The 461373-nt window shown below is 65.0% G+C and carries 393 protein-coding genes, 7 tRNA genes, 6 rRNA genes, 3 pseudogenes and 2 riboswitches (2 of these 411 running past the window's edge); of the genes and pseudogenes, 201 read left to right on the forward strand and 208 right to left on the reverse strand.

All coding sequences use genetic code 11. From position 1 onward, the window contains the following. The 4 genes from murJ to N2K98_RS01435 all read right to left on the reverse strand — a co-directional run. Positions 1 to 1136, reverse strand: the 5' portion of a protein-coding gene (murJ, locus tag N2K98_RS01420; RefSeq protein ID WP_255866483.1) for a murein biosynthesis integral membrane protein MurJ. Its footprint begins 577 nt before the window's first position; 1136 of the gene's 1713 nt are visible here — the first part of the coding sequence; its start codon is at positions 1134 to 1136; its stop codon lies off the left edge, out of view. Positions 1137 to 1174: 38 nt separating this feature from the next. Further along, positions 1175 to 2713, reverse strand: coding sequence for a sulfatase-like hydrolase/transferase (locus N2K98_RS01425; RefSeq protein WP_255866482.1), 1539 nt, complete (start codon positions 2711 to 2713; stop codon positions 1175 to 1177). A gap of 159 nt (positions 2714 to 2872) precedes the next feature. Continuing rightward, on the reverse strand, positions 2873 to 3895 hold the full coding sequence (locus tag N2K98_RS01430) for an NADPH:quinone reductase (protein WP_255866481.1): 1023 nt from the start codon (positions 3893 to 3895) through the stop codon (positions 2873 to 2875). A 53-nt stretch (positions 3896 to 3948) separates the two neighbouring features. Next, complete coding sequence (locus tag N2K98_RS01435) at positions 3949 to 4341, reverse strand: hypothetical protein (protein ID WP_255866480.1); 393 nt, start codon at positions 4339 to 4341, stop codon at positions 3949 to 3951. A 470-nt stretch (positions 4342 to 4811) separates the two neighbouring features. On the opposite strand from N2K98_RS01435, the gene N2K98_RS01440 reads away from it, so the two are divergent. The 3 genes from N2K98_RS01440 to N2K98_RS01450 all read left to right on the forward strand — a co-directional run bounded on the left by N2K98_RS01440 (position 4812) and on the right by N2K98_RS01450 (position 6731). Then, positions 4812 to 5360, forward strand: a complete 549-nt coding sequence (locus N2K98_RS01440) for a hypothetical protein (RefSeq protein WP_255866479.1) — start codon at positions 4812 to 4814, stop codon at positions 5358 to 5360. 76 nt (positions 5361 to 5436) lie between these two features. Next, the gene (locus tag N2K98_RS01445; RefSeq protein ID WP_255866478.1) at positions 5437 to 6042 is read left to right on the forward strand and encodes a class I SAM-dependent methyltransferase; all 606 of its coding nucleotides are present in this window, start codon (positions 5437 to 5439) and stop codon (positions 6040 to 6042) included. A gap of 65 nt (positions 6043 to 6107) precedes the next feature. Continuing rightward, entirely contained in the window at positions 6108 to 6731 is a 624-nt protein-coding gene (locus tag N2K98_RS01450) for a maleylpyruvate isomerase family mycothiol-dependent enzyme (RefSeq protein WP_255866477.1), read from the forward strand. A gap of 26 nt (positions 6732 to 6757) precedes the next feature. On the opposite strand, the gene N2K98_RS01455 is transcribed toward N2K98_RS01450, so the two are convergent. Next, a complete protein-coding gene (locus N2K98_RS01455) occupies positions 6758 to 7339 on the reverse strand; it encodes a Clp protease N-terminal domain-containing protein (protein ID WP_255866476.1) in 582 nt (193 codons plus the stop codon). Between the two features lie 4 nt (positions 7340 to 7343). Beyond that, positions 7344 to 7559, reverse strand: a complete 216-nt coding sequence (locus N2K98_RS01460) for a helix-turn-helix domain-containing protein (RefSeq protein ID WP_146363983.1) — start codon at positions 7557 to 7559, stop codon at positions 7344 to 7346. Positions 7560 to 7913: 354 nt separating this feature from the next. Here N2K98_RS01460 and N2K98_RS01465 point away from each other — a divergent pair, with 354 nt between their 5' ends. Then, positions 7914 to 9755 carry an HNH endonuclease gene (locus N2K98_RS01465; protein ID WP_260553862.1) on the forward strand — a complete coding sequence of 614 codons (1842 nt, stop codon included), beginning with the start codon at positions 7914 to 7916 and terminating at the stop codon, positions 9753 to 9755. A gap of 261 nt (positions 9756 to 10016) precedes the next feature. Continuing rightward, the gene (locus tag N2K98_RS01470; RefSeq protein ID WP_255798734.1) at positions 10017 to 10844 is read left to right on the forward strand and encodes an alpha/beta hydrolase; all 828 of its coding nucleotides are present in this window, start codon (positions 10017 to 10019) and stop codon (positions 10842 to 10844) included. 173 nt (positions 10845 to 11017) lie between these two features. Here N2K98_RS01470 and N2K98_RS01475 read toward each other — a convergent pair whose 3' ends face one another. Together N2K98_RS01475 and N2K98_RS01480 are read right to left on the reverse strand one after the other, a co-directional pair. Further along, positions 11018 to 11683: an SDR family NAD(P)-dependent oxidoreductase gene (locus N2K98_RS01475; protein ID WP_255866386.1), complete on the reverse strand. Its 666-nt coding sequence runs from the start codon at positions 11681 to 11683 to the stop codon at positions 11018 to 11020. Positions 11684 to 11827: 144 nt separating this feature from the next. Then, on the reverse strand, positions 11828 to 13315 hold the full coding sequence (locus N2K98_RS01480) for an MFS transporter (protein WP_255866385.1): 1488 nt from the start codon (positions 13313 to 13315) through the stop codon (positions 11828 to 11830). A gap of 55 nt (positions 13316 to 13370) precedes the next feature. On the opposite strand from N2K98_RS01480, the gene N2K98_RS01485 reads away from it, so the two are divergent. Further along, positions 13371 to 13961: a TetR/AcrR family transcriptional regulator gene (locus tag N2K98_RS01485; protein ID WP_255866384.1), complete on the forward strand. Its 591-nt coding sequence runs from the start codon at positions 13371 to 13373 to the stop codon at positions 13959 to 13961. Here the strand turns inward: N2K98_RS01485 and N2K98_RS01490 are convergent. The 3 genes from N2K98_RS01490 to N2K98_RS01500 form a co-directional block, all read right to left on the reverse strand. Then, positions 13958 to 16069 carry an NAD(P)/FAD-dependent oxidoreductase gene (locus N2K98_RS01490; RefSeq protein WP_255866383.1) on the reverse strand — a complete coding sequence of 704 codons (2112 nt, stop codon included), beginning with the start codon at positions 16067 to 16069 and terminating at the stop codon, positions 13958 to 13960. The genes N2K98_RS01485 and N2K98_RS01490 overlap by 4 nt on opposite strands. Positions 16070 to 16143: 74 nt before the next feature. Then, positions 16144 to 17400, reverse strand: a complete 1257-nt coding sequence (gene fmdA, locus N2K98_RS01495; RefSeq protein ID WP_255866382.1) for a formamidase — start codon at positions 17398 to 17400, stop codon at positions 16144 to 16146. Positions 17401 to 17435: 35 nt separating this feature from the next. Beyond that, positions 17436 to 17744 (reverse strand): FmdB family zinc ribbon protein, encoded by a 309-nt coding sequence (locus N2K98_RS01500; protein WP_255798740.1) that lies wholly within the window; start codon positions 17742 to 17744, stop codon positions 17436 to 17438. A gap of 504 nt (positions 17745 to 18248) precedes the next feature. On the opposite strand from N2K98_RS01500, the gene N2K98_RS01505 reads away from it, so the two are divergent. After that, complete coding sequence (locus N2K98_RS01505) at positions 18249 to 20078, forward strand: BCCT family transporter (RefSeq protein ID WP_255866381.1); 1830 nt, start codon at positions 18249 to 18251, stop codon at positions 20076 to 20078. A gap of 13 nt (positions 20079 to 20091) precedes the next feature. On the opposite strand, the gene N2K98_RS01510 is transcribed toward N2K98_RS01505, so the two are convergent. Next, positions 20092 to 21120: an isopenicillin N synthase family dioxygenase gene (locus N2K98_RS01510; protein WP_255798741.1), complete on the reverse strand. Its 1029-nt coding sequence runs from the start codon at positions 21118 to 21120 to the stop codon at positions 20092 to 20094. Between the two features lie 160 nt (positions 21121 to 21280). Between N2K98_RS01510 and N2K98_RS01515 the strand changes: the two genes are divergently transcribed. Further along, positions 21281 to 21817, forward strand: coding sequence for a glutathione peroxidase (locus tag N2K98_RS01515; RefSeq protein WP_255866380.1), 537 nt, complete (start codon positions 21281 to 21283; stop codon positions 21815 to 21817). A 21-nt stretch (positions 21818 to 21838) separates the two neighbouring features. Here the strand turns inward: N2K98_RS01515 and N2K98_RS01520 are convergent, their stop codons facing one another. Then, complete coding sequence (locus tag N2K98_RS01520; protein WP_255866379.1) at positions 21839 to 22774, reverse strand: Cof-type HAD-IIB family hydrolase; 936 nt, start codon at positions 22772 to 22774, stop codon at positions 21839 to 21841. Between the two features lie 103 nt (positions 22775 to 22877). Here N2K98_RS01520 and N2K98_RS01525 point away from each other — a divergent pair, with 103 nt between their 5' ends. The 3 genes from N2K98_RS01525 to N2K98_RS01535 all read left to right on the forward strand — a co-directional run bounded on the left by N2K98_RS01525 (position 22878) and on the right by N2K98_RS01535 (position 24595). Further along, positions 22878 to 23177, forward strand: a complete 300-nt coding sequence (locus tag N2K98_RS01525) for a type II toxin-antitoxin system VapB family antitoxin (RefSeq protein WP_227904874.1) — start codon at positions 22878 to 22880, stop codon at positions 23175 to 23177. Continuing rightward, on the forward strand, positions 23170 to 23847 hold the full coding sequence (locus N2K98_RS01530) for a LytR C-terminal domain-containing protein (protein WP_255866378.1): 678 nt from the start codon (positions 23170 to 23172) through the stop codon (positions 23845 to 23847). The genes N2K98_RS01525 and N2K98_RS01530 overlap by 8 nt, the downstream gene beginning before the upstream one ends. A 61-nt stretch (positions 23848 to 23908) precedes the next feature. Further along, complete coding sequence (locus tag N2K98_RS01535) at positions 23909 to 24595, forward strand: 4'-phosphopantetheinyl transferase family protein (protein WP_255866377.1); 687 nt, start codon at positions 23909 to 23911, stop codon at positions 24593 to 24595. Here the strand turns inward: N2K98_RS01535 and N2K98_RS01540 are convergent. Continuing rightward, a complete protein-coding gene (locus N2K98_RS01540) occupies positions 24592 to 25737 on the reverse strand; it encodes a heparan-alpha-glucosaminide N-acetyltransferase domain-containing protein (RefSeq protein WP_255870096.1) in 1146 nt (381 codons plus the stop codon). The genes N2K98_RS01535 and N2K98_RS01540 overlap by 4 nt on opposite strands. A gap of 427 nt (positions 25738 to 26164) precedes the next feature. Here N2K98_RS01540 and N2K98_RS01545 point away from each other — a divergent pair, with 427 nt between their 5' ends. The 6 genes from N2K98_RS01545 to N2K98_RS01570 all read left to right on the forward strand — a co-directional run bounded on the left by N2K98_RS01545 (position 26165) and on the right by N2K98_RS01570 (position 35341). Next, positions 26165 to 30220 (forward strand): Pls/PosA family non-ribosomal peptide synthetase, encoded by a 4056-nt coding sequence (locus N2K98_RS01545; protein ID WP_255866375.1) that lies wholly within the window; start codon positions 26165 to 26167, stop codon positions 30218 to 30220. After that, positions 30217 to 31185, forward strand: a complete 969-nt coding sequence (gene dapA / locus N2K98_RS01550; protein ID WP_255866374.1) for a 4-hydroxy-tetrahydrodipicolinate synthase — start codon at positions 30217 to 30219, stop codon at positions 31183 to 31185. The genes N2K98_RS01545 and dapA overlap by 4 nt, the downstream gene beginning before the upstream one ends. Before the next feature lie 14 nt (positions 31186 to 31199). Further along, positions 31200 to 32555, forward strand: a complete 1356-nt coding sequence (locus tag N2K98_RS01555; protein ID WP_255866373.1) for a heparan-alpha-glucosaminide N-acetyltransferase domain-containing protein — start codon at positions 31200 to 31202, stop codon at positions 32553 to 32555. Between the two features lie 65 nt (positions 32556 to 32620). Then, on the forward strand, positions 32621 to 33700 hold the full coding sequence (locus tag N2K98_RS01560; RefSeq protein ID WP_255866372.1) for a hypothetical protein: 1080 nt from the start codon (positions 32621 to 32623) through the stop codon (positions 33698 to 33700). Positions 33701 to 33730: 30 nt separating this feature from the next. Continuing rightward, positions 33731 to 33931: a hypothetical protein gene (locus tag N2K98_RS01565; RefSeq protein ID WP_255798751.1), complete on the forward strand. Its 201-nt coding sequence runs from the start codon at positions 33731 to 33733 to the stop codon at positions 33929 to 33931. Between the two features lie 57 nt (positions 33932 to 33988). Next, positions 33989 to 35341, forward strand: a complete 1353-nt coding sequence (locus N2K98_RS01570; protein WP_255866371.1) for a M1 family metallopeptidase — start codon at positions 33989 to 33991, stop codon at positions 35339 to 35341. On the opposite strand, the gene N2K98_RS01575 is transcribed toward N2K98_RS01570, so the two are convergent. From N2K98_RS01575 to aceA, 3 genes are all read right to left on the reverse strand, one after another. Then, a complete protein-coding gene (locus N2K98_RS01575) occupies positions 35338 to 36045 on the reverse strand; it encodes a DsbA family oxidoreductase (protein WP_255866370.1) in 708 nt (235 codons plus the stop codon). The genes N2K98_RS01570 and N2K98_RS01575 overlap by 4 nt on opposite strands. Positions 36046 to 36176: 131 nt before the next feature. After that, complete coding sequence (gene aceB, locus N2K98_RS01580) at positions 36177 to 37808, reverse strand: malate synthase A (RefSeq protein ID WP_255866369.1); 1632 nt, start codon at positions 37806 to 37808, stop codon at positions 36177 to 36179. 90 nt (positions 37809 to 37898) lie between these two features. Beyond that, on the reverse strand, positions 37899 to 39197 hold the full coding sequence (gene aceA / locus N2K98_RS01585; protein WP_255798755.1) for an isocitrate lyase: 1299 nt from the start codon (positions 39195 to 39197) through the stop codon (positions 37899 to 37901). Between the two features lie 145 nt (positions 39198 to 39342). Here aceA and N2K98_RS01590 point away from each other — a divergent pair, with 145 nt between their 5' ends. Both N2K98_RS01590 and N2K98_RS01595 read left to right on the forward strand, forming a co-directional pair. Continuing rightward, entirely contained in the window at positions 39343 to 40842 is a 1500-nt protein-coding gene (locus N2K98_RS01590) for a helix-turn-helix domain-containing protein (protein ID WP_308219845.1), read from the forward strand. A gap of 32 nt (positions 40843 to 40874) precedes the next feature. After that, positions 40875 to 41759 (forward strand): Fpg/Nei family DNA glycosylase, encoded by an 885-nt coding sequence (locus tag N2K98_RS01595; RefSeq protein WP_255866368.1) that lies wholly within the window; start codon positions 40875 to 40877, stop codon positions 41757 to 41759. Positions 41760 to 41876: 117 nt separating this feature from the next. On the opposite strand, the gene N2K98_RS01600 is transcribed toward N2K98_RS01595, so the two are convergent. Continuing rightward, positions 41877 to 45791: a S8 family serine peptidase gene (locus N2K98_RS01600; protein WP_255866367.1), complete on the reverse strand. Its 3915-nt coding sequence runs from the start codon at positions 45789 to 45791 to the stop codon at positions 41877 to 41879. A gap of 291 nt (positions 45792 to 46082) precedes the next feature. On the opposite strand from N2K98_RS01600, the gene N2K98_RS01605 reads away from it, so the two are divergent. Together N2K98_RS01605 and N2K98_RS01610 are read left to right on the forward strand one after the other, a co-directional pair. Next, positions 46083 to 47066 carry a glycosyltransferase family 2 protein gene (locus N2K98_RS01605; protein WP_255866366.1) on the forward strand — a complete coding sequence of 328 codons (984 nt, stop codon included), beginning with the start codon at positions 46083 to 46085 and terminating at the stop codon, positions 47064 to 47066. Continuing rightward, complete coding sequence (locus tag N2K98_RS01610) at positions 47063 to 48586, forward strand: polysaccharide pyruvyl transferase family protein (RefSeq protein ID WP_255866365.1); 1524 nt, start codon at positions 47063 to 47065, stop codon at positions 48584 to 48586. Before N2K98_RS01605 ends, N2K98_RS01610 begins: the two co-directional genes overlap by 4 nt. A gap of 91 nt (positions 48587 to 48677) precedes the next feature. On the opposite strand, the gene thiD is transcribed toward N2K98_RS01610, so the two are convergent. Together thiD and N2K98_RS01620 are read right to left on the reverse strand one after the other, a co-directional pair. Continuing rightward, positions 48678 to 49523 (reverse strand): bifunctional hydroxymethylpyrimidine kinase/phosphomethylpyrimidine kinase, encoded by an 846-nt coding sequence (gene thiD, locus N2K98_RS01615; RefSeq protein ID WP_255798760.1) that lies wholly within the window; start codon positions 49521 to 49523, stop codon positions 48678 to 48680. Positions 49524 to 49616: 93 nt separating this feature from the next. Next, on the reverse strand, positions 49617 to 50270 hold the full coding sequence (locus N2K98_RS01620) for a TetR/AcrR family transcriptional regulator (RefSeq protein ID WP_255798761.1): 654 nt from the start codon (positions 50268 to 50270) through the stop codon (positions 49617 to 49619). Between the two features lie 191 nt (positions 50271 to 50461). On the opposite strand from N2K98_RS01620, the gene N2K98_RS01625 reads away from it, so the two are divergent. From N2K98_RS01625 to N2K98_RS01635, 3 genes are all read left to right on the forward strand, one after another. After that, positions 50462 to 51196 (forward strand): queuosine precursor transporter, encoded by a 735-nt coding sequence (locus N2K98_RS01625; protein ID WP_255798762.1) that lies wholly within the window; start codon positions 50462 to 50464, stop codon positions 51194 to 51196. A gap of 101 nt (positions 51197 to 51297) precedes the next feature. After that, positions 51298 to 51501, forward strand: coding sequence for a hypothetical protein (locus N2K98_RS01630; protein WP_255866364.1), 204 nt, complete (start codon positions 51298 to 51300; stop codon positions 51499 to 51501). Positions 51502 to 51549: 48 nt separating this feature from the next. Then, positions 51550 to 51774 carry a hypothetical protein gene (locus N2K98_RS01635; protein WP_255866363.1) on the forward strand — a complete coding sequence of 75 codons (225 nt, stop codon included), beginning with the start codon at positions 51550 to 51552 and terminating at the stop codon, positions 51772 to 51774. Positions 51775 to 51816: 42 nt separating this feature from the next. Here the strand turns inward: N2K98_RS01635 and tgt are convergent, their stop codons facing one another. Beyond that, positions 51817 to 53091 carry a tRNA guanosine(34) transglycosylase Tgt gene (gene tgt, locus N2K98_RS01640; protein ID WP_255866362.1) on the reverse strand — a complete coding sequence of 425 codons (1275 nt, stop codon included), beginning with the start codon at positions 53089 to 53091 and terminating at the stop codon, positions 51817 to 51819. Positions 53092 to 53280: 189 nt separating this feature from the next. Between tgt and N2K98_RS01645 the strand changes: the two genes are divergently transcribed. Further along, entirely contained in the window at positions 53281 to 54327 is a 1047-nt protein-coding gene (locus N2K98_RS01645; protein WP_255866361.1) for an FUSC family protein, read from the forward strand. On the opposite strand, the gene N2K98_RS01650 is transcribed toward N2K98_RS01645, so the two are convergent. Both N2K98_RS01650 and N2K98_RS01655 read right to left on the reverse strand, forming a co-directional pair. Beyond that, a complete protein-coding gene (locus N2K98_RS01650; RefSeq protein ID WP_255798767.1) occupies positions 54308 to 55174 on the reverse strand; it encodes a DUF6707 family protein in 867 nt (288 codons plus the stop codon). The genes N2K98_RS01645 and N2K98_RS01650 overlap by 20 nt on opposite strands. 72 nt (positions 55175 to 55246) lie before the next feature. After that, on the reverse strand, positions 55247 to 55786 hold the full coding sequence (locus N2K98_RS01655; protein WP_227924051.1) for an NUDIX hydrolase family protein: 540 nt from the start codon (positions 55784 to 55786) through the stop codon (positions 55247 to 55249). Between the two features lie 115 nt (positions 55787 to 55901). Between N2K98_RS01655 and N2K98_RS01660 the strand changes: the two genes are divergently transcribed. After that, a complete protein-coding gene (locus N2K98_RS01660; RefSeq protein ID WP_255866360.1) occupies positions 55902 to 56528 on the forward strand; it encodes a YdeI/OmpD-associated family protein in 627 nt (208 codons plus the stop codon). A gap of 74 nt (positions 56529 to 56602) precedes the next feature. Further along, positions 56603 to 57475 carry a class II glutamine amidotransferase gene (locus N2K98_RS01665; protein ID WP_255798769.1) on the forward strand — a complete coding sequence of 291 codons (873 nt, stop codon included), beginning with the start codon at positions 56603 to 56605 and terminating at the stop codon, positions 57473 to 57475. Between the two features lie 9 nt (positions 57476 to 57484). Here the strand turns inward: N2K98_RS01665 and N2K98_RS01670 are convergent, their stop codons facing one another. Further along, positions 57485 to 58615, reverse strand: a complete 1131-nt coding sequence (locus tag N2K98_RS01670) for a glycoside hydrolase family 76 protein (RefSeq protein WP_255866359.1) — start codon at positions 58613 to 58615, stop codon at positions 57485 to 57487. A 117-nt stretch (positions 58616 to 58732) separates the two neighbouring features. On the opposite strand from N2K98_RS01670, the gene N2K98_RS01675 reads away from it, so the two are divergent. The 4 genes from N2K98_RS01675 to N2K98_RS01695 all read left to right on the forward strand — a co-directional run bounded on the left by N2K98_RS01675 (position 58733) and on the right by N2K98_RS01695 (position 62824). Further along, a complete protein-coding gene (locus N2K98_RS01675) occupies positions 58733 to 59506 on the forward strand; it encodes an SDR family NAD(P)-dependent oxidoreductase (RefSeq protein WP_227924047.1) in 774 nt (257 codons plus the stop codon). Between the two features lie 5 nt (positions 59507 to 59511). Further along, entirely contained in the window at positions 59512 to 60732 is a 1221-nt protein-coding gene (locus N2K98_RS01680; RefSeq protein WP_255866358.1) for an acyl-CoA dehydrogenase family protein, read from the forward strand. 1208 nt (positions 60733 to 61940) lie between these two features. Continuing rightward, positions 61941 to 62390: a hypothetical protein gene (locus tag N2K98_RS01690; protein ID WP_227924040.1), complete on the forward strand. Its 450-nt coding sequence runs from the start codon at positions 61941 to 61943 to the stop codon at positions 62388 to 62390. A gap of 128 nt (positions 62391 to 62518) precedes the next feature. Then, positions 62519 to 62824, forward strand: coding sequence for a hypothetical protein (locus N2K98_RS01695; RefSeq protein ID WP_227924039.1), 306 nt, complete (start codon positions 62519 to 62521; stop codon positions 62822 to 62824). 10 nt (positions 62825 to 62834) lie between these two features. On the opposite strand, the gene N2K98_RS01700 is transcribed toward N2K98_RS01695, so the two are convergent. Further along, a complete protein-coding gene (locus tag N2K98_RS01700) occupies positions 62835 to 63740 on the reverse strand; it encodes an RluA family pseudouridine synthase (RefSeq protein WP_255866390.1) in 906 nt (301 codons plus the stop codon). 202 nt (positions 63741 to 63942) lie between these two features. Between N2K98_RS01700 and N2K98_RS01705 the strand changes: the two genes are divergently transcribed. Further along, on the forward strand, positions 63943 to 65424 hold the full coding sequence (locus tag N2K98_RS01705; RefSeq protein WP_255866389.1) for a SulP family inorganic anion transporter: 1482 nt from the start codon (positions 63943 to 63945) through the stop codon (positions 65422 to 65424). 35 nt (positions 65425 to 65459) lie between these two features. Here the strand turns inward: N2K98_RS01705 and N2K98_RS01710 are convergent, their stop codons facing one another. Then, complete coding sequence (locus N2K98_RS01710; protein WP_255866357.1) at positions 65460 to 66347, reverse strand: serine/threonine-protein kinase; 888 nt, start codon at positions 66345 to 66347, stop codon at positions 65460 to 65462. 121 nt (positions 66348 to 66468) lie between these two features. Then, positions 66469 to 66987, reverse strand: a complete 519-nt coding sequence (locus tag N2K98_RS01715) for a MarR family winged helix-turn-helix transcriptional regulator (protein ID WP_255866356.1) — start codon at positions 66985 to 66987, stop codon at positions 66469 to 66471. Positions 66988 to 67151: 164 nt separating this feature from the next. Between N2K98_RS01715 and N2K98_RS01720 the strand changes: the two genes are divergently transcribed. From N2K98_RS01720 to N2K98_RS01735, 4 genes are read left to right on the forward strand one after another with little or no spacing between them, the layout of a single operon-like run. Continuing rightward, on the forward strand, positions 67152 to 68300 hold the full coding sequence (locus N2K98_RS01720) for an ABC transporter substrate-binding protein (RefSeq protein WP_255866355.1): 1149 nt from the start codon (positions 67152 to 67154) through the stop codon (positions 68298 to 68300). 1 nt (position 68301) lies between these two features. Continuing rightward, positions 68302 to 69435, forward strand: coding sequence for a FecCD family ABC transporter permease (locus N2K98_RS01725; RefSeq protein ID WP_255866354.1), 1134 nt, complete (start codon positions 68302 to 68304; stop codon positions 69433 to 69435). Next, positions 69432 to 70349 (forward strand): ABC transporter ATP-binding protein, encoded by a 918-nt coding sequence (locus N2K98_RS01730; protein WP_255866353.1) that lies wholly within the window; start codon positions 69432 to 69434, stop codon positions 70347 to 70349. Before N2K98_RS01725 ends, N2K98_RS01730 begins: the two co-directional genes overlap by 4 nt. After that, on the forward strand, positions 70346 to 71713 hold the full coding sequence (locus tag N2K98_RS01735; RefSeq protein ID WP_255866352.1) for a hypothetical protein: 1368 nt from the start codon (positions 70346 to 70348) through the stop codon (positions 71711 to 71713). The genes N2K98_RS01730 and N2K98_RS01735 overlap by 4 nt, the downstream gene beginning before the upstream one ends. Positions 71714 to 71719: 6 nt before the next feature. On the opposite strand, the gene N2K98_RS01740 is transcribed toward N2K98_RS01735, so the two are convergent. Beyond that, positions 71720 to 72292, reverse strand: coding sequence for a LysE/ArgO family amino acid transporter (locus tag N2K98_RS01740; RefSeq protein WP_455423605.1), 573 nt, complete (start codon positions 72290 to 72292; stop codon positions 71720 to 71722). A 93-nt stretch (positions 72293 to 72385) separates the two neighbouring features. Between N2K98_RS01740 and N2K98_RS01745 the strand changes: the two genes are divergently transcribed. Beyond that, the gene (locus N2K98_RS01745) at positions 72386 to 73252 is read left to right on the forward strand and encodes a LysR family transcriptional regulator ArgP (RefSeq protein WP_255866350.1); all 867 of its coding nucleotides are present in this window, start codon (positions 72386 to 72388) and stop codon (positions 73250 to 73252) included. Between the two features lie 49 nt (positions 73253 to 73301). Here the strand turns inward: N2K98_RS01745 and N2K98_RS01750 are convergent, their stop codons facing one another. From N2K98_RS01750 to N2K98_RS01775, 6 genes are all read right to left on the reverse strand, one after another. Beyond that, positions 73302 to 74096 (reverse strand): Fpg/Nei family DNA glycosylase, encoded by a 795-nt coding sequence (locus N2K98_RS01750; RefSeq protein WP_255866349.1) that lies wholly within the window; start codon positions 74094 to 74096, stop codon positions 73302 to 73304. A 38-nt stretch (positions 74097 to 74134) separates the two neighbouring features. Beyond that, on the reverse strand, positions 74135 to 79024 hold the full coding sequence (locus N2K98_RS01755; protein WP_255866348.1) for an ATP-dependent helicase: 4890 nt from the start codon (positions 79022 to 79024) through the stop codon (positions 74135 to 74137). A 69-nt stretch (positions 79025 to 79093) separates the two neighbouring features. Beyond that, the gene (locus N2K98_RS01760; protein ID WP_255866347.1) at positions 79094 to 79768 is read right to left on the reverse strand and encodes a DUF4232 domain-containing protein; all 675 of its coding nucleotides are present in this window, start codon (positions 79766 to 79768) and stop codon (positions 79094 to 79096) included. Positions 79769 to 79890: 122 nt separating this feature from the next. Then, positions 79891 to 80616, reverse strand: a complete 726-nt coding sequence (locus N2K98_RS01765) for a YcnI family copper-binding membrane protein (RefSeq protein ID WP_255866346.1) — start codon at positions 80614 to 80616, stop codon at positions 79891 to 79893. A gap of 66 nt (positions 80617 to 80682) precedes the next feature. Then, a complete protein-coding gene (locus N2K98_RS01770) occupies positions 80683 to 81297 on the reverse strand; it encodes a hypothetical protein (RefSeq protein ID WP_255866344.1) in 615 nt (204 codons plus the stop codon). 134 nt (positions 81298 to 81431) lie between these two features. Continuing rightward, positions 81432 to 81887 (reverse strand): 23S rRNA (pseudouridine(1915)-N(3))-methyltransferase RlmH, encoded by a 456-nt coding sequence (locus N2K98_RS01775; protein ID WP_229952981.1) that lies wholly within the window; start codon positions 81885 to 81887, stop codon positions 81432 to 81434. 63 nt (positions 81888 to 81950) lie between these two features. Here N2K98_RS01775 and N2K98_RS01780 point away from each other — a divergent pair, with 63 nt between their 5' ends. Beyond that, entirely contained in the window at positions 81951 to 82865 is a 915-nt protein-coding gene (locus N2K98_RS01780) for a patatin-like phospholipase family protein (protein WP_255866343.1), read from the forward strand. An 18-nt stretch (positions 82866 to 82883) separates the two neighbouring features. Here N2K98_RS01780 and N2K98_RS01785 read toward each other — a convergent pair whose 3' ends face one another. From N2K98_RS01785 to N2K98_RS01805, 5 genes are all read right to left on the reverse strand, one after another. Further along, positions 82884 to 83192 (reverse strand): hypothetical protein, encoded by a 309-nt coding sequence (locus N2K98_RS01785; protein ID WP_255866342.1) that lies wholly within the window; start codon positions 83190 to 83192, stop codon positions 82884 to 82886. A gap of 61 nt (positions 83193 to 83253) precedes the next feature. Then, positions 83254 to 83562, reverse strand: a complete 309-nt coding sequence (locus N2K98_RS01790) for a hypothetical protein (RefSeq protein ID WP_260553883.1) — start codon at positions 83560 to 83562, stop codon at positions 83254 to 83256. A gap of 45 nt (positions 83563 to 83607) precedes the next feature. Further along, positions 83608 to 84330: a GAF and ANTAR domain-containing protein gene (locus N2K98_RS01795; RefSeq protein ID WP_255866341.1), complete on the reverse strand. Its 723-nt coding sequence runs from the start codon at positions 84328 to 84330 to the stop codon at positions 83608 to 83610. A gap of 8 nt (positions 84331 to 84338) precedes the next feature. Then, entirely contained in the window at positions 84339 to 84614 is a 276-nt protein-coding gene (locus N2K98_RS01800) for a hypothetical protein (protein WP_255866340.1), read from the reverse strand. Beyond that, on the reverse strand, positions 84611 to 84916 hold the full coding sequence (locus tag N2K98_RS01805) for a hypothetical protein (RefSeq protein ID WP_255866339.1): 306 nt from the start codon (positions 84914 to 84916) through the stop codon (positions 84611 to 84613). Before N2K98_RS01805 ends, N2K98_RS01800 begins: the two co-directional genes overlap by 4 nt. 265 nt (positions 84917 to 85181) lie before the next feature. On the opposite strand from N2K98_RS01805, the gene N2K98_RS01810 reads away from it, so the two are divergent. Next, the gene (locus tag N2K98_RS01810) at positions 85182 to 86063 is read left to right on the forward strand and encodes a manganese catalase family protein (protein WP_146364083.1); all 882 of its coding nucleotides are present in this window, start codon (positions 85182 to 85184) and stop codon (positions 86061 to 86063) included. Positions 86064 to 86140: 77 nt separating this feature from the next. On the opposite strand, the gene N2K98_RS01815 is transcribed toward N2K98_RS01810, so the two are convergent. Both N2K98_RS01815 and N2K98_RS01820 read right to left on the reverse strand, forming a co-directional pair. Beyond that, positions 86141 to 86956, reverse strand: a complete 816-nt coding sequence (locus N2K98_RS01815) for a GAF and ANTAR domain-containing protein (protein WP_255798793.1) — start codon at positions 86954 to 86956, stop codon at positions 86141 to 86143. 869 nt (positions 86957 to 87825) lie between these two features. After that, complete coding sequence (locus N2K98_RS01820; RefSeq protein WP_255866338.1) at positions 87826 to 88455, reverse strand: hypothetical protein; 630 nt, start codon at positions 88453 to 88455, stop codon at positions 87826 to 87828. Positions 88456 to 88580: 125 nt separating this feature from the next. Between N2K98_RS01820 and N2K98_RS01825 the strand changes: the two genes are divergently transcribed. Genes N2K98_RS01825 through N2K98_RS01835 form a run of 3 tightly spaced genes read left to right on the forward strand, consistent with a single transcriptional unit; the run spans position 88581 to position 90996 of the window. Continuing rightward, positions 88581 to 89276 carry a CDP-alcohol phosphatidyltransferase family protein gene (locus N2K98_RS01825; RefSeq protein WP_255866337.1) on the forward strand — a complete coding sequence of 232 codons (696 nt, stop codon included), beginning with the start codon at positions 88581 to 88583 and terminating at the stop codon, positions 89274 to 89276. Next, positions 89273 to 90007, forward strand: a complete 735-nt coding sequence (locus N2K98_RS01830) for a lysophospholipid acyltransferase family protein (RefSeq protein WP_255866336.1) — start codon at positions 89273 to 89275, stop codon at positions 90005 to 90007. Before N2K98_RS01825 ends, N2K98_RS01830 begins: the two co-directional genes overlap by 4 nt. After that, positions 90004 to 90996, forward strand: a complete 993-nt coding sequence (locus N2K98_RS01835) for a phosphatidate cytidylyltransferase (protein WP_255866335.1) — start codon at positions 90004 to 90006, stop codon at positions 90994 to 90996. The genes N2K98_RS01830 and N2K98_RS01835 overlap by 4 nt, the downstream gene beginning before the upstream one ends. Positions 90997 to 91056: 60 nt before the next feature. Here the strand turns inward: N2K98_RS01835 and N2K98_RS01840 are convergent. From N2K98_RS01840 to tadA, 3 genes are all read right to left on the reverse strand, one after another. Then, positions 91057 to 91146 (reverse strand) — tRNA-Ser (locus N2K98_RS01840). A 75-nt stretch (positions 91147 to 91221) separates the two neighbouring features. Beyond that, positions 91222 to 91707 (reverse strand): pyridoxamine 5'-phosphate oxidase family protein, encoded by a 486-nt coding sequence (locus N2K98_RS01845; protein WP_255798798.1) that lies wholly within the window; start codon positions 91705 to 91707, stop codon positions 91222 to 91224. A 69-nt stretch (positions 91708 to 91776) separates the two neighbouring features. Then, positions 91777 to 92247 (reverse strand): tRNA adenosine(34) deaminase TadA, encoded by a 471-nt coding sequence (gene tadA, locus N2K98_RS01850; protein WP_255866334.1) that lies wholly within the window; start codon positions 92245 to 92247, stop codon positions 91777 to 91779. Positions 92248 to 92322: 75 nt separating this feature from the next. On the opposite strand from tadA, the gene upp reads away from it, so the two are divergent. From upp to N2K98_RS01865, 3 genes are all read left to right on the forward strand, one after another. Further along, positions 92323 to 92955 (forward strand): uracil phosphoribosyltransferase, encoded by a 633-nt coding sequence (gene upp / locus N2K98_RS01855; RefSeq protein ID WP_255798801.1) that lies wholly within the window; start codon positions 92323 to 92325, stop codon positions 92953 to 92955. A gap of 552 nt (positions 92956 to 93507) precedes the next feature. Then, entirely contained in the window at positions 93508 to 94377 is an 870-nt protein-coding gene (locus N2K98_RS01860) for a winged helix-turn-helix domain-containing protein (RefSeq protein ID WP_255866333.1), read from the forward strand. A 71-nt stretch (positions 94378 to 94448) separates the two neighbouring features. Then, the gene (locus tag N2K98_RS01865) at positions 94449 to 94973 is read left to right on the forward strand and encodes a SixA phosphatase family protein (RefSeq protein WP_255767417.1); all 525 of its coding nucleotides are present in this window, start codon (positions 94449 to 94451) and stop codon (positions 94971 to 94973) included. Here the strand turns inward: N2K98_RS01865 and N2K98_RS01870 are convergent. The 5 genes from N2K98_RS01870 to N2K98_RS01890 form a co-directional block, all read right to left on the reverse strand. After that, the gene (locus N2K98_RS01870) at positions 94970 to 97036 is read right to left on the reverse strand and encodes a YhgE/Pip domain-containing protein (protein ID WP_255866332.1); all 2067 of its coding nucleotides are present in this window, start codon (positions 97034 to 97036) and stop codon (positions 94970 to 94972) included. The genes N2K98_RS01865 and N2K98_RS01870 overlap by 4 nt on opposite strands. Further along, positions 97033 to 97716, reverse strand: a complete 684-nt coding sequence (locus tag N2K98_RS01875) for an ABC transporter ATP-binding protein (protein ID WP_255866331.1) — start codon at positions 97714 to 97716, stop codon at positions 97033 to 97035. Before N2K98_RS01875 ends, N2K98_RS01870 begins: the two co-directional genes overlap by 4 nt. Before the next feature lie 135 nt (positions 97717 to 97851). After that, entirely contained in the window at positions 97852 to 99279 is a 1428-nt protein-coding gene (locus N2K98_RS01880) for a dihydrolipoyl dehydrogenase family protein (protein ID WP_255866330.1), read from the reverse strand. Between the two features lie 50 nt (positions 99280 to 99329). Then, on the reverse strand, positions 99330 to 100061 hold the full coding sequence (locus N2K98_RS01885) for a GAF and ANTAR domain-containing protein (RefSeq protein ID WP_255866329.1): 732 nt from the start codon (positions 100059 to 100061) through the stop codon (positions 99330 to 99332). A gap of 159 nt (positions 100062 to 100220) precedes the next feature. Next, positions 100221 to 100296: transfer RNA gene (locus tag N2K98_RS01890), tRNA-Arg, on the reverse strand. Between the two features lie 303 nt (positions 100297 to 100599). On the opposite strand from N2K98_RS01890, the gene N2K98_RS01895 reads away from it, so the two are divergent. After that, positions 100600 to 102486: a phosphoenolpyruvate carboxykinase (GTP) gene (locus tag N2K98_RS01895; protein WP_255798807.1), complete on the forward strand. Its 1887-nt coding sequence runs from the start codon at positions 100600 to 100602 to the stop codon at positions 102484 to 102486. A 67-nt stretch (positions 102487 to 102553) separates the two neighbouring features. On the opposite strand, the gene N2K98_RS01900 is transcribed toward N2K98_RS01895, so the two are convergent. Next, complete coding sequence (locus tag N2K98_RS01900) at positions 102554 to 103006, reverse strand: hypothetical protein (protein WP_229952962.1); 453 nt, start codon at positions 103004 to 103006, stop codon at positions 102554 to 102556. Positions 103007 to 103009: 3 nt separating this feature from the next. Further along, positions 103010 to 104416 (reverse strand): phosphomannomutase/phosphoglucomutase, encoded by a 1407-nt coding sequence (locus N2K98_RS01905; RefSeq protein ID WP_255866328.1) that lies wholly within the window; start codon positions 104414 to 104416, stop codon positions 103010 to 103012. Between the two features lie 99 nt (positions 104417 to 104515). Between N2K98_RS01905 and N2K98_RS01910 the strand changes: the two genes are divergently transcribed. Continuing rightward, complete coding sequence (locus N2K98_RS01910) at positions 104516 to 106681, forward strand: RecQ family ATP-dependent DNA helicase (protein WP_255866327.1); 2166 nt, start codon at positions 104516 to 104518, stop codon at positions 106679 to 106681. A 63-nt stretch (positions 106682 to 106744) separates the two neighbouring features. Here the strand turns inward: N2K98_RS01910 and N2K98_RS01915 are convergent, their stop codons facing one another. Continuing rightward, entirely contained in the window at positions 106745 to 107587 is an 843-nt protein-coding gene (locus tag N2K98_RS01915) for an alpha/beta fold hydrolase (protein ID WP_255866326.1), read from the reverse strand. 253 nt (positions 107588 to 107840) lie between these two features. On the opposite strand from N2K98_RS01915, the gene N2K98_RS01920 reads away from it, so the two are divergent. Then, the gene (locus N2K98_RS01920) at positions 107841 to 108437 is read left to right on the forward strand and encodes a hypothetical protein (RefSeq protein WP_255866325.1); all 597 of its coding nucleotides are present in this window, start codon (positions 107841 to 107843) and stop codon (positions 108435 to 108437) included. Here the strand turns inward: N2K98_RS01920 and N2K98_RS01925 are convergent. Then, positions 108388 to 109224, reverse strand: coding sequence for a crotonase/enoyl-CoA hydratase family protein (locus N2K98_RS01925; protein ID WP_255866324.1), 837 nt, complete (start codon positions 109222 to 109224; stop codon positions 108388 to 108390). The genes N2K98_RS01920 and N2K98_RS01925 overlap by 50 nt on opposite strands. An 89-nt stretch (positions 109225 to 109313) precedes the next feature. Between N2K98_RS01925 and N2K98_RS01930 the strand changes: the two genes are divergently transcribed. Next, positions 109314 to 109862, forward strand: a complete 549-nt coding sequence (locus tag N2K98_RS01930) for a hypothetical protein (RefSeq protein ID WP_255866323.1) — start codon at positions 109314 to 109316, stop codon at positions 109860 to 109862. 90 nt (positions 109863 to 109952) lie between these two features. Here the strand turns inward: N2K98_RS01930 and N2K98_RS01935 are convergent, their stop codons facing one another. From N2K98_RS01935 to N2K98_RS01950, 4 genes are all read right to left on the reverse strand, one after another. Continuing rightward, positions 109953 to 110993 (reverse strand): aldo/keto reductase, encoded by a 1041-nt coding sequence (locus tag N2K98_RS01935; protein WP_255866322.1) that lies wholly within the window; start codon positions 110991 to 110993, stop codon positions 109953 to 109955. Positions 110994 to 111004: 11 nt separating this feature from the next. After that, positions 111005 to 111601 carry a GNAT family N-acetyltransferase gene (locus N2K98_RS01940; protein ID WP_255866321.1) on the reverse strand — a complete coding sequence of 199 codons (597 nt, stop codon included), beginning with the start codon at positions 111599 to 111601 and terminating at the stop codon, positions 111005 to 111007. Positions 111602 to 111683: 82 nt separating this feature from the next. Further along, positions 111684 to 111771, reverse strand: a tRNA-Ser gene (locus tag N2K98_RS01945). Between the two features lie 84 nt (positions 111772 to 111855). Beyond that, on the reverse strand, positions 111856 to 113985 hold the full coding sequence (locus tag N2K98_RS01950) for a prolyl oligopeptidase family serine peptidase (protein ID WP_255866320.1): 2130 nt from the start codon (positions 113983 to 113985) through the stop codon (positions 111856 to 111858). A 97-nt stretch (positions 113986 to 114082) separates the two neighbouring features. Between N2K98_RS01950 and N2K98_RS01955 the strand changes: the two genes are divergently transcribed. Together N2K98_RS01955 and N2K98_RS01960 are read left to right on the forward strand one after the other, a co-directional pair. Then, positions 114083 to 116101 (forward strand): FAD/NAD(P)-binding protein, encoded by a 2019-nt coding sequence (locus N2K98_RS01955; protein WP_255866319.1) that lies wholly within the window; start codon positions 114083 to 114085, stop codon positions 116099 to 116101. Positions 116102 to 116313: 212 nt separating this feature from the next. Next, positions 116314 to 117264 (forward strand): zinc-binding dehydrogenase, encoded by a 951-nt coding sequence (locus N2K98_RS01960; protein ID WP_255870040.1) that lies wholly within the window; start codon positions 116314 to 116316, stop codon positions 117262 to 117264. Positions 117265 to 117322: 58 nt separating this feature from the next. Here N2K98_RS01960 and N2K98_RS01965 read toward each other — a convergent pair whose 3' ends face one another. The 3 genes from N2K98_RS01965 to N2K98_RS01975 all read right to left on the reverse strand — a co-directional run bounded on the left by N2K98_RS01965 (position 117323) and on the right by N2K98_RS01975 (position 119772). Beyond that, positions 117323 to 117562, reverse strand: a complete 240-nt coding sequence (locus tag N2K98_RS01965) for a hypothetical protein (protein ID WP_255866318.1) — start codon at positions 117560 to 117562, stop codon at positions 117323 to 117325. Positions 117563 to 117890: 328 nt separating this feature from the next. Next, entirely contained in the window at positions 117891 to 118064 is a 174-nt protein-coding gene (locus N2K98_RS01970; protein ID WP_255866317.1) for a hypothetical protein, read from the reverse strand. A 214-nt stretch (positions 118065 to 118278) separates the two neighbouring features. Next, positions 118279 to 119772, reverse strand: a complete 1494-nt coding sequence (locus N2K98_RS01975) for an aldehyde dehydrogenase family protein (RefSeq protein WP_255866314.1) — start codon at positions 119770 to 119772, stop codon at positions 118279 to 118281. Between the two features lie 228 nt (positions 119773 to 120000). On the opposite strand from N2K98_RS01975, the gene N2K98_RS01980 reads away from it, so the two are divergent. Both N2K98_RS01980 and N2K98_RS01985 read left to right on the forward strand, forming a co-directional pair. Continuing rightward, positions 120001 to 120660 (forward strand): hypothetical protein, encoded by a 660-nt coding sequence (locus tag N2K98_RS01980; RefSeq protein ID WP_255798827.1) that lies wholly within the window; start codon positions 120001 to 120003, stop codon positions 120658 to 120660. Between the two features lie 119 nt (positions 120661 to 120779). Then, positions 120780 to 121724, forward strand: a complete 945-nt coding sequence (locus N2K98_RS01985) for a DUF2382 domain-containing protein (protein WP_255866313.1) — start codon at positions 120780 to 120782, stop codon at positions 121722 to 121724. A gap of 65 nt (positions 121725 to 121789) precedes the next feature. On the opposite strand, the gene N2K98_RS01990 is transcribed toward N2K98_RS01985, so the two are convergent. From N2K98_RS01990 to N2K98_RS02000, 3 genes are all read right to left on the reverse strand, one after another. Beyond that, positions 121790 to 122584 (reverse strand): alpha/beta fold hydrolase, encoded by a 795-nt coding sequence (locus N2K98_RS01990; protein ID WP_255866312.1) that lies wholly within the window; start codon positions 122582 to 122584, stop codon positions 121790 to 121792. A gap of 328 nt (positions 122585 to 122912) precedes the next feature. Continuing rightward, complete coding sequence (locus tag N2K98_RS01995) at positions 122913 to 127877, reverse strand: ExeM/NucH family extracellular endonuclease (protein ID WP_255866311.1); 4965 nt, start codon at positions 127875 to 127877, stop codon at positions 122913 to 122915. A gap of 314 nt (positions 127878 to 128191) precedes the next feature. Then, positions 128192 to 128677, reverse strand: a complete 486-nt coding sequence (locus tag N2K98_RS02000; protein ID WP_255866310.1) for a septum formation family protein — start codon at positions 128675 to 128677, stop codon at positions 128192 to 128194. A gap of 210 nt (positions 128678 to 128887) precedes the next feature. Here N2K98_RS02000 and galT point away from each other — a divergent pair, with 210 nt between their 5' ends. Together galT and galK are read left to right on the forward strand one after the other, a co-directional pair. Further along, a complete protein-coding gene (galT, locus tag N2K98_RS02005; protein WP_255866316.1) occupies positions 128888 to 130000 on the forward strand; it encodes a galactose-1-phosphate uridylyltransferase in 1113 nt (370 codons plus the stop codon). Further along, a complete protein-coding gene (gene galK, locus N2K98_RS02010) occupies positions 129997 to 131235 on the forward strand; it encodes a galactokinase (RefSeq protein WP_255866309.1) in 1239 nt (412 codons plus the stop codon). Before galT ends, galK begins: the two co-directional genes overlap by 4 nt. Here galK and N2K98_RS02015 read toward each other — a convergent pair. Continuing rightward, a complete protein-coding gene (locus N2K98_RS02015; protein WP_255866308.1) occupies positions 131213 to 131842 on the reverse strand; it encodes a hypothetical protein in 630 nt (209 codons plus the stop codon). The two genes, galK and N2K98_RS02015, sit on opposite strands and share 23 nt — an antisense overlap. After that, a complete protein-coding gene (locus tag N2K98_RS02020; protein WP_255866307.1) occupies positions 131839 to 132315 on the reverse strand; it encodes a MarR family winged helix-turn-helix transcriptional regulator in 477 nt (158 codons plus the stop codon). The genes N2K98_RS02015 and N2K98_RS02020 overlap by 4 nt, the downstream gene beginning before the upstream one ends. A gap of 220 nt (positions 132316 to 132535) precedes the next feature. On the opposite strand from N2K98_RS02020, the gene N2K98_RS02025 reads away from it, so the two are divergent. Beyond that, positions 132536 to 134350, forward strand: a complete 1815-nt coding sequence (locus tag N2K98_RS02025) for a flavin-containing monooxygenase (RefSeq protein ID WP_255866306.1) — start codon at positions 132536 to 132538, stop codon at positions 134348 to 134350. A 255-nt stretch (positions 134351 to 134605) separates the two neighbouring features. Here the strand turns inward: N2K98_RS02025 and N2K98_RS02030 are convergent, their stop codons facing one another. Both N2K98_RS02030 and N2K98_RS02035 read right to left on the reverse strand, forming a co-directional pair. Beyond that, a complete protein-coding gene (locus N2K98_RS02030; protein WP_255866305.1) occupies positions 134606 to 135670 on the reverse strand; it encodes an SMP-30/gluconolactonase/LRE family protein in 1065 nt (354 codons plus the stop codon). 139 nt (positions 135671 to 135809) lie between these two features. Next, positions 135810 to 135900 (reverse strand) — tRNA-Ser (locus N2K98_RS02035). 62 nt (positions 135901 to 135962) lie between these two features. On the opposite strand from N2K98_RS02035, the gene N2K98_RS02040 reads away from it, so the two are divergent. The 6 genes from N2K98_RS02040 (at position 135963) to N2K98_RS02065 (ending at position 141961) form a co-directional block, all read left to right on the forward strand. Beyond that, entirely contained in the window at positions 135963 to 136940 is a 978-nt protein-coding gene (locus N2K98_RS02040; protein ID WP_255866304.1) for an NAD(P)H-quinone oxidoreductase, read from the forward strand. 198 nt (positions 136941 to 137138) lie between these two features. After that, on the forward strand, positions 137139 to 139430 hold the full coding sequence (locus N2K98_RS02045; protein WP_255866303.1) for a carbon starvation CstA family protein: 2292 nt from the start codon (positions 137139 to 137141) through the stop codon (positions 139428 to 139430). Then, positions 139427 to 139627, forward strand: coding sequence for a YbdD/YjiX family protein (locus N2K98_RS02050; RefSeq protein ID WP_260553893.1), 201 nt, complete (start codon positions 139427 to 139429; stop codon positions 139625 to 139627). The genes N2K98_RS02045 and N2K98_RS02050 overlap by 4 nt, the downstream gene beginning before the upstream one ends. A 211-nt stretch (positions 139628 to 139838) precedes the next feature. Next, positions 139839 to 140510, forward strand: a complete 672-nt coding sequence (locus N2K98_RS02055) for a bacterial proteasome activator family protein (protein WP_255866302.1) — start codon at positions 139839 to 139841, stop codon at positions 140508 to 140510. Between the two features lie 7 nt (positions 140511 to 140517). Then, positions 140518 to 140994, forward strand: coding sequence for a hypothetical protein (locus N2K98_RS02060; RefSeq protein ID WP_255866301.1), 477 nt, complete (start codon positions 140518 to 140520; stop codon positions 140992 to 140994). A 130-nt stretch (positions 140995 to 141124) separates the two neighbouring features. Next, entirely contained in the window at positions 141125 to 141961 is an 837-nt protein-coding gene (locus tag N2K98_RS02065) for an aldo/keto reductase (protein WP_255866299.1), read from the forward strand. 62 nt (positions 141962 to 142023) lie between these two features. Here the strand turns inward: N2K98_RS02065 and N2K98_RS02070 are convergent, their stop codons facing one another. The 4 genes from N2K98_RS02070 to N2K98_RS02085 are packed head-to-tail and all read right to left on the reverse strand — an operon-like array spanning position 142024 to position 145210. Continuing rightward, entirely contained in the window at positions 142024 to 142416 is a 393-nt protein-coding gene (locus N2K98_RS02070; RefSeq protein ID WP_255798844.1) for a flagellar assembly protein FliW, read from the reverse strand. Continuing rightward, on the reverse strand, positions 142413 to 143300 hold the full coding sequence (gene flgL / locus N2K98_RS02075; RefSeq protein WP_255866298.1) for a flagellar hook-associated protein FlgL: 888 nt from the start codon (positions 143298 to 143300) through the stop codon (positions 142413 to 142415). The genes N2K98_RS02070 and flgL overlap by 4 nt, the downstream gene beginning before the upstream one ends. A 4-nt stretch (positions 143301 to 143304) precedes the next feature. After that, complete coding sequence (gene flgK / locus N2K98_RS02080; protein ID WP_255866297.1) at positions 143305 to 144705, reverse strand: flagellar hook-associated protein FlgK; 1401 nt, start codon at positions 144703 to 144705, stop codon at positions 143305 to 143307. 19 nt (positions 144706 to 144724) lie between these two features. Next, complete coding sequence (locus N2K98_RS02085; RefSeq protein ID WP_255798847.1) at positions 144725 to 145210, reverse strand: flagellar protein FlgN; 486 nt, start codon at positions 145208 to 145210, stop codon at positions 144725 to 144727. A gap of 308 nt (positions 145211 to 145518) precedes the next feature. On the opposite strand from N2K98_RS02085, the gene N2K98_RS02090 reads away from it, so the two are divergent. From N2K98_RS02090 to csrA, 30 genes are all read left to right on the forward strand, one after another. Continuing rightward, positions 145519 to 146367: a sigma-70 family RNA polymerase sigma factor gene (locus N2K98_RS02090; protein WP_255866296.1), complete on the forward strand. Its 849-nt coding sequence runs from the start codon at positions 145519 to 145521 to the stop codon at positions 146365 to 146367. A 136-nt stretch (positions 146368 to 146503) separates the two neighbouring features. After that, positions 146504 to 147397 carry a flagellin N-terminal helical domain-containing protein gene (locus N2K98_RS02095; RefSeq protein ID WP_255866295.1) on the forward strand — a complete coding sequence of 298 codons (894 nt, stop codon included), beginning with the start codon at positions 146504 to 146506 and terminating at the stop codon, positions 147395 to 147397. A gap of 156 nt (positions 147398 to 147553) precedes the next feature. Next, entirely contained in the window at positions 147554 to 148885 is a 1332-nt protein-coding gene (fliD, locus tag N2K98_RS02100; protein ID WP_255866294.1) for a flagellar filament capping protein FliD, read from the forward strand. Positions 148886 to 148887: 2 nt separating this feature from the next. After that, on the forward strand, positions 148888 to 149325 hold the full coding sequence (gene fliS / locus N2K98_RS02105; protein WP_308219843.1) for a flagellar export chaperone FliS: 438 nt from the start codon (positions 148888 to 148890) through the stop codon (positions 149323 to 149325). Next, on the forward strand, positions 149315 to 149659 hold the full coding sequence (locus N2K98_RS02110; protein WP_255798852.1) for a hypothetical protein: 345 nt from the start codon (positions 149315 to 149317) through the stop codon (positions 149657 to 149659). Before fliS ends, N2K98_RS02110 begins: the two co-directional genes overlap by 11 nt. Positions 149660 to 149843: 184 nt before the next feature. Then, a complete protein-coding gene (locus N2K98_RS02115) occupies positions 149844 to 150185 on the forward strand; it encodes a flagellar basal body rod protein FlgB (RefSeq protein ID WP_229952922.1) in 342 nt (113 codons plus the stop codon). After that, on the forward strand, positions 150185 to 150577 hold the full coding sequence (gene flgC / locus N2K98_RS02120) for a flagellar basal body rod protein FlgC (protein ID WP_229952921.1): 393 nt from the start codon (positions 150185 to 150187) through the stop codon (positions 150575 to 150577). The genes N2K98_RS02115 and flgC overlap by 1 nt, the downstream gene beginning before the upstream one ends. 50 nt (positions 150578 to 150627) lie before the next feature. After that, complete coding sequence (gene fliE / locus N2K98_RS02125; RefSeq protein ID WP_407079890.1) at positions 150628 to 150882, forward strand: flagellar hook-basal body complex protein FliE; 255 nt, start codon at positions 150628 to 150630, stop codon at positions 150880 to 150882. Positions 150883 to 150893: 11 nt separating this feature from the next. Further along, positions 150894 to 152477 (forward strand): flagellar basal-body MS-ring/collar protein FliF, encoded by a 1584-nt coding sequence (fliF, locus tag N2K98_RS02130; protein WP_308219842.1) that lies wholly within the window; start codon positions 150894 to 150896, stop codon positions 152475 to 152477. Continuing rightward, entirely contained in the window at positions 152474 to 153577 is a 1104-nt protein-coding gene (gene fliG, locus N2K98_RS02135) for a flagellar motor switch protein FliG (RefSeq protein WP_255866290.1), read from the forward strand. Before fliF ends, fliG begins: the two co-directional genes overlap by 4 nt. Next, positions 153567 to 154178, forward strand: coding sequence for a FliH/SctL family protein (locus N2K98_RS02140; RefSeq protein ID WP_255866289.1), 612 nt, complete (start codon positions 153567 to 153569; stop codon positions 154176 to 154178). Before fliG ends, N2K98_RS02140 begins: the two co-directional genes overlap by 11 nt. After that, positions 154175 to 155506 carry a FliI/YscN family ATPase gene (locus tag N2K98_RS02145; protein WP_255866288.1) on the forward strand — a complete coding sequence of 444 codons (1332 nt, stop codon included), beginning with the start codon at positions 154175 to 154177 and terminating at the stop codon, positions 155504 to 155506. The genes N2K98_RS02140 and N2K98_RS02145 overlap by 4 nt, the downstream gene beginning before the upstream one ends. Beyond that, positions 155506 to 155943, forward strand: a complete 438-nt coding sequence (locus N2K98_RS02150) for a flagellar FliJ family protein (protein WP_255798858.1) — start codon at positions 155506 to 155508, stop codon at positions 155941 to 155943. The genes N2K98_RS02145 and N2K98_RS02150 overlap by 1 nt, the downstream gene beginning before the upstream one ends. Then, on the forward strand, positions 155943 to 156614 hold the full coding sequence (locus tag N2K98_RS02155; protein WP_255866287.1) for a C40 family peptidase: 672 nt from the start codon (positions 155943 to 155945) through the stop codon (positions 156612 to 156614). The genes N2K98_RS02150 and N2K98_RS02155 overlap by 1 nt, the downstream gene beginning before the upstream one ends. Next, positions 156611 to 158089: a flagellar hook-length control protein FliK gene (locus N2K98_RS02160; RefSeq protein WP_255866286.1), complete on the forward strand. Its 1479-nt coding sequence runs from the start codon at positions 156611 to 156613 to the stop codon at positions 158087 to 158089. The genes N2K98_RS02155 and N2K98_RS02160 overlap by 4 nt, the downstream gene beginning before the upstream one ends. Before the next feature lie 16 nt (positions 158090 to 158105). After that, positions 158106 to 158567 carry a flagellar hook capping FlgD N-terminal domain-containing protein gene (locus N2K98_RS02165; protein ID WP_255866285.1) on the forward strand — a complete coding sequence of 154 codons (462 nt, stop codon included), beginning with the start codon at positions 158106 to 158108 and terminating at the stop codon, positions 158565 to 158567. Positions 158568 to 158607: 40 nt separating this feature from the next. Beyond that, on the forward strand, positions 158608 to 159774 hold the full coding sequence (locus tag N2K98_RS02170; RefSeq protein WP_255866284.1) for a flagellar hook protein FlgE: 1167 nt from the start codon (positions 158608 to 158610) through the stop codon (positions 159772 to 159774). 174 nt (positions 159775 to 159948) lie between these two features. Beyond that, positions 159949 to 160254, forward strand: coding sequence for a flagellar FlbD family protein (locus tag N2K98_RS02175; protein ID WP_255798863.1), 306 nt, complete (start codon positions 159949 to 159951; stop codon positions 160252 to 160254). Continuing rightward, positions 160254 to 161075, forward strand: a complete 822-nt coding sequence (locus N2K98_RS02180; RefSeq protein ID WP_255866283.1) for a motility protein A — start codon at positions 160254 to 160256, stop codon at positions 161073 to 161075. The genes N2K98_RS02175 and N2K98_RS02180 overlap by 1 nt, the downstream gene beginning before the upstream one ends. Then, positions 161072 to 161884: an OmpA/MotB family protein gene (locus N2K98_RS02185; RefSeq protein WP_255798865.1), complete on the forward strand. Its 813-nt coding sequence runs from the start codon at positions 161072 to 161074 to the stop codon at positions 161882 to 161884. Before N2K98_RS02180 ends, N2K98_RS02185 begins: the two co-directional genes overlap by 4 nt. 74 nt (positions 161885 to 161958) lie before the next feature. Further along, positions 161959 to 162828, forward strand: a complete 870-nt coding sequence (locus tag N2K98_RS02190; RefSeq protein ID WP_255798866.1) for a flagellar motor switch protein FliM — start codon at positions 161959 to 161961, stop codon at positions 162826 to 162828. Between the two features lie 3 nt (positions 162829 to 162831). Further along, on the forward strand, positions 162832 to 163533 hold the full coding sequence (gene fliN / locus N2K98_RS02195) for a flagellar motor switch protein FliN (protein ID WP_255798867.1): 702 nt from the start codon (positions 162832 to 162834) through the stop codon (positions 163531 to 163533). Further along, positions 163533 to 164039, forward strand: coding sequence for a flagellar biosynthetic protein FliO (gene fliO, locus N2K98_RS02200; protein WP_255866282.1), 507 nt, complete (start codon positions 163533 to 163535; stop codon positions 164037 to 164039). Before fliN ends, fliO begins: the two co-directional genes overlap by 1 nt. Further along, the gene (gene fliP / locus N2K98_RS02205) at positions 164036 to 164887 is read left to right on the forward strand and encodes a flagellar type III secretion system pore protein FliP (protein WP_255798869.1); all 852 of its coding nucleotides are present in this window, start codon (positions 164036 to 164038) and stop codon (positions 164885 to 164887) included. The genes fliO and fliP overlap by 4 nt, the downstream gene beginning before the upstream one ends. Then, positions 164887 to 165162, forward strand: coding sequence for a flagellar biosynthesis protein FliQ (gene fliQ / locus N2K98_RS02210; protein ID WP_227923818.1), 276 nt, complete (start codon positions 164887 to 164889; stop codon positions 165160 to 165162). The genes fliP and fliQ overlap by 1 nt, the downstream gene beginning before the upstream one ends. Beyond that, positions 165163 to 165921, forward strand: coding sequence for a flagellar biosynthetic protein FliR (locus tag N2K98_RS02215; protein WP_255798870.1), 759 nt, complete (start codon positions 165163 to 165165; stop codon positions 165919 to 165921). Beyond that, the gene (locus tag N2K98_RS02220; RefSeq protein ID WP_255866281.1) at positions 165922 to 167049 is read left to right on the forward strand and encodes an EscU/YscU/HrcU family type III secretion system export apparatus switch protein; all 1128 of its coding nucleotides are present in this window, start codon (positions 165922 to 165924) and stop codon (positions 167047 to 167049) included. It begins immediately after the preceding gene. Then, complete coding sequence (locus N2K98_RS02225) at positions 167046 to 169103, forward strand: flagellar biosynthesis protein FlhA (RefSeq protein ID WP_255866280.1); 2058 nt, start codon at positions 167046 to 167048, stop codon at positions 169101 to 169103. The genes N2K98_RS02220 and N2K98_RS02225 overlap by 4 nt, the downstream gene beginning before the upstream one ends. Next, the gene (locus tag N2K98_RS02230; protein ID WP_255798873.1) at positions 169084 to 170142 is read left to right on the forward strand and encodes a hypothetical protein; all 1059 of its coding nucleotides are present in this window, start codon (positions 169084 to 169086) and stop codon (positions 170140 to 170142) included. Before N2K98_RS02225 ends, N2K98_RS02230 begins: the two co-directional genes overlap by 20 nt. Before the next feature lie 83 nt (positions 170143 to 170225). After that, positions 170226 to 170492, forward strand: a complete 267-nt coding sequence (gene csrA / locus N2K98_RS02235; RefSeq protein ID WP_255798874.1) for a carbon storage regulator CsrA — start codon at positions 170226 to 170228, stop codon at positions 170490 to 170492. Between the two features lie 187 nt (positions 170493 to 170679). Here the strand turns inward: csrA and N2K98_RS02240 are convergent, their stop codons facing one another. From N2K98_RS02240 to tmk, 5 genes are all read right to left on the reverse strand, one after another. Then, the gene (locus N2K98_RS02240) at positions 170680 to 171006 is read right to left on the reverse strand and encodes a hypothetical protein (RefSeq protein WP_255866279.1); all 327 of its coding nucleotides are present in this window, start codon (positions 171004 to 171006) and stop codon (positions 170680 to 170682) included. Positions 171007 to 171248: 242 nt separating this feature from the next. Continuing rightward, positions 171249 to 171321: transfer RNA gene (locus N2K98_RS02245), tRNA-Thr, on the reverse strand. Positions 171322 to 171464: 143 nt separating this feature from the next. Then, positions 171465 to 173030 (reverse strand): alpha/beta hydrolase, encoded by a 1566-nt coding sequence (locus tag N2K98_RS02250; RefSeq protein ID WP_255866278.1) that lies wholly within the window; start codon positions 173028 to 173030, stop codon positions 171465 to 171467. 67 nt (positions 173031 to 173097) lie between these two features. After that, a complete protein-coding gene (locus N2K98_RS02255; protein ID WP_255866277.1) occupies positions 173098 to 174240 on the reverse strand; it encodes a DNA polymerase III subunit delta' in 1143 nt (380 codons plus the stop codon). Then, on the reverse strand, positions 174237 to 174839 hold the full coding sequence (tmk, locus tag N2K98_RS02260) for a dTMP kinase (protein WP_255866315.1): 603 nt from the start codon (positions 174837 to 174839) through the stop codon (positions 174237 to 174239). Before tmk ends, N2K98_RS02255 begins: the two co-directional genes overlap by 4 nt. A 156-nt stretch (positions 174840 to 174995) precedes the next feature. Here tmk and N2K98_RS02265 point away from each other — a divergent pair, with 156 nt between their 5' ends. Both N2K98_RS02265 and N2K98_RS02270 read left to right on the forward strand, forming a co-directional pair. After that, positions 174996 to 176141 carry a trans-sulfuration enzyme family protein gene (locus N2K98_RS02265; protein ID WP_255866276.1) on the forward strand — a complete coding sequence of 382 codons (1146 nt, stop codon included), beginning with the start codon at positions 174996 to 174998 and terminating at the stop codon, positions 176139 to 176141. A gap of 18 nt (positions 176142 to 176159) precedes the next feature. After that, positions 176160 to 176483: a DUF2516 family protein gene (locus tag N2K98_RS02270; RefSeq protein WP_255798894.1), complete on the forward strand. Its 324-nt coding sequence runs from the start codon at positions 176160 to 176162 to the stop codon at positions 176481 to 176483. 142 nt (positions 176484 to 176625) lie between these two features. Here N2K98_RS02270 and N2K98_RS02275 read toward each other — a convergent pair whose 3' ends face one another. Next, entirely contained in the window at positions 176626 to 177387 is a 762-nt protein-coding gene (locus N2K98_RS02275; protein WP_255798879.1) for a class I SAM-dependent methyltransferase, read from the reverse strand. A gap of 433 nt (positions 177388 to 177820) precedes the next feature. On the opposite strand from N2K98_RS02275, the gene N2K98_RS02280 reads away from it, so the two are divergent. Continuing rightward, positions 177821 to 178573 (forward strand): phosphoglyceromutase, encoded by a 753-nt coding sequence (locus N2K98_RS02280; RefSeq protein WP_255798880.1) that lies wholly within the window; start codon positions 177821 to 177823, stop codon positions 178571 to 178573. Positions 178574 to 178675: 102 nt separating this feature from the next. On the opposite strand, the gene phoU is transcribed toward N2K98_RS02280, so the two are convergent. Further along, positions 178676 to 179338, reverse strand: a complete 663-nt coding sequence (gene phoU, locus N2K98_RS02285; protein ID WP_230026007.1) for a phosphate signaling complex protein PhoU — start codon at positions 179336 to 179338, stop codon at positions 178676 to 178678. Between the two features lie 203 nt (positions 179339 to 179541). Between phoU and N2K98_RS02290 the strand changes: the two genes are divergently transcribed. Both N2K98_RS02290 and N2K98_RS02295 read left to right on the forward strand, forming a co-directional pair. Next, positions 179542 to 180702: a sensor histidine kinase gene (locus tag N2K98_RS02290; RefSeq protein ID WP_255798881.1), complete on the forward strand. Its 1161-nt coding sequence runs from the start codon at positions 179542 to 179544 to the stop codon at positions 180700 to 180702. Next, positions 180699 to 181385, forward strand: a complete 687-nt coding sequence (locus tag N2K98_RS02295; protein WP_255866275.1) for a response regulator transcription factor — start codon at positions 180699 to 180701, stop codon at positions 181383 to 181385. Before N2K98_RS02290 ends, N2K98_RS02295 begins: the two co-directional genes overlap by 4 nt. A 70-nt stretch (positions 181386 to 181455) precedes the next feature. Here the strand turns inward: N2K98_RS02295 and N2K98_RS02300 are convergent, their stop codons facing one another. Further along, complete coding sequence (locus tag N2K98_RS02300; protein ID WP_255798883.1) at positions 181456 to 181995, reverse strand: NUDIX hydrolase; 540 nt, start codon at positions 181993 to 181995, stop codon at positions 181456 to 181458. A 256-nt stretch (positions 181996 to 182251) separates the two neighbouring features. Here N2K98_RS02300 and N2K98_RS02305 point away from each other — a divergent pair, with 256 nt between their 5' ends. The 6 genes from N2K98_RS02305 to glgX all read left to right on the forward strand — a co-directional run bounded on the left by N2K98_RS02305 (position 182252) and on the right by glgX (position 188801). Next, the gene (locus N2K98_RS02305) at positions 182252 to 182734 is read left to right on the forward strand and encodes a CarD family transcriptional regulator (protein WP_066300159.1); all 483 of its coding nucleotides are present in this window, start codon (positions 182252 to 182254) and stop codon (positions 182732 to 182734) included. An 87-nt stretch (positions 182735 to 182821) separates the two neighbouring features. Then, the gene (ispD, locus tag N2K98_RS02310) at positions 182822 to 183583 is read left to right on the forward strand and encodes a 2-C-methyl-D-erythritol 4-phosphate cytidylyltransferase (RefSeq protein WP_255866274.1); all 762 of its coding nucleotides are present in this window, start codon (positions 182822 to 182824) and stop codon (positions 183581 to 183583) included. A gap of 1 nt (position 183584) precedes the next feature. Continuing rightward, positions 183585 to 184079 carry a 2-C-methyl-D-erythritol 2,4-cyclodiphosphate synthase gene (gene ispF, locus N2K98_RS02315; protein WP_255866273.1) on the forward strand — a complete coding sequence of 165 codons (495 nt, stop codon included), beginning with the start codon at positions 183585 to 183587 and terminating at the stop codon, positions 184077 to 184079. A 29-nt stretch (positions 184080 to 184108) separates the two neighbouring features. Then, positions 184109 to 185545 carry a cysteine--tRNA ligase gene (gene cysS, locus N2K98_RS02320; RefSeq protein WP_255866272.1) on the forward strand — a complete coding sequence of 479 codons (1437 nt, stop codon included), beginning with the start codon at positions 184109 to 184111 and terminating at the stop codon, positions 185543 to 185545. Between the two features lie 81 nt (positions 185546 to 185626). Further along, entirely contained in the window at positions 185627 to 186631 is a 1005-nt protein-coding gene (gene rlmB / locus N2K98_RS02325; RefSeq protein ID WP_255798887.1) for a 23S rRNA (guanosine(2251)-2'-O)-methyltransferase RlmB, read from the forward strand. Between the two features lie 34 nt (positions 186632 to 186665). After that, positions 186666 to 188801: a glycogen debranching protein GlgX gene (gene glgX, locus N2K98_RS02330; RefSeq protein WP_257794644.1), complete on the forward strand. Its 2136-nt coding sequence runs from the start codon at positions 186666 to 186668 to the stop codon at positions 188799 to 188801. A gap of 207 nt (positions 188802 to 189008) precedes the next feature. Here the strand turns inward: glgX and glgP are convergent, their stop codons facing one another. After that, positions 189009 to 191633, reverse strand: a complete 2625-nt coding sequence (gene glgP / locus N2K98_RS02335) for an alpha-glucan family phosphorylase (protein WP_255866270.1) — start codon at positions 191631 to 191633, stop codon at positions 189009 to 189011. A 169-nt stretch (positions 191634 to 191802) separates the two neighbouring features. Here glgP and N2K98_RS02340 point away from each other — a divergent pair, with 169 nt between their 5' ends. From N2K98_RS02340 to N2K98_RS02395, 12 genes are all read left to right on the forward strand, one after another. Continuing rightward, a complete protein-coding gene (locus N2K98_RS02340; protein WP_255798890.1) occupies positions 191803 to 193854 on the forward strand; it encodes an alpha-1,4-glucan--maltose-1-phosphate maltosyltransferase in 2052 nt (683 codons plus the stop codon). Continuing rightward, complete coding sequence (gene treS, locus N2K98_RS02345; protein WP_255866269.1) at positions 193854 to 195623, forward strand: maltose alpha-D-glucosyltransferase; 1770 nt, start codon at positions 193854 to 193856, stop codon at positions 195621 to 195623. Before N2K98_RS02340 ends, treS begins: the two co-directional genes overlap by 1 nt. Further along, positions 195620 to 199333 carry a 1,4-alpha-glucan branching protein GlgB gene (gene glgB, locus N2K98_RS02350; protein ID WP_255866268.1) on the forward strand — a complete coding sequence of 1238 codons (3714 nt, stop codon included), beginning with the start codon at positions 195620 to 195622 and terminating at the stop codon, positions 199331 to 199333. The genes treS and glgB overlap by 4 nt, the downstream gene beginning before the upstream one ends. 489 nt (positions 199334 to 199822) lie before the next feature. Next, positions 199823 to 201350, forward strand: a 16S ribosomal RNA gene (locus N2K98_RS02355). A gap of 542 nt (positions 201351 to 201892) precedes the next feature. After that, positions 201893 to 205027, forward strand: a 23S ribosomal RNA gene (locus N2K98_RS02360). Positions 205028 to 205287: 260 nt separating this feature from the next. After that, a 5S ribosomal RNA gene (gene rrf, locus N2K98_RS02365) occupies positions 205288 to 205404 on the forward strand. Together the 16S, 23S and 5S rRNA genes form the textbook arrangement of a ribosomal RNA operon. Before the next feature lie 463 nt (positions 205405 to 205867). After that, the gene (locus N2K98_RS02370; RefSeq protein ID WP_255866646.1) at positions 205868 to 207565 is read left to right on the forward strand and encodes a thioester domain-containing protein; all 1698 of its coding nucleotides are present in this window, start codon (positions 205868 to 205870) and stop codon (positions 207563 to 207565) included. 551 nt (positions 207566 to 208116) lie between these two features. Beyond that, positions 208117 to 209644 (forward strand): 16S ribosomal RNA (locus N2K98_RS02375). A 542-nt stretch (positions 209645 to 210186) separates the two neighbouring features. After that, positions 210187 to 213321 (forward strand): 23S ribosomal RNA (locus tag N2K98_RS02380). A 262-nt stretch (positions 213322 to 213583) separates the two neighbouring features. Continuing rightward, positions 213584 to 213700, forward strand: a 5S ribosomal RNA gene (rrf, locus tag N2K98_RS02385). Between the two features lie 121 nt (positions 213701 to 213821). Further along, positions 213822 to 214313 (forward strand): SRPBCC family protein, encoded by a 492-nt coding sequence (locus N2K98_RS02390; RefSeq protein ID WP_255798179.1) that lies wholly within the window; start codon positions 213822 to 213824, stop codon positions 214311 to 214313. 9 nt (positions 214314 to 214322) lie between these two features. After that, the gene (locus N2K98_RS02395) at positions 214323 to 215699 is read left to right on the forward strand and encodes an FAD-binding oxidoreductase (RefSeq protein WP_255865875.1); all 1377 of its coding nucleotides are present in this window, start codon (positions 214323 to 214325) and stop codon (positions 215697 to 215699) included. On the opposite strand, the gene N2K98_RS02400 is transcribed toward N2K98_RS02395, so the two are convergent. Next, positions 215696 to 217405 (reverse strand): glycoside hydrolase family 13 protein, encoded by a 1710-nt coding sequence (locus N2K98_RS02400; RefSeq protein ID WP_255865876.1) that lies wholly within the window; start codon positions 217403 to 217405, stop codon positions 215696 to 215698. The two genes, N2K98_RS02395 and N2K98_RS02400, sit on opposite strands and share 4 nt — an antisense overlap. A 467-nt stretch (positions 217406 to 217872) precedes the next feature. Here N2K98_RS02400 and N2K98_RS02405 point away from each other — a divergent pair, with 467 nt between their 5' ends. Further along, positions 217873 to 218247: a DUF4190 domain-containing protein gene (locus tag N2K98_RS02405; RefSeq protein ID WP_260553903.1), complete on the forward strand. Its 375-nt coding sequence runs from the start codon at positions 217873 to 217875 to the stop codon at positions 218245 to 218247. Between the two features lie 34 nt (positions 218248 to 218281). Here N2K98_RS02405 and N2K98_RS02410 read toward each other — a convergent pair whose 3' ends face one another. From N2K98_RS02410 to N2K98_RS02425, 4 genes are all read right to left on the reverse strand, one after another. After that, entirely contained in the window at positions 218282 to 219643 is a 1362-nt protein-coding gene (locus N2K98_RS02410) for a DUF4032 domain-containing protein (RefSeq protein ID WP_255798183.1), read from the reverse strand. Positions 219644 to 219749: 106 nt separating this feature from the next. Then, complete coding sequence (locus N2K98_RS02415) at positions 219750 to 220838, reverse strand: ABC transporter ATP-binding protein (protein ID WP_255798184.1); 1089 nt, start codon at positions 220836 to 220838, stop codon at positions 219750 to 219752. Positions 220839 to 221018: 180 nt separating this feature from the next. Then, on the reverse strand, positions 221019 to 221804 hold the full coding sequence (gene otsB, locus N2K98_RS02420; RefSeq protein ID WP_255865878.1) for a trehalose-phosphatase: 786 nt from the start codon (positions 221802 to 221804) through the stop codon (positions 221019 to 221021). Further along, entirely contained in the window at positions 221801 to 223300 is a 1500-nt protein-coding gene (locus N2K98_RS02425) for an alpha,alpha-trehalose-phosphate synthase (UDP-forming) (RefSeq protein ID WP_255798186.1), read from the reverse strand. The genes otsB and N2K98_RS02425 overlap by 4 nt, the downstream gene beginning before the upstream one ends. Positions 223301 to 223469: 169 nt before the next feature. On the opposite strand from N2K98_RS02425, the gene N2K98_RS02430 reads away from it, so the two are divergent. The 6 genes from N2K98_RS02430 to N2K98_RS02455 all read left to right on the forward strand — a co-directional run bounded on the left by N2K98_RS02430 (position 223470) and on the right by N2K98_RS02455 (position 228207). After that, on the forward strand, positions 223470 to 224339 hold the full coding sequence (locus N2K98_RS02430) for a DsbA family protein (RefSeq protein ID WP_255798187.1): 870 nt from the start codon (positions 223470 to 223472) through the stop codon (positions 224337 to 224339). A gap of 156 nt (positions 224340 to 224495) precedes the next feature. Further along, a tRNA-Thr gene (locus tag N2K98_RS02435) sits at positions 224496 to 224572 on the forward strand. Between the two features lie 213 nt (positions 224573 to 224785). Then, positions 224786 to 225598 carry a hypothetical protein gene (locus N2K98_RS02440; protein ID WP_255798188.1) on the forward strand — a complete coding sequence of 271 codons (813 nt, stop codon included), beginning with the start codon at positions 224786 to 224788 and terminating at the stop codon, positions 225596 to 225598. 464 nt (positions 225599 to 226062) lie between these two features. Beyond that, positions 226063 to 226800, forward strand: coding sequence for an S-layer homology domain-containing protein (locus tag N2K98_RS02445; RefSeq protein WP_255865879.1), 738 nt, complete (start codon positions 226063 to 226065; stop codon positions 226798 to 226800). 153 nt (positions 226801 to 226953) lie between these two features. Then, complete coding sequence (locus tag N2K98_RS02450) at positions 226954 to 227778, forward strand: histidine phosphatase family protein (protein ID WP_255798190.1); 825 nt, start codon at positions 226954 to 226956, stop codon at positions 227776 to 227778. 54 nt (positions 227779 to 227832) lie between these two features. Beyond that, positions 227833 to 228207: a DUF4259 domain-containing protein gene (locus N2K98_RS02455; protein ID WP_255865880.1), complete on the forward strand. Its 375-nt coding sequence runs from the start codon at positions 227833 to 227835 to the stop codon at positions 228205 to 228207. Between the two features lie 40 nt (positions 228208 to 228247). On the opposite strand, the gene N2K98_RS02460 is transcribed toward N2K98_RS02455, so the two are convergent. The 10 genes from N2K98_RS02460 to N2K98_RS02505 all read right to left on the reverse strand — a co-directional run bounded on the left by N2K98_RS02460 (position 228248) and on the right by N2K98_RS02505 (position 241282). Next, entirely contained in the window at positions 228248 to 229723 is a 1476-nt protein-coding gene (locus tag N2K98_RS02460; RefSeq protein ID WP_255865881.1) for an AAA family ATPase, read from the reverse strand. A 77-nt stretch (positions 229724 to 229800) separates the two neighbouring features. Beyond that, positions 229801 to 230424, reverse strand: coding sequence for a hypothetical protein (locus tag N2K98_RS02465; protein ID WP_255865882.1), 624 nt, complete (start codon positions 230422 to 230424; stop codon positions 229801 to 229803). Between the two features lie 155 nt (positions 230425 to 230579). Further along, on the reverse strand, positions 230580 to 231494 hold the full coding sequence (locus N2K98_RS02470) for a ribokinase (RefSeq protein ID WP_255865883.1): 915 nt from the start codon (positions 231492 to 231494) through the stop codon (positions 230580 to 230582). 28 nt (positions 231495 to 231522) lie between these two features. Further along, entirely contained in the window at positions 231523 to 232956 is a 1434-nt protein-coding gene (gene uriT, locus N2K98_RS02475) for a uridine transporter UriT (RefSeq protein WP_255798195.1), read from the reverse strand. Then, complete coding sequence (gene uriT / locus N2K98_RS02480) at positions 232953 to 234410, reverse strand: uridine transporter UriT (protein ID WP_255865884.1); 1458 nt, start codon at positions 234408 to 234410, stop codon at positions 232953 to 232955. Before uriT (N2K98_RS02480) ends, uriT (N2K98_RS02475) begins: the two co-directional genes overlap by 4 nt. Next, positions 234407 to 235354 carry a uridine-preferring nucleoside hydrolase UriH gene (gene uriH, locus N2K98_RS02485; protein ID WP_255798197.1) on the reverse strand — a complete coding sequence of 316 codons (948 nt, stop codon included), beginning with the start codon at positions 235352 to 235354 and terminating at the stop codon, positions 234407 to 234409. Before uriH ends, uriT (N2K98_RS02480) begins: the two co-directional genes overlap by 4 nt. A gap of 437 nt (positions 235355 to 235791) precedes the next feature. Beyond that, a complete protein-coding gene (locus tag N2K98_RS02490; protein WP_255798198.1) occupies positions 235792 to 236019 on the reverse strand; it encodes a hypothetical protein in 228 nt (75 codons plus the stop codon). Between the two features lie 328 nt (positions 236020 to 236347). After that, positions 236348 to 237277 (reverse strand): NADP-dependent oxidoreductase, encoded by a 930-nt coding sequence (locus N2K98_RS02495; RefSeq protein ID WP_255865885.1) that lies wholly within the window; start codon positions 237275 to 237277, stop codon positions 236348 to 236350. Positions 237278 to 237289: 12 nt separating this feature from the next. Further along, positions 237290 to 238465 carry an SDR family oxidoreductase gene (locus tag N2K98_RS02500; protein ID WP_255865886.1) on the reverse strand — a complete coding sequence of 392 codons (1176 nt, stop codon included), beginning with the start codon at positions 238463 to 238465 and terminating at the stop codon, positions 237290 to 237292. Between the two features lie 309 nt (positions 238466 to 238774). After that, positions 238775 to 241282, reverse strand: coding sequence for a CAP domain-containing protein (locus N2K98_RS02505; protein WP_255865887.1), 2508 nt, complete (start codon positions 241280 to 241282; stop codon positions 238775 to 238777). Positions 241283 to 241480: 198 nt separating this feature from the next. Here N2K98_RS02505 and N2K98_RS02510 point away from each other — a divergent pair, with 198 nt between their 5' ends. The 5 genes from N2K98_RS02510 (at position 241481) to N2K98_RS02530 (ending at position 246158) form a co-directional block, all read left to right on the forward strand. Beyond that, positions 241481 to 242563 (forward strand): PLP-dependent cysteine synthase family protein, encoded by a 1083-nt coding sequence (locus N2K98_RS02510; protein WP_255865888.1) that lies wholly within the window; start codon positions 241481 to 241483, stop codon positions 242561 to 242563. Between the two features lie 143 nt (positions 242564 to 242706). Further along, positions 242707 to 243684 carry an ABC transporter substrate-binding protein gene (locus tag N2K98_RS02515; protein WP_255798203.1) on the forward strand — a complete coding sequence of 326 codons (978 nt, stop codon included), beginning with the start codon at positions 242707 to 242709 and terminating at the stop codon, positions 243682 to 243684. Then, a complete protein-coding gene (locus N2K98_RS02520) occupies positions 243684 to 244523 on the forward strand; it encodes an ABC transporter permease (RefSeq protein ID WP_255865889.1) in 840 nt (279 codons plus the stop codon). The genes N2K98_RS02515 and N2K98_RS02520 overlap by 1 nt, the downstream gene beginning before the upstream one ends. Then, positions 244520 to 245293, forward strand: a complete 774-nt coding sequence (locus tag N2K98_RS02525) for an ABC transporter permease (protein WP_255865890.1) — start codon at positions 244520 to 244522, stop codon at positions 245291 to 245293. Before N2K98_RS02520 ends, N2K98_RS02525 begins: the two co-directional genes overlap by 4 nt. After that, positions 245283 to 246158 (forward strand): ABC transporter ATP-binding protein, encoded by an 876-nt coding sequence (locus N2K98_RS02530; RefSeq protein WP_255865891.1) that lies wholly within the window; start codon positions 245283 to 245285, stop codon positions 246156 to 246158. Before N2K98_RS02525 ends, N2K98_RS02530 begins: the two co-directional genes overlap by 11 nt. Before the next feature lie 66 nt (positions 246159 to 246224). On the opposite strand, the gene N2K98_RS02535 is transcribed toward N2K98_RS02530, so the two are convergent. Together N2K98_RS02535 and N2K98_RS02540 are read right to left on the reverse strand one after the other, a co-directional pair. Then, entirely contained in the window at positions 246225 to 247187 is a 963-nt protein-coding gene (locus tag N2K98_RS02535; RefSeq protein ID WP_255865892.1) for a catechol 2,3-dioxygenase, read from the reverse strand. Positions 247188 to 247311: 124 nt separating this feature from the next. After that, the gene (locus tag N2K98_RS02540; protein ID WP_255865893.1) at positions 247312 to 248094 is read right to left on the reverse strand and encodes a DUF1932 domain-containing protein; all 783 of its coding nucleotides are present in this window, start codon (positions 248092 to 248094) and stop codon (positions 247312 to 247314) included. Positions 248095 to 248244: 150 nt separating this feature from the next. On the opposite strand from N2K98_RS02540, the gene N2K98_RS02545 reads away from it, so the two are divergent. After that, positions 248245 to 248910 (forward strand): GntR family transcriptional regulator, encoded by a 666-nt coding sequence (locus N2K98_RS02545; protein ID WP_255798209.1) that lies wholly within the window; start codon positions 248245 to 248247, stop codon positions 248908 to 248910. Here the strand turns inward: N2K98_RS02545 and N2K98_RS02550 are convergent. Beyond that, positions 248907 to 249083 carry a hypothetical protein gene (locus N2K98_RS02550; RefSeq protein WP_255865894.1) on the reverse strand — a complete coding sequence of 59 codons (177 nt, stop codon included), beginning with the start codon at positions 249081 to 249083 and terminating at the stop codon, positions 248907 to 248909. The genes N2K98_RS02545 and N2K98_RS02550 overlap by 4 nt on opposite strands. Positions 249084 to 249514: 431 nt before the next feature. Here N2K98_RS02550 and N2K98_RS02555 point away from each other — a divergent pair, with 431 nt between their 5' ends. From N2K98_RS02555 to ligK, 3 genes are read left to right on the forward strand one after another with little or no spacing between them, the layout of a single operon-like run. Further along, entirely contained in the window at positions 249515 to 250708 is a 1194-nt protein-coding gene (locus tag N2K98_RS02555; RefSeq protein WP_255865895.1) for a 4-oxalomesaconate tautomerase, read from the forward strand. Beyond that, positions 250705 to 251760 (forward strand): amidohydrolase family protein, encoded by a 1056-nt coding sequence (locus N2K98_RS02560; RefSeq protein ID WP_255865896.1) that lies wholly within the window; start codon positions 250705 to 250707, stop codon positions 251758 to 251760. The genes N2K98_RS02555 and N2K98_RS02560 overlap by 4 nt, the downstream gene beginning before the upstream one ends. Then, positions 251753 to 252436, forward strand: a complete 684-nt coding sequence (ligK, locus tag N2K98_RS02565) for a 4-carboxy-4-hydroxy-2-oxoadipate aldolase/oxaloacetate decarboxylase (RefSeq protein WP_255865897.1) — start codon at positions 251753 to 251755, stop codon at positions 252434 to 252436. The genes N2K98_RS02560 and ligK overlap by 8 nt, the downstream gene beginning before the upstream one ends. A 75-nt stretch (positions 252437 to 252511) precedes the next feature. Here the strand turns inward: ligK and N2K98_RS02570 are convergent, their stop codons facing one another. After that, positions 252512 to 253018 (reverse strand): GNAT family N-acetyltransferase, encoded by a 507-nt coding sequence (locus N2K98_RS02570; protein WP_255865898.1) that lies wholly within the window; start codon positions 253016 to 253018, stop codon positions 252512 to 252514. 210 nt (positions 253019 to 253228) lie between these two features. Here N2K98_RS02570 and N2K98_RS02575 point away from each other — a divergent pair, with 210 nt between their 5' ends. From N2K98_RS02575 to N2K98_RS02585, 3 genes are all read left to right on the forward strand, one after another. Further along, positions 253229 to 253774, forward strand: coding sequence for a hypothetical protein (locus N2K98_RS02575; RefSeq protein WP_255865899.1), 546 nt, complete (start codon positions 253229 to 253231; stop codon positions 253772 to 253774). Next, positions 253774 to 254310: a type 2 periplasmic-binding domain-containing protein gene (locus N2K98_RS02580; RefSeq protein ID WP_255865900.1), complete on the forward strand. Its 537-nt coding sequence runs from the start codon at positions 253774 to 253776 to the stop codon at positions 254308 to 254310. The genes N2K98_RS02575 and N2K98_RS02580 overlap by 1 nt, the downstream gene beginning before the upstream one ends. Positions 254311 to 254416: 106 nt before the next feature. Beyond that, positions 254417 to 254836 carry a hypothetical protein gene (locus tag N2K98_RS02585; RefSeq protein WP_255798216.1) on the forward strand — a complete coding sequence of 140 codons (420 nt, stop codon included), beginning with the start codon at positions 254417 to 254419 and terminating at the stop codon, positions 254834 to 254836. 26 nt (positions 254837 to 254862) lie between these two features. Here N2K98_RS02585 and N2K98_RS02590 read toward each other — a convergent pair whose 3' ends face one another. Then, the gene (locus tag N2K98_RS02590; protein WP_255865901.1) at positions 254863 to 255345 is read right to left on the reverse strand and encodes a hypothetical protein; all 483 of its coding nucleotides are present in this window, start codon (positions 255343 to 255345) and stop codon (positions 254863 to 254865) included. 130 nt (positions 255346 to 255475) lie between these two features. Between N2K98_RS02590 and N2K98_RS02595 the strand changes: the two genes are divergently transcribed. Genes N2K98_RS02595 through N2K98_RS02605 form a run of 3 tightly spaced genes read left to right on the forward strand, consistent with a single transcriptional unit; the run spans position 255476 to position 258261 of the window. Beyond that, complete coding sequence (locus N2K98_RS02595; RefSeq protein ID WP_255798218.1) at positions 255476 to 256141, forward strand: peptidyl-tRNA hydrolase; 666 nt, start codon at positions 255476 to 255478, stop codon at positions 256139 to 256141. A 42-nt stretch (positions 256142 to 256183) separates the two neighbouring features. Next, on the forward strand, positions 256184 to 257443 hold the full coding sequence (locus tag N2K98_RS02600; protein WP_255865902.1) for an MFS transporter: 1260 nt from the start codon (positions 256184 to 256186) through the stop codon (positions 257441 to 257443). A 50-nt stretch (positions 257444 to 257493) separates the two neighbouring features. Further along, positions 257494 to 258261: an SDR family NAD(P)-dependent oxidoreductase gene (locus tag N2K98_RS02605; protein ID WP_255865903.1), complete on the forward strand. Its 768-nt coding sequence runs from the start codon at positions 257494 to 257496 to the stop codon at positions 258259 to 258261. Positions 258262 to 258284: 23 nt separating this feature from the next. On the opposite strand, the gene N2K98_RS02610 is transcribed toward N2K98_RS02605, so the two are convergent. The 3 genes from N2K98_RS02610 to N2K98_RS02620 are packed head-to-tail and all read right to left on the reverse strand — an operon-like array spanning position 258285 to position 261662. Next, on the reverse strand, positions 258285 to 259043 hold the full coding sequence (locus tag N2K98_RS02610) for an SDR family NAD(P)-dependent oxidoreductase (protein WP_255865904.1): 759 nt from the start codon (positions 259041 to 259043) through the stop codon (positions 258285 to 258287). Positions 259044 to 259065: 22 nt separating this feature from the next. Next, complete coding sequence (gene nhaA, locus N2K98_RS02615) at positions 259066 to 260862, reverse strand: Na+/H+ antiporter NhaA (RefSeq protein WP_255865905.1); 1797 nt, start codon at positions 260860 to 260862, stop codon at positions 259066 to 259068. Positions 260863 to 260894: 32 nt separating this feature from the next. Beyond that, positions 260895 to 261662, reverse strand: coding sequence for a tyrosine-protein phosphatase (locus tag N2K98_RS02620; protein WP_255865906.1), 768 nt, complete (start codon positions 261660 to 261662; stop codon positions 260895 to 260897). 160 nt (positions 261663 to 261822) lie between these two features. Here N2K98_RS02620 and N2K98_RS02625 point away from each other — a divergent pair, with 160 nt between their 5' ends. Then, entirely contained in the window at positions 261823 to 263349 is a 1527-nt protein-coding gene (locus N2K98_RS02625; protein ID WP_255865907.1) for an acetyl-CoA hydrolase/transferase family protein, read from the forward strand. A gap of 17 nt (positions 263350 to 263366) precedes the next feature. On the opposite strand, the gene N2K98_RS02630 is transcribed toward N2K98_RS02625, so the two are convergent. From N2K98_RS02630 to N2K98_RS02640, 3 genes are read right to left on the reverse strand one after another with little or no spacing between them, the layout of a single operon-like run. Then, positions 263367 to 263747 carry an RNA-binding S4 domain-containing protein gene (locus N2K98_RS02630; RefSeq protein WP_255798225.1) on the reverse strand — a complete coding sequence of 127 codons (381 nt, stop codon included), beginning with the start codon at positions 263745 to 263747 and terminating at the stop codon, positions 263367 to 263369. A 13-nt stretch (positions 263748 to 263760) separates the two neighbouring features. After that, positions 263761 to 264621, reverse strand: coding sequence for an HNH endonuclease (locus N2K98_RS02635; protein ID WP_255865908.1), 861 nt, complete (start codon positions 264619 to 264621; stop codon positions 263761 to 263763). 3 nt (positions 264622 to 264624) lie between these two features. Next, positions 264625 to 264915, reverse strand: coding sequence for a DUF1540 domain-containing protein (locus tag N2K98_RS02640; protein WP_229952828.1), 291 nt, complete (start codon positions 264913 to 264915; stop codon positions 264625 to 264627). Positions 264916 to 265051: 136 nt separating this feature from the next. Here N2K98_RS02640 and zapE point away from each other — a divergent pair, with 136 nt between their 5' ends. Then, positions 265052 to 266116: a cell division protein ZapE gene (zapE, locus tag N2K98_RS02645; RefSeq protein ID WP_255865909.1), complete on the forward strand. Its 1065-nt coding sequence runs from the start codon at positions 265052 to 265054 to the stop codon at positions 266114 to 266116. Between the two features lie 29 nt (positions 266117 to 266145). Here the strand turns inward: zapE and N2K98_RS02650 are convergent, their stop codons facing one another. From N2K98_RS02650 to N2K98_RS02660, 3 genes are all read right to left on the reverse strand, one after another. Then, positions 266146 to 267120: a hypothetical protein gene (locus N2K98_RS02650; protein ID WP_255865910.1), complete on the reverse strand. Its 975-nt coding sequence runs from the start codon at positions 267118 to 267120 to the stop codon at positions 266146 to 266148. Beyond that, the gene (locus tag N2K98_RS02655; RefSeq protein ID WP_407080002.1) at positions 267117 to 267452 is read right to left on the reverse strand and encodes a DoxX family protein; all 336 of its coding nucleotides are present in this window, start codon (positions 267450 to 267452) and stop codon (positions 267117 to 267119) included. The genes N2K98_RS02650 and N2K98_RS02655 overlap by 4 nt, the downstream gene beginning before the upstream one ends. Before the next feature lie 174 nt (positions 267453 to 267626). After that, positions 267627 to 268604 (reverse strand): aldo/keto reductase, encoded by a 978-nt coding sequence (locus N2K98_RS02660; protein WP_255865916.1) that lies wholly within the window; start codon positions 268602 to 268604, stop codon positions 267627 to 267629. 136 nt (positions 268605 to 268740) lie between these two features. On the opposite strand from N2K98_RS02660, the gene N2K98_RS02665 reads away from it, so the two are divergent. The 4 genes from N2K98_RS02665 to N2K98_RS02680 all read left to right on the forward strand — a co-directional run bounded on the left by N2K98_RS02665 (position 268741) and on the right by N2K98_RS02680 (position 275050). Then, positions 268741 to 270258, forward strand: a complete 1518-nt coding sequence (locus tag N2K98_RS02665; RefSeq protein ID WP_255865912.1) for a CYTH and CHAD domain-containing protein — start codon at positions 268741 to 268743, stop codon at positions 270256 to 270258. Positions 270259 to 270271: 13 nt separating this feature from the next. After that, positions 270272 to 271837: an MFS transporter gene (locus N2K98_RS02670; protein WP_255865913.1), complete on the forward strand. Its 1566-nt coding sequence runs from the start codon at positions 270272 to 270274 to the stop codon at positions 271835 to 271837. A 129-nt stretch (positions 271838 to 271966) separates the two neighbouring features. After that, positions 271967 to 273040: a lipid II:glycine glycyltransferase FemX gene (locus tag N2K98_RS02675; protein WP_255798232.1), complete on the forward strand. Its 1074-nt coding sequence runs from the start codon at positions 271967 to 271969 to the stop codon at positions 273038 to 273040. A gap of 507 nt (positions 273041 to 273547) precedes the next feature. Continuing rightward, entirely contained in the window at positions 273548 to 275050 is a 1503-nt protein-coding gene (locus N2K98_RS02680) for a threonine/serine exporter family protein (protein WP_407080017.1), read from the forward strand. A 64-nt stretch (positions 275051 to 275114) separates the two neighbouring features. On the opposite strand, the gene N2K98_RS02685 is transcribed toward N2K98_RS02680, so the two are convergent. After that, entirely contained in the window at positions 275115 to 275978 is an 864-nt protein-coding gene (locus N2K98_RS02685; RefSeq protein ID WP_255865915.1) for a siderophore-interacting protein, read from the reverse strand. A 46-nt stretch (positions 275979 to 276024) separates the two neighbouring features. Then, entirely contained in the window at positions 276025 to 276804 is a 780-nt protein-coding gene (locus N2K98_RS02690; RefSeq protein ID WP_407080003.1) for a uracil-DNA glycosylase, read from the reverse strand. 167 nt (positions 276805 to 276971) lie between these two features. Between N2K98_RS02690 and N2K98_RS02695 the strand changes: the two genes are divergently transcribed. From N2K98_RS02695 to groL, 4 genes are all read left to right on the forward strand, one after another. Beyond that, positions 276972 to 277235, forward strand: coding sequence for a DUF3263 domain-containing protein (locus N2K98_RS02695; protein WP_370646466.1), 264 nt, complete (start codon positions 276972 to 276974; stop codon positions 277233 to 277235). 67 nt (positions 277236 to 277302) lie between these two features. Next, positions 277303 to 277938, forward strand: coding sequence for a LytR C-terminal domain-containing protein (locus N2K98_RS17190; protein WP_308219831.1), 636 nt, complete (start codon positions 277303 to 277305; stop codon positions 277936 to 277938). 200 nt (positions 277939 to 278138) lie between these two features. Further along, positions 278139 to 278342 (forward strand): cold-shock protein, encoded by a 204-nt coding sequence (locus N2K98_RS02705; RefSeq protein ID WP_255792935.1) that lies wholly within the window; start codon positions 278139 to 278141, stop codon positions 278340 to 278342. Between the two features lie 355 nt (positions 278343 to 278697). After that, the gene (gene groL, locus N2K98_RS02710) at positions 278698 to 280335 is read left to right on the forward strand and encodes a chaperonin GroEL (protein ID WP_255798235.1); all 1638 of its coding nucleotides are present in this window, start codon (positions 278698 to 278700) and stop codon (positions 280333 to 280335) included. 154 nt (positions 280336 to 280489) lie between these two features. On the opposite strand, the gene N2K98_RS02715 is transcribed toward groL, so the two are convergent. From N2K98_RS02715 to N2K98_RS02740, 6 genes are all read right to left on the reverse strand, one after another. Then, positions 280490 to 280780, reverse strand: coding sequence for a WXG100 family type VII secretion target (locus tag N2K98_RS02715; RefSeq protein ID WP_229952771.1), 291 nt, complete (start codon positions 280778 to 280780; stop codon positions 280490 to 280492). A gap of 179 nt (positions 280781 to 280959) precedes the next feature. Next, positions 280960 to 282375, reverse strand: coding sequence for a sensor histidine kinase (locus N2K98_RS02720; RefSeq protein WP_229952770.1), 1416 nt, complete (start codon positions 282373 to 282375; stop codon positions 280960 to 280962). A gap of 55 nt (positions 282376 to 282430) precedes the next feature. Then, positions 282431 to 283144, reverse strand: coding sequence for a response regulator transcription factor (locus N2K98_RS02725; protein WP_227913521.1), 714 nt, complete (start codon positions 283142 to 283144; stop codon positions 282431 to 282433). 139 nt (positions 283145 to 283283) lie between these two features. Beyond that, positions 283284 to 284930 (reverse strand): DNA repair helicase XPB, encoded by a 1647-nt coding sequence (locus N2K98_RS02730; RefSeq protein ID WP_230026423.1) that lies wholly within the window; start codon positions 284928 to 284930, stop codon positions 283284 to 283286. Further along, a complete protein-coding gene (locus N2K98_RS02735; RefSeq protein ID WP_255865918.1) occupies positions 284923 to 287355 on the reverse strand; it encodes a helicase-associated domain-containing protein in 2433 nt (810 codons plus the stop codon). The genes N2K98_RS02730 and N2K98_RS02735 overlap by 8 nt, the downstream gene beginning before the upstream one ends. A gap of 39 nt (positions 287356 to 287394) precedes the next feature. Continuing rightward, the gene (locus tag N2K98_RS02740; RefSeq protein ID WP_255798238.1) at positions 287395 to 287706 is read right to left on the reverse strand and encodes a hypothetical protein; all 312 of its coding nucleotides are present in this window, start codon (positions 287704 to 287706) and stop codon (positions 287395 to 287397) included. 211 nt (positions 287707 to 287917) lie between these two features. Between N2K98_RS02740 and N2K98_RS02745 the strand changes: the two genes are divergently transcribed. From N2K98_RS02745 to N2K98_RS02755, 3 genes are read left to right on the forward strand one after another with little or no spacing between them, the layout of a single operon-like run. Beyond that, a complete protein-coding gene (locus N2K98_RS02745) occupies positions 287918 to 288301 on the forward strand; it encodes a cold-shock protein (RefSeq protein WP_229952760.1) in 384 nt (127 codons plus the stop codon). Between the two features lie 21 nt (positions 288302 to 288322). Continuing rightward, a complete protein-coding gene (locus tag N2K98_RS02750) occupies positions 288323 to 288904 on the forward strand; it encodes a DUF3027 domain-containing protein (protein ID WP_255866136.1) in 582 nt (193 codons plus the stop codon). Positions 288905 to 288958: 54 nt separating this feature from the next. Further along, complete coding sequence (locus N2K98_RS02755; RefSeq protein WP_255798239.1) at positions 288959 to 290239, forward strand: MFS transporter; 1281 nt, start codon at positions 288959 to 288961, stop codon at positions 290237 to 290239. A gap of 39 nt (positions 290240 to 290278) precedes the next feature. On the opposite strand, the gene serC is transcribed toward N2K98_RS02755, so the two are convergent. After that, positions 290279 to 291406, reverse strand: a complete 1128-nt coding sequence (gene serC / locus N2K98_RS02760) for a phosphoserine transaminase (protein ID WP_255798240.1) — start codon at positions 291404 to 291406, stop codon at positions 290279 to 290281. Between the two features lie 216 nt (positions 291407 to 291622). Here serC and N2K98_RS02765 point away from each other — a divergent pair, with 216 nt between their 5' ends. From N2K98_RS02765 to fdhD, 9 genes are all read left to right on the forward strand, one after another. Next, positions 291623 to 292321, forward strand: coding sequence for a metal-dependent transcriptional regulator (locus N2K98_RS02765; RefSeq protein ID WP_255865919.1), 699 nt, complete (start codon positions 291623 to 291625; stop codon positions 292319 to 292321). 90 nt (positions 292322 to 292411) lie between these two features. Beyond that, a riboswitch (cyclic di-AMP (ydaO/yuaA leader) is annotated at positions 292412 to 292610 on the forward strand. A gap of 3 nt (positions 292611 to 292613) precedes the next feature. Then, entirely contained in the window at positions 292614 to 293378 is a 765-nt protein-coding gene (locus tag N2K98_RS02770; protein ID WP_255865920.1) for a M23 family metallopeptidase, read from the forward strand. 148 nt (positions 293379 to 293526) lie between these two features. Beyond that, positions 293527 to 293685, forward strand: a riboswitch (cyclic di-AMP (ydaO/yuaA leader). A 3-nt stretch (positions 293686 to 293688) separates the two neighbouring features. Continuing rightward, positions 293689 to 294486 (forward strand): NlpC/P60 family protein, encoded by a 798-nt coding sequence (locus tag N2K98_RS02775; protein WP_255798243.1) that lies wholly within the window; start codon positions 293689 to 293691, stop codon positions 294484 to 294486. An 18-nt stretch (positions 294487 to 294504) separates the two neighbouring features. Continuing rightward, positions 294505 to 295287: an NlpC/P60 family protein gene (locus N2K98_RS02780; RefSeq protein ID WP_255798244.1), complete on the forward strand. Its 783-nt coding sequence runs from the start codon at positions 294505 to 294507 to the stop codon at positions 295285 to 295287. A 253-nt stretch (positions 295288 to 295540) separates the two neighbouring features. Further along, the gene (locus N2K98_RS02785; RefSeq protein WP_255798245.1) at positions 295541 to 296041 is read left to right on the forward strand and encodes an HNH endonuclease; all 501 of its coding nucleotides are present in this window, start codon (positions 295541 to 295543) and stop codon (positions 296039 to 296041) included. Beyond that, positions 296041 to 296691 (forward strand): molybdenum cofactor guanylyltransferase, encoded by a 651-nt coding sequence (gene mobA / locus N2K98_RS02790; protein ID WP_255865921.1) that lies wholly within the window; start codon positions 296041 to 296043, stop codon positions 296689 to 296691. The genes N2K98_RS02785 and mobA overlap by 1 nt, the downstream gene beginning before the upstream one ends. Positions 296692 to 296727: 36 nt before the next feature. Then, positions 296728 to 297012 (forward strand): DUF6457 domain-containing protein, encoded by a 285-nt coding sequence (locus N2K98_RS02795; RefSeq protein ID WP_255865923.1) that lies wholly within the window; start codon positions 296728 to 296730, stop codon positions 297010 to 297012. After that, positions 297009 to 298304 carry a molybdopterin molybdotransferase MoeA gene (locus N2K98_RS02800; protein ID WP_255798248.1) on the forward strand — a complete coding sequence of 432 codons (1296 nt, stop codon included), beginning with the start codon at positions 297009 to 297011 and terminating at the stop codon, positions 298302 to 298304. Before N2K98_RS02795 ends, N2K98_RS02800 begins: the two co-directional genes overlap by 4 nt. A gap of 92 nt (positions 298305 to 298396) precedes the next feature. Beyond that, a complete protein-coding gene (gene fdhD / locus N2K98_RS02805) occupies positions 298397 to 299266 on the forward strand; it encodes a formate dehydrogenase accessory sulfurtransferase FdhD (RefSeq protein WP_255865924.1) in 870 nt (289 codons plus the stop codon). Here the strand turns inward: fdhD and N2K98_RS02810 are convergent. After that, positions 299263 to 300975: an ATP-binding response regulator gene (locus N2K98_RS02810; protein WP_255865925.1), complete on the reverse strand. Its 1713-nt coding sequence runs from the start codon at positions 300973 to 300975 to the stop codon at positions 299263 to 299265. The two genes, fdhD and N2K98_RS02810, sit on opposite strands and share 4 nt — an antisense overlap. Positions 300976 to 301171: 196 nt before the next feature. Here N2K98_RS02810 and N2K98_RS02815 point away from each other — a divergent pair, with 196 nt between their 5' ends. Then, entirely contained in the window at positions 301172 to 303055 is a 1884-nt protein-coding gene (locus tag N2K98_RS02815; RefSeq protein ID WP_255865926.1) for an ABC transporter ATP-binding protein, read from the forward strand. Between the two features lie 38 nt (positions 303056 to 303093). Here N2K98_RS02815 and N2K98_RS02820 read toward each other — a convergent pair. Both N2K98_RS02820 and N2K98_RS02825 read right to left on the reverse strand, forming a co-directional pair. After that, positions 303094 to 303167, reverse strand: a tRNA-Arg gene (locus N2K98_RS02820). Positions 303168 to 303199: 32 nt separating this feature from the next. Continuing rightward, positions 303200 to 303733: a MarR family winged helix-turn-helix transcriptional regulator gene (locus N2K98_RS02825; RefSeq protein ID WP_255865927.1), complete on the reverse strand. Its 534-nt coding sequence runs from the start codon at positions 303731 to 303733 to the stop codon at positions 303200 to 303202. A gap of 86 nt (positions 303734 to 303819) precedes the next feature. On the opposite strand from N2K98_RS02825, the pseudogene N2K98_RS02830 reads away from it, so the two are divergent. Beyond that, positions 303820 to 305781 (forward strand): annotated as a pseudogene (locus N2K98_RS02830) (MMPL family transporter); the annotation flags it as partial. Between the two features lie 21 nt (positions 305782 to 305802). Here N2K98_RS02830 and N2K98_RS02835 read toward each other — a convergent pair. Further along, on the reverse strand, positions 305803 to 306435 hold the full coding sequence (locus N2K98_RS02835) for a hypothetical protein (protein WP_255798253.1): 633 nt from the start codon (positions 306433 to 306435) through the stop codon (positions 305803 to 305805). A 91-nt stretch (positions 306436 to 306526) separates the two neighbouring features. On the opposite strand from N2K98_RS02835, the gene N2K98_RS02840 reads away from it, so the two are divergent. The 5 genes from N2K98_RS02840 (at position 306527) to N2K98_RS02860 (ending at position 313674) form a co-directional block, all read left to right on the forward strand. Beyond that, positions 306527 to 307330, forward strand: coding sequence for an inositol monophosphatase family protein (locus tag N2K98_RS02840; RefSeq protein ID WP_255798254.1), 804 nt, complete (start codon positions 306527 to 306529; stop codon positions 307328 to 307330). A 96-nt stretch (positions 307331 to 307426) separates the two neighbouring features. Continuing rightward, complete coding sequence (gene pcrA, locus N2K98_RS02845) at positions 307427 to 309877, forward strand: DNA helicase PcrA (RefSeq protein WP_255798255.1); 2451 nt, start codon at positions 307427 to 307429, stop codon at positions 309875 to 309877. 203 nt (positions 309878 to 310080) lie between these two features. After that, entirely contained in the window at positions 310081 to 311250 is a 1170-nt protein-coding gene (gene sucC / locus N2K98_RS02850; RefSeq protein ID WP_255865928.1) for an ADP-forming succinate--CoA ligase subunit beta, read from the forward strand. A gap of 36 nt (positions 311251 to 311286) precedes the next feature. Further along, positions 311287 to 312189 carry a succinate--CoA ligase subunit alpha gene (sucD, locus tag N2K98_RS02855; RefSeq protein ID WP_227905829.1) on the forward strand — a complete coding sequence of 301 codons (903 nt, stop codon included), beginning with the start codon at positions 311287 to 311289 and terminating at the stop codon, positions 312187 to 312189. Between the two features lie 78 nt (positions 312190 to 312267). Beyond that, the gene (locus N2K98_RS02860; RefSeq protein WP_255798257.1) at positions 312268 to 313674 is read left to right on the forward strand and encodes a sugar porter family MFS transporter; all 1407 of its coding nucleotides are present in this window, start codon (positions 312268 to 312270) and stop codon (positions 313672 to 313674) included. A gap of 64 nt (positions 313675 to 313738) precedes the next feature. On the opposite strand, the gene N2K98_RS02865 is transcribed toward N2K98_RS02860, so the two are convergent. The 14 genes and pseudogenes from N2K98_RS02865 to N2K98_RS02925 form a co-directional block, all read right to left on the reverse strand. Next, a complete protein-coding gene (locus N2K98_RS02865; RefSeq protein ID WP_255865929.1) occupies positions 313739 to 315292 on the reverse strand; it encodes an alpha/beta hydrolase family protein in 1554 nt (517 codons plus the stop codon). A gap of 243 nt (positions 315293 to 315535) precedes the next feature. Beyond that, on the reverse strand, positions 315536 to 316123 hold the full coding sequence (locus N2K98_RS02870) for a hypothetical protein (protein WP_255869475.1): 588 nt from the start codon (positions 316121 to 316123) through the stop codon (positions 315536 to 315538). After that, positions 316120 to 317922 carry an alpha/beta hydrolase gene (locus N2K98_RS02875; protein ID WP_255865931.1) on the reverse strand — a complete coding sequence of 601 codons (1803 nt, stop codon included), beginning with the start codon at positions 317920 to 317922 and terminating at the stop codon, positions 316120 to 316122. Before N2K98_RS02875 ends, N2K98_RS02870 begins: the two co-directional genes overlap by 4 nt. Next, positions 317919 to 318281, reverse strand: a complete 363-nt coding sequence (locus N2K98_RS02880) for a DUF6507 family protein (RefSeq protein ID WP_255798261.1) — start codon at positions 318279 to 318281, stop codon at positions 317919 to 317921. The genes N2K98_RS02875 and N2K98_RS02880 overlap by 4 nt, the downstream gene beginning before the upstream one ends. A gap of 175 nt (positions 318282 to 318456) precedes the next feature. Beyond that, positions 318457 to 320364, reverse strand: a complete 1908-nt coding sequence (locus N2K98_RS02885; protein ID WP_255865933.1) for a BCCT family transporter — start codon at positions 320362 to 320364, stop codon at positions 318457 to 318459. A gap of 344 nt (positions 320365 to 320708) precedes the next feature. Further along, positions 320709 to 321266 carry a hypothetical protein gene (locus tag N2K98_RS02890; protein ID WP_255865934.1) on the reverse strand — a complete coding sequence of 186 codons (558 nt, stop codon included), beginning with the start codon at positions 321264 to 321266 and terminating at the stop codon, positions 320709 to 320711. Beyond that, a complete protein-coding gene (locus tag N2K98_RS02895; RefSeq protein WP_255865935.1) occupies positions 321263 to 321943 on the reverse strand; it encodes a hypothetical protein in 681 nt (226 codons plus the stop codon). The genes N2K98_RS02890 and N2K98_RS02895 overlap by 4 nt, the downstream gene beginning before the upstream one ends. Then, positions 321940 to 322497, reverse strand: a complete 558-nt coding sequence (locus N2K98_RS02900; RefSeq protein WP_255798264.1) for a hypothetical protein — start codon at positions 322495 to 322497, stop codon at positions 321940 to 321942. The genes N2K98_RS02895 and N2K98_RS02900 overlap by 4 nt, the downstream gene beginning before the upstream one ends. Beyond that, a complete protein-coding gene (locus N2K98_RS02905; RefSeq protein ID WP_255865936.1) occupies positions 322494 to 323837 on the reverse strand; it encodes a DUF6507 family protein in 1344 nt (447 codons plus the stop codon). Before N2K98_RS02905 ends, N2K98_RS02900 begins: the two co-directional genes overlap by 4 nt. 495 nt (positions 323838 to 324332) lie before the next feature. Continuing rightward, positions 324333 to 324917 carry a hypothetical protein gene (locus N2K98_RS02910; RefSeq protein WP_255865937.1) on the reverse strand — a complete coding sequence of 195 codons (585 nt, stop codon included), beginning with the start codon at positions 324915 to 324917 and terminating at the stop codon, positions 324333 to 324335. Next, a complete protein-coding gene (locus tag N2K98_RS02915) occupies positions 324914 to 326776 on the reverse strand; it encodes an alpha/beta hydrolase (protein WP_255865938.1) in 1863 nt (620 codons plus the stop codon). The genes N2K98_RS02910 and N2K98_RS02915 overlap by 4 nt, the downstream gene beginning before the upstream one ends. After that, the gene (locus tag N2K98_RS02920; protein WP_255866146.1) at positions 326773 to 327093 is read right to left on the reverse strand and encodes a hypothetical protein; all 321 of its coding nucleotides are present in this window, start codon (positions 327091 to 327093) and stop codon (positions 326773 to 326775) included. Before N2K98_RS02920 ends, N2K98_RS02915 begins: the two co-directional genes overlap by 4 nt. A 591-nt stretch (positions 327094 to 327684) precedes the next feature. Then, positions 327685 to 328089: pseudogene (locus N2K98_RS17255) on the reverse strand (DUF6507 family protein); the annotation flags it as partial. A 51-nt stretch (positions 328090 to 328140) separates the two neighbouring features. Beyond that, the gene (locus N2K98_RS02925; RefSeq protein WP_255798269.1) at positions 328141 to 329271 is read right to left on the reverse strand and encodes a VIT1/CCC1 transporter family protein; all 1131 of its coding nucleotides are present in this window, start codon (positions 329269 to 329271) and stop codon (positions 328141 to 328143) included. 333 nt (positions 329272 to 329604) lie between these two features. Between N2K98_RS02925 and N2K98_RS02930 the strand changes: the two genes are divergently transcribed. Continuing rightward, positions 329605 to 331392: a long-chain-fatty-acid--CoA ligase gene (locus N2K98_RS02930; RefSeq protein WP_255865939.1), complete on the forward strand. Its 1788-nt coding sequence runs from the start codon at positions 329605 to 329607 to the stop codon at positions 331390 to 331392. Between the two features lie 16 nt (positions 331393 to 331408). Beyond that, the gene (locus tag N2K98_RS02935; RefSeq protein WP_255798271.1) at positions 331409 to 332578 is read left to right on the forward strand and encodes an AI-2E family transporter; all 1170 of its coding nucleotides are present in this window, start codon (positions 331409 to 331411) and stop codon (positions 332576 to 332578) included. 7 nt (positions 332579 to 332585) lie between these two features. On the opposite strand, the gene N2K98_RS02940 is transcribed toward N2K98_RS02935, so the two are convergent. Further along, positions 332586 to 334118, reverse strand: a complete 1533-nt coding sequence (locus N2K98_RS02940) for a sodium:solute symporter (RefSeq protein ID WP_255865940.1) — start codon at positions 334116 to 334118, stop codon at positions 332586 to 332588. A gap of 150 nt (positions 334119 to 334268) precedes the next feature. On the opposite strand from N2K98_RS02940, the gene N2K98_RS02945 reads away from it, so the two are divergent. Next, positions 334269 to 334844, forward strand: coding sequence for a helix-turn-helix domain-containing protein (locus tag N2K98_RS02945; protein WP_255865941.1), 576 nt, complete (start codon positions 334269 to 334271; stop codon positions 334842 to 334844). Between the two features lie 24 nt (positions 334845 to 334868). On the opposite strand, the gene N2K98_RS02950 is transcribed toward N2K98_RS02945, so the two are convergent. Continuing rightward, the gene (locus tag N2K98_RS02950; RefSeq protein WP_255865942.1) at positions 334869 to 336566 is read right to left on the reverse strand and encodes an FAD-dependent monooxygenase; all 1698 of its coding nucleotides are present in this window, start codon (positions 336564 to 336566) and stop codon (positions 334869 to 334871) included. A 124-nt stretch (positions 336567 to 336690) separates the two neighbouring features. On the opposite strand from N2K98_RS02950, the gene speB reads away from it, so the two are divergent. From speB to N2K98_RS02975, 5 genes are all read left to right on the forward strand, one after another. Beyond that, on the forward strand, positions 336691 to 337665 hold the full coding sequence (gene speB, locus N2K98_RS02955) for an agmatinase (protein WP_255865943.1): 975 nt from the start codon (positions 336691 to 336693) through the stop codon (positions 337663 to 337665). Further along, complete coding sequence (locus tag N2K98_RS02960) at positions 337655 to 339337, forward strand: thiamine pyrophosphate-binding protein (protein WP_255865944.1); 1683 nt, start codon at positions 337655 to 337657, stop codon at positions 339335 to 339337. Before speB ends, N2K98_RS02960 begins: the two co-directional genes overlap by 11 nt. Positions 339338 to 339473: 136 nt before the next feature. After that, entirely contained in the window at positions 339474 to 339881 is a 408-nt protein-coding gene (locus N2K98_RS02965) for an ACT domain-containing protein (protein WP_255865945.1), read from the forward strand. Positions 339882 to 339959: 78 nt separating this feature from the next. After that, positions 339960 to 340472: a MarR family winged helix-turn-helix transcriptional regulator gene (locus N2K98_RS02970; RefSeq protein ID WP_255865946.1), complete on the forward strand. Its 513-nt coding sequence runs from the start codon at positions 339960 to 339962 to the stop codon at positions 340470 to 340472. A 41-nt stretch (positions 340473 to 340513) separates the two neighbouring features. Then, positions 340514 to 342175, forward strand: a complete 1662-nt coding sequence (locus tag N2K98_RS02975; RefSeq protein WP_255866138.1) for an MDR family MFS transporter — start codon at positions 340514 to 340516, stop codon at positions 342173 to 342175. 4 nt (positions 342176 to 342179) lie between these two features. On the opposite strand, the gene N2K98_RS02980 is transcribed toward N2K98_RS02975, so the two are convergent. The 6 genes from N2K98_RS02980 to N2K98_RS03005 all read right to left on the reverse strand — a co-directional run bounded on the left by N2K98_RS02980 (position 342180) and on the right by N2K98_RS03005 (position 348362). Further along, a complete protein-coding gene (locus tag N2K98_RS02980; protein WP_255865947.1) occupies positions 342180 to 343379 on the reverse strand; it encodes an FAD-dependent oxidoreductase in 1200 nt (399 codons plus the stop codon). Then, positions 343369 to 344100 carry a class I SAM-dependent methyltransferase gene (locus tag N2K98_RS02985; RefSeq protein ID WP_255865948.1) on the reverse strand — a complete coding sequence of 244 codons (732 nt, stop codon included), beginning with the start codon at positions 344098 to 344100 and terminating at the stop codon, positions 343369 to 343371. The genes N2K98_RS02980 and N2K98_RS02985 overlap by 11 nt, the downstream gene beginning before the upstream one ends. Next, the gene (locus N2K98_RS02990; protein ID WP_255798280.1) at positions 344097 to 345311 is read right to left on the reverse strand and encodes a type III polyketide synthase; all 1215 of its coding nucleotides are present in this window, start codon (positions 345309 to 345311) and stop codon (positions 344097 to 344099) included. Before N2K98_RS02990 ends, N2K98_RS02985 begins: the two co-directional genes overlap by 4 nt. Before the next feature lie 65 nt (positions 345312 to 345376). Beyond that, positions 345377 to 347047: a RecQ family ATP-dependent DNA helicase gene (locus N2K98_RS02995; RefSeq protein WP_255865949.1), complete on the reverse strand. Its 1671-nt coding sequence runs from the start codon at positions 347045 to 347047 to the stop codon at positions 345377 to 345379. A 54-nt stretch (positions 347048 to 347101) separates the two neighbouring features. Continuing rightward, positions 347102 to 347881 carry a cytochrome c oxidase assembly protein gene (locus tag N2K98_RS03000; RefSeq protein ID WP_255865950.1) on the reverse strand — a complete coding sequence of 260 codons (780 nt, stop codon included), beginning with the start codon at positions 347879 to 347881 and terminating at the stop codon, positions 347102 to 347104. Continuing rightward, on the reverse strand, positions 347874 to 348362 hold the full coding sequence (locus tag N2K98_RS03005) for a DUF2243 domain-containing protein (protein ID WP_255865951.1): 489 nt from the start codon (positions 348360 to 348362) through the stop codon (positions 347874 to 347876). The genes N2K98_RS03000 and N2K98_RS03005 overlap by 8 nt, the downstream gene beginning before the upstream one ends. A 78-nt stretch (positions 348363 to 348440) precedes the next feature. Here N2K98_RS03005 and N2K98_RS03010 point away from each other — a divergent pair, with 78 nt between their 5' ends. Beyond that, a complete protein-coding gene (locus N2K98_RS03010) occupies positions 348441 to 348734 on the forward strand; it encodes a DUF503 domain-containing protein (RefSeq protein ID WP_255798284.1) in 294 nt (97 codons plus the stop codon). A 108-nt stretch (positions 348735 to 348842) separates the two neighbouring features. Then, positions 348843 to 351272, forward strand: a complete 2430-nt coding sequence (locus N2K98_RS03015; protein ID WP_407080018.1) for a Tex family protein — start codon at positions 348843 to 348845, stop codon at positions 351270 to 351272. Between the two features lie 8 nt (positions 351273 to 351280). On the opposite strand, the gene N2K98_RS03020 is transcribed toward N2K98_RS03015, so the two are convergent. From N2K98_RS03020 to N2K98_RS03030, 3 genes and pseudogenes are all read right to left on the reverse strand, one after another. Then, on the reverse strand, positions 351281 to 351505 hold the full coding sequence (locus N2K98_RS03020) for a hypothetical protein (RefSeq protein ID WP_229952699.1): 225 nt from the start codon (positions 351503 to 351505) through the stop codon (positions 351281 to 351283). Between the two features lie 19 nt (positions 351506 to 351524). After that, the gene (locus N2K98_RS03025) at positions 351525 to 352217 is read right to left on the reverse strand and encodes an HAD family hydrolase (protein WP_255865953.1); all 693 of its coding nucleotides are present in this window, start codon (positions 352215 to 352217) and stop codon (positions 351525 to 351527) included. 148 nt (positions 352218 to 352365) lie between these two features. Next, positions 352366 to 352779, reverse strand: a pseudogene (locus N2K98_RS03030) (very short patch repair endonuclease); the annotation flags it as partial. Between the two features lie 127 nt (positions 352780 to 352906). Between N2K98_RS03030 and N2K98_RS03035 the strand changes: the two are divergent. Continuing rightward, a complete protein-coding gene (locus N2K98_RS03035; RefSeq protein ID WP_229952697.1) occupies positions 352907 to 353143 on the forward strand; it encodes a YegP family protein in 237 nt (78 codons plus the stop codon). Between the two features lie 123 nt (positions 353144 to 353266). On the opposite strand, the gene N2K98_RS03040 is transcribed toward N2K98_RS03035, so the two are convergent. Further along, positions 353267 to 353410 carry a hypothetical protein gene (locus tag N2K98_RS03040; protein ID WP_255798287.1) on the reverse strand — a complete coding sequence of 48 codons (144 nt, stop codon included), beginning with the start codon at positions 353408 to 353410 and terminating at the stop codon, positions 353267 to 353269. A gap of 194 nt (positions 353411 to 353604) precedes the next feature. On the opposite strand from N2K98_RS03040, the gene N2K98_RS03045 reads away from it, so the two are divergent. Further along, positions 353605 to 355275 (forward strand): FAD-binding dehydrogenase, encoded by a 1671-nt coding sequence (locus N2K98_RS03045; protein WP_255865954.1) that lies wholly within the window; start codon positions 353605 to 353607, stop codon positions 355273 to 355275. A gap of 78 nt (positions 355276 to 355353) precedes the next feature. Here N2K98_RS03045 and N2K98_RS03050 read toward each other — a convergent pair whose 3' ends face one another. Beyond that, positions 355354 to 355887 (reverse strand): hypothetical protein, encoded by a 534-nt coding sequence (locus tag N2K98_RS03050; RefSeq protein ID WP_255865955.1) that lies wholly within the window; start codon positions 355885 to 355887, stop codon positions 355354 to 355356. A gap of 274 nt (positions 355888 to 356161) precedes the next feature. Between N2K98_RS03050 and N2K98_RS03055 the strand changes: the two genes are divergently transcribed. Beyond that, entirely contained in the window at positions 356162 to 356785 is a 624-nt protein-coding gene (locus N2K98_RS03055) for an FMN reductase (RefSeq protein WP_255865956.1), read from the forward strand. Between the two features lie 10 nt (positions 356786 to 356795). Here the strand turns inward: N2K98_RS03055 and N2K98_RS03060 are convergent, their stop codons facing one another. The 3 genes from N2K98_RS03060 to N2K98_RS03070 all read right to left on the reverse strand — a co-directional run bounded on the left by N2K98_RS03060 (position 356796) and on the right by N2K98_RS03070 (position 361152). Beyond that, complete coding sequence (locus tag N2K98_RS03060; RefSeq protein WP_255798291.1) at positions 356796 to 357248, reverse strand: MarR family winged helix-turn-helix transcriptional regulator; 453 nt, start codon at positions 357246 to 357248, stop codon at positions 356796 to 356798. A 107-nt stretch (positions 357249 to 357355) separates the two neighbouring features. Next, complete coding sequence (locus N2K98_RS03065; protein ID WP_255798293.1) at positions 357356 to 357616, reverse strand: hypothetical protein; 261 nt, start codon at positions 357614 to 357616, stop codon at positions 357356 to 357358. Between the two features lie 218 nt (positions 357617 to 357834). Then, positions 357835 to 361152, reverse strand: a complete 3318-nt coding sequence (locus N2K98_RS03070) for a DEAD/DEAH box helicase (protein ID WP_255865957.1) — start codon at positions 361150 to 361152, stop codon at positions 357835 to 357837. A 260-nt stretch (positions 361153 to 361412) separates the two neighbouring features. Between N2K98_RS03070 and N2K98_RS03075 the strand changes: the two genes are divergently transcribed. Next, a complete protein-coding gene (locus tag N2K98_RS03075; protein ID WP_255865958.1) occupies positions 361413 to 361985 on the forward strand; it encodes a GNAT family N-acetyltransferase in 573 nt (190 codons plus the stop codon). Here N2K98_RS03075 and N2K98_RS03080 read toward each other — a convergent pair. The 6 genes from N2K98_RS03080 to ppk2 form a co-directional block, all read right to left on the reverse strand. Further along, positions 361982 to 362755 carry an alpha/beta fold hydrolase gene (locus tag N2K98_RS03080; RefSeq protein ID WP_255865959.1) on the reverse strand — a complete coding sequence of 258 codons (774 nt, stop codon included), beginning with the start codon at positions 362753 to 362755 and terminating at the stop codon, positions 361982 to 361984. The genes N2K98_RS03075 and N2K98_RS03080 overlap by 4 nt on opposite strands. A 146-nt stretch (positions 362756 to 362901) precedes the next feature. Then, entirely contained in the window at positions 362902 to 363804 is a 903-nt protein-coding gene (locus N2K98_RS03085) for a GntR family transcriptional regulator (protein ID WP_255865960.1), read from the reverse strand. A gap of 46 nt (positions 363805 to 363850) precedes the next feature. Further along, a complete protein-coding gene (gene pdxA, locus N2K98_RS03090; protein ID WP_255865961.1) occupies positions 363851 to 364876 on the reverse strand; it encodes a 4-hydroxythreonine-4-phosphate dehydrogenase PdxA in 1026 nt (341 codons plus the stop codon). Further along, on the reverse strand, positions 364873 to 366162 hold the full coding sequence (locus N2K98_RS03095; protein ID WP_255865962.1) for a four-carbon acid sugar kinase family protein: 1290 nt from the start codon (positions 366160 to 366162) through the stop codon (positions 364873 to 364875). Before N2K98_RS03095 ends, pdxA begins: the two co-directional genes overlap by 4 nt. Further along, positions 366162 to 367193, reverse strand: coding sequence for a 2-keto-3-deoxygluconate permease (locus N2K98_RS03100; RefSeq protein ID WP_255865963.1), 1032 nt, complete (start codon positions 367191 to 367193; stop codon positions 366162 to 366164). The genes N2K98_RS03095 and N2K98_RS03100 overlap by 1 nt, the downstream gene beginning before the upstream one ends. A 285-nt stretch (positions 367194 to 367478) precedes the next feature. Next, positions 367479 to 368513 (reverse strand): polyphosphate kinase 2, encoded by a 1035-nt coding sequence (gene ppk2, locus N2K98_RS03105; RefSeq protein ID WP_255798297.1) that lies wholly within the window; start codon positions 368511 to 368513, stop codon positions 367479 to 367481. A 408-nt stretch (positions 368514 to 368921) separates the two neighbouring features. On the opposite strand from ppk2, the gene N2K98_RS03110 reads away from it, so the two are divergent. After that, positions 368922 to 369944 carry a GmrSD restriction endonuclease domain-containing protein gene (locus N2K98_RS03110; RefSeq protein WP_255865964.1) on the forward strand — a complete coding sequence of 341 codons (1023 nt, stop codon included), beginning with the start codon at positions 368922 to 368924 and terminating at the stop codon, positions 369942 to 369944. A 69-nt stretch (positions 369945 to 370013) separates the two neighbouring features. On the opposite strand, the gene N2K98_RS03115 is transcribed toward N2K98_RS03110, so the two are convergent. From N2K98_RS03115 to N2K98_RS03125, 3 genes are all read right to left on the reverse strand, one after another. Beyond that, positions 370014 to 371840, reverse strand: a complete 1827-nt coding sequence (locus N2K98_RS03115) for a glycoside hydrolase family 15 protein (protein WP_255865965.1) — start codon at positions 371838 to 371840, stop codon at positions 370014 to 370016. A gap of 23 nt (positions 371841 to 371863) precedes the next feature. Continuing rightward, positions 371864 to 372781, reverse strand: a complete 918-nt coding sequence (gluQRS, locus tag N2K98_RS03120) for a tRNA glutamyl-Q(34) synthetase GluQRS (protein ID WP_255865967.1) — start codon at positions 372779 to 372781, stop codon at positions 371864 to 371866. 460 nt (positions 372782 to 373241) lie between these two features. Beyond that, complete coding sequence (locus tag N2K98_RS03125; RefSeq protein WP_255798641.1) at positions 373242 to 374615, reverse strand: amino acid permease; 1374 nt, start codon at positions 374613 to 374615, stop codon at positions 373242 to 373244. Positions 374616 to 375122: 507 nt separating this feature from the next. Between N2K98_RS03125 and N2K98_RS03130 the strand changes: the two genes are divergently transcribed. Then, entirely contained in the window at positions 375123 to 375995 is an 873-nt protein-coding gene (locus N2K98_RS03130; RefSeq protein ID WP_255865968.1) for a DUF4352 domain-containing protein, read from the forward strand. A gap of 89 nt (positions 375996 to 376084) precedes the next feature. On the opposite strand, the gene N2K98_RS03135 is transcribed toward N2K98_RS03130, so the two are convergent. From N2K98_RS03135 to N2K98_RS03150, 4 genes are read right to left on the reverse strand one after another with little or no spacing between them, the layout of a single operon-like run. Then, the gene (locus N2K98_RS03135) at positions 376085 to 376519 is read right to left on the reverse strand and encodes a VOC family protein (protein WP_255865969.1); all 435 of its coding nucleotides are present in this window, start codon (positions 376517 to 376519) and stop codon (positions 376085 to 376087) included. Between the two features lie 9 nt (positions 376520 to 376528). Continuing rightward, entirely contained in the window at positions 376529 to 377017 is a 489-nt protein-coding gene (locus N2K98_RS03140; RefSeq protein ID WP_255865971.1) for an SRPBCC family protein, read from the reverse strand. Continuing rightward, positions 377017 to 377523 carry an SRPBCC family protein gene (locus N2K98_RS03145; protein ID WP_229952679.1) on the reverse strand — a complete coding sequence of 169 codons (507 nt, stop codon included), beginning with the start codon at positions 377521 to 377523 and terminating at the stop codon, positions 377017 to 377019. The genes N2K98_RS03140 and N2K98_RS03145 overlap by 1 nt, the downstream gene beginning before the upstream one ends. Beyond that, entirely contained in the window at positions 377520 to 377888 is a 369-nt protein-coding gene (locus N2K98_RS03150; RefSeq protein ID WP_255798642.1) for an ArsR/SmtB family transcription factor, read from the reverse strand. The genes N2K98_RS03145 and N2K98_RS03150 overlap by 4 nt, the downstream gene beginning before the upstream one ends. 167 nt (positions 377889 to 378055) lie before the next feature. Here N2K98_RS03150 and N2K98_RS03155 point away from each other — a divergent pair, with 167 nt between their 5' ends. From N2K98_RS03155 to N2K98_RS03170, 4 genes are all read left to right on the forward strand, one after another. Then, on the forward strand, positions 378056 to 378862 hold the full coding sequence (locus tag N2K98_RS03155; protein ID WP_255865972.1) for an MBL fold metallo-hydrolase: 807 nt from the start codon (positions 378056 to 378058) through the stop codon (positions 378860 to 378862). 116 nt (positions 378863 to 378978) lie between these two features. Continuing rightward, a complete protein-coding gene (locus N2K98_RS03160) occupies positions 378979 to 380289 on the forward strand; it encodes an NRAMP family divalent metal transporter (RefSeq protein WP_255865973.1) in 1311 nt (436 codons plus the stop codon). A 135-nt stretch (positions 380290 to 380424) separates the two neighbouring features. Continuing rightward, the gene (locus tag N2K98_RS03165) at positions 380425 to 381642 is read left to right on the forward strand and encodes an NRAMP family divalent metal transporter (protein WP_255865974.1); all 1218 of its coding nucleotides are present in this window, start codon (positions 380425 to 380427) and stop codon (positions 381640 to 381642) included. 29 nt (positions 381643 to 381671) lie between these two features. Beyond that, on the forward strand, positions 381672 to 382508 hold the full coding sequence (locus tag N2K98_RS03170; protein ID WP_255865975.1) for a putative hydro-lyase: 837 nt from the start codon (positions 381672 to 381674) through the stop codon (positions 382506 to 382508). Positions 382509 to 382520: 12 nt separating this feature from the next. Here N2K98_RS03170 and N2K98_RS03175 read toward each other — a convergent pair whose 3' ends face one another. From N2K98_RS03175 to N2K98_RS03195, 5 genes are all read right to left on the reverse strand, one after another. Continuing rightward, on the reverse strand, positions 382521 to 383186 hold the full coding sequence (locus N2K98_RS03175; protein WP_255798310.1) for a GntR family transcriptional regulator: 666 nt from the start codon (positions 383184 to 383186) through the stop codon (positions 382521 to 382523). Between the two features lie 70 nt (positions 383187 to 383256). Further along, positions 383257 to 384999 carry an ATP-binding protein gene (locus N2K98_RS03180; RefSeq protein WP_255865976.1) on the reverse strand — a complete coding sequence of 581 codons (1743 nt, stop codon included), beginning with the start codon at positions 384997 to 384999 and terminating at the stop codon, positions 383257 to 383259. Continuing rightward, positions 384996 to 386843, reverse strand: coding sequence for a 5-oxoprolinase subunit B/C family protein (locus tag N2K98_RS03185; protein ID WP_255865977.1), 1848 nt, complete (start codon positions 386841 to 386843; stop codon positions 384996 to 384998). Before N2K98_RS03185 ends, N2K98_RS03180 begins: the two co-directional genes overlap by 4 nt. Then, positions 386840 to 387598 carry a LamB/YcsF family protein gene (locus N2K98_RS03190; RefSeq protein WP_255865978.1) on the reverse strand — a complete coding sequence of 253 codons (759 nt, stop codon included), beginning with the start codon at positions 387596 to 387598 and terminating at the stop codon, positions 386840 to 386842. The genes N2K98_RS03185 and N2K98_RS03190 overlap by 4 nt, the downstream gene beginning before the upstream one ends. Positions 387599 to 387857: 259 nt before the next feature. Next, a complete protein-coding gene (locus N2K98_RS03195) occupies positions 387858 to 389252 on the reverse strand; it encodes an FAD-binding oxidoreductase (protein WP_255865979.1) in 1395 nt (464 codons plus the stop codon). Between the two features lie 382 nt (positions 389253 to 389634). Here N2K98_RS03195 and N2K98_RS03200 point away from each other — a divergent pair, with 382 nt between their 5' ends. The 3 genes from N2K98_RS03200 to N2K98_RS03210 all read left to right on the forward strand — a co-directional run bounded on the left by N2K98_RS03200 (position 389635) and on the right by N2K98_RS03210 (position 393652). Then, complete coding sequence (locus N2K98_RS03200; RefSeq protein WP_255865980.1) at positions 389635 to 392403, forward strand: beta-glucosidase; 2769 nt, start codon at positions 389635 to 389637, stop codon at positions 392401 to 392403. A gap of 286 nt (positions 392404 to 392689) precedes the next feature. Further along, positions 392690 to 393079: a hypothetical protein gene (locus N2K98_RS03205; protein WP_255798316.1), complete on the forward strand. Its 390-nt coding sequence runs from the start codon at positions 392690 to 392692 to the stop codon at positions 393077 to 393079. A gap of 138 nt (positions 393080 to 393217) precedes the next feature. Continuing rightward, on the forward strand, positions 393218 to 393652 hold the full coding sequence (locus tag N2K98_RS03210; protein ID WP_229952668.1) for a VOC family protein: 435 nt from the start codon (positions 393218 to 393220) through the stop codon (positions 393650 to 393652). A gap of 54 nt (positions 393653 to 393706) precedes the next feature. Here the strand turns inward: N2K98_RS03210 and N2K98_RS03215 are convergent, their stop codons facing one another. Next, a complete protein-coding gene (locus tag N2K98_RS03215; RefSeq protein WP_255865981.1) occupies positions 393707 to 394240 on the reverse strand; it encodes a VOC family protein in 534 nt (177 codons plus the stop codon). 78 nt (positions 394241 to 394318) lie between these two features. Between N2K98_RS03215 and N2K98_RS03220 the strand changes: the two genes are divergently transcribed. After that, on the forward strand, positions 394319 to 395152 hold the full coding sequence (locus N2K98_RS03220) for a helix-turn-helix domain-containing protein (RefSeq protein WP_255865982.1): 834 nt from the start codon (positions 394319 to 394321) through the stop codon (positions 395150 to 395152). 8 nt (positions 395153 to 395160) lie between these two features. On the opposite strand, the gene N2K98_RS03225 is transcribed toward N2K98_RS03220, so the two are convergent. Continuing rightward, positions 395161 to 396192, reverse strand: coding sequence for a LacI family DNA-binding transcriptional regulator (locus N2K98_RS03225; RefSeq protein WP_255865983.1), 1032 nt, complete (start codon positions 396190 to 396192; stop codon positions 395161 to 395163). A 170-nt stretch (positions 396193 to 396362) separates the two neighbouring features. Then, the gene (locus N2K98_RS03230; RefSeq protein ID WP_255865984.1) at positions 396363 to 397712 is read right to left on the reverse strand and encodes an MFS transporter; all 1350 of its coding nucleotides are present in this window, start codon (positions 397710 to 397712) and stop codon (positions 396363 to 396365) included. Positions 397713 to 397916: 204 nt separating this feature from the next. Here N2K98_RS03230 and hisD point away from each other — a divergent pair, with 204 nt between their 5' ends. The 3 genes from hisD (at position 397917) to N2K98_RS03245 (ending at position 401039) form a co-directional block, all read left to right on the forward strand. Continuing rightward, positions 397917 to 399260 carry a histidinol dehydrogenase gene (hisD, locus tag N2K98_RS03235; protein WP_255798321.1) on the forward strand — a complete coding sequence of 448 codons (1344 nt, stop codon included), beginning with the start codon at positions 397917 to 397919 and terminating at the stop codon, positions 399258 to 399260. A gap of 6 nt (positions 399261 to 399266) precedes the next feature. Continuing rightward, the gene (locus tag N2K98_RS03240) at positions 399267 to 400010 is read left to right on the forward strand and encodes an SDR family NAD(P)-dependent oxidoreductase (RefSeq protein ID WP_255865985.1); all 744 of its coding nucleotides are present in this window, start codon (positions 399267 to 399269) and stop codon (positions 400008 to 400010) included. A gap of 63 nt (positions 400011 to 400073) precedes the next feature. After that, positions 400074 to 401039: a 3-hydroxyacyl-CoA dehydrogenase family protein gene (locus N2K98_RS03245; RefSeq protein WP_255798323.1), complete on the forward strand. Its 966-nt coding sequence runs from the start codon at positions 400074 to 400076 to the stop codon at positions 401037 to 401039. A 62-nt stretch (positions 401040 to 401101) separates the two neighbouring features. Here the strand turns inward: N2K98_RS03245 and N2K98_RS03250 are convergent, their stop codons facing one another. The 4 genes from N2K98_RS03250 to N2K98_RS03265 all read right to left on the reverse strand — a co-directional run bounded on the left by N2K98_RS03250 (position 401102) and on the right by N2K98_RS03265 (position 407378). After that, positions 401102 to 403756: a M14 family metallopeptidase gene (locus N2K98_RS03250; protein ID WP_255865986.1), complete on the reverse strand. Its 2655-nt coding sequence runs from the start codon at positions 403754 to 403756 to the stop codon at positions 401102 to 401104. 260 nt (positions 403757 to 404016) lie between these two features. Further along, positions 404017 to 405018, reverse strand: a complete 1002-nt coding sequence (locus tag N2K98_RS03255; RefSeq protein ID WP_255865987.1) for a sugar phosphate isomerase/epimerase family protein — start codon at positions 405016 to 405018, stop codon at positions 404017 to 404019. A gap of 51 nt (positions 405019 to 405069) precedes the next feature. Then, positions 405070 to 406257: a Gfo/Idh/MocA family protein gene (locus tag N2K98_RS03260; protein ID WP_255865988.1), complete on the reverse strand. Its 1188-nt coding sequence runs from the start codon at positions 406255 to 406257 to the stop codon at positions 405070 to 405072. A gap of 80 nt (positions 406258 to 406337) precedes the next feature. Further along, complete coding sequence (locus tag N2K98_RS03265) at positions 406338 to 407378, reverse strand: substrate-binding domain-containing protein (RefSeq protein WP_255798327.1); 1041 nt, start codon at positions 407376 to 407378, stop codon at positions 406338 to 406340. Between the two features lie 230 nt (positions 407379 to 407608). On the opposite strand from N2K98_RS03265, the gene N2K98_RS03270 reads away from it, so the two are divergent. From N2K98_RS03270 to N2K98_RS03280, 3 genes are all read left to right on the forward strand, one after another. Continuing rightward, a complete protein-coding gene (locus N2K98_RS03270; RefSeq protein WP_308219835.1) occupies positions 407609 to 409084 on the forward strand; it encodes a sugar ABC transporter ATP-binding protein in 1476 nt (491 codons plus the stop codon). After that, positions 409081 to 410136 (forward strand): ABC transporter permease, encoded by a 1056-nt coding sequence (locus N2K98_RS03275; protein WP_407080004.1) that lies wholly within the window; start codon positions 409081 to 409083, stop codon positions 410134 to 410136. Before N2K98_RS03270 ends, N2K98_RS03275 begins: the two co-directional genes overlap by 4 nt. A 70-nt stretch (positions 410137 to 410206) precedes the next feature. Further along, positions 410207 to 411400: an ROK family transcriptional regulator gene (locus N2K98_RS03280; RefSeq protein ID WP_308219832.1), complete on the forward strand. Its 1194-nt coding sequence runs from the start codon at positions 410207 to 410209 to the stop codon at positions 411398 to 411400. Positions 411401 to 411444: 44 nt separating this feature from the next. Here N2K98_RS03280 and N2K98_RS03285 read toward each other — a convergent pair whose 3' ends face one another. From N2K98_RS03285 to N2K98_RS03335, 11 genes are all read right to left on the reverse strand, one after another. Next, positions 411445 to 412272 carry an Ltp family lipoprotein gene (locus N2K98_RS03285; RefSeq protein WP_255865990.1) on the reverse strand — a complete coding sequence of 276 codons (828 nt, stop codon included), beginning with the start codon at positions 412270 to 412272 and terminating at the stop codon, positions 411445 to 411447. 366 nt (positions 412273 to 412638) lie between these two features. Further along, positions 412639 to 413427, reverse strand: a complete 789-nt coding sequence (locus N2K98_RS03290) for a hypothetical protein (protein ID WP_255865991.1) — start codon at positions 413425 to 413427, stop codon at positions 412639 to 412641. 201 nt (positions 413428 to 413628) lie between these two features. Continuing rightward, positions 413629 to 414609 carry a sugar kinase gene (locus N2K98_RS03295; RefSeq protein ID WP_255865992.1) on the reverse strand — a complete coding sequence of 327 codons (981 nt, stop codon included), beginning with the start codon at positions 414607 to 414609 and terminating at the stop codon, positions 413629 to 413631. Next, a complete protein-coding gene (locus N2K98_RS03300; protein WP_255865993.1) occupies positions 414606 to 415283 on the reverse strand; it encodes a bifunctional 4-hydroxy-2-oxoglutarate aldolase/2-dehydro-3-deoxy-phosphogluconate aldolase in 678 nt (225 codons plus the stop codon). The genes N2K98_RS03295 and N2K98_RS03300 overlap by 4 nt, the downstream gene beginning before the upstream one ends. Before the next feature lie 51 nt (positions 415284 to 415334). Then, positions 415335 to 416096: an SDR family oxidoreductase gene (locus N2K98_RS03305; protein WP_255865994.1), complete on the reverse strand. Its 762-nt coding sequence runs from the start codon at positions 416094 to 416096 to the stop codon at positions 415335 to 415337. Continuing rightward, complete coding sequence (locus N2K98_RS03310) at positions 416093 to 417118, reverse strand: zinc-dependent alcohol dehydrogenase (RefSeq protein WP_255865995.1); 1026 nt, start codon at positions 417116 to 417118, stop codon at positions 416093 to 416095. The genes N2K98_RS03305 and N2K98_RS03310 overlap by 4 nt, the downstream gene beginning before the upstream one ends. Before the next feature lie 12 nt (positions 417119 to 417130). Beyond that, positions 417131 to 417937: an IclR family transcriptional regulator gene (locus tag N2K98_RS03315; protein ID WP_255865996.1), complete on the reverse strand. Its 807-nt coding sequence runs from the start codon at positions 417935 to 417937 to the stop codon at positions 417131 to 417133. Positions 417938 to 417978: 41 nt separating this feature from the next. Then, positions 417979 to 418806 (reverse strand): 5-dehydro-4-deoxy-D-glucuronate isomerase, encoded by an 828-nt coding sequence (gene kduI / locus N2K98_RS03320; RefSeq protein ID WP_255865997.1) that lies wholly within the window; start codon positions 418804 to 418806, stop codon positions 417979 to 417981. Between the two features lie 52 nt (positions 418807 to 418858). Next, positions 418859 to 420166: a TRAP transporter large permease gene (locus N2K98_RS03325; protein ID WP_255865998.1), complete on the reverse strand. Its 1308-nt coding sequence runs from the start codon at positions 420164 to 420166 to the stop codon at positions 418859 to 418861. After that, positions 420163 to 420669 carry a TRAP transporter small permease gene (locus N2K98_RS03330; RefSeq protein WP_255865999.1) on the reverse strand — a complete coding sequence of 169 codons (507 nt, stop codon included), beginning with the start codon at positions 420667 to 420669 and terminating at the stop codon, positions 420163 to 420165. Before N2K98_RS03330 ends, N2K98_RS03325 begins: the two co-directional genes overlap by 4 nt. Before the next feature lie 31 nt (positions 420670 to 420700). Next, positions 420701 to 421717: a TRAP transporter substrate-binding protein gene (locus N2K98_RS03335; protein ID WP_255866000.1), complete on the reverse strand. Its 1017-nt coding sequence runs from the start codon at positions 421715 to 421717 to the stop codon at positions 420701 to 420703. A gap of 293 nt (positions 421718 to 422010) precedes the next feature. On the opposite strand from N2K98_RS03335, the gene N2K98_RS03340 reads away from it, so the two are divergent. Further along, complete coding sequence (locus N2K98_RS03340) at positions 422011 to 423183, forward strand: GDSL-type esterase/lipase family protein (RefSeq protein ID WP_255866001.1); 1173 nt, start codon at positions 422011 to 422013, stop codon at positions 423181 to 423183. 48 nt (positions 423184 to 423231) lie between these two features. Here the strand turns inward: N2K98_RS03340 and N2K98_RS03345 are convergent, their stop codons facing one another. The 4 genes from N2K98_RS03345 to N2K98_RS03360 form a co-directional block, all read right to left on the reverse strand. After that, positions 423232 to 424170, reverse strand: a complete 939-nt coding sequence (locus tag N2K98_RS03345) for a GIY-YIG nuclease family protein (RefSeq protein WP_255866002.1) — start codon at positions 424168 to 424170, stop codon at positions 423232 to 423234. A 103-nt stretch (positions 424171 to 424273) separates the two neighbouring features. Beyond that, positions 424274 to 425818 carry an SIR2 family NAD-dependent protein deacylase gene (locus N2K98_RS03350; protein WP_255866003.1) on the reverse strand — a complete coding sequence of 515 codons (1545 nt, stop codon included), beginning with the start codon at positions 425816 to 425818 and terminating at the stop codon, positions 424274 to 424276. Between the two features lie 68 nt (positions 425819 to 425886). Further along, the gene (locus N2K98_RS03355) at positions 425887 to 427371 is read right to left on the reverse strand and encodes an ADP-ribosylglycohydrolase family protein (protein ID WP_255866004.1); all 1485 of its coding nucleotides are present in this window, start codon (positions 427369 to 427371) and stop codon (positions 425887 to 425889) included. Next, positions 427368 to 428312 carry an ARPP-1 family domain-containing protein gene (locus N2K98_RS03360; protein ID WP_255866005.1) on the reverse strand — a complete coding sequence of 315 codons (945 nt, stop codon included), beginning with the start codon at positions 428310 to 428312 and terminating at the stop codon, positions 427368 to 427370. Before N2K98_RS03360 ends, N2K98_RS03355 begins: the two co-directional genes overlap by 4 nt. Positions 428313 to 428404: 92 nt before the next feature. Here N2K98_RS03360 and N2K98_RS03365 point away from each other — a divergent pair, with 92 nt between their 5' ends. Then, the gene (locus tag N2K98_RS03365; protein ID WP_255866007.1) at positions 428405 to 429067 is read left to right on the forward strand and encodes an NUDIX hydrolase; all 663 of its coding nucleotides are present in this window, start codon (positions 428405 to 428407) and stop codon (positions 429065 to 429067) included. Between the two features lie 15 nt (positions 429068 to 429082). Here the strand turns inward: N2K98_RS03365 and N2K98_RS03370 are convergent, their stop codons facing one another. From N2K98_RS03370 to N2K98_RS03430, 13 genes are all read right to left on the reverse strand, one after another. Then, the gene (locus N2K98_RS03370; protein WP_255866008.1) at positions 429083 to 430780 is read right to left on the reverse strand and encodes an NERD domain-containing protein; all 1698 of its coding nucleotides are present in this window, start codon (positions 430778 to 430780) and stop codon (positions 429083 to 429085) included. A gap of 85 nt (positions 430781 to 430865) precedes the next feature. Beyond that, entirely contained in the window at positions 430866 to 431357 is a 492-nt protein-coding gene (locus N2K98_RS03375) for a hypothetical protein (RefSeq protein WP_255866009.1), read from the reverse strand. A gap of 1 nt (position 431358) precedes the next feature. After that, positions 431359 to 434682, reverse strand: coding sequence for a UvrD-helicase domain-containing protein (locus N2K98_RS03380; RefSeq protein WP_255866010.1), 3324 nt, complete (start codon positions 434680 to 434682; stop codon positions 431359 to 431361). Beyond that, positions 434679 to 437546 (reverse strand): PD-(D/E)XK nuclease family protein, encoded by a 2868-nt coding sequence (locus N2K98_RS03385; protein WP_255866011.1) that lies wholly within the window; start codon positions 437544 to 437546, stop codon positions 434679 to 434681. The genes N2K98_RS03380 and N2K98_RS03385 overlap by 4 nt, the downstream gene beginning before the upstream one ends. An 87-nt stretch (positions 437547 to 437633) precedes the next feature. Continuing rightward, positions 437634 to 438386 (reverse strand): hypothetical protein, encoded by a 753-nt coding sequence (locus N2K98_RS03390; RefSeq protein WP_255866012.1) that lies wholly within the window; start codon positions 438384 to 438386, stop codon positions 437634 to 437636. Beyond that, positions 438383 to 439063, reverse strand: a complete 681-nt coding sequence (locus N2K98_RS03395; protein WP_255866013.1) for a hypothetical protein — start codon at positions 439061 to 439063, stop codon at positions 438383 to 438385. The genes N2K98_RS03390 and N2K98_RS03395 overlap by 4 nt, the downstream gene beginning before the upstream one ends. A 209-nt stretch (positions 439064 to 439272) precedes the next feature. Further along, positions 439273 to 440964: a hypothetical protein gene (locus tag N2K98_RS03400; protein WP_255866014.1), complete on the reverse strand. Its 1692-nt coding sequence runs from the start codon at positions 440962 to 440964 to the stop codon at positions 439273 to 439275. Between the two features lie 151 nt (positions 440965 to 441115). After that, a complete protein-coding gene (locus tag N2K98_RS03405) occupies positions 441116 to 442123 on the reverse strand; it encodes a PD-(D/E)XK motif protein (RefSeq protein WP_255866015.1) in 1008 nt (335 codons plus the stop codon). Further along, positions 442120 to 444726, reverse strand: a complete 2607-nt coding sequence (locus tag N2K98_RS03410; RefSeq protein WP_255866016.1) for a Z1 domain-containing protein — start codon at positions 444724 to 444726, stop codon at positions 442120 to 442122. The genes N2K98_RS03405 and N2K98_RS03410 overlap by 4 nt, the downstream gene beginning before the upstream one ends. A gap of 50 nt (positions 444727 to 444776) precedes the next feature. Then, positions 444777 to 446852 carry an AIPR family protein gene (locus N2K98_RS03415; protein ID WP_255866017.1) on the reverse strand — a complete coding sequence of 692 codons (2076 nt, stop codon included), beginning with the start codon at positions 446850 to 446852 and terminating at the stop codon, positions 444777 to 444779. Between the two features lie 52 nt (positions 446853 to 446904). Next, entirely contained in the window at positions 446905 to 449775 is a 2871-nt protein-coding gene (locus N2K98_RS03420) for a Z1 domain-containing protein (RefSeq protein ID WP_255866018.1), read from the reverse strand. A 2-nt stretch (positions 449776 to 449777) separates the two neighbouring features. Continuing rightward, entirely contained in the window at positions 449778 to 451202 is a 1425-nt protein-coding gene (locus tag N2K98_RS03425; RefSeq protein WP_308219836.1) for an ATP-binding protein, read from the reverse strand. 145 nt (positions 451203 to 451347) lie between these two features. After that, positions 451348 to 452826 carry a DNA cytosine methyltransferase gene (locus tag N2K98_RS03430; RefSeq protein WP_255866019.1) on the reverse strand — a complete coding sequence of 493 codons (1479 nt, stop codon included), beginning with the start codon at positions 452824 to 452826 and terminating at the stop codon, positions 451348 to 451350. A 959-nt stretch (positions 452827 to 453785) separates the two neighbouring features. Between N2K98_RS03430 and N2K98_RS17260 the strand changes: the two genes are divergently transcribed. Beyond that, positions 453786 to 454142, forward strand: coding sequence for an HNH endonuclease (locus N2K98_RS17260; protein WP_407080019.1), 357 nt, complete (start codon positions 453786 to 453788; stop codon positions 454140 to 454142). 97 nt (positions 454143 to 454239) lie between these two features. On the opposite strand, the gene N2K98_RS03440 is transcribed toward N2K98_RS17260, so the two are convergent. Genes N2K98_RS03440 through N2K98_RS03450 form a run of 3 tightly spaced genes read right to left on the reverse strand, consistent with a single transcriptional unit; the run spans position 454240 to position 457744 of the window. After that, entirely contained in the window at positions 454240 to 455001 is a 762-nt protein-coding gene (locus N2K98_RS03440) for a DUF6339 family protein (protein ID WP_255866021.1), read from the reverse strand. Beyond that, positions 455001 to 455861 carry a hypothetical protein gene (locus tag N2K98_RS03445; protein ID WP_255866022.1) on the reverse strand — a complete coding sequence of 287 codons (861 nt, stop codon included), beginning with the start codon at positions 455859 to 455861 and terminating at the stop codon, positions 455001 to 455003. Before N2K98_RS03445 ends, N2K98_RS03440 begins: the two co-directional genes overlap by 1 nt. Further along, the gene (locus N2K98_RS03450) at positions 455858 to 457744 is read right to left on the reverse strand and encodes a hypothetical protein (protein ID WP_255866023.1); all 1887 of its coding nucleotides are present in this window, start codon (positions 457742 to 457744) and stop codon (positions 455858 to 455860) included. The genes N2K98_RS03445 and N2K98_RS03450 overlap by 4 nt, the downstream gene beginning before the upstream one ends. 346 nt (positions 457745 to 458090) lie before the next feature. On the opposite strand from N2K98_RS03450, the gene N2K98_RS03455 reads away from it, so the two are divergent. Continuing rightward, positions 458091 to 459164: a DUF3320 domain-containing protein gene (locus tag N2K98_RS03455; RefSeq protein ID WP_255866024.1), complete on the forward strand. Its 1074-nt coding sequence runs from the start codon at positions 458091 to 458093 to the stop codon at positions 459162 to 459164. A gap of 937 nt (positions 459165 to 460101) precedes the next feature. Next, positions 460102 to 461373, forward strand: partial view of a helicase-related protein gene (locus tag N2K98_RS03460; protein WP_255866025.1) — the start only. The gene runs 1605 nt beyond the window's last position; 1272 of the gene's 2877 nt are visible here — the first part of the coding sequence; it begins with the start codon at positions 460102 to 460104; its stop codon lies beyond the right edge, outside the window.

A 461373-nucleotide genomic window follows, 5' to 3' on the forward strand; every position in this document is an offset into this window, starting at 1 on the left:
AGCGGGCCTGCGAACGCCAGCAGGGCCGCCGCGCCGAACACCGTGGCCACACCGGTGAGGCGCAGCCCCCGGGACAGCACGGCGCGTACCTCCGGAAGGTTCCCGCCCGCATAGGCAGCGGAAAGCTGGTTGAACATCACCGTGGCCAGCGACAGGGCGATGACGGCGTGCGGCAGCTGGTAAACCATGGCGCCGATGTCCAGGTTCGTCAGGCCCGCGATCCGGGCCGGGCGGCCCTGCTCGATGAGGGCTTGCCGGGCGTCGGAGGCGATGGTGGCAACGTAGAGATTGACGAAGTACAGGCCGTTGCCGAGGGCCATCGTGATGATCGTGACGGATGCCAGCCGTCCCGTGCGTCCAAGCCCCGTTCCACGCAGCCCGAACGTCGGCTTCAGGCCCAGTTTCAGGCGTCGAAGCGGGAGAAACAGCAGAAGAGCCTGAAGTGCGACACCGAGCGTCATGCCGCCCGCCAGCAGGACCGTATGCGCCGGCGTCCATGTTTCGGGTTTATACCCTTCGGCCTGTTCGGCACCCATCAGCGACAGGAACACCACCAGCGCGCCGATGGACACCAGGTTGTTCACCACGGGAGCCCACATGTACGGGCCGAAGGAGCCGTTGGCGTTCAGGATCTGGCCCAGCACGGCATACAACCCGTAGAAGAAGATTTGCGGCAGGCACCAGTAGGCGAACGCCGTGGCCAGGGTGAGGTTGCCGTCCGTGAAACGCGTTGCCGCCTCGATGATCACCGGCGCCGCCAGTGTCACCAGCACCGTGAGGACCAGCAGCGCCGCCACGGCGAGGGTCAGGATCCTGCTGACGTAGTCGGCGCCCCGGTCCGGTTGCCGACTGGCCCGCACGATCTGGGGCACTAAGACGGCGTTGAACACACCTCCGGCGAGCATCAGGTAGATGAAGTTCGGCAGGGCGTTGGCGTAGGAAAACAGGTCCGACACCCCGGCCGAGGCGCCAATGGCAGTGGCGAGCAGCGCTGTCCGGACGAGGCCGAGTACCCGAGACACGACGGTGCCCGCTGCCATAACAGCGCTGGCCCGCGCTGCGGAAACACGGCCCGGGGCCGAAGGCGCGCCGGGGGCGGCATTTTCGGCGTTCCTAGCGGCGGCGGCTGAACTCATGGAGGATATCGTCCCAGATGATCGCTCCGGCGCTCGCCCTACCGGCCGGCCCAGGCCTCCGCGTAGAACTGCGGGGAAAGCGATTCGAGCAGTTCGACATAGGCTTCGCGCTCCATCGCCTGCGCCGATTTCGCAGGGACCTCGGAGGTGAAGGCGGACACGCCCAGTCCGGCCTCATGATCCTTGAGGGTCAAGCCGGCGGCTTCCAGGATGGTCGGGTACATGTTCAACTGGTCGACGCCGGGGCGAAGCGTGCTGACTGCCTCGCCCGGAACCCAGACCCGGTTGAAGATAGTGCGGTTGGTGTGATGGTCCAGCTGCTCGTGGAAAGCGTCGCCGGCACTCATGTGCTTGAGGTGGTCACCCATGATCACCACGGCGGTGTCCTCGAGGTACCCCTGCTGTTCCATGTAGTCGACGAAGCCGGCCACCTCCGTCATGGAGCAGGCGAACACGGAAGTCACGTTGTTTTCGGTGTCCACGTCACAGTAGTCGTAGACATGCACCGGCTCGTGGGTGTCCAGCGTCAGCATGGAGAGGTTGAACGGCTGCCCGGTTTCCTCCGCCTCGGCGTGCAGCCTGTCCACCTCATCCATGGCATGAGCCATGAGGCGTTCATCGCTCAGGCCCCAGTCCTTGCGGAAGTTCTCTTCCGGTTCCCCGGCGTCGCGCCAGTCGGAAAGGTCCTTCACCTCAGAGTAGCCGTGGGTGCCCAGGAATGTGTCCTTCGCAGCGAACGAGGCGTTGGCGCCGCCCAGGAACACATTGGTGTACCCCTGCTCTTCCAGGACATCGCCGAGGCAGGTTGACCCGGCCAGGTAAGTGTCACCGTCGTCGTCGAGGTTGCTTGCGTCCTTGCTCTCCTCGGCCGAGCCCACACCCTTCAGGGGGATGCCGCACTGCGTCGAGACGAGGCCGGCCATGGTCCAGCCACCACCCTCGTACTGCTGGAAATTCTCCACGCTCTGCCAGCCGGCGGAGGCCTGGGTGACGCTCTTAAGGGGAACGAAAGCGTCCTTTTCGAAGAGCTGGTCATCCGCGAGGGTGCCCTCGCCGGACTCCAGATAAATGAGCACCAGGTTGCGCTTCTGCTCGGCCCCGGTGACGGTTGGCTCCACGTAGTAGTCGCCGATGTTGTACTTGGAGTTCGCTGCCTTGATGTAATCGGCCATGCCCACCGTGCTGGCGAAGGCCGTGGTGCCGCCAATGACCAGTGCGCCCACCAGGACGGTGGAGACGGTGCGCATAATCCATGGTGAGCGGCGAGGTGTCGTGTCCTCCCCGTTGCGGCGCTTGCGGCGGCGGAAGTACTGCCAAAGGGCGATCCCGCCGGTGATGAGCAGGGGCAGGACACCGACCCCGAGGATGCCGAGCCAGACAATGCCCCCGCCGCCGCCGTCGGTCTCCACCGAGACGAGGTTCAGGAGCATCTGGCCGACGGAGATTTCGCCCCAGAAGAAACGGATGCCGAGGGCGGCAATAAGCAGCACAAGTCCAAGCCAGATCAGGACGTAGACCAGGACGCGTCCAACGACGACGCCGACCCGGCGGGTCACGTCAAGAATCTGGCCAGACATGGAAATACCTCACGTTCCAGATGCCCGCCTTTTCGCCGAACACCCTTGACATCCAACCCGCTCACGGGGCCAAAGAAGAATAGTACCGTCATGCTACCTGTTCAACCTTGGTTCATCCCTCAGGAACGGGCTGGACACCTCCGCGAGTTATGTACGGGATCAGGCGGTCTCGTGGGTCACTCGGATGAGGATCTTGCCCGTGGTTCCGTCCTCAACGGCGTCGTGCGCAGCAGCGGTCTCCTCGAGGGGGAACCAAGTGAGGGGGAGTCCCGCGGACTCACCGACGGGCAGCGCGCCGTCCTGCAGTGCTGCGGTGATGTCCTCTGCCGCGGCGTGCTGGGCCTGTGTCCCGACCGTATATATAAGGACGCCCTGCCAGCGGACATTTTTCGCGAAGCTCGCAACGATCGGTGCCGTGAACTCTTCGCCGTTGTTGTTGGCGTAGTAGGCGATGCTGCCATGGTTGGCGATTACGTCCACATCGAGGGCCGCGTTTTGGGCGGGGGATACCTCGACAATGTGGTCGACGCCGTCCGGGGCGATTTCGCGGATGCGGTCTGCCTCGGCGTCGTCCGGGTAGCGGACAATGTGCTGCGCTCCGGCAGCGGTGGCGAGCTCGGCCTTCGCGTCGCTGCTGACCGTCGCGATTACGGTGGCGCCGGCCCAGACGGCGAACTGGATGGCGGCATGGCCGACGGCTCCGGCGCCGCCCTGAACCAGGACGGTGCGGCCGGCGAGGGCGCCCGGGGCGAGCCGGGCCGGGCCGTGTTCGTGGACGGTGAGGGCGCGGTGCGCGGTCATCGCGGGGACGCCGAGGCTGGCGGCGACGTCAAAACCAATGCCTTCCGGAAGCCGTACGGCCCGGTCGGCGGGGAGGACAGTGAATTCCTGCGCGGTCCCGGTCGGTCGGCCGTGGGCGGCGAGGTAGATCCACACCCGGTCGCCCACCTGAAGGCCGGTCACACCCTCGCCGACGGCGTCGACAACCCCGGCGCCGTCCTGGTTCGGCACTACTTCGGGGAAGGCCAGGCTGCTGCCGGCACGGGCCTTCCAGTCGGTGGGGTTCACGCCCGAAACGGCAACACGGACCCGCACTTCGCCGGCACCTGGGGCTGCGGCATCGCGGTCAACGAGGGAGAGGACGGACGAGGGGCCTGTGGCGGAGTACACGATTGCTTTCATGGGCGGTACAAGAAACCGAGGCGGAGTTCTATTCCCCGTCGCGGCCAATCGGGTCAGGTGCTCGCCTGCGGCAACTGCTGTTGGCCCCAATAACTGCGGGCATCCGGACCGACGGCATCGTAGTCATCGCTGCCGAGGAAGCGCTCCTGTGCGTAAGGGGTGTCATTGGCGACGGTGGCAGCGTAGACCTTCAAGTCCCTTCGCTTGCGGTGCAGTGCCCGGGGACGGGATTCGCGAACATAGATCCCCGCCAGGGCGACCGCCTTGCTGATCAGCATGCTGGAACCGTCGGCTGGGCCAGGACCGTTGTAGAGGACCCAGCCTGCGACGGTCAGAACCTCCTCCAGCACCTCTTGGGGCGCTTCCCACGCCCACTGTGCAGCAGCGTCCTCACCATACGAGAGCAGATCCGCAACGATGCTCACCCGCGACGTGCTCAGCGACATTCTTCCCCCATTTCCCCCGACCCCCGGGTGTTAACTCGGTTCTGCAAAGCGTTCTGCGAAGAGCCGGACCGCCCCCGCGGGGACGGTCCGGCTCTGTTTGGCGACGGTTACTACTTCTTGTCGTCCTTGTTTCCGTCGACGGCGTCCTTCGCCTTGTCTTTAGCCTGGTCAACCTTCTCCGGGTTGTCCTTGGCTGCGTCCTTTGCCTTATCTGCCATGCCGCCTAGATCTGCCATTGGATAATGCCTTCCCTCCGTGCGGTCCGGGGTCCATGCGGCCCCGGTTGGGTACACCCATCCTGCCCCACATTGGCAGGATGGAACCCGGGTGCAGGTGTTTTTTATTGGCTCTTTGCGGCGGGGCGGTGGTGTTGCGCCGCTAAGCCGGGCGTGCAGCGCTCCTGCTGTCGGATAAGCTACCTACCGCCGCGGCAAACATGCCGCGGAATCAGCCAGCTTTATGGGGGAAGCATGTCCGAGAACGTGGCGCAGGACGCCAACTACAATCCTTACGCAGGAGTCCAGCCGGTAGCACCCGGAAACGCACCTGCACGTCCGATGACGGTGGAGATGGCCTTCTGGCTGCTGCTGGCAGCAGCGGCCCTGGTGCTCATCCGGATTCCGGTGGGAATCATGGCCGTGAATAAGGATGACCATAAGTCCGAGATCGAAAGCTTCCTGGGCCCGGACAACGTTCCCATCTGGATCCGCAACGAAATCTCCGACTATGTCTGGGCAGGAGTCATCACCGCCGTCATCCTCGCGGCGATTGCCCTGCTGTCCCGGATGGGCTTTGGTTGGCCCCGGATAGTCCTTATCTTCGTGGTGATTTTCACCGCGCTGAACACGCGCGTGCAGTTCTTCGCGAGCGTCATCCCGGTGTACGAGACAGCCTGGGTGACGCTGGCATCCGTGCTCCTGTCGCTGGTCGCAACGGTGCTGCTGTTCCTGGTGCCGTCCGGGGCCTACTTCAAGTCGATGGGGCAGTACCGCAAAGGCAAGAAGGCCGTCCAGGCCTAGTCTCCACATGCGCACCCGCGCGGCCGGCAGCCCTGTTGGCTGACCGGCCGCCAGGGGCGCGACGTAGGCTGGGAACATGCGAAACGAAACTCTCTGGGAAGCAAAAAAGCGGCAGAATCCCGAGCATTCCGCCTGGTACATCTCGCGGTTCGAAGCCATGCGGGAGCAGGGCCAGGACCTCGACGGCGAAGCCCGGCTGATCGACGCGATGCTGCCGCGCGGAGCCCGGATCCTCGACGCCGGCTGCGGTCCCGGCCGGGTGGGCGGGGAACTGGCGCGGCGTGGTCACACCGTTGTCGGCGTCGACGTCGATCCGGAACTTATCGACGCCGCCCGGCACGACTTCCCGGACCTGCAGTGGTTCGTGGGGGACCTGGCCGAGCTGGACCTGCCCGCCGAGGGCGTTCCGGAACCGTTCGACGTGATTGTCTGCGCCGGCAACGTGATGACCTTCCTGGCACCGGGAACCGCCGTCGACGTCCTGACCCGGATGCGCGGGCACCTGGCAGCCGACGGCCGGATAGTTGTCGGGTTCGGCGGAAACCGCGGCTATGCGTTCCAGGCGTTCTTTGACGACGCCGCCGCAGCCGGGCTTGAGGTGCAGCAGCGGTTCTCCACGTGGGACCTGCGGCCGTTTACGCCCGAGTCGGACTTCCTGGTGGCGGTGCTGGGCCGCGCCTAAACCCGTTCCGACCCCGACGATGGAGAATAACGTCCATCAGCGAGTCGGCGGGAAGGCGGGGCATTGTGAATCTGGAAGAGGATCCGCAGCGGGCGTCACAACTATGCCTTGAGGCCCAGGCGCGTTTGACGCGTCGTGCCGCAGGCCTCTCAGACACGGACGTGCTGGCGCCGAGCCGCTTGCCCGGCTGGACAGTGGGTCATGTGCTGACCCATCTGGCGCGGAACGCCGATGCCCACGCCCGCCGGCTGTCCGGCGCCCTCGAAGGGCACGATGTTCCGAGGTATCCCGGCGGCGCCGAACAGCGCGCCCGGGAGATCGAGGAGGGGGCCGGCCGGGCTGCCGCAGAAACCATTGCGGATCTGAGCTCCAGCATGCTGCACCTCGAAAAGGTACTGAACCTTTCCGATGCTGCAGGATGGCCCAACGGGCACCTCATGGGCGACGACTCCTACGGTGTGGCTGCCTGTCCGGCGCATCGGCTCCGCGAAGTCGAGATGCATCACGTGGACCTGGGGCTCGGCTATACGCCAGCGGACTGGCCCGAGGAATACGTCGCGTGGGACCTGCCGGTGCTGCTTGCCACTGTTCCGGAACGGCTCGGGTCCCCTGCCAAGCAACGCAGCTTCATGGCGTGGCTGTCGGGCAGGGGACCGCTGGCTCCGGACACGAAGCTGGCGGACTGGTGAACCGGGCTCGGCGCGGGCGCCGGGACCTAGGCCGCGGCGTCCATGGTGCCGAGAATCCGCATCCTCAGGTCCTCCGGGCCCACATGCCGACTAATCAGGGACATGGCTGCGGGATCGGCGCCGCGCAGGATCCCGAGCAGGAGATGTTCGGTCCCGATGTAACCGTCTTTCCGGGCCGTTGATTCGCGCAGGCTGTTGGTCAGCACGGCTTTCGCACCGCTGCTGAAGGGCCGGTGCCCGCCTTTGAGGGAGTCGAACAGGCGACGGCGCCGCGGGGCGGAACCGGCCGCCGCGTCCAGGGCGCCTTCGCCGAATTGTGCGTCGATGGCGCGTCGCACTTCGTCCAGGTCGATACCGACGGATTCCAAGGCGGCGGCGTCGTCGTACCCGGAGTCCGCGCCCATGGCGCGAAGGTCCGCGCGCAGCTGCGCCGAGGTCAGTCCGGACTCGGCCAGCACGGATGCCAGTAGGGGAGTGGTGGCTTCAGCGGTGGACACGGTGCTGAGGAGTAGATGCACCGGAAGGATCTGCGTCGCCTCCAGGGTTTGGGCTTCTTCCTGTGCGGAGATGACGCTTTGACGGGCTTGCTGTGTAAACCGTTCAAACATGGCTCTACTTCGCTTTCCGGTTGTATTTCTGGTGCACTGCCTGCTTGCTGATGCCGAGCTGGTCCGCTATCGCCTGCCAGGACCAGCCCTGCGCCCGGGCGTTGGCAACCTGCACGGCCTCAAGCTGGTCGCGCAGTCTGCCGAGGGCGACGACGGCGCGCAGCCCGGTGGCCGGATCGGGACTCGCCGCCGCGGCGGCCAAGGGGGAATGGTCTTCCATGTCGTCAATCTAGGTTGACGCGCTGGGCGAGTCAAGGGGGTTAGCGGAACTGCTGGTGTCAGGGCAAATGACCGTGTGCTTCTTTTGGCGGGCTGCAATCGATCATGGTTACCTGCGTCCTGCGTCCTGCCATTCGCGTTCATTCTGGTGGGTCCGGTTGACGCCAGGGCAGCCCACCTAACCGGGGCTTCGCTGGCGTCGGTTTAGCTTGTGCGGGTTTGTTGATCGTGCCCGGCGATGCTGGAGCTGCGGGCAAGTAGTTGGGTGCGAAAGACGCGTATTCTGGTTTTTCTGACGGCTGTTTTCGGGCTGTTTTTCGGTCAGGAATGTCAGTGCGGGATGAAATCCTAAGATATGGATCAGCCTAGGAATACCGAACCACTCAGCGAAGAGCAGAGCGGTGAGAACCAGCGGCCGGCGGGGCGGGCTGGCGGCGGCGAGCAGCCCTGTCCTTCAGTCACTCTGGCTGTCTACCGGGCGGAACTGGCTGATACCTCCGCCGGCGGAGAGGCCGCGGCACGGCCCGACGACGACCCTACCGGACCTACTGGAGCTACCGACCCTGCGTCCGCCCGCTCTGACCCTTCCTTCCAGCCGGAACCCGCGGAGAATGCCGAGACCACTCCTGCCGACGGAGCTGAGAGTCCTGTCGGTGCCTTCCCAGACGGTTTCACCGGGACGCTGGCTTTGCAGAACCTTGAAGCCTTTGATGAAGCCATGGTTGGTGAGGCCTTGGTCCGGGTGGAGCATTTGATTTCCTGGGGGCAGGCGCAGCGGGCCCACCTATTGAACCGGATGGAGCAAATCTTCCGGGACAACTACTTCGACCCGTCGGAGCGGGACAATCCGGGGATCGCTTTCAGCCTCGCGGCGGCCGAAGGTGCAGCCATTCTGAATGTTCCGCAGGTGACCGGTCAGCGGCTGCTAAGCGAGGCCGGCCAGCTGTGCGGCACCCATACCGCCACCCTTTCCGGCTTGGAAGAGGGACGGTTTTCGTACCAGCATGCGCAGGTGGTCCTGGAACAGTGCCAGAACGTTCCCGCCTCGAAACTGCCAGCGTTCGAGGCGGACCTGTTGAAGGCGGCGGAGGGTCAGACGCGGGCGCAGTTCTCGGCCAAGGCCCGGCGGCTGCGCGAAAAGAAGTTCCCAGAGACCGTCAGCAAACGGCACCTGACCGCTTTCGAGCAGCGCATGGTCACCCTGGACCGGGAAGAGGACGGCATGTCCTGCCTCTCAGCCCACCTCCGGGCCGCGGAAGCGCAGCAGATCTATACCGCTCTCAGTACCGCCGCGCGGGGTGAGCAGGCGGGAGGGGATTCCCGCAGCACGGACCAGCTGCGTGCGGATATTCTGTCGCAGCTGCTGATGGGCGGCAGCCGGGGACTTTTCGCGACGGCCGGAACCCGAGGCGAGGCCGGAACCCGATACGCGACCGGAGTCCGACCCGGCACCGGCCACACCGGCCACAGAGGCCACACCGGCAATGACAATGGCGCAGCCGCCCGGTACGAGGGAAACCTCGGTTTTGACGGCGGCCCGGAAGGCAGTCCCAATATGGAAGGCAACCCCGATACAGAGGCCAGAGCGGACGTGGGATCAGGACCGGACGAGGGAATCGTCCCTCGGACCGAAATCATGGTCCTGATCAGCGCCGAAACCCTTTTCGGAGCCGACGACCAGCCCGCCGAGCTGCACGGCTACGGCCCCATCAGCGCCGAAGAAGCCCGCAGGCTCGCCCGCAACGCGGTCGGCTGGACTGGACTGGCCCAAGACCCGCACACCGGAGAAATCCTCGGGGTAGGACGGCGCCGAAAAGTCCCGGCAGGGCTTCGCCGCTGGCTCCGCGCCCGGGACGGAACCTGTAGGTTCCCCGGTTGCCGGGTCAGCACCGCGAACGCGGACATCGACCACACCGTCGATTGGGCGAAAGGCGGGGCTACGGACCACGGAAACCTGGAACACCTCTGCCGTCGGCACCATCGGTTCAAGACCCTGGGCTACTGGAACGCGTGCCAACCCGCGCCCGGGGTGATCGAGTGGACTTCGCCAACCGGACGGGTCTATCGGACCGAGCCCTTCTTGGAACTCGGTCCTCCGCCCCCGGCTGCCGAACAGGAAACGGACCCCCTCGATACCCGGCAGGCAATGGATTCCGGAGAGAAAGATGCCAGCCCAGCACCGATGCCGCCGTTCTAAGTACCGACCGGCGTCTAAGTGTCGTGACCGCTTGGAACGTGGTCACGGAGAAACTCGAGCATCACAGCCGCGAGCCGTTCCGGTGCTTCCGAAGCTACGTGCATCCAGAGCTACTTAGTGCCCCCACGGCGTCGGGCTGCACCGAAGCGACAGGTTCCGCAACCAAAACTGGCTTCCAGGATTGTTCCACCCCGCAGGACTACGTACCCTTCGCATACGCTGATTTTCCGCCTAATCCAACGGAGCGCCGAAGGGGTCACCATGAACGGTTCCACCACCCCGGATACGATCGTGCTGGTCCACGGGCTCTGGGTGACGCCCCGCAGCTGGGAAGGATGGAAAGCCCATTATGAGGCAAAGGGCTTCACCGTCGTGACGCCCGCTTATCCGGGCTTCGAGATAGAGGTTGAGGCACTGCGCGAAAACCCGGACGTGATCGCCGCGCTCACCGTACCGGAAACACTGGATTACCTCTCGGGCGTCATCGGGGACCTGCCCCGTCCGCCCATCATCATGGGCCACTCCTTCGGAGGGCTCCTGACCCAGATGCTGCTGGCCCGCGGTTTGGGGGTTGCCGGTGCTGCCATCAACTCGGCACCAACCGAAGGGGTGAGGGTTACCCCGCTGTCCCAGGCCCGCGCGCTCTTTCCCGCACTGAAGAACCCTGCCAACTTCCATAAAGCGGTGGGGTTCACCCCGGAGCAATGGCACTATGCCTTCACCAATACGCTGAGCCGGGAGGACTCCGACGCCGCCTACGAACGGTACGCTATTGCCGCTCCCGGAAACTGGGTGTGGGCGTACGGACTGCTTGCGAATTTTCAGCCGGGGCATCAGGAGACATGGGTGGATTACTCCACGGACAGGGCGCCGCTGCTGTTCATCGGAGGCAGCGAAGACCACATCATGCCCCCGTCGGTGAATAAATCCAACGCTAAACACTGGGCCAAATCGCCCGCCCTCACGGAGTATCACGAGTTTGACGGCCGAGCGCATTGGACCTGCGCCGAACCGGGGTGGGAAGAGGTGGCCGATTACGCGCTGGACTGGACCCTCGGCCACGCGCAACCGCAGCCGTCTGCTCTCTAGGACGGATCAGGCTAGGACGGACCAGGCTAGGACGGACCAGGCTAGGACGGACCAGGCTAGGACGGATCAGGCCTAAGCGCCTTGACAGAGCATGAGGCCCGATTTCTCGGGCCTCATGCTCTGTGATCAGCCCGCCGCGGAGCAGCCCGCCGCGGAGCAGCCATGCCTTGTGATCAGTCCGCGCTGATCTGGCGGCGGAAGGTGTCCCGACGGGTGTGGAGGTCCCAGAGGACACCTGCGAGAACGTCGGGGTCCTTTTCCGGATCACCCTCGATGATGCGGCCGCCGATGATGAGCTGCGATACGTGGATGCCCTCCTCGCCGAGGACCTCATTGAGGAGCTGGGCGTAGGCGGCCTGTCCGGCGAACGCCACCGAGGTTCCGGTGACCCCGCGTCCGGGCTTCACTGCTGATCCGCCGTTGACGAACAGGATGGTGCCTCGGTTTTCACCAAGGAACCGCATTCCGGGCAGCACCTGATGGACTGCGGCGACCGGCCCGTAGATGGAAAACTCAACAGGACCCTTGAGGTCCGCAACCGTCGTCTCAAGGACGGGCCGCATGAAGTCTTTCTGCGGAAGGGGGCTGTACTGCAGCACCTCTACGGGCCCGAGGGTTTCGGCTGCAGCCTCGAGGGCCGCGGCGATTGATTCCGGGTTGCGGACGTCGGCGGCGAAACCCCGGGCCGGAATCCCTGCCTTGCCGAGGTCTTCGGCAAGGGCATCCACCTTGGCCTGGCTTCGGGAGATCAGCGCAACGGAGAATCCCTCCGCACCGAAACGTCGAGCCACAGCGGCACCGAGGCCGCGTCCTGCACCAATGATCGCGATAGTAGTCATGGGCAAGCTAACTGGTTGGGGTGCCGAATAATTCCGGAGGTTTCCTGCCCGGCACGGGGTCCCGCGTACAGAAGGCGTACAAAAAAGGAACCGGTCCCGCTTTCACGGGGAGCCGGTTCCTTTTTCGCCAGGGATGGAGCCGCTTTAGCCGACGGGGGCTACCTCGGGGACCTTCAGCAGATCCTCCTTGGACGGACGGATCATGAAGTACCCGATCGGGGCAGCGAGGAACAGTGCGACGCCGGCCCAGATGAACGCCGTGGAGTAGCCGTTGACGAGCGCGTCGAGCTGCGCGGCAGGCTGGCCGCCGTTGCTGCTCATGTAGGAAGTGATGCCCGCCGTGTAAACGGCGGTGAACAGTGCGGTGCCGATGGACCCGCCGATCTGCTGGGTGGCGGATACAGCGGCGCTGGCAACACCGGCGTCGTGCTCGTCAATGCCGGCCAGGGCCACGTTCTGCAGCGGCACGAAGATCATTGCGAGGCCGAAGCCCAGCAGCGCCAGTCCGGGGAGGACCTCCAGGGCGTAGTTCCCCTCGACCGTGATGAAGGAGAGCCAGATCAGGCCGGCAGCGCCGACGATCGGCCCTACGGTCATGGGCAGGCGTACGCCGGTGCGCGGCAGGAACTTGGACAGCACGCCCGCGCCGACGGTGATGGCGATGGTCATGGGCAGTGACGCGAGGCCGGACTTCAGCGGCGAGTAGCCCAGGACAATCTGGAAGTAGAAGATCAGGAACAGGATGCCGCCCAGCAGGGCAGCGCCGGTCAGGGTGGAGGTCAGGAACGCGCCGCCGCGGACCCGGTTGGTCAGCACACGCAGGGGCAGCAGCGGGTTGGAGACGCGGCTTTCCACGAACACGAAGAGTGCCAGGATCAGCACGCCGGCGGCGAGGAAGGCAATGGTTTCAAAGCGTGCCCAGCCGTTTTCGGCCTCGGAGAATCCGTACACGAGCGAAGCCAGTCCGGCCACCACGAGAACGGCGCCAGGCAGGTCGTAGCGGGTGTTGCCGTGGGCCTTGCTCTCGCGGATCAGGGGCAGGCCGGCGGCCATGGCGACAATCGCGATGGGCACGTTGACCAGCAGGCACCAGTTCCAGCTGGCGTACTGCGTCAGGACGCCGCCAAGCAGCAGGCCGATGGCCGCGCCGCCGCCGCCAATGGCACCGTACACGGCGAAGGCCTTGATGCGGTCCTTGCCCGAGGGGAAGGTAATGGTCAGGATGGCGAGCGACGCCGGTGCGAGCAGTGCGGCGAAGGCGCCCTGCAGGCCGCGGGCCGTCAGGAGCATTTCGGTGCTTTCCGCGAAACCGCCGATGGCGGAAGCCACGGCAAAGCCGGCCATGCCCACCATGAACGTGCGCTTGCGGCCCCAGTAATCGGCGATGCGGCCGCCGAGCAGCAGCAGCGAGCCGAAGGCCAGTGCGTAGATGGTGACCACCCAGGTGCGGTCGCCGTCGGACATCCCCAGTTCGCTCTGCGCATCCGGCAGGGCGATGTTCACGATGGTGCCGTCCAGGACCACCATCAGCTGGGCCAGCGCCAGGACGGCCAGCAGCAGCCAGCGGTGCGGATGTGCCGAGTGGTCTACGGCGGCGGCCCGGGGCAGGCCGGAAGGGGTGGTGCGGTCCATGAAGGTGAAATCCTAATCGAACGAACTGGTTGGTTGGCTTAGATAGACTACAGGTATGAGAACCGACGGCGAAGCCACCCGGGCCAGGATCCTGGCTGCAGCACGAAAAGAGTTTGCACAGTATGGCTTGGCCGGTGCCCGGGTTGACCGTATTGCGGAAGAGGCACGCGCCAGCAAGGAACGCCTTTATGCGTATTTCGGCGGGAAGAGTGCGTTGTTCGCCGCAGTGCTGGCGGGAAACCTGCAGGAGACCACGGACAAGCTTCCACGGGATGCGCTGGATCTTCCCGGGTTCGTGGGTGCCCTCTACGACCACGCGGCGCAGCACCCCGAGCATCTGCGCATGCTGGACTGGGCCCGGCTCGAGGGTGCGCCGGAAGTGCTGGCGCCCTCCAGCCGCCCGGGGCCGACGTCCGCCGATATTGCCGCCGCCCAGGCGCAGGGGATCATTGATCCTGCCTGGGATCCGGATGACCTGATGACTCTGCTTTTTTCGCTGGCCACCGCATGGGCGCAGTCCCCGGAACTGCTCTACACCGGCAGGACCGAGGATTCCGACGCCGCCCGCGAACGACGCCGGCAGGCCGCCATCGCTGCGGCCTGCCGGCTTCTTGCGCCTCCAAAGGAGGAGGCAATACGGTCCTAGAGCTCGGTGCTCACCTTCCAGGAGGAGTGGATGGCACCGTGGATGTAGTTGACTGCACCGGCGTCGCCGACGACGTCGCAGGTGATGTCCGCGGCCCGCAGCTCGTCCGCCAGCGGTGAGGCCGACGTCGTGCCGTCCGCGTAGACCACCATGTCCGCGGGGGCGGAGAAGCTTTCCCCGCCCACGGTCCACTCGACGCTCTTCTCGGTGATCCGGGTGATCGAGGCGTTGCGGTGGATCTTCACGCCGTGCTTTTCGGATTCCTTGACCGCAGTCCAGCGGCGGGGCATGGCCAGCGGCAGGCCGAGCTGCTGCTTTTCATGCAGCAGCGTGACCCGGCGGCCGCGCTCGGCGAGGAACTCGGACAGCTCCAGGCCCACGAGGGAACCCCCTATCACCACCACGTCCTTACCCATCGGCAGCCAGACCTTGGTGAACTGGCGGACAAACTCCGGGCTCTTGGTCACGCCGGAGAGGCGGCCGAGCTTGCCCAGGGTGCTCAGCACCGCGCCGGCTTCCTCAGCGGTGGCGGTGCCGAGCATCATGGCACGCAGCGTGTCGCCGGTCTGTACGATCGGCAGGTCGCCGCCGGGGAAGTCCGGCTTGGGACGGACAGCGCCGGTGGCCACGATCACGTGGTCCGGGTGCAGGGCGCGGATGGACTCCACCGTGGCCGGGGTGTTCAGCTTGACCGCAATGTTCAGCCGCTTAATTTCGGCCTTGAACCACTTCAGCAGGCGTTCGTTGTCCGGCGTGGTCATGGTGGAGAACCACATGGTGCCGCCGAGGCGGTCCGACTTGTCCACCACGGTGACCCGGTGGCCGCGCTCGGTCAGGACGCGGGCGCTTTCCAGGCCCGCGGGGCCGGCGCCGACAACCACTACATGCTTGGTCGCGGACGCAGGCTTCAGCGGCAGCAGCGCCTCGTTGCCCAGTGCGGGGTTGACCGCGCAGAACGGGGTGTCGTCGAAGAAGTTCTCCGCGACGCAGAGGTAGCAGTTGATGCAGGGGCGGACCTGGTCGAACTTGCCGTCGCGCAGCTTGTTCGGCAGTTCCGGGTCGGCCAGCAGCTGGCGTCCCATGGCGGCGAAGTCGATCTGTCCGGCGGCCAGTGCCTTCTCGGAGACCTCCGGCAGCATCCGGCCGACGGCGATCACCGGAACCTTGACGTGCTTCTTGATCTCCGCGGCGTTCTTCAGGTAGGCACCCACTTTGTTGGGCAGCGGACCGTCGGTGAAGTTGTCGAACGGGTTGCGTCCCCAGCCGGTGACGTGGATGGCGTCAGCCCCGGCCTGTTCGAACAGCTTGGATGCCTCGATCGCCTCGTCGAGGGTCAGGCCGCCCTCCTGACCGTATTCCTCGCCGGCAACGCGGACCAGGACGGCCAGACGGTCGCCCACCCGCTTCTTCACGGCGCTGATGACCTCGCAGGCGAGCCGGGCCCGGTTTTCCAGGGAGCCGCCGTATTCATCCGTGCGCAGGTTGTCCCGCTGGTTAAGGAAGACGCCGAGGATGTAGCCGTGAGCTACGTGGATTTCGATGGCGTCGGCGTCGGCTTTGGCAACGCGTTCGGCGGCGTCGGCCCAGGTGGAGACCAGCCAGGAAATGTCTTCGGCCGTCATCTCGTGGTACGCGGTCTGCTTGCCGGCGGTGGCGGCACCCATCTTGCCGAGCTCTTCGCGGGTGCTGTCCGCGAGGGCGGACATGTCATAGGTGTAGTCCGGCTGGTTGGGTGCGAGCACCGGACGGTCGTTGGCGACGTCCACGCGGGCAACCTTGCCGTGGTGCGTGGACTGGATGCAGAGCTTGCTGCCGGCGGCGTGGACGGCGTCGGCCAGTGCCTTCAGGCCGGGAATGTACTTGTCATCCGACAATCCCGGTTCCTTCATGGACGCAGCGCCGTGCGGGAACGCGATGGCGCAGGCACCGGTGATGATCAGGCCGGCGCCTCCCGCGGCACGGGCCACGTAGTGGTCGATTTCGGGCTGTTCAATCTCGCCGTGCTCGGAGACATTCATGTCCATTGCCGGCAGGACGATTCGGTTGTGCGTTTCCATGGGGCCCATGCGCCCCGGGGCCATGAGGTGCGGGAAAGATTTGGTATTCACAGGGGTATTTTAGCCCGGTTGTGTACACCGTAAACGCACGGCCCGGCGGGCATGGGGCGGCGGGCCGCTGCCGGTCAGGTGCGGCTCGCCCGAGGCGCTCCAATGCCCGGGTCAATCCGGAACGGTCCGGCGGCGGACGGGCGGACATCGAAGTCGAAAATGGACGTCGGGATGTACACGGTGGAACACGAGTTCGGGATGTCCACCACGCCGGACAGGCGGCCCTCGATGGGCGCGGCCCCGAGCAGCAGATAGGCCTGTTCCGGACTGTAGCCGAACTTTGTCAGGTAGTCGATCGCGTGCAGGCAGGCCCGCTGGTAGGACAGGTGCGAGTCAAGGTAGCGCTGCTCGCCGTCGAGCGTCACCGACGTGCCCGAAAATGCGATCCACTCACTGAACTGCGGATCCACGTTGCCCGGCATAAAGACCGCATTCTCGGAGACACCGTAGGTCTCCATGCCGCCCTTGATGACGTCCACCCGGAGATCGATGAAGCCGCCCATCTCAATGGCACCGCAGAAGGTGATTTCGCCGTCGCCCTGGGAGAAGTGCAGGTCACCGACCGAAAGGTTCGCGCCGTCGACGAACACGGGGTACAAGATCCGGCTGCCCTTGGACAGGTTCTTGATGTCCTGGTTTCCGCCGTTCTCCCGCGGCGGCGCGGTACGGGCGGCTTCTGCGCCCACCCGTTCCCACTGGTCCCGGGGCAGGCCCCCGAGGACGGCGTGCTCGGACTCCGGCGGCAGTGCCAGCGGTGGAACGCGGTGCGGGTCGGTGGCGATCAGGTCCCCTTCCCGCCGGTTCCACTTGGCGAGCAGGTCCGACGACCGCGCGGTTCCCATCAGTCCGGGATGGATCAACCCCGTGAAGGAGACGCCGGGAACGTGCCGGGAGGTGGCGGTCTGGCCGGTGAAGTCCCAGACGGCCTTATAGGCGTCGGGGAACTGATCGGTGAGGAACCCGCCGCCGTTCTCGCGGGCGAAGATTCCCGTGTAACCCCAGCCCTGTCCCGCCAGCGGGCCGGAGTCCTCCTGCGGAATAGGGCCGACGTCGAGAATGTCCACCACCAGCAGGTCACCGGGACGGGCACCTTCCACAGCGAACGGGCCGCTGAGCTTGTGCACTGTCAGCAGCGGAGCGTTGAGGATGTCTTCGGCGGAATCGTCGTTGACGATGGCTCCGTCGAACCACTCGCGGCAGTCCACCCGGAAAGCCTCGCCGGGCCGCAGCACCGCAACCGGAGGTATTTCGGGATGCCACCGGTTGTGCCCCAGCTTTTCCTGGTCCTCAAACTTCCTGGCGGAATCAAGTGGAAAGACGGCCTTGGGCATGGCTTCTCCTCTAACGGGGCGGACTCGTGGCGGGTTTAGTCGGGGCGGGGCAGCTTTCGGTGGAGCGGATTGGTGGTGTTTCTGCCGGCCGGGCGGGTGCCGGGACCGGGGGAGCGGACGACGTCGGGCTCCGAGGCGCTGCGCTCGGTGGACTCGATCAGGCGGTACGCACTGGAGGAAGCGTGCGAGAGGTTGGGCGCAGTGAAGCGTCGCCGGGCGGGCGCCCCGCAGTCGGGGCAAGGGAGGGAAGCGGGCGCGGAGCCCATGCTCAGCCGGACCTCGAAGTCCGGGCAGATCGACCCTGCCGAACCACCGGCAGCACAGCGGTAGGCGTAGAGCGGCATGTCGAAAGCCTTTCGATTCCACGCGGGAGCGTCATGGACTGGAAATAGCGGTGCCGCTCCGGCTTGCCCGACAGCCTAGGGACGGGACCGGTGCGAGTCAACGGTAGGTGCGCGATGGCGATATTCGACCGGCTGGAATTGTTTCCGGGAATTATCAGAATGAATTATAAAGGGATATCAGCATTAGGACTTTCGCTATTTCTATCGATTGCATCGGTGAGTAAAGCGCAATGCTTTCGTGGCGCAGCGCTCTCCGTGGAGCATGGTTCGAGCCCTTGCGCTCGATTGGTCCTGCCGCGGCATTAGTGCTATGTGGGCGTTTCTGCGATTGATCGAGAGGGCACCGTTGCAATCCGTTATTTACTGTAATTGGCGCTTTATGCCATAAAGTTTAGCGTTATGAATTCCGACTCTTCACCCCCAGGGCACGCCGCAGGCACCACCGACGGTTCAAGCGGGCCCGGGTTGCCGATGCGCAGACCCGCCGGCCGCCCAGTTGAACGTGTGAAAAAAGCGCTGCGTACTGCTGCTTCCGCCCCGGCTCTTAGCCTCCATCCCGGGCTGGTCCCGGGCATCAGCGTTGAGGACACCGGGGTCAGCTATCCGACCCGGCGCGGTGTGTTCATTTTTGCCATGGCCATCTCTCTCGCCGTTCTGGCGTGGGCGATTTTTGCCCCCGGCAACCTGAGTTCCGTGGGCACCGGCATGCAGGGCTGGGTGGTTGTGCATTTCGGCTGGCTGTTTAACGCCACCATGGTTGCAGCCGCGATCTTCATGCTGGTGGTCGGCTTCGGTCCGACCGGCAAGATCCGGCTGGGGGCCGACGACAGCACGCCGGAGTACTCCACGGCGTCCTGGATCTCCATGCTGTTCGCAGCTGGTCTGGGCATCGCGCTGATCTTCTACGGGCCGATGGAACCGCTCAGCCATTTCCTCTCCCCGCCGCCCTCGACTGATGCCGAGGCCGGCACCTCCGCCGCCATCCTGCCGGCCATGGCGACCACCTTCCTGCACCAGGCCAGTCTCGCCTGGGTCATCTACGCCCTGGTGGGCGGCGCCCTGGCCTACGCCTCGTTCCGGCGAGGCCGGTTGCCGCTGATATCGTCGCTGTTTGAACCGGTCTTCCCCGACGGCAACAACCGGGTACTGGGAAAGATCATCGATGTTTCCGCCGTGCTGGTGACACTGTTCGGCACCGCGACCTCGCTGGGCATCGGCGCGCTCCAGATCCGCACCGGAGTCTCGATCATCACGGGCCAGGAGCTGGGCAACAGCTTCGTCGTCGTCGCCATCAGCCTCCTGACGGTAGTCTTCACCATTTCCGCGGTCGCCGGCATCAAGAAGGGCATCCGGCTGCTCTCCAACCTCAACATGACCCTGGTCATTCTGCTGACGCTCTTTGTCCTGCTGACCGGGCCGACGTTCTTCCTGCTCGATCTGCTGCCGGCCTCGCTCATCGCGTTTGTCGGCAACCTGCCGGACATGCTGACCGTCTTCGCCGGCCAGGGCGCCGAGCAGGAGGCCTTCCTGACCGGCTGGACCACCCTGTACTGGGCCTGGTGGATCTCCTGGTCGCCGTTCGTGGGAATGTTCATCGCCAAGATCTCCAAGGGCCGCACCCTGCGCCAGTTCGTCACCGTCGTCGTCTTCGTTCCCTTGACCATCTCCATCTGCTGGTACACGGTCTTCGGCGGCACCGCCATCTGGATGAACCGGAACGGGCAGGACCTGGCCGTGAAGGGCAGCGGAGAGAACGTCATGTTCGATCTGCTGGCCAACCTGCCGTTCAGCTCGGTGACGCCCATCGTGTGCATGCTCGCGATTCTGGTCTTCTTTGTCACCGCCGCGGACTCGGCCGCCAACGTCATGGGCTCGATGTCCCAGTCGGGCCGGCCCGTGCCCTCGAAATCGGTGACCATCATCTGGTCGGCGGCACTCGGGCTGATCGCTATGTTCCTGCTGCTGGCCGGGGGCCGCAACGCCCTTTCGGGACTCCAGGCCATCATGGTGACCTGTGCCCTGCCGTTCACCATCATCCTCGTCGGCGTGATGGTCTCCTGGGCCAAGGACCTCCGCAACGACCCGCTGATGATCCGGCGCCGGTATGCGCTGGAGGCCATCAGCGGCGGCGTGCGCCGCGGTATCGACGAGCACGGAGACGACTTCGTCTTCGGCACCGCGCACGTGCCGGAGGCTGAAGGCGCCGGCGCCGACTTTGAGAGCGACGATCCCGCCCTCACCGAGTGGTACACGGACAACGTGCAGGACCCGGACGTCGTGGAGGGCCCGGAGGAGGAACACTCGGGCAAGGCGAAAGCCGGCGCCGTCGACTAGCGCTCTTGCCTGGTTACTTCCCCACAAGCTCCGGATGGTGCAGCTTGGCCACCTGCGGGTGCGCCCGCAGCCAGCCCTTCAGGACATTGGCGCCGTAGGACGCCAGCATGGGGTTGTCCGGATCATCGGAAATACCGCGGGACTGCGCGGCCAGCTCGGCGGGAAGCTGCACGGGGTCGATCACCGTGTCCAGCCGCGGAGACCAGAAGAAGGGAATGGCGTAGCGGTCCACTCCGGGCGCCGGCGCCAGGACACGGTGGATGGTGGCGGAAAGGTAGCCCTGGGTGGCTACCTCGAGCATTTCGCCCAGGTTCACCACCAGTGCGCCGGGGATGGGTTCCACCGGAAGCCAGGTATCGGACTCGTGCGGCTTCACTTCCAGGCCGCCCACCGAATCCTGCAGCAGCAGGGTGATGAAGCCGTAGTCGGCGTGGGCGCCCACGCCCTGGGTGCCGGCTTCCTTCACGACGCCGCCCACATAGTGGATGAGCTTGGCCATCCAGGCGGGGGTGTCCTCGAAGGGTTCGGTGAAGTGGTCCTCGGGCAGTTCCAGGGACACTGCGATGGCGCTGAGCAGCTCCGCACCCACCCAGCTCATGGCCTCCGCCCAGTCCATGGCGGTGGAGCGCAGTTCGGGCAGCACCTCGTCCGGGAACTGGTTGGGCCCCTGGACCAGCCAGTACGGCTGGTCCGCAGGATAGTCCGCTACGGGTGCGCGTTCCGGACCGAAGTCCACCTGCTCACGGGCATCGGGGCGGCCCTTGGTGATTTCGGTGCCGAGCCGGGTGTAGCCGCGGAAGTGCGGGGAATTGCGGTTGTCCAGGGCCAGCCGGTCCTCGAGCGGCAGGTCGAAGAACCGCTTCGTGACGTCGAACAGCTCCTCCACCCGGGCCTGCGCGGCGCCGTAGCCGACCAGCTGGAAGAAGCCGATCCGGTGCGTGGCGTCACGCAGTTGGTCGATGAACTCGGGATTGAAGGAGCCGTCGGCATCGCGTGCCGTGCTCAGGTCCAGGACGGGAATTGACTCGGGAATAGCACTCATAGCGGCAAGCTATCACCGGGCCTGTCAAGTTCGAACCAAATATTACGAAGTGCTAGGAATCACGTCCCCGTGTTTCCTGCGAGTAGGCACGGAAGCCGGAATTGGGTATTCCGCTCGGAGATGGGATGCAATGGAAGCAGACCAATCGAAAGGGAGCTCCGTGGAGGACAACGCCTTGTATGACAACTCGTACGACAATACGAACGACACCTTGTACGACATCCCCCTGACCATGCTGGACGGCGCCGAAACCACCTTCGGAGAGCTGTTCCGCGGCAAGGCCGTGCTGGTGGTGAACGTTGCCTCGCGCTGCGGTTTTACCTCCCAGTACGAGGGGCTGCAGGCCCTCTACGAAACCTACGAGCACCGGAACTTCACCATCCTCGGCGTGCCCAGCAACTCCTTCGCCGGGCAGGAACCGGGCACCAACGAAGAGATTGCCGAGTTCTGTTCGCGGAACTTCGGCGTCACCTTCCCGCTGACCGCCAAGGCCGAGGTCAACGGACCGAACCGGCACCCGCTCTACGCAGCCCTGACCCGGTTCCATGACGGCGAACTGGGCGACGATATCGGCTGGAACTTCGAGAAGTTTCTCATCACCGACAGCGGCGAGATTGTGGGCCGCTTCGCGTCCAAGATTGCGCCCGGGGCACCGGAAATCCAGGAATCCGTAGAAGCGGTCCTGCGCCTGGAGTAAGGCTCCGTCGCCGGGGGAGTGCTAGACGACGACGGCGTCGTCCGCTGCTTCCCCGGCAGCCATCGCCACCCAGCGCTCAAAGTAGGCTGCACCGGCGTCGTCGTGGATCAGGGACCCGGCCGTCAGCACCGGATAAGGCGTGGACGGGACCCCGTCCGCCGGCCGCACGTCCACGTGCGCGACGTCGTACCCCAGTGCGTGCAGTTCGTCGGCCATGGCGTAATCGGTGCGCGAATCGCCGACCGTCCGCCAGATCTGCGGAACCGGCGTGCCGTCCGCTTCGAGCAGGGACAGCGCGCGCCGGGCGCCCAGATCCTTGCCCACTCCCATGGCTTCGATGTCGGTGGAGATGATGGTGGGATCAATGCGGAAGGCAACGGCTCCACGGGCGTCCGGGATGGCATGCTCCAAACGCCGGCCGCCCATTCCGGCCAGTGACATCTGTTCCAGTGCGTCCGCGTCGAAGCGGCGCTGGTCCGTGAGGTAGTCCGAGTTGTCCACCTGCAGGTGCTGCTCCACGGAGACCATGGCCAGCTTGGTTTCGTCGAAGAACATGGTCTCGGAGTACTTGGCGGCCACCAGGTCGCGGATGGCCTCGGCGTAGTCTCCGGGGACCTTCAGTTCGGGGTCCACCTGGGGCTGGTCCGAGCCGGTCCCGTCGAAGGAGAACCAGACGGCGCCCTTTTCACACACGGCGTGTAGCCGCACCCCCTCCGGCAGTCCCGCTGCCATCATCGGCTGCATGACCTGTTCGCGGATGAAGGCATCGGAACGGCCCGTATTGAAAATGACCGGCCAGCCTGCTGATGCCAGCGTAACCAGGTCCCGGATGATGGAGGGGCGGACGCTCCGGGAGACGGGGCTGGCCACGGGGCCGTCGACGTCGAGCAGGAGACCGATTCGGGGAGCAGAGGTGTTCACCTCCCCAGTATCCCGTGTCCGCGCCGGGTACCGCATTTTCGTGTCTCGGGCGCAATCAGCGGCCTAATCGGGGCTTTTGCCTGCGGCGCGCCCGAGCACCGCTGTTTCTTTGGGTGCGGATGTTATCTACTCTGTACTAGTGATCTTCAAAGCTGTTGGCGACGTACGCCCCTACCCTGACCATGGATACGTAACACCGAAGGACTGGGCAGCGGTACCTCCCCGGCAGGTTCGCCTGGATGAACTGGTGACCACGAAGGCCACACTGGACCTCGGCGCGCTGCTGGCCGAGGATTCCACCTTTTTCGGAGACCTGTTCCCGCACGTCGTCCAATGGAAGGGCACCATGTACCTTGAAGACGGATTGCACCGGGCCGTAAGGACGGCGTTGCACCAGCGGACCATACTGCACGCACGCGTGCTGGTCCTCGATGACTAAAGAGCCCCCTGAGGGGCGGCACCGCGGCAACCCTGCGAAGAGTGATCCAAGGGAATGGCACGGGCACCGGATCATCACCGGAGGCGACCTCGGTGCGGTATTTGCACCGACCGACGAACCGGAGGTGGTCCGGCGTGCGAGACGGCGCCGGCGGCTGCATAATTCAGTGGTCGGGTTCCTGGCGTTGCTGCTCGTGCTGGCGGTGATCCTGGCGCAGGGATTGATTTCGGGGTGGGTACGGCTGCCCAGTGCAGCACCCAGTACCTCTGCGGGTCCGGTGGACGAATGTCCGGCCGGGCCTTTTCCGTATCTGGACCCCGCCACCGTGACGGTCAATGTCTACAACGCGACGGCATCGCCGGGCCTGGGCGGAACCGTCGGAAACGCCCTGAACGAGCGCGGCTTCCGGGTGGACCGGGTAGGCAACAGCAGCGTGAACCGTTCCGGCATGACCGCGCTGGTGCTTTCCGGACCCTCCGGCCTCGCCGCCGCGTACACGCTGCAGCAGCACATTCCCGGCACGGACTACGTCCTGGACGAGCGGACGGACGCATCGGTGGACGTGGTGATTGGCTCCGGATTCCAGGAACTTCTCCCGGCGGAACAGGCAGTAGCCGCGGGACCGGGTGCGCTGAGTTGTCCAGGCACTTCGACGCCGGACGGGCAGTAACGCGGTGGGCCTGCCGCACAGTGAAACACGCGGGTTTCGACACCGGCAGGAACCGGCGGAGGTGCAGCTGGCCGTCCGGCGGCTGGACGCAGTGGACCTCGGGGCCGCGGCCAGCCTGGGAACCGCCGTACAGGCACGGGCGAAGGGATTCCATCACGAGGAGGACCGCCGTCGTTTCCTTGCCGGGCGGCTGGCCGCCCGGTCCCTGGTGGCCGGGTACCTGCAGGCACCTGAGGACACGGTGACCGCGGTGGCGCACTGTCCTGACTGTTTGCACGGCAATGACGGAAGCCACGGGGAGCCGCGCTATTTCATTGCGGGCAGGCCCATCCCGCTCAAAGTCAGTTTCAGCCGTTCCGGGAACTGGCTCGCGGCGGCGCTCGCCCGGACGCGCGTGGGGGTGGACCTGGAAGACTCCGCAGCAAAGGCGTTCGCTGATACGGCGGTGGAGGACGTGATGGCCACCGGTGCGGAAAGGGCAGCCATCGCCGCCGTGGCGGTTCCGGACCGCCCCCGCCTGCGGGCGCAGATCTGGGTACGGAAGGAGGCCCTGCTGAAGGCGTCAGGCCAAGGGCTCCGGGTTGATCCGCGCAGTGTGGAAACCGGTTCCGACGAACGGGTGCGGGAAAAGGGCCTCGGATTCAGCGGGCTGCGCGCGTACGACGTCGAGCCAGAGCAGTTCGGACTGCCAGCCTCCTTTGCGCTGTCCTACGCCGTGGACGCGAGGGAGGCGGACGGGTTGGCTTAGGGGCCCCGGTGGGCGGAACGGGTGTCCGGGTGCCGCCGAAGGACGGACTCCCGCGCGGCAGCGGCGCCCCGGGAGACGAGTTTCTCCAACGGCCCCTGCTTTCCCGCAAGCTGCCAAATCACGGCGAAGATTACGAATACGGTGATTTGCAGCCAGAGGGAGAATTCCGGGAGGTCGACCAGTGCTCCGGTGCCGAGGAAAAGCAGATGGGCGCAGTAGAGGGTAAGCGTCATCCGGCCGGGCGCGGACAGGAGGAGCAACGCCTTGCCTGCAAAGCGTGAGACCAGCAGCATGGCCCCGAGCACGCCGGCGGCAACTCCTATGGTGTGCAGCAGATCGAACGGTGTGGTGGTGTGCGGCGCGGCAATGGACAGCCACCACCAAGAGCTGGTGGGAAGGTACTCTTCGGTGCCCCACACCAGGATTTCCTGGAGATCACCTGTTCTTAGATCCGGCTCCGATGCCAGCAACCGGTCAAACCCGGGACCGGCGAGCAGCAGCTGGGAGCCGAGCCAGGCAGCCGCGGCAAGTGCCGCGCCGAACCCCAGCAACCCCAGCTGCACGCTGGGCCGATCCAGGCTCATCCTGCCGATAGCGAGCCCGGCGGCAATGTAGGCCAGCCACGGAATGGCGGGGTAGGTTCCGGTGAGCAAAAGCTGACTCAGGAAGACACCGGGTTCGGTGAGCACGGTAGTGAACGTGGGGTCGAACCCGGGCTCGGGGAGGTAATCCCGCAGGCCCTGCATCAGGATAGGTCCCAGCAGTGCGAACCCCGCGGCGGCGACGAGCAGGGTCCGGGTCGATACTCCCAGCAGCGGGATTGCCAGCAGGAACATGGCACCGTAGTACGCCAGGATGATGAAGGCGTCCATGTCCACGTAGGCGATGGCCAAGCCTAGGGTGGTGACCAGTCCTGCCCTTGCAGCCACGCTCCACCGGGCCGCAACCAGGAAATGTCCGCCTTCCGTCCTTGCCCTACGGGTGGTGAAGGCCAACGTAACCCCGGCCAGAAGAGCAAAGAGCGCTGCCGCCTTGCCGGCGAACAGCAGCCACGTCAGGGTCGGCTCGCCGTCTTCGCTAACGGCAGACAGGACATGGATCGCCATCATCCCGAAAAGCGCCAGCCCCCGCGCAGCGTCCACTCCGGACAGCCTGGGTCTCGATGTAGCTACTGAAGACATGCTCTAGATCCCATCGGCAGGTGTTATCCAGCGCCCTGTCGAGTGCCGGGGGTGGACCACACACAACCAACCGCTTCTGTCCGTAACCTATCGGAAACCTAAGCGCAGGCTGTGAAGCACCGGGCGCCATTTCTACCTGCGCCCTGCTTGCCTGTGCTGACGCGAGACGCCCGCGGAACGAATTCTAAGTTGAGTAGTGATCCGAGTAGCCGCGGAGGCGGGGGAGTAATTAACCCCGTACCGGATGGACTCCTGCAGCTCTGGGGTACTCATGTGAATCCGCTGTGAATTTTCTAGGCTTCCCTGCATCGCCCCGGCCGTCGCCGGGCCCAGGTTGTGGTCCCTCGACCACGGATATGAGATGTACCAGCAGGGAGAACTGCTTTCTATGAACACGCCCGAAAACCCGCAAGACGTGGCGGCACGACCATCAACCATCCAGCACTCTGCCGCCTTCGGCAGCAAGACCGCACCACCCCTTCCCGAAAGGGCACCATCAGCAGCAAGCCAGAATCCCGTTCCCGCGGAATTGGCGGTCCTTCACGGCGGCCGCACACCTGAGCAGCGCACCCTGGTCGACATCATCACCGAAACGGTCTCCGCCTATCCAGGCGCGCCCGCCATCGATGACGGAACCGTTTCCCTGAGCTACGCCGAACTTGAACTGCGGGTGCAGGCGCTCGCAAGGCGGCTGTGGGCCGGCGGCATCGGTGCCGGTGACCGGGTAGGAATCTATGTCCCCTCCGGATCCGTGGACCTGTACATCGCCATTCTCGGTGTGTTGTACTCCGGGGCCGCCTATGTTCCGGTGGACACGGACGAACCGGCCGGCCGGGCCGAGACGGTGTGGGCCGAAGGCGGAGTCTGCGCGGTTATCGAAGCAGGGCTGGAGCTGAACCTGCTCCAGGGCGTCCCCAGCGGCGGGCACAGCCCCCAGCCGCACCCCGAGGACGATGCGTGGATCATCTTCACCTCCGGTTCCACGGGCAAGCCCAAGGGCGTGGCCGTGACCCACCGCTCCGCGGCTGCCCTGGTGGATGCCGAATCCTCGCTTTACTGCGTCAACGCCCCGCTTTCCCCGGGGGACCGGGTCCTGGCCGGCCTGTCGGTCAGTTTTGACGCCTCATGTGAGGAGATGTGGCTGGCATGGGCCCACGGTGCGTGCCTGGTTCCGGCCCCTCGTTCCGTGGTGCGGTCCGGAGCGGATCTCGGCCCCTGGCTGGTCGAACGGAGAATCACTGCCGTTTCAACAGTGCCCACCCTTGCCGCGCACTGGTCCACCGAGACCCTTGACCGCGTGCGGCTGCTGATTTTCGGCGGTGAAGCCTGCCCGGAGGAGCTGGTCCGGCGCCTGGCTGCCCCCGGGCGGGAAGTCTGGAACACCTACGGCCCCACGGAAACCACGGTTATTGCCTGCGGTGCGCTTCTGGACGGACAGTCCACCGTCCGGATCGGACTGCCGCTGAACGGGTGGAGCCTCGCCGTCATCGGCGAAGAGGGGAACCCCGTGCGCTGGGGGGAAGTGGGTGAACTGGTCATCGGCGGTGTAGGTGTTTCGCGGTACCTCGACCCGGAGAAGGACGCCGAAAAATTCACCCCGCTTCCGGCCCTCGGGTGGGAACGGGCTTACTACAGCGGAGACCACGTCCGCGCAGACCAGGAAGGCCTCGTCTTTTTGGGGCGCGTGGATGAGCAGATCAAACTGGGCGGCCGGCGGATTGAGCTCGGCGAGATTGACGACGCCCTGAGCCGGCTGCCGGGCGTGGCCGCGGCTTCCGCCGCCGTCCATTCCACCCAGTCCGGAAACCGGGTGCTGGCTGGATATCTGGTCCCGGCGGCCGGGGCCACCCTGGACCTGGGTGCCGCACGGGCCCAGTTGGCACAGAACCTGCCGGCATCCATCGTCCCGTCGCTGGGAATCGTCGATGAGCTGCCGATGAAGGCCTCGGGGAAAGTGGACCGCAAGGCCCTGCCCTGGCCATTGCCGGTTAGGGAAACGCCGACCGACGTCCGGGTGGAGCTCAACGCCGATCTGCGTTGGCTGGGCCAGCGGTGGACCGATCTGCTGGGACCGCTGCCGTTGACCGAGGAAAGCGATTTCTTTGCCCTGGGCGGAGCGAGCCTGGCTGCAGCCCAATTGGTCTCTGCACTGCGGGAACGTTATCCGAAGGTCTCGGTTGCCGATATCTACGAGCATCCGACGCTGAGCACGATGTCCGACCATTTGACGTCACTGCGCGACTCAACCCTGGACGTCCGTGAAACCCCCGAGTCGCCCTGGTGGCTGGGGCTGGTGCAGGCACCGCTGATCGTGGCCCTCTACGGGATCACGGGCCTGCGGTACGTCACCGGTATCGCCATCGTGTGCATGGTGATGTTCCATGTAGTGGGCAGTCCCTGGACGCCGGATCCACCAGTAGTTCCCACCCTCGCGGCCTGGCTGGCCCTGTACAGCCTGCCGGCACGGATGGTGGCCGCGGTGGTGTCGAGCAGGTTGCTGCTCTTGGGAATAGGCCCCGGCATTTATCGGCGCGGCGGCAGCACCCACCTGAGGCTGTGGGCAGCGGAACGGATAGTGACGTACTGCAAGCTCGAGCCCATCATGGGATCCCCGCTCGGCATTTGGTATGCCCGCCGGCTGGGCTGCAACATCGGCGAAGGCGTGCACCTTGACGCCATGCCGCCCGTTACCGGTTTTGCGTCGATAGGCGACCGGTCCTCCATCGAATATGAAGTAGACCTGGCGGGCCACTGGATTGAAGGCGGACAACTCCACATCGGCCGCGTGCAGATCGGCGAAGACGTGCGGATCGGTGCACGGTCCACGCTGATGGGCGGGGCGAAAGTGGGCCGCGGAGCCGAAACGGAACCGGGGACCCTGGTTTCCGGGGAGATTCCCGCAAATGAACTGTGGGCGGGATCCCAGATGCGGAAGACCGGTAGCGCCGGAGCGGGGTGGCCCACGGAAGCAGCACCGACGTCGGAATCCCGCAGAGTACGGTTGCTCTACCCGGCTTCCCTGGCTGGCATCGCGTTGTTGAACCTCCTTTCCATAGCGCCCGGATCCGCCCTGATGCTGTGGCTGCTGAACGGGGTTTCCTCCTTCACGGACGCCTTGTGGATCCTGGCCGCCTGGGCACCGGTTTTCGTGGTGATTTCCATGCTGATGTTCCTCGCACTCACCGCCGCCGTGGTCCGCGGTACCGCCCGTCTAATGCCCGAAGGCATGCACCCGGCGGACGGCATGACAGGCTGGGCGTCCTGGTTGAGCAACGTGATGCTTAGCCGGTCGCTCATTACGATGTATCCGATCTACGCCAGCGTGCTCACGCCGGTGTGGACGCGGCTCCTGGGAGCGAAGGTCGGGCGCCACGTGGAGATTTCCACCATGGAAACCGTCCCGCACCTGACACGGCTGGAGGACCGGACCTTCCTGGCGGACCACTCCATGGTGTCCGCGCGGCGAGTGCGCCAGGGGTGGCTGCACCTCGGCCAGGCGAGTGTCGCGGAACAGTCCTTTGTGGGGAATTCGGCGATCGTCGGGCCGGACACGCACGTTCCGGATAACTCCCTGATTGCGGTGCTTTCCTCAGTCCCCAAGAACATGCCGGCCGGTACTTCCTGGTTCGGGCGTCCGGCGGTGGAGCTTCCGCGGCCGGTGCAGGTGGGGGACACCGCACGGACCTACGATCCTCCCCGACGACTGCTGGTTGCCCGAAGCGCGGTTGAAGCATGCAGGATCCTGCCGGCGGTGATCACGGCCTGGCTGGCCCTGCTGACCGTCTGGGCATTGGCCGGACTGTACGACGCCTTCGGGTTCCTCACGGCCGTCCTGTGGTCCGGCCCGGTCCTCCTTCTGAGCGGGATCGCAGCAGCGCTCATTGCCGTCATGGCGAAGTGGCTGCTGGTGGGCCGTTTCGAGGCTTCGGAGCACCCGCTTTGGAGTTCGTTTGTCTGGCGGAATGAGCTGGCGGACGTGTTTTCGGAATCCCTGGCCGTTCCCGGCCTGGTGCGGATGAGTCTGGGCACCCCGATGCTCAACGCCTGGCTGCGCTGGATGGGTGCACGGATCGGCCGCAGCGTTTGGTGCGAAACGTGGTGGTTGCCGGAATTCGACCTGATACAGGTGGGCGACGGAGCGAGCATCAACCGCGGCACGGTACTGCAGACGCACCTTTTCCATGACCGGATCATGCGCCTGGACGAAGTAACCCTGGGCGACGGTTCCACGCTGGGACCCAACAGCATCGTGCTGCCGGGCAGTGCCATCGAAGAGGGCGGCACCGTCGGAGGCTGCTCGTTGGTGATGCGCGGGGAAAGCGTCCCCGTGAACAGCGCCTGGTGCGGCAACCCCTTGGCGCATTGGGGCCAGAGCCGCCCGATGGAACGCCGTGCCCGTCACCGCAAGTCGATTGAATACAAAACTGTAGGAGCAGGACTATGAGTACAACTACGGGCAACACAGGAACAACGGTCTCCCGACAATTCGGCACCGTGCTCACCGCAATGGTCACGCCCATGGACGAGCGCGGCCAATTGGATCAGGCCGGCGCCGAGGAGCTGGCCCGATGGCTGCTGCGGACCGGTTGGAACGACGGCGTGGTGGTCAACGGCACCACCGGGGAGTCCTTCGCTACCTCGGACTGGGAAAAAGCGTCGATGATCCATTCGGCGAAACGGGTCACCGCGGGCACCGAACGGCGGGTTATCGCCGGGGTGGGCTCCACCGACACGCGGCACAGCATCGAGCTGGCCCGGGCTGCGGCAGAGCAGAAGGCAGACGGACTGCTGGTGGTTGCCCCCTACTATTCACGCCCCACGCAAAAAGGCCTGCTGCGCCACTTCGAGGCCATTGCGGACAGCACCGACCTGCCGGTGATGCTTTACGACATCCCCGCCCGCACCGGCGTCGCAATTGCCCCCGAGACCTTGGTGACGGCCGGCCGGCATCCGAATATCGTGGCGGTGAAGGACGCCAAGGGAGATCTCGCCTCCTCATCCTGGGTCATGAAGCACAGCGAGCTGGTCTATTACTCGGGTGATGACGCACTGAATCTGCCCCTGATGTCCGTTGGTGCTGTCGGCGTCGTCTCGGTGGTTGGACATGTCGCCGCTAACCGACTGCGTGCCCTGACAGTCGCGTACCGGCAGGGCCGGGTGGATGACGCGCTGCGGATTCACCGTGACCTGCTGCCGATCTACACCGGTATGTTCCGGTGCCCCGGCGCAGCATCGGCCAAGGCCGCGCTTCGGAAACTGGGGCTGCCCGCCGGCCCCGTCAGGGGACCGCTGACCGACCTGAGCGAAGAGGAGACGGACCTGCTTGTGGCAGACCTCACCGCAGCGGGGTTGCCGACTACGCTTGCGTCCGGCCCCGCAGTCCCTGATGCTCTGGCACGGGTGTATTGAGCAAAGGGGGAAGCATGAGCGGGTCGTCTCAGGCAGCGGTGGGCAAACGGCGAGTGACCGGTGTCGATGCTGCCCGGGGAGCGGCGTTGATTGCCATGATGGCGATCCACATCCTGCCCGCCTGGAATGAGGAGTTCGCCCCCACGCTCACCTGGCTTCTGTTCGCCGGCCGGGGAGCCGCGCTTTTTGCACTGCTCGCCGGGATATCGCTGGCCTTTATGTCCGGCGGCAAGCACCCTCCGCGGGGACGGAAGATGGCTGCCGCCCGGTATGGACTTGCGGTGCGCGCTGCCCTCATCACCGTCATCGGGCTGTTTCTCGGCTACCTCGCCGTCAACGCACAGGTGATCCTCGTCTATTACGGCGTGATGTTCCTGCTCGCCCTTCCGCTGCTCGGGCTGCGTGTGCGGACCCTGCTCGTTCTTGCTGCGGGTATTGCCGCCGCCGCCCCTGTCCTGATGCAGGTCACCAGGGATTGGCTGCCGGACATGGGCGGGGTGGAACCCAACTTCTCCACGCTCGTTGAAGCCCCCGGCGGTGTCATTGGCCAGGTCCTTCTTTCCGGTACGTATCCCGCACTGCCTTGGATGGCGTACGTCTGCGTCGGACTGGCTATCGGCCGGCTGGACCTGGCCGAGCGGGCGGTGCAGATTCGGCTGCTGGTGGCCGGCGTCGCCCTTGCCCTTGCAACAGCCGTCCTTTCCGCCCTCATCCTCGGCCCCATCGGCGGGCGGCAACAGCTGGTGGACGCGACGTCGGAATGGACTTCGGCCCCGGAGGAAATCGTTGGGGACATCCTGATCTGGGGGCCGGATCCGGTGCTGCCGACGGATTCCTGGTGGTGGCTTGCCTCCTTGGCTCCCTATTCCAGTACGCCGCTGGTGCTGGCCAACACCATCGGCACCTCGGCCGCGTTCCTGGGGGTGCTGCTGCTGGGCGGCGCCCGCGGGCGGTTCCTGTGGCCCTTGGCTCTGCTGGGAAAGATGACCTTGACCCTGTACTCCCTGCACCTGATCCTCCTGGCCACCGGCCTGCTGGCGGACCAGCCAGTGCCGGCAATGATTCTCCAGTTGGTCATCATTTCGGCCTTCGCCTCCATCTGGCTGCGGTACGCGGCCCAGGGTCCGCTGGAAAAGGGAGTTGCCGAAGCCTCGAAGTGGGCGCGGAACAAATACCTGGCGCGCCTGGGAGATCCGCGGGAGAGCCGGACGTCGCCGATAAATCCAGCGGCTGCGGGAACGACGACAGAGCCGCCTGCCCCGTCGTCGTCGGAACCGCGCGGAGTGGCGTACCCGCCCGCCCCGTCCTACCCGCCAGCTCCGCCGGTGCCGGAAGGCAGGGCCCGCCACCGAGCCCGTCAGCGCAGTTGATGCTGTTGAGTCATGCACGCCGTCTCGGGCTTGCGGCAGCCGCGGCGCTGCTTGCTGCCCTTTTAGTGCCTGCTCTGCCCGCGGCCGGTGCCGAGCAGGAGCACGACCCCTGTGCGAGGCTCAACGCGGGGGAAGTCCGCTACTCCGTCCGTGAAGCCAAGCGCGTCACTTTCGCGACGGCGGAAAAATACGGAGCTACGGAAACCCGCCTCACCGGCTGCGTTTTCGAGGACGGGGCCTATGTACAGGAATGGCAGTCCTGGGGCTTCAGCGGCCGCAACGGCTTTGCACCCCCGGGCAGCATGTGGGAGAACACCTTGTATTCACCGACAGGGTCCTTCAGCTTCACCGAGGCGCTCGGCCGCAGCAACCCGGGCACGGAACTGGAATATCACGAGCTGAAACCCTCCTCCCGGTGGGGCGGGAAGCACGGGGAGAACTATAACCAGTACTTCGAAGGGGAAGGCGAAGGCGCAGACGAGAACCTTTGGCGGTACATGGAGCAGGGCCTCTATGAGCAGGCAGCCGTGATCAACTGGAACCGCCAGCCGGATATGCCGACCCGGCAGGGTGCCTCCTTCGCCATCTTCTTCCATGCCGGGTACGCGCCAACGTGGGGCTGCATTTCCACGGACCTGGCCACGGTCACACGGTTGCTGCGCGGGGCCGTCCCGGGCGACCGCATCGTTATGGGGACCGTGGAGGACGTTTTCACAGCGTCCACTGCCGCTTCCGAAGCTGCCGCTGCCGCTGCGGCCAGGGCAGAAGAGAAGGCAGCGGCAGTCGAGCAAAGGTTGGAGACGCTGACTCACGTGCTGATGACCCTCGGCGTGCTGGCGGCTCTGGGGCTGCTGATTCGGCTCGCATTCAAGCGGGCCGGGCGCCAACGGAAACCGCGGCGCGCTCCGCCGAGCGCTGACTCATTCGCCAAGACGGCGGCGTCGGACCGTCAGGCTGCGGCAAGGCCACGGGCCCATACGGGGTGGTCCCCGCCGGCGGAAATCCCGCCGGCAGGCGCGTCCCTGCCGCTCGACCGACCGTTGGACCCGTCGCTCGATTCGTCGCTGGATTCGCCGTTGGATTCGCCGCTGGACAGTGAGCGTGAAAGGAAACCGCGGGAGGACGTTTCTTCGCGTAAGCCCTGATGCGTTAGCGGTGTCGCTTAGAGTTTAAGGGTGAACCAGACACCTGCCGCCGAGGGGACAGCCTGGACGGACCCCGACGACGCAGCGGATGAGGGCAGGTTGCTGTACGAGGAACGCGCGGCCCTCCTCCCGGGGTTGTGGATGCCTCCGGCACCCGACTGGGAGGACCTGTCCGAAACGGACCGGCAGCGGTGGCGCCAATACGCCCAGGACGCGGAAAACGACCTATAAGGCCGGTTCCGCACGCTACCCGTGGCGAAATCGCCGCGCCGTGTCAGGATGTCGGCCATGTGGCAGACCGGATCCCACCGCCAACATCAGCACCAGACGCCCGACCCGTATACGCCCGCGTCCGGCTCCACGGAGCTGAGCATCAACGAATATGACCTGACACTTGATTACGACGTCGGCCTCAACCGGCTGAAGGGGCAGGCGCGCCTTGCCGGCTCGGCCCTGGTCGACATTGAACAGCTCACCCTGGACCTGGACCGGCCGATACGGGTGGAAGAAGTGCTGCTTTGGTGCGCCGGAACTCCGGTGGACGTCCGTTCCTTCCGGCAGCGACGCGGCAAGCTGGCGATAACGCCCAGTCGGGACTTGAAGGCCGGTGACAGCTTTCGGCTGAGCATCAGGTACCGGGGCAAGCCGCGCGCGGGCAACGGCCTGTGGGGCGATATCGGCTGGGAGGAGTTGGCCGACGGTGCCCTCGTTGCGGGTCAGCCGACGGGGGCTCCGTCCTGGTTTCCCTGCAACGACCTGCCAGCGGACAAAGCGCGTTATCGGATCAGCGTGACGGTGGAGTCCGGCTACCGGGTGACGTGCAACGGAGAGCTGGTCTCCCACGAAGACCGCCGCGGCCGGGAGACCTGGGTCTTCGAACAGCCCGAGCCGATGTCTACCTACCTGGCGACGGTTCAGATTGGCCGGTACGAATGCCTGGATCTGCCGGGCGACGTACCGCAGTCCGTCGTCGCACCCCCGTCCCTGGCCGACCGGGCGCGGGCCGCGCTGTCCCGGCAGGACGCCATGATGACGCTGTTTGCCTCCCGGTTCGGGCCCTATCCCTTCGGCCGGTACACGGTGGTGGTGACCGATGATGAGCTGGAAATCCCTTTGGAGGCGCAGTCGGTGTCCGTCTTCGGACGCAACCATCTGGGGCCGGCCTCGGCTTCGCTGGTGGCCCACGAACTCGCGCATCAGTGGTTCGGCAACTCGGTTACGGCCGGCAAGTGGCGGGATATCTGGCTGCACGAGGGCTTCGCAACCTACGCAGAGTGGATGTGGGCAGAGGCGGCCGACGGCGTCAGCAGCGACCAGCGGGCCGCGGTGGATCTGGAGTGGCTGCAGCATCAGCGGCAGGACCTGCAGTTGGCCGATCCCGGGCCGGCGGCCATGTTCGACGAACGGGTTTACCGGCGCGGAGCGTTGACCCTGCACATCCTGCGGCGCAGCGCCGGCGACGGGATCTTTTTCGAGCTGCTGCAGGAGTGGACGCAGAAGTACCGGCACAGTTGTGCCGGTACCCGCGACTTTTTAGACCTCGCCGACAAGGCATATGCCTCCGCCGGTGTTTCGGCCAACGGCCTGCTGGGGCCGTGGTTGTTCGAGCCCTCGGTCCCGGAGGTTCCTTTCCGGGCCTAGCAGCCGTCCGGGCCGCAGGCCGGTCCGTCTGCTGACACCGGCGTCAAGTTCACCAGCGGATGGGATTCCTGCCAAGCCTGTTCCAGGGCCGAGGAGAACAAGTCGGCAGGCTGCGCACCGGAAATGCCGTACTTGTCATCGAGCACGAAGAACGGGACGCCGCTGATCCCCAGCGACCGTGCCTGGGCAATGTCAGCATTGACGGCGTCGGCGTATTCGTCAGTGGCCAGTACGGCCTTCACCCGGTCCGCGGACAGCCCGATGCCGGTGCCGATCTGCACCAGGTCGTCGGCGGACCCAATGTTCATGCCCTTTTCGAAGTGGGCCGAAAGCAGCGCTTCCTTGGCGGCGTCGGCGGTCTTGGGCCCGCCTTCCGCCTTGGCCAGGTGGATCAGGCGGTGGGCGTTGAAGCTGTTGGCCACTACGAGGGAGTCGTAGTCGTAGGACAGTCCCTCGCCGGCGGCCTGGACGGTTACCTGGTCCAGCATGCCGGCGAGCTGTTCGGGGTCGATGCCCTTGCGCTCGCTGAGGTACTCGACCTCGGTGCCGTCAAAGTGGTCGGGCAGGGACGGGTCCAGCTGGAAACTGTGCCAGTGGACTTCCACCTGGTCCCGGTGCGGGAATCGGGCGAGGGCTGCCTCGAAGCGGCGCTTGCCGATGTAGCACCACGGGCAGGCAATGTCGGACCAGATATCAATCTTCATACCGGGTGCAACGCGCAAAGGGCCGGGAGCCATTCCCGCGGTGCCCAACGAATCGAGCACATGCGGTAATGATTCCCGGCCCTTGCTGAAGCGGATACTGAAGCGGTATCCGCCTCGCCGCCCCCAAGCGGCTATGCCGTGGCCAGCTCCTGCGATTCATGCAGGAAGCGGGCGTAGGCAGGCACGGTGAGGAAGGTGGGGAAATGCTCCCCGCAGGCGACTTCCTCAAAGAGTTCGCGGGCGTCGTCGAAGCGGTCACCCTCGAAGCGCTGCAGGCTCGTGAACTCCTCATCGAGCAGTTCCTCCACCCACTGGTGAGTCACTACGTCGCCCTCATCGGTCAGCGCGGAGCAGTGGATCCACTGCCAGATCTGCGAGCGGGAGATTTCCGCGGTGGCGGCGTCCTCCATCAGGTTGTTGATGGCGGCCGCACCGTTGCCCCGCAGCCAGGACTCGATGTAGCGGATACCCACCTCGATGTTGCTGCGGATGCCGGCCTCGGTGATGACGCCCGGCGTGGAAGCGATGTCCAGCAGTGCCTTGTCGTTGGGCACCACGTCTTCGCGGGTCTTCTCCAGCTGGTTGGGCCGGTCGCCGAGCACCCCGTCGAACACCTCCATGGCCACGGGGACCAGGTCCGGGTGCGCCACCCACGATCCGTCGAAACCGTCGCCGGCCTCGCGGGTCTTGTCGGCGCGCACCTTCTCCATGGCGACGTCGTTGGCTGCGGCGTCCTTGCGGTTCGGGATGAAGGCGGCCATGCCGCCGATGGCGTGGGCACCGCGGCGGTGGCAGGCACGGACCAGCTGCTCGGTGTAGGAACGCATGAACGGTGCGGTCATGGTGACCATGTTGCGGTCCGGCAGCACGAACCGGGGTCCGCGGGTCCGGAAGTTCTTGATGACCGAGAAGATGTAGTCCCAGCGGCCGGCATTCAGGCCTGCAGCGTGGTCCCGCAGTTCGTAAAGGATTTCCTCCATCTCGAACGCGGCGGTGATGGTTTCGATCAGGACCGTGGCGCGGATGGTTCCCTGCGGGATGCCGAGCAGGTCCTGGGCCAGGACAAAGATGTCATTCCAGAGCCGCGCCTCGAGGTGGTTTTCAATCTTCGGCAGGTAGAAGTAGGGACCGCGGCCCTGGGAGATCAGGCGCTGGGCGTTGTGGAAGAAGTACAGTCCGAAGTCCACGAGGCCGCCGGCAATCGGGGTGTTGTCCACCAGCATGTGCTTTTCGGGCAGGTGCCAGCCGCGGGGGCGCACCACGATGGTGGGCAGCTCGGTGAGGGAGGCACTCTTTACCCGGTATTCCTTGCCCTCCGGGGAGGTGAAGTCGATGCGGCGGTCCAGGGCGTCGCGCAGGTTCAACTGGCCGTTGATCACGTTGGACCACGACGGCGTGGAGGAGTCCTCCATGTCCGCCAGCCACACCTTCGCGCCGGAGTTCAGGGCGTTGATGGTCATCTTCCGGTCCACCGGTCCGGTGATCTCCACCCGCCGGTCCTCCAGCCCGGGAGCCGTGGGGGCCACCTGCCAGGAGTCGTCCTCGCGGATGCTCCGGGTTTCGGGCAGGAACGTCGGGTCCGCACCGTTGGAAATCTGCGTCCGGCGGGTCTGACGCTGCTGAAGGAGTTCCTGCCGCCGGGTGGCCGTGGCCCGGTGCAGCGCCTTGACGAAGTCCAACGCCTGCGGGGTGAGGATTTCCTCCTGCCGCCGCACTACGGGAGCGGTGAGGGAAATGCCGTTCAGGGTGATCGGGTCATTCATGGCGTTCTCCTTGTGGTCTTTCAAGACTGTGGCGGTGATGCCGCGGGGGCGCCGCTGCGGATGCAGCCGGCGCCCCCGCAGGACCGGGGTTTAGTGGAACTGGCTGGACTCCGTGGAGCCGGCCAGGGCCAGGGTGCTGCCTTCGGGGTTCAGTGCCGTGGCGATCGCGTCGAAGTAGCCGGTGCCGACCTCACGCTGGTGCTTCGTGGCGGTGTAGCCGCGGGACTCGGAGCCGAACTCCTTCTCCTGCAGTTCCACGTAGGCGCTCATGCCCGAGCGGGCGTAGCCGTGGGCCAGGTCGAACATGGAGTAGTTCAGGGCGTGGAAGCCGGCCAGGGTGATGAACTGGAACTTGAAGCCCATGGCACCGAGTTCCCGCTGGAACTTGGCGATGGTCTCGTCGTCCAGGTGCTTCTTCCAGTTGAAGGACGGCGAGCAGTTGTACGCCAGCATCTGGTCGGGGAATTCGGATCGGACGGACTCGGCGAACTTGCGGGCCATCTCCAGGTCCGGCGTGCCGGTTTCCATCCAGATCAGGTCCGAGTACGGGGCGTAGGCCTTGGCCCGGGCGATGCAGGGCTCAATGCCGTTGCGGACCTTGTAGAAGCCTTCGGCTGTGCGCTCGCCCGTGATGAACTCGGCGTCCCGCTCGTCGACGTCGGAGGTGATCAGGGTGGCTGCCTCGGCATCGGTGCGGGCAATGACCACGGTGGGTGTGCCGGCGACGTCGGCCGCGAGACGGGCGGCGTTCAGGGTGCGGATGTGCTGGCCGGTGGGGATGAGGACCTTGCCGCCGAGGTGGCCGCACTTCTTCTCCGAGGCAAGCTGGTCTTCCCAGTGAACGCCCGAGGCGCCCGAGGTGATCATGGCCTTCATCAGTTCGTAGGCGTTCAGCGGGCCGCCGAAGCCGGCCTCGGCGTCAGCCACGATCGGCACCAGGTAGTCCTCGACGCTCTGGATGCCTTCGGCGAATTCGATCTGGTCTGCGCGCAGCAGGGCGTTGTTGATGCGGCGGACCACGGTGGGAACCGAGTTCGCCGGGTAGAGGGACTGGTCCGGGTAGGTGTGGCCGGAGTTGTTGGCATCGGCGGCTACCTGCCAGCCGGAGAGGTAAATGGCCTTGAGCCCGGCCTTGACCTGCTGGACGGCCTGGTTGCCGGTGAGGGCACCGAGGGCGTTGGTGTAGCCCTCATCGCCGGCGTTGCGCAGCTGGTCCCAGAGCTTTTCGGAACCGCGGCGGGCCAGCGTGTGCTCTTCCTGGACGCGGCCACGCAGCTTCACGACGTCGTCGGCGGTGTAGTCGCGCTCGATGCCGTCCCAGCGGGGATTGGTCTCCCAGTCGGAAGTGAGCTGTTCTGCTGTGGGGGCGGTGAACTGGTCCTGGCTCATGCTTTTATCTCCTTGAAATCATTCATTCGTTCCGGTCCGCTTCAAACCGGAATTTCCTGCTGTGAACTAAGCCTGTGCCAACAACAACCCCTCTTCTAGGGGTTTTCTATGGAAAGAAACGCAATTCTTCGCGTAATCTGAAAATGTGACGCCTACTACATGGAATAGACCCGCTCCTGACTCCCCGAAGGGCGGATTGGGGCCCGATGCCGAGCGCACGCTGGACGTCATCAGCCTCGGCCGCCGCGTGCGGCACCTGCGCAAAGCCAAGGGCATGACGCTCGATGACCTGGGGGCCGCCGTCGGAACCGTGGCGTCCCAGTTGTCCCTGATCGAGAACGGCAAGCGGGAGCCGAAGCTCGGCATGATGCAGTCGCTGGCCGCTGCGCTGGATGTCAGCATCGATTCCCTGCTGGGCTCGGAGCCGCCGAGCCGGCGTGCCGCGCTGGAAATCGAGCTCGAGCGGGCGCAGCGCGGCCCGCTCTACGCTTCCCTGGGCCTGCCGAAGGTACGGATCGGTTCGCGGTTGCCCATCGACGTCCTCGAATCCCTGGTGGGGCTGCAGGCCGAACTGGAACGCCGGCTCAACGAGCAGGTAGCCACCCCCGAGGAAGCGCGCCGGGCCAACGGTGAACTGCGGGCCATGATGCGTGAGCGGAACAACTACTTCCCGGAATATGAGGCGGAAGCGCAGAAGGTACTGGATTCGGTGGGGCACACGTCCGGTCCGCTGTCCCAGCACGTGATCGCCGATATTGCGGCGCACCTGGGCTTCAGCCTGCACCACGTCAACGACCTGCCGCACTCCACGCGCTCGGTCACCGACCTGAAGAACCGGCGCATCTACCTGACCCAGTCACAGCGTTCGGACCACGATCCGCGGTCGGTGCTGCTGCAGGCACTGGGGCACTACGTGCTTCAGCACCAGACTCCCAGCAGCTACGGCGAGTTCCTGGGCCAGCGGGTGGCCACGAACTACTTCGCCGCCGCGCTGCTGCTGCCGGAGAAGGCCACGGTCGAGTTCCTGCAGCGGGCCAAGGCCGCCAAGGAAATTGCCGTGGAGGATATCCGTGACGCCTTCGCGGTGTCCTATGAAACCGCCGCACACCGGTTCACTAATCTCGCCACCGAGCATTTGGGCATTCCCACCCACTTCCAGAAGGTGCACGAGAGCGGCATTGTCTACAAGGCCTACGAGAACGACGGCGTGACGTTCCCTGCGGACCACACCGGCGCCATTGAGGGCCAGCCGATCTGCCGGTACTGGACCTCCCGGGAAGTCTTTTCCGTACCCGACCAGTTCAGCGCGTTTAACCAGTACACCGACACTCCGGCCGGCACCTACTGGTGCACGGCCCGCACGGAGCGGGGATCGGCAGGCAAGTTTTCGCTCAGCATCGGGGTGCCGTACCAGCACGTGAAGTGGTTCCGGGGCCGGGACACCACGGAACGTTCCAAATCCCGCTGTCCCGATCCGGACTGCTGCCGCACCCCTCCCGGGGAGCTGGCGTCGGAGTGGTCCGGCTTTGCCTGGCCCAGCGCACGGGCACATTCGCACCTGCTGGCTGCCCTGCCGCCCGGCGCCTTCCCCGGTGTGGACGAGACCGAGGTGTATTCGTTCCTGCAGGCGCACTCGGAACAGTGACGCCACCACCGCACCGCCGTTAGGGTAGGGCCATGCCCGAGATGCCCGAAGTGCAGGGACTGGTTGATTACCTGCGGTCAAAGCTGCTCCCGCCCGATGCCCCCGCAATGGCGATCGACGACGTCGAAGTGCTGTCTTTCCCCGTACTGAAAACAGCTGCGGTGCCGCTGGAGGAGCTCTACACGGGCCCGGTGTCCGACGTCGAACGCCGGGGGAAGTTCCTGGTGATCACCGCCGGGGGAGTGCATTTGGTGATGCATCTGGCCAAGGCGGGCTGGCTGCGCTGGTCCGATGCGCTGAAGCCGGGACGGCTCCGGCCCGGCAGGGGAGCGATGGCCCTGCGCGTGAGGTTCGCAGCGGAGGACGGCTCTGCGCAACCCGGCTTTGACCTCACCGAGGCGGGAACCCGGAAATCACTGGCGGTCTACGTTGTCCGGGACCTCGCGGACGTTCCGGGGATTGCCCGGCTGGGTCCCGAAGCGCTCGACGTCGACCCGGCGGCTTTCGCGGAGCTGGTCGCCTCCCATCACGGCCAGATCAAGGGGCTGCTGCGGGACCAGGCGGTTATCGCAGGGATCGGGAATGCCTACAGCGACGAGATCCTTCATGCAGCACATCTGTCGCCGTTTGCTATCGGCGCCAAGCTCGGACCGGCCGAGGTGCAGCGGTTGTTCGAAGCCATGGGTGCCGTCCTGGAATCCGCAATCGAGAATGCGGCCGGGCGTCCCGCGGCGGAATTGAAGGACTCCAAGCGGCAGGCCATGAGGGTGCATGCGCGGACCGGTGAGCCCTGCCCGGTGTGCGGGGACACGGTCCGCGAGGTGGCTTTCGCGGATTCCTCCCTGCAGTACTGCCCCACCTGCCAGACCGGCGGCAAGCTGCTGGCGGACCGGAGGATGTCCCGCCTGCTGAAGTAGTTTGGCGGCCGGCCTTCCGACCCAAAAGCAGCGGGCCCCGGATTTCTCCGGGGCCCGCTGCTTTTATGGTGTGCTGCTTATCTTGCCGGTGTGTTTCCGTGCCAGGCCCATACGGGCTTAGCGGCAACCACCGTTGTTTTCCGTGTAGGTGTCCAGGCGGTGAACGAAAGCCGCCATGGCTTCACGGGAAACCTTTTCACCCGGATGGTAGCTGCTGTCCGGGTAACCCGTAGACACGCCGGACGCCTTCATCCAGGAGATCTCCCGGTGGAACTGGTCGTTAGTCGGAACGTCCGTGAAGGATGCCGTGCCGGGAGCCTGGTAGCCCTTGGCAGCGTCGATCCCGCACTTGTCCCCGGCGAACCGGTTCATGAAGGCAGCCATCGCGTCACGGTTGACCGGTGATACCGGGCGGAAGCTACCGTCCGGGTAACCGGTGCTGATGCCGGATTCGGCCATCCACGAGATTTCCTTGTAGAACTGGGTGGTCGGAGTGACGTCCGTGAACGGGGACACGTCCGGCGCGTCGTAGTTCGGCGAACCCGCGAGACGGTACAGGAACGCTGCCATTGCGTCGCGGTTGATGGAACCGGCAGGACGGTAGGTGCCGTCTGCATAGCCGGTGGTCAGTCCCTGGTCAGCCATCCAGTTGATGTCCGATTCGAACATGGTGCCCGGAACATCCGGGAACCGAAGCGGAGCAACTTCCACCTGCGTGACCTGGTCCTTGACGCCCTGGGCGTTGTGGTGGTGCAGGAACAGTGCCTTGGCGTCCGTGGTGCTGGCCTGACGGTTGACCGTGAGGGTTGCTCCGTCCTCCTCCGCGTAGACGAAGGCAGCAGGGCTGGCGCTCTGGAACCAAACGGCCGGCTGGGTGAGGTTGAACGGAATCCACGCGGTGGTGTCAACCGGAACCTCCTGGCCGGACTCATCCACGTTGATGGCGTTGGAGGTGGAGATGCGGTACTGGATCGGCTGTGACTTCGTGAGATCCAGGCCAAGGGAACCGGCCGGAATCGGCAGCGTCATCACGTTGGTGTCGAAGACGTTGCTGTCGACGTCGCCCACGGTACCGTTCACCGGGTAGGAGCCCGGGAGCGGGGTACCAAAAACGAGCTCTCCGTCGGCATCGACGCCCGTCACCGGAACAATGCGGAAGACGCTCTGGTCGAGTCCCGTGATCCGGGTGGTGATGGCCACGAAGTTGGGTACACCGTCGGAGTTGGTATCCAACTCGACCAGGATCGTGCTGTTGCCGCTGATCGTGGCCCAGTTTTCCCAGGTGCTCAATCCGATGTTCAGGACAGCCGCGTTCAGGTTTGCGCTCCCTGCAGCAGTCAGTGCCGGAACGTTGGACGAAGCACCGACGTTGCGCAGGTCAAGGCCGTAGAGGGAATCAAGGTCAAGATCGCTCCTACGCGGGCTTTCCTCGCCCAGCACCAGCGGCGTCATCATCGAAACATAAGCCTCGCTGCCTTCACCCTGGTCCAGTCCGCGACCGGTGAAGGTGACGGAAGTGGCCAGGTCCGTTGCGCCGGCAAACGAGATCTTGGAGCTTGCCTGCATGTCGGACGTCGGCTTGGGTGCGGAGTAGACCGGCACCCGCAGGGCCGGCGATCCTTCGCTCGTCAGCTGGATGCGGCCCGATTCTTCGGCGATGTACTGCCGCGCGATGGCGCCGGTACCCTGGGTCCGCTCGGCGGCCGGGTCGATCCGCTTCACCAGTGCGGTGGGATCCGCAATGCTGAGCGTGACCGGCACGGTGACAGTAGCGTTGGCAGGAACCTGCACGGGTGCAGTGCTGACGCTGATGCTGACGCCGGGCATGTCGGTTGCGGGCAGGTACTCGGGCGTGTACGTCTTCGGTGAATCGCCCTTGTTCTCAACCGTGATGGTGCGCGTGATCTCAACCGGATCCGCTCCGACTTCCAGGACGCCGAAGTTCATGGACGTCAGACGCGGGTTCTCTGCATCGTAGGCCAGGACCTTTGTGCTCAGGGCGTCCAGGGCGTCAACGCGTCCGGATCCAACGCGGTTCGGCGCATGAACTACGCCTTCCCCGGCGAATACGTCGTGGGTCGCCGTGTTCATGATGATCGACTTGACCTCGTACGGGTTGTAATCCGTCGCGCCCACAACGAGTGCGGCAATACCCGCTACGTTCGGGGCAGCCATCGAGGTGCCGGACTTGATGGAGGCGCCGGTGCCGGTGCCAACCTGGGCGGACTTGATCTGCGTTCCCGGGGCGGCGACGTCGGGCTTGATCACGCCGTTGGATCCGTGGACGCCGCGCGAGGAGCTGGCGTTCAGGGTGTCCAGCGCGCCGGACTGTCCGGTCACGCTGCCCACCAGCTCGGGAGCGAGCTGAATCTGCAGGGTCCCGGCCTCGGCGGCCGGCCGCAGCTGCTCGCTGGATTCGCGGGTGAACTGGAAGCCGGGGATCGCAGCGTTTCCGGCAATGCCGGCCGAGAAGCCATTCAGGGTGGAGTCAAGGACGACGCCGGCGTAGCCTGCGGTTGCGGCGTTGTTCCAGCGGACGGCCGAACCGCATTCGCGGGTGGCCGCGTCCTCATCCCAGGTCAACCAGACCCATTTGCCCGCATTGGCGCCCGCGGGTTCCAGTGCGGCGCAACCGTCGGAGTTGCCGCCCTGCGGCCCCATCACCACGGTTCCCGTAAGAGCAGCCTCGTCGGCGGAGGCGTAGTCGAAGCTGGAGGTGTACTGGCCCTTGGCGGTTCCTGCAGTCGGAGCCAGGATGCGTGCAGCGTCCAGGGTGGTCTGGGACCCGACACTGTTCGCCACGGTAAGTGCAGTCTCTGCACTGCCGGGGGAGCCGCCGATGTCGTAGATGTCGCCGGAGTTGCCCGACGACACGACCGAGAGGATGCCCTGGGCCGTGAGTGCGTTGACAATGTCGTTTTCGGGATCGTCATAGGCGGGGAAAGCGGAACCCAGGGACATGTTCACAACCTGGGCGCGGTCGCTGAAGTCGCCGTCGTCGTTCGGGTCCAGGACGTAGTCCAGGGCCTGGCCGACAACCTCGGAGGAGCCCACGCAACCGAAGACGCGGACGCTGACGAGCTTTGCGTTCGGCGCGGTGCCCGGGCCGATGCCCATGGCGTTCACCTGATCGCCGGTGAGCGTGGAGTAGTCCCCGCTGAATGTGGTTCCGTCAGCGTTGGTGCCGTAACCCGCGGCGGTTCCCGCGACGTGGGTGCCGTGGCTCCCGCAGTCCAGGGGGTTGGCATCCGGGACGGGGATGGGGCTGTACGTGGCGGGGTCCGAGGGATCTGCGTTGTAGGCGTCACCGACGAGGTCCCAGCCGCCCGCGAACTTCTCCGGGTCGTAAAGGCCTGAGTCTGCTGCCGGAATAGTGGGCGAAGCCTGCGCCGTCTCGAACGCTTCTTGGGTGCCCGGGCCGCCGAAGTCTGAGTGCGTGTAGTCCAGGCCGGTGTCGAGGACGGCAATGGTGACGCCCTCACCGGTCTGGGAACGCTGCACCCAGGAATCCACGGCACGGACATCGATATCCCCGCCCTTGTTGTCAAAGGTCTTGGGAACGATGCCGGTGATCTTAACGACGTCGCCGCGTGCTGCCAGCGCCCTGATTGCCTCAGCGTCGCCGTTGATGGCAACACCCGGGATGCTGTTGGTGGTGGTGTAAAGAATGGACGAGGAAGCGGCCTGTGCAACTTCTTCGGCCTTAGTCTCGATGCCGCTGCGGATTTCCTGCACCTGGCCGGACTTGTTCAGCGGTTCAGCGAGTCCTTCGAGTACTTCGACGGGCTGGGTCTGTTCATAGGCGCCTTTGCCGCTGAACTGTACGAAAACCGAGACCGGGCCCTGCTTGGTTTTGAGATCCGGTGAGACCTTGAAATCAGGCGTAACCGTTTCGATTCCCCGAATGGTCGGTTCCTCGTTTGCGGTCCCCTCAGTGGCCGCAGCCGGTGCCCACATGCTGGAGGCGAGGGCAAGGCCGGCGACTGTTGCCAGCGCTGCCTTTCCTGCTCTCCGGTGGTTTGGATTGTTCATACTTCTCCCTCAAAAGAGGCCGCCGGGGCCAGGGACAAGTACGGCAGTGAGTTCCGCAGAGTGACCGAGACCGGCGAACCTGGCAAAATGGATAGGCAGATCCGGTGCCTCAGAATGCAGTGACCCCCCAAAGAAGCGACCCCGAACGCTGCAGCACTGTTAGTAGAGTCATCCCTCCAAGGAGGGATGTCAACGGTGTTACCCGTGTTACGCACGGGTAATTTGTGACGGGTCGGGTGCATAACCCTTCTTGGTAAGGTGGCCTGAAAGTTCGTCAAAGCTGGGAGCCACGTGGTTTTAGATTCTGCCTCCGTCGGGATTGTTGTCAGGACGCGGAACAGACCGCTGTTTCTAGCCCGGGCCCTGGAGAATATCTTCTGTCAGAATTTCAGTGATTTCACTGTGGTCGTCGTTAACGACGGCGGCGACCCGGCCGACGTCGAGCAAGTAGTTTCTGCCGTCCCGGATGAGTACCGGGAACGTATTACCGTGCTTCATCGGCCTGAAAGCCGAGGCATGGAAGCTGCCTCCAACGCGGGCATCCGGGCATGCTCAAGCACCTACATTGCCATTCATGATGATGACGATCTGTGGCATCCCGATTTCCTCAAGCGGACCGTGGATTGCCTGGAAGACACTGCTGCCGCAGGTGTCATGGTCCGGACAAACATCCGCTATGAACAGATGGCTGACGGAGATATCCGCGAAATCGACTCGGTTCCCTTCTGGCCTGACATGAAGCAGATTTCCCTCGGCTCCATGCTGCGGATCAACCAAGCCGTGCCCATTTCCTTTCTTTACCGGCGGTCCCTGCACGACGAGCTCGGGTATTACGACGAGAGCCTCGAAGTGGTGGGCGACTGGGAATTCCATCTCCGGGTCCTGTCCCGGCACACCCTGGAATTCCTCGACGGCGAAACGCTGGCGTTCTGGTGCCAGCGTCCGGATGCATCCGGCGACAGTGCAAACAGCGTAAACAACAAGGCCGACGCGCATCGCCGTTTTGATGCCCGGGTCCGTGACGCCTACCTCCGCGAGGATATCTCCCGGCACGGTATGGGAAGCCTGCTGCACCTGACCAAGCTGCTGGCCCGGCAGGAAGAACTCCTGGATGAAAACCGCCGGCGGATGGAGGAGATGGAACATAGATTGAATGAGTCCCTCCTCCGGCTGGAAGATACGGTGGTGCGGCGGACCAGTCTCAGCAGCTCGGTCGGCCGGATGCGTTCGGCGGCCGGGCAGATCCGTTCCCTGATCGGCAGGGCGGGGAAGTGACGCGGGTTGCCGTGCTGGCCGACGTCGGACAGCACGTTTACCACGTGGGAGACGAAGCCATGGGGCTCGCGGCTGCCGACGAGCTGGCCGGGCGCGGGTTCGACGTCGTCCTGCTTTCCCGGGACCCCGAACAGACGCAGGACGGCTACGGGCATCCCGCCGTATCGACTCTCGAGTTTCCCTGGAGTCCTGCTGAGCGCGAGGACTACCTGCGCCGCATCCAGGAGCATCTTGCCGGGTCGTCATCATTGCCGGAGTCGGATCCTGCCCTGGCGCTGAGGGAACAGCTGGCGTCAGTGGATGCCGTGCTGATTGCCGGCGGGGGGAACCTGAACTCGCGCTACGGGTGGCTCTTGTATGAGCGTGCCGCGGTGGCAGCCATTGCCCGTAGCCTCGGCAAACCCGTAGTGGTGTCCGGCCAGACACTCGGCCCGGTTTTGACAGCCCGGGACGCCCAGACACTGGCCGAAATGCTTCAAGGCGCCCAACTGGTCGGAGTCCGGGAATCCACTTCTGCCCGGATTGCCCTGGAACTGGGTGTGGAGGCAGCACACGGGTTGGATGATGCCTCGTTCCTCGCTGACCCGGCGCTGCCCGATGACGGCGGCCCCGCTGTGCCGCAGGACGCCGTTCGGCCCGTACCGCGCTATGAAGCTCCGGCGGGGGGCTACGTGGCAGTTACGTTTGCCCCGGGAGGGGATGACGACTTCCGGCGTGGGCTTGCGGCAGCACTGGATCAGCTGCACGCCAAAACGCAGCTGCCCGCTGTGTTCATTCCGCACATGGGTGTCCCCGGAAACATCGACGCCGACGCCGGCATGCATGCGGAAATCGCGGCACTGATGGCCACGCCTGCCGTCCTGGTGCCGGTCGTGGCCGCCCGTGAGGCTGCCCGGCTCACACGGGGTGCGTCCCTTGTGGTGACCACCCGCTACCACCCGGCGGTGTTTGCGCTTTCGGCCGGTGTTGCCCCCGTGGCGTTGTCCGTGGAGGCCTACTCCGATGCCCGCCTGCGGGGCGCCCTGGAGAACTGGGGAATGGCTGATTTTGTGCTGTCGCTTCCCGCACTGCAGCAGGGCCTCCTGGAAGAGGCGCTGCTGGAAGCATGGGAACGGCGTGCCGAAACAGCGAAGCACCTGAAGGCAGTGCTGGATTCCCGTACCCGCGATGCAGGCATCTGGTGGGATCGGGTGGCTGCCGTGCTGCAGGCCGATACTGCCGCGGCGCCGGACGTTGCTGGGTTGCCGGGGACACCAAGCCTGTCGCCGAGTGCCCGGCTGGAAGGCCGCGGGGAGTGGGTGGCGGCAGAGACTGCGCTGCGCCGGCAGTTCTACCCGCAGTCCCTCCTGGCAGCACGGCTGACCGCGGAGGACGAACGGGTGCAGTCCTTTACCGCTCCTATCGACCGTGCCCTGGAGCAGGAGCAGGCGGCCCACCAGCGGTTGGCGGGCAGCAGGACCGTGCAGACCGCTTTGGGGTTGCACAGTTCCTTGTCGAAGTTCCGCCGCGGCCGCGCCTAAGCGGCAGGCGGGTGCATGGAAAGCGCCGCGTACCTTCCGCCGCTGTCATGGACGACAGAGGGCAGAAGGGACGCGGCGCTTCGGCTGAAACCTAGAGGGCCGGGCCCTGACCGGCGTTGCCCTGCCACAGTGCATCAAACGGTGCGTTGGAGGAAACGCGGTTGCGGATACCTTCGGTGACGAAGGCCTTTGCCGTCTTGGCGGCTTCCAGAGGCGTTGCCCCCTTGCCCAGTTCGGCAGTGATGGCCGCTGCGAGGGTGCAACCGGCACCGCTGACAGCCACCTCGCCTACCTTGGGTGCCCGCAGGACCTCCATGGTCTCACCGTCGTAGAAGACGTCGACGGCGTCGTCGCCTTCCAGCCGGACCCCGCCCTTGGCCAGCACTACGGCTCCGCTGGCTTCATGGATGCGGCGGGCTGCTTCCTGCAGGTCTTCCACGGTCTCAATGGAATCCATGCCGGACAGTGACATGGACTCGAAGTGGTTGGGGGTGACGAAGGTGGCTAGGGGGAGGATCTGGGCCTTGAGCGCCTTGTCGGTGTCCAGCGCGGCGCCGGGCTCCTGGCCCTTGCAGATGAGCACCGGGTCCAGCACGAGGTTCTTCCAGTCCTGGGACTGCAGCGCCTTGGCGACGACGTCGATGGTTGCCGGGGTGCCGAGCATGCCGATCTTGACCGTGTCGAGGTCATAGGCGGTCATGATGGCTTCGAGCTGGTCGGTAATGACCTGCGGGTCCACCGGGACGAACCGGTGGTTCCACGAATCGTTGGGATCGAAGGACACAATGCAGGTCAGGGCGGTGATGCCGTAGACGCCGAGTTCCTGGAAGGTCTTCAGATCGGCCTGGGCGCCGGCGCCGCCGGTGGCTTCGGAACCTGCGATGGTCAGCGTGACGGCCGGGGCTGAGGCCGCAGAAGTGGATGTGTTTGCAGACATGGGTCCATCTTCCACCCAAAACGGCGGAACCGGCCACCCTTGCAAGACGCGCTGTTACGGCGCGCCGTCGTCGTCCCCCGCCGCCGCTGCGGGCTAACCGTCCCGGCGGACCCCTCGGAGCAGGCGGACTATGTCTTCCAGGATGTTCCGGACCACCGGGAGCCGGGACAGGATCACGAGTTTGGCCACCAGCGGGGCCAGATTCGCGGCCAGCCGGTGGGACCTGCGCTGGCCGGGGGAACGGTCATACACCCAGAAGAAGGTGATCCCCATATGCATCAGCCAGAGCAGTTCTGGCAGGTCGTTGCGGATGGCCACGGGCGGCTGCGGCCGGGCGGTGGATACCGCCTGCCGGAACATCGCGATGGATTTCCCCCGCCCGACGGCGCCGTCCTCCCTGCGGTTCGGCGACATGGCGTCGCGCAGGAAATGCGTGCCGAAGGCGTGGTACGGCTCCATGGTGGTCAGGCCCGTGGACAGAATGACCGCCAGGTTCTCGCCCAGGTTGTGGCCCTCCCGGATCTGCGGCAGCGCAAGCGAGCGGTGTTCGTCCTGGAGGGATCGGTATAGCTCGTGGAGGAGGTCATCCTTGGAACGGAAATAGTAATAGGCGTTGCCTACCGAAACGTTTGCCTCCTGCGCGACGGCGCGCATGGTGGTCTTTTCGTAGCCCTGTGAGGCGAAGAGGCGCAGCGCGGTGTCGATGAGGAGCCGGCGCGTCTGTTCGCTCTTGGCGATGACGGCCAATGATGCTCCCTTTGCAGTAATTCCAGCGTTTAGTAGACCATTCTTTTGAACGTGTTCAAAATAGGGCGCGCGGCAGGAACTGACCGGGCATGGCAGAATGGAGGCGGTCCAATCGGGCCGCCCGGGGCAGCGGGCACAGTGCTAATACAGCCGGCGAAAGCCAGGCGAACCACTACCGGAACGGAAATGCCATGGATGCACAGCCACGGGCAGCTGTGAAAACTGCTGCAACTTATGCCTCCCGCGGGAGCTCGCAGTACGACCTGATCCTCACCCTGATGTGCGTGGTCATCGTCATTTCGAATATCGGCGCCACCAAGGGCGTGCAGTTTTCCCTTCCCGGCGGCTGGGACATTGTCACCGACGGCGGGTTCTTCCTCTTTCCGCTCGCGTACATCCTCGGGGACGTGGTCAGCGAGGTTTACGGCTTCAAAGCAGCCCGTCGGGCCATCTTCACCGGCTTTGCAATGGCACTTCTCGCCGTCGCGAGTTTCGCAGTAATCATTGCCCTGCCTGGATTCACGGATGCCTACGGGCTGGAGAAGCAGGCTGCACTGGAAGTGGCACTCGGTCCGGTCTGGCAGATTGTGCTTGCGAGCCTGCTGGGGTTCCTGGCCGGCCAGCTGCTGAACTCAATGGTGCTGGTGCGAATGAAGGAGCGGTTCCGCGAGAAGGCGCTGGCCGGGCGGCTGATGGTCTCCACCGGTGTGGGGGAGTTTGCGGACACCCTGATCTTCTGCGCCATTGCGGCTCCGGTCATCGGGATTACCGACGCCGGCGGGTTCTTCAACTACGTCCTGTTCGGCTTCCTCTACAAGACGCTCATCGAGTACCTTTTTGTGCCGGTCACCGCGCTGGTCATCCGGGTCATCAAGAAGCGCGAACCCAGCTACGTGCCGGCTGAGCTGGAGCCTGTCGCGGCGTAGGGGCGGGATGCCCGTCAGGTCACCGGGCGAAATCCCTGCCCAGGTGTGCAAAGGTGGGGGAACGCCAGCGTTTCACATCCCCAGTACGGCAGGAGACAAACATGAGCAATCCAGTCCCGAACCCCGGTGCCAAGGCAGTAGATGAAAATCTTGCCGGAACCGCGGAGGAATTCAACGATCAAGTCACCAAGGCGATGATCGACGACGCCCAGGAGAAGGATTCGAGCCCCGGAGACGAAGAACGCGATGCGCAGCCCGCCTTGGAAGAGGATGAATCGACCCAGGCTAAGCCGGACAATTCCTAGCAGCTCGGCTCTCTGCAGAATCCACTCGATACACAACAGGAGGACAGTGTGCCCGAGGACAAAGATTTCGAACACAACGAAACCAAGGCCGAAGCACAGCTCCAGATTGTAGATCCGCCGGAACCGGGCGACGAAGAGGCCGGACAGCAGCAGGCCGGGCACGCAGACGGCTCACCCACCGGAGGCCCGGAAGATCCCACTGCCGAAGAGCAGAACGTCACCGGAGAACCGGACGACCAGCAGAACGAACCGCTGCCGCGGACCTGGAACTAGGGAGTCTGCAGGCAAGTACTACGGCGGTAGGGCGCTGCGCAGCTACCTACCGCTGTAGTACTTGCCCAGGACCTCCGCCTTGAAGTCGAAGAACGTACCGTCGTCGATGGACAGCCGGGCGTCGTCAACGAGCTTCACGGTGAAGCGTTCATTGTGAATGGAAATCAGCGTGTGGCTGACCATTTCGTTGGACTTGAACAGGTGCTGGATGTAGGCACGGGTGTAGTTGGTGCAGGTATAGCAATCGCAGCCGTCCACCAACGGCCCGAAGTCCCGCTTGAACTTGGCATTGGACAGGTTCTTGCGGCCGTACGGCGTGTAGAACGCAGAATTCCTGGCCACCCGGGTCGGAGAAACGCAGTCGAAGGTGTCGGCACCGTTTTCGATGGCGGTGAAAATGTCATCCGGCTCTGAAATGCCCAACAGGTGCCGGGGCTTATTCTCCGGAAGCTCCTCCGTGCACCACCGGACAATGGTGCCGAGGTTTTCCTTTTCAAACGCGCCGCCCAGGCCGAAGCCGTCAAAGTCCATGGCACCGAGATCCCGGGCCGCCTTACGCCGCAGGTCTTCGTACTGCGCACCCTGCAGCACGCCGAACAGTGCCTGGTAGGGCTTGTCTGCGCGTTCCTCGGTGAGCCGCTGGTGCTCGGCAAGGCACCGCAGCGCCCAGAGGCGGGTGCGTTCCAAGGACATTTCCTGATACCCGCGCGAATTCATGAGCGTGGTCAGCTCATCAAAGGCAAACATGATGTCGGCGCCGATTTTGTGCTGCACCTGCATCGAAATTTCCGGGCTGAAGCGGTGCTTGTCCCCGTTGAGATGGGACTTGAACCAGACGCCGTCGTCGTCAATATGCGCCAGGCGCTCCTTGCCGGGCGCGACGTCGTCGTCCGCTCCCGTGGCATGCGTCGTCCCGTCGGCATTCATGTTGATGACCTTCTTGAACCCCGCACCCAGGCTCATGACCTGGAAGCCGCCGGAGTCTGTGAAGGTGGGGCCGGACCAGTTCATGAACTTCCCCAGACCGCCGGCCTCGTCGAGGATATCCGGGCCGGGCTGCAGGTACAGGTGATAGGCATTCGCCAGCACGGCCTGGGCGCCAAGCTCCGCGACCGACTCGGGCAGCACGGCCTTGACCGTGGCCTTGGTGCCTACCGCGATGAATGCCGGAGTGGCGATCTCGCCGTGGGGCGTGGAGATGGTGCCGGTGCGGCCCTGAAAGCCGCCGCCGTTCGCCTCGACTCGCCGTTCGGCCGCTGCAGGGGCGGTATCGCGCAGGCGCTTACCGAGGGTGAAGGAAAAGGCTGAGGAAGACACTCCTCCATTTTGCCCTACCCGGCGCCCGCCTTCCGCCGAGTGTTCCTGCTGCGAGATACACCACATTTATTCAGCCCTGTGCTTTGCCGGGGATAGGTTGGATGGGCGGAATTCAAGCCGGCCTCCAGCCGCCGGAACATCCCCGCATTCCTCCTATGCCTACGGCCCGAAAGGCAGAGGTCACCAGCGTTGACGCACCTGCAGGAAATGTTCAAGATCGCTCCGGCGAACAATGACCACCACGCGGCCATCCGGTGCGCCATCGGCCTGGGGGGGCCGCTTTTCCTCGTGCTTTTCCTGGGGCGGATCGACCTCGCCATTTTCGCGACTTTCGGTGCCTTCACCGGGATCTACGGCAGGAATGAACCGCACCGCCAGCGGCTGGGCCATCAGGTCCGCGCGGGGACACTTATGCTGGCCGTCATCCTGGCCGCAGCGCTGTGTGCACGGCTGGACCTGGATGACTGGGGAACCGTCATCGGCACGACGGCGGTCGCCGGGCTGGGGACCATAGCCACTGGCTTTTGGCGGCTGCGCCCCGTGGGCTCCCTGTTCCACATCTTCGCCTTCGCCGCGATCTCTTCGGTCCCGAACCAGCCCCCGCTCTGGCAGGGGATGCTTGCGGCCGTCCTAACGGTGGCGTTCTCCATCCTGCTGGGCCTGTCCGGGATGCTCGTGCAGAAGTACCGCACGCCATGGAAGCCGCCCGAACGGCTGGAGTTCACGCCGGCCCAGCGCCGCATCATCTACATTGACGGACTGCAGTATGCGGTGGCGGCAGTGCTGGCAGGCTCCATCGCGACCCTGCTGGGACTCGGCCACAACTACTGGGCTATGGTCGCCGCGACGGTTCCCCTGATCGGCGCAACAGTGCGGCACCGGGTCCACCGCGGCCTGCAGCGCATCCTGGGCACGTTCGGCGGCCTCTTGCTGACAGCGCTGATCCTGCTTCCGGGCCTGGAGCCCTGGCAGATGGTCCTGGTCATTGCCGCCTGCCAGTTCGGGGCCGAAATGTTCATTGCCCGGCAATACGCGCTGGCCCAGGTGGTGGTCACGCCGCTGGCGCTGGTCAGCACCGAGCTGGCCCACCCGAGCAACCCGTTGGAACTGCTCCGGGACCGCGGCATCGAAACGCTGATCGGCGCCGTCGTCGGCATGGCCGTGGTGGGAGCCGTACATCTACGGCAGAAGCAGCTGCACCGGCAGCGGGAGTCCGCTAGCCGCGGACGGCAATAAGCTCGGTGCGGATGCGCCGGTCCAGCTCGGCGTCGGACAGCGTCTGGGAACCGCCGTGGGAGCGCAGGTAGAGCAGGGCGTTCAGGCGCAGGATCCGCCACTCCCGCTCGCTGGCGTCTTTTCCGGCCTCGGCAGCCCGGTGAATCTCGCGGTCGTACAGGTTGGGTTCGTTCAACTGCCGCTGCAGCAGCTCGGCGGCCAGCTTGGCCTTCATCGGGTCCGTCTCGGAAGTATCCGCCGCACGCACGGCATGGCTGTACGCCGCCGCACTTTCGGCATCCCCGGCCTCATGGGTGATGTGCGCCGCGAGGGCCAAGGCGCCCTGGATCCAGTTCCACCGGCCGAAGTTCCCATCAAAGGGAAGCCCGGTGATGACGTTGCAGACCTTCAGGGCATTTTCGGCGTCGCCCAGATCGATGAAGAGAATGTGCGCCAAATCTCGGACATCCTGCAGATGACTGCCCGATTTCACGTTCAAACCACGCTCCAAACGCGCGGCAATCTCCTGTACGGCGGAGTTTTCCGGGTGGGCGGCAGCGGCGTCGGCAATGATTTCGGCCGCGTTGTCTTCCTCCGAAGGCACCTGCCGAACGGCGTCCGACGGCGCGCCCTCGGGAGCCGGAGCCTGAACCCGGACAGCGGATCCGTAGGCCAGCCGGAGCGAGGTTCCGTCATCCAATTTCGCGATGACCAGCGCCGGAACACCGAAATCATCGGCCTCCACGCTGGTTCCGGCTACCGGAGCCAGAGGTTCTGCAGCACCCTCACCCGGGACAAGGATCTGTCCGGGGGCAAGCAGTTCCGCATTGACCCGGAACGCGTACGTTTCCGGCAGGCTCTCAGACATGACGATTCCTTCGTGGTTGGACCTCGGCTCCCCAGAACCTCCAGTATATAAAGCTTGTCAGCGGCGCCCTTGTCAGCGTCCCCAGCCGGCCGAGGCCAGTGCCTGGCGCAGCAGGTCCCCGCGGCCGCCCGAAAATTCGGCGTAGATCGCGGGGCTGAGTGCCTCATCCGGAGTCAGCCATGACAGTTCCAGTGCATCCTGGCGGGGATTGCACTCACCGGTCACGGGAATCAGATAGGCAAGCGCCACGGCATGCTGGCGTTCATCCGTCAGCCCGCTCTGCGAGGGGGAGGGGAAGTACTCGGCGACGGCGAACGGCACCAGGGTGGGCGGCAGCTGCGGCAGCGCCATCGGCCCGAGATCCTTCTCCAGGTTGCGCAGCAGGGCGCCCCGGATGGTTTCGCGGTACAGCACCCGGCCCGAAACGAAGGAACGCACCATCTGCCCTTCCGGGGTCGCCTGCAGCAGCAGCCCAACTTCGGTGACATAGCCCAGCGGGTCACACCGCACGGGCACGGCCTCGACGTAAACCATGGGCAGACGCTGCCGGGCCTCGTAGAGATCTTCCTCGGAGAGCCAGCCTGGATACGGGTCAGGAGTACGAACGTTCATAGCAGTGTTCTACCTCAAAGGTGCCGTGCCAGTCACACGGCACGCTACGCTTCGGCCATCGGCTGAACCGGCCCGGACCCTTTCAGCCCGGCAGGTGCTTCCCTAGACTTGGGCTATGACACGGGACCTCCCGGAGCTTCTCCTGCCGGATGCCGGGGCCTGGCGGGAGTGGCTGGAGCAAAATTACGGGTTATCCGGCGGCGTCCGTCTGGTGCTGGGGAAGAAGGGCGGAAACGTCACCCGGTTGACGTACCGCGAGGCCCTCGACGAAGCGCTCTGCTTCGGCTGGATCGATGCCCAGGCCGACCGGCGCGACGAGGAAAGCTACCTGCAGCGGTTTCAGCCGCGCGGTCCGCGCAGCATCTGGTCGCTGCGGAACGTCGGCTACATCAACCGGCTGGAAGCGGAAGGCAGAATGCATCCGGCCGGCCGGGACGCCGTGCTCAGCGCCAAGGTGGACGGCCGCTGGGATGCCGCCTACTCCGGATCGGCAACAGCGGAAATCCCGGAGGACCTGCGCGCGGCCATCGCCGCCGTTCCCGCAGCCCAGGAAATGTTCGACGTGCTGACGTCGCAGAACCGGTTCGCCATGTACTTCCGGCTTAAAGGCCTCAAGACGCAGGCGGCCCGCGAGCGCCGGATCGCAGACTATGTGCAGATGCTCAGCGAACACCGCGCCCCCTACCCGCAGAAACGGAAGCCGTCGCTTCCGCCGGCGGTTGAGGGGACGCCGAAGGACTAGTCGCAGCCGGGTCGGCTGCCACGATTTCCCCGGAAACCTGTCCGTCCGTCAGAATCCCGCCCCAGGAGGTCCACATGTGCCGACTCTTTGGTATGCATGCCGGGAAGGACCCGGTCCGGGCTACGTTCTGGCTCCTTACGGCCCCGGACAGCCTGGCCCGGCAGAGCCATAAGGAAGCGGACGGCTTCGGGATCGGCACCTTCACTCCTGACGGCAGCCCGGTGGTCGATAAAGCGCCCATCGCTGCGTATGAGGATGTGCAGTACGCCCAGGAGGCCCGGGACCTGGAAAGCACCACCTTCCTGGCGCACGTGCGCTACGCCAGCACCGGCGGGGACACGGATGTCAACACGCACCCCTTCGAGCAGGACAGCCGTCTCCTGGCCCACAACGGGGTGGTGGAGGATCTGGACAAGCTCGATGACCGGCTGCGCCAGCTGGAGATGTACCACCTGGTCAAGGGCGAAACGGACAGTGAACGGGTCTTCGCGCTGATCACCGGCGCAGCGAGGGTGAACGGCGGCGACGTTTCCGCAGCCATCGCGTCCACGCTGACCTGGATAGCGCAGAACCTGCGGCTGTACGCGGTGAACATCATCCTCACCACCGCCACCGACCTGTGGGCCGTACGCTACCCGGACACCCATCCGCTGTACGTCCTGCAGCAGGGGCCGCGGGGTCCGGTGGGGGAGAAGCGGAGCAACCGGATCAGTGTCCACAGCGACCAGATACGCCAGGAGAAGCGGCCGGAAGTCCTGGTGGCCACCGAAAAGATGGACGCCAACCCTAATTGGCGGCTGCTGGACTCCGGCGAAATGCTGCATGTGGACAGCGAACTCAATGTCCGGCGCACGTTTCCGCTCCCGCAGCACCCGCAGCACCTGATCACGCTGGCGGACCTGGACCCGGCAGCGGCGGCGTCGCAGCACCCGCTCAAGACGGGTTGACGCTGTGCCTCAGGTGAGGTCCGCCCCGGCCCGCTGCACCCGCGCCGACGCTTCCAGGACCATCCAGGCTTGCAGCTGGGTGGAAAGCCCGACGGCGGTGCCGCCCGGGTAGGACACGGCGGCCGGTTCCAGCGGCTTGGCGGAGAAGAGGATCCAGTCTGCCCGTTTGCTGCGCCCCTCCCACAGGGCCTGCGCCGTAGCTTCCACCAGGGCGGCAGCCGTCCGCCGGGAAGGTTCCGGCAGGGCGGGGGACACGGCGGCCTGGGCCAGGTACCGCGCCAGGATTCCCGTGAATAGCCCGCCGTCGCCGGTGCCGTGGGTGCGCAGCACACGCGAGGTGCCGCCGTCGTCGGTCAGGTGGGTGTCGACGGCGCGCACCAGTTCCTCAGCGCGGGTGAGATTGGCACTGCCGCCGAGCTCGAGCAGGGCACCCAGGGCAGGCCCCTGGTTGTACGTGAATACGGTGCGCTCCAGCTGTGGACGGCCCCGGACCACCTTGACCCCGTCCAGATATAGTCCGGTTTTCGGATCCAGCACGGTGGCGTTGAGCCAATCCACCAGCTGCTGTGCCCGGTCCCGTGATCCGGTGCGGACAAAATGCAGGGCAGCGGGAGCGGTGGCCGGGGTGTTCTTGAAGTTACGGTCCTTGTTCCAGAAGATGCCGCCGCCCAGTTCCGGGGTGTGGGCGGACTCCAGCGCTGCATTCAGGGCGGAGAGGATTTTCCGGTAGGGACGCTGCCGGTCCCGCGCTCCGGACAAAGAGTTCAGCCGGCCGACCGCCAGGGCCAGCCACGCCATGTCGTCGTAGAAACGGTTGGTGTAGTGCATCCGGTTCCGCAGCCCGATGGTCCGGACCAGCGCCGGTGCCAGGTCCGCAGCCGAGGGATGCTCCGGTCCGCGGAACGGCGTGCCGGTGCGGCGTTCGCGCAGGCCGGCGTCGATCAGGGCATCGAGATAGTGTGCCTGCCACCAGTAATGCCAGGGCTGGCGCAGCTGCTGCAGCCGGGAAGCCGGATGGCTGGTGGCCGCCAGATGGGTCCCGGGCAACCCGGCCAACGAACGGCCAAATGCAGCGCTCACGGTGCGGGCGGCAGTCTCCGCGCGGTCGTCGGCGTCCAAGGCGGAATCCTCATAAAGCATGCGCCAACCCTATGCCAGCCGCCGAAGATGCGGCACCGGCCAACGCACAGTAGGCTCGGATACTGCCGGTGTGACATAGACGACACTGCCGGCGAGTAAATCTGCCAGGAGGAACGCATGGACATCGCAGGCGCATCGGCCATAGTCACAGGGGGAGCGTCCGGACTCGGGCGGGCGACGGCGCGGAGGCTGTACGACGCCGGCGCCTCCGTTGTGTTGGTGGACCTGCCGCAGTCCGAAGGCCTTGCCTATGCAGCGGAACTGGGGGACAACGCCCGGTTCGTGCCCGGCGACGTAACCAACCCGGAACAGATGCAGGCCGCCGTCGAAGCAGCCATGGCTGCAGGACCGCTCCGGGTGGCCGTGAACTGCGCGGGCATTGCTACACCGGGGAAGGTACTGGGCCGCGACGGCGTCCTTCCGCTGGAGGACTTCGCCCGTGTGGTCAGCGTGAACCTGATCGGCACCTTCAACGTCACCCGGCTCGCCGCCGCTGCCATGGCCGAAACGGATCCGGTCACCGCCAACGGCACCGAGGAACGCGGCGTCATCATCAACACAGCCTCCGTTGCCGCCTTTGACGGCCAGATCGGCCAGCCCGCCTACTCGGCGTCCAAGGGCGGCGTGGCCGCGATGACGCTCCCGCTGGCGCGTGAGCTGGCCCGCCACCTGATCCGGGTGGTCACCATCGCGCCGGGCATCTTCGAAACACCCATGATGGCGGGACTGCCGCAGGCCGCCCAGGATTCCCTGGCCGCGCAGGTGCCGCACCCTTCGCGCCTGGGCCGGGCCACGGAATACGCGTCCCTTGCCGCCCACATCATTGAAAACCAGATGCTTAACGGCGAGACGATCCGCTTGGACGGCGCCATCCGGATGGGACCGCGCTGACCTTGATGAGTACCCCCGCACCACTGCACCAACTGCCCGACGCTGATTTCTACGGTTTCGAAGACCTGCTCAGCGACACCGAGAAAACCAAGCTTGCCGAACTGCGGCGCTTCCTCGCCGAGGAAGTGCTGCCGCACGCCGTGGACTGGTGGAACGAGGCGCGTTTCCCTTCCGACCTCCTGCCGAAGCTGGCACAGCTGGAACTTTCCACGCCTGTCCAGCAGGGATACTCGCCGCTGTTCGCCGGTCTGGTGATCGCGGAAATGACCCGCGCCGACACCTCGCTCGCCACATTCTTCATGGTCCACCACGACCTGTTTGTCGAAGCGCTGCACATCTTCGGCTCCGAGGAGCAGAAATCCCGGCTGCTCGACGACGCCCGTGCGCTGCGGATTACCGGTGCCTTCGCACTGACCGAGCCGGAACACGGTTCCGATGTTGCCGGCGGCATGTCCACCACCGCAGTGCGCGACGGCGACACCTGGGTGCTCAACGGCGCCAAACGCTGGATCGGCAACGGCACTTTCTGCGACTACATGGTCCTGTGGGCCCGGGAGCCGGAAACCGGACACACCCGGGGTTTCCTGCTCGACGCGAACCTGCCCGGAGTAACCCGGACCCGGATCGAGAACAAGACAGCACTGCGCACCGTGCAGAATGCGGACATAGTGCTGACGGACGTCCGGGTTCCCGCCGCGGACCTGCTCGCCGGAGTGGAAAGCTTCGACGACACCAAGCAGCTGCTGCAGGGCTCGCGGATCATGGTCGGCTGGCAGGCGGTGGGAGCGCAGCTGGCCACGTTCGACGTCGCCCGTGCCTACGCCGTCGAACGCCTGCAGTTCGGCCGCCCGCTGGCAGCCTTCCAGCTGATCCAACAGCAGCTGGTGCAGATCCTCGGTAATGCGGTGGCCAGCACCGGAATGCTGGCCCGGGTCACCGAGCTCGAACACGGGGGCTACCCCGTACCGGGTAACGGAGCGCCCGCCGCCGGTGCAGCCCCCGGAGATATGGCACGGGCTGCCCTGGCGAAGTCCTACGCCAGCGCCAAGATGCGTGAAAGCGTGGCCCTGGGCCGCAGCATCCTGGGCGGCAACGGGATTGTCACCGACTACCGGATGGCCAAGATCTTCGCCGATGCCGAGGCCATCTACACGTACGAAGGCACCTATGAGATCAACACGCTGATTGTCGGGCGGGACATCACCGGGGTGTCTGCGCTGCGTTAGGGCTGCTCGCTGGGGGCCTCTGCTGGGTGGCCCTTCTGGGTGGCCCTGCGGGGCCTGGAACGGCGGCAACGAAGCCGGCCCCTACGGGGCCTGGAACGGCGGCAACGAAATTTCCGCGCTCGCAGAGCTCGCGGGAAATATTAAAGCCGCCTTCCTCCAGGCCCCTCCGGCGCGTTTCCCTCCGGAGCCAGTCCAGCCCCCTCCGGTTTGTCCGGATCCCTGCGGTTTGTCCGGATCCCCGCGTTGCGCGGCGCAGGGATTGCCACAAACTGCAGGGTTTCCGCCTGCGGGGTAGGCCACTGGGGGAGCTCCGCGTGCCGCCTTCCGGCGAGCGCCCTTCGCCGCCCCATGTCGCCGTCCGCGGGAAGCCGTCGCCGCTGCCCCTGCCTCGGCGGACGCGGGAGGGCTTAAAGGAGCCGTGCTGAGCGATGAACCGGCTAGCTCGCGTGTTTGGCCTGCAAGATTGCCCCCGGGGTAAGCCGGTTTTGTTCCGTTATGGGAGAAACCGACCGGTTTGGGAAATCCCTGCCACTGCAAAGCGGAGCAATTTCCCTAACCGGCAGCAGATTCACAAACCGGGCGGAAACCGCGTGGCCGCTGCTCGGCCGAAGGGGGAGCTGGCAAGCAAAGGTCCCAGGCCTGGGTGGTGAAGTGGCTGTGCCGCAGGCTGTTTCCGGGCGTTTCCCTCCGGTTTGTCCGGATCCCTGCAGTTTGTCCGGATCCCTGCGTTGCGCGGCGCAGGGATTGCCACAAACCGCAGGGTTTTCCCCAAACCGCAGGGTTTCCCAAGCAGGGTGGTTGCCCGGCCCGGCGCAGAGGGAGCTAGCTTGCCGGACGGAATCGGGCCAGAGGGTTGGTGGTCCGTCCCGAGAACTGCAGGCCGTCGGACGGGTCGCTGAGGTCGCTGCAGGCCCCCGGACGGGTCGCTGAGGTACAGCATTTGCTGGTTGTCGCGCAGCTGCAGCCGGGTCAGGCATGACAGCGCGAAAATCCTCGGCGAAGGTACCCGGGAGGCTGCTTCCGGGCGATCCACCTTGTCTCCCATCACCACGATTTCCTCGGTTCGAGGATTGCACTTCGCGCTGACGGCGGGGCCATCATGGGTCGGTGGGACCCGTCGGGTGGCATGCCATCCTCAGGATCAGTAGGCTTACTAAATGGGCCGTAGCAACGGCGGCCCGGTTTACCGGACGTGAAAGGCATGGTTTATGACCGAGCAGAGCATTCCCGATCCCGAGCTGGGCGACGATCCGGTTCTCGCCGACGACGTAGCCGCTGTGGCCACACCGGACGAGCTGACGGTGGTGTCCGAAGACGAGCTGCTGGAGCAGGACGAGCTGGTGGACGCTGAAGACCTCACGTACCCCGGAGCAGCAGAAGACAACCCGGATAACTGGCAGGAAGACCCGCTGATCCGCGAAGAAGCACCGTTGAACGAACCCGGTGAACTCTCCGATCAGACCCTCCGCGACGACACCGCCGAAGAGCGCTTCCTGAACGGCGATACGCAGATTCCGCCGGAAGCGCCGACCATCGGCGAGGCAGCCAACGACGTCGACTTCGGCGACCCGCTGGCAGGCGAAGAAGAAGACGCAAGCGACGATCCCGCGCACCGCGGCGGAGACCCGCTTGCCAACTTCAACCCGGACGACGTCTAGTCCGGCAGCACATTTCGCCACGGGGTCCGGCAGCACGGTCTACGGACTGCTGCCGGGCCCTTTGCCTTGCCCGGCGGGACTCTGAGTGCCGGCACCGGCAACGCACCGATCAGCACTAGGGTTGATTCATGCCTTCCTTCCGCGTCCAGTTGAATATTCTCGGACTGAAGCCGGGCAACCCGCCCGAGGCGGTCATGGAAACGGCCGTCGCCGCCCTGGGGGCCGCCCACCATGTGGAAGCCAACCAGCTCGACATAGTCTCCGGGGTCCCGCGGATCACGCTGCGTTTCACCGTCCCGGATGACGAGTGGTCGGTGGAAAATTCACGGGCCCGCCGCGCCGCCATCAACATGCGGGCCGCGGTGGAAGAAGTAGCGAACGGGCAGGACCTGCGTGTGCTCCGGCGGATGCGCGGACGCTGGACCGTGCTCTAAAAGGACGGCCCTAGGCGGCGGGAAAAGCGTCCAGGGAAAGCCGGCTGCGGTACTCCACCGGCTGGCGGGTCAGCGGATCGGTAAACTGCACGGAACGCGCCAGCAGCTGCAGGGGGCGGGAATAGTCGTCCGGCGCCTGTGGCAGCAACTCCGGGTAGAACGAATCATTCAGGATGCCGATGCCCTGCGACGCCATGTGCACCCGCAGCTGATGGGTCTTCCCCGTGTGCGGCAGCAGCCGGTACCGGCCCAGCCCGCCGCTGCTCTCCAGCAGCTCAATCCGGGTCTCCGCATTGGGCTCGCCCTCGACTTCCTGGGCCAGCAGGTAAGTGCGGGATTTGATCATCCGGCTGCGGACAATCCGCGGCAGTTCGAGGTCCTCCCGGACCGGAGCCACGGCCTCGTACTCCTTGCTGATCCGGCGCTTCTCAAAGAGGGTCTGGTACTTGCCCCGGGTCCCGGGGTTGGTGGAGAACAGCAGCACACCGGCGGTCATGCGGTCCAGACGGTGCATGGGAATCAGATCCGGAATTCCCAATTGGACCCGCAGCCGCACCAGGGCCGACTCGGCCACGTACATGCCGCCCGGCGTCGTCGGCAGGAAATGCGGCTTGTCCACCACCAGCAGGTCCTCGTCCTGGTGCAGGATGCCGATCTCCACCGGGATGCGCTCTTCCGGCGGAAGCTCGCGGTAGTACCAGATGAAGGTGTGCTCGGTCAGGGGCGTGGCTGCGGTCAGTGGAATGCCGCCCATACCGACTACTTCACCGCGTTCGAACCGTTCCACGATTCCGTCCGGATCCACATGCCCGAACCGTTCAAGCACGTAGTCCATGGCGGTGTCCCACGGTCCTTCTCCGGGAAGGCGCAGGCGGGTGGCATTGACTCCGTTGCGCACGGGAAGCGGGGACTGCATCACGGTTTCAGGATATCGCGCGTGCGGGCTTAAATTGGGCTTGGCTGTTCTGGGTAGAAACAGGCCCGCCCATCTCGAAACCCGGCAGATCCTGCCGCAGAATCCCCATCCGAAACGGAGCCCGGTGGCCACCAAACCAGTTCTTCCTCCTTCTGACCAGACGGAGCCGACGCCGGTACCGCCCAAGACGACGACGCCGGCCCTGACGCCGGAGGAGCGCCAGTCCGTCCTGCGTACCCTGCGTTCGCCGAAACTGCTCAAGACCGAGGTCCTGGCCGGACTGGTGGTGGCCCTTGCGCTCATCCCCGAGGCCTTGGCCTTCTCGGTCATTGCCGGGGTGGACCCGCGGATCGGCCTGTTTTCGGCCTTCACCATGGCCGTCTCCATCGCCTTCCTCGGCGGCCGTCCGGCCATGATTTCCGCGGCCACCGGCGCTGTGGCCCTGGTGATTGCCCCGCTGGTGGCATCCCACGGCGTGGAGTACATGATTGCCGCCGTGCTGCTGGCCGGCGTCTTCCAGGTGCTGCTGGCACTGCTTGGCGTGGCGAAGCTTCTGCGCTTCATTCCGCGCCAGGTCATGGTCGGCTTCGTCAACGCACTGGCCATCCTGATCTTCGTTGCCCAAATGCCCGAACTGCTGGGGGTGCCCTGGCTGGTCTATCCGCTCGTGGCGCTTGGGCTGTTGATCGTTTTCGGCCTGCCCCGGCTCACGGCGGCGGTGCCGGCGTCGCTGGTGGCCATCGTGGTCCTGACAGCCATTACGGTGTTCTCCTCCCTTGCCGTGCCGACGGTGGGGGACAAAGGCGAACTGCCGGACAGCCTGCCGTCGCTGCTGCTGCCCGACGTGCCCTTCAGCCTCGACACCCTGCAGGTGGTCTTTCCCTACGCACTGGCCGTGGCCTTTGTGGGGCTGCTGGAATCGCTCATGACGGCCAAGCTGGTGGATGACGTCACCGACACCCGTTCCAATAAGACCCGCGAAGCCTGGGGCCAGGGTGCAGCCAACCTCATCACGGGGTTCTTCGGCGGCATGGGCGGCTGCGCGATGATCGGCCAGACCATGATCAATGTGAAGGGCTCCGGTGCCCGAACCCGGATTTCCACGTTCCTGGCCGGGGTTTTCCTGCTCCTCCTGGTGGTTGTCCTCGGAGACGTGGTGGCCCTGATTCCGATGGCAGCCCTCGTGGCCGTGATGATCTTCGTGGCCGTCACCAGCTTCGACTGGCACAGCATCCGCCCGTCCACGCTGAAGATGATGCCCAAGAGCGAAACCGCCGTCATGCTGGCCACCGTGGCCGTGACCGTCTGGACCCACAACCTGGCCAGCGGCGTCGGCGTCGGCGTGCTGGTGGCCATGGTGCTGTTCGCGCGCAGGGTGGCGCACTTCGTCACCGTGGACCGGACGGTCACCGGGAACGACGCCGATGCCACCGCGGTCTACACGGTGAACGGTGAGCTGTTCTTCGCCTCCTCGAATGATCTGTACTCCCAGTTCGAGTACGTCCTGGATCCCGCGAAGGTGGTCATTGACCTCAGTGGTTCCCACGTCTGGGACGCGTCAACCGTGGCAGCGCTCGACGCCGTGACGGAGAAGTATCGGCGGCGCGGAACCGAGGTTCAGATCACCGGGCTGAATGAGGCCAGCGGTCTGATGCGCGAGCGGATGGCCGGAAAGCTGCCCTAGCGGCCGGCGTCGTCCGTGCGGGCGGACATCCGTGTTCAGGCAGCGGCGGTGTGGGCGTGCTGGTGCTGCAGGGATGCCAGCGCCAGCCGGCACTGCTTGGCGCTCGGGCGTTCGCGCGGAGAGAGGGAAGTCATGGCGGACAGCAGCGACCGCCAGGCGGCGGGGAGCGCGGGCGGGATCTCCGGTCCGCGGAGTGTCCGGGCCGCCGTGGAGTCGCCCTGCGGCAGGTCGAAGGCGCGGACTCCCGTCAGGCATTCGAGCAGGACAAGTCCCAGCGAGTAAATGTCCGAGGCGGAGGTCAGGGGTGCGCACCGCAGCTGCTCGGGACTCATGTAGGGCAGGCTCCCGTAGGACGGTTCCTTATCTCCGACCCTGTGGACGCTGACGGCGATACCCAGATCGGTAATCTTGGCGTGGCCGGTTGCAGGATCCACCAGGATGTTCGAGGGTTTCACGTCCCGGTGGATGTACCCCGCAGCGTGCACGCCCGCCAGCCCGGCGGCCAGCTCGGCCCCGAGTCGTGCTGTGTCCACAGGCTCCAGTACGCCGGGGAGGCTGTGCCGCAGATCGGCGCCCCGCACCAGTTCCAGAACCAGGTACGGCGTCTGCACACCGGTGTCAGGGTGGCTGATGGTGCCCGTGGAAATCATCCGAACCACGTGCAGATTTTCGACGGCTCGCAGTGCGGCCGCTTCCCTGACGGCTTCATGCCCCTGAGGTGCGTGTCCGAGCGGTGCGGAAAAGATCTTGACGGCCACCTTCTGCAGGGAGGAAAGGTCCGTGGCACGCCAGACGTAGGCAGCGGTGCCGTGCCCGATGGGCTCATCCAGGCAGAACCGTCCGTCGATGAGGATGTGGGCGCTAAATCCCGAGGCGTCCGAGGCAGGTGGTGGAGCGCTTCTTGTTGGTCGGTATCCGTCCATGCCGCTCCCGCGTATTAGCTAGTTTCCCTAGTGAATAGTTCGGCTAACAATAGGGTGGGCGCGCAGTTGAGTCCAGCCTCCGGGCGGGGAATGTCTGGTTAGGTCGACAAATAGGACGGGGTTAACGCTGCCCTGGGTCCGGGCTCGGGTCCTCCAGGGCGGAACGCAGGCGGTCCATAAAGGAAATGACAATCTCGGCTTCCTGCGGCGACAGCTCTGCGGCGGCCTGCATCATGCGCTGGTGCATATCCCCCACGGTCTGGCGGACGTCGGTGTCCGATGTGTCGGTTGGGACGATCTCCCAGGCGCGGCGGTCGTTGGGGCGGGCGCGCCGTCGTACGTATCCGCCGCGTTCCAGCCGGTCGATAAGTGCGGTGGTGGAGGCGGTGGAGATGCCAAGGAGCCTGCTCAGGTCCTTGGGGCCGAGGCTGCCGCCGGCCTGCCGGGCCTGCATCAGGCAGCGCATGGCCAGGAGGTCGTTTTCGTTCATCCCCATGGCGTCCTGGATGCGTCGGCGGACCAGTGTTTCAGCGGCGCGGTAACTGCGCACTGCATCCAGTACGGCGCGGGCTTTTGGATGCTCCGGATCGGGGCCGTACCAATAGCCGTCCTGCCCTGAGGGCTGCTGAGGAGTATCCATTCCGCCAATCCTAGCCTTGCTGAAAGGTGGGGCAGCTAGGAATCGATGCGATGCATTTCACACCGCAATTAGGGCATAAAAACGTGCTCTAATCTCTTTGGCTGTGGTCAGATGTAGGTGTCCGCTTAGGTAATCCTTACCTCTCGCCTGCGATAGGAACGTCCTTGACTGCACCTGAAATCTCCCCGTCCGGTCCGAAATCCGGACTCTCGCGCCGCAACATCCTGGGCGGAGCCGGGCTCGGCTTCCTGGCGTTGGCGCTGGGGGCCTGCTCCAGCCGCGACACCGTGGCCGCGGCAGGGAATGCAGCAGGATCCGGTGGTTTCACCGTCACTGACATGCGCGGCGTCGAGGTTTCCTTCGATGGCCCGGTGCAGAAAATCGCCACCACGGTCATCCCCTCTCCTTCCATGCTGGCTGCGGTGGACGGCGGGTACGGCAAGATCGTGGGCATCAACGAATCCACTCTGCAGGCAAACCGGCAGGGCCTGTTCGGAGAGATGTTCCCGGAATCGAAAACCACCACCACCATCTCGCCGTCGAGCTTCACTCCCAACATCGAGACCATCACCAAACTGGAACCCGACGTGGTGTTCCAGTGGGCGGACCAGGGCGACGGGCTTGTGGAGCCGCTGGAAAACGCAGGCTTCAAAACAATCTGCCTGCTCTACGGAACGCAGGAGTACCTGGAAACCTGGGTGTCCCTGTTCTCCACCATCCTCGGCAAGCCCGAGCGCGGCACCGAAATTGTGGACTGGATGCATGCTGAAATCGCGCGGCTGGAGGATGAGCTCGCCGGTGTTTCCAAGACTGTGCGGGTGGTCCACCTCGGCCAGTCCGGCGACGGCTATTCGGCCTCCAACAAGTCCTCCTACATGCACTACTGGATGGAGCTGGCCGGCGGGCAGAACATGGCGGCGGAGAACCTTTCGGCCGAGAACGTGGTCAGCGCCGAGCAGCTGATCGAGTGGGATCCCGAAGTCATCACGCTGGGAGGTTTCGATACCCGCACCCCGGCCGAGGTTTACGCGGATCCGTCCCTGGCCTCCGTGTCTGCCGTCAAAAACCGCCGGGTCTACAAGGCGCCGCTGGGCGGGTACCGCTGGGAGGTTCCCTGCGCCGAATCGCCGCTGATGTGGCAGTGGGCGGCCGAGGTGTTCCATCCCGGCCGCACCAAGAACACCCTGCGCACCGCCATGAAGGAAAAGATTGCCTACCTCTACGGGTACGACGTGAGCGAAGCACAGATTGATGCCGCCCTGCGGCTGGACCTGAACGGCTCCAGCGTTGGCTACGACGTCTTCCGTGGCTGAGATGGCGGCTTCTCATAGCGCGGCTGCACCCGCCCGCGCCGCCGGCTCGCCGTCGTCGGCCGGTGCCCAGCCGTCGTCGGCCGGTGCCCCGCCGTCGTCGGCGCGCCGCCGGCTGATCCTGCCGCTCTGCGTGCTGATCCTGTGTGCGGTGGCCCTGGTTTCCATGGCCGCCGGCCGGTACTGGGTGCCGCCGAATGAAATCCTGCGCATCCTGTTCAACGAAGTCACCGCACTCTTCGGCGGAGAAGGGATGCTCCGCCGGACCTGGACCGAGCAGGAAGCCACCGTGGTCCTGGATGTGCGGCTGCCGCGCGTGCTGCTCGCCTTCCTCGTGGGCGGCGCGCTCTCGCTCGGCGGCGCGTGCCTGCAGGCGCTGTTCCGCAACCCGCTGGTCAGCCCCGACATTATCGGCGTCACGGCCGGTGCCTCCTTCGGCGGCGTGCTGGTGCTGACCCTCGGGCTGTCCGGCGGCTGGATGGTCGGCGGTGCGTTCGGCTTCGGGCTGGCCGCACTCGCCGGCGTCCTGCTGCTTGGCCGGCTGGGCGGACGGGACAACGCCATGCTGATGATCGTCCTGGGCGGGATTGTGGTGGCGGCGTTCTTCAACGCATTGGTCTCCTTCATGACCTACCTGGCCGATCCGTATTCAGAACTGCCCTCGATTGTGCACTGGCTGCTGGGGTCCATTGCCGCAGCCAGCTATGACAAGGTGCTCACCGCACTGGTCCCGGTGGCTATCGGCGCGGCGATAGTCCTCGCCCTGCGCTGGCGCCTGAATGTGTTGTCCCTGGGGGACGACGACGCCGCCGCGCTGGGCGTGAACCCGCAGCGCTCCCGGGTGGTGCTGTTGTGTGCCGTGGCCCTGATGACCGCCGGCACCGTGGCCGTAGCCGGGGCCGTCGGCTGGGTGGGACTGGTGGTTCCGCACCTCGCCCGGCTCTGGGTAGGTCCGGACCACCGGATCCTGCTGCCGGCGTCGCTGCTGCTGGGCGGCACCTACCTGATGCTCATCGACACCCTCAGCCGTTCCATCAGCAGCAGTGAACTGCCGCTGGGCATCTTGACCGCCATCATCGGCGCCCCCGTCTTCGTGGTGCTGCTGGCCCGTTCGCAGAAGAAAGCCGAGCTCTCATGACCGTCGCATCCCTGTCCCGTACGGTTCCCGCTGATCCGGTGGCGGGCAGTCCGGCCGCTGGCTCCGCGCCCCTGATGCAGGCCACCGACCTCGGTTTCCGTTATTCCCGGCTGCGCCCGTGGCTCTTCCGGAACCTCGGCTTTTCCTTGGAACGCGGGGAGATCCTGTCCATCCTGGGTCCCAACGCCCGAGGTAAAACCACGCTGCTCAAGTGCCTCTCCGGGCTGCTTTCCCCGCGTGAGGGAACGGTTCACGGTGCGCCGGGCATCGGGTACGTGCCCCAGGACCACGGCGCAGGCCCGTCCTTCACCGTGGCCGACATGGTGTTGATGGGCTGCACCCGGCACCTGCGTGCCTATCAGACTCCCCGCCCTGAGGACCACGCCGCCGCCGATGCGGCCATGGAACGGGTAGGCGTGGCCGCCTGGGCCGGACGCGACTATTCCACCCTCTCCGGCGGGCAGCGGCAGCTGGTGCTGATTGCCCGGGCCGTGGCCTCCGGCTGCGAACTGCTCGTCCTGGACGAACCGGCTTCTGCGCTGGACCTGAACAACCAGTCCCGCGTGCTGAGCGTGCTCAGCGGACTGGCAGCGGAGGGTATGGGCGTCATCATGACCACTCATCATCCTGACCACGCGCTGCACGTGTCCCGCAACGCACTGCTGTTTGTCGGCAGCCATGACGTCCGCTGGGGTCCCACCGAGGAGCTGCTCACCGGTCCCGCCCTCTCAGAGGTCTACGGGCTGCCGATCTGTACCCCCACCGTGGGCACGGAATCCGGCGACCGCGTAATCGCCGTGCCGGATTTCGGCCCGTCCTGCCGCGCCTGCCCGGTGCCCGGCGCCGTTGGGGCACCCGCTCCAGCGCCGACTCCGGTGGAAATACGAATCCCTTTCGGAAAGGAACACCCGTGATTATCCGCTTGATCGGCGGAACGCCGATGCTTGGCCAGACCGATACCACCTGGCGCGGCGCCTTCGAGGAGGTGGACGCCTACGACCTCGACGACGACGCCGCCCGCGCCCGGATCCTCTCGGCCGACGCCCTGGTGATCGGCGGCGGCGTAGACCATCTCCTGCTGGGCAGGCACCGCGAAGCGCTCACCGGCTTCGTCCGCGCCGGCGGCCGGGTGCTGGTCAACGGGCAGGTGGTGAAGCCGTTCATCGACGGGCTGGCGGTCTGGCGGGAGCTGGAATTCCGCGGCGCGCAGGATGTCCGGCCGCATCCGGTCTCTCCGCATCCGGTGTGGGCAGGCATTGACTACCGGGACCTGCACTACCGCACCGGGGTGCCCGGAACCCACAGCTACGAGCGGTTGGAGGAGATCGGCGTCGCCGGTTTCTACGGCCGCGGCTATCACCTGGACCTGCCCGAGAATGCGACCGTGGTGACCGGCATCGGCCAGTACCGGCTCCCGCTGGACTACAGCTACACCTTGGGGAACGGGGCAGTGCTCGTCCACGGCGGCAATGACCTGGAGAGCTTCAGCGACGATCAGTATTCGACCCGCGTGCTGGGACCGAACCTGGTGCAGTGGCTGGAAGGCGGAGTGCAGGACACAGTTGAGCTGAAGCCGGCAGTACCGGCAGTACCGGCAGCCGCCGCCGGCACCCGCCCGCCCGGAGCCGCTCGCGCAGCGGGGCAGGCAGCCCCGCGGATCGGGCTGCTGCACTGCGGCACGTTCCCGCCCCTGCGGACCCTGGCCGACCCGGCCCTGGCACCGTACCGGCTGGAATCCGTCTACCTGCCGGACGCCGATCCGGCCGTACTCGCGGACCTGGACGTGGTGATTGTCAGCGACCGGCTGCACCAGGGGCAGCTCGCCCGCTTTGTTCCGGCGATCCTGGCGGCACTGCAGGACCCGGCCAAAACCGTGATCGTGCTCGGCGAGAACAAGGTTGAACAGTGGCTGCCCGGGGTCGGCTACAGTTTCCGCCCCACGGTGTTCTGGATGTGGCGCACCGGCGAGGACAACGGCACCCGGCTGCGGCTGCCGGAGGATCCGATGTGGGAATTCCTCACCCGGTGGTCCGTCTCCTGGCATCACCACGGTCTGCTGCACCCGCGCCCCGGCGCCCGTTCGCTGGTGGTGATGGAAGAGGACGGCGCCGAGTCGGGCTCGCTGCTGTACGTGGACGAAGTGAACCAGCCCGCCCGCCTGCTGGTGACCACGATGGACCCGGTCTACCACCACGGATCCGGCTTTATGCCCGGTGCATCCCAGCTGCTGTACTCGCTGCTGCGCTGGGTGACGGCCACGCATGCAGCGGTGGCTTAGCCCGAGTCAGCCGGCCACGAGCCGGACGGCGAGGACCAGCATAACGACGCCGATCAGCAGGTCCACAATCTGCCAGGTACGCGGCCGGTTCAGCACCGTGGATAAGCTGCGCGCACCGTAGCCCAGCGCCGTAAACCAGAGCACGCTTCCGAGCACGGCGCCGGCCGCGAAAATCCAGCGTGTGTCGGAACCGTAGTGGTTCGCCAGGCTGCCCAGGAGCACCACGGTATCGAGATAGACATGCGGGTTCAGGAAGGTCAGGGCGAGCGTGGTCAGGATGACGGTGCCCTTCGCCCTCGGTGCTTGTGCTTCCAGCACCGACGGCTTGGCGGCGGAGATCAGCGATCGGATGCCCCACCAGGCGAGATAGGCGGCACCGGCCCAGCGCAGGATTTCCAGGACCGCCGGGAACCGGGACACCAATGCCCCGATCCCGGCGGTGCCGCCCAGGATCAACAGGGCGTCGCTGACGATGCACAGGGCCACCACCACGCCGATGTGCTCGCGCCGCAGCCCCTGCCGCAGGACGAAAGCATTCTGCGCTCCGATGGCCACGATCAGTCCGAGGCCGGTGACCATTCCGGTTACCCAAATACTCAACATCCCTCGACGGTAACCAGCTGGATCGGTTCAGACAAACGAATCATTTGAAGGATGCATTAGGTTTGCTTCATGAACTTCGAGCATCTCCGTGCGCTGGCCGCCGTCGTCGACGAGGGAACCTTCGAAGCGGCGGCGGACCGGCTGCACATCAGCCCGTCCGCGGTAAGCCAGCGCATCAAGGCGCTGGAAAGCTCCGTGGGCCAGGTTGTCGTCCGCCGCGGGGTGCCCTGCACGCCGACGGATGCAGGCGCGGTCCTGCTGCGCATGGCGCGGCAGGTGCAGCTGCTGGAGGGGGAAGCCCGTTCCGCGCTCTCCGGCGGCACGTCCCCGCGGACGACGACGCCGGTGGCCGTCAATGCGGACTCCCTCGCCACGTGGTTTCTACCCGTCCTCTCCGAAGCAGCCGAGTGGACGGACAGCACCCTGGACCTGCAGATGGAAGACCAGGACCACAGTGCGCAGCTGTTGCGCCAGGGAGACGTCATCGGCGCCGTCACCGCCGACCCAACACCGGTCAACGGCTGCAGGGTCGAGGCGCTGGGTGCCATGCGCTATCTCCCGGTGGCGACGCCGGACCTGCAGCAGCGCTTCACGCGTGGGGATGGCATCGAGTGGGCAGCCATGCCGGTGGTTCAGTTCAATGCCAAGGACGATCTGCAGCGCCGGTTCCTGCAGACGCGCGGCGTCGACGGAGGACCGCCACGGCACACTATCCCCTCCTCGGAGGCCTTCGTGGCGGCGGTCCGTGCAGGGCTGGGCTGGGGCATGCTCCCGGAACTGCAACTGGGCAACGGGCTCAAGGACGGGACGTTGGTGCTGCTCGACGAGCAGGCACACCGGGACGTCCTGCTGTACTGGCAGGCCTGGAAGCTGGACTCGGAACGGCTGCACCGCATCGGTGACTCCGTCCGGCGGGCCGCCCGGCAGCTGAGGTAGGGAGGCCGGGACCGGAGCGGCTGGCTGGCGTGGTGGAGAAGGAGTGCGGTTAAGGAAACGGCTGGCAGTGCGGGCAGTAATACAGGTCCCGCATTTCCATCTCGTTGTCGCCGAGCAGCTCATGCGCCACCTTGGTGCCGCAGCGCAGGCAGCCCCGCCGTTCCCGGTTATAGACCCAGAGCTGGTCCCGGCCCATGGCGCCGGTGGTGATCCGGCGGGAGCGGGCCTTGTTTACCTCCAGGAGCCGCTTGGACAGGTCCACCAGCCGCGGCAGATCCGGCACGTCGGAGACCGGGGTCAGCGGGTGGATGCCGGCCAGGAAGCACAGCTCGCACCGGTAGATGTTGCCGATGCCGGCGAGGTTCCGCTGGTCCAGCAGTGCCAGGCCGATGGGCCGGTCCGGCTGCGCCGAGATTCGGCGCAGCGCCTCATCCGCGTCCCAGTCCGGTCCCAGCAGGTCCGGACCAAGATAGCCGACGGCGTCGTCTTCGTCCTTGCGAGCCAGCACCCGGAGGAACCCCAAGTCGAACCCGACCACCTGGTGGGTGTCCGTTTCCAGGATGCAGCGGGCCTTGAACGCCGGCCGCCGCCACTTCTCGCCGCGGGCGTACACGTGCCAAAGCCCCTCCATTTTGAGGTGGGAGTGGAGGATCCAGCCGTCCACGGGATCGCCGCCGCGGATCAGCAGATGCTTGCCGCGGGACACGACGTCCTGCACGGCCGAACCGGTGAAATCTGTGGTGGCGAATTTCGGGACGCGGATATCGCACCGGGTCAGCTCTTTGCCGGCCAGGACGGCATTGAGGTCCCTCGCTGCCCGCCAGATGGTATCGCCTTCAGGCACGGTTCCTCCCCGGATCGACTATGCCCGGGACCAACGGCTCAGACACGGTAACGCAGTCCCTTCGGCGTGGTGTAGAAACCGGCGGCGGTCAGTGCCCGCGCAGCCTCCGTATCGAGGATATCCGTCCCGTTGACCTTCTCGATGGCCATTTTCTCCGCCGCACCCCGTTGGATGATCCGCACCAGGGCGGCAGCGGAAAGCTCCAAAGCCGCCGGCTCCTCGGTGAAGGTCAGCAGTGTCTTGCCGCCGCGTTCGGCATACAGTGCCAGCTCGCCGTCGACCAGGACCACCAATGCGCCGGCTTTGCGGCCGGGCCGGTGTCCACCCTCCAGCGTGGGCCAGGGCAGGGCGGCGCCGTAGGGATTCGCCGGATCGGTGGCGGCCAGTGCGACGGCGGACGGTTCCGGCTGCTTCAGCTGCGCATCTTCGGAGAAGGAGCGCAGCCGGTCCACCGTGGCGGGCACGGCGAACTGGGCCGCGCCGAGCTGCTCAATAAAGTAGCCGCGCCGGCACCTGCCCATTTCCTCCAGCCGGGCCAGCACCCGGTAGAGCAGGGCGAAGCCGCCGGGGGTGCCTTCACTGGCCACGGAGCCGCGGGTGACCACACCGTAACGGTCCAGCATCAGCTCGGCCGTGGCGTGCGCATGCAGGGTGGTGTCGGTTTCGACCTCGGGGAGCATGCTCCACCGCCCGGCGACCAGGGGCGGAGCGTTGCGGAGTGCCGGGGCCGACGCGCCGCCGCCGGCCGCCAGCCGCATGGAGCTGCCCGTCAGCGAGGCTCCCGGTGCCCGGCCGAGCCGTCCCATCCGGGCAGTGCGGGCACGCGGGGTTGCGGCCCGTTGCTTGTGGGCCGTTTTCCCGCCGGACAGCAGGGACCGCACGGGGGTGAAGGTGTCATTGCTGATCCGTCCGGCCCAGACGAGTTCCCAGAGGGCGGAAATAATGTTGGCATCCGTTTCGGCCATGCCGTCCGCGGCGAGACCGTCGCCGAGCTGGCGGAAGAAGTACGCGCCGCCGTTGCCCAGCAGCTCCAGCAGCCGCTGGTGCAGGCCGCCCGGCTCGAAATCAGGGGAGGGGTTGAGTGTCAGCGGTGCGTTTTCGGCCAGGTGCAGGGCAATCCAGCCGTCGTTGCCCGGCAGGGAGCCGGCGCCGGACCACACCACTTCGCCCGTGGCGGTCAGCTCGTCCAGCATGGCCGGGGCGTAGTCGCGCACCCGGGAGCCCAGGATCAGCGGTTCCCAGGCCGAGGCCGGGATCGGCACGCCGGAAAGCTGGTCGATCACGGTGGCCACGCCGTCGAGCCCGCGCAAGGACGATCCCACGTTCTGCCAGGCCGGCAGGAACCGTCCGTAGGTGGCCGGGTCCACGGGTTCCACTTCGGAGCGCAGGGCGGCGAGCGAACTGCGGCGCAGCCGCCGCAGCACCTCGACGTCGCACCATTCGGTTCCGCCGGGAGCGCCGTGAAGGGTGGCCGGGGGAGTGGAGTCGACGCCGTCGGCCGCGTCCAGCAGCAGCGTTTCAGCGGGGCGGAATTCGCCCTCCGCGACGCGTCCCTCGCCGGCCAGACGTTGCAGGGTGCCGGTGACGACGGCGACGCCGAGACCCAACCGCGCGGCGGCTTCGGCGGCGGTGAAGGGTCCATGGGTACGTGCATACCGGCCGACGAGGTCCCCGAGCGGATCCGCGACGGGCTCGATGAAGGCCAGCGGCACGCCCATCGGCAACGGAACACCGAGGGCGTCCCGCAGTCGGGCGGCGTCTTCGATGGCCGCATATCGGGTGCTGCCCGCCATTCCGATTTTCAAGGCCCGGTTGGCGCGGACCAGCTGCTCCAACAGCTCTTCGGCGTCGGCAGGGGTGGCGGTGGACGGAGCCGGTTCTACCGCAGCCCCGGCGTCATCCGCGGGAAGCTCCACCGGTTGCAGGCGGGCGGCTACCTCTGGAACGGACAACGGTCCGAGCAGCCGCAGCAGGTCCGCCACGCCTTCCAGCCCGCGGGCATGGCGGTCCGGAGCCAGCCGCTGGAGTTCACTCTCGATCCGGGCGATGATCCGCGCGTCCAGCAGTTCGCGCAGTTCGGCCCGGCCCAGCAGTTCATTGAGCAGCGTGGGATCCAGGGACAGGGCGGCGGCCTTGCGCTCTGCCAGCGGTGAATCGCCCTCGTACAGGAAGGCGCCCACGTAGCCGAAGAGCATGGAGCGGGCGAACGGCGACGGCGAGGGAGTGGTGGTCTCCACGAGCCGGATCTCACGCCGCTCAATCCCGGACGCAATGTCTTTCAACGCGGGCAGATCGTAGACATCCTGCAGGCATTCCCGCACCGTTTCCAGCAGGATCGGGAACGTGGGGTACTTTTTGGCGACATCCAGCAGCTGCGCCGACCGCTGCCGCTGCTGCCAGAGCGGGGTCCGTTTGGACGGGTTCTGCCGCGGCAGCAGCAGGGCACGCGCCGCGCATTCCCGGAACCGCGAGGCGAACAGCGCCGAGCCGCCCACCTCGGCGGTGACAATGGAATCCAGTTCCTCCGGGTCGAACAGGAACAGCTCGGCGCCGGGCGGTTCGTCCTCCATCAGCGGCACGCGCAGCACAATGCCGTCATCCGATGCCATGGCGGATCCGTCCAGCCCGTACCGGGCGTGCAGCCGCGCCCCGACGGCGAGTGCCCAGGGTGCATGGACCGGCATGCCGTACGGGCTGTGCAGGACTACCCGCCAGTCACCGAGTTCATCGTGGAAGCGTTCCACCACCAGCGACCGATCGTTCGGCACCACATCGGTGGCCTGCTGCTGATCGCGCAGGTACGTAATCAGGTTGCCGGCGGCCCAGTCATCCAGCCCGACGGCGGTCAGGCGTTCCCGGGCAGCGGCGTCATCAGCGGCCGCCATCTCGCGGACGAAGGCCCCCAGGGCGCGGCCCAGTTCCACCGGCCGGCCGAGGGTATCCCCGCGCCAGAACGGCAGTTTGCCCGGCTGGCCGAAGGCAGGGGAGACCAGCACCCGGTCATGGGTGATGTCTTCGATCCGCCAGCTCGTGGCGCCCAGGGCGAAAATGTCCCCGACCCGGGATTCGTAGACCATTTCCTCATCAAGTTCACCGACCCGGCGGCTGTTCTTGCCCTCGGAATCGCCCACCAGGTAAACACCGAACAGGCCGCGGTCCGGGATGGTGCCGCCGGAGGTGACGGCGAGGCGCTGCGCTCCGGGCCGGCCGGTGATGGTGCCTTCGGTGCGGTCCCAGACAATCCGGGGCCGCAGCTCGGCGAACTCGTCCGAGGGATACCGGCCGGAAAGCAGGTCCAGGGTGGCGTCGAACGCGGAGCGCGGCAGCCCGGCAAAGGGCGCGGATTGGCGGACGACGTCGAACCATTCCTCCACATCAATGGAACCCAGCGCTGCGGCGGCCACGGTCTGCTGGGCGAGGATGTCCAGCGGGTTGGCCGGAATGGCCAGGGGTTCGATCTGCCCGGCCAGCATCCGTTCCGCGGTGACCGCCGAGTTCAGCAGGTCGCCGCGGTGCTTGGGGAACATCACGCCCTGGGAGATTTCGCCCACCTGGTGCCCTGCCCGGCCCACCCGCTGCAGCCCGCTGGCCACCGACGGCGGCGATTCGACCTGCACCACCAGGTCCACCGCCCCCATGTCGATGCCGAGTTCCAGGGAGCTGGTGGCCACCACGCAGCGCAACCGGCCGGATTTCAGGTCATCTTCGATCAGGGCCCGCTGGTCCCGGGACACCGAGCCGTGGTGCGCCCGCGCCAGCACGGGGTTGTCGTCTTCCACGGCAAGGTCCTCGCGCCGCAGCACGGACACCCCGGCCTGCGCCATGATCTGGGCCGGCGGGCGGGCGGCGGCGGGCACGGGTGCTGCGGTCCCGTCGGTTCCGGTGGCCGCCTGCGCAGCCTCCAGCCGGAAGGCATGGATCTCGTTCAGACGGGCAGTGATGCGCTCGGCCAGGCGCCGGGAGTTGGCAAACACGATGGTGGAACGGTTCGCCTCGATGAGGTCGACAATTTTCTCTTCCACGTGCGGCCAGATGCTTGCCTGCGGAGCGTAGCCGCCCTCCACGGTGTCCTCGGTGGTGGGAGCGTTGCCCAGATCCGTCATGTCCTCCACCGGAACGGTGACGGTGAGGTTCCAGTTCTTCCGGGACTTCGGCGCAACGATCCGCACCGGGGCATTGCCACCGAGGAAACGCGCCACGGTTTCGTGCGGCTCCACGGTGGCGGAGAGCCCGATCCGCTGCACGGGCTTTTCCAGCATGGCATCCAGCCGGGCCAGCGTCACGGCCAGGTGGGCGCCGCGTTTGGTGCCTGCCACGGCGTGGACCTCGTCCACGATCACGGTTTCCACTTCCGCCAGGGTTTCCCGGGCCTGAGATGTGAGCATCAGGAACAGGGATTCGGGCGTGGTGATGAGGATGTCCGGGGGCCGTGTCAGCAGGGCGCGCCGCTCATTCTGCGGGGTGTCGCCGGAACGGACGCCGACGGTGATGGACGGCGCCGGCAGGCCCAGCCGTTTGGCGGTCTGGGTAATGCCGATCAACGGCGAGCGGAGGTTGCGTTCCACGTCCACGCCCAAGGCCTTCAGCGGGGAGATATACAGGACCTTGGTTTTGCGTTTGGGTTCCCGGGTACGCTTCCGCCCCGCCGGTTTGGGCGCGGATTCCGGCAGTTCCGGAAGCGGCAGTTCGGCGGGCGGCAGGCCTTCGGGGCCGACAGCGGCGGCAGAGGCAATGAAGCTGTCCAGTGCCCAGAGGAACGCGGCCAGCGTTTTGCCCGACCCGGTGGGAGCAACCACCAGCGCATTGGCCCGCTCCGAGATCGCATCCCAAGCTCCCACCTGGGCCGGGGTGGGCGCAGTGAAGGCACCCTCGAACCATTCCCGGGTGGCGGGGGTGAACTTGGCTAGCACCGAAGATGCCGATGTCATGGCACTATTCTTCCCCACCCCGGTGACAGTTTGGCCGCTGTCACCGGGGGTTCGGCTGCAGGCCGAAAATCAGCGCGCCTGCAGGATCCCTACCTGCAGCAGCTCGATATCCGTGTTGCTGCATCCCGTGGAGGCGTAGGGGACGGACAGGGAAGCGGTGTCCTCCGGCGGATAGACCAGCAGGGACGCTGTCTCCTGCACCTGGCAGTCTCCGTACTTCTGCGCCACGGTTTCCCGCAGTTCGGCGGCCGCTGCCTGCCAGGGTGCCAGCGTGACGGGAACGGCTGCCGCCGCCTCGGTCCGGGCGGCCGGTGCGCCCACCTGCTGTCCGGCGGCGTCGAGGTAGGAGACACCCGGGTAGCCGGCCACGGTGCAGGTACCGTCGGCGGAGATGTTGGTCAGCACCAGGACACGGGAGATGCCGTCCGCTCCGGCGCCGCCGGGAACATTCTCCACGGCGCCGGCAAGCATGTCGGCGGTGCAGGGAACGGGGCCAACGGCCGCCGCTCCGCCTGTGGCCGCCGGCGATGAAGACGAATCCGGAGCAGGTTCGGTGGATGCGGACGGCGCGGGTGTGGTCTCACTGGCTGATGACGACGGCGACGCTGACGCGCCGCCGTCGTCCCCTGAACCGCCGCAGCCGGCCAAAGCGGAACCGGAGAGGGCCAGCAAAGCCACGAGGGCCAGTGCCTTGCGGGACGGGGAGGACTTTTTGACGGGGAATGCAGGTGCCGAGGTGATCATGCTCTCACCTTTCCCGCCGGGCCCGGTTTGCGTCAATCCGCCCCGCCCGGCAGGACGGAATGACGCAAAACCGTTACGGGGAGTGGCCGCAGGCGTCCTGCGTGCCCGGTCAGGGCAGCAGGTCAGGCCCGGTTGCGGCCGCGGGTGCGGATCAGGGCGGTGACGCCTGCCGCAAGGCCCAGCAGCCCGGCGCCCAGGCCGACATAGCCGGCAACTTCGGCGGTCTCGACGTCGTCGTCCCGGTCATCGGCGCTTTCCGGCGTGGTGCCGTGGGCGCTGCCGTGCTCGTCGCCGGCGGCGTGATCATCGTCGTCGTCCGCTTCGGTGATGGTGACTACGGGCGCCGGGGAGTCAAGGTCGTGGCCGGACTGGCCCTCGGCCGGGATCTGGGACCAGTCCGTTTCCCCCTTTTCACAGCTTTGCAGCACGGGGAAGGCCAGGGTGGTGTCTTCGGCGTCGGGCAGGTCAACGCCGAGAGTAATGGTGTCCCGGACGCCGTCGGGCAACGGTTCCTTGGCGGTGTACACAATTTCGCTGGTCCGCGAGCTGACCTGTGAGCCGTTGGGCAGGGTCCGCGGCTCCGCGAGCTCCTCGGTGACCTTCTCGATGTCCCAGCCGGGGTGGGCCGTGGGGGTGGCGTCCGCCAGTTCGTCCGGGAGGGTGAAGGTCAGGGCGGTGGTCGGGGAGCCCTCGCAGCCGTGCGAGAGGTCGAAGGTCAGCAGGGCGGACTCGCCTGCGCCGGTGGTGTCGGGGGTGACATGTACGTGGGCGGCTGCCGGTGCCAGGCCGAGCGCCATCAGAGCGGCGGTGCCGCCGGCGGCAAGGAGGACGGAGGAGGAGGTACGCATGGAAAAGCCTTTCGGTGGCGCATTGCCAAAAAACCGCGCTGGACGCGGAAAGTACTGGAAAAGGGATTAGGCCAATGCGGACGACGGCGGCCCGCGCAACGGGCGCGCGGAGCTGAACCGGGCGCGCGGGGTCCCGGCGGCGGGACCGGAAATCGCCTGCGGCCGGACGGGTCGGAACCTCGTCGGGGCCGGCGGCGTGAACAGCGGCCGCAGCCAGGCCGCCGTGGCGTGCAGGGCGTCCTCGCCCCGGGCGAGCACCAGCGCGGACAGCGCCACTGCGGCGAGGTGCGCGAGGAACAGCGCGGGGCCGGCGTCGTGCTGGAGCGCGTGGAAACCGGACAGGGCAGCCCCGGGCAGCGGCGCCGTCTCCGGACAGAGAACGGCAACCCCGTGGTGGGTGGAAGCGCCGGGCAGGCACTGGACGCCGGAGGTCAGGAGGCCAAAGGCTTCATGGAGTCCGAGCTGCGCGGCACCGAGGACCAGGAAGAGGCTGCCGGGCCGGAACCGGCGCCCGGCGGTGATGCTGACGCCGGCCAGGGTGAAGGCCGCCAGGGCTATGAGGAGGACCGGTTCGGGGAGTATCCCGCCGCCGGCCAGGTGCGCACCGGTAGCCAGCGCGAAAATGACCGCGGTGGCGATTCCGGCGCGGAGCAGCCGGAAGGGATCGGTGCGCTGGGGCATGCTTCCCTCTCCGGTCCCGCCGGCCGCGGCACGGAGCCTGCCGGACTGCTGAAAAACTGCTCCTACTTTACCGTGCAGCCGCCCTGCCGACGGCACGCACAACCCGAGCGGAAGGCCCGCCGTCGTCCCCTGCCTTATTCATGGTGGTAGGGGCGTCCGCCGGCGATCTCCTGGGCCCGGTACACCTGCTCCGCGAGGATCAATCGGACCAGCTGGTGGGGGAACACCAGGGGGGAGAGGGACCAGACAAAGTCGGCGCGGTCGTGGACACTCTGGTCCACCCCGTAGGCCCCGCCGATGATCAGGGTGACGTTGCGCGAGGAATCCAGCGGCCTCTGCAGGGTCTGCGCCAGCGCCGGGGAGGTGATGGCCTTGCCCCGCTCGTCCAGCAGGATCACGTAGTCGGATCCGACCTTCGCCAGCAGCCGCTCGGACTCCTCGCGGCGGGCGGCGTCGCCTTCGCGGGCGGAATGCGGAATGGGGACCCAGGTCAGGTCAAAGGGCTTCTTCAACCGCTTTTCGTACCGGCGGATCCCGTCAACCACCCAGTCCTCGTGCTTGCGGCCCACCATCAAAACTTTTAATGCCATGCAACCATTCAAGCCCGGAACCAGTGAGGTCCGGTAACCGGGCGGGCGCCGGGCTTACACTGCGTGGACAACGAAGAGCACTTCGACGGCGGCAAGCCAGGAGGTTACAACGTGTTGGAATCGCGTGCGGTGGTGTTGGGCGGCGGCGGAGTGGCCGGCATCGCCTGGGAAATCGGCCTGCTGGCGGAACTGCTGGACCAGGGCATCGACCTCAACGAGGCAGACCTCGTTGTCGGTACCTCGGCCGGATCGGTGGTGGGAACCGCCCTTCGCTTCGGGCAGCTGCGGGCCGCGGCGCTCGCCCAGGAGACGGCTGAGGAAGGTGCCGGCGCCGCGGATTACCAGGAGCCGGACGCATTCGACGGCGAGCGGTTCATGAACATCATGGGCGCGGCCGGCTTTGGCGGCGGCGGGGAGAAAGCCGCCCGCGCACGCCTGGGGCAGCGGGCCCTCAAAGCGGACACGCAGCTGACCGAGGAGGCCTGGGTGAACAGCATCCGTTCACTGGTTCCTTTCCCGGCCTGGCCCGAAAAGGCGCTGGGTGTCACGGTGGTGGACGCCGAAGACGGCAGCTTCAAGGTGTTCGACGGCGATTCCGGCGTGGACCTTGGCCTGGCGGTCACCGCCAGCTGCACTGTCCCGACGGTGTGGCCGCCCGTGCACATCAACGGGCGGGTCTACATGGACGGGGGCATGCGCTCGGGTACCAATGCCGATGTCGCTGCCGGTTTTGGGAAGGTGCTGGTGGTTTCCTGCGGCCTCGAGGCGCCGCAGAGCCCCTTCGGACCCACCCTCCCGCAGGCGCTGAAAACGATCAGCAAGGACGGAAAGCCGTTGTTGATTGAAGCCGACGCACAGGCACTGCAGGCGTTTGGCACCAACATGCTGCTCGATTCCACCCGCCGGCCCTCCGTCGCGGCGGGCCGGCGGCAGGCGAAGGAGATTGCCGACGTCGTCCGGCGCTTCTGGGAGGACTGAGTCCGGGTTGGTGCCGGCTTAGCGGTTGTCGCGGTCGACGTCGGCCTCCAGATCGGAGCCCGGCTCAATCACCACGCCGTCTTCACGCTGCTCGACGCCGTCGGCCTGGGGTGCGGTGTCTCCGGCGGGAGAGGGGGCTGCAGCCGCTTCTGATGCGGCGGCGGCCTCGGCTTCTTCGCGTTCCTTGATGTACTTCACGAGGAACTCCAGTTCATCGCTGTACTGCTGCAGGCGGTCGGAGCGGGACTCAGTCGCCAGGGCGAGCACGAGGTCGGTCTGCCGTGCACGCAGCTGGGCAATTGTGGGCTGTGATTCGTTGGTGTCCATGCTTCATCCTACAAAGGCTGCCCGGCCTCGTTGCCACGGCGGGTACAAAGCCGAGGGCCGGCTAGTCCTCGCCGGCGTTTCTCCGGTGCCGGCGCGAGGGATCATTCTCCAGGCCGTTCGCATCACGTCCGTCACCTGCACGGCGTTGGGCCACTTCGGCACTGTACGGTGCACGCGGACGTGCGGGCAGTTGGTCGATGAGCTCGTTCGCGGCATGGGCGAGGATGTCCCGCTGGAAGGGAGGGAGGGACAGGGACCCGTTGATATAGGCATCGATTTCGTATTCGCCGGCTGCGCCTCCGATGCTGAAGTACTTCATCCACACTTCGGGCACAGTCAGCCGGGCGTCCTCAAGCGCTTTCTTGAGCAACTGTCGTTGCTCCGGCTCAACAGCCTCGAAACCCATCGTCTGCCCCTAGTAGCGCTGTTGGTTGCTAACGCTCATTATGACTTGCTCAGAAACGCTGCGCAGGGAATGCCCGTTGCTGCGCGAGCTCATGATCAGCTCACCCATGGCCTCTTCTGAATTCAGCTTCTTCCGCTCCATGAGGATACCGCGGGCCAACGCGATGCTGTCCCGGCTGGCAATGGCGTCTTTCAGTTCCCTGCTGGCCCGGTGCGGCACTTCGGTGGACTGGACGTTCGCAAGCAGTGTTGCCGCGGGGCCGGCGAAGAGCGTCAGCAGGTGCTCGCTGCGCTCGTTGAAGGCCGCGGTCTCCGTGGAGTAGATCTTCATTGCACCGAGGATTTCCGTCTTGTGGAGCAACGGCACACTCAGGACCGAGCGTAACCCCAGCTCAGCCGCCGGGCCGCTCCATCCCGGCCAGCGGATCTCCACCGCCAGGTCATCCGACCGCACGGGGGCAGCGCCGGCCCAGGCTTCCAGGCAAGGCCCCTTTCCCAGCCGGTACTGCAGCTCATCGGCAGTGACCACCAGCCCGTCGGTGGATCCTGTGCTGGTCCTGCGGCCCTGATCGTCCATCAGTGAAACACCGGCCCCCGCGGCACCGGGAATGCTTTCCCGAATTGCCTCGGCAAGCAGGTCGACGGCGTGGGCCACGGTTTCCTCGGTGAGGAGCGCGCCCTGGATCCGGGCAATGAGGCTGGAAAGTTCGTCCAAGGGGAGATCACCGGGCATGGCCGGCCTCACATTTCCTCATGGTTTTCCATCCCGCCGTGATGAGCCTGATGCTTCGGATGGCCGTCTATGTCCGTCCTTCTGGCCCATTCGCCGGCCAACGCGCTGTACCACTCCAGCGCGTAGGCGGGGGGATGCCCGGAATCCAGTTGCCGGTAGACACGGTCCGTCAGACTTAGCAAAGTCCTCTGGGGCAGGGCGGCCAGCGCCTGGACATCCAAGGGATCTGCCGGCAGGTCCAACAGCGAGAAGGCCGAAGCGTGCCGGGTGCGGAAGAGCGTCATTGCTTCGCTCCTCCGGCCGGGACCATGGCCGGGCATTCGGGGAGGACCTCCGGGCACGCGATTCTGAGGTCAATGTCCCGCCCGGCAACGTTTCCACGAAGGAGGGGAAGGGCAGCACGTTCAATGTGCTGGGCTGTGGTCAGGTCCACGGCAATCCGGTGTCCGCGCACAAGAGCGGCAGTCTTCCGGATTACGGGTGCCAGGGAACGCCAGCTGTCGGCGGTGAGGCAGCCGGTCACTTCAAGGACAGCGGAGGAAGGGTCGACATCGAGCCGAACGAGTACACGCAGTTTGTGGTCCAAAGGATTCCCAAAATAGGAGTTCCGCGGCGCACTGCTGGGCCTCGGGTTTCAGGGTAAACGGCGGATCCCGGTGAAGGCAAGTCGGGCAGTGCAGGCGTTTTTGAGGAGAAGGTGTCAGAGGCCTGGGCGGCCGATTGAAGCACCTCGGTCAAATTACTAAGTTTGCTTATAAGTTGTCTGCTGGGATAGATTTCACTTACTGGCCCCCGGGGCCGCCATAAGAGGCGACCCAACTAATGTTGGGCCTGATATGCGGAGGTGCATAGTGTTTTTCCATAAGCAGGAACTCCAGTTCTCAGCGACACCCGATAAGCCGGATGCCGTTTTCGCCCGCAAGCTTCAGGAAGTCCTTGGCGGACAGTACGGCGAAATCACCGTAGCAATGCAGTACGGATTCCAGTCGTGGAATTCCCACCTGCCCGGTAAGTACCGCGACCTGCTCTACGGCATCGCCGCCGAAGAGATGGGCCACGTGGAAATGCTGGCCATCATGATTGCCCAGCTGCTGGAAAAGGCTCCCTTGGGTATCACCGACGACGCCGTGCAGTCGGATCCGACGATCGCAGCAGTTGTCGGCGGCATGGATGTTCAGCACGCCATTGTTGCCGGTGCCGGCGCCCGTCCGGTGGACAGCAACGGCAACCCGTGGACCGGTGGCTACGTGACTGCCAGCGGCAATCTGCTCGCCGACTTCACGTCCAACGCCAACATCGAAATGCAGGGACGCCTCGCCGTCGCCCGCCTGTACCACATGACCGATGACAAGGGCGTCCGCGATATGCTCGCGTTCCTCCTGGCCCGCGACACGATGCACCAGAACATGTGGACGGCTGCTGCCAAGGAACTGCAGGAAGAGGGCCACGAGCTGCTTCCGGTTCCGAGCAACTTCCCGATCAAGAAGGAACACCGCGAGGTTTCCTACCAGTACCTGAACTTCTCCGACGGCAAGCACGCCTCCGAGGGTTCCTGGGCTTCCGGCCCCACGCCGGACGGCAAGGGCGAGTTCAGCTACCACGAGGGTCCCACCACCACGGCTCCCATGCCGGACGTCACCCGTCCGGATGCCCGCTACTACGGCACCACCGACATCCCCAACGTCGTGGAAAAGGTTGCCGGCACGGTTCAGGACAAGCTGAACCGCGAGTAATTGCGCATCTGCGGATCAAAACGATAAATGCCCGGACGCTTTGCGTCCGGGCATTTTCTTATGGTGCGGGGAGGAACCTATTGCTTGAAATGCGTCTGCGCTTCAGCGGGGGTCACTGATCCCACCACCCGCTCGGCGATTTGCCGAAGTTTGATGTTTCGGCTGCCGGACGCGGAAACCAGAATGTTGAAGGCTTCGTCCTGGCTGCACCGGTTCTGGGCCATAACAATCCCGACGGCCAAATCAATAACCGTTCTGGAGTCCATTGCGGCACGCAGGTCTGCGGAATGCTCGCCCCCGGCCGCCAGGCGGGCGGCCAGCTGAACGGGTTTGGTGATGCGCCGGGCGTAGTCCTGGATCTGCTCGACCGTTGCGCTGTCGAAGTGTTCCGGGCGGGTGCTGTAAAGGCTGAGGGTTGCGACGCCATCTGTTTCGAGGTCCAGCGGAAGTACGAGCACCGAACGCATTCCGGCCTGCTCCGCGAGGGCTACATACTGCTCCCACCGCTTTTCCCGGCGAAGGTCGGGTATATGCACCACTGCCCGTTCCTGGATCGCAGTGATGCAGGGCCCCTCGGTGAAGTTGTACTGCAGGTCATCCAGGGAACCGGAGGGGGCGCCGCTGAAAGCTGCGCGGACAGGTTTGTGGTCCCGGGTGATGGTCATGGCGCATTCGACGGGACTCGTCGGAATGGAAAACGCCTTAGCCGTCAGTGTTGCCAGCTCGTGGAGGAACTCCTGAACCGTGACGCTGGAAAGAGTCAGGTCCTGCAGCCGCTCCACGAGGAAGAGGTCCAGATCATCCGCCGTACTCTTCCGGTCTTCTGCCGACCGACCCGTAGGGGCTTCGAATGGAGCTATGGCGTCCTGTGCAGTTGCTCCGGTTCCGATCATCCCTACTTTCTACACCATCCGGCATTGGTCAGTAGGCTTGCCGTTTCTGTCGAGTTTCCTGCGGGCATTCCCTGCCCGCGTTCTCCCGGAACGTGAGGCGCCGGTCGGGGTGGGGGGTGAAACCTTCAGCGGGTTCAACTGGAGGACCTCATAAACGCCACGATTCTTACCCATGCGCCTTCAGGTGCCTCCCCAGCGGAATTAACCCCTGTCGTGAATGACAACTGCTGTATTCAGTACCGGTGCTATTGTCGAGGGCGCTAAACCGAAATAGGGAATCGTGCAGCGGCAGGCGGGGTGGAACGGCGGTGAATGCGGTGAACAACGGCAACGGCGCGGATATGACAAAAACGAACGGACTTCCTTCCGTGCGGTTAACTGAACGGGATCTGGTGCTGGGCAAGAAGGCCGCCAAATACTCAGCCGTTATCTGCGCGGTTGCGTTTGCGGCGTGTCTAGGCATCGCCATATACGTGTTGTTCAGTGTGCCGCTTGGGACACGGATGCCCTACAGCGGACAGTACGGGAGAAGCGGGATTCCCATGCCGTTCGCTCTCCTTCCGGCTTTAGTTGTCCTCTCCGGTTTGTTCCGTGGATCAATAAAACCTAAGTCGCACCACATGGGGAAAATAACGCGGGGATTCTTGTATAGTTTCGGGACGGCAATGGTCTTGGGATGCGTGGTTCTCCAGTGGGTTTTTACGAAATCCATACTGATTGAGGGTGGTGCGCTCCCCGCATAGCTGTGCGGGCGGGCAGAGTTCGGCCTCAGGGCTAGTGGCGCGAAAGATGCAGTAGGCACAACGTGCCATAGAGCACGGAGACGAAAATGAGCGGTGATCGCAAAGTTGCGCGGCCTGCCGGACCGCTCAATATGAAGTCCCGGCAGATTGCTGGGCCGAGGATGACCTGCGACGGGACTTCAGCGGAATGAATACCGCGTAGAACGCACCCCAGCAGATCCAGAAAACGGTCGAGATGCTTCGTTCAGAGATTCCAGGGAGCCGGCGGCGGCCCATAGCGGCAATCCCGGATACTGCCGCTGTCACCACCACGAACCGGATCATCCGGCCGGGCACGCTCCAGGCAAGAAACGTCACGAGCGGGGTCCGCTGCAGCCCGGCTGCCCGCGCGTAGAGCTTGTACGGGATTCCACGGGTGGGGCCCCGCAGCAAAGACGCGGCCCCGGACTCGGCGATCTCCTGCTCCACCTCGCTGATCATTGCATCCGTGATTGCCGGAACTTTCACCAACGCCTTACGCGAGGTGTTTGCGGCTACCTTGCGCGCCCACCAGTACGTCACTGCCCCTCCGGCCATGGCGCCGCCGAGGGCTGAGACCGTGGTGCCGAGCGCGCGTTTCGGCCGGCGCAGCCCCACCCAGGATGTCCACACATCGGGGACCACAAAGAAGAACGTCGCTTCCGCGAAGCCCCAGGCGCCGGCGATTCCGTGGTCCCGCAGGGCATTCCCGAAGGCTGATTTGCGCCTAGTTCTCATGTTTACACTGTAATGAATGGTGACGTGGAAATACGGGATTGATCGCGGGTTGCTGCCGGTTCCGCCGCCCGCCCCGCATTAGCGTAAGAGTTACGGCAAGAAGGCCCAATGAATGGATACTTTATATGAGCCACGGAACGGATAGGCGGGAAATTCCGCAGCGCAGCAGCCAATGGGCGGCCAAATCTGCGGATATTCTTGCGGCGGCGAAACTCACCCCAAATCAGATTTCGGTCGGTTCAGTGGTGTTCGCCGCAGTGGGTGCCGCTGCGTTGATCTGGTCGGCACATACCGACGACGCCATTATTCGTGCTGTCTTACTGGCTGCGGCTGCTGCCTGTATACCGCTGCGTTTGTTGTTGAACATGCTCGATGGAATGCTGGCCGTGGAAAAGGGTATGAGCTCACCGGTGGGTGATATCTACAATGAACTGCCTGATCGGATCTCCGATGTGCTGTTCCTGGGGGCAGCAGGCATCGCAACTGCCGGGCTGGTGACCGCCGACCGAGTCGATTTCGGGGTGACACTGGGATTCCTTGCGGCGATACTCGCCGTACTCACCGCTTACATCCGCTGCCTCGGAGCAGCCCTCGGCACGGGAAACTTCTTCGACGGGCCCTTGGCCAAACCGCACCGCATGTGGTTGCTGATGATCGGCGTCCTGGTGGGCATCGCCGAACCATGGCTTCCCTGGGCGGAAGGTTGGGCATTGTTCGGCACGCTGGCGCTCATCGCGTTAGGCTCCCTGCTCACCTGTGCTCGCCGACTGCGCCGTGTCAGCGCTGCGCTGCGTGCCCGCAGCAACGGCTTGCCATCATGAACGTCGGCAGGGCTTCCCGGCGCAGCCTCGCGAAACTTATCAGCGCCTTCGCCGGTGCGCGCGTGGTGAGTGCAGCCGGAGATTCTGAACTGGATCTACCCGGGCAGGCCATCTATTACGCGAACCATTCGAGCCATCTGGACTTCCTCACCATTTGGGCCGCACTGCCGGCAGGGCTTCAGCAACGCGCCCGCCCGGTGGCTGCCAAGGACTACTGGGGCTCAGGGGTGCGTAAGGCTTTTGCCGAACAGATCTTCAACGCCTATTTGGTCGAGCGCCACGGCTCCAGCAGCCGCCGGCAGCGCACGTCGGACTCAGGGGTCAGCCCCAAGGGACAGGTGGAGGGCATGGCCGAGGTGCTGGCCGCCGGTGATTCGCTGATTATCTTCCCTGAAGGCACCCGGGGCGACGGCGATACGATCGCCCAGTTTCACGGCGGACTGTACAAACTGGCCCGTCTCCACCCTGAGGTGCCGGTGGTCCCCGTGACGCTCGCCAACCTCGGACGGATCCTCCCCAAAGGTGCGGTGATCCCGGTGCCCCACCTCTCGACTGTCATCTTCGGCGAGCCCCTCCATCTGGATCCCGAAGAGGACAGGCAGACGTTCCTGGCCCGCGCCCGGGAGGTTCTTGTGGAAGGCCTCGCGAAGCATCAAGGCACGCAATCTCCCCCTATTCAGGACGACGGCGTCTCGGCCCCTCGCAGCCAGGACCGGCAGGACAACCCGTGAGCGGCTGGGAACTGGGTTTGTTGGACTCGTCGTCGCTGAAACTCCTCGGCGGCGTCGTCGTTGTTCTAGTTTTAGCCACCGTGGTCGCGTGGATTCTGGGCCGCCGATTGGGCATCACGAGCACCATCCTGAATCTGAAGCAGCGCATCAACGCCTGGTGGTTGATGGTCGCACTGCTAGGCGCTGTCCTGGCAGCCGGCGAGACAGTGACGATTGTGCTGTTTCTGCTGCTGTCGTTTCTGGCACTGCGCGAGTTCATCACCATCTCACCGACCGGCCGCGGAGATCACAAAGTGCTCGTGTGGCTGGTGTTCATCATCCCCGCAGTGCACTACTGGTTCGTGTGGGAGCACTGGTATGGCATGTTCAGTGTGTTCATCCCGGTGTACGCCTTCCTCTTCCTGCCGGCGCGCAATGCGCTCGCAGGGCAGACCACCGGGTTCCTGCAGCGAACCGCGGCCATTCAGTGGGCGCTGATGGTATGCGTCTATGCCATCAGTTACGCCCCGGCGCTCCTGCAGCTGCCGTTTGCCATGGAGGCAGGCCGAGATGCCGCCGAAGGCTCGGCGCCTGGGGCTGGCGGGGCTATCGGCGCGCATCTGCTGCTGTTCCTGCTGATCGTGGTGCAGGGCTCCGATGTGCTGCAGTACGTGTGGGGCAAGACGCTCGGGAAGCACCCGATCGCGCCGAGCGTGAGTCCCAACAAGACTTGGGAAGGGTTCATCGGAGGAGTGCTGTCGGCCACAGCCCTGGGGGCTGCCCTATGGTGGGTCACGCCGTTCACCCCGTTCATGGCCGCGCTCCTGGCATTCATCTCCTGTGTGATGGGTTTCGCCGGAGGGCTGGTGATGTCTGCAATCAAGCGCGACCGCGGCATCAAGGATTTCGGCTCCATCATCCCCGGTCACGGCGGGATCATGGACCGTCTGGACTCGCTCTGCTTTGCGGCACCGGTCTTCTTTCACGCCGTGCGATTCTTCTACACCTGATAAATGCACCACGGAGACCCTGAAAATGCAGAAAACCCCCGGTTTCCCGGGGGTTTTCAGTGGCGGTGACGGTGGGATTTGAACCCACGTTGGCTTTTACACCAAACAACATTTCGAGTGTTGCACCTTCGGCCGCTCGGACACGTCACCAACGCGTCAACCTTACCGGGTTGAAGGCCCAACTCCCAAAAGCTGCCCCGTCAAGGCCTGGGGGACCAGTTGGAACTAGAGGTCGACGACGTCGTTCCTGCCGATATCGGGAGTCCCGCCGGTGGCTGCAGCCTTGCCGATCTTGAACAGGCTGACGAGCTTCGGTTCATCCGAGGCCCAGTATTCGGCGGTGTCCGAGTCCACCTTCAGCAGTGCGACAGACGGGTCTTCGCGGCCCTGCTCGAACCAACCCTCCACCGAGGTCTTCCACAGGGAGGAAATCTTGCCCTGATCCTTCGTCAGCGTGGCGGTGCCGCTGATGGACAGGAAGCCCTCGGAATCACTGATGGCGACGTTAACGTGCGGGTTCGCACGGACCTCGTCGGCCTTGGGGGAGGGGTCCGGAGTAAAGAACCACAGGTTGCCGTCCGAATCCGCCTCCTGCAGCTGCAACGGCCGGCTGACCAGGTTCCCCTGCAGATCCACCGTGGTCACCGTGGCAATTCGAGCCTTTTCGAGAATCTTGACGACGGTGTCCCGTCCATCCTGCTCTGATCCCATAACGGAAACTCCTTAGTTGTAGCGTTCCGGGATTAGTAAGCCTACGTACAAACCGAACCGGGCGGAACGCTAGGAGTTGCGCTTTGAGCCGAAGAAGTCCCGCAGCAGGCGCGCCGATTCTTCCTCGCGCACGCCGGGAAACACCTCGACCCAGTGATTCAGGCGGCGCTCACGCAGGATGTCGAACACGGAACCGGAGGCCCCGGCCTTCTCATCCCAGGCGCCGAACACCACTTTCGGCACCCGGGCCAGGACGATCGCCCCGGCGCACATGGCGCACGGTTCAAGCGTCACCACGAGGGTGCAGCCTTCCAGCCGCCATTCACCGACGGCGGCAGCCGCCGTCCGGATGGCCAGCACCTCGGCGTGGCCTGTCGGGTCCCCTGTCGCCTCACGCTCGTTGCGCCCGGTTCCCAGCACCTCGCCGTCGGGACCCAGTACGACGGCGCCGATCGGCACGTCGCCTGTCTCCAGCGCCTTGCGGGCTTCGGCCAGGGCAAGGTCCATCCAGGTTTCGTGTGTGCGGGAAAGGGACTCCATGCCTGCCATCGTCCCCCATCCGCGCGCGCACGGGCGAACGCGGAGAGAGGCAGGGGGCAATGGTAGTTTTGAAGCATGCGCGTACTTGTAGTGGATCACCCCCTCGTTGCCCACAAACTCACCGTTCTCCGCGACAAGGACACCCCGTCACCGATCTTCCGTCAGCTGACGGAAGAACTGGTCACCCTGCTGGCCTATGAAGCCACCCGAACCGTCCGCGTGGAGCCGGTTCCGATCGAGACTCCCGTCACCTCCGCCGTCGGCACTGGCCTGGTCAAGCCGACCCCGCTGGTGGTTCCCATCCTGCGCGCCGGCCTCGGCATGCTCGAAGGCATGACCCGCCTGGTCCCCACGGCCGAGGTCGGATTCCTGGGCATGGCCCGGAACGAAGAGACACTGGAAGCCATCACCTACGCCGAGCGCCTTCCGGATGACCTCACCGGCCGCCAGGTCTTCGTCCTGGACCCGATGCTGGCCACCGGCGGGACGCTGCGCGAAGCGATCAAGTTCATGTTCCAGCGCGGCGCCGCAGAGGTCATCTGCATCTGCCTGCTGGCCGCCCCGGAAGGCCTCTCGGTGCTTCAGGAGGAACTCCAGGACGCCAACGTCACCGTAGTCCTCGCCTCGATCGACGAGCGGCTCGACGAGCATGCCTACATCGTCCCCGGCCTGGGCGACGCCGGCGACCGGCTTTACGGCGTCGTCTAACCACCTCGCCCGAAGGGCCGCCTCTGAGGCCGGCTCTTCCGTCAGTGAAAAGCTCCGAACCCCTGTCCACTATGTGGACAACAGCTTCCATGCTTGACGGCACCTGCTTCGTAAGCTCGCTTACGGAGTGGGTGCCTTTTTCTAAACACCGTTCGATAGAGCGGAACGATGCACGCGCAGTGGAGCGAAATAGATTTAGGTCTTATACATATTTACGCATAGCTATTCATTGTGTCTTTTTGTGAACTGCGTCACAAAACGACCCATAACGTCCACTATGTGAGACAACCGACCCTTTGTTACTTGCGCGAATCCCTTTGTGACATGCAATAATCCGGAGTGTGAACACCAACACGGCAGCAGCAGTCGCAGTCTTCCCGGGCGGTCTCCGGGCCGCGAAGGAGACTCGCTGTTGTCGAATGCATATCTCTGGAACCACCCCTATCCCGAGGTAAGACTCAGGCCCAACTATGGGCATAACAGGCGCCGTCTCGACCGGGCACACCCCCAGCAATCGAGCCGTGATGACGTCAAGTCACGATGAGGTCCCACATGTCAGTAGCATCCGGTTACGTCCACATCTCCCTGCGCAATGCGCAGAACCGCGCCGGATCAGGTTCCCAGCGCCAGACCGCCGTCGGCGGTTTCCCCAGCTCCTACGGCGCGCAGCCGTTTGGGAACCAGTCCTATAGCGTCCCGGCCTCCAACAGCACCGGAGTCCGTCCGCTTCGCGCCGTTCCAGGCCAGGATGCCAACCCCATGACCGCCCCCATGCCGGTGGTCACTCCGAACGGTATTCCCGGGCCGCAGCCGGTCAGCAATGACACGGCTGCCCGTGGATTCGTTATTTATGTAGGCCTCGATGAAGAAACCGCTGCGGCCAACGGCACGTCCCTGAGCAGGCTCGCGCAGGAAATCCGGGCCTACGTACAGACCCTCGTGCCATGCGCCCAAAGCCATGCAGCCGTGGCGCTTGCCCCTGCCGGAGCCTCCGGCTCGGATATCGACGTCGTCCGGCAGGCCCTCGGGGACCCCACGGTCCGGCGTCAGCCTGCCCCGCAGCAGGTTCCGGCACCCCCGGTTCCGGCAGCTATCCGGCCCTCCGGAGTCCTGATCGACTTGTCCCGCCGCGAGGTGCACCTCGACGGGGACACGCTGAATCTGACCTTCAAGGAATTCGAGCTCCTGAACTACCTGGTGGAGAACGCCAGCAGGACGGTTGGGCGTGAAGAGCTTTTGGCAGGCCTGTGGCGCAACGCCGAAGAGGTGCCGAACGAACGCACCATCGACGTCCACATCCGGCGGCTGAGGTCCAAGCTGGGCCGGCTGGCCAACACCGTCCGCACCGTCCGCGGGCAGGGGTACCGCTTCTACGAGCACCCCGAGGTTGTTGTCTGGGCCGCACCGGAATACAGCATCTAGCTGCCAGCCGCGGTCCTTAGGACCGCAGCCGCGGACGGAGCGGGGGCTCCGTCCGCGGCTAAACTTGGCAAATGACCGGCCACCACCTCAAGAAACTCCAGCTCCTTCGCCATGCCAAGGCGGACTGGCCCCGCGACGTTGCAGACCACGAGCGCCCGCTCTCCGGGCGTGGACACCGGGACGCACCCCTGGCCGGGCAGTGGATGCGCGAGCACGGCAGCATTCCCGACTTCATCCTCTGCTCGTCTGCCCTGCGCGCGCGGCAGACATGCACCTGGGTCTGCAAGGAACTCGGGGATAAGGCGCCCACTGCCAAGCTCGAAGACGGTCTCTACGCGGCGACGCCGGAGCGGATCCTCAGCCTCATCAACCACGTTCCGGAAACGGTCACCAGCCTGCTGGTCATCGCGCACCTTCCCGGCGTCCAGGACCTGGCCATGCGGCTTGCCTCCGCGGACTCGGACGAAGAAGCCGTCATGGAAATGGCCACCCGCTATCCGACGTCGGGCCTCACCGTCATGGAACATGCACTGCCGTGGGCCGAGCTGGACGGCCGCGACGCCCGCATCACTGACTTCGTGGTCCGCCGGGCCTAAATGCTGATCTCCGGCTGCAGCGTCTTCAGGGTCCACAGCCGGTGCCGTCGGGCAGCCAGCAGCGAGAGCAGCAGTCCGACGGCCGTGTAGCCCAGCAGTCCGACGGCGACGGTGGCGACCTGCGTAAGATCCCCGCCGTACAGCAGTTGCCGCAGCCCGGTTACGGTGTAGCCCATCGGCAGTACGTCGTGCGCCAGATGCAGGGGCGCCGGGATGGTCTGCCACGGGAAAGTGCCGCCGGCGGAGACCAGCTGCAGCACCAGCAGTACCAGCACCACGAACTTGCCGACTGAACCCAGCAGCGCCACGATGCCCTGGATCAACGCCGAGAACGCCATGGAAGCCATCAGCAGCAACCCCCAGGCTCTCACCGGGTGGACGGGGTCCAGTCCCAGCCCGAACCGCACCACCGCATACAGCAGGGTCGCCTGGACCAGCGAGACGGCGAGGAACGGCAGCCAGCCGCCCAGGGCAATTTTCCAGCCCGGGGCATTGGACGCCAGCGCCCGGCGGCTGATGGGACGCATGGCCTGCGCGAGCATGAAGATACCCACCCACATGGCCAGCGTCAGGAAATAGGGTGCCAGCCCGGCGCCGTAGCTGCCTGCCTCGGCCTGGTCCACCGTGCGGACGGTCAGCGGATCGGCGATTACTGCGGAGGCGTTGGCCCGCTCCTCATCGTTTGGGTTGGGAATTTCACCGGCACCGGCTGTCAGCTGCCGGGCCAGCTCGGCAGACCCGTCGCGTAGCTGGCCCACCCCGTCCTGGAGGCTGCCCGCGCCGGCGGCGGCGTCGTCGGCTCCTGCCGCCAGCTGCCGGGTACCGTCCAGCGCCTGCTGTGCTCCGCCCGCCAGCCCGCCGGCCCCGGAGGAAAGCTCCGCCGCTCCGGTGGACAGGTCTGCCGCGCCGGTGGAAAGGCGGGAAGCGCCGTCGTTCGCAGCGCTGATGCCCGAGGTGAGCTGCGGGGCGCTGCCCGCCAGCTGGTCCGCACCCGCCGACACTGCTGCAGCCCCGTCCGAGAGTGCCTTCAATTGCTCGAGCCCGCCGCTGCCTGCCGTGGTTCCGGCCAGCTCCTGCTGCAGGGCTGCGGCCTGCTCCTGCGTCAGGACGCCCTGCTGCACCAGCCGTGTCACCGCATCGGTGACACCCTGCCGGGCGGCATCGGAGGAAGCGGTTACAGCCGATTCCAGGCCGGTCGTCCCGGCGGCCACCTGCCGGGCGCCGTCCGCCAGCTGCTGTGCCTGCTGCGGCAGCTGTGCCGTGGCGGAGGAGAGCTGTCCCAGGCCCGAGGAAAGCTCGGCGGCACCTGAGGACAGCTGATCCGCCCCGGCGGACAGCTCACCCGCGCCCGCCGACAGCTGGTTGGCTCCGGTGGCCAGCTGTTCCTGTCCGGAGACCAGCGTCTGCGCTCCGGAGGACAGGGTTCCCAGCCCGGTGACGAGCTCGGCGGCCCCGGAATCCGCGGACGCTGCACCATCGGCGAGCTGTCCGGCGCCGTCGGCGGCCCGTTCCAGCTGGCCGTGCACTGTGCTGAAGCCGGTCAGCAGCTGGCTGGCGGTTTCCTCGCCGACTTCCGCCGCCACGGTGTCATGGACGGACGAGGTCAACTTGTCCACGATGCTGCTGAGCAGGTAGTTGTTCGCATCATTGGTGGTGACATGCAGGTTCGCCTTCCGGGCGGTGGCCGGATCTGACGCCGAGGCCAGGTTCGCGGAGAAGTCCCCGGGAATGGTCAGGGCAAATTCATACGTGCCGTCCTTCACGCCGCGCTCCGCGGCAGCGGCGCTGTCCACCAGCTGCCAGTCGAAGGTGCCGTCCTCCAGCAGGTTTTCACGGACTGTGGCGCCGACGTCGAGCCGGCCGTCTGCGGTGTCGGCCCCGTCGTCGTCGACCACCAGGGCGGCCTTGACGCCGTCGAGGTTTCCGTAGGGATCCCAGTTGGCGTACAGGTAGACGGCGCCGTACAGCAGGGGGACCAGGGAGAGTGCGAGGATAGCCAGCTTCGGCAGGGTCCCGCCGGTCATGCGGCGAAGTTCGCTGAGTGCCAGCCGGAACGCGGTCATGCGGGCACCTCTTCGGCGATACCGGCGGTGGCCACCCCAGCGGCAGTGTCCCCGGCACCGGCAGTGTCCCCGGCAGCGGCGGCGGGACCGGTCCAGCCCGGCGGGATCTGCGCCACCACCGCAACGGCCGTCACCAGGCGCGAAGGCAGAGACACGCTGCCTGTCAGGGCGGGCAGCCAGGCCTCCGGGTCGGCGCCGTGGCGGTCGGGGGAATCGAAGACCAGCAGCTCCACGTCGATATCCGCCAGGGCCAGCCGGATCAGCAGATCCAGCCGTACTGACGGTTCGAGGTCCTCGATCCACCGGGGACCCAGATCCGAGAGGTCTTCGTTGGATAGCCAGTCCGCAGCATTTCCCTGCGGCCGGTTCCGGCGGGGGATCAGCGCCAGGTCTTCGGCCACCAGGTCGCGGACGCGGAAATGCCGTTCGGGTGCGTTGACCTCCGGCGAATCGATCAGTGCCGCGTGCCGGCGCAGATGTCCCGTCCGTGCGCTGTGGCCCCAGGCGAGGCTGCCGGAGGTGGGGCGCATCCTGCCCGCAAGCACCAGGGCGAGGGCGGTACGGGTGGACTGGCCACCGCCGGAGACCAGGAGCAGCCCTCCGGCATTCACCTCAAGGGATGTCGGAGGAAGGAGGGCGCTGTGGCGCCCCTTCACATAGAGGGTTTCCGCACTGAGCATGGTCTTCGCCTTGGGTCCTTAGGGTCGCTGTGCGCCTGGCACGCTTCAGAGGCGCATCTGCAAACCTACGGGAAACTGACTGGTCAGTTCAAACGGTGGTGCGGAGAGCTCTGCCACACCGGGACCGGGCGGAAGTTAGAGGCCGTACTTTTCCAACAGCCGCAGCCATACCTCGCTGATGGTGGGGTAGGCGGGCACGGCATGCCAGAGCCGGTCCAGCGGGACCTCGCCGGTGATGGCAACCGTTGCAGCGTGCAGCAGTTCCGAGACGCCCGGCCCGACGAAGGTCACGCCGACCAGCACTCGCCGGTCCTCGTCCACCACCATCTGTGCCCAGCCGCGGTAGTTGTCCGCATACAGCGAGGAGCCGGCGACGGCGATTTCCAGCGATGTCTCGGAGGCGTTGACGCCGTCGGCCCGGGCCTGTTCGAGAGTCCGCCCGACCATCGCCGCTTCCGGGTCGGTAAACACCACCTGCGGCACGGCGTAACGGTCTGCAGTTGCCGTGTACCGGCTCCAGGCAGCCGGTTCCGCGCTGCCGGGTTCCTGTTTTGCCCGCGCCGCAATCACGTCGCCGGTTGCCCGCGCCTCGTATTTTCCCTGATGGGTGAGCAGTACTTTCCCGGCAGCGTCCCCCACGGCGTACAGCCATCCGCCGTCGACGCCCATCACCCGGCCGGAATCATCGGTGTCCAATTTCTTCGGGGCCAGGCCGATTTCCTCCAGACCCAGCCCGTCCAAGGCAGGATGGCGGCCGGTGGAAACCAGCAGCCGATCTCCGCTCACGGTGTCGCCGCCCTCGAGCGATACTTCCACGCCGCCGTCGTCGGACTTCCGCACTGATGCGGGGGAGGCGGAGGTGCGCACCTCGACGCCGTCGGCCTCGAGTCCTTCCTGTACCAGCGCACGTACCGGTTCGGGGAAGGAGCCCAGGATGTCGTGCCGGGCCAGCACTGTGACTTTAGAGCCCAGACGCGCGTAGGCCTGCGCCAGTTCAACGCCGGACACTCCGCCGCCGATCACGATAAGGCGGCCGGGAATCTCGGTGGCGGAGGTGGCATCCCGGGTGCCCCAGTAATCAGTGGTGTCCAGGCCCTCGATCGGCGGTACGGAAGGGGTGGACCCGGTGGCGAGGACGACGGCGTGCTGCGCGGAAATACGCAGGGTCCGGCCGTCAGTGGCGGCCACTTCCACCTCGCGTTCTCCGGTGAGCCGTGCCCGGCCGCGGACCAGTTCGATGCCGGCGCCGGCGACCCACTCCGCCTGGCCTGCATCATCCCAGTTGGAGGTGAACGAGTTCCGGCGTTCCAGGACAGCGGCGGCGTCCAGCGTGCCGGTGACCGCCTCGCGGGAACCCGCCAGCGACTGTGCCTCCTTCAACGCCGTGCCGGGCCGCAGGAGCGCCTTGGAGGGCATGCAGGCCCAGTAGGAGCATTCCCCGCCCACCAGGGCCGCTTCCACCAGGACGGCGCTTAACCCGCCGCGGACAATGCGGTCTGCCGCATTTTCTCCCACGGCACCTGCGCCAATCACCACTACGTCCGTCTGCAGAGTCTCAGTCATGGACATGAGCCTTGCACCGCGGCGGGAGCGGGGCAACCGGGTAGCTTGTCCTACCCCTCGAAATGCGTTTCCGCGGGACGTCCGTTCACCGAGGCCACCACGGATTCGGCGACCTCGCGCAGCTTCATGTTCCGGTGGCTGGAGGCCGCACGCAGTACGTCGAACGCCTGCTGCTGGGAGCAGCGGCTCTGTCCCATGATGATGCCGATGGCAATATCGATGGTGGTGCGGGAACGCATGGCGGCCACAAGGTCCTCTGCCCTTGAGGTGGTGTCGGTGATGCGGATGGTCAGCCGTACGGCTGACGCAGCATGCCGGGCAAAACTCTCAGCCGCCTGCACCGTGGGGTCGGGGAAGGCGTTTTCCCGATCTGCGTACAGGTTCAGGGCGCTGAGGTAGTCGCCGGACAGGGTGATGGGCACGGCAAGGAGGGAGCCCAGGCCGTGACGGGAAACCTCGCTCGTGTAGTCCGGCCAGCGGTTCTCGGCGGCCAAGTCCTTCACAAGGACCGTCTCACCGCTGTGTGCGGCGGTAAGGCAGGGGCCATCGCCGTAGGAGTACTGGATTTCATCCATGCGCGTGGCCTCAGCGCTGCTGCTGGCCACGACACGGGGCCGGGATTTATACAGGAGCGTCACGGCGCAGGAAACGGGACTGTCCGGGCCGGAGAATTCGCGGGCGGCCAGGACAGCTGACCTGTTAAGGAAATCCTGGACGCCCGGGCTCTCCAGCACGAGCTCTATGAGTACGCTGGGCAGCTGGGTGGAATTCGGACTCGCCATGCCGCTGTTCCCTTCCGGGGCCGGCCGCTGCGGGAAAGGACTTCCGGGGCAGGCTGCCGGTCCGGTTGCTTACGACCACAGTACGCAGGGCAGGAACGGGTATCCAGAGACAACAAAAAACCCGGTCTGATCAGTTGTCCTGATCAGACCGGGTCTGAATGGTGCGCGCGAAGGGATTCGAACCCCCAACCTTCTGATCCGTAGTCAGATGCTCTATCCGTTGAGCTACGCACGCATAAGAACTATTGTATCAAAACCGATTCTCATCGGTTTCTTTCAAGTTCTTCCGTGGCTGTTTGGCCGTAGATAACTATAGCGGGCTTTTGGAGGCAACACCAATCGAGAAGTATGTCGACTGCGTCACTAGACCGGTCTACGTGACGTTGGTCACATTGGAGTAGGCTGGAGGCCCTGATTCTCTTGGATTTGTGGGACCGATCACGAATGCGGCAATAAAGGTGCGATCTTTCCCGGCAAAGCGTTCCGAAAGGCCCAACTAGCATCAAAACACACCACTGACCCAACGAAGGGAAGAGTCATGGGCGATGACGCGCGTCAGCTAGTTCTCGATGAGAACGGCGAGAATGCTGCAAGCCAGCCGCTGGACAGCACTACCGGAGGTACTGCTGCACCCACCACCCACCAGGCCCTCCTTGCGTGGGTAAAAGAAGTAGCCGAGCTGACGCAGCCTGACCGCGTGTACTGGGTCGATGGTTCCGAAGAAGAAAACCAGTCCCTCACGGACGAACTCGTGGATGCCGGCACCCTGGTGCGCCTGAACCCCGAGACCTTCCCGAATTCCTTTGCCGCCTTCTCGGATCCCAAGGACGTGGCCCGGGTCGAAGAGCAGACCTTCATCTGCTCCGAAAAGCGCGAAGACGCCGGCTTCACCAATAACTGGATGGACCCGGGCGAGATGCGTGCCAAGCTCAACGGTCTCTTCGCCGGGTCCATGCGCGGACGCACCATGTACGTGGTGCCCTTCGTTATGGGACACCTGGCTGCCGAAGACCCGAAGTTCGGCGTCGAAATCACCGACAGCGCCTACGTGGTCGCCTCCATGCGGATCATGGCCAACATCGGGACCGACGTGCTGCGCAAGATGGAGGAGCTGGACGCGTTCTTCGTTCCGGCGCTCCACTCCGTTGGCTTCCCGCTGGCCGAGGGCGAAGCCGATGTGCCCTGGCCGTGCAGCGACGAGAAGTGGATTGTGCACTTCCCCGAGGACCGCTCCATCTGGTCCTACGGTTCGGGCTACGGCGGCAACGCCCTGCTGGGGAAGAAGTGCTACGCCCTGCGCATTGCCTCCATCATGGCCCGGGACGAAGGCTGGCTGGCCGAGCACATGCTCATCCTCAAGCTCACCAGCCCGGAGAAGAAGGACTACTTCGTTTCCGCTGCCTTCCCGTCCGCCTGCGGCAAGACCAACCTGGCGCTCCTGGATCCGACCATCGAGGGCTGGAAGGTCGAAACCCTTGGGGACGACATCACCTGGATGCGGTTCGGCAAGGAAGGTGAACTGCGTGCGGTAAACCCGGAGGCCGGTCTCTTCGGCGTCGCTCCCGGCACCGGATGGAGCACCAACCCCAATGCCATGCGTGCCATCGCCAAGGGCAACTCCATCTTCACCAACGTGGCACTGACGGACGACGGCGGTGTCTGGTGGGAGGGCATGACGGATGAGGCGCCCGCGCACCTCATCGACTGGCTCGGGCAGGAATGGACGCCCGACGCCGGCCGCCCGGCAGCACATCCGAACTCGCGCTTCTGCACGCCGATCGACCAGATCGACATGCTGGCGGACGAATACCACTCCCCGAACGGGGTCCCGGTCTCGGCCATCCTGTTCGGCGGGCGCCGCAAGACCACCGTTCCCCTGGTGACGGAGGCCCGCGACTGGGCCAGCGGCATCTTCATGGGCTCCACGCTGTCCTCCGAAACCACCGCCGCAGCCGCCGGACAGGTGGGTGTGGTCCGCCGCGATCCGATGGCCATGCTTCCGTTCATGGGTTACGACGCCGGGGATTACCTGCGGCACTGGATCGAACTCAGCGGCAAGGCCAACCAGGAGAAGCTGCCCAAGATCTTCCTGGTGAACTGGTTCCGGCGCACGGCCGACGGCGGATTCGCCTGGCCGGGCTTCGGCGACAACTCCCGGGTGCTCAAGTGGGTCATTGAACGCCTTGAGGGCAAGGCGGACGCGGTGGAAACCCCCATCGGGTTTGTGCCCACGGGGGATTCCATTGACCTCACCGGCCTGGACATGACCCCCGAGGACGTGGAGCAGGCCGTCCGCGTGGATCCGCAGGAGTGGGCCACCGAGCTGGACGGCATTGACGAGTGGTACCACCGCTTCGGTCCCACCCTGCCGCAGGAGCTGAAGGACCGGCTGGCCGAACTGAAGGACCGCTTCGCCACCGCCTAACCTGCAGATAAAAGGGAAGCCCCGCCGGAATTCCGGCGGGGCTTCCCTTTTGCAGTGCCAGGGCTGGTTACTCAGCGTCGGCCCAGACGATGGGCTCGCCGCCCTCCCAGATGGGTTCGTTGAACGTCCACTCGCCGTCCTGCTCCGAGTAGGTCTGGATCGCGGAGATGCAGACGCCTTCGGAGTGCTCGGTGACAATGTGGATGGCGTCGGTGTTTTCCTCCGGCAGGTGGATGTCCGAGAACACGGCAACCGCGCGGTTCTCACCCTTCTGCTCCGTCAGCACCGTGTAAAGGTCATCGATCATCGAGTCTGCATCCAGGTCCTCGTCGCTGTCCTCGGGGGCGACGGCGATCATCCGCAGCTCGCCGTCGTTCTGCACCACGAGCGCGGCCGGCAGGAACGCACCCTGCGCCTCAAGCTGCTCCTGCGTTACGCCGAGGGCGGTACCCAGCAGGGAGTTCAGGTCCTCCTGGACCTCGGCGGAGGGCTCTGATCCGTTCAGTTCTACATCAGCCATTTGCTATTTCCTTACTAGTTTCAATACGTGGTCGCGGACCCGCTCCATGGTGGGCAGATCCTCTGCTTCAGCGTTCAGCCGCAGGAAGGGTTCGGTGTTGGACGCGCGGAGGTTGAACCACCACGCGCCGTCGTCGGAGGTGAACGTCACGCCGTCGAGGGTGTCCACCGTGACGCCGTCGCGCTCGAACTCGGCGCGGACGCGGGCGACGGCGGCCGGGACGTCCTCGACCCGCGAGTTCACCTCGCCGGAGGAGATGTACGGCTCGTATTCGCGGGCCAGATCCGAGAGGCTGCGGGTCTGCTCGCCCAGGGCAGCGAGTACGTGCATCGCCGCGAGCATGCCGGTGTCGGCGTTGTAGAAGTCGCGGAAGTAGTAGTGCGCGGAGTGCTCGCCGCCGAAGACGGCACCTTCGCTGGCCATCACTGCCTTGATGAAGGAGTGGCCCACCCGCGTGCGGACGGCACGGCCGCCGTCGTGCGCCACCAGTTCGGGCACGGCCCGGGAGGTGATCAGGTTGTGGATGATCACGGGCGTCTCTTCGCCGCCGGCCTTGGCCCGGGCGATCTCGCGGCGCGCGACCAGGGCGGTGACGGCGGAGGGGCTGACCGGCTCGCCCTTTTCGTCGATGACGAAGCAGCGGTCGGCGTCGCCGTCGAACGCCAGGCCGATGTCCGCACCGTGTTCGACGACGGCGGCCTGCAGGTCCCGCAGGTTCTCCGGCTCCAGCGGGTTGGCCGGGTGGTTCGGGAAGGACCCGTCCAGTTCAAAGTAGAGGGGAACAATGTCCAGGGGCAGCCCGGGCAGGATGCTGTCGCCGAGCACTGCGGGGGTGGTCATGCCAGCCATGCCGTTGCCCGCATCCACCACTACCTTCAGCGGCCGGATTCCGGACAGGTCCACCAGGTTGCGCAGGTACTTGGAGTAGTCGGCCAGGACGTCCCGGACGGAGATGGAACCCTTGGTTGCCGCCGCCGGAATGACGCCGTCATTCAGGTACTGCTCGGCGAGGGCCTGGATCTCCTTGAGGCCGGTCTCGGAGGAGATGGGCACGGCGCCGGCCTTGGCCATCTTGATCCCGTTGTACTGCGCCGGGTTGTGGCTGGCAGTGAAGGTCACGCCGGCCGCATTCAGCACTCCGCAGGCGTAGTAGAGCTCATCGGTGGAAATCAGGTCCAGCAGGAGCACGTCGGCGCCGCGGGCGGTGGCGCCGCGCGCGAAGTCGCGGATGAACTCGGGAGAGGACGGACGCATGTCACCGCCAACCAGTACCGTCTGTCCGGACAGGCCCTGGACGTCGACAAACGCGGCCCCTACGGCCTCGACGATCTGCGGGGTGATGGTCTCGCCCACGACGCCGCGGACGTCGTAGGCCTTGAAGGACGCGGAGAGGTCGAATGCATTGTTCACGTTGGCCAGTCTATAGGGGCGCCCGCCGCGGCGGTCTTTTGTCCACGGTTCAAATCCGATGCAGGGAACAGTTCCTCAGGTGCTGGGATAGTGGATGGTATGGAAAGCACTGATACGCAAGGCACTGTTTCTGGGACTGTTTCGGAGGCTTCTGAAACGACCCGTCCGCTGCACGGCGAGGCGGTGGAGCTGCTGCGGGCCCTGGTGGGCAATGACTCCGCGGAGTTCCACCAGGACCAGTTCGAAGCCATCGAGGCGTTGGTGGCCGGCGGACGGCGCGCCCTGGTGGTCCAGCGCACCGGCTGGGGCAAGTCCGCGGTGTACTTCGTCGCCAGCCTGCTGCTGCGGGCACGGGGGGCAGGTCCCACGCTGATTGTTTCCCCGCTGCTGGCGCTGATGCGGGACCAGGTGGCCGCCGCCGCGCGGGCCGGGGTGCGGGCCGTGGCCATCAACTCCGCCAACCAGCTGGAGTGGCAGGACATTTCCGCAAAGCTCGAGGCCGACGAGGTGGATGTGCTGCTGGTTTCCCCGGAACGGTTGAACAATCCCGGGTTCCGCGAACAGCACCTGCCCGAGCTGATCCGGCGTTCCGGACTGCTGGTGATCGACGAAGCGCACTGCATCTCCGACTGGGGCCACGACTTCCGTCCGGACTACCGCCGCATCCGCCACCTGATCGAGCGGCTGCCCTCCACGGTTCCTGTACTGGCCACCACTGCCACGGCCAACAGCCGCGTGGTGAAGGACATTGAGGAACAGCTGGCCGCCGGCGGCGAAGACGTCTTCACCATCCGCGGCCCGCTGGCCCGCAAGTCCCTGCGGCTCGGTGTCCTGCGGCTGCCCAACCCCAAGGCGCGCCTGGCCTGGCTGCTGACGCACCTGGACGACCTGCCCGGCAGCGGCATCATCTACGCCCTGACCGTCTCCGGCGCCGAAGACACCGCCCGGCTGCTCCAGAAGGCCGGACATCCGGTTCTCGCCTACACCGGGCGCACCGACCCCGCGGACCGGGAAGAGGCCGAAGCCGCCCTGAAGGAGAATCGGGTCAAGGCGCTGGTGGCCACCAGCGCACTGGGCATGGGCTTCGACAAACCTGATCTGGGCTTCGTGATCCACCTGGGTGCGCCGTCTTCACCGGTGGCCTACTACCAGCAGGTGGGACGTGCCGGCCGCGGCACTCCGAACGCCGATGTGCTGCTGCTGCCGGGCGCGGAGGACCGTGACATCTGGCAGTACTTCGCCACGTCCTCCATGCCGGAGGAAGGACCGGCCACCGCGGTGCTCGCCGAGCTGGCTTCCGGCGAAGTCCTGTCCGTCGGTGTCCTGGAGACCCGGGTCAACCTGAAGCGCTCGCCGCTGGAACTGCTGCTGAAGGTCCTGTCCGTGGACGGCGCAGTCGAGAAGGTGTCCGGCGGCTGGCGGGGCACCGGGCAGCCGTGGCATTACGACCGGGAACGCTATGAACGGATTGCCGCTGCCCGGGTGAAGGAACAGCAGGCCATGCTCGATTACGAGAGCACCACCGGCTGCCGCATGCAGTTCCTGTCCCAGCAGCTCGACGATCCGGCGGCCGCACCCTGCGGGCGCTGCGACAACTGTGCCGGCCGCTGGTTCGGCGACGACGTCGCGGCCGAGGCCACCGACAACGCGGCGCAGGCGCTGGACAAGGTTGGCGTGGAGGTGGATCCGCGTGGAATGTATCCCTCGGGCATGGACCGGCTGGGTGTGCCGGTCAAGGGCAAGATCAAGCCGGACCGGACCGTTTTCGACGGGCGTGCCCTGGCCCGGCTGACCGATCTGGGCTGGGGCGGACGGCTGCGTGAAATCTTTGCTCCGGGCGCTCAAGACATGCCCGTGGACCCGGCGCTGCTTCAAGGTTGCGTACAGGTCCTGGCCCAGTGGGGCTGGGCCGAACGCCCGGTCGCCATTGTCTCCATTCCGTCCCGGTCCCGGCCCCAGCTGGTGGATTCGCTGGCCCGCGGCCTCTCGGAACTGGGCCGGATTCCCTATCTGGGGGCGCTGCAGCTGCCGCACGGCGGTCCCACGGGCGGCCCCGGCGGCAACAGTGCCTTCCGGCTGGCCTCCGTCTGGGACCAGTTTGCGGTTCCCCCGGAAGGGGCTGCCTGGTTCGCGGCGAACCCCGGACCGGTGCTGCTGGTGGATGATTTCGCCGACAGCCGCTGGACGCTTACGGAAGCCGGGCGGGTGCTGCGGGAAGCCGGCGCCCAGGCGGTGCTGCCGTTCGTGCTCGCGCTGAAGGCCTAGCGCCCCCCTGGGATGCGCCAGCGGCGGGACGGCTGAGCCCGTCCCGCCGCTGTTTCCCGCCGGTTATTTGCCAACGAATTCCAGCAGCGCCTTGTTGACCTCGCCAGCGTGCGTCCACAGTAGGCCGTGCGGCGCGCCGTCGATCTCCACGTAGTCCGCTGCGGGGACCAACTTCCGGAAGCGGCGGGCGGTGGCGTCGATCGGCAGGATGTTGTCCGCCGTGCCGTGCAGGATCATCACGGGCTTGCCGCTTTCGCGGACCGCGTCGACGTCGGCCCTGAAGTCTTCAATCCACGTGGGCACCACGGCGTAGGCGGCGACCGGCGCGCTGGAGATGGCCACGTTCCAGCTGGCGGTGACGGCCTCCTGGCTGATGCGGCTGCCCAGGTTCTCCTCCAGGTTGTAGAAATTGGAGTAGAAGCTGGTGAACCAGGCGTACCGGTCGTCGCGGGCGGCTGCTTCGATGCCGTCGAACACCTCCTGCGGCACGCCGTCGGGGTTGTCGTCCCGTGCCACCAGGTAGGGCTCGAGTGAGGCGAGGAACGCGAGCTTGGCAATGCGCTCATGGCCGTGCCGGCTGACGTAGCGGGCAAGTTCCCCGGTGCCCATGGAGAAACCGACCAGGATGACGTCCTGGAGATCGAGCGTCTCCAGCACCGTGTTTAGATCCGCCGCGAAGGTGTCGTAGTCGTAGCCGGAACCGACCTTGCTGGACTGTCCGAAGCCACGCCGGTCATAGGTGATGACGCGGTGGCCTGCAGCGAGCAGCTCGCGGGTCTGGCGCTCCCAGCTGTGGCCGTCCAGGGGATACCCGTGGATCAGCACTACCGGCTGGCCGGCTCCCTGGTCTTCGTAGTAGAGGTGAATGGCAGTGCTGTTCTCGGTGCCAACTTCGATGTAGCCCATCAGGAGTTCCCTTCTCGGATCGGGCGGGAACGGCCGTTCCCGCTGCGAGGAAGATGCTAAGAGAAGGAACGCCATTCGGTAAGCGTGCGGCCCGTGGAACTCTGGACGGCGGTGAAGCCCGTGGCGCCGAAGGCTGCGCCCAGCAGCCGGAGTGGAAATCGAGTCTGCAATACTTGCAGCTTTCGGGCGGAATAACGGTAAATGCTGCAGACTCGATCCGGGAGGCGGCAAGTGCTGCCGGGAGGGGAAGCGCATGGCACAGGATGACTCGCCAGCGGCGGGCACTGAACGCAGAGCGGACCGCAACGCGACACGGTGGTTGGCGGCTGCGGCAGGTGCCGGAGCGGTGCTGGGCGCGGCCTGGCACCTCGCCGGCGCCGGCAACCTGCCTTTCCTTCCGCAGAACTGGTTCGGCTCCCTGCTTGTCGGTTTCGGCTCCGGGATCCTGGCCGCGGCGCAACTCATAGTTGTCTGGGCACTCACCGCGCGGCATGAGGACCGGCGGGGCATCCGGCAGCAGCGGGGAGCCCTGGCAGCGCTCGCAGGACTTGCAGTGTTCAGCGTTCCCTTCACCCCGGATCTGGTCTTCAGTCCGGTTCTGGGCCTGGCCGTGCTGCTGCTTGCGGTGCGGACCCGGGACCTGAGGACCGCGGCGATGGGCCTCACGGCATTCTCCGCAGCCATCGTGCTCGCGGTGTTTCCTGACCTGCCCGGGGCGCCGGTGATGCTGGGGCTGGTGGCCGTTGCCGCCCTCTCGGTCGCGGCGCGGCCGGGCAGCCGAACCCTGCCGTCCGGATTCCCTACTCGCCGCGGTAAACCGGCGGACGCCGTTCAGCGAAGGCAGCGGTAGCCTCGCCGAAATCGTGGCTGGCCAGGAACGCCGAGTTCCAGACCTGCACATAGTCCAGCCCGTCCTGGACCTGCCCCTGCGTCCGCCGGTTCAGAACCTGCTTGACGCCCTGCACCACCAGCGGGGGATTCGCGGCTATCTGGACCGCCAGCTCTCGTCCGCGTGCGACGACGTCGTCCGCCAGTTCCGTGACCAGGCCGATGGACGCGGCGCGGGCGGCGTCGAAATCCTCTCCGGTCAGGGCCAGCTGACGGGTGGCACCTTCACCGATGATGGCAGGCAGCCGCTGCAGCGAGCCGAGGTCCGCGACGATGGCTACCCGAACCTCACGGACGCTGAAGCGCGCGGTGCGGGAGGAAATGCGGATGTCCGCTGCGGCAATAACGTCAATGGCTCCGCCGATGCACCAGCCGTCTACCGCTGCAATAACCGGCTTCGAGCAGCGGGCCAGTGACGTGACGGCGTCCTGGAGGTCCTTGATCTGCCGGCGGAAGCCCTCGCGCAGCTTGGCATCCATACCGCCGGCCGCGAGCAGCGGGGCAAACACGGGAGCCATGGCGGGCAGGTCCAGGCCGTAGCTGAAATTCCCGCCGGAGCCGTAGAGCAGGACGGACCGGACGGCGTCGTCGGTGCTGAGCGCGTCAAACACCGCGGGCAGCTCGGCCCAGAAATCCGGGCCCATGGCGTTGCCTTTGGAGGGGCCAATCAGCTGCACTTCGGCCACGCCGTCATGAATTTCGACACTCAGGGATTTCAGGGAAGGCAGTGAAGTGGCGCTGGACGTCATGGCATCTCCGTTGATTTGGGCGTCATTGTGCTGGACGTCAATATACCGGTCGTTTTAAGGCCCGAAGAAAGCAAAGCTAGGATCAAGGTATGGAGCTTGCGGTTATCATTCTCTTCGTCCTATCCATCGCTGTTTTGAGCGCGCTCTGGGGCAGGTTTGAGAAGCGCCGTGCCGCCAACCCCAAGCCGGAGGCAGGCGCTTCCAGCGGTGCCGACGGTTCGGGCGGTGCGCGGCCGGCACGGCCTGCACGTCCCCGTCCCGCGCCGGCGGCAACCGGCACGTCGCCGCAGGCCGCCAGGGACGCTGCCGCGCTGCTGAGCGCAGATCAGCACCGGCAGATATATGCCGCCCTCGGACAGGGACAGCCGGTAAAGGCGCTGAAGCTCTACGCGATGTTCACCGGCGCCGGCATCCGGGCCTCGGGGGCTGCCATCACGAACATGGCGGCGCACCCGCAGCCGTATGTACGGCCCATTCCGGATCCCGAGTCCGCGGCTAAGCCGGACACTGCCAAGCCCGACGCGGCCAAGCCCGACGCGGCCAAGCCCGCAGCAGGTGCAGAATCAGAAGCGGTCCGGGAAGAAGAGATCAGCAAGTGGGCCCAGCAGCTGCGGCCCGAGGACTTCCTGAAGCCGTAGGGGCACCTTAAGTGAGGCCAAAGGCCGGGCCGGCGTGGCCCGGCCTTTACTTTGCCCCGGATCCCGCCGGGGTATAGGGCCCAGCAGGTGTTACCGCCCGGCCCGGCCGCCCTCAAGCAGACGCTCCCGCTGGTTCCGGCCGTCCGGGCCGTACGGGTAGTTGCCGACCTGCGGGACGCTCAGCTCCGTCAGGCGCTGCTTTTCCTCGTCGGTCAGCTCCAGGAACGCCGCTCCCAGATTGTCCGCGAGCTGGTCCGTGGTGCGCGCGCCGAGAATTACCGAGGTCACTCCGGGACGGTCCGCCAGCCAGGCCAGCGCCACCTGTGCCGGCGTGGCGGAGTGCGCGGCAGCCACGGTCCGCAGTTCGTCGAGGATCCGCCAGGTCCGCTCGTTGTGGCTGCGCAGATCCCACCCCTGGAACTGCCGCGTGGGGTTGTCGCCCACGCGCGTGTTTCCGGCGGGAACCGTCTCGCGGTCATACTTGCCGGTGAGCCAGCCCCCGGCGAGCGGTGACCAGGGCAGCAACCCCAGTCCGGCGTCGAGCGCTGCGGGAACAATCTCGGATTCGATCTCCCGTTCAAGCAGGTTGTACTGCGGCTGGAGCGTGACCGGCAAAGCCCAGCCGTGTTCCCGGGCCACGTAGACGGCCTTGGTCAGCTGCCAGCCGGTGAAGTTGGAAAGCCCGTAATAGCTGATCTTCCCCGCGGTAATCGCGTCATTGAGGAAGCCCAGGCTCTCCTCAAGCGGCGTGCACGGATCCCAGGCATGCAGTTGGTACAGGTCCACGTGGTCCACGCCCAGCCGCATCAGGGAGTCGTCCAGCGCGCGGCGCAGGTGCCGGCGGGAAGTGCCCAGGTCGTTCGCCCCGCCGCCCATCGGGAAGCGCCCCTTGGTGGCCAGGACGACGTCGGCCGCTTCCGTGGGATGGGTGTGCAGCCAGCGGCCGATGATTTCTTCGGACGCACCGGTTGTGTAAACATCCGCAGTGTCCACGAAGTTTCCGCCGGCACGCACGTAATCGTTGAGGATGGCGTGCGAGGCCCGCTCGTCGGATTCGTTGCCGAAGGTCATGGTGCCCAGCGCATAGTTGCTGACCGAGGTTCCGCTGTTGCCGAGCAGTCGCATTTCCATGGATGTTTCCTTCACGCTAGGGAAGCTGGTGAACCGGCTGCCAGCTTATCCGCCGCGGGGTCTGAAAGCTCCCGGTCTGAAAGCAGGGCGGCGAACAACAGGGAATCCCGCCGCTTCCCGCCCACCAGCCGGTGCTCACGGAGCCGGCCTTCGAAGGTGAAGCCGTTCTTTTCCAGCACCCGGACCGAACCCGCGTTCCCGGGATGGCAGGTGGCCTCCACACGCACCAGCCCCATCGGACCGAAGGCATGGCCGAGCAGGAGCGCTGCGGCCTCGGTGGCAAGGCCCAATCCCCAAACACCGCGGGCAAGGGTGTAGCCCAGTTCCCCGTTGCGGTCGGATGCGCTGGTGGTCCACACAGCCGCCGTCCCCACTAGACGGTCCTGGAACAGCACAGCCAGAGTGAACCCGGTCCTCGCCGGGGAAGCAGGTTCGGCGGCGGCGTCCGCGACAAAGGACCGCGTATCGGACAAGGTATTGGGCCCCCACGTGGACCACTGCGTGACCACCGGATCGGAGGCAAACGCGTGCACGGCGTCGACGTCGTCGGCCCGGAAATCCCGCAGCGTCACCCGCGGTCCGTGAAGCAGGATGCCGTCCCGTGCCATGGCTGCGTGCCCTTCTGAAGAGATTCGGTGGTGAATCTAGGGTAGACGCAAAAAAACCCCCGGTTTCCCGGGGGTTTCAGCGCGGAGACGGGGGGATTTGAACCCCCGGTGGGCTTTAGGCCCACACTTCATTAGCAGTGAAGCCCATTCGGCCGCTCTGGCACGTCTCCAACATGCTTATCTCAACATGACTTGCAGCTTCCGCTGCCAGCCTGACAAGACTACCGGCAACTTGCCGATTAGGGCAAAACGCCTCAGCCCAGTCTTCCGGTGAGCGCTTCCCAGAGGAATTCGTAGGACATGGCGTGCATCCGGGCCGACTGCCGGTTGTCCGCCGCACCGGCGTGCCCGCCCTCCAGCGCTTCATGGAACCAGACCTTGTCCGCACCCATGGCCTTCATCCGGGCAGCCATTTTGCGGGCCTGCACCGGCCCTACCCGGTCATCGCTGGTGGCCGTCCAGATCAGCGTGGGCGGATAGGAGACATCTTCCTTGATCAGGTGGTAGGGGGAGAATGTCTGAACGAACTCCCACTGGGCCGGATCGTCCGGATCACCGTATTCGGCAATCCAGGAATAACCGGCGGAAAGCTTCGTGTAGCGGCGCATGTCCAGCAGCGGCACCCCGCAGGAAACAGCACCGAACAGGTGCGGATAGGTGGTGAGCATGTTGCCCACCAGCAGTCCGCCGTTGCTGCGCCCGGTGCAGCCCAGATGCTCCCGGGACGTGACACCGCGGGCCACCAGGTCCTCAGCCACGGCGGCAAAGTCCTCATAGGCCCGGTGCCGCTTTTCCTGCAGAGCGGCGCGGTGCCATTCGGGTCCGTATTCCCCGCCGCCGCGGATGTTGGCCAGCACGTAGACGCCGTGCCGTTCGACGCCGTCGGCATCCGTGGTGCGCCGCTCCAGCCAGCCGCGGCCCACCACCCCGCTGTACGCAGGGGTCAGGGAGGCTTCGAATCCGCCGTACCCGTTGAGCAGGGTGGGGTTGCCGCCGTCGAGCACCAGATCCTCCGGGCCCACCTGGAAATAGGGCACCTTGGTGCCGTCCGCGGACACGGCGAAGTGCTGTTCGACCGTCAGTCCCGCCGCGTCGAACATGGTGGGTGAGGTCTTGACCGCCTCGGCCCGGCGGCCGTCCCGGGAACCGGGACCGGCGAGGGTGCCGCGGGACAGCGTGGACGGCGTGAGGAACCCGGTGCTGATCAGCCAGTAGTCGTTGCCGGCGGCCTCATCCTCGTCATCCACGGCGTACGCGTCCACCGAGTGCAGCGGCGGGCAGGCGTCCAGGATGTCCGCCCGCCAGCCGTCTTCGGGGGTGAGGACCAGGATTTCGGAGCTGACATCGCGCAGCAGGTTCAGCAGCAGCCGGTCCCGGGTCCAGCTCCAGGACTGCAGCGACGTGGACGCATCCGGGGTGAAGAGCCGGTGGACGCTCCGGTTTCCGGCAGTGAAATCTTCCAGCGACGCGGCCAGCAGGGAACCGGCGGGGTGGATGACGCCGTCGAGCTCCCAATCGGTACGCGGACGCAGCAGCAGCCACTGGCGGTGCACATCCACGTTCACGTCCAGCGGGACATCGAGCTGTACCCAGTCGCTGCCCTCCCGCAGGAAGGTGCGCGTGTTGTAGAAGTCGATGATGTCCACGGCCAGGTCCCGTTCGAAGCCGGGCGTCTGGTCCCGCTGCACTACGGCCATCATGTGGTCTTCAGGAATCTCGAAGAAGGGTTCGGCGTCCAACAGTGCCTGCCCGCGTCGCAGGATGCGGCTGGTGCGCGGATAGGAGGAGGTGGTCATGGAACCCGGGCCGAAGTCCGTCCCCACGTACAGGCTGTCCTCGTCGGCCCAGCTGATCCGGCTCTTCGCCGCGGGAATGTCGAACCCGCCGGACACGAAGGCGCGGTCGACGACGTCGAACTCCCGGTAGCGGGCCGCGTCGCCGCCGTCGGGGGAGAGGGACACCAGTGCACGGCGGTAGGAGACGCCGTCGGCGGGGCGCAGGAACATGGACCCGCCCCAGACCCATTCGGTCCCTTCGGCGGCGCTGAGCGCGTCCAGGTCCAGCAGCACCTCCCACTCGGTGTCCGCGGACGTGTAGCTCTCCCAGGTGGTGCGGCGCCACAGGCCTTTGGGATGCTCCGCGTCGCGCCAGAAGTTGTAATAGTGCTCCCCGCGCTTGGCGACCATGGGGATGCGGTCCGTGGAATCCAGGACCTCGAGCAGGCGTTCCTCTGTCTGCTGGAATCCGGTGCGCGAGAGCAGGTTTTCGGTCACGGTGTTCTCCGAGCGGACCCAGTCCAGCTGCTTCTCTCCGTAGATGTCCTCCAGCCAGAGGAACTCGTCGGTAGGGGCTGAATCGGCGGCGTCGAGGTTGGGGGATGTCATGCGCCCATCCTAGCCACCGCCGCTTTCCGGGTGTGCCCGGCGGGCTGTCCACGCCTGCCCGAACCCGGGCCGCTCCGGCTCCGGATATTCTAGATGGATGGATCACACGCAGAGTTTCCGGGTAGCTGTCATTGGCGCAGGACCCCGCGGCCTCTCTGTAGTGGACCGGCTGCTGACCAATCGGCGTGCTTCTGCGCATCGCCGGCCCCTGCGCATTGAACTGATTGACCCGTTTCGTCCGGGTCCGGGGCACGTCTGGCGGACCAACCAGTCGCGGCTGTTCCTAATGAACACCCCGGCACTGTTTCCCACCGTGGTCCCGGCAGGGGATACGGTCCGTGACTTGCTGCCCTCGCCTGCAGGACTCTCCTTCAACCAGTGGCGCGAGCTCATGGGCGCCGGTACCAGTGCGGCGGACAGTCTCTCCGCCGGAGACCGACAGGAGCTGGCCGCGCTTGGTCCCGCGGATTTCCCCAGCCGTCCGTTGTACGGGCGGTATCTGGAGTGGACTTACCGCCAGCTGCAGAAAACGGCCGCCGATGACGGCGTGGAGCTCGTACACCGCCGCACCGAAGCGTTGGGCATCTCCCGCGAAGCGGCCGGCCGGCTGATCGTCGAGCTGGAAGGACAGCAGGTTCTGGCGACCGACGCCGTAGTGCTGGCCCTGGGGCACCTGCCCGCACTGCTTTCCCCGGAACAGGCACGGCTGCAGGACGCCGCCCAACGCCACGGCCTGACCTACCTTCCGCCGGCCGTGCCGGCCGACGTCGACTTCTCCCGCCTGGCCGCCGGGGAACCGGTGCTGGTGCGCGGACTGGGCCTGAATTTCTTTGACGTGATGGCTGCCGCCACCATCGGCCGCGGCGGGCGGTATGTGTCCACCGGGCAGCCTGCCGGCCGCGCCCTGCGCTACGAACCCTCGGGCCGGGAACCGCAGCTGATCGCCGCTTCACGCCGCGGCACGCCCTACCGGGCCAAGGCGAAACTGGACTCCTACGTTCCCCGCGGAGTCCACCTCCGCTGGCTGACCCGCGACAGGGCGCTCGCCTTGCGGGCCGACGGACTGTTGCCCGGTTTCGACCACGATCTCTGGCCCTTGCTGCACCGTGACGCCGTCTGGGCGTATTACAGCACGCTCGCCCGGGTGGCCCCCGCCGAGCTGAACGGCACCGCAGCCGAGTTCCAGGACCAGCTGGAAGCGGCACTGAACCTTCCGGGACCGGAGTGGGACGCCGCGAAGGAAGCGGTGCTGGATACCTACGTTCCGTCCAACCGCCGCACCAATCTTGAAGCCCTGGCGCAGCCGCTGGGCCGCCGGCCGTTCAGCGGGGCCGAGGATGCGGACAACGCCGTCCTGGCCTACCTGGAGGATGACGCCGCCGGATCCGCCGCCGGGGAAGACGACCCGCTGAAGATGGCAATCGGAGCCCTGAACGCCGGACGCAGCCTGCTGAAAGCGGTGGTGGCCGACGGCGGCCTGGCCGAAGCGTCCTGGCTCAGCGAACTGCGGGGCTGGTTCGAACCGCTCGTCGAAGGCCTGGCGAGCGGTCCGCCGCCGGAACGGATCGAACAGCTGGCCGCACTGGTCCGCGCCGGCCTGGTGCACTTTGTCGGCCCCGATCCCCGTTTCGACGTGGACGAGGCCCGCGGCGTGTTCACGGCCTCCTCGCCGTGGGTGGGCACCGAGTATGCCGCCTCCACCCTGATGGAGGCCATGATGCCGCCCAACCGGGTGGACCGCAGTGTCTCGCCGTTGCTGGCTGGACTGATCCGCGACGGCCTGGCCCGGCCGAAGGTCATGATGTCCGCCGACGGCACCCCCGTGCTGACTCCCGGGCTGGACGTTACCTTGCCGCCGTATCGGGCGGTGGGCGTCAGCGGCGAACCGGTGGAGAACCTGTTTGTGCTGGGGTTGCAGTTGTCCTCGGTCCAGTGGGGAACGGCGATTGCCGCCGAGGCCGGCGCTCCGGCAGCGGAAGGCTCGCGGACGCTGCAGGACGCCGACGCGATTGCCGCTGCAGTGCTGTCCGCTGCCGCGTCCACGGCGGGTTCGGACTCGCGGGCCACGGCCCCGGAACCGTCCGCCGGCCAGGACCAACCTGCCGTGCTGGGCTGAACCCGGCTTTCCAAGCCTGCACGTCGCACAGTAACAGCGGCGGTGAGTGGCACCGGAGCGGCGCGCCCAGCGCTCAGCGGCGGGTGAACCTGGCCCCTGCCAGGGTGTGCCGCGCCGATAAAATCGGCATCAGCGGGGCTGAACCACTCCATTTCGTGCTCCTATCCGGCACGGCAGCCGCCTCGCGAATCAACCCGAGAGGACGCGTTGTGATGAAAGCTTGGCAGTACATGGGGGACCGCAAACCGATCCAGCTGAACGAAGTCCCGGAACCGGAACCCGGTCCCACACAGGTCATCATTGACGTCAAGGCAGCAGGCCTGTGCCACTCGGACGTGATGTACATGGAGGTCGGCGACGCGGTCATGCCGTTCCTGCCGATGACGCAGGGGCATGAAAACGCCGGCGTGATCACGGCGCTGGGATCCGAGGTGACCGGCTTCAAGGTTGGGGACGTCGTCGGCGTATGCTCCTCCGGAGTCCAGCCGCCTACCGGCATGTTCACTCCCGGCGGCTTCGCGGACAAGCTCGCTGCGGACTACCGCGACCTGGCCCGCGTTCCCGAGGGCCTCGATATTTCCCTCGCTGCCCTCGCCACGGATGCCGGCATGACCTCCTACCACGCCATGATCAAGGTCGGGAAGGCAGCCAAGGGCATGAAGGTCGGCGTGATCGGCTTCGGCGGCCTGGGGCAGATCGGCGCCCGCGCCGCCGTCCTGGCCGGTGCCGAGGTTCACGTGGCTGAGATGAAGGAAGAAGCCTGGGCCAATGCCAAGGAGGCCGGCGTGGCTTCCTGTGTCAAGGATGCCGCGGAATGGGTCACCGACCCACGGCGTGGCGGCGACTTCGACCTCATCGTTGACTACGCAGGTTTCGACACCACCCAGAAGGCCGTGAACGCTGTTCGGCGTGGCGGCAAGGTGGTTCAGGTAGGCCTCGGCAAGCCCACCTTCACGGTGGCGACCAACACCATCCTCGGCAAGTCCATTGAGGGATCCCTTGGCGGCACCGTGGCCGACATCGAGGAAGTCTTCGACCTGATGCTCCGCGGCGAGATCACCCCGGGCTACGAGGAAATCAGCTTCGACCAGGTCGGTGAGGGGCTTGAGCGGCTCAAGAACAACCAGGTGCTGGGGCGCTTGGTGGCCCGCTTCGGCGAATAGCTGTTAATGACGGCGGCTGCGCACCCTTGGAAGGTGCGCAGCCGCCGTTGTTCTGTCCCTAGCCGTTGTAGGTCAGCGAAAGCATCATAGCTTTCAGTTGCTGGTAGATGTCCGTCTGTATCCATGCCTGGGCTGCGGCGTCGTCCGCGAAGGCTCCGGGATTAATGAGGGCTTCGAACCTGATGTCGCCGTCAGACATGGAAACCGTGCCGTGGGCCGTTCCGGTATCCATGCCGGTGGCGTCCGGCATACCGTCGTCATCAAGCTGGACAGCATACTTGCGGCCGGTAGTTGCCATAGATCCCGATGCTGTTTCTCCGAAGCCCGGACGGGATTCAAACTGGAAATAGACAGGCATGCCAATCTTGTTCGTGTAACCCGGCAATTGCTGCGCGTCGTACACGATGTGCCCCGGGCTGGGCACTACGGACCCGTGGAGGTCGGCTCCACTCTCAAACTTGGCTACCGGGTTCCCGGTTGAGTCCAGAATATTGAAGGCCGCCGGTGACAGACCGACGCTATGGGCAAGCATGGGCAGCGGTTCGGTCGGAACGGCCGACCATCCGGCCGGAAGGGTGAAGCTGTGCAGCCCGTTGGGGGTGGTGACGGTGACTGGTGCTGCCGGTTCAGGAACGGGCGTTTCCGTTGGCGTCGCTGACGGTGTGGCAGAAGGTGCCGTTGCCGATGGTGTTGCTGAAGCAGACGGCGTGGCCGTCGTGCTCTTCGAGGCCGCCGATTCGGCGGCCGTCTCCGCGCCGCAGGCAGTCAGTAAGGCAGCGGACGCGAGAACCAAGGCACACATGCGGGCCCGGCGTGAAAAAGAAGCGGTCAATCCAATCAATGCCCCCAGTAGTTCGGCGCGGAGTTTCCGGGCCGGTGAGAGGGAGACTAACAGCGCGCCAGACGCCCGGGGGCGTGTCGCGTCCAAGCGTAGCCAAGACGTAATACGACGGCGGCCCGCACCTATTGGTGCGGGCCGCCGTCGTCGTTTACCTGCCGGTATCCGTTACCGGATTAGAACGGGTATTCCCGCGGAGTGTGCTGGACGCTGATGGTGTGGTCCGTGGTGAATTCGTCGATGGCCCACTCGCCGTTGAAGCGGCCGAGGCCGGAGTTCTTCTCGCCGCCGAAGGCAATGTGCGCCTCGTCCTGGACCGGGAAGTCATTGACGTGTGTCATGCCTGCCTTGATGCGGCGGGCGAACTTGACGCCTTCTTCCAGGTTGGAGGTGAAGACGGCGCTGGAGAGGCCGAGGTCGGTGTCATTGGCCAGTGCCAGTGCGTCCTCGGCGTCCTTGGCGCGCATGATCCCGGCGATCGGGCCGAAGATCTCCTCGCGGGCCAGCTCCATGTCCTTGGTGACGTCGGCGAAGACGGTCGGGGAAAGTACCTGGCCGTTGATTTCGCCTTCGATCATGAGGCGGGCGCCTTCGGACTTCGCGGTCTCGATCTTGGTCTTCAAACCCTCGAGCTGCTTGGCGTTGATGATCGGGCCCACGACGTTCTTCGGGTCGGTCGGGTCGCCGGCGTTCAGCGTCTTCACGTGCGCCGTGAACTTCTCGACGAATTCGTCGTAAACGGCGTCTTCGACGATGATCCGGTTCACGGCCATGCAGATCTGTCCCTGGTGCAGGAACTTGCCCATGGCCGCGGCGCGGACTGCCTGGTCAACGTCGGCGTCGGCGAGAACCACGAACGGGCTGTTGCCGCCGAGCTCAAGGGCCGTGTACTTCAGCGTGGCGCCGGTTGCGGCCAGGGCGCCGATGTTCTTGCCCACCGGCGTCGAGCCGGTGAAGGAGATCATCCGCGGGGTCGGGTGCTCCACGAAGGCGTCGCCGATTTCCGAGCCGGCGCCGACGACGGCGTTCAGTACGCCTGCGGGCAGGCCAGCCTCTTCAAAGATCTTGGCGATGATGAGGGCGCCGGTGACCGGGGTGTCGCTGGCAGGCTTGAGGACGACGGCGTTACCGAGGGCCAGGGCTGGAGCGACGGAGCGCTGGGAGAGGTGCAGCGGGAAGTTCCAGGGGCTGATGACCCCGACGACGCCCAGCGGGGCACGGTAGACGCGCAGTTCCTTGTTCGGGGTATCCGAGTCCATGATCTTGCCGGACACACGGTGCGGGAAGGTGGCTGCCTCGCGGGTGATGGAGGCGGCGGAGGCAACTTCGATGTTGGCCTTCAGCATGGTGCTGCCGGATTCGGCGTTGAGCCAGGCAATGATCTCATCGCGGCGTTCCTCGAAGATTTCTGCGGCGCGGGCGATGACGGCTCGACGCTCGTTCGGGGTCCGGGCCGCCCAATCCTTCTGGGCTTCCTCTGCAGCGGCGTACGCGTCATTGAGGTCTTCGCGGGAGGCCTGCTGCATGGTCATCAGCTGCGAACCATCAAAGGGGTTGGTGTCCGTGAGGGTCTTCTCCGAACGGCCGTCGCGCCATTCGCCGCCGATGAACTGCTTGGCGGGGATCCAGTCGGTGAGGGCCAGGGAGGTCGATTCGAGCTGAGTTGTCATGATTTCTCCTAGATGAATCTTGACGGTGTATTGCTGGCTACAACCCGGAAGGGGCCGGATCAATTCCCGAAGGCACCGATGTGGGGCACGGCCGAAGGGAGGAGATCGGCTGTCAAGGGCCACAGATACTAAGTACCCTTTTTATTTCTCTCTGTTCAGCCTAGCGTTGGCAGTACCAGTGGCCAAAAGGGGAATTGCCCGGCTGCTCTTACCGCAAAGGACACGTTCATGAGCACAAGTGCAGGTGCGGCAGGGGACCGCGGACGAAAGGCTGCAGGCCAGGGGTCCGGAGAGCACCGAGACGGTGCGGGCCCGACTCCGGACGGCACGCGGGGCGACGGGGTGGACAACACCAGCCGCCGGCGAGTGGTCGAGCGTGAGAAAGCGACCTTCGGTGGAGTGAAGATCGGCTCGGCGTTTTTTGGCTGGCTGACCGCCATCGGAACCACGGTGCTGCTGAGCGCCCTGGCCACCGCCCTCGGCGCGGCAGTGTTGTTGAACGACGACAGCCCGGATTCCACGGCCATCACGATCACCGGAACCATCATCCTGCTGGTGATCCTCTTCGTGGCCTATTACTGCGGCGGGTACGTTGCGGGGCGAATGGCCCGTTTCAACGGGATGAAGCAGGGCATTGCTGTGTGGGTCTGGGCAGTGGTTATCGCCATTGTGGCAGCCATCCTGGCAGCGATTGCGGGGGACCAGTTCAACATCCTGGTTGAACTCAACGGATTCCCCCAGATCCCGATGTTCGGTGACAACGCAACGGCTTCGACGATCATCGCCGCCGTCGTGGCCGCAGCAGTGGCCCTGATCGGCGCTATCCTCGGCGGGCTGGGCGGCATGCGCTTCCACCGCCGGGTGGACAAGGCCGGGCTGGGGGACTGACCGACCAGGCGAACACGCCGGCGCCGAAGAAAACCGGCGGAAAAGTCGTGGGGGAAGCGGGGGATGCGGTAACTAAGGCAGCATCATGCGCCCACGAGGCGCGGAAACAGGAGAACAACGTGATCACCAGTGAACAGATCGACACGATTATGAACCACGGAACCGTGGAAGGGCCGAACGGGGAAAAGATCGGCTCGGCAGGCGATATTTACCTGGACGACGAGTCGGGCCAGCCGGCCTGGGTAACCACCAAGACCGGGCTTTTTGGTTCCAAGGAGAGCTTTGTCCCCCTGGCGGAAGCCACGGTTGAGGGATCTGTTGTGCGGGTGCCGTACTCCAAAGAAATGGTGAAGGACGCGCCGCGGGTGGACAAGGACGGACATCTCAGCGATCAGGAGCAGGATGAGCTGTACAGCTACTACTCCATTGGCACCTCCGGTACGTCCGGCACTTCGGGTACTTCCGGTACCTCGGGCCAGCGGAGCTCTGCAGGGTCCGGGGTTGGAACCTCGAGCGGCAGCGGCACCTCGAGCGGAAGCGGCACCTCGAGTGGAAGCGGAACCTCGAGCGGAAGCGGAAGGTCGAGCGGAAGCGGAACCTCCGGCCGGACGGAAAGCAGCCGGGGCTCGGACCACGGCCAGGTGGGGCATGACACTTCCGGCCCCACCACGGATGACGCGATGACCCGCTCCGAAGAGCAGCTCCACGTTGGCAAGCAGAGCAGGGAGTCCGGCAGGGCCCGCCTGCGTAAGTACGTCACCACTGAGAACGTCAGCAAGACGGTTCCGGTCAGCCATGAGGAAGCCCGGATTGAGCGTGAGCCCATCACGGACGCCAACCGTGGCTCCGCCATGGACGGACCCGCCATCAGCGAGGAGGAGCACGAAGTGACCCTCCACGCCGAAGAGCCCGTGGTGGAAAAGGAAGCAGTCCCGGTTGAGCGTGTCCGGCTGGACACCGAAACGGTGACAGAAGAGGCCACCGTCACCGAAGAGGTCAGCAAGGAGCAGATTGATATGGAGGGTGAAGGCGGGAGCGGCCGCGGCGGCAAACGCAGCCGCTGATTAGTGCCCCTCACGCCCCGCAGGCCGCCGGAATCCTCCGGCGGCCTGCGGTGGTTAACGGGTCGCTATCCGGCGCCGTCGGGATGTTCCGCCATCCACCGGTCCAGCACGGCCGCAAAGTCCCCGCTGCTGCGCTCCGGCCACCAGTGCCCGGCAGCCACCTTGCGGATTTCCACCCGGGGGAAACGGCTTTCCAAGCCGGAGACCAGCTTCGGCGAAAGGAACGGGTCTTTAAGCGGAACGATCACCTGCACCGGGCCGGCATAGCCGCCGTCGGGTACCGCGCCGCCGGAGCGGAACATATTGGCCCGGTATAGTTGCAGGCCCCGAACTCCGCTGTCGCCGATTTTCCGGCCGGCGTATTTTTCGTAGCGCGGAGTCAGCAGGTACCTCCAAGCCGCGTCGGGCAGGACCGGCACGTGGAAGGCGGCAACGTACCAGCTCCGCAGCGCCTGGAAGAGGGCCTGCGGCCACAGCCGGGGTGAGCGCAGCCGGGTCCTGAACCAGCGCCGGAAATGTCCCAGATCCGGTCCCGAGATGCTGGTGTAACTGAGGATCCTGCCTTGCGCCCGCGGGTCCTGTATCGCCGCCCACCCCTGGATGGATCCCCAGTCGTGGCCCACCAGATGCGCGCTTCTTGTTCCGGTGGCATCGAGGACCGCATAGAGGTCCTCCACCAGCAGTTCCAGCCGGTAGGGCGCCAGGGATCCGCGGTCCGCGGCGTTTCCTGTCACACGCGAGGCGCCGGCGTTGCGGGTGTCGTACGTGATGACATGCCGGTCGGCAGCCAGGCGTTCCACTACGCCGTCGAACACGTGGTGGTCATCCGGGTAGCCGTGCACCAGCAAGATACTGGGCACCGCGGTATCCGGAGTCCCGTGCTGGTACACAGCGAGTTCCGCGCCTCGGCTCCGGACCGTGCTCCGTCCGCCTCCGGGTGGTTCCTGCAGCTGCTGTCCTGGGTCTTGGTTCCGGTTCATGCGGTGGTCCTCTCCCGCTGCCGGATTCGGCAGTCGTATCTGCGGGTTCCCACCAGAGTACGGTCTGCGAACGAAGTAAACCCCTTTGGAAAGGACGAACTCCGCCTACAGCGGGAGCAGCCGGTTCCTTCAGGGCATATGGATAGGGGAGGTCCGGAATACCGGACCTCCCCGTCAAACTGTCAAACTGTTAACCCGTCTCGTGCCGTCAGAGGCCGAACTTAGAGTGGTAGCGATTCATGAAAGCTGCCATCGCGTCGCGCTTCACTGGCTCGTATGGACGGTATGTTTGGCTGCCGTTGGCTTCCGTCCAGCCGGTGGAGATGCCGGTAGACGCCATCCATGCGATCTCTTTGTAGAACTGGTTGCCGGTGGGCACATCCGAGAACGGGGATTTCTGCGGCGGAGTGAAATCCGGGCTTCCGGCCAGCCTGTACATAAAGGCAGCCATCGCGTCTCGGCTCACAGGCTGCAAGGGACGATACGTCTTGGTGCCGTTGGCTTCCGTCCAGCCGGTGGAGATGCCGGTGGACGCCAGCCAGGTGATTTCCTTGTAGAACTGGTTCTCGATGGAAACATCCGAGAACGGGGATTTCTGCGGCGGGGTGAAATCCGGGCTTCCGGCCAGCCTGTACATAAAGGCCGCCATCGCGTCTCGGTTCGCACGCTCCAAGGGACGGTACGTCTTGGTGCCGTTGGCTTCCGTCCAGCCGGTGGAGATCCCCTGGGTCGCCATCCACTGGATGTCGTCGTAGAACTGGATTCCCACAGGCACGTCGGCGAACAGCGGCGTCGGCGCAGGCGCCGCAGCCTTCTCGACCGTGACCGGCAAGGTCACCGTGGTGCCGGATCCAGCAGCCGTCAGCACCAGGGACCCGGCGCCGGAAGCCGACGCGGGAACCGTCGCGGTAACTGTGGCGGAACCGGCGCTGACCGGTACCGTGCCCAGGGCCGTGGAGGTCCCGGCAGCATCCACGAAGCTGACTGCCAGCGACGTGTTCGCAGGGCTGCCGAGCGACGTCAGGTCCAGCTGGCCGACGGTGAACGTCGCCTCCGTGCCTGCCTTGACCGCGGTGGGTGCACCCTTGACGACTACGCCCTGACGGGCAAAGTCGGGGGACAGCGGACTGTTGGCCGAGATGTAACTGATCCAGGCGTCGCGGTCCACCAAACCGGTGTCGCGGGTGTCCTTGCCTTCCGCGAAGACGGTGAAGTTATCTCCGCCCTGGGCCAGGAAGCTGAACGTACCCACCCGGTAGTCGCGGGCCGGGTCCATGGCAGCACCGTTGATGGTGACGCTCTGGATCCGTGAGCCGCGGGGCTGGTCCGGGTCGAAGGTGTAGGTGATGTTGTCGGAAAGGCCGAGGGCCAGGAAGGCGCGTGAACTGCCTTCCGGCTGCCACTGCTGCTCCAGCATCGTCTTCAGCTGGGCACCGGTCAGCGTGGTGGTCCAGAGGTTGTTGACGAAGGGCAGGACCGCGTTGGCCTCGGCGTAGGTAATGACGCCGTCCTCGCCGTAGTAAAGCTCTGCGCGCAGGCCGCCCGGGTTGGTGACGCCGATTTCGGCGCCGCCGCGTTCGGGTGCGGCAAGGGTGGACAGGAGCGAGTCGGCCACCAGTCCGCCGAGGGTGGATTCGGAGCTGCGGTCATCGCGGGCAGTGCCCACGAAGGCCGAGGTGATGTCCGCGGTGACGGAGCCGACGGTCTGGTTGCCCACCTCAGCCGAGTGGGCCAGGGCGGCGTCGACAATCCGCTTTACTTCGGCCACGGCCGGGTAGGCGGCTACCAGTTCCGGTGCGGCCGTCTTGGTGCGGGCCACGTTGGCCGCGGTGTAGGACGTCACTTCGTCGGTTTCTTCGTTGTATTCGAGCCGGATCTGGCCGATGAATTCACCGTAGGAACCGGTCTGCACCACGGGACGGGTTTTGCCGTCTTCGCCGGGAATGGCTGCATCCCAGGCGTACTGCTTGTGGGTGTGCCCGGTGTAGATGGCATCGACCAGCGGGGTGGTGTCATTCACGATCTCCGCGAAGGCACCTCCGGCAGCCAGTTCCTGATCCAGGGTGGCGCCGTCGGGAGTGCCGCTGCCGGCACCCTCGTGGTATTCGGCGATGATCACGTCGGCAAGGCCCTGCTCCACCAACTGCTCGGCTACGCGGTTGACCGCTTCCACCGGATCACCGAAGTCCAGGTTGCTGATTCCGCCCGGGCTGACCAGGCTTGCAGTCTCCTGGGTGATCGCACCGATAACGGCAACATCCACCCCGTTGACGTCGATGATCTCGTACTCCTGCAGCGCAGGAGTGGTGGTGCCCTTGGTGTAGACGTTGGAGCCCAAGTAGGGGAACTGCGCGGCTGCGTCGACGCGGCCCGTCAGGTCCGCGAAACCGCCGTCGAACTCATGGTTGCCGACCGCCGAGGCCTGCAGCCCAAGGGCGTTCAGGACATCGATGGTGGGCTGGTCCTGCTGCGCCGAGGAGGCGAACAGGGACGCGCCGATGTTGTCACCGGCGGACAGGAACAGTGAGCTGCCCTCCGGTGCGCCGGCCTTCAGCTCTTCAACGGTTCCGGCGAACGGCACCGTGTTGGCATCAATCCGTCCGTGGAAGTCATTGATGTTCAGCAGGTTCAGCGTGGCGGTGTCCGTACCTTCGGCGGTCAGGTCCATGCCGACGAGGATCGGGTCATGGTCCGAGGCCCGGTAGGGATCCGGTGCGTAGAAATCGGTGGCGTTGTAGTTGTAGCGGCTGTATTCGAAGGCCACCGACTCCACGGAGTTGATGTTCCAGATATCCGTTCCCGTGACAGCTTCATTGGCTGCCGGGGAGGCCAGGATGTGGTCCAGGCTGCCGACGGTCCCGCCGAAGGCGTAGGAGTGCTTACCTGTGGTTGCGCCGAGGTCAACGTAGCCGGCGTCAGCCAGCACCTTGATGGGATCCTCCGCGTGGTAGGCATTGAAATCGCCCAGCAGGAACACCTTGTCCGTGCCGGCTGCTTCCGACTCGGTCCCGGCGAAGTCCACCAGTGCCTGCGCCTGCCGGACGCGGTCTGCGTTCCAGCCGCCCTGGCCGGTGTCGGCATTTTCGCCCGAGGCGGGTGCCGACCCCTTGGACTTGAAGTGGTTGGTGACGGCGAGGATTTCCGTGCCGTCTTCGCCGCCGGCGGGGCGGAAGGCCTGAGCCAGCGGTTCGCGGGCGTTGGAGAAGGCCGCTTCGTCGTCCAGGATGGTGGATTCGCCGACGGGCTCGGCGGTTCCGGTGCGGTAGATGAAGGCGGAGCGGATGACGTCTTCATCAGCGGGCAGGTCCGCGGGGGAGCGGACGTAGTCCCAGGTTCCCGGTGCCTGTGCGTTCAGGGCTGCCACCAGGCGGGACAGGGCGTCATCGCGGTCCTTGCCGAAGGCAGCGGAGTTCTCCACCTCCATCAGTGACACGACGTCGGCGCCCAGGGCGTTGATCGCGGCCACGATTTTGGCCTGCTGGCGTTCCAGGTTCGCGGCGTTGGCGGCGCCGCGGGCGTCGCAGCCTCCGTTGACGGTCACGGGTTCGCCGCTGCGGTTCTTGTAGAAGGTGCAGCCGGACAGTGTGTCACCCGTGGTGGTGAAGTAGTTCAGCACGTTGAAGGACGCGAGCTTCAGGTTGCCGCCCACGCTCTCGGGTGCCGCAGTGCGGGTGTTGGTGAACGACGCCGGCGTGGCGGTGGCCGCGTTGGCCTGCGTCAGTTCGGTCAACGGCTGGAATTTCCAGGCGCTGTTGCGGAAGTCCAGGATCACGCCGGTGCTGAAGGTAGCCGCGGCACCCACCCGAACCGGGTTTTCCGGTGTCAGGTAGGGCAGGGGCGTGCCCTGGTTGGCGGCGTTGAGGAAGTTGGTGCTGGCGCCGTCGTCGAGCTTTACGGCACGGGCAGCGTTGTCCGCTATGACGGCGGCGTGCTCCGGAGTTCCAACGGCAGCTTCAGCGGTCGGCTGGACAAGCGGAGAATCGCCGGCGGCGAGGCCGATTTCAGCGTACTGGTTCAGTGAAAAGTTATCGGTGACGGTGAACTCGCCCTGAGGCGCCAGCAGCATGCCCTCGAAGGTCTCGCGCTGTTCCTCGGTTGCCGGCCAGGCTACGGCGGCGGGCTTCACCTCGGGCGCCGCTTCGCTGAGCTTCGTCATGGCGCCGTCGGCGACGGTGAGCTGCGTGAGGTTGTAGTACTCGCCTACGGTACCGGTGACCTCGACGTAGTCGCCGGCGGTCACCTGGCCCGCAGTTGCCGCGGAGAAGATGAAGATGCCTTCCGATGCGGTGTGCGTGGCCGGGTTGATGTCACCGCCTGTACCCGGGGTCTGGATGTAGTAGCCGTTGAAGCCGCCGGTGGCGTAGACGCCCGTGACCTTGCCGCGGGTTGTGACCGTCTGGCCGGTCAGCGGGCTGGCCGCGCTGGTGCCCTGGATCTCTGCGATCGGAACCGCGTCGCCCGGGACCGGCACCGGTGCCGGCGTGGTGGGTGTGGGGGTCGGGGCGGGCACGGTGGGAGCCGTGCCGGCCGAAGACGTGGGGGTGACCGACGTGCTGAGGGTGAAGTCGGCGGCGTTGTTGTTCGTATCTGCGAACCCGGCACGGTTCAGCGACTTCGGATCCGAGTTGCCAGCCGGTGCGGCCGCGCCTGCGGTCTCGAAGGTGTTGGAGGTGCCGTAGCCAACCAGGTCCACCACGCCGGGAGCGCCGATGACCGAGCCGGTGGGCAGCGGATCAATACGGGTGCCCTGGTTCGAGAGAATCAGGGTGCCGCCGCCTCCGGCGAAGCTGGCGCCGATGGTGGCGTCGGCGTTCGGGAGGGCCGCGCCGGTGGTGCCGTTGCTGGCGCCGGAAACCAGGTAATATCCGCCCGGAGCGATGCTGCCGGAGAGGGTGCCGACGCCGGTGGGCGCCGCGGTGGCGCCGGCGGCCCGGTACTGGAGGGACCAGCCGTCCAGGCTCACCGGTTCACTGGTGGGGTTGTAGAGCTCCACGAACTTGGTGTTGAACGGGGCGTTGGCGCTGCCGCCGGACAGATAGGCCTCGTTGATGATGATGCCGGGGACGGCGGCGTTGCCGTCCTGTGCGTAGGCCGGGAATGCGGTCAGCGGGGCGGCGAGAAGGCCTGCTGACAGGGCGGTCCCGAGCGCGGCCTTCCATGGGAAAGGTCTCATGCCTCATACTCCTTGGTCGGCCGTGCGGGCCGACAGGTAATGGCCGCCGGAAGCGGCGGCAGGGGATACAGCGAGTGATTACGAAGGGTGATGCTAGGCGGGGCGGGTTACGAACAGGTGTCCGTCCGGTGACATGCGTCAATGCATGAGCTTCGGGAAGGTTCCGCCGTGTCCCTCTAGGAGGCGGAAAAGTGATCGCCAGCACAGTGTACGGCCTTGCGCCCCCACTTCCTGAAACGAGGTACTGAGGAGTAACAAAGGAGCGCCGCCGGCCGTAACGGCCGACGGCGCTCCTTTGTTGGAGGCTTCGAAGTCTAGAGGCCCGAGTCCTTGTAGGATTCGGACACTTCCTCACCCGTCGTGTCCCCGAGCGTGCACATGATTGCCCGGTCATTCTCCTGGTCCCAGGACTCCGGGGTCGGGATGATGTAACCCGCAATCAGCGTCGTTTCCTCGACGGTGCTGCCAACGTAACCCTCGAACTCCTCGGTACAGACGTGCTTGGCGTTGAGATCGAGGACCCCCTCCCCGGGGTAGTCCCCGTCAGACATTTCAGACACGAAGAACACCTCCTGCTGGTGCGGTTCGTCGCAGGGGATGAGATCAACCTCTACAACCTCGACGACCTCCTCGTTCTCCGCACCCGACTCGGTGCTGGGGTTGGTAAAGCAATCCCCGGCCTTGAGATCGGCGTACCCTGTGCCGTCCGAACCGAGCAGGCCTGCGCAACCGGTCAGCAGGCCGGCGAGCAGGACGGGAAGGACCAGGCCCCGAGCGCGGGCAGTGTTTGCGGAATTCATGACGTTTCTCCTCATGCAGCGTGGCGGCGCACCCCCATGGCGACCAGGAACCACGCGAACATCCTACGGTCGAAATGAAGTCCCTTTGCCTGCTCGGCCAAGAGGGCGCGGGCCCTTATGGTCGTAGTGAACGTTAAGCGAGTTCCAAGCCGCCGAAGAGGAGACCAATACGTGTCCGGCCAGTTTCCTGCTCCCGATTCCGGCGCGGCTGTGCAGCCGAGCGTCCACCGCCGGCACCGGCTCGCCGACGGCCGGGAGTCGCTGTTCTTCACCGACCCCGGCGGGCAACCGGTGGAAACGGTCGGGGATGCCCGTCCGCTGGATTCCCGGTCCGGCGACGGGGAGGTGCGCTTCGACCGGCTAACCGGGGAGTGGGTGGCCGTGGCCGCCCACCGCCAGGCCCGGACCTACCTGCCGCCCGCCGACCAGTGCCCCCTGTGCCCCACCCGTCCGGAACGGATGTCGGAAATCCCGGCGGAGGACTTCGATGTCGTGGTCTTCGAGAACCGCTTCCCCTCTTTGGGGCCGGAGCTTGGCATCCTGCCGGAACCGGGCGGGGCAGCGGATGAACGTGCACTGTGGGGGCGCCCCTCGCCGGCGTTCGGCCGCTGCGAGGTGGTGGTCTTCACCCCGGAGCACAACGGCTCCTTCGCTTCGCTGCCCTACACCCGCGCCCGCACCGTCGTCGAGGCCTGGGCGCAGCGTACCGAGGAACTCTCGGCCCTGCCGGGCATCGCGCACGTGTTTCCTTTCGAGAACCGGGGCCGGGACATCGGTGTCACGCTGCACCATCCGCACGGGCAGATCTATGCTTATCCGTATGCCGCGCCCCACGCCGCCCGGCTGGCCCGGCGCTCCCGGCGGCACCTGTCCGAGCATGGCCGGGCACTGATGGGTGAGCTGCTCCGGGACGAGTCCGGGTCCGGGGAGCGCATGGTCCTGACTGGGAGGCACTTCTCCGCGTATGTGCCCTACGCAGCGCGCTGGCCGCTGGAAATCCATCTGGTCCCGCACCGCCAGGTTCCGGACCTGGCCGCGCTCACCGGGGAGGAGCGCGACGAGCTCGCTGCCGTCTACCTGGAACTGCTGCAGCGGGTGGATGGACTGTATGACACCCCCACTCCGTACATTTCCGCCTGGCACCAGACACCCGTCAACGCCGCTGACCGGGAGGCCGGCTGGCTGCATCTGCAGCTCACCAGCCCCCGCCGTGCCGCGGACAAGCTGAAGTTCCTGGCCGGCTCCGAAGCGGCGATGGGTGCCTTCATCAACGACACCACCGCGGAGCAGACCGCCGCCCGCCTTCGGGAGGTGCGTATATGAACGCGCCGGTTCCTCCGGTGCAGTCCCGGGCGGAGGACCTGGTCCGGCGCTTTGCCGAGGTGTACGGCGCCGAGCCCGACGGCGTGTGGCGGGCACCCGGGCGGGTGAACCTGATCGGCGAACACACGGACTACAACAACGGCTTCGTCCTGCCGTTTGCCATCGACCGCAGCGCCCTCGTGGCCGTGCGGCTGCGCCGGCCGGGCTCTGAACCGGACTTTGAACGGGAGGCGGAGGCCGACGTCGTACGCGTCGCCTCCACCTATGCTCCGGACGGTGAGGAGCTGTCCCGTGCGCGGTTCTCCATCGGCGGGCTGGAGCCGGGCGGGGTTGGCGGCTGGGCGGCGTATCCGGCGGGAGTGGTGTACGCGATGGTGCACAGCTCCGGGGCCGCCGTCCCCGGGTTTGACCTGCTGCTGGATTCCACCGTGCCGGTAGGTGCGGGCCTGTCCTCCTCGCACGCCGTGGAAGTGGCCGTGGCCGTGGCACTGAATGAGCTGCTGGAGCTGGGGCTGGACCGGCCCCGGATGGCCCGGCTGACCCAGTACGCCGAAAACGAGTTCGTCGGTGCGCCCACGGGCATCATGGACCAGTCGGCATCATTGATGGGACAGGAAGGCAGCGCACTGTTCCTGGACTGCCGCAGCCTCGACTCCGAAACCGTGCCGCTGCCCCTGGCCCGGCACGGATTGGAAATGCTGGTCATCGATACGCGGGTGGTCCACAGCCACGCCGACGGCGGCTACAGTGCCCGGCGCTCGTCCTGTGAACGCGGAGCGGCGGCGCTGGGTGCGGCGTCGCTGCGGGAGGTGCCTGCCGGCACTTCCCTGGACGTGCTGGACGACGAAACCCGGCGGCGGGTGCGGCACGTGCTCGGGGAGAACGAACGCGTGCTGCAGGTTGTGCGGCAGCTGCGGGCGGACGACGTCGGCGGCATCGGGAACCTGCTGACCGCCTCCCACGCCTCGCTGCGGGATGATTTCGAGGTGTCCTGCCCGGAGCTGGACCAGGCCGTGGACGCGGCGCTCGCCGCCGGTGCGCTCGGCGCCCGGATGACCGGCGGGGGATTCGGCGGCTCAGCCATTGCCCTGATTCGGCGCGATGACGAGGAACGGGTCAGTGCGGCTGTGCTGGCGGCCTTCGCAGCTCGGGGTTTTCGGGAACCTGCCCTGTTTACTGTGCTTCCGGCGGACGGAGCGGGGCGGGTCCGGCTCACCTGGTCCCGAGGGGAATGACTGCCCGGCCGCTCCGGTCGCCCGCATTGCCGTCCTCGCCCTGCGAATACACCGCGAAGGAAATCGTTGCGGTTTTTTCACCCCACTGCACGGAAAAGGCTCCGCCACTGAACGGATCGTAGCCGTCATCGGTCAACATCTGGTCCCGGTATTCGTAGACCGGGCCTTGCACTTGTTCGTAGACGGCATGCGAGCCGATCAACAAAATGCTCTGGTTGTTGATCAGCAGCGTGTGCTCTCCCGCCGGCGCTGAGATTCTTTGGTAGCCGGGCCCCGAGAAGACAAGGGTGAGGAATCCATATCCAGCGAGGAGGAGCAACCATGCGCAGGTGATGACGCCGCCGAGGACGCCGGCGGCGCGACGCAGAAACACATGGCTAAAGAGGCTGCTGAACCAGGGAACGAGTGTCCAGGAAGCTCCGAGGAAGAAACACCAGGCCGCCGCCAGTGCAACCACTATCAACTGGCCGGTGCCGATTCCCGCCCCGAGGTAAAACAGGGTCCCGCTGTCTTGGAGCACGCGGAGGAGATAGGCCAGTGCCATGAGGCTTGCCGCCTGGACCAACAGGTTGGCCCCGGTGATAAGGCGCGGCGGCAGAATCTTCATTTCTTGGCGTCCGCCCCACGGCCTATCTCCGCATGGACGGCACGCATGCCCTGTTCAAGCGCGTGCAGGTCATCGATTGACAACCGCGAGAGAATTTCGACATTAAGTTCGGGGCGTCCGGCCACGAGCCGGCGAACCACCGTCCGTCCCAGCGGCGTTGCCTTTACCCGGCGTACCCGTGCATCCAGGGGATCCTCCGAACGGACGGCCACGCCCTGGGCAACGAGCCGGTCGATCAGGCCGGACATGGACGCCATGGAAACGCCGAAGGACTCCGAGAGGCCGCGGCCGGTGGCACCATCCTCTGCGGTTACAAGAACGGTCAGGACCTTCAACTGGCGCACAGTCAGGTCCGTGGACAGCAACGGATCGAGGAAGCTCGGCAGGGCCGTCGACTGCAGGGAATCGGCCAGTTCTTCGAGACTCAGCAGCACGCGTTCGCGTTCCTGCTGCTCATTGCTTCCTTCGGTCATGAGTTCACCGTAGTTGCCCCGGACGTGTCGGCAAACACAGAGGTCAGCGAACCCTCAGCCAAATTAGTTAGGGTGAGGCTAACCGTTTATTGGTTTTTGAGATATACCGGCGTCCCCGCGGCTGCAGTTCGGAGTGAGACGGACTCCGAGCGCCCCGGCGTCGCAGTCCTCCCGCTCTGCCCTGGGTCATGGGAACGCGCAAGCGAAGCGAGGACACTACATGAGCAGCACGCAAACCCCCATAGCGTACGAGCGCATAGAAGACGGCCTGGACGTCGAGGCGTTGAGGGCGAAGTACAAGGTGGAAAGGGACCGGCGGATCCGCCCGGACGGCGCCACCCAGTATCAGCCGGCCAAGGGAAAATTCGGCTACTACGCCACAGATCCCTACACTCCCCGCACCGAGCGGGAGCCATTGACAGACACCGTGGAGGTGCTGGTGATCGGCGGCGGGTTCGGCGGGCTGATGACCGGAGCGCGGCTGCGGCAGGCTGGCGTCGAAAGCATCCGCATGATGGATGAAGCGGGGGACTTCGGCGGCACCTGGTACTGGAACCGCTACCCCGGCATCCGCTGTGACATCCAGTCCTACGTCTACCTGCCGCTGCTCGAAGAAGTGGGTTACATGCCCACCGAGCGCTACGCACCGGGGGAAGAGATCCGCCGGCACGCCGTGGCCATCGCCGAGCGTTTCGACCTCTACCGCGACGCCGTTTTCCATACGCGCGTGACCGGCCTGACCTGGGACGACGAAGCACTGGAATGGATCGTCTCCACGGACCGCGGGGACTCGATCCGGGCCCGCTACGTGATCACCTCCTCCGGAACGCTCACGCAGCCGAAGCTGCCGGGCATTCCCGGCATCGACTCCTTCAAGGGGCACACCTTCCACACCAGCCGCTGGGACTACGGCTACACCGGGGGAGACCAGTTCGGCAATCTCACCGGACTGGCGGACAAGAAGGTGGCCGTGGTGGGCACCGGTGCCACGGGCATTCAGGTCATCCCCATGGTGGCGCGCGACGCCGAGCAGCTCATCGTCTTCCAGCGCACGCCGTCGTCGGTGGACATCCGGAACAATCGGCCCACCGATCCTGCCTGGGCCGCCTCCCTGAAGCCGGGCTGGCAGCAGGAACGGATGGAGAATTTCCTGGCAGTGGTCTCCGGGGAGCCGGTGGAGAAGGACCTCACCCGGGACGGCTGGACCTCGGTGCCCCAGCTGCACCGCAAGATGATCAGCGGCGCCGTCGACAAGTCCGTTTCGGCAGAAGAACGTGAACGGCTCGACGAGCTCGTTGATTTCCGGAAGATGAACTCCATCCGCGCCCGGGTGGACGAGGAAGTCTTCGATGCGAAGACGGCCGAAAAGCTCAAGCCCTGGTACCGCTACATGTGCAAGCGCCCCACCTTCAGCGACTACTACCTCGAGACGTTCAACCTTCCCAACGTGACGCTGGTGGACACGGCGGACTTCGGCGGCATCACCCGCATCACGGAAAACACGATTGTGGTGGGCGAGGAAGAATACGAGGTGGACTGCATCATCTTCGCCACCGGCTTTGAGGTAGGCGTCTCGGGTGTCACCTCCGGGGCCATGCCGGTGACCGGGCGCAGCGGACAGACCCTCCTGGAAGCCTGGGGGCGGGGCCCGCGCACGCTGCACGGCTTCTACACGCACGGCTTCCCGAACCTGTTCCACCTCGGTTCGCTGCAGAACGCCAACTCGGTGAACTTCGTCCACATCCTGCTGGAACAGGCCAACCACATCGGCGCCGTCATCGGTAGGGCACGCGAGGTGGGTGCCCGCTACATCGAGCCGACGGCGGAAGCTGAGGCGGCCTGGGGCGAAACCATCCAGCGGACCTCCGCGGACAACCGCAAGTTCGCCGCGGATTGCACGCCCGGCTACTACAACCGCGAGGGCAACCCGCCGCCCGTCAGCTTCTCCTTCAGCCCGGGGCCGGTAGTGTTCCACCGGCTGCTGAAGCAGTGGCGCGAGGAAAGCATCGACGAGGTGCTGGTGACCGGGGCTTAGCGCTTCTGCGCTGCGGCTTGCGGGCCTAGCCCCCGGTCACCTGCGGTGCCTGGCCCGCCTCACCTGCGGGGCCTGGCTCCGGCGGCAACGAAATTCCAGAGCTCGCAGAGCTCGCTTGGAATATTAAAGCCGCCTCCGCCAGGCCCCTACGGGTGCACGCTCACCCCTCCCACGTCACCCCTAGTGGTGAGCCGGTGCAGGCACCGGCTGACGGTGCGCGACTTATCCGTGCTGTTCTTGGTGGGGTAAGGGAGGTTAGCCGCCGTTTGATTGGCGGATGCCGTTGGCCAGGGCATCGAATTCGTAGATGAAGCCGCCGTCAGGGCCGCTGACCGTTAGGTAGGCCTCCTTGGTGTCGGGCTTGATGGCGATATTGGTGGCCGAGGTAAGGCCTTCCCGGTCTTCGGCGGGGACGGTGATGGTGGACAGGAGTTCGCCGGGGGGGCTGTAGACAAAGATTCGTGGCTGTCCATGGATGGCCTGGTAGACGTTGCCGTCGGCGTCCACGGCGTTGGAATCCGTCTGGCTGGTGCCGCCGTCAAAGTGCATGCCGGGGTGCGAGGTGGTGACTTCGGTTTTGTCCTCGTTCAGCACCAGGTAGTCGATCCGGTTGTCCATGTACTGGCTGACCCACAGGGCTTTGAAGTCCTCGCTGAAGGAGATGCCGTTCGGGGCGGCAAGGTTCTCGGCGAGGACGGTGGCCTCCGCGGTGTCCTTATCGATGCGCACCACCCGGCCCTTTGCTTCCCACGCCGGATCCGCGTAGCCGGTGGAATCGCTGACGAAGAGGTTTCCCTCCTCGTCGAAGGCCAGATCGTCCGGGCGCATGGGGGAGCCGTCGACGTCGCCGGTGAAGAAGGTCTTATGGTCCCGGCCGTCGGGGGTGATGCTGTCGATTTTTCCGCCGGCAAAGTCCGTCAGGTAGATCCGGCCGTCCTTCGGGCTGAACTGCGCTGAGGTGTAGGCGCCGTTGCCCTCGGTGTAGACGCGGGAAACGGACTCATCCTCCATGTCCACCCGCATCACCTTGGCTTCGCCGGCCGGAGCCGTGACATCGACAACGAACAGGCCGCCGTCGGGCCCGAACGTGGGGCCTTCGATGAGGGTCATGCCGGTTTCCGGATGGACGGAGCTGACCTGGACCACGCGCTCAGCGGTCTGTTCGGGGACCCCGTGCATTCCGGTGTTCGACACCGATTCGTCATGATCGTCGTCACCGTCTCCCGCCGCGCATCCGCTGAGCGCCGCGGCCAGACCTAGCGTGAGTGCGGTGATGCGGACCGGCTTCGGAAAAGAGGTGGGCTGGGTGCGGTGGGACATGCGGCGGCTCCGATGCGGTGGGGGACTGCGGAAGCAATTACTTAGGACTAGCCTAAGTGATTGCTTCCGTCACGTTCCGGTGCCGGAGTCCGCCGAAACAGAAGAAGCGGCCCCTGATCAGGGACCGCTTCTCGTTGTCTGGCGGAAGGTAAGGGATTCGAACCCTTGGTACGGGGTTACCGCACACTGGTTTTCAAGACCAGCTCCATCGGCCGCTCGGACAACCTTCCTCACTATGTAGTCTGGCAGAAGGGATGAAATCACCAAAATTCCCTAAATCTGGAAGGACAGCATGAAAGCCATCGTTATTGGAACACCCGGCGGACCGGAAGCACTGGAACTGCAGGATGTTCCTGCTCCCGAGGCCGGACCGGGCGAGGTGCTGATCGACGTCATCGCCGCCGGCATCAACCGCGCAGACGTGATGCAGCGCCAGGGCCACTACCCGGTGCCCGCCGGAGCATCCGAGTATCCGGGACTGGAAGTCTCCGGCCGCATTGCCGCCCTGGGCGAGGGAGTTGAAGGTTTCGCTGTGGGAACCGAAGTGGTGGCCCTGCTGACCGGCGGCGGATATGCCGAGCAGGTTGCCGTTCCCGCCGGGCAGGTCCTGCCCCTCCCGGACGGCTTCGACGCCGTCACCGCAGCGTCCCTGCCGGAAACGGCCGCCACCGTCTTCTCCAACCTCTTTATGGCCGCCGGCGTCAAGGAGGGGGACTACGTCCTCATCCACGGCGCCACGGGCGGTATCGGCACCATGGCCATCCAGATGGTTGCCGCGTTCGGTGCCGTTCCGATGGTGACCGCAGGCTCGGCTGAAAAGCTGGAACTGGCTGAATCACTCGGTGCGAAGGTCCTCATCAACTACAAGGAGCAGGACTTCGTAGAAGCCGTTCGTGAAGCCACCGGCGGGCATGGCGCGGACGTCATCCTCGACGTCGTCGGCGCCAAATACCTGCAGCGGAACCTGGACGCGCTCGCCGTCGCCGGCCGCCTCGTGATCATCGGGTTGCAGGGCGGCACCAAGGCCGAGTTGAACCTGAACCAGCTCATGACCAAGCGCGCCGCCGTCATCGGCACCACCCTGCGCGGCCGGCCCGTGGAGGAAAAGGCGGCCATCATGTCCGCTGTCGGCGAATACGTCTGGCCGCTGCTGGTTTCCGGCCAGATCCGCCCCCTGGTGGACCGCACCTTCCCGCTGGCCGAGGCCGCCGCCGCGCACGAGTATTTCGACTCCGGGCAGCACGCGGGGAAGATCCTGCTGACGATCTAGGCAACACTCCGCCGGGCGGCATCGCGCCCGGCAGAATCCCCGACGACGACGGCGGCCGATCACCTGTGCGGCCGCCGTCACGTATGTCTGTGATCGCCGCCTCATGCGCTGGTAATCTGCAAAGTGCAGGGCCACTCCCTGCCCCCGTTCGGTACGTATGTCAATGCAGACAAGCCACCGCAGACAAAAGGGATCATCATGAGCGAGAACCAACGGCGCCGGGCCGACAACCGGCAACTGGACGGCGACGTCCTGGAACAGGACCCGGCACTGCCGCCGGTGGCCGTGGATCCGGAAGTCCTCGAGGCGGAGGACCGCCGCTGGACACCCGCGAAGATCGCCATTTGGGCGGGCATTGCCCTGTTGGGCGGCTTCAGCTGGACCATGCTCGCCATAGTCCGCGGCGAAACCGTGAACGCCATCTGGTTTGTGTTCGCCGCCGTGTGCACCTACCTCATCGGCTACCGCTTCTATTCAAAGCTCATCGAAGTGAAGCTGCTGAAGCCCAATGACCGCCGCGCCACCCCCGCCGAGTACAAAGCGGACGGCAAGGACTACGCCGCCACGGACCGCCGGGTCCTCTACGGCCACCACTTCGCCGCCATCGCCGGCGCCGGACCGCTGGTCGGACCGGTGCTGGCCGCACAGATGGGCTACCTGCCCGGCACCATCTGGATCATCGTAGGCGTGGTGCTCGCCGGAGCCGTCCAGGACTATCTGGTGATGTTCTTCTCCATGCGCCGCGGCGGACGTTCCCTGGGCCAGATGGCCCGGGATGAACTCGGCCTCATCGGCGGCACCGCCGCCCTGATCGCCACCCTGGTCATCATGATCATCATCGTGGCCATCCTTGCCCTGGTGGTGGTGAACGCCCTCGCCGAAAGCCCGTGGGGCGTCTTCTCCGTCAGCATGACCATCCCCATCGCCCTGTTTATGGGCGTCTACCTGCGCTACCTGCGTCCCGGCAAGGTCACCGAGGTCTCCATCATCGGCTTCGTCCTCCTGCTCGCGGCCATCATTGCCGGCGGGTGGGTTGCCGGCACCCCGCTCGGTGACGCCCTGACCCTGGAACCGACCACCATTGCGTGGGGCATCATCATCTACGGCTTCATCGCCGCAGTCCTGCCGGTCTGGCTGCTGCTGGCCCCGCGCGACTACCTCTCCACCTTCATGAAGGTGGGCACCATCGTGATGCTGGCCGTAGCCATCATCATCGTCCGCCCGGAGATCAGCGTTCCGGCGGTCAGCGAGTTCGCCAGCCGGGACGACGGTCCGGTGGTGGCCGGACCGCTCTTCCCGTTCCTCTTCGTCACCATCGCCTGCGGCGCCTTGTCCGGCTTCCATGCGCTGATCTCCTCCGGCACCACTCCGAAGATGCTGGAGAAGGAACGCCAGACCCGCTTCATCGGGTACGGCGGCATGCTGATGGAATCCTTCGTCGCCATCATGGCGCTGGTGGCCGCCCTTTCAATTGACCGCGGCATCTACTTCGCCATGAACTCCTCCGCCGGAGCCACCGGCGGCACGGTGGAAGGCGCCGTCGCCTTCGTCAACGGGCTGGGCCTGGCCGGCGTGAACCTCACCCCGGACATGCTTTCGTCGCTGGCGTCCAGCGTGGGCGAGGAATCGATTGTGTCGCGCACCGGCGGCGCCCCTACCCTCGCCGTCGGCCTGGCCACGATCATGCACAGCCTGATCGGCGGGCCTTCCATGATGGCCTTCTGGTACCACTTCGCGATCATGTTCGAGGCCCTGTTCATCCTCACCGCGGTCGACGCCGGCACCCGGGTGGCGCGGTTCATGCTGCAGGACACCATCGGCAACGTGGCCCCGAAGTTCAAGGACATGTCCTGGCGCCCCGGAGCCTGGATATGTACGGCAATCATGGTCGCCGGCTGGGGGTCGATCCTGATCATGGGGGTCACGGACCCGCTGGGCGGCATCAATACGCTGTTCCCGCTCTTCGGCATCGCCAACCAGCTCCTGGCCGCCATTGCGCTGGCCATCTGCATGGCAATCATCGCCAAGAAGAACGCATTCAAGTGGCTCTGGATCGTGGCACTGCCCCTGGCGTTCGCCGCGGTGGTGACCATCACGGCGTCGTTCTACAAGATCTTCTCGCCGGTGCCGAGCGTGGGGTACTGGGCCAACCATGAGGCCTTCCAGCAGGCACTGGCCGACGGGAAAACCAGCTTCGGCACGGCCAAGACCGTGGAGGCCATGGAGGCGGTGGTGCGCAACACGCTCATCCAGACCACGCTCTCGGTGGTGTTCGTGACCCTGGCGATCATCGTCATCATCACGGCCATCATTGCCAGCATCCGGTCCTTCCGTTCGGGCGGCGCCCCGAGCGCCGAGGACCCGGCCGTTCCGTCCCGCACGTTCGCACCGGCCGGTTTCCTGGCGACGCCGGCCGAAAAGGAGATCATGGCCCAGTGGGACTCGCTGCCGGAGGATGACCGGCCCGCAAAGAGGGCGGCGCACACATGAGTGCCGCCGTCACCGTCCGGCACGGGGTGGCCGGGTTCGTCCGGTTCTTCCGGGACGTGATGGGGGAGGACGCGTACCGCAAGTACACGGACTTCCATGCCGCGTCCGGCTGCACCTCGCCCTTGATGAGCGAACGGGAGTTCTGGCGGGACAAGATGGACCGGCAGGACGCCAACCCGGAGGGCCGCTGCTGCTAGCGCGGCAGCCGGTCCGGCAATAAGTACGACGGCGGCACCGCAGCTGATTGCCTCAGCTGCGGTGCCGCCGTCGTTGTTTCGCTTCGTTGCTTGCCCTTGGGACGCCTGGGTTCTGCCTGCTTCACTGGAGGGAACGCCAAAACCGGAGGACGGTACCCGAAAACGGCCCGCCCGCGGGGTAACCGCCGCCAACCGTGAGAGCATTAATGCCATGACCGATCAGAACGGACCCTCCGAGCGCCACGAGGCGGCTCCGGGGACTGGGCAGAAGTCAGAACAGACGCCCGCCGACGACGGTACGGCACCCGCCGGTGCACCCGCCGGTGACGCCGGAGCGGTGGACCACTCCGGGGACAGCCATGAGGTGTCCGGACACGCCAAGGGCAAGGCAGGGCCGGCGAAGCTCAACGAACTGGTGGATGAGCCGGCAAAGGTGATGCGGATCGGCACCATGATCAAGCAGCTGCTGGACGAAGTGCGCAACGCTCCGCTGGACGATGCGGCGCGCAACCGGCTGGCGGAGATCCATTCCCGGTCCCTGAAGGAACTCGAGGACGGGCTGGCCCCGGAACTCGTGAACGAGCTGCACCGGATCAACCTGCCGTTCCTGGATGATTCCACCCCTACCGATGCGGAGCTGCGGATTGCGCAGGCCCAGATGGTGGGCTGGCTCGAAGGGTTGTTCCGCGGCATCCAGACGGCCATCGCCGCGCAGCAGACCGCCAGCCACGCGGCCGGGCGCCTGCAGCTGCGCCAGCTGCCGCCCGGGACCATACTGGCGCCCGGCGTTGTTATCGGAGACGATGGGGAACCGCACCGAGCTTCCCAGGGGACGGGCAGCCCGCGGCAGGAACCGCAATCGGGCCCCGGCCAGTACTTGTAGGACATTAATGGCACTTTTTGCAGCCGCCCGGCAGGGGCGGAAAGATGACGCGGAGCTCGGCAAGGGCGTCTGGCGGCGTGCGCACGACCGCTTTACGCGGGGCCTGGACCGCTATTACCAGATGCTCGAGGGCGTGGAAGATGACGGCATCTACAACGAGCTGGTGACCGTGGCCAATGACCTTGCGGGTTTGCTGCCGCGCGTCCGGGAGGTGTGTGTCTCTGCCCAATTGCACCTGCCCAGTACGGGGCAGAACATTCCCGGAGCGTTGACCGCAGTGCACCGCGCGCTGTCCCGCAGCGGAAATTCCCTGGCCGCCGCCGCCGAAGCCGCCGCCATGTCACGGCTGGAAGGGGAACGCTGGGGGATCGCGTCCGCCGGCCTGGACAATGTGCGGCGCCGCGCGGAACTGGTCCAGGAGGACGTGGTTGAAGCCGAACGCGCGCTGCTCAGCGCCCTGGAATCCGGGATTTCCCGGAAGTAGGAAAAGGTTTTCCCGAAATACCGGCAAACCCCGCAAAAGAAAATTTGGAAAACCGGGAATACATTACGTCGGGTTTTCGCGGTGAGCTTATCCGCTTTGTCCTGCCCGGTATCAGGGCAAGGATGAGGGGATGACTACATCACCGGTACTGACTTTCAATGACGGCAACACCATCCCCCAGCTCGGCTACGGCGTGTGGCAGGTTGAGGACGAGGTTGCCGAAAAGGTAGTGGGACAGGCGTTCGAGGTTGGCTACCGCCACATCGACACGGCCAAGATCTACGGCAACGAAGCCGGCGTCGGCCGTGCCATCGCCGCCACTTCCGTCCCCCGCGAGGACATGTTCATCACCACGAAGGTGTGGAACGCGGACCAGGGCTACGAAGAAACCCTCAAGGCCTTCGACGCCTCCATGGAGCGCCTCGGCCTGGAAACCCTGGACCTGTACCTGATCCACTGGCTGCAGCCGAAGCAGAACAAGTACGTGGACACCTGGAAGGCGTTGGTTGAGCTGCAGAAGCAGGGCCGCGTGAAGTCCATCGGCGTCTGCAACTTCACCAAGGACGCACTGCAGGAAATCATCGACGCCACCGGCGTCGTCCCGGTCCTGAACCAGGTGGAAACCCACCCGTACCTGAACCAGGCGGACCTGCGTGCCTTCGAGGCAGAGCACAACATCCTGCACGAGTCCTGGTCCCCGCTGGGCTCCGGCAAGGGCCTGCTCGAGGATCCCAAGCTCGTTGAGATCGCTGGGAAGTACGACGGCGCCACCCCGGCCCAGGTTGTCATTGCCTGGCACCTGGCCCTGGGCAGCATTGTGATCCCCAAGTCCGTCACGGAATCCCGCATCCGGGAAAACTGGGAAGCGCTGAACCTCAAGCTGAGTGACGAAGACATCGAGGCCATCAACGCACTCGACAACGGCACCCGCTACGGTGCGGATCCGGCCACAGCCGACTTCGCCTAAGCCTCCGGGTTAAGTACAAAAGGCGCACGTTCCGCGGAACGTGCGCCTTTTGTGTTGGAGGCCTACGCGGCGACCGGCTCCAGCGGGGCGCGGACCGGCCAGTCCTGGCCTTCAAGGATCACCTGGGCGCAGCTGCCCGTGGACAGGTTGACCACAATCGGCGCCAGCAGGTTCACGGTGGTCCCGTCAGCCGTCGGATTGGCCACCACGAGCACGGCAGCGTCCTCGGGAGTCACCAGCTCCAGCTGATGACGCTGTTCGTCGGTGATTTCCGGGTGGTAATCCGGAAGATAGACGGAAGCGTCCAGCACGTAGAGGCGCCTGCTGCCGCCGTCGGCGCTGCCGGCCGCGGTCATGGCGAACAGGCCGGCGGCACCTTCGATCTCTTGGAGGTCGAAGTGCACCTCCGGAGCGAGCCCCGGAGGAGGAGTCAGGAACGTCAGGCCGGTGCTCATCGCAGGAAGTCCATGAGGGTCGGCTGAAGTGCCTTGGCCGTCACGGCGAGGGCCGACTGGTAGGCGACTTCCTGCAGCTTCATGTCCAGGATGACCTTCGCCGTGTCCAGGTCCTCGATCCCGGAGCGGCGGGTTTCCAGACTGATGGACTTTTCGGCCAGGTTGTCCTTGGCGTTGAGTGTGGCAGCGTGCCGGACACCCAACGCGGAGTGTTCCATCAGGACGGTGTTGGCCGCCGCGTCAACCTTCGGCAGGTAGCCGCTGACATCGTTGTTCGCTTCAAGGTCTGCCACGAGGTTGTCCATCATCCGAAAGACCGAGTTGTCTCCCTTGCCGAAAACGGCTTCACCGTCCGTGTCCACGCGCATCTGGGTGCCGCTGTCCAGTCGGCGGGTGGTGGGGGTTCCGCTGCCGCTGTAGGCGTAGGCACCGTCCGCTTCGCTGAACGCCTTGCCGGTGTCCGAGGTGCCTGCGAACACCGTGCGGCCAAGGTGGGTGGTGTTGGCCTCGCGCAGCAGGTTCGTCTTCAAGCCGGAGAGTTCGGTGGCGATGGCCTTGCGGTCGGTCGGCGAAAGCGTGCCGTTGGCAGCATTGAGCGTGAGGTCCTTCACCCGCCGCAGGATGTCAGTGGTGTTGGTCAGCGCATTGTCGGTGACGGTTAGCCAGCCCTCGGCGTCGCTCACATTGGATGTGTACTGCACGTTGGCCCGGATTTCCGACCTTACCTTCAGTGCATTGGCGGTCCCCGCGGGGTCGTCGGATGGGCGGGCGATGGCAGCGGAGGAGGCGACCTGCTCCTGCAGCTTGGCCATCCGCGACATGCTGGCCTGCAGGTTCTGCTGGGCCGTGCGGGCCATGGTCTGGTTCGTGGTGCGGCTGATCAAGGGGTTACCTTCCAACAATTCCGGTGCGGTTAATGAGGGTGTCGAGCATTTCGTCAATGGCGCTCATGACGCGGGAGGCACCCTGGTAGGCGTGCTGATACATCAGCAGATTCACGTTTTCTTCATCCAGGTCCACCGAGGCGTTGGAAAGCTGAAGATCCAGCGCGGAGGAGGACGCGACGTCGGCCAGCGTGGCCTGCTGCAGTTCGGCGCGGCTCTGCGACGCGGTGGCCGTGACGAAGGCGCTCCAGACCTTGTCCGCGGACCCGGCCTTGGAACCCAGCTGGGCAATCTGGTCGGCGATACCGCCGTCAAGTGTTCCCGAACCCGGTCGGCCCGAGGCAATGCCGGAGGCATCGGTCGGCAAGGTCGCCAGCGTGGTTGCGGCAGGGGTGCCCACGCTGAAGAAATCACCGCCGGTTTTGCCGGCTGTGGTTGCGCCTTGACGGTGCAGATCGTTGACGCTGGAAGCCAGTGAGGCGGCAACCTCGTTGTAGGAAGCTGCGGCCTGCGCGAAGACGCCGCCGTTGCCGGCCGCAGCGAGGAGCGACGCGGCGCCGGCAATTTCGCCCTTGCCGATGCCTGCCGAGCCGGGCCGGTCCGTCCAGCCCACCACGGGCTCCTGCGCATCGTCCATGGTCTTTCCGCCGGTGACCTGGAGGGAACGGGCATTCGTGCCGGACACCAGTGCATTCCCGTCGATGAGGACGTCCACCATGCCGTCGGAGGATTCCCGCACCGTGGCGCCGCTAAGCGCTGCGATGGTGGTGGCCAGCGCGTTGCGCTGGTCAACGAGCTCGTTCGCCGACGCACCGGAGGCGAGCGTGGAGCGGATGGCACCGTTAAGGCTGGCGAGCTGCTTTGCGCTGGAATTCAGCTCAGTGACCATGTCATTGAGCCCGCTGCGGGTGCTGTTCCACTGGTCCCGAACCGCGTTGTAGCCGTTGGCGATCTGCCCTGCGGCACTGCTGGCCGCGCTGAGCAGCACGGCAGCGGCAGTGTTGTCCGAGGGATTGTGGGAAATTCCGTCCCAGGCCGCGGAGAAGTTCTGCAGTGCCGTGGAGAGCCCGTTCTTACCCGGCTCCTTGAACCCGTCCTCCAGCTCGATCAGCGCGTTGGCGCGGACGGCGGAATACCCGGCGACGGCTGCGGTGCTGCGTACCCGGGTGTCCAGCTGCTGGCTGCCCAGCCGGGCAATGGAATCCACCGATACGCCCTGGCCTACCCCGGTAGGGGCGGCGAAGCGGCCGGCGGGGGCAAGGGAAGGAACCGCGGAAGTATTCAGGCGCTGCCGCGTGTAGCCGGCCACGTTCGCGTTGGCCACGTTCTGGCCGACGACATCCAGGCCCTTGCGGGCGGCGGTGAGGCCCGTGTACGCCGTGTTCAGACCGCTGAAGGTGCTCATTCTCTGGAGTCCTTAAACCTTAAATGCTCTGGTCAACCAGCCGGGCGGCTGAGGTGGGGGCGGCCGAGGTGCCGGACGCCGTGTAGGTATTCGCTTCCGGGCTTAGCCCTGCCAACGTTTCCTGGGCCGAGCGTGCCGCAGTACGCAGGAACTGTTCGTTGATATCGCGCAGCTCGCGGATCTTTACGGTCAGCTCGGTCATGGCCTGCAGATGCGCGCTGAAGATTTCCGTCCACGGACCGGGAGGAGCTGCGGCCACCAGTTCACGCAGCGTGGCGTTTTCGGAGGTGCCCCATTCGACGGCGAGTCCGGCAACGGCAACAGCCCGGCCGAGGTCGGCTCCGCGGAGGCGCTCGAGGACCTGTTCAACCTCGCGCGTGGCGTGCGTCAGCCATTTGGTTTTTCCGGAGGTGAGCAGCAGTTGTTCTTCTTCGAGCTTGAACACAAGAAGTTCCAACAACTCGCGCTCTTCCCATAGAAGGGCCGAGAGTTTCTGGGTACCCATGCTTTGCTCACCTCCTAGGTGGTGCACTGAATGTCTCTAAAGCGGAATAAGACGTCTGATTTCAGGCCCCAACCTGCGGCAAAAGTCTTTGGTTCGGCGTCCGCATTCCAATACGTCCGCCACAAATCACTATCGGCCGGTTCATCTTCAATGTAAGTGGTATGTTTCAGCTAAAGCGCTTCAGCGTGGATTCACCAGCGGACTCAGCCGCTGATCACGAAGCAGGCGCGCAACTGGTCGCAGTATTGGGGGACAGTTGGGGAACAAGGGCTTGGGGGTCCAAATTGAATCGCGCCGAACGTAATGCAATGGTTGTGGAAAATCTGCCATTGGTTGGTTATCTCGTATCCGAAGTCTGCGCCAAGGCCACGCACCTGTCGCGTGACGACCTGGCCTCGGCTGGATCCATTGCCCTTATAACGTCTGCCGACTCCTTTGATCCGGAGCTGGGTGTTCCCTTCGGAGCTTATGCCCGCCGCCGCATCGTCGGCGCCTTTGCGGATGAAATGCGTTCCAACGACTGGGCCACGCGCTCGGCCCGCCGCCGGATCAAGGAAACCCTTTCGGTCAAGGAAACCCTCACCGGCGCCCTGGGCCGCACACCCAATGTGGATGAGATTGCCTCCGCCCTGGGTGTGGACCGCACGGTGGCCCAAGATGCACTGTCGGATGCTTCCCGCACGGTGTCCAGCCTGGACGAATCCGTGACGGATTTCCTGATCGCAGACATGCCGTCGCCCGAGGGGTCCCTCCTGGCCTCCGAACGCCTGAAGTACCTGCAGGCCGCCGTCGCGGCCCTGCCGGAAAAGATGCGGTATGTAGTGGAAGAGATTTACTTCCACGACCGCACGGTCAAGGAACTAGCCGAAGAGCTCGGCAGCACCCACTCGGCAGTGTCCCAGCAGCGGGCCGAAGCCGTCCGCCTCCTCCGTGACGGCCTGGGCACGCATTACTCCGATACCAGTGCAGCCCCGGAACTGGTGTCCCGGATTGCCCCGGCCCGCCGCAACGCCTACCTCACCTCTGTGGGGGACCGCACCGCCGGCGGCATCACCCGGCACCATCTCGCCCCGGCCCTTCCCGGCGCGCAGGCCTTTGTTCCCGGGCTGATGGGTGTTCCGGGCCGTCCGGCGACTTTTAATCCGGCGGCGTCCTAGGGGTTCTGTGCCGGGACTAAAACTTTCTCAAATTACTTTTTGAAACTCCTAACACCCCTTGGTACTCCGCCGATAACTAGTGGTGTAGGCCCATGGATGGGCCTGCGAACACAGCCCACTCACGGAGGAATACATCATGGGTTTCACAATCAACACCAACACCGCGGCAACCAACGCCTACCGCAACCTGAACATGAACCAGAATGCACAGGCCAAGTCCCTGGAGAAGCTTTCCAGCGGCCTGCGCATCAACCGTGCTGCCGATGACGCAGCCGGCCTGGCCATCTCGGAAGGCCTGAAGAACCAGGTCAGCGGCATGACTGTTGCCGCCCGCAACGCCCAGGACGGCATCAGCGTTATCCAGACCGCTGAAGGTGCCCTGACCGAGGTTCACTCCATCCTGAACCGCGTCCGTGATCTGGCTGTCCAGGCCGGTAACGATTCCAACAACGCGGACTCCCGTGCAGCGATCTCCACTGAGGTCAAGGCGCTGGGTGAAGAGTTGACCCGCATCGGCAACTCGACGAACTTCAACGGTATCGACCTGTTGAATTCGAAGGCTCCTGCGGCTGGCGGCGATGCAGTGCCCACGAAGCTGACCTTCCAGATCGGTGCCGGCGGGGTGGCGGGCAACGATCAGATCGATGTGAACCTGGTTGACGTTGCGGCAATCGGCAAGGCTGTAACAGATCTTGCCGGCACCCCTGCCGAAGGTGAAACTGCCGCAACCGGTGGCTTCGTCAGCGCCGCCAAGGCACTGGAAACCATCGCGGCTCTCGATGAGGACATCAAGACCATCTCCACCGCACGCTCGGAGCTGGGTGCTTCCCAGAACCGGCTGGAATCGGTCACGAAGTCCCTGAATGTTTCCATCGAGAACCTCTCCGCTGCCAAGTCCCGCATCACCGATACGGACATGGCTGTGGAAATGGCAAGCTTCACCCGCTCGCAGATCCTGTCCCAGGCCGGCACCGCAATGCTGGCCCAGGCCAACCAGATGAACAGCGGCGTGATGCAGCTCCTGCAGTAGTAAATAAGCACCACCAGTAACACCGGCAGGTAAATGGCCGCTGGCGGCGGAGGCAGATGACTTGGACCTCACAGCCTCCGCCGTCAGCCCAGTACCTGCCGTTCCCATGTCCGGGCCCGGCCCGATCAGCGCAGCACAAAAGCAGAAGGAGCAGGCATGGCAGGCATAGACGGCATCACCACCGGTACCGACACCACGGCCATGATTGCCCAGCTGATGGCGGTGGAAGCCCGCCCGCAGGCAATGCTGAAGCAAAAAGTCAGCTCCAGCCAGACCTTCGTCACCGCCCTGCAGAACCTCAATGCCAAGATCGCCTCCCTGGCGGAGACCGCCGGCAAGGTCGCCAAGCCCGCCGGAACCGATCTCTACTCTGCGACCGCATCCTCGGACAAAGTCACCGTCGTGACTAAACCGGGTGCCGCCGCAGGTGCCCTGGACATCCGCGTGGACCGGCTCGCCACTGCCCAGGTGTCCCTCTCCGGAGCCATGGCGGCGTGGCCGAACGGCGACGCCCTGTCCATCTCGGCGGACGGCACCATTACCGAATTCGACACCGCGGGCAAGAGCCTGGACGAGGTGATCAACACGGTCAATAAGGCCAACCTCGGCATCACTGCCGTGAAGATCGCTGCCGGCAGCGTCGACGGCGTAGCGCAGTACCGTATGCAGTTCACCGCCACGGCCACGGGCAGCGAGGGTGCGTTCAGCATCTCGCACAACGGCACTGACCTTGGCAATATCCGGCCCGCCCAGGATGCGCAGGTCACCCTGTGGGCCGGGGTTGCCGGTGCGGAAACTCTCATCACGTCCGCCACCAACACCTTCGCGGATCTGCTCCCCGGGGTCGATGTCTCGGTCAAGGAAGTCTCCGCCGCCCCGGTTACCGTCAGCGTGAACCGTGACGAAAAGGCCGTCACCGATGTCGCCGCGAAGCTCGTGGCCGGCCTGGTGGACGTCTTCAGCTACATCAACCGAAACTCCGCGGTCAGCGTGTCCACCGCCGACGGCACCACCAAGGCCACCGGCGGCCAGTTCACCGGAGACTCGGGGGTGCGGGCGCTCAAGGACACGATCATGCGCGCCGCCACGTCCCCGGTGGACGGACGGTCGCCGTCGGAAATCGGCATCATCATCACCAAGGACGGCACGGTGGAGTTCAACGCCGACAAGTTCGCCGCCGCCCTGAAGGCCGACCCGGAAAAAACCCAGGCCGCCCTGCAGACCATCGCCTCCCGGGTAGAGACCGCCGGCAAGGACATCTCGGACAAGTACGAGGGCAGCATCACCCTGCGGATCAAGGGCCAGGAGAGCGAAGTCCGGTCCCTGAACACGCAGATTGCGGACTGGGACCGCCGGCTGTCATCCCGGCAGGCCACGCTGTCCCGGACCTGGTCCACCCTGGAAGTCACGCTCGGCAAGCTCAACAGCCAAATGGACTGGCTCACCTCCCAGCTGGATTCCTTCTCCGCCTCCTCGAGTAAGAAGTGAACGTGAACTACTCAATGGCCGCCAAACGGGCCGAATACGCCCGCAACGCGGTAATGTCGGCCTCCCCGGCCCGCCTGCTGACCATGCTTTATGACCGCCTCCTGCTGGACCTGACCCGTGCGGAAACCGCGCAGCAGCAGGCAGACTGGGCCGTGGCATCCGAGAACCTGATCCACGCTCAGGCCATCATCACCGAGCTGCTGGGCACCCTGAAGACAGACGTGTGGGACGGCGCGGAGAATCTGCAAGCGATCTACGCCTACTCGCTCTCCACCCTGGTGAGTGCCAACGTGGGCCGGAACGCGCAGCAGACCCGCGAATGCATCGACCTGCTGGAGCCGCTCCGGGTGGCCTGGCATGAAGCGGCGGGCCAGCTCCCTGCCGCCGGCGCAACGCCTGCCGCTGCCGGTATACCCGGAGGGGTACTCGGTGTCGGCTGAATCGGCAGAGCCCTACCGCAGCGACGAAGAGCTGGCCAATATTGTGCTCTGGGAAACTGTCCTCACGCAGCTCGAAGACAACCTGGAGTCCTTCCTGGAAGGACAGTCCCTGACGCAACAGGCTCGCGACGTGGCGGCCGACTGGGAACCGCCGGCGGAACTCGGCCCGCTCCCCGCGGAGCTCCTTACCCGTGCCCGGCTGCTGGCCAAGGCGCAGACCCGGGCATACGCCCAGCTGCGCAGCGAGTCGCGGACCAACCGGAAGCAGTCCCTGCTGATTCGCAGTGTCCCTGGCCCGGCGGCGTCGGCCGTTTATCTCGAAGTTGATGGCTAAAAGCAGCTTAATCGGAAGACTGCTTACTTTTTCCATACCGCATACTTGCGGAAAACCAAAAAATTACGTGATTACAGCTTACGTACTCGTTAATTCGGCCGATAACTATTAATGAGCACGGATAGCTCATGAAAGAGGCCACGGATCGGCCGCACTGTCCCTTTAGCGAGAACTGGGTTTCACTGTGTTCGATTCCGTCTCCTCCATTGCGCTGCAAAGCGCCCTGGACGGTCTTGCCCTCCGTCAGCGGACCATCGCAAACAATATTGCGAATGTGAATACCCCCGGCTACCAGGCCCAGCGCGTTTCTTTCGAAGACGCCCTCGCTAAGTCGGTGAAAGCCGGCAACGGAGCAGTCGCCGCCACCACCTCGCGTTCACTTGAACCCACCCGCCTGGACGGCAGCAACGTCAACCTGGACACCGAAACACTGTCCAATATCGACACTGTGCTGCGCTACCAGTTCGCCACCCAAGCCGTTGGCGGAGAAGCCAATTCCCTCCGCACGGCATTGAGGACCAACTAATGACTTTCGATGCCATCGGCATTGCCGCAACCGGACTCACCACGCACCGCAAGTGGCTGGATGCAGTTTCCGACAACCTGGCCAACGCCAACAATGTCTCCAGCACCGACGGTGCTGCTTTCCAGGCCCGCTACGTCGTAGCCCAGGAAGGCCGGGAAGGCACCGGAGTCCACGTCACAGGCGTGGAGTACGGCGACGCCGAGGGCCGGATGGTCTACCAGCCGGACCACGCCCTGGCCGATGCCGAAGGCTACGTCCGTTACCCGGACATTGACCTGTCGGAACAGATGGGCAACCTGATCCTTGCCCAGCGCGGCTACGAAGCAAATGCCGCCGTGGTTGACCGTGCCAAGAGCACATACGAAGCAGCACTGCAGATTGGACGCTCCTAATGCCCGTTCCCGCCATCGCTGCAGTCAGCAGCACCACGCCGACGGGGTACATGGAAGCCGTAAAGCCTGCCGTCTCCACTGACGGTTCCTCCTTTGCCACGCAGCTCACCGGAGCCGTGGACAACGTCACTGAACTGCAGGCCACGTCCAAGACACTCGCCGTGCAGGCCGTGACCGGCGACCTGGATGACATCCATGCAGCCACCATCGCGTCCACCCGGGCCTCCGTCACCCTCGAACTTGTCGCCGGAGTGCGGAACAAGGGCGTTGACGCGTTCAACGAGATCATGCGGATGCAGGCCTGATGCCCGGACCCATGAGCGCAATGACCGGCCGGCTGGGCAAGACGGTAGGCCAGTTCACCCTGGCACAGAAGACCATCGCCATTATCGGTATCGCCGTGGTGGCCCTCGGCATTGCACTGCTTGCTTCCTGGCTGACCAAGCCGGCCTACACCCCGCTGTTCTCCGGCCTCGAAGCCACGGACGCCAACAGCATCGTGGAACAGCTCAAGACAGACGGCGTTCCCTACGAGGTTGCCAACGGCGGCGGCACCATCATGGTGCCGGAGGAGCACGTGTACGACCAGCGGCTCAAGGCCGCCGGTGCCGGCCTGCCGTCCGAATCCAGCGGCGGCTACTCGCTGCTGGACGAAATGGGAGTCACCTCCTCGGAATTCCAGCAGTCCGTAACCTACAAGCGGGCCTTGGAAGGCGAGATTGCCAAGACCGTAGGTGCCATCGACGGCGTGAAGAACGCCTCCGTGCAGCTGGCCATCCCCGAAGACACCGTGTTTGTCTCCGAAAAGGCAGATCCCACCGCCTCCGTGTTCGTGGAAACGCAGAACGGGACCACGCTCAGCTCGGACCAGGTCTCCGCCATTGTGCACCTGACCTCAGCCTCGGTTGACGGCATGCAGTCCACCGACGTGGCCGTTATCGATGCCACCGGCACCGTGCTTTCCGCAGTCGGAACCGGCACTACCGGTTCGGCTGACAAGCAGGCCACCGATTACGAGGAACGGGTCACCGCTTCCGTGCAGACCATGCTGGACCGCGTGGTGGGTCCCGGCAACGCCACAGTGGCCGTGGCCGCGGACATGAACTATGAATCCGCCAACCGGGTGGAAGAATCCTTCACCGCCCCGGAGGATACGCCGGCGCTGAACGAAGCCACCAGCACCGAGGAATACACCGGCGGTGCCAACGGCAGCGCCGCAGGCATCCTGGGCCCGGACAACATCGCCGTGCCCAACGGAGGAAGCGACGACGGTGCCTTCCGCTCCGAGACGAGCACCAAGAACAACGCGGTGAACAAGGTGACCGAAACCCGGGACATCCCGGCCGGTTCCCTGAACCGCCAGACGGTCTCGGTGGCACTGAACACCAACGCGGCCGCCGGATTGAACGTGGCAGACCTGGAAGCCCTGGTCGCCACCGCCGCCGGCATCAACGCAGAGCGCGGAGACGAGATCACGGTCGAAATGGTCTCCTTCAACGCGGACGGCGCTACCAGTGCGCAGGACGCCCTGGCCGGCGCGCAGGCAGAAGAAGAAGCCGAACGCCGCGCCCAGATGCTCCAGATGGGAATCATCGTGGCCGGCATCGTCCTGCTGGTCATCCTGGCCCTGGTCGCGTACGCCATGCGCTCCCGCAGGCAGAACCGCGAAGCCATCGACATTGGTGAACTGCCGGAGCTGGATCCACTGGCGCCGGCCGCGGGCCTCACCATGCTGAGCGAACCCGCGCCGCTCGTCTCCACGGACACCGCCTCCATGCAGATTGTTGCTGCTGCCGTGGACCAGGACCGCAAGCGGGCCGAACTTGATGCCCTGGCAGCACAGGACCCGGTACGCACCGCTGACTACCTGCGCAACCTCATGGAGGACACCCGAGCATGACCGACGTTGCCACTGCCCCGGCCGGACTGCCCTTTGCCGCTGCCGCCAACGGGTCCTCCCTCGCCCTGAGCGCCGCCCTGGAGGATCCGGGATCGGACGAGCTGACCGGCACCCAGAAGGCTGCCATCATTTTGATGCAGCTGGAAACCTCCCGGGCCGCGGTGGTTATGCAGCAGTTCACCGAGGCCGAGGCGCAGGCCATCGCGGCCGAGATTGTCCGGCTTCGCCGGGTTGACTCTGCCGTGGCCGAGGACGCCATCAACGAGTTCTACGAAATGACCATTGAGGGCCGCCGCCGCGCCCACGGCGGCCGCGACGTCGCCATGGGACTGCTCGAAGCGTCCTTCGGTGTGGAGCGCGCCTCCGGCGTGATGGAACGCCTTGCCTCATCGATGGCGGGCAAGTCCTTCGAATTCCTCGAAACCGCCGAGCCCAACCAGGTGATTTCACTGTTGGACGGTGAACTGCCGCAGACCATTGCCCTGGTGCTGGCGCATATGCGTCCCCAGCGTGCCTCCGCTGTTCTGACCGGTCTGAATTCAGAGCTGCGCACCGACGTCGCACAGGCCATTGCCACCATGGCCCGCGCCACCCCGGAAGCCGTGCGCGTGGTCGCCGAAACGCTGCGGGCACGTGCCTCGGCGCTGGGCGCCGCCCGCGAGGCAACCGACGCGATCGGCGGCGTGCAGCCCCTGGTGGACATCATCAACCGCTCCGACGCAGTCACCGAACGTGCGCTGCTCGAAGCGCTCGAAGAACGTGATCCGGAGCTGGCCGAAGAAGTCCGCTCCCGGATGCTTACCTTCGGCGACCTGGTCAAGCTCGAACGCCGGGACGTGCAGCTGGTGCTGCGCGGCATCGACGTCGGCACCCTGGCCCTCGCCATGAAGGGCGCCTCCGAGGCGGTGCTGGACGCGATCCGCACCAACGTCTCCGAACGCAACCGCGAACTGCTCGACGACGAAATCAAGGTTTCCGGCCCCGCCCGCCTCTCGCAGGTGGAAGAGGCACGCGCCAACATTGTCCGGGCCATCCGTGAAATGGAAGCCCAGGGCATCATCGAGGTGCACCACGCGGACGAGGAAGAATATGTCTACTGACGAGCAGACGTTCTCCCGCCTGGTCTACACCTCACTCGGCGCCACGGACGAAGCACAGCTCAACGCGCAGGTGGAAGCCCGCGGCCACGCAGCCGGCTACGCCGCCGGCCTTCGGGCCGCCGCGGCGGACACCGACCTGCTGCGCCGCACCCTGCGGGAGCAGTACGACGACGAAATGCGCCGCGGCCAGGAACGCATCAACCGGAGCCTTTCCGCCCTTAACTCCGCTGTCTTCAGCCTCGAAGGCCGCACCGTCGCCCTGATCACCGACGTCCAGGACGCACTGGCCGCTGCAGCAATAGATCTGGCCGAAGCGCTGCTGGGCCGGGAACTCGCTTCCGGCGACACGTCCGGCCGCTCAGCGCTGGCCCGTGCCCTGGAAGGCGTGGACACCGACCTGGTGCAGCGCGTCCGCATGCATCCGGTGGACCTCGCGTCCCTGGATGAAGACACGCTCCGCCGCGCCCGGGTGGAGTTTGTGGGCGACGCCGGCCTGCAGCGGGGCGACGCCGTCACCGAGTTCCCGGACGGCTACCTGGACGCCTCGCTGAGTTCCGCCGTCGAGCGTGCCCGCAGCGCACTGCTGGGGGAGGACTCATGACCACCACCACGTGGCGCCCCCGCGCCGACCGTTTCACGGCAGCCCTGCGCTCCGCCGCACCGCAGCGCATTGGCCGGGTGTCCTCCGTCCTGGGCCTGAGCATTGAAATCGCCGGCCTTGACTGCGGCGTGGGCGAACTGGTGTCCATCGGACACCCCGGATCCGAGGTGGACGCCGAAGTGGTGGCAGCCACCCGTGAGGGCATCCGCTGCATGCCCTTCGGCCGGCTCACCGGCCTGACCGCCGGAACTCCGGCACGCTCCAAGGGCACACCGCTGCTGGTCCCCACCGGCACCGGCCTGTTCGGCCGGGTGCTGGACGGCCTCGGCCGCCCCATCGACGGCAAGGGTCCGCTGCAGGTTGAGGCCTTTGTCCCGCTGGACCACGAAACCCCGTCCGCCATGCTGCGCACCCGCATCAATACCCCGTTGCAGCTCGGCGTCCGTGCAATGGACACCCTCACCACCGTCGGGCGCGGCCAGCGCATGGGCCTGTTCGCCGGCTCCGGCGTCGGCAAGTCCTCGCTGCTGTCCATGATTGCCCGCGGCACCGACGCGGAAGTGTCCGTGATCGCCCTGGTAGGGGAGCGCGGCCGTGAAGTCCGCGAGTTCCTCGAAGACGACCTGGGCGCCGAGGGCCTGGCACGGTCCATCGTGGTGGTCTCGACATCGGACGAACCTGCGCTCATGCGCCTGCGTGCCGCGTTTGTGGCCACCCGGATTGCCGAATCCTTCCGTGACCGCGGTGCCGACGTCATGCTGATGATGGATTCCCTGACCCGTGTGGCCATGGCCCAGCGTGAAATCGGATTGTCAGTTGGCGAACCACCGGCCACCCGCGGCTACCCGCCCTCCACCTTCTCCCTGCTTGCGCAGCTGCTCGAGCGCGCCGGCACCGGCGAACGCGGTTCCGTCACCGGCATGTACACCGTGCTCGTGGACGGCGATGACCACAACGAGCCCATCGCCGACAGCGCGCGATCCATCCTCGACGGACACGTAGTCCTGGACCGTAAGCTGGCCGTCTCCGGCCACTTCCCGTCAATTGACGCACTTGCTTCCATTTCCCGCGTTGCCTCCCGGGTAAACCCGCGCGAACGCAGCGATGCTGCGTCAACGCTGCGCCGGGTCATGGCTGCGCGGAAGGCGGCGCAGGACCTGCTCGACGTCGGCGCCTACCAACGCGGATCCAATCCCCTGGTGGACGCGGCAGTAGACAACCAGGACGCCATCAACGCCTTCCTGCAGCAGCGCATGGACGAACAGACCCCGGCGGAGACCGCTTGGGCGCAGCTGCACACTCTCACCCGGATGCTGGGGGTGTCCTGATGTCCCGGGCCTTCCCCCTGGCCGGCCTGCTTCGACTGCGCCAGCTGCAGCAGGACCGCGCCGCAGGCGAACTCGCTGCGGCCAATGTCCGCATGCGGGAAACACACGAAGCCCGTGCCGAGGCCTACAACGCCCTCGAAACCTCGCAGACCCTCAGCGATGCTGTGGATGCGGCAACCATGAACGCGATTGCGGCCGCCCGTGCCTCCTCGCGCAGCATGCTCGCCGATCTGAACGCGCTGGGCACGCGCCATACCGCGGAAGTGGAGGCGGCCCGCGCCGAATTCTCATCCGCACGTGCCCGCTCCGTGGGCCTGGAAAAGCTTGAAGGTAAGTTCGTCGAGGCCGAAGCCGCCGAGGACCTGCGCGCCGAACAAACCATCCTGGACGAACTCGCCGGCTCCGCCTGGCACCGCCGGCAGAAGGAAGCCCACTAATGAGCATGACGGACGCCCTGGGGCGGATCGACGAAATCCGAAGCACGCTGAGCCAGCTCTCCGGAACAACAGCCGCAAAGGCGGCCGCCGCCACTTCCACGGCCTCGACGGCCGGGTCCGATGCGGAGTTCGCTTCCACCCTGTCCTCGCTGACTTCCGCGGCGTCGGTGGGCACGGACACCGCCGCCTCCGGCGGCACGGCCGCGGACGGCAAGGTGCTCGATGCCGTCCAGAAATACCTTGGCCTGCCCTACGTCTGGGGCGGCAACGATCCGGCGCAGGGACTGGATTGTTCTTCCTTCGTGCAGAACGTCTACAAGGATCTGGGCTACAACCTTCCGCGCGTCACCTGGGACCAGATGAACTCGGGGACCGAGGTCGCTTCCATGGCCGACGCACAGCCCGGGGACCTGCTCTTCAGCCACGACGGCGGACACGTTGCCATTTACCTGGGCAACGGAAAGGCAGTGGACGCGCCGCAGCCGGGCCAGACCATCGCCATCCGCGACGCGTGGGAAACCGATGCCAACCTCACCACCATCCGCCGCATCCTGCCGACGGAATCCGCCGGTGCCGCTGGTAGCGCCGGCGCTGCCAGTGCCGCCGGAATCTCCGACCTGGTGGCTTCCGCCCGCGCTGCGCAGGCGGCCATGATGGGATCGGCAGCATGAGCGTCTCCACCGGCATGCCGCGCACGGCCGCCCCCGCCGCCTCATCCCGGACCGCTGCCCCGGGGTCCGCCCCTGCCGGCGTTGGTGCGGACCAATTCGGGTCCACGTTTGAGGATGCCCTTGCCGCCTCCGACCGAGCTACCTCGAGCAGAGCCGCCTCGAGGCCCGATTCCGGCCCCGACGTCGGAAAAGCTGCTGCCGCGTCGGAGCAAAAGGGACCCGCCGCCGCAACAGCCCCTGCAGACTCTGCCGGCGTGTCCCAGGCCGGCGAGGGCGCCGCGGTTTCCCCGCTGCAGCCTGCACCCGCCTTGCCCGTGTCCGGATCATCGGTGCAGTCGCTGGCTCCCTCTCCGACAACGGCTTTTGGCGGCTTTGCGGGTGCTTCCCTTCCGGCAGCAGTCCCGACCGGTGGCGGAGCCAACGGTTCCGCAGCTGTTGACGGCATTCCTGTCGGGGGAGCCACGTCGTCGAGTGCGACGGGCACGGCCGCCGCAGCCCCCGCCTCCACCCCGGGCAGCTTCGCCGCTGCCGCCGGCACGGCCGTCGTCGTCACCGGGGCAGCAGCTACAGCAGTTCCGCGGAACGCGGCAGGTGCCGGTACCCCGAAGGCTTCCGCCGTCCCCACCTCCGGTGAGGCAAACGCGGTGCCCGGAGAAAGCCGTTTGCCCGGCACCGCAGTCACGGCCGCCCCGGCAGCAGCACCGGCGAACGCCGTCCCCGCAGGCACAGTTCAAGCAAGTCCCGCCGCGCCGGTGGTTGCGGCAACGGGCGGCGCCGCAGCGGCGTCGAACACCTCGATCGGGACACCAGGCAATACAGTGGTTCCCGGCTCCGTGCCGGTATCCGGTGCAGGAACAAATGCGGCGGCATTCGCCGCCGCATTGCCCTCCGCCGGAACCGCCGACACTGCCGGAACCGCCGTACCGGTTTCCACGGGCGCGGCAGAACCCCCGGCCGTTGGGCCGGCTGTGGCACTGTCCCCGCTGCAGCCCCAGGCGGCTGTCTCCGGAGCTACCGTTCTGCCTGCGGCACCGGCGGCCGCACCCGTAGCAACCCCGCTGCTGCCACAGGTGTCCCAGCCGCTGTTTTCCCTGGCAACGGCCCAGCAGGGGGAGCACGTGATGACGCTGAGCATCACCCCGGACAATCTTGGACCGGTCACCGTTCGGGCCCACGTGGGTGCCGACGGCGTGCGGATCGAGCTCTTTGCCCCGTCCGAGGCCGGCCGCGAAGCGCTGCGGACACTCATGACGGACCTGCGCAGGGACCTTGCCGGCTCGGGAATGAACGCGAACCTTTCGCTCTCCGCCCAGGACGCCCCGGGCGCGGGGACTGAACGCCGGGACCGGGGAACGGAACCGGGCCCTGCAACGCAGAACCCGGCCAATCCCGAGCGGATACCGGCGGACCCGGCTCCACGCACTTACCGGCCGGGATTCCCCGCGTCGGCATCAACCATCGACTTCCTGGCCTAGAAGAGGAGACCACCCTGTGCCTATCGAAGCAGTAGTGGCAACCGCCGGCACCAGCACTGCCGCCGCGTCCGACCGCACGCCCAAACAGACCATGGACAGCGAGGTCTTTATGCACCTGCTGGTCACCCAGCTGCGCAACCAGGACCCCAGCTCGCCCATGGACACCAACCAGATGATCTCGCAGACCACCGAGCTGGCATCCATGGAACAGCTCACCTCCATGGCAAAGATGGACGAAGAGAATTTCTCCCTGCAGATGCGTATTGCCGCCGCTGCGCTCATCGGCCAGACCGTCACCTATACCAACGACGACGGCGTGGCCATCACCGGAACCGCCAAATCGGTCTCGTACGCCGCCGGCGTCCCGACCGTCAACATCAACGGCGAGGACGTCCTGCTGGATCGAATCTCCGGCGTCGTCGACGGGGCAGCAGATCAAACCCCCGACGCACCCAAAGCACCCGCAGCAACCGCATAACCCTCCCTCCCGGCACCACCAAAGCTGAAAGGCGCCACCAATGCTTCGCTCCCTTTACTCCGGTATCTCCGGACTCCGCTCGCACCAGACCATGCTCGACGTCACCGGCAACAACATCGCCAACGTCAACACCACGGGCTACAAGGCCACCGCCGTCCAGTTCCAGGACACCCTGTCCCAGCTGACCCAGGGCGCCACCGCGCCCGGCGCCAACAACGGCGGCGGCAACCCGGCACAGGTGGGCCTCGGCGTCCTGGTTTCCGGCATCACCACCAACTTCACGCAGGGTTCCGCGCAGGCCACCGGCCGGGCCGAGGACCTGATAATCAACGGCGAGGGTTACTTCATCACCCGCCAGGGCGCCACCTCCACCTACACCCGCGCCGGCGCGTTCAACGTGGACGGCGAGGGCCGCCTGGTGTCAACAGACGGCGGCATTGTCCAGGGCTGGACTGCCAACGCGGACGGCACCTTGAACACCGGTGGTGCAGTGGGCAACATTGCCCTGCCCGACGGCGCCATCGTCCCGGCAGCGGCTACCAACGCGGCAACCATGACCGGAAACCTGCCCTCGGAGACCCCGGAAGGCGGCACTGTTGTGCGCGACATGGACGTCTACGATGCCAACGGCAACCCCTCAGTGGTTCCCCTGACCTTCACCCGTACCGCAGGCGGCTGGAGCGTTAGCGCGAAGGACGCGGGACCCGTGGACCTTACCTTTTCCGACGGCGCCCAGGCCGACGCCAACGCTGACACCATCACCGTGGACGGCGTGGCCGTGAACCTCGCCGGGCTCTCCAGCTACGCCGGCGTCAGCACGGCCTCCGTCACCAGCAACGGCCGCAGTGCGGGCATACTGGAGTCCTTCTCCATCGGCAAGGACGGCACGGTGATCGGTTCCTTCACCAACGGTGCAAAGCAGGCCCTGGCCCGCATCGCCGTCGCCACCTTCACCAACTCGGCCGGCCTGGAGAAGACCGGCAACTCCAGCTACACCGCTACGGCGAACTCCGGCAATCCCGTCATCGCCGGCCCCGGCGAGGCCGGCGCCGGCGGCATCGGCAGCGGCATGCTTGAAATGTCCAACGTGGACCTGTCCCAGGAATTCACCAACCTGATCGTCGCCCAGCGCGGCTTCCAGGCCAACGCCCGAATCATCACCACCTCGGACGAAGTGCTGCAGGAACTGACCAACCTCAAGCGTTAGCCTCTTCTGCACCGAACGGCCCCGCCTGCAGCAGCTGCCGGCGGGGCCGTTTTGCCGTCCTGCGCCCCCGGAAAGCAACGTCCGGTGCCGCCCGTTCCTAACGACGGGGCCGCAACGGCCGAAAGTAGGGGTGAGGGCCTATCGGAGTCCTGTGGAACCAGCCAGGACAGGGCAATGATTGTTCTTACGCGTCTCAACGATGCTCAGTTCGCGATCAACCCTGATCTGATCGAACGGATCCACTCCAACCCCGACACCACTCTGGTGATGGTCGACGGCGCGAAATACATCGTGACGGAGAGCCTGCAGGAAGTTATTGACCGCATTGCGGCCTACCGGGCGCAGGTGATTTCCATGGCACGCGACATCCCTCCGCGCGTTCCCGGGCGCCCCCTGGGGCTCGTGCCCGACGCTTTCCCGGCAGCCCCGGAGAAAGCTTCCCCCAGCAATGCAGTGCCCCTTCGCCCTAGGAACGACTAATGGATCCAGCAACAATTATCGGCTTAGTCCTCGCCTTCGGGTCGCTTTACGCCATGATCACCCTCGAAGGTGCCCATGTATCCGCGCTCCTGCTGCCGGCGCCGATGATCCTCGTATTCGGTGCCACCATTGCCGTGGGCCTGGCGGGCGGAACCTTCAAGGACTTCATCCTGTCCTTCAAGTCCCTGCCCCGGGCCTTCATGGGCAAGACCCCCCGGCCGCAGGAGACCATTGACCGGGTGGTCCTGCTGGCGGAAAAGGCCCGCAGCGAAGGCCTCCTGTCCCTTGAGCAGGACGCCGCGGAGGTCGAGGACCCGTTCCTGCGCACGGCCCTGCAGAACATCGCCGACGGCACCGACGGCGAGGAACTGCGCATACTGCTCGAAGACGAAATCGCCACCAAGACCGCCACCGACAAGATTGCGGTGAAGTTCTTCAACAGCTTGGGCGGTTACGGTCCCACCATCGGCATCATCGGCACCGTTGTTTCGCTGACCCACGTCCTGGAGAACCTCTCCACCCCGGACCACCTGGGACCCATGATCGCCACTGCCTTTGTGGCCACCCTGTGGGGCCTGCTTTCGGCCAACTTCATCTGGCTGCCCATCAGCACCCGGCTCAAGCGGCTGGCGGAGCTCGAAGCGGATGAAATGAACCTCCTGATGGAAGGTGTCCTGGCCCTGCAGGCCGGCAGCCAGCCGCGCCTGCTCGGGGAACGGCTGCGCGCGATGGTCCCGGCCCACACATTGGGTGGCAAAGCGGACAAGGCAGATAAGGCCGACAAGGCCGACGCCGCAGACAAGGTCCAGGACGCAGCGTGAGCGCCAAGGGCCGGCGTCCGAAACAGCACGAGGAGGACGATCACCCGGACGAACGCTGGATGGCCTCCTACATGGACATGGTCACCGTGCTGATGTGCATGTTCATTGTCCTGTTCGCCATGTCGACTGTGGATGCGAAGAAGTTCGAGCAGCTCAAGGAATCCCTGGCCACCGGTTTCGGCGCCGAGGAGAGCAACACGGTGGACACCGCCGTCGGCATCATCGTGCCGCCGGACAAGGTAGACAGCGAAGAGACCGTTGAGCCCGACGCCGCCCTGGCCGCCAAGGAAGTCGACGATCTCACGGCGCTCCAGGACGCCATTTACGCGGGCCTGCAGGAAAAGGGCCTGGAAGACGCCGTGCGCTTCGAAATGGATGAGCGCGGCCTGACCATCCGGCTGGTCAGCTCGGAAATGTTCTTCGCCCCGGACCTGGCCGACCTCACTGACGCGGCCGTCCAGGTGCTGGACACCGTAGGTCCCGCACTCGCGCCGACCACCTACCAGGTCTCGGTGGAAGGCCACACTGCCCAGGTCCGCCAGTACGCCGACGACGCGTTGGATTGGGAACTGTCCTCGTCCCGTTCGGTGAACGTGCTGCGTTACCTCGTCTCCGGCGGGGGAGTGAAGCAGGACCACATGAAGGCGGTGGGTTACGGCGAGTCCCGCCCCCTGACCCCCGGCAGGGACGCCGCCGAACTCGCCCAGAACCGGCGGGTGGACATAGTGGTCCTGTCCGGACAAAGCGAAGACGTCCGCGCGCTCATCCCCGGGATCGTGGCCGAGCGCGAAGCCGCAGCAGGCACCTAACGGCTTTTCTTACGCAGCCGGTCCAAGTGCCGATAGTGCGGGGTGTGATGGTCCAAGATTCACCTTCCTTAAGCATGCCCGCGAAAACAAAGCCCGTGGAGGTTTACGACTTCAGCAGGCCCACTACGCTGGCCCGTGAGCACGCACGTGTCCTGGAAATGGCCTTCGATACCTTCGCCCGCCAGTGGGGCACGCAGCTTACCGCCAAGGTGCGGGTGCTTTCGCAGGTCACCTCGGAAGACGTGCAGGTGCTGAGCTACGACGAGTACGCCGCGGCGCTGCCGGACAACACCGGCATGGTGCTTTTCAACATCTCCACCACCTCCGCCAAGGCCGTCATCCAGTTCCCCATGGCCGCAGCACTGTCCTGGGTTGGACACATGCTCGGCGGAACCGGCTTCCAGACCGCGCCGGAGCGCAAATTCACGCATATCGAACAGGCACTGCTGGGCAAGATCATGGACGACGCCGTGGAGGACCTGCACTACTCCCTCGGCCACCTGCTCTCGGCCCCGTTGACGCTGTCCTCGGTCCAGTACAACTCGCAGTTCGCCCAGGCAGCGGCCTCCGGCGACCCCATGATCGTGGCCACTTTCGAGATGGTGGTCGGTGAAACCACCGCTCCCGCCACCGTGGCCATCCCGGCCGCCGCCCTGTTGCCGCAGCTGGACCCGCTGGGCGCCCAGACCAGCAATGCCACGCCGGCCGAACTTGTCCAGCTGCAGCTTGCACACGTGCCCGTGAAGGTGTGCCTGCAGCTGGAGCCCATCACGGTGAAGCCCGCCATGGTCTTGAACCTTGCCGTGGGGGACGTCCTGAATCTGGGCCACCCCCGCCACCGCCCGCTGAACGTCACCGTTGACGGACAGACGATGGCACAGGCAGCAGTAGGAGCCAGCGGGTCACGCCTTGCCGGCAGCATCGTCAGTATCGAGGAGAAGTAACCCATGTCCAGCCCCCACAGCCTGCACGCCGACGCCGTTTCCGCCCTGGTGCGCGGCCTGCCCACCCCCCTTGTCCTGGAACCGATCCCGCATAACGGGGCAGGCGTACCGGCGTCGCACACCGCGACGGCGGTCACCGCATCCTTCGTGGGCACCGAATCGGCGGACCTCGCCCTGATCCTGGACAGTTCATCGCCGCTGGCCGACGTCGCCGGCACCGACTCCGCGCTCGTTTCGGCCGCGGACGTGCTGCGTCCCTCGCTCGAAGCAGCAAGTGCCACCCTGGGCGTCGGCGTGCTCGGCGAGGCCCGCACCGAGGACGCCGCCGCCCTCTTCGCCGATCCGGACAGCGTCGTCTTCGAACTGCGCTCCCCTGAGGGCACCGCCGGGTGGTTCGCCATCCGCCTGCGGGACACCCCCGGCCCCTCCGGCGGCCACGCCGACCCCTCGATCGTCGGCAAGATGGGCCGCATCAACAACATCGAGATGGCGCTGACCGTGGAAATCGGGCACACCCGCATGTCCGTCCGCGACGTCCTGAACCTCGAGCCCGGCCGGGTGGTGGAGCTGGACCGGTCCGCCGGCGCCCCCGCAGACATCCTGCTGAACGGCCGGCTCATCGCCAACGGCGAAGTTGTGGTCATCGACCAGGACTACGCCGTGCGGATCACCAAAATCCTGGACGTGGTCGAGGGGCTCAATTAGTGGAAACCCTGTTTCTGGGACTCCGTGTCCTGGTTGCACTGGGCGCCGTACTCGGACTCCTGTGGTTCCTGCAGCGCCGCTTCAGCCGCACACTCGGTTCTGCCGGCGCGAACCAACCCGCCGTGCGCGTGGTCAGCCGCCAGCCGTTGACCCCCAAGGCCTCGCTGGTCGTGGTGGAAACCGGCGGACAGCGCCTCCTGCTCGGGGTGGCCGAAGGATCGGTAAACCTGCTGCACACCACAGAGGTTCCCCCGGAATCCGAACCGGTGCCCGCAACCGGGTTCGCCGCCTCGCTGGAAGCCGCCCAGCATTCCGCCGGTTCCTTCCCGGAGGGCGGCAACGCCGCCGACCCCTCAGGACTGCCGCCGCGCCGCGCGGCGCGTGGGGCACATGCCCTTCCCTCCGCACACCCGGTGCCCGCCAAGTCGGCGCTGGCCGGATCCATCCTTGCCCCCGAAACCTGGCGCCAGGCCGGCGCGGTACTGCGCCGGGGACGCAGACTATGAGCGCCGCCGTCGACGTGCGCAGGGCGCGCCACGCGCTTACCCTGGCCGCAGCCCTGTTCTTCGCCGTGGCTGCCCTGCTCCTGCTGGGGGCTGCAGCCGGGCACGCCACCACGTTCGATCCGGCTGCGCCGGGTGCGCCCGCGGACCCCACTGCTCCCACGGAGCCGGACGACGGCGGCGGGCTGAGCATCGATATCAACGGCCAGGACGGCGGGCCCTCCACGGCGGTGACCACGCTCATCGGCATCACCCTGCTTTCGGTGGCGCCGTCGCTGCTGCTGATGCTCAGCTCCTTCACGAAAATCTTCGTGGTGCTGGCCATGACCCGCAACGCCCTGTCGCTGCCCTCGATCCCGCCCAACCAGGTCCTGGCCGGGCTGGCGCTGTTCCTCTCACTGTTCATCATGGCGCCGGTGATCAGCGAAATTAACACGATCGCCGTGCAGCCCTACCTCAACGGGGAACTCAACTTCGACGCCGCCCTGGACACCGGGACCGCGCCGCTGCAGCAGTTCATGCTTGCCCACACCCGCGAAGAGGACATCGCACTGATGACCCGCGCGGCCGGGCAGGAGAACCCCGAAAGCCCCGAGTCCGTTCCGCTGACCACCCTGATTCCGGCGTTCATGATTTCGGAGCTGCGGGCGGCGTTCATCATCGGATTCGTGATTTTCGTGCCGTTCCTCGTCATTGACCTGGTGGTGTCCGCAGCGCTGATGTCCATGGGCATGATGATGCTCCCGCCGGTAATGATCTCGCTGCCGTTCAAGATCCTGCTGTTCATCCTCGTGGACGGCTGGGGACTGATCATTACGTCCTTGGTCAACAGTTACCAGGGCGGCACCTAGTGGATACAAACGCCGTCCTGGACATCGCCATGCAGGGGCTCTGGGTTGCGGCCAAGCTTTCGGCCCCGGTGCTGATCACCGCCCTCGTGGTGGGGTTCGCCATTTCGCTGCTGCAGTCCATCACCCAGATCCAGGAAGTCACGCTTTCGTTCGTGCCCAAGGCCCTTGCCGTGGCCCTCGCCCTGCTTGTGTGCGGACACTGGATGATTTCGGAAATCGTGTCCTTCACCCACGAGATGTTCCAGAGGATCCCGTCCCTGCTCGGCGGCGGCTAGATGAACATCACCCTTGACCAGGACTGGATCGAGGCGTTCCTGCTGGCCTCGGTGCGGATGGTGGCCTTCCTCATCATTGCGCCGCCGTTCTCCTACAACGCGTTTCCGGCACGGATCAAAGCCATGCTCGGTCTCGGACTGGGTCTGGCCATCGCCCCGCAGGTAAGCGAGGGGTACAACTCCCTGAGCACCGGCGCGTTCTTCATGGCCATCGTGATGGAGCTGCTGGTGGGTGCCGTGCTGGGATTCCTGGTGATGGTGGTTTTCTCCGCCGTGCAGTCCGCCGGCAACCTGATCGATACCTTCGGCGGCTTCCAGCTGGCCCAGGCCTTCGATCCGCAGTCCATGGTCAACGGCGCCCAGTTCACGCGCATCTTCCAGATCACCGCCCTGGCGCTGCTCTTCGCTTCAGACGGGTACCAGTTGATCATCGGCGGGCTGCTGCGCAGCTTCACCGCGCTGCCGCTGACGGGGGGACTGGACCTGTCCGAACCCGCGTCCGCCCTGACCGCCGCGGTATCGCAGATGTTCCTGGCCTCGGTGCAGATTGCCGGACCGCTGCTGGTGGTCCTGTTCCTGGCCGACGCCGGGCTGGGCCTGCTCACCCGCGTGGCCCCGGCCCTGAACGCCTTCGCCCTCGGCTTCCCGCTGAAGATCCTGCTGACGCTGTCCCTGGCTTCAGTTGTCTTCCTGGCCCTGCCCCGCATCGTCTCCGGGCTGGTCTCCACCATTGAGCGCGCGCTGACGGGGGTGGGATAAATGCCGGAACAGCCCTCAGGGGAGCGGACCGAGCAGGCCACCGAAAAACGGATGAAGGAGGTCCGTTCCAAGGGCCAGCTTTCCCGCTCCGAGGACCTCACCGCCTGGGTGGGCGTAGGCACGGCCGCCCTGATGATGCCCTTGACCATCTCCCGGGGCACCGAAGCCGCCGGCGAAATCCTGGCCGGCGTCGCCACCACCATCGCCAACCCCGATCCCGAGTTCGCCCTGACCCAGATGAACGAGGGCCTGGGCACCCTTGCCTTCATCCTTGGTCCGCTGCTGGGCGTTGTTGCCGCCGTCGTCCTGATGACCGCCGCCGTCCAGGGCGGTATCCACATGAAGAAATTCAAGGGCAAGTTCGAACAGTTCAATGTGATCACCGGCGTCAAACGCGTCTTTGGCACCCAGGCCCTGTGGAACGGTGCCAAATCCCTGCTCAAGACCGCCGTAGTGGGACTGGTCCTGTACGCAGTGATCCAGCAACTGATGCCGGTGCTGATGTCCGCCGGCGGCCTGCCGATCTCCGCCGTCCTGGAAGCCGCGGGAGGCGGTACTGCGTTACTGCTGCAGGCAGCCGTCGCCGCGGGCCTGATCCTCGCCGCGGCGGACATCTTCGTGGTTATGAAGCGCAACCGGAAACGAACCCGCATGACCAAGAAGGAAGTCAAGGACGAGAACAAGAACAGCGACGGCGATCCGCTGGTCAAGTCGCAGCGCCGGTCCCGGCAGCTGGCCATGAGCCGGAACCGGATGATCGCCGCCGTGGCGGACGCCGACGTCGTCCTCGTGAACCCCACCCACGTGGCCGTCGCCCTGAAATACGAGCCGGGCAAGTCCGCGCCGCGGGTCGTGGCGAAGGGGGCGGACAACATTGCCACCCGGATCCGTGAAGAGGCCGAAAAGCAGGGCGTCCCCATGGTCTCCGACATTCCGCTGGCCCGTGCCCTGCACAGCGCCTGCGAACTGAACGCGGAAATTCCCCCGGAACTCTACAACGCCGTGGCCCGAGTCCTGGCCTTCGTTATGGCCCTGAAGCGGCGCGGCGCCGCCCGGGGCATGCACACCATGGCAGCCGCACCGCCCGAACCCGTCACCACCCCACAACACCGTAAGGCCGCGTCGTGAACCGCAACCGCAACCTCCTGAAACTCGCCGTCCCCGTCGGGGTCATCGGCATCATCCTGCTGCTGGTGGTCCCCATCCCCGCCGGGCTGCTGGACGTGCTGATCATCATCAACATCCTGCTGGCACTGGTGATCCTGCTGACCACCATGTTCGTGCGCAAGCCGCTGGACTTCTCGGTGTTCCCCTCCCTGCTCCTGGTCGCCACCCTGTTCCGGCTGGGCCTGAACGTGGCCTCCACCCGGCTGGTGCTGGGGGAGGGGTACGCCGGGCAGGTGATCGAAGCGTTCGGGCACGTAGCCGTAAGCGGTTCGCTGATCATCGGCGCGGTGATCTTCCTGATCCTGGTAGTCATCCAGTTCGTGGTGGTCACAAAGGGTGCCGAACGCGTCGCCGAAGTCGGGGCGCGGTTCACCCTGGACGCCATGCCGGGCAAGCAGATGGCCATCGACGCGGACCTCAATGCCGGTTTGATCACCGATACCCAGGCCCGGGAACGCCGGGCCGAGGTCTCCGCGGAAGCGGACTTCTACGGTGCCATGGACGGCGCGTCGAAGTTCGTCAAGGGTGACGCGATTGCCGGGCTGATCATCATCATCATCAACCTCATCGGCGGCATCGCCATCGGCATGATCCAGCGCGGCATGGCCGCCGGCGAAGCAGTGAGCACCTACAGCCTGCTGACCATCGGCGACGGACTGGTCACCCAGATCCCGGCCCTGCTGATGGCGGTCTCCACCGGCATGATTGTCACCCGGTCCAATGCCGAGGCGGACATGGGGACCACGGCCGGCGCGCAGCTGGGCCAGTCCCGGAACGCCCTGATGATTGCGGGCGGCGCGGCCATCGTGATGGCGCTGATCCCCGGCATGCCGAAACTCTATTTCATCGCCATCGGTGCCCTGCTGATTTTCATTGCGCAGAAAATCAAGACCAAGGAAGCCAGTGAACAGGCCGAGAAAGACTCCGCTCAGGCGGCGCTGGACGCGCCCGCCACCTCCGAGACCACGGAGGACCTGATTGAGCAGATGCGCGTCCATGCGCTGGAAATCCTGCTGGCCCCGGATCTGGTGGACATAGTCACCGGTGGCTCCGACGATCTCCTGGCACGGGTGCGGGCACTGCGCCGCAAGATCGCCATGGAGCTGGGCATCGTGGTGCCCCCGGTACGCACGCGCGACAGCGTCGACCTGCCGTTGTCCACCTACGTCATCCGGATCGCCGGTGTGGAAGCCGGCCGCGGGGACGCCCCTGCGGGCAAGATCCTTGCCCTGGGGGACTATCTGGACGGGCTGCCGGGCACCGCCACCGTTGAACCCGTATTCGGCCTGGCCGGCAAGTGGGTTCCGGCGGAAATGCAGCACGCGGCGGAAATGTCCGGGGCAACCGTGATCGACCGTGTGTCGGTGCTGGTCACGCACCTCTCCGCGGTCATCACCGCCAACGCCGCCCGGCTGCTCACCCGCGAAGACGTCCGGGTGCTGACCGAGGGGGTCAAGCTGGTCAACCCGTCAGCCGTCGAGGAACTGATCCCCAACGTGCTGTCCCTTGCCGAAGTGCAGCGGGTGCTCCAGGGCCTGCTCGCCGAGCAGATACCCATCAACGACCTGCCGCGGATCTACGAGTCCCTGCTGCTGCGGGCCAAGGTTTCCGCGGACCCGGAGGGGCTCATCGAGACGGCGCGGACCGCACTGGGGCCGGCGCTGGCCGCGCAGTACATCGCCGACGGCGTCCTGCGGGTGATCATGATCGATCCGGCGCTGGAGCAGTCCATGCTCGAAGCGCTGCGTCCCTCCGACCAGGGCACCCAGATCCTGCTTGACCCCGCGAGGGTCGATACCGTGCTGGCGTCGCTGAAGACTGCAGTGGCGGGCGCCGAGAACGCCGGATTCAACCCGGTGCTGGTCTGCGCGCCGGCCCTGCGCCCCGCCATCCGGCGGCTGGTGTCCGCACAGACCGGCGGCCTGCCGGTACTGTCCTACCAAGAAGCGACAGCGGGTAATGTCGGTATCGAGACCGTAGGGGTGGTGCGTGGAAGTGAGACGATTTCAGCTTGAGGGGCCGTCGCTTGACGCGCTAAAAGCCCAGGTACTGGCCGAACACGGCCCGCGGGCACGGATAATTGCGGCGGAAAAGGTAACCGTGGGCGGGATCGGCGGGTTCCTGTCCCGCCAGCATTACGAGGTGACCGTGGAGCTGCCGCCCAGCGGCCGGCGCCGGGCGCCGGTGGAACCGGACCTGCCGAGCCGCACGGACTCCGGCCGGACAGGTATTTCCGCGCTCCTTGAAGAGGCGGAGCGGGCCGAATCCAACCTGCACCCCACCATCATTCCGTCCGTTCCCGTGGACGTTGCCCCGGCCCCGGCCCCGGCTCCGCAGCCCGCTCCGTCCGTCTCCACGGGGTCCCATGCGTTCGCCGAACTGATGGAAACCCTCGCGGCAAGCACCGGCACCCCTGCACACGCTCCGGCTCCGGCCTTTGCCCCCGGCCTGCAGGAAAAGCAGCCGCCGAATGCGGGAAGCCAGGTGCCGCCCAGCCCGGTCGGCTCCGGCTGGATAAACCAGGGCGCGGAGCCGGGCCAGCGCAATGCCGTGCCGATGGCTCCTGCGCCGCTCGGCGGGGCCGGCGACCTGGTGATGGTGGTCGGCCTGGGCGACGACGCACTCGAGGTGTGCAGCTCCATGGCCGACTTCTCCGGCGCGGGTGCCGCAGCCGTCCGCGTGGCCGGTGTGCTGGAGACCGACGGCGTCGGCCGGGCAGCGGACCGGCGTGCGGTGGCAACTGCACGTGCAGCCGGTGTTATGGCCGGGCACAGCATCTTCCTTGCCTACGGGCTGGGGAGGTCCGGTACCGAAATGGGCCGGCATTCCACGCTGATCTCGGCGTTGGCGGCCGATCAGGTCTGGGTGGCGGTCGACGCCGGCCGGAAACCGGAGGACACCGCATCCTGGGTCGGGGCGGTGCGGTCCGCAGTCGTGGTGGATGCCGCCGCCGTCGAAGGCATCGACACCACCGGCACGCCGCAGTCCGTGAACGCGCTGGGTCTGCCCATCGGCTGGCTCGACGGCGAACCCTCGCCGACTCCGGTGCTCTGAGTTCCGGATCCCGGCAAACCTGCCGGGCTGAACCGTTCCCCGGCGTCGGAGGGAACGGCCCCGGCTTGGGGTAGAGTGGGCGGATGCTGGTGCTAACACGCAAGTCCGGGGAGCAGATCCTGATCGGGGATGACATCGTCATTACCGTTTTGGATTCACGCGGCGACGGCGTACGCATCGGCATCGATGCCCCCCGCGGGGTCAAGATCCAGCGCCACGAGGTGCTGCGCGCAGTGGAAGAGGCCAATGTGGCCGCCAGTGCCGCCGCCTTGCCGGATGCCGAGGACCGCATCAAGGCGCTGCTGGCAGGCAGGGCACTACCGCCGGAAGGCGACAAGCCCGCTTCCTAACCGGGTTGGCCCTACCCCGTTACCTGTTGCCCCGGTCTCTGCTGAGCCGGACGGTTCCACATCCCATCGCGCTGAGCACATTTTCCCGGCACCCCGGACAGCAGAAACCCCCGCCGTTTCTTGGGGAAAACGACGAGGGTTCCTGGTCTGTTGCCCGGGACGGCCGGGCGTATCAAGGGGCCGGCGGTTAGGCGCTGCGCTGTGCGCGTTTGGCACCCAACCCCAGGAACCGGCTGCCGGCTTTGGGGCGCCGGGCAGACGTTGCGGTGTCCCGCCGCAGGTTCGGGACGGGAGCGGGCTGGGACAGCCCGAAATACTCGGGAAGGACGCGGCGCTCGTGCGTGCTGCACCGGACACCGGGGTAACGGAAGCCGTTGATGATCCACCGGCTCCGGTCCTCCACCCAGTTCGGGATCATCCGGCGGTTGCACTCGGCGCAGAGCGGGGCAATGAAGTTATCGCGCTGGACCGGCGTGTAGCGGCGGGTGGTGAGCCCCGTCAATGCTGCGTCCATGGTTATCCCCTCGTCCCGCCGGCGTCCTGCCGGTGCGGTTTCATGTCCCGAGGATACGGCCGCGGCCAGCGGGAAACCCTAAAGTCGTCCGCAAGGAAGCCGGAATTTATGCGCAGCGTTTCCGCAACTGGACCTGCGCGGCTGCTGCCGGAGGCCTCCAGCGGCGCCCCCGGTACCTTGTGTCGTGGACAGAAAGCAGAACGCCCCCGGCACAAGGTACCGGGGGCGTTCTGGGAAAACGGAGCCTCCTGCCAGAATCGAACTGGCGACCTTCTCATTACGAGTGAGACGCTCTACCAACTGAGCTAAGGAGGCGGGCTTCAGCTGTCCGTTACCGGGCAGAATCCACAAGGAACTACTTTATACGTCCCGGGGGTGCGGGTCAAAATGGCGGTGGATGCCGGGGTGATTCGGTGAGCGGTACCAGGGTCCGGGCGGATCCGCCCGGACCCTGCGGATCAGCAGACCTTGTTCTCCTTCGGCACCGTTCCGTCCACGAAATAGTCGTCCACTGTGTCTTCGATGCACTGGCTTCCGCGCCCGTAAGCGGTATGTCCTTCCCCTTCCCATGTGACCAGTACCGCGGATTCCAGCTGTGCAGCCAGTGCCTCGGACCATTCATAAGGGGTGGCGGGATCGCCGGTGGTTCCGATCACCAGGAGGTCCGCCGCGCCGGCGGCCGTGATGGCGTGCGGTTCATTCACCGGTCCGTGCGGCCAGGCCTCGCAGGTGACCCCGCCGTAGGCGAGGTACTTGCCGATGGTGGGGGACGCCGCCTGCAGTTCCAGGGCGTCGGCGGCCATCTGCGCATCATCAGTGGTCATGGGGTAATCCAGGCAGTTGACCGCGTTGAAAGCCACGGTGGTGTTGGACCGGTATGTGCCGTCTTGGGCACGGTCGGCACTGATGTCGGCCAGACGGAGCATATAGGTCGGGTCGCCCTGCAGGGCAGTATCGAGGGCCTGCGAGAGCACCGGCCAGTTGCCGTCGTCGTAGAGCGGAAGAATGAATCCGCTGACAAAGGTGGAGATGGTGACTACCCGCCCGTCGGCCGCCGTCATCGGACTCGCCTCGACGGAGGCCAGCAGCTCCCGGATTGTAGCGATGCCCTCGTCGACGCTGCCTTCAAGCGGGCAGTTGCTGCCGGTCACGCAGTCCTCGACGTAGGCGCGGATGGCCTTTTCAAACGCGGCCGCCTGGCCGAGCGTGACTTCCTCGTTGCTGGACGCAGGGTCCAGGGCTCCGTCGAGCACCAGCCGCCCCGTCTTGTCGGGGAAGAGTTCGGCATAGGTGGCGCCGAGGTAGGTGCCGTAGGAGAAGCCCAGGTAGTTCAGCTTTTCGTCCCCGGCAATGGCCCGGAGGATGTCCATGTCCCGGGCAGCGCTGGCCGTGTCGACAAACCCAAGCAGCTCGCCGGTTTCCTCTGCGCACGCATCGGCGAATTCCTTGGCGCTCAACCGCGAGGCGGTGAGGCCTTCGGGTGTGCTCGGGTCGATGTATTCGGCGCGGGCGTCATCCATTTCCTTGTCGCTCAGGCACTTCACCGGGGTGGACCGGCCGACGCCGCGCGGGTCGAACCCGAGGATGTTGAAGTTCTCCCGCAACCGGTCACTGGTGATGTTTTCCAGCGACTGGCTGACCACGTCGTAACCGGATCCGCCCGGACCGCCCGGGTTGATCAGGATGGTGCCCTTGGCCTCCCCATCGGCGTCGGCCAGGATGGCGGACAATTCCACCGTCCCCGCGTCCGGGTCTGCATAGTTCATCGGGACCGTAATGGTGGCGCAGCGGAAGTTCACTTCGCACTCCGACCAGGTGACCGTCTGGCTGTAGAACTCCTGCAGGTCCTCGGGCACGTCGCCGATCACGTCCGCCGGTGCGGTGGTGGCGGAGTTCCCGCCGCCGGTGCCTTCGGCGCGAGGTTCGGAGTCCCCTGTGCAGGCAGTGGAAGCCGCCAGCAGCACCACCGAGGCGGCGGCGGCGGCCAGCCGCGGGAAACGACGGCGGGCAGTGGCGGTGGTCATTCTTACTCCTGAAGCGGCTGGGTACGCGGACCAGCCGGGCTGGCGGAATGCGGTGGATAACTGGACATTACAGCAGGCTCAGGGCCATTGCTTCGATGGCCAGCAGCGGCGCCACGTTTGTGGTGACCAGCCGGCGGCGCACGGTGTTGATCTCCTCCATGCGCATCAGCGTCTGTTCCGGAGAGCCATACGCCGCAAACTCGTCCAGCTCCCGGCGGAGCCCCTCGTTCACGAGGGGACCGGCACCGCCCAGCTGGATCATCAGCACGTCCCGGTAAAAGGAAAGCAGGTCCGTCAGCGCCCGGTCGAAGTAGTCGTTTTTGGACCGCTTGGCCCGGCGCACCTGGTCTTCCTCAAGGCGCTTCACCTGGCTGCGCAGCGACGGCGGCAGGGTTCCGGTGGCGGGCGCGCCCAGGGAGGCGAGCAATGCTTCCTTCTCCGCAGCGTCCCGCTGTTCAAAGGAACTGGTGGCTTCCGCTTCGGCCAGGGCCACGAGGTCCGCTGCGGCCTTCATGGCTCCGGAGACATTCCGCAGCGACAGCGGCAGCCGCACGATGCTCTCGCGGCGCTGCCGTGCGCCCTCATCGGTGGCCAGGCGCTTGGCGACGCCGATGTGGCTCTGCGCTGCCCGGGCCGCGTGCAGCGCTACATCCGGGTCGATGTTGTCCCGCCGGATCAGCAGTTCCGCTACATCCTCGACCGGCGGCAGCCGCAGCCCCACCGGACGGCACCTGGACCGGATGGTGACCAGGACATCGCCGGGGCTCGGAGCGCAGAGCAGCCAGATGGTCCGCGGCGGCGGTTCTTCAATGGCCTTGAGCAGCACGTTGGTGCTGCGCTCCTGCATCCGGTCCGCGTCCTCCACGATGATGACGCGCCAGCGGCCGGTGGACGGCTTGTCCTGGGCCTTCCGGACCAGTTCGCGGGCCTCATCAATGCTGATGGTGACCTTCTCTGTGGTGACGGAGGAAACGTCGGCGTGCGAGCCGGCCAGCACGGTCCGGCAGGCCTTGCACTCGCCGCAGCCCCGCAGCTCCGGGTCCTGCTGTTCGCAGACCAGTGCGGCCGCAAAGGCGCGGGCCGCATTGGAGCGGCCGGAACCGGGCGGGCCGGTGAACAGCCAGGCATGGTTGGGCCGGGCATCTGCGGCACCGCGACGCAGCTGGTCAACTACCGGGTCCTGCCCCTGCAGGTCATCCCACACGCTCACGGCAGCAGCTTTTCCACGCGCCGCAGGATGGTTTCGGCCAATTCGTCCACCGGACGGCCGGCGTCGAGCACCAGATACCGGCCGGGAGCTGCCTGTGCGGCCTCAAGGAACGCCAGGCGGATCTGCAGGTGGAAGGCATCCGGTTCGGACTCGAGCCGGTCCTCGGCCGCATCGCCGGCGGTCCGGCGGTCCCGGCCGCGTTCGGGCTCGACGTCGAGCAGGACGGTGAGGTCGGGTTCCAAGCCCCCGGTGGCCCACTCATTCAGTGTTCGGACGGCTTCCGTGCCCAGCTGCCGGCCGGCTCCCTGATACGCAATGGAACTGTCGACGTAGCGGTCGCAGACCACCACGGTTCCGGCGGCGAGCGCCGGTTCGATGACCTGTTGTACGTGCGCGGCACGGGAGGCAGCGAAGATCAGCGCCTCGGTGCGTGCATCGATTTCGCCGTTGCCGTGCTCAAGGACCAGTGCGCGCAGCTGTTCGCCTACGGGGGTGCCGCCGGGTTCGCGGGTGCGTAGGACCGTACGGCCGGTCTCCTGCAGTGCGGCGGCCAGCCGCTGCGCCTGGGTGGATTTCCCGGCGCCGTCTCCGCCCTCCATGGCAATGAACAGGCCGCGGGTTTCGGGGAGATTAGAATTGCTCACCCGCCTAGCCTACCTAGTCCGGCTGGGAGGCCGGTGCTGCGGACGAGCGGTCACGGGCGCCGTTCGCCGGCATCGGCCGGCGGGGACGTCCGGCGGTCTAGGCTGGTCCTTATGAGCCACATCCCGCCGCATGGGCACGCCGTTTCCCCCGATACCCTCGTTGTCTCCGCGGGCCGCCCTCCCCGCGAGCATGATGCCCCGGTGAATCCGCCCATCGTGCTGTCCTCCACCTATTTCGGCACAGGTACTCCCGTGCAGGGGGAGCGCGGCTACGGCCGCTACTCCAACCCCACCTGGGATCCCTTCGAACAGGCGCTGGCCGAGCTCGAAGGAGCTGACCTTCCCGCATTGGTCTTCGGCTCCGGGCTGGCATCCGTGATGGCCGCCCTGTCCCTGGTTCCCGCCGGCGGAGTGGTGGTGATGCCGCGGCACAGCTACCAGGGGTCCTTGCTGCTGGCCGCGGAGGAGGCAGCGAACGGCCGGTTTTCCGTGCGCACCGTGGACATTGCCGAAACCCAGGACGTCATAGCGCAGCTCGACGGCGCCTCGCTGCTCTGGGTGGAGAGCCCCACCAATCCCATGCTGGAGGTGGCGGACATCGCGGCGCTGGCCGACGCCGCACACGCCGCCGGTGCGCTGGTGGTTGCGGACAACACCTTCTCCACGCCGCTGGTGACGCGGCCCCTGGAACTGGGTGCCGACGTCGTCGTTCACTCGGTGACGAAATACCTGGCCGGGCATTCCGACGTCGTCCTGGGCGCGGCCGTGACATCCGACCCCGAACTGCGGGACCGGCTGCTGCGATACCGCTCGCTGCACGGGGCGGTGGCCGGTCCGTTCGAAGTGTGGCTGGCCCTGCGCGGGCTGCGCACCCTGGCCCTGCGGGTTGAGCGCTCGCAGGCCACCGCCGGGGAACTTGCCCGCCGGCTGCAGGAGCTCCCGCAGGTGGAGCATGTGCGTTATCCGGGCCTGCCCGAGGACCCGGGGCACCGCCGTGCCGCATCGCAGATGAAGGGATTCGGATCGATTCTGTGCATCGAGGTTGCCGGCGGAGCCGCTGCGGCGGAGAAGGTTACCGAGGCCGTGGAACTGTGGCTGCCGGCCACCTCGCTTGGCGGTGTGGAGTCGCTGATCGAACGACGGCGCCGCCAGCCCGGGGAGCCGCACACCGTTCCGGAGGGGCTGCTGCGGCTTTCCGTCGGAATCGAGAATGTTGAAGACCTCTGGAGGGACCTAGAGCAGGCACTTACACGGTAGGCTAGCGCTGTGGCCCTAATGATGATCATTCAGTACTACCTCTACCTCGCGCTCGGCATCGTGGCGCTGGGCATTGAGCTGTGGGCACTTCTGGACTGCGCCCGCCGCAAGCCCGCCGATTTTGAGCGTGCCTACAAGCGGACCAAGGGATTCTGGCTGGCCCTCACCGGGGGAGCCACCGCCGTCGGCGTGCTCTCTGTGCTGGGGTCGTCGCTGGGCCTGCTTCTGTTCCAGCTGGCCGCCGTGATTGCCGCCTGCGTGTACCTGGCGGATGTGAAGCCTGCCATCGGCAGCTCCCGCGGCCGCGGCAACAGCAACCAAGGCCCGTACGGCCCCTGGTAACCACCGGGTAAACCGGAGATTTTCAGTCCGCCCCGGACCGCCCTTCCCAGGGCCGTCCGGGGCGGATTCCGTTAACCGGGCGTTCGGCTAAGCCGTTCCGGCTGCGGGGGTGTGAGCGCTGCGGGGCTGTGAGGCTGCGAGGCTACGAGGGGCGGACGGCGTCCCAGGCCACGGTGATTTCGCCCAGTCGCCAGCGGGACGGCCCGGTGAGCAGCGGCACTCCGCCGGCCTTTAGTGCGCTGCACATTGCCAGCCAACGGTGCCGGTTGCCGTAGGAGGCCATCGGTGCGGCTTCCTCCCACGCGCGGTCCATGGCCTGGAGGAAAGCGTGCACCCGCTCTCCGGGAACATTGCGGTGGATCAGCGCTTTGGGCAGACGTTCGGCGACATCGGACGGGCGCTCGAACGCACCGAACCGCAGGGAAATGCTCAGCGAAACCGGACCCGAGGCGTCCAGTTCCACCCAGGTGGCACGCCGGCCGATTTCGTCGCAGGTGCCGTCCACGAAAATCCCTCCCGGTGCCAGCCGCGAGCAGACCATTTCCCAATGCTGGGCGTAGTCCTCTTCCGCATATTGGCGCAGGACGTTGAAGGCACGGACCATCACCGGGCGGCGTCCGTCCACGGGCAGTTCGAAGCCGCCCTGCCGGAAGCTCAGCCCCTTTCGTTCCAGCGGTTTGGCTGCGAGGACGCGGGCCGGGTCAATTTCAATTCCCATGACTTCCACGTCCTCCCGCACTCGTCCGAGGCGGCCGTGGAGTTCGACGGCGGTGGTGGGTGCGGCGCCGTAGCCCAGATCCACGATCAAGGGATCGGCGGCCTGCCGCAGACGCCACCGCGCAGGCCCTGCCAGCCAGCGGTCCACCCGTCGGAGCCGGTTGGGGTTTGTAGTGCCCCTGGTCACAGTTCCTACGGGTTTTAGCGGTTTTTGCACCACACAATGCTAGCGGGCGCAAGGGGATGCCCCTGACCGCAGGACACCCGGAAACTGTCGGGTGCCGATTCAGCATGGCTGCCGGGAACCCGGAAACCCGGGAAGCGAGCCGGGGCGGGAAGGAGTCGGGAGCGGGGGCGAGTCGCCGCTTGCGGACAGAGGATCCCACAGATTGGTGCGGATGTGGCGAAAGGGGTCCAGAAACAGCATCACCACCCGGTGGGGTCCCGTGCAGGCCACCCGCACGATTTACCGGGCGGGCCTAATCTACTGAGCAGGTAACGGGCTTATGGCCGCCTGATACCCCCGTTATCTGCTCAGTAGATTCCGGGCCCCCGCCCATCTGTCCGGTCAAAGTGCCGTGGCCCTCCCTGCCCGGTACGCACTCCGATACCATGCTTATATGACCTACAAACTGATCCTTCTGCGCCACGGGCAGAGTGAATGGAATGAAAAGAACCTCTTCACGGGCTGGGTGGACGTGGATCTGACGGACCTAGGACGTGAGGAAGCCCTCCGCGGCGGGCAGCTGCTGGTTGAGAACAACATTCTCCCGGACATCCTCTACACCTCCCGGCTCCAGCGGGCCATCAACACGGCGAACCTGGCGCTGGGCGCGGCCGACCGCATCTGGATCGACGTCAAGCGCAGCTGGCGCCTGAACGAGCGGCACTACGGTGCGCTGCAGGGCAAGGACAAAGCCCAGACCCTGGCCGAATACGGCGAGGAACAGTTCATGCTCTGGCGCCGTTCCTACGACACCCCGCCGCCGCCCCTGCCGGATGACAGCGACTTCTCCCAGGCCCACGATCCCCGTTACGCGGATCTGGCCTCCGACGAACTGCCGCGCACCGAGTGCCTCAAGGACGTCCTGGAGCGGTTCCTGCCGTATTGGGAATCGGACATCTCCAAGGACATCCGTACCGGCAAGACGGTGATGATCGCCGCGCACGGCAACTCCCTGCGTGCGCTGGTTAAGCACCTGGACGGAATCAGCGACGCCGATATTGCAGCCGTGAATATCCCCACCGGCATCCCGCTGGTGTACGAACTCGATGAGGACCTCAAGCCGGTCAAGGCCGGCGGTACCTACCTCGATCCCGAGGCCGCCGCCGCCTCCATCAAGGCCGTGGCGAACCAGGGCAAAAAGAAGTAGCACCTGCGCCGCGGGCATCAGCCCCGGTCAATAGAAAGGGCGGTCCCGCACGGGACCGCCCTTTCTATGCTCCAGGCCTTGTCGGCCCCTGAGTTCCGGCCGCTACACGCCTGACTCGGACAGGGGGTGCCATTCACCGGTAACGAGGTAGTTGACCTTGCGGGTGACGGAAACGCCGTGATCCGCAAAGCGCTCGAAGTAGCGGCTGGCGAGGGTCAGGTCCACCGTGCTGACCGCGGGGACGTTCCAGTCCGGGGAGGCAATGGACTTGAAGACCCCGGCGTGCAGTTCATTGATCCGGCTGTTGGCGTCGTAGATGTCTTTGCTCATCTCCAGGTTGCGCGTCTCCAGCAGCTCTGTCAGCTGTTCGGAGATTCGGAGGTCCAGCTGCGCCATCTCGCGGAAGGTCTCCACCATGTTGTCCGGCACCACGTTGGCCGGGTACCGCAGGCGTGCGAGCTGCGCTATGTGCCGGGCCAGATCCCCCATGCGTTCCAGCGAGGCGCTCATGCGCAGCGATCCCACGATCATGCGCAGGTCGCTGGCCACCGGGCCCTGGAGGGCGAGAACGTCAATGGCACGCTCATCCAGGTCATTCTGCAGGAAATCGATCCGCGCGTCGGCAGCGATGACATCCTGCGCGAGTTCGATATCGGCGCCTTCAAAGGCGAGCGTGGCTTTGCGCATCGCCTCCGTTACCAGCTGGGATATCTGGGTCAGTTCTTCACCGATTTGATGAAGCTCGGCCTGGAAAACCTTGCGCACTGAAGGGTCCTCTCAAAAGCGGGTGGATCGTATGGGGTCTGCGGGATTGGTGCGGCCCGGCACCTCCTGCGCCTACGGCCGCTCCTGCAGGATGCCAGCCGGGGATGAACCACACTGGCCCCTTAGATGAACGTTAGTTTAACTAATGGGCCAAAGCCACCGGCTTTCCTTCCCGGCGGCAGGGTCCGGCCTAAGCTAAGAGAGTGAATCCTGTACTGCTGGCCCTGCTGGCCGGCCTCCTCGGCCTGGCTGTCGGTGCCTTCGGTGTCCTCGCGTACGGCGCCAGCCAGCGCCAGCGGCGGGAGTTGGCCGAGATCTCCGAGCCGACGGTCCCCGAGGGCGCTGCCGAGGTACTCGGCGTCATCGGGCGCGCCTACATTGTTGCCGATGCCATTGACGGCGTTGTCCGGGCAAGTCCCGGTGCCTACGCGTTCGGCCTGGTACGCGGGCATACGATCGTCAACGACCGGTTGCTGGACCTGTGCGCCCGGGTACGCCGCGACGGCGTCATCGAGGAAGCCCGGCTGGAGCTTCCCCGGGGGCCGCTCGGCGAAGGGTCGCTCATTCTGCAGGTCCGGGTGGCGACAGTGGGGGAGGAGTACGTGCTGATCCTGGCCGACGACCGCACGGAGATCACCCGAACCGAGGAGGTCCGCCACGACTTCGTTGCGAATGTTTCCCACGAACTCAAGACACCGGTGGGCGCCATCTCGCTGCTCTCCGAAGCGCTGGATGACGCCGCAGGTGACGAAGAAGCGGTCCGCCGGTTCGCCAAACGGATGCACCGGGAATCCGCCCGCCTCACCGCACTGGTGCAGGACATCATCGAACTGTCCCGGCTGCAGAGCACTGACATCGTGGACCGCGCCAAGCCAGTGGACGTGAACCGGATTCTCGAGGACGCCGTCGAAGCCAACCGGCTGAACGCCGAGAGCAAGAACATAGAGGTACTCCTGGGTGGCAGGTCGGATGCTGCGGTCTACGGCGACGCCCCCATGCTGACCACCGCTTTCCGGAACCTGATCGACAATGCCATCCGCTATTCACCCGAGGGCAGCAGGGTGGGGATCGGGTTGCAGTCCCGCAACGGCATGGCCCAGGTCGCGGTGACGGACCAGGGTCCCGGTATTGCTCCCGAGGAACAGGAACGGGTGTTTGAGCGGTTCTACCGGATCGATTCCGCCCGTTCGAGGCACACGGGGGGAACCGGCCTGGGGTTGAGCATCGTCAAGCACGTGGTTGCCAACCACGGCGGCGAGGTGGACCTCTGGTCACGCCCCGGGCACGGATCCACCTTCACCGTGCGGCTGCCCGAAATGGACGCCGCAGATATCCGCGAATCTAAACAGGGAGCTACCGCTTGACCCGGATTCTGATTGTCGAAGATGAGGAGTCCTTCAGCGATCCACTCTCCTACCTGCTGGGGCGGGAGGGATTCGACGTTGACGTCGTGGACAACGGAGCCGACGCCGTCGCCGCCTTTGAACAGTCGGGCGCGGACCTGATCCTGCTGGACCTGATGCTGCCCGGGCTCTCCGGCACGGAGGTCTGCCGCCGGATCCGCCAACGTTCGGATGTTCCGGTCATCATGCTGACCGCCCGCGATGCGGAAATCGACAAGGTGGTCGGCCTCGAGATCGGCGCCGATGACTACGTCACTAAGCCGTATTCCTCGCGCGAGCTGCTGGCACGGGTGCGAGCGGTGCTGCGGCGCCGGGGGGAGGGTGCAGGAACCGACTTCGCCGGTGCTGCGCTGGAAGCAGGGCCGGTGCGCATGGACGTTGACCGGCACGTGGTACAGGTCAACGGCACCAGCGTGCCCTTCCCGCTGAAGGAGTTCGAGCTGCTGGAGCTGCTCCTTCGGAACTCCGGCCGGGTCCTGACCCGCGGGCAACTGATCGAACGTGTCTGGGGAGCGGACTACGTGGGTGACACCAAGACCCTTGACGTCCACGTCAAACGGCTGCGGGCGAAAATCGAGGCCGATTCCTCCGCCCCCAGGCACCTGGTGACCGTACGCGGACTGGGCTACAAGTTCGAGGCCTGATCCGGGGACGGATATGCGAAAGGGCCGGCGCTGCAGCGCCGGCCCTTTCGGGATCGGTAATGCGGTCTGGCTAGTGACCCTCGCCGGTGGTCGCGGCCTCGGTGGTTTCAACCGGGCGAGGAGTGTACTCGGACCCTGTCGGCAGGTACGGACGGTAATCTTCCTGGTCACCGTTGACCACCGGAATGTTCAGCTCCGTGGTTTCGTCGTTGAGGACCAGCTCGGCGTCGATGCCGGTGCCGGGCTCCTCCCGGACTTCAGCGACAGTGACGTTTTCCTCGGCCTCGTCCTCGAAGACGACCTTGCCACCGGCAGGCAGGGTCCAGGACAGCGGTGTGCCGCCAAAGTCCAGGGAGAACCGCTGTGCCTGGTCGGAGTCGTTGACCACGGTGCCGAGCAGCCGGCCGGGTTCCCCGAAGCCGTTGCTGACCACGAGGATGTTGCGCAGCTGCAGGTCGGCAACGTTCTCCGCGATGCCGTCCGACGGCGAGTACTCAATGGTGGTTGCCTGCTCGTTCACAGCGCTGCAGCCGGCCGTTCCCAGCATGGCAAGCGCGATGACACCGGCCGCAGCGGTGCGCCGGACCCGGTTCTTGGGTGTGAATCTCACAGCACAAACTCCTGAAGTATTGCGGTCTAGCGACCGGAGGCTATCTTTGCTGCCTAGCCTATCGGCAAATCGGCGAAAAACTGGATTCTTAGGCGGGCGGGGACGGCGCTGCCCGCGCGCTGGAGATGCTCGTGAAGTACCCGTGAAAGGCGGAATACTACCTATACCGGAGCCCATGCAGTACCTGACCTGCGAAAACTCTACTCGGCGTGTCGCATCTCTGATAAACTGAGCCCCGGGAAAGGGGAAAGACCACATGGTTTTTGAGGTTGGCGAAACAGTTGTTTATCCTCACCACGGTGCCGCGAAGATCGAAGAGATCAAGATGCGAACCATCAAGGGCGAAGAGAAAATGTATCTCAAGCTTAAGGTGGCCCAGGGTGATCTGACCATAGAAGTACCGGCTGAGAACGTCGACCTCGTTGGGGTGCGCGATGTAGTGGGCAAGGAAGGCCTGGAGCACGTCTTTGACGTCCTGCGCGCCGAGCTCACTGAAGAGCCCACTAACTGGTCGCGCCGCTACAAGGCAAACCTGGAAAAGCTCGCGTCGGGCGACGTCGTCAAGGTTGCGGAAGTTGTCCGCGATCTCTGGCGCCGCGACCATGACCGCGGGCTGTCCGCCGGCGAAAAGCGAATGCTCGCCAAGGCACGCCAGATCCTGATTTCGGAACTGGCACTTGCTGAAAAGACGGATGAAGACCAGGCAGCAGCCGTGCTCGACGAGGTTCTCGCGAGCTAGGCAGCCCAGCCAATGTCATCGATTGCCGGTCCTTCGGGGCCGGCAATCGATGTTTAAGCGCCCGCCTGCTGGCATTAGGGTGGAACGGTGTCCACTACCCCTTCCCGCCCGCCGCGGATCGGCGTCGTCGTCGTAGCCGGAGGATCCGGCCAGCGCCTCGGCTACGGCATGCCCAAGGCCCAGGTCCCGCTTGCCGGGGAACCCATGCTCGTCCACGCGCTCCGTGCCGTCCAGGCCGCCGATATCGCCGCAGCCATTGCCGTTGCCGTGCCGGCAGGCGACACCCTGATGCGCAGCATCTGTGACCGGTTCCCGGCCACTGTCTCCGCCGTCGACGGCGGAGCCACCCGGCCCGAATCCGTGCGGGCTGCGCTGCGGGCGCTGCCGGCAGACCTGGACGCGGTGCTGGTCCACGATGCAGCCCGCGCGCTGACACCGCCGGAGGTGTTCCACCGCGTGGCAGCAGCGCTGGCCGCAGGCGCCTCGGCGGTCATTCCTGCCATACCGGTGGTGGATACCGTCAAGGACACCGCACCCGTGAGGGAGTCCGCCGAGTCCGCCGTCGCCGCACGCCTGGTCACCGGGACGCCCGATCGTTCCCGGCTGCGCGCCGTGCAGACGCCGCAGGGCTTCGACGCTGCCCTGCTCCGCCGGGCACACGAGGCCGCCCTCTCCTTCGACAAGGACACGGCAGCGGCCGTCACCGACGACGCCATGCTCGTGGAATCCCTGGGGACCGAGGTCTACGTGGTCGAAGGTTCACAGCTGTCCCTGAAAATCACCACCCCGCTGGACCTGGTGCTCGCGGAAGCGATCCTGGCCGGCGGGAACCACCGCCAGGAGGACTGACATGGCCCTGCCACGCACCGGAATCGGCGTCGATGTGCACGCCTTCGCGCCCGACGACGCGCCGCGGCCGCTCTGGGTAGCCGGCCTTCACTGGGAAGGTGAGCGGGGCCTGGCCGGGCACTCCGACGGCGACCCGGTGTCCCATGCCGCCGCAGACGCACTGTTCTCGGCTGCCGGGCTGGGGGATCTGGGTACCCACTTCGGCACCGACCGGCCGGAATACGCCGGTGCCGCCGGGACGGTACTCCTCGGCGAAGCTGCCCGCATTGTGCGGGCCGCAGGGTTCGAAATCGGCAACATCGCCGTGCAGCTGATCGGCAACCGGCCCAAGTTCAGTCCCCGCCGGGCAGAGGCTGAAGCGGTCCTGAGCGCCGCCGCCGGCGCACCGGTCAGCGTTTCCGCCACCACCACCGACCACCTGGGCTTCACCGGCCGGGGTGAGGGGATCGCAGCGGTCGCCACCGCCGTCGTCGCCGCCGGGGCGTCCGCTGACTGAGGGCACGCGGTTTCGGCTAGCCTAGAGCAGTGAGCTTGAGATTCTATGACACCGCAACAGCGCAGGTCCGGGACTTCGTTCCCCTGGTCGAAGGCAAGGCCAGCCTCTACTACTGCGGCGCCACCGTGCAGGGGCTCCCGCACGTAGGGCACATCCGCTCCGCCATCGCCTTTGACCAGCTCACGCGCTGGCTGCGTTACCGCGGGATGCAGGTCACCGTGGTCCGCAATGTGACGGATATTGACGACAAGATCCTGGCCAAGGCAGCCGACTCCGTGGGCGCCGAGCCGGCTCCCGGCGTCGTCCCCGACGAACCATGGTGGGCGCTGGCCTACCGGTTCGAACAGGAGTTCGCCAAGGCCTACGACACGCTCGGCGTCCAGCGACCCACCTACGAACCGCGCGCCACGGGCCACATCCCGGAGATGCATGCGCTCATTGCGGCCCTGATCGAGCGTGGACACGCCTACCCTGCCCTCGACGCTTCCGGCGACGTGTACTTCGACGTGCGCTCCTGGCAGAAGTACGGTTCGCTGACCCGCCAGAACATCGACGACATGCAGGCAGCGCCCGACGCCGGCCCGCGCGGCAAGCGCGATCCGCGGGACTTCGCGCTGTGGAAGGGGCATAAGGAGGGCGAGCCGGAGACCGCATCCTGGGACAGCCCCTGGGGCCGCGGACGTCCGGGCTGGCACCTGGAATGCTCGGCCATGGTCACCAAATACCTCGGCACCGAGTTCGACATCCACGGGGGCGGGCTGGACCTGCGCTTCCCGCACCACGAGAACGAGATGGCGCAGTCCCAGGCCGCAGGGCACGGCTTCGCGAACTTCTGGATGCACAACGGCATGGTCACCTTCGAGGGTGAGAAGATGTCCAAGTCCATCGGCAACACCATCAGCCCGACTGAAATGCTGGAGCAGGCCAGCCCGCGCGTGGTCCGGTATTACCTGGGCCAGGCCCACTACCGTTCGGTGCTGGACTACCGGCCGACGTCCCTGCAGGAGGCTGCCTCCGCCGTGGAGCGTATTGACGGCTTTATCGCCAAGGCCGCGGCCAAGGCTGCTGCGGAGATCGATACCGGGACCGCCGCGGTTCCGGATGCCTTCGCCGCCGCCATGGATGATGACCTGAATGTTCCCCAGGCCCTGGCAGTGCTGCATGAAACCGTGCGCGCCGGTAACACGGCCCTCGCAGCCGGTGACAATGAAACCGTTCAGCGCGCGCTGGGACAGGTGCGGGCCATGACCTCAGTCCTGGGCTTGGACGACGCGAAGGACGCAGCGTCACAGGCAGGGCCCGCCGACGCCGCACTGGACGCCCTGGTGCAGGACCGACTCGCCGAACGGAACGCCGCCCGCGCCGCAAAGGACTGGGCCCGGGCCGACGCCATCCGCGATTCGCTGGCTGCCGCCGGCATCACCGTGGAGGACGGCGCCGACGGCGTTACATGGAGCGTGGCCTGACTCCAGCAGCGGTGTCCGCCAACCCGGCCGCGGACTGCGTAAACTGGAAGGGAATGCTTTCTTCTAGTAAAGGTGTAACCGATGGCCAACAATGGACGTCCCGGCGCAATGCGCAAAGCCAAGAAGGGCCCCAGCGGCGGTACCGGCGGGCTCGGCCGCAAGGCCCTCGAGGGCAAGGGCCCCACACCCAAGGCTGAAGAGCGCCCGTACCACAAGGCGTTCAAGAACAAGCAGCTCGCTGAGCGGTCCGCCGCCAAGCGTGGCGACGCCAAGCGCGGCGATGCCCGCGCCGGCGGCCGCAGCGGCACCAACGTCCGCGGCAAGGTGGCTGAGGAAGTTGTCACCGGCCGCAACTCCGTAGTGGAAGCGCTGCGCGCCGGCATTCCGGCCAAGGCCCTGCACGTTGCCGTCCGTATCGACATGGATGACCGGGTCCGGGAATCCCTGAAGATGGCGGCCGAGCGCGGCCTGCCGGTGATGGAAACGCACAAGCCCGAGCTGGACCGCATGACCAACGAGGCTGTGCACCAGGGCCTCGTCCTGCAGATCCCGCCGTATGAGTACGCGGACCCCACCGACCTTGCCTCCGAGACCCTTGAGGCCTGGAAGAAGGGCCACATCCGCAACGCGCCGCTCTTCGTCGCCCTCGACGGCATCACCGATCCGCGTAACCTGGGCGCGATCATCCGGTCTGCCTCGGCCTTCAGCGCACACGGCGTCGTCGTTCCGGAACGCCGGGCCGTGGGTGTCACTGCCTCGGCATGGAAGACCAGCGCCGGCGCTGCCGTCCGCGTCCCCGTGGCACGGGCCGGCAACCTGAACAACACCCTCAAGACGTTCAAGAAGATGGGCATTTTCGTCCTGGGCCTGGACGGCGACGGCGATGTATCGCTTCCCTCCATAGTGCTGGCCAAGGAACCGATCTGCATCGTGGTGGGCTCCGAGGGCAAGGGCCTGTCCCGCCTGGTCCGGGAGAACTGCGACCAGATTGTCTCCATCCCCATCGACTCCGCCATGGAGTCACTCAACGCTTCCATGGCCGTCGGCATCACCCTGTACGAAATCTCCCGGCAGCGCTCCTCCTAATCCGGGCCGGGGCCACCGGCAGCAAAGGGCGTACATGGCACACGTGATTGGAACCGCCGCTGGCAGCGTCTCGAAGCGGGACTCGCGGCCCTTGCCGCTAGGTGTCAGGCACACCGTTTCAGGTGTGCCTGACGTCCCTGGTGCCGTCAACGTGTCCGTTTACGCCCCGGGCCTGCCCGCCGTCGATGTGTACTACGAGACGGCTCCCGGTAACTGGTCGATGGCTCCGCTGACGGACACTGTCCTCGGGATCCACCACTGCCGGGTGTTCGGCCTGCGGCCCGGGAACCGCTACGGCTTCTGGCCGCGGAGCCGTCCCCTTCCAGCAGAGCCGGGCAGCTTCCAGCTGCTGCTGGACCCCTACGGGTGCGGCATCGAGGCGGAACCGGCGCAGGGGAGTCAGATCTATTATTCGGTCTACACGGCCGGGGGCTTTGACTGGGGCAACGTCCGCCGTCCGCATACCCCTTGGCGGGACACCGTCATCTATGAAGCCCATGTGCGGGGCCAGACCATGCTGCATCCCGGGATTCCCGAAGAGCTCCGGGGAACCTACGCCGGCATGGGGCATCCGGTGATGGTCCAGTACCTTCAGGACCTTGGCATCACTGCGGTGGAACTGCTGCCGGTGCATTTCCATGCCGATGAGCTGCACCTGCAGGAACTGGGGCTGGCAAATTACTGGGGTTACAACACCCTCGGGTTCTTCGCCCCGCATGATGCCTACGCCACCCTTGCTGCCCGCGAAGCCGGCGCCCAGGCAGTGCAGGATGAACTCAAGGGCATGGTGAAGTCCCTTCACGAGGCCGGCATCGAAGTCCTGCTGGACGTGGTGTACAACCACACGGCCGAGGGCAAGGCCGACCACCCCGCGCTGAGCTGGCGCGGACTGGGAGATGAAACGTATTACCGGCACGGTCCGGACGGCACGTACGTGGACACCACCGGCTGCGGGAACACGCTGGACTTCAGCGAACCCCGGATTATCCAGATGGCCCTGGACTCGCTGCGCTATTGGGTGCAGGAGTACCACGTGGACGGTTTCCGCTTCGACCTGGCACCCACGCTCTGCCGTGACGCAGACGGCCGGTTCGATCCGAGGCACCCGTTCCTCGTAGCAGTAGCTGCCGACTCCGTCCTTCAAGACGTAAAACTGATCTCCGAGCCGTGGGACGTGGGCCCGGGCGGCTGGCAGACCGGCCGGTTCCCGCAGGGCTGGGCCGATTGGAACGACCACTTCCGCGACATTGTCCGGGACTTTTGGCTTCGTGGCCAGGCGGACGTTGCCGCGGGGCGGGAAGGAGGCTCCCTGGCTCGGCTGGCAGGGGCATTGGCCGGTTCCGCCGAACTGTTCGTTGAGTCCGGCCGGACACCGCTGGCCTCGATCAACTTCATCACGGCCCATGACGGGTTCACCCTCTCCGACCTGACCATGTTCGAGCGTAAGCACAACGAAGCCAATGGCGAAGGAAACCGGGACGGCACGGGAGAAAACCGCAGCTACAACCACGGCATCGAGGGGCCCACGGACGATGAGCGGATCAACGCTGCCCGGAGCCTGACTGCCCGGAACCTGATGGCCACGCTCACCATGTCCCTGGGTGTGCCCATGCTCACGGCCGGAGACGAGATCGGTCGGAGCCAACGCGGAAACAACAATGCGTACTGCCAGGACAACGAACTCTCCTGGCTGAACTGGGACCTCGACGACGCCGCCCGCCGGATGCTCTCGACCACGCGTGAGCTGCTGCGCCTGCGCCGCGAATATCTTGCCAGCCAGCCCTACCGCTTCCCGGCCGACCGGCGGCAGTCCTTCCTGCTCTGGTTCGATTCGGAGGGCAAGCCCATGACACCGGAACAGTGGGGCGATCCCGCCACCCGGGTGGTGCAGGTCCTGATCGGCTCCGGAGACGGTTCCTTGAACGGGCTGATGGTCCTGAACGGCACACTGTCCGACGTCGACGTCCGCCTTCCGGACGCGCCGACCGTCCGCAGTGCCGCCTCCGAAACGGACAACGGTTTCGAGGACATTTCTGTCCCTGGTGAATCCTCCGGGTATGAACTCGTCTTCTCCACCGCTTCGGATCCGGGGGAGCACAGGGATCAAGTCCGTCCGGCGGGCACCACCGATCTCGTTCCTGCCAACTCAATCAGCCTCTACCGCGCCTAGGGAACACCAGCTCCGACCCCGGGCCGGACGACCCTCGCGTCGGTGACGCGGGCACGCACCTGCGATCCGCCGGACGGACGTTCCGGGTCAGGTGACAACGGCACCAACGCTCCGCCCGGCGCGGCACCCAAGGCGCGGACACCGGCGCGGCCCCGGCACGGCCCCCAAGGCGCGGACACCGGAACGCCGAAACGGAAACCCTGCGCGCTACGCGTTAGCGACCAACCCCAACTCAGCCTTCGACGCCAGCCCGGAATGCGTCGGCAGCACCCGGACGGTGTAGCCGAACGGTCCGGCCTGCTCGATGCGGATGGTGCCCGTGAACAGATGGCGGCCCGACCCGAGGTCCTCCGTCGGCGCAAGCTCCTGGATGCGGTGCTCGCTGATCCGGTCGTTCTCGGTCACCATGCCGTACGCAGCTTCCACGCTGACGTCCTCCGGACGAAGGGAGCCGAGGGAAACATAGGCCTGTACCGTCAGGGTGTCGCCGATCTGCGGGTTTTCGCTGACGCCTACGGAATCCACGTTCTCCACCTGCACAGTGGACCACCCGTCACGTACCCGCGTGATCCACAGGGCGAGTTCCTTCGCAGCGGTATACCCGTCCGCCGTCATGAACCGTCCGGACGAACTGGCGGGCCGGTACAGCCGGTTGACGTAGTCCTTGAGCATCCTTGAGGCGGAAACATTCGGCCCCAGGTCCGCGAGGGTGTGCTTGACCATTTCCAGCCACTCGTGCGGCAGCGAATCCGTAGGCGGATCCGAGGGTCCGGCCGCCCCGGCAGCGGCCGGCGGCTCCGTTCCGTAGAACATGGGTCCCACTGAGTTCTCGAGCAGGTCATAAAGCGCGGCTGCTTCAATGTCGTCCCGCTGGTCCGCGGTGTAGACCTCACGGGTTCGCGTTCCCTTGCTGGGATTGGCGGAGGGGATGGCCCAACCGTTGTTGCCGTCGAACATCTCGTCCCACCATCCGTCGAGGATGGAGAGGTTCAGGCCGCCGTTGATGGCGGACTTCATGCCGGAGGTGCCGGAGGCTTCCAGCGGGCGCAGCGGATTGTTCAGCCACACGTCGCACCCGGGGAACAGGGTCTGGGCCATCGCAATGTCGTAGTTGGGCAGGAAAACAATCCGGTGCCGGACTTCAGGGTCGTCGGTGAACCGCACCAGGTCCTGGATCATTTTCTTGCCCTGTTCATCGGCAGGGTGGGACTTGCCGGCCACCACTACCTGGATGGGGTGCGTGGGATGCAGCAGCAGTGCCTTGAGCCGGTCCGGGTCCCGCAGCATCAGGGTCAGACGCTTATAGGTGGGCACCCGGCGGGCAAAGCCAATGGTCAGCACGTCCGGGTCCAGCACGTTCTGCGTCCAGGCCAGCTCCGCATCAGAGGCACCGCGCCGTCGCCAGGCACGTTTGACGCGGCGCCGGACATCGTGGACCAGGTTGCTGCGCAGCTTCCGCCGCAGGTCCCACAGGTCTTTGTCGTCAAGCTCGTAGGCCCTGCCCCAGTCGCGGTCATGCACGGTGGCGACGCCGAACTTCTCGCTGGCGAGCGCCGTAACCTCCGGGTCGATCCAAGTGGGGACGTGCACGCCGTTAGTCACCGAAGTGATGGGCACTTCGGATACATCAAAGCCCGGCCACAGGCCGGAGAACATTTCCCGGGAAACTTCGCCGTGCAGCTTGGCCACGCCGTTGGCCCGCTGGGCCAGCCGCAGGCCCATGACTGCCATGTTGAATTTGGCCGGGTCTCCGCCCTCGTAGTTTTCCGCTCCCAGGGCCAGGATCTTGTCGGTAGGAACCGACTGTGCCAGGCCCGCGGTGAAGAAGTGGCGGATCTGGGTTTGCTCGAACCGGTCGATGCCGGCCGGGACCGGGGTGTGAGTGGTGAACACCGTGGATGCGCGGGAAACGGTCAGCGCTTCCTCCCACGTCATGCCCTGGTCCATCAGTTCACGGATGCGCTCTATGCCCAGGAAGCCGGCATGGCCTTCGTTGCTGTGGAAGACCTCTGCGGGAGGGGCGCCGGTAAGCCGCTGGTGTACCCGCAGGGCCTTCACGCCGCCCATTCCCAGCAGCAGTTCCTGCTGCAGCCGGTGGTCTCCGCCTCCGCCGTACAGGCGGTCCGTGATGCCGCGGGCGGCGTCGTCGTTCCCTATGACGTCCGAGTCCAGCAGCAGCAGGGGTACGCGCCCGACGTCGGCGCGCCAGATATGTGCCGAAAGCTGGCGGTTGTCCGGCAACGGCAGGGTGATTTTCGCCGGGGTGCCGTCTTCCTCGCGCAGCAGGGTCAACGGCAGGGCGTTGGGGTCCAGCACGGGATAGGTCTCCAGCTGCCAGCCGTCCCGGGAAAGGGCCTGCTTGAAATACCCGGCCTTGTAGAGCAGCCCCACCGCAACCAGGGGCACTCCGAGATCGGAGGCGGCCTTCAAATGGTCGCCGGCCAGGATTCCCAGGCCGCCGGAGTACTGGGGTAGTACGGCGCTGATGCCGTACTCGGGGGAGAAGTACGCAATCGACGCCGGGGCGTCGTCGCCCAGGCCCTGGTACCAGCGGGGTTCATTGAGGTACCTGTCCAGGTCAGCGCCGAGGTCCGCGATTACAGAGACCAGATGCTCATCCTGCGCGATGCGCTCGAGCTTGTCCCGGCTCACGGTCCCGAGCAGCTTCACGGGGTCTTCGCCGCTGGAGCGCCAGGCGGCGGGGTCGATGCTTTCAAACAACTTGAGAGTCGGCTGGTGCCAGGACCACCGAAGGTTCGAGGCCAGCCGGCCCAAGGGGGCGATGCTGGACGGCAGGACGGTTCGGACGGTAAATCTGCGTATTGCCTTCACCCCGGTCACGCTAGCGCACTAACGCGGCGGGTAACCGGAAATGACGAACAAATGTTCAGGTAAATACACGGCGGCTTGAAAACGCAGCCAAACCGTGGCCGACCTGCCGTGAATCCGTAAAAGTACGTTGCCTTAGCATTCTGCCCAAATTCTCGATAACGTCTAGTCTGTGAGCACATCCAGCGCGTTGACACCAGAAGACCTGCCCTCGAAGGATCTCCGGTTTGGCCGGATTCCAATCACCAATGTGACCCCCGTAGTGGAGTACGGGAGATTCCCCGCCAAAGCCGTGCCAGGAGAGGACCTCGTCATCGGGGCCACCGTGTTCCGCGAGGGACATGACCTGGTAGGCGCCAGTGCCGTTCTTTATGACCCCGAGGGCACCGTCGTGACCCGCAGCCGGATGCATCCGGTGGGTCTGGGCCTTGACCGCTGGGAGGGCATGCTGCGTCCGGCCGGCACGGGCCACTGGAGCTTCGCCGTGGAGGGTTGGGCGGACGTCTACGCCACCTGGCACCACAACGCCGAGGTGAAAATCGCCGCCGGCGTCGACGTCGAACTGATGCTCACCGAAGGCCACCAACTGTTCGCCTCCGCTGCCGCCGAGCGCAGCGGCGCCGACGCCGACGTCTTCCGCGCTGCCGCGGCAGCGCTCGCAGATACCGGGCTGCCGGTCGAGGAACGCCTTGCCGCCGCCGGAACCGAAGCCGTCACCGCTATTCTCGACCGCGATCCGATCCGCGACCTGGTCACCAGCTCGGACCGCTTCCCCCTTCTGGTGGAGCGGGAGCTCGCCGGCCGCGGCGCCTGGTACGAATTCTTCCCCCGCTCGGAAGGCGCCCAGTGGGATCCGGCCACCCGCGAGTGGACCTCGGGGACGTTCCGCACCGCGGCACGCAGCCTGCAGCGCGTGGCGGATATGCAGTTCGACGTCATTTACCTGCCTCCCATCCATCCCATCGGCACCACGCACCGCAAGGGGCCGAACAACACCCTGGTCGCCGGCCCGCAGGATCCCGGCTCGCCCTGGGCCATCGGTGCCCCCGAGGGCGGCCACGACGCCATCCACCCCGATCTGGGGACGTTCGAGGATTTCGACGCGTTCGTGGGCAGCGCCCGGGAACTGGGCCTCGAGGTCGCCATCGACTTGGCGCTGCAGGCCTCCCCGGACCACCCCTGGGTGACCAGCCACCCGGAATGGTTCACCACCCGCGTGGACGGTTCGATTGCCTACGCCGAAAACCCTCCGAAGAAGTACCAGGACATCTACCCCCTGAACTTCGACAATGACTACGAGGGCCTCTCGCAGGAGATCCTGCGCATCGTGCGGCTGTGGATCAGCCACGGCGTGCAGATCTTCCGGGTGGACAACCCTCACACCAAGCCGCTGCGGTTCTGGGAATGGCTGATCGGCACCGTGAACGCAGAGTACCCGGGCGTGATCTTCCTGGCCGAGGCATTCACCCGCCCGCCCATGATGCATGCACTGGCCAAGGCCGGGTTCCAGCAGTCCTACAGCTACTTCACCTGGCGGAACACCCGCGAGGAGATCGAGGAGTACTTCACCGAGGTGTCGCAGGAGTCTTCGGCCTTCTTCCGGCCCAACTTCTTCGTGAACACCCCGGACATCCTCACCGAATTCCTGCAGTTCGGCGGACCTGGAGCCTTCAAGATCCGCGCCGTACTGGCTGCCACCGGCAGCCCGCTGTGGGGCGTCTACGCCGGCTACGAGCTGTTCGAGCACGTCGCCCGGCCCGGGGCCGAGGAGTACATCGACAACGAAAAGTTCGAGTACAAGCAGCGTGACTTCGCCGCGGCGGAAGCTGAAGGCCGCAGCCTCGCCCCGTACATCACCCGGCTGAACGAAATCCGCCGTACCCATCCCGCTTTGGGGGACCTCGAGAACCTCACGGTGCACTCCAGCACCGACGAGTGCACAGTGGTCTACTCCAAGCACAAAGAGACCCTTCCCGGCGATCCGTCCAGCCGGGACACACTCATTATTGTGGTTAACGTGGACCCCCACAGTGCCCGCGAATCCACCGTCACGCTCGACCTCGATGCGCTTCACCTCGCCCCGCAGGATCTGAACGAAGACGGCACCTTCTGGGTGGATGACCTGATCAGCGGCCAGAGCTGGCGCTGGGGAGCCCACAACTACGTCCGCCTGGACGCCCACTTTGAACCCGCGCACATCCTGTCAGTTCGGAGGAACTCCTAGTGCCCAACCCGTTTCAACTGCACGCACCCGGCTTGACCAATGATCCTCATTGGTACCGCAAGGCCGTTTTCTATGAGGTACTCGTCCGCGGCTTCGCGGACGCCAACGGGGACGGATCAGGTGACTTCAGCGGCCTGATCGAAAAGCTGGACTATCTGCAGTGGCTGGGCATCGATTGCCTGTGGCTGCCGCCGTTCTTCAAGTCGCCGCTGCGCGACGGCGGCTATGACATCTCCGACTACTACGATGTCCTGGACGAATTCGGCACCATCAGCGACTTCAAGCGCCTGGTTGCAGAAGCACACGCCCGCGGCCTGCGCGTCATCATCGACCTTCCGCTGAACCACACCTCGGACAAGCACCCGTGGTTCGAGGAGTCCCGCAGCGATCCGGACGGCCCGTACGGGGACTTCTACGTCTGGTCCGACACCGACCAGAAGTACGAAGACGCCCGGATCATCTTCGTGGACACCGAGGAATCGAACTGGACCTTCGACCCGGTCCGCCGCCAGTTCTTCTGGCACCGGTTCTTCAGCCACCAGCCCGACCTGAACTTCGAGAACCCCAAGGTCATCGAGGCGATTTTCGACGTCGTCCGCTTCTGGCTGGACCAGGGCATCGACGGATTCCGGGCCGACGCCATCCCGTACCTCTTCGAAGAGGACGGCACCAACTGCGAAAACCTCCCGGCCACGCACCGGTTCCTCAAGGACCTGCGCACCATGGTCGACGAGAACTACCCGGGCCGCGTGATCATCGCCGAGGCAAACCAGATGCCGCACGAAGTGGTGGAGTACTTCGGTGACGAAACCGGCGACGAATGCCACATGTGCTTCCACTTCCCGATCATGCCGCGCCTGTTCTACGCGCTGCGGGACCAGAAGGCCGCACCGATCATCCAGACCATGGAAGAGACTCCGGAGATTCCGGCCGGCGCCCAGTGGGGAACCTTCCTGCGCAACCATGACGAGCTGACGCTGGAAATGGTTACCAACGAGGAGCGCCAGGCGATGCTCGGCTGGTATGCCCCGGATTCCCGCATGCGGGCCAACATCGGCATCCGACGCCGGCTGGCTCCGCTGTTGGACAATTCCCGCTCGGAGATCGAGCTGATCCATGCGATGCTGCTGGCCCTGCCGGGCAGCCCGTTCCTGTACTACGGCGACGAGCTGGGCATGGGGGACAACATCTGGCTGGAAGACCGCGATTCCTCCCGCACTCCCATGCAGTGGAACCCGGACCGCAACGCCGGATTCTCCACCGCCGATCCCGGCAAGCTGTACCTGCCGGTGGTGCAGTCGCTGGTTTACCACTACAACCACGTGAACGTGGAAGCGCAGCTGGCCAGCTCGAGTTCGCTGCTGCACTGGATCCGGCAGATGATCATGGTCCGCCGCGCCCACCCGGCCTTCGGACTGGGTTCCTACCGCAACGTGCCGACCGACGCCGAAGCAGCCCTGGCCTTCGTGCGCGAACTGCCGGACAACAACCCGGAGGGTGAGGTGGGTGAGACAGTGCTGTGTATCTTCAACCTCTCGCAGCACCCCATTTCCGCGTCGATGAAGCTGCCGGAGTTCGCCAACCGCGGACTGCGGGATGCCTTCGGCGGCACGCTCTTCCCCACCATTGGAGAAGACGGTGCCCTGACGCTGACGCTGGGCAGCCACGACTTCTACTGGCTGCGCCTGCGGTCGGTGAAGTCTGACACTTCGTCGCCGCAGACCGAAGCCATTCCCATGATTCCGATTTCGGAGGCAGCACGGAGATGAGCCTGTTGACGCCGTCCCTGCCCGAAATCCTGACGTCCTGGCTCCCCGGACAACGCTGGTTCCCTGCAAAGGGCCGCGAAGTCCTGTTGGAAAGGGTCGGCGGGATCCGGCTCGAGGACCCCGCCGGCGAGGTCGGGCTGGAAGTCCACCTCATCGCCGTCGTCTCCGGGGACCGCCGCGACGTCATCAGCGTGCCGGTAAGCTACCGGACCGCACCGGCGCCCGAGCTGGAAGCCGCCCTGCTGGGCCGGGCGCACCAAGAAGACCTGGGGGAGCGGTGGCTTTACGATGCGACCGCCGACCCGGTCTTCGTCACCGCCTGGCTGGAACTGATGAGGTCTCAGGCTTCGTCCCTGGACGGCCACACACACGGCTTTGCCCTGGACGGATTCGCTGACTGGGCGCCGTTCCGGGAGCCGCTGCCCACCAAGGTCCTGTCAGGCGAACAGTCCAACACCTCCGTGATTGTGCGGGCCCCGGAAGCGCCGCTGATCGTGAAGTTCTACCGCGTGGTGGCTGCCGGCGAGAGTCCCGACGTCGAGGTCAGCGCACGGCTGACCGAAGTCGGGTCAGTGGACGTTCCGGCCACCTATGGCTGGGTGACCGGCTCTTGGACGGACCCGGCGGACGAGGCCGGAGAGAAACTGCTGACCGGGCACCTGTCCGTACTGCGGGAATTCTTCCCCGGCAGCGAAGACGCCTGGCGGACCGCGTCCTCGGCCGCCCTTGCCGGCCGGGATTTCACTGCAGAGTCCGAGGAACTGGGTGCGGCCACCGGCCGCATCCACCAGCAGCTGGCGGCTGCCTTTGGCAGCAGGCCTCCCAGCGCGGCGGAACGCGCCGAGTTCCTTGAGTCCCTCAGCTCCCGGATCCGGTGGGCGTGGGGGGAAGCACACGACGTCGTCGGGCCGTTCGATGAGGCAGTGGAGTACCTGCTGGGGCAGGTCAACCACCTGCAGACGCTGCCCAACCTGCAGCGCATCCACGCCGACTACCACCTCGGGCAGGTCCTGCGTGTTCCGGACCGGGGCTGGATCGTCCTCGACTTCGAGGGCGAGCCGCTGCGGCCCGCGGCCGAACGGAGTGTCCCTGATGCGCCGCTGCGCGACGTCGTCGGCATGCTGCGCTCGATCGACTACGCCGCCGGCGTAGCGCTGATCGACGGGGCGGAAGGCGAAGCAGAGTCCGAAGAAGCCGTCCAGCAGCGAAGCGAATCGGCCCGCCGGTGGGCAGCTGCCGCGGCCGATGCTTTCCTGCGGGGGTATGAGAAGGAAACCGGCACCACCATCAACCGCAGTGACCCGCTGTTCCTGGCCCTGTGGCTGGACAAGGCGCTGTACGAAGTTGTCTACGAGATGAGAAACCGTCCGCGCTGGATCAGCGTTCCCGCTGCCGCCGCCCGGTCCATTCTCGTGAAGGCCGACGACGCAGCACGCAAGGAAGAGAGCACAGTGAATAAGCCACGCAAGTCGCGGTCCGCATCCGCCACCGCAGAGCCCCAGGTGCCCGACGTGCCCGTCTCCACCGATCCGATCCCCGTCACCGAGGACGTGCTGCAGGCCGTTTCCGAAGGCCGCTACTACCAGCCGCATGCAGTCCTTGGCGCGCATCTGGAGAACTCCGGAACCGTCGCCACCATTCGAACCCTGCGCCCGCTGGCGCGCGAAGTCGTGGTCGTGACCCCTGAAAGCCGGGTGCCGCTGGAGCACGAGTACAACGGCATCTGGGTAGGAACCCTGCCGGCTCCGACGCCGGGCACCGTTCCGGATTACCGCGTGGAGGTGACGTACGACGGCGTTGAGCCCCAGCTGTTCGACGATCCGTACCGGTTCCTCCCGTCGTTGGGCGACATTGACCTGCACCTGATTGGTGAAGGCCGGCACGAAAACCTGTGGACAGTCCTCGGCGCCAATCTGCACCATTACGATTCCGTGCTGGGCGATATTTCCGGCGTCAGCTTCGCAGTCTGGGCCCCCAATGCCCGCTCCGTGCGAGTTAAGGGCGATTTCAACGGCTGGGACGGCACCATCAACGCGATGCGTTCCCTCGGCAGCTCCGGTGTCTGGGAAATCTTCCTGCCCGGCGTCGAACCGGGCGCCCGCTACAAGTACGAAATCCTGGGCAGCGACGGCGTCTGGCGGGAAAAGGCCGACCCCATGGCAAAGGGCACCGAGGTGCCGCCGCTGACCGGTTCGCGCGTGGTCGAGTCCACCTATGAGTTCGGCGATGCCGAATGGATGGAGGCACGGGCCTCCCGGGATCCGCACAATTCGCCCATGAGCGTGTACGAGGTGCACCTGGGTTCCTGGCGCCTGGGACTGAACTACCGGGAAATGGCAGACCAGCTGGCCGAGTACGTGCAGTGGCAGGGCTTCACCCATGTGGAACTGATGCCCGTGGCCGAGCACCCGTTCGGTGGTTCCTGGGGTTACCAGGTGACCTCCTACTTTGCCCCTACCGCACGGTTCGGGCATCCGGACGAATTCCGCTACCTCGTGGACCGGCTGCACCAGGCCGGCATCGGCGTCATTCTGGACTGGGTTCCGGCCCACTTCCCCAAGGACCCCTGGGCGCTGGCAAAGTTCGACGGCCAGACGCTCTACGAGCACGGCGACCCGTTCCGCGGCGAGCAGCTGGACTGGGGAACGCTGGTCTTCGACTTCGGCCGCCGTGAAGTGCGGAACTTCCTCGTGGCCAACGCCATTTACTGGCTGGAAGAATTCCACGTCGACGGGCTCCGGGTGGATGCTGTGGCATCCATGCTGTACCTGGACTACTCGCGGCCGGAAGGCCAGTGGACGCCCAACGTCTACGGCGGCCGGGAGAACCTCGAGGCGATCTCCTTCCTCCAGGAAGTCAACGCGACTGCGTACAAGCGGGTGCCTGGCATCGTGATGATTGCCGAGGAATCCACCGCGTTCCCCGGCGTTACGCGTCCTACGAGCAGCGGCGGCCTCGGTTTCGGGCTCAAGTGGAACATGGGCTGGATGCACGACACCCTCCAGTACATGTCCGAAGACCCGATCAACCGCGTCTACCACCACGCCCAGTTGACCTTCTCCCTGGTCTACGCGTACACGGAGAACTTCCTGCTGCCGATCAGCCATGACGAAGTAGTGCATGGCAAGGGCTCCCTGCTGCGCAAGATGCCCGGTGACCGGTGGCAGCAGCTGGCCAACCTGCGTGCCTACCTCGCCTTCCAGTGGGCTCATCCGGGCAAGCAGCTCATCTTCATGGGCACCGAGTTCGGCCAGGAAGCGGAATGGTCGGAGCAGTACGGGCTGGACTGGTTCCTGACTGACACCCCGCAGCATAAGGGTGTCCAGCTGATGGTGAAGCAGCTCAACGAGATCTACCGCAACACCCCCGCGCTGTCCGCCCGGGACAACGAGCCCGCAGGCTTCCAGTGGATCAACGAGAACGACGGCGCCCGCAATGTCCTTTCGTTCATCCGCTGGGACCATCAGGGAAATCCGGTGGTCTGCGTGGCCAACTTTGCCGGCGCCCCGCACCAGGACTTCCGGCTGGGAATGCCGTGGGCCGGGGAATGGGTGGAAGCACTCAATACCGACGCCGCTGAATTCGGCGGTTCCGGCGTAGGGAACATGGGTGTAGTGCACGCGGTTGAAGGTGCCTGCAATGGCCAGCCGGCATCCGCCACGCTGACCGTTCCTCCGCTTGGTGTGCTGTACCTGGTCCCCAAGCCATAAGTGCAGTTGGCGGCCCGGACTCCCGCGGGGAGTCCGGGCCTGCACCGGGTACGCAGCCCCGCATAAACCGTGCTAGAGTTAATACCCGCGCTGATCGAGGGAAACGCAATCCTGGACACTGAACCAGGAGAACGGATCCAACGGGTTTCAACCTTCAGTCGTGAGTCCGGGAACTAGCTTCCCGCCGGTTCGCCGGAAGGATCCACGGCCGGTTTGACACCCACCGGACAGTGTGGCTAAGATAGAAAAGTTGCTCCGGAGCGACGCAGAGCTTAGATCCCCTTGAGGATCGCCTGCCGGTGCCGGAAGCAGTCTGTTGTTTGAGAACTCAATAGTGTGCCAAGTTTATTGATACCAATTTATTTTGATTGGTTGAACAGGCCGTTCCGCCCACCCCGTGGGTAAGGGACGGTTTTTTTAGCCGGTTTCGAATTTAGTGCAGTGCCTGCAGCCAATTTTCCTTGGCTTCGGTGCTGTGTCTGTAACACATTTACGGAGAGTTTGATCCTGGCTCAGGATGAACGCTGGCGGCGTGCTTAACACATGCAAGTCGAACGATGACTTCTGTGCTTGCACAGAATGATTAGTGGCGAACGGGTGAGTAACACGTGAGTAACCTGCCCCTGACTTCGGGATAAGCCTGGGAAACCGGGTCTAATACCGGATACAACGGACCACCGCATGGCGGTCCGTGGAAAGCTTTATGCGGTTTTGGATGGACTCGCGGCCTATCAGCTTGTTGGTTGGGGTAATGGCCCACCAAGGCGACGACGGGTAGCCGGCCTGAGAGGGTGACCGGCCACACTGGGACTGAGACACGGCCCAGACTCCTACGGGAGGCAGCAGTGGGGAATATTGCACAATGGGCGGAAGCCTGATGCAGCGACGCCGCGTGAGGGACGAATGCCTTCGGGTTGTAAACCTCTTTCAGCAGGGAAGAAGCGAAAGTGACGGTACCTGCAGAAGAAGCGCCGGCTAACTACGTGCCAGCAGCCGCGGTAATACGTAGGGCGCAAGCGTTATCCGGAATTATTGGGCGTAAAGAGCTCGTAGGCGGTTTGTCGCGTCTGCTGTGAAAGCCCGGGGCTCAACCCCGGGTCTGCAGTGGGTACGGGCAGACTAGAGTGATGTAGGGGAGACTGGAATTCCTGGTGTAGCGGTGAAATGCGCAGATATCAGGAGGAACACCGATGGCGAAGGCAGGTCTCTGGGCATTAACTGACGCTGAGGAGCGAAAGCATGGGGAGCGAACAGGATTAGATACCCTGGTAGTCCATGCCGTAAACGTTGGGCACTAGGTGTGGGGGACATTCCACGTTTTCCGCGCCGTAGCTAACGCATTAAGTGCCCCGCCTGGGGAGTACGGCCGCAAGGCTAAAACTCAAAGGAATTGACGGGGGCCCGCACAAGCGGCGGAGCATGCGGATTAATTCGATGCAACGCGAAGAACCTTACCAAGGCTTGACATGAACCGGAAAGGCCTGGAAACAGGTCCCCCACTTGTGGCCGGTTTACAGGTGGTGCATGGTTGTCGTCAGCTCGTGTCGTGAGATGTTGGGTTAAGTCCCGCAACGAGCGCAACCCTCGTTCTATGTTGCCAGCGCGTTATGGCGGGGACTCATAGGAGACTGCCGGGGTCAACTCGGAGGAAGGTGGGGACGACGTCAAATCATCATGCCCCTTATGTCTTGGGCTTCACGCATGCTACAATGGCCGGTACAAAGGGTTGCGATACTGTGAGGTGGAGCTAATCCCAAAAAGCCGGTCTCAGTTCGGATTGAGGTCTGCAACTCGACCTCATGAAGTTGGAGTCGCTAGTAATCGCAGATCAGCAACGCTGCGGTGAATACGTTCCCGGGCCTTGTACACACCGCCCGTCAAGTCACGAAAGTTGGTAACACCCGAAGCCGGTGGCCTAACCCCTTGTGGGAGGGAGCCGTCGAAGGTGGGACCGGCGATTGGGACTAAGTCGTAACAAGGTAGCCGTACCGGAAGGTGCGGCTGGATCACCTCCTTTCTAAGGAGCACCTCGAAGACCATGTCCGTCCACAGTGTCGGATGTGTGCTTTGCAGGAGATGCCCATATCGGAGACATCTGTTCTCCGGTGGGTGCTCAAGGGTGGAATATCAATGGATAGGCGCTGGCATGCCGGCTGCGGGGATCAGTACGTTCCCTCCTTCGGGAGGGTTCCTGGAACATCCCGTGCAGTCCTGGTAGGTCCGGTTCGTCGTTTGGCACACTGTTGGGTCCTGAAGCAACAGGCACCCCGGTTCTTCCTGTCCCGTTTGCGCGGGGCCGGGGGTATGGGTTGTTTGGTTTGTTTCTGTGTGTTCCTGCGCAGGCCGGAACCGTACACGGGTGGTCTTCCCTCTTGGGGGCGGGCTGCGGGTGCGGGGAGGGGTGTGACGGGGTTGTTGTTTGAGAACTACATAGTGGACGCGAGCATCTTAAAATATTAAGTGCAATTTCAGAAAAACCTGGTGGATCCGGGTGCCCCGTCAAAAGGGTGCCTGGGGAGACCGTGGTTTTCTCGATAGCGATAATAAATTGATCTTTGTGGTCAAGTTTTTAAGGGCACACGGTGGATGCCTTGGCATCAGGAGCCGAAGAAGGACGTAGGAATCTGCGATAAGCCTGGGGGAGTTGATAACCGAACTTTGATCCCAGGATGTCCGAATGGGGAAACCCCGCCCGGCGCGCGAGTGACCGGGTGACCCGCATCTGAACACATAGGGTGCGTGGAGGGAACGTGGGGAAGTGAAACATCTCAGTACCCACAGGAAGAGAAAACAACAGTGATTCCGTTAGTAGTGGCGAGCGAACGCGGAAGAGGCTAAACCAGTGGTGTGTGATAGCCGGCGGGCGTTGCATCACTGGGGTTGCGGGACTTTCCGTACCGATTCTGCCGGATCGGTGAAGTGAGTGCAGATGTATAGGTGAACCGGTTTGAAAGCCGGGCCGTAGAGGGTGTTAGCCCCGTAACCGGAATGCATGCTGCCGCTTGGAGAGGATCCCAAGTAGCACGGGGCCCGAGAAATCCCGTGCGAATCTGCCAGGACCACCTGGTAAGCCTAAATACTCCCTGATGACCGATAGCGGACAAGTACCGTGAGGGAAAGGTGAAAAGTACCCCGGGAGGGGAGTGAAATAGTACCTGAAACCGTGTGCCTACAAACCGTTGGAGCAGCTCTGATTGCTGTGACAGCGTGCCTTTTGAAGAATGAGCCTGCGAGTTAGTGTTACGTCGCGAGGTTAACCCGTGAGGGGAAGCCGTAGCGAAAGCGAGTCTGAATAGGGCGATGCAGTGGCGTGATCTAGACCCGAAGCGGAGTGATCTACCCATGGCCAGGTTGAAGCGACGGTAAGACGTCGTGGAGGACCGAACCCACTTCAGTTGAAAATGGAGGGGATGAGCTGTGGGTAGGGGTGAAAGGCCAATCAAACTCCGTGATAGCTGGTTCTCCCCGAAATGCATTTAGGTGCAGCGTTGCGTGTTTCTTACCGGAGGTAGAGCTACTGGATGGCTAATGGGCCCTACAAGGTTACTGACGTCAGCCAAACTCCGAATGCCGGTAAGTGAGAGCGCAGCAGTGAGACTGTGGGGGATAAGCTTCATAGTCGAGAGGGAAACAGCCCAGACCACCAACTAAGGCCCCTAAGCGTGTGCTAAGTGGGAAAGGATGTGGAGTTGCCCAGACAACCAGGAGGTTGGCTTAGAAGCAGCCACCCTTGAAAGAGTGCGTAATAGCTCACTGGTCAAGTGATTCCGCGCCGACAATGTAGCGGGGCTCAAGTACACCGCCGAAGTTGTGGATTTCAGATATAGATAAGCCTTCGTGGTTCAGTCGTCTGGAGTGGTAGGGGAGCGTCGTGTGGGCAGTGAAGCTGCGGTGTAAACCAGTGGTGGAGCCTACACGAGTGAGAATGCAGGCATGAGTAGCGAAAGACGGGTGAGAAACCCGTCCGCCGAATGATCAAGGGTTCCAGGGTCAAGCTAATCTGCCCTGGGTAAGTCGGGACCTAAGGCGAGGCCGACAGGCGTAGTCGATGGACAACGGGTTGATATTCCCGTACCGGCGAAGAACCGCCCATACCAAGCAGGGGACACTAACCGTCCGGAGCCTGCCCGATCACCCTTGTGGTGTGAGGGTTTTGGCCGAGCACGGGACCTGATCCTGGGAGGTAAGCGTATTAACAGGTGTGACGCAGGAAGGTAGCCGGGCCAGGCGATGGTAGACCTGGTCTAAGGATGTAGGGTCCGTGATAGGTAAATCCGTCACGGTGTCTTTGATGACGCACCTGAGATCCGACGGGACCCCCTCACGGGGGGATCCGGTGATCCTATGCTGCCTAGAAAAGCATCGGCGCGAGGTTCCAGCCGCCCGTACCCCAAACCGACACAGGTGATCAGGTAGAGAATACTAAGGCGATCGAGAGAATTATGGTTAAGGAACTCGGCAAAATGCCCCCGTAACTTCGGGAGAAGGGGGGCCCCAACCTTGATGGACACTTGCTGTCCGGAGGGGATCGGGGCCGCAGAGACCAGGGGGAAGCGACTGTTTACTAAAAACACAGGTCCGTGCGAAGTCGCAAGACGATGTATACGGACTGACTCCTGCCCGGTGCTGGAAGGTTAAGAGGACCGGTTAGCCCTTACGGGCGAAGCTGGGAATTTAAGCCCCAGTAAACGGCGGTGGTAACTATAACCATCCTAAGGTAGCGAAATTCCTTGTCGGGTAAGTTCCGACCTGCACGAATGGAGTAACGACTTCCCCGCTGTCTCAACCATAAACTCGGCGAAATTGCAGTACGAGTAAAGATGCTCGTTACGCGCAGCAGGACGGAAAGACCCCGAGACCTTTACTATAGTTTGGTATTGGTGTTCGGTGTGGCTTGTGTAGGATAGGTGGGAGACTGTGAGACCCGGACGCCAGTTCGGGTGGAGTCATCGTTGAAATACCACTCTGGTCATACTGGATATCTAACTTCGGCCCGTAATCCGGGTCAGGGACAGTGCCTGATGGGTAGTTTAACTGGGGCGGTTGCCTCCTAAAGAGTAACGGAGGCGCCCAAAGGTTCCCTCAGCCTGGTTGGCAATCAGGTGTCGAGTGTAAGTGCACAAGGGAGCTTGACTGTGAGAGAGACATCTCGAGCAGGGACGAAAGTCGGGACTAGTGATCCGGCGGTACATTGTGGAATGGCCGTCGCTCAACGGATAAAAGGTACCTCGGGGATAACAGGCTGATCTTGCCCAAGAGTCCATATCGACGGCATGGTTTGGCACCTCGATGTCGGCTCGTCGCATCCTGGGGCTGGAGTAGGTCCCAAGGGTTGGGCTGTTCGCCCATTAAAGCGGTACGCGAGCTGGGTTTAGAACGTCGTGAGACAGTTCGGTCCCTATCCGCTGCGCGCGCAGGAAATTTGAGAAGGGCTGTCCTTAGTACGAGAGGACCGGGACGGACGAACCTCTGGTGTGTCAGTTGTACTGCCAAGTGCACCGCTGATTAGCTACGTTCGGATGGGATAACCGCTGAAAGCATCTAAGCGGGAAGCCCGCTTCGAGATGAGATTTCCATACACCTTGTGTGTGAGAGGCCCCCAGCCAGACCACTGGGTTGATAGGCCGGATGTGGAAGCGGGGACTAAAGACCCGTGAAGCTGACCGGTACTAATAGGCCGATAACTTACACCACACCAGCACCTGGACGGACACGACTTCAAACGGTCCGTCAAAGTATAGAGGGTGTTGTAGATCATGCTGCTTGCGTCCACTATGTGGTTCCCGGACAACAACCGTTGGTTGCTGTGCCTGGAACACCGAACCATTGCCCCTTGTCCAGGGGCGGGTTCACATTTTTACCGCACTGCCCGGCACCCCTCATTGGGTGGTTCCGGGGGAGTGTTGTAACCATTGTTTTCCCCTCCCGCCTTTGGTGGGTGCGGGTAGAAGGGTTACGGCGGTCATAGCGTGGGGGAAACGCCCGGTCCCATTCCGAACCCGGAAGCTAAGACCCACAGCGCCGATGGTACTGCATCCGGGAGGATGTGGGAGAGTAGGTCACCGCCGGACAATATTTGAAGAGGTTGAGCCCGTACCAGTGTTGGTACGGGCTCTCCTTGTTTAACCCCCCGGTTGCGTCCGGGGAGGTCGAACGCGGCGGGGCCGGCGTCGACGAGCTGCGTGGCCTGAGCCCGCAGAATCACCTCGAACTGCGCCGCCGCGGGGCTTGTCTGTGAGTGAGCCGTACCGCAGTGCGTCGCCCCCGCCACGTTGCCGGTATCGCTGCAACAGCCCCTTTTCGGCTTTATGCATCACCTGAATACCGTCCCACCCTTACAAATTGCGGCCTTCGGGATATACCGTCGCGACTTCGGGGCCGAACGTCTGCAGCTGTCAACCTGGTGGGTAGTGCGGCGGCCCCTCTCGGTAAGTCCAGGAGAGAAGGCGGGACCTTATGAGTCTGAGCGCAGCACTCGCACAGTATGGGGGGCGTCGGGGGAGGCTAAGAAGCCAACGTAGGTATTTGAGGAATGTGTTTGGCCTGGTTGGCGCATTGCTGGCCGCGTTGGTAGTGACGGCGTTGCCGGCGCAGGCCGTATTCTCCGGCCCAGAGCCGGGAGACACAGTTCCCGCGGCCGAGGTCGAAATCACCATGACCGGCACCGGGGTGGGGACCGCTGCAACGGGAGGGATACCACCCGCAGGGGAGACGTTTGATATCAGCGCCTACCCCCCGGACGTGCCGCCAACTTACGAAGAAGATAATCCGTCCTTTGCCGGCACCATCCTCACCGCAGACGAGGAGGGGAACACGCAGGAAATGTACTGCATCGACATCCGTACCTCCACCTACTCCGGGTTGGGATACGAGAGCGGTACATGGAGCGAAGCCAACGTCCCCAATGTCGGTTACGTGAACCGGGTCCTGAACAGCTACTACCCGGACCAGCCCGGCCTTCCTGCAGAAGCCGCGGATGACGCCACCCGTGCCGCAGCGGTCCAGGCAGCAATCTGGTTCTTCAGCGACGGCTTTGTCCTGCAGGACACAGATCCCCTCCGCGCGCTGACTCAGGGGATCATCGATGCTGTTCTTGCCGCCGGGCCACTCACTGAACCGCCCCCGCCGGACGTCAGCATTGATCCACCGGTAGCCGCCGGGCCCGTGGACGGCGTGACCGGTCCCTTTACCGTCACCGCTGGAGGCGGGGCGGGCCTGACAGTGGAGGCACCTGCTGGTTTTGCCCTGTTTACGGACCCCGCAGGGACCGTTCCGCTCGTGAACCCGGTTCCATCCGGTACCCAGGTCTGGGTGCGCAGTACGGCGCAGACACCTGATCCGGCTGTCATCACGGCCAGCGCCGTAGTACCCGTAGAGACAGGCATCGTCTACCTCTACGCAGGAAACAACCCCGACGTGACGGTGGCGCAAAAGCTGATCCTGGCCGCAAACGCCGAGATCGAATCCAACGCCCAGGCAACCGCGGAGTTCTTCGTCGCGGGAGACCTGACGGTGAATAAAACCTTTGCCGGAGAGGCAGTCGGCAGTCAGGGCGCTATCATCCTTACAGTGGACTGCGGTCCTGTAGGGACTTTCGTCTTCGAAATCCCGGCCGGGGCAACAACGCCGGTCACCGAAACGGTTACCGACCTTCCGGTTGGAACGGTCTGTCTGGTGACGGAAGAGGTTACCGGTTCCACCACGGCGGTGACGGTTACGCCTACGTTCTCAGATCCGGTGACGATCACCGAGGGGGAGAATGTCCTCGCCGTGACCAACACGATGGAATTCAACCCCGGGAGCCTGGTTGTGGCGAAAACCATCAGCGGCTCCGGAGCCGGCCTGCAGGAAGAAGTCGTGCTTCACATCCAGTGCGGTGACGGACTGATCGACGAGATCTTCGTTATCCCCGAGGGGACTTCGGCGGATACCTTTACCCAGCGCTACGACGGCATCCCGGCGGGAACGGTGTGCCGGGTTACGGAGCCGGCATCCGGCGCCAACGAGGATGTCACCGTGGAATCGTCTGGTGCGGCGGAGGCAACCATCCTGCCCGGACAGTCCCAAACCGTCGGGGTGGTCAATGAGTACGCACCGGTGCCGGTTACCGAACGACTCCCGCGCACCGGAGCCGACGGCGCCGCCGCTATGGCGGCAACGGCCGGAACCGCCATGCTCACCGGATTCCTATTGATCCTAGGGTCCTGGTCCTACCGGCGGCCCCGCAGCTGAGCGGACAGAAGCACGTATGAGCGGTTGGAACCGGTGCCCGTATGGGGCCGGTTCCAACCGCCGGGGCCGATTTGCGGCGGAGGCCAATTCTGTGTAAAGTTTTCTAAGTCGCCGCGGCCGGGACGCTGGAAAAGCGCCCGAGCATGGCGGCCAAACCCCAACAAAAAACAGAGTCCAACCAGTGCGCGCCCTTTGCAGGGCCGGTGGGAAAGACTCCGATGGATGCTGGGTCCGGAACGGCGGAAAACGCTTTTCACGGGGTCCCGACAAGGGAAACCGCGAATTGCAAATAACGCCGGAATGGAATAAGATATAAAACATTGCAGCGAAGAAGAAAAGGAAAACATTGTTTTCCCGAGTATTTTCGGATTGCGTCTGTTGTTTGAGAACTCAATAGTGTGCCAAGTTTATTGATACCAATTTATTTTGATTGGTTGAACAGGCCGTTCCGCCCACCCCGTGGGTAAGGGACGGTTTTTTTAGCCGGTTTCGAATTTAGTGCAGTGCCTGCAGCCAATTTTCCTTGGCTTCGGTGCTGTGTCTGTAACACATTTACGGAGAGTTTGATCCTGGCTCAGGATGAACGCTGGCGGCGTGCTTAACACATGCAAGTCGAACGATGACTTCTGTGCTTGCACAGAATGATTAGTGGCGAACGGGTGAGTAACACGTGAGTAACCTGCCCCTGACTTCGGGATAAGCCTGGGAAACCGGGTCTAATACCGGATACAACGGACCACCGCATGGCGGTCCGTGGAAAGCTTTATGCGGTTTTGGATGGACTCGCGGCCTATCAGCTTGTTGGTTGGGGTAATGGCCCACCAAGGCGACGACGGGTAGCCGGCCTGAGAGGGTGACCGGCCACACTGGGACTGAGACACGGCCCAGACTCCTACGGGAGGCAGCAGTGGGGAATATTGCACAATGGGCGGAAGCCTGATGCAGCGACGCCGCGTGAGGGACGAATGCCTTCGGGTTGTAAACCTCTTTCAGCAGGGAAGAAGCGAAAGTGACGGTACCTGCAGAAGAAGCGCCGGCTAACTACGTGCCAGCAGCCGCGGTAATACGTAGGGCGCAAGCGTTATCCGGAATTATTGGGCGTAAAGAGCTCGTAGGCGGTTTGTCGCGTCTGCTGTGAAAGCCCGGGGCTCAACCCCGGGTCTGCAGTGGGTACGGGCAGACTAGAGTGATGTAGGGGAGACTGGAATTCCTGGTGTAGCGGTGAAATGCGCAGATATCAGGAGGAACACCGATGGCGAAGGCAGGTCTCTGGGCATTAACTGACGCTGAGGAGCGAAAGCATGGGGAGCGAACAGGATTAGATACCCTGGTAGTCCATGCCGTAAACGTTGGGCACTAGGTGTGGGGGACATTCCACGTTTTCCACGCCGTAGCTAACGCATTAAGTGCCCCGCCTGGGGAGTACGGCCGCAAGGCTAAAACTCAAAGGAATTGACGGGGGCCCGCACAAGCGGCGGAGCATGCGGATTAATTCGATGCAACGCGAAGAACCTTACCAAGGCTTGACATGAACCGGAAAGGCCTGGAAACAGGTCCCCCACTTGTGGCCGGTTTACAGGTGGTGCATGGTTGTCGTCAGCTCGTGTCGTGAGATGTTGGGTTAAGTCCCGCAACGAGCGCAACCCTCGTTCTATGTTGCCAGCGCGTTATGGCGGGGACTCATAGGAGACTGCCGGGGTCAACTCGGAGGAAGGTGGGGACGACGTCAAATCATCATGCCCCTTATGTCTTGGGCTTCACGCATGCTACAATGGCCGGTACAAAGGGTTGCGATACTGTGAGGTGGAGCTAATCCCAAAAAGCCGGTCTCAGTTCGGATTGAGGTCTGCAACTCGACCTCATGAAGTTGGAGTCGCTAGTAATCGCAGATCAGCAACGCTGCGGTGAATACGTTCCCGGGCCTTGTACACACCGCCCGTCAAGTCACGAAAGTTGGTAACACCCGAAGCCGGTGGCCTAACCCCTTGTGGGAGGGAGCCGTCGAAGGTGGGACCGGCGATTGGGACTAAGTCGTAACAAGGTAGCCGTACCGGAAGGTGCGGCTGGATCACCTCCTTTCTAAGGAGCACCTCGAAGACCATGTCCGTCCACAGTGTCGGATGTGTGCTTTGCAGGAGATGCCCATATCGGAGACATCTGTTCTCCGGTGGGTGCTCAAGGGTGGAATATCAATGGATAGGCGCCGGCATGCCGGCTGCAAGGGATCAGTACGTTCCCTCCTTCGGGAGGGTTCCTGGAACATCCCGTGCAGTCCTGGTAGGTCCGGTTCGTCGTTTGGCACACTGTTGGGTCCTGAAGCAACAGGCACCCCGGTTCTTCCTGTCCCGTTTGCGCGGGGCCGGAGGGTACGGGTTGTTTGGTTTGTTTCTGTTTGTTCCTGCGCAGGCCGGAACCGTACACGGGTGGTCTTCCCTTCGGGGCGGGCTGCGGGTGCGGGGAGGGGTGTGACGGGGTTGTTGTTTGAGAACTACATAGTGGACGCGAGCATCTTAAAATATTAAGTGCAATTTCAGAAAAACCTGGTGGATCCGGGTGCCCCGTCAAAAGGGTGCCTGGGGAGACCGTGGTTTTCTCGATAGCGATAATAAATTGATCTTTGTGGTCAAGTTTTTAAGGGCACACGGTGGATGCCTTGGCATCAGGAGCCGAAGAAGGACGTAGGAATCTGCGATAAGCCTGGGGGAGTTGATAACCGAACTTTGATCCCAGGATGTCCGAATGGGGAAACCCCGCCCGGCGCGCGAGTGACCGGGTGACCCGCATCTGAACACATAGGGTGCGTGGAGGGAACGTGGGGAAGTGAAACATCTCAGTACCCACAGGAAGAGAAAACAACAGTGATTCCGTTAGTAGTGGCGAGCGAACGCGGAAGAGGCTAAACCAGTGGTGTGTGATAGCCGGCGGGCGTTGCATCACTGGGGTTGCGGGACTTTCCGTACCGATTCTGCCGGATCGGTGAAGTGAGTGCAGATGTATAGGTGAACCGGTTTGAAAGCCGGGCCGTAGAGGGTGTTAGCCCCGTAACCGGAATGCATGCTGCCGCTTGGAGAGGATCCCAAGTAGCACGGGGCCCGAGAAATCCCGTGCGAATCTGCCAGGACCACCTGGTAAGCCTAAATACTCCCTGATGACCGATAGCGGACAAGTACCGTGAGGGAAAGGTGAAAAGTACCCCGGGAGGGGAGTGAAATAGTACCTGAAACCGTGTGCCTACAAACCGTTGGAGCAGCTCTGATTGCTGTGACAGCGTGCCTTTTGAAGAATGAGCCTGCGAGTTAGTGTTACGTCGCGAGGTTAACCCGTGAGGGGAAGCCGTAGCGAAAGCGAGTCTGAATAGGGCGATGCAGTGGCGTGATCTAGACCCGAAGCGGAGTGATCTACCCATGGCCAGGTTGAAGCGACGGTAAGACGTCGTGGAGGACCGAACCCACTTCAGTTGAAAATGGAGGGGATGAGCTGTGGGTAGGGGTGAAAGGCCAATCAAACTCCGTGATAGCTGGTTCTCCCCGAAATGCATTTAGGTGCAGCGTTGCGTGTTTCTTACCGGAGGTAGAGCTACTGGATGGCTAATGGGCCCTACAAGGTTACTGACGTCAGCCAAACTCCGAATGCCGGTAAGTGAGAGCGCAGCAGTGAGACTGTGGGGGATAAGCTTCATAGTCGAGAGGGAAACAGCCCAGACCACCAACTAAGGCCCCTAAGCGTGTGCTAAGTGGGAAAGGATGTGGAGTTGCCCAGACAACCAGGAGGTTGGCTTAGAAGCAGCCACCCTTGAAAGAGTGCGTAATAGCTCACTGGTCAAGTGATTCCGCGCCGACAATGTAGCGGGGCTCAAGTACACCGCCGAAGTTGTGGATTTCAGATATAGATAAGCCTTCGTGGTTCAGTCGTCTGGAGTGGTAGGGGAGCGTCGTGTGGGCAGTGAAGCTGCGGTGTAAACCAGTGGTGGAGCCTACACGAGTGAGAATGCAGGCATGAGTAGCGAAAGACGGGTGAGAAACCCGTCCGCCGAATGATCAAGGGTTCCAGGGTCAAGCTAATCTGCCCTGGGTAAGTCGGGACCTAAGGCGAGGCCGACAGGCGTAGTCGATGGACAACGGGTTGATATTCCCGTACCGGCGAAGAACCGCCCATACCAAGCAGGGGACACTAACCGTCCGGAGCCTGCCCGATCACCCTTGTGGTGTGAGGGTTTTGGCCGAGCACGGGACCTGATCCTGGGAGGTAAGCGTATTAACAGGTGTGACGCAGGAAGGTAGCCGGGCCAGGCGATGGTAGACCTGGTCTAAGGATGTAGGGTCCGTGATAGGTAAATCCGTCACGGTGTCTTTGATGACGCACCTGAGATCCGACGGGACCCCCTCACGGGGGGATCCGGTGATCCTATGCTGCCTAGAAAAGCATCGGCGCGAGGTTCCAGCCGCCCGTACCCCAAACCGACACAGGTGATCAGGTAGAGAATACTAAGGCGATCGAGAGAATTATGGTTAAGGAACTCGGCAAAATGCCCCCGTAACTTCGGGAGAAGGGGGGCCCCAACCTTGATGGACACTTGCTGTCCGGAGGGGATCGGGGCCGCAGAGACCAGGGGGAAGCGACTGTTTACTAAAAACACAGGTCCGTGCGAAGTCGCAAGACGATGTATACGGACTGACTCCTGCCCGGTGCTGGAAGGTTAAGAGGACCGGTTAGCCCTTACGGGCGAAGCTGGGAATTTAAGCCCCAGTAAACGGCGGTGGTAACTATAACCATCCTAAGGTAGCGAAATTCCTTGTCGGGTAAGTTCCGACCTGCACGAATGGAGTAACGACTTCCCCGCTGTCTCAACCATAAACTCGGCGAAATTGCAGTACGAGTAAAGATGCTCGTTACGCGCAGCAGGACGGAAAGACCCCGAGACCTTTACTATAGTTTGGTATTGGTGTTCGGTGTGGCTTGTGTAGGATAGGTGGGAGACTGTGAGACCCGGACGCCAGTTCGGGTGGAGTCATCGTTGAAATACCACTCTGGTCATACTGGATATCTAACTTCGGCCCGTAATCCGGGTCAGGGACAGTGCCTGATGGGTAGTTTAACTGGGGCGGTTGCCTCCTAAAGAGTAACGGAGGCGCCCAAAGGTTCCCTCAGCCTGGTTGGCAATCAGGTGTCGAGTGTAAGTGCACAAGGGAGCTTGACTGTGAGAGAGACATCTCGAGCAGGGACGAAAGTCGGGACTAGTGATCCGGCGGTACATTGTGGAATGGCCGTCGCTCAACGGATAAAAGGTACCTCGGGGATAACAGGCTGATCTTGCCCAAGAGTCCATATCGACGGCATGGTTTGGCACCTCGATGTCGGCTCGTCGCATCCTGGGGCTGGAGTAGGTCCCAAGGGTTGGGCTGTTCGCCCATTAAAGCGGTACGCGAGCTGGGTTTAGAACGTCGTGAGACAGTTCGGTCCCTATCCGCTGCGCGCGCAGGAAATTTGAGAAGGGCTGTCCTTAGTACGAGAGGACCGGGACGGACGAACCTCTGGTGTGTCAGTTGTACTGCCAAGTGCACCGCTGATTAGCTACGTTCGGATGGGATAACCGCTGAAAGCATCTAAGCGGGAAGCCCGCTTCGAGATGAGATTTCCATACACCTTGTGTGTGAGAGGCCCCCAGCCAGACCACTGGGTTGATAGGCCGGATGTGGAAGCGGGGACTAAAGACCCGTGAAGCTGACCGGTACTAATAGGCCGATAACTTACACCACACCAGCACCTGGACGGACACGACTTCAAACGGTCCGTCAAAGTATAGAGGGTGTTGTAGATCATGCTGCTTGCGTCCACTATGTGGTTCCCGGACAACAACCGTTGGTTGCTGTGCCTGGAACACCGAACCATTGCCCCTTGTCCAGGGGCGGGTTCACATTTTTACCGCACTGCCCGGTACCCCTTTTTTTGGGTGGTTCCGGGGGAGTGTTGTAACCATTGTTTTCCCCTCCCGCCTTTGGTGGGTGCGGGTAGAAGGGTTACGGCGGTCATAGCGTGGGGGAAACGCCCGGTCCCATTCCGAACCCGGAAGCTAAGACCCACAGCGCCGATGGTACTGCATCCGGGAGGATGTGGGAGAGTAGGTCACCGCCGGACAATATTTGAAGAGGTTGAGCCCGTACCAGTGTTGGTACGGGCTCTCCTTGTTTAAGCGCCGCCGTACGTTGTGGCTGCCGGCCGCTCAGCAGCAGGCCGGGCCCCCGGTAGGCTGGAAAGCATGAGCCCATCCCTGTTTTCCCACGCCCCCGACCCGGATCCGAAGGACGCGGAGCAAGGCACGTCCGTTCCGGACGTAGTGGCGGTGCGGCAGATCCCCCGAGACGCAGAAGAAGCGTTCAACGGCTTCACCGATTACCTGCACCTATGGTGGCCGGAGGACCTTACGGACTTCGGTGAAGGTACACACGCTGAGTTTGAGGGCGGCGTCCTCACCGAGACAGGACCCGACGGTGAAACCGCGGTCTGGGCCACAGTACGCACCCGGGAACCGGACACGTTGCTGGAACTGGACTGGGTGGCTGGCCGGAATCCGCGGATCCCTACGGATATACGCGTCGACTTTTCCCCGGCTGATGACGGTTCCACGCTGGTGACACTCCGTCACTCAGGCCTTAACCGGCTACCCGACGCGGCTCAGGAATATGAGCGGCTGCAAAGGGAATGGCCCCAGATCCTGGACCGCTACGCTCGCTTTATGGGGGCGCGGTAGTCTGCTGGCATGTCTCTGGATGCCTTGCACGACCTCACCCTTACGGGCCCCAACCTGCTGGTCGAGACAGCGCCGGAGGTATTAGCTGCCTATGCCACCGACCAGGGGCCGGTACTGGCCTATATAGAGCCGTTGGCCGTCGTCTGGCCCACCAGCGTGGCGGACGTGCAGCTGGTGCTGCGCTGGGCCTCTGCAACGGGCACCGCCGTGGTACCCCGCGGCGCCGGTACAGGAGTCTCGGGCGGGGCCCACGCTACGGGCGGATGCATCATCCTCTGCCTGGACCGAATGAACCGCATTCTGGAGATCAATGCGCAGGATGAAGTGGCCGTCGTCGAGCCCGGCATGATCAACGCGGACCTGAACGCAGCGGCGGCGGCCCACGGGTTGATGTACGCGCCGGATCCCGCCAGCTACCTGACCTCAACGATCGGCGGGAATGTGGCCACTAACGCCGGCGGTCTCCGCTGCGCCAAGTACGGGGTTACCCGTGACTCCGTCCTGGCACTCGACGTCGTTTTGGCCGATGGCACCCTCATCAGCACTGGTCGGCGCACCTTCAAGGGAGTAGCCGGCTACGACCTCACCAGCCTCTTCACCGGGTCGGAAGGCACGCTGGGCATCATCGTCGGCATCACCGTACGGCTGAGGTACCTTCCGGTGGAGATCCGAACCATTGCGGCCTTCTTCCCTGATTTTCCGACGGCGGCCGCGGGCGTGCTGGCCGTGGGTGCCGCCCGCGTACAGCCGGCCATTATGGAGCTGCTGGACGGTGCCACCCTGACCGCCCTGGACGAAGCCCACGGCAGCGACCTTCGTGCCCGTGGTGACGCGCTGCTACTGATCCAGACGGATGGTTTCGGTGCCGGAGCCGAGGCCGACGTCGTACGCAGCGTGCTCAGTGAACTGGGTGGAACGGTGAGTACGGAAGGGGCGGCCGAGGCCGAACGGCTGGTTGAACTGCGCCGGCACAGCCGCGGAGACGCGGTGCCGGACCAGCTGCGCGTGGGGGAGGATGTCGCCGTCCCCCGCTCCGCGCTGGTGCGGTATGTCGCGGAGCTGGAACGGATGGCGAGGCAGTACCGGGTCAACCTCAAGGTGGTGGCCCATGCCGGCGACGGCAACCTGCACCCTACCTTTTGGGTGCAGGCTGCCGACAACGGCGGACGCGAACGGTTGGACGCCGCACTGGACGAGTCCATCGCCGTTGCGCTGACAATGGGCGGAACCATTACCGGCGAACACGGAGTGGGCCAGTTCAAGCTGCACTGGCTGCCGCAGGAGCAGCGGGCCGAGGTGCTCGAGCTGCAGCGCAGGGTGAAAGCCGTGTTCGATCCAGCGGGCATCCTCAACCCCGGGAAGGCCATTCCCGGGGATCCGCACTAGTCCAGGCGCATCCAGACGGTGCGGTTGGGTCGGAGCCGGTCACCCTCGAGAGCATCAGCAGCGCTGCCCACCAGCAACGGCAGATCGGGCAGCTGAACCGGTGCACCCCCCATGTTCATGGCCACCAGCACGCCCTCATTAACAAAGGCAACCAGCCCGTCGTCGTCGTGCTCCGGCCACCACGCCAGTGAACCGTTGCCCAGATCAAGCTCGCGGCGCAGATCAAGAGCGCGGCGGTAGAGGTTCAGGGTCGAGTCGGGGTTGCGCTGCTCGATATCCCGGGAATACCGGCCCCAAATCGGCGGCTGCGGCAGCCAGCTCTCACCCGTAGAACTGAAACCGTAACTGGGCAGGTTCGCCTTCCAGGGCAGGGGCACCCGGTTTCCGTCCCTGCCCACCCGGACACCTGCGGTGCGGTGGAAGGTGGGATCCTGGCGGAACTCGTCCGGAAGCATTGTGTGGTCCGGCAGGCCCAACTCCTCGCCTTGGTAGAGGTAGACGCCGCCGGGCAGGGCCAGCATCAGCAAGGTGGCGGCGCGGGCACGGGCGAGGCCGAGCTCAAGGTTGGGCTGTTCGTCCCGCGGTCCGAGGCCGTCCCCGGAGCGTGGACCGGCTCCGGTCAGGCCGAAGCGGCTGGTGTGCCGGACAACGTCGTGGTTGGACAGCACCCAGGTGGTGGGTGCCCCGACGCGGTCGAAGGCGCGCAGGGAGGACTCGATGACGTGCCGCAGGGCCGGGGCATGCCAGGGGTGGTGCAGGTAGGCGAAGTTGAACGTCTGGTGCATTTCGTCGGACCGGACCCAGTCGCTCAGCCGCTCGATCGGGTCGATGGTCGCTTCGGCGCAGAGCACCCGGTCCCCGTCGTAGGAGTCCAGGATTTTCCGCCAGGACCGGAAGATGTCGTGGATGCCGGGCTGGCCGAACATGGGAGCCGCGGAGCCGGGGAATCCTTCGGAGGAGGATCCGTCCGCGCGTCCGCCCCAGTCGGGGAGCCCGGATTTCTTGATCAATGCGTGGGCGACGTCCACGCGGAACCCGCCGACGCCGCGGTCCAGCCAGAACCGCAGGATCTTTTCGAATTCGGCGTGCACGGCAGGGCTGTCCCAGTTGAAGTCCGGCTGGGAGGTGTCGAAGAGGTGCAGATACCACTGTCCGGGGGTGCCGTCGGGTTCGGTGGTGCGGGTCCAGGCGGGGCCGCCGAAGTGGGACTGCCAGTTGTTGGGCGGATTCTCCCCGTGGTCTCCGGCGCCGTCGCGGAAGATGAACAGCTCCCGTTCCGGGGAACCGGCGGGGGAGGCCAGGGCTTTGCGGAACAGGGGGTGCTGGTCAGAGCAGTGGTTGGGGACCAGATCCACGATGACGCGGATGTTGTGCCGGGAGGCTTCGGCGACTAGGGCGTCGAAGTCCTCCAGGGTGCCGAAGAGGGGATCCACTGAGCAGTAGTCGGCGACGTCGTAGCCGGCGTCTTTCTGCGGGGAGCGGTAGAACGGGGAGAGCCAGATGGCGTCGATGTCGAGTTCGGCCAGGGCGGGGATCTCGGCGGTGATGCCGGGCAGGTCCCCGACTCCGTCTCCGCGCAGGTCGCGGAACGAACGCGGGTAGATCTGGTAGATCACCGAGGACCGCCACCACTCACGGCCGGCGGACGGCTCATGCACGGGGACCAACCTCGTCAGGCTGGAAGCGGTAGTCAGTTGTTCAACCATTCAGGGCGTCATCCTTCGCGCAGAGTTCTTAGACTTACAGTTCCATTTAACGACGTCGGCTTCTGCTAGGTTGGCGGTGGCCGCGCAGATCACATGAGATTCTCGTCACGCCCCCACGGGAAGAGGGAACGTTCCGGGGGAACGGATGGTACGGCTCGGCTTGGATGTATAGGATTGCCGTAGGTCACACCGACTTCGCGTAGTTGAATGGGCACGAATGGACACCCAATCGACTCCGCCAACCACTTCATCTTCAGGGGGAATACCGCGTGTCAGAGAACCGACCAGAATGGCAGACCGGCGGCGACCCGGCAGCCACAAACGATAGTACATCGGACAGCGGACAGTACGGCGCGCCCCCGTCGGCGCCGTCCGCCTACCCAGGGTCCCCGCAGAACGAAACGGGAAATACTGCCTATCCGTCCTACGGCCAGCAGCCTGAAGCGCCGTCTTACGGACAGCAGCCTGTGTACCCGGGTGCCGGCCAGCAGCCGGCCTACCCGGGTGCCGGCCAGCAGCCGGCCTACCCGGGTTCCGGCCAGGAAGCTTCGGCCTACGGCCAGCAGCCTGGTTACCCGGCCTACGGACAGGACGCCTACGCCCAGCCGCGGCCGAACCCCGGACAGGCCATGGGCATCGCCGGCCTCATCACGTCCTTCTTCTTCTCCATCGTGGGCCTGGTGCTGAGCATTGTGGGCCTGAACCAGTCACGCAAGGCGGGCATGAGCAACGTCCCCGCTGTGATCGGCATTATCGTCGGCGGATTGGGGACCCTCTTCGGGATCCTCTTCTTTATTCTCATCATGATTGGGATCGCGGCCGACAGCGGCTCCAGCTACTGACCGCAACCACGGCACGTCCGGAGGAGCCCCGACCCTAGGTCGGGGCTCCTCCTGCGTCCAGGATCTCCATGGTCCGGGTATCGGTGCTAAGCAGGATCGCAGCTTCGTCACGCCGGTGGCGGAGGATGGTATCCATGTACGACTGCACCGCCTCGGCCATGGGCACGTTGCGGTTGGCTTTTTCAGACATGTACCAGCGGTGCTCCAGGACCTCGTGCACCACCTCGGCAGCCTCGAGCTTGCTGCCCAGATCCCGCGGCACGGCTTTGACTATCGGTTCGAAGACCTGCGTGACCCACAGATGTGCGCTGAGCTCTTCGTCGAGTTCCGGGTGGTTGGTCGCCCGGTAGGAGTCCAGGTCATTAAGCAGCCGGCGGGCCTGGTTCTCCTGGGCATCGATGCCGGTCAGGCGCAGCAGTCGGCGTTGGTGATGGCCGGCGTCGACCACCTTGGGCTGCAACTGGACCTGCGTCCCGTCGGGGGTGGTGCTGATGCTGAGCTCGTCGACGTCGAACCCCAGGTCATTCAGGCGCCGGATGCGCGCATCGACACGCCAGCGATCGGCCATCCCGAAGGATTCCCGCTCGGTCAGTTCGGCCCAGAGACCGCGGTAGCTGTCCATGATCCGTTCGCTGGTGGCCAGCGGATCCACGGACTCCTCGACCAGGCCGCCCTCGGCCAGGTCCATCAGTTCTCCGGCAATGTTCACCCGGGCGATTTCCAGGTCGTATTCGCGCTGGCCGTTGGACAACTCCGGGTAAAGCTCTCCGGTTTCCGCATCCACCAGGTAGGCGGCAAAGGCGCCGGCGTCGCGGCGGAAGAGTGTGTTGGACAGGGAGACATCGCCCCAGTAAAAACCGGCCAGATGCAGGCGGACCAACAAGAGCGCCTGGGCATCGATCAGCCGCGTCAACGTGACTTCGCGCAGGGTCTGGGAGAAGACGGCACGGTAGGGAAGCGAGAAGCGCAGGTGCCGGGTGACCAGTACCGGCTGCAGCTCTTCACCCGCCGGATCCATGCGTCCGGTGATGACCGCCACCGGAGCCACCGCGGGGACATTCAGGCGACGAAGCTTGCGCAGCATGTGGTATTCCTGCCGCGCCACGTGTTCGCTGGTTTCCTTGATGGCAATGAGCGAATCGCCCAGCCGGGCGAAGCGGACAACGTGACGGGAAATTCCGCGGGGGAGTGCGGCCAGGTTCTCCTTGGGCCATTCCTCCAGCGGAATGTGCCACGGCAGGTCCAGCAGGGCCGGGTCCATGGACGCGGCCGTGATGTTCAGCGACCCGAGTGTGTTGATGCGGTTGGTCGAGGAGCGTGTGGTGCGGGGCAGTTTGCCGGTCTGCTCCCAGTCCGTGGGTTCGTTCTGCCAGTTCGCAGGTACGGAGTCTGTCATCGGCGAAAGCCCTTACGTCTCAAGCATGAATTAACGAAAAAGCGGTGGCTCCCCACCCCAAGAGTTTAGTTGAGCAGGGGAGCCACCGCATGTCGTTCCGGCCGGGTTACGCCTGTTCCGCCAGCCGTTCCCCGTTGGAGGTATCGAACAGGTGTACGTGGCCCTTCTGCGGGCGGACGTGGAGAGTGTCGCCCTTCATCGGAGGACGCCGGCCGTCAACGCGGACCACCATGTCATGGTCCTTGCCGTCGATGGTGCTGTGGCCGTAAACGTACGCATCGGCTCCCAGTTCCTCGACCACGTCCACTTCCACGCGCAGGCCCTCGCCCTCCGGCACGGTTTCCATGTCTTCGGGGCGGACACCCAGCGTGACGGTGTTGCCTGCGGCAGCGCCCAGCACCGAGCTCTCCACCGGGTACACGGCCCCGCCGAACGCTACGCCTCCGTCCACCACCGGAAGCTCGAGCAGGTTCATCGCAGGGGAGCCAATGAATCCGGCCACGAAAACGTTCCGCGGGTGGTCGTAGAGGTTGCGCGGGGTGTCGACCTGCTGCAGGACGCCGTCCTTGAGCACTGCCACGCGGTCGCCCATGGTCATGGCTTCCACCTGGTCATGGGTGACGTACACCGTGGTGACTCCGAGCCGCCGGGTCAGGGAAGCAATCTGGGTGCGGGTCTGCACACGCAGCTTGGCATCCAGGTTGGAGAGCGGTTCGTCCATCAGGAAGACCTGCGGGTTACGCACAATCGCGCGGCCCATGGCAACGCGCTGGCGCTGACCGCCGGAGAGCGCCTTCGGCTTGCGGTCCAGATAGTCTTCGAGGTCCAGCAGCTTCGCGGCCTCGCGGACGCGTTCCATGCGCTCTTCCTTGCTGATGCCGGCGATCTTCAGGGCAAAGCCCATGTTGTCCGCGACGGACATGTGCGGGTACAGCGCGTAGTTCTGGAAAACCATGGCGATGTCGCGGTCCTTGGGCGGAACATCGGTGACGTCACGGTCGCCGATGAGGATCCGCCCGGAGTTGACGTCTTCAAGCCCTGCGAGCATCCGCAGCGACGTGGATTTTCCGCAGCCCGAGGGGCCGACGAGAACCAGGAATTCGCCGTCGGCGATTTCGAGGCTGAGGTTGTCTACTGCGGGGCGTTCCGTCCCCGGGTAGACGCGTGTTGCCTGGTCAAACGTTACCGTTGCCATGGTGTTTCCCTTCACGGGCAGGTACGTGCCCGACGATCCGTTGTGAATGGAGAGCTATGTAATTGAGTTGATAACCGCTGTGTTGATTACTGCCGGAAGGTCTTCTGCGACTGTGACGCGGCTCACGGGGACAGTATTACACACGTTGTCCAGCTGCGAAGGTCTGGCCGCTGCAGGGAGTTATTCAGCGACGGCGGCGGCGCGCAGCCGTGCAAGTTCTGCGAGTACCGCAGTGAATGCCTCGGGGGAAGCGACCCGGTATGCGGCAGCCGTGCTTCCGTCGCCAACCTTGATCCCGACGTCGCCGGGCTGCAAAGCCGCGAAGCCGCGCTCATCGGTGACGTCGTCGCCGGCGAACAGCACCGCCGTCGCGCCGGTCAGTTGGCGCAGGGCGCGGATGCCTTCGCCCTTGTTGGTGTGGACCACGGAGGCCTCCAGGACGGACTTGCCGTCGGTGACCTGAACGCCCTCAAGCAGGCCGAGTTCCCTCCGCGCTTCCTCAGTGGCGGCGGCAGCGGCAGCCGGTTCGGAGACGCTGCGGGTGTGGAGGACGACGCCGGCCGGCTTGTGTTCCAGCCGGCAGCCGGGGTGCCGGGCGACCACGGATTCCACCGCTGTGCGGGCGCGGGCCAGCAGCTGGGCCTGCTCGGCGGTCAGCTGCAGCGGTTCCTGGTTGGGGCCGGTCCAGGTCTCGGCGCCGTGGCTGCCGATCAGCAGGGTTTCGGGATCCGGGGAGGCAACGGTGCGCAGGCTGTCCAGTGCGCGCCCGGAAATGAACGCGGTGACTGTGTTCGGAAGGGAAGCGAGGGCCCGGACAGCGGCCGCCGATCCGTCCAGCGGGCGGGCATCCTCGGCAAGCTCCACCAACGGGGCGAGCACGCCGTCGAAGTCCAGCGCCACCAGGAGTTTCCCGGTGCCGGCCACGGACTCCAGCGCCGCCTGCAGCTCGGTGTCCAGTGCACTCATGACTGCTCCCGGTCCTGGGTCTGCTGCCGGTCCTCGGTTTGTTCCCGGGCCTGGTCCTGTTCGAGTGCCTCCAGGAAGTTCTGGGACCACCGCTCGACGTCGTTCTGCAGCACCTGCCGGCGCATCAGGCGCATGCGGCGGCTGGCTTCCCTGGCCGGCATGTTTACCGCGGTGAGGATGGCGGCCTTCAGCCCGTCGATGTCGTGCGGGTTGACCAGCACGGCCTGGCGCAGCTGGTCCGCGGCGCCGGTGAACTCGGAGAGGACCAGGGTACCGGTGTTGCCGGTGCGGGCGGCGACGTATTCCTTCGCGACCAGGTTCATGCCGTCGCGCAGAGCGGTGACGAGCATAACGTCGGCCGCTAGGTAGAGCGCCACCATTTCCTCCACCGGATAGCTGTGGTGCAGGTAGCGCAGTGCGGTGTTGGAGATGGTGTCGAAGCTGCCGCTGATCCGGCCGACGGTGCCTTCCACTTCTTCGCGCAGCAGCCGGTACTGTTCCACGCGCTCGCGGGAGGGGCTGGCCACCTGGATCATGGCGGCGTTTTCCACTGTGATCCGGCCGTCTTCGAGGAGTTCGCCGTAGGCCTTGAGCCGGTGGCTGATGCCCTTGGTGTAGTCCAGCCGGTCAACGCCCAGCAGCACCGTGTCCGGGTTGCCCAGTTCGCGGCGGATCTGCTTGGAGCGCTCAATGACGTCTTCGCGCTGTGCCAGCTCGGCGATCTGGCCGGCATCGATGGAGATGGGGAATGCCTCGGCGCGGGAAACGTAGGACAGTCCGTCTTCCGTGGTGACGTTCACCTGCTGCTGGCGGATGGTGTAGCCGGCGAAGCGGCGCACGCAGCGCAGGAAGTTGCTGGCATCGGAGGGGCGCTGGAAGCCGATCAGATCGGCGCCGAGCAGGCCCTCGATGATGTTCCGGCGCCAGGGCAGCTGGGCGAAGATTTCCAGCGGCGGGAAGGGAATGTGGTTGAAGAAACCGATCTTCAGGTCGGGCCGGGCCTGGCGCAGCAGCTGCGGGACCAGCTGCAGCTGGTAGTCCTGGACCCAGACCGTGGCGCCCTTCGAGGCCACGGAAGCGGCGGCGTCGGCAAACCGGCGGTTCACGGTGCGGTAGGCATCCCACCAGGTGCGGTGGAACTCCGGGGCGGCAATCACGTCGTGATAGAGCGGCCACAGCGTCGCGTTGGAGAAGCCCTCGTAATACAGTTCCACTTCGTCGGTGCTCAGCGGCACCGGTTTCAGGTACATATTGTCGTGGTCGAAGGGTTCCACTTCTTCGTCCGGAGATCCGGGCCAGCCTACCCACGCGCCGTCGGCCTTTGCCATCACGGGAGCCAGGGCCGTGACCAGCCCGCCGGGCGAGCGCCGCCAGGTTTCGCCGTCCGGTCCACTAACGCGGTCAACCGGAAGCCGGTTGGACACGACGATAAAATCGAAGTCGCCGTAGCTGTCCGGAGCGTCTTCCTTGGAACTCGGATCCGCGTCAGCGTTCACGAATGGCACCCCTTTTTAGATTGGTCGTATATTGCCACTCTAGCGAAGCGGGGAAACTTTGTACCGCCCGCGGGCGTTGGTCGAAGGGTGGCGGGCGCCGTTCCCCCTACACTGGTGATGAGCTGAGCGGCCCCGGAAACGTGGCCGGCGTTGAGAGACATGAGGAAATATGACTGACCGGAACCCCAAGCCGACCAAGGCGGAACGCACTGCTGCTGCCCGCGAGCAGGCGCGCGCACTGCGCGAGGCCCAGCAGAAGAAGGAGCGGCGCAACCGTCTCCTGGTGATCTGGGGTGTTGTGGTGGCCATCGTGGCGGTCATCGCGATTGTGGGCGTGATTGTGTTTAACAGCATGGCCAAGGACGTGGCGAACACCGGCACTTCGCCGGCAAACGCCAACCAGTACGGCGGGTTTACCCTGACGTCGACCACCGCGCTGGAGCCCACGGAGACCTTCGACTTCGACACGGAGACGCTGCCGGCGGCACCGGAGGAAGCCGCAGAAGAGACTCCGATTCCGCCGGGGGTTGAAGCTGCGCCGGAGGGTGAGCCGGTCCAGGTGGTGGAATACGTGGACATCAACTGCGTGCACTGCGCGGACTTCGCCGCGACCTACGATGATCAGATCTCCCAGTGGCTGGATGCGGGCGAGATCACCTACGAATACCGCACCGTTGCATTCCTGGACCGTAACTCGGCCACCAATTACTCCTCCCGCGGAGCCAACGCTGCGGCATGCGTGGCGGACCAGAGCCCTGAGTCCTACTGGGACTTCATGAAGGCCATCTTCGCTCAGCACGCCGCCGGTGAAGTGAAGAACGCCGAGCTGGTGGACATGGCCGAGTCCGTGGGCGCCGACACCGAGGGCATGGAGGACTGCATCGACGACGGCACCTACCGTCCGTTCGTGAAGTACGCGGACCAGCTGGCCCGGGTGGACGGCATCAACGGCACCCCGACGGCCTTCGTCAACGGCGAGGAAGCGGACCTGAACGCCTTCGTGGAAACGGTCCAGGGCGCCATCGACGCCAACAAGTAAGCCTGACTTGGCCCGGCGTCCGTTCCCCGTGAAACCTTTCCGGTTTCACGGGGGCGGGCGCTCTGGGCTAATCTTGTCTAGCGCTGTTGTTCACACCCGTTTGTTCGGGCGGACGACGGCGGCGTGACTGGCTTGGACTTTTAGGCCGCCAGCCACGCCCCCTTAGCTCAGTTGGCCAGAGCACCTGTCTTGTAAACAGGGGGTCGCCGGTTCGAATCCGGCAGGGGGCTCCACGAAAACCCCTCCTGATTAGGCATAACGCCTGATCAGGAGGGGTTTTTCTTTGGGCTGCCGGCGATGCGACCGAGGTTCCGGACGCAGCAATCAGTGGAAACCGGTTCCTGATCCTGTTCCTGGCGGAACTTTGCACTTGAAGCGGAGGCGCCGGACCTGCCGGGACAAACGCGGCGGCCGCAGCCTACCCTTGCTACGGGGGTGAGGCAGAAGTGCTCAAGAAATGGATCAATGACTGGCGGTTCACGCGGGTCCTGACAATCGTCGCGCCTGTGGCCATGACCGTCTGGTTCTTCGGCGGCGCACCTGGCCCGGCCGTCGGTTTCTTTGCGCTGGGTGCCTCCTACGGGGTCCTTCTGTTCAGGGTGGTTTCGCTGTCCGTGCGCGCTTCAATGGTGATGGGCGGGGCCTTCACTCTGATCCTCATCGTGATGCTCCGCATGGAAGACATCTCTGGCATCCCAATGGAGGGCCCGGCGCTCATGGGATTCATCGCAGGCGGCATTGCCGGCGGACACCGGTGGTCCGGGAAGAAGGCCGGATCTGAAATCAGGCGCAAGCGGGAGCGTACCGCCGACGGCGGCTACACGGGCGGGTGGCAACTGGCGCTGATCAACGCAGCCTCCGCAGCCGTGCTGCTCGGTGCGCCCACAGCCATGCTCCTTGACGGTGTCACGGTGCAGACCCTCGCCGTGTCCCTGGCCATCGGTTTCGTCGGCGGGTGGGCGCTGGTCCGCTTTGTGAAGTCGTTCCAAACCCGGTTCATAATTCTCATTGCCATGTTCTTCGCCTTCATACCTGCACTGATCCTGGCCGGTTTCATTGGCTACGTAGACGCCGTATTCACCGGGCTGTTCGGCTTCCTCGCAGGCAGTTTGATCGGCGGCAGGTACTGGTGGGGCCCGCGGTTCGGCGCACCGCGCCCTCCATTCGCCGGCAAAACCAAGCGGCGGCGAAAGCGGAAGCGGAAGGCGAAGACTACTTCCTCAAAGCGCCCCGTCGAACTGTCGAAGGTGACTGCCTAAGGCGTCCGCCTAGATCGAAGCGAAGACCCACCAATTCCGCGGTTAATTGTCACGAGAAAATCCGCTGACCCGGCTGTTTTTCTTCGCCATAGCGGCACTGTCGAATTCATAGAGAATGTCTTCAGCCCGGCAGGAACAAAAAACGTGTTATTCTCCCAATTAATCAATCACGGGTTTCTACCCCCATGCCGAAACCCTATCCACGCTATCCCTTTTTTAGTGAACGATTCCGGTCGCAAATACTGTGGCACGGTCGTAGTTTCGGCATTCGGTAGAACTGGCGAATTCCAGATTTTGCCGGCTTTCCAGCCATAGGCAGTCCCCAAAGGCGCATGTTCATCTTGTGCGCCTGCCGGAGCATGCAAAGCGATCAATAAGCTGCACGGATTTCTCTCCGTCGTCCGGGATAAATCGTCAGGTTCGTTCACCGTCATTGACCCGAGCACCACCCGAAAGGACTCCCCGTGAGCTTCATTCCCAGGCCTGGCATCAAATCCGCCAAGGCTCTCACCGCCGTGCTGATGTCCGGCGCTCTGCTCTTCGGTGCGGGTGCTGTCCCCGCCGCGGCCACCGAGAATCAGACCTCCAACGCCGGAGACTCAGCGCTGCGGCCTGCCGCAGCTGCCGGCTTGCCGTTCAGCGACATCACGTGGGAGACGCAGTTCGCGGCGGAAATCGTGTGGGTTTCACGTAGCGGCATCTCCACAGGATGGCCTGATCACACATACCGACCGCTGCAGCCGGTGTCCCGCGAGGCAATGGCCGCCTTCATGCACCGCCTCGACGCGCTGAAGGGCGAGAAGGACGGTCTCGCCGACGCCTCTTTCGCGTTCTCCGATGTGGCCAACTCACAGTTCAAGGGGGAGATCGGGTGGCTGCTGGCTTCAGGCGTTACGACGGGCTACCCCGACAAAACCTTCCGCCCGGGCAATTCCGTAAACCGCGATGCCATGGCCGCTTACCTCTACCGGATGGCCGGCTATCCCGAGTTCACGCCGCCGAAGCAGTCACCCTTCGCCGATGTCAGCACGGACAACCAGTTCTACCGGGAAATCTCCTGGCTAGCCTCTACAGGCATCTCCACCGGCTGGGAGCAGGCCAACGGCACCCGGACGTTCGGTCCGGTGCAGCCGGTGAACCGAGACGCGATGGCGGCCTTCATGTATCGCTTTGCAGAAAAGGGATACGTCCCCAAGCAGTAGGCATTGAGGGAACGGCCACCGGGCTAAAAATCCGGTGGCCGTTCTTGTTTAGAGCCGCTGTTGTCGGAGATGACTCAACCCCGGTCAGGCCACCTCGCCGACCACCCATATGATGGAAAAGCAGAATCAGTGCGCACGTATTAGGAGTCTCCAATGGTTATGCCCCGGAACCTGTTCCTCGTCCGTCATGGACAGAGCGAAGCAAACGTTATGCAAAGGGCAGCCAAGGCCGGGGATCCGAGCCTCTACAACGAAGAGACCATGACCGTCCCGGACCGCTCGTGGCGGCTCACGGAACTCGGGGTCCAGCAGGCCAAGGTCGCCGGGGCGTGGATCGCCCGGCAGAATATAGAATTCGACCGCGCCATGGTCTCCGTTTACACCCGGACCCGCGAAACCGCCGCGCACCTCGGGCTGGACGTGCGCTGGGAAGAGAACCGGGTGATCCGCGAGCGTTCCTGGGGCGAAATCGGCTCCATGTCGAAGCAGGACTTCGCGCAGAAGTACTCGCAGAACGCCGCCTACCGCGAGAGCGATCCGTTGTATTGGGCTCCGCCCGCCGGGGAATCTATTGCCAACGTCGCCGAAAACCGGGTGCGCAACATCCTGAGCACCCTGCACCGCGAAAACGCCCGCGACAACGTCCTCCTGGTGACCCACGGTGAATTCATGTGGGCCACGCGCCTGGTGCTGGAGCGGTGGAGCGACGAGGAGTTCCTGGAACGGGACGCGGACAAAGAGCAGATGATCCACAACTGCACCGTCCTGCAGTACACCAGCACCGATCCGGCCAACCGGAACAACGTCCGCGAAAAGCTCAACTGGGTCCGCCGCTGCTGGCCGGTTCAGGTCGACGGCGAGTGGACCATGTTCGTCGGCGATTGGGAAGAGTTCGATCGGAAGTACTTCACCAGAGAGGATCTCCTGGAGCGGGCTGAAGCAAACCGGCATTTCCTCGAGGGTGCGTTCGGAAGCTGAACAGGTCCAACCGGCCTCCGCCCCTTTAATTCATTTATCTGCAATACTCGCCGTATGGGTGCATGGGGGAGTGGCATTTTTGCCAATGACACGGCGGCGGACATTCGCGGGGAGTACCGCGAACATCTCGAGGACCAGATTCCGGACGAGGAAGCGACGCGCCTGGTCATCGAATCGTTCGGTTATATGCTGCGCGAGGACAACGCTGCCGAGTTGTGGGTGGCGCTCGCGGCGGCGCAGTCCCAGGTGGGCAGGCTCGACGACGAGGTGAAAGCCGCCGCGGTTGATGTGATCGATCAGGGCAGCGGCCTCGAGGAGTGGGAGGAAGCGGGTCCGGAGGAACTCGCCGAACGTGTGGCGGCCCTCCAGGAACTGCGGAACCAGCTCACCGGGCCGCAACCGGCCCGAATGAAGCTCAGCCGGCGGTAGCCCGCCTGGGCGAGCCAGCAGCAGCGGCTCCGGACAGGACCTACGGCGTCCAACCAACCGTGTACCCCACGCTGACCCCGGGCTGCGGATCCGGGCCGCCCGGACCGAAGCCCGCACCGCCGTCGTCGCCGTCGCCTCCGGAACCGTCTCCGCCGGCGCCCAACAGGCTTCGGGTCAGCGCCTCTCCCTGGCCCAACAGTTCCTCGGCCGCAGCGGCCAGATGGGAATCGCCGGGTTTCTCACCGGCATCCACGGCCCGAAGCACGGCGCGGCGCACCAGCTCCCGGGCAAAGGACGCTGTCGCGCCTTCGGACTGCTCGGCCGCGGACTGCAGTGCGGCATCGGAGAACACCCCGGCGGGAGCATAGAGTTCCAGCAGCCGGACCCGGTTCTCGACGCCGGGCAGCGGGATCCGGACGGCAAGGTCCACCCGACCGGGCCGCTGCACCAGTGCCCGTTCGAGCGCCTCGGCGCGGTTGGTGGTCATCAGGAACACGACGTCGGCGTCCGCGTCCAACCCGTCCAGTGCGTCCAGAACCTCAAAGAGCAGCGGCTGCGGGCCGTGGCCCATGTTCCGGTCCTCGGCCACCAGGTCAATGTCCTCGAGAATCACCATGGACGGCGCCATGGCACGGGCCAGCCGTGCAGCCTCACCCACCATGTGCAGCGAATTCCCGGCCAGCAGGACAGCCGTCGTACCCTCGCTGGCGCTGAGCAGGTGGCGCACGGTGTGGGTTTTTCCGGTGCCGGGAGGGCCATAGAGCAAGACGCCGCGTTTCAGGTGCTGTCCATGCTCCCGCAGCACCTCCCGGTTCGCCGCGATGCCGAGCACATGGCGCCGCACGCGGTCGAGCACTTCACCCGGCAGAATCACTTCCTCCGCCGGCAACGACGGGCGGGCAAGGAACGTGACACCGGCGCCCTGCTGGCCGTACGGATCGAAGGCGAAAGAGACAACCTGGCCGCGCAGGATGCTGTTGGTGCGCAATTCTTCCTGCAGCTCAGCCAGGAAGCCCACGGCCGCTTCACGGTTCCGGCCGAGCACCGCCACGTCCGCTCCCGAACGTCCGTACTGGGGGTTGGCAGCGCGCTGCAGGACGGCAAGCGGAACACCTTCATAGGCGAACAACCGCAGCCCCAAGGCCACCACCTCACGGGTACTGTCCGGCCCGACGGCGAGGTTCACGAAATCGGGCTGGCCGACCCCAACGGGCCCGTACCCTTCCTGAACGATGTCGGCCAGGGATTGATGCTGGCGCTGCTGCCCGCCGCCCACCCCGATGAGCCGGGCCCCGGGATCCCGTCCGGCAATCTTCTCCATGGAAATGTCCAGGTCCGCGAACCGGTGAACGGGAACATCCTGCGACACGATGGGCACCTCGGCCGCGGGCACGCCGATGTGCTCCGTCAACACGTCAATGATGCGTTCCCTGCCGTCGTTTTGCGCCAGGTGCTCCCGTGAGAGTTCGATCGCGCGGTTGAAGTTGCTAAGGAATTCCCCGAGTTTTTCATCCATGCGGGCAGAGCCTAGCACCGGCGCAAAAAGGCGGTGCCTCCCCGGGAGGCACCGCCTTCAGTGTGTTGCAGAACTGCTTAGTACGGCTGCTTGAGCATTTTGTGCTGCCGGTACTGGCTCATCGCTTGGAAGTACTGCGGCGACGGCTTCCGGAACAGCATTGCCGTTGCGATAACCAGGGCCAGGACTGCCCACCAACCCAGCAGGCCAATATTGGTGATCAGGGTCAGCACTGAGATCCCTGTGTAAACGGCAAGCAGGATCCGGGCCCAGTTATGGCCTTTGCGGATGAAAATAGCGGCAACCAGAGTGATGGCGAGGCAGATGATGCCCAGAACCACCAGGATCATGACACCTGCCATGGGGACATCGGGGCCGGCTGCGTTCGCCAGGAGGATTCCGGCGGGAACGCTCAGAACGGTCAGGCCCAGAATGACCATCAGCAGAGTGAAAGCGGAATCCACCTGCTTCGGCCGCTGCGGCGGTACCAGAGGACCGGCCGGAGCGCCTGCCTGAGCGTAGGGAGCGCCTGCCTGAGCGTAGGGAGCGCCTGCCTGCGCGAAGGGCGGTCCCACCTGTGCGAAGGGCGGACCTGCCTGCGGAACCGGAGGCGCTGCCGGCCCGGGCGGAGTCTGGCCTCCGGGATACGCATTTGAGTTGTGGCTGTTGTTGTTGGCGCCCTGCGGCACTTGTTCGGACATGCTTCCCCCATAAAAGCCGGCTGATCCACGGCCGATTTGCCGCAGTACCTGCCAGCATAGGCGGCGGCGAACGAACTATGAAAAAGCTGCACGGAAAAGGGCCCTGCAGCTGCCGAGTGGCAGCTGCAGGGCCCTTTGCGGCCGGGGCCCGGTGGTCAGCCCACCATTTCCAGCAGCGCCGAATACGAGGACTGCGCACCCTCGCGGGTAGCGGCCAATGCGCCGGCGCGCGCCGCAAATTCGGCAGCCTGGACCAGCGAATCACCGGCGGCAAGCCGGGCAGCAGTACCGGCGGTGAATGCGTCCCCGCAGCCGGTGGTGTCCACCGCGGTCACCCGGGTGGGAGCGACGGCAGCAACACGGTCCGCACCGGCAGCGGTGCCGTCCAATACGACGGCGCCCTCTCCGCCGAGCGTGATGATGGTACGGCGCACGCCCAGGCGGGCCAGGGAAGCGATGACCCGTTCCCAGTCCGACGCCGGATCGGCCAGTCCCGTGACCAGCGCCGCTTCGTGGGCGTTGAGCAGCAGGACATCGGTCAAGGCGAGCAGTTCGGCGGGAACCTCCCGGTACGGCGAGAGATTCAGCAGCACCTGGGTGCCGGCGTCGTGCCCTGCCTGCGCTGCGGCGGCCACCGCTTCGAGCGGAACCTCCAAGCTCAGGCAGAGCACTGCGGCATCGTCTAACAGGTCCGCCGGGAGCTCGGCGCCGGTGACCGTGCCGTTGGCGCCGGGGGAGACGATGATGGTGTTCTCCCCGGCAGCGTCCACCACGATCATCGCGGTGCCCGTCGCAGTGCCGGTGCGGCGCAGGACGCGGGAGGCGTCTACGCCGGCGTCGGCTGCTGCCTTCAGCAGCAGATCACCGTGCCCGTCGGCGCCCACGGCACCGAAGAGCCGCACCTCGGCACCCAGCAGGGCAGCGGCAGCGGCCTGGTTGGCACTCTTGCCGCCCGGCACAATGACCAGTTCCGATCCGTTCAGGGTTTCCCCGGGGGAGGGGAAACGGTCGGTGCGGACGGTCAGATCGGCATTAAGCGAGCCGACAACTACAACTTTTCCGGCGGACATGCAGTGATTCTCCTTGGGTGGCGGACGGTCAGCGGTGGTCGGTCTCGGCCGGGGCGGCGTCAACCTCGGCATCGGCCGGCCTCGGAATGAGGAAGGACGAGGCCAGGGCCAGCGCCAGGATGACCAGTCCGGCAATGATACCGGCGTAGTACCCAGTGGATCCGGCGCCGTCGGCCGGGGTGGCAGCCGTCTTCACCGCGTAGATCACGGCGAAGCTCAGGCCAGCGCCCAGATTGAACGCACCGGCGTTGAGGCCGGGCAGGAAGCCGGGGTTCTCCTTCGGGGAGAGCACGATGCCCAGTCCGTTGAGCATGATGTTGCTGATGCCGGCGTAGGTGATGCCGATCAGCACGGATACGCCCAGCAGCCCCAGCCGGGAGTCGCTGCCGACTATCAGGAGCATCAGGGCCAGGGTGATGACGGAGCCGATCAGGCCGATCCGCAGCACCTTGCCGTAACCCCAGCTGGCGGCCAGCCGGCCGGCGAGGGGCCCCAGGAACAGGCCCGCGAGGGCGTACGGCGTAAGGGTCCACCAGGCGGACTCCTCGGCGCCCATGCCGAAACCGACAACGCCGTCCTGCGCCAGGGCCGGGATGATGCCGTTGATCACGGCAAAGACGCCGGTCATGGTCAGTAGCGTGGTCAGCAGCAGGGCCCAAGTGGAGCGCTGTTTCAGCAGATAGGTGGCCACGAGCGGCTGCTCGGTGCGGTTCTCCACCTTCCAGAACGCCACGAAGGCGACTACGCCAATGACGATCAGGGCGATGACCAGCGGCCAGTTGGCGTCCGCCAGTTTGCCCGCCTCATTGAACGCGGTCAGGAGCGTGCCCACGGAAATGACCAGCGGAACAACGCCCACCCAGTCCATCTTTTCCTTCTTTTCGGCCCGGGATTCGGGGGCCAGGAAGAAGAGCAGGGCCGTGGCGACCGCACCGACAATGGCCATGGCCCAGAAGACGGACGCGAACCCGTGGTTTTCCGCAAGGTAGCCGCCGGCGACGGCGTCGACCCCTGCGATGCCGCCGTTGACGGCGGTGATGACGCCCATCAGGGTGCCGTACAGCTTGGGATCGCGGATCTCCACGCGCAGCATGATCAGCGTCAGCGGCACCACCGGTCCCGAAACGCCCTGGATCAGGCGGGCCAGGAAGAGGACCTCGATGCTCGGTGCCAGGGCGGCTACCACGGAGCCGATGGTCAGGACCACCAGCATCCCGGTGAGGACCTTCTTGCGGCCGATGATGTCGCCGAGGCGCGGCAGGAACAGCGAGAACAGTGCGGCAGCGGTGAAGAACGCGGTCTGCGTCAGGCCCACTGCCGCCGAGGTGGTTTCCAGTTCCTCCTCGATGCTGACCAATGCGGGGGAGAGCATGGAGGCGTTGAGCTGGAACGCCACGCAGGCGGCCAGCAGGGCGGCCATCAGTGCGCCGACATTTACCCGTCGGCGGGCGGTTTCAGTCACGAGTTCACCTCGATTTTGGCTCGGGCGGCATCTGGTTCGGCTGCCTCCGGATCACCACTGATGTCAGCCGGCTTGGGGATGAGGAAGGACGTGGCCAGGGCCAGGGCCAGAATGACTGCGCCGGCAATGATGCCGCCGTAATAGCCCTCGGTGCCGGACCCGTCCGTCACCGTGGTTGCCGTCTTCGCGGCGTAAATCACGGCGAAGCTCAGGCCAGCGCCCAGGTTGAACGCACCGGCGTTGAGGCCGGGAAGGAAGCCGGGGTTCTCCTTCGGGGAAAGCATGACGCCCAGGCCGCTGAGCATCACGTTGCCGACGCCGGCATAGGTGATGCCGACCAGGATGGAAATAGCCAGCAGGCCCAGCTTCGAATCGCTCCCGACGACCGGGAGCATCAGGGCCAGCGCGAGGACGGAGCCGATGGTGCCGATCCGCAGCACCTTGGCGTAGCCCCAGCTGCCTGCCAGCCGTCCCGCGAACGGTCCCACGATGAGGCCGGCGAGGGCGTAGGGGGTGATGGTCCACCAGGCCGACTCTTCCGCACCCATGCCGAAGCCTACGGCGCCGTCCTGGGCCAGGGCCGGGATGATCCCGTTCATCACGGCGAAAACGCCGGTCATGGTCAGCACGGTGGTCAGCAGCAGGGCCCAGGTGGAGCGCTGCTTCAGGAGGTAAGTGGCGATGAGTGGCTGCTCGGTCCGGTTTTCGATCTTCCAGAACACCGTGAACGAGATGACGGAAATGACGATCAGGCCGATGACCAGGGGCCAGTTGGCTTCCGCCAACTTGCCGGCCTCGTTGAAGGCCGTGAGCAGGGTGCCGACCGAGATGACCAGGGGGACAACGCCCACCCAGTCCATCTTTTCCTTCTTCTCGGCACGGGATTCAGGGATCACGGCAATGACGAGGGCGGCGGCAATGACGCCGACGACGGCCATGGACCAGAAGATTGATGCGAAGCCGTGGTTCTGCGCCAGATAGCCGCCGGCAATGGCATCAACGCCGGCGATGCCGCCGTTGACTGCGGCAATGACGCCCATCAGGGTGCCGTAAAGCTTGGGGTCGCGGATCTCCACGCGCAGCATGATCATGGACAGCGCAACGGTGGGTCCGGAGACGCCCTGGATCAGCCGGGCCAGGAACAGGACCTCGATGCTCGGTGCGAGGGCGGCAATCACAGAGCCGATGGTCAGGACCACCAGCATTCCGCCGAGGACCTTCTTGCGGCCGATGATGTCGCCGAGGCGCGGCAGGAACAGGGAGAACAGTGCGGCGGCGGTGAAGAACGCCGTCTGGGTCAGGGCTACGGCAGCCGAAGTGGTGTTAAGTTCCTGCTCGATGGTGAACAGGGCGGGGGAGAGCATGGAGGCGTTGAGCTGGAACGCAACGCAGGCGGCCAGCAGAGCCGCCATCAGTGCGCCGACGCTCACCCGGCGGCGGGTCGTTTCACTCACAGTTCAACCTCGCCGATGCGCTGAAGGGCGTCCACAACCAGATCCCAGAACTTCCGGTGGTCCAGGTCCACGGCCACGGAGGTGTTGCAGTCTGCGGGGGCCGGCGCGCGGAAGTCCGCCACCGTCATCCCCAGTGTCAGGGTGCCGGTCAGTTCCACGTCCAGCGGGACGCGCCGGGTGGTCATGACGGAGGGGTCGATGACGTAAGCGACGGCGCAGGGATCATGCACGGGCGGGAAGTCGAAGCCCTGGGCATCCTTGTAGGCCTCGCCGAAGAAGTCGAGCAGTTCGCCGACGAACTTAGCGGGCTTCGTGCCGACGGCGGCGATGCGCTCGGCAACTTCGTCCGTAGCCAGTGCCTGGTGGGTGAGGTCCAGGCCGACCATGGTCAGCGGCCACTTCTCGTTGAACACGATGTGCGCTGCTTCGGGGTCGATCTTGATGTTGAACTCGGCCACGGCGGACCAGTTGCCTACGTGGTAGCCGCCGCCCATGAGGACGACTTCCTTGACCCGTTCGGCGATGCGCGGTTCCTTGCGCACGGCCATGGCGATGTTGGTCAGGCCGGCTGTGGGGACGAGGGTGACGGTGTTCGGCTCGTGTGCCATGACGGTGTCGATGATCAGGTCCACTGCGTGGCGGGAATCCAGTTCGAGGGTTGGCTCCGGAAGCTCGGGACCGTCCATGCCGGAGTCGCCGTGGATGTCCGGGGCGTTTTCGATCGTGCGGACCAGGGGCCTGTCACAGCCCGCTGCGAAGGGAATGCCTGTGATATTTGCGACACGGGCAATTGCCAGTGCGTTACGTGTCACCTTCTCCAGGGTCTGGTTTCCGACGACGGTTGTCACCGCCAGGAGGTCGATCTCCGGGCTGCCGTGTGCCAGCAGCAGGGCGACCGCATCATCATGCCCGGGATCGCAATCCAGGATGATTTTGTGGGGCATTACGTCTCCGCTTCGTTGAGGTTCTAGCTCCGGGACCGCAGTTCCGGCATTGCGGCGTCCGGCTCCGGTACTCCTGCAGCGGTCCGCAGCGGTGCGGACATGGGGGAGTGCCTGCGTGGCACCAGAATTAACGATATAGACGTATTGCGGACCACTCCGTCATGGCTCCTGCCGCGCACCGGCCGGAACTCCGTTCCGATTTGCCATCTGGCTGCGGGGAAATTATGCTGTCCGCCGCTCTTTCGCGGGCGGGGCGCGACTCCGGGCCACTGCCTCCCTTCCAGCATGACCGAACGCCCCGGACCCCACCAGACGGCAGCTTGATTTGGGTTGCCGGTGCGACCTATTCGGGGGATGTTCCCTGCTCCGATCGGGGAGTCAAAGACGGCAGCCCCGCTCCGGGGAGAGCGGGGCTGCCGAAGATGCCCTTCAGCTACTTACCACCGGACCTTTCGCTCCCGCGGTCCCTGCCTGGTGGTCGCACGGGTGGGCTTGTGGTCTTTGCCGAGACTCTGCCAGCCGGGCAGGGCGGTCTCCGGGGCAGAGCCCAGCTGCTGGGCGCTCGCCTCGCTCAGCCGTGCTTCGGCCGCGGGAGCGAGATGGATCTCGACGAGCGGCAATACGGGTTGTGGGGCTTCGGGCTTTTTCTCTTTGGGTACACGCATGGTGTCCTCCAATGGCTCTGGGCCGTTGAGGTTATGTCAGGGACACCGTCCGGGCGTGCCGAAGGCACACCGGTTCTACCGGGAGGTTTTGGCTGGGCAGACGGACGGACTCGGAGGCAGTGCCTCAACAAGCTCTAATGGATGGTGTCTGCGGTGGGTTCGAGCGCGCGACGCTACTCGAATATCAGTATTCCCATGCCGATGACCATAACAGTGCGCCGGTGCCCCGGATAGCCCTTTCCCAAAGAACCTGACGTATTAACGGTGACTTAATGGTGACGACGGCGGCACCTGGGCCGGTGCCGCCGTCGCGCGGTTTAGCGAAGGATTAGAAAGTCAGGACAATCCGGCCGCGCAGGCCGCCGGCCTCCAGCCTGCGGTGCGCATCGGCAGCCCGTTCGGCGGGCAGGACGTCCGCGATCCGCAGGCTGAGCAGGTCCGCTTCGGCCAGCGCCCGCAGCCGGTCCAGCTTCACCCCGGAGGAGTGCTCCTCGGCGACTCGGATCGGATGCACCGTAATGCCGCGGCCGGGATCCCCGTCCCACCCGCGTACGGTGGCGAACCCGCCGCCGTCGCGCACAGCGGCCGCTGCCAGCTCGTTCATCACCGCCGCATCCGCGACGGCGTCTACACCGTCGGGGAAAAGCTCCCGGATCCGGTCGGCAACGTCGTCGCCGCGTTCCACCACGTGGTCCGCTCCCAGTGCCGTTACGACCTCAGCGTCCCGCGGGGAGGCATCGGCAACAACAGTCAGTCCGGCCTCCTTGGCGAGCTGGATCAGATAGTTGCCGAGGGTTCCGGCTGCACCGGTGATCGCCAGGACCGAGCCTTCAGCAAGGTCCAGTTTCTCCAAGGTCTGCACCGCAGTCAGTCCGTTCATCGGCAGCGTGGCGGCGGCCTCCAGTCCGACGCCGGCCGGGATCCGTGCGATGGAGTCCGACGGTGCCACCAAGTACTCGGCATAGGCGCCCCGCCGTGAGGCCCGGGGCAGGGCCAGGGCCATGACTTCGTCGCCGATCCGCCAGCCGGCGCCCTCACCCACCTCGTCGACCGCTCCGGCAGCGTCCATGCCCGGGATATAGGGCGGCTCCTGCCCGCCCATGTCCTGGGCACCGGAGCGCAGCACGGTGTCGGTGGGGCTGACCGCGGCCGCGTGGACCCGGATGCGGACCTCGCCGGGGCCGGCATGGGGTTCGGGCACGTCGAGGACCTCCAGGACCTCGGGGCCGCCGAAGGCACGGATGCCAACAATCTTCATGGGGAACTCCTCTTACTTCTGCAGCGGGGCCGTGGGCCCCGGAATGATGCGCTGTTGTGCCAGCCGGTCGAAGAGCTCCAGGAACCGGTCTTCGGAGTCCAGGCAGTCGGCAAAACCTGCCTGGCGGGCCTTGATGGTGGAGGAGACGTTGTCGAACTCCGAGCGGAAAATGAAGTCGGCGAATTCCCAGCGCACCAGGTCTTCGTAAGGGATCTGTTCCAATCCGTACCGTGCGGTCATCTGCTCCCAGAGGGCACGGTACTGCGGCATGGCATCCGTCAGGGGCACGGGCTGTGGCTCTGCGTATTCCATGCCGAAGTACCTGGCGAAGGCCGGCCACAGCTGCCGCCAGCGGAACTGGTCGCCGTTGGTGATGTTGTAGATTTCCCCTGCGGCGGTGGGTTCCGAGCCTGCCCATGCGGCGGCGCGGGCCAGCAGCTCGGCGTCGGTGACCTGGTACAGGGCATCGTATGCCGCCACGGTGCCGGGGAAACGCAGCGGCTGGCCCAGTTCCTTGCTGATGCTGGCGTAGACCGCGATGGCCATCAGCAGGTTCATCGGGTTGCCGGTGGCGTAGCCGATCACGCCCTCGGGACGCAGCACGGTCAGGGTGAAGCCGCGCTCGGCGGCCACCTCGCGTAGCAGGTCCTCCTGGTCGTAGTAGAAGTTCGGCTGGATCAGCCGCGGATCCCGTTCCTTGGCCGGGGCGTTGAAGTAGCCCAGATGCGCGCCGTAGGCCTTTCCGCCCTGATAGAGCGTGACGTGGCGCAGCGGAGCTCCGGCGGCGTGCAGGCCGTCCAAGGTGTTGCGCAGGAGAGCGGTGTTGACCTCGGACAATTCGGCCGACGTCGGACGCTCAATGTAGGCACCGAAGACCAGATGGGTGGTGTCCGCCGCCGGGGCCAGGCCTTCGGGGGCCTTGCCGGCATCCAGCAGGTCCACGGACAGATGCTCCCAGTCTGCGCCGGGCACGGGGCGGCGGCTGGCTCCGCGTACCTTCCAGCCACGGCGGGCATACTCGTCCGCGGCATGCCGGCCGATCACTCCGCCGGCGCCGGCCACGAGCACGACGCCGGCTCCCGAGTCGTGGGGCGGCGCCGCGGTGCGGGCCTGGTCCTGTTCGATGATGCCGGGCGTCGGGTTGGCGCCGGCATGTGACTCGGCGGCTGCTTCAGGGAAGGTTTCCATGGGTTCTCCTGTTGATTCCGTAATACCTGGTCAACGGCCAGTACCTCGACGATATCGATCATCAGCGTGCTTATGAAAATCCCGGGGGTTGCCGCATGGGGCGGACAATCCATCAGGCCTGTTCCAGGTTCCGGTCCCGGCCGGCTGGTCCGCTCCCTTTTCCTCTTCGGCCTGGTCAACGGCTGGTCCTTTCCCAAAGAACCTGACGCATTAACGGTGACGACGGCGGCACCTGGGCCGGTGCCGCCGTCGCGCTGTTTAGCGAAGGATTAGAAAGTCAGGATCGTCCGACCCCGCAGGCCGCCGGCCTTATCGTGCTCCGGACACTTTGTATTCCTTCTGGTCGAACCGGAACATGAAGGCGGCCATGGCATCGCGCTTTACCGGCTCCAAGGCGCGGTAGGTGCGGGTTCCGTTGGCTTCGGTCCACCCGGTACTGATGCCTTGATCGGCCAGCCAGGCCATTTCCTTGTAAAACTGCTGGCCGGTGGTGACATCTGTAAAGGGCGAAATAGCCGGGGCGGTGTAGGCGGGGGAACCGGCCAAGCGGTACATGAAGGCGGCCATGGCGTCGCGCTTTACCGGCTCCAAGGCGCGGTAGGTGCGGGTTCCGTTGGCTTCGGTCCACCCGGTACTGATGCCTTGATCGGCGAGCCAGGACATTTCCTTGAAGAACTGTCCATTTACCGGCACATCCGCGAACGGGGGGACGTTCGGAGCAGCAAAGGACGGCTCGTCCGCAAGGCGGTACATGAATGCGGACATCGCATCACGCGCCACGGGATTTAGGGGACGGTACGTGCCGTCGTCCCAGCCAGTCGATATACCCTCAGCGGCCATCCAACGGATTTCCTCGGAAAACTGCATGTCAACCGGAACATCCTTGAACGGTGCTGTTACTGGCGTGGTGCTCCCTCGGACTATGGCGGTAGGGCTGGACGTAACCGCGGTACTGGCGTAGTCGGGTGCAGACCCAGTCACAGTGACAGTGATGGTGCTCCCGGAATCGCCGATGTCGAGCTTATATCGGCTCGACGTGGCCCCGGTTATGGCTTTGCCTCCACGGTTCCACTGGTAGGTGAACTGGACGCCCTTGTCCCAGGTCCCCGGGGCGGCGGTCAAGGTTTCGCCTACCGTGGGTGTTCCGGTGATGACGGGTCCGGACTGGTAGGCGACGGACCGGATGGTCACGTTGGCGGTGGGTGCCGTGGTGACGGAGGCGGAGGTGAATCCGGTTCTGCTGCCGGTAACCTTCGCGGAGATTCTAGTCCCAGTGTGGAAAGCGGTGAGTTTGAGGGATTTCCCGGTGGCACCCTCAATAGCCTTTCCGTCGCTCAGCCATTGATAGGACAGCGAAGCTTTGTCGCTCCATGTTCCCGGTTCGACGGTCAGTGTCTGTCCCTGGACTGCCGCTCCTGAGATGGCGGGCTTAACGAGGTTCTTGACCGTCTCGGCCGGCGCGGCGACAACTTGGACCGTCGGGTTGGACACGACCGTGAGCGGGTTGTAGCCGCGGGCTGAGGCCTGCACCGAAAAGGAGATGGCCGCGCCGATGTCTACAGGGACGGGTGTGTAGGAGGTGGCACCCTCGGCACCGCTTATTTCCATACCGTTACGGAGCCAGGTGTACTTAAGGACCGGATTCGCGTTCCAGCTTCCGGGATCCGGGACGATGGGTTTACCTACAATGGCCGTGACGTCTTTGATGGAGGGCTTTACCGTATAAGCCAGTTGCGGTGCCGGGATGTCGATAGTCAAATCAATGCTCTTCGGAGACATTCCGGAAACGCTTCCGGTGACAGTCACGGACGTATTCGTCTCAAAGTCTTGGATTACATGGGTGGGCCCGGTTTCGCCGGTACTCCACAGGTACGTCAGCGTTGCCCCGTCGGTCCATTTCCCAGGGGCAACGGTCAGTGTCTCACCCCATGCACGAATCCCGGTAATTGTGGGCTCCTCGAAGATTTCCACTGACGTGGGTCGCGCGATTACCGGGGTCGAAGCGGAAAAGACGGTTGTGGTGCGGTAACCAGGTGCCGTCGCTGTCACTCCCACCCAGATATTAGTGCCGGGGGCGTAATTGACTCGAAGTGTTGCCTCGGTGGCACCGGGAATCTTCCATAGTTCGGCATACCACTGATAGGTAAGCTGGGTTCCGGCCGGCCAGTTGGCTTCCTTCAACCCGAGGGTCTGTCCGTATGCTGCTGTTCCCAGGATGGCCGGTGTTTCGGCCGGCACGGGAGGCAGGGCGGTAGCGGCCAGGAACTCCTCTGCAGTGGCATAGGTCGCTTCCGGCACGGTGCGGTATGCATAGAAAGTTGTGGAACCCCAAAGCCGTTCCCGCCCGTCGGTGGAAAGGCCTATTCCAATAACGTTGTCTTCCAGGCGGCTCATATTTTCATTGTGGCGAGGGGAATTTATCCACTGCGTGACGAGGAGCGGCGCGTCGGTGGGGGAATTGTAGGCGATATTTTCGGAAGCTGAATAGAAGCCTGCCACCCGCAAATCTTCGTGGTGGCTGGTGGAATGCACCATTAAACCGGTATCGGCCATGTGCCGGGACCATTCCTGTGCAACGGCGGACGCGTTGACTCCTATGCGCAGGGCAGGAAGTCCCTTGCTCTTGCGGAACGTGTTGATTCCGTTGAAGACATCTATGATCTGTTGTTCGCTGGCTGTCCACGCTGCGGGTTTCAGCACCTGTGCCTCAGCGGCTCCTGCGGGAGCCGCCATAACCGGTGGCGCTGCGCTGACAGTTCCGAGCGTAATCAAAACAGCCATGAGAAAGGCACCGGCCGCCACTGCGGTCTTGTTCATGCCACGGCCGGGCAAAAAGGTTTTCCGGCGGAAGTGCATAAATGGTGCCTCTCGAAAAGGAAGTAAATAATAGGTTGCGGTAAAAGATGCGCGAATGGAAATGTACCAGCACCCAATAGGCTTTCACGTGCAACACGTTCCAAATACCGGGAATTTATTTATCGACGGATGGCAGGGCCTGCCGCGTAGGCTGGAAACGTGAACACTCTTACGCTTCCGGACCGCAGCTGGGCCGAAACCGCCATCCGACGCATCGAGGCCGAGGGGGCACGCTCAGCTGACACGCACCTGTTCCAGGTCCCGGTCCCGGCCGGTTGGTCCGTGCAGATCTACCTGAAGGATGAGTCCACCCACCGCACCGGCAGCCTCAAGCACCGGCTGGCCCGCTCCCTCTTCCTCTTCGGCCTGGTCAACGGCTGGATCACCGAGGGCACCACTATCGTGGAGGCTTCCAGTGGTTCCACTGCCGTCTCGGAGGCTTACTTCGCCCAACTCCTGGGACTGCCGTTCGTGGCCGTGATGCCGCAGACCACCAGTGCGGAGAAGATCCGGCTGATCGAGCACTACGGCGGGCGCTGCCACTTCGTCCAGGAGCCTTCCGAGGTGTACGCCGCTGCGGAGGGCGTAGCGGCCAGCACCGGCGGGCACTACATGGACCAGTTCACGTATGCCGAACGCGCCACCGACTGGCGGGGCAACAACAATATTGCCGAGTCGATCTTTTCCCAGATGGCCCAGGAGGACCATCCGCTGCCGGACTGGATAGTGGTGGGTGCCGGTACCGGCGGGACAAGTGCAACAATCGGCCGCTATATCCGCTATCACCGGTATCCCACCCGGCTGGCAGTGGTGGACCCGGAGAACTCCGCATTTTTCCCGGCCTGGCAGAACCCGGGGGAGCCGGCGGCCGGAAGGCCCTCCCGGATTGAGGGTATTGGCCGGCCCCGGCCGGAACCCAGCTTCGTTCCGGCGGTAATCGACCATATGATCCAGGTTCCGGACGCGGCATCGGTTGCCGCCTCGCGGCACCTGCGGCGGCTCACCGGACTGCATGCGGGACCCTCCACCGGCACCAATCTCTGGGGTGTCTGGCAGTTGGCCGCAGCAATGGAAGCGGCCGGCCGTGCCGGAAGCATCGTCTCGCTTGTGTGCGACTCGGGGGACCGGTACACCGCGTCCTACGGCGACGACGCCTGGTTGGAGTCCCGCGGGCTGGATCCGGCCCGGGCCACGGCCGTGCTGGAGGAACTGTTCCGGACCGGGCGGTGGCCTGCGGGCTGATCCGCTCCGGGCGGACCGCGGCCGGAGCAATGGCGGCAGGCACCGCTCCTTGATCGTTATTGAGAATTGTTGACAATCGTGTTTACCAAAAATACCGTGTGTGTGACCTAGCTAACTTTTTACACGGAAACCGGGGAATGACAATGAAGCCAATTCTTAGGGTGCTCGCCGCCTCCACTGCGGTCCTGGCTCTGGCCGCCTGCGGCTCGGGGTCGCCCAGCGGGGAGGCCGAAGACACCGGCGAGGCCGGTGGCGGTGAGCTCACCCAGGTGACGGTCGGAGTCATTCCCATCGTCGATGTTGCCCCCATCTACCTCGGCGTCCAGGAAGGCTTCTTCGAAGAGGAAGGCCTGGAGCTGGAACTGCAGCCGGCCCAGGGCGGCGCGGCCATTGTTCCGGCCGTCATGAGCGGCAGCATGGACTTCGGCTTCAGCAACATTTCCTCGATGCTGGTGGCCAAGTCCAAGGGCCTGGATGTGCAGGTGGTGGCCGCTGGAGCGGCGTCGACAGGCGAGGACGGCGCCGATTTCGGCGGCATCCTGGTCAACCCGGATGCCGGGATCGAGACGGCGGCGGACCTCGCTGGCAAGAAGGTCGCCGTCAACACGCTCAACAACATCAACGACACCACCGTCCGGGCCTCCGTGCGCAAGGCAGGCGGTGACCCGTCGGGCATCGAGTTCGTGGAACTGGCCTTCCCCGATATGCAGGCTGCCCTGGAACGCGGCCAGGTGGACGCCATCCAGGTGGTGGAGCCCTTCCTGACCGGCGGCCAGAACGCCGGGTCCACGCCAATCGCTTCCAACTACGTGGATACCGCGGAGGACCTGACCGTCGCAGGCTACTTCACGACGTCGGCGAAGGCCGAGGACGATGCCGAGACGGTGGAGAAATTCACGGCGGCCATGAACAAGTCCTTGGAATACGCGGAGGAGAACCCGGACGCCGTCCGCGAGGTCCTGCTCACCTACACGAAGATCGACGCCGAGACCGCGAAGGCACTCACCCTGCCCAGCTTCACCACGGAAATCAATCGTGCCGGCGTGGAAACGCTTGCGGAGCTTTCGCTCAGTGACGGTTTGATCAGTGAAGAGCCGAAGCTGGATGAGTTGCTGCCGTAATGAGTACTGACGTGCTGGAACCCGGCCGGGCTGCGCAGCCACGCGCAGCCCGGCCGGGTGCGCGCCGCCCAGTGCCGAAGCCGGTGCTGGGCCTGGCCGGGGTCCTTGGCTTCCTGCTGATCTGGGAACTGGTTCCACGAGTCGGCCTGGTCCAGCCCCGCTTCCTGCCCCCTGCCTCGGAAGTCATCATCGCCCTCGTCCGGGACTTCGGGCTGACTGCCTTCTGGGTGGCCGTGGGGCACACCCTGATGGCCTGGGCCATCGGCCTGGCAGCCGCCGTCGTCGCCGCCGGCATCCTGGGCCTGGTGATCGGCATGAGTCCGTTCCTGCGCCGCTTTACCAACTCCACCATCGAGTTCCTGCGCCCGGTTCCCTCCGTTGCGCTGATCCCGCTGGCCGTGCTGCTGTTCGGCGTCAAAATCGAATCTTCTTTGATGCTGATCATCTATGCCTGCTTCTGGCAGGTGCTGATCCAGGTGCTCTACGGGGTGGCCGACGTCGACAATGTGGCAACGCAGATAGCACAGTCCTACGGCTTCTCCAAGCTGCAGCGGATCCGGCACGTGGTGTTTCCCACCGTGCTGCCGTACCTGATGACGGGCATCCGTCTCGCGGCCTCCGTGGCGTTGATCCTGGCCATCACCGCCGAGCTGATCATTGGCTCGCCCGGACTCGGGCGTGAGATTGCCGATGCCCAGTCCGGCGGTGCCATCTCCGGCATGTACGCGCTGGTGCTGGCCACCGGCCTGCTGGGCGTGGCGATCAATATCGTGATGCGCCAGGTCGAGCAGCGCCTGCTGTCCTGGCATCCGTCCGTCCGCGGAGAGGTGGTGCTGTGAAGACGCTCAAGAGTCTTGCCTACGTGGTTGCGCTGCCCCTGCTGCTGGTGCTCCTCTGGTGGGCTTCCACCCGCGGCGAACCGAACTTCTTCGTGCCCACACCCTCCGCCCTGGTGGATGTCTTCGGTCCCACCTGGTTTGAGGGGCGGATCACCGGGGATGTCCTGCCGTCGGTGGGGCGGCTGCTCGCGGGGCTCGCCATCGCGATCATCCTGGGCATCGTCGTCGGGCTGCTGGTGGGCCTGAACCGGACACTGCGGGCGCTGACCGAGCCCGTGTTCGAGTTCTTCCGTGCCCTGCCGCCCCCGGTGCTGGTTCCGGTGCTGATCCTGCTGGTGGGCCTCAACGACGGCATGAAGGTTGCCGTGATTGTGGTCGGCTGCATCTGGCCGGTGCTGTTGAACACCATCGAAGGGGTCCGCTCCATCGACCCGGTGCAGAACGAAACGACCCGGTCCTACGGCATTTCCGGGCTGAACCGGATCCGCTACCAGGTGCTGCCTTCAGCCGCACCGACGATCATGGCAGGCATCCGGCAGTCGCTGTCCATCGGCCTGATCCTCATGGTCATTTCGGAGATGTTCGGTTCCTCCTCGGGGCTGGGCTTCACTATCCTGCAGTTCCAACGGTCCTTCGCCATCCCGGAAATGTGGTCCGGCATCCTGGTGCTCGGCCTGATCGGCCTGGCCCTGTCCCTGATCTTCCAATGGTGCGAACGGCGCGTGCTGCGCTGGTACCACGGCCTTAAAGAGGTAGAAAATGCAGCCTGACGCCATCTCCGCCAAAACAACTCCGGCGCCGGCGGGCGCCACACCGTCCGGGCGTACCCTGCCCGAAGGGGAAGCGCTGCTTTCGGTCCGCGGGCTGAAAAAGGTCTACTCCACCGACGGCGGCCCCATCGAAGCCGTCCGCAACCTCACCTTCGACCTGGGCCACGGCGAGCTGGCCTGTCTGGTCGGTCCCTCCGGCTCCGGCAAAACCACCCTGCTCAAGTGCATCGCGGGACTGCTTGGAGCCACCGAGGGCGAAGTGCTGCTGGACGGCAAGAAGGTGACGGCACCGCCCAAGAAAATGGCTGTGGTGTTCCAGGAATACGGCCGTTCCCTGTTTCCCTGGCTGCGGGTTGCGGACAACGTGGAACTGCCCCTGAAGAACGCCGGCGTGCCCAAGGCGGAACGCCGGCAGCGGGTTGCCGACGCGCTGGAAGCGGTGGGACTGGAGCACGTGCCCAAGTCCTATCCCTGGCAGCTGTCCGGAGGCATGCAGCAGCGGGTGGCCATTGCCCGCGCGGTGGCATACCAGCCGGAGGTGCTGCTGATGGATGAGCCGTTTGCCGCCGTCGACGCCCAGACCCGTGCCGATCTGGAGGACCTTACCCGGCGGCTGTGGAAGGACCTGGGCATGACCATCCTGTTCGTCACGCACGACATCGACGAATCCGTGTACCTCGGTGAACGCGTCATCATCCTGTCCTCCTCGCCAACCGTGGTGCAGGAGGATATCCGAATCGATCTCCCGGAGGACCGCGACCAGCTGGAGACCCGGGGAATGCCGCGCTTCACGGAACTGCGCCACCACGTCTACGAGCAGATCCAGCTCGCCAAGAAGGGCCACCGGCCGGACGCGGCGCGCTGAATCCGCTAGAACAAACGACTTACGGCCCCTCCCGGGAAGGAGGGGCCGTAAGTCGTTATACCGGGGTCAGTCGGCGGGAAGCTCCACCGGGGGAGTGCCGTGGGTATGGAAGGTGTCGATGGTCTTCATGCCCCAGGCCTGGCCCTTGGCACGCTCGGCCTCGGTCCATTCGATGGTCTTCCAGTCCGGCGCCAGGATCAGGCGGGCACCGGCATTGCAGAATTCGATCCGGTTGCCGCCGGGTTCATACACGTACAGGAAAAAGGTCTGCTGGATGGCGTGCTTGTGCGGCCCCGTTTCGATGTGGATGCCGTTTTCCAGGAAGATGTCCGCAGCCTTGAGGATGTCTTCGCGGGTGTCGGTGGCGAACGCGACGTGGTGCAGCCTGCCGCTGCTGCCGGTCCAGTCACCGCTGTAAACCAGGTCATAGGACTTGTTGGAGAAGGTAAACCACTGGCCGGAAAGCCGGCCGTTGTCCAGCCGGATCTGTTCGGTGGGCTTGCCGCCCAGCACCTCTTCCACAAACCGGCCGTTCTCGGCAACGTCTGCGCCGAGGAAGTTCACATGGTCCAGCCGGCGGGCATTCACTCCGCGGCCCGGGAAGCGGTCCGCCTGGTTCTTCAGGGCCGGCCGGGACTCCTCGGTGGGTACATGCCATTCGCTCTCGAAATAGATGTCCATCGGATGCCCGTCCGGATCCGTGAAGGCGTAGGTCTTGCCCATGCCCGGGTCGCCGTCGTGCCAGCCGATCCCGCGTCCTGCCGCTTCGATGGCGGCGACCCGGCGCTGCAGGGCCTCTTCGCTGGCGGCACGCAGGCCCAGGCGTCCGACGCCGGAGGTCTCGTGGGCGGTCAGCTTGATGGTGTGGTGTTCGTAGTCATCCCACGCGTGCAGGTAGGCCGAATCGCCGTCGCGCGCGACTTCGCGCATTGCCAGCAGTTCGGTGAAGAACCAGAGGCTCTTGTCAAAATCCGGGGTATAGAGTTCCACGAAGCCCAAATGGGCAACGTCGCGAAAAGCATTAGGCATTGCGGTTTCCTTTGCGGTCTGCTCAAACGGCACGGGCTTCGTTGCCGGTCTGCCGGTCCCGAAGCAGTGCTGAGAGTCAACCAGCGGCTCCAAGTATTGTCAACAATTTCGCAGCCAATGCGGGTCAGTCGGCGTCGGCGCCGTCCGCAGCCAGCGCGGACAGCCAGCTGAACGTGCCTTCGGTCATCCAGGCGGGCGTGCCAAGCCCGCGGAGGTAAGCCAGCGAGTCTTCAACCTCGTGGGCGCGCCGCACGGCGTGTGTCTGCGACCCCTGAAGGAGGCGGGTCACCAGGTCCGGTCCGTCCGGCCCCAACTCCCCGGCGATTTCCGCCAGGAGCCATTCCTCCGCGCCGGCCGCCCTCCCTGCGGCCCGGCACTCCAGCACCAGACCGGCCAGCCCCTTCATGAAGACGCTGCGCAGCAGTTTGCGGCCTGCCGCGGCCCCGGGGGCGCCGGGGATCGTTTCCACGGGACTGCCGAAGCCTTCCATCAGGGCGGCAAACCTGTCCGCCGCGGTGCCGCTGACCAGGAGCGGGGTTCGGCTGCCGGCGCGGGGGACCGGTGCCATTACGGCCACGTCCACCAGATCCACCCCGTGGCCTGCGGCGAGTTCGGCGAGTCCGGCTTTGTCCTCCGGGCCGGCGGTGTTGAAATCCGCGAACACTGCGTTGGCTGGAAGCAGCGGCAGTGCCTGCTCCGCGACGCTGCGGGCGGCGGCGGCGCCGACCAGGCTGATGACCAGATCGGTTCCGTCAACGGAATCGGCGAGCGAGCCGAACTGGTGGATGCCGGCGTCCCGTGCGTCGGTGTAGGGGTCGTAGCCGCGTACATCTGCCCCGGCCTCCGCCAGTCCAAGGGCATACAGGCGTCCGGCTTCACCCAGGCCCAGTACGGTCACCGCAGTCATGGTCGTGTCCTCTCGTAGCTGTCCGCCGATTATTGCCATGATTGTCAACAATTCCAAGCTGCGGCTGCGGAGGACCCGTCAATGCAGTGATAACTTTGCGTGATACTAAAATGAGAGCGGGCGGGGTGCCTTTCCGCCGAGGAGTTTCCAATGACAGCAGATGCAGCAGCGACCACGAGTAACGCTGCGCAGGTGGCGGACGCAATCCGCACCGCAATTCTTGACGGCGAGCTAGTGCCGTCCCAGCGGCTTGTGGAGGCGGACCTGTGCACGCAGTTCAAAGCGAGCCGCAGTGCGGTCCGCTCCGCCCTTGCCGAACTCGCCGTCGAAGGCGTGGTGGAGCGGGTGCAGAACCGCGGGGCCCGCGTGCGGTCGGTGCCCGTGGAAGAGGCCGTGGAGATCATTGAAGTCCGCGGCGTGCTGGAGGCGCTGTGTGCCCGCAAAGCAGCGGAGCGGATTGACGCCGGGCAGGTCGCCGAACTCCGGCAGATGGCCGACGATATGGCGTCCGCCGTAAAGTCCGGAGAGTTGATGCGCTACTCGGAGATCAACTCCAAGCTCCATCGGCGGATCGTGGAAATCAGCGGCCAGGGAACCGCCGGGGCCACCATCGAAAGGCTGCGGGCACAGAATGTGCGCCACCAGTTCCGGCTGGCGGTCCAGCCTGGGCGTGCCAACGTTTCGCTGCCGGAACACGTGGACATCATTGAGGCCATCTGCACCGGGCAGGGCGAGCAGGCCGCCCGGATGATGGAGGCCCACATGGTGAGCATTGCCGATGCCATCCGCCGGACAGGCTCTGCATCCGCGCACTAAGCCGAGTTCCCGCCAACCGAGCGCGCGGCGCGGTTAGCGGCTGCGGCAGCACGGATGAGGACCACCGTCTGGAAGAGAAGGGCCAGAAGGGCAACGCCGTTACCTGTCGGACCGCCGGCCAGCAGCTGCACGGCCAGCGCTGCCGAGAGTCCGAAACCAGCAACGGGCCACATTTTCTTCACTACCGGCAGGGCAGCCCTGTGCCCGGCGACCCCAGGCCGCATCGGACATCTTTGTGTATCGGGTGCGGATCCCGACGGCACCGTTCGCTCCGATGAGGCCCTCAGCTGCCTGGCGCGTGACTGCAACACAGGCGCCCGGCAGGAGGACGAGGACAAGTAATAAGGGGATCAGGCCGCCAAGCTCCTCAGCCACGGTCTGCGGCTCCTGGGCGAGGCGGGACGCTCCTGTCGGGCGGCGTACTGCTCAAAACGTGCTCAAATGTTCCCGTAGTCATGCCATCGAATCTAACGCATAGGTCAGTCCCGCTGCCGGGACCAGGGTGACCTCCAGCGTGGGACCGGGGAGCATGGGGGCTGCCGTTCCCCTATTTGTTTTGTCACCGTTATTGTCAACAATCTGGTTGACGCGGTACATTCTTGTGGTGCAGACCACAGAAAAGTCCTCGGTGCCGGGTTCCATCCGCGGCAGTCAGCTCGGCATCCCCTGCTGGTTCATGCGGGGAGGGACCTCCCGCGGACCGTTCTTCCGCCGCGCCGACCTGCCCGCTGCCCTGCACGGCGAACGCCGGGACGAGGTGCTGCTTGCCGCCCTCGGATCCCCCCACCCCCTGCAGATTGACGGGCTGGGCGGCGGCAATCCGCTGACCAGCAAGGTGGGGATTGTGGACGTCAGCAGCCGGGACGGGGTGGACCTGGAATTCCAGTTCGCCCAGCTGCAACCAACTTCCGACACCGTTGATAGCACGGCCAACTGCGGAAACATGCTCGCCGCCGTCGTTCCGTTCGCCGTGGAGTCCGGCCTCCTTCAGCCCGGCGGGGATACCACCACTGCCCGGGTCCTGACGCTGAACACGGGCATGGTGGCCGAGATCAGCATCGCGACGCCGGCAGGGGACCAGGGCCGGTTTGTCGAGTACGGCGGGGATACGCGGATCGACGGCGTTCCCGGCACGGCGGCGGCCGTCACCATCAACTTCCTGGACACGGCCGGTTCCGTCTGTGCCTCCCTGCTTCCCACCGGCAACGCCAGCGACACGGTGGTTCTCGACGGCGGAGGTCCGGTCCGCGTCACCTGCATCGACAATGGCCAGCCGCTGGTGATGGTCCGGGCCGCGGATCTGGGCCGCACCGGCTACGAATCCGCCGCCGATTTGAACCGTGACGAAGAGCTGAAGCAGAGGCTTGAAGCACTGCGGCTCCAGTGCGGGCGTCTGATGGGGCTGGGAGACGTCACCGCCAAGAACTACCCGAAGATGACACTGATAGCCCCGCCGGCGCACGGCGGCACCATCACCACTCGAAGCTTCATCCCGCATGTCTGCCACGAATCCATTGGCGTGCTGGCCGCCGTCACCGCTGCCACCGCCTGCGTCATTGACGGCACCGTGGCACGGGAAGTCAGCACCGTTGCGGATGCCGGTGCCGGAGCGGACCTGACGGTTTCGGTGGAGCATCCTTCCGGTGAATTCACCGTGGAACTCGGGCTCGACCCGCAGGACCCCCAGCACGTCACCAAATCCGCGCTGCTGCGCACCGCCCGGCTGATCATGGCCGGCGAAGTTTTTGTCCCGCGCCGTCTCCAGGAGGCGGCAGCAACAGAGGAGAACACCCGATGATCATCGATTGCCACGGCCACTACACCACCGCACCGCCGGCCCTGGGCCTTTGGCGGGACCGGCAGATTGCGGCGCTCGCCGATCCCGGAACGGCTGCTCCGGACCCGGCGGACCTGGTCATCAGCGACGATGAACTGCGCGAAAGCATCTCCGCGAACCAACTGCGCCTGATGGACGAGCGCGGTATCGACCTGACCGTCTTCTCGCCGCGCGCCTCCTTCATGGCGCACCACGTAGGGGGCTTCGCCACTTCCTCCGCGTGGGCGGCCATCTGCAACGAGCTGTGCTTCCGGGTCAGCCAACTCTTCCCCGACCGGTTTGCTCCGGCCGCCATGCTGCCGCAGTCACCCGGCGTGGACCCGGCGTCCTGCATCCCGGAACTGGAACGCTGCGTCAACGAATACGGTGCCGTGGCGTTGAACCTCAACCCGGACCCCTCCGGCGGCTACTGGACCTCCCCTCCGCTGACGGACCGCTCCTGGTACCCGATCTACGAAAAGATGGTTGAGTACGGCCTGCCGGCGATGATCCACGTGAGCACCAGCGTGAATCCGGCCTTCCACACCACGGGCGCCCACTACCTCAACGCGGACACCACGGCGGTAATGCAGCTGATCCAGGGGGACCTGTTTACGGACTTCCCGGAGCTGAAGTTCGTTATTCCGCACGGCGGCGGCGCCGCGCCCTACCACTGGGGGCGCTTCCGCGGTCTGGCCATGGCACTGAAGAAGCCGCCGCTGGAGGAACACCTGCTCAACAACGTCTTCTTCGACACCTGCGTCTACCACCAGCCCGGCATCGACCTGCTGTTGGAGGTGATGCCCACCCGGAACATCCTCTTCGCCTCCGAGATGATCGGAGCGGTGCGGGACGTCGATCCAGGCACCGGGTTTAACTTCGATGACACCGGGCGGTATCTGGCTGCGGCGGGCCTGACCGGCGAGGAACTTGCCGATATCCGTGAGAACAATACCCGTGCCGTCTATCCGCGCCTGGATGCCCTGCTGACGCGGCAGGGCCATGAACCCCAAAGGAGCAGCACCCATGCATGAACTCGGAGTGGTCCACCGCAGCATCACCCGTGCCCCGCAGTCCGACGTCGAGGCTTTGGCCCCGTACGGCACCAGCACCGTGCACGAGGCCATGGGCCGGCTGGGACTGATGCGCCCCTACATGCGCCCCGTCTACCCCGGTGCCAAACTCTGCGGCCCGGCGGTGACCGTGCTGCTGCAGCCAGGGGACAACTGGATGCTGCACGTGGCCGTTGAACAACTCCAGCCCGGCGACGTGCTGGTGGCCGCCTGCACCACGGAGAGCGAAGACGGCTTCTTCGGCGAGCTGCTGGCCACTTCGGTGCGTGCCCGCGGCGGTGTTGGTCTGGTGATCGACGGCGGCTGCCGTGATGCCGCGGCTTTGGAAGAGATGGACTTTCCCGTGTTCTCGCGTGCCATCAACTCCAAGGGAACGGTGAAGGCGACCCTGGGTTCGGTAAACGTTCCGATAGTGTGCGCCAACGCCCTGGTGAACCCCGGCGACGTGGTGGTCGCAGATGTGGACGGCGTCGTCGTCGTTCCTGCCGGCCGTGCCGCAGAAGTGGCCGAGGCCTCCCGGAAGCGGGAGGACAACGAGGCGGCCAAGCGTGAACGCCTCGCCGCGGGAGAACTCGGACTGGACATGTACTCGATGCGGGGACCGCTGGAAGCGGCAGGACTGCGCTACATCGATTAGCCGATGGAGGGTGGTGCGGGTTGGAACTCGGTCCGCATCACCACCCGCCGCGGCGGAGACGGGAATCGACGCAGCTTACGGCAGCGGCGGAAGTACTCGCTTGAATCCGATGTGTGAGGCGTCAAAGCCCTGCCGCTGGTAAAAGCGGTGTGCGGACTCCCGCCGCGCATTGGAGGTGAGCTGGACCAACGTGGCGCCGTTCCGCCGGCCTTCGGCAACCGCCCAGTCCATCATGGCCGCACCGAGCCCGTTGGACCGGAGATCGGCCCGCACATGGACGGCTTCAACCTGTAACCGGGTTGCCGCGCCGAGAGCCAGGCAGGGGATCAGGGTCAACTGCAGTGTCCCCGCAATCTTCCCGGCTGAATCCTCGACCGCGGCCAGGAAGTTGGCCGGATCCGCGGCAATGGCAGCATAAGCGCGCAGATACGGCGCCAGGGGATTGGCGCCCGGCGTACCGGCAACGGCATCGGAAGCCGGCATGTCGGCCAGCAGCAGTCGAACGATCGGAGCGACGTCGTCGCGCTCTGCCCTGCGCACCCGGTAGGAGCCGCCGAGCAACGCGGCGGGATGGATTTCCATGCCCGCAGTCTTCCACATGCCCGCAAACGGGCTCCATCCATTGACCCGGCGGGCCGGGCGCGGGCAGGGTTAATGGACCGGATGACCGTTGCCGCCGTCAGGAGCCGTTTCTGCCTCGAATCCGATGCGGCACTCTTTCCCGGTACAGCGGCAGACTGTAGAGAGGCAGCTGTGGGCGAAAACCTCAGGCGGGTCCAAAGGATAGTGCAGGTGCAGTTCGGGGTTCCCGGGCCCCCGGACAGCTACGCCGAGACCTGCGCGCGGCTCGATGCGGCGATTGCTGCCACCGCGGCACGCCAGGACGTGCTGCGGAACCAGGTCCGCGCGGCATGGGAAGTGACGCGGCACTACAGTGCGGTCACGCGGTCCTACGAAACCCGGTTGAAAGCGTTGGAAGCCGTTGTAGCCGAGGAACGGCTGACCGCAGGCCACGCCGTCAGTCTCGCCGCTACCGCGCGCCGCATGCATGACCTGGCGGTACGCGTTGAAGCCACGGCGCGCCACCATTTTGAGGTTGTCCGTGCGAAGGAATCCCGTGTGGAGGAATTGATGCAAAAACTGACAAATTCGAAGTCGCAGCTGAAGCTGGCGCAAACGGCGGAGAACCACCGAAACCGGCTGCGTTCCCTCGAAGCGGCCATCGAGCAGGACCCGATGATTTATAACCGAAGCCGCTCCGACCACGAACTCCACGAGGCGGCCAGGCTCGCCCGCGAAGCAGAGGCATTGGCCGGGCTAAAGGGAGGCTGGTCCTGATGGCCGCGCAGATCCAACCGATACTGGTCACCATTCCGCTCAGTCCACGGCACCCGCACTCAGTGCGGACCATCGTGGGCCTGAGCGTGGCCGCCATGCTGTTCCTCGTTATGGGCGGCGGTGACCTGATTGCACTGCTTATCGCGTTCGGCTTCATTGTTCAGCCCGTCCAGGCAGTCACGGACAAACTGATCCGGTGGCCGCGGCAGGACCGCGCGGATGCTGAAGCCCTCACCCGAGTGGTCCGGGAGTACTTCTACAACGCGCCGGCGGTGGACGCCAAAGGCGTCCGTGAACTGGTAGCGAAGCGGCAGTTGCAGGTCAACGACGACGGCGGCGGGCAGCTGCGCCTGGCGCTTACCGGGCGGCGGAAACCTACCGCGGCGGGCAGCAGGCCCGAGGCCAGGCTGTCCTTCAAATGTGGCGACGTGGGGCTCATGGACTTCGACCGGCTGCTGCAGAACGCGGAAAGCGATCCACCGGTCCGGCGTGCAACCGACCGGATGCGCCGACCGGACACCGGGGCAGCCGCCTGACACGGCGCCGGGACGGTGTGTCCTGACACGGCGCCGGGACGGTGTGTCCTGACAGGGCGCCGGGGCGGCGGCAAGGTTTGTGCCCTGCGGCTGAGAACATAGAAGTATGCAGACACTCAGCCTCAAGGAAGCCACCGCCCTCGCAGAACAGGCAGCAGCCGTAGCCGAGGCCCATATTCCCTACGGCTCCGGGCTGGGTGCCCCCGCTTCCTTCACGCTTGCCTGGCTGATGTCCTCCGCCGGGCTGGAGGACGTGCGGGTGGCCAGCGGAAGCTCCGGCATGGGCGATCACTTCTGGGTGGAGACGGATCAGTGGCGCATCGACCCGACCCTACGCCAGTTCGCCCGGCTGAATGACCGTCCCCTGGTGGAACCGGTCAGCGAACCGGGCAACTTTGCCGCTATCAAATACCACGCCGTGCCCGGTTCCCGGCAGGAAGCGGTGCGGGAGGTCTCCTACGGGTTCCGGAACGCGGCCGAGACCGAGGACTTCGTCAACGAGATGGCTGCCGCTATCCGCCTCTAGCCCGGGACCCCCGTTCCGGCGAGCAGTTACTGCCCGAACTCTTCCCCGGCGAGAGCGATCAGCTCCTCCTCATTGGCCCTCACGTCCACCGGGCGTTTATGCGACAGACACCGGTTGGATGTGTAGAACCACAGGGCAATCCGCTCATCCGCCCAGCCGGCCTGGCGGCCCATCCTGACCACGTCCTTGACCGTGGGAAGAACCCGTTCGCTGCCCCAGTCGAACTGGAAACCCGGATACAGGAACTGCTCTCCCCGCTTTACAACAAGAATCCTCCCCTTCCCGGTGAGCTGCCGTGCCATCGAATTGGGGCCGCCGCCGAAGCCCAGCTGCTGGGCTATCTGCGCCACGGTGTACAGGCCGTCCTCACGTTCCATCGCCTGCCACTGCGTCTCCGGTCCTGCCGTATCGGCTGTCCCGGGGCTGCGGGAAGGACCCGGGGTCGGGGCGGAAGCGGGTGCCTGCCGCGGGGGAATGGAACTGTGTCTCTGGGTTTCGCGATCGCTCATGCCGCGCACGCTACCGCGGCGGCGGGAGCAGGGGCAGAGTAGTGACGGCATCCAAGGTTCGACGGCGGCCCGGCTCAGCTGCGGTGCACCCTGGCAGAACGCGTCCGCCGGAACATGGAAAACTGGAAGCATGCAGCCGTTCGACAAAGTCCAGCCCATCGTCCTGCTCGTGGACAAGACCGATCCAGCCGCCCACCGCGACGCCGTGGCCGCTGCCGCCGTCGCCAGCGTTCGGGCATATACGGCCACTGAGGACAGCGAAGCCTGGGAGAACTGGTTGTACGGCCGGTTTACGAAGACCGTCCGCCGGGCGAATCCGAGCACCTTCGGGAAGCTGGCCGCTGAAGCGCCGTCGGGAGCGGTGACAGTGGGCAGGGCGCAGGCCCTCGCCTTCGAACCGGTCACTTACGAGCAGATGCCCAAGAACCTCGCGAAGCTGCAGGTTTCCGGCACCCAGCTGCCGGATGAGGCCCCGGCGCCCTGGCCGGGAAACGCCCCGGTGATCGTCCTGAACGCGGACCTGGACATGTCCACCGGCAAGGCCTCCGCCCAGGCAGCGCACGCGTTGCTGTCCTGGTACCTGCAGCTGGACCCGTCCGCTCGACAGGCCTGGCAGCAAGCGGGGGAGCCTGCGGGAGTCCGCTTCACGGCCGGGAAGCTTTTCGCCGAGTCGGCCGCCCGCCCGGGAGCAGGACCTCTGATTGTCGACGCCGGGATGACGGAGATTGCTCCGGATACCGCGACGGCGTTCGTGGAGTCGGCCAGCTTCAGCCCGGCCGCCGGTTCGCCCGTCTGACACATGGGTCCCGGGTGCCCGCGCCGTGATAGAAAGACTCGGGTGAGCGACACCAAGGGGACACCGGCCAACACCACCGAGGGCGGCCGCACCCTGCCGATCTGGCTGGTCGGCATCGCCGTGGTTCTGGTCGCCGTCAATCTGCGCCCCGGGGCGTCTTCCGTCGGTCCGGTCCTGGCCGAGCTGCAGGCCGCACTGGACCTGGACGCCACCGCCGCCGGGGTGCTGACCGCGCTGCCGGGACTGACCTTTGCCGTGGTGGGGGCGCTCGCCGTCGCACTCTCACGCAAGACCGGAATCAACGGCGCCATTGTCCTGGCGCTGGGGGCGGTGGCCGCCGGACTGCTGGCGCGGGCGCTGGCAGGAAGCGCCGTGCTCTTCCTGATGCTTACCGTGCTTGCCTTCGCCGGCATGGCGGTGGGCAACATCCTCGTCCCCGCCTTCATCAAGCGCCACGGCGGGCGGCGCCTGGCGCTGCTGAACTCCGTCTATGGAACCACGCTGGCCCTGGGTGCCAGCCTGCCGCTGCTGCTGGGCGGCGTACTGGCGGGCAGCGGTCCGGCCGGCTGGCGGCTGAGCCTGGGAGTGTGGGGTGCCGCGGCCCTGGCTGCCTTTATGTTCTGGGCGGTCCTGGCACTGCGCACCGGGCGGGACCCGGTGGCTGCCGGCGGGCCGCGCGCAGCGAAGCGCACCCGGATGCGCTCGTCACGCACCGCCGTCGCCCTGAGCATCTTTTTCGGCGTCCAGTCCATGCACGCCTACGTCCAGTTCGGCTGGGCTGCGCAGATCTACCGCGACGCCGGACTGGAACAGGCGCATGCCGGGCTGATGGCCGCGATCATTGCCGGGCTTGGCATCCCGGGCGGCCTGATCATGCCCGTGCTGGTGGCTCGCTCGCCGCGCCTGCGGACCTACATTGTTGGCCTCGGTGTCTGCATGGCGGCCGGCTACAGCGGGCTGCTGCTGGCAGCGGACACACTGCCCTGGCTCTGGGCACTGTTCCTTGGCGTGGGCGGGTTCGCCTTCCCCGCCGCGCTGGCACTGATCACCGCCCGCTCCCGGGAACCGCGGGTCACCGCGCAGCTCTCGGGCTTCATCCAGCCCGTCGGCTATTTGCTGGCCGCCATGGGACCGTTCGCCATCGGCGCCCTGCACGATCTCTCCGGCAGCTGGACCCTGCCGCTGGCGCTCCTGATTGCCTCTGCCGCCGTGATGGTTGGTGCCGGCATCCGTGCAGCCGCACCGCGGTTCGTGGACGACGAACTGCAAGCGGTGCCGAAACGCCCGGTGATAGGTTCGTAAGGACTGGCACTACCGCTGGCACCCTGCTTGGACACGAGGAAGGCTTGCACATGAATAACCGTTTTGAGGGCAAAGTCGTCATTGTCACCGGCGCCGGATCCGGCATCGGCGAAGCAGCGGCGCGGGGCTTCGTTGCCGAAGGAGCCACCGTTGTCCTGACCGACACCGTGGCAGAGAAAATCACCGCCACCGTAGCTGGCCTGCCCGAGGGCACGGCCACGGCCGTCGTCGCCGATTCCGCCAACTGGGACGATGTCCGCAAGCTCGTCGAGGACACGGTGCAGCAGCACGGGCACCTGGACGTCCTGGTAAACAACGCCGGCACGCTGACCAACGGGCCGGTCGAAGAGACCGACGTCGAGGAATGGCACCGGGTCATTGAGACGGACCTTTCGGGCGTCTTCTACGGCACCAAGGCAGCGATCCCGCACCTGATCGAATCCAAGGGCTGCATCGTCAACACCTCCTCCGTCTCCGGCATGGCAGCTGACTGGAACATGAGCGCGTACAACGCGGCCAAGGGCGGGGTCAACAACTTCACCCGCGCGGTGGCCCTGGATCATGGCAAGGACGGGGTCCGCGTGAATGCCGTGGCACCGGGCCTGATCTGGACCGACCTGGTCGAGGACAAGAAGGACGACGAAGAGCAGAAGGCAAAGTTCGCCGAACGGATTGCCCTGGGCCGTCCGGGCCAGCCGGACGAGGTGGCGGACGCGATCCTGTTCCTGGCCTCCGACGCCGCCCGGTTCATCACCGGCGCGATCCTGCCCGTCGACGGCGGCACCACGGCCAGCAACGGACAGCCGCAGCAGGCCTAGGGGTCAGCCCCGCCCCGCGGAGGTCAGCGCAGGTGCGAGGCGCCGTTGACGTCGATCACCGTACCGCTGACCCACTCCGGAGCCGCCGTGGCGAGCCAGGCTACGGTCGCAGCGACTTCCTCCGGCTCTGCGACCCGGTTGAACGGACTCTGCGCCCGGATGGCTGCGCCGCTGGCACCCTCCAAAGCGGGGCGGCCCATCCGGGTGTCCACGAATCCCGGTGCGACGGCGGCGGAGAAGATCCCATGCGGCGCCAGCGCCACGGCAAGGGACTGGGTAAGGGAGTGCAGCCCGGCCTTGCTGGCGCCGTAGGCCGGGTTCTCCGGTTCCCCGCGGTACGCGCCGCGCGATCCCACATTCACCAGCCGTCCGCCCGCCGGACCCGCGGGCCGCTCAATCAGGTGCCCGGCCATCAGCCGGCAGAGGTTTGCCGGTGCCGTCAGGTTGATGTCGATGGTCTGCCGCCAGGCCTCCTGCCAATCGGCAAAAGATCCGGACGTCACCGGCTGGGCCCGAAAGATGCCCGCGTTGTTCACCAGGACGTCCAGGCCGCCGAGCTGGTCCACGGCCTCGGCGAAGACCCGTTGGCACTCCGCGGGGGAGGACAGATCCCCGACGACGACGGCGTGCCCCGCCCCGGGCAGCGCATCGGCAACCCGGCGGGCGGCGTCGGCGTCGTGTCCGGCGTGCACCGCCACGGTATAGCCGGCCTCTGCGAGGGCGGCTGCGATTGCTGCTCCGATGCCCCGGCCTGCGCCGGTGACCAATGCGTTTGTACTCATCGCCCGAGCCTACCCGCAGGCCCTACGGCACGGCGGAACGTGATGCCTCCAGAGCGCGGATCAGGGTGGCCGCGTCGTAGGGGCCGTGGTGCCTGCGGCGCCCGATGAAGAAGGTGGGAGTTCCGTGCAGGTCCATGGATTCGGCGTCCAGGGCATCGTCCAGCACGCGGTTGCTGACCTCCGCCGAGCGCAGGTCTGCTTCGAACCGGTCCATGTCCAGGCCCAGGCTCTCCGCCGCACGCAGCAGGTCTTCCGGGAGGAGGTTGTCCTGGTTCTCGAAAAGGTGCGCGCTGTACTCCCGGAAGTGCCCCTGCCGGCCCGCGGCCTCTGCAGCCTCGGCGGCCGCAACGGCATTGGGATGGACCCGGGACAAGGGCAGATGGCGCCAGACGTAGCGCAGGTCGGCACCGAAGTACTCGCGCACTTCCATGATGGTCCCCGTGGCCCGGCTGCAGAACGGGCATTCGTAGTCCCCGTATTCCACGAGGGTCAACGGAGCGTCTGCGGGTCCCACCACGTGGTCGCGGGCCGGATCCACCGGCCGGGCCAGCACCTCACCCGGGGGAACGGCAGGGCGCCGTCCTTCCACGGTCCGGAAGATGGCACTCCCCGCGGCGAACGCCAGAAGCGATCCGGCCAGGACCGCCACCCGTGCTTCGTTCTGCACTGCAGGGTCCTCGATGGCGAGGCCGATGATGAACAGGGCGATGGTGAATCCGATGCCGGACAGGGCGGCGCCGCCGGCGATGCGGCCCAGCGTCAGGCCGGGGCCGAACTCGCCGATCCGCAGCCGGTGCAGCAGCGCGGCAGCACCGAAAATGCCGATGAATTTTCCCAGAACCAGGCCGCAGACAATGCCCCAGGCCAGCGGGGAGCGCAGGGCTTGTTCCAACGTTGGCCCGTCCAGTCGCACTCCGGCGTTGGCGAGGGCGAATACGGGCAGGATCAGGTAATCCACGTACGGCGTGTAGGCACTGTGCAGGCGTTCGTTGATGGAGAGGGACTCCCGCACGCCGTGCACCGCAGCCCGGGCGTACCGGGAATTGGGCGACTGGCGGAATACACGGGTCAGCTCCAACGCATGTTCCACGTCCCGCCGGGCGGGCGGAAACACCGGGACCATCAGGGCAATGCCGACGCCGGCCAACGTCGGATGCACTCCCGATGCGTAAAAGGCCAGCCACACAAGGACTGCCAGCACGGCGTAGGCGCCGCCGCGACCGTACGGCAAGCGGCGGGTCAGTGCGACGGCGGCGAGCCCGGCGAAGGCCAGCAGCAACGGCACGGGTTGCAGATGTTCGGTATAGACCAGGGCGATGATGCTGAGCGCGGCAACGTCGTCGACCACCGCCAGGGTCAGCAGGAAAATCCGCAGCCTGCCGGGAACCCGAGGTCCTGCAACGGCCAGTGCACCCAGCAGAAACGCGGTGTCGGTGGAAATGACCACGCCCCACGCGGCGGCATTGTCCGTTCCGGCCGTGAACAGCAGGAAGACTGCGGCGGGCACGGCAATCCCCGCGGCCGCAGCGACCACCGGAATCACGGCCCGGGACCGGTTGGTCAACTCGCCCAGGGCAAATTCCCGCCGCACCTCGAGCCCCACCACGAAAAAGAACACCGCCATGAGCGCGTCATTGACCACTTCCCGGGCCGTCAACTCCAAAATCATGCTGCCGGCACGCACCTCGACGGTGGTTTCCCAGAAGTACTCATAGGAACCGGAAAACGGCGCATTGGCCCACAGCACCGCTGCGATGGTGGCCAGCAGCAGCAGTGCAGCGGGGCGCTTGTCCGCATCACCCCGGACGGTGGCAGCCATAGTGGCAATACGCTGCGGGCGGGCCGGCACCGCTACACCTGCGCGGGTACGGGCTGCACCAGCTTGCGGCGCAGGCGGCCGACCAGTTCGGAAGAGAGCCCGCCGGAACGCAGCACCGCGGCCGCGCCGCCCGCCCTGGAATCGAGGGTTCCCAGCATCGAACGCATGGCGGCCGGGTGGGCCGCCAGTACGGGATGATCCGCGGGGATGTCATAACCGCCGCTGAGCTCGGTCAGCCCCATCCTGCGATAGACCTCGGGAAGCCGGGCCTGGGTTCGGGCGTAATCCTCGACGACGGCCTCCGGTTCCGCACCCAGCACCACCAGCAGCGCTGCGGCGAACAAGCCGGTGCGGTCCTTGCCGGCGGCACAATGGAACAGCACCGCGCCGGGGGAGTCGGCCACGGCCTGCAGGCCGCGCACCAGCACCTCTTTCTGCGAGACGAAAATTTTGGCATACCACTGGCCCACCTGCTCGGGGGAGCGGACCGACTGCAGGAGCTGCCCCGCCAGTTCCGGCGGGGCGTCCATGGCATCGGTCAGCGGCAGGGCCAGATACTGCACCGGATGGTCTGCGGACGGGCCCCGTCCGGTGCGTTCCGCCTCGCCGGCGGAGCGCAGATCGATGATGGTGCGCAGACCCGCCTCCACGAGCTCGGCTACCTGCTCCGCGGTGGTGGTCGCGACGTCGTCGGCCCTGAGCACCAGGCCGGTGCGGATCTTTCCGCCGTCTACTGAAATCCCGCCCAGATCCCGCAGATTCGCCAGCGGCGCCGGGGCAGGAATGATGGGTTTCGGCATGGCAGGTTTCCTCCCGGGTGCCATCCGCCGGGCATGGCCGGCGGCGCTTGTGGGCACCATCTTAGGCACGATCGGCAACGTGTGCGCCGACACCCGACTATGAGGCACGGCTCACATGGCGATAGGGTGAATTCGATCTCGTTCTCTGAAAGGCCTCTCCATGCACCGTCGCATTTCCCATCCCGGACTCCAGCAACTCGTTATGACCGCCGAACAGGCAGCGGCCATGATCCGCCCGGGAATGACCGTGGCGATGAGCGGTTTCACCGGCGCAGGCTATCCCAAAGCGGTCCCGCAGGCGCTCGCCGCCCAGATGGAAGCAGCGCACGCAAAGGGCGAGGACTTCCAGATCAAGGTCCTCACGGGCGCCTCGACGGCCCCGGAACTCGACGGCGTGCTGGCCAAGGCCGGCGGCATGGAACTGCGCCTGCCCTACCAGTCCGATCCCACGCTGCGGAAGCGGATCAACGACGGCGAACTCGAGTACATCGACATCCACCTCGGGCACGTGGCCCAGTACACCTGGTTCGGGTTCTACGGGCACGTGGACCTGGCCGTGATCGAGGTAGTCGGCATCAACGAGGACGGCAGCCTCATCCCGTCCTCCTCCGTGGGTAACAACAAGACCTGGCTCGAGCAGGCGGACAAGGTCATCATCGAGGTGAACCGCCAGCAGCCGGAAGCCATGGACGGCATGCACGACGTCTACTACGGCACCGCACTGCCCCCGCACCGCAAGCCCATCATGCTGGTGAACCCGGATGACCGCATCGGGGAGCCTTACCTGCGTCTGGACCCGGAGAAGGTCATTGCCGTGGTCGAGACGGACGCGCCGGACCGTATGACTCCGTTCGCAGCGCCGGATGAAACCTCGCAGCAGATCGCCGGGCACCTGCTGGACTTCTTCGATGCCGAAATCAAGGCCGGCCGGCTGACCAACAAGCTCCTTCCGCTGCAGTCGGGGGTGGGCAACATCGCCAACGCCGTGCTCGCCGGACTCTCCACCGCCGGGTACACCGGGCTCACGGCCTACACCGAGGTGATCCAGGACGGCATGCTGCACCTGATCCGCGACGGCGTGGTCCGGGTGGCCTCCGCGACGTCCTTCTCGCTCAGCCCGGCGGGCATCGAGGAATTCAACTCGAACATCGATTTTTACCGCAAGCGCATCATCCTGCGGACCCAGGAGATCTCCAACCACCCCGAACTGATCCGCCGGCTGGGCTGCATCGCCATGAACGGCATGATCGAAGCTGACATCTACGGAAACGTGAACTCCACGCACGTTGCCGGTACGGCCATGATGAACGGCATCGGCGGCTCCGGGGACTTTGCCCGCAACGGCTTCCTTTCCGCCTTTATGTCCCCGAGCACGGCCAAGGGCGGGAAGATTTCCGGGATTGTGCCCATGGCCGCGCACGTGGACCACACGGAACACGACACCATGCTGATCATCACCGAGCGGGGCCTGGCGGATCTGCGCGGCCTGTCGCCCAAGCAGCGCGCCCGCGTCATCATCGAGAAGTGCGCGCACCCGGACTTCCAGCCGCTGCTGCAGGACTACTTCGAGCGCGCCAGCCGCAACAGCATGGGCAAGCACACCCCGCATCTGCTGGACGAGTCCCTGTCCTTCCACCAGCGGTTCGTGGAAACGGGAACCAGCCTGCCGGAGCCCGCCGGCCTTTAGCGCATCTGCGCGGGGGCCTAGCTCCCGCGCAGCCGGTCCAGTTCGCGGCGGTCCTTTTTAGTGGGCCGGCCGGCGCCCCGGTCCCGTACCGGAATACCCAGCGCCGGAGCTGCAGGACGGGCAGGCGTGGAATCCGTGAAGCAGTGCGACGCCGCTTCGGCACCGACGCGTTTGCTGATCAGCTGCCGGACCTCGAGGATCCGTTCGAAGCCGGGCTGCCGGATCCTGACGGTGTCCCCGGGCTGTACCGGCTGCGCGGCCTTGGCGGGATTGCCGTTCAGCCGGACATGGCCGGCGCGGCACGCGGCGGTGGCCGCGGACCGGGTTTTATAGGCGCGGACCGCCCACAGCCAGGCGTCCACCCGGACGGTTTTGGAAGTGCTCGCTGGAATGCTCATGGGAGTTCCGAGTCTAGCGAAGTCCGCGCAGCCGGGCGGCGTCTTCCAGCGCCTGCTGCTGCTCCGGGCTCACTAGGGACCCGACGACGACGGCATCCCCGCCAGCTGCCCGTGCTGCGGCATCCGGTGCTGCGGCCAGCAGGCCGCGCACCTCGGCGGGCGTGTAGGGGACCGGAACCCGGGTATGTGCCACGGCGTGGCAGGTGGGACACAGCGGCACCAGGTCCGAGACCGGATCCAATGCGTAGCCGCCGGGCAGGTCCGTGCCCGGCACCAGATGATGCACCTGCATCAGCGCCTCGGTTCCCGGGCCGTACCGCTGCGAAGGGACCAGCCCGCAGGCCGCACAGCAATTGCCGTGGAACGCCAGGCACAGCCGGCGGGCCTCGGCGTCGTGCTCGTGAGAGTTAGTGCGCTGCAGGCCCAACGCTTCGGCAGCCAGCGTGCCCGGGGGAGGGCTCAGCGGATCCGGCTCGGCGCCGAGGAAGCCCGACCACAGGCGCCGCAGTGCCGGCATGGAAGCTGACGGTACGGGCACGGCGCCGCCGACCCGGGGTAGGTTCGGCACATCTTCCTCGAGGAGCGACGCCGGCACTTGCTCGCCCAGGGGCAGCAGCCTGTCGAAATCCACCGTCACGGCGTCGGCGCTGCCGGGCGGGACAACGACGCCGTGGCCCACCAGTCCGCGCTGCATCCCCTGGCTGCCGCACAGTAGAAGCCATACCTCGGTTCCAGCAACCGGCGGGCGGCCGGCCATCAGGGGCATGCTCCGGCGGAAGGTTCCGCCGTCGTTCACCGCTGCTACTGCCGGACCGTAACCGCCGGGCCAGGGATCCGGGAGGTCCGGATTCCATTCAAGAAGGACTGATGCCACCGGTTAGCGGGGCTGGTAGGTGAGGCAGTCAGCGAGTTCCGCGCCGGGACCCACCCGTACATCGCGGGCGTCGCACATGAGGTGGTCATTGAACCGGCACTCATTGCGCTGGCACGCACCCACCTGGGCGAGGACCTTGGGCAGCCCGCCGGTGGCTGATGTGTCGATGAATGTGGCGCAGCTGGCGTGATCGGGAGAGCCGCCCACCGTGATCGCGTAGGCGGTGCATCCCTCATGGTTGAAGTCGCAGCTGGATACGGTGCAGTCCTGCACATGGGCAACGTGGTCGGTCATGGTTCCTCCAAAAGGCGGTCATTCGTTCCGTGCCTGGTTTCGAACGTACCACCGCGGTGCGGGAATAATTAGCGCGAATTTCCCTGCCCTATTTGGCCGGTTTGGCCGGTGCCGTCCGGTTGGGTAGAACGGAAGGATGACCGCTATGCAGGCCCCGGCCTCCGCCGTCGAATTCCAGCTCGCAGCGCAAGCGCAGGGCTTGGCCTTGGACGCTGCCCAGCTGGCCGTCCTTCCGGCGCTTGCCGCGGCTGCCGCGGCGGCCCGATCCGCCGAACCCGCGCCGGACAATACCTCCGTCTACCTGTGGGGCCCGCCGGGGCGGGGGAAGACCTGGCTGCTGGACACGTTGTTCGACTCCGTGGATATCGCGCAGAAACGGCGGCTGCATTTCCACGACTTCTTCCGTGAACTCCATGCACTCGTCTTCGCCGGTTACGGAAACCCCGGCTACCGGCAGGATTCGGCCTTCGCCGCGGCCCTGGACCAGATGCTGGGCCGGGTCCGGCTGCTGTGCTTTGACGAATTCCATGTCAAGGACCCGGCGGACGCAGCCTTCATCACCCGACTGCTCCGCACCGTGCTGGACCGCGGCATCGTGCTCGTGGCGACATCCAACTACGCGCCGCAGGAGCTGCTTCCGGACGAGATGTTCCACCACCTCTTCGAACCCGGTATTGCACTGATAACCGGACACCTGCAGGTCCTGGAGCTGGACGGGGACACGGATTACCGTGCCCGCCCCGGAAACACCGCCGGTTTCGCCGCCGGGTATCACCTGCGCAGCAACGACGACGCGCTGCTTGCCGTAGCCGGGCTGATCCCACCCGGCGCAGCGGAAGGGGTGCAGCTGACACCGGGAACCCGGACGCTGGAGGCCCTGCGTGCGGACGGCGGGCAGCTGTGGTTCGATTTCGAGGACCTGTGCCATGCGCAGTCGGCCACCTCCGACTACCTGCAGCTGGCGCAGACGCACCGGCACTGGGTGATCAGCGGCGTGCCCCCGGTCGGAGGATCGAATCCCTACGGCTGGCAGCGCTTCGGCAACGTCGTGGACGTGCTCTACGACGCCGGCTGCCGTCTGGACGTCATCGGGATGCCGGATTACGACGGCGTGTTCCCCGGGATAGCCCACCCCACCGACCTGGCGCGGATCCGCAGCCGGTTCGGGATGCTGCAACAGCTGCCTGCGGCCGGAAGTTAACTACCGCGTCCCACCGTTAGCGCCCGCTGTCAGTTCCCGGCGTCGGCCGCGTCCTGGGCGTCAGCGAGCTTCTGCCGGGCCTTTTCCGCCGCCCTCCGGGCGGCACGGGCCGCGCGCCGGGCATGGTCCCGCTCGCGTTCCAGCTTCCCGGAACGCCGGTCCACGGTTGCGACCTCCCGCTCGAGTTGCCTAATCCGCTCCCGCAGTTCGTCGATCTCATCGGTGAGCTCGTCCCGACGGCCGGCGGCCTCATCCACTTCCCGCTGGGCGGCGTCCAGCGCTTCCTGCGCCGTGTGCTCGGCCGCTGCCGCTTCCTCCAGGTCCGCCTGCGCCTTCCGGACGGCCCGCCGGGCTTCGGCCTGCCGCAGGCGGCCCGCGGAACTGTCCTGGCTCCCGCCCTTGTCCTTCGCAGCCCCGACCCGGCCGGCCCCCGCCCCGGCCCCCGCCCTGCCGCCGGCCCCGTGGGCTATCGAGTCCGGGTCGGCAACGGCACCGTCCAGGTCCACCTCTTCCCACCCGCTGGCCGCGAGGGAACGGACCAGCTGGCCGCTGGCCACGGCCTCGGCCGCCGAGGGGTCTGTCATCGCGGCCCAGAGGGTCTGTTCGGCTTCCGCTGCCAACGATTCGCTGACCGGGTGGTCCAGCTCGGAGGCCAGGTCCCGGGCCTGGCGGACAATCGCGCGCAGCAGCCGCTGGCGTTCGGTGCTTAAGCGGCGCAGCTGCTTCTGGTCCAGGTCCTCCTGTGCTTCGCGCAGCGCCGCTCCCAGCTCCAGCACCTGATCCAGGTCCTCCCGCTGCCGGTGCGCCAGCAGATTAACCAGCCAGGCCGCCGTCGAGGGCTTTGGCAGGGCCTTGATGCGTTTGGCCAGATCCTTGTCCCCGGCCCGCCCGGCATCGGCGGCGGCGGCGTTGCGAGCGGCAGTGAATTCAGACGGCAGCAGCGCGTAGAGCCCGACGACGGTGGCACCGAGCGACGGCGGGGGCTGCGGATCCGCACTGCTCACCCGAAGAGACCAAACCGGCCCAGCGCCACCACCAGCGAGAGCATCATCAGGATGACGCCCAGGGCGATCCGGTTGCGTTCGCCCCGCCGCACGTGGACCAGGACAGCCAATGCCATCAGGACGGTCAGCCCGGATGCAGCGATCGGTGTCAGTACGGGCGCCAGGCCGGTTGCCTCGGGAATGACCAGTCCGGCCGCTCCAAGGACTTCGAGGACGCCGATCAGTTTCACGGTGACCGGGGAAAAGTCCTCGGGCCAGCGAAGGTTCTCCCGGACACGTGCATAGCTCTGGAAGATCTTTACGACGCCGACTCCGGCAAATAGAAGTGCCAACAGCAGTTGAACAAGCCATAAGACCAGAGACAGCATGGGTACCTAAGCGACTTTCTGTGTACGGGCAGGAGTCAGCACATTAGAACAGAGTGGAACCAATGGAACCATCACAACCCAAGGATGGTCTGCCGTCGGGGAACTGCGCAACAACGGGCGTGGCGTAGCGCAGGTCGCTCAGAACCCGGCCACGGGACGGGGACGGTAGAACTCCTCAAGCGCACTGAACTCCTCTTCGGTGAGCTGGATGTCCAGGGCCTGGATGTTGTCGTCCAGATGGGAAGCTGCCGTGGCGCCGATCAACGGAGCCGTGACCACCGGGTTGGCCAGGACCCAGGCGAGGGCGACCTGCGCCCGGGTGGCGCCGAGCCCCTCGGCTACGTTCCCCACTGCATCGGTGATGCTGCGGTCCACTTCCTCGTTGCCCCCGTAGAGCATGTGGCCCTGTTCGTCGTAGTCCTGCCGGACCGTCCTCGTTCCCCAGGGACGGGCCAGGCGCCCGCGCGCCAGCGGGGAATAGGGCAGCGCTCCGATGCCCCGGTCCGCGCAGAGCGGGTACATTTCCCGTTCCTCTTCGCGATAGAGGAGGTTGTAGTGATCCTGCATGGTGATGAACTGCGCCCAGCCGTGCTGTTCCTGCAGGAAGAGGGCTTTCGAGAACTGCCAGGCGTGCATGCTCGAGGCGCCCAGATACCGGACCTTGCCGTCCCGGACCAGCTGGTCCAGGGTCTCCAGCGTTTCTTCGAGCGGCGTGGTGCCGTCCCAGCGGTGCACCTGGTAAAGGTCGATGTAGTCCGTGCGCAGGCGCCGCAGGCTCTGCTCCACCTGCCACAGGATGTGTTTGCGGGATAACCCCCATCCATTGGGACCCGGTCCCATCTCGCCGTGCACCTTGCTGGCGATCACGACTTCTTCCCGCCGGCAGTATTCCGCAACGGCAGCTCCGAGGATTTCCTCGCTGTGGCCGGCGGAATACACGTTCGCGGTGTCGAAAAAATTGATGCCCAGCTCCACCGCGTGCCGCAGCAGGGACTTGGCCTCGTCCTCGCGGATGGTCCATCCGTGCGCGCCGCGGTCCGGATCGCCGAAGCCCAGGCAGCCCAGCCCAATGACCGAAACAGTTGCCCCTGACTTGCCGAGCTTGGCGTATGTCATCGAGTTCATCGGCTGGCCTCCGCTGCTGCAGTGCGGGTTCATTACCGCACGATGCTACCGGGACGCGGCCCCGCTCCGGTAGGCACGAGGCCCGAGGACTCCCGGCAGCTGCGGTTGCGGTCCTATACTGGCGCACATGGCCGCCGGAACAGGTACCGCAAGCCGTTTCTTGGTAGATGAAGCATTGGTGCTGCCGCCGCTGCATGAGCTGGCTGGTGTCGCTAAAGTGGCACAGCCCCGGGAAGGCCGGCGCACGGAAGTCCGGTATGACACCCCGGACGGTTCCCTCCGCAGACGCGGGTTCAGCCTCTCCCGGCACACGGACGACGACGGCGGTACGCGCTGGGAGCGCAGCGCACCCTCTTTGGAGCCTGCGGTCCGGGCCAGCAACACTACCGGACCCGGTGCAGGGGTTCCGGCGGAACTGGTGGAGGACCTCCAAGCCGTGCTTCGGGGCCGGGAACCAGTGCCTGTTCAAACCCTTGTCACGCGCTATCTGGAGTACGGCCTGCTGGACGGTGCGGGCACGGTGCTTGCCCGCGTCACTGATGAAAGCACCAGGGCAGAGGGCATCGGAGCCGAGCCCTCCGGCCCGGACCGGCGGGTCTGGGCCGTTGCGTCCGCGGGCGGGGCGCTGGGCAAGGACGCGGGAACCATGTTCCTCGCTGCCGGTGCCGTGCCGGCGGGCACGGATGGCGTTGGGGGACAGGACGCAGTGCGGCACCCGGAGGGGACCGTCGCGGGCAACGGGGATACTCCGGACAGAACCGATGCCGGCATCCTGGACGCTCGAAGCCCGGTAGCACTGCTGCTGCTGGAGTATCTGCGCGAACAGTTCGAAGAGCTGCTGCGCCACGATCCGCGCGTGCGGCGGGGGGACGCTGACGGCATCCACAAGATGAGGGTTGCCACCAGGAGGCTGCGCTCGGCCCTCTCCAGCTACCGCAGCATCATGGACACCGAGCCGGGGCGCTCGCTGCGCGGGGAGCTGCGGTGGCTCGCCCGGGTACTGGGGAAGGCCCGGGACGCGCAGGTGATGCGGCACCGGCTCCAGCAGCTGATTGCCGCCGAACCCGCTGACCTGGTGATGGGGCCGGTTGCCGCCCGCGTGGACGAGGAACTGCTCCATGACTATCGGGAGGCCTACGGTCACGTCCGCGAAGCACTGCACTCCCAGCGGTATTTCCAGGCATTGGACGGACTCGAAGCACTACTGGACAGCCCGTTCTGGACGGAAACGGCCAGGGAACCGGCAGGTCCCGCAGCTGCCCGCATCATCCGGCGGGACCGGAAAAGGCTGCACCGCCGGGTACGGTCCACACGGACATTGACGGGCGACGATTATGCGGAAGCGCTTCATGACGCGCGCAAGGATGCCAAGCAGTTGCGCTACGCAGCCGAAGTCTGGGCGCCGGTGCAACCGAAGGAAGCGAAGGAAATGGTGGACGCCGCCGAGCATGTGCAGAAAGTCCTGGGTGAGTACCAGGACAGCGTGGTGACGCAGGCCTACCTGCGGCGTATGGGGGCAACGGCGTTGGCTGCCGGTGAGAACGGCTTTACCTACGGGCGGCTGCATGCCTTGGAGCAGGCCTCGGCCCAGTCGGCCCGGGAGCGGTTTGCCCACGCTTGGAAAGGCTTCCCGACCAGCCCCTGAGGGAGGCAATCGCATGGAATCGCCCTGGGCGCCGCTGCGCCGGCGGATGTTCCTCATTCTGTGGCTTGCCCAGCTGGGGTCCAACATCGGCACCTGGATGCAGACCGTGGGGGCCCAGTGGTTCCTGGTGGAAAACAGTGACAATCCCGCCCTTGTATCCCTGGTCCAGACTGCGAACCTCGCACCGTCCCTTCTGCTGGGCCTCATTGCCGGGGTGCTGGCGGACGCCTTCAACCGACGTCGGCTGATCCTGGGCGCCAACATCTTCGCCGCCGGCGCTGCTACCGTGCTGACGGTCGTGGCCGCGCTGGGCCTGCTGGACCCGGATTCGCTGCTGCTCTACACCTTCCTCATCGGCTCCGGCATGGCGCTGAGTGCCCCCGCCTGGCAGGCCATCACCCCTGCACTGGTGCCGCGGGAAGAGATCCAGGCAGCCGCAGCGCTCGGCAGTGTGGCAATGAACACGGCCCGCGCCATTGGTCCCGCCATCGCCGGCCTGCTGGTGGCCCTGACCGGTCCGGCCTTTGTGTTCGGCCTGAACGCACTGTCCTTCGTGGGCACCTCCATTGCGATCTACAGTTGGCGGGCTCCGCAGCGGGATCCGGACGAACGCGAACACGTGGGAGAGGCGCTCGCCGCAGGTATCCGCTACATCCGTGCTGCGCCGCTCATCCGCCGGATCCTCCTGCGGTCCGGCCTGTTCATATTTCCCGCCAGCGCCCTCTATGCGCTGCTGCCCGTTGCCGCCAACGGCCATCTCGGCCTGGGTTCGGCAGGATACGGGCTACTGCTCGGGGCGCTGGGTATCGGCGCCGTGCTGGGTGTCCTGCTCCTGCCGCGGCTCCGGACCATCCTGAAGGACAACACACTGCTGGGCATCAGCGCCGTGGTCTTCGCGGCCGGGACCTTCGCCTCGGGATACCTGCCGGCGTGGGCCGTTGCCGTGCTGTTGGTCTTCGCGGGGTTCGCCTGGATCTCCACGTTCTCCACGTTGAACGCAGCTATGCAACTGACGCTGCCTGAATGGGTGCGTGCCCGCGGCCTGTCTGTGTATCTAATGGTCGCCGCCGGCACGCAGGCCGTGGGCGCTGTTTTCTGGGGATCGGGTGCCACCGGTGCCGGCTACGCTCCTACCCTGGCTTTTGCCGCCGGCGTACTGCTGGTGGCCGGGGTCAGCGTCGCGGTGCTTCCGCTGCTGCCGGGCACCGGACGCCTGGACCGCAGCGTAGCCGGCACGGAACTGCACCTTCCCTCCGGTGAGGAACCGAAACCCGGTGCCGGGCCGGTGACGGTCCTGATCTCCTATGAGGTCCCCGCGGACCTCAGTGACGAGTTCGTGAAGGCCATGCACAGAGTCCGGCTGTCCCGCATGCGCACCGGTGCCACGGACTGGGAACTGGTGCACTCGGTTACTGACCAGGATCAGTTCCGGGAGATTTACGATGTGCCGACCTGGCGGGAGTACCTGCGGCAGGAACAGACGCGGACTACGGGGGAAGACCGCCGGATCATTCAGGCCGCATGGGACCTGGCCGAAGTGGAACCGCGGGTCCGCTGGTTCCTCCCCGCCTCCGCCTGAGCGTTCGGCCCGGCGGCAGTCCAACGGATAGACTGGGACCCGGTTCGAAGGCCGTTTCCGCGGCGGGCCGGCGCGTTGGTAGCGATGCGCTGAAAACGATGCAGTGAACAAACCATTAGTTGAGGTATTTTGCGAGATTTTAGTGCACGCCTGGCCACTGCCGAGGAGATCGCCAACTGGGATAAGCACGTGCTGGCCAACCCCGGGGGCGGCAATGTCCTCCAGTCGGCGTCCTTCGCGGAAGTGAAGTCCCACCACGGCTGGAATCCCGTCTACCTGGCCTTCACCGGACCCGATTACGTGACCTACACGCTGGCGATCGAGAAGAAGGTCCCGGCCCTGGGCAGCCTCTGGTACCTCATCAAGGGTCCCGACGTCGCCGCCCCCGAAGACGTGCCGCTGGTGGTGAACGCGCTGACCCGGTTCATCAAGGAGACCCGCCGCAAGGTTTTCGCGATCAAGGTCGAGCCGGACATCGTGGACAGCGAAGAGGTCCAGGCACTGTTCACGGGGGCCGGATTCATCAAGACGTTCAACCTGCAGCCCAACGACTCCACGGCACTGCTGGACACTACGCCTGACGAGGAGCAGCTGCTCAAGAACCTCTCCTCCCGCGGCCGGAACGCGGTCCGCCGGGCCATCCGTGAAGGCGCCGATGTCCGACGGGTCGAGCCGACCGAAGAAAACATGCGGACCATGTACCGCCTGATGGCCCACATCGAGGACCGCTCCGCTGCACGGCTGCGCTCCTACGAGTACTACCACCGGTTCTGGTCCAACTTCGTTGCCGCCGGCCAGGGGCGCTTCTACTTTGCATTCGAGGACGGGGAGCCCACTGTGGGTGCCTTCGTGATTGCCTACGGGAACAAGGGCACGTACAAGGACGGCGGGTCCAAGCCGCGGCGCTCCCAGTACGGGGATTCGCATCTGGTCCAGTGGACCGCGATCACCGAACTCAAGAAGGAGTGCGGCATTGTCCAGTACGACTTCTGCGGCACACCGCCGAGTAACCAGCTCAAGGATAAGAGCCACCCGCACCACGGGCTGGGTCTGTTCAAGACCAGTTTCTCCAAGACGGTCACGGATTTCGTTGGGTGCTACGACTTCGTTGTGGACCCGGTCCGCTACCGGATCTGGAACACCATCGGCGAACGCGTGGCGCGGCAGATTTACTGGCGCCGCCACCAGCAGCCGTTCTACTAAGCAGCAGTTCCAGCAGGCAATAACCCGGGCGGGTCCCGGAACAGGCGAAAGGGTGAATCCTTGGAGAACACATCCGATCCGGGTGGGCGCAAGCCCGGATCGAATCCGGATTCGGCACCGAATCCGGACCCGGTTGCGGGGCCCATTCCGTTGATCAGCGTGCCGGCCCGCAGGCGGGCGGAGCCCGCAAAGGCGCAGCCGGAGCATCCTGAGCAGGGGAAGGCGCAGCCGGGGAACCGGCAGTCTGGCAGCACTCAGGCAGAGAAGCCACAGGCCCAGCGGGCAAAGTCCGGCAAGGGACCCCGGCCGGGGCAAGGCGCGGCCGGGCGGTCTTCGCGGCCGGCGGCAAAGGCGCCGACGCCGCCGTCGAAGGCTCCGGGGCAGCCAACCGCCGGTATGGACATGCCCACCGCTGCCCTGCGCAGCACCCGGCCCAAGCCGCCGCCTCCCACCACATCAGTAATCCGCCCGGCCGGGTCCAAGGCGCTTCGGCCGCAGACGGGCCGCATGCGGACCACGGCCGACCCGCGTGAGAAACGGCCGGCGCGTACGCGCAAAACCGTTCCCCCGGGAACGGTGCCGCTGGCGTCCACAACCGTCCGTGCGGACCGCTCGTCCGCTGCGGCGCGGCGCATGCTGCGCAGGCTGGTCCAGGGGGAGAATCCGCCCACCCAGGCCATGTCCATTGTGGAGCGGCTGGCCGGCAGCCCCTATGCCAACCCCATGGTGCGCACCGGCGGACCGGACGCGAATGCCCGCAAGACCCTGGACCTGGCCCTCGGCATGGCCGAAACCATGTTCCGCTACGGTGCCGGCGCGCTGGAGGTGGAAACCGCCATCATCGCGGTGACCGCCGCATTTGGGCTGGAAAGCATCGAAGTGGACATCACCAACCAGTCGGTGCTGCTCAATTACTCTCCGAAGGACCAGACGCCCATCACGGTGATGCGCGTGGTCCGTTCCTGGACGAACAACTATGCCGGGCTCGGGCTGGTCCACCAGCTGGTCACCGACATCATCGACGGCGGGCTCTCGCGTGCCGAGGCGGCGAACCGGCTCAACGAGATCACGCAGCGGCCGAAGCCGTTCCCGCGCTGGGCGGTGACCGTGTCCGCCGGCGTCTTCGCCGCGGCGATCGTAGGGTTTATCGGCGGCGGTCCGCTGGCCTCGCTGGTGGGCTTCGCCGGCACGGTGATGGTCAGCCTGCTCCAGCGCGTGCTGGGCAGGTGGCGGGTCCCGGACTTCTTCACGACGGCGGCCAGCGGCTTTGTCGTCACGGCGATGGCCATGCTGTTCTGGTCCATGGAGGTGCCGATTTCCCCCGGCATTGTCGTTGCGGGCGGAATCCTGCTGATGCTGCCCACCGGGCGTCTGGTCTCCGCGGTACAGGATGCGATCAACGGGTTCCCGGTGACGGCGTCGGGCCGGTTCCTGTCCGCGTTCCTGACCTTCGGCGCCCTGGTGGCCGGTATCGCCGTCGCGCTGGTAATGGGTGCGTTGATGGGCATGGGCCGGTTGAACGTGACGGACGTGACCTCGTCGCAGTACTCCTTCCCGGTGACCCTGCTGTTGTTGGCCGTTGCGCTGGGAACCATCTGCATTGTCGAACAGTCCCCGCGCCGGCTGGTGCTGCCCACGGTGCTGATCGGCACCGTCGGTTTCCTGGTCTACCAGCTGGCGGAGGCAGGCGGCATGGGGCCGCGCCTGACACCGGCGGTGGCTGCCATCTTCATCGGCATGGTGGCGCGCATCGTTGCCCTGCGGATGGGTGCACCGCAGCTGATCGTCGCCGTCCCCGCTGTCCTGTTCCTCTTCCCGGGGCTGGCGATCTTCCGGTCCATGTACGGCCTGAGCATCGGCACCGACGAGATGTACCAGGGAGTGGTGGGCCTGTTTGACGCGCTCACCGTCATTCTGGCCATCTCCGGAGGCGTGGTGCTCGGTGACAACCTGGGCCGGCCCTTCACCCGGAACCTCAACGGCAACGACCGCCGCAACCGGCGGCGCTAGCAGCCCCCGAAAAGACAAAAGCCCGGCCCGCTAATGAAGCGGGCCGGGCTTTTTGCCGTCCGGGCTAAAGAATCTTGCCCACCGGTGTGCGCTTTTCGGCCTGGAAGACGTCTTCGGTGCGTCCCGCAGCCCAGTAGCCGGAAAGGGAGACCTGCCGGCGTTCCAGTCCCCGGTGGCTGAACAAGACATCGCGCAGGGACTTCATGGCCTCCCGCTCGCCATGCGCAAAGACCTGCACGGTTCCGTCCCGCCAGGGTGCCGCCGAAACGGCGTCGGTCAACATCCGGCTCCGGCCGGCGGGGATGTCCCCGCGGTACAGCCAGGTCAGCTCCACGCCCGCAGGTTTCGGCACGGGCTGGCGGTCGGCGGGGCCGGCGACTTCGATGAACGCCTGCCCGACGGCGTCCTGCGGCAGCGCACGGAGCACAGTGGCAGCCGCGGGGAGGGCTGATTCATCGACGGCCAGCAGGTACCAGTCGGCGTCGGGATCGGGGTTGAAGGCGCCGCCGGGGCCGGAGAAGGTCAAGGGTTCACCCGGCTGTGCCGACGCCGCCCACGGCCCGGCCAGGCCTTCGTCTCCGTGGACTACGAAGTCGATGCTGATTTCGCGTGCTTCAGGATCCACGTTCCGGACCGTGTAGGTGCGGGACACCGGCCAGTGTTCCCGTTCGCTCCGCGCCCGAATGGTGTCCAGGTCCTCGGTGCCGTCAATCGGGCGGCCCTGCGGGCCAAACCAGATCTTGCAGTAGGCATCGGCGCAGCTGTTGGGCTGGAACCGGTCGAAGCCGGGTCCGCCGGCAACCACCCGCACCATATGCTCGCTGATCTGCTCCCGGCGGAGAACCTCAAGGGTCAGCAGGGGGCGCTGGCGCCGGGGAGCAGGAGACTCAGGCTCCTGCTGGCGCGGGGAAGTCATTGGTTCGGACATGGGTGTCTCCTAGGAAAGGGCCTATAACTACCGTATCGCGCCGCTCTTACCGCTCCCCGCGAAGCCGCCAGTCCACGGGCTCGGCGCCCTGCTGGGCGAGCAGCTCGTTAACCCGGCTGAACGGCCGGGAGCCGAAGAACCCGCGTGATGCCGACAGGGGGCTGGGGTGCGCCGATTCGACGGTGGGCGTATCTCCGAGAAACGGGACAATGCCCTGCGCATCGCGGCCCCACAGGACGGCGACCAGGGGAACGCGCGTGCCGTCCGGGCGGCGGCGGGCAGCCAGTGCCCGCACGGCGAGTTCAGTGATTTCCTCCCACCCCCGCTTCCGGTGTGAGCCTGCTTCCCCGGCACGCACCGTGAGCACGCGGTTCATCAGGACCACACCCTGATCCGCCCAGGCGCTGAGGTCCCCGGAGGGGGAGGCATTGATTCCCAGATCGGCGTGGAGCTCGGTAAAGATGTTGTTCAGGCTTCGGGGAAGCGGACGCACGCCCTTCCCGACGGAGAAGGAGAGGCCCACGGCATGCCCGGGGGTGGGGTAGGGGTCCTGGCCTACGATCAACACGCGGGCGCTGGCCAGCGGACGCTGGAAGACGCGCAGGATGTTGCCGGGGGCAGGCAGGATGCGCTGTCCGGCGCGGCGCTCCGCCTCCAGTTCGGCTGCTATTTCTTCCAGGCGCGTCTTCACCGGGGCCAGCACATGGGCCCAGTCGGGAGCCATGAGGTCCTCAAGGCGTGCGGGTGCAGCGAAGGGGAAAGGGATATTTTCCTCCCGTGCGGCTTCGCCGGTGTAGGAAAAAAGCTGGGGTTCGTCTGTGGTCACTGGTCCATTTTGTCACCGGTGCGTTTGCGGTGTCTTGCCGGGGACCGTCCTAAATGACAAGCCTGTTATTCCCAATTAGCATGGGCGGTAGATATACGACAGGGATCTTTTTGGGAGTGAATGTGGCGGAATCGGCCGAAGCCGAGCGGTTTTCCCTCGATGACGCAGTGGACCCGGAGAGCCCGTTGGGTGCCCAGGAACAGCAGATGCTTGCGTTGGAACGGGCGTGGTGGAAATACGCCGGCGCCAAGGAACAGGCCATCAAGGACCTCTTCGGGATGTCGGCCACGAGGTACTACCAGGTCCTGAATGCGCTGATTGATACCGAGGAAGCCCTCGCGCATGATCCGATGCTGGTCAAACGATTGCGTAGACTACGTACGACCCGCCAGCGTGCCCGTACCGCCCGCCGCCTGGGCACCGGCGTTTAGCGCCGGTTCCCTCCAATGTTGGCGGCCCAGCATGCGGCGCCATCAGAACAAGGATTGAAACTCCACAATGAGCCAATACCCCCGGGACGAGTTCGACAAGGTCCCTGAAACGTCCGCGCGGCAGGGCGTGCACCGCGAACGCCTCATTCCCTCGCGTTCGAACGGGCTGGGGCTGCTGATCACCGTGGGTGTGTTGGCTCTGCTGATCGGCCTGGCAGCCTTCTTAGTGCTGCCGCGGCTGGGCATCGGTACGGGGTCCGCTGATCCGTCCGCGGCGGCACAGGCTCCGGCGCCTGCCTCTGCGTCCGCCTCAGCTGCGGCCACTCCGACTCCCGAGGTGGAGTCCGACGCCGCCTCGCCGAGTCCGACTCCGGCATCCACGCCCACTCCGACTCCCACGCCCAAGCCGACGCCGACCCCGACTGTGCCGGCGATCGACCGTACCCAGCCGGTGGCAGTGTTCAATGCCAGCGGGGTCACCGGACTTGGTGCCAGCGTTTCCGGCCGGATGAGCGCTGCTGGGTGGGCCGTGGGAACTGTGGCTAACTGGGGCGGCGCACCCCAGCAGGGATCCGGCGTTTACTACAGCTCGCCGGAGTTGGCAGCAAATGCGCAGGAAATCGGCGCGCAACTGGGGATACCCGCTCTGGAAACGCCCGGCTTCACCGGTGTCACCGTGATCCTGGGCCCGGGATACCGGTAAACCGGGCTCGGGTAAAAAGACCATAACGTTATCGCTGCCTGTGTATGTGATCGGTATCACCGTGGTTAGAGTGATGCCAGCCGGTTTGCGCCGCTGACCTTGGCCTCCCTTGGGAACCGACAGAGGCGCCGGATCCGGCGCCTCCGGCGTCCAAGCATGCCGCCGGAGGGCGGCATCGGAATCTAGGTTGGAGAAAGATCATGGCGCAGGGGATCGTCAAGTGGTTCAACGGTGAAAAAGGGTACGGCTTTATTACCCTCGACGAGGCAGAGACGGACGTGTTCGTCCACTGGTCAGCCATCCAGGCATCCGGTTACCGGACGCTGGAAGAAGGCCAACGGGTTGAGTTCGAAATCGGCGAGGGCCAGAAGGGTCCGCAGGCCGAGGAAGTCCGGGCACTGTAGGCCACTTTAAGGAACATCCTCCCGGCTTGGGGGCGGGATCGGCAGCGGCGGAGCCTCGGCTCCGCCGCTGCTTTTGCATTCGCCCGCCGGCAGCGGCCGGGAACGCTGTGAACCGGATGGCATGTCGGCGTGATCGCTTGCACTCAGTGTGTGGGAGTGCTAATTATTGACTTAGCACTCTTGCCGGATGACTGCTAAATGTCCGACGGTGTTGAGTGAACAAGCAACCCACTGGGGTGAGGAACGGGGAGCGCGTAAAGAGATCGCGCGATCCGGGCCGTCCGTCGCGGGCACTCCAGCCAGGAATGCAACATTTTGCTCCAAGCATGACTGTTCCGGAAGGACGATAGCCGTTATGGCCAAGATCATTGCATTTGAAGAAGAGGCACGCCGCGGCCTCGAGCGCGGGTTGAACATCCTCGCCGACGCCGTCAAGGTGACCCTCGGCCCGCGTGGCCGCAACGTGGTCCTCGAAAAGAAGTGGGGCGCCCCCACGATCACCAATGACGGCGTTTCCATCGCCAAGGAGATCGAGCTGGACGATCCCTACGAGAAGATCGGCGCAGAGCTGGTCAAGGAAGTTGCCAAGAAGACTGACGATGTTGCCGGTGATGGCACCACCACGGCAACTGTCCTCGCCCAGGCACTGGTCCGGGAAGGCCTGCGCAACGTTGCCGCCGGCGCCGACCCGCTGAGCCTGAAGCGCGGCATCGAGAAGGCTGTTGCCGCCGTTACCGCCGAACTGATTGCATCTGCCAAGGAGATCGAAACCAAGGAGCAGATTGCCGCTACGGCTTCCATCTCCGCCGGTGACCAGCAGATCGGCGACCTGATTGCCGAAGCACTGGACAAGGTGGGCAAGGAAGGCGTCATCACGGTCGAGGAGTCCAACACCTTCGGCCTGGAACTGGAACTCACCGAAGGCATGCGCTTCGACAAGGGTTACATCTCCGGTTACTTCGTCACCGACGCCGAGCGCCAGGAAACGGTCCTTGAGGATCCGTACATCCTGATCGTCAACTCGAAGATCTCCAACGTCAAGGATCTCGTTGCAGTCCTCGAGAAGGTCATGCAGTCCGGCAAGCCGCTGCTGATCATCGCCGAAGATGTTGAGGGCGAAGCCCTGGCAACTCTGGTGGTCAACAAGATCCGCGGCACCTTCAAGTCCGTAGCCGTCAAGGCACCGGGCTTCGGCGACCGCCGCAAGGCACAGCTGGCCGACATCGCCATCCTCACCGGTGGCCAGGTCATCGCCGAAGAGGTTGGCCTGAAGCTGGAAAACGCCACGCTGGACCTGCTGGGCAAGGCCCGCAAGGTTGTTGTCACCAAGGACGAAACCACCATCGTGGAAGGCGCAGGCGACGCTGAAGAGATCGCCGGCCGCGTCAACCAGATCCGTGCCGAAATCGAGAACTCCGATTCGGATTACGACCGCGAGAAGCTGCAGGAACGCCTGGCCAAGCTGGCCGGCGGCGTTGCAGTCATCAAGGCCGGTGCGGCAACCGAGGTTGAGCTGAAGGAACGCAAGCACCGCATTGAGGACGCTGTCCGCAACGCAAAGGCTGCCGTTGAAGAAGGCATCGTCGCCGGTGGCGGCGTGGCCCTCATCCAGGCCGGCCTCAAGGCCTTCGCGAACCTGTCCCTCGAGGGCGACGAAGCAACGGGCGCCAACATCGTCCGCGTTGCCATCGACGCTCCGCTGAAGCAGATCGCCTTCAACGCAGGCCTGGAGCCGGGCGTTGTTGTGGACAAGGTCCGCGGCCTGCCCGAAGGCTTCGGCCTGAACGCAGCAACCGGCGAGTACGAAGACCTGCTGGCTGCCGGCATCAACGACCCGGTAAAGGTAACGCGCTCTGCCCTGCAGAACGCAGCTTCCATCGCCGGCCTGTTCCTGACCACCGAAGCAGTGGTTGCTGACAAGCCGGAGAAGTCGGCCCCCGCCATGGGCGGCGCTGACGAGATGGCCGGCATGGGCGGCATGGGCGGCTTCTAAGCCCCCGCAGCTCTTGCCTAAAGCGTAAGTAAGAGGCGCGGCACCCGGACCGGGTGCCGCGCCTCTTGCATTTAAGAGCGCACCTGCATTGAAGAGCGCACTGCCTTGTGCACTGCCTTGCAGAGCGCCAGCACAGCTCCGGGCGGCGACGGAATCAGTGCATAAAGAGCGACGTGTTCGCCGCCTCCGTCTCCGCGTACTGCGCTGACGCGAAGGCCAGCGCCTGGTTGATGCTGTCCAGTGATTCCTCCACCCGGGCCTGCGTGGCCCGCCAATCGGTAACCAGCAGCTGAAAATTGGCCGACGCGGATCCCCGCCAGATTTCGCTTAGCGAGGCCAGCCCGGCCTGCATGCCGTTCACGTCTGCCCGAAGGCGCTCAATGGTTCCTTGTACTTCGGCACTCTTGGCAGCCAGCGCCTCGCTGTCCACGGCAAATAGGGGCATGATTTCCTCCTGGTAGCGGCTTGGATCGGATACCGGAAGGGTAGGACGGCAGCCGGCCGCCGGCGCGCGAAGGACCAATAGGTGTGGAGGACGAAGGCCGGTCTTCCTCCGGGATACCCCTGTGGAGGGCAGAACGGCCCCTCCGGCCCGTCTGCAGGCCCGGCGGCGCCAGGGGAGGGTCAGTTGTCGTCAGCCTCGTCGGGACGCTCAGGGAACTGCTCCGGAGCGCGGTAGGGCAGGCGGATGGACAGGGTGGCGCCTCCGCCTTCCGTCTCGGCCAGCCGCACCGTCCCGTCGTGCTGGGCCACCAGGGCGGCCACAATGGCCAGTCCGAGGCCGGTGCCGCCGGTCTCCCGGTAGCGGGAGGAATCGGCGCGGTAGAAGCGTTCGAACACCCGCGCGGCGTCGTCCTCCGAGATCCCGGGCCCGTGGTCCCGTACCTCCAGCACTGCATCCATCCGGTCATGGATAACGGGTGCTACTCCGACTGCCACTTCGATGGGAGAACCGGCCGGCGTGTAGCGCAGGGCATTGGTCATCAGGTTCGCCACGACCTGCCGCAGCCGGGCCTCGTCTCCCATGGTCGGTGCGCTCTGCGGGGCGTGGCCGTCCAGCCCCACCACCCGGATGTCCCGGTCGGGAGCGCTGGCACGCGCGTCCAGGGCGGCGTCGTTGCCCAGGATCATCAGGTCCACCGGCTCGTATTCGAGCGGGCGCTGCTCGTCCACCCGGGCCAGGGTCAGGAGGTCCTCTACGAGTTGTCCCATGCGCTTGGCTTCGCTCTCGATTCTGCCCATGGCAGCGGAGATCTCTTCGGGTTTCTGAAGGGCGCCGTGGCGATACAGCTCCGAGAACCCGCGGATGGTCACCAGCGGGGTCCGCAGTTCATGGGAGGCGTCCTGCACGAAGCGGCGCATCTTGCGCTCGGATTGGGTGCGGGCTGCAAACGCAGTTTCGATATGGGCCAGCATGGCATTGAGCGAGCGGGACAGGCGGCCGATCTCCGTGGCCGGGTTGCCCACCTCCACGCGGCGGGAGAGGTCCCCGGCAGCAATGGCGGCTGCGGTTTTTTCCACCTGGCTCAGCGGACGGAACTGCCGGGTGACCGCCCAATAAGCGATCCCCGTGGCGCCCAGGGTTCCGAGCAGCCCGACCGAAAACACCAGCGACGCCGCCTCGTCCACGGTCGCGGCGACCGAGTCCAGCGGAATCGCAACGGCCACGGAACCGGGCAGGTTCTCGAAGTCGTAGATGCGTACCCGCCAGCCCTTCGATGTCGGCTCCGTGCCGCGGACATCGAAGCCCTCGGCGTCCATGGCTTCTACCTGTTCGGAGGTGTAGTTATCGAGCTTCGGGATGTCCGTCGCCGACTCCGAATGCGTCGCCGGACCATGGCTGCCGTCTTCGTTCAGGTACAGCCCGTAGTACCGGAACAAGGAGGCATCGGTGCTCGGCTCGTTCACCAGCAGGTAGCGCGAGACCTTGGACGCATTAGCGTCGATGTCCGCGTCCAGCCGGTCCACCAGTATCTGGCGCAGCAGGGTAATGGTGGCGAAGCCGGTGATGGTCACCGTGACCACCATCAGCACCGCCATGATGGCGAGAAGCTGCGACCGAAGTGAAGCGGATTTCCAGCGCCGTATCAAAGCCCTAGCGCTTCTCCGAGGAGCGGAGCAGGTAGCCCACGCCGCGCTTGGTCTGGATCAGCGCCGGCGCGTCCGGGCTGCGGTCGATCTTGCGGCGCAGGTAGGAGATGTAGGACTCCACGATGGAGGCGTCTCCGTTGAAGTCGTATTCCCAGACGTGGTCCAGGATCTGTGCCTTGGACAGGACACGGTTCGGGTTCAGCATCAGGTACCGCAGCAGTTTGAACTCGGTGGGGGAGAGGTCTATGGTGACGCCGCCGCGCCGCACCTCGTGGGCGTCGTCGTCGAGCTCCAAATCATCCACGCGGATGACGGCGTCGTCGTCCTCGAGCGGCTGGGTGCGGCGCAGCACGGCGCGGATCCGCGCCACCACCTCGTCGAGGCTGAAGGGTTTGGTGACGTAGTCGTCGCCGCCCACGGTGAGGCCGGTGACCTTGTCCTCGGTGTCGTCGCGGGCGGTCAGGAAGACCACGGGGAAGTGCTGTCCGGCGGCGCGCAGCCGGCGCGTGAGGGTGAAGCCGTCCATGTCCGGGAGCATTACGTCCAGGACCGCGAGGTCCGGATTGTGGGAGTCGACGGCGGCAAGGGCCTCACGGCCGTTGGCTGCCGCGACGACGTCGAACCCGGCAAAGCGCAGCGAGGTGGACAGCAGCTCGCGGATATTGGGCTCATCATCGACAACAAGGAGGCGTGCTTCGGGTGCAGACGATTTGTTCACCCGCCCAGTTTCTTACATTTAGCTGGACGTTGTCTGTAGGTGTGCAGAACAAAATCTGGGAGTGCCCGGTGAGCGTCAGCTCCTATATCGGCCGACATTGCGGTCGGCCCGGAACGATATGCACTTCCCCGAGGCCGCACTAGACCGGCTTTTCGATATCCGTAGCGTCCAGGATGGAGTAGGCGTAGCCCTGCTCGGCGAGGAAGCGCTGCCGCTTGGCCGCGAAGTCCTGGTCCAGGGTGTCGCGGGCCACCACGGTGTAGAAGTGCGCCGCCTTGCCGTCCGCCTTGGGGCGCAGGAGCCGTCCCAGCCGCTGGGCCTCTTCCTGCCGGGAGCCGAAGGAACCGGAGACCTGGATGGCCACGGAGGCCTCGGGCAGGTCGATGGAGAAGTTGGCAACCTTGGACACCACGAGCGTGCTCAGGGCCCCTTCGCGGAATTCATTGAAGAGCCGCTGGCGTTCCTTGACCGGGGTGTCACCCTTGATCACCGGTGCGTCCAGCCGCTCGGAGAGTTCGTCCAGCTGGTCCAGGTACTGCCCGATCACCAGGGTCTGCTCGCCGGCATGGCGGCGGACCAGCTGTTCGACGACGCCGGTCTTGGTCTCCGACGTCGAGCACAGGCGGTATTTGTCCCCGTCTTCGGCCATGGCGTAGGCCACCCGCTCATCCCGCGGCAGGTCCACCCGGACCTCGATGCATTCGGCCGGGGCAATGTAGCCCTGCGCCTCGATGTCCTTCCACGGGGCGTCGTAGCGCTTGGGGCCGATCAAGGAGAAGACCTCGCCCTCGCGGCCGTCCTCACGGACCAGGGTGGCGGTCAAACCCAGCCGGCGCCGGGCCTGCAGGTCCGCGGTCATCCGGAAAATCGGTGCCGGGAGCAGGTGCACCTCGTCGTAGATGATCAGGCCCCAGTCGTTGGCGTCCAGCAGCTCCAGGTGCGGATAGAGTCCGCCGCGCTTGAGGGTCAGGACCTGGTACGTGGCGATGGTAACCGGCCGGACTTCCTTCACCGCGCCGGAGTATTCGCCGATTTCGTCCTCGGTCAGGGAGGTGCGCTTGAGCAGCTCATCCTTCCACTGCCGGGCGGAGACGGTGTTGGTTACCAGGATGAGGGTAGTGGTGGAGCTGGTGGCCATGGCCGCGGCACCCACCAAGGTCTTGCCCGCACCGCAGGGCAGTACCACCACGCCGGAACCGCCGGCCCAGAAGTTCTCGGTGGCGAGCTTCTGGTAGGGGCGCAGGGCCCAGCCGTCTTCGTTGAGCAGGATCGGATGCGGCGTGCCGTCCACATAACCGGCCAGGTCTTCGGCAGGCCAGCCCAGCTTCAGCAGCAGCTGTTTGAGCTGGCCGCGCATGGCAGACTGCACCACTACCGTTTCGCCGTCGATCCGCGGGCCCAGCAGCGGCTGGATTTTCTTGGCGTGCATTACTTCTTCGAGCACCGGGTAATCATTGGTGCGCAGCACCAACCCGTGCTGGGGGTCCTTCTCGAGGCGCAGCCGGCCGTACCGGGACATGGTTTCTTCGATGTCGATCAGCAGCGAATGCGGCACCGGGAAACGGGAGTACATAAGCAGCGTGTTCAGGACCTGTTCGGCGTCGAGCCCCGCGGCCCGCGCATTCCACAGTCCCAGCGGCGTCAGCCGGTAGCTGTGGATGTGCTCGGGGGCACGCTCGAGTTCGGCGAAAGCGGCGATGGCGTGCCGAGCCTCGGTTGCCTGTTCATGATCGACCTCCAGAAGAATCGTCTTATCGCTCTGGACAATCAACGGTCCGTCAACCATGTGCCGGGCTACCCTCCACTATTTCCACGTCCATAATCCGATGTACTGACACTGTGCGTTCGACGTCGCTGCGCGGGTCATAGACCCGGACCCTGCCGTCGCTCACTGACAGGGGAACGAAAATCTCCTGCCGCTGATTCCCCTGGGCATCCACCACGCCCATGCGCACCGAACTCCTGGTACGGATGGCCTTGCGCAGGGTTTCCAGGCTGACCAGGGACTGGCTCTCGCCCGCGTGCGGGACGGGCCCTCCGCCGCGCAGCGCGGCAAGCTGCCGGTCCAGGTCCTCGTCCGTAAGTTCCCACGGGTTCAACCGGGCCCGAGAGGAGGACGGTGCCGGCACCGGGACCATCCGGTGGGAGCCAACCGGTTTGCGCGCCGGGCCTTCCAGTGCCGGCGGATAGCCGAGCTCCCGGAGGGAAAAGGTGAGTTCCTTGGCGGGCACGTTGGCTGCGACCACCGTCGGGGCCAACCGCACCAGGCCGAGTGAAGCGGTCCGAGGGTCCGCCAGCAGGGCGTTCAACCCGGCCTCGTCATCACTGCGCAGATACGATCCGGCCGCACCCACCCGCAGCCGGCCGTACCGGGCTGCGGTGTCCTCCACCAGGTAGCGCAGCGGCTGGGGGACCTCCGTTGCAGAATGCTGGTGCAGGAAGGCGAGGATGCCGTCGGCGTCGTGCCCTTCATCCAGTGCCCGCCGGATGGACTCGGCCGAGAACCGGTAGATCGTTGCCGGTCCCTGGCCTTCCGCCGTGGAAATCAGGGCCAGTTCCCGGGCGACGTCGGGCTCCAGGTACCCGGGCGCCACCGCCGTGAGGTCAGCCTGCAGGAGGAAGGAATTCAAGGGCGCAGGCAGCGCGTCACGCAGCACGGAAGTGGCACGGGAATAGTCGCTGCCGGCAACGGCCGAGCCGAGCACCGTCAACGCCCCTGAACCGAGCAGCCCCAGCTGGGCGGCCTCCTTCAGGATGCCCGGCACCAGCCGGGCAAAACGCCGCTGCAGCCGCGGCTGGTGCCAGGTCAGGGCACTGATGAGGTCCTCGGTTTCGAAGGCACCGACAGTCTCGTTTTCGCCGGCGCCCTCGACGTCGGAGAGCAGGGCAAGCATTTCCAGGGCCCGACGGCGGACCACTGGGGCGTCCGGACGGGAAACTTCGGCGGCCAGCGCGTTCACTGCTCCGCCTGCCGGCAGGGGGGCGCCCACCAGGGACGGTGCGCGGTCCGCGTCCAGCCAGGCTTCCACCAATCGGCGCCACTGATCTTCACGGGTCTGGGTAAGCCAGGTTCCCTCGGTGGCGCCCCAGCGTGAGGTTGCAGCATCCAAGGTGATCAGCCCGGCCAGGGCAGCCAGCTCCAGCAGCCAGGACGTAGCGGCACCGTCCAGCCGCAGCGACTCGGAGAGGCGGCGTACTTCGCGCACGCCGACGCCCCCGGAACGCAGCGTCCCGATCGGATTTTCAGCTGCAAGCGCCAGCAGTTCGGTAACCAGCCGCAGGGTTTCGGCCACCGCTCCAAACGCGGCGTTGTCCCGGAGGTTGCGGGCGACGTTGCGCGGAACCGGCCGGGGTGCTTCCAACTGGAAGTCAGAGACGATTACGTGGCCGCGGGAGGCCTGGCCCACCGGCCGCGGAAGTTCCACGTGAAGCGCATCCAGGGGGACCAGGAGGCCGCGGGCCACGAGCCACTCCACCGGGGTAGGGGAGGGGTTGTCCAGGACGGCGCGTCCCAGGGCGGCCTTCTTGGGGATGGTGCCCACCGGCGAATACTTGAACCGGCGAAGCAACTCTGTTGTCTGCGGCGGAGCGCCCTCCATAAGCGTCGCCCAGCCTGCAGGATCAGAGACCAGATGATGCAGGGAATGGGCGGCGGTGGCAGGGGTGTCGGCCTTCTCTATGGGCAGTCCGCTGCTGCGCAGCCCCTCGACAATGCCCACCAGGCGTTGCCCGAACTCCGGATGCTGGGCCGCCAGGGTGGAGTACGGCCTGCCCAGCCCGGCGGGGTAGGCTCCCAGCGCCTCGCCAAGGACCGAGACGGGCAGATAGAACCGGCGCGACGCGTCAGCCTTCGGTGCTCCGGGGTGCGGCTTGGCCCGCCGAAGCAGGGCCAGGGAATGCAGATGGCCCAGGATCGCATCGAGGGATTTGATGGTTGAGCCCGAGATTGCCGTTTTCAGCCATGAAGCGGTGGTGCTGAGCTGGGAATCTTCGTTGGTGGTCAGGTCCACCGCTTCCAGGACCTGCAGCTGCGGTGCCGTCAGTTTCTCGAGGATCCGCTGGACGCTGACACGTGTGGAAGCGCGTGCAGCCAGGGCCTGGAAATCCGGGACGGCAGGGAGCGCCAGATCGGGCCGGGCCGTGAGCAATTCACGCAGTTGGTCATCACTGCGTGCGGCTAAATCTTCGGCCAGAGCTCGAATCGCGGACATCAAAACCACGTTACCTGAGTGGGGAGAAAAACGGACCGATCAGCCCCGGCGCCGGCGCCTGATTCCGTCGATCACCAGGCCCGCCATAAGCAGGAACGCGAGGGGGAGCGCGTAGAGGGAAGCCGCCACCAGCCAAGGCGCCACTGCCTCGCCCCCGAGGGAAAGGATCAGTACCGCAGCGAGCGTGCCCAGTCCGAACAGGGCCAGCACGGCCGCAAGTAGGGTGGCAAACCAGCGGAGCGGTGATTTGCGGGGAGGAACTCGGGGATCCGGCGGGGTGTGGGGTGCCGACATCTGCTTCTCTGCGCTTGCCGCGGGGACCCGGACCTTCTCCGGTGGGGTGTTGCTCATGTTAATTAACGCTAACAGCGGAAAACCGCGGGACAAAGGGGAGGCCTTGGTGCCCCATTCCCTTGTCGGGATATTCTAAAGGGAACAGACTTCCCCGTAGTATCTCCAAAGGTACTCCGGCGCCGCTTCGGGCCTGGCGGGCCAATGCGGGTCACGTCCATTCCTGCGGCAGGTGTCCTGCTGCAATTAAACTAAGAACGAGGTAACCGAAGTGCCCATCGGCAAGGTCAAATGGTTCGACACTGGTAAGGGTTTTGGGTTTCTGGCCACGGACGATGGGCAGGAAGTCTTCCTGCACGCTTCGGCCCTGCCTGCGGGAGTCAGCGAGGTCAAGCCCGGCACCCGCATGGAATTCGGTGTGGCGGACGGCCGCCGCGGACCGCAGGCCCTTTCCGCCCGCATTCTGGAGGCCCCGCCGTCGGTAGCCAAGGCCACCCGCAAGGATGCCGAAGACATGGCCGCGATCACCGAGGACCTCATCAAGCTGCTGGACGGTATTTCCAACGGACTGCGGCGCGGCCGCTACCCGGATAAGAAGCACGCATCCAAGGTAGCTGCCGTCCTGCGGGCCGTTGCCGATGATCTGGATATATAAGGTACGTGCGCTGAAGTGACTATGAGACCGGTAACTCCCTCTTCCGACCCGTCCCCTGAACGTGATGCCGACGCTGCGGCGGATGCTGCTGCTCCGGCGGTGCGCAAGCGCGCCCCGCGCCGGCCGGGGAAGCCCGACGCCGTGCTCGCGGCTGCCGTGGCCGAAGCCCGCGCCGGACTGCTGGACGTGGTGTCCGAAGGCGAAGTAGGCAATTACCTGGGTGCAGCGGCCGACGCCGAACGGGTGGTGACGCACCGGTTCTCTTCCCTCCGTCCCGGCTACCGCGGGTGGTACTGGTACGCCACAGTTGCCCGTATGCCCCGGAGCAAGAAGGTGACAGTCAGCGAGGTGGGGCTGCTCCCCTCGGACGAAGCGTTGCTGGCTCCCGAGTGGGTGCCCTGGTCCGACCGGCTGCGTCCGGAAGATATTGCGGCAGAACAGGAACAGCAGGAACAGGAACAGCGGGCGCAGGAACAGGCCGACCAGGAACAGGCCGATAAGGAACTGGCTGGCCAGGACAACGACGGGCAGCAGGACGAGGCAGGCGAGGACCAGACCGGCGAACAGCACGCCGATGAGACAGGTGCGCAGGAGGACGAATAATCCCGTGACGGTTGCGGCAACAGAGTTCACTATCCCCAAGGGGGCGTTGGACTGATGTTCCGTTCCCTTCGCATCTTCAACTACCGCATCTGGTTTATCGGTGCCCTGGTGTCGAACATCGGCACCTGGATGCAGCGTACGGCGCAGGACTGGCTTGTCTATGACATCCTGACCGACCAGGACGCGGCAGCCATGGGAATAGTCATGGCGCTGCAGCTGGGCCCGCAGCTGCTCCTGGCCCCGTGGTCAGGCCTGATCGCCGACACGTACAACCGCCGCAAGGTCCTCCTGCTCACGCAGGTCAGCATGGGCGCCCTGGGGCTGGCGCTGGGGTTCCTGGTGCTCTCCGGGCATGCCGAGCTGTGGCATGTCTACGCTTTCGCGCTGGCTCTCGGCGTGGTGTCCGCCGTGGACGGGCCGGCGCGCCAGGCATTCGTCTCCGAGGTGGTGTCCGAGCGGGACCTGCCCAACGCCGTCGCCCTTAACAGCGCTTCCTTCAACGGGGCACGGATGATCGGCCCCGCCGTCGCCGGCCTCCTGACCGTGGCCGTGGGCCCGGGCCTGGTCTTCGTACTCAACGCCGTGACGTTCGGCGCCATGGTCATTGCGCTGCTGAAAATGCGTGCCGGCGAGCTGCGCGTGTTGCCGAAGGCGCCCCCGGGGAAGGGCCGCATCCGGGCCGGACTTGCCTACGTGCGGCACCGGCCGGACCTGATCATGGTGATGCTCGCGATCTTCATCGTGGGGACCTTCGGCATGAACTTCGCTATTTACATAGCAGCCATGGCACGTACCGAGTTCGGCCGGGACGCCGGCATTTTCGGCGTCCTGAATTCGGTGATGGCCATTGGATCCGTTGCCGGCGCGTTGCTGTCCGCCCGGCGGGACCGGCCCCGCCTGCGCTTTGTCTTCGGTGCAGCCGGAGCCTTCGGCCTGGCCTGCATCCTGTCCGCCGCGGCACCCAGCCTGATCCTGTTCGCCGTCTCGCTGATCCCCGTCGGCCTGTTTGCCCTGACCCTGATGACCAGCGCCAACGCATATGTCCAGACCACCACGGCCCAGATCATGCGCGGGCGGGTGATGGCCCTGTACTTCGCCATCTTTATGGGCGGCACGCCGCTGGGCGCCCCGGTGGTGGGGTGGGTCTCGAACTCCTTTGGCCCCCGCTGGAGCCTCGGTGTTGCCGCCGCTTCAGGTCTGCTGGCCGCTGCGATTGGTTTCGTCTGGGCCTGGCGCACCTACGGCATGCGTTTCCACTATGACCGGAGCCTGCCGCGCAGGCTGAGCATGACCACGGATATTCCGGATAAGCAGCAGGACCCGGACAACGCCTAGCGTCCGGGTCCTGCTGCGGCCCCTGCTGCGGGGCATGGGTCAGGAATTCGCGATCACATAATCGATGCACTCCAGCAGGGCGCTGACGTCGTCGGGCTCGATGGCAACGAAGGTGGCAATCCGCAGCTGGTTACGGCCGAGCTTGCGGTAGGGCTCCACGTCCACCACGCCGTTGGCGCGCAGGGTCTTCGCTATTGCCGCGGCGTCGATGTCCGCCTCGAAATCGATCGTGGCAATCACGTTGGAGCGGTCCTCGGCGCGGGGAACGAACGGAGTGGCCACCGAGGACTTCTCCGCCCACGAATAGATCCGCCCCGCCGACTCGGCGGTCCGGCCGGCTGCGAAGGCAAGGCCGCCGTTGGCGTTGAGCCATTCGATCTGCGCGTTAAGGGTCACCAGCGTAGACAACGACGGCGTGTTGTAGGTCTGGTTCAGCCTCGAGTTGTCGATGGCGGTCTGCAGGTTCAGGAAGTCCGGAATCCAGCGCTCCCCGGCGTTGATCCGGGCCGCCCGTTCCAGCGCCGCCGGAGAGAACATGCCCAGCCACAGTCCGCCGTCGGAAGCGAAGTTCTTCTGCGGTGCGAAGTAATAGACATCCGACTGGGCCAGGTCCACATCCAGGCCGCCCGCAGCGGAGGTGGCATCAATCAGGACCAGGGAGCCGGCGTCGGCGCCTTCCACGCGCCGTACGGGGGCGGCCACGCCGGTGGAGGTCTCATTCTGAGGCCAGGCATAAACGTCGACGCCGGCCTCCGCTGCGGGCTCGGGGCGCGTCCCGGGAACGGAGGTGATGATGCTGGATGCCGAGAGGAACGGAGCCTTGTTGGTGGCTGCCGCGAACTTTGAGCCGAATTCGCCGAAGGACAGGTGCTGGGCCTTGTCCTGGACCAGGCCGAAGGCCGCAATGTCCCAGAAAGCGGTGGAGCCGCCCACGCCCAGGACAACTTCGTAGCCCTCCGGAGCCGAGAACAACTCGGTGAGGCCTTCACGGACACTGCCCACGAGGTTCCGTACCGGAGCCTGCCGGTGGGAGGTGCCGAGCAGGTTTGCTCCCGCCGCTGCGAGTGCGGACATTTGTTCCGGGCGTACCTTGGAAGGACCGGCACCAAATCGGCCGTCCTTCGGGAGGAGTCCAGCGGGAATTTTCAGTGCGGCGGTATCGCCCATGGCGTGACGCTCCAAGCAGGTTTCGAAGGTGGCGGATATGCACTTCCATTCTGCCGTACACGCCCGGGAGGCGGCGATGTATGACGCCCGCCACCAGACCCTGTGCCCGGCGCCGCGCAATTATCGGGCGGTCCGGCGGATAGGCTAACGTGTTGGCGTACACCCCCGGGCAGCGGTGCGTTGCCCTTCTTCCTCCCTTACTAGGAGCGGCCCGTCATGACGGATCTCATTGACACCACTGAGATGTATCTCAGGACCATCCTGGAACTGGAAGAAGAGAACATTGTTGCCCTCCGTGCACGCATTGCCGAACGGCTGCGGCACTCCGGCCCCACGGTTTCCCAGACCATTGGACGGATGGAACGTGACGGGCTCGTAGTTGTTGCCGGAACGCGCCGGCTGGAGCTGACGGAACTGGGCCGGCGCCGGGCCACCGAAGTAATGCGCAAGCACCGTTTGGCCGAACGGCTCCTTGCCGACGTCATCGGACTTGACTGGGCGTACGTGCACGATGAAGCCTGCCGCTGGGAACACGTGATGAGTGAGCGCGTGGAACGGCGGCTGTATGAGCTGTTGGGCCGCCCCACGGAATCGCCCTACGGCAATCCCATTCCCGGCCTCGAGGGAATCGGCGGGGTGGCGGCGGAAGTGTTCATCACCGGCGTCGTCGACCTGGTGTCCACTGTCGCTACGGCCGAGCCGGGGACCAAGCTTCGGCTGGTCCGGCTGGCGGAACCCATCCAGGTGGAACCCGAACTGCTTTCCCAACTGGACGAAGCGGGGCTGCGGCCCGGAGCCCAGATCACCGCAGAGGTTGTAGGCGGCTATATTTCCGTTCGCGTTCCGGGCATCGAGGGTGCCTTGGAACTGCCTACGGAAGTGGCCTCCCACGTCTTTGTTTCTCCTATTGGGTAACGGAATGGTCACTTTTGTGACATTTACCCTATAGTGAGTTCCGACGCTGAAACACCATCGTTATCCGGTCCGTCCGCCGAGCCCTGCCAGCGGACCGGAGCACCAAACTCGTCCAGGCAGGGGCGGAGGACCCACTTTCCGGCAGCAATGCTGCCTTGGGGTGAAGCCTTTCGGGGGCCGGCGGCATTTCCTGCATAGTTGCAGGCGATGCCCCGCCTTTTCCGGAAAGGCCGAGTTTTCTCTACTCGAATCCGACAGCTAACTTCGCAGGCGATCCATGAGAGGGAATAACTTGTCGAAGCATGCTGCTTCGGGCCGACGCCGCGCGTCAGCTCCTATTGCACCTGCGCGCCCGCGCAACGCCTCACCGTCAGGCCGTCGGCGCGCCGAAACCAAGTCCGTGTCCGTGGGCTGTGCCGCCCAGAAAGTGGCCATTACCGCTGCCACGTCGGGCCTGATCCTCACGGCCGCCATGCCCACGCATGCGGCGGCGGACGACCCGGTCCAGCTCGAGCCGACGGCGATCGACGCGCCCGTCTCGGCGGACCCGAACGCTGATATCGGATTCGCCCGGGCCGGGCTGAGCAGCAAATATGACCCGGACGCCAAGCTGGCCTCCATCACCGTTGCCGCCGGCTCGCATGCAGTCCCTGCCGCGGCGAAGGGCACACTGTCCGCGCCCCTGGACTCTTCTTTGGTGCAGACCTCCGGGTTTGGCCACCGGGTCAGCCCCATTACCGGGGAGCACGGCGAGATGCATAACGGGCAGGACTTCGCCGCCGTCTGCGGTACCGCGGTCAACGCTGCGGCATCCGGCACCGTGGTCTTCGCCGGCTGGCATCCCTACGGCGGCGGCAACCGCGTGGTGATTGATCACGGCAACGGAGTACAGACGACGTACAACCACCTTTCCAACATTGCCGTCACCATGGGCACCGAAGTCGACCGCGGATTCCTGGTCGGCGCAAGCGGTACAACCGGTTCCTCAACCGGCTGCCACCTGCATTTCGAGGTCATGGTTAACGGCGAAGTAGTGGACCCGCTGAATTGGTTGTAAGCGCGTAAATCAATTGGTTGTAACCAGTTGAATATCATTTCGTGATCGGAACGTGACATACCTCAAATGTTGCTGTACGCTCATCCTCGTGCCCGATTCGCCAAAGGTGGGGCACCTTCGAACAGATCGCCTAGCTCTGCCACTGTTTGAAGTCCGTTCGCAGAATCGCATGGCAGAGGCGGGGGAACCAATTTCGGGTTTCGAAAGAAACCCTTGGGGTTAAGTTGCAAAAGGCCATTGGCCGGGCAACCGGGTGACTCCCATCCGAATCCGACAGCTCACCTCGTAGGCAATTGGGAGAGGCAAACTTGTGTCATCACACGCTCATGGCCGCCGTCGCGCTGCCACCGTACAGACCAACCCGATTACTGCACTTTCCAAGGCAGTCAGCAGCAACGCCGGAACCGTAGGCCGCCAGGCCGCCGTCGTAGTTGCAGCATCCGGCCTCGTGCTGGCTGCCGGACTTCCTGCACAGGCTTCTTCCGTTAGCACGGACCGCCAGGCACTCGCAGCAACCCCCCTGAACATCGTGGCCGGCAGCGTTACCGCTCCCGCCAACGCACCGTTCGAGCTTCCCCTGGTTGCCCCCAGCTCCACCTCGGGCGCCGAATACCGCGCACAGGTTGCAGCCGAAGAGGCCGCAGCCCAGGCAGCCGAAGAGCTGGCAGCCTCGCAGGCCGCAGCAACCCAGGCAGCAGCCACCAAGAATGCCGCAGCCGCCCGCACCGCCCCGGCAGCCTCCGGCCCCGCCGTAGTGGCAGCTTCCTCCACCTCGGCAGCTGTCGAAGCTCCGGCTTCCGGCAACGTCGCGGCCGGCCTGGTTGCCTCCGCCTACGGCCAGATCGGTGTGGCGCAGGATTGCACCGCCATGGTCGAGAACGCACTGCGCTCCGTCGGCAAGTCCGTCGGCGACCTGGCCCCCGGCCAGTTCTTCCAGTTCGGTTCCGTAGTTTCCACTCCGGCTCCCGGCGACCTCGTGATCACCGGCGGCCACGTCGCGATCTACGTTGGCAACGGCCAGGTAGTCAGTGGTGGCCTCAACGGCATGAACACCGGCCTGCACGCACTCTCCGATCTGCCGGGCGCCAGCTTCGTCCGCGTCAGCTAAGCCCGGTTTCGAGACAGCATGACTTCGACAATTGAGCGCGCCCGCCACCGGGCGCCGGTGGAACGCACCACCACGCTGAACGCCCTTGCCGGCGCCGTCAGTGCCAACGCCGGAACGGTGGGCCGCCAGGCCGCCGTGATCGCGGCGGCCTCCGGGCTGGTACTGACCACCGGTGTCGCGGCCAATGCCTCCGGGGCAGACGCCATGCGCGACGTCCAGACAAGCACCCTGGATCTTTCCTCGGTCAAGACCCTCCAGGTCTCCGGAAATGCGCCGGTTTCGTTCGAACGGGACAGCATTGCCGGAACCACTCCGGCTCCCGTGGCCGAACCGGTAGCTCCGGTTGCCGAAGCACCTGCACCGGCTGCCGTGGCTGCGGACACGCGTGCCCCTGCCAAGGCGGTTCCTGCTGCTCAGGCCACAACCCTGAGCACGCCGGCCCCCGTGCAGCCGACGCAGAGCGCGCCTTCCGGTGTGGCATCCACCATTGCAGCAGCTGCCTACGCGCAGCTGGGCATCGGCCAGGACTGCACCCGGCTGGTTACCAATGCACTGGCGGCGGCCGGAATCAACCACCACGGCTGGCCTGCAAGCTACCTCTCCCTTGGACGGACGGTGAGCGCAGCTGAGGCCATCCCCGGTGACCTTATCTACTACGCAGACGGCGGGATGGGCATGGCCCACATCGCCGTGTACGTGGGCGGCGGCCAGGCCGTGCACGGCGGTTTCAACGGTGGATCCACCGTTGTGGCTCCGGCCGAGCTCGGCTCCGGCGGCGTCTACATCCGCGTAGGCGGCTAAGCAGCTCCCGGCACAGCATTCCGGCAAGGCCCCTCCTTCGGGAGGGGCCTTGCCTGGTTAAACCCTTGTTGAACCGCAGCCCGGGCACGGACGCAGGCGGGTACTGCTGGCCGGGGCCGGACCCCTGTCCCACCGGCATAAATAGCAAAGATGGCGATCGCGTTCTACTCTTGCATAGACAATCCGATGTGCCGTTGGCGAAGCGGTGTCTTGTACTCACCGGTTCGCGGGCGGCAGGCGAAGAGGTATGTGCATGCGCACTCTCGTTCTGAATGCTGGATATGAACCGTTGGCCGTGATCACTTTCCGCCGCGCCTTGGTGCTGGTCCTGAATGGAAAGGCGAGTGTGGTGGCGGAAAGCGGCGAGCCCGTGGTCGGGCCCAACGAAATCCTCCCTCGACCTTCGGTGATCCTGCTCCACCGGTACGTGAAGATTCCCTACCGGGAGGGCACCGTTGCCACCCGAAGGGGCGTCCTGCGCCGGGATAACCATGAATGCGCCTATTGCGGAAAGGCGGCGGCTACCGTGGACCACGTGGTGCCGCGGTCCCGCGGCGGCGATGACAGCTGGGAAAACCTGGTGGCCTGCTGCCTGCGGTGCAACAACAGCAAAGGGGACCGGACGCTGGCCCAACTCGGCTGGGAGCTGCGGGTATCTCCCAAGGCACCCCGGGGTGCGCGCTGGCAGATCCGCGAGCTGGAACGTCCGTCGCCGCAGTGGGACCCGTTCCTGCAGAATGACACGGCTGCCTGATGTCCGCTGCTTATGATGCAGTGATCCTGGCGGGCGGCCGTTCCACGCGCCTTGGAGGCACACCCAAGGCGCTGCTCCTGGCCGGGGAGCGAACCCTGTTGGAAACCACCCTTGCCGCCGTGCCGGATGCACGAAATGTCGCCGTCGCGGGGCCGCCGGAGCTGGCGAAGCTGCTCGGTTCCACCGTACCGGCCGGGTGCCCGGGGAGACCGCTGCTGGTCCGCGAGGAGCCGGCCTACGCCGGACCGGCAGCAGCGGTCGGAGCCGCCGTCGCCGCCCTGGCCGCCCTGGCGGATGGGAACCGGGACAGCGGCGAAAGCCCGTGGACGATGGTCCTGGCCTGCGATATGCCGCAGGTCGCCGCCGCTGTCCGGGCCCTGCTGGCTGCGGCGGCCGTGCCGCCCGCAGAGAGCCTGCTGGCAGTGGATTCCAGCGGCACCCGCCAGCCGCTGGCGGCGCTTTACCGCACAGCTGACCTGCGCGCCGCTGTTGATTCCCTGGCCGCAGAGGGTTTAGCGAACAAGCCCATGAAGGCGTTGCTTGCTAGGGTGCAATGGAGGGGTGTTGATGTTCCCCCGACGAGTACAGCCGATGTTGACACCTGGAACGATGCACAAACCTTGGGTGTGAGCGCCGGGGACCTGCCGTAGCACCGGGCGGTCCCCAAGCGAAACGAAGGAGCACGAATGGCAAGCCAGCAGGAACAACTCGAGGCGTGGAGCGGCAGGCTGCTGCAGGCGCTGGAACTCGAGGGCACACCGGTGGATGTCTCCGCTGTCCTCGATCTGGCTGCAGCTGCAGCGCACAGCGTGGTGCGGCCCGCCGCCCCGCTGACCACCTTCATTGTCGGATATGCGGCGGGCCTCGCCGCCGGCAGCGGCCAGGCCGGCGACGCCGTCGCCATGGAATCTGCCATGGCCGTAGCCACGGAACAGTGCCGGAACGCTGCAGCGGAAGGAGATGTCCGATGAGCGAACATGCCGCACCCGTCATCCTGCCGGCCCAGCCCAATGCCTCCTGGGCGCAGGCCCGCCACGCCGCCTATGCGGCCGCCCGTCCACTGCCGTATGAGACGGTGCCCCTCGACGAGGCACTCGGCCGGATTCTGGCCCTCGAAACCAGTGCCCTGCAACCGGTACCGCATTACGCCTCAGCGGCCATGGACGGATGGGTTGTCGCGGGGCCGCCGCCGTGGACTGTCATTACCCATGAGGAACCCGAGGTGGAGCGCTGGCAGATCCACCGTGAATCGGGCCGCCGTGCCCTTCAGCCGGGCGAGGCCGTGCAGATCCTCACCGGCGGGCTTATCCCCGAAGGCGCCGAAGCCGTCCTGCGCTCCGAAAGCGGAACGGTGTCGGCCACAACGCCGCCGCAGCTGACGCTCAGCGACCAGGCAAAGGAGTCGGAACCGCGTGCCGGCGAACATATCCGCCCGGCCGGCGAAGAGGCGGCGGCGGGGGAGACCACTATCCCTGCGGGCAAGCTGCTCAACCCGGCCCATATTGCACTGGCTGCCGTGTGCGGACATGACACCCTGCCGGTGCTGCGCTCCCCGCGCGTGTCCCTGCTGCTGACCGGAGATGAAGTCATCGAAGCCGGCCTGCCCGAGCCCGGACAGGTCCGGGACACCTTTGGACCCCAGCTGCCGCAGCTGATCACGATGCTGGGCGGACGCATCGACGTCGTCCGGCGCCTGCCGGACCGGCTGGAGGATGTGGTGGCGGCGCTGAGCAGCGAAGCCACGGATGAACTCTCCATCGCAATGTCTTCCGGCGACGTCCTCGTCACTACCGGCGGCACCGGACGTTCGGACGCGGATCACCTGCGCCGTGCCTTGGAAGAGGTCGAGGCTGAACTCCTCGTTGACGGAATTGCCATGCGTCCGGGGCATCCCACCATGCTGGCCCGGTTGCAGGACGGCCGCCTGCTGGTAGCGCTGCCCGGCAACCCGCTGGCCGCGATGATGGCCGTCTTCACGATCGTCCAACCGCTGCTGGACGGACTCCGCGGGGCACCGATTTCCCGTGAACGGCATGTCCTTGCGGGTGTGGATCTGGAACCATTGCCCGGAAGGACCCGGCTGGTTCCCTGCAGCATCCAGGAAGACCGGGCCATGCCTTCGCCGTATTTCCGCTCCGGGATGCTCCGCGGACTGGCCGAGGCGGACGCCGTTATGGTGGTGCCGCCGGAGGGCTGCATCAGGGACCAGGCCGTGATGGCGCTGCCCCTGCCATGGCAGGTCAACCGCGCACCGTCCGGATAAGCCCGGCCACTGGTATGCACGGCGAGCAGGACACCCCGGGAAGCCCCGGCCACCCGGAGCCAGAGTCAATGCACTAAAGACAGGGAGACACCATGGGACGGGTTACCCAGCGAGGGCGGGTCACACGCTTCCGGTTGGACGGGACCGTCAGCCGGCGGGACGACGTATTGGCGGGGGAAGAACCGCTGGAAATCCGGGTGATGGGTAAGTCCTTCACCGTCACCATGCGGACGCCCGGCGACGACTTCGACTTGGTGGCCGGGTTCCTGGTCTCAGAAGGGGTGATCTGGGATCCGGCCCAGCTCATCAGCCTGCGGTACTGCGCCGGAGTGGATGACGATGGCAAGCAGACCTTCAATGTGGTGGATGTCCAGCTCCGGCCGGGTACCCCGCTCCCGGACACCGGGATGGAACGGCACGTCTATACGTCCAGCTCCTGCGGCATCTGCGGAACGGCATCCATCGAGGCGGTCCGGAAGTCGTCGCACTTCGATCCGTCCTCGGACGCAGTGAGGCTCCCGCTGGACATGCTGGCGGCCCTGCCGGACCGGCTGCGCGAAGGCCAGAAGGTCTTTGACCGCACCGGCGGCGTCCACGCGGCGGGTCTGTTCAACGCCGACGGCGAGCTGTTGTGCCTGCGCGAGGACGTTGGCCGGCACAACGCGGTGGACAAGGTGGTGGGGTGGGCCCTGCGCGCCGGGATGCTGCCCCTGCGCGGCATGGTGCTGCAGGTATCCGGACGGGCGTCCTTCGAGTTGGTCCAGAAGGCCCAGCTCGCGGGCATCCCGGTGCTCGCCGCCGTCAGCGCGCCGTCCGCGCTTTCCGTGGACCTGGCCAAGGACGCCGGACTAACGCTGATCGGTTTCAGCCGCGGTACGTCGCTGAACTGCTATTCCGCGCCGGAACGGATCCTGGCTGCCGCCCCCGCACCCGTCCAGCCGCAGTTGTCGGCGGGCGCCTAGCGGGCGGCCGGAAGCTGGACGGTGGCCGTGGTGCCCTCGCCCACCTTGGAGGCAATCCCCAGGTCCCCGCCGTGCTGAAGCACGATGTCCTGGACGATGGCCAGGCCCAGGCCGGTACCGGGGATGGCTGCGGACGTGGCATTGGAGGCACGGAAGAAACGCCGAAACAGGTTGGGCAGGTCCGCTTCCGGGATGCCGATGCCGGTGTCGCGGATCTGTACCCGCACAACGGGGCCGGCGCCGTCCGGTGACACCAGCGCGGCACTGACCTGCACGGTTCCACCGGCCGGCGTGAATTTCACGGCGTTGGAGCAGAGGTTGGTGAAGACCTGCTCCAACTGGGCGCGGTCTCCGTCGACCAGCAAGGGATCGGTGCCGAGCTCCAACCGCAGGTCCAGGCTGCTGGCCCCGGCGGCCGGTGCCAGTGAGGCGGCAACGGCGCGCAGGAGTTCTTCCAAGTCCACTTCCTCCACCTCGAGGTTGGTCTCATCCGCATCCTGCCGGGAAATGGTCAGCAGGTCACTGATCAGCTGGTTGAGTCGAACGGCATTGCGGCCAACGATCTTGAGCATCTGCGCGACGTCGTCCGGGATGTCCCCGCCCGAGCCGTCGAGGATGAGGTCCAGGTAGCCGGTGATCGAGGTCAGCGGTGTCCGCAGTTCGTGGTTGACCGTGGCCACGAAATCGGTCTTGGCCCGGTCCAGGTCACGCTGGCGTTTGAGCACCATCCGCTGTGCGGTAATCAGGTTTCCCTGCACGAGGCCGTGCGCCAGGTTTCCGCTGACATGCTGGATCAGGGAGATCTCCGTGCTCGTCCAGTCCCGCGGGGCACCCTCGCCGGCAAGCCAGAGCAGCCCGAACGCCTTGTCTCCGTGGCCGAGCGGCACAATCACGGAGGTGCGCAGCCCGGCAGTCCGTGATTCGGCGCTTATCGATACCGGCTCATCGGCGGGCTGACCGTGGTCTTCCACCGCCATTCCCCGGCCCCGCTCCCAGAGCGTTTCGGCCAGCTCGCCGGTGGTATGTGCGTTCAACGCGGGAATGCCCCCGGAGGTGTCCTCACGGCTCCACGCCAGCGCAAGTTCCGGAACGCGCTCATCCGGGAAGGTCACCAGCAGTACGTGGTCCGCTTCGAAGGTGGCTCCGAGTCCGTGAACCACTACCTCAGCCATTTGCTGCGGATCATTCGTGGCCCGGATGGCGGCGGAAATGCGGCGCGTATCCTCGCGCAGCCGTGAGGTGGCCGCCCGCCGGTCCCTGCGTGCCCGCGCGGTGGCCAGGATGAGGTTGACCCGGCGCGCCAGGTCCTCGGGGTCCACCGGGCTGGACACGAAGTCGGCAATGCCCAGGTCAACCATGAAGTCCATGTCCAGCCCGGCCTCGCCTGCCACGAGGATGACCGGCAGCTTGGTCATGGCCGGTTCGTGCCGGAGGCGCTTGAGCATGTCCATTCCGGCAACCTGACGGACGGTGGAATCCACCACCGCCAGCACCGGCGAGCCGGACCGGGCAGCTTCCATGGCCTCGTCCAGGTCCAGCACGGGGACTGCATCCAGGCCCGCATCGGCGAGGATTCCGGCCACGACGGAGAAGACCTCGGGCTGTTCAACGGCAACCAGCGCCGTGGGACGCGGTTCTGTGCCGGGAATATTGCCCTCCGAAGAGGCGTCGCCCATGGGGGCGGCGAAGGGTTTGAGTGCCGGGGGCATTACGGCCTTTCGTCGGTGCCCGGTTCAGCTTCAGGGGCAGCGATTCGAAGTGTACCAGCGCCCGGAGCCAAAATAGTGACTTGTTTCACTGTGCCCTCAGGGGCGGATTCCGCAGCAGTTTCAGCCACTAGCGATCGGCCGGGAACGTCCTCCGGACGGGCTTAAGCTGGAACGTGCGGATATCGGAGGAACAGACATGAGCATGGAAGGCGCAGCGTGGGGTTCGCTGATGCAGATCTCCCGCGCCAAAGGCGTAGACGGCAAGATTTCGCGGGAAACACTGAAGCGGATTGTCCGCTTCGCCGCTCCCTACCGGACCCGGCTCCTGGGGTTCGTGCTGTTGTCCGTGGTGGGCGCGTTCCTGGCCGTGGCGACGCCGGTCCTGGCCGGGCAGGTGGTCAACTCCATCGTGGCCGGCACCGCGCCGGACGTCGTGATCCGGTTGGCTCTGCTGATTGCCGCCGTCGCCGTGGCGGACGCGGCAGTCTCCCTTGCCACGCGCTGGTTTTCCTCGCGTATCGGCGAAAGCGTCATCCTGGATCTGCGCACCGCGGTGTTCGACCACGTCCAGAAGATGCCCATTGCCTTCTTTACCCGCACGCGCACGGGTGCGCTGGTCAGCCGGCTCAACAATGACGTAATCGGTGCCCAGCAGGCCTTTAGCGGAACCCTTTCCGGCGTGGTGAGCAACGTCGTCGCACTGGTGCTGACCCTGATCGTGATGCTCGGAACTTCCTGGCAGGTGACCGTGCTGGCCATGTTGCTGCTGCCGGTGTTCCTGCTGCCGGCACGGCGGATGGGCGGCCGGCTCGCCGCGCTCCGTCGGGAGGCTGCCAACCACAACGCGTCCATGGGCACGCAGATGACCGAGCGGTTCTCCGCACCCGGTGCCACCCTGGTCAAGTTGTTCGGCCGGCCCGACGCCGAGTCGCGCGAATTCGCCCTCCGCGCCTCCCGGGTGCGGGACATCGGCGTGAAGATGGCAATGATGCAGGCCGTCTTCGTGACGGCCCTGACCCTGGTGTCAGCCCTGGCCCTGGCCTTGGTCTACGGGCTGGGCGGTTACTTGGCGCTCCAGGGCAGCCTGAACACGGGCGACGTCGTGACCCTGGCGCTGCTGCTGACCCGGCTTTATGCGCCGCTGACCTCCCTGGCCAACGCCCGGGTGGAGATCATGAGCGCGGTAGTGAGCTTCGAGCGGGTCTTCGAAATCCTGGACCTTCGCCCCTTGATCCGTGAGAAAAAATCCCCGGCACCGGTGCCGGCCGGGCCCCTGAGCGTGGAGTTCGACGACGTCCGGTTCGCCTATCCCACCGCGGACAAGGTGTCCCTCGCCTCGCTGGAAGAGGTGGCTGTCCTGGACACCCGCGGCGGGGAGGAAGTCCTGCATGGGGTGTCCTTCCGCGTTGAACCGGGGCAGACCGTCGCCCTGGTTGGGACTTCGGGAGCGGGCAAGTCGACCATTGCGCAGCTGCTGGCACGGCTGTACGACGTCGATTCGGGGGCCGTGCGCTTCTCCGGCACCGATGTGCGGGACCTGAGTTTTGCTGGCATCCGGCAGGCGCTGGGCATGGTGACCCAGGACGGGCACCTGTTCCACGAGACCATCCGGGCGAACCTGCTGCTGGCTAACCCCGAAGCCGGCGACGACCAGGTCTGGGATGCGCTGCGCCGTGCGCGGCTGGAGGACATGGTACGGTCCCTGCCGGACGGGTTGGAGACCATGGTGGGGGAGCGCGGCTACCGGCTTTCGGGCGGGGAACGCCAGCGCATGACCATCGCGCGGCTGCTGCTGGCACAGCCGCGGATCGTGATCCTGGATGAGGCCACGGCCGCTTTGGATTCCACGTCCGAGGCCGCCGTGCAGGCCGCCCTGGGTGAGGCGCTGCAGGGGCGGACCGCCGTCGTGATTGCCCACCGGCTCTCCACCATCCGCAATGCCGACCGGATCCTGGTCATCGAGGGCGGTCGGATCGCGGAACAGGGAACGCACGCGGAACTGCTGGAGCGGGACGGGCGCTACGCGGAGCTGTACAACACCCAGTTCGCCGCTGAGCCGGCAGCGGAGGCAGTGGAGTAAGTCCACGGGCGAAGAGGGGTGCCCCTTAAAGAAAAATGTGCCCCCGGCCGGAATCGAACCGACGACCTGCCCTTTAGGAGAGGGCCGCTCTATCCTACTGAGCTACGAGGGCGGACCGCCGACTTCCCGGCGGGCGGTACCAGCTTACCCGTTTCTCCCGCTGCGTGGTTGCAACCCGTCCGGAGCGCCGTCGTTGTCGGGGGGCGCGGCGCCGTCGGACTGCCGGTCCTTAATATGGCGGTCGTAGCTCTCACGGATGGCCTGCATAAAGCCCAGGATGGTGCGCAGCTCCGTTTCCGTGTACCGGGACATGACCTCGTCGGTGAGGGCGCCCAGGGGGCCGAAGTAGGCACCGGCAAGCTGCATGGCCAGGGGCTCGAAGTGCAGGGTAACCTTCCGCCTGTCCGCATGGCTGCGGTTGCGGTGGATGTGGCCGATGCGCTCCAGCCGGTCGATCACCGCGGTGGTGGCGCCGGAGGAGGTGCCCAGCCTGGCGCTGAGCTGCCCGGCGGTTAGTGCCTCATGCCGCATCTCCGCCTCCATGATGAGCACCAGGGCGCGCATGTCCGTGGCATTCAGGCCGTTGGAGTGCGCGAAAGCGTCCGCGACACGCTGGCCGTCAAGGCTCATGCCGCGGATTGCGTCGACGATCTCCCGCCGTAGCTCTTTGTCCTCCACAAACCAATAGTAACTGGGAATTGAAGTATCTCTATATCTAAGATACTTTCGAATGGAGATACTTTTTAGACGGCTTGGAGAAGCGCATGTATGCAGGGATAGTGAAGAACGCCAAGACGGCGTGGATCACGCTGCTGATCGGGGTGGCCGTCATCATTGGCCTGTTCGCCCTGCCGGCACAGGAAAGCGACACCACCGACGTGGGTGGGCTGAATGACAAGTACCAGTCCGCCCAGGTCGCCGACCTGCTTCAGGAGTTCCCCGACGCGCAGGAATCCTCCGCCATTGTGGTGGTTTCCCGGGAGGACGGCGGTCCGCTGACGGACGCGGACACTGCCGGCATTGCCGGGATCAACGCGGCGGTTACGGAGGCCGGGGCCTCGGGTCCGCCGCCGCAGGTTCCGCCGGTGGTTTCGGAAAACCGGCTGGTCGCGATTGTTCCGCTGACGCTGCAGGCAGCCGCCGACGACGGTGACGCCGTCTCTGCGGAGGTCGAAGATCTCCGGACCGCCGTTGCCGATGCCGCTCCCGAGGGCGTTAAGGCGGAGCTGACCGGCGGGGCGGCCTTCAGTGCTGACCTGGCCGGCGTGTTCTCGGGCGCCAACTTCGTGCTGCTGACCGTCACCGCCGGCGTCGTCGCCGTGCTGCTGCTGATCACCTACCGTTCGCCGTGGCTCTGGATCGTGCCGCTGGCGATTGTCGGCGCCATCGAACAGCTGGCCGCAAAGGTAGTGGACCTGCTGGCCCCGGCCACGGGAATTACCGTGGATCCGTCCGCCGTAGGTATTACCAGCGTCCTGGTCTTCGGTGCAGCCACCAACTATGCCCTGCTGCTCATTGCCCGGTACCGGGAGGAACTGCGCGTCCACGACTCCGTGTACGAGGCCATGCGCAAGGCCCTGACCCGCACCCGCGAAGCCATCATTGCCAGCGGCGGCACCGTCATCCTGGCCCTGCTCACCCTGCTGTTCGCCGATACCCAGAGCTACCGCGGCCTCGGCTTCTCGGCGGCCATCGGCATTGTGCTGGCCATCTTCAGCGCATTGTTCCTGCTGCCGGTGGCCCTGGTGCTGCTGGGCCGCAAACTGTTCTGGCCCTTTGTGCCCAAGGTGGGGGACCCGGCCAAGGAAGGCAAGTTCTGGGGCCGCCTCGGTGAAGCCACCGCACGCCGGCCCAAGACCATTGCCGGCACCGCCGTCCTGGTGCTGCTGGCCCTGGGCAGCGCCCTGTTCACCCTGCAGATCGGCCTGAGCGAAAACGAGCAGTTCCGGGAAAAGCCCCAGGCCGTCACAGCTGCGGAGACCCTGTCCGAAGGCTTCCCGGCCGGCTCATCCTCGCCCGTCACCGTCCTGGTGGACACCGACTCGGCGGACGACGCCGTCGCGCAGCTCTCCGGCATCGAAGGCGTCACTGCGGCGACTCCCGGCACCGAGCATGACGGACGTACCCGGGTGGAACTGGTCACCGGGTACGAGGCCGGCACCGACGAAGCCAACACCTTCATCACCGACCTGCGGAACGACCTTGCCGGTGAGGACTATGAGGCGCTGGTAGGCGGCGAGGCCGCCGAACGGGTGGACCAGCTGGCTGCGAACCAGCACGACACCGTGCTGGTGGGCACCTCCGTGATCGCCCTGGTGTTCCTTGTGCTGATGATCCTGCTGCGTTCCCTGGTGGCACCGGTGCTGCTGGTCGCCTCCGTGCTGCTGACGTTCCTGGCCGCAACCGGTCTGAGCTGGTTGCTGTTCGAGAATGTGCTCGACTTCCCGGCCATGGACGTGCAGACACTGCTCTACTCGTTCCTGTTCCTGGTGGCACTGGGTGTGGACTACAACATCTTCCTGACCACCCGCGCCCGGGAAAACGCGGCCACCATGGGCACCAAGCAGGGCATGCTGGCGGCCCTGCGCTCCACCGGCGGCGTGATCACCAGCGCCGGCATCCTGCTGGCGGCCGTCTTCGCGGTCCTCGGCGTCCTGCCGCTGGTGACCCTGACCCAGGTGGGCATCATCGTGGCCATCGGTGTCCTGTTTGACACGCTGCTGGTGCGGACCGTCGTGGTCCCGGCCCTAACCTTTGTCCTGGGCGACAAGTTCTGGTGGCCGTCCAACCCTGCGGGTAAAGACGGACACCACGGACGCCACGAGGCTGAGCCCCAGCAGGATCCAGCGGGCGACGGTCAGCGTGCCGGCCAGGGCGGCATCTCCGCCCGTTAGTTCGGCCGCACCGAGGGCATTGTCAATGGCAATGTTCTCCCACAGGTCGGCCACCACAAAGAGGATCGGCGCACTGAAGAGCACCCAGCGCAATGCCCGGCGCTGGGTGTTCAGCCCGATGATCAGCAGCCAGGTCAGGCCGAAGATCAGGGGAAAGAGCGTCCCGGCCGTCTTGTGCACGTAACTGAGCCGGCCCAGCGCCTCCTCGTCCATGGCACTGCGCAGGGCCGCCAGGTGGTCTTCGCCGTAGCCGAAGACCATGGAGTCGGGCATGGACAGGCCGTCCGCGAGTTCGGACAACTGGCCCGGCACCATGAGGTGCAGGTACCAGAACAGGAACAGTGTGGCCACCACCCCCGCAATCACAAGCAGACCCGGGCTGCTCTTACCCTGCGGTCCCGCGGGTATTGCTCCCGGGGCGCCCGGGCGGGCTTGTCCGGCTTGGACTCCGTGTTTGGCGGCGCGCTGCGCGGCGGTTTTTCCCATAGGTACAGTATGGCCGCACCGGTCCCGCACCCCGATGAGCCGCCCCGTGTGCGCCTGTCCGGGGCGCCGGCAGGCGGCTACGCTGGGGGCTATGAGTGCCGTTGCATCCCCCGAAGACTTCGACCTCGCCGCCGAGCTGGTGCGGGAGGCCGGGCAGCTTGCCCTGCGCATGCGCTCGGAAGGGCTGACCGCCAGCGAGAAGACCTCGGTGTCCGACGTCGTTACCGCCGCGGACCGCGAGGCTGAGGCCCTGGTGGTGAACCGGCTGCGGCAACTGCGCCCGGATGACGGGATTGTGGGGGAGGAGGGTGCCAGCCACCAGGGCACCTCCGGCCGGTCCTGGGTCATCGACCCGGTGGACGGAACCTACAACTTCTTCGCCGGCTCCACCTACTGGTGCTCGGCCATCGCGCTTCGGAACGAACCCGGTCCGCACGAACCTCCCGGAGACCCGGATGTCCTGCTGGGCGCCATCTACCAGCCGCAGGAAGACCGACTGTGGATCGGGGGGAAGGGCTTCCCGGCCACGGTCAACGGATCCGTTATTGCTCCACCCGGTGACGAATCGCTGGACCGCCTGTCCGCGGGAACCTACATCCACCCCACCTGGCTGCTCCGCCCCGAGGTCACCGGTCCATGGACAGCGGCGGCTTCGCGGGCGGCGACCATCCGGATGATGGGATCCGGCTCCTGCGACCTGGCCCGCGTGGCCACCGGCCAGTCCGGCGCCTGGTTCCAGCACAGCTGCCCGGAATGGGACTGGCTGCCGGGCAAGGCCATAGTCCGAGCCGCGGGCGGCAGCACCGCCGTCGTCGAAGTGCATGGCTTCCGTTGGCACATTGCCGGCACCGCCTCAGCGGTCCGCGAGATCCACGGCGCCCTGACCTCCGGCTGACCGGTTCGGCCCGGTCCGTCCCGGTCCGCCCCGCGGGAGCGGACGGTTTGGGTGCTCACCGGAATGTCAGCCGCAGCGCCTAGACTTAAAGCCATCATGGACTATCTCTTTGATCCACTCTTTCCCGCACCCCGCAAAGCCGAACCGGCGCCTGCCGCAACGGCGCCGCCTTCCGGCACTGAGCGAAGGGGCTCCTCCTACGCGGACGAAAGCCGGGCCGCGGACCTGCTGCAGGGGCTGAATCCGCAGCAGGAGGAAGCGGTGAAGCATGCCGGCTCACCGCTGCTGATCGTGGCCGGTGCCGGCTCGGGCAAGACCCGGGTGCTCAGCCACCGGATCGCCTACCTGCTCGCCACCGGCCGGTCCAACCCCGGCCAGATCCTCGCCATCACCTTCACCAACAAGGCCGCCGCCGAAATGCGCGAGCGGATCGAAAACCTGGTGGGCGGCGTCGCGAAGACCATGTGGATCTCCACCTTCCACTCCTCCTGCGTGCGGATCCTGCGCCGGGAAGCCAAGACCGTGGGGATGAACTCGAACTTCTCCATTTACGACTCGGCGGACTCGCTGCGCCTGATCACGCTGGTGGCCAAGGGGCTGGATCTGGATCCGAAGCGCTTCACGCCCAAGTCGATCATGAACAAGATCTCCGCCCTGAAGAACGAACTCATCGACGAAGAGTCCTACGCGGAATCGGCCAACTACTCCGATCCCTTCGAGCAGGCCGTCGCAGACGTCTACAAGGGCTACGCGCAGCGGATGCGCCAGGCCAACGCCATGGACTTCGATGACCTGATTGCGCAGACCGTGTTTATGTTCCGCGCGTTCCCCGGTGTCGCCGAGTACTACCGGCGGCGCTTCCGGCACATCCTGGTGGACGAATACCAGGACACCAACCACGCGCAGTACGCCCTGGTCCGCGAACTGGTGGGCAGCGACGACGACGCGCTGGACGTGCCGCCGGCCGAACTCACCGTGGTGGGCGACTCCGACCAGTCCATTTACGCCTTCCGCGGCGCCGACGTCCGCAACATCAATGACTTCGAAAAGGACTACCCGAGCGCGCGGACCATCCTGCTCGAGCAGAACTACCGCTCCACGCAGACCATCCTCAACGCCGCCAACGCGGTGATCTCCCGCAATCCCAACCGCCCAGAGAAGCGGCTGTGGACAGCGGAGGGCGACGGCGAAAAGATCATCGGCTACGTGGGTGAGAACGAGCACGAGGAAGCCCGTTTCATCGCCGAGGAGATCGACCGCCTGCAGGACGAGGAGAACCTGCGCCCGGGCGACGTCGCCGTCTTCTACCGGACCAACGCGCAGTCCCGTTCCTTGGAAGACGTCCTGGTGCGGGTGGGTCTGCCCTACAAGGTGGTCGGCGGCACGCGGTTCTACGAGCGCAAGGAAATCAAGGACGCGCTGGCCTACCTTCGCGTGCTGGTGAATTCGGACGACGTCGTGAACCTGCGCCGGATCCTCAACGAACCCAAGCGGGGCATCGGCGACCGCGCCGAGTACTCCGTGGCCGCCCTCGCCGAACGTGAACGGATCTCCTTCATGGCCGCCCTGCGGCGTGCCGAGGAGGCTCCGGGTCTGGCCACCCGCTCGCTCAACTCCATCAACGGCTTCGTCAAGCTGATTGACGACCTCGCCGAGGTGGCCAGCGGCTCCGGCGCGTCCGCAGCCCTGGAAGCCGTGCTGGAACAGACCGGCTACCTGGCGCAGCTGCGTTCCAGCAATGACCCGCAGGACGAATCCCGGGTCGAGAACCTGGCCGAACTGGTCGCCGTGGTCCGCGAATATGAGCGGGACAATCCAGAGGGTTCCCTCGGCGAGTTCCTGGAGCAGGTCTCCCTGGTGGCGGACGCCGATTCCATTCCCGATGCCCCCGGCGGTTCGGCGGAGGAAGTCGCGGCCGCCGTCGAGGAATCCCGCCGGCAGGGCGTGGTGACCCTGATGACCCTGCACACCGCGAAGGGACTGGAATTCCCGGTCGTTTTCCTCACCGGCATGGAACAGGGCCTGTTCCCGCACCAGCGTTCGGCCACGGATCCGGCCGAACTGGCCGAGGAACGGCGGCTGGCCTATGTGGGACTGACCCGGGCACGCCAGCGCCTGTACCTGACCCGGTCCGAGGTTCGCAGCATGTGGGGCCAGAGCCAGTACAACCCCGCCAGCCAGTTTGTCAGCGAAGTTCCGGCCGAGCTGATTGAGTGGAAGCGCGAGGGCATGGACCGTCCCACCTGGGGCGGCGGCGGCAGTATCACCTCAAGCCGCTACGGCGGATCCTCCTGGGGCGCCGGAGCGCCGAGCGGCACCGGCGGCAGCACCGCCAATTCACCGGTGGCCAAGGCCATCGGCCGCGTGCAGCCGCAGAAGGAAGTCGTGTCCGTGGCCGCCGGCGACAAGGTCAACCACACGTCCTTCGGCTCCGGCACGGTGCTGGCGGTGGAAGGCGCAGGGGATAAGACGGTAGCGAAGGTGAAGTTCGACGTCGGCGAGAAACGCCTGCTGCTGCGTTACGCGCCGCTCACCAAAGAGAGCTGAGCAGGGAGTTTTTTCATAACCCAGACCGGGCATTTTCTACAAACGATAGAACTGTGTGCTTTATCACTAAAGGGGTAGTCTGGGATCGGCGTTCTGCCCTAAGGGACTAAAGTTCCTGATGGGGCAGACCGGCCGGATGCATCTGCTCGGCGATCGCCAGATCGCATGTAAACCCCTACTTCGACGTAGAAGGACACTAGCCCGTGGACCTGTTTGAATATCAGGCGCGCGATATGTTTGAGGCGCACGGTGTACCCGTGCTCGCCGGAATCGTGGCGCACACTCCTGAAGAAGCCAAAGCTGCTGCTGAGAAGATCGGCGGCGTTGTAGTCGTCAAGGCGCAGGTCAAGGTTGGTGGCCGAGGCAAGGCCGGCGGCGTGAAGGTTGCCAAGACCGCCGATGAAGCTTTCGAGCACGCATCCAACATCCTCGGCATGGACATCAAGGGCCACACCGTTAACACGGTGATGATTGCCCAGGGTGCCGACATTGCCGAGGAATACTACTTCTCGGTCCTGCTGGACCGCGCAAACCGCAACTACCTGGCCATGTGCTCGGTTGAGGGCGGCATGGAGATCGAGCAGCTGGCCGTGGAGCGTCCCGACGCACTCGCCCGCATTGCCGTTGACCCCGCCGTCGGCATTGACTCCGCCAAGGCCGCAGAGATCGTCGACGCCGCCGGGTTCGCCCCCGAGCTGCGCGAAGGCGTTATGAACGCCATCATCAAGCTGTGGGATGTCTTCACCAAGGAAGACGCCACCCTCGTTGAGGTCAACCCGCTGGTGAAGACCGGCAACGGCGAGATCCTGGCCCTCGACGGCAAGGTCTCCCTCGACGAAAACGCCGACTTCCGCCAGCCCGGCCACGCAGCGCTGGAAGACAAGGACGCCGCGGATCCGCTCGAGGCCAAGGCCAAGGAAAACGACCTCAACTACGTCAAGCTGGACGGCGAAGTGGGCATCATCGGCAACGGTGCAGGCCTGGTTATGTCCACCCTCGACGTCGTCGCCTACGCCGGCGAAAATCACGGCAACGTGAAGCCGGCCAACTTCCTGGACATCGGCGGCGGCGCCTCCGCCTCCGTCATGGCCGCCGGCCTGGACGTCATCCTGAATGACTCCCAGGTCAAGTCCGTGTTCGTCAACGTCTTCGGCGGAATCACCGCCTGTGACGCCGTGGCCAACGGCATCGTCAAGGCCCTGGAAATCCTGGGCGACGAAGCCAACAAGCCGCTGGTCGTCCGTCTCGACGGCAACAACGTCGAGGAAGGCCGCCGCATCCTTGCCGAGGCCAACCACCCGCTGGTCACCCTGGCCACCACCATGGACGAAGGCGCCGACAAGGCCGCCGAGCTCGCTCACGCTGCTCGCTAACCGAGCCTGTCGAAACCTAGAAGAGAGAACCCACCTATGTCTATCTACTTGAACAAGGACTCCAAGGTCATCGTTCAGGGCATCACCGGCGGCGAAGGCACCAAGCACACCGCCCTGATGCTCAAGGCCGGCACCCAGGTTGTCGGCGGCGTGAACGCCCGCAAGGCCGGCACCACCGTCACCCACGGCGACGTTGAACTGCCTGTCTTCGGCACCGTTGCCGAGGCCATCGACAAGACCGACGCCGATGTCTCCATCGTCTTCGTACCGCCGGCCTTCACCAAGGACGCCGTAATGGAAGCGATCGACGCCGGCATCGGCCTCGTCGTCGTCATCACCGAAGGCGTTCCGGTACAGGATTCCGCCGAGTTCTGGGCCCACGCCCAGTCCAAGGTGGACGCCGACGGCAACCAGGTCACCCGCATCATCGGCCCGAACTGCCCCGGCATCATCACCCCGGGTGAAGCACTGGTCGGCATCACGCCCGCCAACATCACCGGCAAGGGCCCCATCGGCCTGGTCTCCAAGTCCGGCACCCTGACCTACCAGATGATGTACGAGCTGCGTGACCTTGGCTTCTCCACCGCCATCGGCATCGGCGGCGACCCGGTCATCGGCACCACCCACATCGATGCACTCGCTGCCTTCGAAGCGGATCCCGAAACCAAGGCCATCGTGATGATCGGCGAAATCGGCGGCGACGCCGAAGAGCGTGCCGCTGAGTTCATCAAGGCCAACGTCACGAAGCCGGTTGTCGGCTACGTGGCGGGCTTCACGGCTCCCGAAGGTAAGACCATGGGTCATGCCGGTGCCATCGTTTCCGGTTCCGCCGGAACGGCACAGGCCAAGAAGGAAGCCCTCGAGGCCGCGGGCGTGAAGGTCGGCAAGACGCCGTCCGAGACCGCTACGCTGCTGCGCGAAGTCTACGCAGCCCTCTAGCTCGTCCCTGCACACCCCCGTCCAACGGATTTCTCCGCTGGACGGGGGTTTTGTGCGTCCCAGCCACGAAAGTCGCAAATGTCCACCACAGTAAATGGCCCCGACCGGGCTCCCAAGGCTTCCCCGCACAGACGCGCGCTTCGCCGTGCCTCCTGGATCGTCACCCTTGGCGGTTTCCTGTTCGGCTACGATACCGGTGTCATCAACGGCGCCCTGCCGTACATGGAAGACGATCTGGGCCTGACCCCCTTCACCGAAGGCCTGATCACCTCCAGCCTGCTCTTCGGCGCGGCGTTTGGCGGGGCTATTTCCGGGAAGCTGACCGATCGGTTCGGCCGGCGCCGGATCCTGATGGGACTCGCCGTCGTCTTCCTGATTGGAACCCTCGGCACCTCCCTGGCACCAACGATCGCCGTCATGGTGCTGTCCCGGATTGTGCTCGGCCTGGCCGTGGGCGGTGCTTCGGCGCTGGTGCCCGTTTTCCTGGCCGAGCTCGCGCCGGCGGAACGCCGCGGCCAGATGGTTACCCGCGACCAGCTCATGATTGTCACGGGCCAGCTGGTCGCCTTTGTTGCCAACGCGGTGATCGGCAACATCTGGGGTGAAGACCAAGGGGTCTGGCGCTGGATGCTGGTGGTGGCCACCCTGCCTGCCATTGCCCTGTGGATCGGCATCGCGTTTGTTCCCGAAAGCCCGCGCTGGCTCGCCTCCAAGGGGCGCTTTGCCGAAACGCTCGCGGCGCTCCGCCGCATCCGCAGCGAGGCGGACGCGCAGGCCGAACATAACGAAGTGCGCGGCCTGGCGGAAAAGGAATCAGGACAGGCAGGTACGCTGCGGGACTTCGCGGAACCCTGGCTGCTGCGGGTGCTGCTGATCGGTATGGGGCTGTCCATCGTTCAGCAGATCACCGGCGTGAACGCGATCATGTACTACGGCACGCAGATCCTTGCCGACGCCGGTTTCGGTACCGAGGCAGCCCTCACCGCCAACATCGCCAACGGCGTGGTGTCCGTGGCAGCGGCTATCGTCGGCATCTGGCTGCTGGGCCGCGTCCGCCGTCGGCACATGCTGATGACCGGGCTGATCGGCACCGGGTCTTCGCTGCTGCTGATCGGGCTGGTCTCCATCTTCGTCACCGAAGGCAGCGTCCGCGGTTACCTCATCCTGGCCCTGACGGTTACGTTCCTGGCGTTCCAGCAGGGCGCCGTTTCACCGGTGACCTGGCTGATGCTCTCGGAAATCTTCCCGCTGAAGGTCCGCGGCCTGGGCATCGGCCTGTCGGTCTTCGTGCAGTGGATGACCAACTTCGCCGTCGGCTTCTCCTTCCCGATCCTGATGGACGCCATCGGCATCTCGAAGACCTTCTTCATCTTCGTGGTGCTGGGCCTGCTGGCGCTGGTGTTTGTCCGCCGCTTCGTTCCGGAGACCCGGGGGCAGAGCCTGGAACAGGTGGAAGAACAGCTCCGGGCAGTCGGTACGAAGTAAGAGCCTGGGTGCACACGAAGAAGGGAACCAGCCGGCGGCTGGTTCCCTTCTTCGTTATTCGACGCTAGGGGATCGCGGGGTAGGCGGCCACGGTTGGAACCGTGACAGACGCGGTGAAGCTGGTCAGCGCCGTCGCCTTCGGCAGTGCGTAGACGGAGGTGGCGGGCGTGACCTGCAGGACCAGCCGGGTATTTGGGTCGGCGGTGTAGGAAACCTCTTCCAAGGGGATGGTCAGGGTGTGTTCCTTCCCGTCCAGGATCAGCGGAATCGGTGTGACCTGGTTGCCCAGCACGAGGGAGGATCGGGACCGGTCAATGATCTGGGCATAGACATGGGTGTTCACCTGCCGGGCCGAGCCGCGGTAGGTCAGCGTCAGCTGCGGTGCGCCGAACACGGACGTCGTCACCGTGGGGGCGCTGATGGGGACGTTGACGGCCACCGGAGCGACGGCGGCTGCCACGACTGCCCCGCTGATGGCGGCGGGGGAGAGGATGATTGACCCCTTCCCGGTGCCGGTCAGGGCGCCGGTGGCCTGCGGGTAGCCCGGCGCTCCGCGGGTCACGCCGGCCTGGTCGATGAACTGGAAGGCCGCGCCGGTGTCCACCGGTTCGTTCCGCAGGTAGCGGGCAAACCAGTTCAGCACTGCGGGGGTGATCCGGTCCGGTCCGGCAGCGGAATTGCACAGCCCGTGGCCGCCGCAGAACTGCAGCATCTTGGTGGGCGTTCCGGTGCCGCGGATGAGGTCATAGTTGCGTCGGGCCTCATCCAGCGTGAAGAGCGTATCCGCCGTGCCCTGGATGATCAGGGTGGGCGCCGTAATCGAGGTGAACATGGTGTCCGGGGTCAGCGATTCAAAGTATGCAATGGACTCGGCGCTGAGCTGGTTGGGGTAGGTCAGGCCTTCCTGGCAGGCCTTGCGGACCGGCGCCGCAAGGGCGCCCTGGTTGCCCACGAGGGAGCCCAGCTGTCCCAGCGCCGTCCCCTCGGCGCAGAGCAGGGCGCCCCAGCCGGTCTTGAACGAGCCGGCCTTGTACAGGCTGGTGGTCAGGTCATTCCAGGCGATGGTCGGGGTGATGGCGTCCACGCGCTGGTCCTGGGAGGCGAGGACAAACTGGATGCCGCCGCCGTAGGACGCCCCTGCCATGCCGAGTAGGGGATCGCCGGGGGACTCCAGTTGAGCTTCGGGCTGGGCGGCAATGTAGTCGATGATCGCGGATCCGTCCCTGCCCTCATAGGCGGGATTGTTGACGTAGGCCTCGCCGCCGCTGAGCCCGAAGCCGCGGGGGTCCCAGGTCACCACGTTGTAGCCGGCGTCCCGCAGGGGAGCGATACCGATGGAGCCGATCAGCGTGCTGGTGGAAGACAGCGGGATACGCCCGCCGGGCAGCCCGAACCCGGGGCCCACCATCACAGTGGGTGCCTGTTGTCCGGCCGCAAGACCGGTGGCGGGGAAGAAGTTCGTGTGGATGGGGGTGCCGTCAAAGCTGGTGATAACGACGTCGGTGCGGCTGGCAGGTGCGGGTGCAGCGACAGTCGGTGCTGCGACGGCGGGCGCCGCGGCCAGGGATGAACCCAAAAGCGCGGCGGACACCGCCAAGATGCCCAGATGTTTCCTCATGGTGACCTCATTGTCTGCGGGAAAGCGCGAGTGGTTACCGGGCGGTAACTTTCCGCAGACTATGAGGAGAATCGCGGGGGTGCAAGGAACTGGGGGAATCCAGACATCGGCGGACGAGTTTCACGGCTAGCTATTGCGCCGGCACTGGGGCAGGGATAAGAGCGGGTTCCGGTTGTGTATTCCCCCGGTCCGCGGAGCATGCGGTTAGCCCCGCATATGAGAAACACCGGCCACAGCCGGCGTTTACGGCGTGGTGGGTGAGACTACTTCCTGCATCGACGGATGGCTGGAACACTCACTCGTGACAATAAATCCCCGTCCCAAATGATTGCTTGAATATTTGATTTTCACTCCGTCCGGGGATTTTCCAGAGACCGTCCACGGAGCATGCGCTGGTTCGTGCGGTTCTGGTTGGAATTGAGCAGTTATTTCCATGCCCTGGCTCTCCAGATACCGGCGCATTTGGTCCCTGTCGGCCTCCGGATTCTCAGCGGGCTCACCCAGCAGCACATGCTCAAAGTGCCACGGGCCGGTAGTGTTATCCCCTTCTCCACATGTCTCTGCGAGGATTGGCTGTTCGTGCACCGGCGACCACGGTGCTTCATCTGTAAATCGCCATCCTTCCAGGGCTCCAGTGGCTTGGATGGCTGCGTCCGAAGTTGCCATGAAGTCATCGAAGATCTCGCGCGAGGTCCGATTGGTATCGAGGACGGCCGCCTGGCTGCTGTTCACTTGTGGTTCCATATCAGAAGTTCCTTCGGTGCAGGCGGCGAGTCCGGCCGCTAAGAAAATACAAATCAATGCCGTGCCATTACGCCGGTTTCGGTTCACTGCCCGTCGCTCTCGTTTACAAGCTGCCAACCATCGCCGGTAGTAGCCAGGACAATACCCCGAAGGCTACTGGAATCCTCCTTGAGGTATTCAGAGAGGTGATGCTCTTCCGTGGGCAACAACACCTCGCCGTCTGATGTGATGAAACCGTCCGAAGTGAAGCCTTTTCCTCCCCACTCTTCGTCCGTAGGATCGACCCGGATTTCGTCCAATGTGTCGAGGCCTTGGCCAGAGTTGTAGTAGGCAATAAATTCAGTTGCGTCGATACCGAAGGTGGCCAACTCGTCTGCTTCCGCCGTGCTCACGTAAATATCTCGGCGGCCATCCGCGCCGCGGTCCACGTTCAGATCCTCGGCCGTGACGTGTTCCTCGACCCCGGCTGATCCAATGAAAACCGCCGAGTTGATTGGATACAGGGTTATGCCTAGCGCTTTGGTCGTCATGGTCGTCCCATAGGAGTGAGCCAGTACATTCACAACGGGTGCGGGAAGCCCGTCAGCGGTCCGCGTGAGGTGAAGGCCATCCAGGGCATTCGCGAAATCCGGGGCTCCGCGGTCAGCATGGCTGTCGTCGACGACATCAGTAAGGCCGGGGGTCTCGTACCCCATGTAGGCCACAACCGCACTGGTAGTCCCCGGCTTAGCCAGCTGTTGCTCTTTCAACAACAAGCCCGCGTCGTTGACTAGGGATCCCATACCTGTTGAATAGTTATCCATCCCCGGAACCAAATAAGTGGTGTTGCTGGCCTCATCCAGGTCTCCGACGGCTATTGCAGCAAGCGGATGATCATGGCCCGGCTCAAAGGAAATCAGCATTTTGTGAGGTTTACCGTCTTCCTTTTCCGCCTCCTGCGCGTCGCCACCCAGTGCGTTCCAGATAGAGCGATAGGCCTCCCGTTGCTCTTCCGTTGCATCGTGACCGGGTAAAAGGACCTCCTCCAGGACCTTCCGGTTAGCCTGGTCCCGGACCGCGTATGGAGCGCCCTCCAAATTGCCCACCAAACCTGGCATGGACTTAGCCAGACCGTCACGTTGGGCGGGTGTCAGGGACTTCCAGAATGAGGCTTCCTGATAGGCGCCCATGCCCTTCACGAACAGCGAGGCCGCGGGCACGGCTGCAGCGAAGGCCGCGAGCTGTGCGGGACCCATTTCCCCGAGCAACCGGTAGAACGCGGCAACATCCTCGTCAGTTGCGTCCGGTTTGGTGGCGTTCGCGAAGGAAGCGGTCAGATCCGCGGCGCCCTCGGACTCCAGATCCATGTACGGTGAGTCGTAGGTTGAGACGACGTGGGAGGACACGCGGACGATATCACCGAGCGCAGCCTCACACGTGGCCCGGGCAGCCTCGTAGCGATGTTCAAGCTGCGTTATCTTGGCCTGCAATGCAGCTCGTGCGTCATCCCACATAGCGTGGGCACGGTCCGGGTTATCATTATGGATTTCTTCGACTTCCGGGCGGAGCCTCGCGTCCTCAGCCTCGGCCTCATCCTCGACGGCAATGCGCGCGGTATCGATATCTGCCAGTTCGGCTGCCAATACATTCAACGCCTTGGCAGCAGTCGATACATTTTCCAGATGCTCGCCAGATTGCTGGGACGGTGTGTCCATCGCTTGGAGGACCTGTTCCCGTTCGGGTGCCGAGTACAACCCATCCAATGCGGACCATTTGTTGCGCACGGAGGTGATCGCTTCGCTGAATTGGGTTGCCGAGGACAGCAATTCCGCCGCAGCGTCCTGAATTGGTTCCGCGGGCGGCAGGTTGCGCAGCATGAGCGTATCGACAGACAGTGCGCGGATCATGCGACGGCCTGCGCATGGCGGACGCCGTACTGGGTCTGCGTTGGGAATTCGCCTGAGGCCGCAGCAGATTGGGCGTTCTGGACCATCTCCGTGTCACCGGCAAGATAGGCGGACACCGCTTGTCCGGTGCCTTGGACCGCGTTGTTGCATCGAATCATGATGTCGGTTGCATCCGGACGGAAAACCTCCTCATGGACCCGTGAAATCCCGGTATCCAGGCCTGTGCAGCCGGTGAGCGCCTCCTGCAGGCGGGATGCAGCATCCGTTAACCGGGTCCGTTCGGTTTCCAAGTCTTCCAAATCCGCACCGGTGTCGCCGAGCAGGCTCCGGACCTCCGGTACACGAATATCGATTCTCATGGTTTCCCCCGCATTTGAAGTGATTTCAGTGAGAATACAGAATCCGCTACCGATGGACATGGGTAGTTCTGCCCATGCTAGGACAATGCAAAATACAGGAAGGTCCCCGCACGTTCTGTGCAGGGACCTTCCTGTATCGATTACGGCCTTTTATTCAAGGCCTCCGGAATTCCGGCTACTTATGTTCAGGCGCCGTGGCGTTGGCCGCCGTGGCGTCCGGGCCGTCGTCGTGCTCTGTGGTGTGCAGATCGAAGGAGGAACCGTGTTCCTCCACGCCGGCCTGGATGGCCCGGTCCACCACGGAAACGGCAAGCCGGCGGCGCAGTGACAGCGGGTCCTTGGCCAGGTCCTTGGCGAGGGCGATGGTCATCAGCAGCATTACCACGGCGAAGGGCAGCGCGGCCACAATGGTGATCCGTTGCAGGCCGTCCAGTGCCTCGGCAGGGTCATCGCCGCCTGCCAGCAGCATCACCGCCGCCACGGCGCCGGTGAGGACGCCCCAGAAGATAACGACGCCGCGGGACGGGTGCTCGGCCCCGTTGGAACTCAGCGACGCCATGATGATGGAGGCCGAATCCGCTCCGGTGACGAAGAAGATGGCCACCAGGACCATGGCAAGGATGCCCACCGCAGCGGCGAGGAGGTTCGGCATGGGGAGGGCTGCAATCAGATCGAACAGCGAGCCGTCGAAATCAATGGTGGGTTCGCCGTCGACCATTGTGGTGAGTCCGGGTGTGCCGTTGGCTGCCGCTTCTTGCTGCGTACCGATCGCTGCGCCGCCGAAGATGGAGAACCAGACCACGCTGACAACGAAAGGAACCACCAGCACGCCGGTGACGAACTGGCGGATGGTGCGGCCGCGGCTGATGCGGGCAATGAACATACCGACGAACGGTGTCCAGGACAGCCACCAGGCCCAGTAGAAGATGGTCCAGCTGGAGAGCCAGGCGCGCATGGATTCGTCGCCTGACACCTCCGTGCGGGAGGCCATCTGTGCCAGGTTGGTGGCGTAGTCACCGATGGCTGCCGGAATGACGTTGAGGATAAACAGGGTCGGCCCAACAACAAAAACGATGGCGGCCAGCACCAGCGCGAGGACCATGTTGATGTTGGACAGCCACTGGATGCCGCGGGAGATGCCCGAAACGGCGGACGCCACGAAGCAGCCGGTCAGGATCGCGACGATCGCAACAAGGACCGTGGTTCCTGCGGTCCCGAGGAAACCAACGGACTGCAGGCCGCTGCCGATCTGCAGGGCGCCGAGGCCCAGCGAAGCGGCGGTGCCGAAGAGGGTCGCGAAGATGGCGAAGATGTTCAGCACCTTGCCCAGCGGGCCTTCCACCCGCTTGACGCCGAAGAGCGAGGTGAAGGCCGAGGAAATCAGCTGACGGCGGCCGAGACGGTAGGTGCCGTAGGCCATGGCAATGCCGACAACGGCGTACATAGCCCACGGATGCAGGCCCCAGTGGAACAGCGATGTACCCATGGCGGTCTGCAGGGCCTCAGGGGTCTGGCCGTCAACGGTGCCGGGGGGAGGGGAGATGTAGTAGAACAGGGGCTCGGCCGCGCCGTAGAACATCAGGCCGATGCCCATGCCGGCGGCGAACATCATGGAGATCCAGGAGATCGTCTTGAACTGCGGTTCCTCGCCGTCCTGGCCCAGCGGAATCTTGCCGTAGCGCCCCACAGCCAGCCAGATCACGTAAACCACGAGGAACGAGGCAAGGAGCACAAAGAACCAGCCCGCGTTGGTGATGACCCAGTCCAATGCCGTCGAGGAGACGGAGGACAGGCTGTCTGTCCCGAAGAAGCCCCACGCAATGAACGCCAGCGCAAGGGCACCGGTGATGGCGAAGATCACCTTGTCGAGCTTCGCAGATACGCCGAGCCTGAGCGCCGCTTCCTGCTCGCGCTGTCCCTCGATCAGCTGCTGGACGAGTTCGTGTTCCTGCTCCACTATGGGCATCGACGAAGTGGAGGGATCCTCCGTGGCAACGGAGGAGTGGGTGGTGGCGGGAACCGGGGCGACGGGGTCAGCCGCGTGTCTCCCGGCGTCGCGCGGTGGACCTTCTGTGGTAGCCATAGGGCCTTCCTTATGTCAGCATGTCAGCGCAAAAGGGCCCGAGCCCTCCTTGGAGGACCCGGGCAGGCAGAATGGCAGCCACTCTTTATTTGAGCGTGTGATGGGCGGTTCACCGTCCACCGGAATCGATAAAGTAACGCTGCCTAGCTTCTGCGTCCCTTTACATAATTCGCAAGTGTGTTAGTTCCAGACTCGCGGCCTCCGGCGCGCCAAGTCAAATTGGACAGCGTCCCGGGAGGACGCCGCGCGGGCGCTTGCGCACTGTTCTCCGGCGCCGTATCTGGTAGCTGTGCTTGAGGCCACCCTGCACTGTGCGTCGGGTCACGGACGCTGAGGTGAAGCTGTTACGGTTCGCGGCTGGGGCGGATTTTCATCGCAGGATCATCCGTGCAGGGGCTCTGCACGGAGAGGCTGCTGAGATGGTTGCCCGCCTGATAAACCAGGAGGCCTCCGTCGTCCCCTTTCATGGTCAGCGTGGTGTAGTAACCGGAGCCGATGTCTGACGGAACGTCGGCGTCGAACCGGTTGGTTTCTACGAAACCCTGCTGCTCGAAATGCGCCACATATTCTTCCACCGCCGCCGAGGGGTCCTCCGCCGCCGGGCCTAAAATAAAGTTGTCATATCGGCTCGTCGTCTTGGAGCCAGGGCACGTGATGCCAAGGAACCCGCTGGGATCGTTTACGTCCCAAACCGTCTCATCGGGGTCGGCATAGGTCCACCGCCCGCCGTGGAGCTGAACGCTCTCCTCGGTCAGTTCCATCATGCGGTGGAGCACCTCGGCGGCTGGCTTGGACGAGCTCTGCGAATCGCTGGGGTCTTTTTCGGCCATAGGCATCATGCAGCCGGTAAGGGCGAGGGAGAGGGTCGCGGCAAAGAGGGCGGCGGCCCTTCGGGTTCTCATGTGGTCGGCGTCGTCCTAGCTGGGGCGACTTTCATCGCAGGATCATCCGTGCAGGGACCTTCGACGGAGACGGTGCTGAGATGGTTGCCCGCCTGGTAAAACAGGATGTTTCCCTCTTTGTCTGCGAGGGTCAGCATGATGTAGTAGCCGGAGCCGATATCTGTCGGCACGTCAGCGTTGTACCGGTTGGTTTCCACGAAGCCCTGCTGTTCGAAGTGTGAAACATACTTGTCCACCGCGGCCGCCGGATCGTCCACTGCGGGTCCAAAAATCATGTTGTCATACCGGTACGTTTTCCCAGGACCAGAGCACGGGATGCCTTGGAGCGCACTGGGGTCGTTGGCATCCCAAACGGTCTCCTCGGGGTCGCCATGGACCCACCGGCCGCCGTGGAGCTGAACAGTCTCTTCAGTCAGTTCCATCATGCGCTGAAGCAGTTCGGCGGCTGGCTTGGACGAGCTGTGCGAATCGCTGGGGTCTTTTTCGCCCATAGGCATCATGCAGCCGGTAAGGGTGAGGCACAGGGTCGCGGCAAGGAAGGCAGCTCTTCGGGAGACGGACCGGGATTGGTTTTTCGTTTGAGCGTCCATAGTGCCATCCCGTTGGCGTCCGAGCGGCGCGGCGCAGCCCGGGAGGGCTACTGTGAGCAACAGCAAACCCGCCAGGGAAAGCTTCATTGATCCTCGCCGTACACGGAAACCACATCCCGCGTGTTTCTTGTGAACATTGCTGAGTGGGCCCGAATGCAGGCGTCTTCAGCTACACGGAGTTCCTCCGTGAGCGCATCCGCCCGCTGCTGAAGACGCAGTTGAATCACCAGGTCCTCACCCATGTCAAAGAGATCGCCCAGGACATGGTGGGTGCGGTCCTCGCTGCGCTTGGCGTCTTCCGTGGCATCCGCCTGTTGGGCCTGGAGAATGTCTGCCTGGAGTGCAGCCCTCTTTAGCTTGATTGCCTCAACTGCTTCCGCGAAGGCTTCGAGGGCACTAACAGACGACCCAACCCCATCGGCGATCTCCGCGCTGGCATTCCGAGGCTCATCCATGGCGGTGTAAACGAGCGTCTGCTCCGGCGCACGATAGTGATCCGTAAGGGACCACCACTTCATCTGGGCATTGCCATAAGCGTTGGTCATCTGGGCAATGCGTGCCCCCAGATCACGGGCGGCGCTGGGGATTTCGCTGGTGTCGGGCAGTTTATCCGTCCCGCTCAGGTCCACTGTGATGCTCATGTCAAACCCCACCTTCCCCGGGGAGCCGGGCTGGGAGCTGATTCGGTGGGTACCTCGTCGGCTCGCGAAAATAGTTCGACTACTGGAATTTCTTCATTTACGACCGGTGCAGGCCCGGGAGTGTCCCCGCTGATCGGAGGCACCGTAACCGGCAAATCCGGGTTGGGGAGCACAGGCAGTGGTGGTTCGAACACACCAGGCAGCGTGCGGTATACGGGTGGGTCTTCGGGGAAGCCGACGTCGGGCACTGGGCGGAAGTCGGGCAGCGGTGTGGCGAAGGGTGGGTCGGGAAAGCGCCGGTCCTTGAGGTCCCGAAGCTCGTCTTCCGGGATGCGAAGCAGCCAGTTATCGGCCATGGGCGGTGGGTTGCCGCCGGCTTTGGGCTCGGGGCTGCCGGTCTCGGGGATCGGGATCCCTACCTCCGGCGGATCGAGCTCGACGATCCCCGGCAGCGTGCGGTATACGGGTGGGTCGGGGAAGCGCCGGTCCTTGAGGTCCCGAAGCTCGTCTTCCGGGATGCGAAGCAGCCAGTTATCGGCCATGGGCGGTGGGTTGCCGCCGGCTTTGGGCTCGGGGTTGCCGGTCTCGGGGATCGGGATCCCTACCTGCGGCGGATCGAGCTCGATAATCCCCGGCAGCGTGCGGTATACGGGTGGATCGGGAAAGCCCGGTCCCCACTTGTTGCCCCATTTATCCATATAGAGGATGAGACTCCTGGCGAATGGCAACCGTTCGCCGGGCTCGTAGCGGGGCTTTATGTACTCGACGTGGAGGAGCAGATTCTTGGCGAACCTCATCTTTTCGCCGGGCGTTTTTTCTGGCCCGATGTCGATGGTGAGGAGCAGGTTCTTGGCCGGGCGCACTTTGTCAGCGTCAGGGTCTGCGTTGCCGAGCTCGGGGATCGGGGCGGGCATCGGATGCAGCGGTGTAGCCGGGGCCGGTATGTGAGCCGCAGGGGCCGAATCAGGCGACGGCTCGGCAGACGGCGCGGGGCCCCCCGGCCCCGCCCCCGGAGGGGGTGTCAAAATGCCGAGGCTCGCAGCCGCCTGCTGGGCGGTGGCAACCATCTCATAATCGCCGGCGGCATATTCGCTCAGGGCCCGTCGAGTGGCGAGGATGGCGTTTGCCGATCTGGTCGCCAAAGCGTCGATATCCGGCAGGAGCATTTCCCTGGCGTAGTGCGAAAACGAGGCCAGCGCCGGGCTGTCTGCGAGCGCCGCCTCAATTGTGCCGACGAACTTCTGCACCTCTGCGGCCACGGTTTCGTTTGGCTGCAGTAGTGCTTCGGTCTCACTGATGATCCCGCCCGCTGTTGCAGCGTCTATGTCATAGGCGCCCATTTTCTCCCCCTTGTACGGGCCCCGAACCGCAGGCTCACGACTGCAGTTGCGAGGCGGCGGGAGATCCGCTCTATGACAGTTCCCCCTGATTGTCAGGAAGAACATAACCCGCCGGAAGCAATCCGTACATGGGGAGAACTACCCATGTACGCGTGTCCCAGAGGGCAGTCGTCCCGAAAACCATGCCCAGCAGATACGTGGCGGCGGCTGCACCGAAGTGATGGGCGCCGGGACCCCCTAGACCGTTAGGTTTTTGGCACCCGCATGTTGGGATCCTCGGAACACGGGCCCTCGTAGGACAGGCTGCTGAGGTGGTTGCCTGCCTGGTAAATCAACGCGTTATCCTCGGGATCCTCAAGGGTAACCATGATGTAGTAGCCCGCCGTGGACGCGGGTGGATTCGTCGCTGAGCACAAGCATCTGTTGAAGTAGTTCAGCCGCTGGCTTGGACGGCAAGGAGGGCGGTGGCTCTTCGAATTGTTATGTGGTCGTCTTCTAGGTGGTCCGGAATTCCATTGCAGGGTCATAGGAACATGGCCCTTCGTAGCTCAGGCTGCTGAGATGGGTGCCCGCCTGGTAAACCAATGTGCTTCCCTCGTCGTCCTGAAGGGTAACCATGATGTAGTACCCCGGTCCCAGGGACTTGGGCACTGGGGAATCGTAGCGGTTGGTTTCGGTGAATCCCTGCTGTTCGAAATGGGAGACATACTTGTCCATGGCGGCTTCCGGGTCTTCCACCGCGGGGCCCATGATCATCGAACTGTAGCGGTACGCGCGCTTCTCGCCGCTTCCGGGCTTCAGCCTCGTACAGGTATCCGCGATATACCCGCTCGTTTTCGTACCGTCCCAGGCGGAACGTGCATCATTGGAATAGGTCCACTGTCCACCGTGGACCTTGGTGGTTTCATCGCTTAGCTCCAGCATCCTGGCGAGCAGCTCCGAGGCAGGCCTGGACTGATCCACGGCTTGGCTGTTTTCACTTTTCATGGTGTCCTCTGAATCGAACGGGGTGGCGCAGCCGGCCACCGTTAGGGCTAGGGCAAGGGCGATCGAGCCAACCGCCAGGGTCAGCCGGTTCATCGTCTGCCAAAACTGTGCGGGTAATAAGGCATCTCAGACCGTCTCTCTTCAAAGGCTTTCGAAGTATCCGCTAATTCTTCCTCGCGCTGTAGGACCTCATCACCGTTTCCGGTTGTAATCTTGGCGATGGAATCCAGGCTCTGTGTTCCAACGTCCAGATACCCATGTTTATCGTAGGTGTGCATGGGATTCCATTTGTCACCGTCCTCCCCGAGGACGGAGTGTCCCAGGGTCTGCTTGAGCTCCCGCTCTGCGTCCCCCTCCGAACTGAATTCATGTGACCCGAAACCGTCCCCCAGCGGGTTGGTGCGACCTGAGGACCGACCAAGCGATGCGACGTCGTCTTGAGTGGCTTGGGTAGCAAACAACGCCGGCTGTCCCCCGGGACCATCTTTAATGCGCATGTCCGCCACAGCCGTATCGTCCAGGCCCGCGGAGCCATAAAAAGCCACGGAGTCCACGTCAAAATCAATCCCGGTCAAGCCGTAGGCAGTGGTCGTTGTGCCGTAGGAGTGCGCTGCAACCGAAACATAGGCATCACGGCCGTCGCTGGCAGCGTTGAAGCCATTCAGCGATGAGGCGAGCCGCTCACCCCCGTTTAGGGCATGTGCGTTGCCCAAGACTTCGGTGGAGGGCGGCATGGCTGGTGTGTGGTAACCGATCCAGGCAACCACTGCCGGCTCGCCGCCGCCGAGCTTCACCTGGGCATCGTAAATGTTCTGTGAACCCTTGGCCCAATCGTCCATGGACCCGGCGGTCGTTCCCATCCCCGGGACATTCCATGTGACGTTGTCCGCAGTATCCATGTTTCCGATAGCCAGGGCGGCCAGCGGCGGGTGCGTGGGATCAAAGGAAATAAGTCCTCGGACGGTCCGACCGTCGCGGCCGGGGTCAGCCGCATGTTTTATTTCCAGCAGGACATCCCGCTGTGCATCCGGAAGCGGCTTCTGGGCCAGTGCCAGGTCCAGCGCCACATTGTTCGCAGCAATTCGGTCTGAGTAAGGAATGCCCTCCAGATTGCCTACGAGGGACGGCACCTTCTGGCTAATGACGGCGCGCTGCTCCGGCGTGAGCTTCTCCCAGGCTTCCTTGTTTTTCTGGGGATCCGATCCGAGAGCCGGCGGCGAGAGCGCCGCCTCTGGGTTACGGGCCAGGAACTGATCCATTTGGTCGGGCCTGAGCCCGGCCAAGAGCGCAAGATACTGCTGCATGGCTACAGTCGGGTCACCGATGGAGTTCTGCACCCGGTTGTAGGCCTGGGTAACATCCTGGATAGCCCATTCGTTCAGGGCTTCCTTGCTGATTGGCGGAACATCAGCAGTAGGGCGGACCAAGGCCCTGTGCGCCCGGTTACACTCCTGCTCTGCCTTTTGCAGGTCGTCTGCCAGCTGGTCCGCTTCCCTTTGGAGCATGAACTGATCCATGAAAGCGTCCGCGGAGTCCATGACGGACCCGATTTTGCTGACAGCCTCTCCGAGGAAGCCGAATTCTCCGATTCCATCGATGATCTCGGCTTCGCGCTTGTCTTGCGCTTGGGCAGTTGCGATTTTGGTCTTGAGGTCGGCGCGCTTTGCCCTGATGGTGCGGATTTCTTCCGCGAAGACTTCCAAAGCCTGTTTTGAGGAGCGCACCGCAAGCAGGATCTCCTCACCGTCGTCGCGTGGTTTGTCCATCGCCGTGTGCACGAGGCTTGCTTCCGGGGCGCGGTAGAAGGAATTTACGGTCTGCCACTTGGCCTGTGCGTCGTCCAAGGTGTCAGCCATACGTTCAGCGCGTCTGTCCAGCCTGCCGGCAGCAGCCAGCAGCGCCGCTTCGTTGGGCAGGTTGTCAGTACCACTCAGATCAACATTGATGCTCACGTCAAACCCCACCTTCCGCGGGACGTCATATTGGGCTCCGCGTCGGACGGTGCCTGGTCAACCAGGGGAATCGCTACTGGAATGCCGTTGATTTCCCGCGGCACGGGGAGGGGTTCGGGTGTAACGCCGGCGCCGCCAAAGTCACCGGGCGCCCTATCCGGCAGCGGCTCGAAAGGGATGACTTCGGGCAGCGGCGTCGGCTTGATGTCGATGATTTCGGGCATCTTCGTGATCTCCTGCGGCATTTCGCCGGGAAGGCGCTCCGAGTCCGGACCCGAAGGGTCGGCCCAGAAACCGGGGTCTATTCCCGGCCACACGCGGCCCGGGTCGCCTGGATAGGGCGCAGGCTCGGCGATGTGTCCACCCGGGTTGGCCTCTGGGAGGGGCGCCGGCAGCGGATGGAGTACGTTTCCACCCGGGTTGCTTGGGTAATAGGGCGCAGGCTCGGCGATGTGTCCACCCGGGTTGGCCTCTGGGAGGGGCGCCGGCAATGGATGGAGTACGTTTCCTGGACCCGGAAACCACGGCAGATTTCGGACGGGACCGGGCAGGGGATGTCCTGGAATGAGGGGTGGGTTGCCGATGTAGTCGGGAGGAGTGGGGTGTTCATCTCCCGGGGATTTCGGTCCGCAGCAGTCACACCCGGGTTCGCAGCAGTCGGCCGGCGCCTCCGCTGCCGGGCCGGGCGCGGGTGCCGGCGCCGGGACGGGGGCAGTCGGGGCGGGGGCAACCGGGGCCGGAACTACCGGGCGCACACTTGGTGACGGGGCTGGTGACGGGGCCGGCGCTGGCGCTAGTGCTGGCGCGGGAGCTGGGGCAGGTGTCGGGGCGGGAGCCGCGCTCTTCTCCCACTTGCCGCGGGAGATTGCAGCGGCTCCTGCGCCGATGGCCAGCGGCGCGATGCTCGCTGCCGCTTGCTGGGCATTCGCCACCATCTCCTCGTCGCCCTGGACATATGCGTTCAGGGCCCGCCGGGTTGCCAGGACGGCGTTATCGCTTCGGGTGATTACTGTCTTCGCGCCCGGCATCACCGTCTCTGTAGCGAACGTCGAAAACCCGGCGAGTGCCCCACTCTTGCCGAGTGCGGTTTCAACCCCGTCGATCCGGTCTTGAAGGTCGAGGTAAAGACTCTCGTTCTGCAACAGGATGGACTCGGTGTCCGTGATTATCCTGCCTACTGCTGCAGCGTCTATGTCATAGGCGCCCATTTTCTCCCCCTTGTACGGGCCCCGAACTGCAGCAAGAATGCTGCAGTCGCGAGGCGGCGGGAGAGCCGCACTATGACAGTTCCCCCTGAATGTCAGGAAGAACATAACCCGCCGGAAGGAATCCGTACATGGGGAGAACTACCCATGCTTCGTGTCCTAGAGGGCGGTCGTCCCGAAAACCATGCCCAGCAGATACGTGGCGGCGGCTGCACCAAGGCCGATTGCCAGCTGCCGCAGTGCCCGTTTGAGGGGCGACGCACCGGAGAGCAGGCCGACGACGGCGCCGGTCATCAACAGTGCCAGGCCCACCAAGACGCAGGAGAGCACGACGGCGGTCATCCCGGTGAGGCCAAACAGGTAGGGGAGTACCGGAATCACCGCACCGGATGCGAAGAAGCAGAAGCTGGAGGCCGCAGCACCCAGCCCCGTCCCTACGGACTCGTGCTCGTCGCGTTTGTCTTCGGCGTCCGCCTCGGGGTTCAGCGAGAAACTCGGATCGCAGTCGCAGCTGTAAAGGCCCATCCGTTCCGCCGCACGGTGTTCGGCCGCCTCCTTGGTCATGCCGCGTGCCCGGTACACCAGCACCAGCTCGTTGGCGTCAATATCCAGCGACTTCGCGGCCGACAGCGTGATCTGCGTGGGCCGGGAGGCCTCCAGCAGTTCACGCTGGGACCGGACCGAGACATATTCTCCCGCCCCCATGGACAACGCTCCGGCAAGCAGGCCGGCCAGGCCGCTGATGAGGATGAACGTACTGGACACTCCAGTGGCGCCGATGCCCATGATGAGGGCAAGGTTGCTGACGAGCCCGTCATTGGCGCCGAATACCGCCGCACGGAAGTTCCCCGACAGCCGGGTCCGTCCCCGGGTGGCCAGCCCACGGATCACTTCCTCGTGAATCTGTTCATCGGCGGCCATCGCACTGGTGGCATTGGGATCCTGGGCATAGGGGGAGCGGCCCTCGGCGCGCTGCGCCAAGGCCAGCACGAACACCGAGCCGAAACGACGGGCCAGCAGGCCGAGGACGCGGTTGCGGAAGGAAGCACGTGCCTTGCGCCCGGCGTCGTCGCCCAGCAGCGTGCGCCAGTGTTCTTCGTGGCGGCCCTCAGCCTCGGCCAGTGCCAGGAGGATGTCGCGTTCCTCACCGTCCCGGCGTTCAGCCAGATACCGGTAGGTAGCTGCCTCGGCCTGTTCATCGGCCAGATACTGCCGCCATCGTTTTTTGTCGGCGTTGGAAGGAACGCTGGAATCGCTGAATGCGGGATCCGGCGAGGAAGGGGAATTCACGGTGCTCCTGACAGGGACCGGAAACGGGGGATCCGGTCAGTTCAAAGTAAAAGACAACTCTTCTGACCGAAGGTCTCGCTCGCCCGCGGCCGGATGCCGGCGGGTGGACTGCCGGGACGCCGCGGCGTCCAGTATGTCGACAGGCCTCGGCGGAAACTGAACCATTTGGGCTGACCCATCAAGTCCGCACCGGAGCTACTCCCCTTCGCGTGTCCTAGTCTAGTCGAATCCGGTGGCTGAACCGGTCGGAGATGCGCGATACGCCCGAGCCCGGTTTCGGGCCCTAAGCACCCTGACTTCTTGTCCGTGACGGGCAGGCGCTAGAGTCAGATTGTGAGCAAAAACTTCCCTCTTACGGATCCTGCCCGCCCTTGGACCCGCCACTACAGCGAGGGAGTCCTGGAAGGCTTCAGCCTCCCGGATGAGTCCCTCGTTGACGTGGTGGAGAGCTCGGTCCGCAAATACCGTTCCAAGACCGCCCTGCAGTTTTTCGGTGCCACCACTTCCTACGAGGAACTGGGTGACCAGATCCGTCGTGCGGCGACGGGCTTGATGAAGCTCGGCGTGCGTAAGGGGGACCGGGTGGCACTTGTGCTGCCCAACTCGCCGCAGCACGTGGTGGCGTTCTACGCCGTCCTCCGTCTGGGGGCCGTGGTGGTGGAACACAACCCGCTCTATACCGACCGGGAGCTGCGGCACCAGTTCGAGGACCACGGCGCCACCGTGGCCGTGGTCTGGGACAAGGTTGTGGAGAACGTCCAGAAGCTGCCGGCAGATATTCCGGTGCGCAGCATTGTTTCGGTGGACCTGATCCCGGCCATGCCGCTGGTCAACCGGCTGGCGCTGAAGCTCCCCGTTCCCGCCCTGCGCGAGGCACGGGCAGCCCTTTCCCCTTCCAAGCGTCCGCCCCGCGGGCCGCGGCGCGTGGTGCGGTGGCAGGAACTGCTGGACAACCGGCCGCTGCGCAAACGCCATCCGCGTCCAGAGGCGACGGATCTGGCAGCCATCCAGTACACCAGCGGAACCACTGCCGATCCCAAGGGCGCCATGCTGACGCATGCCAACCTCGTGGCCAATGCGGCACAGGGGCGGGCGTGGGTTCCCGGGCTGAAGCCCGGCAATGAAACCTTCTACGCCGTGCTGCCCATGTTCCATGCCTATGGACTGACCCTGTGCCTTACCACCGCCATGAGCCTGGGTGCCCGGGTGGTGCTGTTCCCCAAGTTCGACGTCGACATGACGCTCAAGGCCATGAAAAAGACCCCGGCCACCTTCCTCCCGGCCGTACCGCCCATTTACGAGCGCCTGGCCGCGGGAGCCAAGGAACAAAACATTTCCCTTCGGGGCGTCCGGTCCGCCATTTCCGGTGCCATGAACCTCCCGCCCCGAACGGTCGAAATCTGGGAAGAGGCCACCGGGGGACTCCTGATCGAGGGCTACGGCCTGACTGAAACATCTCCCATCGCGCTGGGCAACCCGTTCGCCAAGTCGCGGAAACCGGGAACGGTGGGCGTGCCCTTCCCGCTGACAGACATCCGGGTGGTGGATCCCGAGCACCCCTCCGTCGATGTGCCCCAGGGCCACCGGGGCGAACTGCTGATCAAGGGCCCGCAGGTCTTTGCCGGCTACTGGAACAAGCCCCGGGAAACCGAGGCGGTACTGCTCGACGGCGGCTGGTTCCGTACCGGAGACATTGTCACCGTGGACGAGGACCACTTTGTTACCATCGTGGACCGGATCAAGGAGCTGATCATTACCGGCGGCTTCAATGTGTCCCCCTCGGAAGTGGAAAACGCCCTGAAGCGTCACGAATCCGTCGACGACGTCGCCGTCGTCGGCCTGCTCCGTTCCGGCGGCGGCGAGGACGTGGTGGCAGCGGTGGTACCCAAGGCCGGTTCCCGTTTCAACGCCGAGGAACTGCGGGCATTCGTGCGCAAGGAGCTGGCAGCCTATAAGGTGCCCCGCCGGATCGTGGAGATCCAGGAGTTGCCGAAGTCCCTGATCGGCAAGGTCCTGCGACGGCATGTCCGCGACAGCCTGCAGAACGGCAGCGCCGGTACCGTGCAGGCCGACGGCACCGCAGAAACGAATTCCCCTACTGATTCCCAGAGCAAGCCGTGACCAGGAAGAAGCAAACATGAGCGCATCAAGCCCTAACAGGGTTGAACGGGATACCCAGCCGGATCACGCCAGACCCGGACGGTACTGGAGCGGCGCCCTTGGCCATGCCGGGCAGCGCTCCGCCCAGATCCTGCTGATCCTGCTTCTGGTTTCGGTGACGGTCTACGGGCTGCTGCAGGTCACGCTGGTGGTTATTCCCGTGCTGCTGGCATTGATCCTGGGTGCGGCCATCGCTCCGTTCGTGAACTGGCTCCGCCGCAAGGGATGGCCCAGCGCGCTGGCGACAGGCCTGTCCTTCCTGCTGCTGCTCGGGATTTTCGGCGGGTTGGTCACCGGAATCGTGTTCGCCATCCGCAGCGAATGGGGCGATCTGGTGGACCAGGCCGTGGCAGGCTTCGACCAGCTCTACGACTTTGTACTTAACGGCCCGCTCCCGATCGACCAGGAGATGCTCGCCAACGCGCGGGACGCCGTTATCGACTTTGCAACCAGCAGCACGGTAAGCAGCGGGGCCATCGCCGGGATCTCCGCGGCCACGACCTTTGCCACCGGGTTCCTGCTGATGGCAGTGGTCCTGTTCTACTTCCTCAAGGACGGGGACCGGATCTGGGCCTTCTTCCTGCGCATGTTCCCCGAGGGCGACCGCCGGGACAAGGCCCGCCTCTCCGGCTTCCGCGTCATGGAGGTCCTCGGCGGGTACATCCGCGGCACCGCCATTGTGGCGCTGGTCGATTCGGTGTGCATCGGTGCGGCGCTGTTCATCCTGCAGGTTCCGCTGGCCCTGCCGCTGACCGTGATTGTGTTTGTCGGCTCGTTCATCCCGCTGGTCGGCGCCACCGCTGCCGGTGTCTTCGCAGCCCTGATCGCACTGGTGGCCAACGGACCGGTTGTTGCCCTGATCGTCGTCGTGGTGATCATTGCGGTGAACCAGCTGGAGGGCAACTTCCTGCAGCCGGTGGTCATGGGCAAGTCCCTGAGCATCCACGCCCTCGTGATCCTGCTGGCCCTGACCGCAGGAACCATCCTCGCCGGCATCGTCGGCGCTATCCTGGCCGTCCCGATCGCCGCCGTGGGCTGGGCCGTGATCAAGGTCTGGACCGGTGAGGACAACGGCGAAGATCTCGACGAGGTGAAGGAAATCCCCGATCCGGAGGACCAGCCGGAAATGGAATCCGCGGAAAAGTAGTACCCGCTTAGACGGCCGGCACCCCTTCCGCCTCGGCGCTGGAGGTGCCGGCCACCCGTTTCTCCCAGGCTGCCCGGACCTCGGGGGCCGTGGGACGGGAGAGCAGCGACATCACGCAGTAGGCAACGGCCGAGGCGGCGAGCCCGTAGTAGATCGGTTCGTTGGCATACACGCCGTCGTACGGGGCCGCCGCCCGGATCTCAAGGTAGATCATGGTTCCGAGGGTCACCACGGTTCCGGCAGCCATGGACACGCCTGCACCCAGTCCGGTGCCGCGCTTCCACACCAGTCCGCCCAGGATGCTCACCAGCAGTCCACCCACCAAAATGTCGTAAGCGATGGTCAGCGCAGCAACCACGTCCTGGACCACGATGGCCACGAGGATTGCGACGACGCCCAGTCCGAGTACCCAGTAGCGGTTGGACGCGATGTCTTCCCCGGCGTCGTCTCCGGTCTCCGGTTGGGTGCCGGCGCTCCGGTCGGTGGAACTGCCGGAACCACGGCGGAACCATCCGCGGACGAAGGGGACGACGTCGGTACGAGCCACGGTGGCTGCAGCAATCAGCGCCCCCGAGGCAGTGGACATCATGGCGGCGACTGCAGCGGCCAGGACGAGGCCGCCGATGCCAACCGGCAGCAGGTTCATTGCGACGTCGGCGTAGACATCGTCCTGGGACTCCACTGCGGAAAGAGCGACGCTGGCGCCCATGCCGATCAGTGCCCCGGCCACGCCGTAGAGGATGCAGTAGATCCCGGCCGCGGTGCCGCCCCAGCGGGCTATCAGCGGGGTGCGTGCCGTAAAGACCCGCTGCCAGATATCCTGGCCGATCAGCAGGCCCAGCGTGTAGACCACGAAATAGGTGATGATGCTCTGCGCGCCGATACCGGTGATGCTGAAGAATTCCGCTCCGGCACGCTCCCGGATACCGTCAAGGCCCCCGGCGGCGGAGAGCGTAAAGGGCAGCATCAGGGCGAAGACGCCGATGGTCTTGATGATGAACTGCGCCATGTCGGCGAGCGTGATGGACCACATTCCGCCGATGGTGGAGTAGATGAGGACGACGGCGCCGCCCACGGCGATGGCCAGCCACCGCTCAAAGCCGAAGAGGACCACGAAAATGGTGGCATAGGCGCCGGTGGAGGTGGCACAGAGCATCAGCGTGTAGGCCAGCATCACGATCGAGGAAACCTTGGTGGATTCGGTCCCGTAGCGCAGGGACAGCATCTGCGACACGGTGTAGATCCGCAGTTTCTGCAACGTGGAGGCAAAGAGCAGGCTGAGGAGCAGGACTCCGGTGCCGATGGCGACCACCAGCCACATGCCGGAGATGCCGTACTTGTATCCGAGCCCCACCCCGCCGACGGTGGAGGCCCCGCCGAGGACGACGGCGGCCATGGTGCCGGTGTAAAACAGCGGCCCCAGGCGTCGGCCGGCCACCAGATAGTCGCTGACGTTCTTGGTGCGGGACTTGCCCCACCAACCGAAACCCAGCATTGCCAGCAGGTAAAGGACCACGATGGTCCCGTTGATGTATTCCATTGCAGTCCTCGAGCTAGGGAACCGGCCTTGAATTGCCTGACAGGCAACAAGTGTTTACTGAAACTAGTGTGCTTTCAGTCACGCCGTCAATTTAGCCGCCTCGCAATACCACCGCATTACGTGCATGTTTCCCTCGGTATGCTCGTAAGCATGAAGGCCTTGCCCGTAGAACCGACCAACGCTCCCGTGGCGATTGGGGTGCGGATCCGCTCCGCACGCCAGGCCCGGCATCTGACCATTGAGCAGGTGGCTGAAGCCACCGGCCTCACCAAGGGGTTCCTTAGCCGGGTGGAGCGGGACCTGACCTCTCCGTCAGTGGCTTCCCTGCTGACCCTGTGCCAGGTGCTTTCCATTTCCATCGGCGACCTTTTTGCCGCGCCGGAAACCAATGTGACGCGCCTGGCCGATGCCCCGCGCATCAGCCTGGGCGGCGAGGGAATCGTGGAACGGCTGGTCACGGCACGGACTGAACGGCGCGTCCAAGTGGTCCGCTCCGTGATTGCGCCCGGCGGGTCCGGCGAAGCCGATCTTTATTCGGTGGACTGCGAGGTGGAGGTGCTGCATGTTGCCCAGGGCAGCTTCGAACTCATCCTGGGCAACGAGCGGATTGAACTTACTACCGGCGACACGGTCACCTTCCCCGGCCGGGAACCGCACTCATGGCACAACCCGTCCGACGAGGAAACAGTTGTGCTCTGGACCCTCGTCAGCCCCGGCGGGGCCTAGGCTGCGGAGCCGGGGGCAGCAGAGCTAGGCGGAAAGGGTTTCGCCGGCCACCGGCTCGGCCACATCTTCACCGGTCAGCCGCTGCAGGTACTCCACCGCTCCGGTGATGTCCCTGCCGGAGGACCGGTAGCCCACGTACCCGTCCGGGCGGATGACCAGCAGTTCAGGCCGGCGCGAGCTCAGGCCCAGGCGGTGGAAGGCCAGACCGCTGACGTCCTTGATGATGCCGGGAGTATTGGCAATGAGGCTGCTGCCGACGGTCAGCTGCTGGATATTGAGCAGTCCGGCGAGCTGGGGCAGTGCCGCCCGGAGCTGATGCGGTGCGTCCTGCGGCCAGCCGGGTCCGCTGAGGAGGATGGCGAAGCCGGGCGTGGCCACCAGGTCCTGCAGGCGCCGTTCCCGGTCCTGGTAGATGACGTCGGCGTCGGGCAGGCGGTCACCGGGCCGGACGCCGCGGGCCAGGAGCGCAGGGAGGCGGATGTTCCCGGCGTCGACCATGCTGCTGCCGCGGTAGTTGATGTTCAGCTGCGCCATGGTCCGGAAGAGCCGGGAGCGGAGTCCGTCCCAGCCTATGGCCTTCGGAGCCAGCGCGGGCAGGAGCTTGGTACGGGGGAGCTTCTTCAGGCCATTGCGACTGGTGGCCAGCTTGAAAATGCGGTCCGTCGTGGACACCACTTCCCGGCCCACGGGCCGACGCTCGGCGTCGTAGCTATCGATCAGTTCATCGCTGGCGAGGCCGCGGGCGCCGAGGGCGAGTTTCCAGCCCAGGTTCAGTGCGTCCTGGATGCCGGTGTTCATACCCTGGGCAGCAACGGGGGAGTGGACATGGGCGGCGTCGCCGGCCAGGAACACGGAACCCTGCTGGAAGTATTCGGCCATCTGGTGCGACAGACGGAAGGTGCTGATCCACTTCGGATCCCGCACGTGCAATGCGCCGTGCGTAAAGGTATCGGCCAGCTCCTGGATCGTTTCAAGGGTGGCCGGCCGATGCGGCGGCTTCATCGCGATCATCCGCCAGGTGGCTGAGCCACCGAGCGGGAACAGGAAGAGGAAACCGTCCTCGGTGGGGTAGGAATGCACGGCGTCCGGTTCCGCACCGTCAATTTCAACGTCGGCCAGGATGAAGGTGTCGGGGTAGGCTCCGCCGCGCCAGTCCATGCCTGCCTTGGCGCGGACCGTGCTCCCGGCACCGTCGGCACCAACCACGTAACGGGCACGGATGCGCTCGATGCCGCGGTCCATTCGCTGGACCTTAGCCTCCATGCCGGCAAACGGGTCCTCGGGATCCAGGCGTGCCAGGTCCTGCAGCTCCGCGCCGCGCTCGATGCGCACCCGGCGGGAGAGCAGGTGCTGGGTAAGAATGCGCTCGGTTTCCGTCTGGGACAGGAACAGCAACTGCTGGAACGCCGAATCCTCCAGCCCGGAGTCAAACAGGTCTACTTCCAGCGTTTCCTCCGGCAGGTGGAGGTGGAGCTCGCGGGCGGGACGCCCGGCGGCAACCAGCTCGCCGCTGACGCCGAAGGGGCGCAGCGCTTCCAAGGTGCGCGGCTGGATGGCGATGGCCCGCGATTCGGTCCCGGGAGACTGGCGCCGGTCGATGATGCGGAAGCTGGCACCGAAAGCAGCCAGCTGGGCGGCCAGGGCAAGGCCCGTAGGGCCGGCACCAACAATCAGGACATCGACGTCGTAGTTAGGGTCTTCGCTGTTATCGTGAGCCGCCATGTCCTCAGCCTAGTCTTGACCCCAACCGCACTTCCACTTTAGCTTTTAGGTAAACTTTTGGTTACCCTCAGGTAACCCTGCACACCGGGCGACGACGCCCATCCCGGAACCGGAGACAGTACCTATGGACAACCTTCCCCGAGTGAACGTGAACGGCCGCATCGGACCCGTGGACGCAGCGCAGATCCCGCGCTACGCAGGGGCTGCCACCTTTGCCCGCCTGCCCCGTCTGGACCAGGTGGAGCACGCCGAGGTCGCGGTGGTGGGAGTGCCCTTCGACAGCGGAGTTTCCTACCGGCCCGGCGCACGGTTCGGCGGTAACCATGTCCGCGAGGCAAGCCGGCTGCTGCGTCCGTATAACCCGGCCCTGGATGCCTCCCCGTTCGAGAATCTGCAGGTGGCCGATGCCGGCGATATGGCCGTCAACCCCTTCAACATCAATGAGGCCATCGAGACCGTCCAACAGAACGCCCTGGACCTCACCGGGAATGGCACCAAGCTCCTGACCCTGGGCGGGGACCACACCATAGCCCTGCCGCTGCTGCGTGCCGCAGCTGAGCGTGCCGGTTCTCCGGTGGCCATGCTGCACTTCGACGCACACCTGGACACCTGGGACACCTATTTCGGTGCCGAGTACACGCACGGCACCCCGTTCCGCCGCGCCGTCGAGGAAGGCATCCTCGATACCGAGGCCATTTCCCATGTGGGCACCCGAGGTCCGCTGTACGGCAAGAAGGACCTCGAGGACGATCGCCGCTTCGGCTTCGGCATCCTGACCTCTTCCGATGTCTTCCGCCAGGGCGTGGATGAGGTGGTGGCGAAGCTGCGGGACCGGATCGGCAACCGTCCGTTGTATGTGTCCGTGGACATCGACGTCCTGGATCCGGCCCACGCCCCGGGGACCGGCACCCCCGAGGCCGGCGGCATCACCAGCCGTGAACTGCTGGAGATCCTGCGCGGACTGCGCGGACTGAACCTGGTGGGGGCCGACGTCGTCGAAGTCGCTCCTGCTTACGACCATGCGGACATCACCGCCGTGGCCGCCTCGCACGTCGCCTATGACCTCATCACACTGATGGGATTGTCGGATGAGCACTGAATCCGCCGCTTCGGGTTCGGGCGACGCCGTCCCCGGCGCCGGTCCCGTCCGCAACGGCGGAGACCTGGTGGTGGAAACCCTCGAAGCCCTCGGCGCCAGCAAGGTGTTCGGCATCCCCGGCCAGCACGCCCTGGGACTGTTCGATGCGCTCTCCCGCTCGCGGCTGGAGTTCATCTCCTCCCGGGTGGAGAACAACTCCGCATTTGCGGCCGACGGTTTTTCCCGGGCCACCGGGCAGGTGGGCGTGCTTTTCCTGTCCACCGGTCCCGGTGCCCTGACCTCGCTGGCCGGGCTGCAGGAGGCCTATGCCACCGGAGTGCCGATGATCGTGGTGGCCAGCCAGATCCCCATTGACGGGCTCGGCGCGCGGCGCCGGGGAATGCTGCACCAACTAGATGACCAGAAGGCCTCCGCCGCCAACGTCACCAAGAGCCAGCGCCTGATCCAGCACGCCTCCGGCATCCCCTCCGCCATCCAGGACGCGTGGACCGAAGCCATCTCCTCGCCGGCAGGGCCGGTGTGGATCGAGATCCCGCAGAACGTGCTGCTCAACCCGGTCATGGTGCCTGCCGTAGAAGACGCGTTGGCAGAACCGTTCGACAACCCCCCGCGCAGCGAACTGGTCAAGGAAGCCGTGCGCTGGCTCTCCGACGCCCGCCGGCCCGCCGTCATTGCCGGCGGCGGCGTGCGCCGCAGCGGTGCCGAGGCTGCGTTGCTTTCCATTGCCCAGAAGCTGCATGCCCCGGTGATCTGCACGCCCGGGGGCAACGGAGCCTTCCCGTGGAACCATCCGCTGTCCCTGCAGTCCTGGATGGAGGACCGGCATATGACGGACGTGCTCGAGGATGCCGACGTACTGGTGGTCATCGGCTCCTCGCTCGGCGAAGTGACGTCCAATTACTTCACCATGGCGCCCCGCGGCCGGATCATCCAGATCGACGCCGAACCCCGGGTCCTGGAGTCCAACCGTCCTGCGCTGGGTATCCGCGCCGACGCCCGGCAGGCCCTGGACGCGCTCGACGCCGCCCTTCCGGCCTCGGCCCGCCTTCCCGACTGGCACGGGCAAAGCGCCGAGGAGCTGGTAGCCGGCGCCTTGGCCCGGGTTCAGGCGCGGCTGGATACCCAGGGCCTCGACATGGAACGCCGCTTCATGGCGGACATCCGCGCCGCGGTCCCCGATGAGATGCAGACCTACTGGGACATGACCATTTCCGCCTACTGGGCCTGGAGCTGCTGGGATGCGAAGTCCGGCCGGTTCCACTCCGCCCAGGGCGCCGGCGGATTGGGGTACGGCTATCCGGGCGCAATCGGCGGCGCGGTGGGCCTGGGGGAGCGGGTGCTTGCCGTGTCCGGCGACGGTTCGGCCATGTACTCCATTTCCGAACTGGCCACGGCGCGGCAGCATAACCTTCCCGTGACCTGGCTGATTGTCGACGACGGCGGCTACGGCATCCTGCGCGAATACATGGAGGACGCGTTCGGCAAGGCCACCGCAACGGAGCTGGCGCGCCCGGATTTCGTGAAGCTCGCGGAATCCTTCGGTGTACCTGCCCGCCGCTGCGCACCGGAAGACATCCGCGCGGCATTGGAAGAGGCATTTGCCGGAGAAGGCCCCAACGTAGTTGTGGTTGAAGCGCGGATAGGTCTTTTTGCTCCCACCCACCTGGTTTAACCGCCGCTGCTGCGTGATCCGGGTGTCGGCGTGCCCGGGTAGATAGAAGGGGTGGCTCTGGCATGATGAGGGCGTGCGATTGGCGTGGCCCCTCACCTGTCGGGGCCTTCCGCACAAAGCGAATCAGGACCAACCCATGCCCCTTCCAACCGCTCCCTCCGTGGAATTGCACGTTCTCGCCGGCGAATATGTGATCGCACGGCTTCCCCCGGCGTCGGAGGTTCCCGCCGCGCTTATGTCAGCGGCCGACGGCTTCATCTCCGTCACCCGCACCCCGCAGGAGCTTTCGATTGTCTGCCCCGCCGCGCTTGCGCCGGCGGACGCCGAAATTGACGGAACGTGGGCGGCGTTTTATGCCTCCGGTCCGATTCCCTTCGGGCTGACCGGAGTGGTGGCCGCGCTGGTCGCACCGCTCGCAGCCGCCGGCTGCCCGGTGTTTGTCGTGTCGACCTTTGACGGCGACGTCCTCATGGTCCCCTCGCCGCAGTACGAGCAGGCCCGCGCGTGGCTGCGCGCGGCAGGCCACACGCTTCCAGGGGTTTAGTTAGTTGACCTAGGCAAATTTCCGCGTATAGTTGCCTAGGTCAACTATCAGTACCCAAACCTCCGGAGACCCGTCCCCATGCCCATGCAACAGGAAACGGCGGATGACCTGATCCGGAAGATCTTCGCCCTGCAACGGACGCTGCGGTGCGTGACCCAGCACAGCGCCGACATCGGCGGACCCGGAGTGGCACTGCAAGGCGTCATGCGGATGATCGGCGAAGACGGCGAGCTGCGGGCGACCGAGCTTGCCGCCAAACTCGGTGTCGGCCCTGCCGGACTCAGCCGCCACGTCGCAGAACTGGAAGAACTCGGTTACGTCCGGCGTCGCCCGCATCCGCAGGACCGCCGCGCCTACCTGATCAGCCTGACCGAGCTGGGGGAATCAGTCCTCCGCGAAGCACTCACTGGCCGGGCCGTCCTGCTGCAGGAAGCCCTTGCCGCCTGGTCCGAGGACCAGGCGCAGCTCGCGTCCGACACCCTTGGAGCGCTTTCCGACGCGCTCTTCACCTCCATCCGCCGAGCGCCCGGAGCCCCCGAGCCGACGCAGGAAACCCCCGTATCCGATCCGCAGGAGTTAGCAACTAAGTGACCGATTCCAAGACCGCCCGGAAGAAACACGTTCCCGGCGAGATGAGCCATCGACAGATCCTGCAGGCCCTTACCGGCCTGCTTGCTGCGTTGTTCACGGCAATGCTGAGCACCACCATCGTGGCCAACGCACTGCCCACCATCATGGCCGACCTGCACGGTACGCAGACCGACTTCGCCTGGGTGGTCACGGCCGCCCTGCTGGCCAACGCCGTGAGCACCCCGATCTGGGGCAAACTCGCGGACCTGTTCAACAAGAAGCTCCTGGTGCAGCTGAGCATCGTTATCTTCGTTGCCGGTTCCGTCCTCGCAGGCTTCGCCCATTCCATGGAGCTGCTGCTGACCGCACGCGTCATCCAGGGCCTGGGCATGGGCGGCCTGACGGCACTGGCCCAGGCGATCATCGGTTCCATCATTCCGCCGCGGGAACGCGGCAGGTACTCCGGCTACATGGGTGCCGTGATGGCAGTGGCCACCGCCGGCGGCCCGCTGCTGGGCGGCTTCATCGTGGACAGCCCGCTGGGCTGGCGCTGGACCTTCTTCCTGTGCGTTCCGCTCGCCGTCGTCGCCCTCTTCCTGCTGCAGGTCACGCTGCACCTGCAGCATGTACGCCGTCCGGCCAAGATCGACTGGCTCGGCTCGATCCTGCTTACCGCAGGCGTCTCCCTGCTCCTGATCTGGGTCTCCTTCGCCGGCAAGCCCGACTACTACGAATGGTGGTCATGGGAAACGGCTGCCATGGTGGGCGGATCCGTCATCCTGCTGGCCCTGCTCGTGCTGGTGGAATCCAAGGTCGCCGAACCGATCATTCCGCTGAAGATCATCAGCCAGCGGACCACCGCCCTGGCCATCGTCGCCTCCGTTGCAGTGGGCATCGCCATGTTCGGTTCCACCACCTTCCTGGGCCAGTACTTCCAGCTGGCACGGGGCTTCACTCCCACCGAGGCCGGGCTGCTCATGCTGCCGATGATTGCCGGCAACCTGCTCGGTTCCGTAGGGTCCGGCCTGCTGATCACCCGCTTCGGCAAGTGGAAGCGTTTCCTGATCATCGGCACGGTCCTGGTGATCCTCGGGACGGCGCTGGCCGGCTTCATCAACCATGAAACCGACATGATCCTTGTCAGCCTGTTTATCTTCATCCTCGGCGTGGGCATGGGCCTGCTGATGCAGAACCTCGTGCTGGCCGTGCAGAACACGGTCAAGGTCACCGACGTCGGCTCCGCCAGCGCGTCCGTTGCCTTCTTCCGCACCGTCGGCGGCGCCATCGGCGTCTCGGTACTGGGCGCGGTCCTTTCGAGCTCGGTCAGCCGCCGGGTCTCGGAGGAACTGGACAAGGCAGGCATGCCGTCCGAGGGCGGCGGCACCACAGCCACGCTGGACCTGGGTGGGCTCCCGGCAGAGGTCCAGATGTTCTTCCGGATCGCCTATGCGGAGGGTACGGCGGACATCTTCAAGATTGCCGCGGCGGTGGCCATCATTGCGCTGGTTGCAGTGCTGTTCATCAAGGAGAAGGCACTGCGCCGGACCCTGGACATCAAGCCCACCTCCTCCAACCCGGTTGAACCCGGCCTGGCCGGCGGTGCGGAAATACTGCACACCGGCGCCATGTCCACCGTCGAACCGGCTACCGTGCCGGGCACCGGCAGCCAGGAATCCGTACCGCGGACCGACGGCACGGAAAAGGCCGGCACCACCCGGCCGTAAGCATCTACTGCATGGTGAAACGCCGTGCAACGGCTCCGCCCAGCGCCGGGACCTGGAACATCCGTTCCAGCCCGGCGTTGCGCAGGGCCATCACCCCCGCAGGGAGCGGCCGGCCCAGCACCATGTTGATCTGGGCCTGGGCGGAGGCGACGACGGCGTCCCGGCGGCGCCGTCGTTCGAATTCCCGCAGCTCCCTGCCCACCGGGTTACCGTGCAGGGATGCTGCCATGATCGGGGCAACGGCAGCGGCATCCAGCCAGCCCAGGTTCATCCCCTGCCCGCCGATCGGGCTGATCTGGTGTGCCGCGTCCCCGATCAGGACCGTGCGTCCGGAAACCAGCCGGTGCGCCCGGCCGATCTGTACGCCGAAAGCACTCAGCATGGAGTTTCCGGCAACCTCCAGCCGGTGCCCGGTCCGCCGGTGCACCAGCTCCGCGAGACCGGACGCGGTGGGATCCTGCTGCAGTGCGTCGGTATGGACCACCCAGCGGCGCAGGCCGCCGGGCAGCGGAAAAGACTCCACGATCCCCTCCGGCTCGAGGTAAAGCACGCCCAGCGTCCCGTCACCGGTGTCATCCGGGAAATCGCCCATCAGGTAAGTATCCGGCAGTTCGCGTGAAGCCCAGCCGCTGCCCAGTGCTGACCGGATCGAGGACCGGGCGCCGTCGGCCGCTACGAGAAGGCCCGCCTGAGTGGTGAAGGGTTCTCCGCCGCGGACGCCGTGCACTCGGACGGCGGTGCCGTTGTCGCTGAAGGTTTCAACCCGGGCCCCGCGGACCAGCGCTCCCGGGTCGAGGGCTCTGAGGCGTTCCTCCAGCAGCTGTTCGGTCCTCACCTGCGGCAGGGTCAGCACAAAGGGGTACCGGGCCGACGCCGCGGCGAAGTCCAGGCGGGCCACGGTCCGCCCCGCGCTGCGGGCTTCCCCGTGGGCGATCCGGATTCCTTCCCGAGTCATGGCATCGGCGATGCCGGCCTGCGCCAGGGACGCCAGAGCTGGAGGATGCACCCCGATGGCCCGCGAATGCCTGCTCCGGTTCAGCCGCTGTTCCAAAACCTGGACGGATACCCCCTCCTGCAGCAGCAGGACGGCCAGATACATGCCCACCGGCCCGCCGCCCACCACAACCACTTCGGAAGAGCGGCGGGGCACGCTGCGGGGAGCGGGGGAGGCGGCTTGTTCCGCGGACGGCAGCTTAGCCCGCACGGCGGTCGTCTCCCCGGGCGAACGGTGGATAAACCAGCAGGTTCTGCCACGGCCGCTGCTGCAGGCTTTGCCAGCCCTGGGGCGTCACCTCGGCGATTTCCGCCGCGGTGAAACTGCGGCGGATGGAGGTCAGCCCGTCCGCCCGGATGAACGAGCCGGGGAAAAACGGCAAGGTGCCGACGGAGAACAGGGCGTAGGCCCAGCGGCTGCGCTCAATGTCGCTGTGCAGGCAGAGCTTGCGGCCCAGCCGCCTTGAGTCCGCCAGCAGCGCCAGCAGTTCCGCCGGGGCCAGATGGTGGAGCATGTGGTTGGAAATCACGACGTCGTAGGAACGCCCCTCCGCAACCAGCTCGCTGCTGTAGGCCTGGCGGAAGGACAATCCCGGCAGGGCCGGCAGCGCGGAGGCGAACGCGTGTGCCCTCGGATCCGGGTCAATGGCGGTGATTTCCAAGGCAAACCCGTCCCTGCGCGCCCAGCGGGCAATGCAGCGGGGAACGTCCCCTCCGCCGGAACCGATATCCAGCAGGGTGCCGCCGCCACTCGCGGCGAAGATCGGGCGGAGGTACCGGACGTAGTTGCGCCGCCACCCCGAGACCACCGCATTGACCAGCCAGAACTGGGCATAGGTGCGCTCGAGGCGCTGCAGGTCGGCGTCGGGCCGGTCCATTTCCTCCACCGCGTCTGCTGCCCGGGTGGCCAAGGAGGGAAAAACAGCGATCATACTGCGGCCGGGACCCCCGCTGGTACTGCCCCCGCCGGCGCTGCCAGTTCCGCAGACGCCGCTGCCGCAGGCTGCACCGGGCCGCCAACCCGGGTGAACAAGCCCGTCTCCACGGTGAGGCCCGGGCCGAAGGCCATGGAGCAGATCCGTTCGTTGCCTCCGCTGAAGGGTTGTTCCAGGATGTACTTGAGCACGAACAGCACAGTGGCGCTGCTCATGTTGCCCACGGTGCGCAGTGTCTCCCGGGCCGGCAACAGCTGCTGTTCGCTCAGTTCGAGTTTCGCCTCGACTTTGTCCAGGATGCTGCGGCCGCCGGGATGGATGGCCCAGTGCTCGATCTCCCGGTAGGGGCGGACGCTTACCGATTGGTCGTGCGCCAGCAGGGGTTCCAGGGCACCGACAATGTGGTCGTCGATGATGTGCGGGACGTAGGTGCCCAGCACCATCTCGAAGCCTTCGTCGCCGATATTCCAGGCCATGGCCTCTTCGCCGACCGGGGTCAGGATGGTTTCAAAGTGGTCCAGCTGGATGGCCGGTCCCGAGTCCGGCAGGTCTTCGCGGGCGGTGATGATGGCGGCGGCGGCGCCGTCGGCGAAGAGCGAGGATCCCATGATGGCGTCCGGGTCATTCGACGTGCGGACGTGCAGGGAGCACAGCTCCGCACTGACCACCAGCACCACGGCGCCGGGATCCGACTCGCAGAATGATTTGGCTGCGCGCATGGCCGGGAAGGCTCCGTAGCAGCCCATAAAGCCCAGGTGGTAGCGCTGCACGGACGGATTCAGCCCCAGGGCGCGGGTCACTTTGTAATCCGGGCCGGGGTTGAAGAAACCGGTGCAGGACACAGTGATGACGTGGGTGATATCCGACGGAGAGATACCGGCGCAGGCATCCAGTGCCTTGGACGCGGCTTCGATGAAGAGTTTCGTGGCCTCCACCGCAAAGATGTCATTCCTGGTCTTGGTGCTGGGCCGCAGCAACAGGCCGCTGCGGGCATCGTAGAACTTGGGATTTTCCGAGGTGTCGGTGAGTGAGAGTTCAGCCAGCGCCGTACGGCGAGTGTCGATGGCCGCCGAATCGAAGCAGGTGCGCACCAGCCGCTCACCCAGCCGGGTCAGGCCGGGCTGGGCTGCGAACGTGTCGCGGACTTCGGACTGCACCAGAATAGTGGGCGGGATCGCAGTTTCCAGGGACCTGAGGGTAACCGTCATAGTCCATTGTTAAGGGATGGTGATGCTCTGCACAATGGTTGGGGTTACTGAACGATTAGCCCCGGCTACTGGTTTCGCGGCTTGAGGAGTTCCTTTTCGAGCACCAGGTCGATCGACAGGGTCTTGTAGCCCTCCGCTTCGAACAGGACGGTCACCGTCTCCTCCTCGTAGCTCATCACGACGCCGGGTCCCCACTCCGAGTGCGTGACGGTGGACTGCAGGGGGAAGGGCAGATTGGGTGCTTCCGCGGCCGCCAGCACCTGCAGCTCCTCGACCGGGATGTCTGCCTCCGCCGCGGCCTTCTCGCAGTTATCGCAGTTGCCGCAGGGCTCCGGCAGGTCCTCGCCGAAGTATCCAAGCAGGAACTGCCGGCGGCAACCGGATGTTTCGGCATACTGCCGGGCCATATCCACCCGGGACTGGTCGATGCTCTCCCGCCGCTCGGCGTAGTCCACCGCCGCTGCCACTGCCTCGTCGGGTGCCATCCTGCGGGCCCGGTAGCCCTTCTTGGATGCGGTGACGGCTCCGGCAGCATTCAGCAGGTTAAGCAGGCCGGACAGCCGTCGGGAGCTGACGCCCAGCTTCTGGCTCAGGTGGGCCTGCGTCACGGTGCCTCGCTCGGCGCGCAGTGCGGCCAGCAGCTGGCGGAGGGACTGATCATCGGCGCGTTTGCTGGCGAAGAAGCGCCGCAGGCCCAGATCCTCCGGACGGTAATGCAGCACGGCGGCTGCCGGCTGCCCATCGCGCCCGCCCCGTCCGATCTCCTGGTAATAGCTGTCGATGGAGTCCGGTATGCCGGCGTGCACCACGTACCGGACGTTGGGCTTGTCGATGCCCATGCCGAAGGCGGTGGTGGCCACCACTACGTCCAGCTCGTCATTGAGGAACTGCCGGTGGACCTCCTTGCGCTCCCCGGCGGGCCGGCCGGAGTGGTAGGGCGCGGCGCGCAGCCCGGCCTTGGCAAGGTCCTCGGCGTATTCCTCCGTTTCCCTACGGGTGGCCACGTAGACGAGCCCGGGATGGGTCAGTCCAAGGACGCTCTCCATGACGGCCTGCCGTTTATCGTCGGCCTCCACATGCATCTGCACGGACAGGTAGAGGTTGGGGCGGTCGAACCCCTGGGCAATCAGGAAGGGATCCTTCAGGCGAAGCACCTCGGCAATCTCGGTCCGCACCGGGGGAGCGGCGGTAGCGGTCAGCGCCACCACCGGACGGTCCAGGGCTTCTGCGAGCGAGCCCAGCTGGAGGTAATCCGGGCGGAAGTCGTGGCCCCATGCGGAAACACAGTGCGCCTCATCGATCACCAGGATGGAAACGTCCAGTGCCTTGAGCCGCTTGAAGACTTCTTCGCGGGCCAGCTGTTCGGGGGCCAGGAAGAGGAACTTGGCCCGCCGGTCTTCGTCTTTGTCTTCAGCGGCCGCCCAGGCGGCATCAACGGCGCTCTGTGGCTGGGTGGAGTTCAGGACATAGGCACGGGTAGCCCCGGCTGCGGCGTTAATGGCGTCCGCCTGATCGCCTTGAAGTGCAATCAACGGCGAAATGACGACGGCGACGCCGGGCAGGGCGAAGGCCGGCACCTGATAGACGGCGGATTTCCCGTGACCGGTGGGCATAACGCACAGGACGTCCCTGCCGGCAGCCACGGCCGTCATGGCTTCCAGTTGCCCTTCGCGGGCTGTGTCCCAGCCGAAGATTTCCGAGGCCGTTCGGGCCAGCGTTTCCCGCGTAACGTGCATTGCTTATCCTTCAGCGAACCGGGCCGGCCTCTGCCGGCAATCACATTAGTAAGCTTACTGAGGATGGATAGCGGACGCGACTTTGCCGCGTGGCCGCACTGACGCGTACCACTGGCGGCACAACAGCACGATCAGCACCAGTTCGAGGATGCCGCCGCCGTAGTACATCACCAGCGCTCCGGTTTCCGCGGCAGCGGCCGGGATCCCGGGAGGCGGGTCGGCGTAGATGCCCTTGGCGAGGATATTGTGCGCGGCGATGGAAAGCACCAGGACGATGGCCCGCAGCCGATAACCGGCCCGGTGCGGGGAGGGATCCCGCCCCACTATGGAAGCCGTGAACAGGTAGCCGGCAGCCAAGAGATGGAAGGTCACCAGCCAGTGCACCGGCATGGACTCCTGCATTGCCTGCAGCAGTCCGGTGCGGAACATCAGGATCATGCCGCCGGTATTGAGCAGTGCGGCGGTGACCGGGAAGGACAGGAACCGGGCGAACCTGCTGCGCAGCACCCGGGAGAGCCGGCGGGCCGGAAAAACGTCGAGGGTGCGCAGTGCCAGGGTGAACGGCCGGGAGAGCACCAGCAGCAGCGGGGAGAGCATCCCGGCCAGGAGATGCGAAAAGCTCAGTACCGCGAAATCCCGGTGGGCCAGTTCGGCCAGGGGGTTCAGGACCGTAACCAGCACGGCTGCCACGCCCAGCGTGAAGAAAGCCGTCCGGTACCAGGGCCAACGGCCGGAGCGCGGCGAACGCGCACCCGCCCAGTAGGCGACCAGGGCAACTACGGCGGGGATGAAGAACAGCGACTCTACGGGAAAGGCACTGCCGTGGTTATGCATCGGCCGGGGCCGTTGATTCCCGCGGGACGGCAGTGCGGGTGCGGTAGGTGAGGAACGCCCCGGCAACGATCAACAGCACTGCGATGACGTTCCAAACCGTGTCGTACACCAGCAGATCCACCTCATAGCGGATTTGGTGAAGCCCCATGAGCTTGTGCTGCACCGTGCCGTCATAGAGCTGGAACACGCCGGCGCCCAGCAGGACACCGCCGGTCCACCGCTTCAGGAGAGTCTCATGCCACCGGCGCAGATCGGCGAACAGGAAGAGGCCGGCTACAACTGCGAACCAGCCGAAGGCGTGGAACAAACCGTCCGAAAACAGTCCAACGGATGTAGTGGAGCGGTCGTAGAAATGATGCCACTGGAGGAGCTGGTGGAAGATCACTTCATCGACGAAGGCAGCAAGTCCGATCCCGAAAAGCAAGCCGGACACCAGGTTGCGCCGCCGCGGAGAGCGGCGCTCGCGGAGGGGAGAACTCATGCTTCGAACATAACACCGGCACGGCGCCGGCCGCAGGGGTGCGTGACATGCCCGACGGCTGCGGCAAGGATGGGAGACATGTGGATTGGGGCGCTTGAGCTGGACCTGTTACTGGGGGACGTGCATTCCCTCAAGGGGAAACGGTCGGTTGTCCGGCCCATCCTTGCGGAGCTGCGGAGGAAATTCGATGTCTCCGCCGCGGAGGTCAGCTCCCTGGACCTGCACCGCCGGTCAGGAATAGGCGTGGGCGTTGTGGCGGCGGACCGTGCCCATGTGGTGGATGTGCTGGATGCCGCCGAACGGCTGGTGGCGGGCCGGCCTGAAGTGGAGTTGCTGAGCGCCCGGCGTCAATTGTTCACCGAGCAGGACTAGCCAGCGCGCTCCGTATCCGCCCATCCGCCGGAGAAATGGGGAACAATTGGCCGGGTGAGTCTTAGCACCGTAGAACCAGTCAATGTTTCCGGATCCATCGACGAGCAGGTGATTGCCCAACTGGCCGCCGAGCTGGGGGTAGCGCCGTGGCAGGTCCGGGCGGCGGTTGGCCTGCTCGACGGCGGCGCCACGGTTCCGTTCATCGCCCGGTACCGCAAGGAGGCCACCGGCACGCTGGATGACGCCCAGCTGCGGGACCTGGACGAACGGCTGCGGTACCTGCGCGAACTGCAGGACCGGCGGCGGGCCATCCTCGAGGCCATTGCTGCCCAGGGGAAGCTGACCCCGGAACTGCGGGCCGCCGTCGTCGGCGCCGAAACCAAGTCCCGGCTGGAAGACATTTACCTGCCGTACCGCAGCAAACGGCGAACCAAGGCGCAGATAGCCCGGGAAGCAGGACTGGAACCGCTCGCGGATGCGCTGCTGGCCGATCCCCGGCGATCCCCGGACGCTGAAGCCGCCCGGTACGTGCGCGAGGGGATCCCGGACGCAGCCGAGGCGCTCGCCGGAGCACGCGCCATCCTGATCGAACGGGTCTCCCAGGACGCGGACCTGTTGACCGAACAACGCGAGAAGCTCTGGCGCCAGGGCCGGATGCGCTCGCAGGTGCGCCCGGGAAAGGAAGCCGAAGGGCGCAAGTTCACCGACTACTACGACTTTTCCCAGTCGCCCTCCGGAATGCCGTCCCACCGCGTTCTCGCCCTGTTCCGCGGCGAGAAGGAAGGCATGCTGGAACTGGCCCTGACGGAGGGGGATCCCGCTGACGCCGATGCCCTGGCCGCAGCCCGCGCCCGCTACGAACGCTCCGTGGCCGCCCGTCTCGGGGTCGCGGACCGCGGGCGTCCCGCTGACGCATGGCTGATGACCACGGTGCAGCTGGCCTGGCGCCGGATCCTGGCCAAGCTCGCGGTGGATCTGCGTGTCCGGCTCTTTACGGAAGCGGAGACCGAGGCGGTGCGCGTGTTTGCGGCCAACCTTCGGGATGTGCTGCTGGCCGCGCCTGCCGGGAACCGGACCACCCTGGGGCTCGATCCCGGGCTGCGAACCGGTGTCAAGGTTGCCGTGGTGGACGGCACCGGCAAGGTGGTTGCCACCGATACGGTCTACCCTCACGCGCCCGTGCGCCGCTGGGATGACGCCCTGGCCACGCTGGCTGGCCTGGTGAAGCAGCACGGGGTGGAACTGATTGCCATCGGCAACGGCACCGCTTCCCGCGAAACGGACAAGCTGGCTGCGGAACTGATCCGCCTCGTTCCGAACGCGTCGGTGCGCAAGCTGGTGGTCTCCGAGGCCGGTGCCTCGGTGTACTCGGCGTCCGCCCTTGCCTCGGCCGAGCTGCCTGGCATGGACGTGTCCCTGCGCGGTGCCGTGTCCATCGCCAGGCGGCTGCAGGATCCGTTGGCGGAACTGGTGAAGATCGATCCAAAGTCCATCGGCGTGGGCCAGTACCAGCACGACGTAACGCCGGCGAAGCTGGAGCGTTCCCTGGATGCGGTGATTGAGGACTGTGTGAATGCCGTGGGGGTGGATGTGAACACCGCTTCTCCGTCGCTGCTGACCCGGGTGGCCGGCGTCGGTCCGCTGCTCAGCGAAAATATTGTGGCCTACCGCAATGCGAACGGGCCGTTTGCCCGCCGGCAGGACCTGATGAAGGTGCCTCGGCTCGGGGCGAAGGCCTTTGAGCAGTGTGCGGGGTTCCTGCGCGTCAGCGGGGGAAAGGAACCGCTGGACGCAACCAGCGTCCACCCGGAGTCCTACCCGATTGCCCGGAAGATCCTTGCTGCGGCCGGGACCACCATGAGTGCGTCGGGAGCGGTCCTGGAGGGTGTGGACCCGGCAGCGTTCGTAGACGACCAGGTAGGCCTTCCCACCGTCCTGGACATCATTGCCGAGCTGCGGAAGCCGGGGCGGGACCCGCGGCCCGCTTTTGAAACAGCCAGCTTCTCGGAGGGTATCGAGAAGATTTCGGACCTGCGTCCCGGAATGATCCTCGACGGTGTGGTCACCAACGTGGCTGCCTTCGGAGCCTTCGTGGACGTCGGAGTGCACCAGGACGGGCTGGTCCACATTTCCGCGATGTCGCATACCTTCATTTCGGATCCGCGCGAGGTGGTGCGGTCCGGCCAGGTGGTGAAGGTCAAGGTGATGGAGGCGGACCCGGAGCGGAAACGGATCTCGCTGACGCTACGGCTTGACGACGACGCCGCGGAGCCGGGCGGGCGGTCCGGACGCCCTCCCCAGGGGAGCCGCAAAGCCGAGAAAGCCAAGTCGGCCAGCCCCACCTCAGGCAACGGTCAGTCAGGCAGCGCCAAGACAGGCACTAGTCAGTCGGGTGCGGCCAGGTCCAACACCTCGAAGCCCGGTGAGCCTAGGACCAAAGCCCAGAAGGCCGGCGCACCCAAGGCCAGCGCACCGAAAACCAGCGCGCCCACCGGGGCCATGGCAGACGCGCTGCGGGCGGCCGGGCTGCTGAAGTAGCCGGACCCTTACTCCGAGTCGGAGGGTGCCTCGGCGTCGGCTGCTTCGTCCGCCTTGTCCTGTGCGGCAGGCACCGCGCCGGCGGGCGAGGTCCCCTGATCGTCACGGATGTTGCCGGCCGAATGCGAGGCGCTGCCCGGTCGCCGGGGTTCGCCCGTTGGCCCGGGCTGCGGGGCGCTGGGGCCGAGGGGATCCTCGGCGTCGTTCGCGGGGCCGGTGGGTTCAGTAGTCATGGTGTCCTCTCGGAAACGGTTAGCCCTGCGCGAGGAGTTCGCCCAGCAGACTGGTGTCCATGGCGGCAAGAAGTGCCCGCGGGTTTTCGTAGACTTCCTGGGCGCCTGCCTCGCGCAGTTCGGCTTCGCTCGTGCCGCCGCAGGTCAGGCCGATAGTGGGAATGGAGAGCTTCCCTGCTGCCTTGACGTCCCAGACCGAATCGCCCACGAACACGGTGTTGGAGGCCTCCAGGCCACCGGCCTCCAGTGCAGCTTCGAGGATGTCCGGTGAGGGCTTGCTGGCTTCGGCATCTGAGGAACTTGTGGCGCCGGTGATTGCTGAGTCGGCCTCAATCACGGTGCGCAGGAACTTCAGTTCGGCCGCGGAGGCGGAGGACGCAAGAACCACGATGAGGTCCTTGTCCGAGCAGGCGTTCAGGAGTTCGCTGGCGCCATCGAAAGACCGCAGCGACGGCCACCAAGTGGAGAAGATGGCGCCGTGCGTCGCATCGAGCTGCTCATCCTCGTCCTTGTTGCGGTCTTCGCCCAGCAGGTGCTCCACGAGCTTGTCGCCGCCCATGCCGATGGCACGGTGGATGGCGGACATCGGGACATCATGCTCCATTCGGCGGAAGGCCTGCCACCATGCGACCGCGTGCAGGTAGTTGGAATCCACCAGGGTTCCGTCTACGTCGAAAAGAACTCCGCGCTTGCCCTTGCTTGAATCACTCATGCTGTGTGCCTCAGATTTCCTTGGAGCCTAGGTCTGGTTCGTTTGGTTTGAAGTCTAGTGTCCGTGCCGACGACGACGCAGCCTCCGCCGGCGTCTCGCCGTCCGATTCGGTGGTTGCCGGCGTCGCGCGAACCCGCCCTGGCGGGCCCAGGAAGGTACGCAGCTGTTCTTCGAGAAGGCTGCGGTCCCGCAGTTCGCATTCCCACACGACCAGGACATCCCAACCTCCGGCCGCCAACCGTTCCTGGGCCGCTGCATCCCGCTCGACGGTGCGTTTGCGTTTCGCGGCCCAGAATTCGCTATTGGTCTTTGGGGCGTGCTGCCCCGCCCGGCAGGAGTGGAAGTGCCAGAAACACCCGTTGACGAAGAGGACTTTCCTGCGCCCGGCGAAAACCAGGTCAGGCTTGCCCGGGAGGCGGGTCTTACCGAAGGAGCCGTGCAGTCGGAACCGGTATCCCGCGGCGTGGAGGATGCCGCGGATCAGGAGTTCAGGCTTGGTGTTCTTTCCCCGGATGCGCGACATGTTGCGGCTGCGCTGCTCCGGAGTGACGGTATCGGCCATGGGTCCAGTCTAGGAACAGATCACAATTGCATTTCGCACTACTCGATTCTTTGGGCAGGGGATCCAGAAACTCATAAGGTGACTTAGCATTGAAGGCACTGATAGACCCCTTACAAGGAGGTAAGTGATGTCGGGCTACTTCAAGCTGGTGGACGCCCACGAGGGAAGTTTCCGCATTAAGCTCATTGCCGGCGACGGAACGCTGATGGCAGTGTCCACGACTTTCGAAACCAAGCGGGAGGCAGCGGCCGGCATCGCGCAGCTGCGGGAGATCGCAGGAACGGGTCCGGTAGTCGACCAGAGCCGGGATTCGGATGTGCTGGGCGAAGCGAAGGAATCGGCACCCAAGGCAGCAGCCAGCTGACGAGACGACGAACATACGTACATACGAACAGGCCTTCGGCTCCCTCACCGGGAACCGGAGGCCTGTTCCGTTGTAGCAGCGCTGCATTACTGCGGGGCGCGGGGCCGGGCCTAAAAGCCTCACTCAGGTCTGGTCTTCGCCACCTTCGGCCGGCTCCTGGGTGTGCTCGCGCTGCTCGTTCTTCTGGTCGTCGGTATCCCCTTCGGACGGCTCCTGCGGATGTGTCCGGTTGGAGTCCTTTTCCTCGTTGGCACTCTGTTCGCTCATGCGGTTTCTCCGATTCGTATCCAGCCGACACCGGCATCCGCCGGTTCTCCTTCAGAGCGGCCCTACATCCAGTCTAGAAACCTCTGCCCCAGTCTAGAACCCCTGGCGGCCGCACACGGGCTCGAGGGACGGGTGAGGACACGCCTGTACCAAACTGCTGGCCAGTACCCGGCGTCGCCGGTAGCGTGAGCCGGATGCAGCCAAAAGACGCGGACGTCATTGTCGTAGGAGCCGGACTTGCCGGCCTGGTAGCCACAGCCGAACTTGTGGACGCCGGGCGCTCGGTGATCCTGGTTGAGCAGGAGGGACCCCAGGGGCTGGGCGGCCAGGCATGGTGGTCCTTCGGCGGGCTTTTCCTGGTGGATTCCCCTGAACAGCGCAGGCTGCGGGTGAAGGACTCCGTGGAGCTTGCCTGGCAGGACTGGCTGGGCACCGCGGGTTTTGACCGCGAGGAGGATTTCTGGCCGCGGAAGTGGGCCGAAGCGTACGTGCATTTCGCCGCAGGGGAGAAGCGGGCCTGGCTGCAGCAGATGGGGCACCGCATCTTCCCCGTGGTGGGCTGGGCCGAACGCGGCGGATACGGCGCCAACGGACCCGGCAACTCTGTCCCGCGCTTCCACATCACCTGGGGCACGGGGCCGGGGATCACCGCGCCTTTCGAAGCCAAGGTGCGCGACGGCGTCGAACGCGGGCTGGTGCGTTTCGCGTTCCGCCATCGCCTGGATGACCTGGTCCTCACCGGCGGTGCCGTGACCGGCGTGCGCGGCAGCGTCCTGGAGCCGACGACGGCGCCGCGCGGCACCGCTTCCAGCCGCACCGTCGTCGGGGACTTCGAATTCAGTGCCTCCGCCGTGGTGATCACCACCGGAGGCATCGGCGGAGACCATGACGCCGTCCGGGCAGCGTGGCCCCGGAGAATGGGACCTGCGCCTACGAACATGCTCAGCGGGGTGCCGGAGCATGTGGACGGACGCGGCATCGGAATCGCCCAGGCTGCGGGCGGGCGGGTGATCAACCCGGACCGGATGTGGCATTACGTGGAGGGAATCCGGAACTGGGACCCGGTGTGGAAGAACCATGGAATCCGCATCCTGCCCGGTCCGTCCTCGCTGTGGCTGGACGCGGCCGGAAACCGTCTGCCGGTGCCGTTGTTCCCTGGCTTCGACACCTTGGGTACGCTGGAGCACCTGCGCCGCAGCGGCTCCGACTACAGCTGGTTCATTCTGAACAAGGCGATCATCCGCAAGGAATTTGCGCTTTCCGGTTCGGAACAGAATCCGGACCTCACCGGAAAGTCACTCCGGGACGTGCTGAAGCGGGCCACCGCCGGAGTGCCTGCCCCTGTCCAGGCGTTCCTGGACCACGGCGAGGATTTTATTACCGCCAATTCGGTCGAGGAACTCGTTGCCGGCATGAACCTGCTGGCCAAGGGCTCGTCCGTGCAGGGGGACGCGCCGGAACTGTCGGCTGAGTCGGTGCGGCATGAACTGGAATCCAGGGACCGGGAAATCCGCAACCCGTTCACGAAGGACTCCCAGGTGACCGCCATCCGCGGGGCACGCACCTATCTGGGAGACCGGTTGATCCGCACCGCTGCACCGCACCGCATCCTGGATCCGAAGGCCGGACCCCTGATCGCCGTGCGCTTGTCCGTACTGACCCGCAAGACCCTCGGCGGGTTGGAGACGGACCTGCAGTCCCGCGTCCTGGCCGACGACGGCACACCGGTCCCCGGCCTTTTCGCAGCAGGGGAGGCCGCCGGCTTCGGCGGCGGCGGAATGCACGGCTACCGCTCGCTGGAAGGGACGTTCCTCGGCGGGTGCCTGTTCAGCGGGCGGGCTGCCGGCCGGGCTGCGGCCGGCTAGCCAGCGGGTCTCCCAAAGACCACTGGCCGGGACACCTTCTTTGAGGTGTCCCGGCCAGTGAAGCTGCAGTTTTACGGTTTAGCCGGCATAGCCCAGGGACTTCGCCTGGCGGTACTGCTTCATCTGGTTGAAGTAGGCAGTGGCCGGGGCGGTAAAGAGCATCACCGCGGCGGCAATGATCAGCAGGATGGAAACGAGGCTGAGGATACCCTCGAGGGAGCCGTTGACCTGGAACAGACTCAGCAGGGAAAGCCCGGCGAACACGGTGATGACGATGCGTGCCCAGTTGTGCCCCTTCCGTGCAAACACGGCGAACAGGACGCTGACCGCAACACTGAGCACGCCGATCACGACGCCGGTAACAATTCCGATGGTTACTGCAGTGTCCGCTTCAGCGGCGGTGAGCCCGCTTACCCGGGCAAGCTCACTGCGGCCCTCATCGGACATCAAGTCGACAATGGAAAGGATCCCGGCAATGAGGCTGAGAACGGCAGAGGCGATCAGGAGCCAGAACCCACGCTCCACTGCGGCCGGACGCTCCGGCGCGGCAGGGGCGGCAGCGGGTTGCCCTCCGCTGAAGGCGTTGTAGTTGTAGTTCGAAGGCGTGCTCATTATTCCCCTTAGATACTTTTGACCAACGGTTCCACGATCGCCAATGACAAACGGCCGTTTCGGCATAGCCTAACCAAGACTTCGCCTGTTGTGCCTCCCCACTTCGGCGGAGATCCAGGGTGTTTTTGACCGGATGGACCCACGCCGGTTCCGCCGAAAGGATTACTCCGGGGCTGGCCCGGAGACGCCGGAGCCGAGTCGGTGTCCGCACAGGAATAACGCCTTCCCCGCCGCAGTTGAGATAAACATGCAAACGCATGAAGAGGAGTCCAATATGGTGGATCGCAGGATTGTCGTGGTTTCGGGCGGACTGGGTGTTCCGTCGTCGTCCCGGATGCTTGCCGATGCCTTGGCGTCGGCGGCCAAGGCTGAGATCGAGGGACTTGGGCTGAGCGCCAGCGTCAGCACCTTCGAACTGCGTGAATACGCCGTGGATATCGCCAACAACATGGTGACCGGTTACGCCGCGCCGCGGCTGGACGCAGCGATAAACGAGCTTATTGCGGCTGATGCACTTGTTGCGGTGACCCCGGTGTTCACCGCTTCGATGAGCGGGCTGTTCAAGTCCTTCTTCGACGTCATCGACAACACTGCCTTGGACGGCAAACCGGTACTGCTCGGCGCCACCGGCGGCAGTGCCCGGCATTCCATGGTCCTGGACTATTCCCTGCGGCCGATGTTCAGCTATCTCCGCGCCCGGGTTGCTCCAACCGCTGTCTACGCCGCACCGGGCGACTGGGGAACGGGCGAAACCGGTACCGGTTCCCTGGACCAGCGGGTCCACCGTGCCGCCGGAGAACTGGTGGCACTGCTGGGGGATGCACCGGTGCAGAAGCGCCGGGATCCGGCGCAGTCGCTGCCCTTCGAGGAATTGCTCGCTCAGACGCAGCGCAAGTAAGCGCGAACTCCTACGTGTCTACGCGGGGGCCGGAGGCGACGTCGCCGTCCCACCCCAGATTGCTGGCCATCCGCTGCAGGACGGCAAGCAGGGCGGTGTATTCCTCTTCAGTGATGTTGTCCGTCATCAGTTGCCGAATCCGGTCCACCGCACCGCGGAGGTTCTCCAGGCTTCGGCTGCCGAGGTCGGTGAGCTGGTACTGGCCGTCTTCCAGCAGCACCCAGCCGGATTCCCGCAGTTCCTCGATAAGTTCCGCGGAGGTGCCGGTCTCCACCGCGGGAAAGAAGGGGCGCAGGCCGTCCGATAACTCTTTTTGGGTAGCGGGGCCTTCAACCAGCAGGTTCATCATTTGCCACTGCCGGCGGGTCACGCCGTGTTCTTCGAAGCTGGCACCAAACTGGTCGTCGACCAGTTGGTCGACGAGCTTGAGCCAGAATCCGATGGGACGCTCCTGATTCGCCATCACTCCACTGTACAAATCAAACCCCGTGCAGGGAATGGCAGCGGTGCAGGCAGCCGGCCGCAGTCGAAGCGGGCTTGGGGCCGCGTCGGACCAGGTGGGGGTTCTGCTCAGTCGAAGCGGGCCTGGGTGCCGCACCGGGGGCAGGGGGCGGACCGGGCGAGGTCCAGGCACACCGCACACACGGGAAGGTCCCCGGTATCGTCCTGCAGCGGACGGTTGGGCATCTGTTTACCGCAGTAGGGAACCGGGCGGCGTGCACGGCTGCGTGCCCGACGCTTGCAGGGGGTGCAGAAAATGTGCACCAGATCGTCTTCATCCTTGGGGCGGGTCCCGACCGGCCGGACCAGCGTTGATTCCTGGACGCTCATTGCCTTTCCTTGGTACGCATGTTGCTCGACCCGCGGCCGTCCGACGGCGGAAGCGGGCCATGCTTCCAAAGTAACCGGTTCCACGCGCCGTAGAATTTGGCCGGTCCCGGCGCCGGCGCGGGATTGAGCGGGAGTCCGCAGACGCAGGGTGCCCGAATTCACGTCCGGATCCGCTGCAGATGCCGGTCCGTTACTGCAGCGGTTCCAACGCAGGTCCGTTACTGCAGCAGTGACCGGATGTCGTCAGCGGTGAGCGCGGAACTGAAGACGGCGTCGTCGTCCATCACGGACGAGAAGAGCTTCGCCTTTTGCTCCTTCAACGCCATGACCTTTTCCTCGATCGTGTCCCGGGCGACCATGCGGTAGACCATCACGTTGTTCTTCTGCCCGATCCGGTGCGTGCGGTCCACTGCTTGGGATTCCGCTGCCGGGTTCCACCACGGATCCAGCAGGAAGACGTAATCCGCCTCCGTCAGGTTCAGCCCGAATCCGCCGGCCTTGAGGCTGATCAGGAACACGGGAACAACGCCGTCCTTGAAGGAAGCAATCACTTCGGCCCGGTTGCGGGTGGAGCCGTCGAGGTAGGCGTACTTGATGCCCTGCTCGTCCAGGCGCTGGGCGGCCTTTTTCAGGAAGGAAGTGAACTGGCTGAAGATCAGGGCCCGGTGGCCCTCGGCAGTAATGTCTTCGAGCTGCTCAAAGAGTACGTCCAGCTTCGCCGAGGGCACGCCGTCGTACTCCTCCGCCTCGACGAGTGACGCGTCCAGGCTGAGCATGCGCAGCAGGGTGAGGGAACGGAAGACGATCATGCGGTTCCGGTCCATGTCCTGGATGAGGCCCATGAGTTTCTGGCGTTCGCGCTGCAGATGCGTCTCGTAAATCTTGCGGTGCTTCGGATGCAGTTCAACCTCAAGGATCTGTTCCTGCTTTTCCGGCAGGTCCTTGGCCACGGCTTCCTTGGTGCGGCGCATCAGCAGCGGCCGAATGCGCCTGCGCAGCCGTGCCAGCAGTTCGGGGCTGTCGCCGCGTTCGATGGGCCGCTGGTATTCGTCGGCGAATTTGCGGGCGGAAGGGAACAGGCCCGGTGCCACGATGGCGAACAACCCCCAGAGCTCCATCAGGTTGTTTTCCATCGGGGTGCCCGTGATGGCCAGTTTGAACGGCGCGGGCAGGTCCCGAGCGCACTGGTGGACGCGGGTCACCCGGTTCTTGACGAACTGCGCCTCATCGAGAATCAGGCCGTCCCAGTCCAGTTTCCGGTAGGAGGCGAAGTCAAGCCGGAACACCGCGTAGGAGGTGAGGACGACGTCGGCACCTGCCACCACTTCGGCGAGCGGTACGCGGGACTTGCCGCTGGTGTCGGAGACTGTCACCACCTTCAGCCCGGGTGTGAAGCGTGCGGCCTCGGAGGCCCAGTTGGGAACCACCGAGGTGGGGGCAACCACCAGGAAGGGATGAGCCGGTTTAGTCCCGCCCTGTTCACGGGCATGGGCAAGCAGGGCCAGGGTCTGCAGGGTCTTGCCGAGCCCCATGTCATCGGCCAGGATTCCGCCCAGTCCGTGGTTCCAGAGGAACGCCAGCCAGTTGAAACCGTCCTGCTGGTACGGCCGCAGGCTGGCCTGGAGCCCGGCCGGCAGCGGCACCGGGTCCACGGACTCCAGATTCAGCAGTGCCGAGACGGACTCCCGCCAGGCGACGGCTTCCTCGGTTTCCTCCGCCAGTCCCTCCAGCTCGGACCACAGCCCGGCCTGGTAACGGCTGATGGACAGTTCTCCGGTATCCCATTCCTGCAGGCCCTGTGCCTCGTTGATCAGGGCGTGCAGATGTTCAAACTCGGGACGGTCCAGGGAAAGGTAGGTCCGGTCCACGAGCAGCAGCTTGGTTTTGCCCTGCGCGATGGCCTTGAAGATATCCGCGAACGGGACCAGCCGGCCCTCCACCGTGACCATCACCGCGAGGTCGAACCAGTCGCGGCGTTCGGTTTCCACCGTGGTGATTTTCAGCTTCGGCGCCTCGAGCAGCTCCCGGTAATCGGGCCGGGTTCCTTCGATTTCCACCCGCACCCCGTCGAGCTTCTCCAGCTCCGGCAGGACATGCTCGGTGAACTCGGCGGCCTCTATCTCGCGCAGGGTCCGGTTGCGGGGTACCGCGTGCAGGGTTTTCCCCGCGGACGCCAGGAGCGCTGCCTCGGCGGGGATGTCGCGGTAGGAGGTATCGCCGTCGTCCGCTGTCCCTGCCTTGGCGCTCTGCGGTGCACGGGTGAGCGGCAGCCGGGTCTGGGAACTGCCGTGCTGATAGACCCAGTTCCAGGTCAGGGTCAACTGGTCCTCGGGGCCGAAGGCCGCGGTGAGAACCAATGCGGGCGGCTCGATCTCAGGGAACTCAACGGAGTCGTCACTGCTGGTGACCGGCAGGACCTGCCGCAGCCGCGGGTAGAACTTCTCGAGGAATACGGCGGCATCTGCCTTCGGCACCATTACCGGGGCGCCTTGGAGCAGCAGGCCCTTGTCCTGTTCCGTCAGGGTCTTGGCCGTGGGTGCCAGCGTGATGGTGTTCTGCGGCGAGCGGAGGTAAATACCGTGGCTGCCGATGATCCCGGCATCTTCCAGCGGGACCGGCGAGCCGTCCACTTCGAGTGTCGGCAGCAGCTGCAGGGGCGCCGGAGTGTCCCCGCCGGCGGCCCGGACATCCAGGGACAGGGTGGCTAGTTTCCCTACGCGGACGGCGGCGTCCTTCTTGGTGCCGACAAACGGGATGCCCAGCCGCACCGCTTCATCCAGCAGCTGCCAGAGCAGGGGATTGGCGAAGTCGTCGAGATACAGCCACGAGTCATTCTGCCCGAAGTAGCTCACGCCGTTGGAACGGTGCAGGGCCGGGAACTGGGAGAACCAGCGGTGCTGGTCCGGATCCAGCCGCAGCCCGTAGGTCTGGTAGCTGATGTTGCTCCACGCCAGGTTGTTCTTGACCCAGTTGCCCTTGGAATTGCGCACCACCGGACGCACCCCCAGACGGAAGGGCGTGGCCCGGTGCCGGCTGCGCGGGGTGGGAGCACCCCAGCGGGACGCCGCTGCCGCGGCAAAGTTCCGCAGCTCGAACTGCAGTCCCAGGGGAGTGGTTTCCGTGGGTTTGGTGCTGTCCGCCAGATCCGCATCGATCAGGGTCTGCAGGGACTGCTGCCAGGCCGGCACGGATGGCCGTATGGCGGGGGCGGAGAGCTCCTGCCGGGAAATCAAATGCTCGGTGTTGCTCTGCAGTGCTGCTGCGGCAACATGCTTGCAGTCGAAGCCGAGAGGGCAGCTGCAATGGTTATCCAGCAAGCGGTAGTCGCCCTGGCGTTTGGCGCCGAGCTGCAGCATGGTCCGGTAGGGGACGGAAGCGCCGCCGCGGACAGACGCGCGCAGCACCTCGCTTTGCGCATCCCACTCCAGGGCCTCCACGGCCCCGCCCTTGGCGTAGGTCTGGCCCCGCTGAAACGCTGATCCGCCGACCACGCGGATGACGTCGGTAACGTCTACGAGCGGAGGGGTTTCGAGCATGGTTTTATCGTCTCACGCAGTACTGACGGTTTCCGCCGCCCGGTTCCTTCGGGGATTTGGCAGGCTCCGGGGTGTCCTGTTTAGGATGTTAGTAGCGCGGGTCACAATGGCGTGATCTGCGTTTCACATTCCTTGTCGGTAACCTGCCTGGAACCGCCGTTTTCACACGCCAGAGCCGGCCGCCGTCGTCGTCCGCCCTCCTCCGCGTTAAGCCCCGGTGCAGTCCCGGCCCCGAAATACCCTTGCGCTATTATCGCCGCATGAATGATTCCGCTGGCCTCCAGGAATGGTCATCGTCAATGCTCACCGGCGAGCGGGTCCGCTTCCGGGAGCTTCGGGAACCCGACCTCGCACACCTCGCCGAGTGGTGGAATGACCCGGCCCAGGCGATCCTCCAGCAGGACCGGGTCACCGTCCGTCCGCAGGAGACCGCGGCGGCCATGTTCCGGACCTGGAGCAAGAATGAGTCACCGTCAGGTTTCGGTTACAGCATTGTCAATCCGGCCGAAAAGCTGATCGGTCATATCAGTGTCTGGGGTATATCCGTTCCGGAACGGATTGCCACCATGGCGATCATCATTAGTCCGGAATTCCAGGACCAGGGCCTGGGCCGGGAATCCCTGCAACTCGGACTGCGGATTGTCTTTGATGAAATGGGTGCGCATAAGGCCGAACTGCAGACATGGTCCTATAACTCGAGGGCCATCCACCTGTATCGCTCGCTGGGGTTCCGGGAGGAAGGGCGACGCCGCGCGGCCGTGTTCCACCGTGGAGAGTTCCACGACCAGGTGCTGCTCGGGATGCTGGAAGAGGAATACCGGGCCGCGGGCTAGGACAGTCCGGCGGATGAACCGGAACCGCCGTGGATTTCAACGCGCTCAATCCAGTCCCGAATCAGTGCTGAGACCAGCGCCGGACGTTCGAGGTGGAGGTTGTGCCCCGCGGCGTCCAGCACGGTGAAGGTGCCGCGCGGGTAATGCTCGCGCACTGCCCAGCCGTCTTCATATCCCGTGACATGGTCCTGCCGGCCGAAAATATGCAGGGACGGTGCTTCGAACGGCTGCGGGTGGGCGAGCTCGGGCTCCGTGTCCAGCGCGTAGTTTGCGGCGATCTGTTCCATAAGTGCCTGATCCGCACCCTGGAGGCCAGGGAACACGTATTCGGAGAAGCCCGCAAAAACGTCGGCTGTCTGCAGGACCGCCTCGTCCTCGAAGTCGGATGAGCCCTCTGCCGCTGCCTTCATTAGGGCAGGGTCCCGGTGAATGATTTGCCGGGGCGGCAGGATCCGGTCTTCGTGAACTGCCGTGAACACCGATACCAGGGTCGCCAGCCCGAGCACCTGGTCCTTCAGGGTATGGGCAACGTGACGGGCCACCATGCCGCCGAAGGAATTTCCGATCAGGGCAAACGGCTCGTCGCCGAGCCGGTTCCTCATTTCGTCGACGACGCCGTCGGCCACCTCTTGGGCGCCGGCGGCGGGCTTCCGGGAGCCGTTCTCGGCCCACGGAAGGTCAAGATAAATGCGACGCCAGGCAAGGTCGCCAAGGGCGCTTTCCAGGGGCAGCAGGATCCGGTGGTCCACGCCAAACCCATGTATGAGCACCAGGGGTTGGCCGTTTCCTATTTCGCGGGCTATCACCCCGCGATCCTATGCGTGCTCCTGGTCTCACCGGCGGAGCGACTGGCCGTGCACTGGTAGACCCGGCATTTGATGCTCTTCAACAGGACGCGCCCTGAACTGAACCGGGCTTAGCCCGGGTTCTCGAGACTGTCCGCCATCTGTAGCAGCTCGACACTAAGCTGGCGGGCACGCGCCGCAACTGCATCTCCTGCCTGCCCGGGGTGCCTGCTTCGCGGCCGCCCTGTGTTCGGAGCATCGCCGGTTCCGGTGCCGTCCGAACCGGCGGGCTCACGCTGGATGTTAATGTCGAAAACCACATGATCCGGGTGGTGCCAAGTCGAGAACACTTCAACAGCGTTGCCGTCGGCGTCATAGCTGGTGCCCTCCAAAAGCAGGACGGGAGAGCCCTCCTTCAGGGCAAGCAATGACATAAGATGCTCGTCGCCCGGCACTGCCCTGATCTGACGCTTGCCGGAGACGATTCCGACGTCGAACTTGGATTTCATCACGGCATGCAGCGAGGCGTCGGTAAGGTCTCCAACGGTAAGGGCAGAGAACCTCGGTAAAGGCAACCAGGTGTGAATGACGGCTATAGGAACGCCGTCCGCAGACCTGAGCCTTTCAACAGAGAGCACCTGTGATGTACCGAGGACAGCCGTCACCGCGTCGGCCGGCTGCTCGGTTAAGGACAGTACCTCCGTGCCCACGCTGGCCCCGGTGCCGGCGACCTGCGTGGAAAGGCCGGATATTTCATGTATCAGCCGGTGGTGTTCCCGGCGCGGGGCCACCGTGCTGCCCCTGCCCCTGCCGCGCAGGATAAGGCCGTCCATCTCCAGTGCGCCCAGTGCCTGCCGAACCACCGAGCGGGAGACACCGAAACGCACCTGTAGCTGTGCCTCGCTTGGCAGCGAAGTTCCCGGTGGCAGTGAATGATTGAGGATCTGTGCCCGTAGGTGTTCGCGAAGCTGTAGGTGAAGCGGCTCAGTGCTGTCGGCGTTGAGCGGGCGTCCCAGGTCGTTAGGTGTGTCCATTACAAGTAAGTATGGACGCAATCGACCTGGGACGGACATTTGGCTACTAGTTCTTCTGTGCCGTCTGCCATACGTGGTCCCACCCTGGTGCAAGCTGCGCAGCGCGGCGAAGCGACAGGACCAGGCTGGTCTCCCTGGCAATTCCCTTTCCTGCAATATCGAATGCCGTGCCGTGGTCCACCGAAACCCGAACGACCGGGAGGCCAACGGTGATATTGACGCCGTCGTCCCCATACACGGCCTTGAAAGGTGCGTGTCCCTGGTCGTGGTAGCAGGCAATGACCATATTCCACTTGCCATTGACGGCCGCCGGGATAAGGGCATCAGCGGGCAACGGTCCGTGCACATTGATTCCAGCCTCACGTGCGGCCGCGACGGCGGGTGCAAGGATATCGGCGTCTTCATCACCGAAGAGACGGTTTTCGCCGGCATGCGGGTTCAGCCCAGCCAGTCCAATCGGTTCGTCGGGCCGACCCAGGGCCTTGGTGAAAGCACTGACGAGTTCGATTACGTTTCCGGTACGCTCCGGCGTGACATCGTCAATGGCGCGGCGCAGGGAAACATGCGTGGTCAGGTGGAAGAAGTACAGGTCCCCGGCGGACAGGACAAGGCTGAAATTCTCCACTCCGAATTCGTGCGCCAGCAGTTCGGTATGCCCGGGCCATTTGTGTCCCCCGGCATGCATTGCTGCCTTGTTAAGCGGGGCAGTTACGATTCCCTGAACCCTGCCTTCACGGGCCAGACGACATGCCTCGACGACGAAACGGTAGGAGGCGTCACCCGCCACAGGGCTGAGTTCCCCGAGCTTCACATCGGCCAACGAGGGGCCGGTCTGGAGGAGTTCAATGGTGCCGGGCTTATTGGTGGCATCCTCCAACGAGTCCAGTACCCGAACCACGTCGGGGTCACCACCGACGTTTAAGACGCCGGCGCGCATGGCGGACTCATCGCCTATAACAATGGGGGTGCACTCGGATCGCAGCTCATCGTGTCCGAGGAGAGCCTTGGCCGTAATTTCAGGGCCGATTCCTGCGACGTCCCCGAGAGTCAGGGCTAGGACGGGATTGCTCATGAGTATGCCTCCGTTGGTAGAGCTATGTGCTTGGTTAGTTCATTCACGGTTTCGAGCAGGGCTGACGCTTCTCCGAAGCCGCCGGCTTTCGTCACGACGACTTTCCCGGCAGCGCTGCCGCCCTCGATTACCCCGCGCGGGATGCCTTCCTGGATGGCCCCTGTGACCCGCAATGCCAACGCGCCGAGCGCATCGAGCACCGCGTGTGCGCCGTCTCCGCCCACCAGAACGAGGGCATCGAAATTTCCTTGGCCCATGGCTCGGCGAACCACCGCGGCAACCCGACGTGCAACAGCGGCGCCGGTGAGTTGGAGAAGGGGACCGCCTTCCGGGGGAAGGATTATCACTACCTTCGGCAGAGTTTCAGTCGCGGCCAGTTGCCCGGAAGTCCAGGAATCGAGGTCTTCCCAGACGGCGAACAGGTCTGCATCGGGCTGCAGTACGAGAAGGTCGGCTGGAGCCAGCCGTGCCCGGAGGTGAGCGGTCTGCGCCTTGGCTACGTCGTGGACGGAACTAACGACCACGACTATTCGCTTGGCCGGTTGGGTCGGCGGCTGCACTTCCAAAGCCTCGGATGTGGCCAGCCAGGCCTCGGACATGGCTGCTGCCAGCCCAGCAGATCCCGCAGGGACGGCCATGGGTCCGGCGGCAGCGATGGCATCCGCCAGGACACGGAGTTCGGCATCCGAGGCGGCATTCACTGCTACCACGCCCTCAGCGGCGGCTTCCTTCAATAACCCGGCATTGATTACCGGCGAAGTGTCGGAAAGGGTGATGATCCTGGTGCCGGGTAGCAGCTCGGCCATTTCATTGGTGGTCACGGGGGTCACCGGATCCCGCCCTGCGGGGGAATCGGTCAGCGGCAGGCCGTGTACCCACAGGGTTCCGTTTTCCATCGTGCGGCCCATAGCGGGGTAGGAAGGGCAAACGACCGCAAAGCCAGCAGGATGGTACTTCCGCCAAGCCGCAAGCGCTCCCTTCAGCTGGTCCGCCACGCTGCCGCGCATGGTGGAGTCGATCTTTAGGTAGAGGCGGTCTACGCCCCTTTTCATCAGGCTTTCGACGGCCTCAACGGTGGTAGCCTGCGCCGACAAAGCTTCCATCGGGCGTGCATCGGAACTCACTGCAACTGCACTGCCGGCCTCGAGCTGGTCGGCTTGCGCGGTGTCCAGCATCAGGCGGGAGATCCAGCCGGAGCGCGAAAACTGGACCGCAGAGTCCGTAGCTCCGGTGACGTCATCGGCGGCTATGCCGATGAGCCGTGCATGGGAGTGGACGGCCGGCATCAGTTTGCCGGTTCCACGCCCGGCCGGCCCTCTCCAGCAACCGGCACAGGATCGGGATTTTCCAGGCCGCCCTGTCGCTTGAGCACCCAGGTGGCGAGCAGTGGGGCGAAAATGGCGGTGACCAGAACGGCGGATGCGACTTGGGCGGTGGCTATGTCTACGTATGGGGCGAATGCCGGATCTGCTGCGGCAACGATCGCCGGTGTCGCAATGGAATTTCCGGCCGTGGTGGCGGAAGCGATGCCCACGCCGGACTTCGCGCCTCGGCGCAGGACGAAGCGATAGCCCAGATATACAAGGGCGCCCGTGATCAAGGTAGCGGCAATGCCGACGAAGATCCCGGCGATGCCGCCCGAAAGGACCGCTCCGAGGTCAATTCCGGTTCCGAGCGAGAAAGCGAAGAACGGGATGACGATGTTGGGCACCGGCCGCATGACCTCAGTCCACTTGGCGTCCAGGTTTCCGACAATGAAACCCAGAGCGAGCGGGATGATGGCGGCAATCAGAATCAGGATAGGGATGTTGCCCAGACCGGAGAGACCTAGGAAAAGAAGGGTGAAGAACGGCCCGTCATTGATGGCGGAAGCCATATAGGCGCCGCGATCGCGGTAATCACCGTAGCGGCCCGTGAAGGCCAGCCACAATCCTCCATTGCTGTTATCGAAGGATGCCAGTAGGGCAAGGATCGAGATGCCCAAGATGCCGTCAATACCCACCATCAGTCCCAGAGCTGCGACAAGAGCGGCAGGGATGATTGTTTTGAACAGGAGGACAACGCCTGTGGTGGCCAGGACAGGTCCCGAAGCCTTGGCGGTGATCTGCATGCCCGTTGCGAAAATAAGGATGGCGATCAGCGGGAGGGCAGAATCCGCGAACAACGCGGTGGTGAAACTGCCCATCTCAAGAAAAGCGGGGAAGAAAGTTCCTACAACGGAACCCAAAATCAACGGAATAAGCATGAGACCGCCGGGAATCCGGTTCATACCGTCAAAAAGAGGGACGCGGGACTTGGGAAGTGATTCGGCTGCCATGGCGAATCTTCTCTCTGTGCGACTCGGGAGGTACTTCTAGTAGGTACTGCAAGGACGTACTTCTAGTACGGACAAGATGTACCTAAGGCTAGAGGTGTTCGCTGAATCACACAAGTGCCCTACAGGTGGGCAGGCGGAATCCACACGGGCTCTAAACGCAACCCGCCCATAGGGGGGGGCAGGGCCCTTGCCGTCGGGCGAGCGCTGAGGGAATGGGGGAATCCGGAGAATGAGGGAGACAGGGGGTGGATCGGATCCGGTAACCCCGGCACGACTACGCTGCGGCTACCCCGCGGCCTGCGTCGTAGCGTTTCCCTGCGGTTTCACCACGGGGAAACTGCCGTGCGGTTCGTCGTCCTCTTCAAAATGGTTGTAGGCCCGGCCGACAATCAGCGGGTCCGGTGCATGCGCAATGGATTGGTCCTTGTTCGGGTATTCCACTGTGCTGAGCACATGGCGCATCGCTTCGAGCCGGGCGCGCTTCTTGTCATTGGACTTCACCGCGGTCCAGGGAGCGTCTCCTGTGTCCGTGTAAAAGAACATGGCTTCCTTCGCCTCGGTGTACGCGTCCCACTTATCCAGGCTGGCCAGGTCGGTGGGGGAGAGCTTCCACTGCTTCACCGGGTCCGTTTCCCGAGCAGCGAACCGGGCCAGCTGCTCCTCCCGGCCTACCGAGAACCACAGCTTGTGCAGCAGGGTGCCGGAATTGACGAGCATCCGTTCGAGCTCCGGAACCTCCCGCATGAACTCCAGATACTGGGCCGGGGTGCAGTACCCCATCACGCGTTCGACGCCGGCCCGGTTGTACCAGGAGCGGTCCATCATCACGATCTCTCCGCCGCTGGGCAGAGTACGGACATACCGCTGGAAGTACCACTGGGTCTGCTCCTCGGAGGTGGGCTTCTCCAGCGCTACGACGCGTGCACCGCGGGGATTCAGATGCTCGTCGAACCGTTTGATCGCCCCGCCCTTTCCGGCGGCATCGCGGCCTTCGAAGATGATGAGCATTTTCTGCCCGGTTTCCTTGACCCAGAGCTGCATTTTCAGCAGTTCGATCTGGAGCCGGCGTTTCTGCCGGTCATAGGTGCGCCGGCTGAGCTTGGTGTCGTAGGGGTAGTTCTGGCGCCAGGCCTCGTCGTCGACCTTGATCTTGAGCTTTTTGCCCTTCGTTTTCAGTTCCTGCAGCTCGTCGAGTTCCTGGGCATAGTCTTCCGCGACCGCCACGCGCTGGCCGTCCAGGCTTTGCTCATCCGCCGCAAGTCCGTTGGCTGACGGCCGCCGGGCGGAAACTTCCTTGGTGCCGTTCTTATTGGTTGCCATGACATCTCCTGCCGGAGGTTTGGAACGGGATTCCGGTTGGCTTACGAACCTACTTGGATGCAGCGGGGGAGGGAAGAGGTTTCCGGTTGCCGGGCACCGCCGCTCATGGGGTGCAGGAAGGGAGGCCCGGAAACCCGGACCTCCCTTTCATCGTGCCAGCCGGCGTAGTGCCGTCAGCGGCCGGAGTCGTAGCGATTCATGAAGGCAGCCATTGCGTCCCGGTTTACCGGTTGGGAGGGACGGTACGGCCCGGAGACCCGTCTGTTGACGCGCGTCCAAACTATAACGGATGTCTGAAAAACCCTCCTATCCGCGGCCTGCTGCGCCACGGACCGATTCAGTGGGGGTATTGGACAATCCGGCGCGCCTGAGCGGGAGGCGGCGTCGTGCCGCCGATAATGGATCGCGATGACTTCACTACGCACTAAAGCTCTGTCCCTCGTTGCCCTGCTCGCCCTAGGCCTAGTCGGCTGCACCCCCGTTATCGATGACGGTTCCGATCCAGCCCCGTCCTCCGCGACCCAGCCTGCGACTGGGTCCGCCGAACCAGCGGACCGGTCCGCCCCTGCTGAACCCGCCGCACCTGCCGAGCCCGCCGCAGCCGGGACCGCGCTGGACCAGCTGGCAGGCATCCCGATCAAGGGCCGCGCCCCGAAGACCGGGTACGACCGCGAGCAGTTCGGGCCGGCCTGGGCCGATACGGACCACAACGGCTGCGACACCCGCAACGACATCCTCGCCCGCGACCTCGTGGACATTGTGTACAAGGACGGAACGCAGGAATGCGTGGTTGCCTCGGGCACGTTCCTGGATCCCTACACGGGAACCACTATTGCGTTTGTCCGCGGCAACACCACCAGCACCGCGGTCCAGATCGACCATGTGGTGGCCCTGTCCGATGCCTGGCAGAAGGGGGCGCAGCAGCTGTCCGCCGAAGAGCGCCGGCAATTCGCCAATGATCCGCTGAACCTCATGGCGGCAGACGGCCCCGCGAACGGTGCGAAGTCCGACGGCGACGCCGCCACCTGGCTGCCGGCCAACAAGGCCTTCCGCTGCGAATACGTGGCCCGCCAGACCGCGGTCAAGGCCGAATACCGGCTGTGGATGACGCAGGCCGAGCACGATGCGATTGCTGCCGTCCTGTCCGGCTGCCCGGATGAACCGGTTCCCGCGCGGGACGGCTCGGTGCCTGCCGCAGTGGCTGCTGCTGCCGGTGCCGGGCAGCCAGCCGAGGCAGCGCAGCCCGCACCCGCCGTCGAGCCCGCACCTGCCGCTCCGGCGGCGGAACCCGCTCCCGCTGCACCCGCCGGAACCGTCTATGCCAACTGCACTGCCGTCAAGGCCGCGGGAGTGGCACCGATCCGTCCGGGAGATGCCGGCTGGGATCCCAAGTTCGACGGGGACGGCGACGGCGTGGGCTGCACGTCCTAGCGGTTGACCCACCAGCAGGCTCCGGATCCGCACCACTAGCGGAAACGGGGCCTGCTGCCGTTGCAGGGCCTACCGCTCCTCCGCGAGGGTCAGCGCGGCAGTAATCAGCGCCAGATGGGACAGTCCCTGCGGGAAGTTGCCGAGGAAGGAGTGATCCTCGGCGATCATCTCGGTGAACAGGCCGACGTCGTTTGCCAGCGGGACCAGTTCATCCATCAGTGCGGTGGCTTCCTCCCGCCGGCCCACGCGGTCCAGGGCCGCAGCCATCCAGAACGCGCAGGCCACAAAGGTCCCCTCTTCCTTCTCGGCGCCGCTGAACCGGTACAGCAGCGGCCCGCGGCCGAGTTCGCTGCGCAGGGCATCCAGGGTGGAGGACATGCGTTCGCCGCGGTCGAAGCCGCTGATGGCGTGCAGCAGGATGGAGGCGTCCAGCTGGTCCGTGCCGGGATACCAGACGTAGCTGCCCCGCTCCTCGGACCAGCAGTTGCTGGCCACCCAGTCGCGGATGCGTTCCTGTTCGGCGCGCCAGCGTTCCGGATTCCCCGGAATCTGCCCAAGGTCGGCCAGGTGCGACGCGCAGCTCAATGCGTGCCAGCAGCCAAGTTTGGAAGTGGTGTAGTGCCGCTCCTCGTCCAGCTCCCACATGCCCGAGTCTTTCCGCTGCCACACATCACAGGCCAGATCCGCGAGGTCTGCCAGATACCGGCCGGTTCCGGTGTCCAGGACATGCCCGGCGTCCACATACATCTGGACAATGTTGAACAGGTCGCCGAAGACGCCCATCTGGAGCTGCTGGGCGGCGTCGTTGCCGTTGACCACCGGCCCGATGCCGCGCCAGCCGGGCATGTCGAGGATTTCTGCGCCTTCGGCCCGGTCGCCGTTCAGCCGGGTGAAGACCTGCAGGTCCTCACCTTGCCGGCGCACGCTCTTGAGCATTCCCGACACCGCGGCGTGGACCTCCTCGCGCAGCCCGAAACGGATCATGGCGTGCAGGGTGTAGGCGGTATCCCGGACCCAGGCGTAGCGGTAGTCCCAGTTCTTGCCGCCGTCGAGGTTCTCGGGCAGCGACGTCGTGGCTGCAGCCGCAATGGCGCCGGTGGGGCTGTGGAGGAGCAGCTTCAGGGCCAGTGCGCTGCGTTCGACGGCGTCGGCCCACGGCCCGTCGTACTGGAACTCCCGGGACCAGGCCTGCCAGTTGGCGATGGTGCGGTCCACGCCGTCGTCGATAGTGTCCAGCTCCGGCAGCGGCAGCGGCTCTTCATGGGTGGTAATCAGGGCCAGCAGGTGCCGGGAACCTGCCCGGGCGGTGAACGTGCCGCTGATTCCGCGATCCGAAACCTCATGCGTGCCGGGGTCGGCATCGCGGGCGTCCGCGGCATCCTCCGTTCCCTCAAAGCCGATGCCGTGGCCGCGCACGGCCATGGTGGTGCCCTGCACCTGTAGGACGGGGCCGTGCACCGAACGCTGAACCCACGGTGAAGCGGTGTTGAAACTGCTGCCCGGGGTTACCGCCCAGCGCATCGGAACCTCGCCGTCGAGTCCCTCAATCCGCCGCGCCAGTTCGCCCCACGGAAGCCTTCCCGCCACCCCTGTGTTCAGCGAGTCCGTGACCCGGACACGTCCGGTCCCGGTGGAAAACGTAGTGGCCAGGACGTTGGTGCCTTCCACGTACGCCCGCTCGACGGTGAAGTCCGCGACGGGACGCAGTTCAATCTGTCCGCCGTGCGCTGCGTCGAGCAGGCGCGCAAAGGCGGGCGTTGAATCCAGGTCCGGGGTGGGGTACCAGTCGATCGATCCATCCAGTGCAACGAGTGCCACCGTCCGGCCATCGCCTATCGCACCGTAGGAACGCAGGTCTACGTAGCCGTCGCGGCGGTCGGGGGAGGGCAGGCTCATGCAGGACTCCTAGGGTCGAGGGTTCACCAATGACGGGGAAGGGGTGCGGTTTCCAGCGCGGGGTCGAAGATCCACGGCTCCAGCGGGATTCGAGCGGGATCGAATCCGGCCAGGGCGTCGCTGAGGTTTCCGGGCAGGCCCAGCGACCCGAGGATCAGGGTCCGGACCGCGTCTGCGTCCAGTCCCGCAGCGGCGAGGTCGGGGAGGGTGACGGCGCCGTCGCGCTTGGCCAGCCGCTGGCCCGCGGTGTTCAGCGCCAGCGGAACATGGGCGTAGCTGACCGGAGGCAACCCGAGGAGGGAACCGAGGTACGCCTGGCGGGGTGCCGAGCTGAGCAGGTCATCCCCGCGCACTACCTGGTCAATGCCCTGCAGCGCATCGTCGAGGACCACCGCAAGGTTGTAGGAGGGGACGCCGTCATTGCGCAGCAGCACCAGGTCATCCACCGCCGAGGTGTAGCTGCCGTGCAGCTCATCGGTCACGGTGAACTCGTTTACCTCCGACCGCAGCCGCAGAGCGGCGGGACGTTCCCGCCGTCGTCGGGCGCGCTGCTCTTCGGTGAGATGGCGGCAGGTGCCGGGGTAGGCTCCGGGCGGCGCGTGCGGGGCCGACGCCGCTTCCGCCACCTCGCGCCGGGTGCAGAAGCATTCATAAACGAGTCCGGCACGGCGCAGCCCGGCGATCGCGTCCAGATAGATTTCGGTGCGTTCGGTCTGCCGGATGATCTCGCCGTCCCAGTCCAGGCCGACGGCGGTAAGGTCGCGCAGCTGGGCCGCTTCGGCACCGGATCGCACCCGGTCGAGGTCCTCCATCCGCAGCAGGAACCGGCGGCCGGTGCTGCGGGCAAAGAGCCAGGCCAGCAGGGCGGTGCGCAGGTTTCCCACATGCAGCTCTCCAGTGGGACTGGGAGCGAAGCGGCCGGCGGCGGAGGAAATAGGCACAGCTTCAGTCTATTCCGGTGCAGTGTAGCCCGGCGCCTCGGCCCAGCCGCAGGGGACCGGACGGAAGTTTTGTGATGCGGCTTCCGGAGGCCGCAGATGGTCCCCGGTGTTCCGGACCGAAGGTGTCCGCAAGGCTGTGGCGTGCGTGCGGGAGCGGTGCCTAGCGTTGCAGGTATGGGACTCATGGAGCTCGAACTTGCCCGGCTGGAACACAGGCAGCGGCAGGCTGAAGCGGAGCAGCGCCGCCGCTTCAGGCAAACCCTGCTGGAGCGGGAGCAATCGGACGGACAGGAGTGCGTCCAGACCGATTGGCCGCTGATCACGCTCCGGTTAGGTCGGTTCAGCCTGGCTCTGTTCCGTACCCTCCGGCTGCCCGCTGCGGGTGTGTCTTCACACGGGACGTCCGGACTGCTCCCGGGGTGACCGGGCGGGGCGTCCTGCGAAAAACGGGGGGGAGGGATCAGACGCGGCTTTCCGCTGCCCCGTGCGCTCCGGCGTCGCCCGTTTCATCTGCCAGTTCCGCACGTACCAGGCCGTCGCCGCGCACCCACAGCCGGTACGCCGCAAACAACAGCACAATCCACACGGCGCCGACAATCAGCGCGACCCGCGTGTCCGGCATGATGCCGAGCAGCACCACGATGAACACCATGAAAGCCAATGCCGCATAGGATGCGGCCGGCCAGAACGGCACGCCGAATTCCGACGCGGGTAGGTTCCGGCGCTTGATTTCCCGCTTCATGGCGATGTGCGAGAGCAGGATCATTAGCCACACCCATACGGTCGCGAAGGTGGCGATGGACGCGATGATCGTGAACAGCGATTCGGGCAGCAGGGCGTTCAGCACCACGCCGACGAGCAGCACCACCGCCATGGTCGCCACGGTCATCCACGGCACCCCGTTCCGGGAAATCCGAGCGAACGACGCCGGTGCCTGGCCTTCCTGAGCGAGTCCGTAAAGGACGCGGCCGGCACCGAAAATGTCGGAGTTGATGGCGGAGATCGCTGCGGTGATGACCACGGCGTTGAGGATGTGCGCTGCTGCGGGAATGCCCAGGGTGTCGAAGATCTGCACAAACGGACTGGTTTCGCCGTTGATGTCCTGCCACGGGAAGATCATCATCAGGATGCCCAGGGCGCATACGTAGAAGAGCAGGATGCGTACCGGCACGGTGTTCACTGCCGCGGGGATGGCCTTCTTGGGGTTGTCCGCTTCGCCTGCGGTGATGCCGATGGTTTCGATGCCGCCGAAGGCAAACATCACAATCGAGAAGGATGCCAGCAGGCCCCAGAATCCGTTGGCGAAGAACCCTCCGGAGCCGAGCATCGTATCCAGGCCGGGGTTCGCGGCGTCGGGCAGTCCGAACCCGAAGACCACGATGGCCGCGCCGCCTACGATCATTGCGATGATCGCTGCGACCTTGATCAGTGAGAGCCAGAACTCCGTCTCGCCGAAGACCTTCACCCGCATGAGGTTCAGCGCGGCAATCAGCAGGATGACGGCCAGGATCCAGATCCAGCGCGGCACGTCTTCGAACCAGAAACCCATATAGATGCCGAAGGCGGTGACGTCGGCAATGGCGACGATGGCCATTTCAAAGGCGAACGTCCAGCCCGTGATGAACCCGGCGAACGGGCCTAGATAACGGCTGGCGTAGTGGCCGAACGAACCTGTCACCGGATGCCGGACTGCCATCTCGCCGAGGGCCCGCATAACCAGGAACACAGCGGCTCCACCGATCATGTAGGCCAGCAGGACGGACGGTCCGGCGGACTGGATGGCCGATGCGGACCCGTAGAACAGGCCGGTGCCGATGGCCGAACCGAGCGCCATGAAGCGGATGTGCCGGACGTTCAGCCCGCGGGCCAACGCCTGGGTAAAGGAGGACTTCAAGAAAACGCACCTTGGAATGTGGGGGTAGGCCCAGTTCAGGGGCCAATCCATATTACGCCCGCTGGGGCCACCGGGATTTTTCGTTACGTCCCACGCCCAGAGTCTTTGGAGGACAGGGTGAGCCATCTCATAGCGCCGCCGTCGGTCTGCGTGACCGATCTCATAGAGCCTCAACCGTTGACGAATTAATCTTTAACCGTGCAAGCGAAAACACGCGCACACATGGGTACGTTGGGTGTATTCGGCGCTGATGAGCGGTATTCGACGGTTGACACGTATCCGTCATGAAGCTGTCCAGTGTCGCTGACCCGTGAAGATACCCCAACCTCCACCCCTGTTTGAAACAAGGAAGTTCAGCGCCGCGGGGCCTTTCCAGAGTTGAAGAGCGGGACCCCGCAGACGTGGCGCATTCATAGGACTGTTTTCACGACATGGGGAGAATTTTCAATGGATAACACCTCGTTCAAGCAATACACTCCCGCCCGGCAACATGACGAAGGGTCTGTTCCTCAGGGTCCTCCCACCGGCGGACCCGAACCACCCGGCACACCTGTCCGTAACCCGGAAGCCGGAAAGGGATTGGCCATCACGGCGCTGGTCATCGGGCTTGTGTCCCTGTTGCTGTGTTGGGTTCCCATCGTCAATAACCTCGTATTCCTCCTTGGCCTCATCGGACTGGGATTCGCTATCCCGGCGGTGGTGGTTGCCGTCAGGAACAGGTCAAGATCCAAAGGGATGTCGATTGCGGGCCTTATCCTCGTGGTCCTGTCCCTGGTCGGCGTGGTGGCGACACAGGCGTTTTACGGGCAGGTAATTGATGACGTCACGGAATCCGTCGCTGGCAGCGAGCACTCCACTGCAGATGACTCCGCTGCGTCCGCCGGTTCCAGCCAGGCCGGGCAGACCGAAGCACTGGGAGAAACGGCGCGGGTGGGAGATTACAACGTCACCGTGACCGGCGTGGATACCGCCGCCACCCAGGAGATATTGGCCGTCAATCCGCTCAACGATGATCCGGAGGGAGAGTATGTGCTGGTTGACCTGACGGTTGAATACGTGGGCAACGAGGAGGGAGATCCCTGGCTGGATCTGCAGACCAAGTTCGTGGGATCCGATGCCAAGCAGTATGACTCGGCGACCGGGGCAGTAGTAGCGCTGCCCGACTACGATGTACCGACGCTGGAAAAGGGCGGCACCGCCCACTACCAGGTCTGCATGGACGTTCCGGCTGAAGCGGCGTCCACTGCAGATGCCAAGGTCCTGGTGGAGCCGACCTTCTCGATGCATGACAACGACGGCGTGTACTGGGCTGTGCGGTAAACCCTCCTTTCCCGCGGGAACCGCGCGTAGACGACGGGGCTTCCAGCATGGAAGCCCCGTCGTCACAGGTTAAAGACTCGGCTTAGCCCCTATTGCTCCGGTGGATAGCTAATCCGCGCCTCGTGCGGAATCAGGGGCTTGTCCGCCCGGACCTTCATCTCCTGCACGGTCCAGGCGTTGCCGTCCGGATCCGAGAAGCTGAAGAACGTGCCGCCGTCGCGCTCATCAAAGACGGTCACGTCGCCAACCTCCACCCCGCGGTCCAGCAGTTCCTGCCGGGCGGCCTGCGCATCGGAAACCACCAGCTGCAGTCCCCGCAGGGAGCCCGGAACCATACCCTGCTGGGAACCCGTATCCCCGAGTACTATCGAGCAGCCCGAGCCCGGCGGAGTCAGCTGCGCGAAGTCCATCTGCTCGGTCGACGTGCGGTGATCGAGGTTGAAGCCCACCTGGTCGCGGTAGAAGGAGATCGCTCGGTCCTGGTCGCTGACCGGGACGATCATCACCTCGAGGGTCCAGTCCATTATCAGACCCTAGCTTCCGGCCGGGACGGAACCGAGCAGCTCATCGAGCTGGTCGTAGCCGTCGGACATAACGTCCCCCATGCCGTTTGATAGAAATTCATCCCGGAATTCGACCGACGGATACAGGGAACGGCCGGTCAGCCGACTCCTGCCGCCGGGCAGCCCGGTGAAGGTGCTGTATTCGAGAGTCACAACATCCGGGTAGCCCTCGAACTCGAAGGTCTGCAGCAGGAATTCGTCCTGCCGCACGGTGTGGAAGACACCCCGCATGGCGTACTCCACGCCGTCGTCACCGGCCTGAACCCAGCGGTACGCTCCACCGGACCGCGGCTCGAAAAGGTCAAACCGCGGCGGCGTGGGCCCGGAGCTGTTCCAACGGGCATACAGATCCGGATCGGTGTGGGCGGCGAAGACGGAATGGACCGGGAAATCGAACTCGCGGTGATACTCGATCAACGGTTGCCCGGGGGGAGCATCAAGGACCAGCGGGTTGCTCATCACGCACCCCTTCCCTGCAGTGCCTCCGGCTGGAGCTGGGCGAGCAGCTCATCCATCCGGTCAAAGCCCTCGGCGACGCCGGACTCCATGCCGGAGGCCGCCATCCCGTCCCGTGCCTCCATGGAGGGGTAGACGGCGTGGGCGCTGATCCGGGTGCGGCCGCCGTCGAGCGCCTCGAGCGTCATGAATTCCAGGCTGGTGACGTCGGGATAGCCGGAGAACTCGAAGGTCTGGATCGCGGATTCATTTTCCCGCACGGTGTGGAAGATGCCGCGGAATTCGTAGGGCACTCCCTCCGGCCCGGTATGGATATAGCTGTAGGAGCCGCCGGTGCGGAAATCGTAGTGGTTGATGTCCATCTTCATTCCCCGGGGCCCCAGCCACTGGGCCAGCAGGTCCGGTTCGGCGTATGCCCGGAAGACCTGCTCCACGGGATAGTCCACCTCGCGGGTGAAATCAATGAAGGGGACGCCGTCCGGGACGGTGAGCTGCAGTGCGTTGGTCATGATGAATCCTTTGCCTGCGGGCCGCCTTTCGCTGCGGCCTGTGCGTTGAGCACGGCGTCAAGGCTGCGGAACTGCTCCTCGCGGACCAGCCGGTACTGGCCGATCCATGCGGTGAGTGCCTCCAACCGTGCGGGATTCAGGTGGACGGGCCGGCGCTGGGCGTCACGGCTGCGCGTGACAAGCTGCGCCTGCTCGAGGACCTGGATGTGCTTCGAGACGGCCTGCTTGGAGATCTCGAAGGGTTCCGCCAGTTCGTTGACCGTGGCAGGGCCCCGGGACAGCCGGGCAATGATTTGGCGGCGGGCCGGATCGGCCAGGGCCAGGAAGGCCTTGTCCAGAAGGGGTTCGTCGCTGTGGGAGTCCATGCGGTCGGTCAGCTTCTGTCGATGTGTAATCAAGGTGCTGGTTGTTCAACCTTTCGGTTGATTACGAAGGTACGACGAGGCCGGGGGAGGGTCAAGGGTTTTTCGATAATTCCGGTCGGTTAGGGTGGGCGGAAACACCATCTGGGGGCACCGTATGGGGGTAAGCAATGAGCGCTACGGCGCTGGCTACCAGTGTCTGGGAGGCGGACATGAAGCCAAGGTATGCCGTTACCGAACCTGCTGGCGGCGTCTTTTTTGTGGAAGGGCCGGCATCGAATTGGGTGATCCTTCGCCGGGACACACAGTTCACGCTGATCGACGGCGGCTACCGGGGCGATCTGCCTTCGGTCCTGGCGTCCATCCATGACATCGGGCTGCAGCCGCGGAACGCCGTCGCACTCCTCATCACCCACGCGCACACCGACCACACCGGAGCAGCGGGTCATTTCGCACGGGAGTACGGCACACCCGTTCTGAGCAGCGCGGCCGAACACGGCCAGCTGCTGAGGCTGGAGACGTTTCAGGTCTCACCACTTCAGGTGCTGGTCCGGGCCTGGCGGCCGCGGGTCTTCCGCTGGGGCATCAGGGCACTTCGGGCCGGCGGAGCCAGGATAGTGCCCGCACCGGCCGCCGCGGTCTGGGACGTCGACCTGCTGGCTGCGTTCCCCGGCGGTCCGGTGGCCGTGCCCACACCGGGACACACGCCCGGACACACTGCCTTCTACCTGCCGGACGCGAAGGCCGTAATAACCGGCGATGCGCTGGTGACCGGGCATGCCATCAGCACCCGGACCGGCCCGCAGCTGCTCCCTCGGATGTTCCAGCACGACGGCGTCCGGTCGGTCGGTGCGCTCGCGGTGCTCGCCGGGCTCGATGCCTCACTGATCCTGCCCGGGCACGGCCCCGCTCAGAGCACCGGAATTCGTGAGGCTGTCGACGTCGTGCGCCGCCTATCCGGTGACGGGGCGAAGTAGGGCGCTCGCGTCCTGCCGCCGGAAGCGAAGCGGGACGGGCGTTGCCTTCACGTGGTTTCCCCGCGCCCGTAGACTGACGGCGATTTATCCCCACCGGCCGCGAAAGGGATGAGCACATGGACGAGCAGCCGTCTGATTCGCCAAAGGAACCTTCGGAGGCCCCGGGGGAGTCCGGAGGAGCATCCGGGGAGCCCGGAGCCGCAGGCACTTCAGCGGCATCCGGACGCAGACCGCGTAGAAAAGTTGATCCCAAACGGTCCGCCATCCTCGGGGCCATGTTCCTTATGGCCACCAGCGCGATCGGGCCGGGCTTCATCACCCAGACCACCGTATTTACCGTCCAGCTCGGTGCTGCCTTTGCCTTCGCCATCCTGGTGTCGATTCTGGTGGACATTGCCGTCCAGCTGAATGTCTGGCGGATTGTCGGTATTTCCGGGCTCCGCGCACAGGTGCTGGGAAACAAGGTGCTTCCCGGTGCGGGACTGGTGCTGGCGATCCTGGTGTTCATCGGCGGCCTTGTCTTCAATGTAGGCAACGTGGCCGGGACCGGACTGGGACTGAACGCCATGCTTGGCCTGGATCCGAAGATCGGGTCCGCGATATCCGCCGTGCTGGCGATTCTGATCTTTCTTTCGAAACGGGCCGGCCTGGCACTGGACCGGGTGGTGGTGGTCCTTGGCGCCCTGATGATCCTGCTGATGCTTTACGTAGCCATCGTTGCCAACCCGCCCGTCGGCAGTGCCCTGAAGAACACCGTCCTGCCGGAGCAGGTGGATTTCCTGGCCATCACCACCCTGATCGGCGGGACGGTGGGCGGCTACATCACCTACGCCGGGGCGCACCGGATGGTCGACTCGGGAAACTCGGGCCTGGAGAACATCCGCCCCATCACCCGGGCTGCCCTCTTAGGTGTGATCGTCACCGGAGTGATGCGGGTATTGCTGTTCCTGGCCGTTCTGGGAGTGGTTGCCGGGGGAGCAGTGCTGAGCGGAGAGAATCTGGCTGCCGATGCCTTCCGGATTGCGGCGGGCGAAGTGGGAATCCGGCTCTTCGGGATCGTTTTCTGGGCCGCTGCCCTGACCTCGGTGATCGGCGCTTCCTACACTTCGGTTTCGTTCATCACCAAGCTCTCCGGCAGCGACCGGGTCCGAAACCTGCTTACGGTTGCCTTCATTGCCGTGTGCGCGGCGGCCTACCTCCTGCTGGGCCAGCCGCCCCAGACCTTGCTGGTCTTTGCCGGGGCTTTCAACGGGCTCATTCTGCCGCTCGGATTCGCCATCCTGCTCTGGGCTGCCTGGCGGCGGAGTGACCTCCTGTCCGGGTATCGGTATCCGCGTTGGCTCCTTAGCGTCGGTGTCGTGGCCTGGCTGCTGACCCTGTACCTGGGGTGGAATTCGCTTGCCGGCCTGCAGGCCTTGTGGGCGTAGGGCCGTCTGCCCCGGCGACCAGTCAGTTAACAATCGCAGGATCGTTCAACAAAACTCTTGTGGATTGTTCAACAACCCTTAGACTGCTGGAAGCCCCTGTGGCGCGCCCCACACCTCCCAGCGAACGGAATCACCATGGACAGCACGCCTACCAAGGTAAAGGTCCGGCCCAACGCCAAGCGCACGGCCTTGCTCGGTGCCATGTTCCTGATGGCCACCAGTGCCATTGGCCCCGGCTTCATCACGCAGACCACGGTCTTCACCGTCCAACTGGGTGCTGCCTTTGCCTTCGCCATCCTGGTGTCCATCCTGGTGGACATTGCCGTTCAGTTGAACGTCTGGCGGATCATCGGTGTCTCCGGCCTGCGCGCCCAGGTTTTGGGCAACAAGGTCCTCCCGGGAGCAGGCTGGGTCCTCGCGGGACTGGTCTTCCTGGGCGGGCTGGTCTTCAACATCGGCAACATTGCCGGCACCGGCCTGGGGCTGAACGCCATGCTGGGCCTGGACACCAAGATCGGCGGGGCCATCTCCGCCGGCGTCGCCATCTTCATCTTCCTGTCCAAAAAGGCCGGACTGGCCCTGGACCGGATTGTCGTGGCACTGGGCGCGCTGATGATCCTGCTTATGCTCTACGTAGCCGTCAGCGCAGCACCGCCGGTGGGCGAGGCGCTGAAGAACACGGTCCTGCCCGAGCAGGTGGACTTCCTGACCATCACCACCCTGATCGGCGGCACCGTGGGCGGGTACATCACTTACGCCGGCGCGCACCGGCTGCTGGATTCGGGCACCACCGGTCCCGGATATGTCAAGGACATCACCAAGGTCTCGATGCTCGGCATCATTGTCACCGGCGTCATGCGTGCCCTGCTGTTCCTGGCCATCCTCGGCGTGGTGGCCGGCGGGGTTACCCTGGCCGGCGACAACCTGGCCGCCGACGCGTTCCGGCACGCCGCCGGCGAGATCGGGCTGCGGATATTCGGCATCGTGTTCTGGGCGGCGGCCCTGACCTCGGTGATCGGCGCGGCCTACACCTCGGTGTCCTTCGTTACGACGCCGGCCACCAAGGACCGCACGCGCAGCTGGATCACCGTCGGGTTCATTGCCTTCTGCACCGTGGTGTATCTGTTCCTGGGCCAGGCACCGCAGACCCTGCTGGTCTTCGCCGGTGCGTTCAACGGGTTGATTCTTCCGCTGGGCTTCGGCATCCTGCTCTGGGCGGCCTGGCGGCGCCGGGACCTGCTGCAGGGCTACGAATACCCCAAATGGCTGCTTATCATCGGTGTGCTGGCGTGGGCGCTGACCCTCTTCCTGGGCTGGAACTCCCTCTCCGGGCTCGCCGCACTCTGGCAGTAGCGGTCCCTTTCGGAAAGGTTGAAGCGACTATGGAAAACCTAGCTGACGCCCCCGCCGCAGGCCCGGCCCAGGATCCTGCAGCCTTGAACCCGGCCGGACTGTCACCGGCCGCAGCCCGGGCGCTGTTCCGGGACGGACTGGTCACCCCGACGGCGGGCTGGTCTGCCGGCTACGCGCAGGCCAACCTGATCATCGTGCCCAAGGCGCAGGCCTTCGATGTCCTGCTGTTCGCCCAGCGCAACCCGAAGTCCTGTCCCATCCTGGGCGTGCTCGACGCCGGGGAAACCGCCGGGCCGCTGCTGGCCGGCGGCGACATCCGCACCGACGTACCCCGCTACACCGTGTACGAAGACGGTGTGAAGGTCGCCGACCCCACGGACATCAGCGGATACTGGCGCGATGACCTGGTGACCTTCATTGTCGGCTGCAGTTTTACCTTCGAGGCGGCCCTGCAGGAGGGCGGCATCCGGATCGCGCACATTGACCAGGGCACCAACGTGCCGATGTACCGCACCTCGGTCCGCTGCGAGCCGGCCGGGGCCATGGCCGGGCCGCTGGTGGTCTCGATGCGCCCCGTGCCGGCCTCACAGGTGGCCGACGCCGTGCGGATCACCTCCCGCTACCCGGCGGTGCACGGCGCTCCCGTGCACGTGGGTAACCCGGCGGAGATCGGCATTACGGATCTGGGCCGGCCCGACTTCGGCGAGCCGGTGCGGATTGCCGACGGGTACGTGCCAGTGTTCTGGGCCTGCGGCGTGACCCCGCAGGCGGCGGTCATGGAGTCGAAGCCGGCGCTGGCCATCGGCCACGCGCCGGGGCACATGCTTATCACCGATGCGCGGGACAGTTCCTACCTGGTGCCGTAACCCGGAATCCGGCTATGAGCCCAGGTGCGCCAGGAGCTCGGCCTCCGCCGCATCCAAGTAGGCCTGCAGGACCTTCGTGGCCTTGGCGCGTTTGCCCTGCCGCAGCAGTTCCACCAGCCGGGCGTTCTGCTCCACGTAAGTAGAGTGGAAATCCGGCTGGCTGCTCATGGCATGGAACACCAGTCGCATTTCGGCCAGCACCCGGCCCATCACCTGCTGCAGCTGCACGCTCCCGGACATAGCCACAATGGCTTCGTGGAAGGCCTGATTCGCAGCCGCCATTTCGGTTACCGCGCCGCGCGCCTTGGCCTCCCGCGCGTCGGCAATGACCGCATCCAGCCGGGCCAGGTCCAGCTCCGGACCCCACAGCACCGCGGAGGGTTCCAGCATCCGGCGTACCCGGTAGATCTCGCGGACGGCCTCCGCGCCGGGGGCTGCAACGAACACTCCGCGGTTGGGATAGCGGGTGACGGCGCCTTCAATGCTGAGCATGGTGAACGCCTCGCGCAGCGTATTGCGGGAGACCTGCAGCGAGGCGGCCAGCTGTTGTTCGGAGAGTTTGGTGCCGGGCAGCAGCTCACCGGCGGCAATGCTGCCGCGCAGCACGTTCGCCACCCACACGGTGGTGTTGGCGTGGTCGGCGCGCTCGGTGGTGACATCCCCCAGGTTCACAGGCATCTCCCTAATCTAGCCGCAGCGGCAGCTAAACGGAGGCCCGGCCGCAGGGGGACGGCCGGGCCTCCGGGCTTTAGTCGCCGATGGTGCCCAGGGATTCACGCCGCCCGACGGCGGCGCCCGGTTCCAGCCCGGCGCGCGCGAAGGTGCCGGCGCGGTGGGCGCGGACGGTGGTTTCCATCTTCATCGCCTCCAGCACGGCCACCGGATCGCCTTCGGCCAGCTGCGCGCCGTCGTCGGCCACCCACTTCACCAGGTTCCCGGCCATCGGGGAGGCAAGAACACCGTTCCCACCGTCTCCGGCTTCGTCTGGAGCCGGAGCGGAAGCAGCGGCCCCGCCGCCGGACCGCAGTGCGTTGAGCAGCGCTGCCGGCACGCCCAGGGCAACCGCCCGGCCGTCGACGTCGATGGTCAGCGTTTCCCGTTCGGCGCCGGGCAGGGACGCGGCGATTTCCGGTGACGCGGCCAGCGGTTCAGCGAACTCGGACTCAATCCAGGTGGTGTAGACACCCAACTCGTCCTCCCGGGTGAACGCCGCCGAGCGAACCACGGCCCGGTGGAAGGGCACCACCGTGGGCACACCGCGGATCACCAGTTCATCCAGGGCGGCCCGGGCGCGGCGCAGCGCCTGCGGCCGGTCTTCGCCCCAGACAATCAGCTTCGCCATTAGCGAGTCATACTCGGCGGGCACCACGGAGCCGGACCGTACGCCGGAGTCCATCCGGATGCCGGGGCCGGTGGGCGGCTCGAAGACCTCCACGGGTCCGGGGCCGGGCAGGAAGCCGCGGGCCGGATCCTCGGCGTTGAGCCGGAATTCGAACGCGTGCCCGTGCGGCGCGGGGTCCTCGGTGAAGGACAGCGGCAGCCCGTCCGCAATGCGGAACTGTTCGCGGACCAGGTCCACGCCGGTGGTTTCCTCGGTCACGGGATGCTCCACCTGCAGCCGGGTGTTCACTTCCAGGAAGCTGATCAGTCCGTCGGGGGACACCAGGTATTCCACCGTGCCGGCACCGGTGTAGCCGGCTTCGCGGCAGATGGCCTTAGCGGATTCGTGGATGGTGGCCCGCTGCTCGTCCGTAAGGAACGGTGCCGGAGCTTCCTCCACGAGTTTCTGGTTCCGGCGCTGCAGCGAGCAGTCGCGGGTGCCGACGACGACGACGTTGCCGTGCGTGTCGGCCAGCACCTGGGCCTCCACATGACGGGGCTTATCCAGGAACCGTTCGGCGAAGCAGTCGCCGCGGCCGAAGGCGGACACCGCTTCACGGACAGCGGACTCGAAGGCGTCCTCCACGTCTTCGAGCCGGCGGGCGATCTTCATGCCGCGGCCACCGCCGCCGAACGCCGCCTTGATGGCCACCGGCAGGCCGTGCTCCTCGGCGAAGGCACGGACCTGCTCGGCGCTTTCCGCCGGGCCCTCGGTCCCGGGCACCAGCGGTGCACCGGCGCGGACGGCGATGTCGCGGGCGGTCACCTTGTTGCCCAGATCTCGGATGGCCTGCGGGGACGGGCCGATCCAGGTCAGTCCGGCGTCCTGTACGGCCTGGGCAAACTCGGCGTTCTCGGAGAGGAACCCGTAACCGGGGTGCACGGCATCGGCACCGGCGCGGCGGGCGGCGTCGATCAGTTTGGGAATGTTCAGGTACGTGTCCGCGCTGGCGGAGCCGTGCAGCGGATACGCCTTGTCCGCCACACGCACGTGCAGCGCATCGGCGTCGGGGTCCGAGTAGACGGCGGCGGAGCCGATCCCGGCGTCGGAGCAGGCGCGGGCCACGCGCACGGCGATCTCGCCGCGGTTGGCGATCAGGACCTTCTTCATGGGGTTCCTTCCGTAAACAGCCCGGCGGTTTCCTCCGCGGAGAGCGAAGCCAGGGTGTCGGGGTTCGAGAAAACAAAGCGGACCGGGTGTCCAGGCGGCAACTGTGCGGCGACGGGCAGGTCCTGGGGAACGACGACGGCGATCACCGGGTAGCCGCCGGTGACCGGATGGTCGGCCAGGAACAATACGGGCAGGCCCGACGGCGGCACCTGCAGCGATCCGGCCACTACGCCTTCGCTGGGCAGTTCCCCGTCCCGGACGCGTTCCAGCGGGGCGGCGTCAGGGTCCGCCGGGTCGGTGGCGAGCCGCACGCCGATCCGGTTGGACTCATTGGTGGCCAGCCAGGTCTGTGCGGTCAGGGCCGTGGCGGCGTCGGGACCGAACCAGTCCTGCCGGGGACCGGCCGTGATCCGGAGCAGGGTGGGTGCACGGCCGTCGCCCAGCGTGCCCGGGGCGGTGCCTTCGGGCAGGGGAGATGGTTCGGCGGTGCCGACCGGTACGATGCCGGGAACGTCACCGACGGGCAGGCGGGTGCCGGCGTCGAGCGGTGCCGGACCGATGCCGCTCATCGTGTCGGTGCTGCGGCTGCCCAGGACCGGATCCACGGCCAGCCCGCCGCGGACGGCCAGGTACGTACGGACACCGCGGAACGGTGTGCCCACCGTCAGGGTTTCGCCGTCCAGAAGGGCAAAAGGCGTATTCCGGGGTGCGGGCCGGTCCCGGTCGCCGCCGGGGGATACGACGGCGGCCGGCGCCTCTGCGCCGGACAACGCCAGGACCGTGTCGCCGTGCGCGGCCAGCTCCAGGCCGCCGAGCAGGTTCTCTATCACGGCGGCGTCCGCGGGGTTGCCGACCATTCGGTTCGCCTGCCGGGCGGAACGGGTGTCGGCGGCACCGGCAACGGAGACGCCGAGGTCCGCATAACCGGGGCGGCCCAAATCCTGGATCAGGGACTGGAGGCCTGGCATGGTTACCTCGAGAGTCGTCTGGTCGCGTTGGATGGGCGCATCGTCACCTTGCGCGGGCGGGAAAGTCCCATCGTCCCTTAGACACCTCGTTCGTTCCTCACTCGGCGATGCGGGACTCGCGGGACTTTCCAGCCCCGACCGGGCTGGGGATGCGGAGTCCGCAGTCTCCCGAGTTCGGTCAGGTGACTCAACCCCATCCGTCTGAGCTGTCTTGGTGGTAATCAATTCCCTGACAGGTCGGAAGATGACCGAATCGCCCGGGCGGATGAGAGCCGGCGATTCGCGGGAAAGGTCCCATAGCTTGGCATTGGTATGGCCGATCAATTGCCAGCCGCCGGGGGATTCACGGGGGTAGACCGCTGAATAGTCACCGGCCAGGGCAACCGAGCCGGCCGGAACCGCCTTGCGGGGGGTGCTGCGGCGCGGAACGTTCAGCGCGGGATCCCCGCCGACGAGGTAGGTGAAGCCGGGGGCAAAGCCACCGAATCCGCCGGTCCACGCCGTGCCGGTGTGCGCCTGAACCACCGCCTCTTCGGAGAGGCCGGTGAGCCGGGCCACCTCGGCGAGGTCCTCGCCGTCGTACACCGTGTCAATGGTGACCGTGCGGGCATCGGACAGCTCGGCGTGGCTGAAGTCCAGGCGCTCCAGAAGCCGGACGGCGGCCACGGTGTCGCGGCGGCCGGCGAACCGGACCAGTACGGTTCCGGCGGCGGCCAGCGCATCAATCTGCCCTGGCAGCGGCGAGGACTGCAACCGGGCATGGAGGGCGACGACGTCGGCCAGCGAGTCGAGCTCGACCAGCAGCGCCCTGGTGCCGGCGGGGCGGATGGCGCCGATCCGCGGCCCGCCCTCGGTCGAGCCAGGAACTGTACTCACACGAAACTCTGGATGGTGACTCCGGCGCTTTCCAGGCCGGCACGCACGGCCCGGGCCATGGCCACGGCGCCGGGGGTGTCGCCGTGTACGCAGATGGACTCTGCGGACATGGGGATTTCGGTGCCGTCGACGGCAGTAATGGTGCCCTGGGTGGCCAGACGGACCATGTTGGCGGTGACCTGGTCGGGGTCGTGGATCACCGCGTTGGCTTCGCGTCGGGACACCAGCGTGCCGTCGGGGTTGTAGTTGCGGTCGGCGAAGGCCTCGGTGACGCCGCGCAGGCCGGCATCGGCGGCAATGTCCAGGGCCACGGCGCCGGGCAGCAGCAGGACAGGCAGGTCCTTGTCGAAGGTGCGGACCGCGTCGATCACGGCCTTGGCATGGACTTCGTGCCGCACGATGGTGTTGTACAGCGCGCCGTGGGGCTTGACGTAGCGGATGTCGGAACCGGCCGCGCGGGCCATCGCCTGCAGCGCACCGAGCTGGTAGAGCACGTCGTCGAACAGTTCGGTGTAGGAGCAGTCCAGGAAACGGCGGCCGAAGCCGGCCAGGTCCCGGTAGGCGGGGTGGGCGCCGATGGTGACGCCGGCGGTGACGGCGTCGCGGCAGGTCTGGGCGATGGTGGACGGATCGCCGGCGTGGAAGCCGCAGGCCACGTTGGCACTGGAGACGGATTCGAAGACGGCGGCGTCGTCGCCCATCCTCCAGTTGCCGAAGGACTCGCCCACGTCGCTGTTCAGGTCAATGACGGTCATGGTCCTGCCTCCCGCTTCTTGTGCAATGTGTTCCTACAGTGTGCCCGGTCACGTCGGATTGTTCAACAATCTGTGGTTTGTTGCTGATGTTGGCAGGCCACGGATTCGGCTGCGGTACAAAGTATTGTGCTCCCGCGGGTGCCGTTGCGGGAGGCCTGGGAAGAGTGGCCGTGACCGGTGAGACCACGGGCTGGAGATCAGCGGGGTCTTCGGGGATCCGTCCTATCCGGAGGGGTGGCCTGGGATGCCACCTGCCGTGCTACCCGGTCGGGACGATGTTGTGGTTCCGCCGGAAGAGGTTCTGCGGGTCGTAGGCGGTCTTCAGTGCGGTGAGCCGGGCCAGCTTGTCCGGGCCGTATACGGACGGGGCGGTGCCCTGCGACACCGGATCCTCGGCGCCCATGAAGTTCACGTACTGCGCGCCGGAGGAAAACGGCTCCACCGCCTTCGCCAGCCCGCGGACAAAAGCCGTGTGGGCGGCGTCGTCCGCCGGGTCCTGCCAGAAGCCGTAAATGTTCAGCCAGTAGGGGGCATCCCGGGTGGGAAAGGCGGTGGCGTCGTCCGCCACCCGGCCGTAGGCGCCACCCAGATGGTGGATGTCAAAGCCGGTCCCGCGCCAGGTCTGTTCACAGCCGGCGCGGACCAGGGCGTCGATGGCGGCGTCATCCAGTCGGTCGATGGAGGCGTTTTTCCAGTAGGCGCGTGAGCCTGGCGGGAAGGTTGAGTCCATGGCCGTCTGCCAGTCGGACCAGGGCACCGCTTCCACTGCCTCGATGTCAGGGGGAGCTGCGGCGGCAAGCTGCCGGATCAGTGCGGCCCCGGCCTCCAGATCCGGGTCCGCCCAGGCGAGTCCGATCACCATCAGCGGCTGGTCCCCCATGTCCCATTCCTCCGCCGGTACCAGGAAACTGATGATGGTGGTCATCTCATCGGGCAGATCGGCCGCCCACGCGTCAAAAGCGGCGAGCGCCTGGTGCCAGTGCATGTTGCCGTACGCCAGGTTCCCGCTGAGGACCTGCGCGGGCAGCGGATGCGCGGAGAAGGTAAAGGAAGAAACGACGCCGAAGTTCCCGCCCCCGCCACGCAGCCCCCAGAACAGTTCCGAATGATCATCGGCGGATGCGTGGACGGACTCGCCGTCGGAGGTGACGACGTCGGCCGCCTCCAGGTTGTCGATGCTCAGTCCATGCGCGCGGGTCAGCCAGCCGACACCCCCGCCGAGGGTCAGCCCGGCCACCCCCGTGCCGGACACGACGCCCAGGGGAACGGCCAGGCCGTAGGGTTCGGTGGCGGCGTCGACGTCGCCAATGGTGGCGCCCGCCTGCACTGTAACGGTGCCGCTGTCCACGTCTACGCTGACGTCCCGCAGGCCACCCATATCCAGTACGATCCCGTCCGCAACCGTCCCGTTCCCCGCCACGTTGTGCCCGCCGCCGCGGACCGCCAGCGGCAGGTCCCACTGTTGGGCGAAGGCGAGGACCGCGGCGATGTCCTCAACGGTGCCGGCACGCACCACCATCGCGGGCAGGACGTCGATCATCCCGTTCCAGACGCGGCGGGCGTCGTCGTAAGTCTCATCCTGCGGCAGGACAACGGAACCGGTCAGGGACGCCCGCAGGTCCGCAACGGAGTCCGGGGAAAACTGGGGGTCCATGGCGTTACACCGCCTTCACGCGGCAACCGCCGGACGCCCGGATGGTGTCCGGTCCTTTGGTTTTTCTGCCGCTGTAAAAAAGTCTTTGCCTGCGGCCCGGGGGAATCAAGGGGTTCCCGGTGCGAGCAGCCCGGCACGGAAGCTAATTCCCGCCTCCCGGACCCGATACCGCGAACCTTGGTTGTTCCTTCCAGCCCGGCCCCATAGCGTCCTTCCTGCACTCGCACCGCCGTCCCGCCACCCGGGACGGCACGTCAGCTGCACGGGCCGCCCGCCGGGGAGGGGCCAGCCTGTTCTGCGACTTCGCATCTTGACGGATGCGGCAACTGACACCGCTGCGCCCCTGGGGGTGAGACGCAAGCCCAGTATGAGGGAACCCGCCATGCATCAACGAAAGAAATCAGTACGACTCGGGCTGGCGTCGCTTGCAGCGATGCTGGTTGCCGGAACCCTTTATCCAGCCGGTGCCGCTGCGGCACCCTTAGCACTCGAAACCCGGATTTCGCTCCCGACCCAGGCGCCGCCGGGCATGCCGTGGATGGACCCGGAACTGTCACCGGATGAACGGGCGGACCTGGTGGTCGCCGTGATGACCCTGGAACAGAAGGTGACCTACCTGATCCAAAGCGGCGGACCGGGACTGCCGGAACTGGGCCTGCCGCCCATCCGCAGCAAGGACGGCTGCTGCGGACTTGCCCTGGAAACCCAGGACACCACGGCGCTGCCGGCGGGGGTGGGACTCGCGTCCTCCTTCAGCCCGGAACTCGCCCAGGCCTACGGCGCTGTGGGCGGAGAAGAAGCCCGGGCGACGGGCTACAACGCAATCGCCGGCCCCACCATGGATCTGGTCCGGACGCCCTTCAACGGACGGATGTGGGAAGACCTCGGCGAGGACCCAATGCTGAGCGGCGACATTGCCGCGGGGCAGGTGCAAGGTGAGCAGAGCGCGGACATCTCGGCCCTGCCCAAGCACTACAACCTGAACAACTTCGAGACCCGCCGCGGGCACGTGAACGTCCTGGTGGACGAGCGGACCCTGCAGGAGACCTACACCCGCCCCTGGGAAACCATGGTGACCGAGGGTGATCCCGGCGCCATCATGTGCGCTTTCAACCGGGTGAACGGACCGTTCTCCTGCGGCAACGACACGCTGCTCAACCAGATCCTCAAGGGCCAGCTGGGCTTCCCGGGGTTTGTCTCCTCGGACTTCAACGCCGCGCACAGTTTCGAGGACTATGCGGCCGGGCTCGACGTCGCCGGGCCGGGCCTCGAATTCTCCGGACCCGCGCTCCTGGCGGCGGTGCAGAACGGGCAGGTCTCCGAGGAACGGGTGACCGACGCCGCCCGCCGGGTGGCGCGCACCATGTTCGACAAGGGCATTGTGGACAACCCGCCGGTCGGCTCCTTCATCAATCCGCAGCCGGCCGATCCGCCGGTTCCCGCGGAAATGCTCGACGAGCACGCCGAGGTGGCGGAGCAGGCCGCCCTCGAAGCGGCGGTGCTTTTGAAGAACGAGGGCAGGACCCTGCCGCTGGATGACGACGCCGGGTCCGTGGCGGTCATCGGTTCCGACGCCGACTGGTACATCGACGGCGGCGGCAGTGGTGCCATTCCGAACCCGGCCCGGCTGACCACCATCCTGGACGGGATCACCGCCCGGGCACCGGGATCCGCCGTCGACTGGGCGCCCGGCACCGATCCGGTTTCTCTGGGCGACACGATTCCCGGTCCGGCGCCGGTCCCCAGCGGCGTGCTGACGGAACTGTCCGCGAGCTACTGGACCGGGATCAATACCTTCGAGGGCGAACCGGCGCTGGCCCGGGACGAGCTGCAGGTCAATCTGCGGACCGGTATCTCGGCCGACACCATCAACACCTCGCAGGTACCGGGCGTCGGCCCGCAGCTGGCGTCGCAGCCGATTTCGGCCCGCTGGACCGGAACGCTGGTGGCTCCCTCCACGGGGACCTACACGTTGTCGCTCACCCATCTGGGCACCGCACGGCTGTTCCTGGACGAGCAGGAAGTCATTACGGGACCGGCGGCGCCCTTCGGCACCCAGGAAGCAACCGTGGACCTGACCGCCGGACAGGCTGTGGCGGTGCGGATCGACTACACCACGGACGCGCCCAACCAGTTCAACGGCGGACTCAATGACCAGCCCGGAGCTCTGATGCGTTTCGGCTGGACTCCGCCGGAGGACGTCCTGCCGCCGGCCATGGCCGAAGCGGTGGCTCTCGCCGCCGAGTCCGAAGTGGCCGTGATCGTGGCGCGGGACTACACCGGGGAGGCCGCTGACCGCGGATCGCTGGTGCTTCCCCAGGACCAGGACCGGCTCATCTCCGCGGTCTCGGCAGTGAACCCGAACACCGTCGTCGTACTGGCTACGAGCGGTCCGGTGACCATGCCGTGGATCGAGGACGTCCCGTCGGTGATGGAAATCTGGTACCCCGGGCAGGCACAGGGAACATCGACGGCGGCGCTGCTGTTCGGCGACGCGAACCCGTCCGGCAAGCTGCCGGTCACCTTCCCTGCCAGAGATGAGCAGGCCGTCCAGGTGGCACCGCCTAACCCGTTCTCGCTCATTGAGATCGTGGACCCCGAGGTGCCCTATGTTGAGGGTGTGTTCGTGGGTTACAAGGGGTATCTCGAGCAGGGGCTGACGCCGCTGTTCCCTTTCGGCCACGGCCTGTCCTACACCCAGTTCGACTACGGGAAACTGCGGACCACGCACAAGGTGGACGCCTCCGATCCGGAGGCTGCGGTGTCGGTGCGGGTATGGAACACGGGACACTACACCGGCGAAGAAACACTGCAGGTGTACGTGGGCAACCTGCCCACCGATGTTCCGACGCCGGCCCTGCAGCTCGCCGGGTACGGCAGCGTGACGCTGGCGCCGGGGGAGTCGGACCGGGTGGAAATCGAACTGGATCCGCGCTCCCTGCAGTACTGGGACGAGACCGAGGGTGCCTGGGTAACTCCTACGGGGGAGGTCCCCATCTATGTGGGCCGCTCGGTGGAGGATATCCGGCTGGCCGGAAGCCTGTACGTCAGTGACAAGGGCGGCGGCCATCACGGCCACCACGGACACCACGGCCATCCGAGCCATCACGGCGGCTGGGGCGGGGGTGGACACGGGGGAGGCCGCGGCTAGGCAGGGTTGCCGCTGACCGCGAACCGGCAAGTAAAAGGCCTCCCGGAACGACTACTCGTCGTCGGGGAGGCCTTTTACGTCAACCTGGTGCGTGCCTAGCAGGGTGAGGTGTTATGGGTCACGTGGCCGCGTTCCGGAAGCTGCTGTCGTTACACTTTCGGTGCTTCCGGATCACCCAAAACCGGGGCAATCCGGGGGCCGTAACTGAAACAATAGGAAAGGCGGCTTACTTGTTCGAGCCGCCCATACAGCCACAGTCTCATGCCCGTGAATGGAGCCCCCCGAAGTGCCTTCCGAATCAGCCCAGCCGTTTGAAATTTCCGAAACGGACCGCGTCACCGTCTACGGTGCGAAGAACTTCCCGGAGGTGGCCGGGTTGCTGCCCGACTCCGCGTTCCTCGCCGAAGATGACGGCCGCTTCCCGGCCGACGTCGTGCTGCTGTTCGTAGGCTCCGCTGCCGATTTGGCACATGACCTGGCCACGGCCGCTGCCGCCGTCGAGCCCGGCGGATCCCTCTGGGTCTGCTATCCGACGGCAGAGATCGACGGCGGCGCCCCGGACCTGAACCGGGACACCGTGGCTTCCCTCGTTGAAACGAATGACTGGGAGCCCGTGGGCGACGCCGTGCTCAACAGCCAGTGGTCTGCGGTGCACGGGCGGCCGGCCGGAAAGTAAGGCTGGGAAGTAAAGCAGGGGAATCCGCCGGGCCGGGCCGCGCAGCAGCGGTGCGGAATTAGGTCCGGCGGCTTCCGCAGGGATGGTCGTCGGCGCATACTCGGGAGCATCTGATCCGTTCCCCGAGAGGAGACCGCTATGCCCTCGAACATGAACCCGTACCTCAACTTCCGGGACAACGCTGCGGAAGCGATGTCCTTCTACCAGGACGTCTTCGGCGGCACCCTGGAAAGCTCCACATTCGCGGAAATGAACATGTCCGACGATCCGTCCGAGGCAAACAAGATCATGCACTCGACGCTCACCACGGACAGCGGTTTTGTGCTGATGGCCTCGGATACGCCCAACGCGATGGCCGGGCCGGAAAGCGTGGCCCCTGATTCCAGCAACGGCTATGCCATTGCACTGAGCGGCGACAACAGCGACGAGCTGCGCGGCTACTGGGACAAGCTGCTCGACGGCGGCCAGATGACCCTGCCGCTGGAAAAGGCACCCTGGGGTGATGTGTTCGGCATGGTGACCGACCGGTTCGGGACCAGCTGGATGATCAGCATCGAGACTGAGGACTCCTAGGGCCCGATTCGTCCGGAACGGGAGCAGCGCGCGGCCCCGCCGCGTGACGGCGGCTCAGCTCCCTCCGCCGGATTGCGTTGCCGCCCACTCCGCGACCCGGTGGGCGCTCTCCTCTTCGGAGAGGTCCTCAACCCGGGACATCACTGACCAGCGGACCCCGAACGGGTCGCGGATACTGGCGAAGCGGTCTCCCGAGACAAAGGTTGTCAGTGGTTCGCGGATAACGGCACCGGCCGCCGCCGCGCGCGTGACGGTCTGGTCCGCATCGGCGCAGTAGAGCCCGAGCGAGTAGCAGTCGTTGTCCCCTTCCGGTGGTAGTACCAGCCCGAAAGCCGGATTGGGCTCGCCCAGCTGCAGCCGGCCCATTCCGAAGTCGAGGTCGGCGTGCACCACGACGCCGTCCATCTCGGTTACGTCCACCACCCGGCCCCCGAACACCTCACGGTAAAACGCGATGGCGTTTCGGGCATCCGGTACGGTCAGGAACGGGGTCAGGCTGGTGGCGCCGTGCGGGATCCCGCCGGTGGTGTGTTCACCGGTGAGGCCGGCTGTGGTTTTGTCTGAAGTGGTGTTGTCTGTGGATGTCATGATGCAAGGCTAGGCAGCAGCAATAGGCGACGCTTGAAGATTCACGACAGGCCCGGAAGCAATAGAAATGAGCAGGCTATGGAGGACCAGTGGCGCGGGCTGCTTTATCCCGCCCGGCTGCCGGCGTTCCACCGGTTGCCCCCGCCGGACGCGCTCCGGGACCGCTTGCGCTGGGTCTGGATTCCGGAATGGGACCTGGCACCCGGCAAGGTGTCCCGGCAGGAGGTCCTTCCGTTCCCGGCCCTGAACCTGGTGGTGCAGCCGGAGGGTGTCAGTCTTTCCGGTCCCGCCACGCGGCGTTCCTTCCGCGATTTGGCGGGGCAGGGCTGGGCTGTCGGGATGCTGCTGCGTCCCGCCGCCGTACCGGTCTTTACCGATGACCCGGGCAGCCTCCGCGACGCTGAAATCCCGTTCCACGCCCCGGACCTGCATGCCGCGGTTACGGCCGCCATGAGCTGCGGCACTGGGGGACAGGGGAACAGTGACGACGACGACGGCGCCCGCCGCCAGGAGTGGTTAACCGGGCACCGCCGTGCAGCATCGATAGCCGCCGAGTGGCTGGAAGCCCGCGTCCCGGTACCAACAGCCGAAGCCGAAGCGGCCAACCGGTTGGAGGACCTGATCCAATCCGACCGGGAACTGATCCGGGTTGATCAGGCAGCCCAACAGCTCGGCGTCTCGGTCCGGAGCCTGCAGCGCCTGGCGCGCCGGTTTGTGGGCCTGCCGCCGCTGGCGATGATCCGCCGCTACCGGCTGCAGGAGGCAGCGGAACGGCTGCGTGAAAACAGTGAAATCTCCATTGCCGATGTCGCCGCGGATCTCGGTTACGCCGACCACGCCCATCTGGCCAACGCGTTCCGGGAGGTCCTGGGCTTCACCCCGAGCGGGTACCGGCACTCTGCGGCCCTGTAAGCACGCTGCTAACAGATCGGCTGATGCCCGGTGCTGCCGCGGACAATCAAATCGCAGGGAAAATTCACCTGCCGTGACGGTAGTCCAGGGGTGTTGATGCGCTCCACCAGCAATCGGGCACCGATCCGGGCCATTTCCCTACTGGGCTGCCGGACCGTGGTCAGGCTGAAGGAGTCCCAGCCTGCCATGTCGACGTCGTCGTAGCCGATGACCCAGCAGTCTTCCGGGGCGGAAAGCCCGTTGGCGCGAAGAGCGTCAAGGGCACCGAAGGCCATGTAGTCGTTGGCGCAGAAAACGGCGTCGGGCCGGTCGGCGCGGGATAGCAGCCGATTGACGATATGGGCGCCTCGGTCGTGGGAAAACTCGCCGTAGAAGCGGAAATGGTCAGGAACCGGATGCCCGAGTTCTTCCATTCTGCTCAGAAAACCCCGCCCTCGGTCGCGGGAGGTGCTGGCTTGGTTGGTTCCCCCGATAAAAGCCACCCGGGTTTTGCTGTGCTCCAGCAGGTAGTCGGCAACGATTGCGCCCCCGTGCAGGTTGCTGCTGGATACCTGGTCGCAATCCAAGCCTTCAACCACGCGGTTTATCAGGACGATGGGACTTTCCTGCTCCACGGCGGCCTGCAGCTCCACGGAGTCCGCTGTGGCCGTGGTGAAAATAACGCCGTCAACAGCACGTTCCCGGATGGCTTGCAACGCGTCCTGGTGGCTTCCACCACTTGCATTCCATATGACGACTCGGAAGCCCGCAGCGGTGAGTTCACGGCTGAGTTCATCCAAAACTTCTGAATAGAAAGGATTAGTCAGATCTGCAACGACCACTCCGATGGTGTTCGTCCGCATCGTTTTCATGGCCTTTGCCCCCGCATGGGGCACATAGCCGAGGGTTTCCATCGCCGCGTGGACTTTGGCCTGCGTGGTTGCGGATACCTTCCCGGAGCCGGCCAACAGACGGGAGACCGTGGCTTGTGAAACACCGGCCAGCTCGGCGACGTCTCGGCTGGTCACCGTTCTGCCATATCCCCTCGCGTTCGAATTCATTCTTTCCGTTTCAGTCGGCCTACTTGGATGGTCAGGTAATTACTCGGATCAGCGTATCCAAGAGGACGCCGTCAAATCCGCAAGGACGGAGTTTGAGACATCGAAAACCCGGCAGGGAGGCCACCTCCGATGAGGCGGCCTCCCTGCCGGTGGCTCGGCGCTGTTCGGGGCTACCGGGTAGCGGTTGCGTCGTATTCCGGCGTGAGTCCCCGGCGCATCCGGACCCGCGGGGCTGTTTCGGGTGCCCAAAGGACGCCGACGACGGTGATGAGGGAAGTGAAGATCATGTACAGGGCGACGAGCCAATAGCGGTCGAAGTCCGGGCCGATAAGCGCGGTGGCGATCAGCGGCGCAAAGCCTCCAGCGAAGACCGCGGCAACCTGCGGCCCCACCGATGCGCCCGAATACCGGAGCTTCGGTTCGAACAGCTCGGTGAAATACGCCGGTTCGACGGAGTAGCAAAGGTCTCGGCCCACATTGCAGGTAAGGATCAGTACCAGCAGGACCATCAGGAATTCACCCGTCTGCACGGCCCAGAAGAAGGGGAATGCCATCAGCATCATGGTCAGTGCGCCTGCCAGGACCGTGTACCGGCGGCCCCACCGGTCGGAAACCCAGCCCCAGAGCGGGATGGAGAAGACGCCCAGACCCGCCATGATCATGGTGGCCAAAAGGACGGTGTTGTTACCGAGCAGGATTGCCGGCGCATAGGCCAGGAGGAAGGTCGTGTAGATGTAGTAGTTCGCGTTCTCCGCGAACCGCATCATGATGACCTTCAGGATGGTGACGGGCTTGGTCTGGATGACCTTCACGACCGGGAGCTTCTCGATGTCCCCCTTGCGCTTGATCTCCTCGAAGGCAGGCGATTCGTCCACCTTGCTGCGGATGTAGAAGGAGAGGGCAACCAGCACCACGGAGAAGAGGAACGGTATGCGCCATCCCCAAGCGGCGAAGGCCTCGGGGTCGAAGGTGCCGGCCATGATGAAGAAGGCGCCGTTCGCCAACAGGGTTCCCACCGGAACCCCGATCTGCGGCCAGGACCCGAAGAAGCCCCTGCGCTCTGCCGGCGCGTATTCGGTAGCCATCAGCGCGGCGCCGCCCCACTCCCCGCCGACCCCAATGCCCTGGACGATGCGCAGGAGCACCAGCAGGATGGGGGCGGCAATACCGATCGCCGCAAAGTTAGGGAGGCAGCCGATAAGGAAGGTTCCGCCGCCCATCAGGCCCAGCGTGATCATCAGCATCTTCTTGCGCCCAAGCCGGTCACCGAAGTGGGCAAAGATGAAGCCGCCGATCGGACGTGCTGCAAAGCCGATGGCGTATGTGCTGAAGGACAGGAGGATTCCCGTGAAAGGGGTCACGGAAGGGAAGAACTGAGTGTTGAGGATGATTGCAGCCGCAACACCGTAAACGTAGAAGTCGTACCACTCGATGCAGCTTCCGAGTACGGACGAAACGAGCGCCCGTCGGCGCATTTTCGGATCAATGGCGGGTGGGGCTGTGGTCCCGGGGACACTCATGGCGCGACTCCTTTGTCTGGTTTGCGGGGTGTGATGGCAACCACAGGAGGCCGCATCAAAAAGGAGTGTATACGTATACAAATCCGCAGCACAATCCCTTGCAGCGGCGAATGTATACGTATACAGTCTTGGTCAACCGGGCGGAACTGTCCGGCCCGGGCGCTCCGCTGATCGCTCATCAATGAAGATGGAAGGATCCCTCTGATGACCGCTGATACCGAAACCAGTTCAGTTTTCTCCGAGATGCTCAAGGAACCGGCTGAGCTGAGTACGTCCCGGGGCAGCACCCCGGAGGTGCGCGCCACTGTGGAAGGCGTGCTTGCGGACGTCCGCCAACGCGGCGACGAGGCGGTACGTGAGTACTCGCAGAAGTTTGATAAGTACGCACCGGATTCCTTCCTTCTCAGCAAGGAGCAGTTGGAAGAGATCGTTGCCCGGGTGCCGGAGCAGGTCATTGAGGACATTAAATTTGTCCAGGAACAGGTCCGCTTCATGGCGCAGAAGCAGCTCGAATCACTTTCGGATTTCGAAATCGAAACCATGCCGGGCGTCCTCTTGGGTCAGAAGAACATTCCCATCGAGGCTGTCGGTGCCTATATTCCCGGCGGCAAGTACCCCCTGCTGGCCAGTGCCCACATGACCATCGTTACCGCCAAGGTTGCCGGCGTGGAACGGGTGGCTGCGTGCACGCCCCTCATTCAAGGCGAGGTCCCGGACGCCACGGTTGCAGCCATGTACCTGGCTGGTGCGGACGAGATCTACCTGCTCGGAGGCATCCAGGCTGTGGCCGCGATGGCCATCGGTACCGAGAGCATCAAGCCGGTCAACATGCTGGCCGGACCGGGGAACGCCTTCGTGGCGGAAGCAAAGCGGCAGCTCTTCGGCGAGGTGGGCATTGACCTCTTTGCCGGCCCCACGGAGGTCTTGATCGTCGCGGATGAACACGCTGATCCCTTCATTGTCGCCGTCGATCTTCTCTCCCAGGCTGAGCACGGCCCGGATTCACCGGCTGTGCTGATTACCACCAGCGAGGAGCTGGGACGCAAGGTGATCGACCATATCGACACCCTGCTGGTAGATATGCCCACCCGTGACTTTGCTGCTCCTGCCTGGCGGGACTGGGGCGCCGTGCATGTGGTCAAGAATCTCGATGACGCGTATGCGCTTGCTGACGAATACGCATACGAACACGTACAGATTCTGACGGCTGCCCCCCGGGAGGCTCTCGAGAAGATGCACAACTACGGAGCATTGTTCCTGGGCGAGGGCACCTGCGTGTCTTACGGAGACAAGGTAATCGGTACGAACCATGTTCTCCCCACCCGAGGCGCCGCCCGGTACACCGGCGGACTCTGGGTAGGGAAGTACCTGCGCACCGTCACGTACCAGGAGGTCGTGAACGAAGAATCCAGCGCTTTCTTCGGCGAACTTTGCGGCCGCGCGGCGCGGGTCGAACGTTTTGAGGGCCATGCCCGGTCAGGTGACGTTCGGGCCGCCAAGTACCGCGGCACCTCGCTGGACTGGTCCGACCACACCTTCACCAGCTAGGGATCCGTGAAACTGCAGTTGGAGGGAAAAGCTGTCCTGGTAACGGGAGCTGCCCGCGGACTCGGCAGGGCCATCGCTGACGGCCTTGCCGAGTGCGGTGCAACTGTTTACGGAACCAGCCGTGACGCCGGGACTGCCCAGGAAATCGGCCAGCGTTACGGGACCCCGCCTCTGGTCCTGGACGTGGCCCGGATCGAGGGGATAGGGGCTTTCGTAGACGAGTTGCAGGAGCGCAGCGGCGGGCTGGACCTGCTGGTCAATAATGCAGGCGTGAACATTCCGCGGCCCGCGTTGGAGGTTACCCAGGAGCAGTGGGACACGGTCCTGGACACGAACCTGAAAGGGATCTTCTTCCTCACCCAAGCCGTCGCGAGGCACTGGATTGCAAAGGGGTCTCCCGGCGCCGTCGTCAACGTAGCCTCGCAGGCAGGAATCGTAGCGATCGAGGAGCGGGCCGCATACGGGGCGAGCAAGGCAGCGTTGATCCACCTGACCAAAGTGCTGGCACTGGAATGGGCTTCCGCCGGTATCCGGGTGAATGCCGTGGCTCCCACGTTTGTGCGAACAGAGTTACTGGAATCAACGCTCAGCCGGCCGGAATGGGCTGCTGAGCTGCTCTCCCGAATTCCAATGGGCCGCTTCGGTGAGCCCGAAGAAATCGCCGGGGCAGTGGCCTTCCTGATGAGTGACGCCGCGTCGCTCATCACCGGGCACACCCTGCCTATCGACGGCGGCTACACCATCCGCTGACGGCTTCCGGGACCGGCCGCACAGGCCGGTCCCGGTTCCGCTCTTTTTATCAGGAGAACCGACATGGGCATTACACAGAGGATCGACGCCGTCGCAGTTGTCGGAGCCGGTTATATGGGCGGCGGCATTGCGCAGGTCATTGCCCTGCACGGCTACCGCGTCACGCTGGGGGACGTCGACGGCGACGCCGCCGAAGCAGCACGGGTCCGCCTTACGGAACAGGCACGGCAGTTCGAGGACCGCGGACTGTTTCCGCCCGGCGCTGCCGAACTTATCGCCGCCAACCTCACCGCAGCACCGAGCGTGGAAAAGGCAGTGGCCGAAGCCGACTACATAGTCGAGGCAGTACCCGAAAACCCGGCACTAAAGTCGACAATCCTGGCTCGGATTTCGGCGGCGGCCCCGGAGAGCAGCATCATCGGCACCAATACGTCCGCCATACCGATTGCTGAGTTGGCAGACTCCGTACAGGCACCGGCGCGGCTCCTGGGGGTGCACTGGATGAATCCTGCGCCCTTCATCCCCGGTGTCGAAATCATTCCCGGCCCCGAGACAGCGGCCGAAGCCGTAGACCTCGCGGAAGAATTTATTACCGGCCTGGGAAAGACTGCGGCCCGGGTCGCTGATACCCCGGGATTCGTTGCCAATCGGCTGCAGTTCGCGCTGTATAAGGAGGCGCTTCGCCTGGTTGAAGAAGGCGTCGCCACACCCACGCAGATTGACGCCGTAGTCAGCAACAGCTTCGGTTTCCGGTTGGCGCTTTTCGGTCCTTTCGCCATCGGCGACATGGCCGGCCTGGACGTGTATGAATCCTCCTACCGTTCCTTGGAGAAGGCATACGGCGAGCGGTTAGCTGCGCCTGACAGCCTTCGCGCCGCCGTCGCGGACGGGAATCTGGGCCTCAAGACCGGCCGTGGATTCCTGGAGATCGACCCGACGGACCGACAGGCGCTTCTCGCTTACCGCGATACCGCCTACGCCCGTCTTTCAGAGCTGAGAGCCGAGTTGGGGAAGGCCCCGGGCCTGTAACCAACCGGGGATCAATCCCCGGGCGAAGCCAAAGCGCGCCCCGGGGATTGATCCCTTATCAGCTAGCCCCCGAACCGGGCAGCCATCTCCTCAGCCGTCAGCTCGGTGCCTGCACCGTTGTAGATGGCATTGGTAACCACCGTCCAGGAGGCACGAGGCCACGTACGGAAGGTGATGTGGCCGCCGGCAATGGTCACTTCGCCTTCCCCCACATCGAAGGACGCAATGTTGGTGGCTCCGTTCAGCGCCTCGGCACCAAGGGCGTAGCCGCTGACCAGCGGGTTGCCTTCGGCCGGATAGCGCGACACCGACGTGCCCTCGCCGGTGAGGCGGAACGCGGCGTCGTTGTTGAACCAGGTGGGCCAGGCCGCGGGCATGCCCCACGCCGCCGGCTGGGAGGTGTCGTATTCCTGGGCCAGCAGCGCACCGGGCACGGTAAAGACTTCCCGGTCCGTCGGCGTTACGTTCTCTACCGGCAGTCCCATCGCGGACGCGGCGGTCAAGGACGAGGAGCCCAGTGCCAGGACGTTCCCGCCCTGGTTGGCGAACTCGGCCAGCCGCTGCGGAGCGTCCGGAACACCGGCAGCCCAGGCGAACTCCTCCGGATACTTCGTGGCGTCCAGACCGACGGTCAGCCGCTCGGTGGTGATGCCCGGAGCCAGCACAATAGTGTCGAACTGTTCGGACAGGGTGGCGTAGTCCGCGGCCTCCACCACCTCGTAGTTGGTGCCGAACTGGTCCATCATCCACATCAGCCAGCCGCCCGGCATGTTGTTCGCGCCCCGGACCAGGCCCACCCGGGTGTTCTCGGCGAGCTGGACCGCGCCGGTGGCAGGCATGGCCGCGGTGGCGTACACCGGCAGCGCAGTCTCCCGGACGGCCCGGGTCAGCGTTTCCCGTGCCCGGGGCTCTCCGGCGGGAACCATCAGGGCGCCGGGCGCGAATTCCTGTCCGTCGGCCGTGATCGCGCCGGCGGCCCGGTAGGCGTCCACGCCGGCGTCCTGCAGCGCGTCGATGATCCGGCCCAGCCCGTAGGACTCGGCACTGAGGATGTAGGCGCCGTCGGCACCGGGTGCACGCGGCATCCGGATCCGCTCCTGCGTGATGGCCTGCACCTGCCGGGTCTCGGCGTCGAACTCTTCCTGCACCGCTGCCACATCCACGCCCATAAACAGGGCCACGTTGTCGGTGGTTTCGCTGTACGGCAGGATCAGCGGGCAGTCGTCACATTTGCGGGCGCTGTCCGGGTACTCGTCGATGCGCAGCAGTTGATCCACCCAACGGCCCAGCGGCTGCTGGGTGCGCAGGATGTAGGAGCCGGCGTCGAACTCCCGGCCCTCCGCAGTGAACGGCGCGGTGGCCTGCTCAATCTCCACCTCGCCGAAGTCGAAGATCCGCATCATGTCGTACACCGCGTACGGATCCCGCTGGTCGGCGGGCACCACATACGCGTACGGGCCGCCGTCCCAGGTTTCGCTGTTCGCATTGACCCGGTAGAGGTTGTTCAGCAGCCAGGACTGCGGATCGCCGGCCACTGTGTTCAGCCCGGAGAACGCGGCGGAGGTGGCGTACTGGACGATCTGCTTGAGCGTCCAGGTGTCCGAGTCATACGGCAGGGGAGAGCGCATGGTTTTGTCCACCGGCTCCAGCACGCCCTCGCCGGTGTAGGGGTAGGCGAGGTCCCGGACGGAAGCGATCTCGGTGAGGAAGGTCGAGGTGCCGAGGAAGGTGCCGTACCCGGCGACGTCGGCGTTCCACAGGATGCCGTACGCGTCGTCCGACTTCACGCCCTTGAGCCCTTCGGCCACGAGGTCCCGCTGGGTGAACTGGCCCAGCGCGTTGGAGGATGAGATGGCAATCGGGTCCACATCGGGGGAGAGCGGTTCGTCGTAGGGCGGGGTCCAGATCCGCGGGCTTTCCGTGCCAGCCTGGTGCATGTAGTGCTGCACCACCGGCCGGTATTTCTGTTCCAGCGCCACCCGGGTGCGGGATTCCTTCTGGGTGAACATGAACCAGTCACGGTTGTTGTCGTGCCCCACGTAGCGGTGGTACAGGTCCGGATAGACCCGGTTGTATTCGGTGCCGGCCGTCTCGTTGAAGTAATCCACCACCATCTGCTGGCCGTCCGGATTGGCGGAGGGCACCACCAGCACCACGAGGTTGTCCAGGATCCGGTTCATCGCCTCCGAATCTTCGGTGGCCAGGCGGTGGACGACGTCGACCAGCGCCTGGGTGTTCCCGACCTCCGTCGCGTGGATGGACGCTTCGATGTAATAGACCGGGACCGTGGTCCGGGCGAGCTGCCGGGCGTAGGCTTCCGGTTCCATCCCGGCGCCGGCGGCTTCGGCGGCCATGGCGTCGGGATCGGCCAGCCGTTCATTGACGGCCAGGATCGAATCCAGCCGGGCCAGGTTTTCCTCGCTGCTCAGGCGCAGGATCGGATATTCGTTGTTGTCCGTGGTCCGGTCCACCACCTCGTACTCCACCTCGGGCGACGAGTCGGCAATGGTTTCGAAGTACTCCGAAATGTCGCTGAAGGCCGCCAGCCGGCCTTCGTCACCCATTTCGAAACCGAAGTACTCGGCAGGAGTGGGCAGATCCGGAAGCTTGCTGGCAGGCGCGGTTTCAACGCGCGTTCCGGCGGCCGGGGAAATGGTGAGCCCGAGCAGGGCAAAGGAAGTAACAACCGCCGCGGCGGTTCGATGTCGAAGTTGCATGGAGGATCCCTCATAAAGAGGCTGCGCCCACCCCCTGGTGCAGCGAGTACCGCTTCGAGTCCGCACCGTGGAGCGTGCGGCGGTGCGGACGACGCCGGCCGGTCACCTTCGACCGGCCGGCGGGGTCCGCGGTGTGCCGCACCCAGTGACGGTGCGGCGGCGCGAGTGTATGGGGGACGGTATGGGTGTGGCGTGGGCGCGTCAACCAAGGTGGTGGGATCGGTGGGCAGTTGGAGCGGTTTCCCTTGCGTTCCCCGGGCCTACCTCGACGAAAAGGCAGCGTCGAACGCCGCAGCGGGCGGATCCATCGCCAGCGAACGGACGAACGCCAGGGCCTCCGGTGCTCCGACCAGCCGGTCCATTCCGGCGTCCTCCCATTCCACCGAGATGGGGCCGTCGTAGCCGATGCTGTTGAGCATCCGGAAGGCGTCCTCCCATGGCACGTCGCCGTGGCCGGTGGAGACGAAGTCCCAGCCGCGCCGCGGATCGGCCCAGGGCAGGTGCGAGCCGAGCCGGCCGTTGCGGCCGTTGGTCATCCGCTTCTTCGTATCCTTGCAGTCCACGTGGTAGATCCGGTCCTGAAAGTCCCAGAGGAAGCTGACCGGATCCAGGTCCTGCCAGACAAAGTGGCTGGGGTCCCAGTTCAGGCCGAAGGCGGGCCGGTTCCCGATGGCCTCCATCGCCCGGACGGTGGTCCAGTAGTCGTAGGCAATCTCGCTGGGATGGACCTCGTGGGCAAAGCGGACGCCCACTTCATCGAAGACGTCGAGGATGGGATTCCACCGGTCGGCAAAGTCCTGATACCCGGCGTCGATCGCCTCGGCCGAGACCGGCGGGAACATGGCCACGTATTTCCAGATGGACGAACCGGTGAATCCGATCACGGTGTCCACCCCGAGGGCTGCCGCGAGCCGGGCCGTGTGCTTCATTTCCTCGGCGGCGCGGCGCCGGACGCCCTCTGGATCACCGTTGCCCCAGACCTTATCCGAGACCATGTCGCGGTGCCGCTGATCGATCGGATCGTCACAGACCGCCTGCCCCTTGAGGTGGTTGGAAATGGCGAACACCTTCAGGTGGTACTTCTCCAAGATGTCGCGGCGGCTCTGCACGTACTCCTCGTCATCCCACCGCCAGGGATCCAGATGGTCGCCCCAGCACGCGATTTCCAACCCGTCGTACCCCCAGCCGGAGGCAAGCCGGGCCACTTCTTCGAGCGGCAGATCGGCCCACTGGCCGGTAAACAGAGTGACTGGTCGGGACATGGCGGGCTCCTTTGCCTGCGGGGGCGGGGGATGGTGCGGTGGACGGGACGGTCAGCGCACGGGCAGCCACACGCTGGATTTAGCGGCGCTGCGGGACACGGCGTCGAGGACTTCCTGGACCTGCAGACCGTCAGCGAACGACGGCGCGGGTGCGGTTCCGGCGGCGATGGCCTCCACGAAGTCCTTCGCCTGGTGCACGAAGCCGTGTTCATAGCCGAGTGAATGGCCGGCCGGCCACCACGCGGAGACATAGGGGTGGTCCGGTTCGGTCACCATGATGCGGGTGAAACCCTGCCGGTCCGGCGGAACCGTGTAATCCATAAAGCCCAGGAAGTTCAGGTCCTCCAGATCGAAGCTGATGGCACCTCTGCTGCCGGAGACTTCCAGCCGGAACGCGTTCTTGCGTCCGGTGGCCATTCGGCTGGCTTCGAAGGACCCGAGCACGCCGTCCTCGAAGCGCCCGAGGAACAGCGCGACGTCGTCGACCGTCACCGGTCCGCGGGTGCCGGCGTCGGCGGGTCCGCCGCCCAGGCCGGTGCCCCGCTGGTCCGTTTCGGGCACCGGGCGGGTGGGGACCAGGGTGGCGAGGGTGCCGCTGACCTCGGCCAGCGGCACCCCGGTGATGTACTGGGCCAGGTCAATGGCGTGCGCGCCCAGGTCCCCGAGGGCGCCGGACCCGGCCTCGTCCTGCTGAAGCCGCCAGGTCAGCGGGGAGTCCTCGTCCACCAGCCAGTCCTGCAGGTAGACGGCCCGCACCTGCCGGACCGTGCCGATCGCCCCGGCGGCCACGAGATTCCGGGCGTGCGTGGTGGCGGGCAGCCGGCGGTAGGTGAAGCCCACCATCGCCCGGACGCCCCGGGCCTCGGCGCGGGCGGCGGCGTCGGCCATCGCCTGCGCCTCTTCCACCGTGTTGGCGAGCGGCTTTTCGCAGAGCACGTGTTTGCCGGCGTCGAACGCGGCGATGGCGATCTCGGCATGGGAGGCGCCGGGCGTCACGATGTCCACGACGTCGATGTCCTCCCGGGTGACCGCCTCCCGCCAATCGATGGCGGACTCGGCCCACCCCCATTTCCGGGCGGCAGCCTGCGTCCGCTCCGCATCCCGGCCCACCAGCAGGTCCATCCGCGGCTGCAGGGGCAGGTCGAAGAACCGGGGGGCCACCCGCCAGGCCTGCGAGTGGGCCGCCCCCATAAAGCCGTGGCCCACCAGCGCCACCCTCAGCGGCTTATCGTCCTGCATGTTCTCTCCTTAGTGCTTTGCTGCTGTTTTGAGCGGGTGCCCGGGCGCCCCGTCGGGCGGGCCTGTGAAAGACCGCCCGGTCAGGACTCGAAGGCGGTAGGCAGGTATTCGTCGACGTTTTCGCTGGTGACCACCGGGGCGTTGAGCACCACGCGGTTGGGCACCTCGATCTCGACCAGGTCGCTCATGGCCTTGTCCTGCGCCAGCAGCCGGGCGAGCCGGATGCCGTCCGCGGCCTGGGTATGCGGATAGATGATGGTGGCCTGCAGGACGCTGTCCCCGGACTCGATTTCCCGCATGGCATTTGCGGAGCCGGCGCCGCCCACCATGATGAACTCGTCGCGTCCGGCAGCGTCGATGGCGGCCAGGACACCGATGCCCTGATCGTCGTCGTGGTTCCACAGTGCGTCGATTTCCGGTGCGGCGGCGAGCAGCTGGGACGCTGCGGCCTCGCCGCCCTGGACGGTGAAGTCCGCGGACACCCGGTTGGTGACCTCGAGCCCGCAGCCGGCGAGGGCGTCCTTGAAGCCTTCGCTGCGGTCCTGGGTGAGCGGCAGGGCGTCGATGCCGGCAATCTCGGCCACCACGGCGTCGGGCTGGTCGCCCACCTGTTCGCAGATGTAGGTACCGGCGCTGACGCCCATGCCGTAGTTGTCGCCGAGGACGGTGGCCCGCGCGGCGAAGGGGCTGGAGAACTCGCGGTCCACGTTAATCACGGGGATGCCCGCCTCCATGGCGCGGATGGCGACGTCGGTGAGTGCGGCACCGTCGGTGGGCAGCAGGACAATGGCGTCCACCTGGTCATTGATGAACTGCTCCACTTGGCTGATCTGCAGGTTCGCGTCATTGGTTCCTTCGGCCACCCGCAGGTCGATGTCCGGGTACTTCTCGGCTTCGGCGGTGGCTGCGGAGTTGATGGCGCCCAGCCAGCCGTGGTCCGCGGCCGGTCCGGAGAACCCGATGACGACGGTCTCGCCCTCGGACTGGTTGCCTTCCACGGAGTTGTTGGTCGGTTCGGCATTGGTGTCCTCGCCTGCAGTGCAGCCGGTGAGGGCAAGCCCGCCGGCGGCGAAGAAGGCCGCTGCGGTGATGATCTTCCCGCGCATGCGTGGTGCGTGCATGGTTCTCTCCTCTGTAAGTGGGGCGCTGAGGCGAGTCCGCACCCCATCGGAACCAGTCAGCGCACTGCACATCGTCGTGACATGCGTCACAGTAACAGAAGTCCGACGATAAAGCGCCAACATACTACTGATGATCGACATAAGTGTGTAAGCTCCGTGCCATGACAGCATCGGGAGCCCCCGCCGCCCCTCCTCAGCCGGTACAGCGGCCGCTGCTTGAGGTGCGCAACCTGAGCAAGAGTTTCGCCGGCGTCCGGGCGCTGCGCGGCGTCGAACTGGACGTCCTTCCCGGCGAAGTGCACTGCGTCCTGGGCCAGAACGGCGCCGGGAAATCCACTCTGATCAAGGCCCTGTCCGGGGTATACGTACCGGACGGCGGGGAGATCCGCTGGAACGGGGAACCGGTGGAACTGGCTAGGCCGGCCGACGCCCTGGCACTGGGCATTGCCACCATGTATCAGGAGCTGGACGTGGTGGACGGACTGAGCGTCACCGAGAACATCTTCCTGGGCCACGAAGACGCCCGCGGGGGAGTGCTCCGGATCCGGGACGGGCGCCGTCGGACCCGGGAGCTGCTGGCGCTGCTGGGGCACGACGACCTGTCACCGTCCGCGGAAGTGGGCAGCCTGTCCGCCGCCGGGAAGCAGATTGTCAGCTTGGCCCGGGCCCTGTCCCGCAACGCCCGGCTGATCATCATGGATGAGCCCAGCGCCATTCTGGACTCCGGCGAGGTGGCGAACCTGTTCCGGGTGATCCGGGAGCTCACCGGCCAGGGCATCGCGGTTGTCTACATCTCGCATCGGCTGGAGGAGATCCGGCAGATCGGCAACCGGATCTCGGTGATCAAGGACGGTTACAGCACCGCATCCTCCCTTCCGGTTGTCGAGACGTCCCGCGCCGACCTGGTCCGGCTGATGACCGGCCGGGACGTAGCCAACGTGTTCCCGCCGCGGAAGCCGCCGTCGTCGGACGCTCCGGTGGCGCTTCAGGTGGAGGGGCTAGGGCTGGCTGGCTCCTTCAGGGACGTGAGCTTCACGGTCCGGGCCGGGGAAATCTTCGGCCTGGCCGGACTGGTCGGATCCGGCCGTTCGGAAATCCTGGAGACCGTTTACGGTGCCCGGCGCGCGACGTCGGGCACCGTCACTGTGGAGGGCAGGACGCTGCGGCCCGGCTCGGTGCGGGCCGCGGTGAACGCCGGGCTCGGCCTTTCCCCGGAGGAGCGCAAGAGCCAGGGGCTGCTGCTGGAGGAGCCCATTTACCGCAACGTCACCCTCTCCACCTTCGCCCGGTTCGCCCGGCACGGCTGGCTGAACGAACGCGCCGAGAAGGCCGCCGCCCGCAAGCAGGCCGAGGCGCTGCAGCTCAGTCCGCCCGATCCGGACCGGGCGGCCCGCACCCTCTCCGGCGGCAACCAGCAGAAGGTGCTGCTGGCCCGCTGGCTGATCCACGGCACCCGGGTGCTGCTGCTGGACGAGCCGACCCGCGGCGTCGACGTCGGCGCCAAGACCGAGATTTACGCGCTGATCCGCAGCCTCGCGGCTCAGGGCGTGGCGATTGTGGTGGTGTCCAGCGAGATCGAGGAAGTGATCGGCCTGGCGGACCGGATCCTGGTGCTCGACGCCGGACGCGTCCTCGCCACCGGCAACGCAGACGAAATGGACGAGCACGCCGTGCTTGACCTGGTGCTGAAAGGAAGTGCGCAGTGAGCGAATCAACGACGGCGGCGCTGCAGCCGCCTCCCAGCGGCGGCACGGCTGCGGTGTCCCGCAGCAATCCGCTGGGGAAGTTCCTGGGCGGATCCGCCGGCCGCAACATCGGCCTGATCATTGCCCTGGCGCTGCTGTTTATTGTCGGGGCGGTGACCAGCGGGGAGCGCTTCCTGAACCTGGACAACATGCTGACCATCCTGCGGTACGCCTCGATTTTCGGGGTGATCGCCATCGGGGCAACCTTTGTGATCACCGCCGGCGGCATCGACCTCTCGGTGGGTTCGGTGATGGGCCTGACCACGGTGCTGGCCACCCTCACCTCAGTGCAGCTGGCCGCCACGAACAGCAGCTGGCTGCTGATGGTGGTGGTGGCGCTGGCGGTCGGTGTGGGGGCGGGCCTGATCAACGGGGTGATCATCGCGTACGGGAACGTGGTGGCCTTTATCGCCACCCTTGCGATGCTGGTGGCCGCGCGCGGCGTGGCGGAGCTGATCTCCGGCCGCAGCACGCAGATTGTCACCAACCGGGACTTCCTCTCCGTGATGCGCTCGAACTTCCTGGGCGTGCCGCTGCTGATCTGGATCTTCCTGCTGGTGGCCGTCGCGGGCTGGTTCCTGCTCAACCGCACCACCTTCGGGCGCCGGACCGTGGCCATCGGCGGGAACCTGGAGGCCGCGCGGCTGGCGGGCATCAAGGTGAAGCGGCACATTGTCCTGCTGTACGTCCTCTCCGGCCTCACCGCCGGCATCGCCGGGATCATGATGATGGGCCGCACGACCGCCGGCACCTCCACCCACGGTCTGCTGTACGAGCTGGAAGTGATTGCCGCCGTCGTCGTCGGCGGAACGCTGCTGATCGGCGGGCGCGGCACCATTGTGGGCACCGTGCTGGGCGTGCTGCTGTTCAGCACCCTCATCAACGTCTTTACACAGAACAACCTGGACACCTCGGTGCAGGCCGTGGCCCGCGGCGCGATCATTGTGGTGGCCGTGCTGCTGCAGCAGCGGTTCGCCGTGCGGGGGACCGGCCGAAGGAAGGGGGCGTTATGAGGATGTCTGTTCGGTCGTTCGCCCCGCCGGGCCGACGCCGTAGCGTCGATCCCTATGCTTCAATTGCCCAGTGGTCGATATAAGGAATAACCCCACCGCTCCCGGGGCCAGCGAACTTTTCCAGCTCCTGCGGGACGGACATCCCCGCACCCGCAGCGAGCTGGCCGATCTGGTGGGGGTGGCCCGCTCCACCATTGCGCTGCGGCTCGAGCTGCTTATGGACCTCGGGCTCGTGGCACCCATCGAGGATGCGGTGTCCACCGGCGGGCGGCCGTCCTCCCGGTTCGCGCTGCAGACCGGGGCGCGTGCGGTCCTGGGGGTCGACGTCGGCGCCAGCCACCTGCGTGTGGGCCTCACCGACCTGGCCGGTACAGCCTTGGCTGATGCCTCCCGCGACCTGCTGGTCAGCGACGGGCCGGAGGCCGTGCTGGACACCGTGGTCGAGCTTGGGAATGCGCTTTTGGTCGAGACCGGCCGGTCCGCTGCCGAGCTGCTTGCCGTCGGCGTCGGGCTGCCCGGACCTGTGGAGCATCGCTCCGGCCGTCCGATCAATCCGCCGATCATGCCTGGCTGGCACGGCTTCGACGTGCCGGGCTACCTGCAGGAGTCCTTCCATGTCCCGGTGCTGGTGGATAACGACGTCAACGTGATGTCGATGGGGGAGCGCGAAGCCGCGTGGCCCGACGTCGAGAACCTGGTCTTCGTGAAGGTCGCCACCGGCATCGGCGCCGGGATTATCTGCAACGGTGTCCTGCTGCGTGGTGCCGACGGGGTGGCCGGGGATATCGGGCATATCCGCGTGCCGTCCGGTGAGGACCTGCTCTGCCGGTGCGGAAACCGCGGATGTCTGGAGGCACTGGCTTCCGGGCCTGCGGTGGCCGCGCGGCTGCAGTCCTTGGGGTTGGAAGCGGAGGACGGGCGCGACGTCGTCGCCCTGGTCCACTCCGGCAACCACGAGGCGGTGCATGCCGTGCGGCAGGCCGGCCGCGAGGTGGGCGAGGTGCTGTCCGCCTGCCTGAGCATGCTCAACCCCGAGGTGATTGTGTTCGGCGGCTCGATGGCGCTGACCGGGGAGCACTTCATTGCCGGGGTGCGAGAAGTGGTCTATTCACGCACCATGCCGCTGGCCACCCAGCACCTGCGGATTGTGCAGTCCTCGTCCGGGCTCGACGCCGGGATGCTCGGTGCGTCCCAGCTCGCGATCCAGCATGCGCTGTCCGCGGAGAGTGTGGAGCGGATGCTCGCGGGGCGGGTGGGGGTTTAGCTGCAGCCTCCCCTCTCAACGATTAGACGAGGCTTGGCGCAGCGCTAGAGACCGGTCTGGCTTGCCCCGTATTCAGCCTCTGCGGGAGTGAAGCCCTCATACATCAGTTGTTCAACCAGGCCTGCTCGGGAGAACGGCATGAAATCGAGGTAGCTCTTAGCGGACTTGGCAGCCTGTTCGTTCCAGTCCACTGTCATATGGTCCAGCGCCCACGTCGCGTCTTCAGTTGAGTACTGCTCATATTCGAGTTGTGCGATCAGGCCAGGTCGTGAGAAGGCCATGAACTTTAGATAATCCCTTGCTGCTCGGAGTGCATTTTGCTGGCTGGGCGTCCCGGCCGCTTCTGCAGCTGCTTTCGCCGCCGCGTCAGCTTTCGCCTGGGCATCTGCGTCCGCCTTGGCTTTCGCTTCGGCGTCCGCTTGTGCCTTCGCAGCAGCGTCGGCTTCGGCTTTTACCTTCGCATCAGCATCAGCTTGTGCCTTCGCAACTGCGTCAGCGTCGGCCTTCGCTTTGGCTTCGGCATCGGCCTTAGCTTTGGCTTCCGGATCGACTTTCACCGTTGGTTTGGGGGTGGCACTCCGCTTAGGGGCAGGGGCTGACGTACTGGGAGCATCCTTCGCGGAGGCCGCCGCTGTTTTCTCCGTTTCGGCCGGGCCAGGAACAAGCACTACAGCAAGTATGAAGAGGACCAGCGCCGCTCCCGTAGTCGCTCCACCCCACTTGCGGTCGGGCAGTCGCAGCCATGAGGGGCGTCCGAAGATTAGGACGTAAAGTCCGGTGAAAAACAAAAAGAAGGAGATGTACATAAGGGAACCGCCGACACCCGCGGCGGAGGCACCAAGAATTATGAAGAACAAGACGACAACGGCCATGATCCACGTCGAGATGGTCGCTTTAGGCCGCGGCTGCCGGGGTGGCTCGGGCGGAAATTGGGCATGGTATTGCTGGAAAGATGACGACATTGAATCCCCCGGAAGAAGTTGTGCCAGACATTGAAGTCGTAGGGCACACAGCTAACTGGCCCGGATTTGTTGACTCGGAGTCTGAGACCGCGGTGACCGCGATCGGATTGACTCTGTCACACACCGCGGGCGGCGTCTCGAGTATTCAAATCCGGGGCCTGCAGGAACCGCACGCCGGTGACCGAGGGCCTCGGGCTGTAACCACCAAATACCTGAGGTCGTGTTAGGGCACCGAATTAGAGTGGCTTGTAGTTCCTCTTGCTAGCAAGCGCCCGACTAGGGGCATTGAGTGAGGAGCTCGACGCTGGCGGCCTTGAACGTGGTCATGTCGACATGGATTCCGGTGCTGCCCTCTGCTGCAAGCATATCCAAGGGCTTTACCACTTCTTCTATATACGGCCGGAGGTCGTCATTGGCAGTTTCCAGAATCGCATTCAGCTCGTCGGATATTTTCCGGCTGGTCTCTACCTCGTCGGAGCTAACTTCTTGCCCACGCTGGACCAGATCAGCAATAAAGTTCACACCTTCAATCAAGGGCCCGTCTTCGTTCGCTCCCAACAAAAGTTGACATGTCGCGCCTGACGAAATTCGCAGGGTGGTCGGTTCACTAGCTTCGTCCTGCCCAACAGCGTTTTCCCCGGACCCGTCACAAATAGAGGTGAGTTCGAAACCTGCTGCCTTATAACGAGCTGGATCTAAGTCGAAGGACTCACCGTTTTGGTTTGCCGCCACGAGGTCGAGGAATGGCTCTTGCATAATGACGAGTAATTCACTCAGTCGTTCGGACGAGTTCTGCGCTACCGCATCGAGGTCGTCAGCGATCCTTTGAGCTTCGGCCGCAATTTCATCATCCATGCTATCGAGGTCCCTCAAGAAGATGGAAGCTTCACTCATTAGTCCTCCATCATCGGAGAGCAAGTTGTTGCAAGTTGCATCTTCTGAAATCTCGAAGGAAGCACGTGTCTCCGCAGGGGGGCTGTTCCGTTCACGTTCCACTACCTGCGGTGAAGCCGCACATCCTGTCGTAAGAAGTAGAGAGGCGATGAGGATGGCGGTCTTTTTCATGATGTATCCAAGCTGTTTTGTTGTAACTAGGCGCTATAAAAACCGCACACCCATTCTCAGTGAGAAATAGGACAATGCGGTTGAGGTCAACTTTACACATTCGAATTACAGTCAAAATCCCCCGCAGTCCCGGCGGACTGGGTCCCGCTTCACCATTTTTGGAACTTTAACCCTGAAGTGAGCTGTCCTGGGATTCTTCGCTCAGCGGGTGACCGCCTCGGTCTGGTGCAGCAGGGCAAGCTCCGCCCGGGTGGGAAGCCCCTCCCAGTCGCCGTAGGACAGGCAGGCGAACGCGCCGGTCTGGACAGCCAATGCGAGCCGTTCCTCGGGGCTCTTTCCGTTCATCAGCTCCGCCAGATAGCCGGCAACGAAGGCATCGCCGGCGCCCACGGTGTCCACCGCATCGATGGGGACCGCGGGCTGATGGTGCACCTGGCCGTCAATGAACGCCGCCGCGCCCTTACTGCCCAGCTTGATGATCGCCTGGGTTGGCCCGAGCTTCGTCAACCGCTGCGCCAGTTCGACCGGATCCTCAGCGGGCCCGACGGCGAGCGCTGCTTCCTCGTCGCCGCCGAAGACAATATCCACCAGCGGAATGATCTCCTGGTAGGAGCGGGTGGCGTCCGCTGCGGACCAGAGGTTAGCCCGGTAGTTGAGGTCGAACGAGACGGGCACCCCTGCGGCCCGGGCCGCATCGATGGCGGCATGGATGGCGGCCGCCGCGGACGGAGAAAGGGCAGGCGTAATACCGCTGACATGGAGGACCGCGGCGCCGGTGATCAGGTCCGCGTCCAAATCCTCGGGAGTCAGCCGGGAACCGGCACTGGCGGCACGGTAATAGCTGACCTTCTGCGTCGCGGCGGTCCGGCGTTCCTTGAGCATCAACCCGGTGAGTGCGCCGGGATCCTCGACGGCGCGGACGGTGACACCTTCGGCCCGGATCTCCCGCCGGATCAGCTGGCCCAGCGAATCCGTTCCCGTGCGCCCGCACCAGACGGCGGTTCCGCCCAGCCGCTGCACACCGATGGCGACGTTGGATTCGGAGCCACCAACGCCCAGGCCCATCGACGAGACATGGGCCAGCGGTCCGGGCTGCTGTGCGGTCAGGAGCCCCATGGTTTCACCGAGGGTGACGAGGTACGGTGCCGGCGCTGCCTCGCCCGCCGGGTTTGCCGCACTCACAGTGCAGCCGCCGCTTCGTCGACGGCGGCCCGCAGCCGGACGGCGCGTTCTGTCAGCTTTCCCAGGTCCCCGCCCTTGAACGCATCGCCCAGGAGCGGTCCGCCCACGCTGACCGCCAACGCTCCTGCCTTCACCCAGGCCACCGCGTCATCAATATCTACGCCGCCAGAGGGAACAACCTGGAGGTCGGGGAACGGACCCCGGAGCGCGGACACATAGCCGGGGCCCACCACCGAGGCCGGGAACACCTTGACCGCCGTCGCACCCGCCGACCACCCGGCCAACAACTCCGTGGGAGTGAGTCCACCTGGATAAATGGCCACACCCCGCCGGACCGCCGCTTCGATGACGGCGGTGTCGGTCGTCGGGGTCACCAGGTAGGAGGCACCGGCGTCAAGGGCCCGCTCGGCGTCGTCGACGCTCGTTACCGTACCCACTCCGAACTCCACGGCGTCGCCGAAGCGTTTCCGTAGCAGCGGAAGCTCCTCGAAGACCCCGGGGGTGCTGAGCGTCAGTTCAACGCTGAGCACGCCACCGTTGATGAGTGCCTCTACCACGGGGGCATAGTCGGTGGCAGCGGAAGCGCGCATCACGGCGATCGTCCGGGTACCCCGCAGGATCGAGGACGCCGGAATGCGTTCGCCGGCTACCGGGGGCTGTTCGGTGGAAAACAAGGCAGGTCCTTTGTCTCTGGGTGGGTGGTGTCGGGAAGAGGAACGGCAGGTTCAGCGGCCGAGCCAGCCGCCGTCGACGGGGAGTACGACGCCGTGCACATAGTCCGACGCGGAGGAAGCCAGGAACACCGTGGCGCCGGCAAGATCCTGGGGGCGTCCCCAGCGTGCGGCTGGAATGCGCTCGAGGATGCCGCGCTCGCGGTCCGGATCGTCCTGCAGCGCCTGCGTGTTGTCGGTGGCGATGTAGCCCGGTGCAATGGCGTTGACGTTCACTCCGTGCGGTGCCCACTCATTGGCCAGCGCCTTGGTAAGACCGGCAATGCCGGACTTCGAGGCGGTGTAACCGGGAACATTGATGCCGCCCTGGAAGCTGAGCAGCGAGGCGGTGAAGATGATCTTGCCGCCGCCGTGCTCGAGCATGTGCTGCCCGATTTCCCGGCTGAGCACAAACTGGCTCGAGAGGTTCACCTGGATGACCTGGTCCCACATCTCGTCCGGGTGCTGTGCTGCCGGCGTTCGCGCGATGGTGCCGCCGTTGTTGACCAGAATGTCGATGGGTCCGGCAGCACGCAGGTTCGCGGCCAGTTCGTGGACGGCGGCGCGGTCGGCGAAGTCGGCACGCATGGCCGTGAAGCGCCGCCCCAGCGAGAGTACTTCCTTCTCGACCCTGCTGCCCGAGGCCTCGAGGGTGGCGGAGACGCCGATAATGTCCGCGCCGGCTTCCGCCAGGGCGATGGCCATCGCCATGCCGATGCCGCGCCGGGCTCCGGTGACGACGGCCGTCTTACCGGTCAGGTCGAAGGGGGTGCTCACTTGGCCACCTCGTTGCAATCGACGAGAACCTTCATGGCCCCGCCGGACTCCAGGGCCAGGAAGCCCTCCTTGACCTCGTCCAGCGACACGACCCGGGAAATCATCCCGCGGGCAGGGACGGCGCCCTCGGCCACCAGCCGGACGGCTTCCTCGAAATCCTTCCGTTGGTAGAGCCGGGCACCGAACATTTCCAGCTCCCGCCAGAAGAAGCGGTGCAGGTCGATTTCCTTGGGTTTGGGGTGGATGGCCACCATCACGAGCCGGCCCCGGGTGGTCAGGACGTCGACGGCGGAACCGACCCCGGCAGCGGAGCCGGAAACTTCGAAGGCCACGTCGGCTCCCGCTCCGTCGGTTTCCTGCGCCACGTAGTCCACGAGGTTGGTTTCGATCGGATTGATGGCGGTGATCCCGAAGCGCTTCGCTGTCTCCCGCCGACCGGCGTCGAGCTCTACCAGGACCACCCGGGCACCTTGCTGCATGGCGACGCAGGCGATGAGCTGGCCCACCGGTCCGCCGCCGATCACCACGACGAAGTCGGTGGCGGTGACCGACGCGCGGCGGACATCATGGACGGCGACGGCAGTCGGTTCGATGAGTGCCGCCTCGTCCAGCGGAAGGCCGTCGGGCAGGGCAACGAGAATGTCCGCGGAGACGTTCCAATGGCTCTGCATGGAGCCTTCGGAATCAATGCCTACGAAGTTTAGGTTGTGGCAGATGTGGCTGTTGCCCCGCCGGCAGGCCGGGCAGTTACCGCAGGACACTGTGGGCATGACCGTTACGTGCTGTCCCGGGGTCCAGTCGTCGACGCCGTCGCCGACCGCGGCGATGACGCCGGACATTTCATGGCCGATGACCGCGGGCATGGACACCCGGGCGTCCATGTCGCCGTGGAAGATATGCAGATCGGTTCCGCAGAGGCCGGTGAAGGCGACGGCAATCTGCACTTGGCCGGGCTGGGGTGCCCCGCCGGGAAGCTCTTCAAGGCTGAAATTCCGGGAGCCGGTATAGGTGGCAGCGGTCATGGTGTGTTGCTCCTAGTGAAGATGGGAAGAATAACCGGGTTCGGGGTCGGTGCCCCGATAGCCCAGGGCTTTCGAGATGGCGGCGGCCGCGGCGAGGAGATCGTCGGACATGGCTTCGATCTGCTCGTCGGAATGCTCGATGGACAGGGTGGAGATGCTCAGCCCGTAACGGACGACGCCGGTGTGGTCGTGGACGGGTGCGCCGATGCAGGCGATACCCGGGACGTTTTCGCCGCGGTCCCGGGCGGTGCCGCGCCGACGGACGTCGTCGAGCTCGCGCCGGAAGTCGGCGACGGTGGTGATGGATGCTTCGGTGAGCTGCTGCATGCCGGCCCGCGTCAGCATGCGCTCCACGGTGTCGTCGGTGTAGGTGGCCAGGATGGCCTTGCCGATGGCGGTGGTGTGCAGCGGAACGGAAAGGCCCACCCGGGACGGCATTTTGTACGGCTTATCCGAATCTTTGCGGACAATGTAAATCACCGCGTCGCCGCTGATGGCGCCCATATGCACGGTGCACTGGACGTCATCCACGAGTTTGTCGACAAACGGCTGGGCGATGGAGGAGATATCAATCCGTGCCAGGGCTTTGCCCGCGAGGGCGAGGATTGACGGTCCCGGCAGATAGTTTCCGTCCCCGTCAACGGTCACGAACCGGCGTTCGACCAGAGTCGAAATCAGCCGGTGCACCGTCGCCTTGGGGAATCCCGTGGCTGAAACCACCTCGGTGAACCGGGAATGCTCCAGAGCGGCTTCCAGTACCATCAGCGTTTTTTCGCTGGTGCTGGGAGATGAAGGGGAAACGAATGAATTGTTTACCATGACCGTCTTTCCTGATGTTGGGATACATCCATCATGGTTCCCTAATGCAGTTCAGTAATAGCAACTGCATCCATATCGTCGAATGACTGGTTTTCGCCGGCCATTGCCCAGACAAAGGAATAACTGGCCGACCCGACACCGGAATGGATGGACCAGCTGGGCGAAATGACCGCGGACTGGTTCCCGACCATCAGGTGGCGGGTTTCCGTGGGTTCACCCATCAGGTGGACCACCCGGGCGTCCTCGGGCAGGTCGAAGTAAAGGTAGGCCTCCATCCGCCGGTCGTGGGTGTGGGCCGGCATGGTGTTCCACATGCTGCCGGTGTGCAGTGTGGTCACCCCCATGACCACCTGGCAGCTCCGGACCCCGTTTTCGTGGATGTACTGGTTGAGCGTTCGCCGGTTGGACGTCTCCTGGTTGCCGAGCTCGCGGACGGTGCCGTTGCCGGCTTCGACCAGTGTGGTGGGGAAGGCGGTGTGGGCGGGGGCGGAGAAGATGTAGAACCGTGCGGTGTCGCCGCCGTCGGAGGAGAAGGTCACGTCCTTTACCCCGCGTCCTATGTAAAGGCAGGAGCCGTGCTTCAGAGCGTACTCTTCGCCGTCGACCGTGATGGTGCCCGCACCGCCGACGTTGATGATGCCCGCTTCGCGGCGGTGGAAGAAGGTGTCTGCGCGCAGTTCCGGGAAGGTGGGCAGCTGGAGAGGGCCGCTGGCCGGCGTCGCTCCGGCAAGCACCACGCGGTCCTGGTGGGAGTAGACGGCACGGATCTGGTCGTCGAGGAACAGGTCATCGACAAGGAACCGGCTGCGCAGAGCGGCGGCGTCCAGGGTGGGAATTTCGCTTGGGTGGGTCGAGTACAGCACGTCCATTGGGAGTCCTTCGGTGGTGATTAGTAACTGGAAAAGCAGGAGGAGCGGCGGGCTACAGGAATCCGAGAACCCGCGGCAGCCACAGGGATAGTTCGGGTACGAAGGTGATGATGAGCAGCAGGATGACCAGGACTGCCATGAAGGGCATCAGCTTGGCGATCACCGGGCCGATCTCGACGTTGGAGACCTGGGCTCCGACGAAGAGCACGGGCGCAGATGGCGGCGAGATCACGGCGATCGACAGGTTGAAGACCATCATGATGCCGAAGTGCACCGGGTCCACGCCGTAGCTGACGGCGATGGGCAGGAAGATCGGCGTGAAGATCAGGATGGCGGGAGTCGCGTCCAGAGGGATGCCGATGATCAGCAGCACCAGCATCATGATCAGCAGGACGATGACCTTGCTGTCCGTCCACCCGAAGAGGGTGTCGGCAAGCAGGGCCGGAATCCGGGTGAAGCTCATGACGAAGGACATGATGGTGGAAACACCGATCAGGAAGATCACCACGGAGCTGGTCCGGGCCGCATCCATCAGGATGCCCGGCAGGTCCCGGACCTTGATGCTGCGGTAGATGAAGGACAGCGCCAACGCGTAGACCACGGCGACGGCGGAACCTTCCGTGGGGGTGAAGAAGCCGGAGACAATGCCGCCGATGACGACGACGATCAGGCTCAGCGAGGGGAGGGCCTGCAGGAAGACCAGGAGCGCTTCCTGCGGCCGGGCCCACCGTTCCGCCTTCAATTCCGGGTGGCGCTTGGCGTAGAAGTAAACCACCACCATGCAGGTCAGGCCCCAGAGAATGCCCGGGATGTAGCCGGCCATGAACAGGGCACCCACTGAGGTGCCGCCGCTGGCCAGGGCATAGATGATCAAGGTGTTGCTCGGCGGGATGAGCAGGCCGCTGGGTGCGGCTGCAACGTTCGCCGCTGCGCTGAACGCCGGATCGTAGCCCTGCTTGGCCTGGATGGGTGCGGTGGTGGAGCCGACGGCGGCGGCCGTGGCCACGGCGGAGCCGCTGACCGCTCCGAAGAGCATGCTGGCCAGGACGCTTGTCTGGACCAGCGGAGCCGGGGTTTTGCCGACCATGACTTTTGCGAGGTTGATCAGCCGGATGGCTATGCCGCCGTTGTTCATGATCACGCCGGCCAGGACAAAGAACGGGATGGCTAACAATGCGAAGGAATTGACGCCGTTGAACATTCTCTGCGCGGAGGCCAGTGCGCCGTCCTCGAACCCGAGGACGTAGACCATCGAAACGGCCGAGGGAAGGGCCACGCTGATGCTGATCGGTGCGCCGATGGCCAGCAGGAGCACCATGCCGCCGATGAGGATGGTTGCGACGGTTACTGCATCGGTCATAGCTCAACCTGCATCTCTTCGGGAGCGGTTGCTTCCTCCTTCGCCGCGATGATGCGGACAAAGTGGTAGCAGAGGTAGTACGTGAGCAGGACTCCGGCCACCGGGACCGCGAGGTACAGGACCCCCTGGTTGACCGGCAGGACGGGGTTGGACTGGTTCCAGGACAGAGACGCGTTGAGGTAGCCGCCGTAAATCATGAACAGCGTCGCGAAGCTGATGGCCGAAAGATAGGCGAGGGCTGTCACCCAGCGCTGCACCGCAACCGGAAGTTTCTTCACGAGGATGTCGATGGCGACGTCGGCCCGTTCCCCGGTGGCAACCGAAATGCCGATCAGGCTGAGCCAGATGAAGGTGTAGCGCGAGGCTTCTTCGGACCAGACGCTCGGATCGTTGAACACCAGGCGGGTGAAGATCTGCCAGCACACCAGGAGGATCAGCAGCGCAAACAACACGATGCAGATTGTCCTCAGGACGGAGTCAACCGCCTGTTTTAGCTTGGTCATGTCGATAACTTCCGGTTGGAGCGTGCGCGGCTTAGCGCGCAGCGTCGATCTTCTCGAAGATGGCCTTCGTGACGTCGTTGTTGACCTTGTCCTTGTGGAGGGGCTCCACCGCCTTGCGGAACGCCTCGACGTCGGCCTCATGGAAGGTTGCCCCGGCTTCCTCCGCCTTCGTCTTGGCTTCGGCAACCTTCTCGTCAAAGGAGGCCAGCTCACTGTCCACGGACTCCGCGAACAGCTCCTCCAGGTCCTTCCGCTGGTCGTCGCTGAAGGCCGCGAGCACCGTCGGGTTGGCGACGAAGTAGTCGGGGATCATGAGGTGTTCTGTGTAGGAGTAGTGCTTGGCGATTTCGGCGTGGGCCAGGTCTGCGTAGATGAGTTCGTTGTTCTCTGCGCCGTTCAGGACACCGGACTGGATGGCGGTGTACACATCGCCCTGGGGCATGGGTGTTCCTACGCCACCCATCAGTTCGACCATGGCAACGTTCGTATCCGAGGAGATGATGCGGATCTTCTGTCCGGCCAGGTCCTCAGGGGTCTCGACGGCGCCGCTGGTGGTGTACACGTTCCGGACGCCGCCGTGGTAGGCGCCAATGACGGAAATGCTCTCGGAGGTTTCGAGGGAATCAAACAGTTCTCCGGTGATTTCCTCGTCATTGAGCACGGACATCTGGTGCTCGGGGGAATCATAAACGTAGGGGAGGTTCAGGACGGAGAAGTCCGGATTGAAGGCTTCCAGCAGCGGTCCGGCAACAATGGCCATGTCCACCGCGCCCGACTGCACCAGTTCCAGAGTCTCGGCCTGGGAGCCGAGCTGCTCGTCCGGGAAAAGCTCGAGTTCGTAGGCGCCGTCCGTGGCTTCTTTCAGCTTGTCGCTGAGTTCCGTAATTGCCACTGCCTGGGGGTGCGAGGCGTTCTGGTTGAATGCCACCTTCAGGACCTTGGTGGATTCTGCGCCACCGTCCCCGCCGGAATCGCCGCCACAGGCGCTGACGCCCAGCATTGCTACGGACGAGAAGGCCAGAACGGCGAATGCCTTGTTTCGATGCATGTGAATTCCTCTTCGTTGAGCCCACGCATGTGGGCGCTTCATTGCGCCTTAACCAGAACCGTCTGTCACAACGTCAATAGCTGCCTAACACCTCTGGCGAAAATGGAACTCTGTTCCATTTGCGCAACGCTAATGTGTTGCAGGTCACTGGTCAAGGGATTTGTTGATTTGTTATCGAGCGGGTTTTGGGCCGTATCTGTATATCCGAAGGGCCGTTTCGGGCCTGTTTTGCTGGGCTTTACCGGGGTTTCCGCGGTTGGCTCACTGCTGGGGTGGCCGGATAAACTCTCAGGATGATCACCACTGGTATTACGGCGTCGCTGGTTCGTGGAGCGGCTGAACTCGAAACAACTCCCCGGGGTCTTCGGCCTCACCGGCTGCCAGCCGCTGTGCGGACCCGCTTTCCTGATCCGCAGCTGATGATGGCGGAAAGCCAGCCCTCCGGGGTTCGTCTGGCGCTGACGACAACATCGGAGGTCCTGGCAGTTGTGGTGCACCCGTCCCGGGTTGTTTACCGGGGTGCGGACCGGCCCCGGGGATCTATGGATCTGGTGGTCGACGGGAAGCTGCTCGAGAGCGACGACCTCACCGGCGGCGATTACGTCGAGGTGGATATGTCGACGGGGGCCGCGACTCCGTTTGAGGGGCCGTCGCATACGAGCGTGTTCCGGCTGCCTGCGGGGGATAAGGTCATCGAGATCTGGCTACCGCACAATGAGGCCATCGAGCTCGTGGAGCTGCGCTCGGATGCTCCGGTTGCACCGTATTCCTCGGGCAAACCTGTCTGGTTGCACCACGGCAGCTCGATCAGCCACGGTTCAAATGCCGCAACGCCGTCTCAGATCTGGCCTGTGATTGCGGCCCACCTCGGCGGCGTCGAACTTCATAATCTTGGTCTGGGCGGCAGCGCCCTCGTGGACCCCTTCACCGCCCAGGTCATGCGCGATACCCCTGCCGATGTCATCAGCGTGAAGCTGGGTATCAATGTGGTGAATATGGATTCCATGCGGCTGCGCGCCTTTGTGCCTGCGGTGCACGGCTTCCTCGACACCATCCGCGAAGGGCATCCGGAGACGCCTCTGGTGCTCATTTCGCCCATATTCTGCGGTATCCATGAGGACACTCCGGGCCCCGGTGCTTTCGACCCGGCGTCGTTCGGGACGGAGCAGATTCGGTTTGTCGCGACCGGTTCGCCGGAGGGGGTGGCTGCGGGCCAGCTGACACTCCGGGTGATCCGTGAGGCGTTGGAGTCTCTGGCGGCGCGCCGGACGGACGATCCGAATCTGCACTTCCTGGACGGACTGAGTCTGTACGGGGCCGAGGATGCTGAGGCGTATCCGTTGCCCGACGCGCTCCATCCGGACACCGCTACGCACCGGTTGATCGGGGAGCGGTTTGCGGAGTATGCGTTCAACACAGAGGGGCCGTTTGCGAAAGTGCCTGGAGTGAGTGGAGCCGCGAAATAAGGGCCTGCAGAGAGGGGGGCCGACCAGCCAATCTGGCTTACGTATCCACTATTCCGTGGCGTTGCCTGATGCTGGGAATTGTTGTTCTTCGATCTCTCTCAACGTTCGTCCTAGTGCGTCCTTCCACGCAGTGCGGCCGTTTTGAGCGCCTCCGTAGAGTGCACCCGCTGCATAGCTCGGAGAGCTGAACAAATGATCACGTTCCATAACGAATGAGCTGCCTTCAACCCGAGCGATTCCCTGCTCTATGAGGCGTTCCCTGATCCGCTTGAGCCCTGCACTGATAGAAGGCCTATCAGCGGCATTGCCCGTACTTCCGGCAAGTACGACAAGCCCTTCAGAGCTCAGGACACCTTCCGCAACGCAGTTCCTTTGCCGAAGACTGAGGCGGTGATCGGTGCCGTTGCTTTGGCTCTCGGGTGTTGCCGGTAGCCCAGTGTCCGTTTGGAAACCGGGCTGGGTGAACGGTGGATGTGCACCAGTGAGCGGCTGAAGTACCGGTTTCCCCAGCGTCGCGAGGAGTACCGAAATTGTTTCCAAGTATTCGTGACAGTCAGATTCCAGCGGCAAGGGGGTATGCCGGTTGGACGCCGTGTTGCCGTTCAGCAGTGCATAGCGGCCGCTGTTGGTTGCGGCCTGTATGGATTTCCACTCCATGAAACCAACATGAGTGTCGGTCCAGGAGTTGGTCAGTGACACCGCGATGAGGGCTCGTTCCCAGAATTCCTTCCCAGCCACATGTTGGCTGAGCCGGCGTCCCACGTTGCCGCTCTGCCCTATATAGCACTCAGGGGTATCTTCATCTTGCGCTCCGAACAGAAAGTACAAGCCCACTTGATTCGCTTCCGGCATTTGCATGAATGCGGACACCTGAGCCCGGGGAACTTCAAACACCCGCACGGTCCGGGTAGTGATTTCGGCCTGTCTTAGACCTGAAGGATCTCCCTGGGGTAGAAAAATCTGTATGGTCTGGGGGCGGCTTTTCATCAGTTCCTTAGGCGTACGAGGACGTACTCGCAGGAGTCCGAATACGTGGACGTCGGTCCGCTGTTTAATGCGGCTTAGTCGTTGTTAATCATTATTCTTCAGCTCAAGCGCCCAATTGCGCCAGCATCTCCCGCAGGCGGACGCCTCCGCTGCTTTGAGCTTCGTCGTCGGTGAGCCGCTTAGTGAGATCCAGCAGGGTTTCCCGCAGGGACCGCTCGGATTCGGTCAAAGCTCCTTCGTAGCCCTCGGCCAAAAGATACGAATGGCTATCCGTCGACAGGGCTACGAGGAGATCCAGGAAGATCTCGAGGGTCCGTCCTGCCGCGGTACTGGATTCCTCATTCATCGGCACCAGGTTCAGCTGGGAAACCATCCGCCGGTCCAGGGGATCCGCGGACAGCATCAGGGCCGTTGCGGATCCGTCCTTGCCCCGGGGCTCCGGAGGAAGGGCACGCTTCACGTCGTGCAGGATCTCGTGGAAGTGGTCGTCGGCAAGGCCGAAGCCGACGAACAGGATGTGCTGCGTCATGAGGGTGGCTTTCACCAGGGCCGAGAGCGCGTTGCGTGATGCGTTGAAACCGAGATAATCGTCGCGGGTGAGGACGATCGAATCAGGGTTCGTCACCGAACCATGAAGCTTCAGCAGCCAGTCGTCGTTCTCCCCGCCGCCGTCAGGAATGACCGACCGGGGGACACCGGCGTCGGCCGAAGCGAATTCAAAGAGTTCGTCATAGTTCAGGGTGATCGCCTCCCTGCTGCCCAGACTGGAGAGGAGGGCCGGTGCCAAACCGTAGCGTTTCAGCTCCACCAGGTCGGCGATGGCCTGATTGAAACTCCGCCCTCCCGCCCCGGAGCGTTCCTCATAGATAGAGCGCAGAATGCCGGCCTGGTCCAGATGCTCGCGCTTTTTGAGCGACATGCCTTCAGGGGTCGAGAGCTGTGCGGCCTTGGCCAAAGCAGCCAGAAGATCGTCCCAGCTCGGGGCGCCGGCACTCATGCTGACACCCGCGCCCATAAAGGGAACGAGCTTGCCGTCCCGGGCATGCGCAGCTAGTCGTGCGGCGTGGTCCTGCAGCTCCCGATCGAGGGGTTTCCACCAGTCCGGCTGACGCTTCCGCAGCTCTTGGGCGAAGGCGAAGTCCTTTTCGTTCGTGAGGATCAGAGCGACGTCGACGCCGGACTCGGCTGCGGCACGGCGTGCCTCCTGGAGGAGCCGCTGAATCACGTCGCCGCGCACCAGTCCTGCTCCGCCGCCGCCGGTGCCGAAAAGCGGCATGGCGAGCAGGGGAACTGGGCGGGACGGTTTGCCGCCCGCAGCCCGCCGTCGCCGTCCGACCTGCTCCGCAGCGAGTCGAACGAATTCACGCAACGGCGGAACCAGATCCTCGACCGAGGAAATGCCGTAATACGGTACGGCAGTGAGGACCGGCATGGGTTCCCCAGCAGGCCAGGAGTCGAGAGGCTGCGCGAGCTTAGCCCCGCTGGCGAAGTCGACATCCCTGCTGCTTGCTATCACTGCTTCCAGGCCCGGGAGCGCCTCCCGCCAGTGCCCTGCAATGCTGTAGGTGCGATCGGTCGGAAGCAGCCATGCATCGCAAGCGAAGTTGGTCAGGCTGCCTCTGGTCACGAAGACGTGTGATTCCCCCATAGGGAATTCCTACCATGCCCGGCCCCCGGTCCACGTATTGGTGGGTTCAGGGGCCGGTTCGACCCGAATTATGCGGAGGGTCGACCCGTCGCCTCGGCGGCCAACAGTTCCCGGAACGCCGGATTCGGGTGGGCGTTGGGGAGGACGCGGCGCACCCGTTCCAGCGCTTCCAGCGGAGTTACTCCTGCGACCCGGGCGCCATAGAGCGCGGCAACGGTAGGTGTCCGGGACTCGGCCCGCACACAATGCAGGAGCACCTTCTTACCCTCGGCTCGGAAACGTTCGACGGCGGCGGCCGCCTCCTGCAGCACGTAACCGGCGTAGGCATTGGAATCCGCGGCGGCTGAATCGACGAGCCAGAACGTTGCGTGGTTCTCCGGCGCGATGCCCGGAACGTCGGCAGTTCCCAGCCTGCACAGGGAAACAACTGCATCAATGCCCAAATCGGCAGTCCTGGCTACTGCGCCCACGCCGCCGAGCCAGACGCCGTCGTCGTCCGGGTGCTGGACCAGGACATCGGTCCTGCTCCACGAGCTGTAATCGTGGTGCTCGGCCCGCGGCCACTCCTGCGTACGTCGTCCCGCCCCGGAGGCGAGTTCGACGCCGAGCGTCATCAGGTCGTGCGCCCGCAGACCCGGCCAGCCGTGCAGGTTCCGGCGCCATTCGAAGGGGACGGCGGAGTAGCCATAGGCGGCGCCCAGAAGGGACCCGGCGATGGCGGCCACCGTGTCGGTGTCCCGGCCGCCGCGGACCGCCTCTTCGAGCCCGGCCCGGAGATGGTCGGGACCGGAAGCGGTGCGGGTGGTGGAGATGGCGCTCCACGCGCCCTGGAGCGCTTCCACTACCCAGCCGTTCTTCGTGAAGTCGCGCGGCCGGGACCGTTCGGCGGTTTCGATCCGCTCCAGCCACGCTGCGGCGCGCTCCTCCGGCAGCAGCGGCAGTCCGGTGCGGATTTCCAGCTTGCCGGTCAGGACGGCGTCGCGGATGGCGATGCACCAGAGTCCGCAGGCTTCCTGGGCGTCGTTTTCCACGTGGGTCAGCGCGCTGAGTACGCCGGCCGCGTCCATGAGTTCGGCCGGGTCCCGGTCCAGATAGGCCAGGGCCAGGGGAGCGGTGCGCATCAGGGAGCCGTTGCCGGCGCTGCGGCCGGCGCGGGCGTGGAACTCCTGGGCGGCACGGGTGAAATCGTCGGCGGTCGGGTCCGTCCGCCCGTCGTCGCTGGCGATACGGCGCGCGCGGGCAACGACGTTGCTGGTCTGCGCGCCGACGTCCTTGGCGTCGCGTGTCCAGGCGGCCCAGGCGCGGACCACGGATGTGAGTGCTTCCGGGGTGGTGCCGGCGTCGAGGAATGCTTCGGCGATGGGGATGGCCATGGAGGTGTCGTCGGTCCATTCGGCCGGGTTGAACCCGAAGGGGCCGCCGCCCTTCATGGTCACTTCGGCGTCGTCCGGCAGGGGAGCGCCGAACTCGTAGCCGGCGCCGAGGGCATCTCCGGCGGCGAGGGCAACGAGGACACCGGCGGCGCGGTGGTTCTGCTGTGAGTTCAGGTTCATAGGGCCTCCATAAGTGGATGTTTGGTGTTCCAGCAGGATAGGTGGGCGATATCGGGTTCCCGGTTGGGGAGCCGGACGGCCATGCCTTCTGCGATGACGGGGCCGTGGATCCCCAAGATGTTACGGCTGCGCATTGAGTCGTGGCGCCGGACGCCCTCGCTGTAGAACTCGCCGAAATCGATGCTTCCGGCGATGGCAGCGAAGTCGCGGGCGAGCTGGCCGGGCATCGGCACGGTGCTCTGGGTCGCTGTGGGCAACAGTGCCGCATTGAGCAGCGCAGCGTCCATGAGCTGCTGGTAATGGCGTCGGAACAAAGTGGCGGTGCCGAAAACTTCCAGCAGCAGGGGTTGTCCGCCGACGCTGATCACCACGCCGCGTTGGCCCTCCAGCGGCTCCGGTACGGAGCTCGCGAAGCGGTGCCTGTCACGGCTGCCAAACCTGTCCAAATGCTCCGGAAGGGAACTGGTGGCCGAGGGTCCGCGGGCGGCGTCGAAACGCCGGACCCGTTCCCAGATCTGCTCCTGCCGTCGAGCTCCGGATTGGGTAGACCCGGCGCCAGCTAGCTCGGCGCGGACGTTTAGCGGTGCCCTCCGCGCCTGGCGGTGGTGTGTGTCCTGGCCGGCTTCCCACCGTCCTGCCTCGACGCAGAACGTGTCGATGTCCACGGTTTCGCCTGCGTCGATGAGGACGTCGCGGGCGCAGGTGCGGTGCTGCTGTCCACCTTCCAGCAGCTCACCTTCGAGCAGCAGGGCCGCGCGTTTCCCGTTGTTCCGGACCGTCAGCTGGCCCACCTTGGCACCCGTCGCCAGCTCGGAGACGGCAAGGTCTGCGTGGAGTCCGGTGCTGATGCCGAGCCTCCCGTGTCCGGCTGTCCAGACGGGAAAGATCGTAAGTGGGCCAGCGGCAGTGCCAGCGCCGATGTGGAGTTGTGGAATGTGCATGTCGAACCTCCTCGCTTTAGCGCAAATCTGAGCTAAGTAGTTCCAGTATGCATCGGTTGCATCTTTTGCGCAAGATTGAGATAAATAAGGGTATGAATGAGTCCCGTATACCCTTGTCCCTCCTGGATTATCCGCGGCCTTCCGTGGCCGTGGACACCGCAGCGCTGACCGTGGCAGGGGGCGAACTGATGGTCCTACTCGTTCGCAGGCGGGAGGAACACCATTTGGGGGAGTGGGCGCTGCCTGGCACCTTCCTGCGAGAGCGTGAGACCTTGGCGGCTGCCGTCCTGCGTTCGCTTCGGGACAAGGCCGGGATCGAGGGGAGGGTGCCTCAGCAGCTCCATGTCTTCGATGATCCGGGCCGGGATGACCGGGGCTGGACACTGTCCGTGGCCCATGTGGACGCAGTCCCGTTCCGGGAGTTGGAAACCCCGCTGCAGTCCGACGATGTCCGTCTGGCTTCGGTCGCGGCGGAGACAGGCCTGATCGCCGCTCTGCCCTACGGCCACGCAGATATGGTGCTCTTGGCGGTTGAGCGGATGCGGCAGGACTATGCGCAGACCCCCGATCCGGCGGGCCTGCTGCCCGAGCCCTTCACGCTGAAGGAACTCAGGGACCTGCACGAGGCGGTGGCAGGCCGGACGCTGATGCGTGACACTTTCCGCCGACAGATGGAACCGCAACTGGTCGGTACCGGGCAGATGTCGGACGGCACGAGAGGAAGGCCGTCGCGGTTGTGGCGGCACGTGAACTAGGTGTACCCAGAAAAGCTAGGGCGCGCTGTTGCCGGGGACAGGATCTAACTGAGGTTGCCACTCCTGCATCCGGTCCACGGCACGCGCCAGATCTTCTCCGCCGGCCTCGGCGATGAGGACGGGATCGCCCACCACTACCAGCAGGCAACGGGCCCGGGAGAGGCCCACATAAAGCAGTTCAGCAGCCCGGCTCATGTCCTTGAACCCGTTCACGCAGAGAATGACCACTGAACGTTCCAGCCCCTTGAACCCCAGGACGTGACCGTAGAATTCCTCCTCGTCGTCGTGAAACGCCGTCCAATATCCGACGGGGTCATTTTCGAAACCCTTGTGGACGGGGTGCCTATTCTTGGTGGTCAGAAACGCGATCTGGTTGTTGGCCCAGCCTTCGGTGATCAGGGCATCGACGCAGTCCCCGGCCACGTCCAGAGCATCCTCAGTGGGGCACGGCACCAGTCGCACCGGCAGGCCTTCGCCCCCGCGCGGCGCGAAGTGTTTGCCGGCAAACCCGCGGAAGGTGTGGGCAATGCGTTTGGTGTTGCGAAGATTCTCGTCAATGTGCAGGGTGACCAGGTCGGCGGTGGGACCAAGCGAGGTCCCCGCCGACAGCGAATCCCAGCGGCCGTAAACATTCTGGCGCTCGTCCATAAACGCATAGATCTCCCCACAGGCGGGGTCCTTGAGGCAGGCGAGCAAACTCTCCCACCACAGGGGAGCGAAGTCCTGGGCTTCATCGATCACGATGGCGTCTAGCTTCTGGTCAGGCGGCAGATCGGCCGCGAGGTCCTTCATGAGGGCCGGCATTTCCTCGTCGAAGTAGGCCTGTCCTGAACCGTTGGGAACTCCCAGCGAGACGGCATAGTCGTGGAACTCGCCCACGAACACCGGTTTGGCCTGCCGCCAGCCGTCGGTCTGCCGGCGCAAGTGCGCGGCAAGGCCCCTGTTGTAGCAAAACAGCCCTACCCGTTTCCCCTCCTTGGCCAGCCGCTTCGCTTTCTCGACCGCCAGCCAGGTCTTACCGCTGCCTGCCCCTCCCACGAACCGTGCCCGAGGGATGGACCGGCTGCAATCCAACAGGACTTTCTGCCGTTCGGTGAGCTGTTCCTGATGATCTTCCAGCTCCAACGCCGTCAGTGCCGGTGTGGCCACGGCCTCGAGGTTGCCGGACAGCAACAGGGCGATGCGCTGGGCATAGTTGGGTGCGAGCTGGCTTCCGCCTTGGGCCTGGGTCTCGATGGCAGCCCGCAGATGTTTGCTGCAGTCGGTCAGATCATCCGTGTCCAGGATGAGGGGGCGGGGGACGCCGTTCATTTCCCAGTCGCGCGGTACGTGGCTGTACGGGAACGCTGCCATGTAGGCGAATCTGCTGACCAGCGGTGAGCCGAGTTGGTCCTGCACCCACATCTTGAAGCCATGCTGCGCGCCTTGCGACTGCGCGATGGGGCTGCCGATTCTGTGCCGTCCCTGCCTGTCGGACTGGTACCACTGTCCCTGTTCCACAGAGATCCTGCCGCCCTTGACCTCGATCACGGCCAACCCGACGCCCGGCCACAGCACCAGAATGTCGATTTCATGTTCGGCACGCCCGTGGCGCACCTGGACTGAGTGTGCCAGGACGACGTCGTCGGGCAGCTGGGCGCGGAGAGCCTCCCAGACCGCCTTCTCGGCGAGGCTGCCTTCGCCAAACATCGGCTCTTCAGGAATGCACTCCACCGTTCCCCCCTCATGCGCTGGCGGTGTGCCACGCGTTGTAGGCAGGTTACCGTGCAGTAAGGCTCATCGGGCGGTACGAGCCCGCTTACCGCCGAAGATTCGCAAAGGGCAGCTGGCCGTAGGCCACGAAGAACTCCTCCAGTAGCTCGTCCTCGGCGACCTTGGCGGACCGATCGGTAACCGGAAGCCACGCGATACGCAGGTCGCGAGAGTTGGAGAGCTGCCATATGTACCGCCCTCCCTTGTGGCCGACGGCTAGACCCTGACCGAACTTAGCGAACTCGCTGATCCGCTTCCGCAGGCCGCGGGTGCCGCTCGTACCCGCATCGGCTTTGCCGATATAAAGCGTCGGTGCATCCCACAATCGGCCCTTCAGCTTGGCAGGATCATCCGTCGGGTCCGTGCCCTTGAACCATCCGCCCACGCTGGTGTCGAGCACCTCGTGCGCACCGTTCGTGCTCCGCAGCACTGCGTAGACACCTGGTTCGCGGGGAACGGTCGACAGATCGAGGTCGCCGAACGCCTTGAAGCCGGTGAAGCCCCGACTTCTCAGATCCGCTTCATTGAATGCACTCACATTAACCACGCGTCCTCCTCAGAACCTCGGCACCGCTGGCGCGGCAGAAAATGAGCACCAGCTCGCTGACCTCTTCCCCGGTAATCCGGCCGATCATCTTGGCGTACGTCCCCAGCTGCCGCCAATACGCCGCCAGCTGATCCTCACCCACACTGATATCGGTCTTGAAATCGGCGACCACCAGGCTGCCGTCATCCTCGCGGTACATCAGGTCGATGATGCCCTCCACGGTGTGTCCGGTTTCCGGCACCATAATCGGCAGCTCGAGCCAGTGCTCGCGTTCGGCAGCCCGCCGGACAGGTGCACTCTCCAGGGCTGACCGGGCGGACGCCTCCAGATCGGCAGCGTTGCGTAGACCCGCGCTTGCAGCGACGTCGGCCGCCAGAACGGGAAGCGACGGCGACAATTCCAGATCCGTGAGTTCCAACAGACGGTGCAGCGCGGTACCGAATGCCGGCCCGTGTTCCTCCGGCTTGCCGGCGAACCCGGGAAGCACGTCCTCAACCCCCGCCGGAGCGTAGAAGGCCTCAGCAACCCCGTAATCCGTCGTGACCCCTGCACCGTCGCCCTTCGCCAGCGCGGTGACCGAGGTCCGGGACACGCGCGCCGATTCCGCGGCCCAGCCGGCGCTGGAGGCCAGCCAGTCGTCCCAGTCAGGCACCGGAACGGCCGTGCTTCGGTCTTTGTGCAGCGGCAGAAGATCCTCCGGCAACACCAGATCCGGGGCCAGCTCGACGTCGTCGACCGACGCCAGGAGGGCGCTGAGGCTGCTGGGCGAACCACTATAGTGCGAGACGATCAGATGGCTTTCTGCCCGGGTGCAGGCGACGTAAAGCAGCCGTCGCCGTTCCGCCTCCGTGAACGTCTTCTCCACGTCGGCAGCTTCTGCATAGCCGCTGGTCGAGACCCCCTTGCGGAAGCGGATGAACACGTTGCCTGCCTCGTCCCAAAGGGCGGGCTCGGGTGAGTGCTTGGGAGCGGAGCCGGCACCGGCCAGCACAACCATAGGGAATTCCAGGCCTTTGGAGGCATGGATGGTCATGATCCGAACCGCCTGCATATCGGTCTCGGGCACCATGGCCTCCTTGACGCGGGCGTTTTCCTCCTGCTGCACGGCAGCCCACACCAGATAGTCCCGCAGTCCGCCGTGGGTCGCTTCCGTCCAGGCCCGGGCCTGATCGGTGACGAACCGGATCCGCCGCCACACGTCGCGGTAGCGCGGGGTATCGGTTGCTGCCTCCAACACCCGCCGGTCCGCGGCGATCCGCTCGATCAGCTCCGCAGGGGAGAGCAGCGGCAGTTCCCGATGCAAACCGGACAGGTACGCCAGCCCGGCGCGCACCGGGGAGTTCTCCTGTCCCTCGGGCACCGGTGCGTACAGGTTCCAGCCTCCGCCGGCCTGCTTCCAGCGGAAAAGGTCGTCGTCGCCGCAGGCAAAGAGCGCCGACCGCAGCGCCAGTACCAAAGCTGCCTGGTCGGCGGTGTTGGCCAGTGTCCGCAGCGCCAGCAGCAGATCGGTTACTTCCTGCGTGGCGTAGACCAGTGAGGAGGCTTCGGCCCGGTATTCGATGCCCGCGGCGTCCAGGGCGTCCTCCAGATAGGGCAGCGCGGTGCGGGTGGGCAGCAGGATGCAGACGTCCTGCAGCTGGAGCGGCCGCCGTGCGAACCCCTCCTTGTTCCCGGCCTGGTGCTGCCACGCCGGCGCTCCGCCGGTGCCGGTGGCCAGGCGGATCGCGGCGGCGACGTCGGCAGCTTCCTGCCGGCTCCGGGCCGCCGCGGTCACCTTTCCGTTCTCATCGGGAGTGGCACCGTTGCGTCCGAGCACGACGACGGCGGGACCGTCGTCGTCGTGCCAGGCCGGCCGGGCCGGGTCCGGAACCAGAGGGTCGTACGGAGGCTGGATGGTCCCGTTTCCAACGATCAGGTGATTGAAGACCGCGTTGACCCAGTCCAACAGCGCCGTTCCGGAGCGGAAGTTGGTCTGCAGGGTGGCCACCTCGGAACCAGGATCTGCGACGGCGCGGGCACGGGCGGCGAGGAAGGTGGCGATGTCAGCCCGGCGGAAGCGGTAGATGGACTGCTTCGGATCACCGACCATAAACAGGCGTCCCGGTGCCACCGGAAGGTCCTCCCAGCCGTCGGGGCCGCAGCTGGTGTCCGCCGCCAGACGGACGGCGATCTCGGCCTGGACCGGATCGGTGTCCTGGAATTCGTCCAGCATCAGATGCGTGTAGCGCCGGTGGAGGGGCAGGCGTGCAGGGGCGTGTGGTTCGGTGTCTCCCACCAGCAGGTCGCGGGCATGGACGAGCAGGTCGTGGTACTCCAGCTCACCGCTGCGCTGGCGCACCTTCGCAGCAGCCAGCAGGACTTCGGCCAGGACCGCGCTGACCGTGTTGACGGCCGGGGACACCTGGCGGGCAATCAGCCCGTCCCGTTCTTCGACCAACAGTTGGAACTGCTGCTGGATGCTTTTGACGTCGCCGCCCCAGTTCTTTTTGGAGCCCTTCCTGGCGTAGCCGGTGGAGGGCAGGGTGTTCAGGACGTCGATGATCCTCCCGAAATCCCCGGATCCGCGCACGTCCTCGAGCTGGTCCCGCCACTCCTGCACCAGGGGGAAGCATGCCAAGAGCTTGTCCGCCGGGTCGGTGCAGACAGCCTTCCGCTCGAGGACCAATTCGGCCGTGCGCAACAGCGGCCCCACATCGAGCGCCGGAACGGTCTGCCGCAGCGGCGGGTGGGTCCGAAGCCTGTCCCAGTTGCCGTCGAGGGCAGCGGCAACACTCCGCAGCTGGTCCAGGGTCACGCCGACGGCGAGCAGCACCCGAAGCGCGGCGTCGGCCGCCGGATCGGTAAACAGTGCCTGGCGTGCCTCTTCCCACCGGTGTTCGAAGGCGATCTCGGCGCGAAGCTCGTCCACCACGGTGATCAGCGGCGGCACTCCGGCCTCGATGGGGTATTCGCCGATCAGCCGGGCGGCGAAAGAGTGGATGGTCCCGATGGGTGCGGCATCGAGGCGGTCCAGCGCGGTGTTCCGCCGCTCGGTCCGGAGCTCATCCAGCCCGTAGGTTTTGGCGAGTTCGCCACGCAGCCGGTCCCGGAGCTCGCCGGCGGCTTTCTCGGTGAAGGTGATGGCGGCAATCGCGCCGACGTCGACGCCGCCGTCCACCAGGGCGGCGATGCGCCCGACCAGGGCATGGGTCTTGCCGCTTCCGGCGCCCGCCTCGACGAACACGGTGGTGTCCAGGGCATCGCCGATGACCTGCCGGTCGTCGGCGTCCTTCAGGTCCGGCTGGGCCGGGAACGGGGAGGTCCTCGACTGGCTCATTTGTCCTCCTCGAAGAAGCGGGAATAGTCGGCCAGGGCGGGGCTGTCCTTGAGCCGCTCCCAGGTGTGCCGCATACCGGCGGCGCCCATCAGGGTGGTGTGGTTGACGTAGTGGTCCGATTCGGGCCGGGGCGGAAAGATCCCGGCCTGCAGGGCCGCCACGACCAGTCCGGCGTCCTCGCGGAGCCGGGCCTCGACGTCGGGACCCACCTCGTAGCCCACCCGTTCATACTTCCCGGCGGAAGTGATGAACCGATATTCGGCACGGACCTCCACTCCAGGGTCCGTGGCTAAACGCCGGGCGAACGCTCCATAGACCGGCAGCTGGAACCGGGTTCCACCGGCGGTGGGATCCTCGCGGGTCAGCTTCTTATACTTGTCCGCCTTGCCGGTCTTGTAGTCGATCACCAGCACCTGTCCGCTGGAGTGCCGGTCCACACGGTCTACCTTGCCGCGGAACCGGACGGTACTGCCGTTTGGCAGGTCCAGTTCCACAGGAGGTTCACCGGCCTCGGCGCCGAACTCGGCTTCCACCGCTACGTGCTGCCAGCCGGCGTCGCGCGCCTGCTGGTCCATGTCGTGGACCTTCTGCAGGTCGGTGCGGATCCGGGACTTGTCCCGGTCCCAGGTGTGTCGCAGCCAGGCTGGATTGGTGGTGGCTTCAAATGCCTTCTCGGCAATTTCCAGCAACCGCTCGGAGGAAGCCGTCTGGCTGCCGTCCGTCAGGCCGCGGACGTAGTCCTCGAGTATCCGGTGCATCAGGTTGCCGCGCTGCAGTCTGCTGATCTGGACCTCAAGGGTCACGTCCTCAAACAGCTCGGCCTTCAGGATGCGGCGCAGGAAGTAAGCCAGAGGGCTGACGACCCAGTCCTCCAGGTTGGTGGGGGAGATGGGCTTCCGGGGATCGATGATCGGCCCGGAGACTCCGGCGAGGTTGCCGTTGAAGCGGGAGAAGGTCCCGTTCCGGCGGTTGGCCCGTACTTCCAACACCGTGTCCAGCACCGGATCGCCGGCCAGATGTCCGGTGGCCAGAAGATGGCGGACGCGCCACTCCTGCCCCGTGGCTGCCACGCCAGTGGGGGAACCGTGCGTCAGGTCATGCGCGAAGGAGGGCAGGTCAGTCACCTTTGTGCCAGCAATCCAGCGCGAAGGCAGCAGGGTCCCGCCGGCGCGTAGATTGCCGCGGGGAAACAGGATGGTGCGTTCGACGCCGATGGCGAGCAGCCGCTGGAACTGTTCCTTCCGGGCGGCGGCACGTTCGTGGACGGTCGGCAGCTTTACCGCGAGCAGATGGCCGGCGCTTTCGGGGAGCAACGGATTTTCCCGGATACGGGCGGGAGCGAGTCCGTCCGCCGCGCCGGTGATGAAGACGACGTCCAGATCCCGGCCCACGCCGTCGTCGTAGGAGCCCAGGACCACCCCGGTGCCGCTGCTGCCGGTCCAGAACCGGCGGGCCTCAATACCGCGGGCGACGGTGGCGCGGACCGCCGCCGCCGTAGGCGCCGGGGCGATTCCGTGCAGCAGTTCGAGGTCGTGGATCACGTCCTGGACTGATTTGCGGGCATCGGCGAGTTCCGGGCGTTCCGTTGCGGTTCGCGGGCCAAGGAACTCCGTGATGAAGCCGCCCAGAGCGCCTGCGGCCTCGGTCCAGGTGCGGGCGGCGAAGACCTCGGCCAGCCGTTCGCCCAGGACCGCGATGAACCCGGTGAACTGGGCATAGTCCTGCTGCCGCTTTCGCTCTGCTTCCGTTGGTTCCTGGTCTTCGTCCGCGTCCTCCTGTTCGGCCGGAGGAGAGGCGTGCAGGCGCTCGCATACGGCGATGCTGGGCAGGTTTTCCTGGCTCCAGTACAGGACACCCTGTGCCATTACGTCCAAGATCACCCGGACATCGGGGTGCGCCGGGTCGAGGCTGAGGATTTTCACCAGCCCGCGGGCCAGCGCTGTGTCGGCCAGGCCATGCGCTGACGGGCCGACGAAGGTGATGCCGGCTTGGTCGAGGCGTTGGGCCAGCAGGGAACGATAGGGGTCGGCGGCGGAATAGAAGATGCCGATGCGATGGCCGGGAGTGCCTGTTGCCAGTTTGTTGATGATCAGGCGGACGACGGCGCGTGCTTCGTCGTCGGCGTCTGACGCGCTGAGGACCTGCTCGCCCAGGGCGGGGGAGGACGCCGCGGTGAGGTAGGTGGCGCGGGCGTGCTGTTCGAGAGCGGCACGGAACGCTGCGGCGGACGGGTCCTGCTCGTCCGCGAGCTGAAAACCGATCACCGGGCCGAGGAATTTGCGGATCCGCGGCGTCTGCAGGGCAGCGATAGCCGCGGAAAAGAGGTCGTGTTTGGTGTACCAGGTGCTCCCCAGGATCTGAGCGGCGGCTTGGTGGACGCGGGCAACCTCGCGCACCAGCGGTGACAGGCCGGTCACGTCCTGGGGGCAGGCGGCGTCCAGTGCTGCTGAGGTTGACGCGATGGCGCGTGCGGTGGCCGGCTGGTCGGCGACGTCGGCAAACAGCCCGGGTGCATCGGCCAGCACGGCAGTGACGGCTCCTTCGCGGACCAAGGCCGGAAGGGGAGCGCTGCCGGCCAGCCGGCTATCTGTGACCGCGAGTTCCCCGGCCAGATCGTCCAGTGTTGTGGTGCGGACGGCGGCACTACCGCGGCCGTCGTTGAGGACCCTGCCCAGATAGTGCGACAGGCCTAAGGCCGAGGCGCGGCTGGGCGCGACGACCGTGACCGGCTGCAGCGGCTGACCCTGCTGGGCCTGGGTGACGGCGTCGGCTAGTGCCTGCAGTGCTTCGGGCGTGCTGGTGTACGACTGCGTCCGGGCCCCTGCGCTAAGTGCTGAATCAGCACTGGATGGATCTGTACTCAATGAACTCCCCCTGTTACTAAGTGGACCCAACCTAGCAGCAGGTGATTGGAACGGCGGGGAACGTTTTACGCAAGCACTCAGTACAAATCAGAGCCGTGGTCGCTCGAGAACCTGCCTCACATACCCATCCAGAAGTGCAGCCAGTTCGTCGTCCGAGAGTATGTCCAAAACAACATGCGAGCGGGCAGCCAATACCCGGGGGATCAACCCCCTCATGAGTTCAGTTCGAAGTATGGACAGAAGCCCGTTCGCTTCAGCCCGCCATGCTGCATCCCGGGCTGCCCTTGCTACTTTTCGGTTCCCCGAAAGGCCGGACCGTTCCATAATCTGCACAAACTCGTCCTCACCCAATGGAGAGCAACCACCGGGGGCCGCGTTCAGGTCCGGCCCAAGAGCCCACGCCCGCCACCAGAGGCGACGGAGTGCGTTTCGGGGTACGCCAATAAGTCGATTCTCAGCTCTCTGGGGGAAACGCCAGGGTGCAAGCTCGGGAACCAATACCAGCGTGAGGAAACTCCAGACACCTTCGACGGCGGCGTCTCCGGGGACAATTCCGAGCTCCCTATATAGGTAGGTGCCCAAGGTGCGGTCGAGATTCTGTTGAGATCGTTGATCGAGCTTAGAGGGAAAGCCGTACTTGGATGCGATCTCTCGGAGTCCGTCCTGGATCCGTTGCAGCTCTTGTGGTGGAACAGGGATTCCGCCTACAGCCGCAGGGGCCGCAGACGGGTGGCTGAGGGCAGCATAGCCCACCAATTCAGTGAGGCCTTTGTCGGCGAGCTCGGCGATAATCCTGTGCGCGACGTCGCGGGGCAATCGAGGATAGATGTAGATGCTCATGACAGTCTTCCTATGGTGCTTTGCACATGGGCCTCAAACTTGGACGGTTCACTGTCCCAGAGTTTCCGGAGAATGTGCGGATCCGAGATTTGTGGCCACAGCTGCTGCAGGAGGCATCGGAGAACGGCTGCCACTGAGGGGTCCTCATGATCGGGCTCCCGGTCGAGAACTGCATCTGTCTGCACTGCCAGGACGGCCATCTGGCGGGTCACATCAATGTCCAGCAAATGCTGCAGCTGCTTGTTTTCCGGGGTGTGCGGTCCCTGCAGGAGACGCTTAACCGCCGGCTGTGACGTGTTCATGGACAGGCGCACGGCACTCGCAAAGGAGGCTTCCGGGTCGGAGAGGTCGGCATCCAGCTGCCAAAGGGCATCGGGAGTGTCCGGGCGTGTTCGCCGGAAATCTTCCGCATCCGTTGGGAACTGGGCCCCGATCCCCTGGAGATAGACATGTGCCGAGTGTTTCCAGAGGATGCTTCCCCGCTGGTGTGGGGCCAACGGATCCAGAGGGACGGAGGCATCTACGAGGATGAACGTGGTAAGGGTTAGGCGTCCGCCTAACTCGGTGCCGGGAACATCAAGCTGGAGTGGAACGCGAACATTCGCATCTGCAGGGGCTGCTGCATCCAAGAGCAGGATGTCGGCTTTGGTGGAATCGGATTTGGCTTTGACGACCACTCGGAACTGGCTTCCTTCCCCCATCCGGCACTGAGCGAGGATAAGCGGACGGTCTATCGTGACCTCAGCTTGAAGGCTTAGCACAGTCTGGTAATCCCACGAGTCCATCTCTTCCGGAAGCGCTTCGCCGGAACCGTTTCTGGAGAAGAACCACCCTGAATGAGCTACGGAATTTGGGGCCGGAGTGTAGAAAGGTGACACGGAGATTTTCATGCAGTACTGCTTTCTACACCCGCTGACACATCCCAGAGAACACTGGATGCTGATGAACGTTTCGCGCAGATGACTGCGTGTACGGGCTCGTCACCGAAGACTTTGAACCCCGAATGGTGCCCCTTCAAGGGTTCTCGGTTCCCGTCGTACTCCGCGGAGACCAATTCCAGCTGCGGGTCCAGCGTGGCATCACTCGTAGCACCATCCAGCGCAACCCCCACAGAAACAGTGACAAACGTAACGTCAGTGCCCTTAGGAGGTGTCACGAGGCAGCGCAGATAAGATGCGGTTTGGTTGCCGAGCATACGGGGGCCGGCGTCGAGTAGCTCGATGGACACCCGCTTCGGACCCCTCTTGCCGGCGCCGCCACCGCCGGACGCCCCGGGCCGCCCCTTGCCCTGCCCGGTGGTTCCGACCAAGTGGGAGAGTGCGTTAGCCACCGCGGCTGTACTGGTCGATTCAACAGCTGCTGCCGGCTTTGGCCTGCCCCACTGCGTCAGGACTGCGCGGTCGATCTCACGAAGGGCTTTGAGCACACGCAATCGCTGGTCGCGGAGAGTGACGAGGTTCGGTTGCCATGAATCATGCGTTGGCGGTTCGGCATGAGCAAATGCGTCGTCCAGGGCATCGTCAGCGCGAAAAACACCGGCCCATTCGATACCTTCCTTGGCTGGCGGACCTTCCCGATACTCAACCACGAGTTCCGGGGAACGTAGCAGCACCGTGTGGTTGCAGGCCCGGTTCGTGAACGGTGAGGCCGGAGGCGGGCTGTCAGGATCATCCGGCTTGTGCCCGTCATCAATAGCCACGGGTGTGCTGAAAGGGGGAGTCGGAAATGGGACTGTTGCCAGCCTTCCAAGCCGCTCTTTGTTGCGCTTAATCTCATGGAGCCGCACAACTGCTGTTGGTTCACCACCGTCTCCCCTGAGAGCCGAGTAGGCCGCAACGAAGTGGTTTAGGGGCGGTCTTGAAGTCGGTTTCGGAATGGAGATTTCTGAACCGTCGAGGGTTGTTCGGATATCCATGGCCCTATCGTTGCCAACGAGCTTGGGCCAGAGATGCCATAAAACCGACTCGGCAATAAAGGTCATGCCCTGGTGGATGGTTCTGTGTCCGAAGTCAGGATCGAGGATCAGAATGTTCGTTCCCAGCGAGCCTTCAGCGATATCCGGCATACCAAGCCGAACGGCCAGCGTGTCTGCCTCAATGCCCTCCAGAGGGATGGGTTCGCTCGAATCGTCTCTGCCCCACCAATGGCGCCCTGTATGGAGGATCCCGCCGAGCGCGAACTGACTACCGATACTGCAGGCGATCAAGCGGCTCACGGGAGCACCGTTATGAATAGCCCGGCTGTGAACAACTATGGTGTGGGGTCGTGAAGCGATGTAGGCAATGGTCTTGCCGAAGCCGTAGGTACCTCCAGTCATGCCGTCGGTGTTGGCCTTGCCCACATTGAGGATGAAGTCGACCCAGTCATAGTTTCCATCCGTCGACTCCAGATGCCCTTGGACTGGTCCTCCAAGTCCTTTCGTATTGCGGTCGGACACATATAGGCCCACTAGGTCCGGGCGTTGAAGGGAGTGCGCGAGCGTTGGATCCGGAAGTTCGGAGGCGTTGTGGAAAACGGATTCACGAAGGCAAGTGACAACGCTCGCCGCCAAGGTCTCGGCAGCGATGTTGAAAACCACCGGTGCTCCACTTCCATCACGCGCGTCCCAACTGTTTTGTGCTGTTTCCCTCACTAAAACGGCCAGAGGATCGAGATTGGGGCGGCCGAGTAGTTTTGCGAACCCGTCAGCCGCTAACCCTCCACTAGGGGAAAACCGCTCGGGTATCCAATCAAGAATCACTGTCTGCAAATCCCTCAATTAGGTCGAGCATTTCAACTTGTTCCAAGGGTGTGGGTGGCTCGTTGGTTACATCAATGACGTAGGTTATCGACACCACTCCTGGGGGAAGCTCAGATTGCTCAAATGAACGCGGAATCACCCTTGGAAAATGTTCTTGTTGGACGTCGTATAACCTCTGCTCTTTCAGACTGAACTTTGAGTTCTGATATGGCTCTCTATGCGAGTCAAAATAACCCGCCTTGCGAAGTTTTCGTTCGAAAAGAGACGATTCCACCCCGAGGTTGAGAATCGTATCGACCATACTTGGCAGCGAATCCCCTGCCGAGGAACGCTCATACCGGGTATAGGCCAGGAACAACTTGCCCGCGTCGTTGTTCGGTGCTTCGAGTTGGTGGAGGCTGCTGATGCCGATCCGGCGCCCTTCCCGAGCAAGGGACGCTTTCACCTCTATGGCAGTATCACCGGCACAAAAATCATGCTGTGACTTATCGGGTCCGTGCCAGTGAGACAGAGCTTGATGGTCTCCTGCGCGAACCAGCCTTTCCAGCATTTGGAGTTCAGCAAGCAGACCTATCTGCTCAGAAACGTTTAGCTCCGGTCCCGAGGCTGCAGCGAAGAGGGCTTTCCACTCTTGGAATGCGCGTGTCACGTCATGTGCCGGAGACTCCGATTCACGAAGCACCTCCAAGAGTTCGCGTGCGAATTGCGTAAAAACTGTATCCAGTCTTCGCACCGTGCAGAACGCACTTAAGTAATCCCGTGACTGAAATTTCACCCTGCTCAAGCGAACCGCCGCCCCGTCAGCCTGTTGGGTCACAGCCTCGCCGGGAAGCAAGGGGATGAGCAGATGACGATCCGACTTCGAGTCGAGCGCTGCCAGGACGTCGCCCGCCTCAACACTGACGCCGATCGGGTTCGCCTGTGTAATCCCTTGCGTTCCCGTTCCTTCTGCGGAGTTGACCATCCACACTGAAAGAAGGTCTGGATATTCGGTCATCCCAGAGCCACCTTGTCGTGGGAGCCCTCAGCATCCACGTAGGCGTTCAGGCTGTCGTCGGCTTCGTCAGTATTGAGCATGGACACATCCACCTGAATGGCGTTCTTCGGCTCCGATCCTGCGGCAGCGGCGGGGAAGGAGAACGCCACACCCACCACATGCTCCTCGGCATTCAACTTTTTGCGGCGGTCCAAATGGGGTTGGGGTGCGGAGTCCTTGTCAATGGGGTAGATCACTAGCAGCGGACGTCCCTCAGCATTGCGAACTTCCTGTAGCTGAGCATCGCTCGCAGCCTTAGCCTGGCTGGCTGTCCACCCCAGATCGAGTACACGATCAACCCGTGACATCAGCGTGCCGATGTTCGCTACGTCTGGATCACTGCTTGCGAGCTGTGAACGAGTGATCAGGTTCACGCGTTGCTCGAGGCCAAGGTCGAGTGTTTCCGCAGACCTGTCGCTTTGACCGGATTTCGAGACCACTGCAATGTTCCATTCACGGAGCGCCCCGAACTCCAGTTGCGTTTCTACATAGTCGCGGAGCATGCCCTCGGACATCTCGGACTTGTCATTAAAATGATAGTGATCCAAGAAGCTCAATATTGATTCGGCGGGAACTCCCTTGAAAACGATCCTCTCACCGTATATCCCCTCATCAAGGGCATCGTCTTTTGCGGCTGATAGAAGCTCCTTCGTTGCTTCAATGTTTCCCGCCAGAATCTCGGGATCGGTCCGGTCGAAATATGTCGTTTGGGGGTGGGTTTCGCTGAAGGAGGCAGATGCCTTTATCGCGAACTGCATCTTCAGGGGAGACGTCACCTGCATTCGCGGATGGGTCTGAATGCGTACTGCCACATCACGTGGCGACGCAGCTCCCCCCTCGTAGCGTTTGATTTCTGATCGAAGATCGCTTTCAATCTCTGCGAGGAACTGGAAGTCATCCTTAAGCTTGCGGGTAGTCCAGACCCGAGGAAGATCCTCGTAACCACGCCGATACCCGAACCAGCGTCCCATCTGAAGTGCGGAATCATAGGCACCCGCTGTCCTCAGGAAAAATGAGGACACAAGGCCTTCCAGGGTTAGGCCCCGGGAAAGCGTGTTGCCGCCCACAGCAATGACCGTCGCTGGGTCCGCGGCGTAAATGAGGCGCTCGGGCGAGGCGCTGTTGTCAGCGACCACCTTCGTGTCAGTGAGTACGTCGGGTAGCAGGCCCAGCAACTCTTCGAATGACGGCGCTACCAAATTGTGGCGGGCAGCCGGTTCCCGTTGCACTTCGGATTCCCACTGGTTCTGCCACTTCGTCGTGTCGCCGCTTCGGAGTTCTTTCTGCAGGTCTTTCACATGTTTCCGGATAACCGGCACCAAAGTGTTCTGAGGTTCGACCCTCATGGTTGTGTGGATCAGCATGCTGGAGTGCTTGGCCTCTCCGTTTCTAAACCGCCGCGCAGCCGTAGCCAGCAGAAACCAGCGGATGGCGTCGGAGAGGCTGGGGGTCACTTTGGGGGAGTAGGGGCTCTTAGGGCTGGATTTGTACGCCTCCGCTTCGGACTCAGGTACGAACCGGATCATGTTGTGGCCCTGGTCATCGGAGCTCTCTTCCGGCTCAGCCACGGGAGCTCCGAAGAGTTCTTCGGAGCCGAAGTATCCGGCCGGCTTTGGGAGGGAATAGATGAAGTCCCGCGGATAAATGTTCTTCGGGTCTGCGGGATTGGCCAAAACGTTGGCAAACGGTGTGGCAGTATATCCCACGTACGCCACACGGGGCAACCCCAAGAGATCTACGAGCAAGCCGTTAATGGCTGTTTGATCGAGCTCTGCATCTCTTGCGGAGTTCGGACTGGCCTGGTCTGCCTCGTCGTCAATGATGAGCACGGGACACTTGTTAAGACCGCCCTTTTCATGGGCGTCCAAGAGCCAGTCGCGAAGGTTTGTGAGCCGCGAAACGTTCTTTTTTACCACTGCCAACAGCCGCAACTGTGACCCGGCAACCAGTGGAAGCGCTTTGACGGGATTGCCGAAATCGCCGAATTCATCTGTTAGCTGGACCCAGTCTGCCGGTCTCAAATCGCAAAGCTGACTGTCCAGGCGCAGTTGGGTCTGGCGTCGCAGGGAGTTGTGCACGCCGGAAAGGACTATGAACAGTCTGTAGCCTGCATCAGCGGCCTTCGCGATGGTGGCAGTAAAATTGGCAGTTTTACCCGACTGGACATAACCGAGCACCATTCCGCGTGTCCGGATGGTTTCGCTGTGCGGATCGGCCAGTAGGGACACTACATCTGTGGAGGTCTTGTCGAGAGACGGAACGGCATTCGCCCAACCCGGGTCGGCTTGCAGCTTTGCCTTGAGGCTCGGCCAGAAGACATCATGGGGTTGGGGGCCGGCATACCATGGCTCCGTTTCCGATTCCTCATCGAATACGGTGACGTCGTGAGCGTCGGCGAGTCTTTGCTTGATGATCAGGTCGCGTTCGGTAAGAACGTCCTCAACCAACCCGTCATTGTTGAGCATAATACGCAAGGTATTTATGGCAGCGTCTTTGGAAACGCTGGTTTTTATAAGAACTTCGAGGGTATCCAGCGCCGCGAGCCCTTGGGCGTTTAGGGCCATTTTTCATCCTTGAACTTGATACGAGAGTAAAGCAACCGTGTGGTGACGTGTCACCAAGGACTAAAGAGGGTAAATCCCCGTTCGTTGGCATTGGCAACCAGCTGGATGAGCCTGGCAGCCTGCCTTTCTGAAGGGACTCCGGTTTTTCGTCCTGTCATAAGTCCCAGGATGCTCATGTCGGTAGGGGACGCGACCCTGTTCATGCCGGCAAACCCTTCCAGCGCCTTCCAATGCTCTGTTGGGATCTCATAGAGCCGGGTTTGCAGGCCGATTCCATTGTCCACCTTTTGGTTCGCCTTGGCAGCTTTGCCGCGGGCAGCGACGGTGGCGGCGTCAACCAAAGCCGAGAGGAAGTCTGCGGGCAACGTGTAGGGCATGGCTTTGATGGTGTCCCAGCACTGGGCCTTTTTGGCCCACTCCGTGACGTTCGTTGTACTCCGATGTTCGCTGGTGAGGACCTCCTGGACGAGGCGTCCCACCTGGTTCGCGACTACCAGGACGGAGTCCGGCACGGCTTGTGCGGACCACACGGCGTCAAAATCGAAGACCTTGCCTTGTCCCTGCCGTTCTACCAAGCTGGCAATCTTGGCAACGGTGTAGGCGGCTATGTTCGCCAAGTACGCCTTGCGATACCAGTCAGCATTCTTGATAACGTTCCTGACCTCGGCGAAGAGGATGCCCTTGGCTACCGTCTCTTTAAAGTACTGTTCGTTGAACTGGTCTGGATCCTTATCCCAGCTCTTGGCCACGATATCGGCAAAAGCAACGAAGTTCTTTTGTGCCCCCGAGCTCACAGTGTGGGGCCGCTGGTCCCATGACATAAGGTATTTGGCCAATGCCGGTTTATCGAACTTTTGCGACTTCGGATTCAGATTTTCGAAACGGACGGCCTCTGAGCGTGAAAGCTTACTGCGTTCATTTTCATATTGCCCGCGAGTACGTTCGTAGTACCAGTGGGTGCTGTGGACGGCACCGGAACGGGACGGGACAAGAACCTTGCGCGAGAGCTCGGCCAGGCGGACGTGGTATGGACTGTTGGAAAAGAAGTCCGCCGAGCTGACTGCATTCTGGCTGTTCGCAAACCGCGAAATGTTCGGTATGAGCTCGGCGGCGAGAGCGGGAGCGACGACTACCAGCTTCATTTGGACGAAGACGCCATCCAAAACTCCCTCAGATTTTGCTTCCCTTTGCACAAAAAACAACGACGCGGTGGTCTGGCCGCCATTCACTATTTGCAGATCTTCGATCGACAGAATGGAACTTCCGTCCTCAGACGTTGTGACACTAGTCGCTGTGGCAGTTACTCCGTTGTTGAACGCCATGAAGTTCTGCGGAGCGGAATGGATTGTGGCACGGATTCCCTTGTTGATCTTGCCTCTATTGCTGAGGTAGGACCTCACGTTACTTTCGAGCAGCCGGCTCCCATGCTTGGCATACAGGGAGGACAGGACCCGGCCAGGCACGGAGGTCAGGTAGGTCGCAAACTCTGGCGTGGATTCGACCCGAAGCGCGGGAAGCCCTTGGTTTGCCCACTCCGTCAGATCGATCTGAAGCGGCTCATGGCCGCTCTGGGACTGGTGGAGCTGGTGGAAACGCTCGATATCCCAAAGATGAAAGTCCACGGGGATTCCGTGGATGTCCTCAGAAGGTAGGGAACGCAAACGATCACTCAACCGGGCATCTGTCATGAGATAGAGACGGTAGCGCGAAACGTTCCTGCCCCTGCTCCGCAGATCCCACGCGAGCTGATATGCCGGCGAGCTTTGTTCTCGCCCCTGCATGAAGCTCCCATCGAGTGCATCCAGCAGGAAGTAGTGAAGGGCCCTGAGAGCAGCTTTGGCGTCGGTAGCCGAGAGCGTTTGAATAGTCTCAGTCCCGTAATGGACGCTTGCGACGACGGCAATACTGTTATCTGCGTTCTCGAGGTCGTAGCCATTGACCTTGAGTTTCCGCTGATTGGTACCCGCGCCCTCGAAGTCCAAGACTTCGATGTCATCGAACTCGCCCGCTTCGGTCAGTATTTCTCCACAGTGCCTAGTAAAGGCGGTAGCGACGAATTCTCCCTCGGCGTTAGCCAAGGCACCGACAGCAGCGGCCTGCTGCTGGAAGTAGCTCTCAATATCCATTTGTCCCCCATTGTCTTGATGGTGATCCCTGAGAGGATCGGTTGTGCTGCAGCTAAGCTAATTGTTCGTAATCCGAGACCCAGTAACGTTGGGCAACGCGGTTTAATAAGTATTTGGCGCGGCCGTTGCGCCCACGCGGGTCGTAGCCGGTTTTGGGTAGGGCAACCTTGAGAGCCATAAACGGGAGATGTTGTTTCTGCGCCTCTTCAAGTGTGCGCATTAACTCAACAGTGTTCCGCGGAAGCTCGGCCAAATCCTCCACCTCAATGGTTCGACTCTGGTCTGCTCCGCCTGCGCTGACATACAGCGGATAGATCAACAGCTGAGGCTTGCTGAGGTGACCGTAAAAAGCGGTTTCGGGAATCGAACTTTTTGCGTCCTGACCGAGCTCCCGGAGAGCCTCCATGTATCTTCCGGAAGCTTGCTGCTCGATCTCTTCGTCGAGGAGTTTCTGCAAATCCTCAGGACCTGCCAAGCGGCCGCGCTTGCCACTGACCCACAGCGACGCCCCTCTCGACGTCCCGTCCTTGGAGAACAATGGACGAAAAAGCATCTGCCGTTCAACGGGATAACACCCGCTGAGGGGTCCGAGGGTGAGGGGCGCGTTTCTTTTCACGGAACCGTTGACAACGACGATGTCCCACTCTTTGAAAAGATCACCTTCGCTGCTGCGCACCATGCGTTCCAGGCTTGCACCGTTGAACAGTACGTCATCGGGTGCCGCCGAAAAGAGGCGGAGCGCGTCAGCGATCAGGTCCTTGGGGACAGAGCGGACGCGCGTATATCCCCGGCGGGTCCTGTCGACGGCGCAGCCGTTTCCCACCGCTTCGCTCAACAGCTTGACTATGGAAGTGTGGTTTTCCCTCTGGACTTCAACACTGGTGGAGAGTTTCGTGGTTTCCAAATTGCGTCCCAGCAGGTTGATTTCCTTTTGGGCTGACACGGCGTGCCTTGACTTGTTTCGGGCGGTGATCAGAAGTGACTCGGGGTGTTGCTGCACGGCGAGACCGAAGTCCCGGGGGATCATTTTGCTTCGACGCATATAGGCGAGATCCACCCGGAGCTCTTCCACCGCTGTGGCAATGAATCTGTAGTCCGCAGCTGTACCTTCGCTGATCCACAGCCTGCAAATGTCCTGGTACCCATCCCGGTACCCGAACCAGCGTGCCATCTGCATCATAGTGTCGGCAGCGGCGACGTTCCGGTGGAAATAGCTGACCACCAGTCCGTCCAGGGTCAAACCGCGGCTGAGCAAATCCCCGCCGATGGCAATCTGCCTCTCCGGCGCCTCGCCATCATATTCAGAGGGATCGATCCCCGGCGCCGAGTTATAGACCTTGACTCGCACTTCCGCGACTGAAGCTGACAGCTGGGACAGAACACTTTCCCAGGAGGCACCACTCGCGGTGTACTGGCGCGCAAAGGTTCCTTGCAGCTCCTCTACTAGCGGATGTGTCCGTCCCGCAGCGTAAGCGGCAGCGTGCAGTTGAATGGCTGTTTTGTATTGAAAAAGCGCTTCACGAAGTGCGTCCGCCACATGGTTTTGGACATCGGTGAAGCGCGAAACGTTTACCAGCATGGAACGTTTTGCGGGTGCTTTCAGCCGATGGTCCAAGATGGCGTTGGCCAGTAGGTAAGTACGGAGCGCCTCCTCAAGGCTAGAAGGCAGGCCCTGGGGGCGTTGAATCTTCTTGTGTGTTAAGGGAAGCCAGCGAACAGCGTCTTTGAGTTTCTGTACCTGGGTTCCGGGTTCGTCCGGCGTCCGCCCGAATACCGCCCGGACGCCAACGTAGTTGCTGGGAGCATCGAGGGGGTAAATGAAGTCTTCGGGAAACAGGTCGGGCAGATCCTTGCCATCCTCGGTGAGGCAAGCCGTTGCCTCGTCATCGATGAAGATGTTGGCAAAGGGCGTCGCCGTAATAGCCAGGTAAGAGGACCTGGTAAAGAGGTTTAGAAGCCGCCTGATAGCTGAGTTTATTGCAGTGGGATCATCGCTTTCGTCGTTGGTATTGATCGACGCGTAGTCGGACTCATCATCAATCAGCAACAACGGTAGATCGATCCTCTGGCGGCTGCCGGCTTTAGCTTGGGCCCATCCTTGCACTGCTTTGAGGACGTGGGTGTTCTTCTTGACCACAAACACCAACGGCGGGGAGCTGGGCGTCGGTAGGGCGACATCCCCGGCGGTTCGACTCACCTGTAGGTAATCCATCAGAGTCGTGGTGAGAGATGTGGCATCTGCGATCCCTCGATCCACGTTTCCAATACCGATATGCACGTCTCGAGGAACGCGAGCTCCGTTAAGCATCCCGGTGAGTGCCGTGTCCCTGCCGATGAACCCCTCGTCGATCCGGGAATGCGTTTGCTGACGCAGGTATTCGGTGTTCCCGGAGAGGACGATGATAACGCGATAACCTGCGTCGGCCGCCTTGTTCATCAGAGCAAGATAGTTCTGGGTTTTCCCCGACTGAACGTCGCCAATAACAAGGCCTCGGCGATTCCAGAAGCCGGTCCTTCTCGGGTCCCCGGCAAGGTCAAGAATCTCGTCGCTGAAGTGATCCAGTCTGTCGAGAACTGCGCCCGAACGCCCGGAGTCGGAAAGCATATGCCGATAGGCGAACCACCGGCGCCATACGATGTCGGCCTTACTCTTCTGCAGCCACGGTATGTGATCGTCCTTGACGAGCGGGCCGCCTTCGCTCGAGGACCCGGTAGCGGTCAGCTTTTGTACCCAGTGCTCCACGAGCTCGTCCATTTGCGATTCGGTTGACGCCGTCGGAAGCCGCGTACGTGCACGATCGAAAGACAGTCGAATTTCATCTTCGGTGAGGTCCGGACGGTATTCATCGGTGTCGGAATCTTTAAGGAGGGACAGTGCGGTCGCCTCGACCGCAGAGACTGGAAATAGGAATGCGTCCGTCATTTCTAGAACTCCGTCCCGTAGGCAGTTTCACGGAGGGCCGCTTCGGCGCGCGGGTGCTTGTCGAACGGTTCCGAGGTGAGCATGGCTTTGACAAAGGCTTCCGGGGCGAGCGTGGTCTGAAGCTGTCCCCAGAGCGCCCTTGCCAAATCCCTAAGGTCTTGGTCCTGCACCTCCGCGCCGGAGTGGGACAGGTCCTGCCCCATCTTGTTGTAAACATCCTCGATGGGAAACGTTCGCTCCATGAGACTCAGAACGGTTTCCAGGGCAGCCGACTCATGACGATCGAACGTGCTGCTGAGCGCGATCAGTGCAGGGTGATTTCTGTTGACCTCGTAACGGAACGATTCAGCGTCAGAGACGGCATTCCAGATGTGTGTGATGGGACTGCGCTCTGTTCGCCCGCGATAGGTGTGCGCGCGCTGGCTCGGGCCCACAATGGTGGCTGCAACGGCGCGAAGCCGGTCCCTAATGACGGGCGGAGGTACCGCTTGGGCCTTCTTGATGTCTAGGGACCACAGATGATCCAAGGAATTCGGAACATCTACTTGCACCCGAGCCAGCTTGCCCAATTCCTGTTTCGGAGCCACACGGAACCAAGTTCCCCAGATAACAAGGCGCATTGCCCGGTAGATGTAGAAACCCTGGCTGTCGCGCAATGAGCCGTTTACATGGGCCCTCCTACGGTCCGAGGGAGACATCATGTTCAGGTGAGGCAGAGTATAGGGACGCAGTTCGATAGTGCCTTGGTCCAGAGATATGCGTTCCAGCGGACCAATTTGGGTAGCTTTGTGATCCTTGAGCAGGGGGTCAGTCGCAGGGACAGAAGTGAAGTTCATACGGATATCGAGCTGCCGTCCATGCTCGCCCGCTAGGAATCGATGAAAAACGAGTCCCAAATGGGAGGCAGCACGCAGCATGGCTTCATCCATGGACGCGATTGAGTTTCCACTACTGTTTTCGAGCTGATCAAGATCCTGCCAGAGGATCATGGTCCCGTGATCCAATGTCTCCAACGCCGCATACTCCGGGAGCGCCTGGTATTCTTCCGGTGCAAGCCGCAAGAGACTCCAGCTAGAGGAGCTGCTGAGATAATCCAAGTCCCAGCGGAAAGCATGTATCTCGCTGCGTTGTTTTGTCACCAGGGTGAGCTTGCGGCACTGGGAAATGGATGCGGTTTTGAGTCCGAGGCCGAACCGTCCGAGATCGTGGCTCGCACGCAGGTTCCGCGAGTCATTCCCTGCCAAACGCATGGCATCTTGTGCTTCCAAGGCGGTCATCCCCAAGCCGTCGTCGATGACGGCAACGTAGGGCTCACCTACTGCAGAAAACCGAATGTCCACCGTTGCTGCGCCGGCTGTGATCGAGTTGTCGACAAGGTCGGCCAACGCGGTTTCCAAGTTGTACCCGACAGCCCTCATGGACTCCATGAGCTGCGGTCCAGGCAGCAGTGTGATCGCGTCCGTCAAGCGTCCCCCAGAGCTAAATGCGATTAGTACTTATGAGGATCAGACTATCCTCTCGTACTGACATTCCTGTTCTAGGAAACCCCAGCGGGTGCTTGGGGGATGCTGCTCAGCTGTATCCCATAACTTCGGCCACACGCTGTGCAATTTTCGATGCCAATAGTGGTGGAACCGCGTTCCCCACCTGCGTGTACTGCTGAGTCCGATTCCCCAGGAAGACGTAGTTGTCGGGGAAGGTCTGCAGCCGCGCCGCTTCCCGCACGGTCAGGCTTCGCATCTGTTCATGGTCAGGATGAATGTAGTAATGCCCGTCTTTGGCGATGTGAGACACGACAGTGGATGAAGGTTTCACCCACGCCTGGACCCGGAACCGATCCTCGAAGGGCACCACCACGTTGTTGATGTTGTTGTGCTTGGGCCAGTGGGCAGCCGGCAGGCTGCGCACCTTCGGGCTCGAACCGTCGGCCGTCACCAGCGCAGCCAGCAGATAATAGCGAACCAAATCTTCAAGCATGTGGCCACGGGCTTCATGGTTCCACGTAACAGGTGCAGCATCTTTACGGAGCCATGTTTGGAGCTCACCTGCTGCGGAGGCCTTATCGAAGGGCTCCGGGGGGCGGACGGATGTCGACTTGGTGTCGAGTTCGTAAGGGCTGGGAGCGGACGCCCGCTCTTTACCCGGAAGCGCCTGCAAGAACTTGTGCGCTTGCTCGCGTATGGTGGCCCAGTCCTCCCACGTGGCATGCGGACGGCGGGAAATGCCCGAGCGCAGGTGGGGCAGAGACCAGATAGCATCCTGAACAGTTACGGGTTCGCGGTGTTCAAGGGCCTTTGGGGCCGGAAGCTGGGCGTCCCGGCGCAGGCCTACGATGATTACCCGGTGGCGCTTCTGGGGAATTCCATACAGCTCTGACTTGATGATGAAGTCGGAGGGTTTGAGTTCCCCGGTGTCGCTGTTGACCACCATGGAGTGGAGATCGTAGCCAGGTGCTCGCAGATCCTGTTCGATGAGCTCGAAAATCTTGCCGTCCCCGCTTTTGGACGAGAGCATCCCTTTTACGTTCTCCATCACGAAGACCGCGGGGCGGAACTCGGTGATGATGTGCAGGTATTCCTTGTACAGGAAGTGCTTGTGGTCGTCTTTGAAGGTGACGTCGTGCTTGCGGCGGGACCGCCCAGCCATGGAGTAGGCCTGGCACGGCGGTCCACCGATCAGGACCCATTCAGAGGCGTCCTGAAGCGATTCCCGAATCAACGTGTCCGACTCTGGACGGCTGTCCTCGCTCAGGGTGAACTGTCGGACTTCTTCTTCTGCGTGTTCGAAAGCCGCTGCCACCTCGGGGGCTGATCGCATCTCGTCGTAGGTGACGTCCTTGGCGAGGAACCGTTTGTAGATCTCAGGTTGACCTTCAGGTAAATCGGAAAGGAACCGGTGAGCTGCGCGCAGGGTCAGGGTCTTTACTGCCGATGTCTCCATCTCGATCGACAGAACCGTCTGGAAGACGCGGTTGCCATCCTCGTCTCGGATGCTGGAGAAGCCTTCGTTTAGGCCACCAGGGCCAGCAAAAATGTCAACGATGGGAATCACGGTTTCCTCCAAAATCAGTACGGCTCTCCAGGTTACCAGGCAGGAACGTGGAGCCTAGTAATCTTACCGGCCCTGCGCGTTCGCCTTCGCCCCAGTGAACATCACCGCGCTGACAGTTTCATCACTTGGGTCATCAACGCGGAGACGGCTAGCCTCGTTGTCGGAGCCGAGACTCCGCGCAATTGCACGGATGGAATCCGACAGAATACCCGTACGGTTATAGCTGTTCCTTCTGCTGGTCCTCCACCTCCAAGGCGTCCGAACCCTGCTGTTACGCGTCTGTCACGTCTTGACTCGAGGGCGTGGCGCTAGGCACGACGGCCAGGCGGTCCCTCGGGTAGGCCCGTGGTGGCACCATTGGTGTCGTGACTATTACAGATCTTCCACGGGTTCCTCGAGCTTGGCTGCTTCTCACGGTTGAGGACAAAGACAGGGACTTTGGCAGTAATGACGGATATCTTGATGAGCCGGAATCCCATTATCGCTGGGACGATACGGTGCCGAATCACGCAAGAATTTCAGCGGGAGACAGCATTGTTCTGTGGGATAAGAAGTCCAGCATTGGCGTCTCGGTAGTGGACAGTATTGACGTCGCGACCGAAGACAAGTCAATTTACAGCTGTCCTCAGTGCCACAGGGCCCACATAAAGGCCCGGAAAACTAAGTCACCCCAGTATCGGTGTTTTAAATGCGGAAACGAATTCGATGTGCCCGAAATCGAAACCAGAACAGTGTCCACTTACACTTCGAATCACGACACTGCATGGGTCGGTCTGGAGGGAGTGCTTTCTGGCGCAGAGCTGCGCGCGGTGTGTGAAAGTCCGAAGTCTCAGCTGAGCTTGCGTGCCCTCGGGTGGGAGTCCTTTAAGTCCTTGGTTGAAGCAACCGGGTTTGGCCACGAGCTTGCTGTTCCCGCCGCACACTCGAGGAGAATAAACGGCGGTCACTCCTTGGCACTTGTGCGAGTACGCAAGGGGCAGACGCTCTTTCGAAAGTCCCTGATTGATCGCTACGGGACGACGTGTGCCTTCACAGGGGAATGCCCCCTTGAAGTACTCGAAGCGGCACACCTATATAGCTATGGCGCCGTGGGTGAGCACCATGAATACGGTGGTCTGCTTCTCCGCAGGGACCTGCACCGGTTGTTTGATTGTGGAAAAGTAGCCGTCAATCCGGCGTCCCTGGTCTTGGATATTGCAGACGAACTTCATTCATATGTCCTCTACCAACAACTACACGGAAGCAAACTGCGGGTAGGGATTAGCGCGAGTCAGCGAGGATGGCTGGAGGACCACTGGAAGCAACACAGGGGATAGTCCTCCGAGCTGATGCAACCAGCGCTCCTACAGCAGACCACAACCGGCAGCTGAGACAGCGCATCCTGCCCTGATTAGGGTTCGGCACGAAGAACTTTCAGACGGCGTATGGGTGCTGGACAACGAAGGATCCGTCGATGACCTTCCTCATCTCCGCCTTATCGAGAGTGCCCAAGTCTCGGTAACCATAAACCAAGGTTATTTCCACCATCAGAGCACGTATGTGCTTCTCATCGGAGAAGGCCCCGCCCTGGGCAATGTGGTCAAGTACGGAACGAACCAGTTCCGGGAGAGCACCCGACTCACGGTCAAAAAGCGCCATGATGCGGTCCTCACGGTGGAACGCCTCACGGGTATAGGCGAAAGGATCACCGGCTGCCCGCGAAAGCGGGTGCTGACAGGTCACGTCGTAGGTGAGGGTGGTGACCCACCAGAGACGGGCGATTCCGTGGCGGACGAGTTTGCCACGCGTGGCGTTAAGCATCAACCAGCGGTCTTCAACGCGTGACTTCCAATTCTTGTCCTGCTCAAGTGGCCACCTTTTTTCCATATATTCACGGAAGGTCACGAAGGCCAGGAATGTCCACAGCCGGCGGTCAGAAGCATTCGCCCTGTCGAGTGCACCCAGATACTCGTAAACGAGGGGAGCATTGTTCTCATCTCTCGCAGATGCCTGCTGAGCGCCGGGGTCCAATGGATCCGGGACGCCGAGATTGAGAGGAAGTTCCAAAATGTTCTGAGGGTCGTTCAGAATCACTTCGGTCTCTGCGAAAAAGTCATCGGGACTTGAGGCAGCATCAAGTGCAGATTTTATGTCTCTCAACGCACCGTACGTTACTGCCCGTGCTTGCATGTCCATTATTCGTCCCCCATATGGTTCAAAGCCGTACTCAACGCCTTGTCTAGCGGGTACCCCAGCATCTTTTGCGCCAACTCAAATGTGGGGTCTGCAAGAGATCCATTCTCAGTTATCAACCTCAGCAGCGCCTTATACCAAGACTTATCCGACATGTCCTCGCCACTGTCTGCGGATTCATTTTCCTTGATGAAATCAATGGCTTCCATGAGCGCCGGTAGGACTACCAGTCCTATCTGAATTTCTGGGCGCACCGAAGCAAAGTGCGGTTGGAGTCTCTCTGGAAAGGTCACGAGGACATAATCGTCATCAAAAAACTTGACACTGATTCCTCGCGTCCTTTTGGAGTCACTTTCGAAGCGAAAACAAGAGCCTACAGGCGGCACTAGCGGGTCGTACCGCTTTTCCGGTTCAAACTGGAACGATCCGCCTTCAGCCAGCACGTCGCCTGGAAGGATGCTAAACGTTGAGTCCGCATATTCAGGATTTTGGTTTGTAAGCCGATACTCTGGAATCGCAGAGGTCGCAATGACTCTGAGCTCGACGACGACGGTGCCTCGAATATCCTCTTGATCGATAGAACCTGCATAGGTTGCTCCGTCTGGATGTCGCTGTTGGATAGTGGCACCAAGCTCGCCCGTTGCGATGGTGGACGTACAAGTCCAACGGAAGCTGTACCGAGCGGCCCCGCTCTCAATGAGGGTCTGTACGTCAGGATCCGACATCCGAACCTGGAACTTCACCTCCACATCGTTCACATTTGGTGTAACTGCGGCATTGAAAACTTGGAATACCGAATTGACATCGTCAGAGGCGTCGAGGACCGGATGAGGGTACGAGCCTCTCTTTGTTGATGATTTCACTTGATCCCCAGACGGTATCGATGCGGCGATGACAATTTGAGCCGAATGTGAGACGTCACACCGGCCTCTAGCTTCAGATTAGATAAGACGTTGCCCTTATTCTTGAGGGCAACGTGGGTCGATCCAGTGCTGACTGTTCCCCCCTTGATTGGAAGAACAAATCCGTCCTCCATGCTGCCGCCAGGTCCGAGCGGCACTAGTTCAAGGTCACCCTCGATGCTTTCGGCAGCAGTGATTGAAAGGCACAGGTCGCCAGTGCCCCCCTCGCACCAACTGCGAAATCGCACGTCTCCCGCTGTGATCCTGCCGGATCCGTCCCCGAGGGATCCGGTTCCCTCCAAGTCGCCCCCGGAGTTGGTGCGGCTCGATGATCCCCCCGCGTCCTTGCCCTTCTTGGCGGGCGTCTCACCGTCACCTGCAGCCGACGTACTTACGCCAACCTTGAAAGAGCCGCTTGAACGGACCTGGACTGATTCGCTGCCTCCATCGGTACCGCGGATAGTGCTGGATTCAGTCTTGGTTCCCTGACCGTTTATCGGGGTCCCTGTGCTCCCCAATAGATGGGATTTGTCTTCGAAAACCTCCATGGGCAGATACCGAGCCAACCCCTTGACCTCAATTTGGTCGCCGAAGTGCTGTTTTACGCGGCTCTTTAGCCCCTCACGCACGAAATTCTTGAGCTCTTTAATTATCGCTTTGCCGTGCGGGGCCCGTTCAGGGTCCCAGCGATGATGCTGTGGAGGTTCCAGCGCGCGGAGAAGTTTGTTGCCTTCGTCATCGGAACATTCCAAAACCGCGGCGTACTTGATCGGAATCGAGTTATGTCGAAAGGTATCGATCTTCATAAGTGGTTTGCGGACTGTAATCGTGTGCAAGCTCTTGTCAAGACTGTCGTCAACATTGATGTAAAGAGACAAACTGCCGAGCTGGTCGCTAGCACCGACTATCGGTTCCTCGTCTTTTATGGCGCGATAAAAAGCGTGAGCTTCGGAGTCCTCGAGGACGCTCGTATCCAACGTGTTTGAGTCCAAGGTCCAGGTGCAATCCGCTGTTATCCCATCCACAACCAAGTTGCCCCGATCAATGGCCAGCAGGAAGTTCCGCATGAGGGCTACCTTGATGTGGCGCAGATCCGGGTCGGCCCCGGCTTTTCGGTAACCGAGGATATAGACGTCGGTTCCGGGCGCGGTCCGCTCAGGGAAAGGGCCGAGCGCACCTGGGTCTCGAAGGTAGCTGAAATCTTCCATGCACGTGAGGTCAGTGAAAAAACCATCACCTACGTGCCATTTCCCGTCCCCATCGCGATGGCTTGCCAAGCAACTGTAGCCCGCGAAGACCACGGAGGGTTGGTTATGCGGACGGGATGTGTAAAGAACCGTGCTCATGTTGGATGCCATGGGACCCACAGCAGACCCAATGCCGAAGGACCCGCCGCGGGAACCGTCGTCAGCTGAGATTCCGGCACCGCGGGTGAGAGCGCTCAATGCCGAGGTGGGATTATCCATTGACTCCGAACCGGTTAAGCCCTTTGTGCCATAGTCGCTGATGCGCAGTACCTCAATGTGTTCCTGCATGGCAGTGTCATAGGCAAGCTTCATGTTGGCGTGACCCTGCGCGCCGCGGGTCTCCTCTGCTACCTGTTTCAAGGTTGCACGAAGACCTTCGATGCCAGGAACGTCTGCCGTTTCCATCGCCTTGAGCTCGAAAACCATCTTGACTGTCTCATCGCCCAACCGGGCATCTATGGAGTTCTGTGCCGTTTCACGAACGAGCGAGGACTCGGCCAGTGAACCTTCGAAGAACTGCTCCGCTGGGGAGATTGCGCCTTGCGAGGCACCTCTTCCCGCCGTCTCAAAATAGAACCCGAAATTGGGGGATGTCATTCGAATGACACCTTTCTGGTGGAAGGGGTAGTCGGATCAAAAAGTGCGCGCACAGCAGTTAATTCATCCTCGATGGGGCGAAACAGCGCTTCAACCTCGTCGGGTGTGTACTCGTAGTTCTTTTGATTCGAAAGATTTCCCAGAAGGGAAATTTCTCGTATGAGCCGGTCTCCCCGCGAAGATGCGAGGCGCCTGAAGCGTTCATTCCGCGTTTCGCCTGACATATTTTCCCTAGGTGCTTGCCGGATATATGTCGACTATATATCCTAAATATAGGATGTCAACGGAAGAATTAAATGACGCTCCGAGACCTTCGAATCAGTGGGTCGTCAACTATGGGGGAATCATGACAAAAGGCCATGTCCAACAGGCGCTCGACGTATTTGCCGTGTCGATTGACGCGTACATTCAGACCAAGATGAAGCCGCTGCTGGGCGGCACTTTGGAGTGGACATCCATACTCCAGGAACTGGACAAGATGCGAGGAAAGGGTTCGTGGACCTATTCGACGAGGGATCCTGCCCTGCAGCTCCGCATGCTGACAGAGCGTCTGGGCGGGTTGGGATACCCGTTTGATGAAGGTGACCCCAACCGCACTTTGAGTTCATATGGATCTGTCCTCAGGATCGTGCGGAATCGCCTCTCCCATGGGGGCGAATTCGAGACTTTCGATGCTCTCCATGCGGTAGATACCGTCAGGACAGTGCTGGCACATATAGGCGATGTTGATGCATCGGCCAAGGTGGCAGACATTCGGACAACGCTTCTCGGTGAGCTTGTCGATGCCGAGCAGCCTTCGACGGCGATGTCTGAGCAAGTGACTTCCGTTCCTCGGAACTCGGAGGAGAAAAAAGCCGACAACATTCGAGCCGACTACGTTGACGGTCTGTTCGGTCAGGTCCCTTGGGAGCCGTGGACCACCGTTGTGGTCGGAGAGCAGGAAGACTTGGATTCCATGCGGACAAATCGCGTTAAGGAAAGCGTTCGAGGTCTGATCGAAACCATCGCAGAATCCGAAGGGCCCGTGCACCAAGACCGCGTCGCGAAGCTAGTGGGCCTTGCGTTCGGGTTCTCTCGCTTGGCACCACAGAGGGCCAAGAGAATACTGGGTCAAATTTCAAAGGCATCCGTCCATGTGGATGGAGATGGTTTCGTGTGGCCCCTGGGAATCAACCGCGATGAGTGGCTGATTTACCGAACCAGCACAGAGTCGCAGCGCCCATTTCATGAGATTTCCCCTGTGGAAATCGCTAATGCAGTTGTCTCGCTGCTTAAAGCTGACGGACAAGGAACTGACACCGAACTGACGCGAGGTGTCTTGCAGCTATTTGGTCGGATGAGAGGAAGTAAAGTCGCCACGCGCCAGGTTCAAAGGGGGATGGACTATGCGCGGGCAATGGGGCGTATGCCGCAACCCTGAAGAGAGAGGGGCTGGTCAGGGGAGCGCCGAGGCAGCAACGGACGATTGCGTGCTTGGTGAGGACGTGCCACAGCTGGACCGGGTGCACCGTCACGACGACGTCGGAGAGTTGAGCGCAGCGTGTTCCCGGCGGTCTGTCTTGCCGAATAGCGGAGCTATTCTGGCCTCCCTAGTGTGGCGGTCAACGCGGCTGATGGGCGGCCTCTCGTAGGGCCGGATCGGGCGGCAGAAGGCGATGGTGACCACTCATGACCGCCGCGATCGGTGCGATTGGTTTGCTGCCGAGCCTTCGGGCCGCTGGTATCAGTGCTGTAACGCATCTGCCGCCTGGCCCAGAGCTTCTCCGCCGGCAGCGAGTACTGAGGCGGTGTGTATGGCCGGGCCCGCTTCGGATATGTGTAACGCGGGTTCGTCCATACGTTCCTGGAGTTCAGCACCACGGTCGGCTTCGTCCTCGCGGCCGGAGCTAGCGGCCGTTCCTGTTGAACCTCCCGCTGGGTCCGGCCGCCGTATTGATGCCGCCACAGCTGGTGGAAGCCCCCGTCTTCACCGAAGCTCCTCAGTGCATGGGACCACCACATCGCCGCTGCGGCAGGTGCTGGCAAAGAGTTGATAGCAGCTGCCAGGTCTCGCGGGGTTCATAGTACTGCTGAACGTGGCCGTCTCAATTCTCGAAGTACATGTCGCCGTCGCCACCTGATGGAACCGCACGAACGAGGGGCCACGAAGAGCCGGGTAGTCATGTTGCGCGCGGTCCGCCACTTCCCTAGCGCTGAGCCGACTGCCGTCGTCGCTGCGCACTTGCTGATCATCGGCACGGAGGCAAAAGACCATACGTCAGCAAGACGCGACGGGAGCTGCACAGCATAGGCGTATCGCAGGATCACTCTTGGCACATAATGGAACACAGGGGGATACCACTATGCAGGAGACACGCTTGACCGTCACACCAGTGAAGCCAGAACAGCTCAACGTCGCACCGGGTTCGGTGGTGCGGATCAGAGACGAGGAATGGCTGGTCACCGCAGCCGAACCCTCGGTGGACGGCACCCTGGTCCGGGTGCAGGGCCTCACCGAGCTGGTGCGGGACACCACTGCAGCGTTCTATTCGGGACTGGACACCATCGAGGTTGTAGACCCGGCCAAGTCCAAGATCGTCGCCGACGACACTCCGAATTACCGGAAGGCGCGCCTCTTCCTGGAAACCACTCTTCGAAAAACACCGACGCCACAGTCGGCCAAAGAGCTCACCGTCTCCACCCGAATGCTGTCCCGCAACCTCAAGTACCAGCAAATCGCCGTCGCCAAGGCGCTGGATACAAAGAACATCCGCCCCCGTATCCTGATCGCCGACGCCGTCGGCCTGGGCAAGACGCTGGAGATCGGCATGATCCTCAGCGAGCTCGTGAAACGCGGCCGCGGCGACCGCATCCTGATCGTCACGCCCCGCCACGTGTTGGAACAGATGCAGCACGAGCTGTGGTGCCGGTTCGCCCTGCCGTTCGTGCGGCTCGACTCCGCCGGCATCCAGAAAGTCCGCCAGAAGCTGCCGGCCACCCGCAACCCCTTCACCTACTACAAGCGCGCCATCATCTCCATCGACACCCTCAAGAGCGCCCGCTACCGTGCCCAGTTGGGCAAACTGCAGTGGGACGCCGTCGTCATCGATGAATCCCACAACCTCACCAACACCGGCACGCTGAACAACGAGCTCGCCCGCATCCTTGCGCCCAACGCCGAGGCCCTGATCCTGGCATCAGCTACCCCGCACAACGGCCGCAACGAATCCTTCGCCGAGCTGCTCCGCCTTCTGGACCCCACCGTCGTCCGGCCCGACGGCAGCTTCGACGCCAAACAGGTCGAAAACCTGATCATCCGCCGGCACCGCCACAGCCCCGAGGTAGCCCAGGAAGTCGGTGCCGACTGGGCGGAGCGCGAAGAACCGGACAACCGGCTCATTCCGGCATCGCCTGCTGAAAACGCCATCGCCGAGGAACTCTCCGACGTCTGGCTCTACCCGGACGGCAAGCCGGCACCCCACTCCGGGCAAAACGGGTCTCTGTTCTCCTGGACCCTGGCCAAAGCCTTCCTCTCCAGCCCCGCAGCGCTGCTGGAAACCGTCACCGAACGGCTTAAAAAGCTCGACGCCGACTCCCCGGTGGAGGCCAAAGAAGCGGAAGCGCTCAAGCATCTCCAGCAGCTCGCAAAT

This window comes from Arthrobacter jinronghuae (genome assembly GCF_025244825.1).
In the GTDB taxonomy this organism is placed as follows: Bacteria; Actinomycetota; Actinomycetes; order Actinomycetales; family Micrococcaceae; genus Arthrobacter_B; species Arthrobacter_B jinronghuae.

Excerpts from the sequence above, each read along its gene's own strand:
- N2K98_RS01425 (WP_255866482.1), bottom strand. The coding sequence starts at position 2,713 with ATGTCTGGCCAGATTCTTGACGTGACCCGCCGGGTCGGCGTCGTCGTT.
- N2K98_RS01430 (WP_255866481.1), bottom strand. The coding sequence starts at position 3,895 with ATGAAAGCAATCGTGTACTCCGCCACAGGCCCCTCGTCCGTCCTCTCC.
- N2K98_RS01435 (WP_255866480.1), bottom strand. The coding sequence starts at position 4,341 with ATGTCGCTGAGCACGTCGCGGGTGAGCATCGTTGCGGATCTGCTCTCG.
- N2K98_RS01440 (WP_255866479.1), top strand. The coding sequence starts at position 4,812 with ATGTCCGAGAACGTGGCGCAGGACGCCAACTACAATCCTTACGCAGGA.
- N2K98_RS01445 (WP_255866478.1), top strand. The coding sequence starts at position 5,437 with ATGCGAAACGAAACTCTCTGGGAAGCAAAAAAGCGGCAGAATCCCGAG.
- N2K98_RS01455 (WP_255866476.1), bottom strand. The coding sequence starts at position 7,339 with ATGTTTGAACGGTTTACACAGCAAGCCCGTCAAAGCGTCATCTCCGCA.
- N2K98_RS01460 (WP_146363983.1), bottom strand. The coding sequence starts at position 7,559 with ATGGAAGACCATTCCCCCTTGGCCGCCGCGGCGGCGAGTCCCGATCCG.
- N2K98_RS01465 (WP_260553862.1), top strand. The coding sequence starts at position 7,914 with ATGGATCAGCCTAGGAATACCGAACCACTCAGCGAAGAGCAGAGCGGT.
- N2K98_RS01470 (WP_255798734.1), top strand. The coding sequence starts at position 10,017 with ATGAACGGTTCCACCACCCCGGATACGATCGTGCTGGTCCACGGGCTC.
- N2K98_RS01475 (WP_255866386.1), bottom strand. The coding sequence starts at position 11,683 with ATGACTACTATCGCGATCATTGGTGCAGGACGCGGCCTCGGTGCCGCT.
- N2K98_RS01480 (WP_255866385.1), bottom strand. The coding sequence starts at position 13,315 with ATGGACCGCACCACCCCTTCCGGCCTGCCCCGGGCCGCCGCCGTAGAC.
- N2K98_RS01485 (WP_255866384.1), top strand. The coding sequence starts at position 13,371 with ATGAGAACCGACGGCGAAGCCACCCGGGCCAGGATCCTGGCTGCAGCA.
- fmdA (WP_255866382.1), bottom strand. The coding sequence starts at position 17,400 with ATGCCCAAGGCCGTCTTTCCACTTGATTCCGCCAGGAAGTTTGAGGAC.
- N2K98_RS01500 (WP_255798740.1), bottom strand. The coding sequence starts at position 17,744 with ATGCCGCTCTACGCCTACCGCTGTGCTGCCGGTGGTTCGGCAGGGTCG.
- N2K98_RS01510 (WP_255798741.1), bottom strand. The coding sequence starts at position 21,120 with ATGAGTGCTATTCCCGAGTCAATTCCCGTCCTGGACCTGAGCACGGCA.
- N2K98_RS01520 (WP_255866379.1), bottom strand. The coding sequence starts at position 22,774 with ATGCGGTACCCGGCGCGGACACGGGATACTGGGGAGGTGAACACCTCT.
- N2K98_RS01530 (WP_255866378.1), top strand. The coding sequence starts at position 23,170 with ATGACTAAAGAGCCCCCTGAGGGGCGGCACCGCGGCAACCCTGCGAAG.
- N2K98_RS01545 (WP_255866375.1), top strand. The coding sequence starts at position 26,165 with ATGAACACGCCCGAAAACCCGCAAGACGTGGCGGCACGACCATCAACC.
- dapA (WP_255866374.1), top strand. The coding sequence starts at position 30,217 with ATGAGTACAACTACGGGCAACACAGGAACAACGGTCTCCCGACAATTC.
- N2K98_RS01555 (WP_255866373.1), top strand. The coding sequence starts at position 31,200 with ATGAGCGGGTCGTCTCAGGCAGCGGTGGGCAAACGGCGAGTGACCGGT.
- N2K98_RS01570 (WP_255866371.1), top strand. The coding sequence starts at position 33,989 with ATGTGGCAGACCGGATCCCACCGCCAACATCAGCACCAGACGCCCGAC.
- N2K98_RS01575 (WP_255866370.1), bottom strand. The coding sequence starts at position 36,045 with ATGAAGATTGATATCTGGTCCGACATTGCCTGCCCGTGGTGCTACATC.
- aceB (WP_255866369.1), bottom strand. The coding sequence starts at position 37,808 with ATGAATGACCCGATCACCCTGAACGGCATTTCCCTCACCGCTCCCGTA.
- aceA (WP_255798755.1), bottom strand. The coding sequence starts at position 39,197 with ATGAGCCAGGACCAGTTCACCGCCCCCACAGCAGAACAGCTCACTTCC.
- N2K98_RS01595 (WP_255866368.1), top strand. The coding sequence starts at position 40,875 with ATGCCCGAGATGCCCGAAGTGCAGGGACTGGTTGATTACCTGCGGTCA.
- N2K98_RS01600 (WP_255866367.1), bottom strand. The coding sequence starts at position 45,791 with ATGAACAATCCAAACCACCGGAGAGCAGGAAAGGCAGCGCTGGCAACA.
- thiD (WP_255798760.1), bottom strand. The coding sequence starts at position 49,523 with ATGTCTGCAAACACATCCACTTCTGCGGCCTCAGCCCCGGCCGTCACG.
- N2K98_RS01625 (WP_255798762.1), top strand. The coding sequence starts at position 50,462 with ATGGATGCACAGCCACGGGCAGCTGTGAAAACTGCTGCAACTTATGCC.
- N2K98_RS01630 (WP_255866364.1), top strand. The coding sequence starts at position 51,298 with ATGAGCAATCCAGTCCCGAACCCCGGTGCCAAGGCAGTAGATGAAAAT.
- N2K98_RS01650 (WP_255798767.1), bottom strand. The coding sequence starts at position 55,174 with ATGTCTGAGAGCCTGCCGGAAACGTACGCGTTCCGGGTCAATGCGGAA.
- N2K98_RS01655 (WP_227924051.1), bottom strand. The coding sequence starts at position 55,786 with ATGAACGTTCGTACTCCTGACCCGTATCCAGGCTGGCTCTCCGAGGAA.
- N2K98_RS01660 (WP_255866360.1), top strand. The coding sequence starts at position 55,902 with ATGACACGGGACCTCCCGGAGCTTCTCCTGCCGGATGCCGGGGCCTGG.
- N2K98_RS01665 (WP_255798769.1), top strand. The coding sequence starts at position 56,603 with ATGTGCCGACTCTTTGGTATGCATGCCGGGAAGGACCCGGTCCGGGCT.
- N2K98_RS01670 (WP_255866359.1), bottom strand. The coding sequence starts at position 58,615 with ATGCTTTATGAGGATTCCGCCTTGGACGCCGACGACCGCGCGGAGACT.
- N2K98_RS01675 (WP_227924047.1), top strand. The coding sequence starts at position 58,733 with ATGGACATCGCAGGCGCATCGGCCATAGTCACAGGGGGAGCGTCCGGA.
- N2K98_RS01680 (WP_255866358.1), top strand. The coding sequence starts at position 59,512 with ATGAGTACCCCCGCACCACTGCACCAACTGCCCGACGCTGATTTCTAC.
- N2K98_RS01690 (WP_227924040.1), top strand. The coding sequence starts at position 61,941 with ATGACCGAGCAGAGCATTCCCGATCCCGAGCTGGGCGACGATCCGGTT.
- N2K98_RS01695 (WP_227924039.1), top strand. The coding sequence starts at position 62,519 with ATGCCTTCCTTCCGCGTCCAGTTGAATATTCTCGGACTGAAGCCGGGC.
- N2K98_RS01700 (WP_255866390.1), bottom strand. The coding sequence starts at position 63,740 with ATGCAGTCCCCGCTTCCCGTGCGCAACGGAGTCAATGCCACCCGCCTG.
- N2K98_RS01710 (WP_255866357.1), bottom strand. The coding sequence starts at position 66,347 with ATGGACGGATACCGACCAACAAGAAGCGCTCCACCACCTGCCTCGGAC.
- N2K98_RS01715 (WP_255866356.1), bottom strand. The coding sequence starts at position 66,987 with ATGGATACTCCTCAGCAGCCCTCAGGGCAGGACGGCTATTGGTACGGC.
- N2K98_RS01725 (WP_255866354.1), top strand. The coding sequence starts at position 68,302 with ATGGCGGCTTCTCATAGCGCGGCTGCACCCGCCCGCGCCGCCGGCTCG.
- N2K98_RS01730 (WP_255866353.1), top strand. The coding sequence starts at position 69,432 with ATGACCGTCGCATCCCTGTCCCGTACGGTTCCCGCTGATCCGGTGGCG.
- N2K98_RS01740 (WP_455423605.1), bottom strand. The coding sequence starts at position 72,292 with ATGGTCACCGGCCTCGGACTGATCGTGGCCATCGGAGCGCAGAATGCT.
- N2K98_RS01745 (WP_255866350.1), top strand. The coding sequence starts at position 72,386 with ATGAACTTCGAGCATCTCCGTGCGCTGGCCGCCGTCGTCGACGAGGGA.
- N2K98_RS01755 (WP_255866348.1), bottom strand. The coding sequence starts at position 79,024 with ATGACATCGGCATCTTCGGTGCTAGCCAAGTTCACCCCCGCCACCCGG.
- N2K98_RS01760 (WP_255866347.1), bottom strand. The coding sequence starts at position 79,768 with ATGATCACCTCGGCACCTGCATTCCCCGTCAAAAAGTCCTCCCCGTCC.
- N2K98_RS01765 (WP_255866346.1), bottom strand. The coding sequence starts at position 80,616 with ATGCGTACCTCCTCCTCCGTCCTCCTTGCCGCCGGCGGCACCGCCGCT.
- N2K98_RS01770 (WP_255866344.1), bottom strand. The coding sequence starts at position 81,297 with ATGCCCCAGCGCACCGATCCCTTCCGGCTGCTCCGCGCCGGAATCGCC.
- N2K98_RS01775 (WP_229952981.1), bottom strand. The coding sequence starts at position 81,887 with ATGGCATTAAAAGTTTTGATGGTGGGCCGCAAGCACGAGGACTGGGTG.
- N2K98_RS01785 (WP_255866342.1), bottom strand. The coding sequence starts at position 83,192 with ATGGACACCAACGAATCACAGCCCACAATTGCCCAGCTGCGTGCACGG.
- N2K98_RS01795 (WP_255866341.1), bottom strand. The coding sequence starts at position 84,330 with ATGCCCGGTGATCTCCCCTTGGACGAACTTTCCAGCCTCATTGCCCGG.
- N2K98_RS01800 (WP_255866340.1), bottom strand. The coding sequence starts at position 84,614 with ATGACGCTCTTCCGCACCCGGCACGCTTCGGCCTTCTCGCTGTTGGAC.
- N2K98_RS01815 (WP_255798793.1), bottom strand. The coding sequence starts at position 86,956 with ATGATCGGAACCGGAGCAACTGCACAGGACGCCATAGCTCCATTCGAA.
- N2K98_RS01820 (WP_255866338.1), bottom strand. The coding sequence starts at position 88,455 with ATGAGAACTAGGCGCAAATCAGCCTTCGGGAATGCCCTGCGGGACCAC.
- N2K98_RS01825 (WP_255866337.1), top strand. The coding sequence starts at position 88,581 with ATGAGCCACGGAACGGATAGGCGGGAAATTCCGCAGCGCAGCAGCCAA.
- N2K98_RS01830 (WP_255866336.1), top strand. The coding sequence starts at position 89,273 with ATGAACGTCGGCAGGGCTTCCCGGCGCAGCCTCGCGAAACTTATCAGC.
- N2K98_RS01845 (WP_255798798.1), bottom strand. The coding sequence starts at position 91,707 with ATGGGATCAGAGCAGGATGGACGGGACACCGTCGTCAAGATTCTCGAA.
- tadA (WP_255866334.1), bottom strand. The coding sequence starts at position 92,247 with ATGGAGTCCCTTTCCCGCACACACGAAACCTGGATGGACCTTGCCCTG.
- upp (WP_255798801.1), top strand. The coding sequence starts at position 92,323 with ATGCGCGTACTTGTAGTGGATCACCCCCTCGTTGCCCACAAACTCACC.
- N2K98_RS01860 (WP_255866333.1), top strand. The coding sequence starts at position 93,508 with ATGTCAGTAGCATCCGGTTACGTCCACATCTCCCTGCGCAATGCGCAG.
- N2K98_RS01865 (WP_255767417.1), top strand. The coding sequence starts at position 94,449 with ATGACCGGCCACCACCTCAAGAAACTCCAGCTCCTTCGCCATGCCAAG.
- N2K98_RS01870 (WP_255866332.1), bottom strand. The coding sequence starts at position 97,036 with ATGACCGCGTTCCGGCTGGCACTCAGCGAACTTCGCCGCATGACCGGC.
- N2K98_RS01875 (WP_255866331.1), bottom strand. The coding sequence starts at position 97,716 with ATGCTCAGTGCGGAAACCCTCTATGTGAAGGGGCGCCACAGCGCCCTC.
- N2K98_RS01880 (WP_255866330.1), bottom strand. The coding sequence starts at position 99,279 with ATGACTGAGACTCTGCAGACGGACGTAGTGGTGATTGGCGCAGGTGCC.
- N2K98_RS01885 (WP_255866329.1), bottom strand. The coding sequence starts at position 100,061 with ATGGCGAGTCCGAATTCCACCCAGCTGCCCAGCGTACTCATAGAGCTC.
- N2K98_RS01895 (WP_255798807.1), top strand. The coding sequence starts at position 100,600 with ATGGGCGATGACGCGCGTCAGCTAGTTCTCGATGAGAACGGCGAGAAT.
- N2K98_RS01900 (WP_229952962.1), bottom strand. The coding sequence starts at position 103,006 with ATGGCTGATGTAGAACTGAACGGATCAGAGCCCTCCGCCGAGGTCCAG.
- N2K98_RS01910 (WP_255866327.1), top strand. The coding sequence starts at position 104,516 with ATGGAAAGCACTGATACGCAAGGCACTGTTTCTGGGACTGTTTCGGAG.
- N2K98_RS01915 (WP_255866326.1), bottom strand. The coding sequence starts at position 107,587 with ATGGGCTACATCGAAGTTGGCACCGAGAACAGCACTGCCATTCACCTC.
- N2K98_RS01920 (WP_255866325.1), top strand. The coding sequence starts at position 107,841 with ATGGCACAGGATGACTCGCCAGCGGCGGGCACTGAACGCAGAGCGGAC.
- N2K98_RS01925 (WP_255866324.1), bottom strand. The coding sequence starts at position 109,224 with ATGACGTCCAGCGCCACTTCACTGCCTTCCCTGAAATCCCTGAGTGTC.
- N2K98_RS01930 (WP_255866323.1), top strand. The coding sequence starts at position 109,314 with ATGGAGCTTGCGGTTATCATTCTCTTCGTCCTATCCATCGCTGTTTTG.
- N2K98_RS01935 (WP_255866322.1), bottom strand. The coding sequence starts at position 110,993 with ATGGAAATGCGACTGCTCGGCAACAGCGGAACCTCGGTCAGCAACTAT.
- N2K98_RS01940 (WP_255866321.1), bottom strand. The coding sequence starts at position 111,601 with ATGGCACGGGACGGCATCCTGCTTCACGGACCGCGGGTGACGCTGCGG.
- N2K98_RS01950 (WP_255866320.1), bottom strand. The coding sequence starts at position 113,985 with ATGACATCCCCCAACCTCGACGCCGCCGATTCAGCCCCTACCGACGAG.
- N2K98_RS01955 (WP_255866319.1), top strand. The coding sequence starts at position 114,083 with ATGGATCACACGCAGAGTTTCCGGGTAGCTGTCATTGGCGCAGGACCC.
- N2K98_RS01960 (WP_255870040.1), top strand. The coding sequence starts at position 116,314 with ATGAAAGCTTGGCAGTACATGGGGGACCGCAAACCGATCCAGCTGAAC.
- N2K98_RS01965 (WP_255866318.1), bottom strand. The coding sequence starts at position 117,562 with ATGGCAACTACCGGCCGCAAGTATGCTGTCCAGCTTGATGACGACGGT.
- N2K98_RS01975 (WP_255866314.1), bottom strand. The coding sequence starts at position 119,772 with ATGACAACTCAGCTCGAATCGACCTCCCTGGCCCTCACCGACTGGATC.
- N2K98_RS01980 (WP_255798827.1), top strand. The coding sequence starts at position 120,001 with ATGAGCACAAGTGCAGGTGCGGCAGGGGACCGCGGACGAAAGGCTGCA.
- N2K98_RS01995 (WP_255866311.1), bottom strand. The coding sequence starts at position 127,877 with ATGAGACCTTTCCCATGGAAGGCCGCGCTCGGGACCGCCCTGTCAGCA.
- N2K98_RS02000 (WP_255866310.1), bottom strand. The coding sequence starts at position 128,677 with ATGAATTCCGCAAACACTGCCCGCGCTCGGGGCCTGGTCCTTCCCGTC.
- galK (WP_255866309.1), top strand. The coding sequence starts at position 129,997 with ATGAACGCGCCGGTTCCTCCGGTGCAGTCCCGGGCGGAGGACCTGGTC.
- N2K98_RS02015 (WP_255866308.1), bottom strand. The coding sequence starts at position 131,842 with ATGAAGATTCTGCCGCCGCGCCTTATCACCGGGGCCAACCTGTTGGTC.
- N2K98_RS02020 (WP_255866307.1), bottom strand. The coding sequence starts at position 132,315 with ATGACCGAAGGAAGCAATGAGCAGCAGGAACGCGAACGCGTGCTGCTG.
- N2K98_RS02025 (WP_255866306.1), top strand. The coding sequence starts at position 132,536 with ATGAGCAGCACGCAAACCCCCATAGCGTACGAGCGCATAGAAGACGGC.
- N2K98_RS02030 (WP_255866305.1), bottom strand. The coding sequence starts at position 135,670 with ATGTCCCACCGCACCCAGCCCACCTCTTTTCCGAAGCCGGTCCGCATC.
- N2K98_RS02040 (WP_255866304.1), top strand. The coding sequence starts at position 135,963 with ATGAAAGCCATCGTTATTGGAACACCCGGCGGACCGGAAGCACTGGAA.
- N2K98_RS02045 (WP_255866303.1), top strand. The coding sequence starts at position 137,139 with ATGAGCGAGAACCAACGGCGCCGGGCCGACAACCGGCAACTGGACGGC.
- N2K98_RS02050 (WP_260553893.1), top strand. The coding sequence starts at position 139,427 with ATGAGTGCCGCCGTCACCGTCCGGCACGGGGTGGCCGGGTTCGTCCGG.
- N2K98_RS02055 (WP_255866302.1), top strand. The coding sequence starts at position 139,839 with ATGACCGATCAGAACGGACCCTCCGAGCGCCACGAGGCGGCTCCGGGG.
- N2K98_RS02060 (WP_255866301.1), top strand. The coding sequence starts at position 140,518 with ATGGCACTTTTTGCAGCCGCCCGGCAGGGGCGGAAAGATGACGCGGAG.
- N2K98_RS02065 (WP_255866299.1), top strand. The coding sequence starts at position 141,125 with ATGACTACATCACCGGTACTGACTTTCAATGACGGCAACACCATCCCC.
- N2K98_RS02070 (WP_255798844.1), bottom strand. The coding sequence starts at position 142,416 with ATGAGCACCGGCCTGACGTTCCTGACTCCTCCTCCGGGGCTCGCTCCG.
- flgK (WP_255866297.1), bottom strand. The coding sequence starts at position 144,705 with ATGAGCACCTTCAGCGGTCTGAACACGGCGTACACGGGCCTCACCGCC.
- N2K98_RS02085 (WP_255798847.1), bottom strand. The coding sequence starts at position 145,210 with ATGGGTACCCAGAAACTCTCGGCCCTTCTATGGGAAGAGCGCGAGTTG.
- N2K98_RS02090 (WP_255866296.1), top strand. The coding sequence starts at position 145,519 with ATGGTTGTGGAAAATCTGCCATTGGTTGGTTATCTCGTATCCGAAGTC.
- N2K98_RS02095 (WP_255866295.1), top strand. The coding sequence starts at position 146,504 with ATGGGTTTCACAATCAACACCAACACCGCGGCAACCAACGCCTACCGC.
- fliD (WP_255866294.1), top strand. The coding sequence starts at position 147,554 with ATGGCAGGCATAGACGGCATCACCACCGGTACCGACACCACGGCCATG.
- flgC (WP_229952921.1), top strand. The coding sequence starts at position 150,185 with ATGACTTTCGATGCCATCGGCATTGCCGCAACCGGACTCACCACGCAC.
- fliE (WP_407079890.1), top strand. The coding sequence starts at position 150,628 with ATGGAAGCCGTAAAGCCTGCCGTCTCCACTGACGGTTCCTCCTTTGCC.
- fliF (WP_308219842.1), top strand. The coding sequence starts at position 150,894 with ATGAGCGCAATGACCGGCCGGCTGGGCAAGACGGTAGGCCAGTTCACC.
- fliG (WP_255866290.1), top strand. The coding sequence starts at position 152,474 with ATGACCGACGTTGCCACTGCCCCGGCCGGACTGCCCTTTGCCGCTGCC.
- N2K98_RS02140 (WP_255866289.1), top strand. The coding sequence starts at position 153,567 with ATGTCTACTGACGAGCAGACGTTCTCCCGCCTGGTCTACACCTCACTC.
- N2K98_RS02145 (WP_255866288.1), top strand. The coding sequence starts at position 154,175 with ATGACCACCACCACGTGGCGCCCCCGCGCCGACCGTTTCACGGCAGCC.
- N2K98_RS02150 (WP_255798858.1), top strand. The coding sequence starts at position 155,506 with ATGTCCCGGGCCTTCCCCCTGGCCGGCCTGCTTCGACTGCGCCAGCTG.
- N2K98_RS02155 (WP_255866287.1), top strand. The coding sequence starts at position 155,943 with ATGAGCATGACGGACGCCCTGGGGCGGATCGACGAAATCCGAAGCACG.
- N2K98_RS02160 (WP_255866286.1), top strand. The coding sequence starts at position 156,611 with ATGAGCGTCTCCACCGGCATGCCGCGCACGGCCGCCCCCGCCGCCTCA.
- N2K98_RS02170 (WP_255866284.1), top strand. The coding sequence starts at position 158,608 with ATGCTTCGCTCCCTTTACTCCGGTATCTCCGGACTCCGCTCGCACCAG.
- N2K98_RS02175 (WP_255798863.1), top strand. The coding sequence starts at position 159,949 with ATGATTGTTCTTACGCGTCTCAACGATGCTCAGTTCGCGATCAACCCT.
- N2K98_RS02180 (WP_255866283.1), top strand. The coding sequence starts at position 160,254 with ATGGATCCAGCAACAATTATCGGCTTAGTCCTCGCCTTCGGGTCGCTT.
- N2K98_RS02190 (WP_255798866.1), top strand. The coding sequence starts at position 161,959 with ATGCCCGCGAAAACAAAGCCCGTGGAGGTTTACGACTTCAGCAGGCCC.
- fliN (WP_255798867.1), top strand. The coding sequence starts at position 162,832 with ATGTCCAGCCCCCACAGCCTGCACGCCGACGCCGTTTCCGCCCTGGTG.
- fliP (WP_255798869.1), top strand. The coding sequence starts at position 164,036 with ATGAGCGCCGCCGTCGACGTGCGCAGGGCGCGCCACGCGCTTACCCTG.
- N2K98_RS02215 (WP_255798870.1), top strand. The coding sequence starts at position 165,163 with ATGAACATCACCCTTGACCAGGACTGGATCGAGGCGTTCCTGCTGGCC.
- N2K98_RS02220 (WP_255866281.1), top strand. The coding sequence starts at position 165,922 with ATGCCGGAACAGCCCTCAGGGGAGCGGACCGAGCAGGCCACCGAAAAA.
- csrA (WP_255798874.1), top strand. The coding sequence starts at position 170,226 with ATGCTGGTGCTAACACGCAAGTCCGGGGAGCAGATCCTGATCGGGGAT.
- N2K98_RS02240 (WP_255866279.1), bottom strand. The coding sequence starts at position 171,006 with ATGGACGCAGCATTGACGGGGCTCACCACCCGCCGCTACACGCCGGTC.
- N2K98_RS02250 (WP_255866278.1), bottom strand. The coding sequence starts at position 173,030 with ATGACCACCGCCACTGCCCGCCGTCGTTTCCCGCGGCTGGCCGCCGCC.
- tmk (WP_255866315.1), bottom strand. The coding sequence starts at position 174,839 with ATGGAGGGCGGAGACGGCGCCGGGAAATCCACCCAGGCGCAGCGGCTG.
- N2K98_RS02265 (WP_255866276.1), top strand. The coding sequence starts at position 174,996 with ATGAGCCACATCCCGCCGCATGGGCACGCCGTTTCCCCCGATACCCTC.
- N2K98_RS02270 (WP_255798894.1), top strand. The coding sequence starts at position 176,160 with ATGATGATCATTCAGTACTACCTCTACCTCGCGCTCGGCATCGTGGCG.
- N2K98_RS02280 (WP_255798880.1), top strand. The coding sequence starts at position 177,821 with ATGACCTACAAACTGATCCTTCTGCGCCACGGGCAGAGTGAATGGAAT.
- N2K98_RS02305 (WP_066300159.1), top strand. The coding sequence starts at position 182,252 with ATGGTTTTTGAGGTTGGCGAAACAGTTGTTTATCCTCACCACGGTGCC.
- ispF (WP_255866273.1), top strand. The coding sequence starts at position 183,585 with ATGGCCCTGCCACGCACCGGAATCGGCGTCGATGTGCACGCCTTCGCG.
- rlmB (WP_255798887.1), top strand. The coding sequence starts at position 185,627 with ATGGCCAACAATGGACGTCCCGGCGCAATGCGCAAAGCCAAGAAGGGC.
- glgX (WP_257794644.1), top strand. The coding sequence starts at position 186,666 with ATGGCACACGTGATTGGAACCGCCGCTGGCAGCGTCTCGAAGCGGGAC.
- glgB (WP_255866268.1), top strand. The coding sequence starts at position 195,620 with ATGAGCCTGTTGACGCCGTCCCTGCCCGAAATCCTGACGTCCTGGCTC.
- N2K98_RS02390 (WP_255798179.1), top strand. The coding sequence starts at position 213,822 with ATGAGCCCATCCCTGTTTTCCCACGCCCCCGACCCGGATCCGAAGGAC.
- N2K98_RS02395 (WP_255865875.1), top strand. The coding sequence starts at position 214,323 with ATGTCTCTGGATGCCTTGCACGACCTCACCCTTACGGGCCCCAACCTG.
- N2K98_RS02400 (WP_255865876.1), bottom strand. The coding sequence starts at position 217,405 with ATGGTTGAACAACTGACTACCGCTTCCAGCCTGACGAGGTTGGTCCCC.
- N2K98_RS02410 (WP_255798183.1), bottom strand. The coding sequence starts at position 219,643 with ATGACAGACTCCGTACCTGCGAACTGGCAGAACGAACCCACGGACTGG.
- N2K98_RS02415 (WP_255798184.1), bottom strand. The coding sequence starts at position 220,838 with ATGGCAACGGTAACGTTTGACCAGGCAACACGCGTCTACCCGGGGACG.
- otsB (WP_255865878.1), bottom strand. The coding sequence starts at position 221,804 with ATGAGTGCACTGGACACCGAGCTGCAGGCGGCGCTGGAGTCCGTGGCC.
- N2K98_RS02430 (WP_255798187.1), top strand. The coding sequence starts at position 223,470 with ATGACTGACCGGAACCCCAAGCCGACCAAGGCGGAACGCACTGCTGCT.
- N2K98_RS02450 (WP_255798190.1), top strand. The coding sequence starts at position 226,954 with ATGGTTATGCCCCGGAACCTGTTCCTCGTCCGTCATGGACAGAGCGAA.
- N2K98_RS02455 (WP_255865880.1), top strand. The coding sequence starts at position 227,833 with ATGGGTGCATGGGGGAGTGGCATTTTTGCCAATGACACGGCGGCGGAC.
- N2K98_RS02460 (WP_255865881.1), bottom strand. The coding sequence starts at position 229,723 with ATGGATGAAAAACTCGGGGAATTCCTTAGCAACTTCAACCGCGCGATC.
- N2K98_RS02465 (WP_255865882.1), bottom strand. The coding sequence starts at position 230,424 with ATGTCCGAACAAGTGCCGCAGGGCGCCAACAACAACAGCCACAACTCA.
- N2K98_RS02470 (WP_255865883.1), bottom strand. The coding sequence starts at position 231,494 with ATGTCCGCCGGAAAAGTTGTAGTTGTCGGCTCGCTTAATGCCGATCTG.
- uriH (WP_255798197.1), bottom strand. The coding sequence starts at position 235,354 with ATGCCCCACAAAATCATCCTGGATTGCGATCCCGGGCATGATGATGCG.
- N2K98_RS02490 (WP_255798198.1), bottom strand. The coding sequence starts at position 236,019 with ATGCGTGTACCCAAAGAGAAAAAGCCCGAAGCCCCACAACCCGTATTG.
- N2K98_RS02495 (WP_255865885.1), bottom strand. The coding sequence starts at position 237,277 with ATGAAGATTGTTGGCATCCGTGCCTTCGGCGGCCCCGAGGTCCTGGAG.
- N2K98_RS02500 (WP_255865886.1), bottom strand. The coding sequence starts at position 238,465 with ATGGAAACCTTCCCTGAAGCAGCCGCCGAGTCACATGCCGGCGCCAAC.
- N2K98_RS02505 (WP_255865887.1), bottom strand. The coding sequence starts at position 241,282 with ATGAACAAGACCGCAGTGGCGGCCGGTGCCTTTCTCATGGCTGTTTTG.
- N2K98_RS02515 (WP_255798203.1), top strand. The coding sequence starts at position 242,707 with ATGAAGCCAATTCTTAGGGTGCTCGCCGCCTCCACTGCGGTCCTGGCT.
- N2K98_RS02520 (WP_255865889.1), top strand. The coding sequence starts at position 243,684 with ATGAGTACTGACGTGCTGGAACCCGGCCGGGCTGCGCAGCCACGCGCA.
- N2K98_RS02530 (WP_255865891.1), top strand. The coding sequence starts at position 245,283 with ATGCAGCCTGACGCCATCTCCGCCAAAACAACTCCGGCGCCGGCGGGC.
- N2K98_RS02535 (WP_255865892.1), bottom strand. The coding sequence starts at position 247,187 with ATGCCTAATGCTTTTCGCGACGTTGCCCATTTGGGCTTCGTGGAACTC.
- N2K98_RS02540 (WP_255865893.1), bottom strand. The coding sequence starts at position 248,094 with ATGACTGCGGTGACCGTACTGGGCCTGGGTGAAGCCGGACGCCTGTAT.
- N2K98_RS02545 (WP_255798209.1), top strand. The coding sequence starts at position 248,245 with ATGACAGCAGATGCAGCAGCGACCACGAGTAACGCTGCGCAGGTGGCG.
- N2K98_RS02550 (WP_255865894.1), bottom strand. The coding sequence starts at position 249,083 with ATGTGGCCCGTTGCTGGTTTCGGACTCTCGGCAGCGCTGGCCGTGCAG.
- N2K98_RS02560 (WP_255865896.1), top strand. The coding sequence starts at position 250,705 with ATGATCATCGATTGCCACGGCCACTACACCACCGCACCGCCGGCCCTG.
- ligK (WP_255865897.1), top strand. The coding sequence starts at position 251,753 with ATGCATGAACTCGGAGTGGTCCACCGCAGCATCACCCGTGCCCCGCAG.
- N2K98_RS02570 (WP_255865898.1), bottom strand. The coding sequence starts at position 253,018 with ATGGAAATCCATCCCGCCGCGTTGCTCGGCGGCTCCTACCGGGTGCGC.
- N2K98_RS02580 (WP_255865900.1), top strand. The coding sequence starts at position 253,774 with ATGGCCGCGCAGATCCAACCGATACTGGTCACCATTCCGCTCAGTCCA.
- N2K98_RS02585 (WP_255798216.1), top strand. The coding sequence starts at position 254,417 with ATGCAGACACTCAGCCTCAAGGAAGCCACCGCCCTCGCAGAACAGGCA.
- N2K98_RS02590 (WP_255865901.1), bottom strand. The coding sequence starts at position 255,345 with ATGAGCGATCGCGAAACCCAGAGACACAGTTCCATTCCCCCGCGGCAG.
- N2K98_RS02595 (WP_255798218.1), top strand. The coding sequence starts at position 255,476 with ATGCAGCCGTTCGACAAAGTCCAGCCCATCGTCCTGCTCGTGGACAAG.
- N2K98_RS02605 (WP_255865903.1), top strand. The coding sequence starts at position 257,494 with ATGAATAACCGTTTTGAGGGCAAAGTCGTCATTGTCACCGGCGCCGGA.
- N2K98_RS02610 (WP_255865904.1), bottom strand. The coding sequence starts at position 259,043 with ATGAGTACAAACGCATTGGTCACCGGCGCAGGCCGGGGCATCGGAGCA.
- nhaA (WP_255865905.1), bottom strand. The coding sequence starts at position 260,862 with ATGGCTGCCACCGTCCGGGGTGATGCGGACAAGCGCCCCGCTGCACTG.
- N2K98_RS02620 (WP_255865906.1), bottom strand. The coding sequence starts at position 261,662 with ATGCCGAAACCCATCATTCCTGCCCCGGCGCCGCTGGCGAATCTGCGG.
- N2K98_RS02625 (WP_255865907.1), top strand. The coding sequence starts at position 261,823 with ATGCACCGTCGCATTTCCCATCCCGGACTCCAGCAACTCGTTATGACC.
- N2K98_RS02630 (WP_255798225.1), bottom strand. The coding sequence starts at position 263,747 with ATGAGCATTCCAGCGAGCACTTCCAAAACCGTCCGGGTGGACGCCTGG.
- N2K98_RS02640 (WP_229952828.1), bottom strand. The coding sequence starts at position 264,915 with ATGACCGACCACGTTGCCCATGTGCAGGACTGCACCGTATCCAGCTGC.
- zapE (WP_255865909.1), top strand. The coding sequence starts at position 265,052 with ATGACCGCTATGCAGGCCCCGGCCTCCGCCGTCGAATTCCAGCTCGCA.
- N2K98_RS02660 (WP_255865916.1), bottom strand. The coding sequence starts at position 268,604 with ATGACATACGCCAAGCTCGGCAAGTCAGGGGCAACTGTTTCGGTCATT.
- N2K98_RS02665 (WP_255865912.1), top strand. The coding sequence starts at position 268,741 with ATGGCCGCCGGAACAGGTACCGCAAGCCGTTTCTTGGTAGATGAAGCA.
- N2K98_RS02670 (WP_255865913.1), top strand. The coding sequence starts at position 270,272 with ATGGAATCGCCCTGGGCGCCGCTGCGCCGGCGGATGTTCCTCATTCTG.
- N2K98_RS02680 (WP_407080017.1), top strand. The coding sequence starts at position 273,548 with ATGCGGACCACGGCCGACCCGCGTGAGAAACGGCCGGCGCGTACGCGC.
- N2K98_RS02685 (WP_255865915.1), bottom strand. The coding sequence starts at position 275,978 with ATGTCCGAACCAATGACTTCCCCGCGCCAGCAGGAGCCTGAGTCTCCT.
- N2K98_RS17190 (WP_308219831.1), top strand. The coding sequence starts at position 277,303 with ATGAGCCAATACCCCCGGGACGAGTTCGACAAGGTCCCTGAAACGTCC.
- N2K98_RS02705 (WP_255792935.1), top strand. The coding sequence starts at position 278,139 with ATGGCGCAGGGGATCGTCAAGTGGTTCAACGGTGAAAAAGGGTACGGC.
- groL (WP_255798235.1), top strand. The coding sequence starts at position 278,698 with ATGGCCAAGATCATTGCATTTGAAGAAGAGGCACGCCGCGGCCTCGAG.
- N2K98_RS02715 (WP_229952771.1), bottom strand. The coding sequence starts at position 280,780 with ATGCCCCTATTTGCCGTGGACAGCGAGGCGCTGGCTGCCAAGAGTGCC.
- N2K98_RS02720 (WP_229952770.1), bottom strand. The coding sequence starts at position 282,375 with ATGGCGGTGCTGATGGTGGTCACGGTGACCATCACCGGCTTCGCCACC.
- N2K98_RS02730 (WP_230026423.1), bottom strand. The coding sequence starts at position 284,930 with ATGGTTGACGGACCGTTGATTGTCCAGAGCGATAAGACGATTCTTCTG.
- N2K98_RS02735 (WP_255865918.1), bottom strand. The coding sequence starts at position 287,355 with ATGTCCGCGATTCGAGCTCTGGCCGAAGATTTAGCCGCACGCAGTGAT.
- N2K98_RS02740 (WP_255798238.1), bottom strand. The coding sequence starts at position 287,706 with ATGAGCAACACCCCACCGGAGAAGGTCCGGGTCCCCGCGGCAAGCGCA.
- N2K98_RS02750 (WP_255866136.1), top strand. The coding sequence starts at position 288,323 with ATGAGACCGGTAACTCCCTCTTCCGACCCGTCCCCTGAACGTGATGCC.
- N2K98_RS02755 (WP_255798239.1), top strand. The coding sequence starts at position 288,959 with ATGTTCCGTTCCCTTCGCATCTTCAACTACCGCATCTGGTTTATCGGT.
- serC (WP_255798240.1), bottom strand. The coding sequence starts at position 291,406 with ATGGGCGATACCGCCGCACTGAAAATTCCCGCTGGACTCCTCCCGAAG.
- N2K98_RS02765 (WP_255865919.1), top strand. The coding sequence starts at position 291,623 with ATGACGGATCTCATTGACACCACTGAGATGTATCTCAGGACCATCCTG.
- N2K98_RS02780 (WP_255798244.1), top strand. The coding sequence starts at position 294,505 with ATGACTTCGACAATTGAGCGCGCCCGCCACCGGGCGCCGGTGGAACGC.
- N2K98_RS02785 (WP_255798245.1), top strand. The coding sequence starts at position 295,541 with ATGCGCACTCTCGTTCTGAATGCTGGATATGAACCGTTGGCCGTGATC.
- mobA (WP_255865921.1), top strand. The coding sequence starts at position 296,041 with ATGTCCGCTGCTTATGATGCAGTGATCCTGGCGGGCGGCCGTTCCACG.
- N2K98_RS02795 (WP_255865923.1), top strand. The coding sequence starts at position 296,728 with ATGGCAAGCCAGCAGGAACAACTCGAGGCGTGGAGCGGCAGGCTGCTG.
- N2K98_RS02800 (WP_255798248.1), top strand. The coding sequence starts at position 297,009 with ATGAGCGAACATGCCGCACCCGTCATCCTGCCGGCCCAGCCCAATGCC.
- fdhD (WP_255865924.1), top strand. The coding sequence starts at position 298,397 with ATGGGACGGGTTACCCAGCGAGGGCGGGTCACACGCTTCCGGTTGGAC.
- N2K98_RS02810 (WP_255865925.1), bottom strand. The coding sequence starts at position 300,975 with ATGCCCCCGGCACTCAAACCCTTCGCCGCCCCCATGGGCGACGCCTCT.
- N2K98_RS02815 (WP_255865926.1), top strand. The coding sequence starts at position 301,172 with ATGAGCATGGAAGGCGCAGCGTGGGGTTCGCTGATGCAGATCTCCCGC.
- N2K98_RS02835 (WP_255798253.1), bottom strand. The coding sequence starts at position 306,435 with ATGGGAAAAACCGCCGCGCAGCGCGCCGCCAAACACGGAGTCCAAGCC.
- N2K98_RS02840 (WP_255798254.1), top strand. The coding sequence starts at position 306,527 with ATGAGTGCCGTTGCATCCCCCGAAGACTTCGACCTCGCCGCCGAGCTG.
- pcrA (WP_255798255.1), top strand. The coding sequence starts at position 307,427 with ATGGACTATCTCTTTGATCCACTCTTTCCCGCACCCCGCAAAGCCGAA.
- sucD (WP_227905829.1), top strand. The coding sequence starts at position 311,287 with ATGTCTATCTACTTGAACAAGGACTCCAAGGTCATCGTTCAGGGCATC.
- N2K98_RS02860 (WP_255798257.1), top strand. The coding sequence starts at position 312,268 with ATGTCCACCACAGTAAATGGCCCCGACCGGGCTCCCAAGGCTTCCCCG.
- N2K98_RS02865 (WP_255865929.1), bottom strand. The coding sequence starts at position 315,292 with ATGAGGAAACATCTGGGCATCTTGGCGGTGTCCGCCGCGCTTTTGGGT.
- N2K98_RS02875 (WP_255865931.1), bottom strand. The coding sequence starts at position 317,922 with ATGATCCGCGCACTGTCTGTCGATACGCTCATGCTGCGCAACCTGCCG.
- N2K98_RS02880 (WP_255798261.1), bottom strand. The coding sequence starts at position 318,281 with ATGAGAATCGATATTCGTGTACCGGAGGTCCGGAGCCTGCTCGGCGAC.
- N2K98_RS02885 (WP_255865933.1), bottom strand. The coding sequence starts at position 320,364 with ATGGCTACCACAGAAGGTCCACCGCGCGACGCCGGGAGACACGCGGCT.
- N2K98_RS02890 (WP_255865934.1), bottom strand. The coding sequence starts at position 321,266 with ATGAGAACCCGAAGGGCCGCCGCCCTCTTTGCCGCGACCCTCTCCCTC.
- N2K98_RS02895 (WP_255865935.1), bottom strand. The coding sequence starts at position 321,943 with ATGAAGCTTTCCCTGGCGGGTTTGCTGTTGCTCACAGTAGCCCTCCCG.
- N2K98_RS02900 (WP_255798264.1), bottom strand. The coding sequence starts at position 322,497 with ATGAGCATCACAGTGGACCTGAGCGGGACGGATAAACTGCCCGACACC.
- N2K98_RS02905 (WP_255865936.1), bottom strand. The coding sequence starts at position 323,837 with ATGGGCGCCTATGACATAGACGCTGCAACAGCGGGCGGGATCATCAGT.
- N2K98_RS02910 (WP_255865937.1), bottom strand. The coding sequence starts at position 324,917 with ATGAACCGGCTGACCCTGGCGGTTGGCTCGATCGCCCTTGCCCTAGCC.
- N2K98_RS02935 (WP_255798271.1), top strand. The coding sequence starts at position 331,409 with ATGAGCGCATCAAGCCCTAACAGGGTTGAACGGGATACCCAGCCGGAT.
- N2K98_RS02940 (WP_255865940.1), bottom strand. The coding sequence starts at position 334,118 with ATGGAATACATCAACGGGACCATCGTGGTCCTTTACCTGCTGGCAATG.
- N2K98_RS02945 (WP_255865941.1), top strand. The coding sequence starts at position 334,269 with ATGAAGGCCTTGCCCGTAGAACCGACCAACGCTCCCGTGGCGATTGGG.
- N2K98_RS02950 (WP_255865942.1), bottom strand. The coding sequence starts at position 336,566 with ATGGCGGCTCACGATAACAGCGAAGACCCTAACTACGACGTCGATGTC.
- speB (WP_255865943.1), top strand. The coding sequence starts at position 336,691 with ATGGACAACCTTCCCCGAGTGAACGTGAACGGCCGCATCGGACCCGTG.
- N2K98_RS02960 (WP_255865944.1), top strand. The coding sequence starts at position 337,655 with ATGAGCACTGAATCCGCCGCTTCGGGTTCGGGCGACGCCGTCCCCGGC.
- N2K98_RS02965 (WP_255865945.1), top strand. The coding sequence starts at position 339,474 with ATGCCCCTTCCAACCGCTCCCTCCGTGGAATTGCACGTTCTCGCCGGC.
- N2K98_RS02970 (WP_255865946.1), top strand. The coding sequence starts at position 339,960 with ATGCCCATGCAACAGGAAACGGCGGATGACCTGATCCGGAAGATCTTC.
- N2K98_RS02975 (WP_255866138.1), top strand. The coding sequence starts at position 340,514 with ATGAGCCATCGACAGATCCTGCAGGCCCTTACCGGCCTGCTTGCTGCG.
- N2K98_RS02985 (WP_255865948.1), bottom strand. The coding sequence starts at position 344,100 with ATGATCGCTGTTTTTCCCTCCTTGGCCACCCGGGCAGCAGACGCGGTG.
- N2K98_RS02990 (WP_255798280.1), bottom strand. The coding sequence starts at position 345,311 with ATGACGGTTACCCTCAGGTCCCTGGAAACTGCGATCCCGCCCACTATT.
- N2K98_RS02995 (WP_255865949.1), bottom strand. The coding sequence starts at position 347,047 with ATGCACGTTACGCGGGAAACGCTGGCCCGAACGGCCTCGGAAATCTTC.
- N2K98_RS03000 (WP_255865950.1), bottom strand. The coding sequence starts at position 347,881 with ATGCATAACCACGGCAGTGCCTTTCCCGTAGAGTCGCTGTTCTTCATC.
- N2K98_RS03005 (WP_255865951.1), bottom strand. The coding sequence starts at position 348,362 with ATGAGTTCTCCCCTCCGCGAGCGCCGCTCTCCGCGGCGGCGCAACCTG.
- N2K98_RS03010 (WP_255798284.1), top strand. The coding sequence starts at position 348,441 with ATGTGGATTGGGGCGCTTGAGCTGGACCTGTTACTGGGGGACGTGCAT.
- N2K98_RS03020 (WP_229952699.1), bottom strand. The coding sequence starts at position 351,505 with ATGACTACTGAACCCACCGGCCCCGCGAACGACGCCGAGGATCCCCTC.
- N2K98_RS03025 (WP_255865953.1), bottom strand. The coding sequence starts at position 352,217 with ATGAGTGATTCAAGCAAGGGCAAGCGCGGAGTTCTTTTCGACGTAGAC.
- N2K98_RS03035 (WP_229952697.1), top strand. The coding sequence starts at position 352,907 with ATGTCGGGCTACTTCAAGCTGGTGGACGCCCACGAGGGAAGTTTCCGC.
- N2K98_RS03040 (WP_255798287.1), bottom strand. The coding sequence starts at position 353,410 with ATGAGCGAACAGAGTGCCAACGAGGAAAAGGACTCCAACCGGACACAT.
- N2K98_RS03045 (WP_255865954.1), top strand. The coding sequence starts at position 353,605 with ATGCAGCCAAAAGACGCGGACGTCATTGTCGTAGGAGCCGGACTTGCC.
- N2K98_RS03050 (WP_255865955.1), bottom strand. The coding sequence starts at position 355,887 with ATGAGCACGCCTTCGAACTACAACTACAACGCCTTCAGCGGAGGGCAA.
- N2K98_RS03055 (WP_255865956.1), top strand. The coding sequence starts at position 356,162 with ATGGTGGATCGCAGGATTGTCGTGGTTTCGGGCGGACTGGGTGTTCCG.
- N2K98_RS03060 (WP_255798291.1), bottom strand. The coding sequence starts at position 357,248 with ATGGCGAATCAGGAGCGTCCCATCGGATTCTGGCTCAAGCTCGTCGAC.
- N2K98_RS03065 (WP_255798293.1), bottom strand. The coding sequence starts at position 357,616 with ATGAGCGTCCAGGAATCAACGCTGGTCCGGCCGGTCGGGACCCGCCCC.
- N2K98_RS03070 (WP_255865957.1), bottom strand. The coding sequence starts at position 361,152 with ATGCTCGAAACCCCTCCGCTCGTAGACGTTACCGACGTCATCCGCGTG.
- N2K98_RS03075 (WP_255865958.1), top strand. The coding sequence starts at position 361,413 with ATGAATGATTCCGCTGGCCTCCAGGAATGGTCATCGTCAATGCTCACC.
- N2K98_RS03085 (WP_255865960.1), bottom strand. The coding sequence starts at position 363,804 with ATGGACACACCTAACGACCTGGGACGCCCGCTCAACGCCGACAGCACT.
- pdxA (WP_255865961.1), bottom strand. The coding sequence starts at position 364,876 with ATGAGCAATCCCGTCCTAGCCCTGACTCTCGGGGACGTCGCAGGAATC.
- N2K98_RS03095 (WP_255865962.1), bottom strand. The coding sequence starts at position 366,162 with ATGCCGGCCGTCCACTCCCATGCACGGCTCATCGGCATAGCCGCCGAT.
- N2K98_RS03100 (WP_255865963.1), bottom strand. The coding sequence starts at position 367,193 with ATGGCAGCCGAATCACTTCCCAAGTCCCGCGTCCCTCTTTTTGACGGT.
- ppk2 (WP_255798297.1), bottom strand. The coding sequence starts at position 368,513 with ATGGCAACCAATAAGAACGGCACCAAGGAAGTTTCCGCCCGGCGGCCG.
- N2K98_RS03110 (WP_255865964.1), top strand. The coding sequence starts at position 368,922 with ATGACTTCACTACGCACTAAAGCTCTGTCCCTCGTTGCCCTGCTCGCC.
- N2K98_RS03115 (WP_255865965.1), bottom strand. The coding sequence starts at position 371,840 with ATGAGCCTGCCCTCCCCCGACCGCCGCGACGGCTACGTAGACCTGCGT.
- N2K98_RS03125 (WP_255798641.1), bottom strand. The coding sequence starts at position 374,615 with ATGGCGCTCGGTTCGGCCATCGGCACCGGCCTGTTCTACGGGTCCGCA.
- N2K98_RS03130 (WP_255865968.1), top strand. The coding sequence starts at position 375,123 with ATGGATAACACCTCGTTCAAGCAATACACTCCCGCCCGGCAACATGAC.
- N2K98_RS03135 (WP_255865969.1), bottom strand. The coding sequence starts at position 376,519 with ATGGACTGGACCCTCGAGGTGATGATCGTCCCGGTCAGCGACCAGGAC.
- N2K98_RS03140 (WP_255865971.1), bottom strand. The coding sequence starts at position 377,017 with ATGAGCAACCCGCTGGTCCTTGATGCTCCCCCCGGGCAACCGTTGATC.
- N2K98_RS03145 (WP_229952679.1), bottom strand. The coding sequence starts at position 377,523 with ATGACCAACGCACTGCAGCTCACCGTCCCGGACGGCGTCCCCTTCATT.
- N2K98_RS03150 (WP_255798642.1), bottom strand. The coding sequence starts at position 377,888 with ATGGACTCCCACAGCGACGAACCCCTTCTGGACAAGGCCTTCCTGGCC.
- N2K98_RS03155 (WP_255865972.1), top strand. The coding sequence starts at position 378,056 with ATGAGCGCTACGGCGCTGGCTACCAGTGTCTGGGAGGCGGACATGAAG.
- N2K98_RS03160 (WP_255865973.1), top strand. The coding sequence starts at position 378,979 with ATGGACGAGCAGCCGTCTGATTCGCCAAAGGAACCTTCGGAGGCCCCG.
- N2K98_RS03165 (WP_255865974.1), top strand. The coding sequence starts at position 380,425 with ATGGACAGCACGCCTACCAAGGTAAAGGTCCGGCCCAACGCCAAGCGC.
- N2K98_RS03170 (WP_255865975.1), top strand. The coding sequence starts at position 381,672 with ATGGAAAACCTAGCTGACGCCCCCGCCGCAGGCCCGGCCCAGGATCCT.
- N2K98_RS03175 (WP_255798310.1), bottom strand. The coding sequence starts at position 383,186 with ATGCCTGTGAACCTGGGGGATGTCACCACCGAGCGCGCCGACCACGCC.
- N2K98_RS03180 (WP_255865976.1), bottom strand. The coding sequence starts at position 384,999 with ATGAAGAAGGTCCTGATCGCCAACCGCGGCGAGATCGCCGTGCGCGTG.
- N2K98_RS03190 (WP_255865978.1), bottom strand. The coding sequence starts at position 387,598 with ATGACCGTCATTGACCTGAACAGCGACGTGGGCGAGTCCTTCGGCAAC.
- N2K98_RS03195 (WP_255865979.1), bottom strand. The coding sequence starts at position 389,252 with ATGGACCCCCAGTTTTCCCCGGACTCCGTTGCGGACCTGCGGGCGTCC.
- N2K98_RS03200 (WP_255865980.1), top strand. The coding sequence starts at position 389,635 with ATGCATCAACGAAAGAAATCAGTACGACTCGGGCTGGCGTCGCTTGCA.
- N2K98_RS03210 (WP_229952668.1), top strand. The coding sequence starts at position 393,218 with ATGCCCTCGAACATGAACCCGTACCTCAACTTCCGGGACAACGCTGCG.
- N2K98_RS03215 (WP_255865981.1), bottom strand. The coding sequence starts at position 394,240 with ATGACATCCACAGACAACACCACTTCAGACAAAACCACAGCCGGCCTC.
- N2K98_RS03220 (WP_255865982.1), top strand. The coding sequence starts at position 394,319 with ATGGAGGACCAGTGGCGCGGGCTGCTTTATCCCGCCCGGCTGCCGGCG.
- N2K98_RS03225 (WP_255865983.1), bottom strand. The coding sequence starts at position 396,192 with ATGAATTCGAACGCGAGGGGATATGGCAGAACGGTGACCAGCCGAGAC.
- N2K98_RS03230 (WP_255865984.1), bottom strand. The coding sequence starts at position 397,712 with ATGAGTGTCCCCGGGACCACAGCCCCACCCGCCATTGATCCGAAAATG.
- hisD (WP_255798321.1), top strand. The coding sequence starts at position 397,917 with ATGACCGCTGATACCGAAACCAGTTCAGTTTTCTCCGAGATGCTCAAG.
- N2K98_RS03245 (WP_255798323.1), top strand. The coding sequence starts at position 400,074 with ATGGGCATTACACAGAGGATCGACGCCGTCGCAGTTGTCGGAGCCGGT.
- N2K98_RS03250 (WP_255865986.1), bottom strand. The coding sequence starts at position 403,756 with ATGCAACTTCGACATCGAACCGCCGCGGCGGTTGTTACTTCCTTTGCC.
- N2K98_RS03255 (WP_255865987.1), bottom strand. The coding sequence starts at position 405,018 with ATGTCCCGACCAGTCACTCTGTTTACCGGCCAGTGGGCCGATCTGCCG.
- N2K98_RS03260 (WP_255865988.1), bottom strand. The coding sequence starts at position 406,257 with ATGCAGGACGATAAGCCGCTGAGGGTGGCGCTGGTGGGCCACGGCTTT.
- N2K98_RS03265 (WP_255798327.1), bottom strand. The coding sequence starts at position 407,378 with ATGCACGCACCACGCATGCGCGGGAAGATCATCACCGCAGCGGCCTTC.
- N2K98_RS03285 (WP_255865990.1), bottom strand. The coding sequence starts at position 412,272 with ATGGCCGTTGTCGTCTTGTTCTTCATAATTCTTGGTGCCTCCGCCGCG.
- N2K98_RS03290 (WP_255865991.1), bottom strand. The coding sequence starts at position 413,427 with ATGAAAAAGACCGCCATCCTCATCGCCTCTCTACTTCTTACGACAGGA.
- N2K98_RS03310 (WP_255865995.1), bottom strand. The coding sequence starts at position 417,118 with ATGACCGCTGCCACCTATACCGGCTCCCGGAATTTCAGCCTTGAAGAG.
- N2K98_RS03315 (WP_255865996.1), bottom strand. The coding sequence starts at position 417,937 with ATGGTAAACAATTCATTCGTTTCCCCTTCATCTCCCAGCACCAGCGAA.
- kduI (WP_255865997.1), bottom strand. The coding sequence starts at position 418,806 with ATGGACGTGCTGTACTCGACCCACCCAAGCGAAATTCCCACCCTGGAC.
- N2K98_RS03325 (WP_255865998.1), bottom strand. The coding sequence starts at position 420,166 with ATGACCGATGCAGTAACCGTCGCAACCATCCTCATCGGCGGCATGGTG.
- N2K98_RS03330 (WP_255865999.1), bottom strand. The coding sequence starts at position 420,669 with ATGACCAAGCTAAAACAGGCGGTTGACTCCGTCCTGAGGACAATCTGC.
- N2K98_RS03335 (WP_255866000.1), bottom strand. The coding sequence starts at position 421,717 with ATGCATCGAAACAAGGCATTCGCCGTTCTGGCCTTCTCGTCCGTAGCA.
- N2K98_RS03340 (WP_255866001.1), top strand. The coding sequence starts at position 422,011 with ATGATCACCACTGGTATTACGGCGTCGCTGGTTCGTGGAGCGGCTGAA.
- N2K98_RS03345 (WP_255866002.1), bottom strand. The coding sequence starts at position 424,170 with ATGAAAAGCCGCCCCCAGACCATACAGATTTTTCTACCCCAGGGAGAT.
- N2K98_RS03350 (WP_255866003.1), bottom strand. The coding sequence starts at position 425,818 with ATGGGGGAATCACACGTCTTCGTGACCAGAGGCAGCCTGACCAACTTC.
- N2K98_RS03355 (WP_255866004.1), bottom strand. The coding sequence starts at position 427,371 with ATGAACCTGAACTCACAGCAGAACCACCGCGCCGCCGGTGTCCTCGTT.
- N2K98_RS03360 (WP_255866005.1), bottom strand. The coding sequence starts at position 428,312 with ATGCACATTCCACAACTCCACATCGGCGCTGGCACTGCCGCTGGCCCA.
- N2K98_RS03365 (WP_255866007.1), top strand. The coding sequence starts at position 428,405 with ATGAATGAGTCCCGTATACCCTTGTCCCTCCTGGATTATCCGCGGCCT.
- N2K98_RS03380 (WP_255866010.1), bottom strand. The coding sequence starts at position 434,682 with ATGAGCCAGTCGAGGACCTCCCCGTTCCCGGCCCAGCCGGACCTGAAG.
- N2K98_RS03390 (WP_255866012.1), bottom strand. The coding sequence starts at position 438,386 with ATGAGCATCTACATCTATCCTCGATTGCCCCGCGACGTCGCGCACAGG.
- N2K98_RS03405 (WP_255866015.1), bottom strand. The coding sequence starts at position 442,123 with ATGACCGAATATCCAGACCTTCTTTCAGTGTGGATGGTCAACTCCGCA.
- N2K98_RS03410 (WP_255866016.1), bottom strand. The coding sequence starts at position 444,726 with ATGGCCCTAAACGCCCAAGGGCTCGCGGCGCTGGATACCCTCGAAGTT.
- N2K98_RS03415 (WP_255866017.1), bottom strand. The coding sequence starts at position 446,852 with ATGGATATTGAGAGCTACTTCCAGCAGCAGGCCGCTGCTGTCGGTGCC.
- N2K98_RS03420 (WP_255866018.1), bottom strand. The coding sequence starts at position 449,775 with ATGACGGACGCATTCCTATTTCCAGTCTCTGCGGTCGAGGCGACCGCA.
- N2K98_RS03425 (WP_308219836.1), bottom strand. The coding sequence starts at position 451,202 with ATGGAGTCCATGAGGGCTGTCGGGTACAACTTGGAAACCGCGTTGGCC.
- N2K98_RS03440 (WP_255866021.1), bottom strand. The coding sequence starts at position 455,001 with ATGGACATGCAAGCACGGGCAGTAACGTACGGTGCGTTGAGAGACATA.
- N2K98_RS03450 (WP_255866023.1), bottom strand. The coding sequence starts at position 457,744 with ATGACATCCCCCAATTTCGGGTTCTATTTTGAGACGGCGGGAAGAGGT.
- N2K98_RS03455 (WP_255866024.1), top strand. The coding sequence starts at position 458,091 with ATGACAAAAGGCCATGTCCAACAGGCGCTCGACGTATTTGCCGTGTCG.